Raw genomic sequence first — 455,232 nt, 5'->3', positions numbered from 1 at the left:
TCGCTCACGACACTGGCGCGGCAGAGTGGCATCCAGCTGCTGTTCGCGGCCGATAGCGTAAGTGGCCGCAACGCGCCTGCCCTCGACGGCCGCTACACCCCGCACGACGCCCTGCAGCGCCTGCTGGCCGGGCACGGCCTGGCGATGCAGGAGCGCTCGCCGGGGGTGTTCGTGGTGAGTGCCGCGCCGGCATCCTCCAAGGCCCGCGCTCCGGCCCGGGCCTCGTCATCGGCAGCGTCCCCGGGCACGACCACTTCGCTGGCCCGCGTCACGGTATCGGCCTCGACCGCGCGTATGCCGCAGGGCGAGACCGCGATGCCCAACACCATCACCGTGCTGACCCGCGAGGACATCGCGCAGCAGCTGGCGCTGGGCTCGGATGTCTCGCGCGTGCTGTCGGCGCAGATCCCGGCGTTTGCCCCGGCGCGCGAGAAGATGTCCAACTACGGCGAAACCATGCGTGGCCGCGGCATCCTGTACATGGTCGACGGCGTGCCGCAGTCGACGCCGCTGCGCGATGGCTCACGTGATTCGCATACCATCGATCCGGCGATGATCGAACGCATCGAGGTCATCCACGGCGCCAACGCACTGCAGGGCATCGGCGGTACCGGTGGCATCGTCAACATCATCACCCGCAGCGCGCCCAGCGAGCCGGGCGCCTTCCTGCTCGACACCAACGTCACCTACAGTTCGGCCCTGCCCAGCCGCCACGATGACAATGGCCAGCGCGGCTCGGCACTGGTCGGCGTACGCGGTGAGCGGTTCGATCTGGTGGCCGGCCTGGCCTATGAGAAGCAGGGCCTGTACCACGACGGCGAGGGCCGTTCGATCGGTACCAACGCGCAGGGCGAACTGATGGACTCGACCTCGTCGAACGTGTTCGCCAAGCTGGGCTGGAACATTGCCGAGGGCCACCGCCTGCAACTGATGGCCAACCGCTACGAGCTGCGCGGGCTGGACAACTACCTGGCGGTGAACGGTGACTACCGCACCGGTCGCCCGACCATTTCGGTCCCCGGCGATACCCCGCTCGATCCGCCGATGAACCGCTCGCGCTCGCTGACGCTGGACTACAGCGCCGCCGACCTGCTCGGTGGCCACTTCCAGGCGCAGGCCTTCGCGGTGGACTTCGAAGGCCGTTATGGTGCCAGCCAGTGGGATCCGTGGGGCAACACCGGCGCGAACGCCGCCTGGGACCAGACCCAGAACGAATCGGACAAGCGTGGCTTCAAGCTGACCCAGAGCTGGACCCGCATCGCCGATACCACGCTGGACGTAACCCTGGGCCTGGACGGCCTGCGCGACCGCACCCACCAGGTACTGCTGGCCAGTGGCATGAACTGGGTGCCGCAGACCACCTACCAGAGCCTGTCGCCGCTGCTGCAGCTGCACTGGTGGCCAACCGACCACCTGATGCTCTCCGGCGGCCTGCGCTACGAAAAGGGCGAGCTGGAAGTAGGCGACTACACCACCCTGCCCCGCTACGGCGCGCGCAATGTGGCAGGCGGCAAGCCGACCATGAGCGAGACCCTGCCCAACTTCGGCGCGGTCTGGTACATCAACGATCGCCTCAACGCCTACGCCTCGTATTCGGAAGGCTACACCGTGGCCGACGTCGGCCGCGTGCTACGTGCGATCAACCGCGACGGCCAGCGCGTGGACAATCTGATTGACCTGTCACCGGTGGTTTCGGACAACCGCGAGATCGGGCTGGAGTACGACGATGGCCGTTTCAGTGGCGATATTGCGTACTACACCTCCGAATCCAAGCTGGGCTCGGTGCTGATCTACGATCCGGGCATCGACGCCTATGCGGTGCAGCGCCAGGCCACCCGCGTGGAAGGTTTTGAAAGCAACCTGCGCCTGCGCTTGGGCGACAGCCGGCTGGGCCTGGGTTATGCACGCGCCAATGGCCGCTACGATGCCGACGTCGACGGCCGCCTCGACAGCGACCTGGCCGGCGTCAACATCGCGCCGAACCGGCTGACCGCGTTCTGGGAACAGAGCTGGACACCACAGCTGAGCACCCGCCTGCAGGCCAGCCACGCCTTCGACCGCGACTTCGATCTGCGTGGCGCGCAGGTGGCGGAGTTCAAGGGTTACACCACGATGGACCTGGTGGCCCGCTATGTACTGGACAAGCACAGCTTCACCCTGGGCGTGCAGAACCTGGCGAACAAGCAGTACATCAGCTACTACTCGCAGACCACGCCGTCGAACCCGAGCTATTTCTCGGGCCGTGGCCGAGTGCTGACGCTGGGGTGGCAGTACCAGTACTAAGCCTGCACAGGGCCCGGGGCGCAGCTGCCCCGGGCCGTGCTTCAAGCCTCGGATCACGCGGCGTAGCGTCGCTCACCCTGCAGCCAGGTCTCCATCACCTTCAGCTCGAGGACTCTTGCCGGATCGATCGTCAGCGGATCGCGATCAAGAATGACCATGTCCGCATACTTTCCGTACTCCAGGCTTCCGACAATGTCGTCCACCCGGCATTGCCATGCCGCATCGATGGTCACTGCGCGCAGCGCCTGTTCGACACTGATGCACTCTTCAGGGTTCAACACTTCGCCGCCATCACGCATGCGCCGGTTCACCGCGTTGTCGATGTAGCGCAACGGTTCGATGGTGGTGACGTTGAAGTCCGAGTGCAGCGAGATGCGAAGCCCGCCCGCCAGCGCCGACCGGCATGGATCGTACAGATCGGCGCGCTGCGGACCGAGGATGTTGTCGCGGAACGCCTTTCCCCAGTAGTACACGTGCCCGATCAGGAACGAAGGCGACACCTGCAGCTCGGCAAGCTGTTTGATCTGGTCCCCATGCAGCACGCTGCAATGCTCGATGCGGTGGCGATGATCGGCACGTGGCGTGTTGGCCAGTACGGTCTTGTAGACCTTCAGGGTGGTATCGATGGCCGCATCGCCATTGGCATGGATGCCGACCTGCCAACCGAGATCGTGGGCGCGCTGCACACCTTTCGTCAGCTGCTCCTGCGTGTAGTTCAGCGAACCCCGCTTGTCCGAGCCGAGGTAGTTCTCGCGCTGATAGCCGGTCTGCGCCTGGTTGGAGCCATCGGACCAGAACTTTATACCCGTCAGGCGGAAGCGGTCATCACCGTGGCCGGGCTTCAGCCCCAGTTCGACCCAGTCGTCCATCAGGTCCGAGGTGAGAAAGCCTGAATAGCGGATCGGCGGATTCTTCGCCATCACGCGATTGAGTACCTTGAGATCGGTCACGCCTCCGGTCCCGATGCCGGCATCATGCAGGCCGGTGCAGCCGGCCCTGGCCGCGTCCGAGAACAGTTGCTGGATCAACGCGACGTAGCGATCCTCGTCGGGGACCGGCATCGCCGCCATGAACGGCTTCATCGCGGGAGACTCCTGCATCCGGCCCGTCAGCTTCCCACCCTCGCGATCGTAACGCCCCTGCTCCGGATCGGGCGTCGCATCGGTTACTCCGGCAGCGGCGAAGCCCTTGCTGTTGCTGTAGGCGACGTGTCCGTTGGATTCAAGGACGAACACCGGATTATCCGCAGCGACCGCATCCAGCGCCTTCATGGTGATCGGCTCACCCGGCATCAGCGAAGGGTCAATGCCCTGCGCAACCACCCATTCGCCGGGTTTGCTCGCACTCGCGGCGGCACCGATCTTCGACAGCGCCTCGGCCAACGTGCTGGTACTGAACGGCGTCACATCCACCCAATCGGACAGCATCGCCATCGCCGAGTGCATATGCGGGTCGATGAAGCCTGGCAGCAGCGCCCGGCCGTGCAGGTCGACCACGTCGGTCTGGCGCCCTCGATGCAACATGACTTCCTCGCGGCTGCCCGTGGCCAGAATGCGCCCCTGGCGAACCGCGATGGCCTGCACCTTGCCCTTTGGCCCGAGCGTATGGATCGGACCGCCATGGAAGATCCTATCTGCCGGCCCTGCCAGATTCGGCGGCGGCGTAGCAGAGAACGCTGCCAGCGGTACGGCCGACCCGACCAGCGCCGCCGCACCCAATCCGACCATCCCGCCCAGAAACTCGCGACGTGCCTGCAGGAATGCTGCGGCTCCTGGATTGCACACAATGCACATGCGCCTGCTCCTTCCTTGTGGTCGCTGCAGGCTACCCTGCGCGATGCGAACACGTTGCGAACTGCATCGCCCTTTCACGGCAGTTGTCGCGCCAATATTCCGGCACCCGCAACGCCGGCTTATGGCAGGCATGAGGAATCATAGAAACGGCACCGGAAAGCGCCGTGCTAGCCTCGATCCACCTTCCCGATATACCTTTCACATGCGCCCGCACATGCTCGCCCTCTCGCTTGCAGCAGTACTCCCGATCGCCTGCGCCAGCGCCGCCGAGGCACCACTGCCGCAGTTGCGGGCCTACACCGTGGATGCTTCCTGGCTGCAGCCGATGGCACCGCTGCAGATTGCTGACCACACTTGGCAGATCGGCACCGAGAACCTGACCGCACTGCTGGTGCAGACCGCCGAGGGCGCAGTGCTGCTGGACGGCGGCATGCCACAGATGGCCGGCCACCTGCTGGACAACATGAAGGCGCGCGGCGTGGCCCCGCAGGACCTGCGTCTGATCCTGCTCAGCCATGCGCATGCCGACCATGCAGGCCCAGTGGCGGAACTGAAGCGCCGCAGCGGCGCGCACGTGGTCGCCAACGCGGAATCGGCAGTGCTGCTGGCGCGTGGCGGCAGCGATGACCTGCACTTCGGCGATGGCATCACCTACCCGCCTGCCAATGCAGACCGCATCGTGATGGATGGCGAGGTGGTCGAGGTGGGCGGCATCGAATTCACCGCGCACTTCATGCCGGGACACACCCCGGGCAGCACCGCCTGGACCTGGACCGATACCCGCGAGGGCAAGCCGGTGCGTATCGCCTATGCCGACAGCCTGAGTGCGCCGGGCTACCAGCTGAAGGGCAACCCCCGTTATCCGCGCCTGGTCGAGGACTACAAGCGCAGCTTCGCGACGGTGCGGGCGTTGCCCTGCGACGTGTTGCTGACCCCTCATCCGGGCGCGAGCAACTGGGACTACGCCGCGGGTGCCAGGGCCGGTGCCAAGGCACTGACCTGCAAGGCCTACGCGGATGCGGCAGAACAGAAGTTCGACGCACAGCTGGCCAAGGAAACAGCCGGCGCCCGCTGATTCTGTCGAGCTTGCTCGACCGAAGCAGAGCAGTCGAGCATGGCTCGACGCCACAAAGAGCAAGCCGAGGGTGGGCTCGGCTCTACATTGGGCGCGCCGAAGGGTGCCGGTCAGGACGACCGGCACCGCCGCCTGTCAGCCGCCCTGCCCGTGCTGGGCAAACGGCTCGGTGGTGCCATCGTTGCGCACCAGTTCAACGGTGTACGGCTGCACGTAGCCATCCGGCATTTCCATGCCAGGCGAGCCGGCTGGCATGCCCGGCAGCACCAGGCCGCGCGCGGCCGGCCGCTCGGCCAGCAGTCGCTTGATGTCCTCGGCCGGGATGTGGCCTTCAACCACGTAACCACCGATCTCGGCGGTGTGGCAGGAGGCCTTGCCGACCGGCACACCCAGCCGGACCTTGATCGGGTTCATGTCATCAGTATTGCGCACATCCACCTGGAAGCCTTCGGCCTTCAGGTGGTCGACCCAGATGCCGCAGCAGCCGCAGCTGGCGGTCTTGTGCACGATGGCGATGGGCAGTGCCGGATCCACCTGCGACGGGCCGGCCTTGATCGGTGCCGCCGGGGCTTCGGTGGCAACCGGCGCGGCAGACGATTCTTCAGCAGCACGCGCGCAGGCGGTAGTGGCCAGCACGGTGCCCAGCAACAGGCTGAGGGAGAGAGAACGGTTCATGGTGTTGATTCCTTTGCAGATGCGGGCAACGCGGCCCGCTGCCTGCGCGTCGAAGGCACAGGCAGAGTCGAGAGTAAGTCGAGCAGCTACGGCAGGCGCTTGAGGCCTGCAGGGAATCACACGATGGGAGGGCGTAGCGGATCCGGCAACGGAGGCGGTGCGCGTTGCTGGGTGCTGGCGGGCAAAGGCGCCTCACGCCAAGGTGACGCCGGGGTTCCGCTCAGGGTGGCCAGCATGCCGAGGCTGGCCGGCGGGCATTCGCACTCATTGCTCTGGCAGACCGTTGATGCTGCCTCGTCGCAGCATCCGGGCATGGCAGCGGAATGCGGTGCGGCGCAATGGTCCGCGCTGGACTGCGCCGCGTACGAGGATGAGGCAACCGCAAGCGCCGGTGCATTCAGCACCAGGGCAAGGAGAAGCATCCATCTCAGCAGCAGGCCAGGCAGGTTCACCCGTTGATGATAGCCGATGAACGCATCACGCAATCGCCGCTGCCATCGCCTGCATCCGCACCGGAATCGACTTGGCCGCCGGGGTGCCGCTGACCCGATCGTAATAGTCCAGCGGTAGCAGCGGGTTCAACTCGGGGTAGTAACCGGCCAACGCGCCGCGCGGCATCGGGTAGTCCAGCACGGTCAGGCCCTCGATGCGTCGGTTCACGCCGTCGCCGCTGATCGTCTCCAGGCTGACCAGTGCTTCCTTCTCCAGCCCGCGTGCCAGCCGGTCCTCGATGTTCATGAACAACACCATGCGGTCGTTGTAGACGCCGCGATAGCGGTCGTTGTAGCTGTAGATGGTGGTGTTGTACTGGTCGTGCGAGCGCACTGTGGCCAACCGCAGCATCTCGGGGTCATCCACGGGCGCGTCCACGTCCAGCCCCGGCATCACCAGGATGTTGGCCTTGCCGTTGGGCGTGGGCCACACGCGACGGCGCGGTGGAATGTCCAGATGGAAGCCGTGCGGCTGCTGGATGCGCTCGTTGAAGCCGGTGTAGATATCCGGGTACACCGCCGCGATCAGCTCGCGGATGGGTGCGTAGTCATGCATGCACCCGGCCCAGTCGACCTTGCTGTGCGGCAGTGTTGCCATCGCCATGCGGCAGACGATCTCGACCTCCGGGAGCACGTCCGTGCTGACCGGCTCGAGCACGCCGCGCGAAGCGGTCACGTTCGACATCGCGTCTTCGATGGTGACGAACTGCTCGCCGGCAGGCGTAACGATGCGCTCCGAACGCGCGACTACCGGCAGGATCAAGGAATCGCGGCCATGCACCAGGTGACCCCGATTGAGTTTGGTGGCGATGCCGACCGTCAACTCCAGGCCACGCATGGCCTCATACGCGCGCGGTGTATCGGGCACGGCGTGGATGAAGTTGCCCCCCATACCGATGAACACCTTGGCGCTGCCGTCCAGCATCGCCTCGATCGATTCGACCACGTGATGACCGTGCTCGCGCGGCGGATCGAAGCCGAACACCTGCTGCACGCGGTCCAGATAGGCTGGCTTGGGTTTCTCGTCGATGCCGACGGTACGGTCGCCCTGCACGTTGGAATGGCCACGGATCGGCCCGATGCCTGCGCCGGGCTTGCCGAAGTTGCCACGCAGCAACAGCAGATTGGCCACCTGCTGCAGCAGGGTCGAACCATACTGATGCTGGGTCAGGCCCATGCCGTAGCAGATCACCGTGGCCTTGGAGCGGATGTAGATCTCGGCGCAGCGGCGGATCTGCGCCTGCGTGATGCCGGAGACCTGCACGATCTCGTCCCAGTCCTGCGCCATCACATCTTTGCGCAGTGCGTCCAGGCCCACCGTGTGCTCGGCCAGGAAATCGTGGTCAAGCACGCGCTCGCCCTGCGCTTCGCGCTCGAACATTACCTTCATCATGCCCTTGATCAGGGCCAGGTCGCCGCCGATGCGGATGTGCACGAACTCGCTGGTGATCTCGGTCGAACCGAACGTGGCCATCTGCACCATGTCCTGCGGCTCGGCGAAGCGGATCAGCGCGCGCTCTGGCATCGGATTGACCGCCACGATCGGGATGCCGCGTTTGCGCGCCTCGACCAGGTTGCTCATCATCCGCGGCGAATTGGTGCCGGTGTTCTGGCCGATCACGAAGATCGCCTCGGCGTGCTCGAAATCCTGCAGCACGATGGTGCCCTTGCCCACGCCGATGGCCGGCGGCAGGCCGCGGCTGGTCGGCTCGTGGCACATGTTCGAGCAGTCCGGGAAATTGTTGGTGCCGAACTCGCGCACGAAGATCGAATACAGGAACGCGGCTTCGTTGGGTGTACGGCCGGAGGTGTAGAACTCGGCCTGGTGCGGGCTGTCCAGCGCCTGCAGATGACGGCCGATCAAGGCAAACGCCTCGTCCCAGCTGCAGGGAACGTAATGATCGGTGGACGCGTCGTAGCGCATCGGCTCGGTCAGCCGGCCCTGCATTTCCAGCCAGTAGTCGGTCTGCGCCATCAGCTCGGTGACCGTGTGCTGGGCGAACAGCTCGCGGCCGGCACGGAACTGGGTGGCTTCCCAGGCCAGCGCCTTGGCACCGTTCTCGCAGAATTCCAGCTTCTTGCGTTCGTCGGCATCGGGGAACGCACAGCTGGGGCACTTGAAGCCACCGGGCTGGTTCATCGCCAGCAGCGCCTTCGAGCCCTTGCCGATCACACTCTGCTGCAACAGCACCTTGGCCGTGGCACCAGCGGCACCCCAGCCACCGGCCGGCTGGTTGTAGGGCTTGTAACGCGGCGGCTTCTGCTCGGACATGTTCGGGAACCTGGCGGGAGGAACACAACAATCAACGGCACGAGACGGGCCCGATGCGGCTTCTGCAGCGCGGCCAGCCCCGCAGTCAAGCACGGACAAGGCCGCTTCGCCAGAGGCAGACGCTGTTTTCAGCGCAGCGTGCCATGACAACGGTTACACCCGCGTCAGCGCCCGGCCACTGCGCTATTCTCGAAGCCGTGGGTGGTCCACCACCTGCGTATTTCCCTTGCCCGGACGCGCTGCATGCCTGACTCGACCCCGCCGCACATCCCGCCTGCCGGCACGGCCCAGCGCCCGTTGCAGCGCTGGCGCAGCGAGGGGCACCAGCAGCAGGTCGACGTGGTGGCCGAGGAAGTGCCGGTTGCACTGCGCTACAACGGCGCCGCCTTCGCGGTGATGATGGCCACGCCCTGCGACCTGGAAGACTTCGCGCTGGGTTTTTCGCTTAGCGAGGGGCTGATCACTACGCCCTCGCAACTGCTGTCGATCGAGGTCCGCCCGCAGCTGGAGGGCATCGAGCTGCAGATGACCGTTTCTGAAGACGCACCCGGTGCCGATCTGGATCCGGCCAATGGCCGCCTGCTGCCCGGTCGCGGTGGATGTGGCCTGTGCGGCACGCGCCAGCTGGAGGATGTGCTGCGCCCGCTGCCGCAGATCCGCGAGCGCCGCACCTATCCGCATGCCGCATTGCTGCGGGCGCTGGCCACGCTGGCGCAGCATCAGCCGATGAATGCGGTGAGTGGATCGACGCACGCCGCGGCCTGGGCCGATGCCAGCGGGCGGATCGGCTGGGTGCGCGAAGACGTCGGCCGTCACAATGCGTTGGACAAACTGATCGGCGCCCTGCATCACAACGAGCACGCCATCGACGGCGGGTTGCTGGTGATTTCCAGCCGGGCCAGCTATGAGATGGTCAGCAAGGCGATACGTGCGGGTGCCAGCGTGCTGGCAGCGGTGTCGGCGCCGACCGCGCTGGCGATCGACCTGGCCCGCAGTGCCGGACTGTGCCTGGTCGGGTTCGCGCGGGAGAGCGGGTTCAATGTGTATACCCATCCCGAACGGCTGCAGGCGGACGACAGCCACGATAACTGAGAACGGCCGGGAGCAAGACGCCCCCGGCCTGATGGACCTCAGCGCAGCGCCACCTTGGGGAAGTCCACCGGCACGTCGAACGCCACGTTGATGTAGTTGGTGAACAGGTTGAGCGCCACATGGGCGAGGATCTCGACGATCTGCTCGTCATCGAAGCCGGCTGCGCGCAGCGCCTGCACATCACCGTCGGTGATCTGTGCACGCTGTTCAACCACCTTCAGCGCGAAGTCGAGCGCCACCGAGGTGGCCGGATCACTGGACTGGCCGATCTGCGCGGCAGCCATCTGTTCGCTGCTGGCGCCGGCCTTTCGACCCAACGCCGTGTGCGCCGCCAGGCAGTACTCGCAGGCGTTGCGATTGGCGATGGCGACGGCGATCTGCTCGCCCAGCAACGGCGACAGCCGACCGCCGCCCAGCGCGCCGAACGAACCCCACATGCTCTGCAGGGCGGCCGGCGAGTTGGCCACGGCGCGGAACATGGCTGGGGTGGCGCCGAAAGCGGCGTGGACCTGGCCCAGCAGGGCCTGGCGCTCCGCAGTGGTGGCGGAGGCATCGATCAGGGGGACACGGGACATGGTGGATCTCCTTGGGAAAGCGCCCGGGATTGGACGACCTGCTCATCCTAGGTAGACTCGACGGACGCATTGGTCGTAATAAGCCGCATCTATTGTCCATTCGTCCATGAGCATGCCTGCCGACACCTCCGCACCTGACCGCCTGTCCTCCCTTCTGGAACGCTTCCGAGTGCAGGCCGCGCTGTTCCACAGCGGTCCGCTGTGCGGGCGCCATGTCTTCGAGCCGCAGCCCGGTCGGGCGTTCCTGCACATCCTGCGCCAGGGTGAAATGGAGGTCCGTCATCCCGACGGCGATATCGCGCTTCCCCGCTTGAAGATCGACGCGCCCAGCCTGCTGCTGTATCCGCAACCGCTGCACCACGTGTTCTTCAATGCGCCGCTGGATGGCCCCGACTTCACCTGCGCGACGCTCGACTTCGATGGCGGCGCGCGCAATCCCATCGTGCAATCGCTGCCGCCGGTGATGGTGGTGCCGCTGTCCGCGATCAGCGAACTGGACGACACCCTGCATCTGCTGTTCACCGAGGCCGACCGCCAACGCTGCGGTTCGCGGCTGCTGACCAACCGCCTGTTCGAGGTGGCGTTGATCCAGATCCTGCGCTGGGTGGTGGATCATCCCGATGCGGCCGGGGTCAGCCACGGGCTGATGCGCGGGCTGTCCGATGCGCGGCTGGCACGTACGCTGGTGGCGATGCACCAGGCGCCGCAGGACGAATGGACGCTGCCGCGCATGGCCGCCACCGCTGGCATGTCGCGCAGTGCGTTCGCAGCGGTGTTCAAGGAGGTGATGCAGGCGACGCCGGCCAGTTATCTGCTGGATTGGCGGCTGAGCCTGGCCTGCGCGCAGCTGCGTGCGGGCGTGGCGGTCAAGCAGGTGGCAATCGAAGTCGGGTTTGCCGATACCGCGTCATTGTCGAAGACGTTCCGCAAGCGGTTGGGAGCGTCGCCGCGGGCATGGCTGGCCGCGAGCGCAGCGCAGGCTGGGTAGAGTCGACTATCGCGCGAAGCGCGGGATTTTCGTGAGCAGCCGACCAGCGGTCGGCTCTACCAAGAGCGATATCCGCGCGTCGGTCGACGGCTCAGCTGGACAGTCCGTCGTTCTTTGCCAGCAGCCCGGCGATCCGCTCCGCTACCTGGGCGCGCACACTTTCATCCAGCTGCCCTTCGTACATCGCTTCGTAGATCCACAGGCCATCGGCCGCCAGCCGCGCTACGAAATTGTCGAGCGCGGCCGGATCCTGTTCCGCGGCCGACGGCGGCAACGGCGCCCAGCGCCGCACTGCCGGTCCCCACGGACGCTCGTCGGCGTCCGGGTCAGCCGATTCAAGCATGAACATCAACTCGGCACGGGTGGCGCTCTGCGCCGACACACGCACGAAGGTCTGGTAGCGCTCCAGCGCCGTGGCCTCACCTGCGGTCTTGCCCAGCAGCGACTCCATCGACGCTTCCCAGGCCTGCACCAGATGCTCGTCGATGCCGCGCAGCAGCGCTTCGCGCGACGGGAAGTGGTACAGCAGGCCGCCACGGGTCAGCTTGGCCTCGGCGGCCACCGACTCGAAGGTCACCGCGCGGACGCCGTCACGATTGATCACGTTGACGGCGGCGTCGAGGATGCGGTCGCGCTTGCTGGTTCTCATCGCGTCATTTTACGCGATCGGCCGCACCGTCGCGGCCACCGACGCGCCCCCGCAACAGGCGCGCGATGATCGCCGCGCCCACTGCCAGCACCACCGTGATCACCAGCAGCACGACCTGGTAGCCACGGTCATATGCGGCCGCAGCCAGCGCGAACCACTCGCCCTGCCCGCTTTCGCGTGCGGCATGCAGCGCCTGGGTGAAGTCGTGACGGGCAAGCTCGGGCATGTCCGCCGAGACCGGCAGGAAGGCGCCGTACATTGCCGCACTCAGGCTGCCCAGCATCGCCACCGCCAGCAGGCCACCAAACTCGTAGGACACCTCTTCCACCGACGAGGCCATGCCCGCGCGGTGTGCCGGCACATTGTTGAGGATGGCAGTGGATGCCACCGAGATGGCCGAGCCCATGCCGAAACCGGTGATCGCCATGCCGGCCACCACCCAGCCGAGGCCGTGCGGGAAGCCGAACGCCACAACACCGACACCCACGGCGCCAGCCGCCAGGCCACCGCAGATCAGCGGGCGCAGGCCCACGCGGTGCAGGATGCTGCCACCCAGCAGCGCACTGGGCAGGCTGCCCAGCGCCGCCACCGATACCAGCAGGCCTGCCTGCAGCGGCGTGAAGCCCGCCACCAGCTGGAAACGCTGGGTGGTAACCAGCTGCAGGCCAGCCATCGCGAACAAGGTGAATACCGCCGACAGCGTGCCGGCCAGGAACGCCGGATTGCGGAAGATCGCGAAGTCCAGCAACGGGTACGGCAACTGCCGCTGGCGACGTGCAAACGCCGCGCCGCTGATGACGGCCATCAGCAGTGCACCGGCACCCAGCGCATACGACGGCGGCGTGGCGATCAGCGACTTGATGGCCAGCACCAGGCCGGACAGCGCCGCCAATGCCAGCAACGAAGACACGAGGTCCCACGGCCGCGAGGTATCGCGCTGGCCTTCCGGTGCCAGCAGCAAGGTTGCAACGAAGGCCACCACCACCACCGGCACGTTGATCAGGAACACCGAGCCCCACCAGAAGTGCTGCAGCAGCCAGCCGCCGATGATCGGGCCGAGCGCCGCACCGACGATGGCCACCGAACCCCAGATCGCGATGGCAATGTTGCGCTCGCGCTCTTCGTGGAAGCTCAGGCCGATCAGCGCCAGCGTGGCCGGCATCATCGCCGCCGCACCGACCGCCAGGAACGCACGGGCGGCGATCAGCTGCGTGGCGCTGTCAGCGAAGGCCGCCGCCAGCGAGGCGATACCGAACACCACCAGTCCGATCAGGAACATGCGGCGGTGACCGATGCGGTCGCCCAGCGTGCCCGCACCCAGCAGCAGGCCGGCCATCACCAGCGGATAGGCGTTGATGATCCACAGCGCCTGGCCGGCACTGGCCGAGAGTTCCTCGGTGAGGGTGGGCAGTGCGGTGTAGAGCACGGAGTTGTCGAGGGTGACCAGCAGCAGGCCGGCGGCGACGGTGAACAACAGTGCCCAGCGACGGGCACGCGACAGGGCCGGAGCGCCGGCCAAGGGCTGGGACAAAGCCATGGGGAAACCTGATGGGGTGGAGTACCGCCATAACTATACAGGATGTCCTGTATAGTTATGAGAGGGACGCCAGACGTTCAGATTTCGTCCCGGGTAATGTTCATGTTCCGGAGAAGGGTAGCGCCGGGCTATGCCCGGCAACGGGGTACCCGCAACAAGGCCGCCGGGTATGGCCCCGCGCTACCGGCAGTCTTCCGGCAACGCGGCAATCGCCGACACCACCGCTGCCTGCATGCCCTGCCCCACGGCCATGTCCAGCTCCCCGCCCGTTGCCCCATGTTGGCGCCGCAGCTCGTCCTCGCACAGGCCGCGCACCCGCGCACGCGCATTGGCGCGCAGGCTGCTGCAACGCCAATCGGTGCCCCCCAGCGGCAGCACCGAATACACCACGCTGTTGCAGGCGTTGCCTGCCCGCTGCTGCAGCGACAGGCCGCCGAAATCACGCGGTTCGCTGCTGCGCTGCGGATCGAAATAGCTGTCCGGGAAGGTGCGCGCGTACTGTTCGATGTCCACCTGCATGCTGCGCCCACCGGCCAACGGCATCTGCAGCGGCTGGCCACAATGCGTGGCGTCTGCACGATGCTGGATGTACTGGTAGATCGGCCGGTCCAGCGAGGGATCCTGCTGGGTCACAGCACTGACCGCTGCCAGCACCGGCAACGATGCACGATTGGCCATGCGCGCCAGCAGCCCCGTCTGTGCCGGCTGGCAGCGGTCGCGCAACGTTGCCGCCAGCAGGAACAGCACATCATTGCGAAAGGCGTGGTCTTCGCCCAGGCGTTGCTCGATGCGCTGGCTGGCATCGGCTGCCGGTGCCGGAAACGCGACCGCCGGAGGCTCTGGGACTACGGCGCGCCGCTGCCAGCACACCGCCAGCGCCACCCCCGCTGCCGCCAACACCACCGCAGCGATGATCCAGCGCGCGCGCATCAGTTGTGGATCGCCGTCAGCGTCGCCGCTGCGGCGTCGTAGGACGCGCTGGCGATATCCGCATCGAAGCGCTTGACCTGCAGGCGACCGGCCAACCGGTACGGATCCCACAGGTCGCCCAGCGCGATCGGCGTGGCCAGGGTCACATGGATGATCTGGTTCGGCGGCGGTGGCGGCACATGGATGCAGGCCCCGTAGAACGGCACGAACAACAGTTCGTCGACCAGTCCTGCGTCGTTGGTGCCCAGCGGCACCACGTAGCCATCCAGGTCAACGGCGCGGCCATCGGCAGTTTCGACCACCTGCGATGAACCGAACTGCTTGGCGCGGTCCGGGCTGGAATGGTCGATCTCCTGCCCCGGTGGCGTGCCCGAGCCGGTGTCGTCGATCAGCCCGCCGACCCCGTCCATGCCATTGCGTGACAGGCCGATCTGCGGCGGCGGCCGCTGGTAGGTCACTTCGTCGGGCCGCAGTGCATCCCAACGGTCGATGGGCGCTTCGGTCGTGGCCGGCTGCGCCGCTGCCGGTGCTGCGGCGACGGTGGTGGCGCCCCCACCCGCCTGCGTACACCCCAGCAAGCCCAGGCAACACGCCAATCCGATCAGGACGCTACGGTTCATACGGCCTCAGCTGCGCATCGCGCATGGTGTAGGCGGAGCCGGCCAGATCATCGTCCAGCCGTTCGGCGCGCAGGGTACCGGCCAGGAAGAACGGCGAATACATGTCCGGCATCTCGATCGGGCGCGGCAGCACCACGTGCACGATCTGGTTCGGCGGTGGCGGCGGCACATGGATGCAGGCGCCGTAGTACGGCACGAACAGGAATTCGGTCAGCCGCCCGTCCTGCGCGTTGGCCAGCGGCACCACGTAGCCCGGCAAGCGCACCGGCCGCTGCAGTACGGTCTCCACGGTGCGGAACGTACCGAACTGCGGCATGCGCCGGTTGCCGTTGTGCTCGACCTCCGGGCCCTCGCCGCGCTCCAGCGCCGCCAGTTCTTCCTTCGGCATCATCTGCAACCAGTCCAGTTCCTGTTCCTCGGCAGCTGCCGGGGCATCGCGATCGACCACCGGTGACGGTGGCAGCGCCTGCACGCCGGTATCGACCGGGCGTTCGCAGGCGGTCAGCACCAGTAACATTGGCAACAGTGGCAACCAGCGCATGCTCAGCCCCCGGGTGACAGGCCATCGGCCAGCGTGCGCCGATAGGCCAGCAGCGCCGGCACCAGGCCGGCCACCGCGCTGATCGCCAGCACACCCGCGACCCACGCCAGTTCGCGGCCATCCGGCCAGATGTGGGTGATCGACAGGCCGAAGCTGGCCAGCGCCCAGCCACGCCCGGCCAGGCTGGCCACCACCAGTGCGGCCAGTGCGAGCACGCAGGCAAGCGCGCTGGTCGCCACCGCCTCCACCACCAGCAGGCTGGCGATATAGCCCGGGCGTGCACCGATGGCACGCAGCACCGCCATCTCGCGCCGGCGCTCCTGCAGGGTCGAGACCAGCAGCGCCACCAGCGAGACCATGCCCAGCAGCACCACCATCGCACTGATCAGCTGCAGTGCCCGCTCGGCGGTGCCCAGTGATTGCCACAGCTGCTGCAGGGTTACGCCGGGCAGGATCGCCAGCATCGCTTCGTCCGGATACTCGTTGATCCTGCGCTGTACCGAGAACGTGGCAATGCGCGAGTTCAGCCCGAGCATGAAAGCGGTGATGCTGGTCGGGGTCAGGTCCAGGTGGCGCGCCTGCTCGGCGCTGACGCTCTGGCTGCGCAGCTGCACGCCGGAGCGCCAGTCGACATGGATCGCCTCGATGGCCTGCAGCGAGACCAGCACCGAGGAATCAACCGGCGTGCCGGTGCGCTGCAGGATGCCAGCCACACGGAACGGCTTGTCGGCATGCGTGGCCAACGTGACCGCGCCGGTGCCATGGGCCAGCACGATCTCGTCGCCGAGGCCGACCTTCTGCGCGCGTGCTACCTCCGCGCCGATCACGGCGTCGTACAGGTCGTCGAACGGCCGCCCCTGTGCAAACGCCAGCGCATGCCCCGCGCCGTAGCGGTAGTGCTCGAAGTAGCCGCCACTGGTGCCGATCACCCGGTAGCCGCGCCACGAATCGCCCAGCGACAATGGCACCGCCCACTTCACCTGCGGCAGCGAGGACAGCTCCTGGTAGGACTGCCAGGACACGTTGTTGGTCGGGTCACCGATGTGGAACACCGAATACAGCAGCAGGTTCACCGGCCCGGAGCGGGCACCGACGATCAGGTCAGTGCCTGAGACGGTGCTGGCGAAACCTTCGTGCGCCTGCATGCGTACGCGCTCAACACCGAGCAGCAGCACCACGCTGAGGGTGATCACCAGCACGGTGAGGCTGACGCTCAATGCGCGGCTGCGCAGGCTGGCCCAGGCAAGTTCAAGCATGGGTGCCACCTGCGTGATTGATCTGCGACAACGCGATGGTGCGGTCGAACAAGGGCTGCAGGCTTTCATCGTGGCTGACCACCAGAACCGTGGTACCGGCGGCCCGGCACTGTGCGGACATCAGCTGCAGGAAGGCGGTCGCGGCTTGGCGATCCAGCGCCGAGGTCGGCTCGTCGGCCAGCAGCACTGCGGGGCGGCCTATCAAGGCGCGTGCGGCGGCCACGCGTTGCTGCTGGCCGACACTCAGGGTACCGGCCGCACGCTTGGACAACGCCGGATCCAGCTGCAGCGCTTCCAGCAGACGCAGGATCTCGTCGTCCAGCGGCCCGCTGATGCGCTCACTACGCACCGGAGAAAAGCGCAGGCCCAGCGCGATGTTGTCGCGCACGCTGAGGAACGGCAGCAGGTTGAACTGCTGGAAGATCACGCCCAGCTGATCGGCACGGAAGCGATCACGCGCGGCACCCCGCATCATCTGCAGCGCGTGACCCGCCACTTCGACGCGCCCCCTGCCGGGAAGCAGGACGCCAGCCAGCAGGCCGAGCAAGGTGCTCTTGCCGCCACCGCTCACTCCACGCAACAGCACGCTGCTGCCCTGCTCTATCAGCAGCTGCGGGATATCCAGCACCAGGCGTGTTGCGTAGCCGAACTGCACATCCTCCAGGGCGATCACCGCTGGCGTGCTCACGGCGCCAGCACCACGCGCAGGTTGTCGGCACTCAGCACGCTGCGGTCCTGGCCGTTGGCGGTCGCACTGTTGACGATGACTTCGTGCAACCCGGGGAACAGCACCGGCAGGCGCACGACCAGGGCGCGCAGTGCACTCGGATTCGTGCAGCGATACTGCAGGTTGGCAGTGAAACCGGCGTGGCGATGTTGCCCGGCCGCTGGCACAGCGGCGGTCGCAGCGAAGCCTTCGGCACTGGCTTCACTGCTGGCCAGGCGGCAGTTGGCGGCGGTGGGCAGGGTGACCCAGCTGCCGCCCTTCAGCAATGCCGTGGCGCGCGACAGTGCCGCCTGCTCGGTCGCGTTGGCGGGCGGTCGCTCGAAATCAAGAATGCCGATACCCGGCGCCTGCAGGGCGAACTCCAGCGTTCCCTGGTCGAGTGCGAGATCGACGGTGGCCTGGCCGTGCACGTGCGGTGCATGCTGGCGGACATCGTGTGCCTGCGCCGCGTTGGCAGCCAGCAGCAGGAAAAGAGCAGCAGGAAGCTTCATGGGGGAGACTCCAATTGTTACTATGTAACATAATGGACCACATCCCCCCGACCCCCGCAAGGGCTCTGGCCCAGCCGCCAACTTCGGCACGCTGGCATCCCCGTTTCGATCTGGCCGGTGCCTGGCTGTCGCTGGCCTGCGCCGCCCATTGCATCGCCCTGCCACTGCTGCTGGCCTTCGTGCCGGCGGCAATGATGGCGCTGCGCTCGTTCCAGCACCCCGGCCACGGCGTGATGACGCTGCTGTTGATGATGTCGCGCTGGGAATGGTTGTTCGCATTGATGGCCTCGACACTGGCGCTGGCCAGTACCACGGCCGGGCTGTACCGGCATGGGCGCTGGCTGCCGGTGCGGCTGGCCGTGGTTGGCGCGATCCTGCTGGTGTCAGCGTCGCTGTACCTGCCGTTGAAGGAATCGCTGCTCTGGCATGGCGTGGCCACCGCCTGCGGTGGCGTGCTGCTGGCATGCGCGCACATCGGCAACCGGCGGGCATTGCACGTCCACCGGTGGCGCCGGCCACTGGCCGGCGCCCCGCAGATGCCGGCCAGCGGCCGGCACTAACTTTGCTCAGAAGCGGTAACCCACTTCCGCGCCGAAGATGCGCGGGCTGTCGACCGGGCCGTAGTAGTTGCCGTCGCGGCCGAAGGCCAGGTTGTCGAAGATCAGGCCATTGATGCGGCGCTTGTTGGTCAGGTTCTGCACGAACACCCGCGCGCTCCACGGCCCGGTCTCGTAGCCAAGCTGCGCACCGAGCACGGCCACTGCGGGCTGGAACGCGCGGTTGCGTTCATCCAGCGCACTGGAGCCAGTGAACTGCGATTCCAGCCGAGCATAGATGCCCGAGTCGAACTGATAGCGCGCCGCCAGATAGCCAGTGTAGTGAGGGGTCAGCTTGACCCGCTTGCCATCCAGGTTCTGGTCCACGCTGACCCACAGCTTGGAGTACTTCGCATCGACGTAGCCCACATTCGCCATCAGGATGAAGCCCGGCAGCACTTCGAACACGCCCTCCAGCTCGGCACCACGCGAACGGATCGAGGCATCCGAACCTACGTAGTCCGACGAGATCGGGCGGCCGTTGGCATCGGTGGCCACCTGGATCTCCTGCCAGTTGTCCGAGGTGATGTGGAACAGCGCGCCACCGATGTGGCCACGCCCGCCGGCCAGGTTCATCTTGAAGCCCAGCTCATGGCTCCACATGCGTTCGGACTCATAGCGCAGCACCTTGTCGTTGACCACATCGCTCTGCGCCGCAGCCAGATTGAAGCCACCCGGAATGTAGCCCTTGGCCGAGGCCGCGTAGAAGGACAGGTCGTCAGTGGCGTCGTAGCGCAGCGACACCCGCGGCAGCGTGGCCGAGAAGGTATGCGCCAGCGCGGCATCGCGGTACAGCACGCGGCCACCGGCGCCCAGATCCAGCGCACCGGCACGCTGTTCGGTGGAGCGCCGTGCCTGCTCATGGCGCAGGCCGGCGCTGGCGGTCAGCTTCGGCACCGCCGGGAAGGTGTAGCTTGCGGTGGCGAAGACGCTGTAGTCCTCGCCCTTGGAGGTCTGCCGCGGGGCCAGGTTGTAGCTGTCCAGCCCATGCAGCGCCGGGCCGGCGAAGGTGCCGAGGATCGAATCCTTGCTGTTGCGGTAGGTCGACACACCCGCCATCCAGGTCAGCGCCTGGTCGCTGGGCGAGCTGAAGCGCGCCTCGGCCGTCCATTCCTTCTTCCTGTCGTAGATGCGACCGGCCAATGCCGGGCTGTTGGTCATGTCGAAGTCGTAGCCGGCCGAGGTCACCTCCTCGTCCCGCCAGGAAGCGGCCACGTCCAGCGTGCCGGCCTGCAGCTGCCATTGCGCACTGAGGCCAGCCACCGTTTCGTCCTTTTCGGTGCGCTTGGGCGCGTCGTTGATGTAGGTGAAGTCACCGGCACGGCGGCCGCCATTGAGCGATGTGCCGTAGGTGCGGTTGTAGAGGCCGGTATCCAGCGGCAGGTATTCATACTCGAACATGCCCGGCGCGCGGGTGCGCAGGTGATAGGCCAGCGCGTTCACCGAAACGTAGTCGCTCGGCCGCCAGCGCAGCTTGCCCTGGAGGTAGCCTTCGCCGACCTTGCCGCGTGCACCGGAAGGCGTGAGGTTCTTCAGGTAGGCGTCCTCATCGGAGCCCATGAACGCCACCGAGCCGGACAGGCTGCCCGTCTTGTTCAGCGGCCCTGCCAGGAAGCCATCGAGAGCGGTGCCATTGCCGTTGCCGAACCAGGTGCTGCGCAGGTTGACCTCGCCTTCGCGCTTGTCCGCAGGACCACGCGTACGCACCAGCACCAGGCCGGATTCGCTGTTGGCGCCATACAACGTGCCCTGCGGACCGCGCAGCACCTCCACCGACTCGACCTGGTTGAGCACGGCATTGCTCAGTTCGCGGAACGGAATGCCGTCGATGTAGACCGAGGCGCGGTTGACCAGGAATGGATTGGACTCGATGCCGCGGATCGAGATGAACATGTTGCTGAGCTGGCCCATCGCATTGAACTTGACGTTCGGCGCGAGCTTGTCGAGGTCACGGAACTCGGTGACGCCCGCTTCCTTCAGCGCCTGCCGATCGAGCACCGTCACCGACAGATCGCTCTTCAGGTAAGGGGTATCGCGCTTGGAACCGGTGACGCGGACACCGTCGAGCGTGGTCGGGTCGGCCTGCTGGGCAAGGGCGGGCAAGGCAGGAACGAGCAGGGATGCTGCGATGAGCGCGGCAGCAGGCGTGGACGACTTCAAAGCGGGAACCTCGACGGATGGAGTGGCGGACGCGCGGGCGGCGGCAGCGCGGGACAATAGTGTTATCCTGTAACATTCGCGCCCCGCCGCCACTCCATTTCCGGCAGCGCCGCTCCATTCCCGGATCCGTGATGCCCGCCCTCACCGACCAGTTGCTGCAGGAAACCCGGTCGCAGGCCCCTGCTGCCCACGCCAGCGATGACGGGGCGGTGGTGCTGCTGCGCCATCGCTTCGAGGCCAGCGAAGGCGAGATGGGCCATCCGCACCAGCTTCGCCTGGGCCTGGCCGTGGGCGGCGGCGGACGGCTGCAGCAGCGCACCCTCAACGGCCTGCTGCAGGCGCCGTGGCGGCCCGGCCAGTTCAATCTGGTGCTGCCGGGAGACACCGGCACCTATGCCAGCCCCGCAGTCGATCTGCTCGGCATCGCCATCGATACCCGCCTGCATCCGCAGGATCCGCAGCGGTTGCAACACCTGCAGCCGCTGGCGGCGCGGCTGCACCACGACCCGGTGATCACTTCGGTACTGCAGGCGTTGTGGTGCAGCGCGCAGGCCGATGTCTGCCTGCCAGGCTTCCTGGAGCATGGCGCCCAGGTCCTGCTCCACCGCCTGGGCCAGCTTGCCGGGCTTGCCTGCACGGAACGCGGCAGGGACACGGCACTGTCCACGCGGCGGCTGCAGCAGCTGGAGGCCTACATCGATGCACAGCACGGCCAGCCTCTTGAAGTCGCACAGTTGGCCGCTGCGGTGCAGATGGACCCGTCCACGTTCGGTCGTGCGCTGCGCGCCGCCACCGGTCTGCCGCCCTATGCGTTCCTGACCCGACGCCGCATGCAATGGGCGCGCGGGGCACTGGCCCAGGGATGCAGCGTCACCGAGGTTGCGCTGGCCAGTGGCTACGCCAATCCCAGCAAGTTCAGCGCAGCCTTCCGGCGTGTGGTCGGTTGTTCGCCTTCGGCCTGGATCGCGCAGTCACGGGCCCGGTAGCGCCGGCCGCGGGCCGGCAGCCAACATTACAGACCGGTAATGTTCGCGTCAGGGCAGCGAAAGGCGCGCTGCACCACCCTGAGCGCAACTTCCCGACAGGCGTTCCCGCACATGACCCGCGCCCTGCTCCGCCCCACCTCGCTCGCCCTGCTGCTGTCCGGCCTTGCGGTCGCACCGCTGGCGCTGGCCCATCCCAGCCTGGTGCGTGCAACGCCGGCCGCCGACGCCACCGTGGCCCCGGCCAGCCAGATCGAACTGCAGTTCAGTGAAAAGGTGATGCCGCGTGCCACCCGCATCGAACTGAGCATGGACCATGGCCGCATGAAGATGGCGATGCCGACCACTGCGCAGGAGATCTCCGAGGACGGCCACACCCTGCGCGCGCGCTTCGCCAAGCCGCTGCCTGCCGGCACTTACGCCCTGCAGTGGCGCGCGGTCGGCCAGGACAGCCATCCGATCACCGGCAACTACCGCTTCACCGTGAAGTAAGGCCGCTGCTGTGGCCGAGCTTTCGCCGTATGCGCTGCGGCTTTCGCTGTATGCCGTGTTGATGCTGCTGTTCGGGCGGATGCTGTTCGTCCGGCCCGGGCTGCCGCACGGCGTCTCGCTGACGCTCACCGTGATCGCGTTGGTACTGGTCATCACCGACGCGGTGACCCGGTTGTCCGGCGTGCTTGGCATATCGCCGGCCGACATCGACGGCGAGACCGCGCGCTGGTTTCTTGCCGGTACGCCAGTGGGGGAAGCGGGCCTGCTGCGCCTCCTGGCCGTACTGGCAATGTTGCCGCTGCTGGCCATCAACCGCCCCGTACAGGGCCTGCGCCGCCTCGCACTGCTGGCACTGTCTGCCAGCGCATTGGCCAGCCTTTCCTGGAATGGCCATGCCGCCGCCGGCGACGGGTTCGGCGGCACGCTTCGGCTCGGCGCCGGCATGCTGCATCTGCTGGCCGCCGGCGCCTGGGTCGGGGCGATCGCCGCCATCCTGCAGCTGGCGCTGCGACCGCAGGGCCTGCGTCTGCGCGAACGCACCCGCGAGCTGTGGCAGGCCGCGCACAGCTTCGCTGTGCCCGGCACGATCATCGTCGCCCTGCTGGCGATGACCGGCACCTATACCTATGTCGATCTCGGCGGCTCGCTGCACACCCTGGCCGAAACCGCACATGGGCGCTGGCTGCTGCTCAAACTGGCCCTGGTCGGCGGCATGCTGGGGCTGGCCGCGCTGCATCGCTGGCGGCTGGTACCGGCGCTGGCCGTTTCCATCCGCGGCGGCTGGCAACCCAGGCCACTGCGTTCGCTGCGCCACAGCCTGGCCTGCGAAGCGGTGCTGGCGCTGCTGGTGCTGGCCTGTGTAGCGGTACTCGGCACCCTGGACCCGGTGGCATGAACCGCCGCTGCCGACCCACCCGCAAGCTGCGATGATGGCCGCACCATGAAACTGCTGATCGTCGAAGACGAACCCAAGACCGGCAACTACCTGCGCCAGGGCCTGATCGAGGCCGGCTATGTGGTCGATCTCGCCAGCAACGGCATCGACGGGCTGCACCTGGCCGAGAGCGGCGAGTACCAGCTGGTCATCCTCGATGTGATGCTGCCCGGCCTGGATGGCTGGACCGTGCTGTCGCGGCTGCGTGGAGCCGGCTGGCCGCTGCCGGTGCTGTTCCTGACCGCGCGCAGCAGCATCGCCGACCGCGTGCAGGGCCTGGAGCTGGGCGCCGATGACTACCTGGCCAAGCCCTTCGCTTTCGCCGAGCTGCTGGCGCGCGTGCGCACGCTGCTGCGCCGTGGCCAGGCCGTGCCGCAGGTTGAACGCATCGTCATTGCCGACCTGGTGGTGGATACCCTGCGCCGCCGGGTGGAGCGTGGCGGCCAGCGCATCGCGCTCAGCCAGAAGGAGTACACCCTGCTGGAGCTGCTGGCACGGCGCCGTGGCGAAGTGCTGCCGCGCTCGCTGATCGCCTCGCAGGTGTGGGACATGAACTTCGACAGCGACACCAATGTGATCGACGTGGCGATCCGCCGCCTGCGCGCGAAGATCGACGATGATTTCGCCGAGAAGCTGATCGTCACCGTGCGCGGCATGGGCTATGTGCTGGAGGCGCCGGACGACGGCGCCGCGCGCAACGGATGAGCCTGCGCCGCTCCATCGCGGTGCGGCTGACGCTGCTGTTCGCCACCGTGGCAACGCTGGTGCTGGCGGCACTCGGCGTGGCGATCTATATCAGCGCCCGTCACGATCTGGTCGCACAGGATTTCACCGAGCTGGAGAACAAGGTCGCGTTGATCAGTGACCTGGCCGGCAATGGGCCTGCGTCCGTTCGCGGGCAACGACTGGCAGAGGCGCTGAGCCACCATCCCGACATCGCCTTCCATATTGTGGATGCGCGCGGCACCGTGCTGTTCTCCACCGCGCCGGCGCTGCTGCGCGAACACGCACGCAGCCAGCCTATCGATAGTGCCTTCCGGCGGCACGACTGGATCCTTGCCGACGGAACGTGCATGCATGCGCTGCACCTGCGCCAGACCCTGGCCGACGGCAGCCAGCTGCTGATCCTGCTGGCCATCGACGATGCCCGCCACGCCGACTTCCTGCAGCGCTTCCGCCACCTGCTGGCGATCGCCATCATCGGTGCCGCCGTGGCCAGCAGCCTGCTGGGTGGCTATGTGGTGCGGCGAACGCTGCGGCCGCTGCGGACGCTGGCCGATGAAGCCCGTCAGATCACCGCAGGGCGCCTGCAACGGCGGTTGAACGCCCGCAGCGCGCCGGCTGAGCTGGAACAGCTGGCGCAGACCCTCAACGGCATGCTGGCGCGATTACAGCAGGACTTCGCGCGCCTGACCGAATTCTCCGGTGATCTGGCTCACGAGCTGCGCACGCCTATCACCAACATGCTGACCCAGGTACAGGTGGTGCTGGCCCACCCGCGCAGCAACGAGGCCTATCGCGAGACGCTGGCCTCGTGCGCCGAAGAACTGCAGCAGTTGGCGCAGACCGTGGGTGACCTGCTGTACCTGGCGCAGGCCGAGGCGCCGGGGGCACTGCCTTCGCGCGAGCCGGTGGCGCTGGATGCGGTGGTGGATTCGCTGCTGGAGTTTTACGAACTGCTGGCTGAGGACCGGCAATTGACCCTGTGCCGCGACGGCGTGGCGAGCGTGGAAGGCAACCGTTTGATGCTGCACCGGGCGATCGCCAATCTGCTGTCCAACGCGTTGAAGCACGCAGCCGTGGGCAGCGAGGTGCGGGTGGAGCTGGTCGAGGGCGATGGCATGTGCAGGGTCAGCGTGCACAACCTCGGCCCGCCGATTGCCGAAGCAGCACTGCCGCGCCTGTTCGATCGCTTCTATCGCGGCGAGCGTGGCCGCCACGAAGGTGCTGGACTGGGCCTGGCGATCACCCGCGCAATTGCACAGGCCCATGGCGGAACGGTAAGCGTGACCTCCGATGAAACCGGCACCGTGTTCGAGCTGGTGCTGCCGAGCGCCGCAGCGCCGTAATACCGGCCGCTGGCCGGCAGCCTTGGCACACCCAGCGTATTGCAGTTGCCGGCCAGCGGCCGGCACTACCCAGCATGGCCAGCGGTTGGTAGTGCCGGCCGCTGGCCGGCAACCCCGGCCGGGTCGAACATCCCGGCTACCCAATCGATGAACACCCGCAGCCGCGGCGACGGCGTGCGGTTGCGCGGGTAGACCAGATTCAACGGGCTCGGCGTCGGCGGTGCGTCCGGCAACAGCTCGACCAGCTGCCCGCGCGCAATGTAGGGGGCCATCCGGTAGCGCGGCGCCTGGATGATGCCCAGCCCTGCCAGCGCGGCACCGAGGAAGGCATCGGCGCCGGAAACCGTCACCCGCGCGGGCAGCGGGACATAGCGGATCTGGCCAGCCTGCTGGAACTCCAGTGGTATCAGCTGGCCGGTGGCACTTGAGCGGTAACCGACCATCTGGTGGCCGTCCTGCAGGGCATCGATGCTGCCCGGCACGCCTCTGGCCTGCACGTAGCTTGGCGAGGCCGCCGTGACCTCGCGCAGCATCGTCAACCGGCGCGCCGCCAGATCGCTGTCGGCCAGCGTCCCCACCCGCATCGCCGCATCCACGCCTTCGCGCAGAAGATCGACATAGCGATCGCCCTCGCTGACCTCCAGTTCGATCTCAGGGTAGCGCTGCAGAAAGTCTGGAAGGTGCGGAAACAGCAGGTGCCGGCCCAGCGTGCCATGCACTTCAATCCGCAGCGGGCCGCGTGGTGGCACGTCACGGAACGCGGCTTCAGCGTCGTCCATGTCGGCGATCAGGCGCAGGCAACGGCCATAGAAGGCCTCGCCTTCCAGCGTCGGCACCACCAGCCGCGTGGTCCGGTGCAGCAGGCGCACGCCCAGCCGATTCTCCAGCGCCTTGATCGCATCGGTCACCGTGGCCCGCGGCAAGCCGAGGTCCCCGGAGGCACGGGTGAAGCTGCGGCGCTCGACGATACGGACGAAGGCGCGCATGGCCGTGAAACGGTCCATTGTTCGGCTACCCGGATTATGTTGACGGATTATGCATGATTATCCGGATCGATGAGATGGCGAAGATGGCACTGCGCCAGTCCGGCGCGCCCTGCTGGAACCGACCATGCCCACATCTTCCGCCCGCCGCGTCGCCCTGGTCACCGGTGGTTCCCGTGGCATCGGCGCTGCCATTTCGCGCCGCCTCGCCGCCAACGGCCATGCCGTGGCGATCAACTACGCCGGCCGCCGCGATGATGCCGAGGCACTGGCAGCCGAACTCACGGCCACTGGTGCGCAGGCCATCGCGCTGCAGGCCGATGTGGCCGACCCGCAGGCGGTGCGCCAGCTGTTCGACGCCATCGAAGCCCGCTTCGGCGGCATCGACGTGGTGGTGAACAGTGCTGGCGTACTGCAGCTGGCGACGCTGGCCGACAGTGACGACGCACTGTTCGAGCGGGTCATCGGCATCAACCTGAAGGGCGCCTTCAACGTGCTGCGCGAGAGCGCGCGACGGGTGCGTGACGGCGGCCGCCTGATCAGCCTGTCCACCAGCGTGGTCGGCATCAAGCTGGAGAACTACAGCGTGTACGCGGCCAGCAAGGCCGCGGTGGAGACGATGGGCGCGATCCTCAGCAAGGAGCTGCGCGGGCGCAACATCACCGTGAACGCGGTGGCGCCCGGCCCGACCGCCACCGACCTGTTCCTGGATGGCAAGGCACCGGAGCTGATCGAGCGGCTGGCAAAGATGAATCCCCTGGAGCGACTGGGCACGCCGGAGGACATCGCCGGAGCGGTGGCCTTCCTGGCCGGTGCCGATGGCGGGTGGATCAACGGCCAGGTGCTGCGCGCCAATGGTGGGATGGTGTGACCACGCGCCAACCCCGGTAGTCGCCCACCTTGGTGGGCGCTTCACCGCATGCCAACCAAGGTTGGCATCTACCGGGCCATGGCGCGGCGCCGGTGCACCCAGTAGTACAGCGTCGGTAGCACCAGCAGGGTCAGCAGCATCGCCGACAGCAGGCCACCGATCACCACCACCGCCAGCGGCTTCTGGGTCTCGGCACCGATCGCATGCGAGGTCGCCATCGGCAGGAGGCCGAACATCGCCAGCAGCGCGGTCATCAGCACCGTGCGCAGGCGCTGCAGCGAGCCCTGCACCACCGACTGCAGCAGGTCCATGCCCTGCTCGCGCAGCTGGGCGAAGCGACTGAGCATCACCACCCCGTTCAGCACCGCTTGTCCGAACAACGCAATGAATCCGATCGCCGCCGACACCGATAGAGGAATGCCGGTCAACCACAGGGCCAGGATGCCGCCGATCATCGCCAGCGGTACGTTGGCCAGGATCAGCGCCGCGCTGCTGATGTCCTTGAAGGCATCGAACAGCAGTACGAAGATGAGCAGCACCGACAGCGGAATCACCCAGCCCAGCCGCTTCATCGCACGCTGCTGGTTCTCGAACTCGCCGGACCATTCCAACCGGTAGCCTTCCGGCAGCTGCACACTGGCATCCACGCGCTTGCGCATGTCGGCCACCACGCTGCCCATGTCACGCCCTGCGATGAAGATGCTGACCGCCTTCACCCGCTGCGCGTTCTCGCGCGAGATGTTGATCGCGCCGCTGGCCATGCGGAAGTCGGCCACGTCGGACAGCGTCACCGTGTGGCCATCGCCGATACCCACTGGCACCGTGCGCAGCCGTTGCAGGTCGCGGTCGGCATCGTCCAGGCGCAGCGAGATCGGGAACTTGCGATCGCCCTCCCACAGCTCGCCTACCTGGCGCCCGCCCAGCGCGGTCTCGATCACTTCGTCGATGTCGCGCACGTTCAGGCCATAGCGTGCTGCACGGTCGCGGTCGATATCGATCTGCAGCTGCGGCAACGAACCATCGCGGTCGATGAAGGCGCTCTCCACGCCCTCCACCCCGCGCACCTGGCCCAGGATGGCCTGTGCGTGCTGGTTCAGCACGTCCAGATCCGAACCGCTGACCTTGATCACCACCTGGCCCTTGATCTGCGAGATGCTCTCCAGGATGTTGTCGCGCACCGGCTGCGAGATCGAGAACTCCGGCCCCGGAATGCGCTGCTCCAGCGTGCGCTGCAGGTCGCTCACCAGCTGCCGCTTGTCCACGCCCTTCGGCCATTCCTTCTCCGGCTTCAACGCCACCAGCGCCTCGATCTGGTTGGCACCCTTGGCATCGGACCCGTCTTCCGGGCGCCCCAGCTTGGCCACCACCGTCGACACCTGCGGGAAGCTGCCGACCAGCTCACGGATGCGCCGCGACTGTTGCTGCGCTTCGGCCAGGCTGGTGCTGGGGTCGAGTGTGGCGGTCAACCAGATCGACCCTTCGTCCAGCTCGGGCAGGAACTCCGAGCCCAGGCGAGTGCCCAGTGCCAACGTACCCACCAGCAACGCAACTGCGGTCAGCACCACCGCACGTGGCCGGGCCAGTGCGCGCTCCAGGATCGGCCGGTACCAGTCGGTCAGGCGGTCCATCAGCGGGTTGCCATCGCGCATGCGGTCCCGTCGCAGCCACCAGTAGCAGAGCAGCGGCACCACGGTCAGCGCCAGGATCAACGCACCGATCAGCGCAGAGGTCACCGAGTACGCCATCGGCGCGAACATGCGGCCTTCCTGGCGCTGCAGGGTGAAGATCGGGATGTGCGCGGCGATGATGATCAGCATCGAGAAGAACGTCGGTCGGCCCACTTCCGATGCGGCCGAAAGAATGGTCGAGAACCGCGTCTTCCGATCAGCCGTAGGTGGCAGCTTCGACAATCGCGAGACGATGTGCTCGGTGACGATCACCGCGCCATCGATGATGATGCCGAAGTCCATCGCACCCAAGGACAGCAGGTTGGCCGGCACGCCCCACAGGTGCAGGCCGAGGAAGGTCGACAGCAGCGCCAGCGGCATCATCGCCGCCACGATCAGCGCGGCGCGGGCGTTGTACAGGAACAGCCACAGCACCAGGAACACCAGCACCGCACCTTCCAGCAGGTTGCGGAAGACCGTCTTCAGCGTGGTCGTGACCAGCCACGAGCGGTCGTAGAACGGCTCGATGCTGACCCCAGCCGGCAGCTGGTTCGCCTCGATCTCGGCGATGCGCGCATGCAGAGCGTCGAGCACGTCGGACGGATTCTCGCCCTTGCGCATCAGCACCATGCCGAACACCGCATCGTCATTGTCGTCCTGGCCGACCAGGCCCTGCCGTGGCAGGCCGGTATCGGCGATGCCGGCGAGGTCGCGCACCAGGATCGGCGTGCCCCCACGCTGCGCCACCACCACGTTGCCGATGTCGGCCGGCGAACGCATCAGGCCCACGCCGCGGATCAGGAACTGCTGCTGCCCGCGCTCCACGTAGCCGCCGCCGGCGTTGGAGCTGCCCTTTTCCAGTGCCTCAGCGAACTCACCCAGGCTGATGCCGCGGTCACGCAGCTTGTCCAGGTCCGGCTTGACCTGGAAGGTGCGCGCGAAGCCACCGAAGCTGATCACATCGGCCACGCCCGGCACGGTGCGCAGGCTGCGCTCCATCGTCCATTCCTGCACGGTGCGCAGCTGAGTCGGCGTCATGTGCGGGCCCTTGAGCACGTAGCGGTAGATCTCGCCCACCGCAGAGCTCATCGCCTCCAGCTCCGGGGTCACCCCTTCTGGCAGCTCCACACCCTGCAAGCGCTCCAGCACCTGCTGGCGCGCGAAATAGTCGTCGGCCTTGTCGTCGAAGGTCAGGATGATCATCGACAGGCCGAACTGGGTATGCGAGAACACCCGCACCGAATGCGGGATGCCGGACAGCGCCACTTCCAGCGGCATTGTCACTTCGCGCTCCACCTCTTCGGCGGCGCGGCCCGGGTGCAGCGACACCACCGTTACCTGGGTGTCCGACACATCCGGGAAGGCTTCCACCGGCAGTACGCGGAACGCGGCAATGCCAGCGCCGATGAACAGCAGCAGTGCCAGCATCACCATCAATGGCTGGCGCAGGCAGTAGGCAATCAGGCGATCGATCATGGCGCAGCGTGCCCGCTACCGGTGCTGACGGCTGCCGGCGCGCTGTCGACCAGCTGCTGCAGCAGCAGGCCGCCTTCGACCACCACCCGGCTGCCGGCGGCGAGGCCCTCACGTACCCACAGCCGGCCGTCACCCAGCTCCTCCGCGTGCACGGCGCGACGCACGAAGCGGCCCTTGCCCTCTTCCACGAACACCACCTGCTTGCCGTCGATCAGCAGCACCGCCGCATCGGGCAACGAGACACCGCCCTCGGCCGGCAACGCCACCTGGGCGCGCACATACTGTCCGGCCTTGAAGCCGCGTGCACGATTGTCCAGCTCGGCGCGTGCCTGCACCACGCGGCGTTCGCTATCGACGAAGTCATCCACGTGCTGGAGGGTCGCCTGCAGTGGTTGCCCATCGGCGCCTGGCACGCTCACCTGCATGCCCGCTTTCAAGCGTCCGGCGAGGCTCTCGGGAACATCCAGCAACAGCCACAGGCGGTCCGGATCGCCGATCACTGCCAACGGCTGGTCGTTGTCGGGGCTGACCGACATGCCCGGGCTCATCCGCCGCTCCACCAGCACGCCATCGATCGGCGCGCGCAGCGGCAGGCGCTGATCGACGCGCTGGCCGTTGCCATAAGCCTTGGCGAAAGCGGCCGCGCGCGCATGATCGGCCTGGCTGCCAGCGAAATTGGCTTCGGCCTCCTCCAGTTCACGACCCGACGCCACTCCCGCCGCGTGCAGTTCGCGGGTACGGTCCAGTTCCTTGCGTGCCTGCTGCAGCTCGGCGCGGCCACGCGCACCTTCAGCCTGGGCCTGGCCGAACTCGGGCGAGGTGATCCAGGCGATCACCTGGCCAGCCTTCACCTTCTGCCCCGGCTGTGCCTCGATGCGCGCCACCTGCCCCGGCAGCGGCGTGTGGAGTGCGCTGGAGCGCGTCTCATCCCAGACCACCCGGCCCGGCAACTGCAGGCTGGCGCTTGCGCCGACACTCACCGCCTCGCTGCGCAGCACGTCCAGCTGGCGGCTGTCGGCGGGAAACTGGATCTGGCCGGCGCTGACCTGCGGCGCATCCTCAAGATAGGATGCTGGCTCTCGACCGCAGCCGCCCAGCAGGGCCAGCGCCAGTAAGGCCGGCAGCACGGCGTGTCGCGCCTGCGGGCGATAAGTGACGGTGGACTTCATCGGGACTCTCCTTCAGCAACGGATGTGGCCGCTTCCCAGCGCGCCAGGGCAATGGCATGGTCGGCACGCGCTTCAATCAGCGCGGCCTCGAACTCGCGCCAGCTGCGGCGCGCATCCAGCAGATCGGTCAGGCTGGCAGCACCACGCCGGTAGGCCAGCTCGATGCCCTGCACGGCCTTGCGTGCGGCGTCTGACTGCAGCCCCTCGTACTCGGTGCGACGCTGTGCGGCGGACTGCGCACTGGCCTGCAGCTGGTCCAGTTCGGCGCGTGCTTCGCGCTGCAGCACCTGAATTTCCAGTGCGGCGCTGTCGCGGTCGGCCTCGGCACGCTGGATCGCGCCGCGCGCCCGCGACGGCCCACCCAGCGGAATGGTCAACGACACACCCCAGGTGACACCGCTGATGTCGGTCGGCTCACGCTCTGCTTCCACACCCAGTTGAACGTCGCGGTGGCGCTCGCTGCGTGCCAGTGCCACGCCGGCATCGGCGGCAGCCAGGCGCGAACGCGCGGCACGCAGATCGGCACGCTGCTGCGGATCGAACGCGCGCTCATCGGCCCTGCCCGCGGGGTCTGGCCACGGATCATCGGCGCTGAGGTCATGGCTGTCGTCACGTCCAAGCAGCAGGCCCAGCGCATGCCGCGCGTCACGCAGATCCAGTGCTGCCTCGCGCGCCGCGTCTGCCACAGCCAGGTCGTCCACCGCCAGCCGCGCGCGATCCACCGACGCCATCACCCCTGTCGCAACCTGCTTGTCCGCCGCCGCCATCTGCTCGGCCGAACTCCGGCGGTTGGCGTCGGCAATCAGCGTCCGCTCCTGCGCGCTCTTCAGGCCGAAATAGGCTTCGTGCAGCGCCACCTGCTGGCGGCGCCGGGTATCGAGCATCTCCAGCCCTGCCACTTCCAGCAGCGCGTCGGCCTGGCGGATGCGCAATGCACGCTTGCCACCACGTTCCCAGGTCCAGCCCAGGCCCACGGTGCTGTCCACGCGCTTGTCCTGCCAGCGCCCGGGGCCGATGCCATGCTTGGGGCTGATCTTGCTGGTGCCGATCGACAGCTCGGTGGCCGGGCGAAGCGCCGCTGTCTGCGCATCACCCTGCACACCTCGCAGCTCCAGTGCCGCCGCGCGCAGGTCCGGGTTGTGCGCTTCCATTGCACGCTGCGCTTCTGCAAGGGACAGCGCCGAAGCCGCAGGCGCGCACAATAGAGCGGCCAGCACCGCCGCAAGATGAGGGGAGAAATTCATGCACGTCACGGTAAGGTGACGGACTTGCGCCAAACTTGCCCCAACCTTGCACGAAGCTTGCAATGCGAATCCTGCTGATCGAAGACGATGCCGCCCTGGCCGATGGACTGATCCGCGCCCTGCAGGGTGCCGGCCATCTGTGCGACCACCTCTCGCGCGGACTGCACGCGCCTGCGGCGCTGGCCAGCGCACCCTATGACGTGATGGTGCTCGACCTTTCCTTGCCGGACGTGGATGGCCTCGACCTGCTTTCGCGCCTGCGCAACGATGGCGCCACATTGCCGGTGCTGATCTTGACCGCGCGCGATGGCGTTGAGGATCGCATCCTCGGCCTCGACCGTGGCGGTGATGACTATCTGGCAAAACCATTCGCGCTGGGTGAGCTGGAAGCGCGCCTGCGTGCATTGTCGCGCCGCCGCAGTGACGCACCAGCACAGAAGCGATTGGGCCGGCTGTGCTTCGACAGCATCCGCAACGAAGTGCAGGTGGACGGCCAGCGCATCGAGCTGACCGCACGCGAGCTGTCGCTGGTCGAGGCATTGATGCAGCACCCGGGGCGCACCGTGACCAAGCAGCGCCTGTTCGATGCGTTGTACAGCTGGGATCACGAGGCCAACCTGTCGGTCATCGAGGTGCACGTCAGCCGCCTGCGCCGCAAGCTGGAGCAGGCCCACGCCGGCGTCGGCATCCGCATGTTGCGCGGCCTCGGCTACCGGTTGGAGGCCATGGGTGACTGAGCGCGTGCACAGCCTGCGCGGCCTGCTGCTGCGGCGTCTGTGGCTGCCTCTGCTGGTGCTGCTGCTGTGCAGTGCGGTGGGTTCATTCGCCTTGGCGCGCTTCTATGCCGGCCAGGTCTACGACCGCTGGCTGCTGGATTCAGCGATGTCGTTGTCCGAACTGGTGACGGTGCAGGACGGCCGCGCATCCATCGAAATCACCCCGGCGGTATCACGCATGTTCACCTGGGACACCGCCGACGAAGTGCATGGCGAGGTGGTCGATGCGGATGGCGGGCGCCTGTATGGCGACCTGCCCGAGGCACTACCTCGCCCCATGGCCGCCGCTGGGAATGACGACGCGGTGTACTACGACGCGCGGCTACGCGGGCAGGCCGTGCGCATGGTTGAAGTGGTGGTCAGCGCCGGCCCGGGCCATGACATCCGGCTGCGCGTGGCCGAGACACTGCGCAAGCGCCATCGGCTGGAGCGCAAGCTGCTGCTGACCAGCGTTCCGTTCCAGGCTGCGATCCTGGCACTGGCGGCGTGGCTGGCCTGGTCCGGTACAGGCGCTGCCGCACGCCATGCCAACCTGGTCGCGCGGAAGTTGGCCAGTCCGCGGCCGGATCCTTTGGCACCGCTGGATCCTGCGCAGGAAGCGCCGCGCGAACTGTGGCCGGCGGTGGAGGCTTACAACGCGCTGCTGCAGCGGCTGGACGCGATGCAGGCCGCGCAGCGCCGCTTCGTCAGCAACGCTGCACATCAGCTGCGCACACCGTTGGCAGCGATGCAGGTGGAGCTGGAGAGTTCATTGCGCCAGCATGATCCGCAGGCCCAGCAGCTGGCATTGTCCGGCACGCTGGCCGGGCTGGCCCGCTTGCAGCATCTGGTCAACCAGTTGCTGATGCTCAGCCGCTCCGAAGATCCGCATGGCAGCGCACTGCCGCTGCAGCCTGTGGACCTGGCCGCGTTGGCGCGCGGCGTGGTGGAGCGCTATGCCGACCGTGCATTGACTGCAGGCGTCGATCTTGGCTATGACGGGCCCGACGATGGCCTGCAGGTACAGGGCGATCCGCAGCTGCTGCGCGAGGCACTGGGCAACCTTCTGGACAACGCGCTGCGCTATGGCGGCGTGCGCGGCGTGATCACCCTGGGTCTGCAGCACGATGCCGGTGGCGTGCGGGTGTGGGTGGACGATAACGGCGCCGGCATCGCCGAAGCCGAGCGCGCGCGCGTCACGGAACGCTTCTACCGAGCCAGCACAGAAGGCGACGGCTGCGGGCTGGGGCTGGCGATCGTGGCCGAGATCGCGCAGCGGCATGATGCGGCGCTGGTGATCGATACCGCCCCGATCGGTGGCGCGCGGGTCGGGCTGCGGTTTCGTTCCCGCTGACGTCCTGCGTGCCAACCAAGGTCGGCACCTACCAATCGTCATCTGCTCATCGAATACGGCGCCTGCGCGTCCTGCCCCGGCCACGCCTTGTTCGGCTCGGCCTGCATGCTGAAGCGCAGCTCGCCGCCGGCCAGGATCTCGTCATGGCGCAGGAAGGTGCGCTGCAACGGCTTGCCGTTGAGGCTCACGCTGCCGACGTAGGTGTGCTTGTCGTCCAGACCATCAGCCACGATGGTGAAGGTCTTGCCGTTGGGCAGGCGCATCGCGGTTTTCGGCAGGAACGGACGGCCCAGGATGTACTCGCCCGAGCCCGGTGCAACCGGGTAGAAGCCCAACGCGGTGAACACGTACCAGGCCGACATCTGGCCGACGTCATCATTGCCGGCCAGGCCATCGGGGCGGTCGGCATACTGAGTGTCCATGATCTGCTTCAGGCGTGCCTGGGTGCGCCACGGCTGGCCGGCGTACGAATACAGGTAGGCGACGTGGTGGCTGGGTTCGTTGCCATGCGCATACCAGCCGATCAGGCCGGTGATGTCTTCCATGTGCTCGAAGATGGACGGATCGACCTTGGCGTTGAACACCTCGTCAAGGCGCGCGAGCAGCTTGTCACTGCCACCGTGCGCTGCGGCCAGTCCGGCCACGTCCTGCGGCACGTACCAGGAGTATTGCCAGGCGTTGCCTTCGGTGTAGTCAGTGCCATAGCCGCTGGCGCTGGGATCGAACGGGGTGCGGAAGCTGCCATCACGCTTGCGCGCGCGCATGAAGCCGGTGTCCTTGTCGAAAGCATTGCGCCAGTTGCCGGCGCGCTTGTCGAAGGTAGCGGCAACATCAGCCTTGCCCATGGCCTGCGCCATGCGAGCGATGGTCCAATCATCGAAGGCGTACTCCAGCGTCTTGCTGGCGGCCTCGCCTTCCTCGTCGATCGGCACGTAGCCCAGTTCGCGGTACTGCGCGATGCCATCGTACGGGCCGTAGTTGGCGGTCTCGACCATCGCCTTCAGCGCCTTGTCGGCGTCGAAGCCACGAATGCCCTTCACGTAGGCGTCGGCGATCACAGGCACGGCGTGGTAGCCGATCATGCACCAGTCTTCCAGGCCATGGAACGACCACACCGGCAGCATGCCGTAGGGGCTGTGCTCATGGTGTGCCAGCATGGAATTGACGAAATCGCTGTTGCGCTTCTCAGGCTGCACCAGGGTCAGCAACGGATGCAGCGCGCGATAGGTATCCCACAACGAGAAGGTGGAGTAGTTGGTATAGCCCTTGGCCTGGTGCACGGCATTGTCCGAGCCGCGGTACTGGCCATCTGCATCCATGAACAGTGTCGGCCCCAGCAGGGTGTGGTACAGCGCGGTGTAGGCGCTGCGGCGGGCATGCTCGGGGGCTTCGATATCCAGCACCGACAGCGCCTGCGTCCACTCCTGCTTGGCCTGCGCACGCACGCCATCGAAATCGAAATCGGCCACTTCCGCGTCGAGGTTGGCGATGGCGCCGGCCTCACTGACCGGAGAAATGGCCACCTTCACCACCAGCGGCGCGTCCAGCTTGCCGAAGGCGAAGGTGCCGACCAGCTGCTTGCCTTCGATCTGGGCGCGCTGCGCGGGATCCTTCTCGCCCGGCGGCGGGAAGCCCTTGTAGGCGATGTCCTTCTCGGTGTTGTGCAGTTCGTGGCCAGCCAGCGGCCGCGAGAAGCGCATCGCGAAGAACACCTGGCGGCCGGGCGCCCATCCACGCGTTTCGCGGAAGCCGGTCACCGTGCCATCGGCACGCACCCGCACCCGCGACCACAGTACCTTGCCCGGGTAGTCGTACATGCTGGTGCGCATGTCCAGCAGCACCTTGGCTTCGGCGCCCTTGGGGAAGGCATAGCGGTGCACGCCCACGCGCGCACTGGTGGTCAGCTCGGCGCGTACCTTGTAATCGTCCAGGGTGACCGCGTAGTAGCCCGGCTCGGCCTTCTCGTCGTCGTGACGGAAGCGCGAGGCGTAGCCGCTGCGCGGCTTCTCGGGATCGCCACGCTCCAGGCCCGGATTGCCGGTGAACGGCATCAGCAGAATGTCGCCCAGATCCGAATGGCCGGTGCCGGAAAAATGGGTGTGCGAGAAGCCGACGATGCTGCTGTCGTCGTAGCGATAGCCGGCCGCCCAGCCGTAGGCCTTCTCACGCGGCTGGATGCGCGTATCCGGGCTGAGCTGGACCATGCCGAACGGTACCGTCGCACCGGGATAGGTGTGGCCTTCGCCGCCGGTACCAATGAAGGGGTCAACCGAAGCGTAGGCCTTGTCGGCGGCCGTTCTGGCAGGAGCGGCCGACGCCAGGCCGGAGGCGAGCATCGCCGTGGCGGCGACGGCGATCAGGAGACGACGGTCCAGCGTGGGCATCGGCGTTTGGATCGATTCAGATGGTTGCCGGATGCTAGCACCGGGTTTGCTGCGCTGCATGTTGCAGTGCGGGCGTCCATCGGCCGTCTCAACGCTACATAGGCGTCAGTCCGGCAGCACGCCCTGCAACGTTGCCAGATCTGTGCTGTCGACCGGGCGCACCACCCGCGCCACTTCCAGGCCATCGCGCAACAGCATCACCGTCGGCCACAGCTTCACCTTGAACGCGCGGCCCAATGGCTTGCCCTTGCCATCTTCGATCTTCCGGTGCGGAAGATCGTTCGCCTCGACGAAGGCTCGCAACGCCGGCTGTGCAGCCTGGCAATGACCGCACCAGGCCGTCCCGAATTCCAGCAGCTGCCAGCCCGCCTGCGCCTCCACCTCCGCAGAGGTGGGCTCGGTCAGCAGGTGATCACGCATGAACGGCATGAGCGCTACGCCGCCAGTACCTTCTGGATGTCTTCCAGCGGCGCGTTGGTCAGATCCTTGGCGATGTCGCCCAGCAATCGCGCCTGGACTTCCTTGTGCAGCAGCGGGCGGATGCGGCCCAGCGTGGTCGGGTCGGCGATCAACACCAGGTGCGCATACCGGTTCTTCAACGCATCTTCGTTGAGCTGTTCGGCCACCTGCTTGGCAAACGTCGCTTCATTGAGCTGCGAGATCGACATGTCCTTGGGCACAGCACCGGCCGGGCCCTGCCCGGACACGCCCTGCTCGCTGATGTCCTGCAGGCGCAGCTCGCCTTCCTGCTTCAACGCAAGCTGGTGCGCGCTACCCACGTTGGTGAACACCCTTGCCGAACCACCATCGGCCACCACGATCAACGTTCCTTCGGGAATCGTACGCGCCATTGCACCCTCCATCAGTCAGAAAAAGTTGCTGTGTGCTCCACCCTATGCACATCGATGTCACCGGCGCGCCTACAGGATGTGATCCGGTCATCGCAATCTGCAATCCCCCCTAAATTTGTCCAGCGGCCTGCCGCTATGGCCTCCATCATCGCGAGGAACCTCTGTGCACGCTGGCTCACTGTTCCACGTCTACTTCGCCACCAGCCTGGCCATCCTCGGCTGCGCAGGGTGCATCCATCAGTTCCTGCAGGGCCAACCGCTGTTCTCACTCGCCATCATGTTCTCGGTGTTGACGGTGGTTGGTGCCGCACTGATTACGCGGCGGCTGGCGTTGCCGGGTGCGGTGGCGGTGGTCTGCACCGTGCTTGGATTGATGGCAAAGTCGGCCTGAGCCATCTGAACAGGCGACGTGGAACACAGCGTGCAGATCAGCCCGCTTCGCTGCACGCTCACGCCGATGCCGCTATCATGAACGGATGATCGACACGACCCACTACGTGACGGGCGAACCTGTTACGTGGAAAGCACTGCCGACCGGCGTTTCGCTTGCCACGATTGCTCCCGCCCTGAATTTCCATCGCCTCGCGCTGGATCCCGGCGGCTGACGCCCGCAGGCCCCCTGCCTGCATCCCCCACGCTGCTGTGACACCCGGCCGCTGACTGCGCTGCCGGTGTGATCCCGTTGCTGCGTTTCCGCCCCTGCGGCGGTGCTTTGCCGTGCGCGTGGCGTTGTGCCTGCACACATTCCCCGGCCCCCACGCCGCGCTCCGATGCCCCTGCGCCACTTGCGCCTGCATCGCCGTTTCCGATTTCCGGGACACATCACATCGCCCATCCCCTATTCCATACCTACAAGGGAGCCCCCATGCAGGACACGCCTGATTCCCATGCCCATTTTGGCTGGTTCAAACGCCGCCGCCACCTCAAGGTCGATGAGATCACCGTCGTCGACAAGCCCATGCTCAAGCGTGCCGTCGGTGCCGCCGCACTCGGCAACGCGATGGAATGGTTCGACTTCGGTGTCTACGGCTATCTGGCCGTCACCATCGGCCAGGTGTTCTTCCCGTCCAGCAACCCCACCGCACAGGTAATCGCCGCGTTCGCCACCTTCACCGTGGCGTTCCTGGTGCGCCCGCTGGGCGGCCTGGTGTTCGGCCCGCTCGGCGACCGCTACGGGCGCCAGAAAGTGCTGGCGTTCACCATGATCCTGATGGCGCTGGGCACGTTCTCGATCGGCCTGATTCCCTCCTATGAGCGCATCGGCATCTGGGCACCGGTGCTGTTGCTGCTGGCGCGCGTGGTGCAGGGCTTTTCCACCGGTGGCGAATATGGCGGCGCGGCCACCTTCATCGCCGAGTATTCCACCGACCGCAACCGCGGGTTGATGGGCAGCTGGCTGGAGTTCGGCACGCTGGGCGGCTACATCGCCGGCGCCGGTACGGTCACCGCACTGCACATGCTGTTGAGCAACGCACAGATGCTGGACTGGGGCTGGCGCATTCCGTTCCTGGTGGCTGGCCCGCTGGGCCTGCTCGGCCTGTACATGCGCATGAAGCTGGAAGAGACCCCGGCGTTCCGCGCCTTTGCCGAGGAAGCCGAGAAACGCGAGCATGATCGCCCCGGGCTGGCTGCACTGTTCCAGGTACACGGCCGCCAGCTGCTGGTGTGCATGGGCCTGGTGCTGGTGTTCAACGTCACCGACTACATGCTGCTGACCTACATGCCCAGCTACCTCAGCGTGACCATGGGCTACGCCGAGAGCAAAGGCCTGCTGCTGATCATCATCGTGATGCTGGTGATGATGCCGCTGAACATCGTCGGCGGATTGTTCAGTGACAGGCTCGGCCGCCGGCCGATGATCATCGGCGCCTGCATCGCGCTGCTGGTGCTGGCCATTCCGTGCCTGCTGCTGGTCGGCAGCGGCAACGACTGGATGATCTTCCTCGGCCTGATGCTGCTGGGCCTGGCCTTGGTGTGCTTCACCAGCTCGATGCCGTCCACGCTGCCGGCACTGTTCTACACACCGGTGCGCTACAGCGCGCTGTCGATCGCCTTCAACGTCTCGGTGTCGCTGTTCGGCGGCACCACGCCGTTGGTCACCGCATGGCTGGTGGAACGTACCGGCGACCCGCTGGTGCCGGCCTACTACCTGATGGGCGCGGCGGTGATCGGCCTGATCACGATGCTGTTCGTGAAGGAAACCGCCGGCCTGCCGCTGCGCGGCTCACCGCCGGCGGTGGGCAGCGATAGCGAAGCAGCTGCGCTGCTGAAGAGCGATGTGCCGGTGACGGTGGACCCGACCTTGCCGCCGCTGCCGGAGTCTGCAGAGCCTGAGCAGGTAAAACCGGCCTGAGGCTGGGCGCAGAACGCGATCCTCGCTTGGCGTGGATCTAAGGGGCCAGTGGCGCCGGGCGCGTACACCCGGCGCTACCTGGCGCTACTTCTTGATGCGGGTCAGCTTCCCCGGCGTCCAACGCAGCGTCCATGTGTAGTTTCCATCCGGCGGACAGACGTGGCGATTCGGGCTCTTCCATTCGCAGACCGTCGCCCCGGCACTGACGGTGAAATCGACAATGATGCGATCACCCTGGATGCGGATCGCGCGGATGGCGCCTGGAATCTGTTCAGCCGCGTCGTCACCATAGCCATACCTGCGGATGGCGGCATAGTCCTCTGCTTCCACCGGCGACAGGCTGTTCGGGTTCTCCTGGCCGCGCGGATCGTTCGCCGTCAGCACCGTCATCACCGCCACCACATTGCGTTGCGCGAAGCTGCCGCCACTGTAGTCGGACGTGTAGAAATACACGACCTCGGCACGGCCATCGCCATCGAGGTCGGCAACAGCGCTCCACACCGGACGGAAATCGGATTCAATGTCGTCGCCGGGAATCAGCCGCAAGTTGGCTTCGGCGGCGTGGAAGGCCTGCACCAGGCTGGGCGGCGATGGTCGCTTGGCGGCGGGTGACGCGGCCATCGCCGGCATGCAGGACAGCGCCAGCGCCAGCGCCAGCGCTGCAAGCGTCAGGCGGATCGGGGTCGAGCGGAACGTTGCGGATCCCTGCATGACATCCTCCTTGAATGTGCGAACAGCGTAGCGAAATCGTACCAGCCCTGTTGTGACCCTCTGCCAGGAAGTACTGGCCCTATCCGTTCAACTCCATCGCACGCATCACGATCGGCTTGGCCCAGTCAGGCGTATGCAGCAGTTCGGCCACCGAGACCGGGTATTGCAGCTGGCCGCGCTCCATCGCCAGCACCGGCAGCGGCTCGACGCAGCCCTCGGCATCAGCCGGTGCGCTGTTGTCGTAGACATGCAGCTCGGCCAGGTGTGGCAGCAGTTCCAGCAGGTTCTCGCGTGCCGAATCGAAACGGGCGTGGATCTTCTCCACTGGAATGTCGTGACCACCAGCCGCCACCCGCGCCGCAACGCGGGCGATATGCAGCTCGACCGTGGCCAAGCCACAGAACCAGATCGCAACGTGATGGTGTTCGCAGGCCTCACGCAGCAGGCGTGGAATGGTGTTGCCACCCAGCGTGGTCTCGAAGGCGAAGTCCGTGCCGTCGGCCATGGCCTGGCGCAACCGGCGGGTACCTTCCTGCCAGGCCTCGGCATTGGCCTCGGGCAGCGGCCAGCCGGCCTCGACCAGGCGCCGGGTGAAAGAATCGGGATTGAACCAGCCCAGGCCCTCCGCTTCCAGCCAGGTTCCCAACAACGAACTCTTGCCGGCGCCGTTGACGCCGGCCAGCACCAGGATCCGCCCCATAGATCAGAGCGGACGGCCGAGGGTGACCTTGCGGCCGCGACGGATCGGCTGGCCCAGCACCTTGCCCAGCCCTTCGCCGCGCTGCAGGCTGGCCAGGGTCTGGTCAAACTCACCGCGCAGGCGCAGCAGCTCCTCGCTGCGCTCACCCGCATCACCGCCGGCGGCCTTGGCCAGCAGCTCCTGATACGTGCGGATATCCACGATCACCGCTTCGGGATGATTATGGTTGGTGATGACCAGTGCCTGCTTCTCGCGCACGGTGCGCATCAGGCTCGGCCAGCCCCGGGTCTTCACCGACGAGGCCGGGGCCTTCTCAAGGCCAGGCAGATCCAGCGGCAGGGTCATGGCACGGCTCCAGACAGAAGTGGACTATGGCCACTATACCCAATTTGGCCAAATTGGGGATTAATGGCATTCACCTGCCTGTTCCAGCCTGGGGAGCGTCGGTCTGCAACAGGCTGTCGCGCTCGCGCAGCGGGAAGCGGATCCAGGCGTCCAGGCCCTGTGCGCCAAAGCGCAGCTCGCCACTGCCGGCCAGTTCATAGGGCACGCGCTGCTCGATCAGGGACCGGCCCAGGCCCCGCTGCCGGGGCAACTCCCAGTCCTCCACCTCGGCATGGCGCTCGCACCAGTGCAGGCCCAGCCACGGCTGCCCTTCCTGCACCTGCAGGTGCCAGGACACGTCGATATGCCCATCCTCATGGGTCAGCGCACCATGCCGCAGCGCATTGGTGGCCAACTCATGGATGGCCAGCGACAACACTTCAGCGGCCTTCGGTGGCAGTAGCACGTCCTCGCCCTGCAGGCGGTAGACCGCAGCAGGCGGGGATTGCGCCGCGATCTCCTCATCCAGCATGCCGCGCAGGCACACCCCCGCGTTGGCACCACGGGTCAGCAGGCTCTGCGTGCGCGCCAGTGACATCAGCCGCCCGCACAGGCGTTCGGCATACTCATCCACGCTACCGACCGACTCGCGGGTACGCCAGGCGATGGCATGGATGGTCGACATGATGTTGCGCACCCGGTGCTGCAGTTCGGCCAACAGCACCGATTGGCGCTCGGTCGCACGCTTGAGATCATCGATGTCCACGGCGATGGCGAACACGCCGCTGACCTCACCGTCGGCGTCACGCAACGGAGCGGCCGCGACCCGCGTCCAGCGTGCGCGGCCATCATCGTGCAGGTACTGGAATTCCAGCCCCGGCACCACGGTCTCGCCGCGCATCGCCCGCGCAATGGCGAAGTCGTCCGGCGCAATGGGGGTGCCATCGGAATGGCAGCCGTGCCAGCGATGCTGGTTGTCCGCGTCCCTGGAAGGCACCTTGCCGGTGGGCAGGTAGGCGCGCATCTGATCATTGGACAGCAGCATGCGGCCCTGCAGATCGACGATGCACAGGCCCACCGGCAGCATCCTGAAGGCCAGTTCCAGGCGCCGTTCGCTCTCGCGCCGCCGCAGCTCCTCACGCTCACGCGCGGCCAGCGCCATGTGTGCCGCGGTGGTCTCGAACATGGTCACCAGCACCCCGTTGATCCGCCCCTCTTCGCCACGGATGGGGCTGTAGGTGATGGTGAACCAGACGTCTTCCAGGCGCCCATGGCGGACCAGCGGGTACAGTTTGTCTTCGAAGGTGAGCGTCTCGCCCTGCCATACACGGGTGTAGAGCGGACCGTTGATGTGCCAGACCTCGGGCCAGCAATCACGGGTCGGCTGCCCAAGCCCGCCAGGATGCTTGTCGGCCAGGATCTCGGCGTAACCATCGTTGTAGAGCTGTACCAGCTGCTCGCCCCACAACACGATCATCGGGAAGCCGTGGGCCAGCATCAGATCTACGGTGGCGCGCAGGTGCGGCGGCCATTGCTCGATCGCGCCCAACGGGCTGCGTGACCAGTCATGGCGGGCGATACGCGCGGCCATGCCATCGTGGCGCGCGTGCGGGCGCGGCGTGGGTGGCATTCCGCCACGCAGCTCGGCGGCGTGAATGCCTTCAGGACGGCGCGACATGCCGCGCAATCAGGCGATGCCCGCAGGGACCTGCGGCGTCGCCACCAGCCCGGCCAGCTGCTGCACCAGGGCTTCGATGTGATAAGGCTTGGTACAGCGCGGCGCGCTGGCGAAGCGGCTGGGCAGGTTGTCGTCGTAGCCGGAGGTCAGCAGGAACGGGGTACCGGCCTCGGCCAGGCGGTCCGCCAACGGATAGACCTGTTCGCCACCGAGGTTGATGTCCAGAAGGGCCACGTCGATCGGATGGGCATCGACCAGCTGCCCCAGCGCCTGCAGGTTACCCGCCGGCCCCACCACCTGTGCGCCTTTCAGCTCCAGATAGTCGACCAGGAACATCGCGATGGCGAATTCATCCTCCGCCACCAGTACACGCAGCCCTTTCAGGCCCTCTGGTTTGTTGCCCGCTTCCAGCACGACCGGCGCTCCTCGATACACGCGGCCCACCTCTGCCGCAACGCCCGCAGGATGCGCGAACCGGGCTACAAGGGCGCGTGATGATGGATGAAGGTCGCGGCCACGGCGCGTTCACCGCGGCATTGCAGCGGCGCGTTCAGAAGGCCCGCTCCCACTTCAGGCTGAGCAGGCTGCGGTCGTGGCTGTACAGCCAGTCGACATTGCTGTCGATGCGGGCATAACGCAGGCTCAGGCTGGGCACCAGCCCGGCCACGGCCAGGCGCTCGCTGCGGACGATGGCGATCAGGTTCTGTTCGCTGTCCTCACGCCGTGCTTCCAGCAGCGGACTCCAGGTGTCGTAGTCGCGATGGCGCAGCGACACGAATACGGTGGCCGTGGTGCCGATCCACTGCCGCGCCGCGCCCAGCCGCACGCCGCGCTGGCGGTAGCCGTTGGCCGGGTCGGCTGCGCTGCTGTCGGTGACATCCAGCCCGGCGAAAACCGTCCAGCGCGGGTTGAGCGCGCGGAACCAGGTGGCATACAACGATGCCAGCTCGCCGTCGTAGTTGCTGGCCAGGCCCTGCTGTCGATACCGCTGGCGCTTCCAGTCGGCCTCCAGCTTGAGCAGGCTGCGTGCATCCAGGGCGTACTGCCATTCCCCGTGCACGCCACTGCCGCCCTGCAGCGCATGGTTGCCCAGGCCCTGGTAGTCATAGCTGGGGGCAAGCAGCACGGTCTGCCGTGCACTACGCCAGCTGTAACCCGCCTGCACGTTGGCATTGAGCTCGTTGTACGCACTTTGCCCGCGCCATGTCTGACCGAAGGCGAGACCGCGCACGTACAGCCCATGATGCCCGCCGAGCACCCAGCGCCGTTCCAGGCTGGCGTCGTAGTCCAGGCCCGCCGCGCGCTGGGCGTCGGGCAGTTTCCGTTCGATGATGCAGGCGTCGCCCACGCCGAACAGGCAGGTGCGACTGGCCGAGCTGCGGTTGATGTTGTCACTCCATGCCGGGCCGGCGGACAGCGCGCCTTTCCAGCGCTGGCGCGCCTGCAGGGCACTCAGGTAGCCGTCCACGCGAGCGCGGACGCCGGCCGTGGCCGGATCATCGGCATTGATGCCCGCAGCGATGGCCGTGAACAACGCGACCGCATCGCGATCGCGCTGGTCTTCTGCGTAGACACGCGCCAGTTCAAGGCGCGCCGGCAGGAAGTCCGGCTGCGCCACCAGCAGTGCTTCGTACTCCTTCGCCGCGCGGCGATGGTCGCCCGCCACCCGCGCCAGCGCCCCCTGCGCATAGTGGCGCAGCAGTGGGTCATGGCCGGGCAGTTCGATGTACTCATCGAGGAACGCAGCGGCGGCCTGCCATTGCTGATGCTGCAGTGACAGGTAGAGAGCCTGGCCAAGATCATCGACGGTGCGCTCCACGCGCAGCGTCTGGCCGTCGATGGTGATGGTCGGCCGCTCCGACTCGGCCTGCTGCAGGCGCTGCTGGTCCTGCTGCTGGTGACGCAGGTCGGTGCCCTGTTCGAGCACGCGGCGAAGATCGTCCTGCTGTGCGCGCACATCGGCGGCCGCCAGCAGCAGAACGACAAGGAAGATGGAGTGGCGCATGGTCGATCCGTGGTGGTGCATGCAGCGGGCCGAAGCAGGGACTGGCGGATCGCGGCTTGCCCCTGCCCTGCCCCGTCAGGGGCGTGGCAATCAGTTCTTGCTGCCGCCGAAGGCGGTGTCGTACTGGCTGTTGCCACTGAAGGTGGCGATACCGGCCAGGGCGGCCGCGTTGGCGCCGAAGAACTGCCCCTGGGTGGTGCCGGCAACGCTGCCGTTGGCAGTGGCCGAACCGGCGAACGACGCATTGGCGCTGTTGATGTTGGCGTTGACGTTGATCGCCAGGCCGCCACCGGTCAGGCCGCCGAGCAGCTTGCCGCTGCCGAAGTCCGCACGGAAGGTGCCCGACAGCAGGTTGCTGCCGTTGAACTTGTTCAGGCCCGCAACGCTGTAGGTGGCCACACCGGCCGGAAGCGTGGTGCCGGCACGGTCACCGACGAAGTAGACCTGGCGGTTGTTGAAGCCACCAGCGGCGCCATCCTTGGACCACTCGCCAAACCACACATCGCCGCTGCCAACCTTGACGAAGTTGAAGTGGCCCATGCCGGCATGGCTGCCCGGTGCGCCGGTGATCGGCATGGCCAGCGTGCGCACAGCGGTACCATTGACGGTGGTGGTGCCCGAGTACAGGCTCAGGCCCTGGAAATCGACCGGCTTGGCGTTGGAGACGGTGCCGACGCCGATACCGGCCTTGCCTGCCTTGTGCGGGCCACCGTTGACCTGCGATTCGCCGACGGCGACGTACAGTTCGGCGTCGGTCACCGGGCTGGCCGCACCGACGATGTCAGCGGCATGCGCGGCGCCGGCCAGGGCAAAGGTGGCAGCAACGGCGAGAACCGAACGGGAGATCATCTTCATGGTATTGCTCCTTGGGTTGTGGGAACTACGGGTCCAACGCTTGAAAGCGGGAGGTCAGAAGCGCGCGGTGAAGCCGAGCTTGAGGGTGCGGCCCGGCGCCGGCAGCGTGGAGCGCGTGGCCGGGTCGACGTAGTAGCGATTGCCGAGGTTGCTGCCCACCAGCTCGACGCTGGCGTGCTCGTTGAAGCGCCAGCGCGCGTATGCATCGACGGTGGTGATGTTGCCCCAGGTGAACGGCACGTTCTGCCACAGCAGGCTGCTGCCACCGGCCAGCAACCGGTCGCGATAGGCCTGTAGATCGGGGTTCTCGTGGCGCTGGTAGTGCACGATGCGGCTGCCCAGTTCCAACCGTTCATCGAACAGGCGCGTACCGAGCGACAGGTTCACCGACAACTTCGGAATCGCCTGGGTCAGCAGGTAGCCACTGACGAAACCGTCCTGCACGCAGTTCGGCACCAGGCCACGGTTGGCATCCAGCAGCACTGCCGTGCTTTCGTCGCACACCTCGTTTTCCAGCGTGCGCGAAATACCCAGGTCGGTGAAGAAGCGCCGGTTGTCGAAGCGTGCCTGCAGCTCGATGCCGCGGATGGTCTGCTTGTCGATATTGTCGAACAGGAAGTAGGCGTCGCGCTCGATCACGTTGCGGGTCTTGTGCACGTAATAGGCCAGCTTGACGTCGGCATCGGCCGTGTTGCCGAACAGGCCCGACAGGTTGTGCACGTAGCCCAGCTCGTAGTTGTAGGCATGCTCGGGCTTGAGCGTGTACAGCGGGTTGAGGCTGCTGGAGAAAGCGATGGTGCTTTCGAACATGCTGGGGAAGCGCACTGCTTCGCTGTAGCGCAGGTAGACGCGCGCGGCCTTGGACAGGTTCACGGTGGCCGAGAAAGTAGGCAACCACGCGTGATCGCGGCGGCGGTCATTGCGCCCGTCCACCGGCCGCGACTGCATGGTGTTGCCGATATTGCAGACCAGGTCGCTGCCGGGGTAGATCGGCAGCACGCCGGGTATGACCGCCACCTGGCCGTTGAGACAGGGGTTGGTCGCACGGGCATAGTTGCCGTTGCCATCGGGCAACCACGGAAGCCGATGTTCCACCGCCTGCGGCGTCTCGTAGTACGCCAGCAGACCATGCAGTGCATCGTCAACCACCGAACCCATGCCGATGCTCTCCCAGAACTCGCGTTCGGCCTCCAGTGCATCGATCTGCGCTTGCAGGCTGGCCGGCCGCTCGGGCAGCTCATTCGTCCGGTAGGTCGCCTCCTTGCTGCCCACGCCCTTGGTCAGCAGCTCCGGATGCGCCTGCAGGAAATCATCGAAGGCCCAGTAGCGGCTGTAGCGCACGCCGGCGTTGAAAGCAAGGAAGTCGACCGGACGCCATTCCAGATTGAGGTAGCCCTCGCCTTCCTGGCGACGGCCAGCGCGCGGGTACATGCGCCAGCCATCGGACGGGCCAAAATACGGGTCACGCGAACCCAGCTTCTCGTACTGCCAGTTGCCGCCCACGGTCAGGTCCAGCGTGGAATGCAGGGCGAAGCGGTTGCTCAGGGTCAGGCCGGTTCGGTCGTTGCTCGCATTCGCCAGCGCGGTGTTGCGCAGGATCGGGCTGGCCCCGGCATTCCAGTCCGGATTGCCGGGAGCGAAGTTCGGGAAGCCGCCTGCGGTGTAGGTATCGCTGTCCGTCTCAGTGCGCCACAGGTTGGCGTAGAGGTCCAGCCAGCGGCTGCCGGCCGGCTGGAAGCGGTACTCCAGGTTCCAGGCATCGGACGCAACCCGACTTAGCGGCCACTGGATTCGTCCGTAGTCCGGCGCGGACAGTATCCGCGACGGCATGATCTCGCCATAGTGCGACAGCGTGCGCCGCCAGGTGGCCTTCAGCTGCTGCTCGTCATTGATCTGCCAAGTTCCCTTGACCAGCCACGACTCCTGTTCGCTGGAGGTGTTGGGCACCTCATCGCCGGGCTTGAAATAGCGCGCCAGCGTGGTGATGTAGTCGATGCCCTGGTACTCGTACTGCTCGCGCCGGTCCTGGTCGTAGTAGGCGCTGCCCTTGGTCCCGGAGAAGTAGTTGCCGCGCTTGCGCCAGGCGTAGGCGGCCATCAGGTCGACGTTGTCGCCACGCACGCCCAGCGCCAGGCGCCAGGCCTGGTCCTCGCCATCGAAGGGGTTGTTGCCACTGCGCGACTTCACCGGCACCACCAGGGTGCGGTCGTCATAGGGCGAGTTCGGCGAGCCCTGCGGGAAGCCCGTTACGGTTCGGTAGTCCTCGCCGGTGTGCAGGCGAGGCAGGCGTGGCGCCACCGCATTGCTGCTGCCTTCGATCTTCAGCTCCCCGCCGAAGCGTTCGCCGGCAGCAACAATGTCGTCAACGTCGATGGTCTTGATCACCAGCGCGCCACCGATCCCGCTGTGCACATCGCGCACCAGCCCTGGCCCCTTGATGACCTGGATGCCACCAATCAGGTTGGGATCGATGTAGTTGCGGTTGCTGACGCCGTTGTAGCCGCGCCAGACCGTAAGCGCCTGTTCGCCACCGTCGATGCTGACCGGCACCCGCCCCGGCCCCTGGATGCCACGGATGTTGACGTCCAGCGCACCGCTGTTGCGGGCGTCTCCACTGAACACACCGACCAGATCCTTGACCACGTCGGCCGGATTGGAACCGCGATAGCGCTCCACCCGGTCGCGCCCCGAATACGCCGTGGTCAGGTCCAGCGCGAACACATCATCGTAGCCGCGCCGATCGCGGGCCTCGCCCCCTTCCGACTGCAGGCGACCGGCCACGTCCAGTGTTTCGGTCACCCGTACCCCTTCCCCCTCACCCGCCTCCGCTGCGGCACGCAGGCTCCAGGTGCCGTCCATGCCGCGCTGCGCACGTACGCCGCTCCCGCGCAGCAGCTGCTGCAGGGCCTGCATCTGGCTGTACTCGCCCTGCACAGCACTGGAGCGCCGGCCTTCCACCAGATCGCTGCGGAACACCACCTGCACATCGGCCTGGCGGCCAAAGGCGCGCACGGCGTCGGCCAGGGGCTGTTCCGGAATGGTGTACGGGCGCAGCGGCGCGACGACCGCCGGTTGCGCCTGCACGACCGGGACCCAGGCCAGCGGCAGCAATGCAGTAGAGATGGCCAGAGCCAGGACGGTGGCGCGGCGATGACAGGCAGATGCCGTGGACGGCATGGACAGGAACTCCTCAAGCGTGGCTGGACCACGGGCACATCCGGTGCCGGTGGTGTGTCTGGCTTGAGAAGAAACGGTGTTTCGCTCTGGCTATACCTCTATAGACAGCCGCGTGTGGCGACTGCCCACGGTTTTTTCATGTTTTTTTCATGCCGCGTATTCCGCCATGAACCGGCTGCACCTCACCACAGCACCAACGCGCCACCGGGCAAGCGCTGCACGCGTAGTCCCGCCTGTGCGGCCACGGCATCAATAGCCGTCTCCGGCTGCTGCAGGTGGAACAGGCCACTGACCCGCACGTTCGCGCCCTGCCCGCCCAGTACCCACACCGGTGCACGCCGATAGCGCGCCAGATCGGCGATGGCCTGCGCGGCCGGCAGATTGTCGATCGCGACCTCACCACGCCGCCACGGCGCCATGGCCTCGGCATCTTCCAGCCGCACCGGCTGCAGCCAGCGGCCGTCACGGAACGTCCGCGACTGCCCCGCATGCAGGCGCTGTACGCTGCCATCGCCCGGACGCACGTCGACCGCACCCTCGCTGACCTGGGTGGTGACCGTGGTGTCCTGCATCGACACGCTGAAGGCGGTGCCGATATCACGGACCCGGCCGCCCCCGGCCTCGACCTGGAACGGACGAGCCTCGTGCGCCACCTGGAACCAGGCCTGGCCGCGCAGCAGGCGCAGGCGACGCTGCTGGCCGTCGAACTCGAGCGCCAGCGCGGTGCCCGCATCGAGCACGGCGATGCTGCCGTCTTCCAGCTGCACCACGCGTGGCGCATCGCCACTACGCAGGTCACTGCGTGCCAGCAGCAGCGCGTGCGGCGCAGCGGCAACCATCAGCACCACTGCGGCTGCACTGGCCAGCAGCCAAGGCAGGCGGCGACGCGGTGCGATCGGCCGCAACCCCTGGCGGTCGGCGGTCAGTTCAGGCAGCGCCGCCAGCACTTCGGGCCCGGCGGCATCCAACCCCTGCCAGAAGGCTTGCTGCTGGCGCCAGGCCAGCGCATGGCGGGGGTCGGCCTGCAGCCAGCGCTGCAGAATTCGTTGCTGGCGTTCCGGCAGCGGGCCTGCACTGCACCGGATCACCCAGCGCAACGCCTGCCTGGCCTGACGCGGCGAGGGTTCGGACGTGGTCATGGTTGTGGCCTGCCGCACCGCGAACGGGTGCGCTTTCCTGTTGTGACAACGGCGGGCGCGATCTGCCCACGGCAATCGCCGGTCATCGGCGCGTTCCCTGTTGATGCTGCTGGATCAGCAGCGCCGCGCGCAGCACATGCTTGCCGACCAGGCTCTTGGAAATGCCGAGCCGAGTGGCGATTTCCCGCTCGCTCAGGCCCAGGTAGCGGTTGAGCACGAAGCACTCGCGTACCTGCGCCGGCAGCGCGAGGATGGTCTGGGTGATCTCGCGCAGTTGTGCCTGGTCCAACGCCTGCGCCTCGCCATCGTGGCCGGCCTCGGCCATGTCGGCGGCGTACTCGGCCATCGCGCGCCGCTCGCGGGCGTCGGCCTGGCTGCGGTTGAGCGCATGGTGATAGGCCATCCGGTACAGATAGCCACGCGGCTCCAGGATCGGTGGATCACCGGGCACGCTGCTGGCCTTCAGGTACAGGTTCTGCAGGGTGTCCTCGGTACTGGCCGAGTCGAGATAGCGCGCGATGAAGCGAGACAACGCACGGCGCTCGCGGATCAACAGCTCGACCAGCGCCAGGGCATTGGGAGACATAGGTGCCAAGGCCGGACCGGGGAATGATGGGCGTGATGGCGACGGTCCGGACGTGGATTGTGGGCCGCGCGGCCGCAGGCGGCAAGCAAAGCCTTTTAGAGCCGAGCCCTCGCTCGGCTGCCCTTGGCGCAGATGCAGCCGAGCATGGGCCCGGCTCTACAGGAGAGCCACGCCATGCGTGCATGCGTGGATGAAGGGCCTACGGTTCGTCCAGCGCCTCGAAGCGTTCGGCGAGGTAATCGATCAACGCTCGCACCGCCGGCAACAAGCCACGTCGCGACGGAAACACCGCGTGCACGATGCCGTGCTTCGGCACCCACTCCGTCAACACCGGCACCAGCGCGCCACTGTCCAGCTCATCGGTGATCATCATCCGCGGCAGCATCAGCAACCCGACCCCGGCCACCGCCGCCGCACGCAGCGCGATCATGTCATCGCTGACCAGGCGCGGGCGATGGTGCACGCTGGCCAGCACATCGTCGGGCCCGGTGTACTCCCAGGCGTGCTGCTGGCTGGCCGAAGCGAGGTCCACCGTCGGCATCACCGCAAGATCGGCCGGCACCTGCGGTGTGCCCAACTGTTCCAGCAGTGTCGGGCTGGCGCTGGTACACCAGACCCGGCGTGCCAGCACGCGCACCACCAGGTCGCTGTCCTCCAGCGGCGGCGGCCGCACCCTTATCGCCACATCCACGCCCTCGCCCACCACGTCGACGCGCCGGTTGGTGGCATCCAGCTGCACCGTCACCTGCGGGTGCAGGGCGAGGAAATCGGCCAGCATCGTGCCGATGCGCGCATGCAGGATCGCGATCGGGCACGCCAGACGGATCGTGCCGCGCGGCTCGGCACGTGACATCGCAATCGCTTCTTCGGCCGCTTCGGCCTCGACCAGCATCGCCTTGCAATGGCGGTAGTAGTCCTGGCCGACTTCGGTCACTGAAAAGCGCCGGGTCGAACGCTGGATCAGCCGCACGCCCAGACGCTCCTCCAGCAGCGCGATGCGCCGGCTCAGTTTCGACTTCGGCATGGCCAGCGCCCGGCCGGCCTGCGAGAAGCCACCGTGCTCGACCACCATCGCGAAGTAGAACAGGTCGTTGAGGTCGCAGCGGCGGATATCAGCAATGAACACGGGGCGATCTCCTGTGACGCAAGGCGCGCACCCATTGTTCACCAGATAGGACTATGACGGCAAATATTGGCATCTACCGACCCTATTGTCGCGGCGATATCGTCTCCGTCAACGAAGAACAGCGGCCGGCAGCCCCGGCCAGGAGATCGCCATGAAGCGTGTCACCGGTACCTACAGCGCGCCCCGCCCGCACTGGGTGGGCGACGGATTCCCCGCCCGCTCGATGTTTTCCTACAACACCCACGGCCAGCACCTGAGCCCGTTCCTGCTGCTGGACTATGCCGGCCCCTACACCTTCGCCCCCAGTGATACCCCGCGCGGGGTCGGCCAGCATCCGCATCGCGGTTTCGAGACCGTCACCATCGTCTATGAGGGCGAGGTCGCCCACCGCGACTCGACTGGCGCCGGCGGCACCATCGGCCCGGGCGACGTGCAGTGGATGACCGCTGCCTCCGGCATTCTCCACGAGGAATTCCATACGCCGGAATTCAGCAAGCGCGGCGGCACCCTGGACATGGTGCAGCTGTGGGTGAACCTGCCGGCCCGCGACAAGATGGGCGCACCGGGCTACCAGACCCTGCTCGATGCGCAGATCCCTTCGGTGGAGCTGCCCGATGGCGCCGGCCGCGTCCGTGTCATCGCCGGCCGCTTCGACGGCCACGCCGGTCCAGCACGTACCCACACGCCGATGGATGTCTGGGACATCCGCCTGCAGCAGGGCCAACACGCCGAACTGCCGGTGGCCGATGGCCGCACGCTGGCGCTGGTGGTGCTGAAGGGTTCGGTCAGGGTCAACGGCGGCCAGCCGGTCGGCGAAGCCCAGCTGGTCACCTTCGACCGCAGCGGCGAGGACGTGTTCGTCGACGCCGACAGCGACGCCACCCTGCTGCTGCTCAGCGGCGAGCCGATCGACGAGCCGGTGGTGGGCTACGGCCCGTTCGTGATGAACAGCCAGGCCGAGATCAGCCAGGCGGTCAACGATTTCAACAGCGGCCGCTTCGGCCAGATCGCGCACTGAGCGCTTCCGCGCGGCGGGTGATGACCCGTCGCGCCAGCGGGCCATCGCCCACCGTCCCCAGGAGACTGACCATGAGTACCCCCGCCAACTTCAACGGTGCCCGCCCGGTGATCGATCCGGACAACGCCGCGATGCTGCTGATCGACCACCAGAGCGGCCTGTTCCAGACCATCGGTGACATGCCATTCACCAGCGTGCGCGCCCACGCCACTGCGCTAGCGAAGATGGCCACGCTGGCGAAGATGCCGGTGATCACCACCGCCTCGGTTCCACAGGGCCCGAACGGTCCGCTGATCCCGGAGATCCACGACGCGGCCCCGCATGCGCAGTACGTGGCGCGCAAGGGTGAGATCAACGCCTGGGACAACCCGGAATTCGTTGCTGCAGTGAAGGCCACCGGCCGCAAGCAGCTGATCATCGCCGGCACCATCACCAGCGTGTGCATGGCCTTCCCGTCGATCGCCGCCGTGGCCGATGGCTACCAGGTGTTCGCTGTGATCGATGCCTCGGGCACCTATTCGAAGATGGCCGAAGAGATCACCCTGGCCCGCGTAGTGCAGGCCGGCGTGGTGCCGATGGACACCGCCGCGGTGGCCTCGGAGATCCAGCGCACCTGGAACCGCGACGATGCCCAGCAGTGGGCCGAGGTCTACACGAAGATCTTCCCGAACTACCAGCTGTTGATCGAGAGCTACCTGAAGGCGCAGGACGTGCAGAAGAACCACGAGCAGCTGGATTCGCAGCGCAGCTGAGCTGCCCCCGGGGTGCCGGCCAGCCGCCGGCCCCCTCCCAACCGGAGACCCACCATGTCCAGTGAACCCATCCGCGACCCGGCCAGCGACCACCTGCTGACCCCGCAGAATTCCGCCTTCATCATCATCGACTACCAGCCGGTGCAGGTGAACTCCATCGCCTCGATGGACCGCCAGCTGCTGGTCAACAACATCGTCGGCACCGCCAAGGCCGCAGTGGCCTACGGGCTGCCGATCGTGCATTCGACGGTCAACGTCAAGACCGGCCTGAACAAGCCGCCGATTCCGCAGCTGCGCAAGGTGCTGGGTGACTACCCCACCTACGACCGCACCACCATCAATTCCTGGGAAGACATCGAGTTCCGCAGGGCGGTGGAAGCCACCGGCCGCCGCAAGCTGATCATGACCGCGCTGTGGACCGAGGCCTGCCTGACTTTCCCGGCCCTGGATGCGTTGAAGGAAGGCTATGAAGTGTACGTGGTGGTCGACGCCGTCGGCGGCACTTCGCTGGCCGCGCACGATGCCGCGCTGCGCCGCATCGAACAGGCCGGGGGCCAGCTGATCAGCGTGCCGCAGCTGTTCTGCGAGCTGCAGCGCGACTGGGCCCGTTCGGAAACGGTGCCGGCGTTCATGAACCTCTTCATCGAAACCGGTGGTACGGCGGGTATCCAGTTCTCGTACGATCGTACCGAGTGATTTCGTGGCGGCGCTGGCCTTGCCTGGCGCCGCCTTTTTGGAGCAGTCGAGCACGGCTCGACTCTACAGTGGATTGGTCGAGCATGGCTCGACGCTATAGACAGATGGAGACTCCGATGGCCTACGCACGCATTGTTTCGACCGGCGACAACTACCTGCACCACATCAGCAATGGCAGCTTTGATGTGGACGCGGACGAGCCGGCATCGCTCGGCGGCCAGGGCAAGGGCTTCGCGCCGTTCGATCTGTACCTTGCCTCGCTGGCGGCCTGCACCGCCATCACCCTGCGCATGTATGCACAACGCAAGGGCTGGGAACTGGGCGAGTTTCATGCCGAGCTGCGCTCTGAGCGTGACGAGGATGGGCGCTTCCACGTACATCGCGTGCTGCACGCCAGCGCTGAACTGAGCGATGCACAGTGGCAGCGTCTGCTGGAAGTGGTGGAGAAGACCCCGGTGACCCTGGTGATGCGCGAGGGCGCACGGATCACCAGCGAGCGCGGCTGAAGCAGGTCTGGCCCACCTGCGGCGGATCTTGGCCGGTTCCTCGCTTGTTCCGGCCTCGCCCCTGTTCCAAGCTGCGCGTCCGCGTTCGGATGCAGTGAGCGCGCAGCAACAGGAGGACCGCACGCGATGTTACGTGCCCATGCTTTGGATCTGGATTTCAACGGCCGCACCCTGCTGGCCGATATCAACCTGCACCTGCCCTCAGGTGCCCGCATCGCCCTGATCGGCGACAACGGCAGCGGCAAGAGCTGCCTGTTGCAGATGTTGGCCGGTACTCTGGTGCCCAGTGGCGGGACCATCATCCGGCGCAATGGCGCACGCATCGCCTACGTGCCGCAGCACGTGCTGGATGACTCCTCTCGTAGCGGCGGCGAGCAGATGCGCCATGCGCTCGCCCGCGCGCTTGATGCCGACCCCGACGTACTGCTACTGGATGAACCCAGCAATCACCTGGACCGCAGTGCACGCCGCTCGCTGATCGCGCGCCTGCGCCAGTTCCATGGCGCGCTGTTGGTGGCCACCCACGATGAAGCCCTGATCGATGCGCTCTGTAATGACCTCTGGCACATACGTGGCGGGCGCGTGAGCCACTTCGGCGGCCGCTACCGCGACTATCAGGCGGACCTGCAGCAGCGACGCGAGGCCAGCGACCGGCAGCTGCGCCAGCTGGATCAGGAGCGCGGCCAGGCCCATGAGGCGTTGATGCGCGAACAGCAGCGCGCCGCGAGCTCGCGGGAACGCGGTGTGCGCAAGGTGGAACAGCGCAAGTGGGGCGGCGTGCGTTCAGCCACCAAGCTCGGCCGTGGCAATACCACCGCCGGCAGCAAGCAACTGCTGATCCGTGAGCAGCAGGAAGACATCGAGGCTCGTCGCAATGACCTGCAGCGGGAGACCATCATCGAGCCTACCTTCGCGTTGCCGGCCGGCTGGCGACGTGAAGGAGTGGTGGTGCAGCTGACCGACGCCAGCGTGGCGCATGCCACCGAAACGGTGCTGGGTGGACTGCATCTGCGCCTGGATGTCGGCGATCGCCTGGCGATCACCGGTGACAACGGCAGCGGAAAGTCCACGCTGGCACGCGCGCTGTGCGGCGACCCAAGCATCCACCGTGATGGTGACTGGTTGCTGCCGCCAGCTGATCAGATCGCCCTGCTCGACCAGCACTACCGGGACCTGCCGATGCAGGCCACGCCTCTCCAGGCGCTGTCTGCCCAGATGCCGGACTGGAGCCAGACCCAGTGCCGGCTGCACCTGGCCGACTTCCTGTTCCGCGGCGATGCCACGGCGCAGACGCCCGTGTCCGCATTGTCCGGTGGCGAACGGGCGCGCCTTTCAATGGCATTGATGGCGGCCAAGCCCCCAGCGCTGCTGGTTCTGGACGAACCAACCAACAACCTGGACATGACGCTGCGGATGCACCTGATGCAGGTGCTGCGGGTGTTCCCGGGCACGTTGGTGGTGGTGTCGCATGACGACGCGTTTCTGCAGGCGCTGGAACCGGGACAGGTGCTGGCGTTGTAGCTGCGGCCGGGTGTGGCCTATCCACATACCGCGTGGATCTACTGTAGAGCCGAAGGCAACGGCAGGGGCTGTTGCCAACCTCGCGTGCAACCACCCGAAAAGCCGAGCATGGGCTCGGCTCTACGTAAGGCTCAGCGCCGCGAATGCAGCACGGTGCGCTGGCGCATGGCGTTGAACTCCTGCTCCACCTGCTGGATGTCCTCGGCCTGGAAACCGGCCGCATCCAGCAGCTGGTCGGCGGCAGCCGCCGCCAGCGGGTCATCGTCGCGCTGGCGCCAACAGCGCGCCGGCAGGAAGTAGCCCACTTCGCTGCGCCCGCGCATGATCACCACCGGCCGGCCTGAGTACAGCAGGAACTCGGCCAGGTGCTGGCGCAGGCCCTCCACTGAAACATAGGCCGGTCCAACACCCAGCATCTGGCTGGACGGTTCGGGACTTTCGAACAGCTTGCGACGGCTCATCCATTCCTCCTTTGTGCAACGCGTGGTCTCCTTTCCTTAGACGGGTGCGTCGCTGCGCCCCCGCCACGCTTCGCGTGATGCCCATCACGCCCTCCGCTTAGAAGCCGGTGTTGAACTCCAGCTGAAACACGTCGATCGACAGCGGCGCGCCGGACACTTCCTTGGCCGCCATCCACTTGCCGCTGATCCAGCTGCGCGCGTCGAGCGCGTAGGCACCGCCCACGTAGTAGCCGCGGGCATTGGTGCCACCCAGGTGGAAGTTCGGATCGTTGTAGGCGTCGGGCAGCGCGTCGGCCTCGATATGCTTATAGCCCAGCAGTGCCTGCCACTGGCCCTTCTCCTTCAGCTCGGTAGCACCGAAGGTGGCCTGCAGCATCCAGGCGGTGTCGCCGCTGCGGAAGGTATCGATGCTGGCAGTACCGCCGGCGCCGTAGTTGTTGACGATGCCGCTGTTGGCTCGGCGGAACATCGCCTGCTTGTCGTAAGCCAGGTTGCGGATGAAGTCGCCTTCCAGGCGCATGCCGATGTCCTGCGCCAGCTGCGTATCCCAGCGCAGGTTCATTGTGGCCAGGCGGAATTCCGACGCCAGGCCGACATACTGCGGGGTTGGCGTGTTGGCCGGATCCAGCGGATTGCGGGCGATGTCGCGGATCAGCATCAGGGTGTTGCCCTTCTGCATGAACACCGGGCGCGACCAGTCGGTGTCGCAGCCCACCGCACCCGCATACAGCGCACACGGTGAGGACAGGCGACCACTGATGTTCTTGAAATCGTAGTAGCCCAGCGCGGCGCGCAGCGCATTGTCGTCGTTGAAGTGCCAGTTCACACCCACCTGCGCACCGGACAGCCACTTGTTCTCGTTCGGGGTCTTGACCCGGCTCTGGCTGGGCGAGCTGTCGGAGGTGTATTCCAACGGCACCACCGCCAGATTGGCGAACAGACCGACGTCGCCGCCATCGAGGTCGTACTTCAGATTGGCGGCCAGGCCGTCGAAGTTGAGGTCGTTGGAGAACAGCGTGTCACTGGTCCAGAACGGGTTGCCGAAGCGGCCACCGCGCACGGTCACCCAGTCGGCCGGGCTGTAGGCCAGCCAGGCCTGGTCAAGCCATACATCCTTCTTGCTCAGGCCGCCACCCAGCTGCTCGGTGGTCGACACCGGGCCATTGCTGCTGCCACTGGCCAGGCGTACGCCGGCGGTAGTGTGCTGGCCGATGGTCGCTTCGATGCCGAGACGGGCACGGATGCGCCACAGGTTGCGGCGGTCCTGGCGGGTGTTGAGCAGCGGTGGCAGCTGCAGGTTGGTGTTGGTGTTCGTATCGAAGCCGTTGCCGGAATTGATCGACGCCCAGTTGCTCACGATGTCGCTGTTGCGCTCGGAGTAGAAGCGCGACTCGCTGCGTACGCGCATGTCACCGGTGACCTTGATGCGCTTGGTCCATTCGGCCACTTCGTTGGGTGCCGCCCAGCCTTCCGCCTTGGCCTGCGCCATCACGTCCTGGCGCACCTCGTCACGAATGCCGTCGCGTACGCTCTGCGGCACGTAGGGCACGCGCACGTCGCCGGCTTCCAGGGCCACGCCACCGCTGGCGGCCGTGCTGCCGCTGGCTGCGGTGCGTTGTGCGGCCACCGCTTCGGCTTCGGCCTGCACCAACAACGCCTGGCCGTCTTCGGGCTTCAGTGCACCACTGGCGATCAGGCCCTTGATCAGCTTGACCATGGTGGTTTCGGCGGCCATCGCACCGGCCGGTGCGGCCAGGCTGAGCAGCACGGCGCAGCACAGCAGCGCCCGTCGGGCCGGCCGCGGGCGGCGGGAGTCGGTTCGTGCGCGGACGTGGTCGTTCATCACGGTTCTCATCGAAAGAAGGGGAATCATGGAAGTCGGGAATCAGGCCCCGGGCCGGCGGCCCTGGATCAGGACGCGGGCGGGGAAATCGAGTGACGGCGGCGGTGCTTGGTCGACCTTGCCGATGCGTCGCAGCGCGTCGAGCACGGCCGCGTCGGCCTCCTCGTTACCGCTGCCACGCACCAGCTCGACCTTCTCCAGCCGACCGTCCGTGGCCAGCCACACATTCACCTGCAGCTGGAACGCCAGGCGCTTGACCTTGTCGTCGCGCGAGATCGCTTGCTGCATCAGGTAGCCGAGGTAGCGACCGTAGGTGGCATTGCCGGCGCCGCCACGGCCGACGCCCGACGAGCCACCGCCACTGCCGGACTGGATGCCGAAGTTGTCACCGCCAGCCTGGGCATCGGCATTCATCGTCACCGGGTCAGCGTTGTCCGGGGTCGGCGTCGGCTCTTCAGCGGGCGTCGGCTGATCCAGCGGCTCCGGCTCGGGCATCGTTTCTTCCGGCGGCGTTTCCGGCTCTGGCGGCTTTTCCGGCGGCGGGGGTGGCGGCGGAGGCGGCGGTGGCAGTGCCAGCATCGGCGGCTGCACCACCGGCCGACGGGTGCTGGCGGTGTCCTTGAACAGCAGCCACCACACCGCGATGCCTAGCACCAGCAAGGCGGCCAGCACCAGCGCGACGGTCACCAGCAACTGGCGACCGCGCATGCCGGGCTCCGGCCGAGGGGGTTGATGGGCCGTCATGCCTCAGCCCTGCGCCTTGCCGGTGACCAGGCCGACCTGGGCCAGCTCCAGCCGCCGCAGCAGGTCCAGCACCTCGACCACGCGGGCGTACTGCACCTGCGCATCACCGCGCACGATCACCGGAAAATCTGGCGTGGTCGCGCGTTCGGTACGCAGCCGGTCTTCCAGCTCGGCCATCGTCACCGGGTAGGCATCCAGGAACACCTGGCCACTGGGGTCGATGGTGATCGCCTTGGTCTTCGGCTTTTCCAGGGCCACGCTGTTGCTGGCCTTCGGCAGGTTGACCTCGATGCCGGGAATGGAGGCGTTGCTGGTCAGGATGAAGATCACCAGCACCACCAGCAGCACGTCCACGAAGGGCGTCACGTTGATGCCCTTCTCGCGCTTCTTGATGCCGAACTTCGCCTTCTGGCCCATGGCGCGCCCCTCAGCCCTGGACCGCGGCCGGGCCGCGCCCGTCCTGCTCTTCGGCCAGTCGCGCGGCGAACTCGTCGATGAACACCGCCATGTCTGCGCCGATCGCCTCGGCGCGTGCGCCCAGGTAGTTGTAGCCGAACAGCGCCGGGATCGCGACGCCGAGGCCGGCTGCGGTACACAGCAGCGCTGCAGCCATGCCCGGCGCCACCGAGTTGATGTCCACCGCGCCGGCCATCGCCGCCACCACGAACACCAGCATGATGCCGATCACGGTGCCGAACAGGCCCACGTAGGGCGCACCTTCGATGGTTGTCGACAGCCAGTTCATGCGCCGTGCCATCGCTTCCTGCTCGCGCACCATCACCGCATCCATCGAGGCACGGATCGCGGCGATGGTGGCGCCGCTCAGGTAGCCACTGTTGCCATCACGCTGGTGGCGCTGCTGCATTTCATCGATGGCCACCTGGTAGATGCGCCACAGCGAGCCGTCATGCATCGCGGTCGGCGCCTTGCCCTGGCGGTCCATCTCGGACAGAGTGCGCAGCGGCACACCGGACAACTTGCCGAAGCTTTCGGTGAATACCGCGTTGGCCTTGCTGGTGCGGCCGAAGTGGCGGCTCTTGGCGATCATGATCGCCCATGACATCAGCATCATCAGGCCGAGGATGGCGACCACCACCCAGGCATCGAACGGCATCGCCTTGAGAATGAAGCCGAAGTGGCTCTGGCCGGCCGACTGCTCATCGGCGCCGTAGCTGATCAGGCGCGAGTCGGCACCCTGCGCAGTGGCATCGGCCAGCAGCAGCGCCGCCGGACGTGCCACACGCGAGATGCGCAGTTCATCCAGTGCGCCTTCGAAGTTGGCCAGAGGCTGTACCGCGCCCGGTGCATCGGCGCCCACTACCGGGGCGGTACCCAGCGCCGGCAGCTCGCCGCTCAGCTGGGCCACCACACGGCCGTTGAGGTACAGCTGCAACGCGCCCTTCTCCGCCGTCAGCGCGACGTGCGCCCACTGCCCTTCCGGAATTGGTTGCGCAGGCGTACTGCGCTGGCCGTTGAGCTGCACGAACGGCACCCGGTTCTCGATACCCAGTACCAGCTCGGAGGCGCCATCGCGACGGGCAAAGATTGCCTGCGCCGCATTGTTGCTGCCCGGCTTGATCCAGGCCGAGAGGGTCAACGGCGCGCCAGCTTCCTGTGCCAGCGAGGCGCTGGCCGGCAACGGCAACGGGCCTGCGCCCAGCTGCACGCCACGGCCGATCACCGAACCTTCGGACGGCGGCACCACAGCACCGGCATTGTTGCCGTAGGCGGTGGTGTCGCGTGCCGGCGCATTGGCTTCGGCGAAGTGGTAGACCAGCGTGTAGTCCGGGTCGAATACCTGCTGACCGTTGCCGCTGGCCGGGGCCTTCTCGTTGCCGTAGTACATCCAGATCGTCTGCGGCGCCGCGGCGCTGACCGCTGGCACGTCCACCCAGACCAGGGCCAGGCCCAGCTTGGGATCGAACTGCTCGATCTGGTGGGCCAGCACAGTGCGGCCATCACCCGAGACGAAACGCAGGTCATTGCCCGCATCCTGGGTGCCGTCGAAACCGAAGTTGCCGGTATGCAGGCGCAGCAGCAGCGGCGTACGGCCCGGGTCACCGGCCAGGCCCGCACCCTGCGGGCCGGCGTCGACGGTAATCGGCTTGCGGTACTTCCATTCGGCCTGCCACCAATTGGCATCGGCCGCAGCGGCGGGCAACGCAACCAGCGCGGCCAGCAGCAGCAACACTCGGGAAAGCAAACGGTCCATGCGAAGGGTCTCCGGAGAACGCATGTTCAAGGAAAGGATCAGTAACTGGTGCTGATGTTGAAATGCAGGCGCGGGTCGTCCTTGCGCGTGACCGGGCCATCGGCATAGGGCCAGGCGTAGTCCAGGCGCAGTTGCAGGTGTTCGCCCAGGCGCAGCTGCGCACCCAGGCCGACCGACGCCAGGTTGTACTTGTCACGCTGCTCGGGCAGCGGCTGGCGCAGGCGCAGGTAGGCCGCGTCGGCAAAGCTGTAGACGCGCAGATCGGTGCCGCTCCACAGCGACCATGCCGGGGTACGCCACTCCAGGCTGGCCAGGCCGCCGTAGTCGCCGATCGCCTCGGCCGAGAGATAGCCGCGCACGGTGTACATGCCACCGGCGGCGAACTGCTCAGCCGACACCAGCGGCGCATCGGTTACCTGCAGCGAGCCGCGCGCGTACCACTGCCAATCGCTGCCGAAGGTGTGGGTGTTGGCCACATCGGCCTTGAAGGCCACGAAACTCGGATCGGCCCAGTAGCGCTTCTGCCCGAAGCCGATGGCATCGCTGCCATAGCCGAACAGGCGACGGGTGCCGGCGACCAACTGGGTATTGATGCTCAGCTGGTCCTGCTCACCCTGGCGCACTCCGACGAATGCCAGGGTGATCGGCGCGTACTTCAGCGGCGTTTTCAGGCTCTCCTTGCCCATCTGCGTGTCTTCCTCGGTGTCCTTGAAGTCCACACCGAGGCTGAGCTGGCGCCACCACTGGCTGCTGCCGGTCAGTCGATAGTTGAGCTTGACGCCGATCGAGTGACCGTTGCCGATCACGTTGGTACCGGTGCCGGTACCGACCTGTCCGCCTGCGTTCAGTACGCGGCTGTCGGACTTGTAGCCGGACGCTTCCAGGCTCCACGGCGTGCCTTCGAACGGCATCATGTACGAGGCCGAGAACACCTTGGCCTGCTTGGTATCTTCCGGGGCCAGATACACGCCGATGTTGGCGCTATGGCCGCGCTTCCACAGGTTGTCGTAGGCCAGCGACGCACTCAGGCGCAGCTTCTCGGTGTCGGCACTGTGGTCGTTGTTGAGCGCCGCGCTGGCACGCCACGGCGACTTCTCCTCGACCTGCAGATCCACATCCATCGTGCCCGGCACCTGGCCCTCTCGCACCAGCGGCATCACCTGGCGACGTCCGCCTTCATTCAGCGCGGTCAGTTCCTTCTGCGCCTGGTCGAAGTCCGGCACCTTGCCCTCGGCAAGTGCCGGCACGCGTTCGCGGATGCGTTCGGGCGATTCGTGCTTCGTGCCTACGACCCGCAGCTGCCCGATCGGCGTCTGCTGCACCTTCAGCAGCACCACGCCGCCACTGACCTGCTGCTCGGGCAGCTCGACGTAGACCGACTGGTAGCCTGCCTGTTGGTACAGCGCATTGACGGCATCGCGCGCCTTCTCGACATCAGCCAGGGTCTTGCCGGGGCCGAGGAACGGCTCCACCGCACGTTCGATCTGGCGCGGATCGAGCACGGTGTTGCCGCGCACGATGTATTCATTGATGTTCACGCTGGGCGCAGGTGCCGCCTCCTGCGCAAACAGCGGCAGCGGCAGGGTTGCCAGGGCCAGCACCAGCGGATGCAGGCGCAGCGGAAGGCGGACGGCTCGGTACGGAACAGGAGTCATCGAAAGCATCGCGTCGTATCGAAGGAAGTGGCCATGGAGCGGCGCGTGGGTCTACCAACAGGACGTGTAGGTCGCGTCAAAGCCGCCAACAGTTTTGTGACAGCACTGTCATCTTTTGACGGTCCGCCAACGCGCGCAGGCGGACACTGCGCACGCCATACGTCTGCATTGCAGAGCCCTTGCTGCTGCGGGAGATCGGAAATGAGCGGACTGTTGATCACATGGCGTCGTCCGGCGCTCGCCTTCGTCGTGTTGCTGGTGCTGCCCTCGGTGCAGGCCGGCGAACAAAAAACACAGGAGGACGCTGCACCGTGTATTGAAGTACAGGTCAACGGCGAACGGATTCCCGCCTGGGAGTGCCTGCAGCGCAAGCTGGCGCCGCCGGCGAAATCTGCGAAGTCACCGGCGTTGCCCGAAGCCGAACGGCTGATGCGGCAGCCCGGCAACCAGCTGATGCAGTACAACCTGGAAGGCACGCGACAGCGCATGGGCGATGCCTTTGGTCGTTCGGTGGTACCCCAGCGTCCGGCGCGCTGATCCTGCGCAGCTGTAGAGCCGAGCCCACGCTCGGCTGCTTCTGCGTGGCATCGCCGATGAATGCAAAGACCGCCGAGCGTGGGCTCGGCTCTACAGGGAGTTGGCGGGCACGATGCCATCGGTCGGCACCGGTGGCAGCTCCGGCACCGGCAGGCTGCGCGACTGGCCTGCCTGCTGCAGCTCCACCGCGCTGGCACTGATGCCGGCCAATACCGTGGATGGACCCAGCCGCTGACCGGGGGCATAGGCTTCCGCCGGGCGGCCATCCACCGAGAGCAGGGCCAGTGGCGCGTGGTCACCGGCCATCACGCCCAGCACGACCACTTCTGTATGCACCGCACCGGGTGAAAGCAGCCGCACCAGCGGCAGACTCGCCGCTGCGTCGAACACGGGCCGCACAGGCACATTCGGCTGTGCCTCACTGGCGGCCACCGAGGGTATTTGGCCGACAAGGGTCACGCCCCAATAGGCCACCACCGCCAGCAGCAGCGTCGCCGCCAGCAGGGTCAACACCCGATTGCGATCCCAGCGCCTGCCATCCATGTTCCGCACCATTGCCACGTTCGTGTCCGCCCACGCTAGCAGCCGTCGCTGACGCTTTTGTTTCATCATCCGCGCTTACGCTGGCAGGCATCGGCAAGGACAGGAGGCGATGTCGATGCAACGCATTCCGCATGGCTTCACCCTGATCGAACTGATGGTGGTGCTGGTCATCATCGGCATCTGCACGGCCGGGATCGGCCTGGGCCTGGGCAGCCTGCTCGACCCCGGCCGGCAGCTGCGGCAGGAAGCCGAGCGGCTGGCGCAGCGCCTGCAGGCGGCACGGGACGAGGCCCGCATCGACGGCCGCAGCATCCGCTGGCAGGCCGACGCCAGCGGCTATCGCTTCAGCCGCCGTGAGGGCAGCCAATGGGTGACCGTGCAGCGCGACGACCTGTTGCGGCCGCAGCGGTGGCAGGCAACGGGTATCGCGGTGCAGCCCGCCAATGCCATCGAACTAAGCCCGGAATGGATTGGTACCGCCTGGGAGCTGGGGCTGTCGCTGGAGGGCCGCACACTGCGTCTTCGTGATGATGGCAGCGGACAATTGCAGGTCGTGCAGTGAAGCGGAACATGCGCGGATTCACCTTGATCGAGGTGCTGATCGCACTGGCGATCGTTTCGATTGCGCTGGCGGCGGTGATGCGCTCGGTGGCGGTGGCCACCGACGATCAGTCACGGCTGCGTGATCGCCGCTTGGCACTGATGTGCGCGCAGGACCGCTGGCAGGAGCTTCGTTTGGCCGGGCAGGCACCCCAGGATGCACGGCAACGCTGCGTGCAGGGACGCGGAACCTTCCTGGTGCTGCAGCACCTGGGCACGGGCAGCGACGGCCAGCCGCAGCTGGAACTGAGCGTGGTCGCCGAGGATGCACCGCGGCAGTCGCTGGCGCGGATGCAGCTGCCGTGGACGGCCGCGCCATGAAGCGCGCCGTGGGCGGTTTCACCCTGATTGAGGTGATGATCGCGATCACCATCATGGGCGTGCTGGCGCTGATCTGCTGGCGCGCGCTCGACAGCGTGGCCAGCAGCGACCAGCGCCTGCGACAGGCGGATGCCGAGACCACCACCGCACTGCGCGTGCTGCAGCAGTTCCAGCGTGATATCGAGATGCGTGCGGATGATGCGCTGATGAATGGCGCGGTGCGTCCGGCTGATCGTCCGCAGCGATTGCTGCCTCCGTCGCTGGTGAGCGAGCGGCACCCGGATGGAAGCTTCGCGCTGGAGATCACCCGCAGCGTAGGCAGTGATGGGCTGCACTGGCAGCGCGTGCGCTGGTGGCGTCAGGGCAGCACACTGTGGCGGGCCAGCGGCGCGGCCACGGACCGGTATCCATTGCCGGCGCCGGAACAGTCGAAGGGCATCGCGGTGGCGCGCGATGTGCAGCGGTTCGAGGTGCGGGCGTGGCAGCCCGGCGAGGGATGGGCCGTGTTGCCGAGCAAGGGCGAGGTGCTGCCAGCCACCGGACTGGAGCTGCGGCTGGGCCTGCGCGATGGGCGTGGGCCGTTGAGTTACCGGCGGGTGCTGGAGTTGTAGGATTCGTTCGTGGCACCGCATCCACGCATGGTGTGGATCTACTACCCTCCTGCCGCCGGGTGCTCTCCTGCACCCGGCGGCGCTGTGTCGGTGGTCCTCACCGCTGATGGCCGCTCCCTGCCCTCCGTGCCGTCCTGGCTGGGGCCGCCACCGTTCCCTGGCGGCTGGCCCGATGCTGCAGCCCGATGCGGTGCATCGGGCAATGCGTGCCGACCAAGGTCGGCACCTACCGTGGCGTGCAATGCCTATCGGCGCTGCGTGCCTTCGTCGCGGCTTGCCTGCGGGAACTGGAACGCACTGTTGGCGTCGTAGCCGCTGTTGGCGGTCGTGCCGCGCGCCGGCGGCGCAATGCTGCTGGTGCCGCTGCCGAAGCCGAGGATCTGCACGCTGATCACCGACGGCTGGTTGCGCCGTGCGTCGTCCTGGCTCTTGCGCATCACATCCTGCGCGGCCTGGCTGGCGCTGTTCGCTGCCGCACTGGCCGAAGCCAGCGCATTGACGTTCACCGTGGCCAGCACCGGCAGGCCCTTGCTCTCACCCTGCACCTGGATGTTGGCCGCGTTGAGCACCTGCAGCGCAGCGAGGTTGATGTTGCCCGAGACACGGATGCCCGCTTCGCCCGCATCGATGGTGCCCAGCGGCGCGATCAGGTCGACGTCGCCCGGCGGCACTTCGGCGATGGGGTTCAAGGTGGCGATGCCTGCGCCACTGGCGGGAGCCTGCGGCGACAGGATCACATTGCCCCAGCCGTCATAGACGCGACGCGGTGGCGTATACAGCAGCGTAGTCTGCGAACCGCGTCCGGCATTGATGTCACCCTGCTCCGACCAGGCCAGGATGTCACCGCCGAACGTCGTCATCACCCGCGACAGGCCGAGCAGCACGCTGTCCTGGCTGAACAGCCGGATATCACCTTGCCCCTGGGTCACCAGTCCGGCACTGGCCGGCGGCACCACCCCCTGCACACCCACCACGATCTGTCCGCCCGGTGCCATCAGCTCGATATTGCCACCGGCTTCGGTACGTACGCCTGCGCCGCCATACATCAGGATATCGCCGGTGCGTTGGATCGTCGCACCTGCTGCATCCTTGTCCGGCATCAGCGTGGCGATGGCCTCGCGCCCACGCAGATAGGAACCAACGCGTGGCCCATTCCGATCGTTGTACTCGCGGCCACCTTCGCGCAGTTCGGCGTAATAGACCTGGCGCAGGAAGATCCGTTGCTGTTCGCTCGGCAACCGGTCGAACGCAGCCAGCGCCTCGGCGCCGTCGACGGTCAGGCCGAAGCGCTGCTGCAGCCACTGCTTCAACTCCTGGTCATAGATCTTCACCGCCTTGCCGGGCTGCGATGCCAGCGACTGCGCCGGATCGGCCAGGTTGGCCGGATCCAGGTAGCGCGTGCGCAGTGCATCGAAGTCAATGCCCTGATTGCCGGCAGTCACTGCGATGCTGGCACCGGGACGGGCATCGCCCTGGACGACGCCACCCAGGCTCACGATGCTTCCGGCCTCTTCCTGGCGCAGCTGCCGGCCCGCACTCACTTCAACGTTGCCGGGGCCGGCCACCGTCAGGTTGCTGCGGATGATGTCCCGGCCCGCCTCGATCCCGCTGATATCGGTACCGCTGGTGTTGAGCGCTGTGACGTTCGCATTGATCACGTCGCGACCGGCGCGCAGCTGTACGGCCGAGCCCGCTTCGTACCAGTCGAACAGTGTCCGGCTCTCCTCGCCGATGTTCCGCCTCAATTGCCTGCGCCCGCCGCTGCCCAACCCGATGATGTCACCGGCAACGGCATAGAAGCGGCTCGGTGATGTGGGCCGGGACGTCAGCGCACCGGTAGTCGGGGTACTGGGGCCGAACGCGAACAATGGCAGCATCGCCGCCGGGTCTGGACCCTGCACCCCATCGTTCGATAGATTGTGGCTGACCCGGGTCAGGCTGGCGCCCTGCTGGGCCATGAATGCAGGATCAAGCGGGCCAGGCAGGCGGGCGTCGCTACCGGAACGTGCAATGCCGGTGGCATTGGTCGCGGCATGGATCGAGCCCCCGGCCAGAACATCGAGCCGGCCGCTGGCCGAAGGCGCGAGCAGGATCACATCACCCGTGGTCGCCCCCGGTCCGAGGCCTCGAAGCGTGGCGCTGATGATGTCACCACTCGCAGCCACCGCACTGAACCTGGACGGATACAGCCAGTAATTGATGCTGGCGGGAACGGATTGCTCGCGCAGCGCGACGCCTTCAGCGAACATGTTGCTACCGGTTGCATGCAGACTTCCGGCCAGGCTGGGTGCGAGATTTCCGCCTACCGAGAACAGGTCCAGTGCCGTGCCTCGGGTCCAGAGCGAGAACCACGTCGTGCCAGCTGCATGCTGGCCATCGCCCAGAACCACGTCGTTGTAGTTGGCCGTCGGCACACGCCCTGCATCTGCGGCGCCACCGAGAACAATGTCACCACGGGCCTGCAGCCGGGCAGTGGAATCACCCAGAATGAGCAGGGGCCCCGCCATCGCCACCGGGGCGTCGGCCACGAACGGATCCTTCAGGCCCAGCATTCCGTAGCTGCTCTGTATCGCGCTGAGGCCACCGATGCGCGCCGCCTGCAGCAGGGTGCTGCCGCGCAGGTTGGTCACCGCGCCATTGAGATCCAGATCCTGCAGGAACCCTTCGGGCTGCTGCGCGCTGGCGCGCAGGCCGGGGTTGAGCGCTCCGCCGCTTCGCAGCGTCAGGTCGCCGCCACCGGTCAGATGCAGCTCACCGTTGCTGACGCGCCCGGTCGACCCGACCGCAGCAACAATCGCGCTGGAATGAGGCGCGGTCAACAGACCCAGGGCATTGCCCATCGGGTCGAGCACGCCCGCGTGGCGGCCCGCTTCCAGTGAAAGATTGCCGCCTCCCAACGTGCCGAAGCCGGTGAACCCGACCATGCGGGGAGCTGCGTCCGCTTCGGCGCCCACGGTGCTGTACGTGCCGAAGTTGATCCACCAGCTCGTGGGTGTTGCCTGGACGCCTTCGGTGGTGCCCGTACCCTGCCGCCACAACCAGCCGCCCACGGCTGCGCTTGAATGCCCGGCCTGGTCGCGCTGCGCCGTACCGGATTCGGACCGGGCGGTCCAGGCGTCGCCGATGATGTCGCGTCCAGCTTCAACCCTGACATCGCCGCCATGGTCGGGATACCACGCACGGTAACTGGCCAGCGCCGCATCATAGTTGCCCGAGACCTGGTTCCTGCCCAGCAGCGAGGTGTGCCAGGGCGCAGCCGTACGCACCGGATTGAACTGGGGGTCGCTGCCATCGCCCAGTAGCGTCGGCGCACCTGCGGTGTACACGCCGAAGCCGGACTTCATGCGCACGTCCTGCGCGGCCAGCAGTGCCAGATCACCCTTGCCGGTACGCAGCACGCTCCAGGCCGGCGAGCCAAGGCGCTTGCCGTAGGTGGTGACTTCGGTAAGCGTACCGCCGCCGTAGCAGTAGCCCATTGCCGCGCAGATCTCTTCCTCCGACATGCCCATCTCGGCACCCAGTTCCGTAGCCGGGCGGCCGACCCAGGATTCATCGCCCCACCATGCCAGCGAGCCTTCCTTGTCCACCAGTCGCGGGGCGGGGCCGCAATTGGGTCCGGACTCACAGACTTCGTTCTCGGTCAAACCCAGCTCCCGGGCCAGATCAGCCACGGGCTTCCCGACCCACGATTCGTCACCCCACAGATTCAGCGAGCCGTCCAGGGTGATCACGCGATCACCCTTCCATTCCGTCGTCGTGGTCACCGTCCCGATGGTGCTGTAGTGGCTGTCGGCCAGCACGATGCTGCCGTCACTTCCCCAGCTGCGGGTACGCGGATCGGCAGCGGTCGTATCGGCACCGGCCACTGCAGTCAGATCCCACGAGGTGGTCCCTTCGGGCAGCATCGCCGCCAGCGCCCAGTTGCGTCCCTGGCGCCCGCTGGCGTCGGCAGGCCGCAGTTTCACCGGCGCATCGCCGGCCAGCTCCACCTTGGTCATCGACGGGATGATCGCGCCGGCATGCAGGTCCAGCGCGCCTGACAGCTTCATCGCCATCGGCAGCGCGACGCCGGCCGGCCACACCTGTGCGGCCACCGGCGCCGGCGCGCGCAGCCGGAAGCCGGCGCCCAGGCGCGCACCCGCCTGCAACGTCAATGCCTGGGCCAGCACGGTTCCAGCCGCTACCACCTCGCCACCCGCCGTCGTCACTGCTGCGCCCAGCACGGTGCCGGCCGGCAGCAGCAGCGGTCCCGACAACCGCATTTCCGCGGGCAGCACGGTTCCGGCCGGCAGGGTCACGGCCTCGAAGGGCAGTGCATAGTTCAGCGTCGCGCCAGCACGGAATTCGGTGCCGCGCTGCAGCTGTACACCTTCGCCGGGCACGATCAGGTCGCCACCGAACGCCGTGTTGGGCGTACCGGCACTGCGCCCTTCCAGCAGCACCCAGCCGTCCTCATCGGGATTGGCAGGCGGCGGCGCGAATCCATCGTTGATGCTGCCGTAGACGTTGATATCGCCTTCGGCGCGCAGCACCAGCGCTGCCGATTCACCAAAGCCACGGCGCGCTGGATCGGTCCGGTTCGACTGCGGTCCGTAGCGGTAGCCGGACAGATCGATATCGCCGGCCACGACCAGATCGCCACGCGGGTTGTCACTGCTGGTCCGCGCCACGATCTGCACGCCGGGGCGCAGGCGATAGCTGCCCAGTGCGGCAGTACGCTGCTGCAGTACCGTATTGGTCAGCGCGGCGTTCATCCACTGGCTGTTGTCCGGGTCCACAACCGTGTCCAGCCAGTGTTGGTTGATCACCTGCGGACGATGGCCATGCACGTCCGGAGCGCTGGCCAATGGCGCCGAATCATAGCTGCGGAAGGCGTTGACCTGGACGTCGGCGGCACCGGCGATACGGATGCCGCTGGCCACGTCGATCGCGGCGTCGTTGCTGCCCACGCGTGGCACGTTGAGCTTGACGCTGCCGCGTGCGCGGCCATCGTTCTGGCCCGGGCTGCTACCCGTGGCCACCGAGGTGCCGGCGCGCAGGTCCATCGATGAGATCGCGCCCAGCTGCAGGCTGCCACTGGCCGAGGTCAGTTCGATCATCGCCCGGTTCGGGCTGTCGATGATCTTGCCGTAACTATCGACGCGCAAGGCGCTGCCATGCGCGTCCAATGCTCCGTCGATACGCAACACATCGCGGGCGGACAGGCGGATGCTGCCGACCTGTTCGCCACTGGCATCAATGCGGCCATTGACGAGCAGGCTGCCACCATCGACGCTGATATCAACGTTGCGCGCCTTCACTTCATCGCCGATCACCAGGTCGCCTTCGCTCAACTGGAACGTCCGGCCACCGGTAATGCCACCGGCGGTAAGCCGGGTGTTCAGGCCGGAGAAGTCCTGCAACTGGCGTGCACGCACTACCAGCTCGCCGCCGTCGTAGGGCACTTCAGTGCCACCGGCGTCGTAGCGGCCGCTGGCTCCGCCAAGCAACGTACCTGCCAGATCTACACGGCCGCCCTGCGGGCCCAGCGCAGCGACCGTCAAGCGGCCGCCGCGGTTGTTGCGGGCGGAAAGATCGATGCGCGACGCCGCGTCGGCAACGATGTCACCGTCACGGCTCGACAGCGCTACGTCGCCGCCCCAACTGTACTTGTCCACGTCGAACAGGCTTACCTTCCGCCCCGCCATGTCCAGCATTGCATTGCTGCCAAGCGCCATGCCCTGGCGGGCATTGGCTTCGAACCGGCCGGACGCCAGCGCCACCCGGCTGTCGATCACAACGCGTTCGGCCGTGATGGACAACTCCGCACCCAACGCATCGCTGCCCGCGGTTGCCGCAGCACCGCGCACCTGCACCGTACCGCCATTGCGGATTGCCAGCTGCGCGCCCGCGCTGCCGGTCAGCAGCGGGGTAACGATATCCAGCGCGCCGCCGCTGAACTGCCAGCCGCTGCCTGCCACGTAGTCGCCCTGGCGCTGGAAGACATCCAGGCTGCCCTTGCCGGAGAACAACATGCGATCCGACGCTGCCAGGGTAACGCCGGCGAAGCCAAGCACCTGGCGATCCGCGGCCACCGACGAACTGGGCCGGGTGAAGGGCGCACGCCCCAGTTCCAGCACCCGCGTATTGATTTCCAGCTGCCCTTGGCCAAGCCGACCCACCATCGCCTCGCCGGCCGGCTGGGTCTGCTCACCGCCGGGCAACGTGGTGCCGGCCAGCGTACCGTCCCAGATCAGCGTATCGGCGAAGATGCGGGCGCGGTCGGTCGCAGTGCCGTAACCATGAATGGCAGGGGCACCCAGCACCAGACTGCGTAGACTGCTGCGGCCGGTCGCACTGTCACGCGTATCCAGGTCCACGCTGCCGAACACATTGATGGCATCGCGCGCGGTCAGGCTCAGCGCCTCCAGCGCCGGCGCGCCGGTGGCGGTGTTTCCACGCAGCAATCGCTGCAGGACCTCCTGGTTCATGGTCATGCCCGCCGGCAGGCCGCCGGCTGCCGCTGCCACCGCAATGGCTTCGGCGCTGCCGAGATTGAGCGCCGACATGCCCAGGCCGAGCTGGCGCGTGCCGTAGCTCACCGCGTCGCCAATGCTCAGCGCGCCGTCGGTGACCACGTTGATGCTGCCTGCCGACAGCAACCGGGTCTGGCCATTGCAGTCCACCACGCATCCGCCGATGTCGATCGCCACCGGACCGCCGGCACTGCCGCCCTGCGCACTGAGCGCCGTCAAGCGCTGGTTGGACACGGCAAGCAGGCCGCCCGACACCAGATAGGGCGCCGTGGGCTGTGCCACGCGCGAGGTAATTGCCCCGGTCAAGGTATCGATCGAAGCGCCCTGCTCCACCAGGATTCCCTTGCCTCCGAACGCGGCCGACAGCAGCACTTCCTGCGCCGTCAGGTTGACGCCGTTGCGCACCACGATGTGCTGCGCCCTGCCCTCCAGCGAATGGGTCGTCGCGTCACGCCGCAGCACGCCGCCGATCAGCATCGTCTCCGGGCGGAACGCATTGAGCGCCGAGTCGAAGACGGTGGCGCCGCTACCGCTGCCGGCGCTGCCGCCTTCGGTGGCAATCTCCAACATCGCGTCATTGGAGGCGAGCAGATTGACTGAAAGCGTGCCCCCGCGTCCGTCATTGCTGCCGGCGTTGAAGCGTGACACGCCCTGGAAGATCGCGGCTGGCACGCTCGAACGTCCGGCGCCATCGCCCAACACCAGGTTGAGGTTGCCGGCGTCGGTTGGCCGCCAGCGCAGCGCTTCACCACGCCGCTCAGCCACGCCCTGTACGAAAGTGCTGTAGGAGGTCTCGTTGTAGCTGGCATGGCGGCGCACCACATCCGCCGGCGTCAGCACCAGATCGGTGAGCAGCGATGAGACTCCACCGCCCAGGCTCTGCGCCTGGTGTCCACTGACGCGCCAGGAACCCGTGCCGGTCGCCACTGCCTGGCGGCTGCCGACGGCGCTTTCGGCGCCGACTTCGACGCGGAATGCGCCCTTCTGCAGTGCGTAGCTTGCCGGCAGCAGCGTGTAGGTTCCGGCCGGGAGGCCGGGAACCCCGGCAGGAATGACAATCTGCTGGCCGATGCGCGGATCGGCGCTGCCGTCAGCGACCGCCTGCGGCGCCTGCGTGCCCGAGCGTCCCGGCATGATCGCGTAGACCGCATTGTCACTGCCGCTGAAGCGGTAGCGCGGGTTCGCATCCGCCAGCGCGTGCCTCAGGATGTCCACCGAGCCGCCGCGCCCCGCCACGAATGCGGCACCGGACAGCTCGCCTCCGCCGGAGACGTCCAGCACGCTGCCCGCCACGCCATTGAAAGCGTTGGCGACGATGTCGATACCGATCGGGATGTTGGTCGAGCCGGGGCCCAGCACATCGAAGTCGGCACCGTTACGGCGCCAGCCCACACCATCCACGGTGCCGCCAAACGGCAGCTGCAGGCCGGCACCGCGCACCGACGTCACGCTGCCTGCAAGCAGGTCGACGCGGCTGGCCGCATCGGCGTTGAATTCCCTGCCACCCAGCTGTACATGGCCCCACGGCGCCTGCACATTGCCGCCCTGCACCACCGTCGCCGCCACCAGCTCCAGGCTTCCGAACGCAGAGTCCGGTGCCGGTTGCGCGCCGCCTGCAATGCCATGGATGCGCAGTACGGCGTCGGGGTTCTGCCAGGACAGGCCTGAAGGACCGATGTCGGGGACGCCCGCCACGATGCGTCCCTTGGCCCGGGCCGCCGGATACATACGTGCGGCGCTGATATCGATCGAACCCGGGCTTGCCAGCGTGGAGACGAGTGAACTGCTGGCGACCGGGGCCAGCACGCGGATGTCACCGCGGCTGCGCAGCGCGACCTGGTCAAATCCCGCCAGCCAGGTGACGTCTCGCAGATCGATCAGATCGGCGCTCACGTCCAGGCGATGCTGCCGGCCGCTGTCGAACGCTGCCTCCAGTGGGCGCAACGTGCCTTCCCCGGCCGGCTGCCACCAGCGCCCCTGCGCAAGGCGGACATATGGCGCGGCCAGTTGCAGGCGGCCGCCCTCGCTGTTGCCCGGGACGAGGCCGAGGTAACGCTCATTCAAGCCCTGGATGCGCAGGCTCTGGTCCATGCGCAGATTGACATCTCCCAGGGCGCGGATGTCGCCGAACAGGGCCAGATGATCGAAACCACCGGCCTCGACCTGCTCCACCGACAATGCCGCATGGCCGTACTCAAGGCGTGCAGGCAGGTCCGCCGCCTGCGCGGCGTGCTGGGTCAGCGCGATAACCCGCGGCGCCAGCACGTCCTTGCCTTCTGCCGTTCTGCTGTAGGTGCCGCCACCAAAGGCAACGCCGAGGGTGCCACCGCGCGCGCCGTCGCCGCCCGCTGCTGCGTCCAGGTCGCCCTGCAGGTACAGCGCATTGCCGGCGCGCAGCACGATGCTGCCGCCGTCGCTGTCCACCCGGGTGCGCCCGCTGCCATCAATGTCCAGCAGCGCCGAAGCACCGGACGCGTCCAGCCGCGCACCGCGCTCCACCACCACGAAGGTATCGGGCGGCAAGTGGCGTACGTTGTCCTGGTCTTCCCAGTCCAACGCCCCCCCGATCTCGATCGTTCCGCCCTTGCGCACCTGTCCGCGCAATGTCCCGCGCGCGTCGGGCAGGGAAACGCTATCGCCGCTCACGTCCAGCAGGGCGCCCTCGGCAATCGTCCAGCGACGTTCGCGGCGTTGATCGCCACGCACACCGGTCGGATCGAATGCCTCGTCCAGGCGGATACGGCCGCCGGCCGCCTTCAGACTGCCAGCCACGTCCAGGTTGCCGGCGCTGAACAGTTCGATCGTCTGGCCGGCATCGACCTCGATCCTTGCGCCCTTGCCAACGAGCAGATCGGCCGTGGACAGCAGATGCCCTGCGCGCAGTGCCAAGCTCGCGCCGCCGCGCTGCGATACACGCCCGCTGGCCGGATCCGCCTCATACAGCGACGGCGTCCAGGCCTGAACGCCCTGCTCGCGGGCCAGTGCCTGCTGTGCGCCCTCGGCCAGGCGCAGCGCCGGTCGTTCCACCTGCAGCTGGGTACCTTCTTCAACCGTCAAACCGTTGTGCCCGGCGATGTCATAGCCGGCGAAGCCACTCCTGAACAGTGCTGACTGCAGTCGCAACGACGCCGCCGATGCATCTGTGCCAGGCGCGCCGATAGACACCGCACCGCCTGTTGCCAGCGAGAAATTGCCGCTTCCATTGCCGTGCGCGCTGAAGCGTGCGCCATCGCCGATACGGATCCGCCCGCTGCCGTCGGTGGCAACCTCGGTGCTGGCCGCGAGCAGGCTGACACTGCCGCCCTTGCCTACGCGCCCTTTGCCACTGGCATCGATCGCGCCGCCGGCATCGACAAGAATCGCTGCCCCTTCACCCACATGGATGTCGTGACTGCTGTTGAAGCGCATCTGTCCACCGTCGATCCACGCCTGCGCGGGGTCGCCATCCGGCGCAGCAAGCGCGTTGCTCCAACTGCCGCCGAGATCGATCCGTGCGCCCGCCGCAACATCCACCACGCCGCGTCCGGACCTCAGCAGGGCCGTGGGCCCGCCGAGCGCCGGAAGCAGGTTGCCGGCCTCCACCTGCCCGCCGGCAATCTGCACCGTCCCACCGAAGCTGACGCGGCTTGCAGTGAGCCCAAGCCGACCGCCCTCCTGCAACCTGAGCGTGCCATCCAGGTCGATACGGCCCGCAGAAGCGAGGTCCACCTGCCCCCAACGCTGAGCGCTCAGGACCTCACTGTCCAACCACACGGTATTGCGCTGTGTTTCCCCGATCGGCGCCTGCAACGTCCATGACCGGGTGTCGGCCTGGAGCGCTCCGATGCGGATCTGCGAATCGAACACTGCACTTCGGCCGTTGTTGTCGAAACGCCCGAGCCAGAGCTGCGCGTTGCGGGCCGCCGCCGTCTGTGCCTGCGCGTACCCGTCCTGCCCCTGGTCGGGGCGGCGCGTCTGCTGCAGTCCCTGAAAGGCCACCGTATCCACCTGGCCCTGCAGGACAGCCGTGGGCGCCGAGATCAGCAGACGGCCGGCATCGCGTCCCACGGTATAGCCATTGTCGAAACGCTGGGTGGGTGCCACCAGCGGATTGCGGAACGATTCGGTGACCCCCCAACGCTCCTGCTTCACTTCATAGCCCTGGTACAGACCGTCGTACAGCATCTCGGCCGGTGCATCATCAAGCCGGTACAACTGCCCGTCGCGGCCACGCAGCCAGCTCTGCTGCACCACGCCAGACTGCACATCCAGGCTGCCACCGGCCAGATTGATGCGCGAACCGACGTGGCTGACGACTTCCTTGCCTGCCAGCTGGACGGTTCCACCCTGCGCTGCCCATTCGCTGATCGAATGCCCCTGATTGTCCAGGTAGCCCCCGACTTCCAGCAGGCCGCCGCCGGCATACCAGCGCGTACCTTCATAGCCGCCGGTACCGGCGGCGACTTCGATCAACTGGCGGCGGTCGATCCACACCTCGCTACTGATCAGCTTGCCGCTGTCACGGTTGTCCGGTGAATCGCGCAGCTCGTTACCCTGCACCTTCACCTTGACGTTGTTGCTTTCCATCGCCACCTGCACGCCCACCGCACCGGAGACGTCCACGCGCGCGCCATCATCCAGATAGCTGCGTCGGCTGGCGTCGGCGATTACCTGGCCGCCGGTGGCTACCGCCAGCGCGCCGGCCTGGAAGTTCACATCGCCGCCGGAGACGACTTCGATGCGCGATTGCTCGCGGCGGTCCTGCAGGCGCGAGAGATTGTCGAAGGTGCCACTGTTGCTGCCACCGCGAAGCTTGTCCTGCTCGGCCGATTCCCTGATGAGGGCATCGCGCTGGCTGTCCAGCGCCGTGCTCTTGCCATCGTCTTCCAGCAGTACTGCAGTGGTCGAGCCGGAGGCCAGGGTCACACTGCCCGCCGCATCGGACGCCGAATTCAGCAGGTGTACGGTGCCGCGCTGATTCAGCGTGGTGGTCGCAACCGCAACGCCGGCCTGTTCGACCGTGCGGCCGGCCAGGGTGATGTCGCCCTCGCGTGCCTGGATCAGACCGCTGTTGCGAACGCTGCCGGCCGTGCTGTCAGCGACGAAGCGCGGTGCGATCTCGTTGCCACGGGTGGTCGATGCAGTGTTCTGCGCCGTGCCCACGCCACGGCGGATCACGAAACTGTCGCCGGCGGCAAGCTGGGTCTGACCTTTGCGCGTCTCGATCTGGCCCGCGTTCTCCACGCTGTGCCCAGCCAGCAGCACATAGCCACCGCCCCGCGTTGCCGTGGTCGGTTCGTGCGTGGTGATGCGTGCACCGCGTTCGACCATGACTTTGCCTACGGCGTCGGTCAGCGCCGAGGTGTTCGCCTCGGCACTGTACAGACCCTGCTCACGGAACTGCGCGTCGCTGATGCGCGCGGCCGCCGCCACCAGGTTGCGGACATTGACCTGGCTGTTGTTGCCGAACACCACACCGTTGCGGTTGGCCACGAACACCGTGCCATTGGCCTTCAGCTGGCCAAGGATCTGGCTGGGCCTTGCGGCGGGATCATTGACCCGGTTCAACACGGCCCAGTCGGGGTTCTGCAGGAAATTCAGTGTGGTGTTGCCACCAATGTTGAAGGTTTCCCAGTTCAGGATCGCCCGGTCGGCGGTCTGCTCGATGTTGACCAGCACCCGCCCGTCGGCGGCCTGCGACTGGATCGCCTCGCGGGCGTTGATCCAGCCGCGGGTCAGCGGATTCTCGTCGACCTTCAGGCCATCCTTGCCCAGCCCATCGGCGATCACGAAGCCCGCCTCGCGGCGCGCCTGCCGTGCCTGTTCCTGCAGGCGCTGCTGCAGGGCGATGGCCTGCGCGGCCGTACCAAGGTTGTCGATCGACTGCTGCAGCTTCTGCCGTGCCGCATCCTGCTGCTGCGCGGGTAGCTGGAACTGGATCGGCACGCCATTGGGCATGCGCCCGCTCTGTGCCGCCGCGCCCTGCGCCGCACCGCGCTCGGCGAACCAGCCGGGGCTGAACGCCTGTTGGGCCTGAGTGGCCGGAGCCACCACGCTGCCCAGGGCCACGGCGACGGCCCAGGCCATCGGGTGGCTGCGCCACAGGGCAGCAGGGAAACGGGCGGTGGGCGAATGCGGGTGCGACATCGGGGACCTCGTCAACCTGATGGGCCGCGTCGGCGGCGGCGTGTGTACGGATGGGCCTGCGCGAGGCACGCCCTGCACCTCATAGACGGTGGCGGCGGCGTGAAGACGACAGGCGCATCACGGTCATGCAGCGGACATACGCAGAAGGCGCCGGCATTGCTGCCGGCGCCCTTGTGCACTTCCTGCAACTACCAAAGCAATTGCAGTTACAGCGGACGGCCGATGCCCGAGCAGGTGCCGGGATTGTTCAAAGCAGCGGGGTTGCTCGCGGCCACGAAACGCATACGGATCGCATCACGCCAGGCCTTGTTAAGCGGAATGAAATTGTGCGCGCCGATGGCGGCATCGTTCGGGCCCTGCTCGACGCCGTTGACCACGACACTGCCGTAGAGTCGCGAAAGCGCTCCGCGGACTCTTGCGGCCAACAGTACATCCTTGTAGCACTGCCCAAACAGGAGATTGGTGGTACCCACGATTGGATATCCTGAGCTCGGGTTGCCGAACCACGGCACCCAGTTCGCTGGGTTCTCGGCAGCGGCACCGGCCGGCGGTGGCACGTTGTCCAGTGTCGCTTGAGTACTCACGTCCTTTGGAGAGAAGCCCTTGACCTGTGCAACTCGAGTAGCATCCGAGAGATCAAGAGACAGGTCTGGACCTGTGTATCCCATTGTTCCGACGGTCGTAAAAATGGCGGCGTACACCGCCGCGTCACCGGACGCCGGAGCTGCAACAAAGTTCTCGGGAACACTAGTGAACAGATTGGCGAAGGTCGACTGCACCGAAAACGCCGGCACGCCGTTGGTCAGCTTCAGCGTGGTGCCTGAGACATCGGCCGGCTGGCAGGCGCTGGTCAGGAAACGGGCCAGCAATTCAGTGGCGCCGCTGCTCTCGCCACGGTAGACAACCCGAATGGTGCCGGTGCGGGCGCTGTCGATGGTCGACCAGTTGGTGATCTTGCCGGAGAATATCCCGCAGATCCGGGTGACCGACAGGTCAATTGCTGAACCAGGCTTGTTGAAGGGAATAATCACCGGAGCCAGCGCAACCGGAATCTGGATCAATGCCCCATAACGGGTGGGATCACCAGCCCGGTTGAAGGTGCTGTTGTAGCTGTACAACTCGGTGCTGCTCAGTACCGCATCGCTGCCAGCAAAGTGGACAGTCCCCGTCGTCGAAAACAGTGATGGCTCATTGCTCAGGAATGCCCGCTTGCCGACGCCCGAGCTGGTAGGGACGTAGCTGAACGAGGTCGGAAGAATGCTGTCCGGACTGCCTTGGTACAGAGCTGCGGGCATTGTCGCGCCACCGCCCTGGACAAGAATTTGGGCATCTGCTTCTAGCGTTCCGACCAACACGCAACTGGCGAGCCAGAAAGCCTTCAATAGCAAGTTCATGAGATTGGCAACTCCATGCCTTGTCTGGATACGGTCGTTCATACCGCAGTGCGCCGGCCTGACGGCCGGCGCACGCGGAGAACACTTCTATGTCGCAGTTACAGCGGACGGCCGATGCCCGAGCAGGTGCTCGGATTGTTCACCGCACCGGCGTTGGTGGCGGTGGCGAAGCGAGCACGGACCGCATCGCGCCAGGCCTTGGTCAGCGGGATGAACTTGTGCGCGCGGATGGCGACGTCGTTCGGGCCCTGCTCGACACCGTTGACCACGGTGCTGCCGTAATGGCGGGTCAGGAAGCCGCGCACGTTGGCGCCGACGGTGGCGTTCTTGTAGCACTGGCCGAACACGAAGTTGGTGTAGCCAGCGATCGGATAGCCCGCGCTCGGGTTGCCGAACACCGGCACCCAGTTCGCCGGGTTCTCGGCAGCGGCACCGGTCGGCGGCGCAGCGGTTTCCAGCGTGGCCTGCACGCTCACTTCATCCGGCGAGAAGCCCTTGACCTTGGCGACCTTGGTGGCGTCGGTCAGGCTCGGGATGACGTCCGGGCCGACATAGCCAACGCGGCCGTCAACGGCATAGACGGCGTTGTACAGCGCGGTGCCACCGGTGGCCGGTGCGGCGATGAAGTTCGACGGCACGGTGGTGAACAGGTTGGCGAAGGTCGACTGCACCGAGAACGCCGGCACGCCGTTGGTCAACTTCAGGTTGCTGCCCGACACGTCAGCCGGCTGGCAGGCGCTGGTCAGGAAGCGGGTCAGCAGTTCGCTGGTGCCGCTGCTTTCGCCACGGTAGACGACCTGGATGTCACCGGTACGGCCCAGGCCCGCCAGCTGGCTCCAGCTGGTGATCTTGCCGGAGAAGATGCCGCAGATCTGGGTCACCGACAGGTCAACGGCCGAACCGGCCTTGTTGAACGGAATCGTGACCGAGGTGGCCACCGACGGAATCTGCACCAGGGCGCCGTAGCGGTTGGCATCGCCGGACACGTTGTAAGTGCTGTTGTAGGTGTTCAGTTCGGTGCTGCTCAGCACCGAATCGCTACCGGCGAAGTGCACGGTGCCGGTGGTGGAGAACAGCGCCGAGTTGTTTTCCAGGAAGGCCTTCTTGCCGGTACCCGAGCCGGTCACGGCGTAGCTGAAGTTGGCCGGCAGGATGCTGTCAGCCGAACCCTTGTAGAGGTCGGCCGGCAGCGAGGCACCGCCACCGGTGACGGCGGTCTGCGCCGAAGCGGCACCGGCGGTGGCCAGCAGCGCGGTAGCAACCAGCGCGGCCAGGGTCTTGTACTTGTTCATGATCTTCTCCTGAAGGGTTTACTGCGAAGGGAAACACCAAGGGAGGAACGGTCACTACACGCCTGCTGCCGCCGAGGGCCTCCCAGCCCACTCTGCGGCGACGTGTCCATGCTGGTCTGCGCCGATGACAGGCCGCTTAAGAAACCTGTGGAAGATCGAAAAAAGGTGTGGAGGATTGTGTGGAGAATCGAAAGCGTCCCGCGCTGCGCGCTCGCCGGGCATGGCCCGGTGCTACCCGTGATGGGCGTCGCGCATCACTGCACCAATTGGTTCATTTCCATGATCGGCATCAGCACCGCCAGCACGATCGTCAACACCACGCCGCCCATCACCAGGATCATCGTCGGCTCCAGCAACGCAGTCAGTGCCATCGCGCGACGCTCGATCTCGCGCGAGATCGTCTGCGCGGCGCGATCCAGCAGAGGCGCCAGCGAACCGGTCTTCTCGCCACTGGCCACCAGGTGCACCAGGATCGGCGGATACACCTTCTGCACCTTCAGCGCAGAGCCAAGCGCGGCACCTTCGCGCACTCGCGCGGACACATCATCTGCACAACGCGCCAGCAACGCATTGCCCAGGGTCTGCCGGGCAGCTTCAAGCGCACGCAGCAGCGGCACGCCAGCATCCAGCAGGATCGCCAATGTCGAGGCGAAGCGCGCACTGTTCACGCCCAGCACGAAGCGCCCGACCATCGGCACCCGCAGCAGCATCGCGTCCCATCGCAGGCGCAGCTCGGGCTTGCGCAGGGCCAACCGCCAGGCCACCACCAGCGCAGCGATGCCCAGCCCCGCCCACACGCCCCAGCTGCGTACGAACGCGCTGGCGGCCAGCATCACTTGCGTGAGCATCGGCAGCGTCTGCCGCGCCTGTACGAACGCAGTCACGACCTGCGGCACCACGTAGCTGAGCAGGAAGATCACGATCGCCACCGATACCAGGCTGATCGCCGCTGGATAGATGAAGGCGGTCAGTACCTTGGCCTGCAGCGCATTGCGTTCTTCGATGTAGTCGGCCAGGCGCTCCATCACCCGTGCCAGATCGCCGGAGTCTTCGCCTGCTCCTACCAGCGCCCGATAGATCGGCGGAAAATCGCGTGGCCGCGCTGCCAGCGCCACGGTCAGGCGCTGGCCGGCGCGCACGTCGGCGCGTACCGCGGTGAGCGCCTGCGCAACATGGGGGCGTTCGGCCTGCTCGATCACCGCACTCAATGCGCCTTCCAACGGCAGGCTGGCTGCCAGCAGGCTGGCCAGCTGGCGCGTAGCCCAGGCCAGCTCGCTGGCAGACAGCCGGCGAGCGCCCCAGCCACTGCCGGCACTGCGCGCGGCGCTTACCTGCACAGGGGTCAGCCCGCGCCCGCGCAACAGCTGGCGCGCACCGCGCGGGCTGTCGGCATCCAACTGCCCCTTCTCGATGCGGCCCTGCGCGTTGGCAGCCTGGTAGTCGAACAGTGCCATGCAGGCCTCAATCGTCGCCGGTAACGCGCAGGATCTCTTCCAGCGTGGTCACCCCGCTGTCGACCCAGCGCTGGCCATCCTGCCGCAACGTGCGCATGCCGGCACGCCGTGCCGCCTCGCGCAGCGGGGGCTCACCCTGCCCTTCATGGATCAACGCGCGTACCCGGTCATCGACCACGAACAGTTCGTGGATACCGGTTCGCCCGCGATAGCCGCTGTTGGCGCAGGCCGCGCAGCCCACTGCAAGCCACACGGTACGGCCCTCGTCGTCCACCTCGGCGCGCCGGCACTGCGTGCACAGCCGCCGCACCAGCCGCTGCGCCAGCACGCCGCGCAGCGACGAGGCCAGCAGGAACGGTTCCACGCCCATGTCGGCCAGGCGGGTCACCGCCGAGATCGCGTCGTTGGTGTGCAGGGAGGCCAGTACGCCATGGCCGGTCAGCGACGACTGCACGGCAATCTGCGCGGTCTCGAGATCGCGGATCTCACCGATCATGATGGTGTCCGGATCCTGGCGCAGGATCGCACGCAACGCGGTACCGAAACTCATGCCGATGCGCGCGTTGACCTGGATCTGGCCGATACCAGCGAAGTCGTACTCCACCGGGTCTTCCACGGTGAGGATGTTGCTGGTGCTGCTGTCGAGCTGGCCCAGCGCCGCGTACAGCGAGGTGGTCTTGCCGCTGCCGGTCGGCCCGGTGACCAGCACGATGCCGTGCGGCTGCCGGATCAATCCGGTGAACGTGGCCAGGGTGTCATCGGCCATGCCCAGGCGCTGCAGCTGCAGGCGCCCGGCATCCTTCTCCAGCAGTCGCAGCACGGCGCGCTCGCCATGCCCGGTCGGCACGGTGGAGACGCGGATGTCCAGCGGCCGCCCACCCACGCGGATCGCGATGCGCCCGTCCTGCGGCAGGCGCTTCTCGGCGATATCCAGGTGGGCCATGATCTTGATGCGCGATACCAGCGCCGCGTGCAGTGCGCGCCGCGGCTGCACCATGTCGCGCAGGGTGCCGTCCACCCGGTAGCGCACCACCGAGTGGGTCTCGAACGGCTCGATGTGCAGATCGCTGGCGCCATCGCGTGCGGCCTGTGCCAGCAGCGCGTTGATCATGCGGATCACCGGTGCATCGTCCTGCGCATCCAGCAGATCGGTGACCTCCGGCATGTCCTGCATCAGCCGGTCCAGATCCACTTCACTTTCAGCAGCCCCGACCACGGCAGCGGCATCGCCGCCATCACGGTACTGCTCACCCAACCGCTGCTGCCAGGTCGCAGCATCCAGCGCCTGGAACGGCAGCGGACCATGCCGGCGCCGCAGTTCTGCCACGGCCCACGCCGCAGTTTCGGCGGTGCCCAGCAACACGGGTTCGCCGCTGGCCTCGGACAGCATCACGCCATGGCTGCGCACCCAGGCATACGGCAGCGGTGCGGCGGCGCTCACGGCCCGATCACCAGTTCCGGCGTGTAGCCCAGCCCGCGCAGCTGCTGCAGTGCCGGGTCCAGCGTCGCCGGATCGCGTGGCAATCGCACGCGCAGGCGTTGCCCGCTCTCGCCGGGCGCCGCTTCGGCATAGGCCTGCAGGCCCAGTGCACGCACCTGCGCCACGCCCTGGCTGGCACGCGCCGGGTCCAGCCCCTGTGCGAACTGCACCAGCTGGGCATCGCCCTCACCGGCCGGATACAACGCCGCCAGGCTGGTGTTCTGCAGCGGCTGGCCCTGTCCATCGCGCGCATTGCCCTGGCCGAGCACAGACAGGTCCTGAGGTGGCAGCTGCGGCGCCGACAGCGCCGGCAATGCCCAGCTCTGCACCGGCTGCGCGCCGACCTGTGCATTGCGCATGTAGTCGTAGCGGTCGCGGGTCAGGCGCTGGCCGGCAGCCGGGTCACGCACCACGTGCGGGCGCAGGAACACCATCAGGTTGGTCTTGGCGCGCTTGCGGGTGTCACTGCGGAACAGTGCGCCCAGCACTGGAATCTTGCCCAGGCCCGGCACCGCATCACGGCCATGACTGACGCTGTCTTCCAGCAGCCCACCGAGCACCATGATCTGGCCATCGTCCAGCAGCACGCTGGTATCCAGGGCGCGTTTGTTGGTGATGATGCCGGCCGTGCTGTTCGCACTCTGCGCGTCGATGCTGCTGACTTCCTGGTAGATGTCCAGCTTTACCGTGCCGCCCTCGGAGATCTGCGGGCGCACCCGCAGCTTCAGGCCCACGTCCTCGCGCACGATGGTCTGGAACGGGTTGTTGCTGCCGCCACCACCGTCGGTCACGTAGCGCCCGCTGACAAACGGTACGGTCTGGCCGACCATGATGCTGGCCGCTTCGTTGTCCAGCGTCATCAGGTTCGGCGTGGACAGGATGTTGGCACCGCCCTTGCTCTGCAGCGCGTTGGCCAGCGCCTTCATGTTGAGGATCTGACCGACGCCGGGCAGGTTGATGGTGCCGTCGATCACGCCGATCTTCAGGCCGTCCTTGGGCAGCACGTCCAGAGTGGTGCGCGCGGCGGTGTTCAGGCCGCTGCCGCCGGTTGTACCACCGAAATGGGTGCCGCCGAAGGTGCGGCCATTACCCAACATCCACTGCACGCCCAGCTCGGCCGCGTCGGTCTGGTTGACTTCCACGATCAGGCTTTCCACCAGCACCTGTGCACGGCGCTGGTCGAGCTGGTCGATCACCCGCCGCAGGTTGCGGTACACCGGCTCGGGCGCCGAGATCAGCAGCGTGTTGGTCGCCACGTCGGCCTGCACCGAGATGCCGTTCTGGCTGAAACCGGTACTGCCAGCGTCGATTGGATCACGGCGATTCGGATCCAGCCGTTGTGATTCCAGTGCATTGCCACCGGTCTTGGCCTGCTGTGGCTGCGATGGCTGCGCCGGCGTGGCGCGGTTGGCGTCGCCGGGCAGCGGCGTGACGCCTTCGTTGCTGCCCATTGCCGGTGCATCGCTCTGCCCGGCCACCACACCGCGCAGCACACCGGCCAGCTGGTTGGCCTGGGCATTGCGCAGGTAGACCACATGCAGATTGCCGGACTCGTCCTGCGCCTTGTCCAGCTTCTCCACCAGCTGCCGCGCCAGGCGGGTACGGCCGGGGCTGCTGGAGCGCAGCAGCACGCTGTTGCTGCGCGGGTCGGCCATCACCACCACCTTCTGGCTGGGTTCGGCACCCTGCGCATCCAGCAGCGGCGCGACCATCGCCGCCACGTCGACAGCGATGCCCTGCTGCAGCTTGACCACGTCGGTGTCCATGCCTGCCGGTGTGTCCACGCTGGAAATCACCCGCGCGATGCGTTCCAGGTTGTCGGCGTAGTCGGTGATCACCAGGGTGTTGTTGCCCGGGTTGGCAGTGATCGGATTGTCCGGGCTGATCATCGGCCGCAGCACCGCTACCAGCGCGGCGGCATTCTCGTAGCGCAGCGCGAAGGTGCGCGTGGCCACCTCGCCGCCGGCCCCGCCGGCGCCCACACGGCCACCGAGCAGCTTGGCGTCGGCCTGCGGCACCACCCGGCTGACACCGCCGTTCTCGACCACAGCAAAGCCACGCATGCGCAGTGCGCCCAGCAGCAACTGGTACGCCTGGGTACGGCTGACCGGGCCATCAGAGACCACGGTCATCTTGCCGGTCACCCGCGGGTCGACCAGGAACTGGCGACCGGTGAAGCGCGCCGCCATGCGCAGTACACCACCGATATCGGTCTCCACCAGATTCAACTGCACCGGCTCATCCCGGGCGTCCTGCGCCAGCACCGGCGCCGGAACGTGGGCCATGCCCACCACCAGGGCCAGCGCGGTGCTGCAGGCAAGGCTGTGCATCACCCTCATGGATGGTCACCCACGGTGGGTACCATCACGATGTCTCCGGAAATCCGTGCCGCCGGCATGTTCGCGTCCCCTGTGCGTGTCAATTGCAGCTGCTGCAGTTCGATGGCCGGATCGGCCAGCACGGGCAGCAGCCAGTTCCACAGCGCGTCAGCGGGCACCGCCTGCACCTGCAGGTGCCAGCGCCCGTCGCGTGCGTCGATATGCAGTCCGTCGGCAAGGCCGGCGGTCTTGATCTGTCCGCGCAGCCCAGCCAGCGTCGGCTGATGCCCCTGCGCCAGTTGCTGGCGTTCGCGGGCATGCAGCAGCGGCGCCAATACGCGCGCCTGCGCCTGCAGCCGTGGCAGTTCGGCCTGCCAATGCGTGCGCTGCTTCAGCAGTGGCTCCAGCCACAACATCCACAGACCCGCCGCCAGCAGCGCCACCACCATCACCCACAGCATCAGCCGGTCGCGCGGCGGCAGGCGCTGCCAGCGCTGCTGCAGGCCGGCCAGACCTTCGCCCAGGCGCAGCGTCCTGGCAGTCACTGCCCGCCCCCGCTCACGCGCAGGCGTCCGCCCGCGTCCCGTACCAGTTGCAGACCCTGCGCCTGTACGGCCTGCTGCCATTGCTCCAGCCGTTGTGCGTCATCGGCCAATATCCGTGCGTTGTCATCCAGCTCCAGTTCCAGCTGGCCCGGCGTGTAACGCAGACCACGCACCTGACCACCCAGCTCGGGCACTGCCTGCAGAGTGGTGGCAACCTGCCGCTGCACCGGTGGCAACGGCGGCGCCGGCAACGGCACCGCCAGCGCGCGCCGCGCCTGTAGTACCGGGTCCACCACATCGGTGATCTCCGGGAAGCGCGCACTGAACTGCCGCGCCATGTCCTGCTGCAGCGCCTCGCCCTCGCTGCGCCAGCGCGAGACCTGCAGCTGCAGGCCCAGCGCCGCCAGCACCAGCGCCGCCACTGCCAGGCCGATTGCCAACCGCGGTGCCTGCCTGCTGCGACCCGGCAGTGGCAACGACCACGCTGGCAGGGGGCCGCACGCCTGCAGTTCATGTGCGACCACGGTTGCCGGCAGACTCTCCGGCCACGCCGACGGCACGCTGTCGATCCATTGCACGGCCTGCACCCCGGATTGCTGCAGGCGCGCCGCGAGCGACTGCAGCACCGCCCCCACGTCGCGCCCACCGCACCACTGCACAAAGCCACGATCGCGCCCGCTGCGCACCAGCAGGTGCTCGCCGCAGGCCTGCAGCGTGGCCTGGGCCTCCTTCCACGGCAGCAGCAGCGGCGTCGGATACAGCGCCTGCAGCTGCAGGCCGCACGACGCCAGCAGATGCTGCGCCTGCATGATCGCCTGCTGCCCGAGCCAGGCCACCGGCACGCTGCCATCGGCCGCCTGGGCACCATGCGCCAGCGCGACCTCCTGCAGGTCATCCAGCAGCATCGCCTCCACTTCACCCTGCAGCGCGGCCTGCAGCCTGCGGCCCGACAGCGGCGGCAGCTGCAGCTCCAGCAGGATCAGATCCTGCGGGTCGAGGCAGGCCAGCACCCCTGCCTGCGGATGACGCTGACCCAGCACGGCCAATGCGTCGCGGCCCTTGGCCAGCACCACACCCTTGTGCAACTGCGCCCACTCAACCGCACTGTCGGCACGCAGGCGTTCCAGCGCCGGCAGGCGCACCCTCAGCTGCACGCTCATGCACCGATCCTCGTCCACACACGCTGCACGCGCACACTGTCGTCGCGATACTCGCGCCAGATCAGCGCGCGGAAGTCGACCACACTGCCATCGGCCTGCACCTGGCCGACGGCGAGGAACCACTCGCTATGGATGCCAAGCGGTACCACCGCCATCTGCGCGTTGCTCAGTTGAAGCCGATTGGCGATGTCGCCGCGGTTGAGCAGCCAATGGCCACCATCGCGCTCACCGAGCAGCGCCTGCAGGCGCCCGGGCTCGACACTGGGTACGACCGCCTGCAGGACGCTGAGATCGCTGGTGTTGGCGTTGACCAGGGTCTGCGCAGGCAGCACCACGGTGCGCCGTGCCAACGCCTGCACGGCCATTGGATCGGAACCCGCGAAGGCCTGCTCGATCAGTGATTCACGCGGCAGCGGGGCCTGCGCCTGGACATCGCCATCGCGCAGGCGCGCCTGGATGTGGTCCGCCGCCGACGCACAGACACCCTGCCCCAGGCCCTGTCCGGAGCACAACGCGATGAACGCGCGCCGCGCTTCCGGGTCCGGCTTGCCGTAGGCCAGCAGGTTGCGCAGGTTGAACATGGACTGCGCATCGACCAGCTGCAGCTGCACTGGCAACGGCGCCTGCAGCTGCAATGGCCGCGCCCAGCGCCCGTTGCGGACCGTGGTCAACTGTTCCCGCACGTCCTCACGCAGCTGCTGCGCGGCACGCTCCAGCGTGGCATCCACGGCAATGCGCACCTGGGCGCGCAGCTGGTCGCCACGCAGCGCGCGCAGCTGCGCCGACTGCCGGGTCAGCAGCGCGGTAGCGATCACGGCCACCAACGCCACCACCAGCATCGCCACGATCACCGCCATGCCACGCTGGCGGGCGCACGAAACCGAACACTTCCGGGCTGCCATCGGCGCGCCTCAGAGCTGCCAGGAACCGACGTCCGCGTTCCCGGCGTCACCGCCGGGCTTGCTGTCCGCACCCAGCGAGAACACATCGATGTCGCCATGGGTGCCGGGAATCTGGTACTGGTACGGGTGACCCCACGGATCATTCGGCAGCCGGTCCAGGTACGGCGTGACCGGCATCGTGCCGCTGCCCTGCGGTGGCTTCACCAGTGCCTGCAGGCCCTGCTCGGCACTGGGGTAGCGGCCATTGTCCAGCTTGAACAGCTTCAAGGCCTGCATCAGCGCGGCGATATCCTGGCGCGCCGCAACCACGCGCGCCTGGTCCGGGCGATCCATCAAACGCGGCACGATCAATGCGGCAAGGATGCCGATGATCACTACCACCACCATGATCTCGATCAGGCTGAAACCCTGCTGCCGAGCCCTGCGACCACCCACCTGCCTTGCCATTGTTCCGCCCTCATCATCCTGGAAGAGACCGCTGCGCCATGGTCAGCGGTGCATGTGTCAGTACGATAAACATCCGCCTGCTATTCGCTGCGGCTGTGCCTGCAGCGGTGCAGCACGTACTGCTGGCGCACACGCCGCTTCAAGCAACGGAGATGGAAGGCTGCCCAGCGTGCCGTCGATACAGGCCCGCAGCAGTGGATGTGCGCAGGCCTGCAACAGGCGTACGCACTGCATCGGCGACCAGGCCGTGCCGTGGTCGAGGCCGATGAACTGCCGGTAGGCCTGGTGGTAGCGCAGGTCGTCGTACACGCGCTGCGCGCTGTTCAGGCCGCGCATCACCACCAGCAATGCCGCGCGTTGCAGCACGCGTACATCACCGGCCTCAAGCGGCAGCAGCGCCGCCGCACATTCGGGCCAGGGCCGCAGTTGCGGGTCGAGCGCCCTGCGCAATGCCAGCAGCGGATGCGACGAACTGTCCAGTGCAGCCCAGCGCGCGGCGTCGGCCCAGGCGTCGCTGGACAGCACCCAGACCCATGAATGCCCGTAGCGCTGCACGTTCAATGGTGCATGCCGCGCCTGTTCCAGCGACTGGCTCAGGTGGCGATCCAGTTCCAGCATGTTGATCCTGCGACTGTCTGCCATCAGCGCCGCCTGTGCTCCGCGACGCGTGGTGCGTCGTACTCTGGAGAAGACGTCGACAAGGCAGGTGAAGCGACAACGCGAATGCATCTCTGTGCACTGGGTGGCGCTTCATCCGCAGCGTCACAGCAACGTCATCCGCCTGCAGGTTTCGCCGTCCAGCCGTGGTGCGTCGCCACCGCATCGCCGCGCCAGCACCGCCACGTCGCTGCGCTGCGCGAACGCTGCCAGCACATCGGTCATGCCTGCGTCATCCAGCCATGACGCCATCGCGACACGCAGCGCTGGCAGCTGCCAGCCGTCCATCACGCCATGGCCGCCGGCCACGAACCAGTGCCACAGGCGCTGCTGCTGAACCTGCTCGTGCAGCTGCGGAAGATCATCGATGCCATGCATGTGCGCCAGCAGCAGCGCACGGGCGATCGCCGCCGGCGGCAACACGCCACTTTCGGGCAACGGCACAGCCTGCTGTTGCAGGCGCAGCAGCATCGCCAACGGGTGGGACTGCGGATCGAACTCCAGCAGCACTGCTTGTTGTTGCCAGTGCGCATCGGACACCACGCACACCCAGGGCGATCCATAGCGATGCACCATCAACGGCCGCCGCTGCGTGGTTTCCAGCAACGCCGACAGGTTGCGACGCAGATCCAGCACACCGATGGTCTCGTTGCGCATCCTTGGCTTCTCCTTGCTTGCAACAGCCCCGCGCGACACGCACGGGCAGCGTCTTCATCTAACCAAGGACGGCAATGCCACCCGGAAAGCGACGCAGATCCAGTGACATCGTCAGTCGCAGCTGCTCCAGCGCTGCATCGGGATCATCGATGCGGAAGCGGCCGCTGACCGGCGCGCGGGCCAATGCCGATTCGCCCAGCATTACCTTGCCACGGCGATAGCGGTTGATCTCGTCCACCACCTCGCGCAGCGGCGCGCGGCGGAACACCAGCATGCCTTCGGTCCAGGCGCTCACGTCCGAGGCCACGGCCTCGGCCACCACGCCACTGAGGCGCTCGTCGTACTGGGTCTGCTGGCCCGCCTGCAGCTGCAGCCGGCCCTGCGGATGCTCGATGCGGGCGCTGCCATGCAGGCAGGTCACCCGCACCTGGCCATGGGTGTTGCGTACGTCGAGGCGCACCGCACCTTCATCAGCGATCACGCAGCCCGGTCCAGCGAACAATGCAAGGCGCAGGCCAGGCTGGGTTTCGATCGCGGCCTGGCCCTGTACGAGCTCGAAGCCTTCGCCCTGCGCATCCGCACGGCGGCGCAGGCTGCTCTGGGTGTCCAGCTCGATCTTCAGCTGTGGCGAAGGCGTGATCTGCAGCCGCTCACCGGTGCCGGTATGGAAGTCGGCCGCCATCGACGTCACCGATGGCCACAGCCCCAGCGGTGGGCGGATCGCCGCCACCACTACCAGACTGGCCGGGGCGGCAATCGCTGCACCGAGGAAGGCACGACGGCTCCAGCGCTGCGCCGGACTCGCGGCAATTGGCTGGCGCGCAGCGGCGGGCAGCTGCTCGCCGGCCAGGCGCACCTGCTCCCATTGCCGGCGCGCACGGCCGAATGCTTCACGATGGAGAGGATCGGCCTCGCACCACGCCCGGAACCTGCGCCCGTCGGCGGCGGTGGCTTCGCCCGAGGTCAGGCGCACCACCCACGCGTGGGCCTGACGCTCGACGGCATCCAGCGGGCGTTGCGGGCGATCGTCAGGATCCATGGGGGCTCATGCCGGACCCGCACGCTGCGGGGTTCTGCTCGGCGTCAAAGTGTAGACGGATGCCGCCGCTCAGAACCGCACCTGGCGCCCCTGCCCGCTGCGCTCGGCCAGGTAGTCCTGTGCCGCCTTCAGTTCACGCTGCACCAGCCGCAGCGACACGCCGAGGTGATCGGCCACATCACGCTGCTGCAGGCCATCAACGCGGATCGCCAGCAGGATGCGACGGCGGCGCTCGGGCATGCGCTGCAGCAGGCCAACCATGTCCTCCAGCGCGAACTCGAGCTCGGCGGCCTGTGCCGGGCCCGGGCCTGGGTCGGCCATGTCCATCAGCGTATCCACTTCTTCCAGGCTCAGCAGGCGATGATCGGCCCGCTGGCGATCAATCACCGTGTTCATCGCCATGCGCAACAGGTAGGCCGCCGGGTTCTGCACCGCATCCAACCGGTCACGACGAGCACTTAGACGCATCCAGGTGTCCTGCAGCGCGTCACCGGCCAGTTCTTCCGAGCCGAGCTTGCGCACCAGACGGCGCTTCAGCTCGTCGTAGGCCCCCAGAAGGTGGTCCATCAGGTCTACTGCCCCAGCCGTACCGTTGCTCATGTTCGAATCCTTGAAGTCATGGAAGGGGCGAGCGCCGGCCACAGTCGTGGTCGGTACCGGAAGGTCGGATCTGCAGCGTTACCGGCTGCGGCAGCGCAGCGGCCTCGGCCGCCAGCACCAGGCCCTGCAACGCCTGCAACAGGCGTGCATCGCGGCGGGCGCTGCCACTGCCTGAGAGCAGCTCGGGCGCATGCACCTGGCCTTCGCTGTCGACGTGGAAGCGCAGCGTCGCGGCGTAGCGGCCGGGCGCGATCTCGGGGTCGTCACAGAACGCCGCACGCAGGCGCTGCTGCAGCCCACCATAGCGACGCCGACGCTCGGCCTCGGGAAGGCCGGTGCCAACACCTGGTTCGGCGACCGAGGGCGTGCCCCGGCGCAGCACCACGCGCTGCTCGCCGATCATCTCGGCCTCGATGCCGGTGTCCTGCAGCAGCGCCTGCAACGCGGGGAGTGGCGGCAGGTTGGCCCTCAGCGCGTGGCTGCTGCGCCCGGCGGCAAGGTCACCCGGGTACATCACCGACCACCCACTGATGACACTGAAGCGTTCGACCGCCTGTTCCAGCGGCTGCGCAGGGATGTCGTAGGCATGAACACCGTCGTGCCCGGCAGCGGCAAAGGACAGCAGCAGCCATGCGGCGATGGCCACCTTCCAAGTTCTGACCGCATGGTGTCCATTCAGCCCCCTGACGTAGAACACATGACCCTCGGCAGCGACAGCAGCTGCAGTGGACGCGCGCCACGACCGGAACCCCGGCCCGCGCGCGACCAGCAAGCGGGCTCAAACCGTACCGGTGCCAGATGTCATTGCGATGACTGCTGCCTCCGACCAACGTCGGGCCGGGCTCCAAGAAGCCAGTCACGCATCAGGCATCAATGAATTGAACAGACATTTTCATCTGCTTCATCTGCTCCTGGGGTCAGAGCCCGTTGCGCAGCAACGGGATCCGACCCCGAAAGATCGCGGGGAACTGTCGAAGGCGGGGTGGGTCCGGTTGCAGGGGTGTCCGCGGCATGGATGCCGCGGCCAAGCCCCCATGGGTGAGGGCGCTTTGCTTGCGAAGCACTGCTTCGCAAGCGCCCGAACGCCCAGCCGCCAGCGGTTGGGCCGGCCTGGGGGTTTACGGCGTCCCCTGCAACCGGACCCGCCCCGCCATCCCACGGAATACACGCTGTTGCTTCGGCTGTTGCTTCTGAGGTTGCCGGCCAGCGACCGGCACTACCGCGGGTGCCGGGTGCAACCCGGCCGGGAACCACCCATTCCTCAAAGCGGCAGCTGGGTGGTCTGCTTGATCCGCTGCATCGGAATCTCGGTCTTGGTGTTCTGCACCCCGGCAATCCGGTTCAGGTGCTGCATCTGGAACTGCCGGTAGGCATCAAGATCGGCCACCGCCACCCGCAGCAGGAAGTCGCAGTCACCCGCCATCAGATGGCATTCAAGCACTTCCGGGAAAGACTTGATGCTGTTGATGAAGTGATTGGTGGTGTCCTCGTCCTGTCCGCGCAGCCACACCCGCACGAACACCGTAAAACCACGGCCCACCTTGGCCTCGTTCAACAAGGCCACGTAGCGGTCGATGTAGCCGCCCTCCTCCAGCAATCGCACCCGGCGCAGGCAGGCCGAGGGCGAAAGGCCCACCTGCCGTGCCAGCTCCAGGTTCTGCAGGCGGCCGTCACGCTGCAGGGCGTCGAGGATGCGGCGATCGAGGTTGTCGAGCTGGTACTGCATTGGATTTCACCTTTGGCGACCTTGGCCGCATGGAATCTCAATATTCCCGAATCGGATGGCATCAACGCAACCCGATTTCGCGATTGGGCCGCTAGCATGGGCCACCCCCACCTCGTTGTGCCGTTCCATGGACGCCCGTACCACCCTCCCCCTGCCCGACACCTGCGATACCGCGCCGCGTGCCGAATTCCTGCGCGGCCTTCGCGCTGCCGTGCCGGTGATGATCGGCTTCATTCCGTTCGCCCTGGTGCTCGGCGCCCAGGCCGCACAGAAGGGCCTGAGCGCACTGGAAGTGCCGCTGATGACCGGCCTCAACTTCGCCGGTGGCTCGGAATTCGCCGCCGTCGAACTGTGGAGCTCGCCGCCGCACATCGCGCTGATCGTGGCGATCACCGCGCTGGTCAACAGCCGCCACCTGCTGATGGGCGCCAGCCTGGCCCCGTTGCTGCAGCACCTGCCGCGCCGCCGCGTGCTGCCGGCCCTGTTCTTCATGTGCGACGAAAGCTGGGCGATGGGCGTGGCCGACGCCCGCCGCCGTGCGCTCGGCTTCAGCCTTTCCTACTACCTGGGCGTCTCGGCCGGCCTGTACACGGTCTGGGTGGCCTGTACGGCACTCGGCGCGATCGTCGGCCCGATGCTGGGCGACATCCACGCTTATGGTTTCGACATGGCCTTCCCCGCCGTGTTCCTGGTGCTGCTGCGCGGCATGTGGCAGGGCATGAAAGCGGCGCGTCCGTGGCTGGTCAGCCTGGTGGTGGCCGCGGCCACCTACCTGCTGATCCCGGGCGCATGGTACGTGGCCAGCGGCGCATTGGCCGGCCTGGCGGCAGCCTGGCTGCTGGCGGAGGACGCGGCATGATCTTCAACGGACTGATCCACTGGACCTCGGTGCTGACCATCGTGCTGATGGCCGCTGCCACCTACCTGACCCGCATCGTCGGCTTCCTCGCGCTGCGCAACCGCACGTTGAGCAAGCGCGCGGTGACAGTGATGGAAGCCGCGCCGGGCTGCGTGCTGATCTCGGTGATCGCCCCGGACTTCGTCGCCGACAAGCCGGCTGACCTCGCCGCGCTGGCGATCACCCTGCTGGCCGCCACGCGGTTGTCGATGCTGCCGACAGTACTGATCGGCGTGGTCTCAGCGGGTGTGCTGCGCTATCTGATGGGCTGACGCAGAAGCGCCTCCACCACGTGGTGCGGCTGGAGACACAAGTGTCGCCATTGGCACGACCTGTGCATTTGTCTGGCGCGTCAAATGTGGCTCCGAACCAACTACTGGAGGTATTTGAAACAATTCTGATTGCCTGATCGAGCCTGAGCCGATACGGATTGACTGCCGAAACAGCAGGTTGAGCTGATCGGTCAATCGAAGTCCAACATGGAGGATACCAATGAGCAATCTACGATTTATCGTGGCAGCTGTCGGTATCACCCTCACCTCTACTGGCTGCGGGCCAATGGAGTGGCAGTTGAGCGCATCGTGCGAAGAAACCAAGAAGTGCCGGATGGAAGGCAGGATTGGAGGCAAGATCGGCGGAGGCGAACGCGACGGCCTACCTTGGTTCGAGCGGATTCTGCTGGCGTCGACATCAGAAGTACCAGACGCCGCGCAGTTCGAAATCGACGTCTCGGGTTCATCCATAGCCTTCCCGGCCAATGGGTCTGTAACCCTGCTGCTGTTTGATGGCCGGCAAGGAGCCACCATCGCCGCCAAGCAGTTCCAATGGCATCGAACAGGAACCATCCTCCGGCTTGTCGATCCGGATGGAGTGAACGCATGGGCCGCAGCTTCGTCCGGTCCTGCGACCGAGTTGAGGTACGACCTCGCAACATTCGATGTAAGTGCAGCCCCTGGACCAAACACCATCGCGGCGGCCTCACGATACGGCGGAGCCACCAAGACGGCCTCAGTCTCGGACTTTCAAGTCTGTACGAAGTATCCATCGCCGTATCAATGCGGGCTGACCCCCTGATGCAGCGCCGTCAGTCCAGGCGTGCCCAACCGGGCCTCCCCCTCGGGCTCTATGCTGGGCTGGCGGCAATCCTTCTGGCCACAAGTGCGTGCCAATCCATCCAGCTGCCTCCCCGAAACCTGGTCAGTACCGATGGAGGGTATGCCACCCTGCTGCGAGGCCCTTCCTCACATCTGAAGATCAGCACAGTGTCGATGCTTCCCGGCCCGGAAAGCTCGGAGTTCCCCAATCGGTCCATCGAGTGCGGGTGGTCATCCGTCGCAACTCGAGTTCTCTGGGCAGATCGAGCGCTTTCGGCCATGCAGGCGTCACGGCTCTGCGAGGCCGCCGCACGATCCGCTGGACTGCCGCTCCAGGCCAATGGGCAGGAACGGACGCCTATGCGCTATCAGTTGACGATCGTAAGTGACGGAGGCGGCATCTGGCGACAGCTGCCGGGACCAGAGCCGCCGGGCCAGATGGTCAGCTTCTGGTTTCCCTCCGGTCCCGACACCGACTCGCTGCGCAGGCGCGTGATCGCCACCACCGCCCATGAGTTCCAGCATATCGCCACCGCATTGGCAGGACAGCATCGGCGCGGCGGGCAGCGGGAGCAAGACGCCTATCTGGCAGGCGCATGCGCCCAGCTGATGATCGAAGGCGCCGTTGCACGTGCGGATCTGCCTGGCGGACACGATCCGCGAGCTGATCCGTTTCTGCCATCGGCAGCCAGGCGCTCCGCGCATGCAGGCAGTACGACCGGGGGAGCGCTGCTGCAGTTCTTCGGTGACGCGGACACCTTGCACATCAATGAGGGAGGCCGCCACCTGATGCGGCATTGCCACGAGACGATCGGCTTTCCCCTGCAGCAGTGAACGCTCCCTGCGACACCCGGTCGCAGGCCATCCCGCCACCCGCTTGATCAATGTCAAACCGCCCGCCGCCGCGCGGGCGTATCTCTATGCGGGAACCCAATACGCCGGCGTCACCGGCATCCAAAGGACCTGCGATGAGCTACACCCCCGACAACGCCCAGCTGCTGAATGCCATGCAGAACGTCATGGTGATCTCCACCACCGACCTGCAGGGCAACATCACCTACGCCAACGACCTGTTCTGCACGCTCACCGGGTTCGCGCGCGAGGAACTTATCGGCCAGCCGCACAGCATCGTGCGCCATCCTGATGTGCCCAAGGCGGTCTACAAGGACATGTGGGACACCATCAAAGCCGGCAAAACCTGGACCGGCATCGTGCCCAACCTTGGCAAGGGTGGCGTGCTCTACGTGGTCGACACCACCGTGCAGCCGCTGTTCGACGCCGACGGCAACATCACCTCGTACATCAGCATCCGCCGCGTGGTGAACGACCTGATGCAGAACTACGACCTGGTCGAGTTCAGCAAGGAAAAGTTCGACGACTTCTACGAGGCCGCGTGAACGCTCTCCCGACCAGTACGCCCTTCAGCCGCCTGCTGGTGGGTTTCGCGTCCGAGTCGGGCAATGCCCGCGCCCTGGCCCAGCGCCTGGGCGCGGACCTGCAGCCGCACGCGCCGCAGGTGCTCCCGTTCAACGATATCGACGTGGCCAGCCTCGGCCACGGCGATGTGCTGCTGGCGATCTCCAGCTCGTTCGGTGACGGCGAACCGCCGGCCAACGGCGAACAGTTCTTTGAAACCCTGCGCCAGACTCCGACACTGAGCGGCCTGCGCTATGCGGTGTTCGGCCTCGGTGACACCGGCTACCCCAGCTTCTGCGGCTTCACCAAGGCGCTGGATGCCGCGCTGAGCGATCGCCAGGCGCAGCCGCTGCTGCACCGCGTGGATGCCGACCTGGGCTACGAGCAGTTCTTCCAGCAATGGCGGCCGGTGCTGGGCCAGGTGCTGGATGGCGACGCGAACGCTGGCCAGGACCTGCACCTGCAGGTCACTGCCTATGGCGAAGACAATGCCTTTGCCGCCCCCATTCTCGAACGCCGCCGCTTGAACAGCAGCGACCCGGCTGCCTGGCACCTGCAACTGGACATTGCCGGCAGTGGCATGGCCTACCGCGCCGGCGACACCCTGCACGTGGTACCCGAGAACGACCCTGCACTGCTGCAGGCATTGGCCACCTGGTACGGCGACACCGCCGCTGTGGCTGCGCTGCATGATCGGGAGCTGCGCCTGCTGAGCAAGGGCGTGCTGCGCGAACTGGCCAAGCTCGGTGGCAGCGACGTACTGAAGGGCCTGTTGAAGGTCAGCCAGAAGCGCGAGCTGGAAGCCTACCTGCACGGCCTGGACCTGCTGGACATACTGCAGGACCACGCCACCCCGGACAGCATCCCGCTGGCCCGCCTTCGCGAGCTGCTGTCACCACGCCTGCCGCGTTCCTATTCCATCGCCTCGCACCCGTATCACGACCAGCTGAGCCTGTGCGTGCGCGAAGTGCGCTACACCCTGCGCGGTCGCGAGCGCTTCGGCACTGCCACCGGCAGTCTGCTGCACGGCGGCGATACCGCTCGGGTGTACTGCCGTTCCAATCCCGGCTTCCATCTGACCGACGCGGGCGATGCACCGCTGCTGCTGGTCGGCACCGGCACCGGCATCGCACCGTTGATGGGCCTGATGCAGGAACTGCAGGCCAACGCCTGCGAACGCGAGGTGCACCTCGTGTTCGGCGAGAAGCACAGCCAGCACGATTACCTGTACCGCGAACAGCTGCAGGACTGGCGCGCGCGCGGTGTGCTGGCCGGCCTGCATACCGCGTTCTCGCGCGATGGCGCCGAAAAGGTCTATGTGCAGCATGTGCTGCAGCAGCGCGCCGACGAAGTGCGCGATGTGCTGGCCCGTGGCGGGCATCTGTACCTGTGCGGCAACAAGAGCCACCTGGAAGGTGCGGTGCGCGAGGCCATCGATGCGATCGGTGGCGAGGGGCACTGGGACACGCTGCGATGTGAAGGCCGCACGCACTGCGAGCTGTATTGATCCATTCCACTGGATTGCCCGAACGCTGGATTGGTAGAGCCGGCCGCTGGCCGGCTGCTCCGGAATTCGTGGTTGCCGGCCAGCGGCCGGCACTACCATCAGCTGTAGACAACCATCGCCTGTGCGTCGCGGAACCTCTGGACCGGTAGAGCCGGCCGCTGGCCGGCTGCTCCGGATTCCATGGTTGCCGGTCAGCGGCCGGCACTACCATCAGATGTAGCCAACCATCGCCAGTGCGTCCATCACGGGTCAATCGCCGACGATACGGCCGTCGACGACGCGTGCCACCTGCTGGCCGAACATGGCCACATCCTGCGGGTCGTGGCTGATCAACAGCAGCGGAATGCCGGTTTTGTCCAGTACCGTCTCAAGTTCCTGCCGCAGGTGCTGGCGAAGATCATGGTCCAGCGCGGAGAACGGCTCATCGAGCAGCAGTGCCTGCGGCTGCGTCACCAAGGCGCGTGCAAGCGCGGTACGCTGGCGCTGTCCACCGGATACCTGCGAGGGCAGCAGATCGCCCACCGTGTCGATGCGGAATGCGTGCAACCACTGCTCCACCGCATCGAAGCGCTGGCCAGTCCGCGGATTCAACCACCCCTTCTGCAATCCGAACGCCACGTTCTGGCGCACGCTCAGGTGCGGGAACAACGCGTAATCCTGGAAGACATAACCCAACCGGCGGCGCTGCGGCGGCAGATCCACGCCGGTGGCCGCATCGAACAGGGTCTGCCCCTGCAGGCGCACATGGCCCTGCCCCGGCCGCAGCAGCCCGGCCACCGCCTTCAGCGTCAGGCTCTTGCCCGCGCCCGAGGGCCCGAACAGCACCACCTGCCGCTGCGTGCACTGCAGCGATACGTCCAACACGAAATCCTGGCCGGCCGCCTGCAGCCGACGCTGCACCTGCAGGTCAAGCCACATCACGCAGCTCCCGGCGACGCCCGCCCACCAGCCGTGCGGCCAGCAGCAGGATCACGATGCACACCACCGAGGTCAGGATCACCAGCGCATTGGCCTTGCCGTCCTGACCGGCCTGCACCGCTTCGTAGATGGCGATCGACAGCGTCTGCGTGCGGCCCGGAATGCTGCCGGCCACCATCAGCGTGGCACCGAACTCACCCATCGCACGGGCAAACGCCAGCAGCAGGCCGGCGAGGATGCCGCGCCAGGCCAGCGGCAGCGTGATGCGGAAGAACACCGCCGCTTCGGACACACCGAGCGTGCGTGCGGCCTGCTCCAGCTGTCCGTCCACTTCCTCGAACGCCGCGCGTGCCGGCTTGAACACCAGCGGCAACGAGGCCACTGCGGCGGCGATCACTGCAGCCTGCCAGGTAAACACCAGGTTGATGCCAAACCACGACTGCAGCCATGCACCGATTGGCCCATTACGGCCGATCAGCACCAGCAGGTAGTAACCCAGCACGGTCGGCGGCAGCACCATCGGCAGGGTCAACACCGAATCCAGAAGCTCGCGACCGGGAAAGCGCCGACGCGCCAGCAGCGCGCCCAGACCAACGCCCAGCACCAGATTGATCGCGGTGGCCCAGCCGGCCACCTTCAGCGACAACCCGAGCGCGCTCCAGTCGAGATCCATGCCTCAGGGCTTGCCGAACCCGTGCCTGGCCAGGATCGCCTGGCCCTGCGTCGAACGCACGAAGGTGGCGAAGCGTTTGGCCTCGGCCGGCTGCGCGCTGGCCTTGGTCACCGCCAGCGGATAGGCGATGCGCCCGGCCACCGGCACCGCGAAGGCACGACGCACGCGGTCGGGCATGGCTTGCGCATCGGTGGCATAGACGAAACCGGCATCCACTTCACCGCGCGCCACGTAGTCCAGCGACTGGCGCACGTTCTGGGTGGTGATCACCCTGCCCTGCACCGACGGCCACAGGCCCGCCGCTTCCAGCGCGCCCCTGGCGTAGCGGCCGACCGGAACACTGTCCGGGTTGCCCAGTGCGATGCGCTGCACGCCGGCACCGGTCAGGTCCTTCAAGCTACGCGGCGCGACCTTGGCCTGCGGCGGCACCACCACCCACAGCGCGTTCACCGCGAATACCTCGCGGGTGCCCGCCGCCAACAGGCCCTGCTGCTGTGCCTGGTCCATCGTGGTTTCATCGGCCGAGGCGAACACGTCCACCGGCGCGCCACGGCTGATCTGCTGCAGCAGTACGCCAGACGCAGCGAAGTTGAAATCGACGTTGGTGCCCGGGTGCGCCTTCTCGTAGGCCGCGCCTAGTTCACGGAAGCTCTCGGTCAGGCTCGACGCCGCCGACACCGTCAGGTCGGCCGCCCAGGCCGGCACCGTGGCCAGCAGTCCCAGCAACAACAGTCCAGCGCGCTTCATCGTCGGCTCCCGGCCAGGTTCAGTTCGGATCGGATTCGTCGGCCACCGCCAGCGCCGCCAGGCGCTCGGGCTGCAGCAGCAGGATCTCACGCTGTTTCACCGCGATGATCCCATCATCGCTCAGGCGGCGCAGCACGCGGCTGGCGGTTTCCGGCGCCATCCGCAGGTAATTGGCGATCTCGGTGCGTGCCATGGTCAGGTTGAAGCGCGTGGCGGAAAAGCCGCGCCGCGCGTAACGCTCGGACATGTCCAGCAGGAAGGCGGCCATGCGCTCTTCGGTACGGTGATTGGCGGCCAGAGTCGCGACCTTGCCGATCTCCGCGCTGAGCAGGCTGAACAGCTTGGCCTGCAGCCCCGGCATGCGCGTGGCCAGCAGGCTCAACTTGGGGAACGAGATACGGCACAGGTGCACGGTGTCCAGCGCCACCGCATTGCAGGGGAAGCGCGAACCGTGGATCGCATTCAGGCCGATCACTTCGCCCGGCAGGCTGAAGCCCAGCACCTGCTCGTTGCCCTGGCTGTCATCGACGAAGGTCTTGACCATGCCGGCGCGCACCGCAGCAATCGAATCGAACGATTCACCGGCGCGGAAGATGTAGTCACCCGCATGGAACGGGCCGACGTGGTCGACCAGCACGTGCAGGTCGCCCAGCGCGGTCTTGTCATAGCCCTGCGACATGCAGGCATCGGAAAACGCACAGGTGCTGCAGAAGTGCAGCGCGTCGCCATCATCGGCGGCGGCGGGGTTCGGCGTGGCCCGGCCGAGGCGACCCTGGGAAGGCGGAGTTGAAGACATCGGGGCAGGACTCAAGCGATGGCGGCCGCCGGCCGGAAGCATGCGGCCATCATACGCCACAGCAACCGCCCTTCTTCGGCCAGGCGCAGCACACGTGCATCCCACTGCGCCCAGCCACGTGCCAGCAATGGCGACAACGCCGGCAGCTGCTCGGCGAAGCATTCTTCGAACGGTTCATCGTTGCGCCATTCGAAGGCGGCCGCATCGAGGGCGTGATCGCAGGCGATGCTCTGCGCCACCTCGGCCGCCAGTCGCTCGTCTTCGGACAGGATCAATCCGGCAGACACGCCCATATGCCCGGCCTGCAGCCGCGCACGCCATTCGCCCAGTTCGTCCTCCAGGCGGTAGAACACCTCGCCGATCTGGCTGCAGGCGGACAGGCCGAGGCCGATGAAATCGCTGCGGTCGCGGCGTGGCACGCCGGCCAGGTCGCAATGGCGCTGGCCATCGCCCGGACCATGCGGGTTGGGCAGGTCGCCGCGTTGATAGTGATCGCCACCGATCGGTTCATAGCCCGCTGCGCGCAGCAGCCGCCAGCTCTGCAGCCATCGTGCGGCTGAGGGATGCTCTGGCAGCGCGCAAGGCGCCGGCAGCAGGATGCGCTCGGGCGCTTCGGCCAGCACCTCATGCAGTCGTTCGATGAAGCCGGTGTCCTCGCTGCCGGGCACCCGCAACTGGTAGTAGCGCGCGGTGAAGCCCACCTGTCGCGCCTGTGCCAGCAGGGTCGGCCCCGGCGCGTCGGCGCGATCGATCACGTTCAGGCGGGTACAGCCCACCGCACGCAGCTGTGCCGGTGCCAACGCGCTGCCCGCATCCAGCCGCACCTCAACCTGGGGCCGTGCCACGGTGCGCAGGTGCTGCGGCACGGCGTCCAGCAGCTGGCCCAGCTGTGGCGGTGGCAGCGTCTCGGCCAGCCCCAACTGCAGCACCATCGCCACCACTTCACGATCCTCGGCGAGCGCGACGGCCTGCAGACGCAGCGCCAGCAGCAGCGTGTCCAGGTATGCCTGCGGTGGCGCATCGCGTCCACCACGACCGGCCTGGAAGCCGAGCGTTAGGCCGCGCGGGATGAGGTGCTCGTTGCTGGCGCGCACGGCGGCGCGCCAGCCGCTTTCACCAAAGCCGGTGCTGAACTGGTCCGCAGGCGGGAACAGCACGTGCCGGGGCTGCCGCAGCAATGCCGCCTGCAGCGCAGTGTCCTCGCTCTCGTCAACGTGGAAGCTCATGGCAGACATCTTCGGGCGTTCCTCTTCGCGTGGCCCTGATTGAAATCAAGCGTGGCGCATCTGAGGGGTGCTGCCGGCCAGCGGCCGGCACTACCCCTTCACCCACGCCGCTGGCCGGCAGCACCCCTCACCCGCCGCGCACCCGCTCGGCGGCGGCCGCATCGATGGCTTCGGGCAGATCGGTTTCGCGGTCGATCTGCGGGAAGTGGCGGCGCTCCATGCGGCGAATAGCAAAATGCATCCACGCCAGTGCAGCCGCAACCAGCACGAACAGCAGCATGAAACAGCTGCTCCAGATGCCCACGGCATCGTTCAATGCCCCGAACACGATCGGCAGGATGAAGCCACCCAGGCCGCCGATCATGCCGACCACACCGCCCACCGCGCCCACATGCTTGGGGTAGTACACCGGAATGTGCTTGTAGACCGCGGCCTTGCCCAGCGACATGAAGAAGCCCAGCACGAACACCAGCACGGTGAACATCACCACGCCGATCGCCAGATGGAAGTGGATCGGGCCGTGGATGCCTTTCACCACATATTCGGTATCCGGATAGGCCAGCAGGAAGGTGCAGATGGCCGACACACCGAAGGTCCAGTACATCACCCGGCGCGCACCCATCCGGTCCGACATCCAGCCACCGACCACGCGGAACAGGCTGGCCGGGATCGAATAGCACGCCGCCAGCATGCCGGCGTGCCCCACGTCCATGCCGTAGGCGCCCACCAGGTAGTGCGGCAGCCACAGCGCCAGCGCCACGAAGCCACCGAACACGAAGAAGTAGTACAGCGAGAACCGCCACACCTGCAGGTCCTTCAGCGGTGCCATCTGCTCGGCGAACGGCACCGGCTTGACGCCATCACGGCGGCGCTGTTCCAGCGACGGATCTTCCTTGCTGAACAGGAAGAACAGCACCGCCGTGATCGCCAGCGCGACCGCCCAGACATTGGCGACCATGGTCCAGCCGGCGGCCACCATCACCAACGGCGCCAGCAGCTTGGTCACCGCCGAGCCGATGTTGCCGGCACCGAAGATGCCCAGGGCGGTGCCCTGCTTGCTGGCCGGGAACCACTTCGACACGTAGGCCACGCCCACCGAGAAGTTGCCGCCGGCGATGCCCACGCACAGCGCGGCGATCAGGAACTGGGTGTAGGTCTGCGCGTAGGTCAGCATCCAGGTGGCCACGGCGCCACACAGCATCACCAGCACCATCACCTTGCGGCCACCGAACTGGTCGGACCAGATGCCGAGGAAGACGCGGCTGACCGAGCCGGTCAGCACCGGCGTGGCGATCAGCAGGCCGAACTGGGTGTCATTCAAGCCGAGCTGTTGACTGATCTGGATGCCGATGATCGAAAAGATCATCCACACCGCAAAGCACACGGTGAAGGCGAACGTGCTCAGCCACAGCGCACGCTGCTGCTGCCCGGCACTGGCGGGGGCAAGGGCCTGGTTCATGAATTCTCCTCGTTCAAGGGGGTTCAGCCGATATCCGCTTCGGCTTCGATCTCATCCAGCCCGCGCACCGGGTAGCGCTCCTGCAGTTGCAGCAGGTAGGCCTGCACCTCGCGCTGCCGTACCTGCAATTCCAGGTAGTCACGCAGCTGCGGCAACACGGCCTCGAACGATTGCGGCTGGCCTTCCTCGCGGGCATCGACGCAGACCACGTGGTAGCCCCAGCGCGATTCCACCGGGAAGCCGGCCAGGCCCTCGCGCAGGCGGAACACCTGGCGGTCGAACTCCGGCGTGGTCTGTCCGCGCTGCAGCCAGCCCAGGTCGCCGCCCTCGCTGCTGGACGGGCAGCGCGAATGGCGCAGGGCGAAATCGGCGAACAGGTGTGGCGACTCCTTCAGCAGCCCGACCAGCCGCTCGCCTTCGGTGCGTGCGGCGAAGCGCCCGGCCACGTCGTCGGCCGGCGCGGCCAGCAGGATATGGCGCAGGCGCACGCGATCGGGCGAGCGGAAGCGCTCCGGGTTCTGCTCGAAATAGCGGCGGCAGTCCTCGTCGGTCGGTACGCGGTCTTCGATCGCGTCTTCCAGCAGTTGCTGGATCAGCACTTCCTCGTCGCTGACCCGGTTGCCCTCCGGTGCCTGCAGGCCCAGCCGCTGCGCTTCCAGGCGCAGCAGCTCGCGCACCACCAGAGCACGTGCCGCTTCGGCACGTGACTGTTCCGGGCGCATCGCCCGGTGGTGCTGCATCTCGCGAGCGATGTCGGCCTCACTGATCGCGGTCTCGTCCACGAACAGCCGGCACGGTGCCGGCTGCCCGAGCGAGCGCGTTCCCTGCTCCGCCGGGTCGTGGTGGTGCGAATGGGCCTCGGACGGAACCGGGGCATTGGAGTCGATCACGGTGATCGGCAGGAATTTCGGCAGGCTGCCCATGAACTACTCCCGCGGACCATAGCGCAGCGTGGCCTGGCGACGGCGCACCACCTGGTATGGCCTCCACAGGTAGCTGATTGGAATGCTCCACACGTGCACCAGGCGGGTGAACGGCGCGATCAGGAACAGGGTCAGGCCCAGGAAGATATGCATCTTGTAGACCCAGCTGACGCCCTCGATATAGTCGGCGGCACCGGCGCGGAAGGTCACGATGTGCTGCGCCCACTCGGCCAGCTGCACCATCACCCCACCGTCCAGGTGACCGGATGAGATGCGGATGCTGTACAGGCCCAGGCACAGCTGGGCGAACAGCAGCACCAGCACCAGGGTGTCGCCGAAGCTGCCAGTGGCACGCACGCGCGCATTGAAGAGGCGGCGTACCAGCAGGATGCTGATGCCGATGAAGCACAGTGCGCCGAACACGCCGCCCACCACCATCGCCAGCATCTGCTTCTGCGACGAGGTGATGAAGTGCTCGTACACCGCGTGCGGGGTCAGCAGGCCGACCAGGTGGCCACCGAGGATGGCCAGGATGCCGATGTGGAAGCAGTTGCTGCCGATCCGCATGCCCTTGTCCGACAGCATCTGGCTGGAGCCGGTGCGCCAGGTGTACATGGCCTTGTCGTAGCGCGCCCAGCTGCCGATCAGCAGCACCGCCACGGCGATGTACGGGTAGTACTGGAAGGCGAATTGATGCAGGGAGTAACTCATGGCTGGACCTCTCGATGCGAAGGACGGGCCGGCGAACGCACGGGTGGCTTGCAGTCTTCGGAGGGTGCCTCGGCGCCGAAGCGCACCGCCTCCTCCTCCCACAAGCGGTCCATGGCCTCGGCGGTATCGTCGCGGACTTCCTCGCTGGCACGCTGGCGCAGCGCCTGCAGATCGGCCTTGCCGTTGCCGGCTTCGACCAGGATCTCGAACAGCACCCGGTGCGGCAGCTCGCGCTCGGCGGCACGCGCCGCCAGCATCCCGGCGATATGGCCGATGTGGCGCAGCCACTCGCGGGCCTCGCTGCCGGGGCGATGGGCCAGGAACTCCAGCAGCAGTGGCAGGTAGTCCGGGAGCTCGCGCGCATCCAGTTCGAAGCCGTTGCGGCGGTAGGTTTCGACCAGATCGACCATGGCCTGGCCACGGTCGCGCGACTCGCCATGGATGTGTTCGAACAGCAGCAGGCTCATCGAACGGCCGCGGTCGAAACTGGCCAGCCATGCCGCCTGCGCATCCAGCGCGTCGGTATCCAGCAGTTGCTGCACGAAGCTGCGCAGCTGCTGGCGGCGGGCGGTGTTCAGCGCCGTGTCGTCGCAGGCGGCGAGCAGTTCCTCGCCGTGCTGCCACAGTTCTTCACGGGGGTAATCCAGCAGCACCCCGACCAGCTTGAGCACGCTCATCACACCACCTCCTTGCGGCGGTGGTTCGGACCCTTGTCCACCACGAAGGTGGTGCTCTTGCGCTGGCCGAACAGGTCGGCCGGGCTATCACCGTTGCAGCCGTTGCCGAAGGTGAAGCCGCAGCCGCCGCGCTCGCCGAAGGCATCGTTGGCATACTCGCGGTGGCCGGTCGGAATCACGAAACGGTCCTCGTAGTTGGCGATGGCCAGGTAGCGATACATCTCTTCCACCTGGGCGATGCTCAGCCCGGTCTGCTCCAGCACTGCGGTGTCTTCCACGCCGTCCACGTTCTTGGCACGGCGCCAGGCACGCATGGCCATCAGCCGTTCCAGCGCGCGCACCACCGGCGCCTCGTCACCGGCCGTCAGCAGGTTGGCCAAGTAGCGCATCGGGATGCGCAGCGAGGCCACGTCCGGCAGCTCACCGCTCATGCCCACGCGGCCACGCTCGGCAGCGGACTGGATCGGAGACAGCGGCGGTACGTACCAGACCATCGGCAACGTCCGGTATTCCGGGTGCAGCGGGAGCGCCAGCTTCCAGTCGATCGCCAGCTTGTACACCGGCGACTGCTTGGCTGCATCCAGCCAGCTGTCCGGGATGCCCTCCTTGCGCGCGGCAGCGATCACCTCCGGGTCATTCGGGTCCAGGAAGATATCCAGGTGGGCCTGGTACAGGTCCTTCTCGGCGGCCACCGAGGCGGCCTCAGCGATGCGGTCGGCGTCGTACAGCATCACGCCCAGGTAGCGGATGCGGCCCACGCAGGTTTCCGAACATACGGTCGGCTCACCCATCTCGATGCGCGGGTAGCAGAAGATGCACTTCTCCGACTTGCCGCTCTTCCAGTTGTAGTAGATCTTCTTGTACGGACAGGCCGACACGCACATGCGCCAGCCACGGCACTTGTCCTGGTCGATCAGCACGATGCCGTCTTCCTCGCGCTTGTAGATCGCACCCGACGGGCACGCCGACACGCAAGCCGGGTTCAGGCAGTGCTCGCACAGGCGCGGCAGGTACATCATGAAGGTCTTCTCGAAGGCGCCGTAGATCTCCTTCTGCACCTGGTCGAAGTTGTAGTCGCGCGAGCGCTTGCTGAACTCCGAACCCAGGATCTCCTCCCAGTTCGGGCCCCACTCGATCTTCTGCATGCGCTCGCCACTGATCAGCGAACGCGGCCGCGCGGTGGGCTGGTGCTGGCTGTCCTTGGCGGTGTGCAGGTTCTGGTAGTCGAAATCGAACGGCTCGTAGTAGTCGTCGATCTGCGGCAGGTCCGGGTTGGCGAAGATCTTGGCCAGCATGCGCCAGCGGCCACCTGCACGCGGTACCAGCTTGCCGGCGCGGGTACGCACCCAGCCGCCGTTCCACTTGTCCTGGTTTTCCCATTCCTTCGGGTAGCCGATGCCCGGCTTGGTTTCCACGTTATTGAACCAGGCGTATTCGACGCCCTCGCGCGAGGTCCAGACGTTCTTGCAGGTGATCGAGCAGGTATGGCAGCCGATGCACTTGTCCAGGTTCAGCACCATCGCGATCTGTGCACGGACCTTCATCACACCACCTCCTTGGCGGCGGCCGGTACAGCCTCGCCCATCGCTCCTGCGCGTCCTGCGCCCGCGACACTCGAACTTCCTTGTTCATCGTCAAGCCAATCGATCTTGTCCATCTTGCGCACGATCACGAACTCGTCGCGGTTGGTGCCGCAGGTGCCGTAGTAGTTGAAGCCGTAGGCCAACTGCGCGTAACCGCCGATCATGTGGGTGGGCTTGAGCACGATGCGGGTCACCGAGTTGTGGATGCCGCCGCGGGTGCCGGAAATCTCCGAACCCGGCACGTTGATGATGCGTTCCTGGGCGTGGTACATCATCGCCATGCCTGGCATCACGCGCTGGCTGACCACCGCACGCGCGGCGATCGCACCGTTGACGTTGAACAGCTCGATCCAGTCGTTGTCGACGATGCCGGCACTGCGCGCGTCGTCCTCGCTGATCCACACGATCGGGCCACCGCGCGACAGCGTCTGCATGATCAGGTTGTCGCTGTAGGTGCTGTGGATGCCCCACTTCTGGTGCGGGGTGATCCAGTTCAGCACGATCTCCTTGTTGCCGTTCGGGCGCTGGTTCAGCAGCGGCTCCACCGTGCGCGTATTGACCGGCGGCCGGTAGCCCATGAAGGCCTCGCCGAAGTCGATCATCCACTCATGGTCCTGGTAGAACTGCTGGCGACCGGTCACCGTGCGCCACGGAATCAGCTCGTGCACGTTGGTATAGCCGGCGTTGTAGCTGACGTTGTCGTCTTCCAGGCCCGACCAGATCGGCGAGGAGATGATCTTGCGCGGCTGCGCCTGGATGTCACGGAAGCGGATCGCCTCGTGCTCCTTGCCCACCGCCAGATGAGTGTGCTCGCGACCAGTGAAGGTGCCCAGCGATTCCCAGGCCTTCACCGCCACATGGCCGTTGGTCTCCGGTGCCAGGTGCAGGATCACCTCGGCCGCGTCGATCGCGGTCGAGATGGCCGGACGGCCCTGGCTCACACCCTCGTCGTGCACGGTGTGGTTGAGTTTGCCGAGGAATTCGACTTCGTGCTTCGTGTCCCAGCTCATGCCCTTGCCGCCGTTGCCCAGCTTGTCCAGCAGCGGGCCCAGCGAGGTGAACTTGCGGTACAGGTTGGGGTAGTCGCGCTCCACCACCGTCATCGACGGCATGGTCTGGCCCGGAATGGCCTCGCACTCGCCCTTCTTCCAATCAGCCACGCCGAACGGCATGCCCAGCTCGTTGGGGGTGTCATGTAGGGTCGGCACCAGCACCAGGTCCTTCTCCACGCCCAGCACACCGGGCGCCATCTCGCTTACGGTGCGGGCAACTTCCTTGAAGATCTCCCAATCACTGCGCGATTCCCACGCAGGATCCACCGCCTTCGACAGCGGGTGGATGAACGGGTGCATGTCCGACGTGTTGAGATCGTCCTTCTCGTACCAGGTGGCCGTTGGCAGCACGATGTCCGAGTACAGCGCGGTGGTGCACATGCGGAAGTCCAGCGTCACCAGCAGGTCGAGCTTTCCTTCCGGCGCTTCGTCGCGCCACTTCACTTCCTCCGGCTTGACCGCGCCCATCTCGCCCAGGTCCTTGCCCTGCAGGCCGTGGCGCGTACCCAGCAGGTGCCGCAGCATGTATTCGTGGCCCTTGCCCGAGGAACCGAGCAGGTTCGAGCGCCAGATGAACATCATGCGCGGGTGGTTCTGCTGCGCGTCCGGATCGGCAAAGGCGAAGTCCAGCGAACCATCTTTGAACTTGCCCAGCGCATAGTCGGCCGGGGCCACGCCGGCCGCTTCGGCCTCGCGCACCAACTGCAGCGGGTTGCGGTCCAGCTGCGGTGCGCTCGGCAGCCAGCCCATGCGCACCGCACGCAGGTTCAGGTCGGCCAGGCTGCCGCTGTACTTGCTGGCGTCGGCCAGCGGCGACAGCAGCTCATCCACCTGCAGCTTCTCGTAGCGCCACTGCCCGGTGTTGAAGTAGAAGAACGAGGTGCCGTTCATGTGGCGCGGCGGGCGGCTCCAGTCCAGGCCGAAGGCCAGCGGCTGCCAGCCGGTCTGCGGGCGCAGCTTTTCCTGGCCCACGTAATGCGCCCAGCCGCCACCGGTCTGGCCCACGCAACCGCACATGATCAGCATGTTGATCAGGCCGCGGTAGTTCATGTCGTTGTGGAACCAATGGTTCATCCCGGCGCCGACGATGATCATCGAACGGCCATGGGTCTTGTCGGCGGTGCGCGCGAACTCGCGGGCGATCTCGATCACCTCGGCGCGCGACACGCCGGTGATGCGCTCCTGCCACGCCGGTGTGCCCGGCACCATGTCATCGAAGCTCGATGCCACGTTGCCGCCGCCAAAGCCACGGTCCACGCCGTACTGGGCCAGCAGCAGGTCGTAGACCGTGGCCACAAGGGTCTCGTCACCGTCGGCCAGCGCCAGGCGACGCACCGGGATGTTGCGTTCCAGTACCTCGTCGGCCGGTGCGGCGGTCCAACCTTCCGACTCGATGCCACCGAAGTACGGGAAGCTGACCGCCTCGATGCCCTCATGGGCGTCGGCCAGGCTCAGGCGCAGGCGCGTATGGGCGCCATTGCTTTCCTTCTCCTCGATGTTCCACTTGCCCTTCTCGCCCCAGCGGAAACCGATCGAACCGTTGGGCACCACGATCTGGCCGCTGGTCTCGTCCAAAGCCAGCGTCTTCCAGTCCGGATTATTGGCTTCACCCAGGCCACCCAGCTCGCTCGCACGCAGGAACCGGCCCGCCACCAGACGGCCATCGTCGCGGCGCTCCAGTCGCACCAGCATCGGCATGTCCGAGTACTGTCGGCAGTAGTCCTGGAAGTACTGCGAGGGCGAATCGACGTGGAACTCGCGCAGGATCACATGGCCGAAGGCGAATGCCAGCGCCGCATCGGTGCCCTGCTTGGGGTGCAGCCAGTGATCGGTCAGCTTGGCCAGCTCGGAATAGTCCGGGCAGATCGCCACCGTCTTGGTGCCGTTGTAGCGCGCCTCGGTGAAGAAATGCGCATCGGGCGTGCGCGTCTGCGGCACGTTCGAGCCCCAGGCGATGATGTAACGGCTGTTGTACCAGTCGGCCGATTCGGGCACGTCGGTCTGCTCGCCCCAGATCTGCGGCGAGGCCGGCGGCAGGTCGCAGTACCAGTCATAGAAGGACAGGCAGGCGCCGCCCAGCAGCGACAGGTAGCGCGCGCCGGCGGCGTAGGACACCATCGACATCGCCGGAATCGGCGAGAAGCCGACCACGCGATCCGGGCCGTGCTGCTTCACCGTGTACAGGTTGGAGGCGGCGATGATCTCGTTGGCCTCTTCCCACTGCAGGCGCACGAAGCCACCCATGCCACGGCGGGTCTTGTACGAACGCGCCTTCTCCTTGTCCTCCACGATGCTGGCCCAGGCATCGACCGGGCCCTTGCTCTTGCGCGCCTCGCGCCACAGGCGCAGCAAAGTGCCGCGGATCAGCGGGTACTTCAGCCGGTTGGCGCTGTACAGGTACCAGGAATAGCTGGCGCCACGCGGGCAGCCACGCGGTTCATGGTTGGGCAGGTCCGGGCGCGTGCGCGGGTAGTCGGTCTGCTGGGTCTCCCAGGTGACCAGGCCGTTCTTGACGTAGATCTTCCAGCTGCAGGAGCCGGTGCAGTTCACGCCGTGGGTGGAGCGTACGATCTTGTCGTACTGCCAGCGCGCGCGGTAGCTGTTCTCCCAGTCACGGCCTTCGCTCTTGGCGAATCCGTGGCCATCGGCAAAGGTCTGGGGGTCACGCTTGAAGAACTGCAAGCGATCGAGGAAATAACTCATCGGGGGTCTCCCTTTGCGGACATCGGCATCGTGGCTGTGTGTGTCATCTGGCTGCGGTGCGTTTTCATGTCGTCAGCAGGGTGTCTCGGCACCGCGCCGGTAGTACCACCACCAGGTCACGGCCAGGCAGGTGACATAGAAAACAACGAATCCGTACAGCGCCATGTCGGGGCTGCCGGTCAAGGTGATGGACGAGCCGTAGCTCTTGGGAATGAAGAAACCGCCATAGGCACCGATCGCACCGGAGAAACCGACCACCGCCGCCGATTCGATGCTGGCCTGGTGGGCAGCAGCAGCCTTGCCCTCGGCGTTGTCGCTGGCCGACCAGCGCTCATGCAGGGTGCGGAAGATCACCGGGATCATGCGGAAGGTGGTGCCGTTGCCGATGCCACTGAGCACGAACAGCGCCATGAAGCTGAGCAGGAAACCGTAGAAGTTGCCGCCCTGGCCGTGACTGGGCAGGAAGTGCAGTACGCCGAACACTGCCGCGATCATCAGCGCGAACACCCAGAAGGTCAGGCGTGCGCCGCCCCAGCGGTCCGCCATGCTGCCGCCCACCGAACGCATCAATGCACCCAGCAGCGGGCCGATGAAGGCGTAGGCCAGCGGGTTCACGTCCGGGAACTGGCTTTTCACCAGCATCGGGAAGCCGGCCGAGAAGCCGATGTAGGAACCGAAGGTGCCGATGTACAACCAGCACATCAGCCAGTTGTGCTTGCGGCGGAAGATCACCGCCTGCTCGGAGAACGACGAACGCGCACTGGTCAGGTCGTTCATGCCGAACCAGGCCGCGATGGCGCACAGCGCGATGGCCGGCACCCAGATGAAGCCTGCGTTCTGCAGGAACAGTGGTGCCCCACCCTCCACCGCGGGCTGCGGTGCACCACCCAGCGCACCGAACACGCCCACGGTGATGACCAGCGGAATCACCGCCTGCGCCACCGACACGCCCACGTTGCCGAGGCCGGCGTTCAGGCCCAGCGCAAGGCCCTGCTTCTGCTTGGGGTAGAAGAAGGAGATGTTGGACATCGACGAGGAGAAGTTCGCGCCACCGAACCCACACAGGATCGCAATGGCCACGAACACCCAGTACGGCGTGGCCGGATTCTGTACCGCAAAGCCGAGCCAGAGCGTCGGCGCCAGCAGCGAGGCCGTGGACAGCGCGGTCCAGCGGCGGCCACCGAAGATCGGGATCACGAATGAATAGAAGATGCGCAGGGTTGCGCCGGACAGGCTGGGCAGCGCCACCAGCCAGAACAGCTGGTCGGTGCTGAAGTTGAAGCCGATCTTCGGCAGGCTGATCGACACCGCTGAGAACAGCACCCAGACCGAGAAGGCGAGCAGCAGCGAGGGGATCGAGATGACCAGGTTGCGGGTGGCGACCCGCTTGCCGGTGCGCTCCCAATAGCTGGGGTCTTCCGGCGTCCAGTCGCTGATGACGCGACCTGGACTGGCAGTGCTGCGGACAACAGGATCGCTACCGACGGTCATACATGGCTCCAAGGCTGTGGAATGACGTGGGTACTGCTTTCAAGTTGTGACCCGTCGTCATGCAGCCATTAGGCCGCGCAGCAACAACGACGGGGTTGATCTGGATCAATCAGGGGGCGGTTTCCACCCTGCCCCTGACAAATGTCAAACCGAAGGCGCGGTGGTGCGGCGGGTCACCCCGCGCTGGCGTACGCTGTCGCGCACGTCCACATCGAACTGCAGCTGAAGCTGGCCGCCATCTTCCAGGGCAATGTCGAACGGAAGGCCGTCACGGCAAGGCAGCCGTGCAGCCAAGGCCTCAACGGCCGGGCGCGGCAACACCAGGCGGCAGAAGGTGCCTGCGTCCAGCAACACGGGCTGCTCGCCGCCATGCAGCGACACCGCCATGCCCCAACCTTCAATACCGCCGAAGCGGGTCATGTTCTCGACCGATTCACCGGCCAGCAGGCGCGCCAGTTCGGCCTCGTCCAGGCGAAGCCGTACTGATTGATCCTGCAACTGCACTTTCATGACGCAACATCCTCCCATTGTTCGGGGGTATTGCAGTTGACCAGGCAGGCTTCGTCAACGCTTTCCAGCAGCAGCGCGTGCATCTGCAGGCGGTGCTGGAAGGCCTGTACCGAGCGCGGCCCCTGCGCATCATCCAGCATCGCGGCCAGCACGCTACGAGTGGCATTGTCCACATTCAACCGCATGGGAAAGGGATGCCCGTCAAAGATCGTGCACGCGCCCCGCCCCTCGGCAGCCAGCCGTTGCAGCAGCCGTGGCGCCAGCAACGGCGTATCCACCGCTACCACCCAGGCCGGGCTGTCGGGCATCTGCTGCATCACGCTGTGCAGTCCACCCAGGGGACCGCAGCGCGCCACCTGATCGGGGATGCCGCCGAAGGCCGGATAGTCGCCGCTCACCCACACCCGTTCGGCGCCGGCCTGCAGCAGCAGGCCACGCATATGTTCCAGCAGGGTGCGCCCCTTCCACGGCAGCAGCGCCTTATCGCGCCCCATCCGGCTGGACAGGCCACCGGCCAGCACGATGCCGTTGATGGTTCCATTCATGGTAGAGCCACGCCACGCGTGGCTGCAGCGGACTCAATGGTGGTGGTCGTGCGCATGGTCATGGGCATGTGCGGGCTCGCTGTCCGCATGGCACAGGCTGCAACCCTCGCTCCACTCGCTGTCGCCGTCCTCGTAATGCTCCTGCTTCCAGATCGGGCACTGGTGCTTCACCACCTCGATCAACTGCCGGCAGGCCCGGAACGCCTCGTCCCGGTGCGGGCTGCCGGCCGCCACCACCACCGCCACATCGCCGATACCCAGGCGGCCCTTGGCGTGGGCCACATACAGCTTCAGCTTCGGACCAAACGTGGCCTCGACCTCGGCAGCCAAGCGCTTGAACTCGTTCAGCACCAACGGTTCGAACAGGTCGTAGGTGATCCCGTTCACCGGCCGACCGATATTGACATCACGCACCTTGCCGATGAACACATCGATGCCACCGAACCCCGGATCGGACACCGCCGCGATGCCCTCGGCCGGATCGATCGCCGCCTGCGCGCGGTCCACCACCTTGGCGATGATCTTCTCGCTCATCGCTCAGCCCCCGCTCACCGGCGGCAGGATCGCCACCCGGCCATCGTCGGGCAGCGCCTCGTGGTCACGCAGCACGCGTTGCTGGTCGGCAAATGCCGAGTAGTCCAGCAGGCCCGCGCGGAAACCTGGCCAGCGCAGCGGCAGCAGCTCGCGCAGCGCCTGGCGCAGGTCGGCCACGGTGCCACCGGCCACCTCCACCGCGATCTCGCGGCTGGCATCCAGATCGGAAAACGCGCCAAACAACTGCAGATTCACCTGTTTCATCATGACTCCTGGCTCGCCAGCTGCACCGGGTCATGGTGACCCCAGCCCTGTACCCGCACCGGCGTGCCAGCGGTGGCCAGGTCGCCCTCGGCCTCCAGCACCACCCAGGCGTTGGCCTGCAGCATGGACATCAAACGGAACGACTCCTGCCCGGACAGCACGCGCGCACTCAGGCGCCCCTGACCGTCCACTTCCACCCGCGCCCGCGCGTGGAAGCGCAGGCCCGGCGGCTTGCGCACGTCGGCCCGCAGTGGCAGCTGCAACACGGCTTCCGGTGCCAGTCCCAGCAGGCGGCGCAGCACCGGCTCCACGAAGAAGCGCTGGCCCACGGCGGCCGAGACCGGGTTGCCAGGCAGGCCGAAATACAGCGCGCCATTGGGCAGCACCGCGAACAGCAGCGGCTTGCCCGGGCGGATCGCCACCTTGTGGAAGACGATGCGCGCACCACGGCCACGCAGTGCATCGGGAACGAAATCGTAGCGGCCGGCCGACACCGCGCCGGTGCTGATCAGCAGCTGCGCGCCGGCAGCCAGCGCATCATCCAGCACCGCATTGAACGCGGCCACGTCATCGCCCACGGTGCCCTGCCAGACCACTTCGGCACCGGCGGCCTGCAGGCGACCCACCAGATACGGCCGGTTGCTGTCACGGATCTGGCCGGATTCCAGCGTCTGCGCCGCCTCGGTCACCAGCTCCTTGCCGGTGGCGATCACCGCCGCCTTCGGCCGCGCCACCACCGCCACCTGGCCCACGCCGATGGCATGCAGCAGGGTGCGCGCATTGATGTCCAGCACCTGCCCGGCCTGCAGCACACGTTCCCCGTCGCTCACATCCTGGCCGCGCAGGCGCACGTTCTGGCCCGGCTTCACCGTGCCCTTCAAGGCGATGCGGGTCGGGCGTCCATCCTCGCTGGCGAGGATGTCCACGTTCTCGACCGGCACCACCGTATCCAGCCCAACCGGCATGCGCGCACCGGTCATGATTTCCCAGGCACCCTCGCCGCCTTCGGCGCCAGCATCGCCGGCCGCCTGCCAACCCTGCACCGCGAATTCGGTACCGGCTTCGAACGTCGCGCCGTTGGCACGCAGCGAGAAGCCGTCCATTGCCGAATTGTCGAACGGCGGCAGCGACTGCCCGCTGATGATGTCACTGGCCAGGGTGCGGCCGCCGGCCTCATGCAGCGGCAGGTGCTCGGCCGACAGCGGCGTGGCCGCGTCCAGCAGGTGCTGCAAGGCCTCGCTGTAGGTAATCATGCGTGACCACCACCATCGACCATGGCCAGGGCGTGACCCAGGACCGGCGCCAGAATATCCAGACACTGCGCCGCTGCCTTCGGGCTGCCCGGCAGTGCGAACACCAGCATGCCGCCCAGCTGCACTACTTCGGCGCGGCTCAGCCAGGCCATCGGCGTGTGCTGTGCGCTCAGTGCCCGCACCATCTGCGCCAGGCCATGCACCGGCCGCGCGTTCAAGGAACGCAGCGCCTCCGGGGTCAGGTCACGCGGGCCCAACCCGGTACCACCGGTGCACAGGCACAGGCGCACGCCTTCGGCAGCCAAGGCCTGCAGGCGGCCCGCCAACGGCTCGATGCCATCGGGCAACACCTCGGCGGCCACGACCTCACCACCCAGCTTTTTCACGCCGGCAACCAGGGTCGGGCCAGAGATATTTTCGTAGGTGCCGTCGCTGGCGCGATCGCTCAGCGTGATCACCGCGCAGGCCGCGCCCTCCAGGCCCTTCGGCGCACGCGGCTTGAAGCGCGCGCGCTCGGCATCATCCATGCCGTCCGGGTGCAGCCACACGCCGCGCTTGCCACCTTCCTTGAACAGCAGGCGGATGCCTTCGATGCGCAGCGCGGGTTCCACCGGCTTGCTCAGGTCGTACAGGGTCAGCAGCGCCGCGTTGACGCCAGCCAGTGCCTCCATCTCCACGCCGGTGCGCGCCTCGCTGGCGCACTCGCACCACACGCGAATCGCCTGCCGCTCCGGCACCGGCGCGCAGAACACCTGCACCAGTTCCAGCGGCAGCGGGTGGCACAGCGGCATCAGCATCGAGGCCATCTTGGCGCCCTGCAGGCCGGCAATCTCGGCCATCACCAGCGCATCGCCCTTGGGCAGGCGGCGCTCGACGATCAGCGGATAGGCCACCGGCCCGGCATGCAGCTCGCCCACCGCCACCGCGCGGCGGCGGGTGATGCGCTTGTCGCGGACATCGGCCATATGGAAGGCCGCATTCAATTCCCCACTCATCGTGTTGCTCATCCTCCGATGGAGGCCAGGTGCGGGGTCAGCCCGGTCTGGCCCTGGTGCAGTCCATGCCCGGCCGCTTTCAGGCCAAGCTGTGTGGTGATGCGTGCCAGCAGGGCGTCGTGGTCATCGTCGCTCTGCAGCAGCGGGCGCAGCGGCACGCCGAACTCGCCGAACAGGCACAGCCGCAGGTCGCCCTTGGCGGTCACCCGCAGGCGGTTGCAGCCCTTGCAGAAGTCACGCGAATACGGGGCGATGATGCCGATGCTGCCGCGATGGTCGGGGTGACCGAACTCACGCGCCGGGCCGGCATCGGCCGCGCGCGGACGCTCGTGCCAGCCAGCGGCGAGCAGCTGCTCGATCACCACGTCGGCGCGCAGGTGGTGGCGCTGGAAATAGGCTTCGTTGTCGCCGGTGCGCATCAGTTCGATGAAGCGCACGCTGAAGGGACGGTCGCGCAGGTAATCCATCCACTGCGGCAGCTCGTCATCATTCAAGCCGCGCAGCAGCACCGCGTTGAGCTTGATCGCCGGCAGGCCCAACGCCTGCGCCAGGGCCAGGCCCTGTTCGATCTCCGGCAGGCGGTCATGCCCGGTGATGGTCCTGAAGCGTTCGCGCTGCAGGCTGTCCATGCTCACGTTCAGCGCGGTCAGGCCGGCCCGGTGCCAACCCGGCAGGCGACGCGGCAGCAGCGTGCCGTTGGTGGTGATGGCCACCTTGCGGATGCCCGGTACCGCCGCCACGGTGGCGATGATCTCGTCCAGGTCCTTGCGCAGGCTGGGTTCGCCACCAGTCAGGCGGATCTTGCTCATGCCCAGCGCGGCGAACGCGCGCACCAGGCGCGCGATTTCATCCACCTGCAGGAAGCGCGGGCGGCCATCGGCCTGGTAACCGTCGGGCAGGCAGTAGCTGCAACGGAAGTTGCAGGCTTCGGTCAACGACAGGCGCAGGTATGGAAAGCTGCGTCCAAAACCGTCGGTGAGTTGGCTCATGGCTGGTCCACCTAGTTGCTCCACCGTCTTGCCTGTGCCCGGAACGGCCCGGAAACCCTCGTCTGCTGGAACGATTGCCAGAGTACGCGGCAGTCAGTTCCATGGGCATGACTTAAATCAATCGCCTTCGGCCCCGCGCGGCAGGCGTTGTGGCAGCATGCGGCTTTCGGTGCAGCGGGCGTGTGACAACCCTCATGATGATGAACGATTTCCAGCAGTTGCTGCACGCCGCAGGCCAGCAGGCTGAACCGCAACGCTTGCTGTTCGTATTCGTGCGCGCCGAGCTGCCCGAATCGCCCACCGGTGACCAGCGCGACCGGCATGACCGCCGCGAGGGCGGCACCCTGTCGCCGGTGCTGTGCGTGGACAAGCTGCCGGCCGAGGTGCCCAGCTTCCAGGCGCTGGCGGCCGAGTCGACCACCACCGGCATCGACTGGGACCTGATGTTCGTGGCGGCGCTGGACGGTCGCGCCGGTTTCGCACCCAACAGCGATGAGGCCGCCCGCCCGTTGAAGCTGATGGTCAACGCCATCCATGACGGTCAGATCGGCCGCTTCGCCGCCTTCGACCGGGGCGGCGAGCCTGTTCAGTTCTATTGAGCCACCAGCTGCAGGGTCAGGAAGAAGATCACCAGCACGGTGTTCAGCCCCCAGGCCACGGTCAGCCCGCGCGCGGCCACGCCCAGGTTCGGGTTGTGCGCGGTGGGCGCCGCCCGCCAGACCGCCGGGATGATCCAGCCGGTATAGAGCAGCAGCACGGCAAATACCCCCAGCAGCAGCGGCGTGCGCTGGTTGGCCAGCGCCCAGAGGGCCACGGCCCACAGAATGTTGCTGGGAATGACGCCCTGCAGCCAGAACACGCTCCAGAGGCGGGAACGACCCTGGGCGTCGGGGGTTGGGTGCAAGGAAGCGGTGGCGGTCATAAGTCTCCTTCTAGCTAGTCAGGAAACGTGCCGGACCAGCCTGCGCTTGGTGGCTGGGAACGTCAACCCGAGTCGCACGTCACGCTTTGACGTCTGTAGAGGTCAGCCATGCTCGACTCAGGCGCCCTCCCTGCAGCGCCTGTCGCCATCGCCCCTCCCCACTCGCTCCCTCCCGCTTCCCAACCTCGACATCTGTCGCAGATTGCACGGTGCGGGCGGATCACCGCGCCAGCCAGCGCTGGCGGTGCTTAACAGCGTGGGAGAATGCCGAAAGCGTCTGCAATCGAGTGATGTTTGCAATTCTTCTGATTGGCATTGCACAGCGCCAGGGGCTCAGATGGCGTGCCACCGGAAAAAGGGTGGCCGGGTTTCGAATCCCGAGTTGGTCCTGAGTGATTGCGCTTGCCAGTCGGCGTCCACATTCCGTGGCGCCGGCTGGCAATCCGTCTGCCGGCTATGGCGGGCGGTGCGTTGGGGGCGTTCGCGCCCGCCGGCTTGAGGCCAACCCGGATTCGAACCACGTACCGCCCGCCACCTTTCGGGTGGCGGCTACCGATTGCCCTGCACGGAGCCTTGCCATGAACGAATCGGACTTCCCCCACCTGCACGCCTACCGCAGCACCGCCCACGACGACGGTTCGCCACAGACTGCGCCCGCAGTGGACAGGAACACCTTCATTGCCAACCTCAACCGCATCGGCTCCGGTGCGGCGGCTGACGGGCAACCCTGGCCGGAGCGACATCAGCTCACCGGCCGCTGCCTGGCCCTGGCCGATGCCGATTGTGCGTTGAATGGATTGCGGGTGGTGCTGGAAATGCTGCTGGCGGCCGAACGCACCCGCCAGAACGGCGAACCGGAAGAGTACGTGGGCGACCGGGTGATGGAGGGGTTGGTACTGGCCAGCCAGTCGTTGTGCACGCAGGCGGTGGGGCGGTTGCAGGTGGACGTGTGACGTCGTGCGACGCTCCGGTCGACGGGCAGAGCAGAAGTGTCAGGCTGCCTCGTCCCCCGTTCATCTACTGTCCGTGAGGGAGCCGCCACCATCACCCGCTCAGGGCTGCTTCGTCACCCACGCCCAGACACGTGTCCAAATCTCCGGTGCGATCGAGATGCGCTTGCCCGGACGCGCGGGATCAGTCACCCGCATCCCGTGGTCGGCCTCCGGATAGACCCAGTAGTCAAGGTTGCTGCGACCACGGGACAGGAACGCCACCATCGCAAAATCGGTGTTGATGATTGGGGCCTTGTCATCGTCACCGCCCTGCACCAACAGCAGCGGAATCTTCAGTGCCAGCATGTCGTCCACCACGGCATGCGCACCGAACCCGGACCAGCGCCGGTTGGTCTCGCCCATGAACTGTTGCTCCAGGCCGAGCGGATTGGCATGGATAGCCTTGATGGCCGCGAAGACCTCCTCGACGGCGGCCTGCGCTTCGGCGCGGGTGATCTCGCCCCGTTCGGCACGCAGCCGTTGCTCGATGATGAAGTCGTGGTACTGCGGCAAGGCCAGTCCGCCCCATCCCATGGCCTTGTCCGCGTGTGCCTGGCCTGCCACAGCAAAGACATACTGCGCTCCCTCGGATCCGCCCATGATCACGACCTGATCGACCCTGGCCCCCAGCGTGCGGCGTGCGGCTGCAATGGCCTTCACCGTGCGCGCGATCAGATTGTCGCGCGCAAGCCCCGCTCGATAGATGGGCCCATCCAGCTGCACAGGTCTTCCTGTTGCCTCGTCCAGCCGCATATCAGCAGAGAACGGGATCCCGGGCTTGTCCACCAGCAGGAAGTGCGCGCGGTCGCGAAATGCGAAGAGATCGCGGGGAAAACTGGTTCCCTGGCTGCCGTCGCTGAAACGCTGGAAGTGCGGGAAGGCACCTGAGCCTGGCAGCCATACCACGAGCGGTCCCTTTTCCTCCGGGTTGAGGTTGTCGATGTGCCAGCCAATGTCACCCAGGGCCGGGTCATGTACCACATGGCTATCGAACTGCGCAGGCGTTGCCGCCTCCAGCGCAGCAGCCGGCATTGCCAGCACAGCCAGAGCCACCGCCAGGATCAACTGCATGTCTTCCCCCTGATCTGCTTATGGAACATTCCCGCAAATTGCACACTGGGTTGCCAGGCCACAAGTGCAGAACGTATCCATGCATACCACGATGGGACAGCGCCACGCGTTCAAGCAGGCCGACAGTGCACGCGTGCAGGCAGACGATGCCCAGCTGCGGGCAATGCTGCCGCCGGCCATGGTTGCCGACTACGCGGTGCTGACCGAACAACTGGATGCGCCCGGTGCGGAGACCCCACGCTCAATGCCGGACGTGCCGGTGGTGCTGCTGACTGCAACGAAGCTCGCGGCTGAACCGCTGTTCTTCGAAGAAACCGCAGCGGGCAAAGCACTCTGGAAGGCACAGCACGCCCTGCTCTTCTCGGGTTCACGCGCGGTACGCATCGCTATCTGTCGACCGGACACACCCTCCAGCGCGAGGACCCTGCTGCGGTCGTGGCCGCGATTCAATTGGTCATCGGCATCCTGAAGTAGTTGTTCCAGGCAATGGCTTTCCGGATTGTCTCCGGCTACTGCCCCCGCAGGCGCACCGCAAAATACCGTGTCGGGGAAAGACCAAGCGCCTTCTTGAACATCGTGATGAAGGCTGTCACCGACTCATAGCCCAGCGTCTCGGAAACGCGTTGCACTGGTGCACCGCCGGCGAGTTCACGAATGGCGATGAGCAGATGCAGCTGCTGCCGCCAGCGCCCGAAGGACAATCCCGTTTCCCGTTCGATGAGCCGGGTCAACGTGCGCTCGCCCAGGGCCAGGCGCATGGCCCACTGACTGATGGTGCTGCGGTCTGCCGGATCAGCCGACAGCGCCGCAGCCAACGCCCGCACCTTCGGGTGATTACTGACAGGTAGCGAGAGGTGCTCGGCCGGCATCTGCACCAGTTCGTCCAGCAGCACCCGCGCCAGCCGATCGGCGTGACTGCCATGCGGATAGTCCAGTGGCGCGTCGGCCAGGTGTAGGATCATCTCGCGCAGCATCGGGGAGATCGCCAGCGTCACGCACTGCGCTGGCAGTTCGACGATGCCGGGCTCGACGAACAGGTAGCACAGGCGCGCGTTGGCGGTGGCGCGGTTGCTGTGCGGCATGCCACCCGGAATCCAGACGCCACACTGGGGCGGCACGATCCACAGCGCATTGGCCACTTCGCAGGTCACCGCCCCATGCAGCGCAAGAATGAGCTGGCCCTTGCGGTGCTCATGCACGGGAATTTCCGCGTCGTGCTCGGCCACCTGGAGGCGGCTGGCGACCGCCGGGCGATCGGTCTCGTCCGGGTCCAGGTCAAAGCCAGGGAGCGAAATGCGAGCCATTCTCACATTGACCGGTTTTAGCGATTGGTTGTCATTGTAGCGAAATTCGCCATGGCGGCCGATCACTAGCATGAGCCGCATGCACTCTCCCACCCCGTTCCTCCCCCACGTGCTCCAGGCATTTGCACGGTTGAAGAGCCCTGCCCTCAGGACCGACCAGGAGGCGGTACTGTTCTCGCTCAAATGCCTGCTCGCCGCGTCGCTGGGGTTGTATGTCTCTCTGCGAATCGGCCTGAACCGCCCGTTCTGGGTGATCGGCACGGTCTATCTGGTGTCGCAGCCACTGTCCGGCGCAACCCTCAGCCGAGGTCTGTTCCGCCTGCTCGGTACCGTGGGTGGGGCCATCGCCACCGTCGCGCTGGTGCCACGCTTCGCCAATGCCCCGTTGGTGCTGAGCGCCGCGCTCGCCACCTGGATGGCACTGTGCCTGTATCTGGCGATGCTCGACCGCACGCCACGTGCGTACGCGTTCCTGCTGGCCGGCTATACCACCAGCCTGATTGGTTTTCCTGCGGTGATGGTGCCGGGAGATGTGTTCACCATTGCCATCACGCGGGTGCAGGAAATCTCCATCGGCATCCTGGCCGCAACGCTGGTACATGGGCTGGTGCTGCCGCGCCGGGTCTCGATGCGCGTGCACGCGCGGGTTGCTGCCGTGCTCGATGATGCGGAACGATGGACGCGCGACATGCGCGCCGGTGCATCGAACACGGTGCTGGCAACGGACCGTTCGAAAGTGGCTGCCGACCTGCTCGAGCTGCATGTGCTGTCGATCCACCTGCCCTTCGACAGCGCCCACGGCGTGGCCCAGGTACAGATCCTGCGCGCCCTGCATGACCGGATGCTGGACGTACTGATGCTGTCCAGCGCGGTGGAAGATTCCGTCGCCCGGCTGCGTTCACCGCAGGCCGGCGCAATGGATGCAACGGGCTGGCGCGATCTGCTGCAGGCCAGCCTCACCGCGCAACGGGCCGAACTCGACCTTGCCCACGCCGACTGCCGCGTGCTGCAGGCACAACTGCACACTGCGCGCCCCGACTGGCGCCTGCAGGTGCCTGACCGTCTTTCGCGGAATGCGCAGGGCGCAATGATTCACCGGGACCACAGGATCGCAGCGCGCAGCGCGCTGGGGGCGTTCGTGGGCATCCTGCTAAGCTGCGTGCTGTGGATCATTACGGGCTGGTCTGACGGCGCCACGGCGGTGTCCATCATCGGCACTGCATGCGTTCTGTTCGGCACCCTCGAAGCGCCGGCACCGCATGTCATGCGCTACCTGGTGGGATCGTGCATCGGCGTTGCCGTCGGCCTGCTCTACGGTCTGCTGATCTTCCCCACGCTGTCCGATATTGTCGGCCTGATTGTCGCGCTGGCGCCGGTGCTGCTGCTGTGCGGATCGTTCCTGGCCCGGCCGCCCTTCATCATGGCCGCCCTGGGCGTGGTGCTGACCTTCCCGCTCATCGCAGGCCTGGGCGCGACCAATACGGTCAACATCGTCGGCGCACTCAACAGCAGCGTTGCGTTGTTCGTGGGTACGGCGGTGGCACTGTGCAGCATGCAGCTGTTCCAGACCGCAGATGCGGGCCGCAACCGCGCACGGCTGGAGCATTCGATCCGTCGGGACATCGCACGACACGCCGCCGGACAAGGCGGTGTGACCCGCACCTGGCTCAGCCGCGTGCTGGATCGAGTCGGGCTGCTCGCTCCCAGGTTGCAGGGCCATTCCAGCGCAGCACATGACCTGCGAGCGTTGTTTGCGGACGTTCGTGCGGCACGTGCATCCAACCAACTCCGCGCACTGGACAAGTGCCTGCACAACCCGCAGGTCCGGGCGCTTCATGCGGCGCTGATCGAACGCGTCGCTGCACATTTCAGGGTTCGCGCCCACTCGGCACGCAGTGTCGACATCCATCTTCTGGAACTGCTGGACCGCATGCGCGAGGCAGCGGCGGCCAGCAGCGGGGCTGATCAGGGGCATCTGTCGCACCTGCTCTGCGGGTTGCGCCGCGACCTGCTGGCATCCCCGCTTACCCATCGGCACTGACCACATGTTTTCTGATTTTTCCATTGATGGCGTGCTCATTCCCGGCCTGCTCGCCGTAGCCGTCGCCGCGATGGCGTTGTCGGTGCTGGCCTCACGCCTGCTCGCCAGCCTCGGTCTGTACCGGTTGTTCGCCTGGCGGCCATTGGTGGGCCTGTCCCTGTTCGTGATCCTGGCAGAGCTGATGATCCGGCTCACGCCCCTGTTCGAGAAATGAAATGAAACACACGCTTGCTGTCATCGGGCGCTGGAGTGCAACGCTGATTGTGTTTGCGATCGCCGTCGTCGCCTCCCTGTCCATCTGGAAACGTTACGAAACGCGCCCGTGGACACGGGATGGACGGGTAAGCGCCGATGTGGTGCGCGTTGCGTCGGACATAGGTGGACTGGTCACCCAGGTACTGGTGCACGACAACCAGCAGGTCAGCGCAGGTCAACTGCTGCTGGTGCTGGATCAACCGCGCTTCGCTGCCACGCTTGAGAAGGCCGACGCAGCGGTCAGCAGCGCACGCGCCACGCTGGCGCTGGCCCGCCGCGAATCGTCGCGGGACAACGCACTTGGCAACCTGGTCGCGTCGGAAATCCGCGAACGCAATGCCGCCAAGGTCGATACCGAGCTGGCCGCCCTGGCGCAGGCACGGGCCGAACAGCGCGTTGCCCAGCTCAACGTGCAACGCACCGAGGTGCGCGCGACCACCGATGGCATCATCACCAACCTCGACCTGCACGCGGGCGACTACCTGCAACCTGGTGCGCAGGCGCTGGCGCTGATCGACACCCGCAGCCTGCGTATCGAGGGCTACTTCGAGGAAACCAAACTGGGCTGCATCACCGAAGGCGATGCCGCCGTGGCCCGCCTGATGGGCGACGACCACGACGTCCGCGGACACGTGGACACCATCGCCGCTGGTATTGCCGACGATCAGCGATCGAACACGCACAACCTGCTGCCGGCCGTGGCGCCGACCTACACTTGGGTGAGACTGGCACAGCGCATCCCGGTACGCATCCGTATCGATGATGCTCCGTCGGATACGCGTCTGATCGTCGGCCGCACTGCGAACGTGACCATCACGCCCTCGGCACAGGGAGCCTGCAAGTGAGCTTGCGAACAGTACGTGGTGGGCTGCTTGCCCTGCTGCTGCCGATGACGGCCTGCGTGTCCGGCCCCGACTATCACCTGCCTGCGAGTGCGGTCGCTGCCTCCCCCCGGGCGTCGCGGACGTTTATCGCGGCGCAGGAGGCATCGTTCAGCCACGACGCGCCACCGGATCGATGGTGGCAACTGTATGGTGACCCCCGGCTTGACGCCTACGTACGCGAAGCACTGGCGGCCAATACCGACCTCCGCGCCGCCGATGCCAACCTTCGGCGCGCCAGCGCAACCGTGCTGGAGTACAGTGCGCGCGGTTCCGTGCAGGCCGAAGTGGATGCATCGGGCACGCTCACCCATGCCGGTGGTTACACCCAGGCGTCGGCCGCACCGCAGTCCTATGCGCTGAGCGTTAACCTCTCCTTCCCGCTGGATCTTGCAGGCGGCATCCGCCGCGGCATCGAAGCCGCCAACGCGGACGCGGAGGCCGTCGCTGCGGCACGGGACCAGGTCCGCGTGGTCGTCGCTGCTGCCGTCACCCGTGCCTATCTCCAGGTGTGCACCAGCAATCACACGCTCACTGCAACCCAGCAGGTGCTGGCGATACAGCACGCCACGCTGGAGGCAACCCGTCGCCTGGCTGCAGGCGGGCGCGGAACGGGCTTCGATGTCAGCCGTGCCGGTGCCGCCGTCAACCGCAGCGCGGCGGGGGTACCGCACCTGCTGGCGGAACGCCAGGCCGCACTGTTCGAACTGGCCACACTGATGGGCAGGCTCCCGGCGGACTATCCCAAGGAGGCCGAAGCTTGCCCTCGGCCCCCTGAGCTGGAGCAGGCGCTGCCGGTCGGTGACGGCTGGCAGCTGCTCCAGCGGCGCCCTGACATACGCGCAGCCGAACGCAGCCTGGCCGCCGCAACTGCAATGATCGGCGCCGAGACCGCGAGCCTCTATCCGCAGATCATCCTGGGCGCTTCTTCGGGCGTGGCTGGCGCGCCGGCGCATCTGCTGTCGGCCGACGGCTTCGGTGCGAGCATCGGTCCCGTGCTGTCATGGCACTGGCCCAACCGCCGCGTAGCCAAGGCCCGCATCGCAGCGGCCGGTGCCAATGCAGATACCGCTCTCGCATCCTTTGACGGCATCGTGCTGCAGGCACTGCGCCAGACCGAGACCGCGCTTTCTGCCTGCGCGCAGGAGCTCGACCGCGAGCGCAGCCTGGCGCAGGCGCGTGAGGACGCAGCGCGGGCCGCCGGGCAGGCACAGCAACTCTACCGTTTCGGCAGGATCGATTTTCTCGATGTGCTTTCGGCCCAGGCCGCGCTGGCAGATGCGGAGTCCGCGTTGGCCGCCTCGCGCGCGCAGCGCATTGACCGCCAGATGGATCTTTTCCTGTCCTTGGGTGGTGGCTGGGCTGCGGGCGACGCGGCCAATGGCGCGGTCCGCTGAGGTCGTCTTCGCAGCAGCAGCCGCAACGCGATCTGTTCATGAAAGCCATGCCCACGCCCGTATTCATTCACACGGCCTGCCGTACATTCGCGCTCACAGCGCCGCATAACGCGGCCATGACGGAGGCATCCCGATGACATCCATACGTCTGCTTGCCATTGCCGTGAGCACGGCCGCTGCACTCGCCGCGGCTCCCGCCTTCGCCGATCCGCCGCACCACGCGCGCGGCAACGGCCCGCCACCGCATGCAGGCGGCCCACACAACCGTGATGCGCCGCCGCCGGGCTGGCAGAACAAAGCCTGGCGACGTGGTGAGCGCCTGCCTTGGGCCGAAGTGGATCGCCGTTACTGGGTGGACGACTATGCGCGTTATCACCTGCGTGAGCCGGGCCGCGACCGGCGCTGGGTGCGCCAGTCCGACAACGAGTACTTGTTGGTGGAGATCGCCACCGGGCTGATCGTCGACGCCCTGCATCGCTGAAGCGACCTGCAGCGTCCCCACACGGAGCGATTTACCTCGATGCAGACACCTTACGACCGGGGTCGCCCCAGTCGGCGGTGTTTGCGTCCACGGCGCCCCGCCTGCCTCTGCGGCCGCCCGGCATGCATGCCCTCCCGCAGTGCGACATACCCGCACATTAGCGCTCCCGCACATCAGCGCTCTGGCAAAGAGCCCCATCACCACCAGTATTTCGAATCCCCGAACACCAAAGATCTGGCGGATGGAAACCTCCAGTGAGCACAGCCTGCCGCAGCGCAGGCCCTGCTCGTTGAAGCCGTAGATGAGCACCAGCACGCCCATCAACGTACACCACGCCATCAGGGCCAGGCTTGCGATGAAGATGAAAGGACGATGGATACGCATGCGCTTGCTGCGGTCTTCTACGGTGATGTCACGCGCGACTTTACGAGTACGTAATCGGAAGCATTCCATCTCCACCGACCAGGCTTCGGTATCCAAACCCAACCGGTTCTCATACCGCCATCGCTGCGCACAGCGGCCACTACATCCACTGCTGGCATAGCGGGCAAAGGGAACACCGGCGTGCTCCACCACGTCAGGTTGCCCCAGCGCCCGGAGTACCTCGACCCTGCTCGCCTCGACCGGGACCGAGGCAAGCGCGCGGGAATGCCACACTGAGATCGCCGAGCAACCGGCAACGTACGCCACGGACAGGCCGGTAAGCCCCCAAATCGGCGTCCTCATTGGCAGATCCCCTCCCGCGCCGCGCGCCCGCGCGCCATCCGCGCAGATACTCTTCAACGTCAAACCGGCCTGTTGTGGCGCCCGGCATCCGTGCTAGCGTGCGCCGACCGATGATTCAGGATGAACACAGGGACGCCCGTCGATGGCAGGCAAGAGCCGGAAGGACAGGATCGCGCAGGAGATCGGTCTGTTCATGCAGCAGTACGCGCGCAAGGCGCAGCGCCATACCGAACCCAATGACCGGCCGTACGATCGGAAACTGGAAGCGCGGCTCAAGCGCTTGCCGCCGGAAGAACTGGGTAGGCTGCTTTCCGCAGAGGAGGACGACGATGACTAGCCCCGGTGGAATGGCCAGGCGCGCCATTGTCGTGACATTCTGTAGCGCGCTATGCGCCTGCGGCCTAGTGATGGAAAGTTCGTTCGAGACCCTACAGGAGGCGCTTGACTCCGACATGGTGAACAAAGGGTGGATTCCCGGCTGGGTGCCCCACGAGGCGACCGACCTGCGCGAGGTGCACGACCTCGACTCCAACACCAGCGCGCTGGCCTTCACCAAGCCCCCTGCGTTGCCGCTGCAGCTGCCTGCGGATTGCCAGGCGACCCCATTCGACAACAGTGATCCTGTTGCGTTCAATCGATACTGGTGGCCTGGCGACGCGACGCTCAGCGCGTCGTACCACGTCTTTCGCTGCACGCCCGAATCCGGAAAATCGGTCTTCGTCGCCATGAACAGGACCGGAGACCGCGTGCTTTTCTGGCGAACCTACGCGCGGTGATGCGCCAGCGCCACCTCACTCTTCCTCAGGATCCTATGATGCCCAACGCACGTGCACGCTTCGCCGCCCTCGCCCTTCTGCTCCCGGCGTGGCTGCCGGTCTACGCCGCGCAGAACGCCCGTGCAGACGTCAAGGCGATCGAGCAGGTGGTCGAATCATTCCGCACCTCGTTGATCAACAAGGACAAGCCGACCTACATGGGCCTGTTCTTCTCGGACAAGGCGGAAGACATCGGCTGGCAGGTCGTTTCCGAGGACGTGCGCCTGCAGGACATCCGCAAGACCAGGCCCGATGCGATCAAGGCACGGCAGATTCCCGCCAACAACTTCATCGCGCTGATCGACGGGGCCGTTGCCTCGCCGAAACCGACGGAGGAGAAATTCTCCAACACGAAGATCGAGACCGATGGTGATGTGGCCTCGGTGTCGTTTAACTACAGTTTCCACGACGATGGTGTGAAGACGAACTGGGGCAAGGAAATGTGGCAGCTGGTCCGCACCGAGCGGGGTTGGAAGATCTTCTCGGTGATCTACTCGATGCGCGATTCACGCAGCCCGGCCGAATGAGTGATCTGGCAGACTTGTGCACACCGTCCGTTCACGCCAGCCAGACCCCGATGACCCGGATTGCCGACCTCAACGCCGACCAGCTCGCCCACCACGCGCTCAACATCTTCATCGCCCAAGGCCGCCATGTGGAAGGCGCCCGCGTGATCTACCGGGCGTTGCAGCTGGATCCAGACCATTCCGGCGCCCTGCGCTGCCTGACCGATTTCCTGGCCCACGAGGGCACCGAACCGTTCGCAGCGGCCACGCTGGAGCACGCTCTGTCCGGCGCGGTCGCGCTGAATGACGATGCGCGCCGGATGCTGGATGACCTGCGTTTCCTCGACATCTGGTCCTGGGGATTCTCACGGCACGTCTCCGGCGAAGCCAACCTCAACGGCGATGCCTTCCAGCAGCGCGAGGACTTCGTCTTCGATGGGCCGGCCTATGCGGCCTTCCTCAACACGGTCACCGAGCCGGCCGGATCGCTGCAGGGTGCCTACCAGGCGGCCGTCCGCATCTGCGGGCTGATGTCCGGCCTGCTGCGCCATGCGGAGAAGGACAATCCGGCATTCGATGACGTGCTGCGATCCTCCGCCTTCGTCGAGACCGAGGCGTACCCGGCATGGCTGGCCTCGCCGACCGACGATCTGGATGCGCTTGATCAGGCCATCCAGGCGCAGCGCCAGGGCGGTTGAAGGAAAATCCAACGGGCGTCCGACGCTTTCCCGACGCGCGCCTGCACATGCTGCCAAGAGATCACTTCATGGCAGGACCGGCATGCAGCCACCTCCCCCCAAGAACAGCGGCAAATATCCGCATGGCAAGACCGGCCTGCGCCGCATCTTCCACACGCTGCTCCATTCGCGCGACGGCTTCATCGCTACCTTCCGTGGCGAAGCGGCCTTCCGGCAGCTATTGCTGCTGCACGCACTACTGATGACAGCGGCCTTCGTGCTGGACATCAGCACGATCGAACGGGCCGTGGTGCTGGCCGTCTGCTTCATCAGCCTGCTGGTGGAACTGCTCAACTCGGCCATCGAAGCGGTGGTCGACCGCATCTCGCTGGAGCACCACCCGCTTTCCAAGAACGCCAAGGACATGGGCAGCGCCGCCCAGACCACCGCGCTGCTGATGGTCGGCACGGTGTGGGGCGTGATCCTGCTGGGCTAGCCCCCGCCCAACCCGCCGGGTATGACCCTGCGCTGATGCGTTACTGCGCCGCCAGGGCGAAATCCAGACCCGCGCACACCGCCGCCACCTGGGCGTCGTTGCATTCCTGCGGGTTGGTGCGCGGGCTGTCCGGGTAGACCTCGGTGGTGGTGGCAAAGCGTGCATCGGTGAAACCGGCGCAGGCGCCGATCGAGCGCGATTCGCCCCAGACCACGCCCGGCGACTGCAGCGGCAGGCCAACCAGGTTGCCTTCGGCGTCGGCCGGGGCGATGTGGGTAACCGGGGCGACGGCAGCGATCAGCGCCTTCTGGAACTCGGCCTGCGGATCTTCGCTGTTGCCGATCACATAGAAGCCATCCGGAATGGTGTCGCGCTCGAACGGCTTGCCGTCGCGGGCACAGCGCGCCGGATCGAACTCGTGCAGGTCGCTGTCGGTGGTCTCGTGCAGGTCCAGGTGCACCAGCAGGTTCGGCTTGCGCTCGGCCACCCAGCGCATCAGCGCGGCGGCTTCCTCGATCTGGCCGCCGTCACGGAAGCTGCGGTTCGGGTCGATGGCATCCGGGTTCCAGCGCTGGATGCGCTCGTAGCCCCACGGGCTGACGCACGGCGCCACGATCAGGTTCAGCCGGCCCAGGTAACGCTCGGCCTGCTGCTCCAGGAACTGCAGGGCGCCATGCACGCCGCTGGTCTCGTAGCCATGCACGCCGCCGGTGATCAGCGCGGTCGGCAGCGCCGGATTCCAGTTGTGGTTGACCACGGCGAACAGCGGGTAATGGTCCGGGGCGTAGTCGAGTTGGCCGTACTGGATCACGTCGAAGCTGTCGTCCAGGCGCTCAAGGGCGGCCACCACGTCGTCGTGGTAGCTGCGCTGACGCTGCTGGCGGGCCCGCCACTGTGCGCGTTCCGCGTCGCCCCAGGGCTGTCCGGGGGTGCCGATCGGGTAGAACTGCGCAACAGTCATTGGGTACTCCAAGGGTCGAACGGAATGGGTGCAGCCGGTCATTCTAAGCCTTGTCGCGCCTGCGGGTCCCCTCCCCCCGCCCCGCCTTCATCCAGGCCGGGTCATCTGGCTGTAAAATCAACGGTTTTTGGCCCCTCACCCCTTGATGGCGAAAGCAGCGCAGCCGGTCCTGGGTGGACCGGAATTCCTCCGCCTGCTCGCCCGTCTCAGCGACGGCGCGATGCCGGCCAGCAGTCCCGCCCTGACCGATCGCCTCGGCCAGTGGGTGGACTGGAGCCGTGCCGTGGCCCTGTCCGGAGCGCTGGGCGGACGCCTGCCCGAGCCCGGCGAGGCCGCCGAAGCAGTCGAGGATGTACTGGCCGACTGCGCCCAGGCCCACGCCAGCCTGCTGGCCTCGATCAGTGAGGATGCCGAGGCCGAGCGTCTGCTGGACCTGGCCGAAGCTGCCGCTGCGCCCAACTTTGCCTCGCTGCGCCAGCGCTACCGGGTGCTGCAGCAGGCAATCCAGACCGCCACCGGGGGCCTGCGTGGGCGCCTGCGCGACCAACTCGTGCAGGTTTCGCCTGAGCTGGCGCGGCTGGCCGAGGTCGATGCGGTGATGGAACAGACCCTCACCCCGCGCGAGCACAGCCTGCTGGCCACCGCGCCGGCGGTGCTCGGCGCCCGTTTTGAACGCGTGCACGGCCAGCCCGGCTGGCGCGCGGCCTTCCGCCATGACATGCGCACCCTGCTGCTTGCCGAGCTGCAGCTGCGCTTCCACCCGATCGAAGGGCTGCAAGACGCCCTGCGCTCCCACTGACCGGAACACCATGTCCAGAACTGCTTTCCATGTCGTTGTTTTCCTTGTCGGCCTGCTGGCCGTGTGCTGGATCGGCATTGGCTACGTTTCGGTGCATCCGCTGGGTGCAGCGGTGGCGGCAATCATCGCGGCCTGCTACATCGCCGGTGGCGTGGAGCTGTACCGCTACCGCCAGGCCAGCAACGGCCTGCGCAGCGCACTGAGTGACCTGTCCAGCGCGAAGGAAAGCCTTGCCCCCTGGCTGGAGCGCGTGCCGATGGGCCTGCGCAACGCCGTGCGCCTGCGCGTGGAAGGCGAGCGCACCGCCCTGCCCGCGCCGGTGCTGACCCCGTACCTGGTTGGCCTGCTGGTGCTGCTGGGCATGCTCGGCACTCTGCTGGGCATGATGGACACGCTGCGTGGCACCGGCCTGGCCCTGCAGAGCGCAACCGACATGGCCGCCATCCGCGGCTCGCTGGCGTCGCCGGTGCAGGGACTGGCGGTGGCATTCGGCACCTCTATCGCTGGTGTGGCCAGCTCGGCCATGCTCGGCCTTCTGGCCGCGCTGCTGCGCCGTGACCGCCTGCAGGCCGTACAGCAGCTGGATCGCGCCATTGCCGGCGACCTGCACCCGTACTCGCAGGCCTGGCAGCGCGCCGAATCGTTGCGCCTGCTGCAGGCACAGTCCGCCGCGCTGCCTGCGCTGGTCGACCGCCTGCAGGCGATGACCAGCACCTTTGAACAGCATAGTTCGGCCGCCAATGAGCGCCTGCTGGCCGGCCAGGCCGAGTTCCTGACCCAGAGCCAAGCGCTGCAGGAACGCCTGGCCATCTCGCTGCAGCAGTCGCTGCGCGAAGGTGCCGAAGCCAGTGCCGCCGCGATTGGTGGTGCGCTGCAGCCGATGGCCGAGACCACGCTGGCTGGCCTGGCGCACCATGGTGAAGCGCTGCACGCCCGTGTCGAACAGGCCGTGCAGCAGCAGTTGTCTGGCCTGAGCGTCGGTTTCGAACGCAGCCGCGTGGCGACGGAAGCCAGCTGGGCCAAGGTAGTGAGCGAGCAGACCCAGGTACAACAGGCACTGGTGAGCGATCTTCGCCAGCACCTGCAGGCCTTCAGCGACGGCCAAGGCACGCAGGCCGAAGCACTGGTCACGCGCATCGGCGAGCGCCTGCAGGCCGATGCCAACGGCAATGCCGAGGCCTGGCGCGCCGCCGCCGAACAGCAGCAGGCATTGAATACTGCGCTGGTCGAACGCCAGCAGCAGGCGTTGCTGGCCGCCAGCGAGCATCTGGACGCGCGTGCGCAGGCGCTGCTGCAGGCACTTGAACAGCACCACAGCGCCAGCCAGTCGCTGCTGCAGGATCATGAAGAGCAGCGCTCGCAGCAGTGGCAGGCCGCGCAGGCCGCCGCTGCGACCGCGCACGCCGAACTGCAGGCCAGCCTGGACAGCCGCGAGCAGCAGCGCCAGGCGCGCTGGGACGCGGTCAGCGCCGAACTGCAGCAGGCCCACGCCGCGCTGCAGACCCAGCTACAGGCCGGCGACGAACAGCGCCTGCAGCGCTGGAGCGATGCCCTGCAGCACGTTTCCACGGAGCTGGCCGAACGCCTGCAGGCCAACGGCGAACGCCTGGCCGCCCAGCAGCAGCAGGTCTGCGACACGCTGGCACAGACCGCGCAGCAGATTGGCGAGAACGGCCGTGCCCAGGCCAGCGCCACGCTGGCCGAAGTGTCCACCCTGCTGCAGACTGCGGCCGCTGCGCCGAAGGCTGCTGCCGACGTCATCACCGAGCTGCGCAGCACGCTCTCCGAGAGCCTGGTGCGCGACAACGCGATGCTGGAAGAGCGCGGCCGCCTGCTGGCCACCGTGCAGACCCTGCTGGATGCGATCAATCACGCCTCGCACGAGCAGCGCACCGCGGTGGACGCGCTGGTCGGCGGTTCGGCCGAGCTGCTGGAACGCGTCGGCAACCGTTTCACCGACCGTATCGCCGCCGAGACCGGCAAGCTGGATGGCATTGCCGCAGCACTCAGCGGCAGCGCGGGCGACGTTGGCCAGTTGGCCGGCACCTTCGGCGAAGCGGTCGCGCAGTTCGGCCGCGCCTCCACCGAGCTGTCCGGCCGCCTGGAACAGATCGGCGGCGCACTGGATGCCTCGCTGGCCCGCAGCGATGAGCAGCTGGCCTACTACGTAGCGCAGGCGCGCGAGGTGGTCGACCTCAGCCTGCTGTCACAGAAGCAGGTGATGGAAGAACTACAGCAGCTGGCCGCGCGCCGCGGCAAGGCCGGCAGCGCATGAGCGACGAGCTGGAGGTCGACGGCGGCTCACACGCCCCGATCTGGGCCGCCTTTGGCGACCTGATGTCGGTGCTGCTGGGCGCGTTCGTGCTGATCCTGGTCGGTGTGGTCGCGGTGCAGCTGGAGCTGTCGCAGCGGCTGGACCAGGAAGTGAAGCAGCGCCAGGCCGAAGCCAAGCGCCTGCAGACCCTGGAACAGGCGCTGGCCGGCCCGTTGGCCGCCGGTCGCGTGACCCTGGTCGATGGCCGCATCGGCATCAGCGGCAGCGTGCTGTTCGCGCTGAACTCCGACCAGCTGCAGCCGGAAGGCCAGGAACTGCTGCGCAGCCTGGCCGCGCCGCTGGCGGCCTATCTCGGCACGCGCGAAGAGATCCTGATGGTCAGCGGTTTCACCGATGACGCACCGGTGCGGGAAGGCAACCGCCGCTTCGCCGACAACTGGGAGCTGTCGGCGCAGCGGTCGCTGACCGTGACCCGCACCCTGATCGCCGACGGCGTACCGGCCGACGCCGTATTCGCCGCTGCCTTCGGCAGCGAGCAACCGGTCAGCTCCAATGCCAGCGAAGATGGCCGCGCGCGCAACCGCCGCGTGGAAATCGCACCGATTCCCAAGCCCAAGGCCGCGGATGCCAAGTAAGCCGCCAGCATTGGATGCGCTGCGCGCGCTGGTGCGCGATCTCGATGCGGAATCGCGTTCGCTGCCGCATTACCCGCAGGTGCCGATGCTGCAGCAGGTGCAGCGCGAGTGGTCGGAGCTGCGCAGCGAACTGCAGGTACGCCGTTCGCTGCGCACCGAGGCCCCGGCCGATGGCGGCCCGTTGAACTCGGCGGTGCTGGTGCAACGCATGCTGGACACGATGCAGTCGACCAGCCCAGGTTACCTGCGCCACTTCATCGACTACGTGGACACCCTGTCTTGGCTGCAGGCGCTGCAGGATGGCGCCGCCAGCGGCGGTGATACTGCAAAGCCAAAGCGCACGCGCAAGCCGCGCAACACGGGTTGATCGCACATTGATGCCGACCTCGTTCGGCGCTCCTGACCCGACAAGCCTGACCTGCCCCGGTAGATGCCAACCTTGGTTGGCGCTCCTGCGACAGAGCAGCGCAGCGTCTGTTCGACGCCGCGCATGCCAACCAAGGTTGGCATCTACCAATGCATGCATCGGCATGCCACGCGCATAGCGGTGTCACCAGACAGTCATCTGTCTAGCGCACCATTTTCACGTTGACCCACGGCATCCGCAGCGCCCGCGGTCGCATCAGCTGTCCCTCCTTTCGAACTCCATGAGCTCCGCGCCCATGCGGTGGCTCGTGCCTGCCTGAGTGTCCGTAACATGACGAAGACTTTGTTGGCCGCTGCGCTGTCCCTGGCGCTCGCTCCCGCGGCCTGGGCGCAGGATGCTGCCCCGACCTCCAGCACGCCCTCCGCCACCAACCTCGATGCGGTTTCGGTGATCGGCAGCGGTGAAGCGCGCCAGGTGCAGCGCATCACCCGCGAGAACCTCGACATCCTGCCGCCGGGCACCAGCCTGCAGAAGACCCTGAACCTGCTGCCGGGCGTCAACGCGCAGTCGGCCGATGCGCTGGGCACCAACGAACAGTCGATGACCCTGGGCCTGCGCGGCTTCAACTCCACTCGCCTCGGCTACACACTGGACGGCGTGCCGCTGGGCGACGGTGCGTACAACAACTACAACGGCCTGACCATCAACCGTGCGCTGATCAGCGAGAACATGGCCGGCGCCGAACTGGCGGTGGGCATCGGCAGCCTCGGCACGCCGTCCACCAGCAACCTCGGCGGCACCATTTCCTACACCTCCGACCGCCCAGCCCAGGAGCTGGGGGGCCGCGTGGTGCAGACCTTCGGCAGCGATGCCAACCGCCGCACTTTCGTGCGCGTCGACAGCGGCGAGTACAACGGCTTCTCCGGCTACGTTTCCGGCATGAACGCCGTCTCTGATCTGTGGAACGACCAGACCGCCTACGACACGTCCACCACCAAGCAGTTCAATGCCAAGGGCGTGTGGAACTTCGGCCGCGGCCAGATCACCGGTTTCGTCGATACCTCGCGCACCACCCAGGCGGACTACTTCTACCTGTCCAAGGACGAGATGTCGCGCGGCCTTGGTTGGGACTGGGGTGGCTATGCGCCGGACTGGAACAAGGCGGTGGCCAAGGCCTACTGCAATACCGCCAGCCTCAACGCGAAGAAGTGCGACAACAGCGGCCCGGACAAGGACGCCGATGGTGCATTCACTGCCGGGCAGATCCTGCGCGATGACAACCTCTACTACCTGGCCGGCGACTTCTTCCTGGCCGATGGCTTCAGCCTGCGTGCCCTGGCCTACCACCACGATGACCGCGGCGAAGGCCACAACTGGAACAGCGGCGCCTGGTCGAACAAGGGTACGGCGCAGGAGATTCCGATCATCTTCCGCAACACCATCTACACCATCGACCGCGATGGCGGCACGCTGTCGTTCGACTGGGAGCTGGGTGCACATCGCATCGAAGGCGGCGTCTGGTACGAACGCAACACCAGCAGCGCCGAACGCTACCAGACCGCCGTGGACGGCCCGCGTGACCTGAGTGGCATGAACACCCTGCCCTCCGATGTCGGCGTGTTCGCCCAGCGCACGCGCTGGAAGACCCACCAGTTCTTCCTGAAGGACACCTGGCGCCTGCTTGATGACCGCCTGACCCTGGAGTTCGGCGCCAAGAGCCCGCACGCCACCTCCGATGCACAGGCGCTGCCGGGCGATGCGAAGACGCCGATCTCGCCGACCTCCAACAACCAGTTCGCCACCGGCTCGTTGAAGGCCAGCAGGAATTTCCTGCCCAGCATCGGCGCCAACTTCCGCCTGGCCGAGCATCACGAGATCTTTGCCAGCTACGCCGAAAACATCGCCATGTTCCAGGGCGGCTTCAAGCTGGGCCCGCAGGCGGTCAGCCAGGCCACCTGGAACGCCCAGGGCAACCTGAAGCCGGAAGAGTCGCGCTCGCTGGAAGCCGGCTACCGCTTCGTCACCGATACCCTGCAGGCCTCGATCGCAGCCTACAGCGTGCGCTTCGACAACCGCCTGCTGCAGTACAATCCCTGCGATTCGCGGCAGCCGGTCGGCCCGACCTGCGGCAACCGCTTCTACAACGTCGGCGGCGTCGACAGCCGCGGTGCCGAGCTGACCGTGCTGTGGACCCCGAACGAGCACTTCAGCTGGTACACCTCGGCCTCGCTGAACCGTTCGACCTACGCCTCCAACTACGTGCAGGCCGGTGTCGAGCAGCAGATCAAGGGCAAGATCCAGACCGATACACCCAAGCAGCTGCTGGCCACCGAGATCACCTGGCGTGACAACGGCTGGTTCGCCAGCCTGCGCGGCAAGTACACCGGCGAACGCTTCTACACCTACACCAACGACCAGGGCTTCGGCGGCTTCACCGTGTTCGACCTGGCCGGCGGCTACGACTTCGGCCAGATTGGCTTCGCCAAGGGCATGCGCCTGTCGTTCAACGTGACCAACCTGACCAACAAGCGCTACGCCAGCAACCTGGATTCGAGCGTATTCGCGCCGAGCGACCCGGCCGGCAAGCTGTACGTGTTCCATGCTTCGGCACCGCGCCAGGTGTTCGGTACGATCGACCTTCGCTTCTGATCGACCACCCGGAGTCCACCGATGCTCGCGACCGCCCTGCTGCTGGCCACCCTCTCCGCCGGCGGATACTCCGCTCCACACGAGGCCGCTGGCGCACCGCCACGCACCCTGCAGTTGGGCGGTCGTACTTACGTGGATAAAGGCCTGGTCGCCGCCGGGCGGCTGCCGGCAGGCACGGTGGACTTCCTCGGCGACACGCTGGGCTCGTTCTCGTCGCTGGCGGTACAGCCTGGCACCTGGAAGCGCACCGCCAGCGGCTACGAAGGCGTGCTGTGGACACTGCCCGACCGCGGCCGCAACGATCCCGAGGCCGGCCTGTTCTACGACTACACTGGACGCGTGGAGCGCATGCAGCTGCGCATCGACGTTACGCGAGGCAAGCCCGGTGCGCTCGGTACGCTGTCGATGGTCCCGGACAAGGGCGTGGTGCTGAAGGACTTCAACGGGCAGCCGTTCACCGGTGCCGACCCGGGTGAGCACACGATCACCCAACGCGATGTGGTGCTGCCCTCGCCGGCCAGCGGCGCGGGCGCCGGCAAGGTTTCGCTGGATGCGGAGTCGCTGCAGTTCACCGCCGATGGCCATTTCTACATCGGCGACGAGTACACCGCCAACGTCTATTACTTCGATGCGCAGGGTCAGCTGCAGGGCGTGATCGTGGCGCCCCCTGCGATCAGGCCGCAGCGCGAGGGCAAGCCGGCGTTCGGCTCGCTGGCGCCACCGCAGACCGGCCGCCGCAACAACCAAGGCGTGGAAGGCATGGGCCTGTCACCCGACGGCACCCGCCTGTTCGTCGCCCTGCAGAGCGCCACACTGCAGGACAGCGCGCAGGGCAACGCGGCGGGCCGTATCAACACCCGCGTACTGGTCTACGACGTGACGGCCTCGCCGACGCCACAGCAACCTATCGGCCATTACGTGATGGCCCTGCCCGCCTACGCGCAAGACGGCAAGGGCAAACTGGACCGCACCGCCGCGCAGAGCGAGCTCCGCGTGCTGGACGACCATCGCTTCCTGCTGCTGGCCCGGGATGGCAATGGCCTGGGCAAGGACGTCGACGACCCGATCGTCTACAAGTCGGTGTTGCTCGTGGATGTGGCCGATGCCAGCAATCTGGCCGGCAGCACCTACGAAACCGGCACGACCTCGGTACTGGCTGATCCCACCGGTACCACGTTGAAGGCAGGCATCGTGCCCGCACGCAGCGACGAACTGCTGAACCTGCTCGACCGCCCGCAGCTCGCGCGTGCCGGGCTGGATCTGGACACGATGCGCGGCCCACATGCCGGGCTGCTCTCGGAAAAGTGGGAAGCCATGGACGTGCTGCCGGCGCTGGACCCGCAGCATCCGAACGACGTGCTGTTGTTGATCGGCAACGACAACGACTTCATCGCCCGTCACTGCCGCATGCAGGGCCAGCCCTGCGATAGCCCGTACGACAACGACAACCGCGTGCTGGTGTACCGACTGACCCTTCCCTGACCGCAACGGGTAGTGCCGCAACCGTCTCGCTCGAAAGCCTGGTAGTGCCGGCCGCTGGCCGGCATCACGCCCAGACCGACCACGCATGCAGATACTCGCCAATCTGCTCGGCAATACCGGCGCGTACCGGGTTCCCCTGGATGTATAGGGCTGGCCGCGCCAGCGACTCCTCAGCCCTCACGGCGTGGTCGAAGTAGCCAGGCTGCCACACCGTACTTCGACGACCCGCCAGGCGATTCAGGGCAAGCGCGCTCGACGACTTCATTCGGCGCGCAATGTCTGGAAGGTGAGCTGCACGCAGCTCGAACATCCAGTGGACGTGATCCGGCATGACGACCCATGCGAGTGACTGCACCAGCCCCCGCCGCTCGATGTAATGAAACGGGTCGTTTACACATGCCACTGCAGCTTCGCTTTCAAAGAGCCGGCGGCGCTGATGTGTGGTCGTTGTCAGAACGTAGACCTGACCGACAATGGAACGCCGGCCCAGGCGGAGGCGGTGGCTGCTCATGCCTCATCGTGGAGCGATCATTGGGCGTTGAACGTCAGGCCATGCCTCGATGGATGTTCGGAGATGTCTGAAGTTGAATGAGGTTGCCGGCCGGTGGACGGCACTACCGGGGACTATGGGTTGCCGGCCAGCGGCCGGCATTAGCAGGAATCACCCGCGCAGGGTGGCGCCGCCGTCGACGTACAGGTCACTCATCGCCACGTGTCCGGCCTGCTCGGAGAGCAGGAACATCACCGAATGGGCGACGTCTTCCGGGCTCGCCAGCTTGCGCAGTGGAATGCCGGCCTTGTAGGTCTCCAGGCTGCCGGCGATCACGCGCTCGGCGCCGTGCTTGTCCTGCCACATGCCGGTCTGCATCGGGGTCAGCGTTGAGCCCGGGGCGACGATGTTGCAGCGGATGCCGAGCGGTGCCAGCTCCAACCCAAGGCAGCGGGTGAACATCGTAGCGGCTGCCTTGGATGCCGCGTAGGCGGCCATGCCGTGCCGAGGCACGCCCGCCGCGTTCGAGCTGACGGTGACGATCGCACCCTGCCGACGTGGTGACATCACCCGCGCCAGCGCACGCCCCACATGGAACACGCCATCCGCATTGACTGCGAAAACCCGGCGCCAATCGTCATCGGTGGTGCCGGTCACCTCGCCCACGTGCAGCACCCCGGCCACGCTGGCGGCGAGGCCGATCGGCCCGATGCTGGCTTCTACACGATCCACCAGCGCATCCACCGCCGCAGTGTCGGTCACATCAAGGGCAAACGCCTGCACACGTGCATCCGCGACCACGGGCGCATCGCGATCGGTCGCCACCACCGTGCAGCCAGCCTCGGCCAGCAACCGCACCAGGGCCTCACCGATGCCACCGGCGGCGCCGGTCACCAGGGCCACGCGGCCTTCAAAACCGGTCAACTGCATGTTGCGATCTCCTGTTGCTCATCCCAATGGCGCAGGCGCGCCGACAACCACGGCGCCAGCTGCGCCACCGCATCGCGGCCGGTCAGTTCGGCGTGCAGGAACGGCAGTTCCAGCACCTGCACCCTGCGCGCGTGGGTCCGCCACAACGTCGATTGCAGCTGTGGCCGCGCCTGATGATCCCGACCAGCACGGACGTGCACCAGCGTGCCGTCGAACGGTTGGTGAATATGTTCGCGGATCAGTCGATTGGTGCCGGTCACCGCGCGCACCACGCCATCGAGCACCACATCCGGCAGGCTGCCGAGTGCACTGCCGCCACGGCGCAGGAACCCCAGAATGCGTTCACGGCTGTCGAGTTCCGGATGCGCATCCGGATCGTGGCCGGCAATCGCCAGCAATGCCCGCAATGCGGCGATGGGATCGGGTTCCGGTTCGGCCCGCCAGCACTCGCTGGGATACGCGTCCAGCAGCACCAGCTCGCCGACGTCGCGGCCGATTTCATGCAGGCGCACCGCCATCGCCTGGGCGAGGATGCCACCTACCGACCAGCCCAGCAGATGCACTGGCCCCTTCGGCTGTAGTGCGACCACGCGCTGCACGTAGTCGTTGGCCATCGCCTCGATGCTGCTCGGCAGCGGCTGCCGGGCGTCCAGTGCCGGCGACTGCAGGCCGTACACCGGGCGTGCCGGCTGCAGTGCCCGGGCCAGGGTGCGGTAGTTCCAGGCGATCCCCCCGGCCGGATGCAGCACGAACAGCGGCGTGGGCCCGGCGGCGTCGGTTGCGGCCAATGCGATCACCGGCCCCAGTGCGTGATCGGCCAGCGCGGGAGGCTCGGCAATACGAACCGCCAGTGCGGCCACGGTGGGCTGCGCAAACAATGCACCCAGACCCAGGTCACAGCGCCAGCGCTGCTCGATCGCCAGCAGCAGGTGCACCGCCGACAGCGAATCACCGCCGAGACTGAAGAAATCTGCATCCACTGCCACCGGCGCCTCACGCCCAAGCGCCTGGGCGAACAACAACGCCAGCTCCTGTTCCAACGGCGTGCGCGGCGCCAAGCCGGCAACTTCAAGTTGCGGAGGCTTCGGCAACGCGTTGCGGTCGAGCTTGCCGTTGGCGGTCACCGGCCAGTGGTCCACGCCGACAAACGCCGAGGGCACCATATAGTCCGGCACGCGCGTGGCCAGGTGGCTGCGCAGCGTTACGGCATCGGCAAGCGCGGTCGGCAGATACGCCACCAGACGCACTTCGCCGGGAGCATCCTGGCGCAGCAGCACTTCCGCCCGCTCCATGCCAGGCAGCTCGCGCAGTGCCGCCTCGATCTCGCCCAGCTCGATGCGCAGGCCGCGCAGTTTCACCTGGTGGTCACTGCGGCCGAGATACTCGACCGCACCATCGCGGCGCCAGCGTGCTACGTCGCCGGTGCGGTAGATGCGCTCGCCCGTCAGGAAAGGATCGGCAAGGAAGCGCTCGGTGGTCAGATCATCGCGACCGAGATAGCCACGCGCCAGCTGGACGCCACCCAGGTACAGGTCACCGGGCACGCCCACCGGCACCGGCTGCATCCGGGCGTCCAGCACGTACAGGCGGGTGTTCCAGACCGGGAACCCGATCGGCACCGGCCGCGAACGATCCTGCGCCGACGCCGGCCAGTAGCTGACGTCCACCGCAGCTTCGGTCGGGCCATACAGGTTGTGCAGCTCGGCGTGCACACGCGCGTGGAAGCGGTCGCGGGACGAAGCATCCAGCGCCTCGCCACTGGTGAACACCCGTCGCAGCTGCAGCCCTTCGGAGGCCGGTGCAGCGAGGAAGGCATCCAACATCGATGGCACGAAATGCGCCGTGGTGATGCCATGCTCGCGGATCAGCCGCGCCAGTTCAGTGGGATCGCGATGCGCGTCCGGCCCGGCGACCACCAGCGTGGCCCCGCACAGCAGCGGCAGGAAGAACTCCCAGACCGAGACGTCGAAGGTGGCCGGGGTCTTCTGCAGCACGCGGTCATCGGCGCGGATGTCGTAGTGCTCGCGCATCCACAGCAGGCGGTTGACGATGGCACGGTGTTCGATGACCACGCCCTTGGGCTCGCCGGTCGAGCCGGAGGTATAGATCACGTAGGCCGCATCGTCAGGTGCCGGATCGGCCCACGGTGCGGCAAAACTCAGCGCAGTCCACTGCTCCGGCGCGAGCACCGGTACGCCGGCCACGCGCGCCGATACGTCCGCCGCAGCCAGTACGCACACCGGCTGTGCCGACGCGAAAATACGTGCCAGCCGCTCATCGGGATGGGCCAGGTCCAGCGGAAGGTAGGCCGCGCCTGCTCGCAGCACCGCGACCAGAGCGATCACCAGCTCCAGCGAGCGCGGCAATGCCACCGCCACCACGCTGCCCGGGCCGACATCCATCGCCCGCAGCTGTGCCGCCAGCGCGAAACTGCGCGCTTCCAGCGTTACGTAGTCCAGCGTAGTGTCGCCGAACACCAGCGCTGGAGTGTGCGGATCCCGATCCATGCCCTGCTGCAGCAATTCAACCAGTGTGGTCTCAGGAAGCGCGTGCGCGGTGGCATTGAAACCGTGCAGCACCTGCTGCACCTCGTCGGTCGTCGCCAGAGGTACGGCTGCGATATCGTCAGCCTGCAGTGCCGCCGACACAAAATGCAGCAACCGTGCCGCGTGTGCCTCGACATCCTCGCGACTGTACAGCGCGGGATTGGCCTCGATCTCCAGATCCAGCAGACGCTGGCCATCGCCACGGAAGCCCAGCGTCAGGTCATCCACCGGCCCGGTGCACAGCACCTCCAGCGCCGCCTGCACGCCAGTCAGCACCAGCCGCTTGTAGAACGGCTGCACATTCACCAGCGGACCGTGCAGGCGCTGCTGCGCACCCACCAGGCCCAGGTCCCGGCGCAGTTGCTCGCCGCGGTAACGGCCGTGCTTGCGCCCCTGGCTGAGCTGACGGCCCAGCCCGCGGGTAAAGGCCTCGACGCTGCCCTCGGCGGCCGCTACGCGCAGCGGCAACACATTCATCACCATCGCCGGCACCCGCGCCGACGCGTTGCCGAGCCGCCCCATGTAAGGCACGCCCAGCACCACTTCATCGGCAGCGCTCATCCGCCGCAGGTACTCGGCCGACAACGCGGCCAGCACGTCCGGCCAGGGCTGCAGCCAACGAACCGACGCCTGCAGCAGCTGTTCCCGGAATGCCGCATCGAGCGGCTGCACCCAGCGCAGCGCGTCGTCACTGGCCGCGAGCGTACCGGCCAGGCCGACGCCCGCCGGTGCCCCCTGCATGTGCTCGCGCCACCACTGCCCGGCCTGCGTGCGGCGCGGATCGGCACGATAGGCGGCATCATCGGCCAGCACGCCAGTCAGCCCCGGCAGTGGCTCACCGGTACGACCGGCATACAACGCGCACACGCGATCAGTGAACAGCGCCATGCCGTATCCGTCGGCCGCCAGGTGATGCACGCGCAGGTACCAGACCCAGCGCTGCCCGCCCAGCTCAAGCAGCACCTGCTGACTGATCCGGTCGCGGGTGGGATCGACCGGGCTCAGCCGGTCGGCGTGCATCAGGTTGCGTGCCGCAGCGGCGGGATCCGCCTCAGTGGACACATCCCGCACCGAAAGCAACGGCACGTGTGCGGGGTCATGCCACTGCAGCGGCTGGCCATCGGCCCCTTCGGCAAAGCGCAGTGCTAAGGCCTGGGCCTCGCCTGCAGCCTGGTCTGCCGCTGCGACGAACGCGGCCACGTCCAGCGGGCCATCGATCCACACCGCGTGCGCGGTATTGAATGACGGGTTGTCCGGTGCCAGCCGCTGTGCGAACCACAGTCCCGCCTGGGCCTCGGTCAATGCCACCGGCGTGGCCAGCGCGACGGCGTTCATGCGCTCTGCGCGGCCTGCAGCGTCTGCACCACGTTCCACCACTGGCGCAGCGTGGTGTGTTCGGCCAACTGCGAGAACTCCAGCGGCAGGCCGGTGTTGCCCCAGGCCAGGACCAGGCCGAGCATGCGCATCGAATCCAGGTCCAGGTCGATCAGGTTGTCGTCGTCACCGATCTCGGCCGGTGTGCACTCCAGCACGCGCGCCACATCGGCACGCATCCGCTCCAGATCCAGCACCTCACCCGTGGCGGCCATCACAGCACCTCCAGCAGCTGGTCGGTGGTCATCGGCACCCCGCTGGTGCGTGCGATCCAGTGCAGCGCCTGATCGTGATCGGCACGCGAGAAGTCCGCCACCGCGTCAGCGGCGATGAAGGCCTCGATGTCACGCTGGAAGGCCTCGACCACGGTCGCGGTGCAGCCGATATGGGCGTACACGCCGGTCACCAGCAGCTGGTCGCGCCCACGTACCCGCATCAGCGTCTCCAGGTTGCTGCGCTGGAAGGCGCTGTAGCGGTGCTTCACCAGCACGTGCTCGCCTGGCTGCGGTGCCAGCGCCTCGATGATCGGTTCGTGGTCGGCGCTGCGGCGCATGCCCGGCCCCCACAGATCGGCCTGCAGGCCGCGGTCGCGGCGATCCTGGTCACCATGCTGGGCGGTGTAGAACACCGGAATGCCGTGCGCGCGGCAGTGCGCCAGCAGGCGCACGATGTTGTCCACCGCCGGCCGCAAGGGCGTGCTGCCGGCGTCGAATGCCGCCAGGAAGTAGCGCTGCATGTCGTGCACCAGCAAAGCCACACGATCGCGCTGCGGGCGCCACGGGCCACGCGCCTGCGGCAGTTCGGCGGCGGTCGGCAAGGGATAGTCGGTAATACGGGGCAGCGCCATCAGCGCGTTCCTCCTGTCTGTTGCAGATGACGCGCACGCAGCTGCGCGCGCAGTTCGCGGCGGCTGATCTTGCCGACCGCAGTGGTATCGAAACTGTCGACGAACACAATCTGGTCGGGCACCTTGAACGCGGCCAGGCCACGCCCGCGCATCCAGGCCTTCAGTGCCGGGGCCTTGAACGGTTCGCCCTGCGGGATCACGAAGGCGCAGCTGCGCTCGCCCAGGTACTCATCGGGAATGGAGACAACGGCGGCGTCGAACACACCCGGGTGCGCCAGCAGGTGGTCCTCGATCTCCTCAGCGGAGATCTTCTCGCCAGCGCGGTTGATGTGGTCACCCGCACGGCCCTGTACCACCAGATAGCCACCGGGCAGCTGCTGCACACGGTCGCCGGTGCGATAGAAGCCGTCGTCGGTGAACGAGCGCGCATTGGCCACCGCATCGTTGTGGTAGCCACGGATGGTGTACGGGCCACGGGTGAGTAGATGCCCCACCTCGCCCTCGGCCACCAGCTGGTCATGGTCATCGACCACGCGCACTTCATCATCCGGACTGATCGGCCGCCCCTGGCAGGCCACGATCAGTTCTTCCGGATCGTCCAGGCGGGTGTAGTTCACCAGCCCTTCGGCCATGCCGAATACCTGCTGCAAGGTACAGCCGAGGCCGTCAATCACCCGCCGCGCGGCTTCCGGCACCAGCTTGGCGCCGCCCACCTGCAGTACCTGCAGGCTGGACAGGTCATGCTTGCTGGTGGCGGCGGCCTGCGCCCACAGCAACGCCAGCGGCGGCACCAGGCCACAGCAGGTCACCCGCTCCCGTGCGATCAGCGGGAAGGCCGCATCCGGTCCGGGGCCGGGGCTGAGCACCACGCGGGCGCCGGCATACAACGCACCGAAGAAGCCGGGCGAACTCATCGGGAAGTTGTGCGCGGCCGGCAGCGCGACCAGATACACGCTGTCGCGGTCGATGCCGCAGATGTCATTGCTGGCGCGGAACGAATAGATGTAGTCGTCGTGCGTGCGCGGGATCAGCTTGGACAGGCCGGTGCTGCCACCGGAGATCTGCAGGAACGCCACCGACTGCGGATCCGGGTCGGCCGGCAGCTGGCTGCGGTCGCCCTGCAGCGAATCCAGCGCGGTGAACTCCGCTGCATCGCCATCGATGACCACGTGGCGCACCGCAGGTACGTCGGCCTGCAGCGCCCGCGCGAGTCCGCGATGATCGAAGCCGTCGTGCAGGTCGGCAGTGATGTAGGCACTGGCCTCGGCCTTGTTCGCGAAGTGCACCAGCTCGGTGATGCGATGCGCAGGCAGTGCGTACACCGGCACCAGTCCGGCCCGGAACAGGCCACAGATCGTAGTGATGAAGCCAGCGGTGTTGCCCAGCTGCACCAGCACCCGCTCACCGGGCTGCAGGCCGAGTGCCAGCAGGCCGGCACCGATGCGACCGGCTTCGTGCCACAGCTGCGCATAGCTCAGGCGGACGTCACCAGCCACCACCGCGATGTCATCCGCATAGCGTTCCGCGCGCTCGCGCAGGAACGCCGGGAAGGTCTCGCCACGCCAGTGACCGGCCTCGCGATAGCGCGCCATCAGTTCATCAGGCCATACCTGCTGCAGTGGCAGGCGGGAAGAATCAGCGGAGGTATTCATGCGGCAGGCTCGATGGCGGGCGCCGATTCATGGACACCCAGCGCGTTCAACAGGGCAGCGAACTTGGCTGCGGTTTCAGCCACTTCAGCCTCGGGCTGCGAATCGGCGACGATGCCGGCGCCTGCGTACAGGCGCAGCTGCGTGCCCTGCAGTCGCGCGCAGCGGATCGCCACGTACCAGTCGCCATCCCCCTGCGCGTCCAACCAGCCGACTGCACCGGCATAGAAACCGCGCGGCACCGGTTCCAGCTCACGGATGCGCTGCAGTGCCGCCAGCCGTGGCGTACCGCAGACTGCCGGCGTGGGGTGCAGCTGTGCCAACAGTTCGGCTGCAGACGTCTGCGGATCCTTCAGGGTGGCGTGGATGCGGGTTCCCAGATGCCACATGCTGGCAGTCGCATGCAGCGCCGGCCGCGGCTGTGCATCGATGTGGCTGCAGTACGGCGCCAGGCCATCGACGATGGCTTCGACCACGTGGCGATGCTCGTCATGGTCCTTGCGCGAGGCCAGCAGCGCCTGCGCGGCACGCTCGTCCTCGGTGGCATCGGCGCTGCGGCGTGCGGACCCGGCCAGCGGGTGCGACAGCAGCTGCACACCACGCTTGCGCAGCAACAGCTCCGGCGTTGCGCCAACCAGCCAGGCCGGGGCCCGCCCCAGTTCGACCGGCAGCGGCACCGCATAGGTGGCCACCGAGGGGTCCGCACCCAGCCGTGCCAGCAGTACATCCGGCGAAAGCGCTTGCCGGGTGCGGGCCAGCAGGCTGCGCGCCAGCACCACTTTATGCAGATCCTGTTCGGGCGCGCGCAGGGCCTGCACCGCAGTGGCCACGGCGGCGGCATAGTCCACCGCTGCGGGCTCTGCACGCAGCTCACCCTCCAGCGGCGGCGCCGCCTGCGGCTGCAACGGCAATGGCGGCAGCAGCCGCTCGGGCTGGTACAGCGCATCATCAGCACGCGGCTCGAACGGCACCGCGCCGACCAGCAGGCCGGGGCCGCCACGCTGCTGGGCGAAGAAATCCGCAACACGCTCAGCCAGGGTTGCCAGCGCACCACTCGGCAGCGCGGCCCGGCAACCGCGCGCATGCACATGCTGACCCGCATGCTGCAACAGGAACAGTGCGGCGTCGTCGATGGTATCCAGGGCCGGCGGCGCAGCCTCCGGCCACGCGCCCTGCATCAGGGAATCGTTCATGAGGTCTCCTTCATCCGATACGCGGCGGCCAACGCGCACAGCAACAGCAGCAGCGCACCCACCAGCAGATAAGGCAGGCTGGGCCCACCGCGATACAACAGCGTGCCGAGCATCGGTCCGGCCACCATGCCCAGCCCCTGCGCGGCAGCAACGGTGCCGGCGGCAGCACCCTGCTCGTGTGCTTCCACCGCGTCGGCAGCCAGCGCCTGGAACGAGGGGAACACGAAACCCATGCCGAACGCGGCCAGCGCATAGGCTGCCGGCAACTGCCAGGCCTGCTGAACGCCGGCCACCGAAGCGAAGCCGATGCCCGAAATCAATGCGCCCAGGATGATCCAGCGCCGCGGATGCACCTCCAGCTTCATCACCAGCGCCTGCGCCAGGATCAGGCCGACGCCGACCGCAGTGAGCGCGATACCCGCCATGCGTGCGCCCGCCGCTGCATCCAGGCCGAGGCGATCGATCGCGAAGAAGCCGACCGTCACCTGCGCGATGGTCACCGAGACCATCGCAATGAACGCCGCCAGCTGTGGCAGGCGCAGGCGCGGGTCGAGACGGCTTATCGGATGGCGGCGTTGTGCAGAGGCGCTCTCCACTGGCGGTGTGGCCGGCAGCCGCCAGGCCAGCAATGCCAGCGCAAGCAGCGGCAACAATGCGGCCACATACAGCGCCAGTGACAGATTCGTATAGGCCAGCCAGCCAGCGGCCGCCGGCCCCAGCACCATCCCCAGCGCGTTGGCGCTGCCCAGGCGAGCGAGGAATTTGGCACGTTGGCCGGTCGGTGCCTTGTCGGCGATCAGCGCGGCAGCGGTAGGGGGCACGGCGGCGTAGAACAGGCCGATCAGGCCACGCGCGCCGACCAGCACCAGCACCGATACCAACACAGGCGGCACTGCCTGCAGGGCAACGTCGATGAACACCGCCAGCGCGATGTAGACCAGGGTGTAGGCGCTCATCGCCAGCATCAGCACGCGCTTGCGGCCGACGCGGTCGCTGAGCTGGCCCCAGGGGCGCGCGGCCAGCATCCACAACACGCCGGCGGCGGTGACTGACAGGCCGGCATGCCACTCGGACAAACCGAGCATGCGAACCACCGGGCCGATCACGGCGACGAAGGACATCATCGCCATGGTGCCGATCAGGGCAGCCAACACCAGCGCCGGCAAGCCGGGAACGACGGGACGTGCGTGCATGGAACACCAGCCGTAACAGGAAAGGATGGCCGGGCGCGTCTACACGCCCCACCTGGCACCGACCCTGCTCAGGACCAGATGCCACCCTTAAATGATAACGGCTCGTATTTGCATTTGATACCCATTCTCTTGAATGGGCATGCAACAGTGGGTTCAGCGCATTGCACGCAGGCCCAGCAGACCACGGCGCTTGAACCACCACTCCAGCGGCAGCGTGACCAGCGGCGGGATCGCTGCCAGCAAGGCCAGCGCGCTCGCCCACCATGGCCAGCGCAGGTGCACTGCCGCAAACAGGGTGACTGCCACATAGACCAGGAACGCCACGCCGTGCAGCGGCCCAAACAGCTTCACCAGCGCCACATTGGCCATCGGGCCGTACTTCATCCACATGCCGATGAGCAGGCCGGCCCAGGTCACAGCCTCGATGAAAGCGACTGCGGCGAACAGGCGTCCGGTCGGGTGCATGGGGGAACGTTCGGTCACGCGGAGCTCCGGCATCGGGATATCAAATGCGAATGATACGCAGATGCGGACGTTCCGGACACCGGCGGGTAGCGCCGGGCCATGCCCGTCGCGCGCAGCGGGGCAGCGATATGGCGTGTCCACCCAGGTGGACACCTACCGGAGCGTCTGCGGCAACACCTGCTCACCAATCTCGCGCAGCACTTCATCCATTGCCCGCCCGTTCTCGACCAGATTGAACATCACGTGCGCCACACCCTGCGCATGCACACGCAGCAGATAATCACGCAGGCCATCGCGGCCAACCTTCAGGCCCAACGGCAAGGGCTCGGGCGGCGCCTGCGGATCCGCCTGCAGGTCCAGCAGCATCGACTGCACGAAGGGTTTTGCCGATCCACCACGCTGCGCCAGCGCCTGCTGCCACAGGCCGATGCGCCCTTCCTGAGCGACCTCCTCGCGGTGATAGGTAGCCCAACCTTCGGCTTCGCGCGCGATCCACTGCAGGCTCTGCCGCGCGGTGCCCACCACCAGCATCGGAATGCGCGCGGACGGTGCCGGCAGCACCTCGAAGCCGCCGGTGGCATCCAGGACCTCAGCGCGCTCGTCGGTGTCGAGGGACAACGCGGCACGCAGTAGCGACCAGCGCTCACGGAACGTCGCCGCCCTGCCCTCCAGATCCTCACCGAACGCGGCGAATTCCTCCGGGCGGTCACCCGAACCCAGGCCGAGCACGAAACGCCCGTCGCTGATCCGGTCCAGGCTCAACGCGGACTTCGCGACCTGCAACGGCTGCCGCAGCGGCAACACAATGGCCGCGCTGCCGACCACGATGCGCTCGGTCGCTGCGGCAAGCATGCCCAGCCACAGGAACGGATCGTCCAGCGCGCTCGCTGTCGCATCCGGGCCCTGCGGCACCATCAACGGCACATCGCGCGCCCAAAGCGCGGCAAAGCCGAGATCGTCGGCCAGCCGCGCGATGCGCCGCGCTTCGCGTGGATCGGCCAGTCCATGTGCGGCGACAGGCGTCATCAGGCCCAGGCTGAGCCCTTGTTGCGGAAACAACGAAGCGTACGCGGGATTGAAATCACTCATGCCCTCAGCTTAGCGTGCAGGCATGCGGCTGCGATGACGCGCCGCCCACCAAGGAAAGAACGCTGCATGCCGAAGATCCGCCCCGCCCACATCGACGACGTGCCTGCGATCAGTGCGCTGTGCATGGCCGCCTTCAACGAAGCCGTGGCGCCTTCGCTCAGCGCGGCCGGCATCGCCACATTCGGCAGCGTCGCCGCCGCCGATGCGTTCGCCGCGCGCCTGCAAGGTGACAACCACATCCTGGTGGCCGAGCAGGATGCGCGCGTGGTCGGCGTTGTTGAACTGAAAGAAGGCCGCCATCTGGCCATGCTGTTCGTCGACCCCGCCTGCCAGGGCCGGGGCATCGGCCATGCCTTGTTCGAGGCAGTGCTGCTGCGGGTGCGCGAGCCGGTGCTGACCGTGCGCGCCTCGCTCAACGCCGTGCCAGTCTATGAGCGCTACGGCTTCGTGCTGGACGGCGAGGTCGGCGAGTTCAACGGACTGGTGTACCAGCAGATGCTGCGGGCAGCGCCCTGACGGCATCCGCCGGGCACGGTCCGTCGCTACCTGGCAGTGCAATAAAGGCGTCATGCCCTCGCGCATGCCCGTCATAAGCAAACTGCATCAGTCAGCGGCCCGGTCGTTCCTACAATGGTCCATCACCCTGCCCTTCGAGATGTGCCGATGCGCGTCGCGCTTTCCATGTTGCTGCTGGCTTCGGCGCTGAGCGCCTGCTCCCCGGCCCCGGTGTCCACCGCCAACTCCGCCGAGGCGCCCGCGCCGGCCACTGCCATTGCCTGGCGCCAGGGCGACGTCGACGACGCCTTTGCCGAAGCCGCCGACAGCGGCAAGCCGGTGCTGCTGTACTGGGGTGCGGTCTGGTGCCCGCCATGCAACCAGCTCAAGGCCGGCCTGTTCAAGGACCCGGCCTTCATCGCGTTGACCAGCAAGTTCGTTCCCGTCTACCTGGATGGCGACGAGGAAGGTGCGCAGGCCTGGGGCGAACGCTTCGGCGTGCGCGGCTACCCGACCCTGATCGTGCTCGACCCACAACGCAACGAGATCACCCGCGTCGCCGGTGGCAACGATGCCGCCCAACTGACCCGCGCCCTGACAGTGGCGGCGGGCCGCCGCAGCGCGGTTGCCGCCACGCTGGCCACCGCCCTGGCCACACCGGACAGGTTGGCGGCGGAAGACTGGCAGGTGCTGGGCGACTACGGTTGGGAGGTGGATGCCAACCGCCTGGCCGGTGAGCGCAAGAGTGAAGACGTTCTTCGCCAGCTGTCCAGGTCCGCACCGGATGCGGCCCTGCAACGCCGCTTCGCGCTGCTGGCGCTGGCCACCACCGACACGCCCAGCGCGGCACCCACCGAAGTGCGCGAGCTGCTGCAGGCAGTATTGGCACAGCCTGTCGAAGTGCGCCGCAACCGCGAGCTGCTGGGCTATGCAGGCGCCAAGCTGGTGAAGCAGGCCAGCGCAGGGCCGGCCACGTCCACCACCCTGGGCCAGCAATTGCTGGTGGCATTGGAACGCGCCGACGCCGAGCGTGGTGACCGCGCCGACGATGCCCTGTCGCGGGCCCTGACCGAAGTTTCGCTGGTCCGCCAGCAGCAGCCGAAGGGCGCGCTTCCGGCGGCACTGGTGGAGCGGGTCAAGCAACGCGCGGCCGCCGCCGATGCCGCCGCCACCGATGCCCATGCGCGCCAGGCCACGATCAGCAGCGCAGTCTATGCACTGCGCGAGGTCGGCGATGATGCCGGTGCCGAGGCGCTGCTGCTGGCCGAGCTGAAGCGCAGCGAGCAGCCGTACTACTACATGCCCGAGCTGGCTGAACTGGCGGAGCAGCGCGGCGACACCGCCGGCGCGCTGGAGTGGCTGAAGCGTGCCTACGATGGCGCGCAGGGCCCGGCGACCCGTGTGCAGTGGGGCGTGCTGTACGTGGAAGGCCTGCTGCGGCTGGCCCCGGACGATGCGCCACGCATCGAGCAGGCGACCGTCTCATTGATCGCCGAGCTGGAGGCGCAGCCTTCGGGCTACCACCAGCGCACCCGCCAGCGCTTCGAGCGCCTGGCCGGGCATTTGAAGGCGTGGAGCGGCAAGCACCAGGGCGCGGAGACACTGGCGCGACTGCAGCAGCGGATGCAGCAGGCGTGCGGCGAGCAGGTGGATGGTGCATGCAAGGATTGGTTGAGTTGAGTTGATGAAAGCGCTGGCGGCTGGTTCACCTGCCGGCGCTTTTGTTGATACGTGCGGGAGGGGGCGGGGGCAGTACATCAGCACGCCGGTGAGCGTTCGAAAAGCGGGTTCTGGTAGTGCCGGCCGCTGGCCGGCAACCCGACCTTCACTGATTGCCGGCCAGCGGCCGGCACTACCACGTCGCTCCTGCGCTTGCCTTTGACGCCGTCTCCGCACCTGCAACACGGAATGAATCAAGGCGCCGTCAGCGCACCCATTTCAATCCCGCCCCTTGACCTAAACCAATGTTGAGGTGCGATAACGATCTCCCCACGGCCAGCCACCTGGCCTTCCCCACGGAGATTGCTTCGATGTCGTACTCGCTTCCCCCGCTCCCCTATGCCTACGACGCCCTCGAGCCGCACTTCGATGCGCGCACGATGGAGATCCACCACAGCAAGCACCATCAGACCTACGTCAACAACCTCAATGCCGCCCTCGAGCAGGCCGGCCTTGCCGAACAGCCGGTCGAGGCGCTGATCGCCAACATCGATGCCGTGCCCGAGGCGCAGCGTGGCGCGGTCCGCAACAACGGAGGTGGCCATGCCAACCACAGCCTGTTCTGGACCGTACTCAGCGCCAACGGTGGTGCACCCGATGATGAACTGGCCGCCGCCATCGACCGCGACCTCGGCGGCTTCGACGCCTTCAAGGATGCCTTCACCAAGGCCGCGCAGACCCGCTTCGGCAGTGGCTGGGCCTGGCTGACCAGTGATCGCGACGGCCGCCTGAAGGTTGAAAGCAGCGCCAACCAGGACAGCCCTTTGATGGGCGCTACGGTCGGCCTGTCCGGCAATACCCCGATCCTGGCGCTGGACGTCTGGGAGCACGCCTACTATCTGCACTACCAGAACCGTCGCCCGGACTACATCGGTGCGTTCTTCAACATCATCAACTGGGCCGAAGTCGGCCGGCGCTACCGCCAGGCCCGGGCCTCATGAGCGGCGAGACACTGCCGTACGCCGGGCCGTGGGCGGGGGTCTTCCCCGCCCCGGCCCCGGTGCCGTCGGTCGAGATGCCGCCGCGGGCACTGCGTCGGCTGCTCGGCCACTTTCCTACCGGCGTGGCCATCGTCTGCGCGCGCGATGCGCAGGGCAAGCCCATCGGCCTGACCATCAATTCGTTCGTGCCGGTGTCATTGCAGCCGCCACTGGTGCTGTGGAACCTGGCGTTGCACGCGCAGAGCCTGTCCGCCTTCCAGCGCGCCACCCGCTTTGCGATCAGCGTGCTGGCGGCCGACCAGGAAGCACTGGCCCGGCGCTTTGCCGATCCGCAGGTACGCAACCGCTTCGACGGTCTGGCATTGCTGGATGACGAAGAGGACGCCCCACCGCGCATCGCCGGTGCGGTAGCGCACCTCACCTGTACCCGCCACGCGCAGTGGCCGGTCGGCGATCACCTGCTGCTGGCTGGCCGCATCATCGAGGTACACGAGAATGGTGGTGCGCCGCTGCTGTTCCATCGGGGCCGCTTCCAGCCGGGACCGGCCGAGCTGCTGGTAGAGGTGCGCTGATGAACATCGAGGCTCTGGAATGCATGCTCGCCACCGGCAAGGACGGCGCGCTGCTGCGCTTCGGCCTGGGCAAGGGCTGGCTGGATGCCGGCAACCCGGTGCGTGCGGCGACTCATCTGGGCCGCTGCGTGGTGCTTGATCCGCAGTACTCGGCGGCCTGGAAGCTGCTTGGCAAAGCCTGGCTGGCCAGTGGCCAACCGCAGGCGGCGCGCGAAGCATGGCAACGCGGCTTGAGCGTGGCCGGCAGCAAGGGCGACCAGCAGGCACGCAAGGAAATGCAGGTGTTCCTGCGGCGCCTGGACCGCGATCAAGCGGCCCTGGCAAAAACGGGCTGAGTTGATCAGCCCGCGTTGGCCGATGCCGGTGCGGACATGATGTCCGACATCGGCAGGCGGCGCGGCTTGCTCGGGAACGCGTGGCGCAGGATGCGCCAGACCACCTGGCCGAACTGGCGCGGCAGCGAACCGTTGTTGTAGTGCTGGCCGTAACGGCGGCAGATGTCCTTCACTTCCTTGGCGATGGCCGCATAGCGGTTGGCCGGCAGGTCGGGGTAGAAGTGGTGCTCGATCTGGTGGCTGAGGTTGCCCGAGAGCACGTTGATCAGGAAGCCGCCGCTGATATTGGAAGAACCGCGCAGCTGGCGCAGGTACCAATGGCCGCGCGACTCATTGCGCAGGCACTCCTTCGGGAAGGTTTCCGACTCGGCAGTGAAGTGGCCGCAGAAGATGATCACGTAGGTCCAGATGTTGCGCAGGCCGTTGGCCACCATGTTGCCCAGCATCACGGTGAGGAAGAACGGGCCGGCCAGCAGCGGGAAGAACACGTAGTCCTTCAGCACCTGACGGGCCATTTTCCGCGCCACCGGGCGGGTCTGCATCCACATCGCACGGCCACTGATGCGGCCCTTCAGCCAACGACCCAGGCGCAGGTCCTGCGCGGCCACGCCCCACTGGAACAGCAGCGCGAAGATCGGCGCGATGATCGGCTGCAGCAGGTAGAACGGCTTCCAGCGCTGTTCCGGGAAGATGCGCAGCAGGCCGTAGCCGATGTCATCGTCCATGCCACGCACGTTGGTGTAGGTGTGGTGGCGGAAATTGTGGGTCTTGCGCCAGTTGTCGGCGGTGGCAACGATGTCCCACTCGTAGGTGTTGCCGTTGAGCTTGGGGTCGCCGGTCCAGTCGAACTGGCCGTGCATGACGTTGTGGCCCAGCTCCATGTTCTCCAGGATCTTCGACAGCGCCAGCAGCAGCGTGCCAGTGATCGCGGCCGGCCACAGCAGCGGCATCCAGAACAACGGCGAGAACGCCGCCAGGAACAGCAGGCCACGGCCACCCACGCCAAACCAGCGCACTGCGGCGGCCACGCGGCGGATGTAGCGGGTATCGGAAGCGCCAAGGCTGCCGATCACGCGGTCGCGGATCGCATCGAGTTCCTGGCCGAAGGCTTGCATCTCGGTGGTGCTCAGAGCACGGTCGGTAGCGCGGGTCATGGCAACGGGTCCTCAGAGATCCAGGGTCAGGTCGGTGGTCGGCGCGCTCACGCAGATCCGCACCGGCTGCGCCGATTCAGACTGCAGGTCGCCGGTGCGCAGGTGGCGGGTGGCACCACTGACGCGATCACAACTACAACTGTTGCAGATACCCATGCGGCAGCCATGCTTGGGCTTGATGCCGTGGGCTTCGAGGCTTTCCAGCAGCGAGCGGCCACGCGGCACGCTCAGCTGGCGGCCACTGCGCGCAAGGGTCAGCGACACCTCGCCTTCGCTGCTGGCATCGCGCAGCGGCGCCGGCGGAGTGAAGGCTTCGGCCTGGAAACCGGCCACCTGGTGCGCCAGGCGTTCACGCGCGGCGGCAACGAAGCCATCCGGGCCGCAGGCCAGCACATGGCGCTGCACCAACGGCGTGTCATCGCCGGCCACCTGCAGTTCATGGGTATCGATACGCGCGGCCGGCGCTTCACCCTCGCGGGTGGTCAGCAGATGCACGCGCAGGTTCGGATGCGCTGCGGCCAGCGCCTGCAGTTCATCACGGAACTGCAGATGGGCAGCGGTGCGCTCCCAGTAGAACAGGTCCACCGGCGCCGCCAGCGGGCGCTGGCAGGCCTCGCGCAACAGGCTGCGCATCGGCGTGATGCCACTGCCGGCCGCCAGCAGCAGCACCGGCGCCGCGGCCGGCATATGGAACTCGCCGAAGGCGGCATCGAGGCGGAACAGTTCGCCCGGCTGCGCATGGTTGACCAGATGCTGGCTGACCCGGCCACCGTCGATCGCCTTGACGGTGATCGCCAGCTCGCGCCGACCCAGTGCGGTGGGGCTGTAGCTGCGCTGCCACAGGCGCCCTTCAATCTCGACGCCCAGGGTGACGTGCTGGCCGGCACGCATGCCGGCCCAGTGCCGGTTGGTGCGCAGGACCAGGGTCGCCGCGCCCTCGCCGGCCGGCTCGCGCCGGACCAGGCGGGCCATCGGCTCGCGCAGGGTCCACAGGGGATTGAGCTGGCCCGCCCAGAAATCGAACAGCGACGGCGAGACCCAGCGGTATGGAGAGAACAGGGACGGACGGACGACAGCGCTCATGGGCGCACTATACGGGCGCACATACACCTGTGTATACATGTGTATATTGAACCGGATTGGGTATGATTCAGCCTCGCCCCACCGGAACCCCCATGGCCGCCGCCACCGCTTTGTCGACGCCCGAAGATGCCAACAGCCCGGCCCGCCGTACGGTGAGCCGTGAGGATCTGCTGGCCGCCGCCCTGAAACTGATCGGGCCGCACCGCAGCCTGTCCACGCTCAGCCTGCGCGAAGTGGCACGTGAAGCCGGCATTGCCCCGAACAGCTTCTACCGGCAGTTCCGCGACATGGACGAGCTGGCCGTGGCGCTGATCGACGCGGCTGGCCGTTCGCTGCGCACCATCATCGGCGAGGCCCGGCAGCGCGCCACCTCCACCGCCACCAGCGTGGTGCGGGTCTCGGTGGAGACCTTCATGGAGCAGCTGCGCGCCGACGACAAGCTGCTGCATGTGCTGCTGCGCGAAGGCGCGGTCGGCTCGGACGACTTCAAGCACGCGGTCGAACGCGAGCTGCACTACTTCGAGGAAGAGCTGCAGCACGATCTGGTGCGCCTGGCCGCATTGGATGGCGCGGTGCTGCACGCCCCGGAGCTGGTGGCCAAGGCCATCACCCGGCTGGTGTTCGCGATGGGCGCCACCGCCATGGACCTGCCGCCGGAGAAGGATCCGGAGCTGGTCGAACAGATCTCCACGATGATCCGCATGATCATCGTCGGCGCCCGCACCCCGGCCGCATTCCGCCGCGGCTGACGTTAGGGCTCCGGGGTCGGATCCCTTTCCTCAGGAAAGGACTCTGACCCCAGCCACCCTGCCCCACGCAGCAACGCCATCCCCCGTGCATGACCACCGGCAGGGTTGCAGGCGCTGAATGTAATGTTATAACACCACATGATCCCTCTGGACTTGTGCGGCGCACCGGTTTGCTGCGACTTCGTTATATAGCACTTGCTATATCTATAAGCCACTGCTTTCATATGCACCAGCCAGGTCGCCCTCGCCGCCCTCCCTCCCCAAGGACGACGCGTCATGCCCGCTTCCCTCATCCTCCGCCGCTTGCCACTGGCCGCCGCCATTTCCCTGCCCCTGCCCCTGCCCGCGCTGGCGGCCACTCCGAAGCCGACCGAGCTGGACCGCGTGCAGGTCAAAGTCAGCACCGCCACCCGCAGCGAACGCCTGCTGTCGGACGTGCCGATCCGCACCGAGGTGCTGCGCAAGGAAGACATCGCGCTGCGCGCGGCTACCGACTTCTCGCGCGCCGCCGAGCTGATCAACGGCCTGCGCGTGGAGAGCAACTGCCAGAACTGCAACACCAGCGAAGTACAGCTGCTGGGCCTGCCCGGCGCCTACAACCAGCTGTTGTTCGATGGCATTCCGCTGCTGTCCACGCTGGGCAGCGTGTACGGCCTGGAACAGATTCCGGCCGGCTTCGTCGACCGCATCGAAGTGGTCAAGGGCGGCGGCTCGGCACTCTATGGGCCGGGCGCGGTGGCCGGTGTGATCAACCTGATTCCCCCGCTGCCGGCGCGCAGCGGTGGCCATGTGCAGGCCGGTGTGGATGTGCTGAAGGGCACACCGCAGAAGAATGCCGACGTGCGACTGGACCTGGTGGCCAAGGAAGCAGACGCCGGCCTATCGGTGATTGCCCAGCGCAACTGGAACAGCGGCATCGACTACAACGGTGATGGCTATACCGAAATCACCCGCAAGAACCTCAAGGTCGGCGGGCTGCAGGCCTGGTACGCGCCCACGCCGGGCACGCGGCTGCGCCTGGACCTGCAGGTAACCGATGAAACCCGCCGCGGCGGCAACCGCCTGGACCAGCCCGAGTATCTGGCCAACATCGCCGAATCGCTGGATACGAAGTACCGCCGAGGCAGCGTGTCGTGGGACCAGGAGATCAATGCCGACCTCGATTTCCGCCTGGCCTACGCCTTCGCTGACATCGACCGCGACAGTTTCTATGGCGGTCTGGGTGACGTCGTCACCGATCCGTCGGTGCCCGGCTATGACCCGTCGCAGCTGGACCCGAACGTGACCGGCAGCGCGGCCTCGCGTTCGTGGCGCCAGTACGGCCGCACCCACAACCCGCTGCACTACATCGACAGCCAGTTGAACTGGCGCTTGGGCGCGCACGCGCTGGCCTTTGGCGTGCAGTACAAGCACGAGGCGCTGCGCGACGACAACCGCACCGGTGACGGCCAGCGCCTTGCGGTTCTGGAGGACGCTACCTTCCACAACCTGGGGGCCTTCATCCAGGACGAATGGAGCCTGCGCGACAACGTCGACCTGGTATTGGGTGCGCGCGTGGACAAGAGCTCGGAGCTGGACAACGCGGTGTTCTCGCCGCGCATCGCGCTGGCCTGGCAGGCCACGCCGAACCTGAAATGGCGGGCAGGCATTGCCACCGGCTTCCGTGCGCCGGAGATTTTCGTCGAGGACGTGCATGTCGATACCCTTGGCGGGGAACAGGTGCGCGTGCGCAATACCGACGGCTTGAAGGAAGAGCGTGCGTTGACAACGCTGTTCGGCTTCGACTGGCGCTCGGACCCGGCGAATCCGGTCTGGAGCTGGGATGCCACTGCCTCCTATGCGCGCATCCGCGACACCTTCGCGCTGGGCGAGATCCAGCGCGGCGATGACGGACAATTGAGCCAGCTGCGCTACAACGCTTCCGGCTCCAACGTGCTGGGCGCGGAAACCAACCTCGGCTGGCAGCCATCGCCACAGTGGCGCCTGACCGCAGGCGCCTCATGGTACCGCTCGCGCTTCCGCGAACCGCAGCGCATCTTCGATGACACTGGCGACGGTGGCGACACCGTCATCGAAAGCCGCGACTACCTGAAGACGCCGCGCTGGACCGGCCTGGCCCAGCTCAGCTGGATGCCGGCCGAACCGTGGGAAACCTTCGTCGCGCTGCGCCACACCGGCCCGATGTCGGTGCTGAACAACCGGCTGGGCGAACTGCACCGCACGCGCTCGTTCCTGGTCACCGACCTCGGGGCGCGTTGGCACCGTCACCTGGGCGCGCAGGCGCAGCAGGAAGTGTCGGTAGCCGCAGGCGTCAAGAACGTATTCGACCAGCGCCAGAAGGATCTGGAAGTGGGCGCGCTGCGTGACAGCGACTATGTCTACGGGCCGCGTTTCGCGCGCTCGTGGTACGTCAACCTGCGCTATGCGTTCTGATCCACTACGAGCGCTGTTGCTGGCCTGTGCCGTGCTGCTGGCCACACCGGCGATAGCCGCGGACCTGCATGCTCAGGTCTCGGCCTCGTTGATGCGGCCGGAACAGCGATCATTGCGGCCGATGCAGTGGTCACCGCCGCCGAAACTGGTGGCGCTGTACTTCGGTGCCGACTGGTGCGCGCCCTGCCATGCCTTCGTACCGACCCTTCGCAGCGTGCGTGACGCGTTGCGCGAGGCCGGCGCCGATACCGAAGTGGTCTACGTCAGCCTGGATGAGAGCGACAGCGCGCTGCGCCGCTACATGCACGCGCAGGACATGCCGTGGCCGGTGCTGGACCCGCGCCGCGCCGCGCGCATGCCGGCACTGCAGGCATTGGCCGGGCTGGCACCGCCGAATCTGGTGCTGATCGATGCCGACGGCAAAGTGCTGGCCAATGGCTGGCACGGGCGACGCTATCAAGGCCTGCAGCCTGTGTTGAAAGAATGGACGAACCGGGCGTGCGCGCAGCAGCAGGCCCATTGTCCCAACGCCGGCACCCAATCGCGGTAGCGCCGGGCCATGCCCGGCGAAATGCGTGACGCCACATTACGGCCGCCAGGCATGGCCCGGCGCTGCCGTTACGGCGCCCCGCCCTCGGCCTTGCGCACGAACGCCTCGAACAACGCCAACGTCTGCTCGCTGACATGGTGTTCGATACCCTCGGCGTCGCGTCGGGCGGTATCCGGGTCCACGCCCAGCGCCAGCAGGAAACGCTCCACGGTCTGATGACGCTGGCGACTGGCATGCGCCAGCGCCTCGCCTTCCGGGGTCAGGAACACGCCACGATACGGACGCTGCACCACCCAGCCATCGCGGGCCAGGCGCCGCAGCATCTTCGCCACGGTGGGCTGAGCCACTCCCAAGCGGGTGGCGATGTCGACCTGGCGGGCCTCGCCGCCGTCGGCCAGCAGGTCCGAAATCAGCTCGACATAGTCCTCCACCAGCTCCATACGGTGCGCCTCACGCACTTGCCGGAAGCTTTCGACCTGGCGCTCGGCCTCGATCAAGGGGGTGCTTTTCAGCGATGTCGAATCGTCGGTCTTGCCCACGCCTGCGCCTGTCCTTCCGGTAGTTCCGGTGTTGAACCTGAATTCTGGACCAGTAACGCGATAAAGACGATTGTTTCACATTGCTAATGACTATAGCAGGAGCTATATTCGAACCCATGAGCACCCTGGCACCCCGCGACCCTTCGGCCTCCACTGCGGCCAGCCTGGGTGCGCTCAACGCCTCGGTGGCGGTGCCCGACAAGGGCCACTGGTGGTTCCGCCTGCTGGCCTTCCTCGGCCCGGGCTACATGATCTCGGTCGGCTACATGGACCCGGGCAACTGGGCCACCGACCTCGCCGGCGGTTCGCGCTTCGGCTACCTGCTGCTGTCGGTCATCCTCATTTCCAACCTGATGGCGGTGATCCTGCAGGCGCTGTCGGCGCGGCTGGGCATCGCCACCGGCATGGACCTGGCGCAGGCCTGCCGCGCGCGTTACCCGAAGCCGGTGAACCTGGCGCTGTGGGCGCTATGCGAGGCGGCGATCATCGCCTGCGATCTGGCCGAGGTGATCGGCACCGCGATCGCACTGAAGCTGCTGTTCGACCTGCCGCTGCTGTGGGGCGCGGTGATCACGGCCTTGGACACGCTGCTGGTGCTGCTGCTGATGAACCGCGGCTTCCGTGCACTGGAAGCCTTCGTGATCGCGCTGCTGATGGTGATCTTCGCCTGCTTCGTGGTGCAGATCGCGATGGCCGCGCCGCCGGTGATGGCAGTGCTGGGCGGCTTCATTCCGCGCGCGCAGGTGGTGACCGATCCGCATGCGCTGTACATCGCCATCGGCATCATTGGTGCCACGGTGATGCCGCATAACCTGTATCTGCATTCGTCGATCGTGCAGACCCGCGCCTACCCACGCACCGATGAGGGCCGCCGCAGTGCGCTTCGCTGGGCGGTTACCGACAGCACCATTGCACTGACTCTGGCCCTCTTCATCAATGCCAGCATCCTGATCCTGGCAGCGGCGGTGTTCCATGCCAATGGCCGTTTCGACGTGGAAGACATCGAGCAGGCGCACCAGTTGCTGGCACCGATGCTGGGCGTCGGCCTGGCCTCGACATTGTTCGCGGTGGCACTGCTTGCCTCCGGCCTGAACTCCACGGTGACCGCGACACTGGCCGGGCAGATCGTGATGGAAGGATTCCTGCGCCTGCGCCTGCCACCGTGGCTGCGGCGGCTGATCACCCGCGCACTGGCGATCATTCCGGTGGTGGTGGTCATCATGCTGTTCGGCGACCAGGGCGCGGTGAAGCTGCTGGTGCTGAGCCAGGTGGTGCTGTCCATGCAGCTGCCCTTCGCGATCATCCCGCTGGTACGCATCGTGACCGACAAAGTGACGATGGGCGCGCTGGTGGCACCGCGCTGGCTGGGCGGCATTGCGTGGGTGATCGCGCTGGTGATCGTGGTGCTGAACGTGAAGCTGCTGGTGGATACGTTCGCAGCTGGTTGATCCGCGCGGTGGGAATCCGCCGGGCATGGCCCGGCGCTACCGCTGGCGACCTGCAGTAGATCCACGCCACGCGTGGATGTGGCATGACCGGCGCTACAGGAACTCCGCGATGGCCGCTTCGATCTGCTGCGGCGACTGGAAACCCGGCATGCGCATGCGCTCGTCACCGTCCAGGAACAGCGACAACGTAGGGGTCTGCCGCAGGCCCAGCTCGCGGAAGAACGCCTCGCCCACCACCTCCAGCTGCACCCGCAGCAGGGTCGTGCCCTGGCCTGCAGTGCCGCTGGCCACCCGCTGCAGCGACATGTCCAGCATCCGGCAGCCCGGGCACTGGTCCTTGTGGAAGTCCACCAGCACGCGTGGATGGTCGGCCAGCAACTGCTGGAACTGCTCAGGCGTGGTGGCGTCGATGATCTGCATCGGTGGTACTCCAGTAGTGATCCAGGACCGCATCGGTCCAGGTATCGATGGCCGCGGCATGCCGCCGGCCATGTGGCATCTGTTCGATCTCCAGCGGCGGGTAGCCACTGTGGAAATAGCGGATCAGCCGGTGCACCGCACCGCAGTAGTACTCCTGCCCCCACTGCGTTTCACCGGTGCCGAACACCGCCACCTGCCGCGGCCGCTGGCCGCGCTCGGCGATGCCTGCCACCCAGGCCTTCATCTCCGATGGCGTGCGCCCGGCGTTGTCGGTCCAGCAGCCCAGCAGCACCAGGTCGGCCTCATCCACCGGCAACGGCGGGCCCTGGCGCAGGTCGTCGGCCTCCTGCCAGTGCACGGCGTGGCCTGCGGCCCGGCAACGCGCGGCGATGTGGCGGCCGAGCTCACGGGTGTTGCCGCTGAGCGACGCCACCACGATCAGGATGCGCAGCGCCGGGCCGCCCTCAGAGGTCGTCGAAGCCGTTGTCGACGTTGGTCTTCTTGTAGCTTGCATTGCGCATCTCGAAGAAGTCGGTCTTGGTCTCGGTGAAGTTGTCGGCGTAGGCCTTGATCCACGGCATCACGTTGTCGGTGGTGTCGCTGTACAGGCGCTCGATGCCGAGCATGCCGGCCATCTTGTTGGCGCGGTACTTCACGTAGCGCACCATCTCGTCCACGTCGATGCCATCAATACCATCCAGCACCTCCGACGACCACTGCGTCTCCAGCTCGATGGCATGCTCGAATGACTGGTGCACGTAGGCGGTCAACTCGTTGGTCTGCAGCTCCGGGTTCTCACCGATGATGGCGCGGATCAGCTCGCTGATGAACTTGGTATGCGCCAGCTCGTCGCGGTTGATGAAGCTGATGATCTTGCCGGTGCCATTCATGCGGTTCTGCCGCACCATGTTGTAGAAGTACGCAAACCCGGAATAGAAGTTGATGCCTTCCAGGATCGAGGACTGGATCAGCGACTTCAGCAGCGTTTCGGCAGTCTTCTCGCGCATGAAATCGTCATAGGCCCCCATGATCGGCGCGTTGCGCTTGATGATGGTGGGATGGGTGCGGGCGATCTCGAAGATGCGGTTCTGGTTGGGCAGGTCGGTGATCGAGGCCAGCACGTAGCTGTAGCTCTCGTTGTGGATCACCTCCTGCTGGCCGATGATCGCCGCGTTGGCGTGCGCGGCCGGATCGGTGATGTACTCGGCGACGTTGTAGATGAAGCGCGTCTGCGGCGAATCCAGCGTGGCCAGCAGGCCGATGATGGAATCGTAGGCGTTCTTCTCGCGCGCGTTGAGCTCGCCGTACTGGCGTGCATCCACCTTCATGTCCACTTCGTCGGGGATCCAGAAGTTGGTCGACAGCTCCTTGTAGGCGCGATAGAACGACGGGTACGGAATGTCGTTCCAGTTCAGGATGCCGCTGGTGCGGCCGTTGATGATGCCGGTGCTGCGGTTGGGGTGGCGCGGTTCGAGGATCTTGATGCGGTCCAGGGGTGTTGCCATGGTCTTCTGCCTTCGTTCTGTTGCTGACGGGTTGCCGGCCAGCGGCCGGCACTACCACCGAGGGGTCGGGCTGGTCAGCTCGAGCACCACTCGCATTCGCTGATATCGATGTCGTTGGAGCGCACGTAGTAGGTGGTCTTCAGGCCTTCGCGCCAGGCGCTCAGGTGCAGCTCCAGCAGCGTGCTGGCGCGGATGGTGCTGGGCACGTACAGGTTGAAGCTGATCGACTGATCGACATGGCGCTGGCGGCGCGCGTTCTGGCGAACACTGGCGAACTGGTCGACCTTGTAGGCACCCTTCTCGTAGTACGGCCAGGTCTCCAGCGACAGGCCCGGTGCGGCCACCGGACGCCGGAAGTCCTTCTTTTCCTCGTAGTAGAACGCGCTGTAGATCGGGTCGATCGAGGCGGTGGAACCCGCGATCTGTGCCGTACTCATGTTCGGCGCCACCGCCAGCAGCCAGCCGTTGCGCAGGCCGTTGGTGGCCACCTCGCGCGCAAGACTGTCCCAGGCCGCGCCACTGTAATCGCGGTCACGGAAATAGTTGCCGTTGTGCCAGTCGCTGCCGGCGAACATCGGATAGCTGCCCTTCTCCTTGGCCAGCTGCGCGCTGGCCTGGATGGTCAGGAAGTTGATGCGCTCGTACAGGCGGTCGGCCAGCTCTTCGGCATCCTGCGACTCCCACTGGATCGACTGCTGCGCCAGCAGGTGGTGCCAGCCGAACGTACCCAGGCCGATGGCGCGGTACTTGCGGTTGGTGATCGTGGCCTGCGGCACCGGCAGTGCGTTGAGGTCGATCACGTTGTCGAGCATGCGCACCTGGATCGGGATCAGGCGTTCCAGCACGTCGGTGGCCAACAGGTCATCCGGTGCACTGATCGCACGGCCGAGGTTGATCGAAGACAGGTTGCAGACCACGAAGTCACCGGCACGACGCGTCGTGACGATCTGGTCGCCGCTGACGATCTCCTGGATCATCCGCGTCGGGCTCATGTTCTGCAGGATCTCGGTGCACAGGTTGCTGGAATAGACCATGCCCGCATGCTTGTTCGGGTTCTTGCGGTTCACTTCGTCGCGGTAGAACAGGAACGGGTTGCCGGTTTCCAGCTGGCTGAGCATGATCCGCTTGAACAGGTCGATCGCTTTCACCGTGCGACGGCTGATGCGCTCGTCGGCCACCAGCTCGGCGTAGCGGTCACGGAAGCTGCCCTGCCCTCGCTTCTCGTCGTAGAAATCCTGCAGGTACCAGCCCTTGGCCTGCTTCACCTCGTGCGGATCGAACAGGTACCAGTCGGCACGGCGCTCGACGGCCTCCATGAAAAGATCCGGCACGCAGATGGCGGTGAACACATCATGCGCACGCAGGCGCTGGTCGCCGTTGTTCAGGCGCAGGTCCATGAACGCTTCAATGTCGCGGTGCCAGATGTCCAGATACACCGCCACCGCGCCCTTGCGCTGGCCGAGCTGGTCGACCGACACCGCCGTGTTGTTGAGCTGCTTGATCCACGGCACCACGCCGCCGGAGGAGTTGGCCACGCCACGGATCGGCGCACCGCTGCTGCGTACGTAGCCCAGGTAGGCGCCGACGCCGCCGCCGTGCTTGGACACGCGCGCGATATCGGTATTGGAGTCATAGATGCCCTGCAGGCTGTCGTCCACCGTGTCGATGAAGCAGCTCGACAGCTGCCCGCCCACCTTGCCGGCATTGGCCAACGTCGGCGTAGCTACCGTCATGTACAGATTGGACAGCGCCCAATACGCCTCGCCGACCAACTGCATGCGCCGCTCACGCGGCTTTTCCTCCTGCATCAGGTACAGGGCAATGGTCAGCCAACGCTCCTGCGGCAGCTCATACACCTCGCGGCTGCGATCGGTAGCCAGGTAGCGCGTGGCCAGCAGGTACAGCCCGTTGTAGGCGAACAGACGATCGCGTTCGGGGTCGATCATCTCGCCGGCCTGCTGCAGCTCTTCCTTCGAATAGCAGCGCAGGATGTCATTGCTGTAGATGCCGCGGTCGGCCAGGCTTTCCTGCAGGCCCACGTAGGAACCGTACTTCAGGCTGACATCGTAGAAGCGGTTGCGGCTGGCGCGCTTGTACAGCCGGCGCAGGTACAGGCGTGCAGCGAACTGTTCCCACTGCGGCGCGACAAGGTCGACGCGCGATTCCGCTTCGCGGATCAGCAGATCCACCAGATCATCGGCACTGATGCTGGGCTTGCGTTCGACCATCGCCAGCACCACGCGGCGATAGTCGGCCACATCCAGCTGCGGCAGCTCGGCGTGGATGGTATCGATGCTGCGCAGCAGGCGCGCCGCATCGAACGGCAGGCGACGATTGCCGGCTTCCTTGGTGATCCAGGTCGGCACGCGGTCGCCGCTGGCGCGCATGGCGTCGCCGGCGCCGGCCAGGTCGGCCACGCGGAAGGTACTGTCGGTCATGGTGGTGGAACTCCAGGCTCGTGCGCGCGTCGGCGCCCGATGCCATGGCGGCCCTGCACGCGATACCGGCGCACGGGGCGAACGGGTGAAGTGCCAAGGGGCGGGAACACAGGTCGTCGGCATCTGCCTGCGCCTGCGGCCGGTATCCGGGCCGTGGGGGCGACCTGCGTCCGCACGGTGGCGGCCGCGTCGACACGGCAAGCCTTCAGGGGCGGGCCGCGGGACGTTTGCTGCATGTCCGGCGGCGGCGGCTGACCGGGAGTGACGGACACAACATAGTGGGGATGTTCCGAGCCGTCAACACAAGATGCGGTGATCGCGCGCCAACGCGACCATCGGTCGCAGGATGCCGTGTTGCACGTGCGCGGCCTTGTCGACGCTGAGCGCATCCCCAGTTCGGTACAACTTCAACTTTCATTGGAACACCGCCCATGCGCGCTGCCCTGTACTCCTCCTTCGGCGATCCAGCCCAGGTCCTCGCCGTTGCCGATGCCCCCCTGCCCGAACCCGGTCCCGGCGAAGTACGCATCCGCACCGTGCTGGCCTCGATCCACAACCACGATCTGCTGACCGTGCGTGGCCTGTATGGCTACAAGCCGACGCTGCCGGCGATCGGCGGCAGCGAAGCACTGGGCGTGGTCGATGCGCTCGGCGAAGGCGTCGACGGCCTGCAGATCGGCCAGCGGGTTGCCGCCGCCTCGGTGCACGGCACCTGGGCCGAAGCGTTCATCGCACCGGCGCGGATGGTGATCCCGATGCCGGACGCGATCGCCGATGAAATGGCCGCACAGCTGATCGCCATGCCGCTGAGCGCGTTGATGCTGCTGGAATTCCTGCACGTCGAGCAGGGCCAGTGGATCGTGCAGAACACCGCCAACGGTGCCGTCGGCAAATCGCTGGCGATGCTCGCAAAGGCGCGCGGCGTGCACGTGGCCAACCTGGTGCGCAATGCCGAGGCCGTGGCGCAACTGCAGGCACTGGGCATCGATCACGTGTTCGATACCTCGGTGGACGGCTGGAAGGACCGCGTGCGCGAAGCCACCGGCGAAGCGCAGGCCGCTGCTGCAGTCGACTCCATCGGTGGCGATGCCAGCGGCGACCTGGTCGACCTGCTCGGCCACCACGGCACCCTGGTCTCTTTCGGTGTGATGAGCGGCGAACCGATGCGCATTCCCGCCGGAGGCCTGATCTACAAGGAAGCCACGGTGAAGGGCTTCTGGGGCAGCAAGGTCAGCCAGGCAATGGCGGTGGAAGACAAGCGGCGGTTGGTTGGCGAACTGCTGAAGCGTGCGGCGAGCGGCGAACTGACCCTGCCGGTGGAGCAGATCTTCGCGCTGGACGACATCACCCAGGCAGCGAAGGCCGGCGCGGGTTCGGGCCGTAACGGCAAGGTGTTGCTGCGGCCTTGATGGGCTGGACAACCGGGGTCAGATCCCTGGGAGGAGTGCGGACCAACGGTCCGCACCCACCAAAGAGCGGTCCTCACCCACCGAAGCGCAGACCGCCCCATCGAGGGTGCAGACTTTCGTTAAGAACCTGTGATGTATAACTGAATGCGCTTTCGTCATTGGAAGGCGCACGTGGCTGCGTGCGGTACTGACGGCTCCTCCCCCGTTCGGCGTTGTCGCTTCCATGTACCGCACCACCCTGAACCTGCTTGCCAGCGCCATCGCGCTGGGCCTCATCGCCGGCGCTGCCGGCGCCGCTGAAACCGCCGACTCCGGCAAGGACAGCACCACCCTAGGCACCGTGCTTGTGACCGGCTCCAACATCAAGCGCAGCGATACCGCTGGGCCCAACCCGGTGCAGATCGTCAGCCGCGAACAGATCGAGCAGACCGGCCGCTCCACCCTCACCGACGTGCTGCGCAACCTGTCGGCCAACGCCGGCAACAGTTTCGACGAGCAGTACACCGGCAGCTTCGCCGCGGGCTCGGCGTCGATCGGCCTGCGCGGCCTGTCGCCGAAGAACACGCTGGTGCTGGTCAACGGCTATCGCGTCTCCAACTTCGGCTTTGCACTCAATACCCAGGACACCTTCGTCGACCTCAACGCACTGCCGATCAGCGCGGTCGAGCGCATCGAAGTGCTGAAGGATGGCGCTTCGGCAGTGTACGGCTCAGATGCCATCGCTGGCGTCATCAACATCATCCTGCGAAAGAACTTCCAGGGCGTGGAAGTCGGCGGTGCTTTCGGTACCGCCACCCAGGGTGGACTGGACGAGCGCAAGGCCAACCTGCTGGCCGGCTTCGGTGATCTGGAACAGCAGGGCTGGAACGTGCTGTTCGGGCTGGACCTGCTCAAGCGCGACCGCCTCGATGGCGATGACCGCGCCTATACCCGCAGTGGTGACTTCCGCGACAAGCCCGGTGGCCGCCTGGCCGGCTGGTCCACTGCCGGTGGCAACTGGCTGAGCAACCCCCGTGCACCGCAGCCGTTCGCCAACTGCCCCGACGGCAGTCAGCTGCGTCCGTACAGCGACTTCGGTAGCACCCTGCCCGGCCAGGCCTGCGCCTTCAATGCCCAGCCGTTCAAGACCCTGCAGCCCGGCGCCGAGCGCCTGCAGGCTTCGTTGAGCGCGACCTACCGCTTCAATGACAGCATCGAAGCGTTCGCCGACGTCCTGTACAGCCACAACAAGGCCGACCAGATCTTCAGCGCGCCGCTGACCGTTGGCCCCGGCCTGCGCGCCTACAACCCGGCCACCGGCACCCTGATCGACGTTCCGGCGGTGCTGCCGGTCGGTCATCCGAACAATCCGGGCAACACGCCGCTGCCGTTCGAGTACACCTTCTTCGATCTCGGCCCGCGACTGAAGGACAACACCCAGGTGTTCTACCGTGCCCTGGCCGGCGTGCGCGGCAGCGGCGAGCGCTGGGACTGGGAAGTGGCAGCGCTGACCTCGCAGAGCGCGCAGCGCGAGTACGTCGATAACTTCGTCAACCGCTACGCGTTCGAGCAGATCCTGCGCGATGGCAGCTACAACTTCCTCAACCCGTCCAGCACGCCGGGGGCGCTGGATGCACTGCGCCTGCAGACCAAGCGCCCGGGCTGGTACAAGCTGCACGCGTTGAACGTGAAGGCCTCGACCTCGCTGTGGGAGCTGCCGGCCGGTGCAGTCGGCTTCGCCTGGGGCGCCGAGTTCCGCAAGGAATCGCTGGATGCGCGTACCAGTGCGCAGGTGCTGTCGGGCACCGAACTGCGCCCGGCCATCAACGTGGTCAACGGCGAGCGCCAGGTCAGTGCCGCCTACGCCGAACTGAGCGTGCCGTTGCACCGCACGCTGGAACTGCAGCTGGCCGGTCGCGGCGACCGCTACGATGACTTCGGCAAGGCGTTCTCGCCGAAGGTGGCGCTGCGCTGGCAGCCGCTGGACAGCCTGCTGCTGCGCGGCTCGTTCTCACGCGGCTTCCGCGCGCCGTCGCTGCCGGAGATCGCGCCGGGCCAGACCGTCAGCTACGGCTCGGTGATCGATCCGCTGGATCCGCTGCAGCCCGGCGGCAGCCGTGGCGTGACCAACATCCGCACCGGCAACCCGGACCTGAAGGCCGAGCGCTCGCGCAATTTCAACGTGGGTGCCGTGTGGTCGCCGGATGGCGATACCAGCATCGGCCTGGACTGGTACCGCATCGAGCAGGACAACCTGGTCAAGCCGGACAGCGCGCAATACATCGTCGATCACCCAGAGTTGTTCCCGGGCCGCGTGCAGCGCGAGAACGGCCGCATCCAGTTCATCACCAACCAGTACGCCAACCAGGGTGAGCTGACCACCTCGGGGCTGGACCTGGACGCCAGCCGCACCTTCCGCACCGACGGCTGGGGCAACTTCACCGTGGCCGGCAGCTGGACCCATCTGCTCAGCTTCAAGCAACCGCTGGTGGCCGGCCAGGCGCCGTACGAAGGGGCCGGCAACAACCGCCACGGCGCACTGCCGCGTACGCGCGGCACGACCTCGCTGAACTGGGCGGTGGGCGACTGGAGCAGTACGCTGAGCCTGCAGTACGTGAGCGGCTACGACCAGCGCGTAGCGACGGCGACCAGCAACCCGGGATTGCGCGACCGCATCAAGCCCTATCACCAACTGGATCTTTACGTGGCGTACGAAGGCATTGCCAACACCACGCTGTCGCTGTCGGTGCTGAACCTGACCGACAAGGACCCGCCGTTCGATCCGGCCGGCGGCTCCAATGGCTTCGACATCAGCCAGTACAACCTGCGCGGGCAGTTCGTCTCGCTCGGCGCTCGCTACCGGTTCTGAAGCGGTAACGGGGCGGCGGTGATGCGCCGCCCCGTTCGCGTTGCCGGCCAGCGGCCGGCACTACCACCGCACCCACCGCATCAGCGGCTCAGATGCAGGAACTGCAGGTGCCGTTCGTACTGGCTGATGATGTCGTTGATGATCTGCTTGCGGCTGTAGCCCACCAGATCGTAATCCTGGCTGCCTTCGTACAGATGCACTTCGGCGCGGTAATAGCGCTGGTTGCGCAGCTGCTGTGCGGCGAACGACGGGGTCAGGTAGCCACTGAGGATTACCCGGTACTGGAAATCCTGCTGCTCGCCGTGATTCACCGACAGCTCCATGTCACCGGCCTCGAAGCGCGTGGCCACATCCCAACCCTGCCCTCGCAGCTGCTCGGCCACCGCCTCCATCGCCGGCTTCACGGTGTCGTCCATGAAGCGGTAGACCTGGTCGCGCACCGGGAAATGCATGGCCTGGGTCAGGCGCTGGCGCCAGCCCTGGTGGTGGCGGTCGTCGCCGATCAGCGGCGAAGGCCGGTATTGCTGCGCGCGTTTGCGATGCGACTCATCGCTGAAGGCGCGGGTCAGGCCCCACATCATCAGCAACAGCACCGCCGAGAACGGCAGCGACGCCAGCACCACCGCCGATTTCAATGCATCGATGCTGCCGGCCAACAGCAGGCCAGCGGTCAGCACCGCGATCACCGTGCCCCAGAACACACGCAGCCAGCGTGGGCCATCGTCCTCGGGCGCACCGCCATGCGAGGACAGCGTGGACAACACCACCGCCCCCGAATCCGCCGACGTCACGAAGAAGATGAAGCTGATCAGCACGGTCACCGCGATCACCGCCTTGCTCCACGGATACCCATCCAGCAGGGCATACAGCACGGTGGGTGGGTCATCCACCGCCAGCTGTGCCAACTGCTGCTGGCCATGGTGCAGCACCTGGTCCAGTGCACTGTTGCCGAAGATCGACAGCCACGCCAGGGTGAAGCCGAGCGGGATCAGCAGCACGCCGAACACGAACTCGCGGATGGTGCGGCCACGCGAGATGCGGGCGATGAACAGGCCGACGAACGGCGCCCAGCCGATCCACCAGGCCCAGTAGAACACCGTCCAGCCGCCCAGCCATTCGGGACGGCCGCCATAGGCGTACACATCGAAACTCTTGCCCACCACGCTACCGAGGTAGTCGCCCAGGTTCTGCATCAGCGTGCTGAGCAGGTACTGGGTGGGGCCGGCGCACAGCATGAACAGCACCAGCGCGATCGCCAGCAGCATGTTGATGTTGGCCATCCAGCGCACGCCCTTTTCCACCCCGGAAACGGCCACCGCCACCGCTGCGCCCATCATGGCGACCACCAGGATGATCTGCACCAGGTTGGAGTGCGGGATGTTGAACAGGTGCGACAGGCCTGCGTTGAGGTGCAGCACGCCGAAGCCCATGTCGGCGCCAATGCCGAACACGGTGGCGACAATGCCCAGCGCGTCCACGGTGTAGCCGATCGGGCCATTGATGCGCTTGCCGATCAGCGGGTAGAGGGCCGAACGCAGTGCCAGCGGCAGATTGTGCCGGTAGGCGAAGTAGGCCATCGCCATCGCCGCCAGCGCGAACACGCCCCAGCCATGCAGGCCCCAGTGCAGGAACAGCAGCTGCATGGCCTGGCGCGCACCGGCCTCACCGGCCGCCGGATCGCCTTGCGGCGGCTGCATGTAATGGGTCAGAGGTTCGGAGACGCAGAAGAAGAACAGCGTAATGCTGATGCCGGCGGCAAACAGCATGCCGGCCCAGGAGAGATAGCTGAACTCCGGCTCGTCATGGTCCGCGCCGAGCTTGATGCCGCCATACTTGGACAGCGCCACGCCGACCACGAACACCAGGTACAGGGTCATTGCCAGCAGGTAGTACCAGCCGACATTGAGGGCGGCCCAGTCCTGCGCCTTGACCAGAAGGCGGCCCGCACCGAGCGGGAACAGGCTGACGAACAGCGCGAACGCCACGACAACGATCGCCGCGAAGGCGAACACAGGTCGAAGGGTGCGCACCGGGGATTGTTGCGGCTCCAGTACTTCCATGGGGCGGCGTTCTCCGGTAGATCAAAGGGTTAGCCGACCGATTGTGGCTGAACCGCAGTGGACAGAGCATGAAGTTGCAGCCTGCGGTCACAGGCCCGGTCCACCATTCCGTGCTATCACGCGCGCGCCGAAGCGCGCCTGCAAGCGCAGCCGCGCGCGGACCGCGTGCATCGCGGCCACGCGCGTACTGTCCAATCACGACATCACATGCACCGCGCACAGCTTGTTGCCATCCGGATCGCGCAGGTAGGCCAGGAACAGCTGCCGCCCGGCCATGTTGCGGATACCGGCCGGGTCTTCGATGGCGGTGCCACCGTGGCTTACGCCTGCGTCCTGCCAGCCACGCACGGCATCGGCACTGTCCAGGGTGAAGCCGATGGTGCCGCCATTGGCGTGGCAGGCCGGCTCGCCATCGATCGGTGCGGTGACGATGAACATGCGGCCATCCTTGAAGTATACCAGCCGGCCCTTGTCATCGAAGACGCCCGGTCGTGCGCCCAAGGCGGTGAACAATGCATCGTAAAAGCGATGGGCGACGTCCATGTCGTTGGTTCCAACGGTGATGTGGCTGAACATGCGGGCACTCCCTGCGGAAAGACCGCAGTGTCGGCGAGCCCGGCGGTCATCGCAAACGCCCTGGCCATTGCCCCCTGCGCAGGGTTTGTCGTACACCGCTCGATCACACTATAATAGGAATCATTCTCATTAATGATCAATGCCGATGGCCGTGCCCGCCGCCTCCAGCACCGCGCTGGCGGGGTTCTACCGCGAACACCATGGCTGGCTGCTGGGCTGGCTGCGGCGCCGCACCCACAACGCCGATTGCGCCGCCGACCTGACCCAGGACACCTTCGTGCGCCTGCTCAGCCGTCGCGTCGATCCGACCGAACTGCGCCTGCCGCGTGCCTATCTCAGCACCATCGCGCACGCGCTGCTGGTCAACCACTGGCAGCGCGCGGATCTGGAGCGCGCCTACCTGACGGCCTTGGCCGCGCAGCCAGAGCCGGTGCATCCATCGGCCGAAGAACGCACGCAGGCACTGCAACTGCTGCATGCCATCGCCGACATGCTGTCCGGCCTGGCCGAGCGGCCACGCCGTGCGTTCCTGATGGCACGACTGTCCGGCCTGGGCTATGCGGAGATCGGCCAACAGCTGGGCGTGTCCGAACGCATGGTCAAGAAATACATGGCGCAGGCGATGCTGCATTGCCTGCGCCTGTCCGGCGGCGCAACAGCATGAGCACCGCGCTGGCCAGCCCAGCACTGGAGCAAGCCGCCGAATGGTTCGCGCTGCGCGAGCAGGGCTGGAGTGATGACGAGCAGTACCGCTGGCGCGCATGGCTGCAGGCTGATGCCGGCCACGCCGATGCGTGGCGTCGGGTCGAGTCGGTCTGGCAGTCCTTTGCCCCCCTGTCAGCAGCAGCCGCTGCCACAGCGCTGGATGCCGCAGGCCGTCGCCGCCGGCAGGCTCTGCGCGGCCTCGGAGGTGCACTTGGCATCGGCGCGGTCTCGCTGCTGGGCCTGCATGGCCTGCAGGCACAACGTGGCCTGCAGACACAACGCACCGCCGCCGGACATACCGGGCACTGGATACTGGCAGACGGCAGCCAGCTGTGGCTCAACGCCGACAGTGAAGTCACGATCGACATCGGCAGCGACCGCCGCGCCCTGCATCTGCTGCGTGGCGAACTGCTGCTGCAGACCGGCCATCACCCCGCCTTCGCCGACATGCCCTTGAGCGTGCATGTGCCGGGCGCACGCCTGCAGCCGATCGGCACCCGCTTCGCGGTCGGTCGCGAGGCGCAGGGCAGCCGCTTGGATGTATTTGAAGGTGCCGTGCGCTGCCTGCCGCTGTTCGGCGCGGCGCTGAACATACGTGCTGGCGGTGCCGTGCAGATCGGCCCGATGGGTGGACTCTCCCCGGTGGCTGCGGATCCGTTGCGCGGTGACTGGCAGGAGGGACGCCTGCAGGTGCAGGACACACCCATGATACGGATCATCGATGAGCTGGCCCGTCACCATCAGGGCTATCTCGGTTGTGATCCGGCGCTTGCTGCATTGAAAGCCACGGCGGTGCTGCCGCGACTCGACAGCATGCAGGCACTGCAACTGTTGGCCCGCGCCCTGCCGATCCGCATCGAGCAGCGCTGGCCGTGGTGGACCGTCGTGCGTCCGCTTTGAAATCGCGGTTCCCTTTCTGTGCGCTCACCGGGCAATACAAGGGAACCCATTGCGGATGTTGCCGCCCCCATGAAACTGCCCTGCCCCTCCCCTCGCCCCCTGACCATCGCGCTGTGCCTGGCCCTGGCCTCCCCGTGCCTGCTGCCGGCCGCCGCCCATGCACAGGACACTGCGGCCGCCATTCGCTGGCAGATCCCGGCTGGCCCGCTCGACCAGGCCCTGACCGCATTCGGCCAGCAGTCGGGCCTGTCCATCGCTGCCGATTCGCGCCTGACCCGCGGCCGCCACAGCAAAGGCGTGCAGACCACGCTCGGCACGGACGCCGCATTGGCGCAGATGCTGGCCGGCACCGGCCTGGCCTTCCAGCGTGATGCCAGCGGCGTGGTGCTGCAGGCGGCGCCTGCCGCTGAAGCCGGCGTACGCCAGATCGGCACCCTGCGCGTGGCCGGCCAGGCCAGCGAAGGCGCTTCGCCGTGGGGGCTCGCCGATGCCGATGCGGTCTACCGCGACAGCGGCTCGCGCGTGCATCTGGACCGCCAGCAGCTGGAACGCTTCCGCGGCCAGTCGATCGGCGACGTGCTTGCCGGTGCGGTGGGCGTGCACACCGCTGACATTCGCAACGGCGGTGCGCTGGACGTCAACATCCGTGGCCTGCAAGGCCAGAACCGGGTGCCGGTGATCATCGACGGCGGCCAGCAGGCCATCGATGTTTATCGCGGCTACGCCGGCGTGCAGCAGCGCAGCTACCTCGACCCGGACCTGATCAGCGCGATCAGCATCGAGAAGGGGCCAAGCCTGGCCGCCAACGCCGCCAGCGCGATCGGCGGGGTGGTCTACATGGAAACATTAAACGTCGATGACATCCTCGATGATGGCCAGACCTGGGGCCTGCGCGTGCGCGGCGGCGTGGCCGACAACAGCATCGACCGCACCCGCACCTTCAAGCAGATCGCGCGTGGCAGCGACAACCGCAACAGCCTGCGCGACCCGCGCGACTGGAATGGCAGCGCGGCGTTCGCCCAGCGCGGCGAAGACTGGCAGCTGGTCGTGGCCTATGCGCGGCGCCGCCAAGGCAACTTCTTCGCCGGCAGCAACGGTGCGCATCGCTATGACAACCAGCACCTGTCCAGCGGCGGCACCGGCATGTCCAGCCAGGCGGTGTCCAAGCTCTTCCATCCGGGCGATGAAGTGCTCAACACGCATACCGACAACGAATCGGCGTTGCTGAAATTCACCTGGACACCCAACCCCGACCAGCGCCTGGAGCTGAGCCACCGCTACTTCAATTCGAGTTTCGGCGAGATCATGCCGTCGGCGATCGGACGCGTGGGTGAGTCCAACGAATGGGTGACCTACGTGGACAAGGCCAACACCATGTTCCAGTTCGAGCCGGGGAAAATGCGGGTCAATGCCACCTCGCTGCGCCACCGCTACCGGCCCGAGGCACATCCGTGGCTGGACCTGAGCAGCACGCTGTGGCTCACCACCGCCACCAGCCGCATGTTCAACAGCAACATCGCCAACACGCCGCTGTTCAAGGATGTGCCCTCGGACCAGATGCCCGACACGCTGGGCGAGACCTACGGCCCGGGCCTGCAGTCGGACGTGAAGACCCAGCGTTGGGGCGTGGACAGCAGCAACACCACTCGCTTCAGCAACAGCCTGGGCGATTGGACGCTGCGCTATGGCGCCGCCTTCCAGCATGAAGACACCGCGCCGAATTCGCCGGTGCTGCCGGTGGATTTCAACAACAACCGCTACCTGCGCTCGGGCACGCGCCGCGAAGCCAGCGTCGTCGCCTCGCTGCAGTGGCAGCCGTGGGGCTGGCTGTCGCTGACTGCCGGCGGCCGCTTCACCGACTACCGCACCCGCGACCGCAACCGCGTCGCCTTCGTCAGCGAATCGCGTGACCTGCGCTACACCTTCGCGCGCCTGAGCAAGGGCGGCCAGCTGCTGCCGGGCTGGTACAAGGAGTGGTACCCGGATGCCCAGGGCAACTACACCTATGACTCGCTGCGCGCCACGCCCTATGGCGACAGCACGCTGGGCCAGGCCTACGATTTCGACGGATTCATTCCTGATCCGCGCGGCGCCAACGGTTTCTATACCAAGCAGATTCCCACCGCCTGGGGCTACAAGCCGGCGATCCGCCGTTCCGGCCACGGCTTCGCGCCGTATGCAGAGGCGCGCTTCAACCTCGACCAGGACATGTTCTTCTACGTGAAGTACGCGCAGGGCTGGAAGATGCCCAGCCTGTTCGAGTCGACGCTGGGCAACAGCACCTCGGCACCGGTGGCCGACCTGAAGCCGGAGAAGAACCGCTCGTGGGACATCGGCTTCAGCCTGCTCAAGCAGGACCTGTGGCGCGACGGTGACCGCCTGGCGTTCAAGGTGGCGTGGTTCAAGAACGATATCGACAACGCCATCACCCGCCGCTTCGATTCCAGCGACTGGGCCTTCTACGTCGACAACGTCGACAACTACACAGTGTCCGGTTACGAGCTGCAGTCCGGCTATGACGCCGGCATCGCCTACCTGGACCTGTCGGCCAGCTACTACCAGCGCGCGCGCACCTGCGATGCGGCTACCGCCAAGCGCCTGCGCGAAGGTCCGTATGCGAAGTGGAGCAAGCTGGACGCCACCCCGGACTGCGTGGACGGCGGCTTCGGCACCTCGTTCGTCAACGCGCAGAATCCGCCGAAATACTCGATCCACAGCACGCTGGGCTTCCGCCTGTTCGACCGCCGCTTGGATACCGGCATCCGCCGCACCTACAACAGCGGCCCCACCCATGAACTGGACAAGCCCTGGAACACCACCGGTTCGACCGGCCTGCAGAACATCTACCTGCCGACCGCGATCTATGACTTCTATGCGCGCTGGCAGTTCACCCCGCGCAGCGAAGTGGAGCTGGTGGTCAGCAACCTGCGTAACACCTACTACATGGACACGCTGGCGATGAGCCTGATGCCGGGCCCGGGCCGCACCACGCGGCTGAACTTCACCGCACGTTTTTAACTGCTACAGAAACAGCAACGCCCCGGAGCTATCCTCCCCGGGGCGCTTGCTTGCGGCGGCTCACGTTCTGGCAGGTACCAACCTGGGTTGGCACAGCGACGCGTTACTTCGCGTTACTTCGCGGTACTCAGCAGCAGCACCGCGACGGTGACCAATGCGATGCCGACCCAACCGATTGGACGCAGGCGGTTGCCGAACAACAGGCGGCCGCAGGTGGCGGTACCGATCACGCCGATCGCTCCCCACATTGCATAGGCGGTGGCCAGGTCCATGTAGCGCACCGCCTGGCCGAGCAGGGCGAAGGCGATCCAGACGAGGACGATCGCACCGACGCCCCAGCGCCAACGACGGAAACCTTCCGACTTGGCGACCATCATGTTGGCGGCAACGTCGATCAGCGCAGAACAGATCACGAAAAACAGGGCCAGGGTGTTCATCAGTGCGCCTCCCCGAGGGTGACGCAGACGATGCCGACCACTGCCAGCACCAGGCCGGCCAGCTGCTGCAGCGACAGGCTTTCACCGAAGACGGTGAGGCCGACCACGGTCAGCAGGGTCAGGCCGAGGCCTTCCCACACTGCGTAGGCCACGCCCACGGCGATGCGGCGCACCGATTGCGCGAGGAAGAAGTAGGACAGCGCCAGCGCGCCGGCCATGATCAGATAACCGGTCCAGCCGCCATCGCGGGCGGCATGGGCCATGAACGAGGTGCCGACCACTTCGGCGATGATCGCCACGGTCAGGCAGGCCCAGGCGACCAGCGCGCCACGGGCGGGAACAGTACGGGACATGTGAAACTCCTTGGCGGGCGGGGACCGCGCCGCCTTTTCAATAGATCCACGCCGTGCGTGGAGGGTCCGGAACGCCCCGCAGACGGGGGCGATGGAAGCCAGTATCATCGCTTTTTACGGTGGTATCAAAATAGATCCCATCGACAGGAGCGATGGATCAATGCCCTACTCCCCTGAATCCCTGCAGGCTTTCGTGGAAGCCGCAGCCCTGGGCTCGTTCTCGGCAGCGGCGCGACGCCTGCGCAAGACCCAGTCAACGGTCAGCACCGCCATCGCCCACCTGGAGGCCGATCTGGGCGTGAGCCTGTTCGATCGCAGCGGGCGCTACCCGCAGCTGACCGAGGCCGGGCGCCAGGTACTTGGGCACGCGCAGGAAATCCTGGCTGCCGATGCCCGCCTGCAACAGTTGAGCGTGCGCCTGGCCGCGCCGGTCGAGCCGCGCCTGACCGTGGTGTTCTCCGATGTCTACCAGCTCGATCCCGAGCAGCGGATCCTGCAGCGCTTCGCCGAAGCCTTCCCGGAGATCGAGCTGGAATGGCTGGATGCCGAGGGCGAGGATGTGCTGGATCTGGTCGGCAGTGGTCGCGCCGGGCTGGGCCTGCTGCCCAGGCAGGAACGCTATCCCGATGGGCTGGTGGCCCGACCGTTGGCGCACCACAGCGAGGTGTCAGTGTACGTAGCGCGCGAGCACCCACTGGCCAGCGCCGGCCGTCGCACCGCCGCACAACTGGCGCGGCATAGACAGGTGCGCCTGAGCGCGGAAGTCGACCAATCCCGCGTGGTCACCGGCCTGGCCTGGACCGCCACCGACTACCTGATGGTGATGGAGATGGCCGAGGACGGCCTCGGCTGGGCCGAGCTGCCGCGGGCGCTGGTGCAGCGCTATGACCGTGGCCGGCTGGTGGAACTGGTGCTGCCCGGCTGGCCACGGCGCATCCACAGCGACCTGCTGTGGCGCCGTGATACGCCGCCGGGACCGGCCGCACTATGGTGGGCCGACGCATTGGGGTGAGGTAGTGCCGGCCGCTGGCCGGCAATCCCAGTGTCCCGTGGTTGCCGGCCAGCGGCCGGCACTAGCGATCAACGATGGGCGAGCGCGTAATCCAGCGCCGAGCACACCGCTGCCACCTGCGCGTCATTGCACTGCTGCGGGGTCGCCCGCGGGCTGTCCGGGTAGACCTCGGTGGTGGTGGTGTACTTCGCGCCAGTGATGCCTGCACACAACGCCAGCTTCACCAGCGGGTACTCGATCACGCCATTCGCCACCACCGCTGAACCGATGATCTCGCCCTTATCGTCGGCCGGCGCGATGTGGGTGACCTTCTCCACCGCAGCGATCACCGCCTGCTGGAAGGCCGCCCGTGGGTTCTCGCTGTCGTCCACCAGGTAGAAGCCATCGGGAATCAAGCCCGGCTCGAACGGCTTGCCGTCACGCGCGGCCAGCGCCGGGCGGAACTCGCTTTCGTCGCTGTCGGTGGTCTCGTGCAGGTCGATGTGCAGCACGAACTGACCCTTGATCGGTGCGATCAGCTCGATCAACGCGGTCGACTCGCGGGCCGGGCCGTCGACACGGAAGTTGCGGTTCGGATCGATCGCATCGAAGTTCCAGCGGTTGATGCGCTCGAAGCCCCACGGATTCACGCACGGCGCCACCAGCAGGTTGGCCTTGCCGGCGTAGTCGGCGGCGTGCTTTTCGAGGAATTCCAGCGCGCCCATCACGCCGCTGGTCTCGTAGCCGTGCACGCCACCGGTGACCAGGGCAGCCGGCAGCGCCGGGTTCCAGTCGCGGCTGCGCAGGGCGAACAGGGTGTAGGTCTCGCCAGCGTAGTCGAGCTGGCCATAGGCCACCTTGTCAAAGCGCGAGGCCAGCGCCTCGATGCGCGGCAGCACCTCCTCGTCATAGCGACGCAGGCGCTGCTGGCGGCCACGCCACAGCTCCCGTTCCGCCGCTCCCCACGGCTGGCCAGGGGTTCCGACGGGATAGAAAGCGGCTTGGGACATGGCGGATCTCAGCGAGTCAGGAAGCAATCAGACACTCTATCACCGGGGCCTCGGCATGGACTGCAGACGCATTCCAATAGCGAATGGAATCAGCAATAATTCTCATTTACGACCTTCCACAGCCCGCACCGATGCCCATCCACGCCCTGCAACCGGCCCGCCTGCCCCTGGCCGCAGCCCTCGCTCTGTGCCTGCTCCCGGCCACCCACGCCTTCGCCCAGGACGGCGCCACCACGCTGGACAGCATCCAGGTCTCCGGCAGCTGGCTGGGCACCGGCCTGCATGACAGCGTCAAGAGCTTTGCCGGCGCACGCACGGTGGTCGACCGCCAGCGCATCGAGGCCAGTGGCGCGGCCAGCATCGGCGATGCCATGCGCCGCATCCCGGGCGTGCAGGTCACCGACAACTCCGGCACTGCCGGCAGCTCGGTGTCGCTGAACATCGGCGTGCGTGGCCTGACCGGGCGCTACTCGCCGCGCTCGACCGTACTGCTCGATGGCGTGCCGCTGGCGGTGGCGCCGTATGGCCAGCCACAGCTGTCGTTCGCACCGACCAGCCTGTCCAACATCGAATCGATCGACGTGGTGCGCGGTGGCGGCGCGGTGCGCTATGGCCCGCAGAACGTGGGCGGCATCATCAACTTCAGCACCCGCGCCATTCCCACCGAGGCCGGCCTGCACGGCGAAGCCGGCATGCGCTACACCGCCTACGACCACGGCGGCGGCGACAGCACCCAATACAACGCCTTCCTCGGCGGCACCGGCGACAACGGCCTGGGCGCGGCCCTGCTGTACTCCGGCCAGGACGGCCGTGGCTGGCGCCAGGGCAGCGATGACCGCTTCAACGACCTGGCGCTGAAGTTCGCCTATGCCATCGACGAACAGCAGGAACTGCGCGCCAAGCTCTCCTACTACGATGTTCGCTCGCTCACCCCGGGCGGCCTGACCCGCGCGCAGTACGAAGCCGATCCGTTCCAGAACACGCGCCCCACCGATTTCTGGAAAGGCCACCGCACCGGCATCGACCTCGGCTACACCAACACGCTGTCGGCCAACAGCGAGTTCGAGGTGTTGGCCTATTACAACGAAAGCACCCGCGCCAGCTCGCTGATCAACGCCGCCAATACCCAGCTGACCGTGCAGCCGCGCGATTACCGTGTGCTCGGCATCGAGCCGCGCTATACCCAGCGCCTGCACTGGGGCGCCAGCGTGCACGACATCACCGCCGGCTACCGCTTCCTGCGTGAGCGCGGCAACGACCGCAGCTACACCGTCACCCGCGGTACCGGCGTGGCCAGCGCCACCAACCGTTTCGACAACGCCACCGACGCACATGCCTTCTACATCGACGACCGCATCGCGATCGGCCAGTGGCGGATCACCCCGGGCGTGCGCATGGAGTGGATCGACATGGACCGCCGCCAGGCCGGGGGTGCGGCGACCTTCAGCAGCCGCAACGACAAGGCCCTGCCTTCGCTCAACATCGCCTACCTGCTGACCCCGCAGCTGACCGTGTTCGGCAACTACACCACCTCGTTCGGGCCGGTGCAGAACATCCAGCTCAATTCGCAGACCGCCAGCAACCCGCTGAACCCGGAAATCGCCAGGACCACCGAACTCGGTGCGCGCTGGCAGGACGGTGCGCTGCGCGCGGAAGTGACCGTGTTCAAGATGCGCTTCGACAACCAGATCCTGCAGGTACCAGGGATCACCCCGCCGACGTTCCAGAACATCGGCGCCACCGACCACAAGGGCGTGGAGAGCGCGCTGGAGTACCGCTTCGCCGAGGACAGCGCTCTGGCCGGGCTGGAGCTGTATGCCAACTACACCTGGACCAAGGCGATCCAGCAGTCCGGTGACAACCGCGGCCTGGACGTCCCGTTCTACTCGCGCGACACCGACAGCGTCGGCGCCCGCTACGCGCTGGCCGGCTGGACCTTCAACGTCTCCAGCACCCACCAGAGCGGCCAGTTCTCCGACGCCGCCAACACCTGGGCCGAGAGCGCCGATGCGCGCGTGGGCCGCGTGCCGGGCGTGCGCCTGTGGAACGCGCAGGTGGCCTGGCAGGTGCCGGGACTGGGCGACAGCGAGATCGCGCTGGGCGTGAACAACCTGGCCGACAAGCGCTGGTATACCCGCAACGTCGATGGCAACGCCGGTCGCATGGTGGCCGCGCCGCGCACGTTCTACGTGCAGGGCCGCTACCGCTTCTGAGCCGGTAACCGCCCGATGCAGTGACGGTGGCGATCACGGTGGCGGCGTATCATGCCGCCACCATGTCACCGTCTGCTTTGCCATCGCGCCTGCATCTGGCCTTCCAGGGCCTGCGCCTGCGGCTGCGCGGCAGCGACCTGTGGTTCATCGCGCTGGCCCTGCTGGTCGGCCTGATCGCCGGCTACCTGACCCTGCTGCAGTCCGGCATCGCACGCTGGCTGCAGGGCACCCTGTACGGGCTGGACGAAGGCATGCGCCTGAGCTCCCTGCCCTCGCTGACCTGGACTGCGCTGCTGGTACTGCCGCTGGGTGGCCTGCTGGTGGGGCTGGTCAGCCTGGCCGCGACCCGGCTCAAGCGGCCCCTGCTTGATGCGGTGGAAGCCAACGCCCTGCATGGCGGACGCATGTCGATGCGCGACAACCTGATCGTGCTGACCCAGACTCTGCTGTCCAACGGCTGCGGTGCCTCGGTCGGACTGGAAGCGTCGTACACGCAGATGGGCGCTGGCAGCGGCTCGCAGCTGGGGCGGGTGATGCGCCTGCGCCGCAACGATGTGCGCATCCTGGTCGGGGCCGGTGCCGCCGGTGCCATCGCCGCCGCCTTTGGTGCGCCGCTGGCCGGCGCGTTCTATGCCTTCGAGATCGTCATCGGCGCCTACACCCCGGCCGCGCTGGCCCCAGTGGCGGTCGCTGCATTGGCTGGCGCATTCGTCGCCGACCAGGCCGGCATCGAGGCCTATCTGCTACCCGCCGCCTCGACCATTGATGTGCGCGCCGCCGACTACGCCATCTATGGCCTGCTGGGGTGCTGCTGCGCGATGGTCGGCATCGCGGTGATGCGGCTGATCGCTTCGATCGAAGGCACGGTCAAGCGCAGTCCGTTGCCGCTGTGGGGCCGGCCGGTGGTCGGTGGCCTGCTGCTGATCCCGCTGGCGCTGGCCAGCCCACAGGTGCTGTCGTCCGGCCATGGCGCGCTGCATCTGGACCTGACCACGCACCTGCCACTGATCTGGATCGGCGGCCTGCTGACGCTGAAGTGCCTTGCCTCGGGCATCTCGCTCGGGTTCGGCTTCCGCGGCGGCCTGTTCTTCGCCTCGCTGTTCATGGGCACCCTGGTCGGCGCCCTGTTCGCCGGCCTGCTCGCCATGGCCACCGGCGTGCCGGTGATCGACGCCACCTCGGCCGCGCTGGCCGGCATGGCCGCACTGGCCGCTGCGGTGGTCGGCGCACCGATGACCATGGCCATGCTGGTGCTGGAAGGCACCCACGACTTCCTGCTGACCAGCGTGGTGATGAGCGCGGTGCTGGTCTCCAGCACGCTGGTGCGGCAGTGGTTCGGATATTCGTTCTCGACCTGGCGCATGCACCTGCGCGGCGAGACCATCAAAAGCGCGCGCGACGTGGGCTGGGTGCAGAACCTCAACGCCGGCCGGCTGATGCGCAAGGGCGTGGCCACCGCGCCGGCCAATCTCGACGCCGCCGCCTTCCGCCAGCGCTTCCCGCTGGGCTCGGGCAGCCGGGTGATCCTGATCGACAGCGAAGGCCACTACGCCGGCATCGTGCAGATTCCGCGCGTGTACGGCGACGGCGTGAAGCCGGAAACCGCCATTGGCGAACTGGCCGAGAACCGCGACGTGTCACTGCTGCCGAGCGCGGACGTGGTGACCGTGATGCAGCGCTTCGACCACACCCAGGCCGACGAACTGGCCGTGGTCGGCACCGACGGCCAGGTGCAGGGCGTGGTCTCCGAAGCCTTCGTGCGCAAGCGCTACGCCGAGGAACTGGACAAGCGCCAGCGCGAACTGATGGGCGAGCGGGTCGAGGACACCGACTGATCTTCAAAAAAGGGACGGAGGGGATCAAGTCGTTTCTGGCACATCTGGATATCCACGCGTTGGCGCGGAAAGACTGTCACTTCGGCGGGGTAGACTGCGACCATGCGCTTCATTGAAACCTTCCAGGCCGGTCCCTTCGCCGACACCGTGGTCAGCCTGCTGGCCGCCTTCGTGCTCGGCACGCTGATCGGCGCCGAGCGCCAGTACCGGCAACGCACGGCCGGCCTGCGTACCAACGTGCTGGTAGCTGTCGGCGCGGCTGCCTTCGTCGACCTGGGCATGCGCATCGCCGGCAGTGCCGAGGCGGTGCGGGTGATCTCCTACGTGGTCTCCGGGGTCGGCTTCCTCGGTGCCGGCGTGATCATGAAGGAAGGCATGAACGTGCGCGGGCTGAACACCGCTGCCACGTTGTGGTGCTCGGCGGCGGTCGGCAGCTGCACCGGTGCGGACATGTTGGCCGAGGGCGTCCTGCTGACCGTGCTGATCATCGCCGGCAATACCCTGTTGCGGCCGCTGGTCAATGCGATCAACCGCATCCCGATCAACGAGACCGCCACCGAGGCCACCTATGAGGTGCGCCTGAGCGTGGATGCAGAAGCCGTGCCGCGCGTGCGCGAGCGCCTGGTCGATGCGCTGGAAGCTGCGCAGTATCCGGTCGGTGATGTGCAGGTGGTCGAGCATGCCGATGCGCCCACCGATGTGATCGCGGTGCTGGTCAGTACCGCCGTGAGTGCCGATGAGCTGGACGTGGTGCTGGCACGGATGGAACAGGTACCGGGCGTGCTGCATGCCACCTGGGAAGTCAGTACCCGCGATTGAGGGGGCTGTGCGGGTTCACCCACCCGCCAGGCGCTGCTGGGCCCGCAACAACTTGCGGAATGAACCGCACTGGCGTGCATCCTGCGCTTCCGGGCAGGCCGCAGCGCGTTGCAGGTGCCGACGCACCCGCTCCAGCTGGCTGATCTGCTGCTGCAGTACCTCGGCCTGCGCCAGCAGGGCCTCACGATCCAGCGTGATGCATCCGCGTTGAGGTGGCAGCGACACCCCGATCTGCTGCAGTGACAGCCCGGCCGCCTGACCGAGACCGATCAGTGCCAGCCGTTCCAGCACCTGCTCGTCGTACTGCCGGCGCAGGCCACGGCGGCCCAGCGACTGCAACAGCCCGAGCTGTTCGTAGTAACGCAGGGTCGAGGCCGGCACGCCGCTGCGTTTCACCACCTCGCCGATATCCAGTTCACGCATGGGCTTGACCTCAAGTCGCCTTCAAGCATCAACCTATGGGCAACTTCCCGGCAGGACAAGGCCATGGCCAGCACATCCCCCGTTGATCAGAATGCGCTCTGGAATGGCCCAGGCGGCCAGATCTGGGTCGCCCAGCAGGCCATCCTCGATGGCCTGTTCCAGCCGATGGCCGACCTGCTGGTGGCCGAACTTCCGGAAACCGTCACGCAACTGCTCGATATCGGCTGTGGCACCGGCGCCAGCCTGCTGGCCGCCGCAGCGGCTCGCCCTGCCGCGCACAGCACCGGCCTGGACATCTCCGCGCCGATGTTGGCTCTGGCCCGGCAGCGCGCTGAAACAGCGGGATTGGACGCGGACTTCATCGTCGCCGACGCGCAGCGGCATCCGCTGCCCTCGGCGCACTTCGACTGGATCCAGTCGCGGCTGGGCGTGATGTTCTTCGAGGACAGCCAGGCCGCCTTCGCCAACCTTCATCGTGCCGCAACGCCAGGCGCGGGCCTGCGTTTCATCGCCTGGCGCAGTGCCGACGAGAACCCGTTCATGACCACGGCCGAACGCGCCATTGGTGATGAACTCGAGCTGCCACCCCGTGCGCCTGGCGCACCGGGCCAGTTCGCCTTTGCCGATGGCAAGCGGATACAGCGGCTTCTGCAGGCGGCCGGCTGGAAGGACGTCGAAGTGGTTGCAGTCGACATGCCCTGTTCGATCGCCCGCGATGAGCTGCCAACCTATGTCGGCCAACTTGGCCCGCTGGGACTGGCCCTGCGCGCGATGCCGGAAGACCGCGCCGACGCACTTCGAAGCAAGGCGCTGGCCGCGTTCGCGCCCTTCATCGAAGGCGACCGGGTACGCGTGGATGCCGCCTGCTGGCTGGTCCGCGCCCGCGCCTAGAAGAAAGGGGACGGAGGGGATTAAGTCGTTTCCGGCACCGCCGGGGCAAGAACGACTTAATCCCCTCCGTCCCCTTTTTCTTCTACAGCGCCTCGCCGGCGTCGGCCAGGCGCGATTCGATCAAGGCATACCACTGCTGCAGAACGTCGATCAGCATGTCCAGCTCGGCGTCGGTGCGCTGCGCGCGGCCACTGCGCAGGCAGGCCTGGGCTTCCTGCAGCTGGGCGAGGAAGCCGGCCACGGTATCGGCCTGCAGGATCAACCCCGGCAGGCGACGCCCGGGAATGCGCACCACGGCATGGTTGCCGAGCTGGCCATACACACTGAGTGTGGTTTCCGTCTTCATGGAAAGAGGCAGGAATTGGGCGTTCATCGTGCACCGTATGCAAACCTGAGCCGCCGGCAGGCGGGGACAACGGGGGAGACGTGGCCACGTCCTGCCGGCGGTCAGGGGGGACTCGGGATGCCGGGGCCCTGCCCCGGCGCAGGATTCTCAGCGTGGCTGTGCCACGCCCGCGATCTGCACGCGGCGGTTCGGGGCCAGGCACGCGATCAGCTCGCGACGATTGCGCTGGTCGCACTGCACGACCGGCTCCGCCGCGCCACGTCCTTCGGCACTGATGCTGGTAGCCGGCACTCCACCCTGCACAAGCGCCATGCGTACCGCTTCGGCACGTCGCTGCGACAGGTTCTGGTTGTAGCTGGCACTGCCAATGCGATCGGTGTAGCCGGTCACCCGGATCGACTGCACCTGGCTGGCTTCGCGCACCTGTGCCAGCACGCCCTGCACTGCTTGCTGCCCCTCGGCGCTGAGCACCGCGCTGTCGAAACCGAACAGCGCGTCGGCGGACAGGCGCAGCGGCTGCTCCGGCAACGGCGCCGGTACGGGCGGGGCCGGCGGCCGCGGCGGCTCCAGCACCGCCGCACACGATTCAGGCTTCCAGTAGCCGCCCTGGGCGATGCCCTTGTTGTCGAATCGCACCTGGAACTGGCAGGTGAAGTACTCCGCACCCTGCGCAGTGCGGAAGTTGAACAGGTAGTTCCACTCGCGCACGCCCCACATGCCTTCGTTGAAGTGCGGCGTACCCAGCAACGTGTACAACTGGCGCTTGCTCATGCCCGGTGCGAAACGGCGCAGATCGGCGACGTCGGGATAGATCCCTTCCTTCAGCGAGGCCTTCGAGGCCTCCGGGAAGTGCACGGTGGTGGCTTCGGCAGGACCCTCGGCGGCCGGCGCATGGCTGCGGCAGGCGGCCAGCAGGCCCATCCCCAGGATCAGGCCCAGCGTGGCGGCCAGCTGGCCGCTGCGGGCGATGCGATGCTGTTTCATGTCATTCCCCCTATGGACGTTTCCGCGATGCCGGGCCGCGGTTGCGGCCCGGCGGCGGGGATCACCACTGGATGCCGGCACCGACGGCCACACCGGCCTCGCCACGGCTGTTGGTCGAACCGCTGAACTTGTAGATCCAGCGACCACCTTCCGAGACACCGGAGATACCGACCGCAACACCGGATTCGCCGTTGTAGCTGCCGGCCGCGACCGAGGCCATGCTGCGACCCGCCTCACTGGGCTGCGGCAGTGCTGCGGTGGCCATCGCCGAGGCGATACCGGCCGAGGCGCGGTTGTCGGTCTTGCGCAGGTCACGCTCGAAGCCGCCCATGCGCTCGTCGGTGTAGGCCTTCGACCAGTCCAGGGTCTGCGCCATGCCCGACTTCAGCTGGTCGACATTGACTGCGTCGGTACCGGCGGTGCCGGCGGCGACGTTGCGCACCGTGGTCGGCCCGCTGTTGGTGTTGCCCAGCGTGACGCTGTTGTAGTTGGTCGCGCCGTTCACCGTGGTGTCGTAGCGGATCGTACCCTGCTGCGAGGCCTGGAGCTGACGCACGTTGACCGCATCGGTGGCCTGCGAGCCATCGGCCACGTTGACCACCTGGCGTTCGGCACCGCTGGCCCCCACCGAAACGGTGTTGGCCCGGTTCGCCACCGAACCCGCACCCAGTGCCACCGAGTTGTCGGCCTGTGCCTGCGAACCATTGCCGAGCGCGGTGGAGTTGGCACCGGCAGCGGTCGAGCCTGCACCACCCGCTGCGGAATTGGCTCCGCTGGCGGAAGGATCGGCCAGGTTGTTGGTGTTGTTGGCGCGGAAGCTGCCGGCCACGTTGGTGATGTTCTGGATCTTCTGGTCGGTGTACTTCTTCGACTCGTCGATGGCGTAGTTCACGCCGTTCTTCAGCTGGCCGACGTTGGTTGCGTCGTACGTATCGGAACCGTCGGCGACATGGGTGATCTTGCGCTCACTGCCGGTGCTGCCGACCGAGACCTCACCGGCCGAGTTGCTGGCACCGGCCTGCCCGTACGCACCGGTGTAGCCACTCTGTGCACCGACGCTGGCCACCGAGCCGGCACCCAGGGCGACACTGTTGCCGGCACTGGCGCTGGCACCGTTGCCGACCGCTACGCTGTTGGCACCCGCTGCACTGGCCTGCGGGCCGACTGCCACCGCTTCCGCACCTGCTGCCGTAGCGGCCGCTGCGGTCGAGTTCACCGCCAGGTAGGCACTGCCACCGCCACCGTTGGTGATGCGCTGGTTGAGGACCTTCAGCGAGCCGTCCACTGCGGTGAATGCAGCGGTGACATTGTTGTAGTCGCCGCTGGTGAAGGTCCCGTCGGTGGCGATGCTGGAGATGCTGAACTTCGGCGCGGTCCACACGTTGGTGGTGCCGTTGTAGGCGGTGGTGCCACCGAAGTAGTTGGCGACGGTGCTGTTCGTGCTGAACAGCTGGTCGCCTGTGATGGCATCACTGCTGCCGGCCAGGATGCTGCCGGCGGCGACGTTGGTGATCTTTACCGTGCCGGTGCCGGTACCCGTCAGCGTCACGCTGTTGAGCACGTTGCCACTGCCATCGACGTCGTACTTCACGGCAAGCTTGTCGATCTCATCGGTCTGGTCGGCAACATTGGCCAGCGAGTTGCTGACCGCGTCGAAGGCGGTGCCGACGTCGTTGTAGCTGCCCTTGGTCACGGTGCCGTTGGCGGCGACGTTGTTGATCGAGTAGGTCGGTGCAGTCAGCACACCGCTGGCGTTGACCGCTGCGCCACCACCGAGGTGGGTAGCCACGGCCTGGTTGGCAGCGAACAGCTGGGCACCGTTGATGGCCTCGCTGCTGGTGGCACTGACCTGGCCCGGCCCGAGGTTGCGCAGCGTGGTGGCGGTGCCGGCCTGGCCCAGCGTGGCGCTGGCATAGTTGACGCTGCCGTCGCCGTTGAGGTCATAGCGCAGGGCTCCCTGCTCCGATGCCTGCAGCTGGCCGACGTTCACCGCATCGGTGGCGGCTGTACCCGCGGCCAGGTTGGTGACCTGGCGCTCGGCTCCGGCCGCGCCGATCGACACCGAGTTGGCACGGTCGGCCAGGCTGCCGGCGCCCACCGCGATGCTGTTGGCGGCGGTGGCGCGGGCATTGGTGCCGACGGCGATCGAGTCGGTGCCGCTGGCCAGGGCTTCGGTGCCGGTCGAGTTCACCCGCAGGTACTTGGTGCCGCCGTTGCGGATGTCGGTGATCTGCGTGTTGAGGTTGACCAGCGAGCCGTCCACCGCGGCGAATGCATCGGTGGCGTTCTCATACAAGCCCTTGGCAATGGCGCCGCCGGTGGAGATGGTGCTGATCTCGAACAGTGGTGCAGTGAAGGCACCACTGGCCGGATCGAAGGCCGCGCGACCACCGAAGAAGCCGGCGATGGCGGCGTTGGTCGCCGCAAGCTGGCCGCCATTGACCGCTTCCAGGCTGCCGGCAGTGACCGCACCAGCGGCCAGGTTGCCGATGGTGGTGGTGCCGGTGCCGGCACCGAGCGTGACCCGGCGATAGTTCGGATTGCCGGCACCGTCCAGGTCGTAGGTCACCGCAGCGGCCGCCACATCATCGATCAGGCTGATCGCGCCCTTCAACTGCGCCACGTTGACCGCATCAGTGTTGACGCTACCGGCGGCGACGTTGGTGATCTGCCGTTCGCCGCCACCGGCGGTGCCCACCGACACTTCACCGGCCGAAACCTGCGGAGCGGTGAGCCCGTACGCGCTGTAGCTGGCCTGGGCGCCGCGCAGCGCGGCCGAGCGGTAGCCCAGTGCGACCGAGTTCGCCTGGTTCGAGGTGGCCTCGGCACCGATCAGGGTCTGCCCGTTGGCCGTGCCCACCGCACTGTCGCCGACGATCACCGAATGACCCATGCGTGCCGCGTAGTCAGCGGTCGGCACACCGGTCGGGTTGCTCGGATCATTGGTGCCGGCACCCGGGAAGGCCACGTTGGCATCGACCTTCGGCAGCTCGTGGCGGGCATTGGCGCCGATCACCACCTCCTTCGAGCCGTTGGCGAAGGCGCCGTCGCCCATCAGCACCTGGTAGTCCTGCGCCGCATTGACTGCCCAGCACGAGATGTCGGCCAGGGCGATATCCAGGCACTTGGCCGCCCACGCCGGCGAATCCTTCGGCAGCAGCAGGCCAAGCAGGCCGCCGGGGTTGCCGTTGTTGATGTTGTAGATGTAGCTGTCGGAGGTGACGCCACCAATCAGGGTCAGGTGCGAGCTGCCGCCGGTAACGGCGCCACCCAGGCCATTGAGGGTGCTGCCGACCGGCGACAGGTTGACCAACGGCAGGCCGAGCACGTTGACCGTCGAGTAGGTCTGCATCACGTTGGCGTTGCTGAGCTTGAGGTTGCCGTTGCTCAGGTAGCCGTTGCCACCGAACAGGCTGGTGGTGGTCGGGCCGATCAGCTGGCCGACGTTGCCAACCAGGCCGCCGGTGCCGATGATCAAACCCGCATTCGGGTCGGCCGGTGCCGGCGCCTTCGGACTGGTCGGCGGAATCGCCGAGGGCTTGGTCAGGCCGAGGCCGCTCAGCGTGCCACCGACCAGGCCACCCACGGCACTGCCGAGATTGCCGATGGTGCCATTGAGGTTGCCGTTGAGCAGGTTGCCCACGGCACCGCCGACGTTGCCCAACGTGTTGCCCAGCAGGCCGCCGAGGCCACCGGTGCTGCCGCCGGTCGCGCCGTTGAGCACACCGCCAACGGTACTGCCCACCGCGCCAACCGTGTTGTTGAGCGTACCGCCCACTGCGCCGCCCACCGCACCCACCGCGCCAGCGGCGCCGTTGACGGTTCCACCAACCGCGCCGACGGCACCGTTGAGCGTGCCGCCCACCGTACTGCCGACAGAACCAACAGTGCCGTTGAGCGCACCGCCGACTGCTCCACCAACGGAGCCAACCGTGCCGTTCAGTGCGCCACCCACGGCACTACCGACTGCGCCGACGGTACCGACCGCTCCGTTGAGCGTGCCGCCCACCGCGCCACCGACAGTGCCAACGGTGCCGTTCAGTGCGCCACCCACGGCACTACCGACTGCACCGACTGTACCGACCGCGCCGTTGAGCGTGCCGCCCACCGCACTACCTGCGGAGCCGACCACGCCGCCCACCAGGCCACCCACACCCAGCGCACTGTTCTGTGCCGCGACCGTTGCCTGGCCGGCCAGCTTCAGATTGCGGTCGGCCACCACTTCCTGCCCATCCGGCGCCTGCAGGCGCACGTTGCCGGCGACGCCGGTATCAAAGGCTGCAGTAATCGCACGGTCATGGGTTTCGCCCGGCAGCTCTTCCTTGGCCGGCAGCGTGACCGCTGCCGTCGCTTTGACCTGGCCTTGGCCATTGATCTGGTGCCCAGCCAGCTTCAGCTGCGAATCGACCTTGCCATCGACCGAGGTCTTCAGCCCAGGCAACGAACCCGCCGAGGTACTGCTGATGCCGGCCGCCGCCGTGGCGCCGGTATCGATCGAGGCCACCTGCGCACCGGCGACGCCAACGTTGGTTTTCGCCCGCGCATCCGCAGCCACGCCGAGCGGCGCATGCGCGGACGGCGCAACCTGTGCCGCCAGCGATGCATCAACCTTCGCTGCATTGGAGGTTGCATGACCCAGCCCGATATTAGCGCGGACATCGGCAGCCAGCGCCGGAACAGCAACCTGCTTCGGCGTGGTGTTCGCCGCCAGGTTCACCTGCACGCTGGCCGGCAACACATCGCGCACCACCGGCAGCGAGGCAGTGCTCAGCTGCAGGCCGACACGTGCATCGGCGCTGATCGCAGGGCTGCTCTGCGCCTGGCGCGAGGCGGCGGCCAATGCCACTTCGGCATCGACCTTCACCGGCATCGGCTGCGCATACTTCGCGGCCAATGCCTGCAGGTCGCGCAGCGATTGATTGGCTTCTGATGCTGCTGCGTGGCCGCTGGCCAGCGCACACAGCAGTGCCAGCGCTAGCACAGAGGGCATCAGCAGGACACTGCGCGGATCGCGCGCGGCACCGCCGCCGCTATCGCCGGTGGCCAGTTCCGAGGCCACAACCAGAGCATTGAGCTGGCGGTTCCATACACGCCGGTAGATGCGGTTCATGAGCATTTCCCCCGTAGGCGAACAACTGGAATGTCAGTGGACTTGCCGTTAGGCAGGTGACTGACATTTCAGCGCTTGCAACGGTGGCTGCGCACTTCATTCCGGCACGGCAATCGCGCATTCCGGCAAATCCACGGTCGGAATCGGCAGCCGGTTATGCAGAAGCGGCAACCATATCGGCAAGCGGATATGCAATTCCGGCAGAAACGACGGGGAAACCCTTGTGCCGCCAGGGTCAGGCCGGCTGGCCGATCTGCGCCGGTGCGCGCATCAAGGTATCGCGCGGCAGTTCGCCGAAGACCTTGCGGTAATTGTCGGCGAAGCGCGACAGGTCCCACAGGCCGCAGCTGAGCGCGATGGCCTTCACCGAGCGACGGCTGGAATCGGCCATCGACAGGCTGCGGCAGGCCGCGCACAAGCGCAGCATCGACAGGTAACGATTGGGCGAGGTACCGAACAGGTCCTCGAAGGCATAGCGCAGGCCGCGCTCGCTGACGCCAGCGGCATCACAGATTTCATTCATGTAGATATTGCGGCGCAGGTTGAGCCGCATGAAGTTCTCCGCACGCTGCGCAATCAGATAGTGCGTCCGGCGCGCACGGCTGCATCCCGGGCGGTCTGCCGCACCGGCGCCCAGCAGGGCCTGCACGTGCCCATGCAGAAGGCGTTCGGTTTCATCCGGCTGCAGTGCAATGCCCTGTCCCAACTGCTGGTGAAGTTGCTGGTAATACCCCACCAGCGGCGCTGAATCACTGGCCAGGTTGAACAAGGACAGCGCCTGGCCTGCGGGCGGCGTGCTGCGCAGGCTCAGCTCGGTCAGCTTGCGCTGCACGCGTACCACCGGCACCAGCATCAGGGTCATATGGGTGCCGGGGCTCAGCGTGAACTCACTGATACCCTCGGGCATGACGGTCAACGCCATTCCCGGCGTGAGTGGCACTCCGTGGCACCAGCTCAGCGTTTCATCGGTGGCGTGGATATACCCCAGCATCGCCCAGTCCGGAGGCAGCATGAAGCGCCCGCGGCAATGGAAACCACAGCTGATGCTGCAGAACAGGGCTTCCTCGTGCACGCGCGAAGCGAAGGCCGCCCGTGGTCCGTTGCCATCGAGCAGAAGCAATTCGACATCACACACACGAAGCACGCCGCTCAGCGTCGCCAGGTCGATCGACCGCAGGCCGCTGTCGTCACTGTCTCCTACCCCACCATCGACCATGACAGTGTCGTCCCCCCCGTTGATCCGTCATGCGATGCGGCCCCCACTGCCTGACAGGGCGCACACCGTTACAGGAACCGCTGCCGGTGCCGGGAGAGGAACGGCCAATGCCGCACAGCCCACCCGGAAAAACTCCATAGCTTGAATGCGAGTATGCCCGATAATCTTCGCGGGTAAACCCACGGAATGCATTGAAGAAAACCGATACACAAGTGAAGAGTTTGTTGTCGTGTTTGGCACGGTTTTCGCATGCGAAAGTTTAGAGGAATCACATTATCTACACGTGGATGAACCGTTTTGCCCACGAACGGATATTCGTCACAGAAACAATCTGAAAGTTTAAGGTCCGAGTGTTTTCTGCCGAATTTGCATATAGGTTCCGGTTGCAGCGGGCCGCCATTCAGGCAAAGTCGATATCAAGGTGATCCGGTCCTTCATAAAGAGGCCGCATCCAGGGGGAACGCATGAACATGCACGCATCGCACGATACTTCGACCACCGGCCTGGCGCCGTGCGGTCGTAGCCGCGCAGTCGGCGCCCTCCCTGGAAACGATCACCCTGCTTGAGCACAGTGGGCCCGTCCCGCTATGCCTCCTCCGCCAGGATCGGCGGAGGTCCACGGACGATCCCGGCGGAGCCGGGCCACCGCCCAACGCAGGTGTCCTGTTGTAGACAGGTAGAGGGAGACAAACGTCATGAACGCATCGATCCGCAGGTTCCTGAAGGAAGAAGACGGCGTTACCGCACTCGAGTACGGGCTGCTGGCTGCTGTGATTGCCGGCATCCTGATCGCGGTCGGCAACAAGGAGATCAAGGGGTTCTTCGAGACGCTGTTCAAGAATCTCTCTGATCTTGCTACCAAGGCATCAGGCTCCACGCCCGCAACCTGAGCGGCGTTCCAGGTTGGACCAGGGACAGCAACTGCCTACCGTCCACTGACGGACAATGGAGTGTGCGATGACACTGCTGGAACTGTTGGCCATCGGCGTGTGCCTGCGGATCGCGATCAGCGACCTGTATGCCCGCCGGGTGCCCAACACCTGGCTGCTGTCGGCGTGCGCGATCACGGTTGTCCTGATCATCGCCGGCCAGTTCAACGCGCCGCGCCTGCCGTGGGGTTCCCACGTCGCCGGCGCGGCGCTGGGCCTGGTAGCGCTGCTGCCGTTCCATGCAGTGCGCTGGATGGGCGCGGGCGACGTCAAGTTCTTCTCGGTACTGGGCCTGATGCTGGGCTGGCAGGCATTGCTGCCGATCTGGATCGCGGCCAGCCTCGCTGCCGGTGCCCATGCGGCGATCGTCCTGGTGTCGCGCCGACTGAGTTCATTGTTGCCGTTCGGGCTGCAGGCCCAGGTAGACCGCGCCAGTTCGCACTGGCAATCACATCCTGCACTCCGTGACATGCAGAGCGCCCGGCAGGGACGCCACGGCATTCCCTATGCAGCCTACCTGGCGATTTCCGCCATCGGCTGGATCCTCATCAGCGCCTACGGAGGTGTGTCATGAACTCCCGCAGCCCCCGCCGGCAGCGTGGCGTCGCCAGCATCGAGTTCGCGTTGATGCTGATGCTTGGACTGTTGCCGCTGCTGATGTTCACCTTTTCTGGCGTGATGATCATGGCTGCGCAGCAGACCCTGGCCACCGCCTCGGCCGAGGGTGCGCGCGCATCGTTGCGCTATGGCAATGCCAATGAGCGCCGTACAGCAGCATGTGTCGCGGCGCGCAACTCGATGCAATGGCTGTTGAAGTTCTCGGCGCAGACCGTCGACTGCAGCAATGGCGGCAGCAACGCCGTGGTGGTGTCGCCGCAGGCGCCCTGCGCGGGCTTGGCCACGGCCCAGTGCATGACCGTGACCGTCAGCTACGACTACGCCAGCCATCCCTTCCTGCCCGGCACCGCCACGCTCTACAAGTGGGTGATGCAGGCCCCCATCCGCAGCGTCGCGGTCGCACAGCTCGACCTCGGCAGCGGTAACTGACGATCGGTACAGGAGACGGTTTCATGCTCAAGTTGACCCGCATCGCCGCCGTTGCCCTGATCGGGCTGGCCGTGCTGCTGGCCCTGGTCGCCTTCATGATCGGGCGCAAGCCCGACGCCCCGGCCTCAGCGGCTCCGGTCGCGCAGAGCGAGGCCCAGACGGTCACGGTGGTGGAAGCGGTGGCGCGCCTGCCGGCCGGCGAACCGATCACCGCCAACGGGCTGCGCCTTGCGCAGCGCACCGCGCCGGTCGCCGGTGCCGCCACCAGCATCGCTACCGTCGTCGGCAAGGTGCCGGTGCAGGATATCGCCGAAGGCACCGCCATCAGCAGCAGCGCACTGGCGCAGGGATTCTCGCTGCAGCTGCGCCCGGGCGAGCGCGCCCTTGCGGTGCCGGTCGATGAACTGGTCGGCGCTGGCAACCGCATCCTGCCCGGCGACTTCGTCGACGTCTTCCTCAACCTGCGCAATGCCCAGCCCAACGCCAGCGGCCCGGGCGAGGCTGCACAGACGCGCCTGCTGCTGTCCCGCCTGCGCGTACTCAGCTATGGCCAGCAGGATATAGCCCCGGCCACCAGCGAAGCTGTCGCCAGCAACGACGGCGACAACCGCAACGACCCGCGTGCCGCCGACATCACCGGAAGCGGCAGCAGCCACACCACGGGCAACGAAGCCACCCAACCGGCACGCAGTGCGGTGCTGGCAGTCCCGGTGGCCGATGCCAATCGCCTGCTGCTGGGTGCGCAGCAGGGCAAGCTGTTCCTGGCCCTGCGCAATCCGGCTGATACCGGCCTGCCCGACCTCGCCCTGTTCCCGCAGTCGCGCGGGGTGATCGATCCGTTGCGCGGCCTGGATGCGGAACAGCAGCTTGCGCTGCAACGACCGGAGAACCATGCCTTCGCCGGCATCGATGACGATGCGCTGGCTGGCCGCGGCACCGCTCCGGCGCGCGCCAATCCACAGGCGCCGGCACGCGCACCTGCGACGCGCCACAGGACCCAGCGCGCGCCTGGCATCGAAATCATCCGCGGGGACAGCTCTGCTCCCCGTGGTTCCCTTTGACCTGCATCGAGCGCATCCATGACCGAACGTCGCCGCAGTCCACGCCTCTCCCCCCGCCAGCGCTGGCTGGCCCTGCTGCTGGTGCTGCTGGCACCGGCAACAAGCGTGGCGGCCGACGATCTGGTGCTGCAGGCACGTGAGCAACGGCCGTGGACGCTGCCGGCCGACCTGGAGCGGGTCGCCATCGCCGACCCCGGCGTGGCCGATATCGTGATGCTGCGCGGCCAGCGCCAGGCACTGCTGGTCGGCAAGGCACCAGGCATCACGACCCTGCTGCTGTGGCACCGCAGGCAGGCCGAACCGCAGCGCCTGCAGGTGCGGGTGCAGAGCGCCGTGCAGGGTGCGGCCGACGCCGGCTCGGGCGGGCTGGTGTTCACCCAGCAGGACAACCAGGGCCTGCTGCAGGGAAGTACCGACAGCGTGCTCTCGCACATGCAGGAACAGCGCACCGCGGCGATGGCGCTGGGCAAGGACGGCACGCTTGCTGATACATCGACGGTCAGCAGCGGCGGCGTGGTCCAGGTCGAGGTCAAGGTCGTCGAATTCAACAAGACGGCGCTGAAGCAGATCGGCATCAGTTTCCAGAACCGCAATGGCAACTTCGCCTACGGCTTCGCCCGTCCAGGCGGCCAGCTGCCGGGCAACACCGGCATCCTGCCCGGGATGAAGGAAGGCAACTCCGGCAACGAAGCCGAGTCGCCCATTTCCTCTGCATTCCGCCTGGTGTTCGGCTCGACCAAGGGCCTGTGGAACGCCGATGTCGACCTGCTGCAGAGCAACGGCATGGCGCGTGTCCTGGCCGAACCGACGCTGGTCGCGCTGTCCGGTCAGAGTGCCAGCTTCCTGGCAGGTGGCGAACTGCCGATCCTGGAACCGCAGGGGCTGGGCACCACCACCATCACGTACAAGCCGTTCGGCATCGGCCTGACCGTGACCCCGACGGTGCTGGCACCCAATCGCATCGCGCTGAAGGTGGCTCCGGAAGCCAGCGACCTGGACTACAGCAACGCCATCGCCCTCAACGGTGTGCAGATCCCTTCGATCACTACCCGGCGCGCAGACACTACCGTCGAGCTCGGCGACGGCGAGAGCTTCGTGATCGGCGGCCTGGTCAGCTCCAACGTAGTGTCCAGCGTCGGCAAGATCCCGTTGCTGGGCGACCTGCCGATCATCGGCTCGTTCTTCCGCAACTTCGACTACAAACGACAGGACAAGGAACTGGTGATCATCGTCACGCCGCGGCTGGTGAAGCCGCTGGCGCGCAACACCGAACTACCGCTGCCCGGCGAACGCGAGGCCAAGCCGAACCTTCCGGAATGGGGTTCGTGGCTGCTCGGCCCGATCAGCCAGGACCCGGTGCCCGGCTTCTCGCGTTGACTCCATGATGCCTGCGATACCACGACCATGCCCTACGCCACCGCCCAGCCGCTGCATCCACAAGGACCACCGATGAACCTGGTCCTGTACGGCATGGATCGCGAACTGCTGCCCCGGCTGGCCGCCAAGTTGCCGCCGGCCACCACCCTGCATTGGCAGGACAGCAGCATGCCGACTTCCGCGCAGGACCTGCAACGCGGACCGGAAAGCCTGGTGCTTCTCGATTTCCGTCCCGAGCACGCGGCCGCCTCCAGCGTGCTTGCACAGCAATTGCAGCAGACCGAGCCGGAGCTGATGCTGGTCGCGGTCGGTTCCACCAGTGCCGGCCAGGTGGAAGGTGTGGTGATGGCGCTGCGCGTGGGCCTGCGTGACGTGCTGGACCTGGACAGCGACAACATCGGCATCGAAGCAGCGCTGCGCCGCGCACTGTCGCCACGACCGGCTCCTTCGGCGCAGCTGGCACACAAGGCACGCCTGATCGTGCTGCTGGGGGTGCGCGCCGGCGTCGGCACCAGCACTCTTGCGGCGCATCTGTCGGTGCTGGCGCAGCAGACCCGCGCGCTGGCCCAGGGCGACGCGCTGCAGCAGGACGGCCTGCTGCTGGAACTGGCGCAGCCCTCGGGCGACCTTGCGCTGTACCTCAATCTCGACAGCCGCTTCCACTACGAGGATGCGCTGCGCAATGCCAGCCGCATCGACGCTACCCTTGCCCGCACCGCGATGGCGCGCCATGAGTCCGGGCTGGTGCTGCTGGACCGTGCAGGTGGCAGTGATGCGGTGCCACCCTCGGACCCGGGCGCATTGCTGCAGCGGCTGCGCGGCGTGTTCGCCAGCGTGCTGTGCGATGCCGGCGGCTGCCCGCTGCGGCAGTTGCCACCGCTGCTGCTGGACCAGGCCGACGAGATCTGGCTGGTCACCGACGCCTCGATCGCCACGCTGGTGTCACTGGACCAGGCACTGAAGCATCTCGCTGGCCAGCGCGAACGCGAGAAGCGCCTGCAGCTGGTTATCAACCGCCACGACGACAGCAGCGGCATGAGCCCGGAGCAGATCGCGCGCCGCTTCGAGGTGCCGCTGCTGGCAACGTTGCCCGAACGACCGCGCGTACGCCTGGCGGCCAGCCAAGGCCATCTGCTGCTGCAGGATGCGCCGCGCGACCCCTACCTGCGTGCCCTCGCCCCGCTCGTCCCGCGATTGGATCCGGCTGCGTGCCCGGTCCAGGCGCAGGGCCTGCGGGAAAGACTCTCCCTTGCTCTGGGTGGATCGCAATGGAAGACAAGGTAACTCCGTTCCCGCATGCCGCTGCCCGCCCGGTGCTGCCCGAGAGCGCCGCCGGCCATCTGCCGTTCGCACAGACCGAGCAGTACCAGAAGGTGCTGTCGGCTGCGCACGAGCACCTGCTCAACAGCATCGAGGACGAGCGCATCGACATCGATTCCTGGGCCCCGGACACCATCGCCCGCTGGGTGCAGGTGCAGACCGTGGGCTTCATCCAGGAATGGCGCATCCCGATCAACGAGGAAGAGATGCAGGTGGTTGCCGAAGGCCTGGTCAAGGAGCTGACCGGGTTTGGCCCGCTGGACGACCTGCTGCACGATCCATCCATCGAAGACATCCTGATCAACGGCTTCAAGGATGTGCACGTCTCGCAGGGCGGCCAGCTCAAGCGCGCCACCCAGCGCTTCACCGACGATACCCACCTGCTGCGCATCCTGCGCCGCATCCTCGCTCCGCTGGGGCGCCGCCTGGATGATTCCAACCCGATGGTCGATGCGCGACTGCCCAACGGCGGCCGCCTCAACGCGATCATCTCGCCGCTGGCGGTGGACGGGCCGATGGTGTCCATCCGCAAGTTCCGCAAGGACCCGTTCACCCCCGATGAGCTGCTGGCCAAAGGCACCTTCGATGCACCCATGCAGGCGCTGCTGAAGGCGATGGTGCTGGGCCGCTGCAACATCCTGGTCTCCGGTGGCACCAGTTCCGGCAAGACCTCGCTGCTGAACGCACTGGCCAGCTACGTGCCGGCCAACGAACGCGTGATCACAGTTGAGGACACCGCCGAACTATCACTCAACCATCCGCACGTCGTACGCCTGGAAAGCCGGATCGGTGGTGCCGAGGGCCAGGGTGCGGTCAGCATCCGCGACCTGGTGCGCAACAGCCTGCGCATGCGTCCCGATCGCATCGTCGTCGGCGAGGTGCGTGGCGCCGAGGTACTGGAAATGTTGCAGGCGATGAATACCGGCCACGACGGATCGATGGCCACCATCCACGCCAACTCGCCGCGTGACTGCCTGTACCGCATCGAGATGCTTGCCGGTTTCGCTGGCTTCCAGGGCAGTGAGGACAGCCTGCGGCGGCAGATCGCCAGCGCCATCGACTTCATCGTACAGATCTCGCGCCTCGGCAGTGGCCGCCGCGTGCTGGTCTCGATCACAGAAATCACCGGCGTCAGCGACAACCTGATCACCACCCAGGAAATGTTCCGCCACGAGCTGCAGATCGACGGCAACGGCAGGGAAATCGATCGCTGGATCGGGTTGGGCTTCCATCCGCATTCGCACAAGCTGGAGCCATTCCGCCAGCAGCTGCGCGAATCCCTGTACGGGGACTTCTGAGCATGGGCACTGGGCTGCTGCTGGGCGTACTGAGCATCATCTCGGTGCTGCTGGCTCTGGCGGTCTGGCTGTGGGGCACAGCCAGCAGCCGCGAGCAGCGCCAGGCATCGATGCAGCACGCCGAACAGCGCCTTGCGCGTGGCAGCGCCGGTGCTGGCGCCCCCGCTGGCGCCTCCGTTGCAGCGGCCAACGATCCGCCGCGACCGGCCAGCAGCGGGCGACGCGTGCTGCCATTGGACGGCCTACTGCAGCGCGCCGGCCTGCAGACGGGCTGGAAGCTTCCCATCATGCTGCTGGTGCCGGGGCTGGTGCTTTCTGTGGTGGCGATGCTGCGGCTCGGCACCGCATGGATGTTTCCGCTGACCCTGCTGCTGTACCTTCTGGGTTGCTGGCTGTGGGTGATGCGGCGGACATCGAAGCTGCGCGCGCAGCTGCTGCATCAGCTGCCGGATTTCCTCGACAACCTTGTGCGTCTGACCGCGCTGGGCAACAGCCTGCAGGCAGCGTTCCAGGTGGCATCGATGCAGACCAGCGCACCGCTGCGTGGCCTGCTGGATACCACGGTGCGCTATGCGCGCAGCGGCATGGACCTGGACCGCGCGCTCGCACTGGCGGCGCAGCCGTATCGCATGGATGTGCTGAAGGTTCTGTCGGTGGTGGTCGGGGTCAGCGTGCGCATTGGTGGCCGCTCCGACCAGATCCTGCAGCGCATGGGTGATTTCATGCGCGACCTGGAACAGGCGCAGCAGGAACTGGCCGCGACCACCTCCGAGACGCGCATGTCGGCGTGGGTGCTGGGCCTGCTGCCACCGGCCAGCGCCGTGCTGATGGCAATCTCCAGCCCCGAGTTTTTCCAGCCGGTCCTGCACGATCCACTCGGTCACAAGATCCTGCTGATCGCACTGGGGCTGGAGCTGTTCGGAGCATTCCTGCTGTATCGCCTGGCCAAATCACTATGAACCGCCGCAGCCACCCCGGAGATGCCCGATGAGCGCCAGCGCCTGGTTCGCCCTCTCCCTGCTGCTGCTTGCGGCTGGCATCGCCCTGCTCGGCATTGCCGGCTGGGTGCGCAGCCATCGCGAACACCGAACCTCGGCCACGTTGAAGACCGCCCTGCAACCGCGCGAAGAGGCGCGTGACAACGAGACCACACAACGCGATTCACTGGGCTGGCTGGAGCGATTCGGCCGCGCGCTCAGTGGCGGTCGCCTGGAAGCTGCGCTGCTGGCCAATGAAGATCGCCTGCTGCTGGACCTGGCCAGCTGGAACACGCGTCGCGGCACCGCAATCTATCTCGGCCTGCGCTTGCTTCTGGCGCTGCTCGTGCTGGCATTGGCGCTGGCCTTCAGTGATGCCACGGGACTGGCCAGGATCATGGTCGTGATCGGTGCGCTGGCCGCCGGCCTGCTGCTGCCAAAGTTCGTTCTCTCTTCCTGGGTGAAACGGCGGCGGCGGGCCGTCGACAACGAGCTGCCTCTGCTGATCGACCTGCTGCGGCTGTTGCAGGGCGTGGGATTCAGCATGGACCAGAGCCTGCAGACGCTGGGCGACAAGTTGCGTGACGCGCTGCCGGTACTCGGTGGCGAACTACAGGAAGCCAACGTGGCCTACACCCACGGCCGCACCCGCGCGCAGTCGCTGCGCCGCTTGAGCGAAGTCTATGCCGACGACGACCTGAGCAGCCTGATGCAGCTGATCCTGCAGGTGCATGCGCACGGCGGTGCGGTACAGGAGCCGCTGCGGCAGTTCAGCGTCCGCCTGCGCGAACAGCGCCGCAATACCTTGAAGGAAAAGGTCGGCAAGCTCTCGGTCAAGATGACCGTGGTGATGATGCTGACCCTGCTGCCAGCGCTGATGCTGGTCCTTGCCGGCCCCGCGCTGGTCGCGCTGGCCACAACCATGTCCAAGATGGGATCGCCCTGATGCCTGCCCTGCGCAACACCTGCCTGCTGTTTGCTCTCGTCGCCGTCGCCGGCGGCTGCTCATCGACCACGCCGAAGTATCTGCGTGCGCCCAGCCTGGCCGCGCCCGAACCGGCACCGCAGGACAGCCGCAACGCCTACCTGGAGCTGATCGAGCGCATGCAGCAGCAGGGGGCGTGGTATGCCTCGCTGGCGCATGTCGATGCCTTCCGCCAGCGCTACGGGGACCCGCCGGCGTTGCGCCTGCTGCAGGCCGATGCATTGCGCGAGACTGGACAGGCCGACGCGGCGATCGCCCTGTATCGCGACCTGTCCAGCGGTCCGCAGGCGGCTGCGGCGGCACATGGCCTCGGCCTGATCGCTGCGCGCCGCGATGACGATGCCGGCAGCGAGCAGGCGTTGGCGCAGGCCACCCAGCTGCAGCCATTGAATACCAGCTACCTGGGTGACCTCGGCTATGCACGGCTGCGCGCGGGCCGCTTCGAGCAGGCGCGCGAACCGCTGGCCAAGGCGCTGGAGTTGTCACCAGGCAACGCCAAGGCCACCGCCAACCTGGCGCTGTGGGCGGTGCTTCGTGGCGATACCGCCACCGCCGAGCGTCTTGCCCAGCAGGCCAACCTCAACGAAGAAACCCGCAACAGCATCCAACAGCAGGCCGCACAGATCCGCGCCCGCCTGCAGCAACGCCACGCCGCTGCCGCTGCCGCTGCCGCTGCTGCGGCAACGGTCACGCCACCCGCCCCAGCGACGGCGACGGCGATGGCCAGCAGCAAAACAACAGGCAGCACACGACTGGCAGCCGAACCGCGCCGCGATGCCCGTGATGCGCGCGATCCGCAGCGCCTGCCGCCTTCGATGCTGGAACGCTTCAGCGCCTCCGACCGCCCGAACGGGAACACACCATGACCGCGAAGCCCCTGTCCCGACGCCTGCTGCCCGTATTGACCTGCCTGCTGGTTGCGGGAGCCGCGCAAGCGCAGCAACAGCCGTTGACCGGGCAGATGCTCGGCGGTGGCAGTCCGTCCACCCCGGCAGCGCAGCCACTGCAGTCCGAGCCACTGCCTACGGTCGACCTGGCAGCGCCCGCCACACCGACGCCGGTAACCGCTACCACGGCGGTTGTCGCCGCCGACGGCATCGCTCCAGCACCGCGCCCGGTACGCAGCCAGATCGGTGATACCGCACGCAACCTGTTCCGCCTGCAGGCATCAGGACAGCAGGCCGGGCAGCATCTACCGATCCTCGGCGACCAGGCCACCCTGAGCTATGCCCGCTACATCAAGAGCTTTGAACACGAGATCCCGGACTTCTTTGAAACCGATGTCGCCAAGTCCAAGGGAACATCCTCATCCGGACGCTGAGGTAGGCCATGAAACGCCCACGCCAGTTCAGTTTCAGCCGCCCGCGTGGTGGCATGTCGATCACCATGATGCTGGTCATGCTGGCATTGCTGGCGATGCTGGGTCTGATCGAAATCGGCTATCTGTTCTGGGCCAAGCGTGACGCGCAGAAGGTCGCCGACCTGGCCGCACTGGCCGGCGCGCAACGACTGGAGCTGTGTACCTCGGACAACAGCGACAACAGTGCGGCGCGGCAGAGTGCGCTGACCCAGAACAAGTTTGCGGGGAGCCTGCAGATCCGCTGCGGCAACTGGAGCGCCAGCCGTGGCACGGTGAACCGTTTCGTCACCACGGTCGACGCCAGCAACCCCCGCAACGCGGTCCAGGTGGTCGCCGAGCGCAGCGTGCTGCCGTTCTTCGGCCAGAACACCAGCCTGCCGACCGTCAGCGTGCAGGCCGTTGCTCGCCGCTCGGAGCCCACCGCGGTGTTCGCGGTCGGCTCACAGCTGTTGCGGACCCGGGGCGACTCGCTGCTGATGTCGACCCTGCGCCTGATCGGCCTCGATGTCACCAATGCCACGGTGCTTTCCTATGACGGCCTGGCGCAGGCCAACATCACCCCATCGGGCCTGTTGAAGGCGCTCAACATCCCGGTCAGCGCCAACCTGAGCGTGGCCGATTTCAACCGGCTGCTGGCGGTCAACAAGATCTCGCTGGCGCAGCTGGTTGATGCCACGGCCACCGTGGTCGGCCGCAACACCACCGTTGGCGTGCAGCTGCGGGCCCTGTCGGACCTGGTCGCCACCCGGCTGGACATCACCAAGCTCAACATCGCACTGGGCAGCGAGTCCGGCGGCGGTGGCCTGTTCGCCGAGGTCATTTCTCCAGACGGTACCGCCGGCAGCGCACTCGAGTCGAAGATCAGCGTGCTCAACCTGATCAGCACGGCCATCTCCATCGCCAATGAAGGCAATGGCATCGCGGTCGAAGGCTTGAACCTGCTCGGCATCAACGTACAGGCGGGCGTGGTCGAACCGCCGTCGATCGCCATCGGCGGCGTAGGCTCGCGTGCCTACAACGCGCAGGTCCGGCTGATGGTGGATGTGGACAGCAACAACCTGTTCGCGCTGGGCCCCCTGCTGCAACTGCTGGGGACGCAGCTGCACCTGCCGCTGCATGTCGATGTCGCCAACGCGATGGGCACCCTGACCGGCATCCAATGTGGCGCCAGTCCGCCCAAGGCGACCATCCAGGTCGACTCCTCGGTGCTGCGAGCCTGCGTGGGCAAGGTCGATCCTGCGCAACGCTTCTCCAAGAACAATGTCTGTGACAACACCCTGCAGAACGAGCAGCTGCTGAAGCTGCTGGGCAAGCCCCTGATCACCAACAAGATCGCCCTGCCCGCCCTGACCAGCTCACAGAACCTGACCCTGGCTGCCGGCGAGAGTGGCTCCACGCAGATCAATCCACTGGCGCTGGGCAACGCCGTTTCTGATCTGGTCAGTGAGCTGCTGCGTGTGCTCGCGGGCATGGTGTCGACTCCGCAAGGTGACGCCGACGGCAGGCAAACGGCATTGGCATTGGCCAATCAGTATCTGATTGCAGCCCATCCCGGGGGCGGGCGCTATGACGTGAAGAATGTCATCCCCCTGCTTCGCAACGGTGATCCCAGCCAGAACCTGAATCCCGTCGGCGACTGGGTGATGCACAACGGCGTTCCGGTTCCGAATGGTCTGGGAACCAAATGGACAGACGGCTCTGTCTGGGACAGCTATCGTGCGACCGTGACCGGGGAGGGATTCGGTCTGCTCGACAAGCTGTTGAGCATTGTTGTGGGTGGCCTTCTGGTCAATCGATGCGACAGCCTGCTCGGCAACCTGCTCGACTACAACGGCTGCGTGCGCAACAACCTAGCCTCGTACCTGCTAACCAAGGCCGGGGGCCTGGGTGATCCGAGCTCTGGAAGCGGAGTCACAACTCCTGGCAATGGCGTGTCCTGCAGTGGCCTGCTCTGTACCCTGTTGAATCCGATCCTGGCGGCGCTGAAGCCGGTGCTCAACAGCGTCGGCTCACTGCTGACCAACCTGCTGGCCAGCGTGCTGGGCCTGGAACTGGGCCGTACCGACGTCAACGTGCAGTCGATCCAGTGCAGCGCGGCGCAGCTGGTCTATTGACCCGTGACGGGCGCCCTTGGCGGCGCCCGCGCCCATGCTAGACTCCCGGCGGGGAACCACCTTCATCTCAACCCACACTCATCCGTGGATGGTCTAGACATGCGAGAAACTTCAGGGGGCGCGGTCTTCGCCCGGCACGCGCGCAGCGCGGCAATGCTGGCCGTGGCCATGATGCTGGTGGCACCGGCGGCGATGGCTGCACGAGGCGACCGCGAAGCTGCCGCAGAGCCGGCCGCGCGCACTGCACCGGTGGTACGCAACACCGTTGACGAACTCAAGCAGCTGATGGATGCGCGCCAGCTGACCGAGCTGCGCACCACCTACAACGGCAACTATGGCGCCAGCCTGCTGTTCAACGCCAACACCCTGACCTACTACGTCGCCCTGTTCCAGGAAAAGAATTTCTGGCGGGTGATCAAGACCGACGCCGTCGACAACGCCGAGCGTGTTTACCGAACCTTCGCGCAGCAGTCCGAGCAGCTGGCACAGGTCTATATCGACACTACCCGCCTGGAAGCCGGCAAGCGCTATACCGAGCGCCTGGTGGCCTACAACGAGGAACGCCTGCGCACCCTGCAGCAGGAAATGGAGCAGCAGCAGGCCCAGTCGGCCCAGGTCAGCGCGGCCCTGCAGCAGGCCCAGCAGCAGGCGGTCAGCCTGAGTACCGATGTGCAGAGCACCAACAGCCAGCTGGATGCACTGCAGCGCCGCATCCAGATCCTGCAGGCCGAACAGGGCAACCCGGAACTGAGCCTGCCCAAGCCGGACAGCGTGTCCTCGCCGGCACCGGCGGCCAGCGACGGACGCTGAGGTCAGACACCTGGCATTTGCTGACAACGGCGCCTTCGGGCGCCGTTGTCGTTTCTGGCACTCCTGGATTCAACGACACGCGTCATGCACCGCGTCATCCAGCTGCCGCCGCTGTACGAAGTCCAGGCGCTCGGCCTTGGCCAGCGCCTTTCCGCGTTGTTGCCGCGCGCGCTCACAGGCTGTGGGATCGGTGCTGATGGGTATCAGCGCGGCGTGCGCCCGGCCCGACCGCACGCTGCGTGGTCGGGCCGGGACTGCACTGGCCGCCTTGGCTGCCTTCGGCAACGGACCACGCGACAGCGACGCCTCTGCCGGCACCTCCCATCGCCATTCCGCACGCCCCTGGCACGGCGTCTGCTGGTAGACCGGATGCGGTCCATCCACGCACTTGTAGACATTGGTCTGCGCATGCACCACTGCGGCCAACAGCAGGCACAACAGGGGGCTGCATCGCACTCTCGGCATCGCGGGCTCCTCGACCAGGCTGCGGCCATCGTCGACATGCCGACCACGTTGCGCCAGAGCGATATGCGTCAGAGCCGGGCAATCCAGCACAGCCGTGCAAGCCGCCCAGCGTGCGCTGCGCTGTTCTGCCGAAGGCACAGGCACAACTGCCGCTGCCTTCCCTCCCTTCCGCCAAGGAACCTGCAATGAGCAACTACGTCACCGTCGCCGATGGCACCCGTATCTTCTACAAGGACTGGGGCAGCGGCCAGCCGCTCGTGTTCGCCCACGGCTGGCCGCTAATGATGTCCCGCGGCGGCACCCCACGGCGCCGCCGCTCCTGCGGTAGTGCCGGCCGCTGGCCGGCAACCTCAACAGCAAATGCAAAAACGGGCTTTCCGTGAGATGGCGGGGCGGTGTCGGACTGCGGGGACGCCACAAGTACGTCCTTTAAGGCTTAGCAGCCGCATGCTCGTGTGCGCTGTCCTGCGCACTCGGCAAGACCGGGGTTGGGCGTCCTGCCCAACCCGCCCGAGGCATGCCTCGGGCCCATGCGGCTGACACCCCGCACTCCGACACCGCCCCACCTCTGACAGATTCCGGTGGCTGTTGGTAGGTGTCGACCTTGGTCGACACGGTAGATCCACGCCATGCATGGATGAAGCTCAATCAGATCGGAATCCAACATCGGGAAGTTCAACTGATGAACAGGCGTCCGCGCTTTCAGCTATAGAGCCTCGGCGAGGAACGCCAGCACTGCCGGTCCAACCTCACGGTCCGCGCGGGCATGACCTACGGACGTGCCCCCCACTTCAATGAACGGGCCTACATCATGCCGATGGGTGGTCGGCTGCAGGAGCGCTGTGATCAGATGCCCTGCATCTGAGTAGTACAGGAACCGGTCGCGGTCACCACGCCCTGCCGCTGCAAGCCGACGCTGCGCAACGGCCAGCATCACGCCTGAGTCACCCAGCCGATCTCCACCACCTCCGATCCACAACGTTCGTGCGGCAATGTTCTCGATGGGCAGCATCGCGGCACGCAATGCCGGTTCCCAGTACGGTCCCGGCCTGCCCCAGTCAACCTCCTCGCGATACGGCAGCCACGGCAGGGGTTCGCCCTGCCAGCTCAACGGCGAGCGGTCCACCGCGCGGAAGTCGGCCGGGGCCACGTCACGGGCGATGCCACGAAACGGGGCTGGACTGCCTACCCAGGACACGGCGACGCGGAGCTCAGGCAGATGCACCGCCGTGGCCATGGTCACGATGCCACCCCAGGATCCCCCCATCAGCCCTACCCGCTGTGGATCCACCCGGGGATGGCGCTGCAGCCAGTGCACTGCGTCGCGCACGGTTTCCAACGGAACCTCGATCAGGTCCTTGGGCACGCCCGGCCCGCGATACCACGCCACCGACAACGCGATGTAGCCGTTGCTCGCCAGCCACGCGGCATAGAGGTCGCCACCATCGAACCCGCCTTCAGCTCCCCCCAGTGCTACCAACGCAGGTGCCATTGCGTCGCTTTTCAGATCCGCTGGCAAGTACAGGTGAGCTTCGCGTCCGTCGATCTCAACCCGCTGCACCCGTACCCCAGGCAGCATCAGATGGCGCTTCAAGGTCCGCCGTGCGACCACCGATCCTGCACGCTCCACCTCCAGCTCGAAGGCCTGTGACTGGAACCCCAAGCCGTCATCGGCGCGCTGCCACTGCACGGGAAGTGCGCTGGCTCTCCCCTCCTGTGGTTGCATCGACCAGATCAGACCGCTGGCGTCGATTCCCCGATAGCTGCCCTGTTCCGAGCCGCTGCGTGCGGTGTCGACCGTTCCCTGAAGGTCCGCGCGCAGTGCAGCCTGTGACTGCCAGCGCTGGCCCCGGCCATCCTGCATCGACAACCTCAGCTGGACTACTTCGGCCGCCGCCAGTCCCTCGACCGTAATGGCTGGAACGCGATCAGCGCGCCCCAGATGGTCATCGACATTGACCCTCACACCGGCCAACGCAGGCAGCGCCAGCACGCCCAGCAACATCCCCAAGCCCCAACGCATCCGTATGCTCCGTCTCGATCTGGAAAGCGGTAGGGTGCATGGGTCGCTACGCGTGGATTGCGTGCTTGGGCGAAGATGGCACCACCCGTGCCGCTACTGGCACCAGCTGTGTGTCAGGTACGTGCAGCCAGCGCCGCCTCCAGCGCCGGCCTGTGGCTGCGGCTGACTGGCAGCTGCACGCTGTCGGCCAGTTCAAGCAGCGCATCGCCGTTGTGCCGCTCGATCAGTGATCGCACCCGCAGCGGGTTGACCAGCGCCGAGCGGTGCACGCGCAACAGTCCTCCATCTGCCAGCCGTTCGGCCAGAAGCCCCAGCGGCTCACGCAGCAGATGCAGCTGGCGTCCCACATGTATGCAGGCGTAGTGGCCCGCCATGTCGATGTAGTCGATCTCCGCCAGCGGTACATACTGGACACCACCGCTACCAGGCACTGCCAGTGTCTGCGCACGGTCCTCCGTACGCGGTGCCAGGCCTGCCAAGCGGCGCACGCGCTCGATCGCTTCCAGCAGGCGCGGCGCCGCCACTGGTTTGAGCAGATAGTCGGCCACGCCCAGCTCAAAGGCACGCAGAGCGTGCTGCGGCAGCGCGGTCACGAAGATGGTGTGCGCGGCCAGCGACGACTGCTTCTCGGGAAGCTCCCAACCGCGGCCGTCGGGCAGGACCAGATCCAGCAGCAACAGATCGAAACGGCGTCCTCGCATCAGATCGCGCGCCTGCGAGAGAGTGGCGGCTTCCGCGTCTACCCTGACCTGCGGAATGTCCGCCAGCAGATGGCGCAGGCGGGCACGTGCCAGTGCTACATCGTCCACCAGCAGCACGCTCAAAGGACGCGTCACGCGACCTCCGGCAGGATCAGCCGCGCACGATAGCCATCACCCTCGCTTCCGGCCTGCAACCTGCCGCCCTTCATCGCCAACCGCCGCTGAGTCGCAGCGTGGCCGGTGCCGAGGCCATCGCTCGTGCGTGGACGCAGGCAGGGGTTGAACAGCACGACGTCAAGCATGCCGTCTTCCACACCGGCGCGCAGTTCGATCCGCAATGGCCCATCATCCGGCTGCCAGCCACTGTGCAACACCGCGTTCTCGATCAACGGCTGCAGCAACAGGCCAGGGACCGTACAGGCCAATGCATCCGCGCTGGCCTGCAGATGCAGATGCACCTCCTGATCGTGCAGCAGCGACTGCAACGCGACATAGTCCTGTGCTGCGCCCAGTTCATCGGCAAAGCAGCGCTGCGATGGGCATTGCAGGGTATCGCGCAGCAGCGAGGACAGCTGCGCCAGTGCCGCGTCCGCTGCACGTGGACGTTGCAGCGCCAAGCCGCCGATGGCGTTGAGCGCATTGAACAGGAAGTGGTGCTGCAGATGCTGGCGCAGGGCTGTTTCACGAGCCTGCTGCAGCACCTCCGACTGCGCCCTCAACCGCTGCAGTCCGGCCAGGCCATGGCCCACGCCCGCCACCGCAATGAAGGTCGGCAACGCAAACAGCGCGGTGATACCAATCGCACGCAGCACCTGCGGCAGTGCTGGCCAGGGTTGCCCCTGCCAGAGCTGCAGCAGCATATGGCCCAGGGTCCATCCCAATGCCGTCAACAGCGGAGTCAGCAGCAGGCACAGCGCCAACCATCCGCCCAGATGCCGGCGTCCAGACAGTGGCCAGCGCCGGCACGCAGCCCACAACAATGGCGTCGCCAGCATCCAGGGCAGCTCTGCGCCAAGGATGAACAATGCTGCCGGCAGCAGACCACCCGGTTCTTGGCTCAGGTGCACGGCCGGCACAGCGGTGGCGATCAACAACCCCCACAGGGCCAGCATCACCCAGTGTGGGGGTGGCAGCGGAAGCGGCGCCTCATGGGCTGGCAGCAGCAAGGCAGGCGAAACAAGCATGCACGGATTCGAACGGGAAACGGACACCATGCTAGGTCCCCGCACCGAATCATTCCCGTGCCGGAAGCAAGGGGCTATCCGCCGCCATGGATCCGCGCCGTGCCTGGATTCCGTTCGACGCTGGGGTCAGAGCCCTTCCCGGTCGGAAGGGTTCTGACCCCGCCGATCATTGCGCCTTTGCGGCCTCGGCATTCCACGCTGCGACCTTGGCCTTGGTATCGGCCAGCATCCTGTCCAGCGCTGCACGGTCATACACGGTGCCACGCAGGATCACGCTGTCGATTTTCTCGGTCGCCGCAATGTCCTGCAGCGGATTGGCGGTCAGCAGCACCAGATCGGCAGCCTTGCCCTGCGCAACACCACCGTAGCGGTCCATCTGGCCGAACCAGGCCGGGCCGGAACGGGTCGCGGCAGACAGCGCCTGCGGAGCACTCAGGCCTTCCTTCACGAACAGCTGCAGCTCCTGGTGCAGGGCGATGCCCGGGAAGTTGAACGAATTGAGGAAGCCTGCGTCCGTGCCGGCGATGATCGTCACGCCGGCCTCCTGCAGCATCGGCAGCACTGCGGCCACCTGGTGGTACTGCGCGTGGCGCGCTTCGATCTGCGCCGGCGTGGCCTTCGCCGCGCGGTCCACGCGCCACTGGTAGGTCGCACGCAGGCCCGGGCCGATGTAGGCCAGGTACGGATCGTTGGCGTGGTCATCCTGGTCAAGGAAATCGAGGATGCGGCCACCGTTGAGGGTCGGGGTCACGAACACGCCACGCCTGGCGAAATCGCGGTAGGCGTGCATCGCGGTATCACGGTCGAAGCTCGCATCGAGGCGACGATTGGCTTCGGCACGGTCGATGCGGCCGGCACCGAAGTCGGCGGCAATCTGCGCCTCGTCCTTGCTGCCGGCCTTGAATGCATAGTCCAGATGCTCGATCGAGGCGAGGCCGGCATCGACCGCCTGTTCCACGGTCAGCGCCATCGGAATGTGGCCCGAGGCCTTGAAGCCGGCCTTGCGCGCAGCACTGGCCGAGTACAGGAACAGTTCCGGCTTCAGCGTGCTGTCGGTGATCTTCACGAAATCAACCTTGTCGTGCTGCAGGCGGCTGATCGCCTTGTCGGCGTCGGCCTCGCTGCCCACTTCGATCGTGCCCTTCCAGACCGGCTTGATGCCTTCAATCTTCGCGCCCGAACTGAGCAGACGCGGACCGAACAGCGTGCCCTTGGCGATCTCGCCGCGCCACTGCAGCACCTGCTCGGGCAGATCGCCGGAACAGTCGCGCACGGTGGTGATGCCGTGCGCGATATACAGCGGCAGCAGCGCCTTGTTCTCTTCGATCAGCGCCGGGCCACCACCGAAATGCACATGCATGTCCCACAGGCCCGGGATAAGGTACTTGCCCTTGGCATCGATCTGGCGGGCCGCGCTCCACTGGCTGCGCATCGTGGCGTCCGGGCCGACTGCGACGATGTCATCGCCACGGATCACTACGCTCTGCCCGGCCAGGGTGCTGGCGTTCTCGACATCGACCACGGTGGCATTGCGGATCAGCAGGTCGGCGCGCTCGGCAGCAGACGCCGACAGAGGTGCTGCCGCAAGGAGGATGGCAAGCGATAACGGACGGGAACGGAACATGGACAGCATCCTGGTGGGCACGCGCAGCGTGCGGAGTGGAAGGGAACGGTCTTCAGCGTGCCGCGCCATGCTGGCGCAGCTGGGTCTCGATTTCGGTGTAGCCGCGCTTGCGCGCGTGCGCCAGCGGCGTCACACCGTCGCCGTCAGCCAGCTCGGGGTCGGCGCCGGCATCCAGCAACAGCTGCACGATCTGCACGTGGCGCGCGCCACCGTCGCCTAGCAGGATCGCTTCCAGCAGCGCGGTCCAGTGCAGGCGGTTGACATGATCCACCGCAACACCGGCGCGCAGCAGCGTGCGCACCGTTGCCACGTGGCCGCGCTCGGCGGCAGGAATCAGTGCGGTGCCGCCATAGCGGTTGGTGCTGCCCAGATCGGCGCCATGCGCCAGGGTCATCGCCAGGATCTCATCCAGTCCACGCGCGCCGGCGTACAGGTAGGCGCTGTCCTGCATGGCGTCCTTGGCATTGACGTCGGCGCCGGCTTCGATCAGTTCACGCGCGGCGTCTACATTGTTGCCATGCGTGGCAAGCAGCAGCGGGGTACGGCCCTGGTCATCACGCGCCTCCAGATCGGCGCCGTCTTCCAGCGCCCCACGCACTGCCTCGGCATCACCGCGGGCGGCGGCATCGCGCAGGCGGGCATCGGCCGAGCCCACGGTGGCAGAACAGGCTGGAATGACCATCGCCAGCAGGCACAGCAGCAACAGGCGACCCACCGGAGCAGGCCAGCGATGGCAACGATGGATTCGCATCTTCGGTTCTCCTGTGCGGCGAGCCCAGCGGGCGATGCCGGTACAACCGGGGCGCGGTGCTTGCTGCCCCCTCCCCTGCATGGTAGAAGTCGCCACGTGCATCCAGAAGTGAAATGTTCAAATGCAAGACAGTGCCAAATCGAATAGAACGCTGTTCGAACTGGACCTGCTGCGGGCGCTGGTGATGGTGGCCGACTGCGGCAGCTTTACCACGGCGGCCACACGCCTGCATTCGACGCAGTCCACGGTCAGCCAGAAGGTGCGCCGGCTGGAGGAACTGGCCGGGCATCGCCTGCTCGAACGTGGCCACCGCGACGTGCACCCCACCGACGCCGGTCACACCCTGCTTGGCTACGCGCGGCGCATGCTCGACCTGAACGAAGAAATGGCACAGGCGCTGGCCGGCGCTACCGTGGAAACCGCGGTGCGCATCGGTGTCCCCGAGGACTTCGTCAACGCACAGACCACGCGCATGCTGGCCGCCTTCAGCCGCCGCCACCCACAGGTGAAACTGGAGATCAGCAGCGGCCTCAGCCGCGACCTGGCCCACGGCTTCGACCACGGCGAACTGGACCTGGTGCTGGTCAAGCAACGCCGCAACACCCGCCAGGCAGTGCACTGCCGACGCGAGCCGATGCACTGGATCGACAGCCTGCGCAGCAGCTGCCTGCTGCAGGACCCACTGCCGCTGGTGACCTTCCCGCCGCGCGGGCTGTACCGCGACGAGATGATCCACGCCGTGGAGGCGCTGGGCCTGCGCTGGCGCATCGCCTTCACCAGTTCCTCGCTCAGCGGCATCCAGGGTGCGGTGGCCGACGGCATCGGCATCAGCCTGCTGCCACGCCGCGCGGTCACCCGCGATCACCGCATCATCGATGGCGAACGCGAGCTGCCGGTAATCGACAATTACGAGATCGGCCTGCTGCATCGTGCCGACGCAGATGATGCTGTGCGCGCGCTGGCCAGCGAACTGTGGCGGCAGGTGCAACGCGAACCGGATTGATCACCGCACCTGAGGTAGTGCCGGCCGCTGGCCGGCAACCTCGACAGCCACATTGTCCGGCGTGGATCTCGCGCATTGATCATCGAAATCTGATCAATTCCAGCGCTCAAAGGCAATTGGCCTCCCGTTACAGTACCGCTGTTTCCGTGCCCCACGGCGCTCTGCCATGTCCCACGAAATCCCCACCCGCTTCGATCCCCTGCCCGCTGCACTGCAGACGCATCTGCAGCACCAGCGCTCGCTGATCGCCGCGCGCGTGGCCGCCGGCTTTCCCACCCTGCCGGTGCAATGGCCGCTGCCGGCCGCCACGCTGCAGCGCGTGGTCGATGCCGAGCTGATCGACCGTGATGACTGCGATGGCTGGGAAGCGCTGGGCGTGGCGTTCGGTGACACCCTGGCACAGCGCGTGCCGGGCCTGGCCTGGATGCAGGTCACCGATGCGTGGGGCATCGACGCGGTGCTGCGCTATGCCGACAGCAGCCTGCAGATCGGCGCCAGCACGCTGCTGCTCAAGCGCGTCGAGCAGGGCGAGATCATCGACATCGCCCATCTGCTGGTGTGGCTTGAGGAATTCGTCGCCACCCGCGCCGACGATTACGTCTGAAAAACTGCCGAGCATGGCTCGGCGCTACAAGGGTTCGCGCGGCGTGGATCTACAGCCAGCGGCCGTCGACCACCACGCGGCGCTCCACCGGCACCCCGGCCACGGCGGCCGGGCCGTGGTCGGCACGCACCGCCACGAAAGTGGCCGGATGCCCTTCCGCAAGACCGTACTGCGGCAGCCCGATCACCTGCGCGGCCTGGCTGGTGACCATGTCCAGCGCCAGCATCAGGTCGGCATCGGTATGGAAGCCGGAGCGATAGCCCAGCAGCATCGCGCGTTGCAGCAGGTCGCCATTGCCATACGGCCACCAGCAGTCACGAATGTTGTCGTTGCCGGCGAACACGCGCACGCCGGCGTCATGCAGCGCGCGCAGCGGCGGGAACGGATGATCACCCGGCGCGTTGCTCATGATCGCTACGCCGGCCGTGGCCAATGCTTCGCCCACCTGCAGCGCGCGCGCCAGCGGCACTTCACCCAGCGAATAGGCATGGCTGACCGCAACACGCCCCTGCAGGCCAGCGGCCCGGGTCCGCGCAGCGATGCGCAGCAGCTGAGCCAGGCCGGTTTCGCCGGGCTCATGCAGATGGATGTCCAGTTGCACGCCGTAGCGCTCGGCCAGGCCGAACAGCAGCGCCAGCTGGCCTTCGGCATCGCCATCGAGTGTGGTCGGATCGATGCCGCCCAGCACGTCCACACCCGCTGCAAGGGCCTGCTCAAGCACCGCTGCGGTACCAGCGCAGGACATCACGCCCGCCTGTGGGAACGCCACCAGCTGGATGCACATGATGTCGGCGCAGCGCAGCGCGGCCTCTCGCACCGCTTCCAGGTGGCCCAGGCCGGTGCTGCCATCGATATCGACATGACAGCGCATCGCCACTGTGCCGAAGCCGCTGCACTGGCGGATCAGCGCCTCCGCGCGATCGACCATCGGCGCCGCACCTGCCACTGCCGCCTTTTCCACCGCCAGCCGCTCACGCAGGCTGTTCACCGGCTGATGCGGGTGCCAACGGTCGCCGACGAAGCTTTTGTCCAGGTGGATGTGGCCGTCGACCAGCCCGGGCAGCACCGCGAAGCCCTTCAGATCGACGCATTCCGCCCCATCGTCGGGCCTGGCATCGCCATTGAGCCCGCTGATACGGCCATCACGGATATGGAAGTGCAGCGATGCACCGTTGCGGTCGACGCCGCCGTGGATGAACTGCAGGGTCATCGGGAACTCCCGGAAAGGCAAGACTGGCGCCATCGTGCGCCTCGACACAGCCATCGGCCAACGAAATATCTGGATGGCACGCATTCACCAGAACGATGATTCCCCCTGCGACAACGGGTCGCAGCCACGCCGTGCACACCCCTGAACGGGTAACATGGGCGCCTGTTTCCGCTGTGATGCCGCATGGGCCCGTCCGACCGCCACGATCGTCTCCGCCGCTGGCAGGCCGCGTCCCTGCTTGCCGCCGCCCCGATCGCCAGCCTGTCCGCCACCGATGCTGCGGCCGCCGCGCCGTTGCATTCGCCGCCGGGCCAGCAGCGGATCGCCCCGGCTGCACTGGTCGAGCGCCTGCACCAGCGCGTGCTGTCCGGGCAGAGCGCCACCGCCACGCTGGAACACTGGTGCGCCGAACATGGGCTGGCCGAACAAGCCCGGGTCCGCGCGGCGCGCGTGCACGGCCAGGACAAGCCTGCCCCCGCAGACGTGCTGCAGGCGCTGGGCGTGAAGCCGGGTACCGACCTGCGCTATCGCCGCGTGCAGCTGGTCTGCGGCAGCCGCGTGCTGTCCGAGGCCGACAACTGGTATCTACCGGAGCATCTCAGCCCGGCCATGAACCAGGTGCTGGACAGCACCGACGAACCGTTCGGTCGCGTGGTCGGCCCGCTCGGCTTCCAGCGCCAGACCCTGGCTGACCAGACTTTCTGGCCGCCGCGGGGCGAAGGCGATCACGGCGTGATCCTGGAAGTGCGTGCCCTGCTGCGCGACCGCCAGCAGCAGCCTTTCAGCTACGTCATCGAGTCGTACCTGCAGCAGGCGCTTCCGTAACGCGCCGTGGCGCCGGGCATCCGCCGGCGCTACGGGCCCGTGATGCCGTTGGCGGCCGGATCCACCGAGAACACGAAGCGCCCACCACGCTGCTCCCTGCCCCGTGTCATCGGCGCCGTGGTCAGACTGTAGACCGGGGCCGCCTTGTCCATGCCGATCGCCTCGGACCAGGCACTGAAATCCTCATCGGTACGGCTTCGGATCTCGCCGACACACAGGCTGTAGCCACAGGCGAACGACACCAGCGAACCGTCGCTGCCGATGAGCCGGGTCGCGGCCGTCCTGTAGAGCCGGGTCAGGTCCTGCACTTCCGGGTGGCCGGCGGCATCCCGCTCGAACTGGCTGATCGCCTGCGCGAAAGCCTTGTCGGAACCCAGCAGCGCCTCGCTCTTCTGCACGGACACGGCCCCCTCGCTCAGCAGCATGCGCTCGCCCTCGAGGAAGTGCCACTCCGGTTGCGCGAGCCCAGGGGCAGCCGTCGTGGCACTCGATGCCGTTGCCGCGCGCCATGGCCCAGCATGCTCCGCTGGTTGCGCGTGAGACTGCGCAGGCGCGGCATTGGCCACCTCCGCGGCTTCCTCCACGCTGGACGCCTGCCTGCCACTGCAACCCGCAATAGCCACCACTGCAATCACGCTCCACACCCTGACATCCATGCGCATCGCCCTCCATGTAGCGCCACAGCATGCCACGCGCGCAGCGGCAACACGGGTGCACTGCACAAAGAAAAGCCCGGCAGTGCCGGGCCTTTCGTTCATCCGTCGGATCAGCGGAACCGGTAGTCCAGCTGCACCCAGTACTGGCGGCCGTACGGGTCGTAGTTGCCGACCGGGTAGAACGGCCAGCCGCCTCCGTTCTTGTCCGCCGGCGGGCGGCTGTCACGCAGGTTGTTGACGATCACGCCCACCGACAGGTTCTCGCCGAACTGGCGGAACACGCTGGCGTTGTAGGTCATGTACGGCGCGATGCGGCCACTGCCATCGGTCTTCGGCAGCGAACCGAAGCGGTTGCCATACAGCGTGGTGGTCCAGTCACCCTGGTTCCAGGTGATGCTGCCGTTGGCCTTGCTGCGCCACTGGTAGTCATCCAGCGAATTGCGGATGTCACGCTCCGGATCGTCGGAGAACTGCCGGTACGTGTGCTCCAGCACCACGGTGTAGGCCAGGCGCGTGGTGAAGCGGCCGTAGCGGCCGGCATCGAAGCGCCAGTTGCCCTTCAGGTCCAGGCCACGCACCGATTCAGAGGCCGCGTTGATCGGATTGATCAGCACACGTGTCACCTGGTCCGGTTGCACGGTGGCGTTGGACGGGTTGCGGATCACACGCGACAGCGCGTCCTGGCACAGCGGTGAACCGATATCACGCGCCTCGCCGCCCAGCGTCTTTCCCAGCCGGCAATCGGCCTCATCACGCAGGATGCGGCTGGTATCGAGGCTGGTCACTTCGTTGTCGATGCGGATGTCGTAGTAGTCCGCGCTGAAATCCAGCCCGGCCAGCGGCGACCAGACCACGCCGAAGCCATACGACTTCGCAGACTCCGGCTGCAACTGTGCGTTGGCACGGTTGCTGTAGTCGATCGACAGGCCGTTGTAGTCGCAATTGTCGTACGACTGGCCCGCCGTGCGGCAGCGCCAGTAGTCGGTCATGCCCGGATTGTAGCCGCGGGTCTCGGTGGCGAACACGTAGTTCATGTCCGGCGCACGGAAGCTGGTCGCCGCCGTACCACGGATCAGCAGGCTCTCGATCGGCCGGAACTCGACGCCGAAACTCCAGGTGGCCTTGCCGATGTGCTCGCCACCGGCACGGTACTGGTCATAGCGACCGGCCAGGGTGGTGGTCAGCGACTGCAGCAACGGCAGCTGCAGTTCCACGCCGGCCGCATAGCGGTCACGCTCTCCACCGGCACCGATGCCGGCGCTGGTGTTCCAGAATTCACCGGTGCCCAGCCGCGGGTCCGGGCGATTGCGGTAGCCCTGGCTGCCGGCTTCAACCACCGCCGCCAATGCAGCGTCGCCACCGGGCAGCGCGAACAGGCGCCCGTTGACACTGGCACTGAAGGTCTGCAGCCACGCCGCATTGCGGCTTTCCTGGTAGCCCGACAGACCCTCGTATTCGTTCGGGGTCAACGGCTGGAACAGGCGCGCCGGGTCGGGCGCATAGACCTCCACGCCATTGCGCACGCCCAGCTTCGGGCCGAGCAGGTACTCGTTGATGCCAGCCAGCAGTACCGGGCGGCGGGTGCGGTTCTCGTAACGCGAGCGGCTGTAGACCGCCTCATAGTCCCAGCCACTGTCGCCGATCTGGCCACGCGCGCCGACGTTGAACGACCATGAGTTTTCCAGGAAGCGGTTCGCGTTGCGCGGCAGGCCACCGATTTCTTCCGGCGCGAACCGGCGGTACCAGCTCTCCAGGTTGCCGGTGGACTGGTTGTAGAAGTAATTACGCGCCGAGGTCCAGGTGGGCGCGCGGGTGTTGTTGTAGATCCGTGCACTGCCTACGGCCAGATCGGCAAACAGATCGGTGGTCTCGTTGACGTGGAAGGTCAGCAGGCCATAACCGTTGAGGTTGCGCTTCTGGGTCTGCACGGTCCAGTAGCTGGCGGCGGCCTCGTTGCTGCCGCAGTACCAACCCTGCCTCGGGTTGTTGGCACGGAACACGCTGCCACCGTAGATCTCCGACGCCCCATCGCAGCCATTGACGCCGGGGTCGATGTTGCGGCCGGTGGCGGCATTGCGGCGATAGGCGATCGCGGTCGCCTGCGGTGCCTTGCCAGCCGGATCATCGTCCAGCGAATCCATGAAGTCGCGCTGGCGCGCGTGGATCGCCTTGCGCACATCGAACTCGAAGCCGAACAGCGCATCCCAACGCTCGCCGGAACTGCCGCCGACCACCTGCGCACGCTGGTTGTCGCCACCGCCCTGCTCGGTGCCACCGGCGCGCACGTTCACGTCCACGCCCTGGAAGCGGTCCTTGAGGATGATGTTGACCACGCCGGCGATGGCGTCGGAGCCGTATACCGCCGATGCGCCAGCGGCCAGCACCTCGATACGCTCGATCAGCGCGCTGGGAATGTTGGCCAGGTTGACCACGTTCACCGACCCTTCGTAGGCCAGCGGGTAGTCGGCCTGGCGGCGGCCGTTGACCAGCACCAGCGTGCGGTTCGGACCCAGCCCGCGCAGGTTGATGGTGTTGGCGGCCGGCGTGAACGTATTGCCGAAGTCCTCGCCCTGCACGTTACCGGTGTTTTCGGTCAGCGCGCTCAACGCATCGAAGGCATTGCGGTAGCCCTGCGCATCGATCTGCTCGCGGCTGATCACCGTCACCGGCGACGGGCCCTCGACGCTGGCGCGCGGAATGCGCGAGCCGGTGACCTTCACTTCCTGCAGTGTGGTGGGTGCGCTTTCCTGCGCGAAGGCCGGCAGCGAGACCAGCATCAGGGACGACAGTGCGAGCACCAGCGGACGCGGGCGCAGCGCCTTGTGGGAGGCGGACATGGGCTTCCTGGGGAGTTGGGCGGGTGGTGGTACGGGGGCAGCGGCCTGTACGGCGCATAACGATCCCGTAACGAAAGTGTCCTGAATGGGCGGTTTCAACGGAAATGACCAGGCCTGATGGCCTTATGCCTGAACCGAATCAGACCCGCAGTGCCATCCACCACACTTTTGCAATGTTTTGAATGGTGCAGGGCTGCAGGCACGGCCATCGTTGCTGGGATGATGACCCCGTACCCGACCTTCCCCCTCCCCCCGCTGCGCCCGGTGCTGCGCCGCCATCTGCTGCAACTGCAGGTGGCCCCGGTCACCCTGCGCCCGTTCCAACGCACCGATCTGCCACGCTGGCGCCTGTTCGATGACCGCCGGCGGCGCGGCCGCCGCGATCCGTCCGTCATCGATGAGGAAGCGCGCTTCCTCGCCCACATGCATCGCTCACGCCTGGAACAGGACAACGACCAGCTGCTGCTGGGGGTATTCGATGACGACCACGGCAACGTGCTGGACCAGCTTCACGTGCGCCTGCAATCACTACACGCGCGCAGCGCCGAGCTGCTGTCGCTGCAGCATTGGCACCCGCATACCGACGCGGCACTGCAGGCGCTGTGTCCTTTCCTGTTCGAGGACGTCGGCCTGCATCGCCTGTTCGTGATGCTGCCACCGGACTGCAGTGATCCGTTCGCCACCGCGCTGCGGGCCTTCGGCTTCGAGCAGGAAGGCCTGCTGCGCGACCATCATCTGGATATGGAAGGCTGGCAGGACCGTCAGCTGCTGGCACTGACCGCGCCAATGTGGCGGAGCCAGCACAGGGTGCTGGACTAGCGCACCCGCTCCAGCGCGTTGCCGGCACCGGTCAGCACCGAGCAGGCATGGTCCTGCAACTCTTCGCCGCTGGCCTCGTTGCCGGTGCCGGCGTCCACGCGGGTGGCCAGCAGGATGAAGCCCGGGCCGCCCTGCACTGCGTCCCGGCCCACCACGACCAGGCTCCACTGGCCCACGTCGTCCACGCCTGCGAGGTCGTAGGCCAGCAGATTGAGCGGATTGGCGGTCAGTTCCGCACCCGGCAGCAGGCGTGCCTGGTATTGATGGCCACGCAGCGGCACCGGCAGCGGTGCCCACCGGCTGCCCATCGCGCCGGCGTGGGCATCCAGTGCCTGCAGTACATCGGCACGCAGGCAGTCCACATGGATATGCAGCTGATGCTGCGAGCGGCCATGCGGTGAATTCAGTGCCAGGCTGGCAACGTTGCGTGGCAGCGGTTGGCCCAGCGCCCGTTCGGTGTGGGTGCGGGCCAGCCAGGCCGCGCCGAAGTAATTGGGTGCGCCGCGCTGGTACAGGCTGCGGCTTTCGATACCGCTGACCTTGTCCAGCGGCATCAGCAGGAACTGATAGTCGCCGTGCGCGTCCTTGACCAGCACATCGCGGCGGTCCGCCGCCGTTTCCACCCGCAGGCAGTCGCCACGCGGCCCTTCGGTGCCACGGCAGTCACGCTCGATCAACCGCCACAGCGCATCGGAGTGGGCCGGTGGCGGCGGAGGCGCACTGGCACAGGCGGACAACAGCAGCAGGAACGGCAGCAGCAAGGGGCGCAGGGACACGGCAACGGCTCACGAAACAGGCGCGGCAGATGGCGCCGCGCTGCATTCTAGCCAGTGCAATGCTGCAATCAGTAGGTGCCGAACGGCACTTCAACCACGAACGGGGCCGCGCCCTCGCCCGCCTGCAGGGTGTAGTGGTCCAGCGCGCCATCGTCATCGGCGTGCGGCTGGCGCTGGAACTGCAGCGGGTAGCGGCTGTCACCCAGGCGCACGGCGCTGCCATCGGCTTCCAGCGCGGCGCCTTCGGGGGTCAACAATCCGCCCAGGTCGCTGTAGGCACCGGGCACATCGGCAAAGCTGTAGTCGACCAGTTCGTCCACCCGCTGCATTGCATAGACGTGCGGCACATAGGGCCGTGCAGGGCTGCGACCATTGCTCAGGTCGGTCACCCAGGCCTGCGGCAGGTGGTACTGCTCACGCAGCGCGGCCACGCCCAGCGACGGACTGGCCACCTGCAGGCAGCACACTGTGCGCCTGCCTTCGCGGTCGAGGATGGCGAAACGGTCGCCGCGGGTCGCGGCCTGCGGCAGCATGGCGAAGGCCAGGTTGCGCTGGGCCGGCGCGTAGCCGGATTCGGTCTGCAGATTGCGCCAAGCACCAAACATCGGTGCTTCGGCCGCCGCCTCTGGCACCGGTTCGGCGGCGGAGGCGGCAAACGCAGCGCCCAGCACGGACAGCGCCAGTGCCGTCATCGTTCTGCCCATGTCGCGGAAACTGCCTGCCGTCATACCGTGTCCAGCACCTGCACCGGAACGGCCCGGCCTGCCCGCCGGCGTTCTGCCAGCCATCCCTCCCACTATGCAATGGCCGCGCTGTGCCGGCAATGACCGGGACGCTGACGTCTTTCGCACGCCGGGTGCTATCGTTCCCGCCATCATCCCCTGCGCAGGAGCGCTCGCATGTCTGCATTCCGTCTGTCCCTGTTGCTGCCGGCCTCCGCCCTGCTGCTGTCGGCCTGTGTCAGCACGCCTGGCCCGGAAGTCAAGGGCAGCGGCCGCTGCGACGCCAGCCAGCTCGGCTGGGCGATCGGCCAACCGGCCAACGAGCCCAACATCCGCCGCCTGTCCAGCGAGAGCGGTGCCGGTCTGGTCAACCCGATCGGCCCCAGCACCATCACCACCAAGGACATCCGTCCGGACCGCCTGCGCGTGTTCGTGGACAAGGACAACATCATCACCGCCACGCGCTGCGAGTAAGCGCCGCGGCAGGTTTTTGTAGAGCCGAGCCCATGCTCGGCTGCTCTCCGGTCAGGCCGCACGGAAAGCCAGCCGAGCGTAGGCTCGGTTCTACAGCGTCCAGGGTTCAGGGTTCGGTATAGCCGGCACAGTCCGGCAGCGCCTGGTCAGGATGGAACATCCCCTCCGCGAAGCGGAACAGCCGCGTGTAGCTGCACGCCGGATCCTGCTCGGTGCGCAGATCCTTCTTCTTCAGCGGCCCCTTCGCCAGCGAATCCTCGAAGCGTGAGACACCGGCAGGAAACCGTGTCGCCACGGTCTGGTAGCGCAGCACCGGCATGCCCTCGGCAGCCGTGTCCAGCGCCAGCTTCGCCGAGAAGCCGTATTCGTCGTGGCAGGCACCTGCGCGCTGCTTGATGTCCTGCTCGCTGAAACAGGCGCGGATCATCGCGTTGCCCAGCCATGGCACGGTCAGCACGTCGTCGTCCACCTGGATGTCGTCCTGCAGGTGGCGCACGCGTGCCAACTGCAACGTAGATGCATCGGCACCGCCGCCGGAATACATGCTGCTGAACGAGACGATGCCGCCCACCAGCACGTTCTGGCGGTCGCGCTGCTGCGGGTCGGTCACCGACGCGTCGCTGCCAACACCTGGGGCCAGCCGCACGATCCACGGCCACAGCTTCAGATCACTTTCCTGCGGCACGTCGATGCTGACGTGGTAGGTGTGCGGCGTGCCCTGGCCCGGCACCTTCTCAAGCACTTCCAGCGCAGCCGGCCGATCACCATCCTCGGCAACCGGCTGCACACGCACGCACCAGCTGCCGTCCCGCGTGCAGTCATAGAGCCCCGCCGGTCCCTTCTCATGGGCGATCAGCACCTGCCCCAATGGCTCCATCACATTGCCGGCGGCATCGCGCTGCTGCGGCAGGATCGAGCTCTGGGCCAGCACCAGCACCGGGGTTGCCAGCAGTGCAACGCACACGGTCGGGCGGGCGAAAACGGTGGGCATCAAGGAGATTCCTGCTTGTGGAATCCCGATGGTAGCGCAGGGGTAACGGGACGGTCGCGACCAGCCCAGTCAACCGGAACCAAATCGACACACTACCTGTCAGAACTGCTCTCCCAACTACGCCCCGCCAGCAGTCCGGAGAATTGCCGGGGGAGCGAAGCCGTCATCAGTTGGCGACTCCAGATTCTCACCATCCCAGCTTGCCTGACTGATCCATTCCACAGCCTTCTCAGCGAAGTCAGCGAAAGTGGGAGCGAGAAGGTACTTGGTGTCTTCATCCGCACCAAAAGCAATCATCTGTCCTTCAGCACCACCAATGTCGGGGTCGAAATCCAATCCCATGTGATTGCCGCCACCATCGTGAGTCAGCGGTATCCAACGCGCATTGTTATACATCGGCTTCACCACCCCCGCGGGACTCGACTTCATGAACTCCGCGCAGTCCTCGTTCATGCCGTCGGCCTCGATCTCACGCCAACCCTGCCACTGCCGCCCGATCTCCTTGGACGAGAGCATCTGACTGCCGAACAGAAGCCCGGCCCCATCCTGCCCGTCGTGAATCATCAGCAGCTGCCTGAGCAGGTCTGGCAAAGCGACTCCAAGCTGAGCTTCCAGTTCAACCAACTCGCTTTCGGAAGCTCCCGGCCGCAACTGCACTTCATCCAGACAGTTCTTCTCGTGAAGCGACGCTTTGATGGACGCCCATATCTGATCTGCACTCTGCATTGGTTCTGTACCCGTTTCAGCCAAGACCTCAGCCTAGTGCCAACCCGATCAGTGAGGAATGCAAGAAATCCGAATTTTCGGAGAGTTCGCCGCTAGTGCCCACTACAGTCGCAGCCACCCCACCCTTTCGCCTTCGACGTCTGGCCAATGCCCGGATTGAACGTATTGCTCGGGTCCAGCTGCTTGTAGAACCCCGCCAGCGCCGGCTTGGCCGGGTACAGGTGGCCGACGTTGTGCTCGGCCGGATACTCGGCACCGCGCTGGTCCAGCAGCGCCCACATCGCATGCTCGATGGCCATCGGATCTTCACCCTTGCGCGCGATGTAGTCCTGGTGGAACACGTGGCACAGGAAGTGCCCGTAATACAGCTTGTGCAGCAGGCGGCCGTCTATATCGGCCGGCAACTGCTCGAACCAGTCGGCATCATCCCGGCGCAGGGCAATATCCAGCGCCACGATGTCCTGCACCTGATCGCGATGCACTTCGCGGTAGCGCACCGCAGCACCGGCCACGGCGAAGCGATGCAGGAACGCCTTGCGTCCCTCTTCGGCCGTGCAGTGGAAGTAACCGCCCTCATGGTCGGCGAAGAAGCCGCGCAGCCAGGCCTCGGTTTCCGCTGCGTCCTGCGCGGAGACCTTCAGCAACAGATGATGCTCGTAACGCTGGCGGAACTCGCCCATGCGCTTGGGCAGGTGCGAGGGCAACAGACCGGTCAGCAATTGCATCATGCGGTCGGTGATACCGCGCAGGCCCAGCCGTTCGAACCAGCCATCAACCCGGCTCTTCAGTGCGAATGCGGCCGGAACGCGCGCGGTACCGAGCTTGTCGATCAGCAGGAAACTGTCCTTGCCGTAGCGCTCGCCGATGTCATAGGCATCGCGGTGGATGTACTCGCCGGCAATCGGCAGGCGCTCGAACCCGGTCAGCAGCTGGCGTCGGATCGCGGTGAGGCTATCGGTGCGGTTACTTCCGATATAGAAGACCTCGGCGGACTCCTTCTCGAAGGTATCCAGGCGCACCGCGAACACCGCAAGCTTGCCGGCCGAACCGGCAGCTTCGAAGTGGCGGCTGGGATCGGCGTTGAAGCGCGCCGGGGTATCGGCATCGACCCGCCGCACTTCGTCGGCGTAGCGTGGATCGGAGGCGGCGCGGCCGTCGCCGTCACCCACGTCGGCAGCAGCATAGTCGCCGGCCTGCAGGCGCTGCAGGATCTGCTCGGGTGTATCACCCAGCGCGATACCCAGATGATTGACCAGCTGCAACTGGCCCTGCGCATCGACCTGCGCATACAGCGCCAGCTCGGTGTAGGCCGGGCCACGGCGCACCAGCGCGCCACCGGAGTTGTTGCAGATGCCGCCCAGCACCGAGGCGCCGATGCAGGACGAACCGATCACCGAATGCGGTTCGCGGCCCAGTGGCGCCAGCGTCTGCTCCAGCCGGTCCAGCGTGGCGCCGGGCAGGCACAGCACCTGCCGGCCTTCGTTCAACAGCTGGATGCCGGTCAGGCGCAGCGTGCTGACCAGCACGATCGGCCGCCCGTAGTCGTTGCCATCCGGGGTTGAGCCACCCGTCAGGCCGGTGTTGGCTGCCTGCAGGATGATCGCCGCTCCGCCCTGCACCGCCGCCTGCAGCACACGCCACAGTTCCAGCAGCGTGCCCGGGCGCACCACCGCCAGCACCGGGCCATCACCGAAACGATAGCCACGGCGGAAACGGCGCGTGGCCTTGTCGCCGGTCAGTACGTGGCCGCTGCCGACTGCGTCGCGCAACTGCGCCAGCATGGCATCGTGACCACTCATGGCAGGCTGACCAGCGAATCGCGGCCGATATCGGCGATGCGGCGCGCGCCGGTCAGGGTCATCGCCACGCGCATTTCCTTGGCGATCAGGTCCAGCAGGTTGGCCACGCCGGCCTCGCCCTGCGCGGCCAGCGCGTAGACGAAGGCACGGCCCAGCAGCACGGTGTCGGCACCGAGCGCCAGCATGCGCACCACGTCCAGGCCGGTACGGATGCCGGAATCAGCGAGGATCTTCAGGTCGCCCTGCACCGCATCGGCGATGGCCGGCAGTGCGCGTGCGGTGGACAGCACGCCATCGAGCTGGCGGCCACCGTGGTTGGAGACCACGATGCCATCGGCGCCGAACTTGACCGCATCACGCGCGTCATCCGGGTCAAGGATGCCCTTGATCACCATCGGGCCCTTCCAGAACTCGCGGATCCACTCCAGGTCCTTCCACGAAATCGAGGGATCGAAGTTGCTGCCCAGCCAGCCGATATAGTCCTCCAGCCCGGTCGGGTTGCCACGGTAGGTGGAGATGTTTCCCAGGTCGTGCGGGCGGCCGAACAGGCCCACGTCCCACGCCCAGTGCGGGTGAGTGATGGCCTGGCCGATACGGCGCAGCGAGGCGTTCGGGCCGCTCATGCCCGAGTGCGCGTCACGATAGCGCGCGCCCGGCACCGGCATGTCCACAGTGAACACCAGGGTAGTCACGCCGGCGGCCTGCGCGCGCTCCAGCGCGTTACGCATGAAGCCACGGTCGCGCAGCACATACAGCTGGAACCACATCGGTCGCTGGATCGCCGGTGCCACTTCCTCGATCGGGCACACCGACACGGTGGACAGGGTGAACGGGATGCCGCAGCTGTCGGCCGCGCGCGCCGCCTGTACTTCACCGCGTCGGGCATACATGCCGGTCAGGCCGACAGGCGCCAGCGCCACCGGCATCGCCAGCTTTTCGCCGAACAACTCGGTTTCCAGGCTCAGGTCGGACATGTTGCGCAGGATGCGCTGGCGCAGCGCGATGTCGGACAGGTCGGAAACATTGCGCTTCAGCGTGTGCTCGGCATACGCGCCGCCATCGATGTAGTGGAACAGGAACGGCGGCAGCCGGCGTTGCGCTGCGGCACGGTAATCGGTGGAGGCGGAGATGATCATGGGGTCAACCGTGTGGGGAAGGTAGACGCGAGGCCCGCGCACGCCGGGCTTCGTTGTCATCGAGGGTGCGCAGCGTGGTGTGCACGAACTCGAGGTGGGCATGCGCCGCGGCGCGCGCGCGTTCGGGATCACCTGCCAGCACCGCATCCATCATCTCGCGGTGCTGGTCGGACAGCGGCGAGAAGGTCCTCGCCGAGGTGTAGAGCTTTTCGCGGCTCTGCGAGATGTTGGTCTGCAGCAGCTCGAACAGGCCGCGCATCACCTGCAGCAGTACCAGGTTGTGCGAGGCCTCGGCGATGGACAGGTGGAAGGCCGCGTCAGCCTCCGCTTCACCGGTGGGGTCGTCCTTGCCGTGCGCGTCCATCATGGTCTGGAAGGCCTGCGCGATACGCGTGCGGTCCTCGTCGGTGGCACGCAGCGCTGCATGCCAGGCGGTGGCACCTTCCAGCGCGTGGCGGATCTCCAGCACGTCGAAACGGTATTCCGGGTCGCCCTGGAACAGCGGCAGATAGGGCGCCAGCGGTTCATCCAGCGCCTGCCGTGCGCGTGCCGCGGGTTCGGCCACGTAGGTGCCGCCACCAACCCGTGCGGTCAGCAGGCCCTGGCTGGCCAGCTGCGCGATGGCCTCGCGCAACGCCGTGCGCGAGACCCCCAGCTGCACCGCCAGGGTACGCTCGGCCGGAAGCCGGTCACCCGGTTGCAGCCGTTGTTCCTGCACCAAGCCGCGCAGCTGCGCGGCCACCTTGTCCGAAATACGTTGCGTGCTCATGGCACCATTGTGGCCCGAAGCGCGCAGCGGGTGGTCGGCTGACGGTGCATGGCTCAGGGAATCATCCAGGTCAGCCAGTAGGCCTGCGCCAGGGTGATCAGGCCGACCATCGTGGTGAAGATCAGGCTGTGCTTGACCGTGAAGCGGAACAGGTCCGATTCCTTGCCGGCCAGGCCGACCGCCGCGCAGGCAATGGCGATCGACTGCGGCGAGATCATCTTGCCGGTGACACCGCCGGTGGTATTGGCGGCCACCAGCAGCACGTCGGATACGCCGATCTGCTGCGCGGTGGTGGCCTGCAGTGCAGAGAACAGCGCATTGGACGAGGTATCCGAACCGGTCAGGAACACGCCCAGCCAACCCAGGAACGGCGAGAAGAACGGGAATGCGTCGCCGGTGTGCGCCAATGCCAGCGCCAGCGTTGCCGACAGGCCCGAATAGTTGGCGATGAAGGCAAAGGCCAGCACCATGCCGATCGAGTAGATCGGCATGCGCAGCTCACGCACGGTTTCGCCGAAGGTCTGCAGCGCCGAACGAGCTGGCATGCGCAGCGCGATGATCGCGATCACCGCGGCCAGGATGATCGAGGTACCGGTGGCCGAGAACCAATCAAACTTGTAGATCGCCTCGTAGCTGAGCGGTGCATCCACGATCGGCGGCATCTTCTGCACCATCTGGTCCAGGCCCGGCACCGGGATCTTCAGTACCCAGCTTTCCAGCGGGCCGCCCGCCGCGAACAGCGACTTGAACGGTTTGATGCTCCACAGCGTGACCATCGCGGTGAGGATCAGGAACGGCGACCACGCCTTGGCGATCTGGCCGACGCTGTAGCGTGGTGCCTCCAGCGCCTGTGCGGCCGCCTCGGCGCTGGTTTCGGTATCGAAGCGGAAGATCCGTACCGGCTTCCAGCGGCGCAGGAACAGGGTCAGGCAGACCAGCGACGCCAGCGAGGCGGTGATGTCCGGCAGCTCCGGGCCGATGAAGTTGGAGGTCAGGTACTGGGCGATGGCGAACGAACCGCCGGCCACCAGCACCGCCGGCCAGGTTTCCTTGATGCCGCGCCAGCCGTCCATGATCGCCATGATCCAGAACAGCACGATGACAGTCAGGAACGGCAGCTGGCGGCCGGCCATCTGGCCGATCTCGAAGGCATCCAGGCCGGTCACCTGCCCTGCCACGATGATCGGGATGCCCATTGCGCCGAACGCCACTGGCGCGGTGTTGACGATCAGGCACAGGCCGGCCGCATACAGTGGCTTGAAGCCCAGCCCGACCAGCAGCGCGGCGGTGATTGCCACCGGCGCACCAAACCCGGCTGCACCTTCCAGGAAGGCGCCGAAGGCAAAGCCGACCATCAGCATCTGCAATCGCTGGTCCTCGGTGACCGACAGGATCGAGGCACGGATGATGTCGAACTGGCCGGTCTTGACCGAAACCTTGTACAGGAACACCGCGCCGATGATGATCCAGGCGATCGGCCACAGGCCGTAGACGAAGCCGAAACCGGCCGCGCCCAGCGCCTGGCTCAGCGGCATGCGGTAGAACAGCAGGGCTACGCCGAGCGCAATGGCCACGGTGATCGTGCCGGCGAGCCAGCCCTTCATCCGCAGCAGCGCCAGGGCGATGAAGAAGAACGCGATCGGCAGCAGCGCGATCAGGCTGGACAACCACAGGTTGCCGGCGGGGTCGTACAGGTGTTGCCAGGGCTGCATGAAGGCTCTCGACTGGGGCGGGATGTGCTCCACCGCAGGCGGTGGGTCGCCGTGGCCGATACTTATTGGTCGTACCAATAAGTCATATCAGCGAACCACGTGGAGCGGATTTAACCGCCACTCCGGCGAAGTGCCTATTAGACCATAGGGCTAGATGCCATATTGGTCTTACCATTCGCACAACATCAGGGTCAGAGCCCCTTCGGGGGTCCGACCCTGCCAGGCACCCGGGATCGGATCCCCGAAGGGGCTCTGGTCCATCCCCAGACCACCTCGCCAGTCAGATCTTCTTCTCCAGCCGCCGCATCACCGCCAGCACCAGCACGCACAGCACGCTCACTCCGATGGCAATCACATACTTGCCGATACCCACCGCAATCCCGATGGCCGCGGCCATGATCAGCGAGCTGGCAGTGGTCAGGCCGCTGACCTGGTCCTCGCGTGAGCCGCGCAGGATGGTGCCGGCGGCGACGAAGCCCACACAGGCAACCACTGCTTCAATCAGGCGCACCGGGTCGACCTGCAGCAGGTCACGGTAGCGCTCCTGCTGGAAGTGCTCGGCCACCGAATCACCGAGGCCGACGATCAGTGCGGCCGCACCGGCAATCAACATGTGGGTGCGCAGGCCGGCGGCGTGCTTGCCCATTTCGCGCTCGACGCCGAGTACCCCGCCGAACAGCATCGCTGCGGCCACGCGCAGCAGGATCGAGACATCCTGGGTGAGTTCCATGGGCAAGCTCCGGGAGTTTTCCGGAGCGTTGCGCAGCAGCCGTGGCACAGCGGTGAAGGCCACACCACAGCCCGTTCACCCGGTATCGCCGGGCCATGCCCGGCGTCACCGTCGCCTGCGATCACCGCATCATTGCGCCAGATAGCCACCATCGATGGCGTAGTACGCGCCGGTCGCGAACGAGGCATCGTCGCTGGCCAGCCAGGCAACCAGCGCCGCCACTTCCTCGGCCGTGCCCAGCCGTTTCAACGCATGGCGCCCTTCCAGCGTCGCGCGCACCTTGGCATCCATCTTGTCCAGCAGCGGCGTGCTGATGAAACCCGGGCCGACCGCGTTGACACGGATGCCGTCGGCGGCATGTTCCCAGGCAGCGGTCTGGGTCAGCCCCACCACGCCGTGCTTGGCCGCCACGTACGCAGTGGAACCGGCATAGCCCACCTGGCCCAGGATCGAGGCCATGTTGATGATGCTGCCACCGGAACCTGCCGCACGCATCGCCTGGATCTGCGCACGCTGGCACAGGAATACGCTGGTCAGGTTGACGTCGATCACGCGCTGCCATCCCTCCACCGGATAGTCACCACTGCTGGCAGCCGGCCCACTGATGCCCGCATTGTTGACCGCGATGTGCACACCGCCCAGTTCCTTCACCGTACGCTGCACCGCCGCTTCGACGGCCGCATCATCGGTCACGTCCAGCGCGATGCCGATCGCCTGCACGCCGCTGCCCTGCAATTGCGCCACCGTGGCATCAACTGCCTCCTGCTTCAGGTCCCATACCGAAATACGCGCACCGGATGCGGCAAGGGTCTGCGCGACCGCCAGACCGATGCCGGATACACCGCCGGTCACGATCGCGGTCTTGCCGGTGAGCTGGTAATCAATCATCTGTGCTCGCCATCTGTGGGGGATCAGTGCGGCCTGTCGCCGTTAACCCCTCACGCTACGCCTCCGCCTGTGATGGCCCAGCAGACAGCGTGTCCACAGGCGATCGTTCCATCGATAAAACCTCAACCCAAGTTGATGTATGGAATTACGTACGGATATGCAGGCAAAACGCCGCCGTATGTTCTACGAAGCATTCAACTTGGCCGTATTGATCAATGGTTTTGACCATCTCGAAATCAAATGTGGGTGAATCGCGGCGACAATGGGAAACGCTTCCAGTTTCTTTGACACATTCATTCCAATCTGGCGTTTCCCCAGCCCTTCCAGATACCGCCTCCGACGCGTCGCAGCGTGTCCACGCAGGTATCGATCGGAAATGCATCTGCATTGCAGATGCGCATGGGTCAGGTGCTGCCAGTGTCCACCTCCAATGCAAGTGCCGAGCAATGTCCCGATACTTCACCTTTGCCGATTACCGCCGCTTCGGCCACCGCCACGGCTTCGACTACCGCGCCGATCCGGAACACCTGCGCGATGACCAGTGGGCCGGCCACGGCGAGGTCAACGAACAGTTCCTGCGCGGTGGCATGAGCCTGATCGCCTCCGACGTCCATAATCGTTTCCCGTATGTGGCAACCGCCCAGCAGAGTCCCGGCCTGGCCATCCGCGTGATGTTGCAGGGCCAGGTCGATGTACGTGTTCCGCGCCGCCCCGGATTTACCCTGCGCGCCGGCACCGCCATGACTGCCCACCACCGCGAGCAGGTCGAAATGACCGGTGCACATCCGGGTGAGACACGAATGCGCGGGGTCAGCGTCATGGTGCCGGCCAAGATCGATCCGGACCTGTTCCAGCTGCCGCAGCTGGAGACTGCGCTCAGCACTCACCTGGAGTGCCGTCATTGGGCGATTCCGCACACCCTGTTGCCGGTGCTGGGACAGTTGTTCGACAGCCCCTGGCAGGACGGCATCGACGCGTTGTGGCGCGAAGGCGTGGCCCTGCAGCTGCTGGCCGTTGGCCTGCAAGCCGAAGATCTGCAGACCGACCAGGTGCGCGCATTGCGCGCGGGCCAGCGCGAGCGACTGGAACGCGTACGCGCCTACCTGCATGACGATCCGAGCCACACCCACAGCCTTGTCGAACTGGCCCAGCTGGCCTGCATGAGCCCGAGCTCGCTGCGCCGCCACTTTGCCCAGCAATACGGCTGCTCGGTGTTCGACTACCTGCACGAGCAGCGCATGCGCCACGCCGAACAAGGCCTGCGCGAGGACGGTTGGACCGTCGAGCAGGCTGCGGCCGCCAGTGGTTACCGCCACCCCAGCAACTTCGCTGCCGCGTTCCGCAAGCGTTTCGGACTGGTACCCAGCCGCTGGCGCACCGGTCCGTCGAAGGTAGGCTGAAGGCCCGTGCCCTGGCAGGTGTCGACCTTGGTCGACACGCTTTCACACCACCGCGGATGCCGGCCAGCGGCCGGCCCTACCGCAGCCGCCAGGCATCGCGCACCCGGCGTACCTCATCAACCTCAATACACCGGCAGATCGATGTAGCTCGCCTGCGCCGCGCTGTGCCAGACCCGCTGCGTGGCCTTCTGGTAATCGCCCGGCTTGGCCAGGTAGATGTTCGGCACGTAGGTCTGCGGATTGCGGTCATACAGCGGGAACAGGCTGGACTGCACCTGCACCATCACCCGGTGCCCCTTCTGGAAGGTGTGGTTGGCATTGGGCAGGTCGAAGCGATACGGCAGCACTTCGTTGGCGGCCAGCGCCTTCGGATCGCTGAAGCTCTCGCGGTAGCGGCCGCGGAAGATCGCCAGCGACACCGGCAGCTCGTAACCGCCCATCTCCGGCGTCGACGCTTCCTGGTCCGGATACACGTCGATCAGCTTCACCACCCAGTCGCTGTCGGTGCCACTGGTCGACGCCTGCAGATGCACCACCGGTGCGCCGCCGATGCGCAGCGGCGCGGTCAGCGGTTCGGTGATGAAGGTCAGCACGTCCGGGCGACCATCGACGAAACGCTGATCCTTGACCAGCCAGGTGGTCCACATGTCGCGGTCACCGAAACGCACCGGGCGCGGCACGAACGGCACCGGCTTGGCCGGGTCGGACACGTATTCCTCGAAGTCACCCTCGCCCGCCGCCGGCGCCTGGAACGCCAGCTTGCCGCCGGCACGCAGGTACAGCGGTTTGCTGCTGGCGGCACAGCCCTTGTCGCAGCTGCGCGGCCAACCCTTGAGGCGATCCCAATGGTTCTCGCCGGTGTTGTAGATCAGCACCGGCGGAGTGTCCGCCTTCGGCGCACCGTCCACCAGGTACTGGTCGAAGAACGGCTTGAGCACGTCACGGCGGAACTGCAGCGCGGTATCGCCATCGAACTTCAGCGCGCCCAGCTCGCTGCCGCTGTAGTTCACCTGGCTGTGCCGCCACGGGCCCATCACCAGGTAGTTGCGGTTGTTGCCGCTGTCGCGTCCTTCCATTGCCTGGTAGGCGTGGTTGGCACCCCACATGTCTTCCTGGTCCCACAGGCCCTGCAGCCACATGGTCGGCACCTTCAACGGAGTCTTCGCCATCACCGCGTCCAGCGCCTGGCCCTGCCAGAAGCCATCGTAGGCCGGGTGCTCGACCAGCTTCTTCCACCAGGTCAGCTGGTCCACGCCGGTGAAACGCGCGTAGTCCCCGGCCGAACCGATGCGCAGGAAGGTGCTGTAGTCGTCGTAGCCGAGACTGGGCAACGGCGTGCCCTTGCCGCGCTTCTCGGTCTGCATCGCGAAGTAGTTGAAGTTGACCTGGCGGAACGCGCCGTAGTTGAGCCAGTCATCGCCCATCCAGCCATCGACCATCGGGCTCTGCGGCGCAGCCACCTTCAGCGCCGGGTGCGGGTCGGTCAGCGCCATCACCACGGTGAAGCCCTCGTACGACGAGCCGAGCATGCCGACCTTGCCATTGCTCTCCGGCACGTTCTTCACCAGCCAGTCGATGGTGTCCCAGGCATCGGTGGAGTGGTCCACCTTGGTGTTGTTCAACGGCCCGCGCAGCGGCCGGGTCATCACGTAATCGCCTTCGGAGCCGTACTTGCCACGGATGTCCTGGAACACGCGGATATAGCCGCCGTCGACGAACACCTCGTCGCCCTGCGGCAGCAGGTCGCGCATGCGCGGCGAATCACTGCGGCTGGCGCGACCGGCAGCGTCGTAGGGCGTGCGGGTGAGCAGGATTGGCGCATTGCGCGCACCCTTGGGCACCACGATCACCGTATACAGCTTGGTGCCATCACGCATCGGCACCATCACCACGCGCTTGTCGTAGTCACGACCGACATCGCGGGCAACGAAGGGCTTGCCGCTGATGTCCGGGGTCATCGGCGGGGTTTCGGTGGCCAGCACGGTGCTGGACAGGCAAAGGGCAATGGCTACAGCGACGGCACGCACACGCATGGACAACCCTCCCGGCAGGAAAGCATCAAGCCTACTCCTGCCTGGAGCCGTGAAGTGTGGGCGGGCTTTGCATTCTGCGGTGGATGCAGGCAGGACTGATGGCACATGTGCCCCTCACTGCCGCTGCGCTCGCCGGGCATGGCCCGGCGGATCCATCAACCCGCTTGAACCTCATGCAGCGCCAGCCAGCGCCAGCGCCCTGCTTCCTGGCGCAGCACCGCCAGCGATTCCCGCCATACGGGTTTGCTGCCATCGATCGAATGCCCTTCGCGATAGCGCAGCACCGCCAGCGGCGAAGGCGCATCCACCGCCTGCACGGCGTCGATGGAAATCTGCAGCCCTGGACGCGCGCCATGGCCGCCCGCGAACAGCGCCTGCACGGCATTCCGGTCCAGCCTGCGACCCGCGATGCCGACCATGCTGAAGTCCGCGCAGAAATGCGCCATCAGATCCTCCAGCGCGTCGCTGCCGACGTCGGCACGGAACCAGGTCTGCAGCTTGTCGTGCAGGAGGTGGACTTCTTGTTCTGCGGTGGTAGCCATCAGGTGTTCTCCGGTTGTGAAAGAGTGAGCAACTGCGGTCGGCGCAGCAGCGCCATCGGCAACAGTGTCAGTACCGCGGCCAGACCCAGCGCCACGCCGGTGGCGTGGGCCGGCAGCCATTGCATGGCCAGTGCCAGCAGCAGCGCAATGGCGGCAGTACCGAGGCAGAAGCTGAGCTGGCGATTGAGATTCCAGAGGGCACTTGCGTCACCCAGCGCCTCACCCTCCACACCATGGAAGGCCAGCGTCTGCGCCGTACTGCTGCACAGGCTGCCGCCGGCGCCCATCAGCGCGAACAGCAGCCCGGCCAAGGCGACGTGCGGCTGCGGCAGCAGCGCCATCAACAGCAGGCCGCTGGCCTGCAGGACCATACCTGCACGCAACACCCTGGCTGCGCCGAAACGGGCCAGCAGGCGCTTGCTGGCTGTGATCGCAATGGCCGAGGCCAGCGCCCACGGCAGCATCAACCCACCGATGCGTGCCGCGCTGTAACCCGCCTGGTGCAACTGCAGGGTGCTGACCAGCTGGCTGCCGATGAACACACCGGGTACGGCCAGATAGACCAGCATCGCCAGCCGCAGCCCGCGATGGGACAGCAGCGACCAGCGCAGCAGTGGCTGCGCCTGCCTGCGTGCGTGGCGCAGGTGGGCCGCCGCCAGCAGCAATGCGATCAGCAGCAGTACGGCACCCGCGGCCCGATGGCCGGGTTCGCCCAGCCAGGTCAGCGCCAGCAGCAGCGCGCCCAGCGCCAGCATCGCGGTGGACAGCGCATAGGCCTGCAGGCGAGGTGCGCTACGCGCGTCATCGGCCGGCATCCACGCCAGCACCAGCCCGATTGCCGCCACCGCCAGCGGCAGGCTGGCCCACAGCACACCGCGCCAGGACAACCACTGCACCAGCAGCCCACCGAGCGCGGGCGCCAGTGCCGGCACCAGCAGCGCCACCAGCAGGATGCGGCGGGTCAGCGCGCCACGTTGGTCGGGCGTGCAGTGCCGGTACGCTGCCGCCTGTGCCACCGGAATCAGCAGGCCACCGGCCAGGCCCTGCAGCAGCCTCCACCCGAGCAGCCAGCCGATATCCGGCGCAGCCCCGGCCAATACGGCGGAGGCGGCGAACAGCAGCAACGCCGCCAGCAGCAAGCGGCGTTCACCACAGCGCGCGGCCAGCCAGGGCGCCAGCGGAATCACCACGCTCAGGCCCAGCATGTAGGCGGTGCCCACCCAGGCAAGCGTGCCGATGTCAGCGTGCAGCTCCGCCGCCAGCGCCGGATAGGCCACCGTGGCGATGAACATGTTGACCAGATCCAGGGCGAACACCAGCAGGAAGATCGCCTCATGGCGCAGGCGGGGGGACGGCATCGGTGGCGCTCCAGCAGGGAAGCGGCCAGCATGCCGCCAGTGCTTTGTTGTAAAAACACGACGGCAGCTGCAACACTGTCAAACCTGTTTTGACAATGGATCACCATGGTCAGCCTCGATCGCTTCGATATCTTCCGTGCCGTGGTCGAGGCCGGCAGCCTGACCGCCGCCGCCGACCGCCTGGGCCTGAGCCGCGCAGTGGTCAGCTTCAACCTGAAGCGGCTGGAACAGGAGCTGGGCGTGACCCTGTTGCTGCGCAGTACGCGCCACCTGGCCCTGACCGAGGCCGGCGAACAGTTCCTCCAACACTGTGTGCAGGCGCTGGATGCCGCGCAGGCGGCGATCGATGCCGCGCGCCGCGACCAGCACCAGCTGCAGGGCGTGCTGCGCCTGACCACTACGCCGGAGTACGCCCAGCTACGCTTGATTCCTGCGTTGGAGGCGTTCCGTGCGCGGCATCCGGCCCTGCAGCTGCACCTGTCGACCTCACCGGCACCGGCCGACCTGATTCCCGAACGCTTCGATCTGGCGATCCGCCTCGGCCGCCTGCCGGACTCAGGGCTGCATGCCAGCGAACTGGAACGCCATCCACTATCCGCGGTGGCGGCTCCGTCCCTGCTGGCCCGCCTGTCCTCTGTCGATGCTGCCGACGACCCCGTGCAGCTGGGCACCCTGCCCCGCCTCGGCTATCCGCGCCTGGCCGACGTGCCGGTGGTCGCGCCCGACGGCAGCGACGCACTGTTTGCCACCAACCCGGGTAATGCGGTGGTGCGCGTGGATGGCGCCAGCAGCCTGCGCGCCTTCGCCGTGGCCGGTGCCGGCGTCACCGTGCTGCCACGCTGGTTGATCGAGGACGATCTGGCCCAGGACCGGCTGCGTCCGGTGCTGCGTCAGCATCGATTCCCGCTGCAGAGCGTGTACGCGGTCTACCCACACAGCAAGCAACCCTCGCCGAAGGTGCGGCAGCTGATCGACTTCCTGCGCGGGTGGTTCACCGGCACGCCCGGGTGATGACGGCGCCCGTCGGGCATGGCCCGGCGAGCGCAGCGGCAGTCCGCAAACAGACACGGCCCCTTGCGGGGCCGTCTCATCAACCATCAGGACTGCGCCAGATCAGCGCAGCACCTGCTCCACCAGTTGTACATCCACGCTCTGCAGCGGGGCGGCGGCATTGCGCGACAGCTGCACCTGGTAGGTGCCGCCATCGATCTTCCACTGCCGCGCCTGCGCATCGTAGTGGGCCAGGGTCTTCGGCTCGGCTTCGATGCGGATGCGGCGCTGTTCGCCCGGCTGCAGGATCACCTTGTCGTAGCCGATCAGGCGGATCGGCGTGGTGCTGCCGGCCGGCAGCTTCAGGTACAGCTGGGCCACGTCGGCACCGGCGCGCTTGCCGGTGTTGCGGATGTCGACGCTGGCGACCAGGCGCGAGCCTTCCACGCTCACCTTCAGGTTTTCATAGGCGAACGAGGTGTAGGACAGGCCGTGGCCGAACGCGAAGGTCGGGGTCAGGCCCTTGGCCGCCATCCACTTGTAGCCGACGTTGGCACCTTCGATATCGAAATCGAACACATCACCGAACGGCTTGGCCGGCTTGAAGCCGAGGCCGTCGATGTGCGGGCGCGGCAACTGCGATTCATCCGTCACCCAGGTCACCGGCAGGCGGCCGGACGGATTGACCTGGCCGGTCAGCAGTGCGGCAATGCCTTCGCCACCGCGGATACCCGGGTACCAGGCCTGCAGCATCGCCGGCACCTGCGCCAGCCACGGCGTGCGCACCGGGCCGTTGGTTTCCAGCACCAGCACGGTCTTCGGGTTGGCCTTGGCCACCGCCGAGATCAGTGCATCCTGGTTGTCCGGCAGCTGCATGTCCGGCAGGTCCACCGATTCGGCGGCCCACTGGGTGGCGAACACGATGGCCACGTCGGCCTGCGCAGCAGCCTTGGCCGCAGCGGCGGCATTGGTGCCGTCCACATACTCGATGGTCGCGTCCGGACGCGCCGCACGCAGCGATTCCAGCGGCGAGGACGGGTGGAAGATCACCGGGCCCGGCCAGGTGGTCGGCAGCACGCCCGGCACCGCGTTGGTGCCCTTGGCGGTCACGCCCACCATCGACGAACCACCGCCACCGATCACGCCCTTGTCGGCGTGGCCGCCGATGATGACGATGCGCTTCACGCTGTCGGCCAGCGGCAGCAGGTTGCCTTCATTGCGCAGCAGCACGCTGCCTTCTTCCACCGTGCGCTGGGCGACGGCGAAGCCAGCCTCGGCGTCCACCTTCTGGTGCTGCGGCGGGTTGTCGAAGTTGCCGTGCAGGAACATCGTGCGCAGGATGCGCGCCACCATGTCGTTCAGGCGCTCCATCGGCACCACGCCACCGTGCACGGCCAGGCGCAGCGGTTCGTCGAAGAACACGGCCGCGTCGAACACTTCACCGGCCGACTGCTGGTCCAGGCCGGCCAGCGCCGCCTTCGAACCGCTGTGTACGCCGCCCCAGTCGGACATCACGAAACCGGGGAACTTCCATTCCTGCTTCAGCACCTGGTTCATCAGGTAGCCGTTCTCGCAGCCGTAGGTGCCGTTGATCTTGTTGTACGAGCACATCGCCACGCCCGGTCGCCCGGCTTCCAGCGCGATCTCGAAGGCCAGCAGGTCCGACTCGTGCATGGCCTGTTCGCCGATGCGCACGTCGTGGAAGTTGCGGCGGGTCTCCATGTCGTTCAGCGCGAAATGCTTCATCGACGAGATCACGTGCTGGCTCTGCACGCCCTGGATCAGCGCGCCGACCATCGAACCGGCCAGCAGCGGATCTTCACCGGCATATTCGAAGTTGCGGCCGTTGCGCGGGTCGCGCTGCAGGTTGACGCTGCCGGACAGCAGGATGTTGAAGCGCTGCTGCCACGCTTCGCGGCCCATGGTTGCGCCACCGGCAAAGGCAACCGCACGGTTCCAGGTGGAGGCGGTGGACGGGCCCGACGGCATTGCCGTGGCGAAATCACCCGGGCGGATGCCACCCGGATTGGTCACGCCGACGCCAGCATCGGCCGACTGCTGCGACGGAATGCCCAGGCGCGCTACTTCCGGCACGAAGCCGGCCGAACCCACCGCACCTTCCGGCAGCTTGCCGCCATCCTTGCCCAGCCCGAAGTAGCTGTGCAGCATCTGGAACTTCTCGTCTTCGGTCATCGCCTTCAGCAGCAGCGCAGCGCGCGCGTCGGCGGTGAGCGCAGTGTCCATCCATGGCCGTTCACCCCCCTTGTCGGCGGCATAGGCCAGGGTCAGCAACGTGGCACGCAGGGCGCTGCCTTCCACCTTGAACGGCGCGCTGCTGGCGGCCTGGAAACCATCGCTGAAGTAGCTGGCATCGGCCTCCAACGCGACACGCGCCGGATCGAAGCCTGCGGCCTTGGCCGATTCACCGGCCACCGCGCCGAGCAGCACCGCCGGTGCGCCCAGCCGCGAACGCGTGACCAGTGCCGGAAGCTGTGCGGCGCCTGCACCAGCATCGGTGTAGACGGCTACGGTGTGGCGACCATCGTCCAGGCGCAGGTAGTTCAGGCCCGGCTGGTCGGGACCGGATTCGGCCGCGATCGGCAGCCGGGTCAGTACCGCCTGCCCGTGCTGGGTCTGGCCGTCATCCTTGCCGGTGGAAATGAAGCGGTACTCATAGCCCAGCCCATCGGCCAGCAGCTGCAGCGGATCGACCTGGCCGATGCCACGCTGCACCTGGCGCACGCTCACCGCGTCCACCTGCAGGGTCTTCAGCTGGGCGGCCAGGGCCGGCATCGCCTCGGCGGTCGGGGCCTGTTCCATGGTCAACACAGTGAACGCGGCTGGGTCGGCCCAGGCCGGGGCGGCCAGTGCGGCAGACAGGGCCAGGGACAGTGCAAGCGGCTTTGTAAACGTTTTCATCGACAGGCGTAATTCCGTTGCCAAGGCAATCGGTCCAGGGAAAGTGCCGCCGAAGGGTGCAGCGTTCATGCCGCGCAGGGGTTGCCAGGCAACGTCCCGCAGGCCGAAGGACGGGCCGGTCTGCGCCTGGGACCCTCCTCCCGGCGTGACAACCTGCCTGTCCGGGCCGCGCAGGGCGACCCAATCATGTGAAGATTGTGCGAGGGCGTTCACACCTGTCAACAGGACCTAAGTCACAGGGCGACCGCGACGGTCGGTTATCAGGCCATCACCGGCAGTCATCAGCGCGCCGCGCGGGGCTGCCGATAATGGGTTGTCACCGGCCTTGAACCCCGCCCATGAACATACACCGCGACTTCGATCACCTCTGGCGCGACCGCTGTGATACCTCCAGCCAGCGCAGTCCCCGCGTGCTGATCCGGGTATTCGTTGCCCCGGGCGAGCTGGAGCGCAGCGTGGCCTTCTACGAGCAGCTGCAGGACGTGGTGGCCGATGCGGGCTTTCCGTTTCCCGATGCCGGCCTGCGCCTGGCGATGGTCGGTGCATTCCTGCTGATCGAAGGGTGCGATGAGGCGCTGGCGCCGTTCACTTCGACCACGGGGACGCTGCTGGTCGACGACGTTCGGCCCTATCACGACAAGCTGGTGGCGGCCGGCGCCGAGATCATCTTTCCGTTGCAGGTGGTGCCCACCGGGGCGGCATTCAACGCGGTGCATCCTGATGGCACCGTGGTCGAGTACGTGCATCACCGGCCCGACCCGCACGGGCGGTGAGGGTACGCACGGCCGGGCTGCGCCCGGCACCCGCAGAGGCAACGGCCGAAGCAACAGCAGAAGCGAAAGCTGGGCTCCTGTGGGGTGGCGGGGTGGGTCCGGTTGCGGGGGACGGCGCAAGTACGTCCATGTAGCCTCGGTCGCGCCATCCATGGCGCTCACGCCCCCGCAACCGGACCCACCCCGCCTTCGACAATTCCCTGCACAGCCTGCTGTAGAGCCGAGCCCATGCTCGGCTGCTCTTCGTTCAACTGTCGGAATATTCGATTTCGATGGAGATTCATCCACGTATGACGTGGATCTACAATCCCTCCATGTCCTCTCCCGCCCTGCCCTGGAATGGCACGCTGCTGCTGGATGCTCACGTGGCTGTGCTGCAAGGCCACGCTGGTGGCAGCGATACGCACGCGCACTACGCCCATCAACTGTTGCTGAGCGAAGCCGCTCCCTGGCAGGTCGAGATCGACGGCGTACGGCAGCAGGGCCAACGGCTGTGGCTGCCGTCATTCCAGCCGCACGCAATCCTGTCGGCGCCGGAAGCGGGCTGCACGGTGTTCCTGGAACCGGCGCATGCCGATCCCAACCAGATCCGGCAGCACCTGCTCGCGCTGCCGGGCAACGCGCTGGAGCTGCACGACTGGCTGCCAAGGCTGAGTCGCCCGCAGCCGTTGGACCGCCGCGTGCAGGCCGCGCTGTCCCGTATCGCCGAGCACCTGCCCGGCCCGGTGCCGGCTGCTGATATCGCCGAAGCGGCGCACCTGTCGACCAGCCAGCTGCACCGGCGTTTCCAGTCCGAGCTGGCGGTGACCCTTCGCGGCTGGGTACTGTGGCAACGGCTGCGCAACGCGCTCATGCATCATCTGCGCGGACACAACCTGACCGACAGCGCGCATGCGGCCGGTTTTGCCGACCTCGCCCATCTGTCACGCAGCCTGCGCCGCATGTTCGGCATCGGTGCCGCGCAGCTTCAGGGCCTGCAGCTGCACGCGACCTGACACGCTCGATCACCCACGCCTGCGCAGGCCTTCCGGCAGCTCCGGCACCTCGCCATGCGGCAGTTCACGGAACGGTGCCATCAGCTGCCCGGGATAATCGTGCGGATAGTCCGGCTGGCTGCCGATGCCCAGGTCAGGCCGGCCCAGGCGATAGCCCGGTGCATCGAAGGCGGTCCCCAGCACGTGGTCCCACACGGTCAGGAACAAACCGAAATTGACATCGCCGGCGGTGCCGTAGCGCATGTGGTGGAAGCGATGCAGTGGTGCCCATGCCATCACCCGACCCAGCACGCCGGGACGCATGTCCACGTTGGAATGCTGCAGCAGCAGCTGGATGGCAATGGCGAACGCCAGCACCGCGGCTACCGGCATCGGCAGGCCCAGCACCAGCAGCGGCAGCACACCACCCACCGCTTCGGCCGCCTGGTGCAGCGGGTGTTTCATCAGACCGTTGAAACCATACATGCGGGTCACGCTGTGATGCACCGCATGCAGCCGCCACAGCCAGCCAATGCGATGGCTGGCGTAGTGCACCAGAGTGATGCCAAGGTCGGCGCAGACGATGGCCATCAGCACCTGCAGCGCGAACGGCCACTGCTGCGGCCACAGCTGCCACGGAATGAGCGCTGCCAGCAGCGGAACCGCAGCGATCGACAGCAGGTTCAGGCTTTCGTTGACCAGCGCATGCAGGGTGTCACGCAGGCTGTCGCCCTGGTCGTGGTTGAACGTGGGGTCATACGGCCAGGCACGTTCGGCAGCGAACGAAACCGCGATGGCAACCGCGAGCAGGGCCAGCAGCCACAACGGGTTACCGTGGCAGTGGCCGACCCAGACGATGGCGGCGGCAACGAAACCCAGCAGGAACAGCGGGGCATACAGGCGGAGCATCCAGTGCTTCATGGGCAATCCGGAAAGTAAGGGGCCTGCATGCTGGCGCGGCATGCGGGTGGCCGGCTTGAACAAACGGCGCAACCCGGCGCGCCCCTGGTGGATGACCATCGTGGACGGCACCACGTTTCCCGCATCCACGCATGGCGTGGATCTACAATGGCGGCCTCATCGCGCCCGAGACCGGCATGGATTCCTTCAACCTGATGCGTGCCTTCCGCCGCATCGTCGAACGCGGCGGGCTGGCCCGTGCCGCCGAAGATCTGGGCATGTCGCCCGCCGGGCTGAGCAAGCAGCTGCGCACGCTGGAAACGCATCTGGGCGTGGTGCTGCTGCAGCGGACCACGCGGCGCATGAGCCTGACCGAAACCGGCCACGCCTATTACCGCGAATGCTGCCGCCTGCTCGACGAGCTGGAGGCGCTGGAACGCGGCATCGCCGAACAGCGCGGCGACGTGGCCGGACGCCTGCGCGTCAATGCACCGCAATCATTCGCGCTGAGCACGCTGTCGCCGCTGCTGCCACGCTTCCTGCAGCAGCATCCGCAGCTGTCGCTGGACCTTGTGATGGAAGACCGCCTGCTCGATGCGGTCGGCGAAGGTTTCGATGTGTCGCTGCGGCTGCGTGCCGAGCTGGACGACTCGCGACTGGTAGCGCGCCGCCTGGCCTCGCTGCAGCAGGTGCTGTGCGCGGCTCCGTCCTACCTGCGGCAGCATCCGGCACCGCAGGCGGTGGACGATCTGCAGGCGCACAGCGTGCTGGCCTACAGCCTGTCTGACTCGCCCGGCAGCTGGCCGCTGCTCGGCCCTGATGGGCAGGTAACGATCACCCTGCCGGCGCGCGCTACCGTCAACAACAGCCTGCTGCTGCGCGATCTGCTGGTAGCCGGCATGGGCATCGGCGCCCTGCCCTCGTTCCTGGCCGCACCGGCACTGGCCCGTGGCGAACTACAGCAGGTGCTGCCCGACCACCGCTATCCACCGCGCTTCGTGCATGCGGTCTATCCCACCTCACGCCACCTGCAGCCCAAGGTGCGTGCCTTCATCGATTTCCTGCACGCCGAACTGCCAGGCTGCGCCGGCCTGGATTCGTAACCGCCAGCGAAAACTGAGCTGCCCGCGGCGTACTGTTTCAGACGCGCCGCGCTGCCTAATCTGCCGCCTCCCCTCTCACCGATGGCAGGCAGATGTCTTCCGTTCCTTCCCCCGCTACCACCGCGCCGGTGGTCGATTTCTTCCACGACGTGGTCTGCGGCTGGTGCTTCGTGCTCGCCCCGCGCCTGCAGCAGGTCTCCGCCGAACTCAGCATCCAGGTGCGACATCGCAGCTTCGTGCTGCAGGACTCGCGCGCGCAGATGGTCGAGGTGTTCGGCTCGATGGAGCGCGCCAAAGCGATCATCCTGCGCCACTGGACCGACTGCGCCGCGCATGAAGACACCGCGCGCATCGATATCGAAGGCATGCGCGCACAGGACTTCGAGTATCCGTCCGGCTGGCTCGGTGCACTGGCCTGCCAGGCTGCCGGCATGCTCGGCGGCAACGACGCCCATGGCGCGATGTTCGATGCCGTGCAGTGGGCGCACCTGCACCAGCACCGCAACGTCGGCGACGCCGAAGTACTGCTGGATATCGCCGAGTCGCTGGGGCATCCACGTGGCGCCTTCGCTGACCACATGCGGAGCGACGCAGTGCGCCAGCGCGTGCAGGCCGACCGTGCCGAAGCCGCGGCCCTCGGCATCCGCTCCATTCCCACCGTGATCGGCGGCAACGGCCTGCGCCTGCAGACCCTGCCGCTGCCGCAACTGCGCCAAGCCCTGGCGCACCTGGTCGCGGCCTGAGCCGCACCGTCCCCCACCCTGCAAGGAGATTCCCCATGACCTCACGTACCCTGGCCACCGCGCTGGCCCTGCTGCTGGCCGGCACCGCCGCTTCCACCGCCGTTTCCGCACACGAACGCGTTCCCTCCGGCCAGCAGGTCGGTACCAGCCCCTGGGGGCCGAAGGACGAGATCGGCCGCCTCAACCTGATCACCGACGCCTCGCGCGCAGCGATCCTGTCGCGGGTCAGTGGCGGCAAGGCCTATGACCTGGCCACCGAGTACTACGTCGGCATGCCCAGCTGGCAGGACGCCGGTGACCCGCACTACCAGTTCTGGATGACCCATACCCCGCGCGGCACGGTGATGGATGATCCGATGGGCGTGGGTGAAACCATGAACCTCACCCGCAGCTACACCGGCACCGCGTTCTCGATGTACAGCCACACCGGCACCCACATCGATGCACTGAACCACTTCGGCATCCACGGAAAGATCTGGAACGGCTTCGAGGCCGACAAGCACCTCGGCGACCGTGGCTGGAACGTCACCGGCATCGAGAAATTCCCACCGCTGATCGCGCGTGGCGTGCTGATCGACGTGGCCGGCGCCAAGGGCGTGGACATGCTGCCGGACAGCTACCGCGTCACCCGCCAGGACCTGAAGGATGCGCTGGCACGCCAGCAGGTGAAGCTGCAGCAGGGCGACGTGGTGCTGATCCGCACCGGCCGCATGCGCCTGTTCGAACAGCCCAAGGCCTACATGGCCAACCCGCCGGGCATGGGCCTGGACGCCGCGCGCTTCCTGGTCGAGGACAGCGGCGCGATGATCGTCGGCGCCGACAACCTCAGCTTCGAGACCTTCCCCTCGGAGGTGTCCGATGACTACGTGCCGCTGCACACCTACCTGCTGGCCCAGCAGGGCGCGCCGATCATCGAGCTGGTGGCGCTGGACGAACTGGCCCGCGACAAGGTCTATGAGTTCGCCTTCATCGGCGGCCCGCTGAAGATCCGCGGCGGCGATGCCGCGCCGCTGCGCCCGGTGGCGTTGCCGGTCCGCCCGTAACCGGGGCCTGTGGGTGCCGACCTTGGTCGGCATTCCGTCCCACACCCGGTGGGTGCCGACCTTGGTCGGCATTCCGTCCCACACCCGGTGGGTGCCGACCTTGGTCGGCACTCCTTTACCCCTTCAGCAACCTGAAACCCTACCCTCCGATTTCATTAGTAATTCTACTCACAACGCGAGTAGCATGTCCGGTCTCAGCCCCTGATACCGGCCCGTCGATACTCGCGCCATGCCTGCCGTTTCCGCCCGTTCCTGCCGCTTCAAGCCAACCCGGCGCCCGCCTTGGAGGACCGGCTGATGGGTGCCGTCGTCGCCCTCGACCGGCTGCTGGACGGGCGCCAGCTGTGGCGCGGCCCAGCCCGCCAGGGCCCGGCCAGCGACCACCTGGCCAGCGGCCACCCGGCACTGGACGCACGCCTCCCCGGCGGCGGCTGGCCGGCCAGCGGGCTGTGTGAGGTGCTGCAGGCAGCGCCCGGTGTCGGCGAGCTGGCGCTGGTCTGGCCGGCACTGGCCAAGCTGAGCCAGCGCGAACGCCCGATCGTGCTGGTCGCCCCGCCCTATCGCCCGCATGCCCCGGCCTGGGCCGCCGCCGGACTGGACCTGGCCCAGCTGCAGATCATCCACGCCGCACCGAAACAGGCGCTGTGGGCCGCCGAACAGTGCCTGCGCTCTGCGGCCTGCGCGGCGGTGCTGTGCTGGCCGCACCAGGCCGACGATCGCGCCCTGCGCCGGCTGCAGGTGGCTGCCGACAGCGGCCAGTGCCTGGGCTTCGTGTTCCGCGAGGCGCAGGCAGCGCGCAACCCCTCCCCAGCCAGCCTGCGCCTGCAGCTCGACCACAGCCAGGTACGGGTGCTGAAGTGCCGTGGCGGCCTGCCACCCGCGCAGCCGTTGCCACTGGCCATCACCCACTGAGGCCGCGCTATGCATTGGGCCTGCCTGTTGTTGCCGCAGCTGGCGCTGGACAGCGTGCTGCGCCTGCAGCCGGACCCGCAGCGGCCACTGGTGCTGCTGCAGGGGCCGGCACAGCGTCGCGTGCTGCGTGCGGTCAGCCCGGCCGCCCGTGCGGTGGGACTGCGCCCGGGCATGCTGCTGTCGGCCGCGCAGGTACTGGTGCAGGACATGCACCTGCACGACTACGACCCCACCGCCGAACAGCACACCCGGCAGCTGCTGGCCAGCTGGGCCTATGCCTACAGCTCGCAGGTCAGCCTCGATTTTCCGCATGCGCTGGTCATGGAGATCGGTGCCAGCCGCGCCCTGTTCGGCGACTGGCTGACAATCGAGCAGCGGCTGCGCAACGAACTGCATGCGCTTGGTTTCCGCCATCGCCTGGTGGCCGCGCCCACCGCGCATGCCGCGCGCGTGCTGGCCAATGTCCACGACGGCCTCGGCATCGATGCGCAGCAGCTGCCAGCGGCACTGGCTCAGCTGCCTTTGCCGCGCTGTGGCCTGCCCAGCGAAGCGGTGACCGTGCTCGGCCGTTCCGGCCTGCGCACGCTGGGTGCGGTGCTCGAACTGCCGCGTGACAGTCTGGCCCGGCGCTTCGCCCCCGAGGTGCTGCAGCAGCTGGACGCATTGCGTGGCCTGCCCACTGCGCCACTGCGTTACTACCAGCCACCGGATCGTTTCGATGCGCGCATCGAATTCGAATACGAGATCGAATCCAGCCAGGCCCTGCTGTTCCCGCTGCGCCGGCTGCTGTTGGATCTGGCTGCGTTCCTCTGTTCGCGCGATGGCGGCGTGCAGCGCTTCGACCTGCATTTCGAGCACGACCTGCTGCCGGCCAGCGTACTGACCATCGGCCTGCTGGCGCCCGAGCGTGATCCCGCGCTGCTGTTCGAGATCGCACGCAACCGCATGGAAGCCTTCGCCCTGCCGGCCGGCAGCCGCGCACTGCGCCTGCAGGCCGAGCAGTTGCCACCGTTCGTGCCCGCCGCGCGTGACCTGTTCGACACCCGGCCGGCACAGGCAATGCCCTGGAACCAGCTGCGCGAGCGCCTGCGTGCGCGGCTGGGCGATGAAGCCGTGCAGCCGCTGGCGGTGCAGGCCGACCATCGCCCCGAACGCGCCAGTGGCACCCAGCCCGCGGTCAAGCCTCCGTCGTACTGGCCGCTGCGTCCGGGCTGGCTGCTGGACACGCCGCAACCGCTGCGTGATCCCCGCCTGCGCATCGTCACCGGGCCGGAGCGGATCGAATCGGGCTGGTGGGACCAGGCCGACGCGCGCCGCGACTACTACGTGGTGGAAACCGCGCATGGCCAGCGCGGCTGGGCTTTCCGTGAGCGCAATGATCCGCATGCGCCGTGGATGCTGCACGGCTGGTTCGGCTGAGCCGTCATGCACAACGAACTGCCCGGCTACGCCGAACTGCACTGCCTGTCGGCCTTCAGTTTCCAGCGTGGCGCCTCGATCGCCGAAGAACTGTTCGCGCGCGCCGCTGGCCAGGGCTACCGCGCATTGGCGATCACCGACGAATGCTCGCTGGCCGGCATCGTGCGCGCCTGGCAGGCCGCCAAGACGCATGGCGTGGCGCTGATCGTCGGCGCCGAATTCCAGGTCGAGGACGGGCCGAAGCTGGCCCTGCTGTGCTCCGACCAGGCCGCCTACGCCGGCTTGTGCCAGTTGATCACCACCTGCCGGCGGCGCGCGGCCAAGGGCGAATACCGCTGCCTGCGCGAGGACCTGCTCGGCCTGCCCGACGGCCTGCTGTGCCTGTGGCTGGACCGGCAACCGGCGGCCACCGATCTGGAACTGCTGCGCGCCGGCTTCGATGATCGGCTGTGGTTGGCGGTGGAACTGCACCACGAACACGACGACGCGCGCCGCCTGCAGCTGCTGCAGGCCTTCGGCGAACGCCACTGCCTGCCGCTGGTCGCCAGTGGTGATGTGCACATGCACGTGCGCCGCCGCCGCGCCCTGCAGGACACCCTGACCGCGATCCGCCACCGCTGCAGCGTGGCCGAAGCCGGCTGGCGCCTGTTCCCCAACGGCGAGCGCCACCTGCGTCCGCGTACCGCACTGGCCCAACTGTATCCGCCCGAACTGCTGGCCGAGACCCTGCGCATCGCCGAGCGTTGCCACTTCACGCTGGAGCAGTTGCAGTACACCTATCCACGCGAACTGGTGCCGGAGGGCCACGATCCGGACAGCTGGCTGCGCGTGCTGGTCGAGCGTGGCATCCCGTGGCGCTGGAAAGGCGGCATCGAACCAGCGCAACGCACGCAGATCGAGCACGAACTGGCGTTGATCAGGCAGAAGAACTACGCCTCCTACTTCCTCACCGTGCAGGACATCGTGCGCTTCGCGCGCAGCCAGGACATCCTCTGCCAGGGCCGCGGCTCGGCGGCCAACTCGGCAGTGTGCTTCGTGCTGGGCGTGACCGAGATCGACCCGGCGCGCAGCAACCTGCTGTTCGAGCGCTTCATCTCCGCCGAGCGCGACGAGCCACCGGATATCGACATCGACTTCGAGCACGAGCGCCGCGAGGAAGTACTGCAGTACGTGTTCAACCGCTACGGACGCGAGCGCGCTGCGTTGACCGCGGTGGCGATCAGCTACCGCGGTCGCAGCGCGATCCGCGACGTGGCCCGTGCGCTCGGCCTGCCGATGGACCAGGTCAACGAACTGGGCGCGGCGATGGACCACTGGGGTGGCCACGTACCGCTGCCGGAAACCCTGCGCGAGCGCGGCTTCGATCCGGAAACCCCGCTGATGCGGCGGCTGCTGGCGCTGACGGCCGAGCTGATCGACTTCCCGCGCCACCTGTCGCAGCACCCGGGCGGCTTCGTGATCTCCGAGCACCCGCTGTCGACCCTGGTACCGGTGGAAAACGCGGCGATGGCCGACCGCACCGTCATCCAATGGGACAAGGACGATCTGGATGCCACCGGCCTGATGAAGGTCGACTGCCTGGCGCTGGGCATGCTCACCGCCATCCGCAAGTGCCTGGCGATGCTGAAACAGCATGGCCTGCACGAAGGGCGCATGGATGCGATCCCTGCCAAGGATACGAAGACCTACGACATGATCTGCGCCGCCGACACCATCGGCGTGTTTCAGATCGAATCGCGTGCGCAGATGGCGATGCTGCCACGTCTGCAACCGCGCAGCTTCTACGATCTGGTGATTGAAGTGGCGATCGTGCGCCCCGGCCCGATCCAGGGCGACATGGTGCACCCCTATCTGGAACGGCGGAGGATCCTGCGCGAGCAAGGCCCGGATGCACTGAACGACCCTGACAATCCGCTCTATCCAGCGCAACTGGAGCGCGTGTTCGCACGCACGTTGGGCATACCACTGTTCCAGGAGCAGGTGATGCAGCTGGCAGTGGAAGCAGCAGGTTACACACCTGGCCAAGCCGATGCCCTACGCCGCTCGATGGCAGCATGGAAGCGTCGTGGCGGCCTGGAACCGCATCGCGAGAAGTTGCTGGCCGGCATGTTGAAGAATGGCTTCAGCCGTGAGTACGGCGAACACCTCTTCGAGCAGATCAAGGGCTTCGGTGATTACGGTTTCCCGGAAAGCCATGCTGCCAGCTTCGCCCTGCTGACCTATAACAGCTGCTGGCTGAAGTGCCATCACCCCGCCGCGTTCACTGCCAGCCTGATCAACAGCCAGCCACTGGGCTTCTACAGCCCCGACCAGCTGCTGCAGGACGCGCGCCGACACGGCATTCGCGTGCTGCCAGTGGACGTGCGCCACAGCGACTGGGACTGCACCCTGGACTTCAGCAAGGGGCCGGCGGCAATCCGCCTCGGACTGCGCCTGGTCGATGGCTGCAACGAGCCCGCCGTGCAGGCCATCATGCGCGAACGTGCGCGGCGCCCGTTCGACGATGTGGGCGACCTGTGTCAGCGCGCCGCACTGGACCGCCGCCAGCAGGGCCTGCTGGCCGATGCTGGTGCACTGCGCGGGATCAGCGGCCATCGCCATCGTGCACGCTGGGATATCTCCGGCGTGGAAAACCGGCTGCCACTGTTCGACCAGGCCCGCGCCACCGCCGAAGCCCGCGTGCCACTGCCCCTGCCCAGCGCCTGGGAGGACATGCAGGCAGATTACCGCAGCACCGGTACCACCCTTGGCCGCCATCCGATCTGGTTCCTCCGTACGCAGCTGCGCAGTCGCGGTTGCCTGGACGCAGCACAGCTGGCGGGCCACGGCCATGGTCGGCGCGTGCGCGTCGCCGGCCTGGTGCGCATGCGCCAGCGCCCACAGACCGCCAGCGGCGTCACCTTCCTCACGCTCGAAGATGAGACCGGCATGGTCAACGCCGTGGTCTGGCGGCACCTGGCCGATCGCCAGCACCGGGTGCTGGTCGATACCCAGCTGATGCAGATCGATGGCCGCCTGGAACGCGTCGATGGCGTGCAGCATGTCATCGTGCAACGCATGCACTGCCTGGATGAACTGCTGCAGGGACTGCGCAGCCACAGCCGCGATTTCCACTGACGATACACAACGTCACACAACGAACTGGCCATTGCCGGCCCGCATCCGCTATCGTCGGCACATCCAAGGAAGGACGACCCGATGCCCCGTGCACTGCTGCTGACCACACTGGTGGTCTCGACCCTCGCCCTGCTTGTTTCCGGCTGGACCGCCTGGAACCTGCATCGCAGCCAATCGCCACAGCGCATCATCGAGGCACGCGGGCTGATCATCCACGATGCAAGCGGCCAACCGCGGGTGATCCTCGGCGCACCGGTTCCCGATCCGCTCAGCCAGGGCCGCACCCAGGGGCCGCGCGCCACCGCCCTGTCCGGCCTGATCCTGCTCGGCCCCGACGGCTCCGAACGCGGCGGCTACGGCACCAGCGACCGCGGCGGCGAAGCGCTGCTGACCCTGGACGATGCCACCGGCACCACCGAAGTGTTCAAGGTGGTGGCCAATCCGGACCGTGGCGCCAGCCTGATGGTCAAGCACCAGAACAACACTGGCGCCATGCTCACCTCCTGGCAGGGCAAGCCGGAACTGATGTTCGTCGATGACAGCGGCCAGTCCTACTACGTGCGCCCGGGTGCCAACGCCGCGCCCTGATCTGCTTTTGTAGCGTCGAGCCATGCTCGACTGCTTTACGCGTACGGCAGTCGAGCATGGCTCGACGCTACAAACCACACACCGCCGCCAGATCATCGGCCAGCTGCTGCAGCTGCGCCGACCCCAGCGCCGCGCAGGTAATGCGCAGACCATGGCCCGGTGCCGCCACCGCGAATACTTCGCCTGCACGCACATGCCATCCGCGCGAAGCCAGCGCCAGCACCTGCGGATGGCTGTCCGCCAGCAACGGCAGCCACAGGTTCAATCCTTCCATCGGCTGCGGTGTCGGCACGCCACGTGCACGCAGCAGTTCCTGCAGCGACTGCAACCGCTGCTGGTAGCGCTCACCTGCCGACGCGATCTTCGCCTGCTGCGTCGCCGATGCCAGCACCGAAGTCGCCGCATCCTGCAGCAGGTGGCTGACCCAGCCGGTACCAGACGCCAACCGCAACCGTAACCGCGACGCGGTCTCTTCATCGCAGGCCAACCACGCCAGCCGCAGATCGGGACCGAGTGGCTTGGACAACGAGCGCAGCACAGCCCAGCGACGACCATCCAGCGGCAGCACCGAGTGATAGGCCTGCTGCGAGAGCAGCGCGTAGTGATCATCGATCAGCACCGCCACCTGCGGATAGGCCGCCAGCAGCTGGCGCAACGCCCGCGCCCGCTTCGCATCCAGGCTGGCCCCGGTCGGGTTGTGTGCCCGCGGGGTCAGCAGCACCGCGCGTGCACCGGCCCCCAGCGCCTGCCGCAGCGATTCGACCTGCATGCCGTGCGCGTCCATCGCCACCGGCAACGGCGCGTGACCCACCGCGTTGAGCACGTTGAGGCTGCCGAGGAAACACGGATCTTCCACCGCGATGCGATCGCCCGGCAGCAGCCACGCCGCCAGCAGGCGCTCGATGCCATCGACCGCGCCATGGGTCAGCTCCAGCGCATAGCCTTCGGGGCAGTCCGCATCCAGCGAGGCCCGTGCCAGCGCCTGTAACCTCGGGTCGACCGTGCCCACGCCGTACAAGCGCGGCGCCGCCGGGGCCAGGCGCAGGTTCGGCAACAGGCGAGGATCCGGGTTGCCGCCGGCCAGGTCCTGCAGCGCCAGCCCCGGCGTACTGCCCTCGCGCGCCAGCGTCGGCGGCAATCCGCGCACCACCGTGCCACGGCGGCCCGCCGTGCTGGCCAGGCCCGCCGCATCCAGGCGCTTGTAGGCAGCGGCCACGGTGTTGCGGTTCACGCCCAGCTGCTCGGCCAATTCACGCACCGGCGGCAGCACGCTGCCGGCCGGCAGGCGGCCCTTGCCGATGCCGTCGCGGATGCTGTCGAAGATCGACTCGGCGCTATGCCCGGTGATTTTCATTTTGTCCTATGCCAAAATATCTCTTGTCCTGTGCCAGTGTATCCCACCCTGGCCACCCTGCATTGGAGGTGCCCGCATGCCCCTTGCCGCTGCCGACTGGCCCGTCGCCCAGTCCGTTGAACAGATCGCCGACAACTTGGTCACGGTGCGCCAACGCATCGCCAATGCCTGCGCGCGTGTCGGCCGGGATCCGGCCAGCGTGCGCCTGCTTCCGGTCAGCAAGACCGTCGATGACGCCCGCATCCGCATGGCGGTGGCCGCCGGCTGCCAGGAACTGGGCGAGAACAAGGTGCAGGAAGCACAGCGCAAGGCCGAAACAATGGCCGACCTTGGCGTGCACTGGTCGGTGATCGGCCATCTGCAGACCAACAAGGCGCGCTACGTGGCGCGCTTTGCCAGCGAGTTCCAGGCGCTGGACAGCCTGCGCGTGGCCGAGGCCCTGCAGCAGCGCCTGCAGCTGGAAGACCGCACGCTGGATGTGTTCGTGCAGGTCAACACCTCGGCCGAGCCGAGCAAGTACGGACTGGAACCCGACGCGGTCGAGGCCTTCGTGCAGCAGTTGCCGGCCTTCGATCACCTGCGCGTGCGCGGCCTGATGACCCTGGCCATCTTCACCCCCGACGTCGAGCGCGTGCGCGCCTGCTTTGTGCGCCTGCGCGAACTGCGCGACCAACTGCAACACACCGCCCCGCCCGGTCTCGACCTGTCGCAGCTGTCGATGGGCATGTCCGGCGATTTCGAAGTCGCCATCGAGGAAGGCGCCACCGTGGTTCGTGTCGGCCAAGCCATCTTCGGCGCCCGCGCCACCCCGGACAGCTTCTACTGGCCGAACAGCGGAGCCCCGGCATGAAGCACGCAGTCGTTCTGCAACACGTCGCCTTCGAAGACCTCGGCACCCTGCAGCCGCTGCTGCTGACGCAGGGTTGGCAGTTGCAGGTGCTGCAGGCCGGTATCGATGCGCTCGATCCGGTCGACTCTGCCGACCTGCTGGTAGTGCTTGGTGGGCCGATCAGTGTCAACGATGTGGATACCTATCCGTTCCTGGCCGAGAGTATCACTGTGCTGCAGCGTCGCCTGCAGCAGCAGCGGCCGACCCTGGGCATCTGCCTCGGCGCGCAGTTGATGGCCCACGCGCTTGGTGCCAGCGTCGCTCCCAGTGGTGGCAAAGAGATCGGTTTTGCACCGCTGCTGCTGACCGATGAAGGCCAGCGTTCCCCGCTGCAGGCCCTGCAGGGCATTCCGGTACTGCATTGGCATGGCGAGGCGTTCGAACTTCCGGCCGGTGCACGCCGCCTGGCCAGCACGCCGGCCTGCCGTCACCAGGCCTTCGCCATCGGCAGCCACGCACTGGCCCTGCAATGCCATCCGGAACTGGACGCGCGCCAGTTCGAGCGCTGGCTGATCGGCCACACCCTGGAGCTGGCCCAGGCCGGCATCGATCCGAACGATATGCGCGCGCAGGCACGCCGCTACGGTGCACCACTGGCCGCTGCCGCCACCGCGATGTTCGACCATTGGCTACAGGACCTGCCGGAGATGCCGCGATGAACTACCGATTGCAGATCCACCGCGATGGCGCCCACTGGGGCCACTTCGACTGCAGCGGCCCTGATGCCCTGCAACGCATGGACGCCATCGCCGCACAGCTGCCTGCGGATCAGGGCTTCCAGTTGAAGCGGCAGAAAGGTGTCGGCGAAGAACGCATCCTGTCCAGCAATGCTGACGGCCTGCGCGTGCTGGCTTCACAGATCCAGTACCGCGATCTCTGACCCGACGATGGTAGTGCCGGCCAGCGGCCGGCACTACCCGACGGCATTCCGGCATGCCAATCTTCCGCCATGTTGACCCTGCAACGCGGCAGCCACCACGGGCTGCTCATCGCCCCGCGCTGGCCCTCTACCCATATCCAGATCGAAACAGAGGTGCTGCAGCGCCTGCTCGATGCACAGTCGCTGCTACCTGCCGAACTGCGCCTGCTGCTCACCCGCGGCTTCGAACCCAGCCACAGCCGCCTCGGTGGTTTCCGCCGCCTGGTGCGGCGGTTCGGCATCACCCTCTTCCGCACCTGCTACCCTCAGCGTCACGATGAGGTCGACGCTATCTTCGGGGCCAATGGTCACGACATCGATGGCTGCCATGTCGATGTCTCACTGGTACTGCGCGGCAAGCGGCTACGACTGCTGCCCCTGGGCGTATTTACTCCGCTGCGCTGGCAACGCCGTCGCGTCGCCCGCCATGCCGAGGCGGTCACGCGGGTGAAGCGCAGCCTGCAGCACTGCGGATTCGTGCTGCATCACAACCCGACCGAATCGTTGCAGATCCACTGCGATTACCCACCACGGTAACCCCACCGGCGGCCGTGCGTCGTTCACCGCCCGCACTCGTTGATGCAAATGATTCTCTTTTGCTGTAAGGTGCAGCCGCTGCCCTTGCCGCCGCGGGCTGTTCCCTTTCCCAGTTGTCGCCCGCCCCGTGTCCACGCCTGTCGAACCGACGGATGTCGCGCATCTGTGCGCGGCCCATTACCGGCCGCTGCACGCCCATGTCCGCCGCAAACTCCCGCAACGCAGCGACGCCGATGACGTCGTCCAGGAAACCTGGCTGCGTGTCGTCAAGGTCGCCACCAGCGGCCTGCTGAACAATGGCCGCGCCTATCTGTACCGCGTTGCCCACAACCTGATCGCCGACCACTACCGGCAACGCCAGCGCCGTCGCGAAGAGGCGCTGGATGACGCGCAGCTGCACGCCATCGCCGATCCTGCACCGCTGCCGGAGCAACGCCTGCTCGACGCCGAACAGCTGCGCCATCTCGATGCAATCATCGCCGCGCTGCCGCCGCGATCACGCCAGGTGTTCCTGCTGGCCCGGGTGGAGCAGTTGGCACTGGCCGAGATCGGCCGCCAGCTCGGCATCAGCCGGCAGACCGCGCATGGCCATCTGCTGCGTGCTCTGGTCGCCCTGCAGCAGGTACCGGGCGCATGAGCCAGGACGCGATCGCGCGCGAAGCCGCACGCTGGTGGCTGGACGGGCACGACGGTGACCGCGACGAGAGCGCGTTCGAACAGTGGTACCAGGCCGATCCGCGACATGCCGCGCATTACCAGCATCTGCAGCAGCTGTGGCAGGCCGGTGCAGCGTTGCCGAGCTTGCAGCGGCACCAGCAACGCAGGCAACGCCGCCGCCTCCGCGAAGCCGGCATTGCGGTCCTTTTGCTGTGCGCGCTCGGTCTGTACAGCCGCCACGCCTCGCCGCCTGCTGCTCAGGTACTGCGCACCGCCGCTGGCGAGATCCGTGATGAAGCCCTGCCGGACGGCTCGCATGTGCTGTTGTCGCCGGGCAGCGAAGTGCATGTGCGCGTCGACGCACAGCGCCGCCAGCTGCAGCTGCAGCGAGGGCAAGCCTGGTTCAAGGTCGCCGCCGATGCCGACCGGCCATTCCAGGTACACACCCCACAGGGCACCGTCACCGCACTGGGAACCGCATTTGATCTGGCCGTGCAGGGCGGCAGCAGCGTGGTCACAGTCACCGAACACAGCGTCCGCGTGGAAAGCGGCGCCAGCAGCGTGCAGGCCAGCGAGGGTCAGCAGCTGCGCTTCAATGGAAACACACCGGCGATCGCGACAGACGCAGACAGCAGTGTCCTGGCTTGGCGCGAACGGCGCCTGCACTGGGTGTCGGCCCCCCTGGCTGAAGTCGTCCAGGGTCTGGACCGTTGGCATGGCGGGCACACATGGGTCGTCGGCGAGCGCCTGCGCCAGCAGCCGGTCACCCTGCTCGGCAGGGCCGATGGTGCGGCCAGCAACCGCGACCAGCTGGCCACCCAGCTGCAGGTGCGCGTGCTGCACTTCGGTGCAGGCATACAGGTGTGGCTGCCGCCGCGCAGGGAACAGCGTGATGCACCCTGACATCCGGTCCGCGGCCGCGTCTACCCAGGATGACGACGCTCTGCGTCACCTCCTGGAGCCCCCGATGCTGTGCCACCGCCCCCTTGTCCTCGCCCTGTCGCTGGCCTGTGCCAGCGCGATTCCACTGCTGCCTGCCAGTGCGCAGGCGCAGGCGGCCACCCGCCACTACGATCTGCCCGCAAAGCCACTGGCTGCCGCACTGGATGCCTACAGCCGCCTGAGCGGCGTCGATCTGGTGATCGGTGCGGCGCTGCCCGCCGGCCATGCCGCCCCTGCCCTGCGCGGTGATTTCGACGACGCCCAGGCATTGTCCCATCTGCTCACAGGCAGCGGCCTGCGCCCGCGCTTCATCGATGCACGCCGCGCCACCCTGGAACCGGCACCCGCCGAACGGGGTGATGGCAGCCGCCGCACCGGGCCGCTGCGGGTGCAGGGCGATACCGCGCACGGCCATGCACCGGGCGCCGGCGCCAGCCAGTACGTACCGGCCACCCGTGATGGTTTCGCGCCCACGGTCGGCAGCGAGCGTGTGGCGGTTGCCGAACGCCAGGAAGGCAACAGCCTGCTGCGTTCGATGCCCGGCACCCACAGCTTCCATTCGCGCAGCCAACCTGGCCTGCAGGTCAACATCCGCGGCATGACCGGCGCCGGCCGGGTCAACACCATGATCGACGGAGTCACCCAGACCTTCCGCAACAACGCCGGGCATGGCTCGGGTGGCCCGTTCGCCTATGTCGACCCGTTCCTGCTGGCCGGCGTGGACGTGCAGCGCGGCGCGGTTGCCGGCAGTGATGGCGCCGGTACGCTGACCGGCAGTGCCAATTTCCGCACGCTGGATATCGAGGATCTGCTCGGCGAAGGCCGCGACTGGGGCCTGCGTGCGGGCTATCGCCATGGCAACAACGGCTATGGCAGCGGCCGCACCTTCGCCGGTGCGTGGCGCCACAGCGAGGACGGCGGTGACCGCCAGTTCGGCCTGCTGGCCGCTGCCAGCAGCAGCCGCAGCAACGAGTACGCCACCGCACGCGGGCAGAAGAACAGTGCCGACCCCGGCAGCCAGCAGCCCAGCAGCTGGCTGTTGAAAGCGCGCCTGCAGCCGAGTGACCAGCATCGGCTCGACCTGAGCCACATGCATTACGAAAACGACTTCTACCACAACTACCCGTGGCAGATTTCCGCGCGCAACCAGCGGGCCAGCTACCACTACACGCCCTATTCGCCGTGGATCGACCTGCGCGCGACCTTCGCCAGCAACAAGACCCGGCTGTTCTATCCGCCGGTGGAGGATTCCAGCTACATCGGCCGCCGCACACACAGCAGCCTGAGCAGCTGGACCGTAGACAACACCAGCCACTTCGACATCGGTGCGCTGCGGGCGCGCTGGAATACCGGCATCAAGCACCAGTCGGACATCTACGTCGCCGACACTCCCACCCTGCGCGGCGCCAATCCGCAGGGCCGCAGCCAGCTCGACAGCGTCTTCAGTACGCTGGAACTGCAGTACGACATCTATGCCCTGACCGCCGGCCTGCGTCAGGACCGCTACGGCATCCGCGGCCATATTCCGGTGTGCTCGGATGTGCCGGGCCAATGCACGGAGATCAATGGCGGCGACATCGACGTGCGTCGCACCGAGCGTGCACTCAGCCCCAGCCTGGCGGTCTCGCTGCAGGCCACCGACTGGCTGCAGCTGTTCGCCGAAGCCTCGCGCACCTCGCGGCCGCCGCGGGTGCAGGAGATGTTCTTCGAGAAGATTCCGCTGGAGGGCATGAGCGATGCCGACGGCGTAGGTGCCAATCCGTTCCTGCACCGCGAGCGCTCGCGCAACCTGCAGTTCGGCGCCAACCTCAGCACCGACTCACTGCTCGTCGAGGGTGACCTGGCACAGCTGCGGATCACCCGCTTCGACAACCGCATCCGCGACTACATCAAGCCGCAGTACCTGCTGATCGTGCATCCGCCGGAAGTGGAACCGTTCGTGGTGCCGATCGACAGCGATCCGCAGCTCAACGCCTGGACCGATGCACTGGACGTGGACGACTTCAGCACCACCACGCGCTGGATGAACCACCCAGGCATCGTGCGCATGCGCGGCATCGAGCTTGAGGCGCACTACGCCAGCGAGCACTACCACGCCACGCTCAGCTGGACCCGCTCGCGCACCAGCGCGCCGGCCATCGAGTTCGTCAACCTGGAAGACATCACCGCGCTGCCCGACCGCTACTGGACGCTGGACGTGGGTGGCCGCTGGTGGCAGCAGCGCGTGCAGGCCGGCCTGCGTGCCGAGTACTCCGGGCCGACCGAGGAAGGCTACGACTTCTTCCAGACCCGCAAGACCGGCGGCACCGGCGTGCTGCTGGACTTCTACGCCAGCTTCAAGCCCCAGGCCAACACCACCCTGTGGCTGAACATCGAAAACCTGCAGAACAAGGCCTATGACAACAATGCCTCGATCGACAGCATCTTCAGCCCGATCCTGGACCGCGGCAACGGCCGTGGCCGCACCGTTTCGATGGGCATCAATGTGGCGTTCTAGCCGTCGCTGGCTGCCCGTGTGCCTGCTCGCGCTGGCGACAGTGACCAGCGCGCAGCCGATGCCCGGCAGGGTGATCGACCTGGCCAGTGGCCAGCCCCTGGACGAGGCCGCGTTCGTGAAGCGCGCGGCCACGGCCCAACGGATGCTGCTGGGCGAGCGCCATGACCTGGCCGGCGACCATGCCGCCCAGCGCTGGTTGCTGCAGGTCCTGCAGCAGCAGCGGCCGCAGGCTGCCCTGGTGCTGGAGATGATCGCCAGTGAGCGCCAGCCACGCCTGCAGCGGGTGCAGCGCTGGCTGGCCAAGGGCAACCACGCCAACGGCACGCGCCTGCAGGAGTTGCTTGACTGGGATGCGCGCTGGCCGTGGACGGCCTATGGCGGGCTGGTACAGGACGCCACCGCTGCGGGTACGGCCCTGTTCGGTGGCAACCTGTCGCGCGCCGAGGTCAACACGCTGCTGGCTTCGACCAAGGCAGTCCGGTTCCCGGTTGCCACTGCACGGCAACGCCTTTCGGCGGTGGTGCTGGCCCAGCATGCAGAGGCCGCGCCGATGCTGGACGGCATGCTGGCCGTGCAGCAGGCCCGCGACAGCCGCATGGCGCAGGTGCTGACCCGTGCACCAGCACCGGCGCTGCTGGTTGCCGGCCGCTGGCATGTACTGCGCGGCACCGGCGTGCCGGGCTACCTGCCGCCAGAGGCGCCGTCCCTGGTGATCGCACTCGCGTCACCCGGCGAATCCGTCGACGCCGCCGATGCCGATCTGCTGTGGGTGCTGGACGATGAGTGAGCGCGGCCAACACTGGCAGGCCATCGCGATCACCATCGGGCTTCACCTGCTGCCCTTGCTGCTGCTGGTGCATTGGGTCGCCACGCCGCCCATGCTGCCGCCACCGGAACAGGACGTGCGCATCAGCCTGCGCCTGCTGGCACCGGCCACTCCGCCACAGCCCGTAGAGGAACGCCAGGCCGATACGCCCAGCCAGGCACAACAGGCACGCGCGTCACAAGCCACAAAGTCGCCTCCGCCGCCCACGCCCACCGCCGCACGCGAAGGCGAACTGGCTGCCAGTGAAACCGGCGGTCGTGGCCGGCAACCGCTGCCGGTCGCCCCGCCTGCGGCCGCGACCGATGCAAGTCCCGCACCGGCATCGATCACGGCCGCGCCGCCCGCTCCGGACGCGCCACCGGCAGACTTCCAGGCCGGCGCCGCCAGCGACCAGTGGGAAGCCCGCCTGATGGCGCGGCTGGAGCGTTACCGCTATTACCCCGCCGCCGCGCGCTCGCGTCGCCAGCAGGGTACGGCGTGGGTCAGGGCCAGCATCGACCGTGAGGGCCGCCTGCTGGCGCTGCGGCTGGAGCAGTCCAGTGGCCAGCCGATGCTGAATGACGCCGCGCTGCAGACCTTCCGTCGTGCGCAGCCGCTACCGCCCATTCCCGCCGAGCTGAAGGCGCCGCAGGAACTGGTGGTGCCGGTGGAGTACTACCTGCGCTAGACGATCCAAGCCTCCGCCTTGATGTCGGGGATTGCCAGGCAGTCTGTAACCTCAACTCTGGTTGAGGTCAAATGGAACTGGCGCAACAGAGTAGTCCGCCATGCGCAACGATTGCGTCCACTTGCAGAGCCGAGCCCATGCTCGGCTGCCGTTCGCGTGGAGCAGCCGAGCATGGGCCCGGCTCTACAGTTCCGGGGTCACGTCCACGCCGGGTCGGCAGTAAAATCAATGGTCAGCCAGAACGTGCTGGCACGGGCATCCAATCGCACCGCGATCTCATCGCGCATCGCGTCGACATCACCGACCGAACCCAATGGCGTGGCCGGGTCGGCCAGCACATGGATCTCGATGAAGCGCATCCGCCCCATCTTCGCCACGTGGCTGGTGAAGCCTGTATAGCCACGTTCGGCCACGAAGGCCTGCATCACCTGCTGCACGCGACCGTCCAGATCATCCGGCGCTACCTGCAGCACTTCGCGCATGGCCTTCCATGCACTGCGTGCCGGCACCGGCAGCACCGCCAGGCTGATCAAGGCCAGCACGATCGAATCCAGGTACGGCACCCAGTGGTGCCACTCACCGCCATGCAGCGCCAGTGCCAGCACGAAGGCCAGTACCACCGCCAGGCTCATCAACCCACCCAACAGCCAGCCACGCACGTCCAGCCACAGCAGCGCCGAGCGCAGATGCCGCGCCCGCTGCGCGACGAACGCCGCCATCGCCAGGTTGCTGGCACTCAGCAACGCTGCCCACCACAGCGCGGGCCCGAATTTCACTTCGTGCCCGCCCGTGGTCAGGCCGATCACGGCGTTGGCCAGCGCGTACACGCAGGCCAGCGACAGGATCACACCGCCCAGCGCCTCGACCATCGGCTCCAGGTGCCAATAGCCGTACTGGAAGCGTGGGCTCTGTTCCCGCGCCACCAGCCGCAACACCGACAACGACACCAGGGTCAGGGCAACGTCGACCAGGCTGTACACGCCGTCGAACAGGATGGCCTGCGATCCCACCAGCAGGCCACCACTGAAACCAACCGCGCTCACCGCAAGGGTGACCCCGATCGAGAACGTCAGGATGCGTTGCTCGCGCGCGGTATCCATCGTTCGTCGAAGGGCCGACCGTTGCCGGTCAGGCCTTCAGCACCTCCACCTTGTACGAAACCGCACCATCCTCCTGCTCGATGATGAGCCCGTGCACGTCCGACTCGAAGCCGGGGAAGCGCGCGTTCTGCTCGCGGGCGATGCGCAGCGACTGGATGATCGGCTCGTCGCTGTCACCGAAGCGCTCGCCCGGCATGATGGTCGGAATGCCCGGCGGGTACGGTACGAGCATGGTCGCGGCAATGCGGCCGCTGATCTGCTCGATGTCGACCCGCTCGATCTCGCCCTTCACCAAGTGGTTGTAGGCATCGGCCGGGGTCATCACCGGCGTCGGCAGATCCACGTACATCTCACGCATCACCTTAGCCACCGCGAACTCCTGGTTGAACGCATGCAGCGCATCGCACAGGTCGCGCAGGCCCCAGCCGGCGTAAGCCACCGGGTAATCGGCGGCCAGCGTCGGCAGCGCCTGGGTCAGCGGCGCGTTTCGGTCGTACAGCTCCTTGAACGCCATCAGTTCGGTGACCAGGGTGCTCCACTTGCCCTTGGTGATGCCCATCGAGAACAGGAACAGCACCGAGTACAGGTTGGTCTTCTCCACGGTGATGCCGCGGCCCCACAGGAACTTGCTCAGCACCGCCGCCGGGATGCCCAGCTTGCCCATGCTGCCGTCCATCGCCAGGCCCGGGGTCAGCAGGGTCACCTTGATCGGGTCGATCAGCACGTAGTCGTCGACCAGGTTCTCGAAACCGTGCCAGTGCGCGTCCGGCTGCAGGTACCACTCCTCGCGCTTGGCCACCAGCGGTGCCGGCGTATCGCCCTTGTCCAGGCTGCGCTCGACCTGGGTCGGCTGCCACACGCTGAACCACCAGTCGTCGCGACCGAGGTCATCGCGCACGTGCAGCATCGCGCGGCGGAAGGCGATGGCCTCGTCGTGCATTTCCTGTACCAGCGAACGACCCGCATCGCCTTCCATCATCTTCGAGGCAACATCACACGCCGCGATCACGCCGTAATGCGGGCTGGTCGAGGTATGCATCATGAACGATTCGTTGAAGCGTTCAGCGTCCAGGTCGCGGCTGGCCGAATTGCGCACGTGGATCATCGAGGCCTGCGAGAACGCAGCCAACAGCTTGTGCGTGGAATGAGTGGTGAAGATGATCGCATCCTGCTCGCGCGGCTTGCCCTTGGCCATGCCGTAGTGGTTCTCGTAGAACGGATGGAACGCGGCATAGGCGTACCAGGCCTCGTCGAAATGCAGGAAGTCGACCGCGCTGCCGATCTCCTCCGCGATTTTCTCGGCGTTGTAGCACAGGCCGTCGTAGGTCGAGTTGGTCACCACCGCGATACGCGGCTTGGAACCGGCCTGGTAGGCCTGGCTGGCCAGCGGATTGGCCGCGATGCTCTGCTGCAGGGATTCCGGGGTGAATTGGTCCAGGCTGATCGGGCCGATGATGCCGTGCGCATTGCGGCTGGGCGTGAAATACACCGGTACCGCGCCGGTCATGATCAGCGAATGCAGCAGCGACTTGTGGCAGTTGCGGTCGACGAAGACCACGTCGCCACGGGCCACGGTACCGTGCCACACGATCTTGTTGGCCGTCGACGTACCGTTGGTGACGAAGAAGGTGTGGTCAGCGCCGAAGTTGCGCGCGGCCTCGTCCTCGGCCTCCTTGATCGGGCCGGTGTGGTCCAGCAGCGAGCCCAGCTCCGGCACCGAAATCGACAGATCGCTGCGCAGCGTGTTCTCACCGTAGAACTGGTGGAAGGCGCGCCCGACCGGTGACTTGGTGAAGGCCACGCCACCGGCATGGCCAGGCGTATGCCAGGAATAGTTCGACTCCGCCGCGTGGTGGATCAGCGCCTTGAAGAACGGCGGCAGCAGGTTCTGCATGTAGTCTTCGGCCGCACGCATCACCTGACGCGAGATGAAGCTCTTGGTGTCTTCGAACAGGAAGATGAAGCCATGGATGTACTTGAGCAGCTTGCTCGGCACCTTCTCGATGGTACGGCGCTCGCCGTACAGGAATACCGGCAGGTTGGCCCGGCGCGCACTCTGCTCGCGCAGGAAGGCGGTCAGGCGCTGGAACTCGCCATCGACCTCCTCGCTGCCGTCGATCGAGATCAGCACCGCCGAAGCAGCCACATAGGTACGGGCGCCGGCACGGGCGTCATCCAGGTTCAGGCCGCACAGCACGCGCTGGTCATTGCTGCGCAGCTCTTCCACCAGCGCACGGATGAGGATGCCGCCGATGCGCGGCGAGTCGTAGTCACCGTCAATGACGATGACCGGATAATCCAGAGACTTGAAATACACGTTGATTCTCCTTGTCTAACTCAGGAACGCTGGGCGCCGGACGAAATTGCCGCCGCCTCGCGGGAACGCTGCCGCTGTTGGCGACGCTCCTCGCTGAAGAAGGGATAGAACACGGTGATGAACAGCACGAACAGGAAGGCGTACTGCACGATCGTTCCCGACGAGCCGTAGATCGCCCACAGGCAGTACACGACCGTCAGGCTGGTCAGGGTCCAGAACGCACCGGTGTGCACCAGCGTGTGCGACCGCTCCACCACGAAGTAGCAGGCCACGCACGAATAGATGTACGGCAGCAGCGTCAGCACCACCGCCGCCGAAGTGATCACGTCGAACTGGGCCGAGGCGGTCTTCGAGGTGGAGGTCACCAGCACCGCCAGGGTCATCAGCACCGCTACGATCAGCACGCCCTTGACCGGCACGTCATCCTTGTTGGTCTTGCTGAAGATGCTCGGGAACAGGCCATCGTCGGACGCTGCCTTGGCACTCTGCGCGGTCAGCAGGATCCAGCCACCCAGCGAACCGGCGGCACCAACGAAGGCACACAGGCTGACCAGCGCCCCGCCCCAGCCGCCCACCGCCTTGGCCGCAGCCAGCGCGAACGGTGCATCGGAGGTCTGCAGTTCACCGTTGGGGACCATGCCCATGATCACCGAGGAGCTTGCGATGTAGGCGATGGCGGCGAGGAACACGCCGGCCAGGGTGGCGCGGGCCACGTTCTTTTCCGGGTTCTCCACCACACCGGCGGTGACCGAAGCGGATTCGACGCCAATGAAGGCCCACAGGGTCAGTGCCGCGGCACTGGAGATCGCGCCGAAGTTCGACTCGCCGGACACGTTGTAGGCGCCCTTGAAGATGTCGGCATCGAAGAAGAACCAGCCGAAGATGGCGATGCCCAGGATCGGCACCAGTGCGAAGCTGGTGGTGACCGTCTGCACGCGGCTGACGAATGCCGGGCCGATCATGTTGGCGAAGCTCAGCGCCCACACCAGCACCAGCACCGCGATGCAGCGCACCAGCGGCTCGGACAGGATCGGGAAGAAGTAGCTGAAGTAGCCGACCGCCGCGATCGGGATGGCGACGTTGCCGATCCAGTTGGCGAACCAGTAGATGGTGTTGGTCTGGAAGCCCATGTAGGGCCCGAACCAGTCACGCGCATAGGCGTAGGGGCCGCCCGCCTTGGGTGCCAGCTTGCCCAGCTTGGCGAACACGAAGGCCAGCAGCAGCGCGCCCGCGGTGGTGATCAGCCAGCCCCAGATAGAGGCTGTACCAATCTTGGCCAGGCTGGATGGCAGCAGGAACACGCCTGAGCCCATCATGTTGCCGGCGACGAGGAAGGTGGCTCCGACCACCCCGATTTTCTTTGCTTCTGCCATGACAATCTCCTGTACTGGCATGAGCCCGGTACAACCGGGCGTGGGGACGGTTACGCTGGCGTACGACCGCTGGCGCCTATTTGATGAAGTTGTATTGCAGGCTGCCCTGCACCCGGACCGTGTCGCCGCGCGCGCCGCCCTGTTGTTCCAGACGTCCGTACAGCAGCTCCATGCCCATCGTCCACGACGGTGCCGGGCTCCAGATCAGATTGAACACGCCGTAACGGCTCTGCCGGAACGCGTCGGCCGCCAGTGCAGCATTACGCTCCAGGGTCAGCTGGCCGAAGATCAGGTTCGAACGCCACAACTCGGACCAGTAGTGGGTGTAACCCACAAAGCCGCCGTGCAGATCCAGTGCATCGAGGTGGCCATCGGCACCGACCACCGCGTCCAGTCCGGAGCCGGTCAGGTCAGCGGTGTAGCGGCTGAGGCCGCGCCCACCCAAAGCGCCGAACAGCAGCAGGTCGCGTTCGCCTACCGATGCCGAGCCGCTCAGCTGCAGGCCACCGGCCATGCGCCGGTCGCGCTCATCGTCACCGTCGTAGGCCAGGCTACGTGCCACCGCGCCCAACTGCAGGTGGCCCCAATCGCGCTCCATGCGCGCGGTCAACGTCACATCCGGCAGCCGGTTCACGGCGGCGCGCTCATCGCTGGCACCGGCAAGTTCGGTCTTCGGATCTTCTGCAGCGACGGTCAGGGTGTTGCCCTTGCCCAGCGCAAAGCTGTGATGGATGCCTGCTACCAGCAGGTAACCGGCGCCGCCGGGCCCTGCAAAGTCCAGCGTATCGGGCAGGCTGTCCGGATCCATGAAACTGGAATAGCCATAGCCGGCGTAGGTATTGCCGAGCTGGCCATAGGCATGGCGCAGGCGGAATTGGTAGCCATCGCTGCTGCCGAAGAAATCATTCTCCAGGTAGAAGCGCAGGTTGCCATGCGTGGTCGGGCGCCGTGCCTCGAAGCTGAAACGGGTCTGCTTGGCGTGGATGTTGAAGTTGGAGACATCGCGATGATTGCCGCCCACCGGCATCGACGAGGGGATGAACTGATCCTCGTCACCTGCTCCACGCGAATCGGCGATGGCATCGAGTTTGGCGTAGCCGCCGATACGGATCACCGTGTCGGTACCTGGAATAGCGAAGAAGCCCTTCAGATCGGGATCGGTCGGACCAGCAGCACTGTCGGGACGCGACGCAGCGGTGGACGGATCGGCCACCGATTCGCGCAGTGGCAGCACCGGCGGCGCCACGCCCGGCACCTGGGTAGGGTGCAGCAGGTTGGCGGTACCGGTGGGTGCGATCACGGGAGCTGGCAGCGATGCGCTGGCGGGTACAGCAGCCCCATCGTGCCGCTCGAGACGGTCCAAGCGCTGCTGCATGCCTTCAAGTGCCTGCCGCATGGCCGCGATCTCACGGCGCAGGGCCTGCGCGTCCTCCCGGTCATCCTGCTGCGCATACGCCGGTGTGATCACCAACGCGGTCAAACAGGCCAGACTCACTACCGCCAAGCGCATTGCATCCTCCCTGGAAAAACACTCGCAGCGCGATGGCGGGACGCACGCATGCGCCGCTCCGGCCTCACGTTACCGTTGCTGGAAATGCGGATACTGCGTTGACGACACCAGTCAGCCTGCACATCGCAGGCCACAGGACGATGACACTGTCCTGCCCACACCAATGTCGACGCCAACAAGGCCGCGCTGCCAGAGAGGTGGCGGCCGCAGCGGTCTGGGTAACAAGCACGGGGTGAGGTTGTCGTGAATGGCTGAGCCGGCCGACCCTGATCAGGGCGTGGCGAGCGCGGCATCCATCGCGCATTGACGCTGTATTCCATGCGTCACAGGCTAATTCACCTGTCGTTTTTGGCCTTGATTGGAATCAAGGCGCGAGGCTTGATGTCAGTCACTATTCAGACGTGATGACGAACAAGTCATGCGCAGGCCGCAATGTCGGTTTTGATCACGAAAAGCAACAGGCCCGCATGCTGCCATGCGGGCCCGTGGGTCATTCACGATGAGAGTCGCGGCTCAGCGCGGGCCCAGCACCGTCTGCAGGTCGGCACCCTGCGGCAGGCCGGCGCGACGCTGCACCTGGCCCTGCGCATCCTGGAACAGGATGCCTGGCGTGCCCTGGAAGCCCATCTCGATCATCAGCACCTGGTTCGCGTCGAGCTTGCCAGCGATCTCGCGACTGATGTTCGGCAGCGCTTTGATGCCACCGCGATCGAACTCATGCTCATTCTGCAGCAGCGCTGCACTCGGATCACGCGCAGCAAGGATGGCGGCCGCCTTGGCCGGACTGTCTTCGCGGATCACACCGACCATGATGTGACGCAGCTGGACCTTGCCCGCATCGACCCACGGACGCGCCGCTTCCCAGAACTTGTGGCAGTACGGGCAGTTGGCATCGCTGAAGGTGTAGACCACCCGCGGCGCGTCGGCCTTGCCATCGCGCACCCACGCGCTGGCCTCCAGCTTGGTCCACATTTTGGCCGACATCGGCTGCGCAACCAGTTTCTCAACGGCCTCGGCGGCCACGTCGTTGCCCTCGGCATCGAACAGGCTGCCAACCAGTACATGCTTGCCATCGGCAGTGACGTAAGCCGCGGCCGGCTGCTGGCCACCGACCACGCCGGCAAAGCCACGCAGGCCACCGGGGGCGTCGAATTCGGCAACAACCTCGAAGCCATGCTTCTCGATGCCCTTCAGCACAGCGGGGCGGTCGCCCTTGGCGGCGGAGGCCGCAGCACTTGCTGCCGGTGCCGCGGCAGCCTTGCCCGGCGGTGTCTGTGCCTGGCTGCAGGCGGCCAATGCCAGCATGACCGGCAGCAACAGCACCGCAGGGACGGTGCGCAGGGAAGTCGACAACATGGGAACTCCGTAGTGAGATGCCCGCGCAGGCTACCGCAGCCGGCGCAGTTTGTGTTCAAGACCGGCTGCGGTCAGTTCGCCGAGGTGCAGTTCGCGCAGGCGTCCTTCGGCATCGAAAAAGAGGGTCGACGGGTAGGCCTGCACGCCGAGCACGGTGGATGCTGCAGCGTCATCGTCGAGCAACACGTTGCCGAGCATGAGCCGCTCGCCGGCGATGAAACCCTGGACCTCGCCCAGGGTTTCGCCCTGGTTGAGGAATACGAACTGCACATCCGCGTGTGCCTGCTGTGCCGCCGCCAGCACCGGCATCTCGCGCCGGCAGGGCCCGCACCAGGTCGCCCAGAGATTCAGTACCAGCGGTTTACCCTTGAACTGCTGCAGATCAACCTTCCCGCCCTGCAGATCAGCCACCTGCAACGTCGGCAGCGGCATCTGCCGTTCCTGCCAGGCTGACAGCAGCTGGCTGCCACCTGCCCATAGCAACATACCAATCAACGCGCCGACCAGTACCGGCGCGCGCAGTGGGCGCCAACGCCGCAATCGCCACAGCCCCCACGCCAGCCCGGCAACAAGCACTACCGGCAGGTGGTAGCCGCCGTCTGCGATCTGCAGAATGCTCCAGGGTGCCTCGCGATACAAGGCAAGGTTCAAGGCAACGAAACTGATGCGGCCAAAGAGCAGGCCGATCAGCAACATGTCCAGCACCATGCTTGCCGCCGAGGGTAACGGCCCCCCGTCCTTCCGACGTGGCCATAAATGGGCCACAGCCATCGCCAGCAACACGCACGCGAGAATCAATACCACCGGCATCGGCACCGGTCCAACACTCGACATCAGCCCACCTGCCTCATTCGTTCACTGGCTGCATGGTCGAAGGGTCACGCCCACGTTGCAAGCGCGACATCTGATCAGGCGCTAGGCCGCACTGCGTCCCAACTGCAGTGCGGACGGCGCCTGCAGACCGCGCAGGCTGCCCGCCACCGATGGCATCAACGGCCGTTCACGCCGCTTGCTGTTGACATGGCGGCGATAATTGGCCGGCGTCATGCCGACAATGCGCAGGAACAGACGCCGGAAGGCACTCTGATCCGCGTAGCCCACGCCCCAGGCCACTTCATCGATGCCTGCCCCCTGCTGGAGCAGGGTCTGCGCCTTGGCGATGCGCAGCCGCTGGCAGTACTCGATGGGCCGCAGCCCCGTGGCCCGCAGGAAGCGTCGCTGCAGCGTCCGCGGCTCGAGCCCGGCAATCTCGCAGATCGCGGCGAGAGTAGCGCCGCGTGCCGCGGTGGTATGCAGCCAGCGCTGCGCTTTCAGCACATCGCGATCGCCATGGGCGAAGTTGGCGCTGAAACGCTCCAGATCCTGCTGGATCGTCGCCGGCACGGTGATTCCCAACTGCTGTGCCACCGCGCTGGCCACGCCCTGCCCGTGCAACCGGTACAGCAGGCGCAGCGCCAGGAAGCGCCAGGCCTGCGAACCGCCAACGGTCAACAGGTCGCCGTCATCGACCAGTGCGCGTTCACTCGGCACCCAGCTGGCAGCCTGTGCCTGCAGCCCGGGATGCCGCGCCAGATCAGGTCCACTGACGGTGCGCCCGGCCAGCAATCCGGCGCGTGCCAGTACGCTTACGCCATCACTGGCGGCCGCCAGAAGGCTGCCGCCGTCGTAATGAGCCCGCAGCCAGTCCAGCAGGATCTCGTCGGCACGCAGGCAGGCTCCGGGGCTGATCTGGCCCGGCACCGCGATCACTGCGGGAATGGCGGCATCGAGCATTTCCGCACCGGCGATGCGATGCACGCCGGTCTGACTGGCCGGCACGATCCAGCGGGTAACCAACACGCGCTTGAACGGCCGGCGCTGCTGCTGGGCCAGGCGATTGGCCACGTGCGCCATCTCTGCCAGCACCGAGGCGGCCGAGGGATCGCCTCCCGGGTACTCGACCACCGCGACCTCGACGAATCCTTCGTTCCTGAATCCTTCCACACACCACCTCCTCGGTTCGTTGCGGGCCATCGAATGGCCGGTTCAGGCGAAGGGTAGGAACTGGTCCAGCGGCAGGGCTATGAAGAAAGTTGCAAAGTGCGCTGAATACGCGGCTCGGCAGAAAGTCTTGACTCTTGACCAGACTCAAGGCTTCACAATGCGCGGCAGCATCCGCAGGAATCCGCCATGAACATTGGACAACTGGCCCGCCAGGCTGGCGTGCCCATCGATACGGTCCGCTACTACGAGCGCCAGCATCTGCTGCCCACGGCCGCACGTTCGGCCGGTGGCTACCGCATCTTCGGTGAGCGGGACCTGCGCCGGCTGCGCTTCATCCGCCGGGCCAAATCACTGGGCTTCAGCCTGGAAGAAATCGGCGAGCTGCTCGCGCTCAGTGATCGCCACCAGCAGGACATGGGCAGCGTCCGCGACACGGCCCAGGCACGCCTGCTGGATATCGCGCAGCGGATGGCCGAACTGCAGCGCATGCACAACGCGCTGTCACAACTGGTCGATGCCTGCCCGGGGCACGGCACGCTGGATCAATGCCCGATCCTGGCCGCGCTGACCAACGACACTGCATGAGCCCAGGCGAGCGAGATCCACCTCGCAATCGACGTGAAGAAAAGTGCAACAAATGCTTGCCAACCCCCTGGGGCAAGGCTATTATTTCGCTCCTCAGCGACGTGGGGCCATAGCTCAGCTGGGAGAGCGCCTGCATGGCATGCAGGAGGTCAGCGGTTCGATCCCGCTTGGCTCCACCAATCTTTCGGCATTAGGCCGTCGAAAGGTCGCTAAAGAACATTGATGAGAATTGCGTCCCCATCGTCTAGAGGCCTAGGACATCACCCTTTCACGGTGGCGACCGGGGTTCGAATCCCCGTGGGGACGCCACTCATCATGAACAACGAGGACCCGGCCGATAACCGGGTCTTTTTTGTTCACCGCCCACCGGCATTCAGGTTGTGGCGTTGCGGTTCCCCTGCCCTCATGGCTGCGGTTGATCCGGAACGAAAAAAGCTTAAAAAAAGCTTCCACAAATGTGAACACGCAGGTATGATGGGCGGCTCGGTAACACGGGGCCATAGCTCAGCTGGGAGAGCGCCTGCATGGCATGCAGGAGGTCAGCGGTTCGATCCCGCTTGGCTCCACCACTTTCGACATTAGGCCGTCGAAGGTTCTACAACTTGAAGTTTTTCGTGCGTCCCCATCGTCTAGAGGCCTAGGACATCACCCTTTCACGGTGGCGACCGGGGTTCGAATCCCCGTGGGGACGCCAGTTTCAAACGGACTCTGCTCCCAGCAGAATTCCGACGTTTCATGGGGCCATAGCTCAGCTGGGAGAGCGCCTGCATGGCATGCAGGAGGTCAGCGGTTCGATCCCGCTTGGCTCCACCACTTCGACATTAGGCCGTCGAAGAATCTACAACTTGAAGTTTTCGTGCGTCCCCATCGTCTAGAGGCCTAGGACATCACCCTTTCACGGTGGCGACCGGGGTTCGAATCCCCGTGGGGACGCCAATTCTTGAAAACCCCGGTTTCGACCGGGGTTTTTCTTTGCCTGCGATCTGCTGGTGGAACGCATCCACGCATGGCGTGGATCTACCCCGACTCTGCAGTAGATCCATGCCATGCGTGGATGGAAAACGCTGGACCGCGCCTCAGAACCGCCGATACATCCCGATCGATGCCGGTGCCGTCGGTGCAAAACCGAACTGCGCGTACAGCCGATGCGCCTCGCCATCGGCCAACAGGCTCACATAGGCCGACGGCGGCAGGTTGCCCTGCATCCACTCGCTCAGGCGCCGCATCACTTCCTTGCCCAGACCCTGCCCCTGCAGGCGCGGCAACACCGCGATATCGCAGACCTGAAGGTGACATCCGCCATCACCAACGATCCGTCCCATCGCCACAAGTTCGTTGCCCTGGTAGGCACACACGCCGAACAAGGTATTGGGCAGTGCACGCGCCGCGGCCTCCTCGGTCTTGGCACTCAGGCCGGCCAGCACACGCAACCGGCAATAGCCCTCGACGGTTGGCACAGTCTCGCGGAACTGGCAGGTGGCGGAATCATTCATGCGGTATCTCCCTATAGGTCGAGCTATCCTGCCTCATCCCCGTCGCAGTTGCTGCGATCCATCCCGGCAGATTTACCATGTGCTATTCCGCCCTGATCCGCGCCGACTACGCCAAGCTGGTGCGCGAGTTCGGCGCCATCCTGTCGCTGGAAGATTTCGCGGAGCTGTACGCGCACGATCCGGGCAAGAAGCGACCGAAGACACCCAAGGCGATGGATGACGGCTTCGCTGCTGCACGCACCGAGCTGGGGCGCGACATCGTGGCGAAGATCCAGCAGTGGCATGCGCAGGAGCAACGCGAACTGGAAGCGGACCTGGCCCGCCAGTGCGAGCGGCGTGATATCGCCAACGCCACGCTGGCGACCCGCCCTACCCAGAAAGCACGCAATGACCTGCGCGTGGCCGGCAACCGCATCGAGCGCGCGCAAGCCCGGCTTGAAGACCTGCACAGGGTGCAGTTGCTGCCACGCGATAACCGGATTTTCCCTGGCACCTATGCGCCGGTGATGATCAGCGAGAACGGTGAGCGGGTGATCAAGCCGATGCGCTACCAGTGCCGGCTTCCTGACAAGCCCGCACGCAACGACGTGCTTTATCCCGGCACCTACAACGCACGACGCGACAGTCTGGAAGGCTACTGGCGTGGTGCGTTCGGCCTGCGCCACGGCGTGGTGGTGGTGCAGGCGTTCTACGAGCACGTGCCCCGCCATGCCATCGCGGGACGCACGCTCGGCGCAGACGAAAAGGAACAGGACGCGGTGCTGGAGTTTCGTCCCGATCCACCGCGCGACCTGCTGCTGGCCTGCCTGTGGGCGGAATGGGAGGGCCCGGAGGGCCGCCTGCTGTCATTCGCCACCATCACCGACACACCGCCCGGCGACGTTGCTGCGGCTGGTCATGATCGCGGCGTGGTACCTATCCGCAAGGAATACCTCGATGCCTGGCTCAATCCCGATCCGGACGACCTGGCGCGGCAGTACCGAATTCTCGATGACCGCGAGGACATCCGCTACATGTATGAGGAAGCAGGTTGAACATGGCGCGCGAATGAAAAACCCCGCCTGGGCGGGGTTCCTGGATCAGGGGTTGCCGCCGCACATCGCCTCTTCGCAGAACGCTTGCTCCTGCAGGCACTGCTCAACCTCGCCACCCCGCGCAATGCAGCTCTTGTAGAGCTGGTAACAAGGCTGGCCGCACCACGCGGCAGAGGCCGTACCACCGAAGACAGCCATCGAAAGGACACCCGCAGCAACCACGCGCTTGATCCACTTCTTCATGCCACTCTCCTTGTAGGCCTGAGCATTCAGGCCCGGGCAGCATACGCCCGCCGATTCCATCAGGACCAATCAGGCCTTCGCGCTGGAACGACCCACCGCGCGCGCCAGCGCCCGGCTCAGATCCGCCGACAGGTACGGCTTGACCAGCAGCACACCAGCCAGCATGGACTCAGGCAGCTGCTCGGCCAGCATCCCCGTGGCCAGCACGAACGGTACGCCACGCGCCGACAGCGCAGCTGCGACCGGCTCGCTGGTTTCATTGCGGGCAAGGCGATAATCGAGCAGGGCCACGTCCGGCGCCGAATCCTCCAGCAGGCGCAGCGCTTCGGCCACGCCCGCCGCCAACCCGACCACGGTCGCGCCGGCATGCACCAGCTGCATCTGCAGCAAGGCGGCACTCATCTCGTCGTTCTCGACCACCAGCACCCTCAGGTCCCGCAACACTGTCATCGGCTACCGCTCCTGGAGGGATACATGCCGCCGCAGTATAGCCACCATGGGGTCGAAGCCGACAGGAAGCGCCCTGATCGCCTCTCCCCCTATGAAAGCCCTGCCGACCTCGGTTACACTCGCACGCTGCCTGCCGGTGTGGCGGAATGGTATACGCAGCTGACTCAAAATCAGCCGGGGGTGACCCCATGAAGGTTCGAGTCCTTTCACCGGCACCACTGCATCAAAGGCCAGGTCTCCGACCTGGCCTTTTTGCATTTCCGGGTTTGGAACGCCGACACTGGCAGCCATGCCCGCCCCTTTGCACCCCTCGCCTCCCGACACCCCGCCCACGCGCCTGCGCTCGTTGCAGCCGGATGATGCTGTCGCCTGGTCGCGCTATCTTTCGCTGCCAGGCGTGACCGAACACACCAGCTGGGGTGACGTTTCTCCAGAAGCACTACGCCACCTGATCAACAGCTACGCAGCCTCGCCGGTCGACCGGCGCTGGGCACTGGTCGATGCAGACAACCTGCTGATCGGCACCGTAGGCCTGAACGGAATCGATCTTCAGCATCGCCGCGCCGAGCTCGCGTACGATCTCGATCCCCGCTGGCAGGGCCAGGGACTGGCCACGAACGCGGCGCGTGCCGTGCTGGCCTGGGGACGCACTACACTGGCGCTCGTCCGCATCCAGGCCACGGTGCTGGACAGCAATACCCGTTCGATCGCCGTGCTGGAACGCATCTGCATGCAGCGCGAGGGACTGCTCCGCGCTTATCGCCAGGTCCGCGGCCAGGCCGCTGACTTCTGGATGTACGCGCACATCGAGAACACCGCGTCATCGTGCTGAAACACAACAGCAACCACTGACAACGTTGCCAATGGACGCAGCGCACACTTTTCTTGCAAGCCTCACGTGCATCTGCCTATCTTGAGGGCAGCCGGACCTGGGGGCGGGGGAATGCATGACGTTGCGTGCTGCACTGTTTTTTCTGGTCACGCACGCGCTTGTCATTGCTCTGATCGGCCCTCAGGACCCGATAGGTTCCTTCCTGCTGTTGATGGCTGCTCCCCTGCTGGCGGCACTGGCATGTGTGCGGCGTGCCCGCGACAGCCGGGCCGCCTGCAAGTGGCGGCTGCTCGGCTTCGCCGTCGGCCTGTTCTCGATCGCCTTGCTGGCCCAGCTGTATCGCATCGCGGATGGCGGCGGGCAGGCACAGATGCCACTGTCGTCGCTGATCCTCTACGTGTTCTACCGGATACCGCTGACCTACGTGGCGGCCAGCCCTGGGGGCGGCAACCGCTACGTGCGCGCCGTGGACCTGTCGATCATTGCCCTGCTCTGGCTGCTGTACTACGTACACACGCGGGCGCTGGTGCACCTGGATGCAGCCCTGTGGATGCAGGGTCTGAACGCGATGAGCACTGTGCAGAACGGTCTCGTATTCTGCTTCGCGCTGATCCGCTTCCTGGCCGAAGACAATGCCGATCGGCGTGACTTCTTCCGTACCCTGACGACCTATGCGCTGGGCTATTTTCTGCTCGCGTTCTACATCAATCACTACCAGCCCCAGGTGCCCGACGGCGGTTGGGGCGACCTGCTGATCAGTGGCCTGTTCGTACTGCTGGCAGTGATGGCAAGCAGCCCATGGCGGCCGCCTGCGGTAGTGGTGTCGCGCAATCTGCGCCGCGTCGTCGATGCTGGTGTTCCATTGATGCTGCCCCTGTTGCTGATGATGGTGGCACTGCTGGTCTCACGCCTGCATCCAACACTGGCGATCGTCGGCTTCATCGGCGCCATGTTGGGTTACGCGTTGCGCAGCGTGCTGACCCAGGTCGAGATCCAGCGCCAGCGTGACGAACTGGAAGCACTGGCCCGGCGCGATCCATTGACCGGGTTGGGCAATCGGCGCAACTTCGACGAATCCCTCGGCAGTGCCCATCGCCGCGCGCGCCGCCAAGGGCTGGGCCTGGCCGTGCTGATGATCGACATCGACCATTTCAAGCGGCTCAATGACACCTATGGCCACCCGGAAGGTGACCGCCGGCTGCGCGCGGTGGCCGGGATCCTGGACGGCTGCCTGCAACGCGGCGATGACCTGTTGGCCCGCTATGGCGGCGAGGAGTTCATCGCCGCCCTGCCCTCGCCCGATGTCGCCCATGCCCTGAGCCTGGGTGAACGGTTGCGCGCGGCAGTCGAAGCCGCTGGCCTGCCGGCGGCCGAAGCCGTCGTCACCATCAGCATCGGCGTGGCCTGGCAGGCCGCCGGCGAGAACGGCGATCCGCGCGACCTGGTCGACCGCGCCGACCAGGCCCTGTACCGGGCCAAGCACGCCGGGCGCAACCGTGTGCACGGCGCCCCGGCCGCCACGGCCGGGAGCGAACGGCCCGACCGGCGCGCCTAGACCGCGCGCAGCACCGCTGCCCCGTGCAGATGCCCGGCCGCGCCCTGCACGCGGAAACCGGCCACGGTGTGCAGCAGCTGCGCCGACTGCTCCTCCATGCTGCGCGCCGCCGCCGACGCCTCCTCGACCAGCGCTGCGTTCTGCTGGGTGCCCTGATCAATCAGGTCGACCGCATGGTTCATCTGCTGGATGTCGTCGCTCTGCTGCTGCGCGGCGGTGCTGATCTCGGTCATCAGATCGCTGACCCGACGCACGTTGACCACGATCTCGTCCATGGTCCGGCCGGCACTCTCGACCTGGGCGGTACCAGCGCCGACGTTGGCGACCGACTCGTCGATCAGGTGCTTGATCTCCTTGGCCGCGCTGGCCGAACGCTGCGACAGTTCGCGGATCTCGGTGGCGACCACGGCAAAGCCACGGCCGTGCTCGCCAGCACGTGCAGCCTCCACCGCTGCATTGAGCGCCAGGATGTTGGTCTGGAAGGCGATCCCGTCGATCACGCCGATGATATCGACGATGCGCCGCGACGAGGTGTTGATCACCGCCATGGTTTCGACCACTTCATGCACCACGCTGCCGCCCTTCGCCGCGACATCGGCAGCGCCACCGGCAAGCTGGCTGGCCTGCCGCGCATTGGTGGCAGTGCGCTGCACGGTCTCGGCCAGCCCCTTCATCGACACTGCGGTTTCCTCCAGCGAGGCCGCCTGCTGCTCGGTACGCTGCGACAGGTCGCTGTTGCCCTGCGCGATCTCGGTCGCGCCCACCGCGATGGTGTCGGCGGCGAACTTGATCTGGCCGATGATGGCCGCCATTGCCTCGACCAGCGAGTTCACGCCCTCGCACAGCTCAGCGATCGGGCCACGCTTGTCGGCCGTGGCCACGCGCTGGGTCAGATCGCCGCCTTTGGCCGCCGCCACCACTTCACGGGTCTGCGCCACCGCCCGCTGCATGGCCTGGTTTTCATGTACCTGCGCGGTGATGTCCGTAGCGTATTTGACGACCTTGAACGGCTTCCCGTTGAGGTCAAGGATCGGGTTGTAGGACGCCTGGATCCAGACCTCGCGCCCGCCCTTGCCCAGGCGCCGGTACTGCCCGGCATCGTATTCGCCGCGTCCGAGCTTCTGCCAGAACTGCCGGTACGCTTCACTGCTGCGGTGGTCGGGCTCGACGAACAACGAGTGATGTTGCCCACGCACCTCGTCCAGGCTGTAACCGGTGGTGGCGAGGAAATTGTCGTTGGCCGAGAGGATGCGACCATCCATGCTGAACTCGATCACTGCCTGCGACTTGCCGATCGCCGCCAGCTGCCCAGCGGAGTCCGCCGCCTGCAGCTTCTGCGCGGTGATGTCGGTGGCGAACTTGACCACCTTGTAGGGGCGTCCCTGGCGGTCCAGCACCGGGTTGTACGAGGCCTGGATCCAGATCTCACGCTGGCCCTTGCCGAAGCGCCGGTATTGCCCGGCGTCATACTCGCCGCGCCCCAGCCGCGCCCAGAAGTCGCGGTACTCGGTGCTGCCGGCGTGCTCTGGATCGACGAACAACGAATGATGCTTGCCCTGGATCTCTTCCAGCCGATACCCCATTGCCTGCAGGAAGTTGTCGTTGGCCTGCAGGATGGTGCCGTCGAGCCCGAACTCGATGACCGCCTGCACGCGGTGCAGCGCCGCGACCTGCGCCTCAAGCTCGGCGCGGTCGTTCGCCGCCAGCTCGGTACTGGGCCGATGCCGGGGAGCCAACGCACCCAACAGCGCGCGCCAGGGAGACCAACGGGTATGCAGCTCGGCCGGCGCCTGCGCGCCCGCCGTGAAGCCTGGAATGAGCATTGTCTGATCCTCGGTGTCCGGTAAGCGGTTGCGATCCGACGGGCGGGATGCCCGGCGGCAACATCAGTTGCCTGGGACTACAGGTGCCGGCTGGCACCCCTCGAGCGGCTGGCAAGAACGTCTGGTGCGGGCGCGATCAGCATCTGGGAGCGGCGGAACACACGGCGCAGGCCGCCCATCGGGGGCAGCCCGGGTCCTGCAGCGGGTGACTGGAGCGGGATCCAGAGGGGATATCGGCGATGCAGTCGGCGGCTTTAACCGGATTCCGCGACGCCCGTCGCATCTCCATGCTTTGCCGCAGGAATGCGGTAGACAATCGCCGTGTACTTCACGCCCTGCTCACGCCCGGCAGGCACGCCGCCAAGCGATTCGACCAGGCGCCGGCTCGGCGCGTTCTGCTCCGCCACCGGGTAGCGGAATGCCGCGCATCGCAGATGCGCGGAGGCCCGCGACCACACCGCCGAGACGGCTTCCCGGCCGTAGCCCTGCCCATGCATCGCCTCGCTGATCCAGATGCCGAGTTCGGGCTCGGCGTCTCTGCTGCGATGAAGGCCGGCCAAGCCAAGGAAGGCGCCATCGTCACGCCGGCGGATGACGAAGGTGATGTCCGTGCCCGAGGCGATGGTTGGCAACCACGCCTGCCAGACCACAGCGAAGGCCTCCTTCGACGGCGGCGGCTCGAACGCCATGTAACGGGTCAGCCCCGGCGTGATCGCTGCGAATGCCTCATCCGCATCCGCGGCCGTGAAAGGCCGAAGGCGCAACCGCGCGCTATCTATCATCCAGTTGCCGGATGTCATGTCATGCACCACCTGTCCATTGAGCACAGCCTCGCCCAGCAGACTGATGCAGCGCAAGGCAAAAGGGTTTACATGACCAACGGGAGGTCCCCGGATACAGGGAAACGGCCAGCATGCAGTGACCTGCAGGACGTTCACGGACACGGAGATCAACATGCTTCCACGCTTGGCCAGCTACCTCTTCCTGGGCCTGTGCAGTACCGGCGCCCTGGCTGCCGATGCCAGCTACCGGCCGACCTTCCATCCCGACCAGCTGAAGGGCCCACCGGCCGGGCGTCCGAACGAGGTGCTGGTGTTGGGCAGCCCGCATCTGTCCAGCCTGCCGAAGACCTTCGAACCGGCGATGCTGGAGCCACTGCTGAAGCGGCTGGAGGCCTGGCAGCCCACCGCGATCGCGGTTGAGAACCTCTCCGGCCTGCAGTGCGATTTCATGCGCCGCAATCCGGCCCGATACGCAGAGAGCGTAGCGGACTACTGCGTCGATCCGGCGCCGGCACAGGCCGCCACCGGCCTGGACGTTCCCAGCGCCAACGTGGAAATGGAACGCCTGCTTGCAGATTGGCCGAAGGCGCCAACCGCTGCCCAGCGGCGCCGATTGGCTGCAGTGTTCCTGGCCGCGGGCGAAAGCAGTTCGGCAGTCGTCCAATGGCTGCGGCTGCCCAAGGAAGAGCGACGTGCCTCCGACAGCCTGACACCGGAGCTGGTGCAGTTCCTCGACACGCGCATGGCCCGCCGCAACGAGGCCGGCCTGGTGGCCGGCGTCCTTGCCGCACGCCTGGGGCTGGAGCGCGTGTGGTCGGTCGACGACCACACTGCGGATTCGCCGACGCCGGCATCCCAGCAGAAGGCCTATGCAGCGGCCATCCGGGGCGCTTGGGATAATCCCATCGTCAAGGCACGTAGGGCGGCTGATGAACGGCTCGAAGCCAATCTTGCCCAACCGGACGGACTGCTGGCGATGTATCGCGCCTACAACACACCCGAGACCGCGATGGTGGCCTACAACAGCGACTTCGGCGCGACGCTGGTCGAGCCCTCGCCAGAAGGCTTCGGCCGCAACTACGTGGGCTACTGGGAAACCCGCAACCTGCGCATGGTCGCCAACATGCGCGACGTACTCGGCCAACAGCCGGGCACCCGCATGCTGACCATCGTCGGTGCCTCTCACAAGGGCTACTACGAGGCCTATCTCAACCTGATGCACGACGTACAGCTGGTCAGTTCGGATGAAGTGCTGCGTTGACGTCAAGCCGGTCGGCTGCGGTATCTTGGATGCAACTTCAACCACTCCACGGAAGGAACCCATAATGAAACAACGCATTTCCGCCGTACTCTTTGCCATAGGCCTGGCCGGTGCCGCGCAGGCCTCGGCATGCGATCTCACTCTCGACAGTGGTGGTAACCTTGCTGCCGCAGTGGCCACCGCACCTGGCAAGAAAATCTGCCTGCGGCCTGGCACCTACGTCACTGGCCCTGCACCACTGGAAGTTCCCTCCGGCACGACCATCGAGGGATTGGGTGCGAGCATGGCCGACGTCTTGATCTCCGCCCATGGCTCCCCACAGAAGGCGATCGGGCTCGGCAGCGGCACCATGCTGCACAATTTCACGTTGTCCACCGGTGCAGGCGGAAACTTCGGTGTACTGGCCTATCATCAGGACCGCATCATCATTTGGAGCCTCGATATCGTCGGCTTCCAGATCAGCACTGGTGTCGTGGGCGGGAAAGGTGTGGATATATGGGACACCTTCATGCGTGCCAACGGCATAGCAGGCAACAATGTGGCGGACCCAAATCTGTGGATCACCGATTCCCGCGACGTCACCATCCTCTATGGACAGCTGACCGGCCGAAAGGATGGCCCGGGGGGCGATGGCGAGATGGCCATCTACAACTCGAGCAACGTCATGATTGATGGCGCACGCGTCATCGACTCCGGCGCCAGCGCCATCTATCTGGTGAACTGCATCGACTGCACCATCAAGAACTCGGTGATCGAACGCCCTGGTGAATGGGGTATCGACGTCGTACAGGGTTCACAGCGCTTTCTTGCAGAAAACAATGCTGTAAGCGGTGCGAACTATGGTGGGGCGGTGTTTGAGACATCGGGTGGTACCACGGCCACATTCCGCTCCAACCGGTTCATTCAGAATCGTCGCTTGGGTGTTGGAAACTGCAACGGCATCAATGCAAAGGGTGGTGTTGCAGGCGTTCTATCGACAGGTAACATCTCTTTGCCTTCAGGTGATCTCTGCGCCTTCCCGTGAAGCGTGGGCCTGAGCATCAAGAGTATGAGGCGGTACCTCCTTCCGGCCCGCCCGCCACAACACGATGCTGGCCCCGCCGATACAGGACAGCGTGAACACCAGCAGGGCGATGGCACCGCCCTGCAGCACCGGCAGCAATGCCTGCGCGTGCAGATCGTCGCGCACTTCTTCCAGACGCAGGCAGGCCGCCAGCGCAAGGCACCAGCCAACCATCGCCGGGGCGTAGGCCCGCATCGCAACCGGGTTCCAGACCTTCATGGGATCACCTGCATGAGTGGATGTGCGCGCAGTATTCGCGCGTGTCCTCTCACAGGCTGAGATCAGCCTTCGGCCGCATCCGCGTCGTCGCCGGGCAGCTCACTGGCCTCACCCTGCACCTGCACGTTGTTGCGTCCCATCGCCTTGGCCCGGTAGCACTGGGCGTCGGCGGCGGCCACCGCCTGGTCCACGCTCATGCCGCCCGCCAGCGGCGCGATGCCGATGCTGGCCCCGACATGCAGGCGGTCCTGGTCCCACGGAATCGACAGCGACGCAAGGGTATGCAGCAGTTCGCCGCCGATACGCGCGGCACGCCGCGGCGTACAGCCGGACAGGATCACCGCGAACTCATCCCCCCCCAGCCGTGCCACCACATCCGAATCACGCACGCCATGGCGCAGCACGCTGGCCACCGCCCACAGCACCGCATCACCGGCCAGATGGCCCCAGGTGTCGTTGACCGGCTTGAAGCGATCCAGGTCGATGTACATCAACGACGCGGCCTGGCCCGTGCGCTCGACACGGGTGATCGCCTGCTGCAGGTGCACCTCGAAGCCGCGTCGGTTGCTCAGCTCGGTCAACGGATCGATTTCGGCAAGGTGACGCGCCTCGCGCTGGCGTGCACGCTGCTGGGTATCGTCGCGCAGCACCCACACCGCACCGCGTACATGGCCTTCGTCATCGCGAAGCCAGGCGCGGGTCAGGTCCACCGGTATGGTCGCCGTGCCCAGCCGCAACAGCAGGTCGGCATGCAGGTCCACTGCGTTGCTTTCCGGATCCAGCAGCACCGAGACATCCAGCACCGATCCAGGCGCGTACTCGGTGGTCAACGCCAGCACGTCCTGCACCTTGTGCCCGGCCAGCGACAGCGCACCATCACCGGCCAAGGTACGCACCGCGGCCGCATTGGCATAGTCGATGCGGCCATCGAGGCTGACACTGAGCACCAGGTCGGCGACCGCATCAAGAGTAATGCGGCTGCGCTGCTCACTTTCGAACAAGCGCTGCTCGCTGCTGCGCTGGGCGCTGATGTCCTGGATCTGCGACACGAAATGCACAGGTTCACCACGCTCGCTGCGCACCAGCGAAACCGACAGCCGCGCCCAGATCACCTTGCCGTCGCGATCGAGGTAACGCTTCTCCAGGTGGTAGTGGCTGCGCCGCCCGGCCAGCAGATCCTGCACCAGAGCCAGGTCGGTCTGCAGGTCATCGGGGTGGGTCAGGCGCTGGAAATCAACCTGCAGCAGTTCTTCGCGTGGATAGCCGAGGATCCGGCACAGCGCGTCATTGACGTCCAGCCAGCGCCCTTCCAGCGACACCAGTGCCATGCCCAATGCAGCCGAGGTGAACGCACCGGCGAACTTCTCCGCCGACAGCCGTGCTTCGGCGCGCGCCTGCAGGATCTCGGTGATGTCGATCGCCATGCCGACGTAGCCGATCCGCGTGCCGTCGGCGCCATCCATGCGGCTGATCGACAGGCGGACCTGGCGTGACTGGCCGTCCTTGCGGCGCAGCGTCCATTGCCGCGAATAGGTCTGCCCATCGGCACGGGCACTGAGCGCCTCGAACACGCCAGGTACCTCGCCGTCGTCGCCCGCCAGCGGCTGCAGCCAGGCGCTCAGCTCGTCCGGGTCATGGAACGCATCCAGGCGCCGATGGCCAACCACCTCCTCGGCGGCGTAGCCGAGCAGGCGCTGTGCGCCGGTATTGAACAGGGTGATGGTGCCGTCGATATCGGTGGCGATCACCGCAACCTCGTCGGAGGCGTCGACCACCGCCTGCAGTCGCTGCCGGGTCTCGGCCGCATCCTGGCGTGCCTGCTGCAGTTCGGTCACATCAGCATGCGCACCGGCCATCCACAGTGGCCGCCCCTGCCCGTCCCATTCGAACACGCGGCCACGGTCGTGGATCCACATCCACTGGCCGTTCTTGTGGCGCATGCGCAACAGGCAGACGTAATTGTCGCTGCGGCCCTCGAAATGGTCCTCGAGCGCCGCATCGGACAGGGCGATATCGTCGGGATGGACCAATGTCAGGAAGGTCTTCTGGCACACCGGCTCCAATTCTTCCAGCCGGTAACCGACGATCTCGGCCCAGCGCGCGTTGACCCGCATCTCGCCGGTCTGCACGTTCCATTCCCAGGTGCCGGCGGCGGTGCCGTCGATGATCATCGCCAGCCGGCGGCGTTCTTCAGCCAGCTCCTGCAGGCGCCGCTCCAGCAGCCCGTTGCCGTTGCTTCCCTGGCCGGCCATCAACCCGTTCCCCGGGACGCGCAGGCAGCCTCCGGCCGCAGCAGGGCGCTGCAGACGTCAATGAAGACGACGGGTCGTGCTGGCGTCATGGCCCTCCCCAGAGACAGCGGGGAGGCCACACGCCCCCCTCAGGCGCAAGTGTGCGCAATCACGGGGAAAATCGACAAGTCCCCCGCCCCGGATCAACCGTGACGGGGGACACGCTCCTCAGCTGCGCTTGGCGCGGGCGAAGGCGTCTGCCAGGGCATTGTTGGCCGGCGCCGCCGACTGGCCACCACGGCCGCCATTGCCCGGGCTGCGGTTGGGGCCACGGTTCTGGCCACCCGCGTCACGACGTGGCCCCTGGCCCTGATTGCGCTCATCGCGCTGGCCCGGGCGGCTGGTGGCCTGGCCGGGGGTGTGGTCCAAGCGCCGGGTCAGGGCGATGCGCTTGCGCGCCACGTCCACCTCCAGCACCTTCACCTTGACGATATCGCCGGCCTTGACCACGTCGCGCGGATCCTTCACGAACGTATCGGAGAGCGCCGAAATGTGGATCAGGCCATCCTGGTGCACGCCGATATCGACAAAGGCGCCGAAGGCCGCAACGTTGCTGACCACGCCCTCCAGCACCATGCCTTCGCGCAGATCCTTGATGTCCTCGACGCCCTCGGCGAAGCGGGCGGCCTTGAACTCCGGACGCGGATCGCGGCCCGGCTTTTCCAGTTCCTTGAGGATGTCGCGCACGGTCGGCACGCCGAAGGTGTCGTCAGTGAACTGTTCTGCCTTCAGGCCGCGCAGGAAGCTGCCATCACCGATCAGCGCCTTGATCGGGCGCGCGGTGCTGGCAACGATGCGCTCGACCACCGGGTAGGCTTCCGGGTGCACCGCCGAGGCATCCAGCGGCTGGTCACCATCGGCGATGCGCAGGAAGCCGGCGCACTGCTCGAAGGTCTTCTCGCCCAACCGCGCGACCTTCAGCAGGTCCTTGCGACGCTTGAACGGGCCGTTGTCGTCACGATGGCGCACGATGTTCTCGGCCACCGTCGCTGACAAGCCGGACACGCGCGACAGCAGCGCGGCCGAAGCGGTGTTCACGTACACGCCAACCGCGTTCACGCAGTCCTCCACGCGTGCGTCCAGCGCCCGTGCCAGGCGGTACTGATCCACGTCGTGCTGGTACTGGCCAACGCCGATCGCCTTGGGCTCGATCTTCACCAGCTCGGCCAGCGGATCCTGCAGGCGCCGGGCGATCGACACCGCACCGCGCAGCGACACGTCCAGGCCCGGGAATTCCTTGGCCGCGAACTCCGAGGCCGAGTACACCGAAGCACCGGCCTCGCTGACCACCACCTTCTGCAGCTTCGGGTTGGCCGCGGCCTTGATCGCCTCTCCGGCCAGCTTGTCGGTCTCACGGCTGGCGGTGCCGTTGCCAATCGCGATCAGTTCCACGTTGTGCTTGGCGCACAGCTGCTTGATGGTCTGCAGCGACTGCTCCCACTGACGGCGGGGTTCGTGCGGGTAGATGGTGTCGGTGGCGACCAGCTTGCCGGTGGCATCGACCACGGCGATCTTGCAGCCGGTACGGATGCCCGGGTCCAGCCCGAGCACGGTCTTCGGGCCAGCCGGAGCCGCCAGCAGCAGGTCCTTCAGGTTGTCGCCGAACACCGCGATGGCTTCGGCCTCGGCCTTTTCGCGGGCCTGGTTGAACAGGTCCAGCAGCAGATGGGTATGCAGCTTGGCGCGCCAGGTCAGGCGACAGGCATCCAGCAGCCAGCGGTCGCCAGCGCGCCCCTGGTCGGCAATGCCGGCCTTGCGCGCCACGCGGCCTTCCGCGTACTGGTGGCCAGCCTCGGCATCGCTGCCCGGGTCCAGCTCCAGGAACAGGATTTCCTCGCGGCGTGCGCGGAACAGTGCCAGCAGGCGGTGCGACGGAATCTTCGCCAGCGCTTCGGCATGTTCGAAATAATCGCGGTACTTGGCGCCTTCGGTTTCCTTGCCCTCGGCCACGCGGGCACGGATCACCCCGGTTTCGCCGAGCCAGGTACGCAGTTCACCGACCAGCGCGGCGTCTTCGCCCCAGCGCTCCATCAGGATCGCGCGCGCGCCTTCCAGCGCGGCCTTGGTGTCGGCCACGCCCTTGTCGGCGTCGACAAAGGTGGCGGCGAAAACCTGCGGGTCCTGCGTCGGGTCGGTCAGCAGGCCATCGGCCAGCGGTTCCAGGCCGGCCTCGCGGGCAATCTGTGCACGGGTACGGCGCTTGGGCTTGTACGGCAGGTACAGGTCTTCCAGCCGGCTCTTGGTATCGGCGGCCAGGATGTCGTTGCGCAGCTCGTCGCTGAGCTTGCCCTGCTCGCCGATGCTGGACAACACGGCCGCGCGGCGGTCTTCCAGCTCACGCAGGTAGGTGAGGCGGGTTTCCAGGTTGCGCAGCTGGGTGTCGTCCAGGCCTCCGGTCACTTCCTTGCGGTAGCGCGCGATGAACGGGACGCTGGCGCCCTCGTCGAGCAGGCCGACAGCGGCGTGTACCTGGGTGGACTGGGCACCGATCTCGTCGGCGATGGTCTGGGCGATCTGCTGGGCGAGCGCGCTCTGGGCGTTCTTGGCGTCGTGCATTGCTTCAGGTCTGTGCCGCGATACGGGAAGACCCCATTCTGGCAATCCACGACGGAGCCGGACAAGGCATTGACAGGGGGCGAGGTTCAGCGGCGGGACCGGATTGGACGCCGGCATCCTGGCAAAGAGAGGGCTCGGACTGGCCCTGGGCTGGGATGCCGGCGCGGGCGCACGATGGTTGGCGCGCCCTGCCGCATGTTGCGAAGGTCAGCGGTAGTGGCGGGCGGCACGCTGCATGACGATCTCGTCACGCATGCTTTCCAGGGCCATCAGGCGGACCTTGCCGATACCCTGCAGTTCCATGAACCGCTCCGTGTAGAACTCCGGCCCCAGCGCGGTGTCGGCGCGGGATTTGCTGAAGCCGTAGGGCACCACGCCCTTCTCGCCATCCTTGCTACCACCGACATAAAGAACGATTGCCATGTGATGTCTTCCTCCAAATTGCTACTGCGTACTGCGCTCGATGAGCGATGCTGCGAGCTCATCGAGAGAGAGCTTACCGCGTCGAACCTGACTGGAACGTCACGAAGGCTAATGACGATCGGTTGCATGCAGATGACTGCGGGATCGCAGCAGAATGCTTACGGATCTTTAACTTCCGACTAACGAATCGGGGGTTTCCAGCCAACGGCGCAGCCCCTCGTGGTTGGTTTGGGATGATCGCGGAAAGCCGGTTTCCTGTGAGCTGGCCGGGTGGGTGGGGCTGGCGGGGACGCCGTGAACCCAACCCGACCGACCAGCGCGAGGGTTTTGTATTTGACGACCGAGCATCACCGCCCACGAGGGGCTGCGCCGTTGGCTGGAAACTACGGCCACCAGCCGTGCCCGAACCGGGCGAAATGATCGGCCGCGCGCTCGAACGGGTTGCGCGCACTCACCCCGCCGCACAGCAGGTATACCGGCAGGTACAGCGGCCCCAGCACCATGTACTGGTAGACGTGCGCGCGTTCGTGGTCATCCAGCCGGATCAGCGGCTCCACGCCCCACCCCGCCTGATGCGCATAGGTGCGGCAGGAGATGCCCAGGTCATGACCGGTATGCAGGATCACGTTGCCCAGGGTGATCGCCCCGCCTGGTCCCCACGGCCAGCGGTCGAACACCAGTGCGCAGTCACGGCCGCTCCAGCGTAATGTCGCGCCACCGAGCATGCCGGCCAGGCCACCGATCACGCCGAGCAGGGAATTGGGGGACGTCCAGACCGCGCCCAGCACCTGCAGCGCGCGCAGCCAGATCGGCCAGGGCGTCACGGGAGTCTTCAATCGGCCTCGTTGGGAATCAGCAGCCACAGGATCAGGTAGACCAGGATGCCAGGGAAGGCCGCCGAGCCGATCGAGACCAGCACGAAAACGATCCGCACGAGCGTGGGGTTCCAGCCGAAGCGGTGGGCGATGCCGCCCATCACGCCGGCAATCATGCGGTCGTTCAATGAACGCGACAGCGTGCGCGGCGTGGTGTTCATGGCGGTTCTCCTGGGCTACGGGAAAAAGCAGTCGAGCACGGCTCGACTTTACACCGCCCCTATGTCTACGGCGTGCGGTGGCGCAGGGCCTGCAGGCGTGCGCCGAACCAGGCGGCCGCGGTCTGTTCAGGCTGCCCCGGGCACTGGATGCGGTAGGGCTTGCCGCTCATGCTGCTCTGGCTGGCCGCACGCTCGATGAACTGCTCGGCGCTGTCCACCATGTCCTTCTTCAGCAGGTAGTCGTACTTGCGCTGCAGGTGCGCGCGCGCATCGCTGCCATCGTGCCAGCTGCCATTGCGCTGGAAGCGGCATTGGGAGCCGTCCAGGCTGGAGATCAGCTGCGCGATCTCCCGTTGCGCCTGCGGGCCGGGAGCGGCATGGGCGACAGGCGCTGCCAGCAGCAGCGCAGCAAGCATCATCGAAATCCGTTGCGACATCATCATTCTCCAGGCAGTCGAGCAAGCTCGACTCTACAAAAGCGAAGCAAGCCTTACACGTCGCGCGCTTTCAGCCAGCCATCGATCGTCGCCGGCACTTCGCGTTGTGCACGCCCGGAAACATAGATACCGATGTGCCCGCCGCGGAAACTGGACTCGGTGTAATCGTCAGTGCCCAAGCGCCCACGCATCGCACGCGAGGCATCCGGCGGCACCAGATGGTCCTGCTCGGCGTAGATGTTCAGTACCGGCAGGGTCACCTTCGACAGATCCACCGCCTCCTCGCCAATCCGCACCGTGCCGTTCACCAGCCCGTTGCCCTGGTAGAACTGCTTGATGAAGTCGCGGAACGCTTCGCCCGCCAGATCTGGTGAATCGAAGATCCACTTCTCCATGCGCAGGAAATCCTCCAGCGCCGCCTTGTCATCGAGGATGTCGAGCAGGCCGACGTACTTCTGCACGTTCAGGCGGAACGGCTTGAGCATCAGGTAACTGGCATTCATCAGATCAGCCGGGATGTTGCCAAGCGTATCCACCAGCAGGTCTACATCCACCTGCCGTGCCCAATGCGAAAGCATGTTGTCGGCGGTGTGGAAATCGACCGGGGTGACCATGGTGATCAGCTTGCCCAGCTTCTGCCGGCGCAGCGCGGCGTAGCAGAGTGCGAACACGCCGCCCTGGCAGATGCCCAGCATGTCCACCGGACCGCCGCTGCGCGCACGCAGCGCATCCACCGCGCCATCGATGTAGCGCAGCAGGTAGTCCTCCAGGGTCTGGAAGCGCTCGGAGCGGTCCGGGTAGCCCCAGTCCAGCACGTACACGTCCTGGCCCAGCGCCAGCAGCTTCTGCACCAGCGAACGGTCGGCCTGCAGATCGACCATGTACGGCCGATTGACCAACGCGTAGACGATCAGCAGCGGCGTGCGCCGGGTCGGCGCCTGTTCGCCGACGAAGCGGTACAGCACCACCTTGCCATCGCGCCAGACCTCCTCGCGGGCTGTCACGCCGTAATCAACATCTTCGACCTGCGGCAGCAGCTTCAGCCCTTCCATCAGCTTGCGCTGCATGGCCAAGGTTTCCTGCATCAGGTCATCGGCGTTGAAACCCAGCGGCCCCTTCATCGGTCACGCGCCCGAGTGGAAGTACGAGGTGCGGCCTTCTTCGCAGACGACTTCTTCGCAGACGACTTCTTCGCAGGCGCCTTCTTTGCGGGCACCGTCTTCTTCGCAGCCTTGCGCGCGGCCGGCTTCACCTTCGCCGGCGCCGGTTGCGCCACCGGATCCACCTCGGCGGTACCGGCCAGCACCGCCACCTGTGCCTGCAGGCGGCGCAGGCTGCGCTCCAGCTCGGCGATACGGCGGTGTGCGGCGTCCATCTCGCTGCGGGTCGGCAGGCCGATTCGTTCACTCATCTGTTCCACCTCGCGCTGCAGGCCGGCGCGCAGGCGCATCTGTGCATTGCCCAGCGCGGCATACACCTGCTGGAACGGTTCGGACATGGCGACCTTGGCGTAGGCCTCCTCGGCCACTTCGATCCACAGGTCGAACATCGCCCGGGCGCTGGTCAGCTGGCTGCCCGGCTGCTCGTGCTCGGCCAAGCGCTGCTCGAACAGCGCAAAGGCCTCGTCCAGTGCCTGCTTGATCTGATCGACGTAGGCGCGTGAATGCTGCTGGTATTCATCCTGCGCACGCAGCAGGGACTGCCAGCGCGCCTGGTGCTCGCGGCCGGGGCCGAACGCCGGGCTCTGCAGCCACGGGCCGGCCTGCAACTGGAACTGCTGCAGCCACGCGGCGAACTCGGGCACGGCGGCGCCGGCGTGGGTGCTGCCACGGGCGCCCTGCAGCATCCACTGCAGCATGCCATCGCCCTGCCCCTGCACCGCCTCGCGCCAGGCCTGGGCCACTTCGGCGCTGCTGGCATCGCGGCCGGCGAAGCGCGCAGCCACTTCCTGCATGGTGCCGTACCAGCTGCCCGCCTGTTCGCGGAAGCGGCGCACGGCATCTTCCGGTGCACCCGGTCCCTGCTCGGGCAGCAGCTGGCCCCACCAGTCGAACAGGCGCCGCCAGCTGCCGGGGTCGTCACCGGCCGGTGCACCCGGGGTGGACGCGTGACGCAGCGCGTCGCCCCAGGCGCCGAAGTACTGCCGGGCCAGGGTCTCGAAATCACTGCTGCCGGGGTCGTGGGCCGAGCTGGTCATCGCAGGCCTCCGCAGGGCTGGCTCATGGCTTGGGGATGCGCAGGGTCTTGCTGATCATCAGCGACCCGGACAGGGCGAACAGCAGCACCATCGGGTGCAGCTGCCACGGCCCGATCTGCCACTGGCCGAACCAGATGTCCTGACCGATGGCGCCGGTGCCGGCGGCGATGGCCAGCACGATCACCAGCAGCAGGCTGGTCGGGATCGGCGTGCCCTCGAAATACTTGACCTTGCCCTCGTCGCCGGCCAGTGCCTCGGCGGTGACGTTGTAGCGGGCCAGGCGGCTGACACCACAGCAGACGAAGTAGCTCAGCACCAGCCAGTCCCAGCCGCCCTGCATGCCGCAGGCATAGGCCAGCGCCGCCGGCGCCACACCGAAGGAGATCACATCGGACAGCGAGTCCAGCTCCCGGCCCAGGGTGGAGCTGGACTTGCGCCAGCGCGCGATGTGCCCGTCGAGTGCATCGAAGATGAAGGCCAGCGGGATCAGCGCCATGCCGAACAGCAGATAGCCGCGCTCGCCGTCCTGCAGGAAGCGCATCGCGGCGAAGACCGCACCGGTGCCGCAGAAAGCATTGGCCAGGGTGAACCAGTCGGCCAGCTGGAATTCGCGCAGCATCGAGAAGTGACGTTTCATGGGGTCTCACGGAGCATCAAGGCCCACAGGTTACCGCGAGCACCGCTGCTGGCGACAGCGGCGGCAGGGACCACCCTTCACCGCTCCCTCACCTGTCCTCACTGGCGGTGAATTTTTCGCCACCCATCTTGACAGCCTAGGGGGGTGGCGCCTGTCGACGCTTATCCACAAAGTTGCCCACGCGTAATCCACACCCCCTGTGGACAACCAGATCTCACCGACTGCGACGCTGGACATTTCCTCATCACCCCGAAGCGGGGTTTCCCTACTTCCCAAGCCGCAGGGTCGGCGCTATGGTCACCGGCGGACCCGCCGTCGCCACGTCCGAAACTCTGCAACGGACGATGATGATGCTGGATGCTCCTACCCTGGCCGCACAGCTGCGGCAGCCCCATGGCGAGGCTGCGCTGGAGGTGGCCGACGCGATGAATCGCAGCAACGGCGCGCTCAATCAGGCCGCGATCGGGCTGCTGGCCGCCTCCGCCGGCGAACGGATCCTGGAGATCGGTCCGGGCAACGCTGCATTCGCGCCACAGCTGCTACAGGCCGCCGGCAGCCACTATCTGGGTATCGAGCTGTCCCCGGCCATGGTCGAGGCCGGCAACCAGCGCCTGGCCAGTGCCGGACTGGCTGGGCGTGCCGCGATGCGCCATGGCGACGCCCATGCTCTGCCGGTCGCCGACGCCTCGATGGACGCCGCGCTGGCGGTCAATACCCTGTACTTCTGGCCGCACCTGGCGCCGGTGCTCGACGAGTTGGCGCGGGTGCTGCGCCGGGGTGGCCGGCTGTGCCTGGCCTTCGGTGACGCGGCCTTCATGCGCAGCCTGCCATTTGCCAGCGACTTCCAGCTGCACGAGCTGGACGCGGTGGAACTGGCCCTGCGCGTATCCGGCTTCACTGTCTCGGCCTGGCGCAGTCATCGGGAAACCGCGACCGGCAATGACGGGCAGGTTCGCGAGAAGCACTTCCATCTGCTGCTGGCGCAACGGCGGTAATGCTCGCCGGGCATGGCCCGGCGAGCCGGGTCACAGCCGGCTGTAGGACCAGCTCACCATGCGGCCGTCCTTGTACGGCATCACGCCATGGAACGGGCGCGGGTCGGCGTCGAACACCAGCGGCAGGAAGTTGCGGTCACCCTCCCACATCGGCAGCTGGTCGAGCTTGTCCACATCCACCCATTCCAGGGTGCCCTCGTGGTTGCCCCCATGCGGGCTGCCCTCGAAGCTGTCGATGACGAACACGAAGCCCAGCCAGTCCTCGCCATGCTTGCCGAAGCCCGGCCAGCTGATGGTGCCGCGCAGGCGCATGTCCATGCAGTCGATGCCGGCTTCCTCGGCGATCTCGCGGCGCATGCCGGCGGCCACGTCTTCGGTCGGTTCGATCTTGCCGCCCAGGCCGTTGTACTTGCCCAGGTGGTGGTCACCGGGACGGGTGTTGCGATGGATCATCAGCACCTGGCGACGATCCGGCGACAGCACGTAGCCCAGGGTGGCGACGATCGGGGTATACGGCATGGCAGCATCCAGCGGCAGGTCAGCCGTGGATTATGGCCGATCAGCGCACCAGCGACAGGCGGCGCTCGGCGGGCGTGCTGGCGCCGTCGGGATCACGACGCAGGGTGGCGACGCCGTGGCCGCGTTCGGCCAGGTATTCCAGCCACTTGCCGAGGAAGGTGTTCATCCGCATGCGGTGGCTGATCAGCTCCGCCGGCGGTGGGTACAGGCCCATCGTGTCCTGCCAGCGACGGCCGACATAACAGTGGGTGGTCTCGGCCTGGCGCGCATCACGGTACAGGCGCACATAGGCCGAGGGATCCGGCTCGCCGGTGACCGGATCGGCCAGGTCGTAGGTCAGGCGCAGTTCCACCGTGTAGCGGTGGCACTCGATCACGTCCAGGCGAACATCCAGGCCGTCGCCGATCGAGGAGATGTAGCTGCCCGCCACCAGTCCGGCCGGTTCGAACAGGCGCACCAGATGGCGGTAGTTTTCCGCGTACAGGCCCATGAGCCAGCTGAGCCGGCTCAGGCGGGGAATGCGTTCGGTGCGGGGCAAGGCTCGGGCCATGGGTCGATCCTACACGTTGGTGCTTCAACGTGGGGGCGCGCACGTGCAAGCCAACCCCTGGGTAGTGCCGGCCGCTGGACGGCAGCCCCGCATCACGGCCGAGGGTTCATCGACCAGCCGGCCAGCGGCCGGCTCTACCAGACGAGGATCAATACAGCTCGCGCTGCAGCCCCAGCGTGGCCAGCACCTTGCTGGAGATCTCCTCGATCGAGGTATGGGTGGTGCTCAGGGTCGGGATGCGTTCCATCTGGAACATCACCTCGGCCGCTGCCACCTCGCGTTTGCAGGTATCCAGGTTGGCATAGCGCGAGTTCGGGCGGCGCTCCTGGCGGATCTGCTGCAGGCGGTCCGGGTCGATGGTCAGGCCAAACAGCTTGCGCCGGTAGTTGCGCAGGCGCGGCGGCAGGCGGTCGCTTTCCAGATCCTCGTCGGTCAGCGGGTAATTGGCCGCACGCACCCCGTAATGCAGGGCCAGGTAGATGCAGGTGGGCGTCTTGCCGGCCCGCGACACCGCCACCAGGATCACGTCGGCATCGTCGTAATTCACCGCGATGCCGTCGTCATGGGTCAGCGCGAAGTTCATCGCGTTGATGCGGCGGTGGTAGGTGTCGAAGTCGACCATACCGTGCGCCTGCCCCACCCGGTTCACGCGCGAGCTGGACAGTTCACGCTCCAGCGGCTCGATGAATGGCGCGAACACATCGAGCATCAGGGCCCCGCTCTCGGCCAGGATCAGGCTCAGGCTCTGGTCCACGCAGGAGTTCACCACGATCGGCCTGACCTGGTAACGCTCCCCCGCCGCCTGGATCCGGGAACAGGCTTCCCGGGCTTTTTCGGGGTCGTCTACAAACGACATCCGGTCGGTAATGAAGCTGAACCCGGAGAACTGGGTTAGCAGGCTATGCCCAATGGTTTCAGCGGTGATACCGGTTCCATCGGAAACGTAGAACACCGGACGGATGGTCGACATGCGCGCTTTTACCCCCTACGAAGCCTAAAAGGGCCGCCAACACAAGCTTGTGCCGACAGCGGTCTGCCCGGCATCATATCGGCTTCTTCCTACGGACGCGGCCACTCAGCCCGCCTCGGGCGATGGCCAAACGGAGCATCGCGCTTGAACGAGAACATCCTGTGGTTGCACGAACTGCGTCTGGCCGACCTGGCCCGCGTAGGCGGCAAGAATTCCTCGCTGGGCGAGATGATCGGCAATCTGGCCGGTCTGGGCGTCTCCGTTCCTGGAGGTTATGCGACCACGTCTGAAGCCTTCAAGGACTTCATCGCGCACAACGACCTGTCCAAGCGCATCTTCGACAAGCTGGCCACGCTGGACGTCGAAGACGTCAACGCGCTGACCGCCGCCGGCAAGGAGATCCGCAGCTGGGTGATCGACGCGCCGCTGCAGCCGCAGCTGGACCAGGACATCCGCACCGCCTACGCCAAGCTGAGCGCCGAAAACGGCGGCGGCGACGTGGCCGTGGCCGTGCGTTCGTCGGCCACTGCCGAGGATCTGCCGGATGCGTCCTTCGCCGGCCAGCAGGAAACCTTCCTCAACGTCACCGGCGCCGACGACGTCGTGCACAAGGTCAAGGAAGTGTTCGCCTCGCTGTACAACGACCGTGCCATCGCCTACCGCGTGCACCACGGCTTCAAGCATGAAGACGTGTTCCTGTCCGCCGGCGTGCAGCTGATGGTGCGTTCCGGCGTCGGTTCCTCCGGCGTGCTGTTCACCCTGGACACCGAGTCAGGCTTCCGCGACGTGGTGTTCGTCACCTCCTCGTTCGGCCTCGGCGAAATGGTCGTGCAGGGCGCGGTCAACCCGGACGAGTACTACGTCTACAAGCCCACCCTGCAGGCCGGCAAGCCGGCGATCCTGCGCCGCTCGCTCGGCAGCAAGGCGATCCGCATGGTGTATTCGGATGTCCCCGGCGAGCGCGTCAGGATCGAGGACACCCCGGCAGAACTGCGCAACACCTTCTCGATCAGCGACGAGGACGTGCAGGAACTGTCCAAGCAGGCGCTGGTCATCGAAAAGCACTACGGCCGCCCGATGGACATCGAGTGGGCCAAGGACGGTGTCAGCGGCAAGCTGTTCATCGTGCAGGCGCGCCCGGAGACGGTGAAGTCGCGCAGCCATGCCACCCAGATCGAGCGCTTCGCGCTGACCGAAAAGGGCGGCAACGTGCTGGCCGAGGGCCGTGCCGTGGGTGCCAAGATCGGCGCCGGCGTGGCCCGCGTGGTGAAGACGCTGGACGACATGAACCGCGTGCAGCCGGGCGACGTGCTGATCGCCGACATGACTGACCCCGATTGGGAGCCGGTGATGAAGCGTGCATCGGCCATCGTTACCAACCGTGGTGGCCGTACCTGCCACGCCGCGATCATCGCGCGCGAGCTGGGCGTGCCGGCCGTGGTCGGTTCGGGCAACGCCACCAAGGTCATCGAAGATGGTCAGCTGGTCACCGTCAGCTGCGCTGAAGGCGATACCGGTTTCATCTACGAAGGCAAGCTGGGCTTCGAGCGCACCACCACCGATCTGGGCAACATGCCGCCGGCACCGTTGAAGATCATGATGAACGTAGCCAACCCGGAACGTGCCTTCGACTTCGGCCAGCTGCCGAACGCCGGCATCGGCCTGGCGCGCCTGGAAATGATCATCGCCAGCCACATCGGCATCCACCCGAACGCGCTGCTGGAATACGACCGCCAGGATGCGGCGACCAGGAAGAAGATCGACGAGAAGATCGCCGGTTATTCCGACCCGGTCGGCTTCTACGTGGACCGCCTGGCCGAAGGCATCGCCACCCTCACTGCCTCGGTCGCACCGAACGCCGTGATCGTGCGCCTGTCGGACTTCAAGTCCAACGAGTACGCCAACCTGATCGGCGGCAGCAACTACGAGCCGCACGAAGAGAACCCGATGATCGGCTTCCGCGGCGCCAGCCGTTACGTCGACCCGAGCTTCTCGGCCGCCTTCGCGCTGGAGTGCAAGGCCGTGCTGCGCGTGCGCAACGAAATGGGCCTGGACAACCTGTGGGTCATGATTCCGTTCGTGCGCACCCTGGAAGAAGGCCGCAAGGTCATCGAGGTGCTGGAACAGAATGGCCTGAAGCAGGGCGAGAACGGCCTGAAGATCATCATGATGTGCGAAGTGCCGTCCAACGCACTGCTCGCCGATGAGTTCCTGGAGATCTTCGACGGCTTCTCGATCGGCTCCAACGACCTGACCCAGCTGACCCTCGGCCTGGACCGCGATTCGTCGATCGTCGCGCACCTGTTCGACGAACGTAACCCGGCGGTGAAGAAGCTGCTGTCGATGGCGATCAAGGCAGCACGTGCCAAGGGCAAGTACGTCGGCATCTGCGGCCAGGGCCCGTCCGATCATCCGGATCTGGCCGAGTGGCTGATGCAGGAAGGCATCGAGTCGGTGTCGCTGAACCCGGACACCGTGGTCGATACCTGGCTGCGCCTGGCCAAGCTGAAGGCCAACGGCTGATCCGGCTGTAAGGCTGAATAAAGAAACCCCGCCTCGGCGGGGTTTCTGCTTTTGGGGACCAGCTGGACCGATATGTCATTTGCAACTATTCCAGTAGGCGCCCTGAAATGGCCGACGCACACTGGGAGGACTGGAATCACTTGCCGGCAAGGTTCGCCCCATGACCATCCCGTTCGCACTTGGACTGTTCAACTACTCCGGCCCACTGGCAGGAGCGCAGGATTTCCAGAAGTTTCACGAGTTGGCTATATCCATGCTCGAAAAGCGTGGAGTAGAGGCCACCTACTTTGCGTCTGACGGAAAGGGCCACAGCAGCAAGTTGGCGAAGCTGGGCAATGCAGCACATCGAAGACTTCTGGCCAGCAGCTTCAAGGAGCTGACCCTCCTCAGCGTTGTCGCTGTACCCAAAGGAAGTGATGCGCCGGCTTACGATCTGACGGCATCAGTTGATTTCTCCTCCTGTGGTGATCTTGGAACGGAACTGACTCTGTTCTCCAGGGACAATCGCTTCCCCCTGGAATCGCATTCATTCCGGGAGCTCTTGGTGAGGCTGATCACCCTGTATGACTGGGACTTCGGCTACGTGACCCATCCCCCATTCGAGCGCAGCCCACAGGCCTACATTGCGAGCTACTGCGATGGCACACAGCCGCAGGACGAAGAAGACCGCAACCAGATCTGGTATGACGCCCCGCCAGAGGTGCGCCTGCACAAGGCCCGCAACATCTTCCCGCTTAGCCTGCTGAATCCAGTGCAGTTGGGTGTGTCCGTCGCGCCCGGCAAGACATTGGCGGGGATACTGCAAGGTACTCCCGGCTGCACGTTGGACGAACTGGTGCCCGGCCGCCTCTGGCTCAGTACGGTAGAACCGCACCTGGTACAAGGACTCCGCTCGCTGCTCAAGGGTACGGGCGCGTTGATCGAAGGCGGCTGACATCACGTTCATCCCGCGATGCCGATAATCTGCCCACATGCAACCCCGCCTCTGCGGGGTTTTCAGTTTTTGGCGTTCTTGAGCGCCGCGCCCGTTCGACAAGGAGCCCGCATGATTGCTACTGCCCCACCCGCCCCCGCCACGACCTCCTGGTTCCATTCGCTCGACTGGGAACGCCTGCTGGAGACCTACGGCGTGCCATTGCTGGCCGCGATCGTAGTGCTGCTGGTCGGCATGTGGGTGGCACGACGCCTGTCCAATGCGATGCCGCGCGCCACCGCGCGCATGGGCGTGGACCCGATGCTGGGCAGCTTCCTGCGCAACGTGGTGTATGCCACGTCGCTGGTGATCGTGGTCGTGCTGGCCATTGGTACGCTGGGCGTGCAGATCACCCCGCTGCTGGCCGTGCTCGGCACCGCCGGCCTGGCGGTGGGCCTGGCCCTGAAGGATTCGTTGTCCAACATCGCCTCGGGTGTGATGCTGGTGACGCTGCGTCCGTTCCGCGTCGGTGATGTAGTGACGGTGGCCGGGCAGACCGGCACGGTGCGCGAGGTGCGCATCTTCCAGACCGTCATCACTGGTGCCGACAACCAGCACACCACCATTCCGAACACGCTGATCACCGCCGCACCGATCATCAACCTGACCGCCGAACCGACGCGCCGCGTCGAACTGGTGATCGGCATCGGCTACGAGGACAACATCCAGCTGGCACGCGACACCGCGCTGCAGTTGATGAAGGCCGACCCGCGCGTGCTGCAGACGCCAGCACCGGACGTGGTGGTGTACGAACTCGGCGCGCATGCGATCAACCTCGGCATCCGCTGCTACGTGAAGTCGGCCGACTGGTTCGGCACCAAGGTGACGCTGCTGGAGCAACTGAAGCTGGGCTACGACAAAGCCGGTATCAACATTCCGTATCCGCAGCAGGACATGCACCTGTACCTGCATGGCAAGGATGGCGGCGTGATCGAAGCCGACGCGCTGGTGCGCGACAAGCCTTGATCGGGAGTGCCGACCAACGGTCGGCACCCACCCACCGGCGATCCGAGATTGAAATGCCGGCCAGCGCCCGGCACTACCCTGCCCCGCACGCCCCGGTAGTGCCGGCCGCTGGCCGGCAGCCTCCGGGATCAGGCGGCGACGCTTTCTTCCAGCGTCGGGTAATCGGTAAGCCCGACCGCGCCACCGCCAAAGAATGTCGCGCGATCCGGCGGATTCAGCTCCGCCCCCAGACGCAGGCGCTCGGGCAGGTCCGGATTGGCAATGAACGGGCGGCCGAAGCCGATCAGGTCGGCCCAGCCTTCGGCCAATGCCCGCTCCGCGCGTTCGGCGGTGTACTTGCCGGCGTAGATCAGCGTTCCCGGATAGATCATCCGCAGCGCCTGCTTGAACGCCACCGGCATCAGCGGTGCGTCGTCCCAGTCGGCCTCGGCGATGTGCAGGTAGCCCACGCCCAGCCCGCCCAACAGGTGTGCCGCAGCCAGATAGGTGGCCTGCGGCGTGTCGTCCACCGCGCCCTGCAGGGTGGTCAGCGGCGCCAGGCGCACGCCAACGCGCTCACCACCGGCCACCGCCACCACCGCCTCCACTACTTCACGCAGGAAGCGCAGCCGGTTCTGCAGCGCGCCACCGTAGCCGTCGGTGCGCTGGTTGGCCTGCGAATCGATGAACTGGTTGATCAGATAACCATTGGCCCCGTGCAGTTCGACGCCATCGAAGCCGGCGGCCAGCGCATTGCGGGTGGCCTGCGCGTAGTCGGCGATGATGCCCGGAATCTCAGCCTCGGCCAGCGCGCGCGGCATCGAGTGCTGGATCATCTCGCCCACGCCCGCTTGCGGACCAGCGCCAGTAGGATCGACAAACACCTTCACGCCTTCGGCCAGCAGCGCCGACGACGACACCGGCGCGGCACCACCGGGCTGCAGCGCGACGTGCGAGACCCGACCCACGTGCCACAACTGGGCGTAGATGCGACCGCCGGCAGCGTGCACGGCGTCTGTCACCTGTCGCCAGCCCTGCACCTGTTCGGCGCTGTGGATGCCCGGGGTCCAGGCGTAGCCCTGGCCCTGCGGGCTGATCTGGGTACCTTCGCTGACGATCAGGCCAGCACCGGCGCGCTGCGCGTAGTAGGCGGCCATTTCCGCAGTGGCAACGTTGCCGTCGGCGGCACGCGAGCGGGTCATCGGCGGCATCACGATGCGGTTGGGCAGGGCCAACAGGCCCAGAGGGTGGGGAGTGAACAACATGGCGGCGATCTCTTGCGGGGGGACTGACCGCAAGGATGGGGATGGATGCCGCAGCGCAACAGGCGGATCGTGGCAAAACAGTTGTGCCTGGCAGGCAAGGGTCAGAGCCCTTTCTGCGGAAGGAATCTGACCCTGTGCGAGGTCGGAGTCGGATCCCTTTCCGCAGGAAAGGGCTCTGACCCACCGTTACAACGTGGGCTCGATCAACGCCCCGCCGTGCGCCACGCGGTCATAGCAGGTGCGCACCACGTCTTCGCCGTACTTGCGCTCCAGCCGGCGCACGATGAAGTGGCCGCGCGCCATGTCCTGGTAGTAATCGGTGAACATCGTATTGAGTGTCGCACCGGCAGCTGCACCCACGATCGGCACCGCCTGCGCGGCGAATTTCTCGGTAACCACCACGCCGAAGCGCGCGGCCACCTTCTCCACCATCTTCGCCAGCAGCTTGCCGGCTTCCTTCGGTGCCACGCCCAGGGTCAGGTCACGGCCGGTCACCACGCGCCCGGCCAGCTCAGCCGACAGATGGCGCATCACATCGGTGGTGAAGCCACGGGCCAGGTAATAGCCAGTCTCGCTGGCGTCATCGCGCGGCGAGTTGCCGCCCAGCGCGAACACCTCCAGGCACGCCTGGCGGGTACTGAACTCGGACAGATCGAAGCCTTCGCTGCGGGCCACGTCGGCCACGGCACGCATCATGATGGTGGTCGACACCGGCAGCTCGATGAACAGCGCGGCAAAACCAAAGGCGCCGCCAACCGCACCGGAGGTCGCTGCGGCCAGCTTGTGCCAACGTGTGGATGCCCCCTTGCCGGGGGTGTTGTCCATGCTCCACAGCGCCGCCTGCGCCGACTTGGTCAGCGCGGCCTGCACCGCGCCGTGGATGCGATTGGAGACCGAGCTGGGCAGCGCCTTGACCGCGAACTCCAGCGGCGTGCCGACCAGATTGGCCATGCGCGCGGTCAGGGTCGGCGCTTCCAGCAGGGCCACCGCTCGCTGCAGGTCAGACCAGTCGCGGGCGTCGTGGGCAATATCGCGGGGGAGCAGGATGGGCTCGTTCATGGCGCCGATCTTAGCGCCAGGGAGTTGAACGGAGAGTGGTGCCGGCCGCTGGCCGGCAACCTTATACACCTCACGAAAGTCCTGGAACTGCCGGCCAGCGGCCGGCACTACCGGTCAAGAGGTCGGCAACCCCGACAGCGCGCCCATGAACTGGCGATAGTGGCGCAGCTCGGCGATCGAGTCGTGCACATCGCTCAGCGCGGTGTGGTTGCTGTTCTTGCCAACGCCGGCGGCCACGGTCGGTGCCCATCGCTTGGCCAGTTCCTTCACCGTGGACACGTCCAGGTTGCGGTAGTGGAAGTACTTCTCCAGGCGTGGCATCTGGCGGTGCAGGAAGCGACGATCCTGGCAGATCGAGTTGCCGCACATCGGCGACAGGCCGGCCGGAATCCACTGCGCCAGGAAATTCACCGTCTGCGCTTCAGCCTGGGCAAGGGTCACCGTGCTGTCCACCACACGCTGCCACAGACCCGAGCGGCGGTGCTGGTTACGGTTCCACTCGTCCATCGCTTCCAGCGTTTCCAGCGGATGGTGGATGGCGAATTCCGGACCTTCGGCCAGCACGTTGAGCTGGGCGTCGGTGACTACGGTGGCGATCTCGATGATCGAATCGTTGTCGGTATCCAACCCGGTCATTTCCAGGTCGATCCAGATCAGTCGTTCGTTGGCCGCGCCGTTGTCCGCCATGTGTCGCCTCGTTGCTGGGCAGGCGCGCGGCCTACCGGTGATGGAAAGAGGCGCCCATCATACCCGTTCGCCCCTCAGGCCTCGCCGGCATGGTCTTCCAGCAGCAGCGGCGGCTTGCCGCGCTTGGCGCGGAAATAGTTGGTCAGCCGCATGCTGGCTTCCTTGGCCAGCACTCCGCCGTGGATCTCCACCCGGTGGTTGTGGCGGGCATCGCCGAGCAGGTCGAACACGCTGCCGCAGGCCCCGGTCTTGGGATCGCTGGCACCGTAGACCAGTCGTGCGACGCGCGCATGCACAATCGCCATCGCACACATCGCGCACGGTTCCAGGGTCACATACAGGGTGCTGCCGAGCAGGCGATGGTTGGCGAGCAGTTTTCCACCTGAACGCATGGCCACGATCTCGGCGTGCGCGCTGGGGTCGTGCGAGGCGATGTTGAGATTCCAGCCTTCGCCCAGCAGCTGGCCATCGGCGCTCACCAGCACGGCTCCCACCGGAATCTCGTCGAACTCGCGCTGCGCGCGCTCGGCCAGCGCCAGCGCATGGCGCATCCAGTGTTCGTCGGTGTCGTGCACCGGCACGCCCAGGGCGTCGGTCATGGCGGTTCTCGCGTGTCTGCAGGGCCAGGATGGCCGCCGGGGCCGCATTGTACGCCTGCGGCCGTGCAGGTGCCGCTAGCGCGCGTCGAAGCGCTCGCGGGCCGCGTCCAGTGCGGGAAAATTATGCTCGGCCCAGCGGTCCAGGGCGGACAGCGTCTCGACCAGACCGCGCGCGACCTCGGTCAGGTGGTACTCCACATGCAGTGGTTTGCTACCGAGATCACACCGCTCGACCAGGCCATTGCGCTCCAGCTGCCGCAGGGTCTGGGTCAACACCTTCTGCGAGATGCCTTCGATCTTCCGCAGCAGCGCACCGTTGCGTTGCGGGCCCTGCGCCAACGCCGGCAACAACAGCATCACCCACTTGCCCGAGATCAGCGCCAGCGCATCGCGCGCCGAGCAATCGGCGGCATAGACATCACCGGGAAAGGCCATGGTTACCTCAAGGTGCGTAATTGCCGGGGCATGCCGGCACCGCGAGGATGGTCGCACACTCCTCGAACACCTCGCTCCATGCGCGCCCTGATCCTGCTTGCCCACCCCGAACCCCGCTCCTTCAACGCCCACCTGGCCGTGCAGGGGGCCGAGCAGCTGCGGCACGACCACCTGCAGGTGGACGTGGTCGACCTTTATGCGGAAGGCTTCGATCCGCTGGAAGCGGCCTGGCACCATCCACGGCGCCTGCAGCCCGAGCGCTTTGATGCCCAGCGCGAACAACGCTACAGCGCCGAACACGACCAGTTGCCCGCCGATGTGCAACGTCACCTGCACCTGCTACGGGCCGCAGACCTGGTGATCCTGCAGTTCCCGCTGTGGTGGTTCGCGGCGCCGGCCATCCTCAAGGGTTGGCTGGACCGCGTGCTGGTCTATGGGCCGATGTACAACAGCCGTCAGCGCCACGAACATGGCGTAATGCAGGGCAAGCGTGCGTTGCTGAGCGTCACCACCGGCTCTTCGGCGCGGGCGTGCGCGGTCGATGGCCGTGAAGGCGATACCCGGCTGTTGCTGTGGCCGTTGATGTACAGCCTGCGCTACATCGGCTTTGAGGTGATGGAGCCGCATATGGTGCACGGCGTGCGCTCAGGGCATGCAGCGGAGCGTAAGCAGGCCCACGATGAGGCGCTCGCCACGGCTACGCGCAACTACCTGGAACGGCTTGCTCGGTGGAGGCAGTGGCCGATCGTGCCTTTCAACGACAGCGGGGACTTCGAGGATGGCGTGGTGCTGCGCGCCGAGGCAAAGACCCATAGCCCCTTCATCCGCCATCGCAACGATGGATGAGTGCGCGCCCGCACCTGCAGCCGGAAGGCTTCATAATGCGCACTCTTCCGAAGCACCTTGGTGAACCCATGACCACTCTGCGCCCCTCGCGCGCCGACGACGGTGTCGCCCTCGTCGACCTCTGGCGTCGCGCCGTCGACGCTACCCATGACTTCCTCAGTGCCGAAGACCGCCAGGCCATCGATGCCGAAGTAGCCGCTTTCCTGCCGCAGACGCCGATGACCGTCGCCGTCGATGCACAGGACCAGCCGCAGGGCTTCATGCTGATCGATGGCACCCACCTGGAAGCGCTGTTCATCGATCCGGACGCGCGCGGCACCGGTATCGGTCGGCAGCTGTTGCAGCATGCGCTGGCGCTGCACCCGCAGCTGAGCACCGACGTCAACGCACAGAACGCGCAGGCCGTAGGCTTCTACCTGCGCATGGGCTTCGTCGAAACCGGTCGCTCGCCGCTGGATTCGCAGGGCCGCCCGTATCCGCTGATCCACCTTCGGCATAAGGCCTGACATCCGTCGGCAGCAGCCGCGTGCTAGCGTGGCTGCTTTCGATCAAGGAATGCCGTGCATGGATGGTGCAAAAGCGCTGTTTACCCTGTTTGCGCTGGGAATCAGCCTGGTCTGGATCCTGGTGCCGTTCGCCATCTTCGCTGTGCGCAATCTGCTGCGTGAGGTACTGGTCGAACAGCGCCGTACCAACGCACTGCTCGAGCATATCGGCGGCTACCGCATTCCCAAGCCGCAACCCGAACCGACCGTCTGGCGCGCGCCCTGAGCTGCAGCGCGCCAGGTCCGGCTCAGGCCGTCGCCTCGAAGGCCGGTGAGTACTGCACCCCGCCCTGTGCCACCGGAGGCTGCAGGCAAAGCGCCTGGAAGTACTCTGCCGGCACGCCCGGCAGCACCAGGCCCGGCTCGGCACGGAACCCGAAGCGCCCGTAGTACGCCGGCTCACCCAGCAACACGCAGCCGTACGCGCCCTGTTGGCGCAGGGCTTCCAGAGCCGCGTGCATCAGGGCCGCGCCAACGCCCTGCCCCTGCCATGCGGGCAATACCGAAATCGGGCCCAGGCCGAACCAGCCGGCGCTGCCATCGCTGACCGTCACCGGCGACAGGGCAATGTGGCCGACCACCTGGCCCTGAGTTTCGGCGACCAGCGAAATGCTCAACTCCCCACGCGAACGCAGCGCATCGACGATGAACTGCTCGGTGTGGCTGCTGTGCGGGGCTTCGCGGAAGGCGGCCTCGGTGAGTGCGCGGATGGCGGCGTGGTCGGCCGTGGTTTCGGTGCGGATCATGCAGCTCAAGGAGAACGCCTTTGATAATGTGATGAATGTGTGAATTATTGATTTACGTCGCAGATTCCACCGCGAACAGACCCTGCCAGCAAGTCCAACGCGACGCCCGAATCCCCTGTGCTGCAATCGATTCGCCGGAATACACCGCATCGGGCGCGTCAAAAAGCCGTCGCGACGGTGGCGCAGCATTCCTGACACGCTCCATAATCGAGAAACCTGTCACCCAGGAAGGATATATGGACATGGACGCACGATGCAGGATCAGGCCATGGGAGTAGTGCTCCCTGAAAGGAAAAGGCAGCCGCTGCTGGCGTTGCTCGCCCTTATCCCACTGGCCGCATGCTCGCCCTATGCTGATGCCGAACGCGACGTCGCCGCTGGTGGGCGCGGCTTGGCCAAACTCAACCCTGCACCAAAGCAGGGCTACGAGCTGGTACTGACACTTAAGGATGCCCCTGGTCCATTCACGGTGGTCGAGGGCGTTGCCCAGTACGACGTCAGCAACCACAAGGACTGCGGCCGGGTCCTGAGGGCGACCGGTACCGCCAGCCGTATTACCAGCCAGGAGCTCGTCACGCTGCGCAAGGTCGGTGAGAACGAGTACCGCGGTACGTTCTACCTCGACCGCATGCAGGACCAAGACTATTACGATCGCGGCGTCTGTCATTGGACACTGACCGGAGTCGGTGCGATGTTGCGCGCCACGACCGACGAAGCGGACACTCGATTCCTGACGTTCGTCGACAAGGAGCGCATGGAGAACGAGTCTCCTCTGACGCTCTACTACCCAAAGTTGATCTATCCACTCGCCGCCACCGTCGCCAACTATGGCGCCAGTGGCGAGGAGAATCCATCAGAGTACAGCGAAGATCTGCGCGACGCGCTGTTCTCGACCACGACCACTGTGCAGAAACTCGCGCCATGAGCTGCCAGTTCAACCATCCATCTACCCCCAAAGGAGGCCGACATTGCGCCACAAGATGATCCCGTGCCTTGCTCTGCTTCTATTGACCGCCTGCAATCCGGAGACCGCCATGAACCAGGAACGTGCCGCTGCTGAAGCCGATGTCGCCCAGGGTGGGCGTGGCCTCGCCAAGCTCAACCCCAGCCCGCGCAAGGCCTATGAACTGGTGCTGCGCCTGAAGGATGCCCCCGGTGATTTCGCGGTGGTTGAAGGTGTCGCGCAGTATGACGTGACCAACGAAGACCAGTGTGGGCACATCGAACCTGCCACCGGTACCGCCGCACGTATCACCAGCCAGGAACCGGTGGAGCTGCGCAAGGTCGCCGACGGCGAGTACCGCGGCACGTTGTATGTGGACCGCATGCTGGATGAGGACTACTACGGCCGCGGCGTGTGCAAGTGGGAGTTCAGCGGCGCAGGGGCGATGCTGAAGGCAACGGGTGCTGAAGGCGAAACGCGCTTCCTGACCTTCGTCGAGGCCAAGCCACTGACCGAAGGTAGCGCGCATACGCTCTACTACCCGGACGCGGCCTATCCGCGGGCTCCGCTTGCTGCCAACTATCCGGCCACGGGCAAGACCAATCCTGCAGACTACGTAGCCGAGCTGCAGGGCAAGCTGTTCACCATGAGCCTCAGCGCCAGTGAGGTCACCCAATGACCATCACCTCTCAGGACTACGCCGCACTTTCCGATGACGCCTATAAGGATCGTGCAGTCGGGCGACGGGCTCCGGGCCAGGAAGAGAAAGTCACGCTCAACGGACACGAGTACAAAGTTCTTGAGCATGTCGACAATCGACTCAACGGCTACCAAGGCACCATTTACCAACGCACCGACACCAACGAGATCGTCGTCGCTCATCGCGGCACCGAACAGATTGCTCGTGATGCAATCCTCACCGACGGAGGCATGGTCGTTGCCCGCACCAATGTGCAGGCCCCCGATGCCATCGCCCTGACCAAAAGCGCGCTGGACTACGCGAAGCAGGAAGCTGCATTTGGAGGCCGCGCGCCCCAGGTCACCGTCACAGGCCATTCCCTCGGCGGCGCCCTGGCCCAGATCACCTCGCACCACTTCAACGTCAAGGGCGAGACCTTCAACGCCTACGGCGCGGTCAGCCTCAGCTACCGCATTCCGGAAGGCGGCAACACCATGATCAACCACGTCATGGCCTCCGATCCGGTCAGTGCTGCATCGCCCCACTTCGGCCAGGTCCGCATCTACGCCAAGCCCGATGAAATCAAGACGCTCGCGGCAAACGGCTTCAGCAATCACGCCCTGCGTGATCTGATTCCAGACCGTCCGATCATCGCGGCCACCAGCTCATTCGGCGCGCACAAACTGGGCAACTTCCTCAACGAAGGCTCGGTGCTGAAGCACCCGGAAACGCAGAAGCTGGCGAAAGACAACGCCAAGATGATCGAGGAGTACCGCGACGACGTGGAATCACTGCGTCGTGGCGTCACCCGCGCGGCACGCGGCATCCCGGGCGGTGCCGTCGATCTGTACGACCACATCCGTGGCCCGCTGCAACCCGGTGAGCCGGCCCGTCGCGAGGCGGAGAAGAACGGCCACCACACCAGCATGCTGCGCATGGACGATGCCACTCATCTTGGCAACCCGCTTTTCAACGACGCGATCCGTGGCGTGCATGCGCAGGACGTTCGCGTCGGCCGCGTGCCGGATGTGATGAGTACGCAGTTGGCCGGTAGCCTGGCGGCGGAGATGCACGCTGCAGGCGGCAAGCGCATCGACGAAGTGGTGATGAATGCCGATGCCTCGCGCAGCTTCGCGGTGCAGGGCCAGGGCGGCGACCCGGCGCATCTGCGCGTGTCGGTGGACACGGCCGTGGCGATGAACACCCCGCTGGAGCAGAGCAGCCAGCGCATTGATCAGCAAGCCGCGGGACAGCGTCTGGCACAGGACCGCGATCAGCAACTGGAACAACAGCAGAACCAGACCCGCAGCATGCAGGCCTGATGAACAGCGCGGGAGCCGGTCATTCCGGCTCCCGCGTCACTTCGGCCCTCTGCCTCAGGGGCTGGAGGCCGCGACCGGCGCGGACGCACCGGCGGTCACGAACAGATCCGGCCCGGAATCCGGGAAGCCACCACAGGCGCGATCGCCCGGTGCTACCGGATCACAGGGCCACTGCGCCCGCGCGACCTTCTCACGCAGCTCGAAGCGATCCCCAGTCCAGACCACGAAGGCCAGGTGCTCGCGGTTCCAGTCACTGTAGGCACGCGGACCGACCTTCTGCGCCGTCTCCGGGTACTGCACGAACCAGCGCATGGCCGGGCCGTACTGCAACTTGCTGTGGTCCAGGCTGATCCGGCCGTCGCGCGACAGCTGCCGCGCACGATCGGCCTCCGTCACCTGGGGCATGGCCGGCATGGCATCGGCGGTCACATCCCTCGGCGCGGCGTCCCCGCGAACCTGGTACACACGCTGGGCCACATAGGCCTCGCGGCAGTCACCCGCTGGCACACGTACCGGCTCCGCGCCGTACTCATCGCGGTTGGCGACCCGGTCGCTGCAGGTGAACGGTGCCGACACCAGGTAGAACGTGCTGTCGGCGTCGCGTCCTTCCAGCGAGCGCACCCAGATGTCGCCCATCCGCGCGATGAAGTCCGGGCGCTGGCCGTAGCCCGGCACCGCCTTGAACCAAACCTTCTGTTGCACCTCACGCTCGCGCCAGCTGCGCGGCAGGTGGATGTCCTGCTGGGGCAGCGCGACCAGCAGCGCGGCCAGATGCGCCGGCATCGTGCCCTGGCAGGCGCCGATCAGCAGCTCGGCCTGGGCCGCCAGCCGCCCAGCCAGATCCACCGGGCAGCGGGCACCAAGCGCACGCTCGGTCGCCTGCTCGGGCGGCAACGGCGCGATGACCAAGGCGGGTGGCGCGGGAGCTACCGCCGGGACGGCTGGCTCGACGACAGCAGGCGGTGCAGCGACAGGCGCCGCCGCTGCGGGTGCAACGGGCACAGGCGTCGGGTCCGCAGCCGGCGCCGGCTGCGCGTCCACCACTGGTGTCGCAGGAGGTGTCACGGCAGCCGGTACATCGGGAGCCGGCGCCGCGACAACGGCTTCGGTGGCCATGGGCGCTGCAACAGGTGCCATCCCTGCAGGCGCGTCAACGATCGCCTCGGCGGCGATGGGCGCCTCCACGACGGGCGCCGCTGTCTCCTGAGCCTGAGCCTGTGCCGACGCTGCGGCAAGTCCAAGTGACAGCAGCCAGAGCGGCGGCAGGCGGCGCGCGGATGCATCGCAGCGGGCAGCGACGTGCCGGGCATTCGAGGGAACGATTCGCATGTGGTGTCCTTCCGAGTGGGTTTCCATGTCGGCGCCACAGGGCGCCACGCGTCGTACGTAAAGCGCCGGCGGGTCCCCTGCCCGCCGGCATCAGGTGTTACAGGGATCGAGAACGCTGCTCCTGCTCGCGGGCGAGCGCGGCCGCCGGGTCCTGCTGGGCGACACTGGCAGCCAACTGCTGGCTGCTCTGCGCCAGCGGCTGCTGGGCGGCCTGCTCCCGGTCAACGGACGCACGCAGCATCGCCGGATCTCCCAGCGCGCCCTGCACCGCAAACAGCGTGCGCCCGTCGTTGCCCGCCAGCAGATGATCGATACGCGACAGGCCGGCCTTCTGCGCCCCCAGCGCCAATGCGCCAGCGGTATTGTCGAGCTCCTGTGCACTGCGCAGTCCATTCTGTGGTCCCATCTGCTGCAGGTGCCGGCGCGCATCATCGAACAACGCGTTGCCGGGCTCACCGGTCTGCGACATGTCACGGGCAACACTCTGCGCCGGCGCACCGACTTCGCCTCGATCCAATCGCGCCATCACATCAGGCGTCAGCTTCTGCTGCCACGCATCGAATCGCTGCTGGCGGGCCTCGATGCCGTTCAGGCCACCATTGATCGCGCGCGTCGCTTCGCGCACATCCTCACGCGCGGCTTCCGGCACACGTGTCTGCCACTGCCACACCGCAATACGGCCTGCGTGCTCGGGTTGCGCGGCCAGCTCCGGGTGATTCACCAGGTCCAGATCCAGCGCCTTTCCGGCACGCTCATAGTTTTCCTTGCCGACCAGCGGCAGATAGCCGCGGCCGTGATACTTCAATGCGTCGCCGGGCGCATCATTGCCCATGCGCCCGCCGTACATCAGCTCGGCCAGATTCTCCGGACGGCCGCGCAACGCGTCCTGGCGGGCGCCCTCAAGCGCGCCATTGCCATTGCGCCACGCCGCTTCCACTGGGATCTGCGAGATACCCCGGGTGAAGTTGAAACTTTCATTGAGCCGGCTCAGGCCACGGGACTCGTGCCCGGCCTGCGCCATGAAGTTGGCCAGTTCCCGGGACGAGGTGATGCCGGCCTCCGTGGCCTGCCGCAGCAACTGCGACTCTCTATCCTGCGACACGGTGAAACTCCTGCTCGATCATCGTTGGGTACTCCCGCCTCCTCACAGGCATGGCACTCAGGGCAAGCTCACGTCGGCGACAACGGACGGATCGAAATCCTCGAACCGCACCCGACCAAGTTCGGCCGCCGAGAAATCGCGCGTATGACTCGCCTCGGTCTCTGTGTCGACCACCCTGCGCTGCACGCCATGCACCCAACAGGCCTCGTCGGCCGGAACGTAGCGGAACGTGTAGATACTGCTCCAGCGCTCACGGCTCCCGCCGTTGGTGATCACACTGAAAGCGCCATCCTCGATGGTCACGTACGCGAAGGGGTCGCCGGCAATGCCCCCACGGGTGGAGCACGGCACCAGCTTGTCGTTGCGCGCGGCCAACTGCCATCGGCCCGCGGCGTCACCCAGCAGCAGCAACAACACCCGGTTAGGACCGTGCTCGCCGGGCACCAAGCCGTCGGGTGCCGGTTGATCGATCACCAGCAACTGGTCGTCGATCCCGTTGCCGGTGAGATCGCCGCGTACCGCCTCCAGCAGGTTCGCGCCGGACGGAACGAACGCCAAGGCATTGTCCATGTGTACGCCACTCCCCTTCTGCATCCCCTGCGACTCCTTCAATCCTGACCTTCCAGTACCCGCGCGACGACCGGGAAACCGTGCGCTGCGCTGCAGGCTCCGGTGTCCGCCATGGCGGATGATAGCCCCGCCCCGGCGGCGTCTGCGATGGTCGCAATCATCATCCGCATCGTGGGTCGTCAGAGTCCTCATGGACGGAAAAGCTCCTGCGCTCGATGGCACCGATGCGTCAGGATTTTGACGCGCACGCAGCTTACTTCGAGGAGGCGGCGCTCGTCGAAGGGGACTTTGGATGAAAAGCGCACTTGATCACAGAAAAAGCGCGGTTAACGTGAATGGCGCCTTATCCGAAAAACAAGTCCGCGGTGGATGGCACCGGGGATGCATCGCCCCCCGCAGCCCCGCCGGCCTGAGGCTGCGCGGAAAGCGTGCGCTGCCTATGCGGATGGGTGCGGGACCCTGCATGCTCTTTGTCGCCTCGCGTCGTGGCCAGCAATCGCGATCAACGCAACTGCTGCGCGCATGCGGCTCCTTGTGTGGCGTAGTCACGGATGTAGCCGTCCATCGTCAGCACCGTGATATCGCATCGATTGTTCACGTCACTGATGACATGCCCGTAAACGTTCAGCCCCTGCACACGCTCGCCACGATGCAGGTACAAAGTGCGCGAACCATCGGCCCCAATCTCCACGCGATCCGGTGTGCCCCATGTCCGCACGAATTCCTGCTCTGTCTTGCCGATCCACAGGTCCATGAGATTGTTGCGGCCCACGCGGTTAGCTGCTCGATGCGATTCATCCAGAGCCTTGGTCGTCTCCTTCTGGACACGCGCCAGATTCGCCTCCAGGCTGCGCTCAGTTCGGTCCATTTCGGCGTCGGTCGGCCGATAGGTGAATGCTGGTCGCTTGCCGTCCTTCCACAGGTCGCCCCAGATGAAATCAGCAGGTGATAGGCCGACGTCACCGATGGACAGGAAGCCGCGCTTCATCATTTCCGCGGGTACTTTGGCCTTGGGGTCAGGCCCCACGAGACAGGCAAACCGCACCAGTTGCACCTGCCACGGCGCGATCGCCTCGGTTCGCGGTTCGAATCTTTCCGGTGGGACATCCTCCATCGGGCGATCGCGCCACTGGACCAGGCTCATCCTCATGTCCACGGTGTTTTGTGAACAATTCACCCAGTACTTTCTGATCAGTCGATTTGGCTTGATCGCGTTCTCGTAGATGGTGTTGACCTGGATCTCGTATACCGGTTCCGGACCAGCGACCGGCTCACCGGATTTTGGTGGCTTTCTACGGCGCAATTGCTTCAGGTACGCATTCTGCTCCGCCGGCGTGGCACGCTGCAGGAAACCGACCAGATCCGAGCGGTCGCTGAGCGTTTGCGCATCGACCACCCATGCCTCCCGGTTCGGCGTTTCGCCACCGGTGAAAATGACCCAGCTATCAGTGGCATGTGCCGACGAAGCTGATACCAGCCCTCCAATCAGCAGGGCTACACGGCAGGGATTCTGCATGATTCGTTCCTTCGAATGGCGCGAAGACTTACGGCAATGCCGATGGTTCCTTATAGCACGGCCTAGCCCGCCACCTCGAACGACGCTCATTCTTAGCGCAAAGCCGGCGCATTAAGCGTGAGCGAAAGAAAGAAACAGCCAACTTCTCAGCAGGCCACCCTCAAAAGAACCATGTATTTCACATTTCTACTCCGTACGCATGGGGGCTATTGATTGCCGGGATGTGCAGCTCTGAGACCGGATTCGGCAACCCTGGCGGATTCCGACGACGGAAGGGTTGAACGTGCGGCCGCATGTCGATCATGCGCACCACTGTCTTGGCCGGACTACCCCTTCTCCGGAGCGGCCGGCGTGTAGTAACTACCCGGAGGCTGCCCACTCAGTCCCGGCGCCTGTGCCACCGGGCTGCCACCCATCTGCGAATATGCCATGAAGCTACCCAAGGTGCCCTGGAAGAACATGGCCGCTATTGGGGGCGCAGTCAGAATCAGGGTCGCCAGGATCAATCCCATGCCGCCCTGCTGCATCGCCTGACTGGTCATGCCGTCGCTGGACGCCCCCATCAGCGGGAACTTGTTCACCAGCGCTGTCACCCAGAACGACGCAGACACGCGAATCACCATGTCCAGCGCAATCGAGACCATGGCTGCCAATACCGCCATGGAGAACATGGTTCCAATGCCGTAGAACAGCCATCGCTGAAACAACTGCTTGGTCTTATCGAACAATAGATGAAGGATGAACTGCGCCCCAAGACAATGCACTCAGCACCACAGATTAAAGTTCGTAGAGATACTAATTGCAGAAAGAAATTTGATCTTCGAGAGCAACTTCAACGCACTTAATTTGACTGAACCTATGGCCAGCGACTCCAACCCCAAAGGCAAAGTCCACGTCCTAGGCGGAAGTGAGAAATAGAAATAGCCCGCTTCTCAGCAGGCCACCTCTAAAACAAATAAGCAGAACCTCGGCGTGCAACAAAGCTCACCCAACGCGAGGATTCCATCAGCGGAAAGGCTTAAACTCAGACATGCTGCACGCAGAGTAGATAACGGTACAACTGCGCCCCTTACCCTCGGATTCACAACGGCGCACTGATTCCGCCTTCGCATCCTCTTCATTAGGTGATCGATACGCCACGGTTGTCACGTCGGCCAGGGGTACTGAGCCAATCACCGGGCCGGCTAGCGCGGCGCATTGATTGTGGTACTCAAGAATAACTTTACACTTCTGCCCCCCCATGCGCTGACATTCAGAGAGCGCGAGAGACCTGGCTTCTCTCTTTGATTTTTTGACCTCTGCCACACCAATCGCCAAATTCTGGCCTACTTGATGGTCTGCGTCTTGCGCCAAAGCACCCCACCGGGTTTCCCACTTGCCAGTTGGCATGGGGCCATTGCTCTCACCACTAGTTTGACCGCCCGGAATTGGCGCACAACCTCCTACGCCCTGCCCTCCCACCGGGTACTGCCCTGGGGGGCACCGCCCTTCTGCCAACGCCACATTAGAAATAACGAGCAGCAAAAGCACGACAATGCACTTCATACTTACACCTCTATCAATCGACACTGTCATTTCACGCTCAGGCACCAGCCTGCCCATACTTTCCAGTATCTTGCTTGATCTCACCTGATCGCCCAATACCGTAACCAGAAGTCGCGCCGTGGCCGGAACTGACCGATGGAGCACTGGAATGATCCTTTGTCTGGGCTGGCGAATAGTAACTACCCGGAGGCTGCCCGCTCGGTCCCGGCGCCTGTGCCACTGGACTGCCACCTATCTGCGAATATGCCATGAAGCTACCCAAGGTGCCCTGGAAGAACATGGCCGCCATTGGGGGCGCAGTCAGAATCAGGGTCGTCAGGATCAATCCCATGCCGCCCTGCTGCATCGCCTGACTGGTCATGCCGTCGCTGGACGCGCCCATCAGCGGGAACTTGTTCACCAGCGCTGTCACCCAGAACGACGCAGACACGCGAATCACCATGTCCAGCGCAATCGAGACCATGGCTGCCAATACCGCCATGGAGAACATGGTTCCGATGCCATAGAACAACCATCGCTGGAACAACTGCTTGGTCTGGTCGAACAGAAGGCAAAGAATGAACAACGGTCCGAATCCGATGAACAACGCCATTGCTACTTCGTAGAGCAGAAGCATTGAACCCGCAGTTACCGCTGGACCACCGGTGCCGAGGCCGATGAACCACATGGCCCGGGTCTTGTCTTCCTGCAATCCAGGGTCATTCAGAATCTTGATGCCATCAATGCTGGACAGCGCCACCTGCATCCAAGCCAGACTCTTGTCGATCTGCTCTTCCGGCTTCTGATCCTTGCCAGTGACAACATGGGTGATCAGGCCCTTCACGTCCTCGGTCAGGAACTCATGAAGATCGCGCCCGAACATGCCCATGCTGGTGGCAACGGCCACAATCAACGCTGCGCGTGCCATGTTGGTTACCAGGACCATCATCGAGTCGCGGCTGCGGCCTGTAACGATTCGATAGCCTTGGATCAGCACCCACAAGGTCATGAGGGTCAGCGCGATGCCGCCCACCCACGCCATCATGTTGTCCATCAGGTCGAAGCCGAACTTGCCGATCCTGTCCCGCAGGTAGTCCAGGATCAGCTTGAAGAACACGAAATCGCCAATCGACTGGACACGTGCGACGTGCCCCATCAGATCCTGGAATCCGCCCGAAAAATCAAAGTTGGCAATCGACCTGATCGTCATACCCACATTCCCTTGGTAATACTGCAATCACATGAGGGGCGACGCTGACGCGCGCACCCTTGGTGCTCCATTCCATGCATCAGTCGATGGACAGCGCTGCCTTCAGCGCCGCCGTCTTGACCAGATCACTGGCAATGGTCTTCATCGGGTCGCCCTTCAACGCTGCCTGTGCGACTACCTTCTGATTGGCTTCCATCACCTCGATGTAGGCATCGTAGGCCTTCTGCTGTGCCTCGAAGGACTTTGCCTTGGCTGCCATGTCGTTTGCGGTGCGCAACGTGTCGTTCTGCGTTGCGTTGACGTTGCCGAGCAGATTGCTGACATTTCGCTGCTTCTCGATTGCATCGAGGCTATCGAAGAACGACGGCATCGTCTTGAGCATGAAGTCCACCGCATCGTTGTACTTGCGGTTCTGCATCATCCGGATGTTCACGCAGATCTGTTGCTGCTGATCTTTCCAATCGCCCTTGAAATTGAAAACGACCCGGGTCGCGAGAGTCTTCAGGTCGGTGCCGATTCCGCAGGTCTCGGCAACCAGATAATTGGGTGGCACCGGCGTCAGCGGGGCGGAATCCGGCAACCCGAAGGAATTCACGATGCCCTGGATCTGGACCATCGTCTCCTGGTACTCCTTGATCGTCTGCGCCCAGTCCCGTGCCCACTGGGTGTTCTCCTTGACGAACTGGTACTTCTCCTGGAAACGGGCCTGGTACGTATTGATCTGATTGAGGATGTGCTGCCACAGCGCAGGACCCGTTTCCTGCACCGGGCCGATGGCGCCCGCATTGGTCGCTGAGAGCGCCAAGGCAACGCCGAGCACCTTGGCCATCGGCTTGAGTACCTTGCGGGCGCTGGCCCGACGCTTGACGTTGTTCATTGGGAAACTCCTGTTGTTCTGATTGACGTCCACTTGCCTGTCTCCTGCTCGCACGGCCATCAGGCCGCGTCGGACCGGGGTTCCTTTCCCGATCCCTTCCGGTTCTTGTAGAAATCTTCCAGCCACTGCTCCGGGCTGAGCTCGTCTACAGTGACGCGATTGCGGACCGCGGCCGTCTGCAGGACCCGATGCATGACATCGATGTTGTCGGTCGAAGCTGAGATCACCGACAGGATGTCGTCCATGCCGCGCAGGTTGAGCTGGCACACGCTGGAGGCATGGCCCTGCTTGACCAGGAAGCAGCGCGAGCGCTCGTCCAGTGCAGTCACCACCCTGAACTCGGCCTCGGTCAGCTTCAGGCCGTCCATGTAGTCGCTCTTGCTGGCATTCGGGTTCGGCAGCAGGATCAGGGTAGCGGTCTGCTCGATCAGGGCGGCGGAGATATCGCTCTTCAGCGCATCTTCCGGGCTCTGCGTAGCGAAGATGCCGAGACCGTTCTGCTTACGGATGGTCTTCTGCTTGTTCTTCGCGAACTCCTTCAGGCCACCTTCGCCGTCCAGGATCTTCCAGAATTCGTCCATCACATAGATCAGCGGACGACCGTCGATCAGCGACTCCAGGCGGTGCAGCAGGTAATTGATCACCGGCACGCGCACTTCAGGATTGTCGATGATGTCGGTGTAGTCGAAGCCGATGATGTTGGCCTTGCTCAGGTCAACGGTATCGATCGGATTATCGAACACCCAGCCCAGCGAGTTGCCCGAGGTCCAGCGGCGCATGCGCGCGTAGAGGCCATCGTCGCCCATGTTGGGCAGGCTCTTCTGGAAGTTGGTCATGCTGCGCAGGTGCATCGGCGTATCGAGCATGCTCTCCACCGCCCGGTAGATATCCTCTTCCTCACGGGCGCTGTACTCGCGCTTGCCGGCCAGCACCTTGATCAGGTCAGCCAGGAACTGCAGGTTGGCTTCATTGTTCTCGCACTGGAACGGGTTGAAGCCGGTCGGTGCGCCATTCTCCAGGGCCAGATAGTTGCCACCGCAGGCGCGCACGAAGATCTCCGCGCCGCGGTCCTTGTCGAAGAAGAAGATGGTCGGCGACGGCTCGTACTTCTGCACCTGGCTGAGCAGGAAGTTGATCAGCGCGGTTTTACCGGTACCGGACTTGCCGATGACCATGGTGTTGGCGATCGCCTTCTCGCCGAGTGAATTCTCAGACGGATGGGTCGCGTGGAAATTGAAGTAGTACGGCTGGCCATTGGTGGTCTGCAGCGTGGTGACGCAGTCGCCCCACGGGTTGTTGTGCTGCTTACCGGTGGCGAAGTTGTGCAGCGGCGACAGGCCCAGGAAATTCAGAGAGCTGACATTGGCCAGTCGCGTGCGGTAGCGCCAGTTACCCGGCAACTGTGAGTAGAAGGACGAGGTAACGGCCAGATCTTCCTTGGTCGATACGAACCCGGCGTTGGACAGCTCGGCGCGGGTCGAGGCGACGTTCTGCGAAAGCTTGGCCTGGGTGTCGCCGTAGACCGCCATGATGAAGTGGTATTCACCCAGCACGAAGTTGCCCGACGACAGCTGATCCATGGCCTGGTCGAGCTCGACGATCTGGCTGACCGCCTTGTCGCCGGAGGAGATCATCATGCCCTTGGTGCGGTCGAGCACCTTCAGCGCGTCCTGGCGCCCCATCGGGCTGAACGAATGGGTGATGACGTATTCGTAGTCGAGGTACTTCAGGCCGTTGAGGATGCCCGGGTAAGTCCCCTCGGCATACTCCTTGATGTTCAGAATGGCGCCGTAGTGATTGGCACCGTTGGGAGTATTGATCGCAAAATCGCCGGTCTTGGCCGAGAACATGTGGCGACTGACCGGCAGGTAATCCTTGATCGGTGCCGACAGCACCGGCACCGGCTCGTCGATGCGATTGATCAGGTAACCGAACAGCTCCAGCGTTTCCGAGAACACCACGCCATTCTTGGCTTCGTACATACCCAGGCGATACGGCGCGTAGTCGCGGATCACGGCCTCGACGTTGCCGGCCAGTTCCATCAACTTCTCTACCGCCTGCTCCTGCTCGGCGCGCAGCTTCTCCACGTTCGCCGACTTTTCGACGAAGCGTTTGCCCGCCACCACCGGGCGATAGATCATGGTCAGGTACAGCTCGTTCTGCATGATGCGCTGCGAGGACAGCATGCCCATGTACTGGTCGGAAACGTCCTGGTTGAAGCGCTGCCTGTAGTTGCTCTTGCCCTTCAACGTGCGACGGCGACGGATGTCGTGCACCCAGAAGGCGACGTTGACAAAGTCAGGCGCGCGCAACGTCTGCAGCAGACGGTTGAACGTATTGTGGCGATGCTCGAGCTCCCACTCCTCGCGGCCGACGAACGGCAGCCCTTCCAGATGCCAGGTCAGCAGGTAGTCGCCGCCCGTGGTCTTGACCACGTTCGGGGCGACATGCGACGACAACGGGATGAACTCACTGATGGAGGTGTCAGGGCTGAACATACGACTGCTTCCAAAGAGGTACTGCCAAGAAGTTTCAAGAGACCTGGCGGGCGCGGACGCCCGCCAGGCCGGATCCGGACCTCAATCCATTCGGGCCGGCTTGTTGCGGTAGTGGTTGGGGTTGAGCACCCACATGCCATCGTGCTCCTGCACGTTGCGCACCTTCAGCTTGAACATCAGGCGCAGGCCCAGCAGACGGAAGATCATTTCGTCACGCTTGGCCATGTGCCGCATGATGAAGACCGCCACCGGAATGGTGAGCAGGAACCAGAAGTTCGTGTACATGCTGAGCAGCAACAGCCCGCCTGCCACCATGAAGAATGGCAGGTAGGGAACGCCCAGGAACATCGCTGGACGCGTGCAGCCGCGGAACACGACGTTCTTATGCACTGTAGTACTGGATCACGTGGTTGATCAGGTAGGAGGTGCTGGTGCCACCACCGCACTTGCCGTCGCTGCCATCACCCAGCAGCATGCGCGCGATCTGGCCTGCGGCGCCGATCAGCACACCACCGATCAGGATCGGGGCGACGTCAGCGATGCGCTTGTGCGCGAAGGCGATCTGGTAACCAGCGAAGATCACCGCGATGGTGACCACGGCGATCGAGGCGATGTTCAGCAGGCCGTTGATGTTGTTGAAGAAGCCGCAGACCTTCTTGTCGGTGCCGCCGAAGTCGGTGGCGCCGTTGGCGAAGACTTGCGGGGCAAACAGTGCGCCGACGAACAGAGTGGCCATCAGCAGGGTCTTCAGCGTGCGCTGGGCCTGGACGAGGTCGAGATTGGATCGCTTCATGGATTGATTTCCTTGTTGATGGACTAACACAACTGAATCGACCAGCCGGGGGACTGGCCGTACCACGACTTCGTCAGAACACGAAGGCCGCATCCCCTGCGGGAATCTGCTGCACCGGTGCGGACTGTGCCGGTGCGTTATATGAACTGCCATTGCCGGCCACTGGCTGATTGCGCTCATTCCAGGGCCGCAACATCACAGGGCCCTCGTTGCTGCCACCTGCAGCACCTGGCAACTGCTGCGGCATGGCCATCGCTTGCGCCGGACCCTGCTGAGGCAGCTGCTGCGGCATGCCACCGGCCTGTTGCTGCGGATAGGCGGCCCCTTGGGTGGGCTGCGCCTGTGGCTGCATCATCCGGTCCACCGAACCCAGCACTACCTTGGACAGCGTCTGGTCGGCGATGTTCAGCAGGCTGCCCCGCGCCATTGCACCGGTGGACGGATACACGACATACGCGCGTGCCGGGTCTTCCGACGGCACGTACACCGGGCCACTCGCCTGCGCAACGATGCGCGCCTGCGCCGGCGAAGCGAGCTGCGGGTGATGCTCGACCTTCACGCTGCGGCGTTCGCCGCGACTCACCACGTCGATCGGTGCAACACCATTGCTGGCAAGCTGCTGCCCGCGGCGCATCGAGTCATAGACCTTCTGCACATAGCCATGGCGGAAGCCGGTCTCGAAATTGCCCGAGTAGTAGCAACTGAATGACTTGCCCCAGTCACCACCGGAGCGCTTGTAGCACTCGGCGAGGATCCGAGAACCCGCTTGCAGGTTCGGGCATTGCTGGAAAGCCTTCTCGTAGGAATCCAGGCCGTACTTGCCCAGGTTATAGCGATTGACCTGGGCCAGCCCGATGGAGAAGTTGTAGCCTTTCTCTTCCAGCATCCGAACCGTCGCCAGCGCTTCATCCAGCGCTTTGGGCTGACGCGCCAACGCGCCGCCAACCACGCCGATGGCATAGGGATTGCGCGACGATTCAACGTTGATGACATGCTGCATCACGTCCATCGACACCGCCATCTCCGGGCACGCCATCATTTCAAGTCCTGGCAGCATCCTTCAGCCCTCCTGCCCCTGGGCACGCCCAGGATTGAAATCGATACCGGTGATGTAGCGCGAGCCAGCATGGGCCTTGATATGCACGACGATGTCGATCGTCATCATCAACAGTCGCTTGATCACGTTGAATTCCAGGCCAGAGCCTTCGCTGGACGCCTTCACCATCAGTGCCAGCTGGTCCCAGGTCTGCTCCGGGCTGCCGGCGTGGCAACTGGTGATGGAGCCAGGGTGGCCCGATGCGCAGTTGCGGATGAAGTAGAACGCCTCGTCACCGCGCAGCTCGGCCAGGATGATGCGTTCGGGCTTCATGCGCAGGCAGGCTTCCATGCAGCTCTTGGCGCTGACATTGCTGGTGCTCTGCCCACCCTTGGAGTACAGCAGATGCACCACATTGGGTTGGGTCAGAAACAGCTCGCGCGCATCTTCGATCGTGACCAGGCGTTCGTTGTCCGGGATATGATTGACCAGCGCTTTCATGAAGGTGGTCTTGCCGCTACCGGTCGCACCGGATACCACGATGTTCTTGCGGTACATCACCGCACGCCGGAAGAACTCGGCGTACTCGCGCTGCTGGCGCAGTTCCAGCAGCTCGCGATCCTGCTCGCTGATGCTGCCATCGCTTTCCAGGATCTGGTTGAAGAACCCATCTTCGTGATACTGGCTGAGCGACTTGGTGTGCTTGGACGGTAGACGGATGGTGATCGACACCTTGCCTGCATCGCACGCCGGCGGAATCACGAACTGGGCACGCTGGCCGGTGGGAAACGTGAGCGAGACCACCGGATCGGCATCGGTGATGCGCTGGCCGGTGTTGCTCTCGTTCACCACCGCCGTGCAGAACTGCCGGGCCCGCTCGAAGGTCAGGCTCGGCACATCCACCCGCTGCCACCCCGCCCGGGTTTCCAGGTACAGCTCACCGGGACGGTTGATGCAGATTTCCGTCACTTCCGGGGAAGTCATGTACTCGGCGATGCCCAGCACTTCGTACTGATAGCGCAGGAAATCGCTGGAGACGAGGGCGAGGGGTGACACTTCAGCGTCCATGATCGTTCGTTGTTACCGGCGGGGATGCAGCACGCTCGTGAAGTCGACGTCCTTGGCGACGTACACATTCACGATGGTGCCTTGGTTGATGGTCACGGTCGGCGGGCGACGCTGGCTGAGCGACTCGTTGGCCAGGCGTTCCATGGTGCGCGCGGTGGCGCTCTCATAGGGCGACTGGATGGTCATGCCGTTGTTGGCCACCGTGGTGGTCTCCGGGCCATGTTCGGCGGCGGCGTACTTGAACGCGTCGGCCAACAGGCTGATCATCAGCGCCGAGGCGATACGGCTGCCCCAGTGCGCGCTGTACTGGCCCGGATGGCCTGCGCCACCCAGCTGATCAACGCCCGGGCTGGACATTGCCACGTCAATACCGTTCGGCGTGGTGATGCGGTCCCAGATCACTTCCACCCGCTTGCCGGTAGGACCACCGCCATAGGCGCCATAGATCTTGGAGCCCTTCGGCAGCAGCAGATTGCGGCCGTTGATCGAGTACACCGGCTCTGTCACCAGGCACGAGGTGTAACCCGCGATGTCGGTGATGATGCGGGTTTCCAGTACACAGCGCAGATAGGTTCCTCGCACCAGCAGCGCATCGGGGCTGCGGATGTAGCTGGCATTGGACACGTCATCCACGTCGGGGCCACGACGCACGCGCGCTGGCGCTGCATTCTGCTGCCCGTTCATCTGCTGCAGCATTGCCCGCGTGTATTCGTCCATGCCCGCCTGCTGCGAGCGCTCCTCATCCTGTGAACCGCCATTGCCAACGAAACCATCGGCACTGGCACCCATCCGACGTTCGGCAAGCGTCGGACCACGAGGGCCCGCGGAGCGATCTTCCAACGTCACTGGCGGCTCAGGGCGGCTCGGCCCCAATGGAGGCGGCGGCAACATCGGAATCGGATCAACGGGCTGCATTGCCTGCGCCGGACCCGGATCGGTCTGGACAGCGTCCGGCAGTGTTGGCGTGCTCGCGCGCGCAACATCCGGCACCTTCGGCGCATCGTCCTTGTCTTGGCCCTTGCGGAAAAGCAGGAAGCCCATGGCAACAAGCAGCACCACGATACCGCCCAGGAACAGCAGCGCCTTGCGGTTCAATCGCTGCTCTTCAGCCGAGCGCAGCTGCGGCGCGGCCGCGTCCAGATCCGGTGCAGGCTCAGCCTGGGTCGTGCCGAAGTACGGATTCGTCTGCGCCTCCGGAGCAGCCTGGGCACCGTACGGGCTCTGGCTCTCGTCGCGTCCGTTGTTCGGGTCGTTTCCGGGAGTGTTCTGCTGGCTCATTTCTTCACGTTCCTTCGCAGGCCGACGACGAAGTCGCCGTGGCGGATGACCAGGTACGGGTAGGTCCCGTGCACGATCAGCGTATTGCCTTCAACCGTGGTGTTGACCACGAAGTCTTCACCGTATTCCGTTTCACGACCGAACACGGCCGGGAAGATGCCGGTCTTGTATTCCGGCGAGTTCGGCAGTTTCAGGTAGGTGAAGCGGCTGTCGTCGTAGGCGTTGACCGGGATCAGCCAGCCCATCTTCTTCGCCTTGCTGGTCGAATAGGAGTAGTTGAAGTTGTACTGGCGATCCTTGGCCAGTTCAGAGCTCAACAGCGGCTTGGCCTCTTCCTCGACAGCTTCCTGGGCGACGCCGAACACGGTGTCGTTGGGATAGACGAAGGCGATCTTGTACTGCACGCCTGCGCGGCGGGCCTGTTCCAACTGGCGCCAATCAGTGGCCACCACCTTCAGTTCGAAGATGTAGGAATGGGTCTCGGTGCGCACCATCATGTTGGTGTCGACGTCGACGTTCTTCGGCTTGAGATAGAACACGTTCTCTCGACGTGTCAGTTCCCAGCCACTGCTGAAACCGGTGCTGTAGTCGAGGATCTTCTCGTTCGGGCTCAGTTCGATCTGGGTGGTCAGGCCCAGGCCGGTGCGAACCGGATAGATCCGGTCCTTCTCGTACTCGTAGTGGTCCACCGCCTGCGCCATCGCAGCTGCTGAAAACAACAGCGACAACATCGACAGCAGCGCCAGCGCGCTTCCCCTGATATCTCGACTACTCATCGGTTGCTTGCTCCATCAGCAGTTCCGGTGGAATTGTTCTGCGCCGGCCTCATGGCCGGCTGACCGGGCATGGCCTGCCCCGGTGTTGCTTGACCCGGTACCGGCTGCGCCGGCATCGGTTGCCCCTGTATCGGCTGCCCCTGTATCGGCTGGCCCGGCACCTGGCCATTGGCCGGCACGGCGACCGGCTGGCCGGTGGCCGGATCGATCATCATGGCCGCGGCCGGATTGTTGGGATCGTAGGCAGCCTGGGCCTGCTGCGCGGCCTGTGCTGCCTGCTGCGCCTGTGCCTGCATGGCGCCGTCATCCGGCACCGGTACGCCACGCGAATAGTCGTTGTCGACGCGGTACTCGGTGACCTGGAAGGCCAGCGGATTGAGGATGCGATCCTGTTCGGACAGCGCCAGGTTCTGGTTGTACCCGAAGCGCATCGTCACCAACTGGTTGTCCAGATAGGTGGCAACGCCGGTGCGCTTGTCCAGCAGACTGCGCTGGATACGTACCGAAGCACCGCGGAAGCTGCCGTTCGGCTCAGCACCCAGCGGCGTGATGCTGAGGATCTTGACCCGGATGGCGCGCTCGCGGCCGTACATCACGAACGGGTTCTGCGGGTTGTTGCCGGCATAACGCACGCGCATCGACTGCGCCACCGGATCGGTGGACATCACGAACACCAGTTCCCAGTCACGCAGGCCCATCACCGCCGAGTCGTACGATTCACGCGCCAGCACGTACTGGGCCACGTTGCTGCGATTGATCGCTTCATTGCTGGTGATGGTCTCGCCCTGGAAGGTGCCACTCAGGCGCGCAACCGTGGCAGTACCGGTGTAGGCATCGGCCATCACCAGGAACGGCACCTTCTCCTTCAGCGGCAGCATGTAGTAGTAGCCACCGGCCAATGCCAGCGACATCAACAGCGAGCCCGTGGCGACCCACCAGGCACGTCGCTCGCTGCGACGCGCCATGTCGGCCACGGTGATCTCGTAGCTGACCGCCTTGGCGACCGACTGCTCGACCTTGGGACTGTTGCCGGGATCCTTCTTGCGGAACATGGATTCTTCCGTACTGCTGAAACATCAATGGGCGTGAAGCCCCTGCGCCAGGCGCGGGGAGCAGCACGTTCGATGATTTCGATGTGGACTCAGGTGCCGCTGTTGGAATCAGCGCCCTGCGCCGACGCGGTCGGCGTCGCGCCAGCGCTCTGCACAACGATCTGGTTGCCAACGATGGAGACGGAGATTCCCTGCGTCGCATAGGCCGCAGTGAGATCGATCACGGCCTGCTGTGCATTGGTGGTGTCGATGTTCGAGACCGCGCCGTACAGCGTGAAGTCCGAGCTGAGGCGGTAGTCCAGCGTGCGCCCGGAATCCTTGGCCCAGCGCTCAAGCATGGCTTTGAGCGTGCCATCCATCGGCGAAGCCTGGTAGACGTAGCTGGAGTACAGCGGGATCTCGGTCGTCGCCGCAGCGAAACGGTTGACCGGCTTCCAGCGCCCTCCGAAATCGGGAGCGGACTTGGTGGCACACCCTGCCACCATCAACGCCGCCACTGCGGCGATGGATATTTTCGCGATAAACGCCTGATTCATACGGGCTTCACTTTGACGTACGAAAAAGCAGTCCCGAACATTGGCTCCCTGGTCGTCCGGCGCCGCATCACGCGCACCGGAAACGGGAAGACGCGCTGGCTCGCAGCACACCTGCCCCGGTTCCCCTGCAGCCCGAAAGCCGCCAACCAGGTGACGGGGCCGCCAGTCATTGCCGACGACACACCCGCACACATCTCCAACGTCGAAACCATCCTTGTTTCCATGGCACAAACTCCTGGCCACCCTGCTCTACAACATTTGACACCCAGCACACATTTCTGGATGACGAACACAGGGTCGCACAACCACGCGTCAATTCCATGTCAGACAAGTCTGAATTTCTATGAACAGATGATGTTTTTTTGACTTAGCTCACGAATTCACGTCAATGAATATGAATCTACGTCACAAATTTAGCGACGTGAATTAGACGTTAAGCATCGGAACGTCGACCTTCGGCAGCAGCCTCGAGGTGAAGTAGCGATCCTTGTAGTAGCGGATCTTGTCGCACTTCACAGGATGCGGTATGCCCTCGTACAGGAATACTTCCTTGTCCGGCCCCATCGCCTTCAGCTCCTGCGGCAGCATCAGTGCGCGCCGCTCCTCGGTGAAGCTGTGGGTCTTCTCGCGGGCATGGGTGACGTTCTTCTTGCGGATGGTGGTGTAACCGAGCATGTCCGAGTAGTCATTGGCGTCCTGCTGCTCACGCGGCGCGTAAAGGATCTGCAGCGCGTGGTTGGTGATGATCGTGCGCGACACCTCCCGCCCGTAGGTGGCATCGAGCTGGGACATGCTCTGGATGATCGGCAGCAGGCGGATGTTGTAGCCGGCCATGTAGGACACCGCCGACGCGATGATCTCGACCTTGCCGATCGAGGTGAATTCGTCCATCAGCAGCAGGCACTGGTACTTCAGGTCCGGATTGGACTTGGGCAGTTCCTTGGTGTTGAGGTTGATCAGCTGGCTGAAGAACAGGTTGATGATCAGGCGACTCTCGGCCAGCTTGTTCGGCTGGATGCCGATGTAGATGGTCATCTTCTTCTTGCGGACATCGGTCAGCAGGAAATCGTTGCTGCTGGTGGCCCTGTCCAGCACCGGGTTGATCCAGGCGTTGAGTGGTTCCTTGAAGGTACCCAGGATCGAGGCGAAGGTCTCATCGGCCTGGGACAGCATGTTGGCAAACGCCGAGCGCGCGTTGGAACTGAGGAACGACCGCTCCGACAAGGCTTTGAGGTATTTCTTCAGATCGCTGCCGTCACCCGATGACAACCGGTAGACAGCGCCCAGGGTGGGCGTGCCCGAGCCGCCCGGGAAGCCACTGCTGCGCTCGTCATCCCAGTTCTCGAACAGGTACAGGGTGAAGGCCATGAACGCGTTGCGCGCCTGGCTGACCCAGAATTTCTGGTCCTCGGCACCATCCGGATACAGCATCGCGGCGATGCTCATCAGGTCCGAAACGCGGAACGCCGGGTCGTCGGAGACGTAGCTGAGCGGATTCCAGCGATGCGTGCGGCGGTCTTCGGCGAAGGGATTGAACAGGTAGATCTCCTGGCCCTGGCTGGCACGCCAGCCGCTGGTCAGGTCGAAGTTCTCCTGCTTGATGTCCAGCACCACCAGCGATTCGCCGTACTCCAGCAGGTTCGGAATGACCACGCCCACGCCCTTGCCCGAGCGGGTCGGCGCGGCCAGGATCACGAACTGCTGGCCGTCCAGCCGCACCAGCTTGCCGCCATGGCTGCCGACCACGATGCTCTGGCCGGTCTTCTTGAACATGCCGTGCTTGGACAGGTCGGCGCTGGTGGCAAAGCGTGCGTCACCGTGCAGCGAGCGCTTGTCCTTCTTCAGCAGCAGCACCAGGCCGGTCACCAGCAGCACCAGCAGCGGCAGGCCGAAACCGAGATAACCGGCCCACTTGATCTTGCCCACGAAGGGCGCGACCTGTGGCTGGCCGAGCGCGTTGAAGTACTGGTAGTAGGTGTTCCAGGTGAACAGCTTGGTGTCCAGCCCCAGCAGCAGCAGGGTCAGGTAACCGGAAAACACGAAACCAAGCAGCAGGGTCGCCAGCGTGATGATGGCGATGAGCAGATACTTCTTACTGGGCAACACCCGAATCCTCCATGATGCGCACAAGGGCGCGACGGCCTAGCGGCGGCGCCAGCGCGACGCCTTCTTCCGCAGGTGGTTTTCGTTCTCCAGCCCGGGCTCCTCGCCCTCTTCACGCACCAGTGCCTGCAGGCGTTGGCGCGCTTCGGCCAGCGACATCAGGTCGGTCAGACGATCCCCATCGTCGGCTACGACCGCATGGCCGACCACATCGCCCGGAGCGTACACCGGCGCGTAGGACACCGCTACCAGCTGATAGCGACCTCGCGTCTCCAGTACATGCCTGAATTCCTGCATCGACATCCTCCTTGTTCCTGCACTCCACAGCCCCTGTGTTTCGCATCATGCCGACCGCCATGTCGTCATCACATGCAGGACGCCGACAACAGCGCCCCGAACCTGCCGTCGTACCGAGCCCATGCCCGGCTTGCCGCAGCTCCACGGATCAAACGCTGTTTTACCGCCAGCGTGGCTGCTGCTGTTGCGGTGCAGCAGTACAATGGCGAGCTCCCCGCCCCCATCGCGCCCCCGCATGAGCCCCAACTCTTCCCTGGCTGCGCGGCTGACGCCCCGTCAGCGCACCCTGATCATCCTTGCCCTGTCACTGGGCGGCTTCGCCATCGGCACCAGTGAATTCGCCAGCATGGGCCTGATGCTGGAAATCAGCCGCGGCCTGTCGATCAGTGAAACCCAGGTCGGCCACCTGATCAGCGCCTACGCCATCGGCGTGGTGGTCGGTGCGCCGATCCTGGCCTTCGTCGGCGCCAGTTTCCCGCGCCGCAAGCTGCTGCTGGCGCTGATGGGCTTCTACGCCGTCGGCAATCTGGCCAGTGCCCTGGCCCCGAACTACGGCACGATGCTGATCGCACGTTTCGTTGCCGGCCTGCCGCATGGCGCCTACTTCGGCGTGGCGATGCTGGTGGCCGCTGCGATCAGTCCGGCCGGCCAGCGCGGCCAGGCGATGTCGCGGGTGCTGCTGGGCCTGTCGATCGCGATCCTGATCGGCAACCCGCTGACCACCTGGCTGGGCCAGCAGCTGAGCTGGCGCACCGCCTTCGCTCTGGTCAGCCTGCTGGCCATCGCCACCGTGGCGATGATCGCGCGCTTCCTGCTGCCGGACCCGGACGAGGTGCGCACCTCGCCGATGCGCGAACTGCGTGCCTTCAACACCACCCAGGTGTGGCTGGCGCTGGCGATCGGCGCGGTCGGTTTCGCCGGCATGTTCTGCGTGTTCACCTACCTGGCGCCGACCCTGGTGCAGGTCACCGGCGTGGCCGAATCGTGGATGCCACTGGCAGTGGGCGTGTTCGGCATCGGGGCGATCATCGGCAACATCGCCGGTGGCTGGCTGGTCGACAAATTCCACTTCAAGGCCGCTGCGGTGGTGCTGCTGTGGTCGATCGTGATGCTGCTGCTGTATCCGTTGGCCGCACAGTCAGTGTGGACCATCGGCCCGATGATCATCACCGTTGGCACCATGGGTGCGCTGGCTGCGGTGCTGCAGACGCGCCTGATGGACGTGGCCGGCGAAGCGCAGACCCTGGCTGCCGCCTCCAATCATGCCGCCTTCAATACCGCCAATGCGCTCGGCCCGTGGCTGGGCGGCATGGCGATCAGCGCCGGCTTCAGTCCGGCCAGCACCGGCTATGTGGGCGCGGCCACCGCCATCGGCGGCCTGCTGCTGTGGTGCGTGGCGGTGATGCTGGACAAGAAGCGCAAGGCCGCCGTAGCCGGCAGCCACTGAACATCGCGCCGGATCGTCAGTCGCGGCCTATGCGGCGGCGATCCGGGCGCAGCATCGCCACATCACCGGCCGCCAGCGTCGGCCGCGCCAGCTCACCGCGCTTCACGCGGTCCAGCACCCGCCGGGAATTGGCCGCGCAATCGATGCCCTCCGGCCGCGCCTGGATATCTTCGATCAGCGCCAGCAGATGCACACGGCTCTGTTCCAGCCGCAGTTGCAGCGCCTCGATGTCGGCCACTTTCTGCTGCAGCATCGTAATCAGCGCGTCGTGCTGCCACTGGCCCATGTCCGGCGGCAACAGCGCGCGGATCTCTTCCAGGCTGAAACCGGCGCGCTGCGCACCGGTGATCAGCTCCAGCAGCAGCACCGCCTGCTCCGGATAGTCGCGATAGCCGTTGGCCTGGCGCTGCACAACCAGCAACCCTGCATCCTCATAGAAGCGGATGCGCGATGCCGCCAGGCCGGTGCGTCGCGCCAGCTCACCGATCTTCATCTGCCTGAATCCTCGACATTGGAACCCGTTGACCTTCAATCAAACTTGAAGGTTAGCGTAGCGCCATTCCCCTGTCCTGGAGCTGTCCGATGTCGCTGTTCTCGCCCTTGGTACTGCCTTCCGGTGCCGTCATCCGCAACCGCATCGCCAAGGCGGCGATGGAAGAAAACATGGCCGACGCCGACCACGCGCCCTCGGCCGCGCTGCTGCAGCTGTACCAGCGCTGGGCCGACGGCGGCGCCGGCCTGATCATTACCGGCAACGTGATGGTCGACCGCCGTGCCATGACCGGCCCCGGCGGTGTGGTGCTGGAAGACGATCGCCACCTTGATCGCTTCATCGCCTGGGCCGACACCGCTCGTTCGCGCGGTGCGCAGATGTGGATGCAGATCAACCACCCCGGGCGGCAGATGCCGGCCGCGCTCGGCCAACCGGCGTTGGCACCCTCATCGGTAGCCATGGATCTGGGGGCCCTGTCCAAGCAGTTCGCACCGCCGCGGGCGATGACCGGGACCGACATCGAGGAAGTGATTGCCCGCTTCATCCGCAGCGCCGAACTGGCCGAACGTGCCGGTTTCAGCGGGGTGGAAATCCATGCCGCGCACGGCTACCTGCTCAGCCAGTTCCTGTCGCCGCTGTCCAACCGGCGCGAGGACCACTGGGGCGGCAGCTTGGAAAACCGTGCGCGCCTGCTGCTGGAGATCGTGCAGGGCGTACGCGCGGCGGTGTCGCCCGCATTCGTGGTGGCAGTGAAGCTCAACTCAGCCGATTTCCAGCGCGGTGGCTTCTCGCACGAGGAGGCGCGCGCAGTAGTGGAGATGCTGGCACCACTGGGCGTGGATATGGTGGAACTGTCCGGCGGCAGTTATGAAGCGCCGGCGATGACCGGCGCCGCACGCGACGGCCGCAGCCTGGCCCGCGAAGCCTACTTCCTCGAATTCGCACGCGAGATCGCCACGGTGGCAACGATGCCGCTGATGGTCACCGGCGGCATCCGTCGCCGTGCAGTGGCCGAGCAGGTGCTGGACAGCGGTGTTGCGATGGTCGGCATCGCCACCGCGCTGGCAATCGAGCCGGACCTGCCACACCATTGGCAGCAAGGCCGCGATCAGGTACCGACCCTGCGCAACATCGACTGGCGCAGCAAGCCGCTGGCTGCCAGTGCACACATGGCCACGGTGAAGTACCAGCTGGGGCGGTTGAGCCGACGTCAGCCGACCGCCCCCGGCGTCTCGCCAGTGTGGGCACTGCTGCTGGCACAGGCCGCGGCCACATGCAGGACCCGCCGCTACCGACGCTGGATGGGGGCACGCGCGGCCGCGCACTGAGCCGGAAAGGCTTCTCATCACCGGGGCAATACCCCACCATCTGCAGGATCGGCGGCACCCCGCCGCCGATCGCAACGGGCAGAAGGAACCGACGTGGCAGCAGCACCGACCAAGGACCGCGAGAAACTGCTCGATGACCTGCTCTCGTTGGGCCGCAACTGGGCACTGGCCATCGCCATCGCCGGTGCCGGGGCCGCCGTGCACTACAGCGAATCGGTATATGAAGCGGGAATCTGGCGTGGCCTGCTGCCCACGCTCTGCTTCCTGGTCGCGATCGTCTGGATCGTGCTCAGCATCATCCGTTTCGACCTGACCATCCAGCAGCACTTCGAGCGCAAGCTGTCGCGCTGGCTCAGCCGCCTGCTGTATGTCGTGCTGCTCGGCACCGGCGTCACTGCAGTGTTCTTCGTCACCGAACTGGCGGAGAACAACCACATCGCGCGGATGTGCGACTCGGTGGCCAACGAACCCGGCAGCCGCATCCACAGGTCGGAAGAGTGCCAGCGCCTGTACCAGCACCGGGCGGCGTACCGGCAGCGACTGGAATCGGCCGAGGGTGAGTTCGACTGAGCGCCCCTGCTGCAGGCACATGGCGCACGCGAAGTACACGCGGCGTGGATATGGGGTCGGGCACAGTAGCTGCGCCGCCCTTCCATGTGACCACTCCGGCCAGCATGTTCCGCCACCCTGCCCCTGCCCGCCACGATGCCGTTGCCCTGCAGGCCGGCGTGCTCGGCAGCGTGCTGGGCGTGGCCTTGTTCAAAGCGATTGCGTTGTCTGCGCTGGCGAGCGGATCACTGATGGTGATCGGCCTCTGGCTGCTGGCCTGCGCACTGCTGGGCGCCTGGGCGCTGGCAGCCTACCTGGCCTGCCTCGCATTGAGCCGGCGTGTGTTCGTGCTGATGCTGGTGCTTTGCACGGTGCTGATGATCTGCCTCGCCTGATCCGGGCAAGCGCACGACTATCACTTAAACGTTACAAGATAACAAGTGCGATCAGTCGGATTGTGCGTGCCGGGGGTCACGGATTGGAATGCCATGGCCACCCGGCATTACCCCCGAGACCACGCCATGACCCTGCAGCCCCTGTATCGCGCCGCCCTTTCCGCCATCGCCCTGGCATCGCTCAGCGCCTGTGCTACCTATGACGACAGCAACATGCATCAGGCCTGCCAGGAGTCGCCGCATCTGAAGGATCTACCGCGCGAAGTGGCGGCCCGCGAGAGCCGCTGCAACAAGAGCATGGAAGTGTGGTCAAGTGAGCGCAAGGGCAGTGACCGGCCGCTGGATCTGAGCGGAAAGAAGAAGGACCTCTGACCACAACTGGCGCAGCCCTTGCCGGCTGCGCCACCGTCTTGCCGGTCAGCCTGCTGCCATCGACCCGAACCAGCGCCGCAGCGCATTGGACATCCCGGCCCCATCCCCCCCCGCATCACAGGCCCAGGCAACGATGCCATCCGGGCGCACCAGCACCGCGCCCAGTCCGAGCGTGTCATCCACCGCCTGCCGGATGAGGGCCGGGCGCCGTTGGCAACCCTCGATGCTTGCGCACAACGACGTGCCCGCGTCGAACACCAGCAGCACGCCCTGCCCTGCACGCAGCAGTTCACCCATGCGGCGTCCATCGGCCAGTTGGAAGTCCGGCGCGCTGCGGCCGACCAGCGGATGGCCCACGCCCAGATCCAGCTGCTGCGCAACGCCCCAGACCCGCTCAGCCAGGTATGTCGCACCATCACGGGTGTCGGCCAGATCGGCCATCACCGCCGCCAGCGCGCGCGAGCCAGCGCCCGGCCGCATCAACGCGACCTGCGCACGCGACCAGTCCAGCACCTTCGCGCCGATCGGATAGCGCTCGGCCTGGTAGCTGTCCAGCAGCTCCTCATCGGCATCGGCATCGCCACGCACCACGGCGGCCAGCTTCCAACCGAGGTTCATCGCGTCGCCGATGCCAAGGTTCAGGCCTTGCCCGCCAAGCGGCGAATGCATGTGCGCTGCATCGCCGGCCAGCAGCACGCGTCCCTTGCGATAGGCCGCGGCCTGGCGCGCGGCATCGGTCCAGGTGGTAGCCAGATGCACCGCCGTGATGGTCGCTTCACGTCCGGATATGCGCCGTAGCATGGCCTGCGCGCGCTCCCGGTCCAGCGGCGTGCGATGACCGGCACCGCCGTCGAAATCGGCCAACGCCAACACGCCTGGCGGATTGAAGTTGTACATCCCAGCGACGGTGTAATGGCGCCCCGGCGTGAGCACCGACGGGTCTTCCAGCTCGATCAGCAGCGAGTGCCCGGTGAATTCCGGCTCGGTACCGGCGAAGGTGAAACCTGATTGCTTGCGCACGGTACTGCGCGCGCCGTCGCAACCGATCAGCCAGCGGCCATGGGCTGTACCGCGAAGGGTCTCCACGGCAACCTGCTCACCTTCCATGCGCACCGCCTGCACCGCGCTCCCGCGGTCGATGCGCACGCCAAGCGCGGTCGCGCGTTCGGCCAGCACCGCTTCCAGCGCCTGCAGTTCAATCGCCATCTGGAAGCCGACCGGCGACGGCAGGCGATACAGCCAGCGCTCGCTGGCCACGTTGTCCAGCGCAAACGGAATGCCAGCGAAGTGGCCGCCCAGCGGCCGGGGCTGCGCCAGCCAGTGGGCGGTGCCGGGCGGTGGTGCGCCCTTGTCGGGTTTCAGCACCTGGCGCGCGGCCACCGCCTGCAGCAAGTCGCGCCTGTCCAGCGCCTCCAGGGTGGGCGTGTTCAAGCCGCGCAGCCCAAAGGGCAGGCGCTTGAGGGGTGATTCCGGGGACTCGGCCTGCTCCAGCACCAACACCGAACAGCCGGCCAGGGCCAGCTCGCAGGACAGGACCAGGCCGACCGGGCCAGCCCCGGCAATGACGACGTCGTACAGCATCGGAATTCCTTGTGAGCACCGGGCCGGCACTCTGGCGAAGCAAATGTTACACTCGGTGTACTTTTTCACAAGTGAGCCGCCCATGACCCCGCCCCCAGGCCGTCGCGAACAACGCAAGGCCGAGACCCGGCAAGCGATTTCGGACGTCGCCACCGAGCTGATCATCCGGCGCGGCTTCGAAGCCGTATCGATGTCCGAGATCGCCGAGGCCGCAGGTGTCTCACGCAAAACGGTCTTCAACTACTTCGCGAGCAAGGAAGACCTGGTGTTTGACCGCGACGAGGAGGCCCGGGATCTACTGCGGGAGGGCATGCTGGCGCGCCGCAGCATGCCCCCGCTTGTGGCCTTCCAGTCGCTGGTGCAGGAACTTCTGGAGAGCGGCCACCCCCTGCTGCGGATCAACACAGGCGCGGCGGCCTTCTGGCTGACCGTAGCCGAAAGCCCCGTACTTGCAGGCCGCGCACGGGAGCTGCAGGCCCTGCTCATCGCAGACCTTGCATGCTTGATGGCAGATGCCACCGGGGCCGACCCCGCCGACGCACCGGCACAACTGGGTGCATCGATGCTGATCGCAGCGCTGGTGGTGGCCTATGCCGATGCACTGCGTGCCTTCAACAAAGGCAACGATTCCACGCCGGCATTCGCTGCAACCTGGCAGCGCGGCAGCATCGGCGTGCGCGCTGCGCTCAGCGGGACCGCCTACACAGCACGCGACCAGTAACCAGCCCGCAACGATCATTGAATCCACCGCATCGGCGGTCACGACCAGCATCGATTGCCCCGATCATTCCCGCTTGCCGGCATCTACGGTGAAGCCACTGTTGCGTCAGGCTCCACCTCGCGCAGCACCCTGTCTTCCCGCAGAGGCCAAGCCATGAAAGAGACACCTGAGCAAGCCGACTGGCGCCGCCAGACCAGCGGCGACCTGACCAAGAAGATCAACAGCGCGCAGACGTACCCGGACATCCGCAACGCCGTCATCAGAGCGCTGGCCGACATCGATGGGAAACTGCATGCCCTGTCTGACGGCGTGCGCACCAAGTACCTGCTCCGCCAGGACATGTCGTTGGTGCATTTCTACATCAAGGGCGGCAATGCCTTCGCCGCACGAATGGACATGTTGCAGAACCACAACGAACACCTTTTCACATCGGGTGACTCGGACTGGGATACGCAGATTGTGATCGATCCCTGGCTGCCAGGCGCGGTGCAAAACGAACTGCATGCCTTGATCGAAGATCTGGTGGTTGAAGAACTCACCATTGCCGGCCAGAACGTCGCAGTCCTGATCGATCAGCTCGCAGCACAGAATGCGGCGTATCTGCTGCAGCCCCTTCCCAGGCCGCCGCAGCCCGCCGCATCGCCGCTGGAACCGACGCCTCAGCCATTGCCCCTCCCTCCAGGCCAGCCCGCGAACGTCACCTGGCGTGCCACCTGCGATCCCACCCAGGCACTGCGCCGTGTCTACAGCCGCGACACCACCGGGCTCACCCTTGACACCCGGCGTGACCTCACATCGCCGGGACGTGCAGCTCCGCCGGGCATCATCCTCAACGATGCCATCCGGCCCTTCATCCTTTACCGGATGGGTTACACCTGGCATGCCGAGCTGATCACCGCGCCGCCGAATCCACCTCAGACGGCACCCGCTACGCCCCGACCGATCCTGATGGAACTGATCGACGTCAGCCTGCCGCGCCGGAACTCGATCGAGGCGGTCACTGTCTGGTCGGAAATCGACCGCGGAAAACTGGTGATCGGCACCGATGGTGGGGCCCAGGATCCGGTCCGTCTGCCACTACCGGACATGGACTACCACCTGCGCGAGAACCTGGTGATGCTGTGTGAGATCGCCGTCGACCCCAACCGCCCCAGCGCGCGCAAGCGACACAAGCGGGTGGCGCGCGTAAACGAGATCTACACCCTCTACGCGGGCCAGGACCGTCTGGCACAGTTCAAGAAGGTAGTCGACAGCATGGCCGGTGAAGAGGCTTCCGCCAACGCCAATGCGTCTGCCGACCAGCAGATCAATGGACTGACAGCGGTAGTGCAGCGACGCATGCAGGACGCCAACGCCAGCTATGTGCAGAACAATCCAGCACCGGCGGTACTTCAGCGGATTGCCCAGGGACGCCAACGCGCACTGACCATCTTCGAGCTGCTCAAACAGTCCTTCACCGCCCCCGTCGACCCCTCTGCCATGTTCAGTGACGATCTGGTCCTGGTGCAGAGCCTGAAACAGAGCCCCTATCTGGACGTGCCACAGGTTCCGTTTACCGGTGTCGATGTTGCGTTCATGGTGCGCGTCGACCAGAAGACACAGATGGCATTCGATAAATGGGATTTCGCCCGGAAGCTGCAGGCGGTATTGCCCAAGGGAACCAAGGTCAGCGTGCGCAGCCACGCCTACAACACCCGGCGCGGTGGCAGCCTCAGTTATGAGGTCACTCTGGTAGTGCTGACCACCAACGCGGAACTGAAGGAGAACAAGCGCGCGCTGGCCTTCATCACGCTCACCTCCGCCACTGAGATGGAGGCGCCTGGGCGACCGAGTCCGAACGACCCGACCGTGCGCTATGCCTCGCTCCAGGACATCGATGGGCAACGCAAGGCCGCTGCGGCCCTGCTGCACGATTTCGTGCTGCAACAGCAACTTGGAAAGCAGCACGACGCCATCAGCGAGTTGCTGACACCGACGTGAGATGCACGCTCCCGGCGCTGCCCACCCTGACCGGGCGGGCAGCGCATGATCGGCGAAGCGGCACTATGACAATGCAAATGATAGTCTTTCTCATTTGAAATCCACACTGTCGCCCCCATGGCCCTCCCATCGCTCTGTAGGTACCCCCTTTGCGCCGCTCTGGCCATTGCCCTGACACCCCTCCCCGCCCATGCGGCGGATGGCCCGCCGAAGGAGCTGGATTCCGTCGAAGTGCGCGGCCGCGCACAGACGCTGTACCGGGTGGACGACGCTGCGGTCGGCACCCGCACCGATACACCCCTCGAGTTGGTCCCACAGTCGATCCAGGTGATCCCGCGCGAGCTGATCGACGATCAGGCCGCGCGTCAGGTGACCGACCTCTATCGCAGCATCAGCGGCATCAGCTATTTCAGCTATGCCGGCGTGACCCTGCGCGGCTTCCGCCAGGAGAACGTGCTGTATGACGGCCTGCGCGGCGACCCGTACGCGGGCTTCTCGGTACCACAGCTGTTCAACATCGAACGCGTGGAGGTGCTGAAGGGACCGGCCGGCGCACTCTACGGTGGTGGCGACGCCGGCGGCGTCATCAACTATGTCACGCGCAAGCCCAGGGCGGTCGCTGAGCGCCGCATCGAAGTGCAGATGGGCAACCGGGATTTCCGCGCCGGCTCGATCGAAGGCACGGCTCCATTGAATGCCGCTGGCAGCGTGCGCTACCGCGCCGGCCTGTACGCCGACACCGAGCAAGGTGTGCGCTGGAATGCCGACAGCGAGAGCGTGATCGGTGATGCCTCATTGGCCTTCGATGTTGGCCAGACCGGCGAGCTGGTGCTGCAGTTCACCGACATCACCCAGAACCTGGGCGGCAACCGCTTGCGCGGCGTGCCGGTGAATGATGCGGGCACCTTCCTGACCGACCGCCGCTGGAACCACAACGAGACCAGTGACTTTCTCGACATGCGCGCCAAGGTGGCGCTGGCGCAGTACCGCTTCGCACCGCGCGACAACCTGGACGTCGATTTCGCCGCACGCTGGTTCAGCAACAACGAGCACCAGATGTATCACGAGCCGATGGGGCTGATCGACCGTGACCGCGATGGCGTGGCCGAGTGGATGACCCGCCAGCTGCGCAACCAGATCCGCGACAACGAGGCATTCACTGCCAATGGCAACGCGGTCTGGCGGGTGAATACCGGCGCCGTCGAGCACAAGGTGCTGTTCGGCGCGGACGTGTATCAGCTGGATGCGGATTTCACTGCACAGACCGCCAACAGCGCCGACCTTGCACGTGGCGCCGCGCCGGTGCGAGGCATCGACCTGTTCAATCCCGTGTACGGGGCCAGCACCTGGCACGACTACAACCTGGCTGCCCTGCCGTGGCGTAGCACGTCCACCCGCAGCAAGCGCTACGGCGCTTACCTGCAGGACGAACTGGCGCTGACCGCTCGCTGGCACCTGCTGGCCGGGCTGCGCTGGGATGGCTTCAAGGACGACGACCGCATTGCCGGCAGCAGCGTGGATGGCAACGACCTCAGCTGGCGGCTGGGCAGCACGTTCACCGTCCGCGAAGGCCTGAATGTCTACGCCAACGTGGCCAGCGGCTTCGTACCGCAGAGCGCGGCCAACCAGAATCCCGCCGCCGGTGGCCCGTTCGATGCCGAGCGCAGCAAGCAGTGGGAGGTGGGCATGAAATCACTGCTGGCCGACCGCGTGACCTTGAACTTGGCGGCCTACCGGATTGACCGCAGCAACATCGTGCAGGCCACGGGTGAAGTGATTGGCGGCGTGAACCAGCTGGCCGCACTGGGCCTGGTGCGCAGCACCGGCATGGAGCTGGATCTGCTGGCCGACGTCACCGATCACTGGGTATTGAACCTGACCTACGCCTACAACGACGCGCGGGTGAAGGACGCAGGTCCAAGCGGCATCACCAATGCCTCCGGCAACCGCTTCGCCAATGCGCCGCGCAACAAATTAGGTCTGTGGACTCGCTACGACCTGCCGGCGCTCAATTCGGCCATCGGCTTTGGTGCTGACCATGTGGGTGAGCGCGTCAGTCTGGACGGGCAGACGGTGAAGGCTTACACCGTGTTCGACATGAGCTGGAAGACCAGCTGGAAGCAATGGCAGTTCCAGGCCAACGTCAAGAACCTGTTCGACAAGGTATATGCAGCCAGCGGCTTCATCGAGCGCAACGGGCATTTCCCAGGTGAGCCGCGACGGGTGTATCTGCAGGCGGCTTACAGTTTCTGAGAAGGGGAACCTCCGCAGCCCTGTTGCCTCGCCTTTGGCACGCCTCTTTTGGTGCGGAGCAGCAAGGCCGCGATCCGCTGTGATTCGGGTATTCTTGCGCGCAGTCAGCCACGCTCGCAGCCGACCATCGGCGGTAATTGCGGTGCAGCAGGAGCGTTGCGGGCCAGCACACGATTCACCATGGATGTTCCAACGCAATCACAGGGGAAAATGGATGAAGAAGTTCCTGTTCGCAGCGATCATCGCTGCGTCGCTGGTGGGTTGCACCACCAATCCGCCGCTCAATTTCTCGGTCCCGAACGTCGGGGTCAGCAGCAAGAAGATCGACGGCGAGCTGAAGTCACTGACGGTCACGCTGGCACGTCCGGATGAGGCCAAGGGCAAGATTCCCGCCCAGGCCCAGCACGAAGTCCCGCAGATGTGGCAGAACGCGCTGACCGAAGCGCTGAACAAGATGGCCGTCTTCCGCGACGACGCGCCGGTGAAGCTGAGCCTGTCGGTGAAGATCCTGGCGATCGACATTCCGAGCTTCGGCGCCTCGATGACCACCAAGACGGTCGCCCGCTACGAGCTGATCGACCGCGCAACCGGTGGCATCGTCTATACGCAGGATGTCAGCGCATCGGGGGAAGTGCCGTTCAACTATGCCTTCGCTGGTGTGGTCCGGGCGCGTGAATCGATCAGCCGCTCGGCACAGAACAACATCGCCCAGTTCCTGCAGGCCCTGGAAACCGTGGACGTGTCCAAGCCGATGTTCCCGAACAAGCAGGAAGCACCGTGAAGCGTCTGCTGCTGGCCGCATCGGTTACCGCGATGCTGACGGCCTGCGCGCCCAACGTACGTACCGACAGCTATTCCATCGGCTCGGTTGGACAGGTCAATCGGACTGTCAGCGGTACCGTCATCAGCGTTCGCGCCGTCAGTATTGACGGTTCGCAGGGAGGTGGAGCCGTTGCTGGAGCTGCCGCCGGCGGTGTGGCTGGCTCCACCATCGGTGGCAGCGATCAGGCTGCGGCCATCGGTGCCATCGGCGGCCTGGTGGTGGGCGCGATTGCCGGTGCGGCTTCCGAACGCGCGCTTTCGCAGGCCAAGGGCCTGGAATACGTGGTGCAGACCGAGAACGGCAATCTGATGACCGTCGTGCAAGGCCCCGATCCGGTGTTCAGTGCCGGCATGCGGGTCCTGGTTCTGTATGGATCGCCCTCGCGCATCATTGCCGATCCGCGTCAAGCGAAGACAACGCCGTAAACCCCAACGATGCCCCTTCCGAGGGGCATCGTTGCATTGGACACCAGGGAGGTGGTAACCCACCTCCCCTGCCGGCATCAGTGCGAGCAGGACACCAGCATCGAGCGGGTGGCCATCTGGGTGGAGGTGAAGCCGTTCCTGTTGCCCACGGCGATGGCGTTCCCTTCATCGCCATCCTTGCTGAAGACAACATAGCCACCCGGGCACATCTGCCCGGCCTTTTCGTAGCAGCCACTCCAGGAACTGGAGCCGCTGCAGTCGATGGAAACGCCACGCCGGCCGTCGGGGGTAACGGTCATCTTGGCGGTGGTGCAGCCGCCCAGAACGGCAACGAACAAAAGCGGGATGAACAACTTCATGGGTACTCCAGGGGTTGGGAATCAGCAAATGGGCGCCAAGGCTGGAGTGCCCGGATTGCGCGAACCTTGCGTCCGGCGGCCCGCGCCGCAACGGCGTTTCGACGTCATCGGCAGGCCCTGAAGGCACGCCATGTTCACGCAATGTTCCTGTAATACGGTGCCGGCGCGTGCCGAAGCCCCCTCCTGCGCCCTCCTTCCCGCCCGATTCCCGCCGATGCACATCCTGCTGATCGAAGACGAAGCCGAACTGGCTGCCACCTTGAAGTCTGCCTTGCAGCGCGAGCGCTATGTGGTGGACCTGGCCAATACCCTGGCACTGGCTCGCGAAGCCGCACTTTCCGGGCCACACGACCTGGTGCTGCTGGACCGCACTCTGCCCGATGGTGACGGGCTGGGCCTGATTCCGGTGCTTCGTGGGCGCAACCCCGGAGTGCCGATCATCGTACTGAGCGCGCTGGGACAGTTGCCGGACCGCATCACCGGCCTGGATGAGGGAGCCGACGATTACCTGGCCAAGCCGTTCGCGCTGGAGGAGCTGTTCGCGCGGATCCGTGCGGCCGCGCGCCGGCCAAGTGGCATGCAGGTCGAGCCGGTGAGCATCGGCCGGCTCCTGTTCGATCCCGCCTCGGGCGAGGCCAGCGTTGGCGGACAGCGACTGGAGCTTCCGCGGCGCGAGATCCGCGTGCTGGCGGCCCTCACCCGTCGACTGGGCCGCACGGTGCTGCGCGAGTCCATTGAAATGGCAGTGTACGGCTTCGACGACGGCATCCATTCAAACACGCTGGACTCGCATGTCTCACGCTTGCGGCGCAAGCTGGCCGACGCTGATGCGGGGGTGGAAATCCATGCCATCCGCGGCGTCGGCTATCTGATGCGGGAAACGAAGTAATGGCGCGTCGTCCCTCACTCAAGCGCCCGCTGATCGTCAAGACACTGATCTACCAGCTGCTTGCGCTACTGGTGGCGTTCTTCGCCCTGCTGATGGTGCTGGTGCGTGTTGACAGTGGCGGCTACTACACCATCCAGACCTTCGCCCCGGTGGCGGCAGAGGCCGTTCACCGCGACAGCAAGGGCGAACTGTATGTGGAACACACGCCGGAGCTGGCCGAGCTGCTGAAGATCGTCCCCGGCGCGTGGTTCATCGCCGAGGATGAGCAGGGCCACCATGTGACATTCGGCCATGTCCCGCCAGCGTACGCGTCGCTGGTTGGCGCCCTGGACGGAATTCCCTATGGCGACCTGCGCGGACGCGGCCGCAACGACGGCCTGGCCGTGGTGATACGCCAGCACAGCGGCCCGGCCGGCAAGCTGACCATCATGGCCCATGGCGAAACCGATTCGCTGACCTGGCAGATGGCGCTGGCTGCACACATCATCACCCTGCCGATCTTCCTGCTGCTGGGCCTGGCCACTATCATCCTGACCCCGATCATCGTGCGCCGCGCGCTGGCCGGTGTGGAACGCATCGCGCAGGAAGCCCGCAACATCTCTGCCAGCCGCCGCGGTATCCGCCTGACGGAGACCGCAGTACCGGTCGAGATCGCCCCCCTGGTTGCAGCGGTGAACGAAGCGCTTGACCGTCTGGACGAAGGGCACGAACGGCAACGTCGCTTCATCGCCGCTGCCGCCCATGAGCTACGTACACCCATCGCCATCCTGCGGGTGAAGATCGATGCGGCCGACGACTCCACCTCGCGTAGCCTGACCGTGGAGGTCGCTCGGCTGGCAACACTGGCCGAGCAGCTGCTGGACCTGCACCGCATGGAAGCAGATGGGCCGAAGGACTCCCTCAGCCTGGCCCGCGTGGCCAAGCGGGTCGTCGCTGATCTGGCCCCACTGTTGATCCAGTCCGACAAGACAGTCGCCGTGGCCGTGGAACCGAACTTCCCGGTGCTGGGCGAGTCCGGTGCCATCGAACGGGTGCTCTCCAACCTGGTGCTGAATGCCGCCGAGCACGGTGGACGCCACATCATCGTGCGCGTGCAGGGCAGCTGCCTTGAGGTGGAAGACGATGGCCCCGGCATTCCAGTCGACCAGCGCGAACGCGTGTTCGAACCCTTCCAGCGCCTGCGCCCCCGGCAGACTGGCGCCGGATTGGGCTTGAACCTGGTGCGGCAGGTGATCGACCGCCACGGTGGCCACGTCACGATTCTGGATGCACCCAGTGGCGGCGCCCTGATCCGCGTCGAGTTCCCCCTGCATCCAGGCGTCACCAGCGCATCGACGCCGGCGCACTGAGCGCTTCCCCCAAGTGTATGACTACCGGCTGTCCACGCGCATCCGCCGCGGTTGATGCGCAAGGTTGCGGCAATGTTCTCTGCCCAGCATCCAGGTGAGTTGCACCGCTGAAGGTGCTGCGTCCGGATCTGACAGGAAGCCTGCATGTGACACAGGGAGCTTCTCCACCGCCCTCCTCCACACCAACGACGCCTCCTCGGAATGCGCCCAGCCTGACCGCCGCAGCGTGGAACTGCCGCGCGCATGCAGGCCGCGCGCGTGGGCTTGAACACTGGCCGCACTGGCTGCGGATGATTCCCGAACGCGAGCGGGCAGGCGTGCTGATCCGTCTGTTCGCCGCCCTGTTCCTGCTGCTCCCAGGCCTTGCGCTGGTGGCCTCAGCCTATCGGCACGCGCACCCAACGACCACCGCCGTGGTGGTGTTCGTCGTCGTGCATGCCGCACTGCACATGCTGGCAGTGTGGCGGGGAGCTGCATCGCGCCCCGTTCCTCAGTTCCTGCAGACCCTGCATGCATATGCGGCCGCCGTGATGTTTGCTGCAACATTGCTGATCATCGCGATCAGCGCAGCTGCCGCGAAGCTGCCCGCTACTGCATGTGCCGTGCTGGTCGTCGGCGCGCTATGCCAGCTTTCGAGCCTGCACACAGCGGTACAACGCCTGCACCATGCGCTGCTGGCGCTCGGCAGCGTGCTCCAGTTCATTGCGATGGCACTGCTCACGCTCGGCGTTGCCTCCTGAAACGGGCGCACCACCGCAAGGTTCACGCAATCCAGCGCATCGAGACTCGACGGCCATCCACGCCTGCCCTGCCGGCGTGCAATCCCATCTGTCGCGAGGACACACGATGCACTGTCTTTTCTGGATGCTGTACCGATGAGCGCCGCACCGCACAACCGCCGCCGCGTGCTGATCATTGCTGCTGCAGTCCTCTGCACCCTGTTGGTGCTCTTCGCGTGGCTCTGGCCCGCGCCACCACCGCAACTGCAGGTGGCACCGGTCACCCGCGGCAACATCGAACAGGTCGTGGAATCCACCGGAACACTGAAGCCCTCGCGACTGGTGAGCGTGGGCGCGCAGGTCTCCGGCCGCATCGAGACCTTGCATGTAAAGCTGGGCGACAAGGTGAAAGCTGGCGATCCGATTGCCGATATCGATTCACGCACCCAGCGCAACGCGTTGTTGAGTGCGCAGGCGGCACAGCGCACCGCGCGTGCCAACCGCGACGCGCTGGCCACCGACCTGCGCCAGTACCAGCTGACCCTTCAACGCCAGCAGGCTCTGGTGTCAAGGCAACTGGTCGCGCGCGCAGACTACGATGCGGCCAAGGCCAAGGTCGATGCTACCCGTGAACAGATCGCCGCACTCGATGGCGAAGTGGTGCAGCGCCAGACCGATGTGGATGTGGCACAGACCAACCTGGGCTACACCCGCATCACTGCGCCCACCGATGGCACCGTGCTGGCCGTGGTCGCGCGACAGGGCCAGACAGTCAATGCGGTACAGAGCGCACCGACCATCGTGATGCTCGGCAACCAGGACGTGATGACCGTCTACGCCGAAATCTCCGAGGCCGACGTGGTCCACACCGCACTGGGACAGGAGGCGTTCTTCACCATCCTGGGCGACAGCGACCGACGCTACAGCAGCACGCTGCGCGACATCGCACCGGCCCCCGACTCGATCACCAACGAAGACACCTCCGGCTTCGCGCCCGCCAGCACTTCGGTGGGCGCCAGCCGCACGGCCATGTACTTCAACGGTCAGTTCGACGTGGACAACGCTGATGGCCGTCTGCGCAGCTACATGACGGCACAGGTGCGCATCGTTCTGGGGCGTGCCAAGGGCGTGCTGACCATTCCCTCGGCCGCACTGGGTGCGCGTGCCGCCGATGGCAGCTACAGCGTGCAGGTACGCGGCGCGGATGGCCAGCCTGCGCCGCGGCGCATCACCACCGGGCTGGACGACCAGATCAACGTGGAAGTGCGCAGTGGCCTGCAGCAAGGTGAGCAGGTAGTACTGGTCCAGTCCGGCGATGCTGCCGGCGCAGCCGCTGCACAGCCATGATGGATGCAGAGAAGGACGCACCGCTGCTGCGCGTGCGCGGCATCCGCCGCGAATTCGCGGCCGGCGAACAGACCCTGGTCGTGCTCGATGGCATCGATCTGGATATCCGCGCCGGTGAGCTGGTGGCCATCGTCGGCCAGTCCGGTTCGGGCAAATCCACCCTGATGAACATTCTGGGCTGCCTGGACCGACCCTCGTCCGGCGCCTATCAGATCGCCGGTCGCGAGACCGCGCAGATGGCACCGGACGAACTGGCCGAGCTGCGCCGCGAGCACTTTGGTTTCATATTCCAGCGCTACCACCTGCTGACCGACCTGACCGCGCTGGGTAACGTGGAGGTACCGGCCATCTACGCCGGCCAACCCAGCGCCGACCGCCATGCCCGCGCCCAGGCCCTGCTTCAGCGACTGGGCCTGGGCGAACGCATGCTGCATCTGCCCGGCGAGCTTTCCGGCGGGCAGCAGCAGCGCGTGTCGATCGCGCGCGCGCTGATGAACGGCGGCGCAGTGATTTTCGCCGATGAGCCCACCGGCGCATTGGACACCCAGTCCGGCAAGGAGGTGATGAAGATCTTGGGCGAACTGCACGCCGAAGGCCATACGGTGGTGCTGGTCACCCATGACATGGCCGTGGCCGGGCATGCGCAGCGCATCATCGAGATCCGCGATGGGCGTATCGTCGACGATCGCCCCACCGCTGCCGCGACAGGCACCGCCAGCAGCATCGCGGCCAGCCTGCAGGCAGGCAGCGAAGGCACCGGCTGGCAGGCCCTGCGCGACCGCTTCAGCGAAGCCTTCCGCATGGCCCTGCGCGCGATGAACGCACACCGCATGCGCACCTTCCTGACCATGCTCGGGATCATCATCGGCATTGCCTCGGTGGTGTCGGTGGTCGCCCTGGGCACGGGCGCACGTCAGGCGATCCTGTCCAATATCGCTTCGCTGGGCACCACCACCATCGAGGTCTATCCGGGCTCCGGCTTCGGCGATGTGCACGCCGCACAGGTCGAGACCTTGACGCCCGGCGACAGCACGGCGCTGGCCGGGCAACCATTCGTGGACAGCGCCACGCCCGGCGTCGCCAGCAGCGGCACCGCACAGCGTGGCAATCGCTCGGCCAACGTGCAGATGCAGGGTGTGAGTGAGCAGTACTTCCGCGTGCACGGCCTGAAGCTGGGACAAGGGCGCTTCTTTGACCAGCCCGCCGTCGCCGGCTACCAGCAGGTGGCGGTGATCGACGCCAATACGCGCGAACGGTTCTTCACCGCACAGGAAGACCCGATCGGCCAGACCTTGCTGCTCGGCAATGTTCCGGTGCGGGTGATGGGCGTGGTGAAGAAAGAGGCCGGCGCCGTGGGCGATGCCTCGTTGCTGCAGGTCTGGGTGCCCTACACCACCGCCATGGCGCGCATGTTGGGGCAGAGCCATGTGTCCAGCATCACCGTGCGCGTGTCCGATACCGTGGGCATGCAGGCCGCGGAAGCCTCCATCCGCCGGCTGCTGGAGCGCCGCCACGGGCGGCAGGACTTCTACATGAGCAACAACGCACAGATCCGCACTTCGATCGAGCAGACCACCCGTATCCTCACGCTGATGATCAGCTCCATTGCCGCCATCGCACTGGTGGTGGGCGGTATCGGGGTAATGAACATCATGCTGGTCTCAGTGACCGAGCGCACCCGCGAGATCGGCGTGCGCATGGCGGTGGGCGCGCGCGGCAGCGACATCCTGCAGCAGTTCCTGATCGAATCGGTGCTGGTCTGCCTGCTCGGTGGCGTGCTGGGTATCGGCGTGGCACTCGCGCTGGGGGGAGTGCTGGCGCTGGCCGACATCGGCTTCTCGCTCGTGTTCTCGACAACCTCGATTCTGGCCGCGTTTGCCTGCAGCAGCCTGATCGGCATTGGTTTCGGCTTCCTGCCGGCACGCCGTGCGGCACAGCTGGACCCGGTGGAGGCGCTGGTGCGCTGAACGAAATGCGTCCAGCGGAGACGGCTACAGGTTCGCGCAATGTCCGCGCGCTGTACTGGCACCACCGACACAGCCGCACAGGAGCGGAACGATGTTTCAGAAGACAGGACGTGCAGCGTTGCTGCTGGGTGCCGCACTGCAAGTGCTGGTCCTGCTGCCCTATGCGGGCCAGGCTCACGCACAGAACCGGGATGGCTACCGCTCAGGCTGGGACCGGGGCTACCAGGACCGCCAGCGCGACGAATGGGAGCGCCGCGAACGCGAACGTGAGCGTGACCGGCGCGACGATGCCAAAGCCAAGCGCGTGGTGGTGGGCGTGGTCGGCGCGGCGGTGGTGGCCGGCGTGATCGCCGCCGCGGCCAAGCGCGAGCGTGAGGTTCGCGAGCGCGCCGACTACTGCATGAGCCGCTACGGCAACTACGACCGCCGCAGCGACACCTACCGAGGTTCGGATGGCTACAGCTATCCCTGCCGCTGACCTGCCCTGCATTGCGAAGGAACCGACCGCATGAACAAGACGCTTCTCATCATCGCCCTGTGTGCCACACCGCTGATCGGCCACGCCGCCAGCGGCGACCCGAAGCAGGCCTATATCGACTCCAGCTTCGCCGTCATGGACAGCAACGGCGATGGCCACATCGACAAGGCCGAGTACGCGAAGTACCAGCAGGCACGCTTCAACAAGCAGGCCGACTCCATCGACGCCGCGTTCAAGGAAATGGATGCCGACAAAGACGGAAGGATCAGCAGGAAGGAAGCCGCTGTGGTGCCGGAAATCGCGAAGTATTTCGCGGGGCTGGATACTGATGGCGATGGCTATCTGTCGCTGAAGGAAATGCAGCAGGCCATGGTGGCCGCGCAGACGGCAGACGCACCGGCCAAGTAGCGCTTCGGTATTGATAGTTGCCCACCCTGGTGGGCAAAACGCCTGATCGCGCGCCATTACCGGATGCCACGTCGCATCGCTTTGGTGGGTGCCCACCGTGGTGGGCACGGCTCCATCACCACGCGCGAGGGCCAGAACGCCCACCAAGGTGGGCATCTACCAGCTAGCACGCAGCGCTCAGCGCACCTTGTACAGCACCGCCGCACCCGGGCGCGGCTCAAACGAGGGCACCGTCTGCTGGGTAAGCGCCGTGCCCTTCGCGTCCCACACCATCGTCTCCACCGGGTACTCATCCTTGCGGGTCATCTGGTCGATCTTCGCCACGACCACGGTCGCAGCCGCCGGCACCTCCGGATTCCAGCCAAATACACCCATGCGGCCGTAGAACACCGCGGGTGCAGAGGCATCCAAGCGACGGTCCGGGCACATCACCAGGCCGCGGTCGAGCATGACGCGCAGCGCACCCACTGGCACCCTCTTCACCGTAGGCGCAGTGCGCTCGGTGCTGTGGCCAGGGCAGACGTTGGCCGCGCGGGTCACCATGTCTTCGGCCACCTGCCGGTCGGATTGGGCGAAGGCCAGGGCCGGGGCAAGGCAGAGGCCAAGCAGGACAAGCGGGGACGTCCGGGTCATTGCAGGTTCCTGTGATGGATGCCAAGCGAACTTAGCAATGCCCGCGCACCGAGTTGCAAAGACCGCGTGAGGTGGGCTGGGGCAGGCCGGAAACCTAGCCCATACGCATGGCAGGCGTGTCGCGCGCCTGCACATCGATCTCCTGCTGCTGGCGCTGCGCATGTGCCTGTCCACGATCCGCACCGACGGCCTGCAGGGCCTGCAGTGACTGCTCGACCGGTGTCTGCACTGCCCTGTCCGTGGGCATGGAGGTCCGCAGATGCGCCGGATCGTTCAACTCACCCTGCACCACGAACACGTTGCGGCCGGCCGGGTGATCGGTGGTCTGCCCGCTCAGCAACACGTGATCGGCGCGTTCAAGCTGGTTGCGACGCGCCAATGCCATCACGCTCGCCACAAGGCGCTCACTGTTCTCATCATGAGTACGCCCGGCGCTGGCATCGATCGCGGCCACGCCTTCGCGCACCTGCTGCATCAATGCGTACTCACGGTGGCCAGGACCAATGTCGGCCAGACGGGTCGGTGCCTGCGAGGGATCCGGCACGTCGTCCACGGCTGCGGTAAGCGGGCTGCGGGTAATGGTCCGGTATGGGTCGTCCGGGTGGAACTGGGTAAGCTTCTCCTGCCGTTCCAGACGAACCTCGCGGGCGTCGTTGAGTTCGGCGATACGGGCGGGATCGGTGATCTCGCGCAGCGACATGTGGCCGCCGCCTGCACTGACGCTGGCCCATTTCCTGTCGGCTTCGAAGTACATCGCGTAGTAGCTGTTGCCGCCGATGACGTTCGGATCGACCGCTGAGCGGCCCTCTAGTGTCTGGGTGGCTTCCAGCACGCTCAACCGGGCCAGGTACTGCCCGCCCTTCGCCCATCCCATCTGGCTGATGGCATCAACGCTGGTGTTGCCTACGCGCGGGCCTCCGGCGTAGTCGTTGTTGAGCATGTTGGTCCAGATCTGCTCCAGCTTCGCAGGGCCGCTCTTCTGCTCAGCCGCCTGCAGCAGCACGCGCGGCGTCCAGCAGTTGGGATCAAGCTCATGCCGTTCAAATGCCCGATCGTGGGCCAGCATCACATCCTTGCCGGGAAGATTCAGTGCCAGGTCTGGACGGCGCTCGTTCATCCACTGCTGCCGCAATTCAAGATCTCTTTCGAGCAGGGTCTGCCCAAAGGACTCCCACTGCCGCTCGGTCAACTGTGCATTTGAGAAACGCGATCCCTCATCCTGTTGGGTCTTCGCGTAGTTCTGTGCATAGGTGTTCGCTACACGTCCCGGAAGGCTGTCATTGCGTACAACACCCAGTGCCAGCGTCCCGTAGCCATCGGCTCCCGGCAGCTGCGACAGGTAGTTCCAGTAAAGCTCGCGGTTGCCGTCTCTGGCATAGCTGCCAAGGACTCTGAGATCGCGTTCGGTCAATCCACTCATACCCTGTCCCTTCTCTTCCTTGATTCACCGATCACTGGGACCGGGTGCGCGCGATGACATCCCTGACAACCTCTTCCATACGCCTCCAGTCCTTCAGAAACGCTCTCTTGTAGTCCAGGCTGACGGACAGCTTGTTGTCGATGTCCACGAAATAATGAACGCAGCCGGCTGCCACTTCTCCTGGCTCACTGATCACCTCGCTTCCCTCCAGCCGCACGCCGTCGCGTCGGAATTCCTTGCCGTCACATTTGATAAACGAGCTGATCCGGCCGTCGGCCTGGCGTGCGATGTACCAGTCTCTCTCGTAGGCGGGATTGCGGACAGGCGGCTTCCCGTACCGCGCCTCATACTTCTTCGCGTACACCACCATCTTCGCTTCGTCGATTGCATAGGGCGTCAGCCCCAAGGTCTCCGGCTGTGCAACGCGTTGATCGAGACGATCCCTGGGATCCTCCCTTTCCACAGAATCCTCTTCCGTGACGGCTTCATTTGACGACAGCCTTGAAAGCAGTGTTTCGACGGGAACGCGATCAACGTAGTTGATCCGAATGGGAATCTCCTTACGGAAATCATTCGTACGCGGATTGGCCCGGGCACCTGGCAGTGTCGGCTTCATGTCCGGCCACTCGATGACCAGCGTCACGCCCTCGCCAGGCCACGGTGCGATCTGGCTGTCCAGGTAGTTGGCCGGAATGCGGAAGGTGTTCGGCCCCAGCTTCACGTCCACGGGGGCATCGGTATAGGTGTGACCGTTGATCGTGCGGCCGGTCTGGGTTGCGCCGGACATGGCGGGATTCCTTTCGTGTTCGGTGGACGGCGGACGTGCACACGCGCCGGCATTCACTACGACGGCAAGCGCGAGCGTCAGGCAACGGCCGGGAGACATCACGTGCATGGGCATTCCATTGCAGGGTTCCGGCGCCACTATAGGCAACCGGGCGTCAATGGAACAGGAACCGCTTCGCAGCCCTTCACCGAGTGAGGCGGCGCTCCACATGCGCTGCCTGCAGTACTGCGGCTATTGCCGTGGTCTCCAGGACACTGCGGGGAGCACGGGCCATGTCGACGACGCTCGGCGCTCCGCCTCAGGTCTCAGCCGTCGCTGTCCGTGCTTCTATGGCCGCGATAGGTTTCACCCCACTCGCGCATCGCCAGCAGCACCGGCACCAGCGTGCGCCCGAACTCGGAAAGCTCGTACTCCACCTTCGGCGGCACTTCCGGGTACACGTGGCGGATCACCACGCCATCGGCTTGCAGTTCACGCAGCTGGCTGGTGAGCATGGACTGGGTGGCATTGGGCACCCGCCGCGTCAGTTCCATGAAGCGACGCTTGCCGGACATCAGGTGAAAGAGGATGACAGGCTTCCACACGCCACCCATCACCGACAGCGTGACCTCCACAGCGCAACCGCTCTTGCCGTCCCAACGCTTGCTACGCATGAATACTCCGGAAAACCATAGTACCTACGGAAAATCATCGTTCTTGTTGCGATAACGGTGCGAGCCTAGCATGGGCTCATCCACTGAACGTGAGCCCCCACCATGAGTTTCAAGGCACTGCTGACCCGCAAAACGAACGACGGCGTATCCACGGAACTGGTCGATTTCGATGACGCCAACCTGATGGACGGCGACGTGCTGGTGCAGGTTGAATATTCAACGCTGAACTACAAGGACGCACTGGCCCTCACCAATACGCGCCCGGTCATCCGCACCTTCCCGTTGATTCCCGGCATCGACCTTTCCGGCGTGGTGCTGGAGTCGAGCAATGCCGATTTCCAGCCCGGTGACCGTGTCGTGTTGAATGGCTGGGACCTGAGCATGGGCCACCATGGCGGCCTGGCACAGCGTGCCCGCGTGCGTGGCGAATGGCTCAACAGGATTCCCGACAACTTGAGCACCCGCGACGCCATGGCCATCGGCACCGCTGGCTATACCGCCATGCTGTGCGTACTGGCCCTGGAACAAGCCGGCGTGACGCCCGACAAGGGTGATGTGCTGGTGACCGGCGCCAACGGTGGCGTCGGCTCGATTGCGGTGGCAATTCTCTCAAAGCTGGGCTATCGCGTTGTGGCCGCTACCGGGCGCCCGGAACACGCCGAGTATCTGCACAGCCTGGGCGCCGCCGAGATCATCGATCGCGCGCAGCTTGCAGAACCGCGCGACCGTCCGGTGAGCGCCGAACGATGGGCCGGCGTCGTCGATGTGGCTGGCGGCCCTACCCTCGTCAACGCGATTGCCGAGACGAAATACCGCGGTGCCGTCGCCGCCTGTGGACTGGCGCAGAGCGATGCACTGCACGGCTCGGTGCTGCCCTTCATTCTCCGCAACGTAACCCTTGCGGGCGTGGATTCGGTGAATGCGCCGCAGGACGTTCGCCAGCGTGCCTGGGACCGGCTTGCCACCGACCTGGATCCGCAGAAGCTTGAAAGCACGGTGCAGCTGATTGGGCTTGCCGACGTGCTTGAGGTCTACGAGCAGATCATTCCGGGCAAGGTGCGTGGGCGGATTGTCGTGGATGTGAATGCCTGAGGAAGCCTCCCCAGCGGAGTCCATCCGGCAACGAATGGTGAACACGCCGTGAAACCATGCGAGCGTCAGTGGCCGCTTGCCACTGCTGCTCGCATACGCTCAGGTTTCCGCCGACTGTGGACACCGCCATGTCAATGACTGCACTTGCACTTGCCACCGCCCTTTCCGGCCTGGCCGACATTGCCTGGGAGCGCGAGCGCGGTGAAGACGCGCACCAGCTGATGCTCTGCCAGATCCATCGCGATGAGCTGATGCAGGATGACGCGAAGAACGATGCTTACCAGCGAGCCAAGGCGGTATGCGATCTTCTGGCGCGTGAGTACAGGAACAAATGGGATTTCGATGCGCAGGAGGCATTGGCAGCATCGGCAGTGGATCTGGATGAGCTGATCCGGCGGGGAGACCTGGTTGAGGTGCCTCCAACGAGGCAGGACCGCGTCTACGAGTGATTCCATGCTGGCAGGTGCTGGCACCTGGAGCTGCCGCAGAGGGGCCAGGTCCAGTGCCGATCGGCGCGGCTAGCGGATGCGACTCCGCGCCAGTGCCAGCCGCCTGATCTCGTCTGGCGGAAGGACGATGCCATCTTCCATCTCGATGCGCATCTGCGAGACATCACCCTCGTGCCCCTGCATTGCAGCGGTCACCAGAATCTTCAGTGCATCCGTGCGGATATCGTAGCCGCCCACGGAGTGCTTCAAGGTACCCACGCTGTTCCAGTCGATTTCCATGATCGGCGCCCATATCCACAGGCGTCATGCTGGCAACCGCCTTCACGAACGTCAATGAAACCGGTCGCATGGCCGGCCATGAAGCGAAAGGCCACATGCGTCGTCAACGCCCCTTATCATGGAGGCGTAAGGGCTCTGCAAGCCCAATTGACGTACGCAAGGCAGTAACTGGATGTCTATGGATTGGCACCCCTCGGGCTGGGGTCGACTTCTTACCCGCTCACCAGATTGGCGGCTGAAGCTTGATGGTGAGCACGTCGAGCTCACGATCGGCGGCAAGCAGTACCGGCAGCACGCGGCTGACGACGAGCGCGTGCAGGTCGTTCCCGGACTCTTCTGGGCCAGGGTCGTGCTGCAGACCCAGGGCGACGGCGTTCTGACCATGTATGGACTGCCCAACGGCCAGGCCTCCCGGCTCGCGGCTGCCTTGCAGCATGTGCGTTTCGCGCGCACGACGCGCGGGCGCAAGGCCCTCTTTGAGACCCTCCTGGAGCAGATCCAGTCATGGCTCGCCGAAGCAGACGCCCTCATCGACCGGAGCAGCACCGGCCGCCGCTGGATCACGCACGAACAACAGCAGGCACTGCTGGCCGGTCGCCCCACCCTGCCGATCCCGCCACGCGAGCTGGAACAACTGTTCCTCGATGAGAATGTGCACCAGGACCTGCATTCGCCCAGCCACCGTGCAGTGCTGGACGCCCTGCACGACTGGCAGCTGGATTGGCCTGCCGTGTGGGCCGAGGCCAACGCGACCATGGCAACGCGTGAGTTGGTGCTGGCCAAGGACTTCCTGGACAGGGTCGAGAGCAAACCACTGACCGAGGAACAGGCCCGCGCCGTCATCTGCTTCGACAACCGCGTGCAGGTCGTGGCCGCAGCCGGCTCCGGCAAGACCTCCACGATGGTCGCCAAGGCCGCTTACGCCATTGATCGCGGCTTTGTCGAACCCGAGCGGATCGTGATGCTCGCCTTCAACAAGGATGCCGCCAGGGAGCTTGAAGAGCGCGCACAGCGTTCCTTCGACCGGTTGGGCATGGGCGATATCGCAATCGAGGCACGGACCTTCCATGCACTCGGCCTGGCCATCGTCGCCAAGGCCACCGGACGCAAGCCTGATATCCCCGAATGGGCGATCGACGCAACGCTGGGCTTCAACAAGCTGGCCGAACTGGTGGACGACCTGAAGGATCGCTCGACCCACTTCCGCACCCAATGGGACATGTTCCGTCTGGTGTTCGGGCGCGACCTGCCGCCATTCGGCGCGGAAATGGAGGCCGACGGCTACGACCGCGATGGCACGCCCTACATCCGTACCCTGCAGGGGGAACGGGTGAAGAGCCTGGAAGAGTGCGTGATCGCCGACTGGCTTTTCTACAACGGCGTGACGTACGACTACGAGCGACGCTACGAATTTGATGCGGCGACCGACACCCATCGCCAGTATCGCCCCGCCTTCCATTACCCGGACGCAGGGCTGTATCACGAGCACTTTGCGCTGGATGCTGATGGCCAGCCGCCGGAGCACGTTTCCGACTATCTCGAAGGCATGCGCTGGAAGCGCCAGCAGCATGCAGCGCGCGGCACGGCCCTTGTCGAGACGACCTCCTTTGGCCTGCGCAGCGGACATGCCCTGCTGGACCTCGCAGAGAAGCTCGGCGAGTCTGACATCGAACTCGACCCGAACCCGGACCGCGAGCTGCCCGACCAGGGCGCCAAGCCGATGCCCGATGCGGACCTGATCGGCCTGATGCGAACCTTCATTGCGCATGCCAAGAGTAACTGCCTGACGCTGGACGATATGGCGGCGCGCCTGCGGCGGATGCCCGAGGATCAGTTCAAGGAACGCTACCGGCGCTTCCTGGAGATCGCCGGGCCGGTTTTCCAGGCCTGGGACAGTGCGCTGGCTGACGAGCGCAGCATCGACTTCGAGGACATGCTCAACATGGCGGCCGGCCTGCTTGAACAGGGCCACTATGAATCACCCTACGAACTGGTGATGGCCGACGAATTCCAGGACGCCTCACGCGCCCGTGCCCGACTCTGCCGTGCATTGGTCAGCCGCCCCGGTCGCTATCTGTTTGCAGTGGGCGACGACTGGCAGTCGATCAACCGCTTCGCCGGTGCCGACGTTTCGGTGATGACCGGATTCCGCGAGTGGATGGGACACGGCCAGGTGCTGATGCTCGAGCAGACATTCCGCTGCCCTCAAGCGCTCTGCGATGCCTCCAGCCACTTCGTCAGCAGGAACCCGGCGCAGATTGGCAAGGAGGTTCGTTCTGCAGCACCGGCCATTGGCCCAGTGCTGCAGGCGTTCCAGATGAATCGGCGTGAGGAGGTGCAGGATGGCGTTCGCCAGTACCTCGCCACGCTGCATCAGCAGTTGTTGTCCGGGGCGGTGCCACAAGGGCGCAACGGACGCGTGACGGTCTTCATCCTGGGGCGCTACCGCGCCGATCGCAGCGCGATGCCTTCGGATTGGAAGACCGCCTTCGGCAGCACGATGGACGTGGAGTTCCTCACGGTCCATCGGTCGAAGGGACGCGAGGCGGACTACGTTGTTCTGCCGGGCATGGTCAACCGCAGCTTTCCGAGCCTGCGCGCGGATGACCCGGTGCTTTCGCTGGCGATGCCGGATGGGGATACCTACCCATTGAGCGAAGAGCGGCGGTTGTTCTATGTCGCGCTGACGCGTGCGCGACGCTCGGTGGCTATGTTCACCCTGCAGGGGAAGCACTCGCCGTTCCTGGATGAGCTGGTGAGGGACGGGGCTGTGGAAGTGACAGCGATATCAGGCGCGGCAATTTCGGAAGAGCGCTGCCCGGTGTGCAAGGTGGGGGTATTTGTGGAACGGAATGGACCGCATGGGGCTTTCAGGTCGTGCTCCAGTTATCCGTTGTGCCATAACAAGCCGATGGTTGGGCGTCGCGGGTAGGTGCATACGCGGCCTTGGAATCCAAAAGACCTGTAATTGCCCAGATCGGAATGACCTCGGGCGGCCTGCCTGGAGGGATGGAGCTGGACGTCGTGACATGGACAGTTCCAGTTCGCATTATGAAGGCGCCGGGTGAGCACAAAATCCCGCTGTGAGCGGCGTCGCTTCGACCGGACGTCAGCCGCCCACACCGACTGCTAGACTTCGCCAACGTTTAATGGTTGACCCCATTTACCGCGGCACCCAGGGTCTTCTGGCATTTCAACCTACTCGCCGTCGGCGTCCTGGCTACCGTCAGATGATACTGGCCAAAACCCTCCGCAAGGGCCTATGCGCGTCCTTGCGGAGCCGTAGGCGCCGGCACCGCGCTGGTCCACGTTGCCTTCGCCGCTACGGGCCATGACGAGTTCCAACTTCTCCCCCTTCATCGCAACCTTGGCTGCTTCCATCGTTGCCGGTCTCGGTTTACTCCATCAAAGCCGCCATGCCTCGACTGCTCGTACCCGGGTAGATGGCATGGACTGAAGAAAGAGAAGAGCGCCTGTCTCCAGAGGCTCTTCTGAACATCCTGGCGGAGAGAGGGATTCGAACCCGCGGAAGATTCAAGCCCTCTCAGGTTTCTATGGCATCACTCCGGGCAAGGTGCGCGGAGGATGCGCACCGGCTCGCGCTGTGCCAAATCCATCGTGATGCGCCGAAGCAGAACGAGAGAAAGGACTATACCTACCATCAGGCCAGGGCGGTCTGCGATCTTCCTGCATGGGAGTTCAGGGACAAGTGGGACTTCGCTTCGAAGGACGCACTTGCCGCATGGGCAATGGATCTGGATGACTTGATCCGACGCGGCGATGCAGTCGAAGTCCCGCCGACGAAGCAGCGCCACGCGTTCGAATGATAGCCCGCGACCTTACCGCCTCTTTCTGGGACGCTTCTTCTTTTTTTTTGATCCGTCTCTTCCGAGGATAAAGATGGACGTATAAATAAAGATCAGCCCGGCAACGATTCCGGCAACCCCCCTTAGCAAGTTGTAGTTCGATTGCCCAATGAAGTCGATAACTGCCGCATACAATCCACAGTGGGGCCTGCAGGGACCAGGCCCAATCAGCGCTCCGTCCATCACGGCCAAGCCGTGAAGAATGATCAAAAGGCCGACCAGAACTCCGAACACTTTGATGAGCATAACTATCTTCTAGAACCACGATGAATAAGAGCATCAATGAATAATGCCCGGACCCAATTATCCCAATCCTTCGGAGGTTTCGAGGAATGTGGATCTGGTGAGTTCCTGTAGTAGGTCCTCGCGCATATGCAACCTCGAGCACTAACCTGAGCCACTGTGGGATTGCCTGGAAACCCACCCTTCATGACGTCACCCGACGTGCATTGGTCGGGGGATTTCCTGCATATCTCAATCGAGCAGTATTGTGTGTAATCAAACTCACTCATAAGACTCGCAGCGTTTTCGTTGGAGGCGACCTCCTCCGGAGATAGCCCGCGAGAATAAATTGGAGATGAATGCGAATTTGACTGCAATGCGTTCAGATGTGCCCGCGCTGCCGTTCGCCTCTGCGCCGCATTTCCTCCACCCGGGCGGGAGAAGCTGGGCGGCCTCACTGCCTGCAGACCGAAAGGATCAGTCAGAGAAAGAGGATCCCCGTCAGCATAGCCATATGTACTGATGCCACCGCCCAGACCAACGGGATCACTTTGCGTGTATCTGCCCGTGATTGGATCGTACTCCCGCCGATAGTTGTAGAACGCCCCAGTTGCATCCGTCGCCTGCTGCCCAGGGAAACGAAGCGGCAGGTCGAAGGTCGCGCCATCACCGTCGGGGTCCTTGTTCGGCGCCTGATTGCCGAACACTTCGCTCTTGCTGCTCCATTCCCATACGGTCACGTTGCGAGCGGGATCGATCACAACACGAGGGGTTCCGAGGTGATCGGGTTGGATGTAGAACAGCTCCTGAGTACCAGCACCCGAAGTACTGATCAGAGCCACCGGATAGTCATCCAGCCAGATCGCCTGCTGCGACGGGCCCGATGCCAGATGATCCCCCAACCACCGCCCAGCTTCGTCATACAGCGTGATCCGCGCATCACTGTTCGATGGAGTACGAAGAATGCGCTCTCCCCGATGGTTGTAGTCATAGCGTTCCACCACACTCCCATCCTGCGTCAAAGCAGCCAGGCGATTCGCATCGTTGTAGGTGAATGATTTGCCCCTGGCGCTAACGGTATTGCCAGCCGCGTCATGGTCACGTACGTCATCGTCGACGGCCGTCAAGCGATGACTCGTTGCCGGGTAGCTGTAAAGCGATGTGATGCCGGCAGCTGTCAGCGAAGTGCGGTTGCCCGTGGAGTCATACGCGTAGGTCTCGATGGGTGTTCCGGTAGCACCGTCCTGCGTCTGGGTCAGTCGCCCCAAGGCGTCATAGGCATACCGCCCCATTGTCTCCGAACCACTGCCATCCTTCAGCGACACGATGGAGCCAAGAGGATCGTAGCCGTAGCTCTGGGAAAGGCCTCCAGCGTTCGGATCATTCACCGCTCGCGGGCGGTAATCGAGATCCAGTGGACGATCAAGCTGTCGGCCGTTGCCATACGTCCAACCGGTGGCCGGACCGAATGCGGCGTACTTCACATCCTTGACTACGACCTGTCTCGCCTGACCTGGCCGGGTCAGGCCGATCTGGTCTACGCGACCGAAACCATCGCGCACGTAATCGACCACGTTGCCGTCCGCCTGCACCAGCGTCACCAACTGGCCAGACTGGTCGTAGACATATCTTACGGCCCGGGTCACGCCGTTGACCGTCTGCACTTTGCGGATCACCTGACCGAGGCGGCCATAGCAGTACAACGTACTGCCGCCGGCGTGTTGAACCTGTCCAAGCCGCCCCTTCGCGAAACGTTCGTCCGCAGCACAGGACGCCGGCACCAGATCGTAGCTGTAGATCACATTCAGACTAGCGTCCGGATAGACAATACCGGTCACACGATCAAGCGCGTCGTACTGATACGAAGCGGTGACGCCGCGGGCATCTGTGAACGTCCGACGATTGCCGCCCGAGTCAACCGTGTACTGGCTCGCGCCGCTGTCAGGACTGACCTGCCCAGTCAGGTCGCCAAAGCCGTTGTAGGAATAGGTTGTAGACAGCCCCTTGGGATCAACTACCCGGGTCACCTGATCCATAACGTTGTACTGCGTACGGACCTCAACATCCAGCCCCCCGGCGTCCTGAAGGGACAGCACAAGGCGGTTCAATGAATCATATTGCTGTCGACTACTATGACCAAGAGCATCGGTTCTGGAAGCGATGTTGCCGTCGGCATCGTACGAGAAGTCGGTGGGATTAGCACCGGCATCTGCCTCTGTGGCCAATTGCCCGAACTGGTTGTAGATCCGGCTGAGCGCTCGCTTCAGGACGCCACTGACGTCCCGCGTCTCTTCCGCAACTCGATTCCCCGCATTGTCCAGAACGAACTTGATCGAGTTTCCTTGGCTATCGGAAATCGCCGTCAATCGGTGCGCAACGTCGTAGGAATAGGAAACATAGGATCCATCTGGCTGCGTCACCCGCCTGACGAGGCCTGTGGGCCAGTAGTCCAGGCGGGTTGTGCGTGCGCCAGCACCCGATGCGGAATCAAATCTGACAATGGTTGGCCAGCCACGTGGATGGTACGCGATCTCGGTAACGATGCCATTGGGGTCTTTGAAAGACGTCGGTCGCCCGGCACCGTCATAGGCGAGTACCTCGGAGATGTGACCCACTGCATTGACAACTTTCCACAGGTCGCCCTTCCTGTAGAGACATGAGCCGGAGCCCGTGGCACACCCAGCGTCGCTGCTGGGATAATAAACATAGGAGGTTGTGTCAGTGACATCCGATCGGGGTCCATCGACCTGGGTGAGCAGCCCTAGCAACGGACACCGTCCTGCCACCACGTCGACCGCTTCGCAGTACGTGCTCGTTGTGGTTCGCGTCTCGCCCGTCGCAGGGTTAACCTGCGTTGCGGCAAGCTCTTGCCCGCGTGCGTTGTAGGTCCAGGTGGATCTGAGCATCAGTACATTCGCCGCATCAAGAACACGGCGCTCGACTGGAACCCTCAAACTGGGATGCCAATCAGTCTGCATGGTGCGCCGGAGGCCCGTTGCATCATTGGCAGCTTCGATGCGCTGAACTTCAAGCAAGCGCGCGTTGTGACTGAACGTTGTCTCGTTACCGGAAAAATCCACCGATGACTGCACCATGCCATTCCCATCATAGGTCTTGGCCCTGGCGGTGTTGCTGCACCCCAGGCACAGCTCATCGAGCGACGCGAGCCGGGCGACACGATGCTTCACATCGAAGCCATAGTGGCGCACCTTCCCCAAGCTGTCGGTGACCGTCGTCGTACCATCATCATTGAACGTCAACAGGGTTCTATCGATGGTGCCCGTCGCATAGTCGCCATGGACGCTCAGTACACCGCGCCGATAGCCGTCATAGCCCCAGCTTGCGTAGCGCTGACCGCTTTCATCGGTGATGCCCGTCAACGTGTGGGGCTGGGAAACGCCAGTCGTCTGATCCAATTCGTTGTAATGGTAGCGGCGGACGGACTCTCCGGCTGACGCTTCCGGATAGGAAACGCTGACCAGATCCCCATCGGCGTAGCCATATCGGATGACGCGCCCGTTTGGCAACGTCACCGATTCAACCATCTGATCCTTGTATGAGAAGAGCAGACTGCGCCCTTCCGGGTCCGTAACCCTCTCCAGTCGCTTGATCCCACCTGCGTAAACATTGGACAGTACCTGTCGATGACCGCCAGGATCGGTGATCGAGGTGAGCAAACCATCACGATCATAGGTTTCTACAGCACCATCGCCGCGCGAATAAGTGAAAGAGCTAAGCGTCCCGCCACTCATGAGGACACTGATCTTGCCTGCAACATCTGCATCGCTTAGCCACTCATCGCCAACCCGGGTGAAGCTCTGACGAGCTCCATTTGAGCGCCGCGCGATGATTCGATACATCACGTAGTTGCCATCTGTCACCGGATAGAGCCGTGCTGAGTAGCTATGTGACCAACCTGCACCCATCGGAAAGGGATCACCTTCGAGTGCCCTACCGCTGTTGTAGGTCCTCTCCAAGCTCAGCGGAAAGACGCCCGCACCCACAAAGTCGACTTCATTCTGCCGTTTGTTGCCGGTAGCGCTGTCAATGGGATTACTTCCATTACCTCCCGCTGGAGGACAATTGCTGTCGCACTTCGGTGAGCCGTACTCGCCAGTTTCAGGATCCTCGAGATCGGGAAGTGGATATTCGGGTGGGCCGTCTTTTTGAACGCATCGCCCTGCGCGCCTACTCCACTTCTCCTCGGAAGGGCACCCAAACCCCCAAGCTGCCACATGCAATCGTGACTGCCCCACAGGACGCATGAAAGCATGAGGTCCAGGGGGGTTCCCGATCCAACCGACCCCATATCCAGGTGCGCAATAGTTATGTCCAGCGTATGCAGGCAGTGTTGCTTGGCAGGTAGCCATTGCCTGCTGCATAGACGTATACGCACGCGCTGCAGGCGACATCGCACATCCCGCCACAATGAGAAGCGCAATCATCAACCGAGCGGCAAGCCAGCTGATACCGGCTTCAGAAAGAAATTTACCCGGACTTCTCCGTCGGATCTTTCTCATGACCTTACCTCTTCCTTGAAATTGCCGATCAAACTTCCTTAGCAACAGCATTTCGCAGCGAGTACGGGGGCTTCGACAGGTACATCGGACCATATGGATGCGGCGCTGCCCGCCCCTCCGTCCAACTGTGCTGCTATCCCTTGCCAACCATCAGCCGCTGTCTCCAGTCGGCAGGCGAGGCAACAAGCATCTTGAGGAAACTACACGATGCCCGCCTCAATGACATTGCCCATAAGCATCAACTGAGACAAATAGAAGCAAATCTGGACAGAGCCGAATGGGATCGACCCACCAGTTTCGTGCAGCAGCATCCGGCACATCCGGAGTCAGGCTGATGACACGAGGTCTCAATGGACGGCATTCGCTCAAGGGCATCGGTCTCGCACCGCTCGGAAAAACAGAAGAGCCCCTGTTTCCAGGGGCTCTTCTGAACATCTTGGCGGAGAGAGTGGGATTCGAACCCACGGAAGGTTTGACCCTTCGCCGGTTTTCAAGACCGGTGCCTTAAACCGCTCGGCCATCTCTCCAATCGGGTCCCGGTCGCCCGGGCAGCGCCGTATTCTCGCACGTGAAGGCCATTTGCCCAAGACCACCCTTGCTCCCTCCCTTCGCATGCGGCACGGTGGGGCCTTCACTGCAATCGGAGCCCCCATGGCCCACCTCGACCTGGCCAACCTGCGCACCACCCTGCTGGACGACACCCAGCTGGCCGCAGTGGCCCTGCACCGTACTTTCGCCGGGCACCTCCCGGTCAGCAGCGGGCATCTGGTGGTCTGCGATCCGCTGGTCCAGGCCGAGGCGCCTGCGCTGGCCGATTACACCGCTCCCGTGGGTCGGCATCCCGTCGAGATCATCGTGCACAGCGGCCGCCCGGCGCTGGCCGTGGTCTGGTTCAAGCCGCGCCAGTCGCTCACCGCATCCGCCCTGCACTGGCAGATGGCGCGCTGGACCACGCAGGACCTGACCGGCCTGGACGAGGACAGCTTCATCGGCTATCCGGTCGACGCCAGCATCGGCTGCTTCATGGATACCGATACCCAGCAGGCGCTGCTCGCCTTGATCGAGCAGGCTGACGGCGACGATGACGGCGAATGGTCAGATACGCTGATCGACCACGACGGACTGGACGAAGGCGCCGAGTACCGCCCTTGGGGCGAAGACTCGCCGCACGGCCTGGTCGTGTTCACCAGCGGCTGGGGCGACGGCGTGTATCCCAGCTACTGGGCACTGGATACCTCCGGCATTCCGGTCGCCCTGGTCACCGACTTCCTGTGCATCCAGGGCGGTGACGGGCGCGACGAGCGCGAGATTGCCGACCAGGCCTATCGCGACAGTCTGCCGCCAGAAGAAGCGGAGGCACTGGCGCTGCTGGTGGCTGCCGTAGAGCGCGATGACGCAGAGGCGCTGCAAGCCCTGCTCAAGGATGCACCGCGGCGCGCCAACCAGATCGAGCCGGGCTGTGGCGGCACCGCGCTGTTCGAGGCGGTCCGCCTGGACCGCCCGCAAGCGTTGCGGGTGCTGCTGCAGGGCGGCGCGTTGCCGGCGATGCCCGAGCGCCTGCACATGAGCAAGGTGACCAGCTACATGGACTACGCCCACTTCCTGAAGAAGCCACGCAGCGCGGAACTGATGGCGGTGCTGGAAGCGCCGGTCGTTGCTCCCCAGCCAACGGCCCAGCCGCGACGCGGCTTCTGGGATCGGTTGTTAGGGCGGAATTGATCGCGATCGGAAGCGACAACGCCGGGCATGGCCCGGCGCTACCGTTCAACTCTCTCAGCCGGCATCCACTGCCAGCGCACCCAGTGCACTGGCCTTGATCCGCTCCTTGGCCTTTTCACAGGCGCCACCGCAATCCAGGCGCGAGGCCTCCAGCTGCGGCGGCAGGTGCTCGGCCAGGAAGTCGATGAACACGCGCACCGCCGGCAGCAGGCCGCGGCGCGAGGCGAACACGGCATGGCACACGCCCTGCGGCAGCGACCAGTCCGGCAGCACTACTTCCAATTCGCCGTTGCGCACCGCATCGGCGCACACGGTTTCCGGCAGCATGGTGATGCCGAAACCGTCCTTCACCATGCTCTGCAGCAGCGGGAAGTCGAAACCGGCCACGCGCGGCTGCAGGTCGACCCGGCGCACTTCGCCTTCCGGGCCATGCAGCTCCCAGCGCTGGCGGGCTTCGTCTTCGCTGATGCTGAGGGTGACGTGCTGGGTCAGCTCTTCAGGATCCTTCGGGCGTCCCGCACGGTCCAGGTACTTCGGGCTGGCCACCAGCAGTTCCTGCACCTGGCCGAAGCTGCGCATCACCAGGCTGCCGTCGTCGTCCAGGCGCGAACGCACGCGCAGGGCCACGTCGTAGCCTTCATTGATGATGTCCACGCGGCGGTTGCTGATGTTCAGCTGCAGCCGCACCTTCGGGTACTGCTCAAGGAACTTGGGCAGCAGCTTGGGCAGCTGCATCTGCGCCAGCGATACCGGCACGCTGGCACGCACGAGGCCGCGCGGTTCCGCACTGAGGCGGTCCACCACCTCGCGTGCGGCCTGCGCCTCGGCCAGCATCGTCTGCGCGTGGCGATGCACGCTGGTACCAACGTCGGTCACCGCGAAACGGCGCGTGGAGCGCTGCAGGAGTCGCACGCCCAGGTCGGTTTCCAGCTGGCTGATGCGGCGGCTCAGGCGCGACTTGGGGATACCCAGAGCGCGCTCGGCGGCGGCGAATCCACCGTGGTCGACCACCATCGCAAAGTAGTACAGGTCATTCAGGTCATGCATGCCCGAGTTCCATATCTAGAACAATACGTGGCATTCAACCACCTTTATCCCGCCTTTGCAACAACCTATCGTTCTCTCCGTCGGCGGGGCCACCCGCCCTTCCCTCCAGAACATAGGTGACTGCCATGAAGCTTCTGCATCTCGACGCCAGCGTGCTTGGCGAGAACTCCGTCTCCCGCCACCTGACCGCCGCCGTGGTGGCCCGGTTCAAGCAGCAGGTCGAAGGCCTGCAGGTCGATTATCGCGATCTTGACGCCAATCCGGTACCGCACCTGCGCAGTGGTTCGCTGGCTAAGACCGACGTGGCCGAAGCCGCCGAGGCTGAACAGGTGCTCGAGCAGTTCCTGGCAGCTGACATCGTGGTGATCGGCGCGCCGATGTACAACTTCAGCATCCCCTCCACCCTGAAGGCCTGGATCGACCGCGTCGCCGTGGCCGGCCGCACCTTCAAGTACACCGAGAACGGCCCGGTGGGCCTGGCCGGTGGCAAGCGGGTGATCGTGGTCAGCAGCCGTGGCGGCATCTATACCGATTCGCCGGCCGACTTCCAGGAACCCTTCCTGCGTCAGACGTTCGCCTTCTGGGGCATCAACGACATCGAGTTCGTGCGTGCGGAGGGCATTGCCTACTCGCCGCAGCACCGCGAAGACGCCATTGCCGGCGCACTGGCCGCGCTGCCGTCTCACGAAGCGGCTGAAGCCGCCGCGGCGTAACACGTTCCAGCGTTCCAGCGTTCGGCGCCGCTCTCTCCTCGTCTGGGCGCTGAACGCGGGCCGGGATCCCCTCCCCCATCCCGGCCCACCCTGGCGGCCCCGCATTGCGGGGCCGCTTTTTTTGCATGCCGATTCTTGCCCGCCGGGCATGGCCCGGCGCTGCCCGTGCAGGTGCCGGCATGGTCCGGCCGGCTCTGGTAGCGCCGGGCCATGCCCGGCGGAAGCGGTACAGTGGTTCATGGACTACATCGTGACCACTGCACATCGCAGCGAATTTCCGCACCCGATCACCCTGCGCCGTGGCCAGGCACTGGTGGTCGGCGAACGTTATGAGGGCCCGGAGGGCTGGGAAGACTGGTTCCTGTGCGAAGCCGAGGGCCAGCAGCCCGGATTCGTGCCGGCGCCGGTGATCGGCCGCGATGCGCAGGGTGGCGCGTTTGCCACGGTGGACTACTGTGCGCGCGAACTGGATGTGGATCCAGGGCAGATGCTGCGCGGGCAACACACGCTCAATGGCTGGGCGTGGTGCGTGCCGGAGACGGGCGAACCCGGATGGGTGCCGTTGGAGAAGGTGCGCGCCGTGGAGTGATCGCGGTGGTTCATCCACGCATGGCGAGGATGTAGCCCGCATTGTAGATCCACGCCATGCGTGGATACGGTGCCATGCAAGCATGGCACCCACCCGATCAGGGAATCAGCCGATGGTTTCCAGGCCACCCATGTACGGGCGCAGGGCCTCCGGCACGGTGATGCTGCCGTCGGCGTTCTGGTAATTCTCCATCACCGCGATCATCGCGCGGCCGACGGCCACGCCCGAGCCGTTCAGCGTGTGCGCCAGTTCCGGCTTGCCCGTGGCGGGGTTGCGCCAGCGGGCCTGCATGCGGCGGGCCTGGAAGTCACCACAGTTCGAGCACGAGGAGATCTCGCGGTAGGTCTCCTGCGACGGCAGCCAGACTTCCAGGTCATAGGTCTTCACCGCCGAGAAGCCCATGTCGCCGGTGCACAGCAGCACCTTGCGGTACGGCAGGCCCAGCTTTTCCAGCACCACCTCGGCGCAGCGGGTCATGCGCTGATGTTCAGCGTCGCTTTCTTCCGGGCGGCTGATCGAAACCAGCTCGACCTTCTCGAACTGATGCTGGCGAATCATGCCGCGCACGTCGCGGCCACCACTGCCGGCCTCGGCACGGAAGCACATCGAGTGGGCGGTCATGCGCAGTGGCAGGCGTTCGGCATCGACGATCTCGTCGCGCACGATGTTGGTCAGCGGCACTTCCGAGGTCGGGATCAGGTAGCGCGTGGAGTCGCCCACGGCAGTCTTGAACAGGTCGTCCTCGAACTTCGGCAGCTGGCTGGTGCCGCGCAGCGAATCGGCATTGACCAGCAGCGGCACGTTGGTTTCCTCGTAGCCGTGCTCACCGGTGTGCAGGTCGACCATGAACTGGGCCAGGGCACGGTGCAGGCGCGCGATCGGGCCGCGCAGCACGGTGAAGCGCGAACCGGACAGCTTGGCCGCGGTTTCGCCGTCCAGCCAACCGTTGCGTGCGCCCAGCTCAACGTGGTCCAGCACCTTGAAGTCGAACTGGCGCGGGGTGCCCCAGCGCGACTGCTCGACGTTCTCGCTTTCATCGGCACCGGCCGGCACGTCATCAGCCGGAAGGTTCGGGATACCCATCGAGATGGCGTCGATCTTCTCGCGCAGCTCGTCCAGCGCCACTTCCGAAGCCTTCAGCTCGTCGGCGAACGCGGCGACTTCAGCCATGATGGCCGAGACATCCTCGCCCTTGGCCTTGGCCTGGCCGATGGCCTTGGAACGGCTGTTACGCAGGCTCTGCAGCTCCTGGGTCCGCACCTGGATGCGCTTGCGATCTGCCTCCAGGGACTCCAGGGCAGACACGTCGAGCTCGAAGCCGCGGCTGGTGCGCAGGCGTTCGGCGAGGTCAGCGGGCTGGTGGCGGAGCAGGGCTGGATCAAGCATGGCAGGTGTCGTGGTGGGTATCAGGAACGGGATTATCGCCTGTTATACGGATTTCTGCCGCCCGGTTCATTCCCGCCGTGGCAGAATCGAGCCATTCCGTACTGGTCTGGTCCATGTCTGCACCTCGCTCGTCGCCCGCCAAGTCGTTCACTGTGCATATCCCGCGCAACGCCCTGAAGATCGCCGGCATCGCCTTCGGTGTGGGCGTGCTGCTGTTCGTGCTGGTCTGGTTGACCGGTCGTGACAAGGAGTTCTTCCGCGCCGACCCGGCCGCGCAGACCCCGCAGGAAACCGCCCAGGTCGAGCCCCTGCCGGAACCGTTGGCCGCTGCGGCCGGTTCCAGCGACATGCCTGACGCCAAGCCGGCACCGGTGGAGGAAGAAGCGCCGAAGCTGGTCGAAACCGCTCCGCCGCCGCCCGCCCCGATCGCCGAGCCGGCCCCGGCCGCCCCGGGCGCGGCGCCGGCCGCGACCGGCAACAGCCAGCCGATGCCGATTGCCGGCCAGTCGCCGCCTCCCTCCTACCCTGCCGCCGCCCTGCGTGCCGGCGAGACAGGTACCGTGGTGGTGCGCGTGGACGTAGATGCCACCGGCTACCCGAACAACACCACGCTGATCCAGCGCAGCGGCTCACGCGAGCTCGACCGTGCCGCCACCGACGCCGTGCGGCGCTGGCGCTTCACTCCGGCACAGAGCAACGGCCAGGCCGTACCGGGCAGCATTGAGGTGCCGTTCGACTTCAAGACGCAGTAACTGAACGCTTTCCGGCAGGCAAACTGAACCCTGCCGGTGGCGTTGACGCAACGCTGACACTCCTCGTCCGTGGCTCGGGCAACACTTCCCACGTCGCCAAGTGACGGAAGGAGTTTGCGATGACTGCCACCACCCACGAGAACCTCCACTCGCCGCATCTGCCGCAGGATTCCAGCGCACAGCACACGCCCACCTCGCCCTGGATGTGGATTGCGCTGATCGTGGCGATGTTTGCTGCCGCCCTGCTCTGGTTGCGTTACTCCAACCAGGAAGATGTGGCGCCGGCACCGGTCGGTGAGCGCATGTTGCCGGCCGCTGAGCAGGCTGCGGCGATCGATGCAGCGGCACCTGCAACGCGCCAGGCCGCCCCGGCCTCAGGCCAGCGCAAGGCTGCGCCAGTGGTGCGTAATCGTGAAGCACGCCCGCTGGCCAGCAATCGCATGCCTACCTACCCCGCTGCCGCACTGCGCAGTGGCGTGCAGGGCAGCGTGATCGCAAGCCTGAATGTCGATACCCGCGGCAATGTCGCCAACGCTGCGATCGTCTCGCGCAGCGGCGAGCGCAGCCGTGACCTGGATCGTGCGGTGCTCAACACCGTGCAGAACTGGAAGTTCCAGCCGGCAATGCATGAAGGCCGTGCCGTAGCAAGCGTGGTGCGGGTTCCGGTGGATTTCCGTACCGAGCAGCGTTGATCGCGGACGAGGGGTTCGTGATGTTTCGACGGAGGCTTCGGCCTCCGTCCTTTTATGCGGAGACGTCTGCCAACCAAGGTTGGCACCTACCGGGCGATGTGAGCGTGCCAACCAAGGTTGGCACCCACCGGGTGATGGAAGCGTGCCGACCAAGGTCGGCAGCTACCGGGGCGCGCAATCCACCGGGCCTGGCCCGGCGGATTCGGTAACGCTCAGCCTAGATTGAACCCGGCTCCGCGCGCCAGTCCGTCGAAATCCGGGAAGGAGGTGGCGACGTTGGCGATGTCGTTGATGCGCACTTCGCCGTCACTGATCTGGCCGGCAATGGCAAACGCCATGGCGATGCGATGGTCGCCGTGACTTTCGATGGTGCCACTACCCAGGCGTACACCGCCGTGCAGGGTTGCGCCATCTTCAGTTTCGTCCACCTGCATGCCCAGCGCGCGTAGGCCGGTCGCCATTGCGGCAAGACGATCGGATTCCTTCACTCGCAGTTCGGCAGCACCACTCACCACGGTCTGCCCTTCGGCGGCCGCAGCGGCCACGAACAGCGCCGGGAACTCGTCGATCATGTCCGGCACCAACTCCTCCGGAATGCGCGCACCCTTGAGCGGCGCGTAGCGCACCACCAGGTCTGCCACCGGTTCACCGCCCTGCTCGGCCGGGTTCTCTTCGGTGATGTCCGCACCCATCAGGCGCAGCGCGTGCAGCAACCCGGTGCGACGCGGATTCAGGCCGACCTGCTTCAGGCGCAGTTCGGAGCCGGGAATGATGCTGGCAGCCACCAGATAGAACGCGGCCGAGGAGAAATCGGCGGGCACCACGATGTCGGTGGCACGCAGGCGCTGGCCGCCACGCAGGCGGGCCTTGCCTGGCGAGAATTCGATCTCCACCCCGAATGCAGAGAGCATGCGCTCGGTGTAGTCGCGGGTCGGGTGCGGTTCCACCACGCTGGTTTCGCCCTGCGCATACAGGCCGGCCAGCAGCACCGCCGACTTGATCTGCGCGCTGGCCACCGGCGAGGCGAAGTCGATGCCGTGCAGCGATTGCCCGCCATGCACGTGCAGCGGCGGCGTGCCGTCATCCTGGGTGTCGATCTTCGCGCCCATCTGCGACAGCGGGCCGGTGACGCGGCGCATCGGGCGTCCGGACAGCGATTCATCACCGATCAGCGTGCAGTCAAATGGCTGGCCCGCCAGCAGGCCGGCCAGCAGGCGCATGCCGGTACCGGCGTTGCCGCAGTCCAGCGGTGCATCCGGTGCTTTCAGGCCGTCGATACCGACGCCGTGCACGATGCGCTGCGACGGGCTTGGGGTCTCGATGCGCACGCCCAGCTGGCTGAAGATGCGCGCAGTGGCGCGAGTATCTTCGCCTTCCAGGAAACCCTCGATATGCGAGGTGCCATCGGCCAGCGCGGCGAACATCACCGAGCGGTGCGAGACCGACTTGTCGCCGGGAATGGTCAGGCTGCCCTGCAGCGGCTGGCCCTTGCGGGCGATCCAGTGTTGCGCGTTGCTCATCGTTCGATCGTTCCGTAAACGCCGGCAGCACCGGCGATGCATCAGGGAGCGGCAGCCGCAGCCACCGCAGCAGCAATCAGGGCACGGCCACCGGATAGGAGCCGAGTACCTTGATCTGCGCCGAGTGCGCTTCCAGTTCGGCCAGAGCGGCCTGCATCGGCGCGTCGTCGATGTGGCCGGCCAGGTCGATGAAGAAGCCGTATTCCCACTTGCCGTGGTGCGACGGGCGCGACTCGATGCGGTTCATGCTGATGCCGTGGCGGGCGAACGGGCTGAGCACATCGAACAGCGCACCAGGCTTGTCATGGATGAACACCAGTACCGAGGTGCGGTCGTGGCCGGAGGTCGGGAAGATGTTGCGGCCCACTACCAGGAAGCGGGTGGTGTTGTCGGCATCGTTCTGGATCGGCTTGGTGACCACCTTCTTCAGGCCATATACGTGGCCGGCGCTCTCGCCACCGATGGCCGCCGCGTCGTCGGCATTGCGCGCACGACGCGCACCTTCGGCATTGCTCGAGACCGGAATCTTCTCGGCCTTCGGCAGGTTGGCGCGCAGCCAGGCCGAGGTCTGCATGAACGACTGCGGGTGCGCGTAGATGCGCTCGATGTCCTCGATGCGGCCGCTGCGCGACATCAGGTACTGCTGCACGCGCAGTTCCACTTCGCCACAGATCTTCAGGTTGGAGGTCAGGAACATGTCCAGGGTGATCTGGATGGTGCCCTGCCCGGAATTCTCCACCGGCACCACGCCGAAATCGGCGCTGCCCGCTTCCACTTCCTGGAACACTTCTTCGATGCTGGCCATCGGCAGGCCCAGCGCCGAGCGGCCAAAGTGCTTGAGCACGGCCTGCTGGCTGAAGGTGCCTTCCGGGCCGAGGTAGCCGATCTTCAGCGGCTCCTGCTGGGCCAGGCAGGCCGACATGATTTCGCGGTAGACGTGCACCAGCAGCTCATCGCTGAGCGGGCCTTCGTTGCGGTCCACCACCATGCGCAGCACCTGCGCTTCGCGCTCGGGGCGGTAGTAGTCGACGGCGGCGGCGAGCTTGCCCTTGGCCTTGCCGACCTGGTGGGCAAAGCGTGCGCGCTCGGCGATCAGGTTCTGGATGTCGCGGTCGATCTGGTCGATCTTCGAGCGCACATCGGCCAGCGCCAGCGGCGCCAGGGTGGGCGCCGGATTCGAGGCGGCCTTGGCCTTGCTCTTCGCCTTGGTGGACGCGCTGTCCTTGGCCGGTCCGGCCTTCTTCGGCGCCTTCTTGCTGGATTTGCTGCTTGCCATCGGAGTTCCTTGTTGCGGGGCCCGCACCCAACGGTGCGCGCCGTTCATTGCTCAGCCGTGACGCTGCTGGAAATCGGCCATGAAGGCGACCAGCGCCTCGGCCCCGGCCAGCGGCATGGCGTTGTACAGCGAGGCGCGGATGCCCCCGACCACCTTGTGTCCCTTCAGCGCCAGCAGGCCAGCGGCCTTGGCTTCGGCGACGAAGCGGGCATCGAGCTCGGCATCGGGCAGGAAGAACGGGATGTTCATCCGCGAACGTGCCGCATGCGCGACCTCGTTGCGGTAGAAGCCACCGGAACCGTCGATGGCGCCGTACACCAGCGCGGCCTTGGCGGCGTTGCGCTTGGCGAACTCGGCCACGCCACCTTCGGCCAGCATCCACTTGAACACCAGGCCAGCCAGGTACCAGTTCCAGGTGGGAGGGGTGTTGAGCATCGAGTCGCGAGCGACGTGTGAGCGGTAATCGAAGATGTCCGCCCGCGGCTGGCCGCTGCGCTCCAGCAGATCGCGGCGGATGATCATCACCGCGATGCCGACCGGGCCGAGGTTCTTCTGCGCTCCAGCGTAGATCACGCCATAGCGGCGCACGTCCAACGGCTCACTGGCGATGGACGAGCTGAAGTCGGCCACCAGCGGCACGTCGCCGGTATCAGGCACGTCACGGAACTCGACGCCGTGGATGGTCTCGTTGGCGGTGAGGTGCACGTAAGCGGCATCAGGCGAGAGCTGCCAGTCGGCGCGCGGCGGCAGCGTGCGGTAGCCGTTGGCCTCGCTGCTGGCGGCAATATTGACGTCGACATAGACGCCGGCCTGCTTGACTGCGGTCTTGCCCCAGTGGCCACTGACCACATAGTCGGCCCGCTGGCCGGGGGCGGCGAAGTTGAGCGGGATCAGCGCCTGCTGGGTGGTGGCACCACCGGACAGGAACAGCACCGCATAGTCTTCGGGGATGTCGAGCAGGCGCCGCAGGTCGGCCTCGGCTTCGGCGGCCACGGACATGAATTCCGCGCCGCGATGGCTCATTTCGACGATGGAGGCACCGCTACCGTGCCAGTCCAGCATTTCCGCCTGCGCCTGGCGCAGGACCGATTCCGGCAAGGTTGCAGGGCCGGCACTGAAGTTGAACGCGCGCGTCATGTCACACCTGTGGGGCAAGACCCCTAGTATGCCGCAGTGCACCAGCCTTGCGGCCTTGTGCGGCAAGGGAAATTTGGTTTCATTGGAATCCATTGACCGCCAGCATGGCGCCGGTAGTCGCCGACATTGGTCGGCGTACGCCGTCAGGCGTCATCCCCACCTAGAGAGCGTGCCGACCAAGGTCGGCACCTACCAAAGCAGTGTGCTGTCAGGCGTCATGCCCACCGAAGGAACGTGTCGACCAAGGTCGGCACCTACCAGGAGCGGGGAGATGAGCACCGTCCCGATAGCGCCGGGCCGTGCCCGGCGAATGCAGGATCAGCGCGCGCCGAACCAGAGCAGCAGGCTGAGCACCGCCGCCAGCAGCAGCGCACTGACCAGCAGCCACGGCCAGCGCCGGACCTTGCGCGGGGCGGCCGGCAACACCGGCGCCTGCTCGGTGTCCTGGCTGGAGTCGTCCTCGTCCGGCAGCGGGCGCCGCCGCGGGTCGTGCGGCACTTCCAGCACGAACCGATGCTGGCCATCGAACACTACCTGGTCGCCCGCCTGCAGCCAGCAGTGGCGCACGGCCACACCGTTGACCCGGGTGCCCTCGGCGCTGCCCAGGTCGCGCAGCAGCACGCGCTCGCCATGCACTTCCACACGGGCGTGCTGTTCGGCGAAGGCCGGTTCATTGATCTCGATGTCGGCGTCACCGCCGCGACCGACCAGGCGGGTTCGCGACAACGTGAAGCTGCGGCCATGATGCAGGCCGCCGACGCCGCGCAGCAGGCGCTGCTGCTCGTCGTTACCACCATCGCTGTTGGGCGCGGGCGCCTGCAGCAGGCTCTCGACCTCGCCCTGCAGGACCATTTCCACGCCATCCACGTACACCGCATCGCCTGCACGCAACAGGGCCATGCGCCGCACCGGGCGACCGTTCACATGGATGCCGCGGATGCCGTTGCCGACCTGCAGCCAAAGGCCGCGATCGTCCATGCAGAACTGGGCCAGCAGCAGGGCACCGTTGCCGGCATCGCCCAGCCGCACGCTGCCGTTTGCCTGGCGCACGATGCGTTGCACCCCGGGCCGCAGCGGCTGGTCGGGCTGTTGTTGTTGGCTGAAGTGAACAAGCAGGTTCTGCACGCGGCGCAGCCTAGCAGGTTGGTCGCCCCCGAAGAAGAACCCACGATGAGCGCTTGGCGCGAAGGCCCTCGATGCGCACAATGCTCGCCCTCATTGATCATCCCCGCTTTGCGCCAGGAGCCTGCATGTCCACCATCGATGTCCGCCACGCCCACGCCCTGCCCGACGCACAGGCGCGCGCTGCGATCGAACAGGTTGCCGCCAAACTGTCCGAGCGCTTCGGCCTGAAGTCGTCCTGGACCGCCGACGTGCTGAACTTTTCCGGCAGCGGTGTGGACGGCGCGATCGAACTGCAACCGGGCGCCGTGCGCGTGACCGCCAAGCTGGGCTTCCTGCTGTCGGCGATGAAAGGCATGGTCGAAGGCGAGATCCAGCGCGTGCTGAAGGAAAAGCTGGGCTGAACCCCGGCGGCGACCGTCACGACCGTGCAACGCCGTCACGCGCTACTCTCGGGTCAGGCCCAACTCCCACGGGAAGTGCGATGAACCGCTACGAAAATGACGACCGCCGCGACGACGACGCCTCTTTCGGTGACCAGGCTGAGCGCTTCTCGCGCAAGTTGAGCGACTCGGCACAACAGGTATGGCTGGCCGGCCTGGGTGCCTTGGGCCGCGCCCAGGCCGAAGGCGGCCGATTCTTCGATGGCCTGGTCAAGGAAGGCGAAGCCTGGGAGGCCCGCCGCCGTGAACGCAATGGCGAACAGCCTCCCGGTTGGCGTGACAATGTCGAATCGTCGCTGGACGAGGCCCGCGAAAAGGCCTCCGGCACGTGGACCAAGGTCGAGAAGGCCTTCGATGACCAGGTGCAGGGCGTGCTCAAGCGCCTGCATGTCCCCACCGCCGACGAAGTGACCGCGCTGGAGGCCCGCATCGACGCGTTGCAGGCGCGCTTGGCCAAGCTGGAAAACCGCGCCGCCTCAGACATCGATACACCGGCGCCGGGCAGCCATCAATCCCCTGGCAGCGTGCCCTGACAGCAATTGTTGCAATGCAATAAAATTTGATCGACAATCGCGAGCAACCCGCCAATCGCTTCGGCTGCCGTTTGTTCCCTCCCCTCACGGCTTCAGGATTGGCGGGTTTTTCATGCCCGCTCTACGCCGATCTGCGCGTTCCATCACGCTTCCTGTCAGGATCCTCCTGACCCAGCGGCACGGTGCGACCTTTACACTGTCGTTCTCCGCATTCGCCCCTTCCGCGCACCTCCTGCATGCTCCCTTGGATCCTGGCCCTGCTGTCGGCCCTGCTTACCTGTTCCCTGGCCGTTGTCTATCTGTGGTGGATCAAGCGGCGACAAAAGGAGATGCAACTGGGCCTGCAGGCCCTGGCCGGCATGCATTGGCGCGAGTTCTCCGTACTGGTCAAACGCATGCTGCGCGAGCAGCGCGGCCTGCGAGAACTGAACGACCCCACCGAGGAGTCACGCGAACCCAGCAGTGATTTCCTGCTGAGCGACGGCCCCAACAGTTGGCTGGTCTCGTGCAAGCACGGCCTGGCCTATCGCATCGGCACCGCCGCAGTGAACGAACTGGGTGCGGCGGCCCGCCTGGCCGGCGCCCGCGGCGGTGTGCTGCTGACCGAAGGCCGGATGGAACGCGACGGCCGCAGCGCCGCCGAGAAGCAGGCGGTCGAGGTGCTGGACGGCCCGCGTCTGTGGCCGCTGCTGCAGCCCTATCTGCCGGTTGATATCGAAGCCCGTGTGCGTGCCAGTGCCCGTCATGAGGCGCTGCGTCGCATTGCCATTGCCGCATTGGGTTCGGTGACGCTGGGCCTGCTGGTGGGACTGAGCCTGCAGGGCCTGCATGTGCAGGACGCCCCGCTCGTTGCGGAGGTGCCGGTCGCCCCCGCGCCCGTTGCGCCTGCGGTTGAAGCGGCGCCCGAGCCGGCCCCCGCTACCAGGCCACCGGCCGCTGCGCCTGCACCGGCCACGCCCTCAACCGACGCGCGCAGCAACCCCAACCCGGATGCCGCCACGCTGGAGCGCTTCCAGGCCGATCTGTCCCGTGCCTTGGCCGGCAAGCCCGGTATTGCCAGCGGTGTCTGGCTGACCCGGCAGACGCTGGCGATCAACCGCACCGGCGAGCTGGACGCGGTGTGGCCGCGGGTCTGCGAGGAAGTGCTGCACTACCCCGCCCTGCGCAACGTGCGCATCCAGCTCAACGCCCGCCCCGGCGTGGATGAGCCCGTACGCTGGCGGCAGTGCGCTACGTATTGATTGGGGTGTCCGTAGATCAACGCCATGCGTGGATGCCCTTGTGGAGTCGAGCCACGCTCGACTCAATCGCATCGCGCGAACAGCAGCCGAGCATTGGCTCGGCTCTACATGGCGCCTGTTCAGCCCAATGCTGCGAGATGCGCGAGCGGGGTCGACCCTAGCGCGCCCCAGGCGCGAAGCGCGCGACCAGGTCCCAGGCGTCGCCGAGGAACACCTGGCGCACACGGGTGATCGGCTGTTCGCCGCGCCAGGTAAGGCGCTCGATCACCAGACAGGCGGTGCCGGGCTTCACGTCCAGCAGCTTGGCGGTGGCGGTGTCCGCGCCCCAGGCGCTGATGCGGTGCTGGGCGCGGGTCCACGACACGTTCTGCAACAGCCAGCTACCCGGCGCGGTGGTGTTGAAATCGACGTCCAGCACCTCGGGCACACCCACCGGGCTGATCAGGCGATGTTCCAGTGCCAGCGGGCGGCCGTCGGCCAGATGCAGGCAGCGCATCGCCAGCAGGTTTTCCTGGCCGGCCAGCTCGACTTCACCGGCATTGCCGGCATCGGCCAGGCGCAGGTCGCGCTGCAGCAGACGATACGCGTACTGATGGCCGCGCGAGCCGACTTCCATCGCGATATCGGGAATCTCCAGCGCCACCTGCTCCAGGTGCGGGGGCTGCCGCGCCACGAACGAGCCAGCGCGACGGCGGCGCTCGATCATGCCGCTCTCGGCCAGCGCTGTCAGCACCTTGTTCACTGTCATCCGCGAGCACCCGTACTGCTCCATCAGTTCGTGCTCGTACGGAATACGGAAGCCCGGCGCCCACTCCCCGCTGAGGATGCGGCTTTCCAGGTCGCTGCGGATGCGCTGGTTGAGCGTGGCGGACTTGCTGGCCTTCACGTAGTGGGGTCTCGATGGTGGGAGGCGATCAGCCCAGCACGCCACGCAGGGCAGCGGCGAAGGCGGTGGTGATGGCCTCGCGCTGCAGGTGGCGGCCCTCGGCCACGCACTGGCGGCCATGGCGCCAGACCGATCGCAGCGCGCCATTACGTGCGGCGAACACCCAGCTGTCAAGCCATGCGTCACCGTGTCGCGCCTGCAACGCGGGGTGCGCGGCATCCAGTTCAACCATGTCTGCGCTGGCACCCACCAGCAGGCCGGCAGCCACGCCAAGCGCCTGTGCACCGCCCTGCAATGCCCCTTCAAACAGGAAGCGCCCGGTGCTGCGGCCAGCATCCGGGGCCAACACGTTGCGACCTCGCAGGGCCAGCCGCTGGCCGTATTCCAGCAGGCGCAGCTCTTCTGCGGCATCGATCAGCACGTTGGAATCGGAGCCGACACCGAAGCGTCCGCCCTCGCGCGCGAAGGCCTGCATCGGGAACAGGCCGTCGCCCAGATTCGCCTCGGTGATCGGGCACAGGCCGGCAACGGCCCTGCTGGCGACCATCTGCGCACGCTCGTCGTCGGTGATGTGCGTGGCATGCACCAGGCACCAGCGCGCGTCGACAGGCGCATGGTTGTACAGCCACTGCACCGGTCGCTGGCCACTCCATGCCAGGCAGGCTTCGACCTCGCGCACCTGCTCGGCGATATGGATGTGTACCGGGCCGTCGGTCAGCGGCAGCAGCGCGCTCAGCTCCTCGCCCGTCACCGCGCGCAGGCTGTGCGGGGCGATGCCCAGCACCGCATCGGGCAGCGTGGCCAGCGCGGTGCGGGCGCCATCAAGCAGCTGCGCGAACCCTTCGACGTCATGGATGAGGCGGCGCTGTGCCGGGTTCGGCGGCGCCCCACCGAAATCGGCGTGTGCATAGAAGACCGGCAGCAGGGTCAGGCCGATGCCGGTCTGCGCGGCTGCAGCTGCAATCTGCGCGCTCATCTCGGCGCGATCGGCGTAGGGGCGGCCATCGGCATCGTGGTGCAGGTAGTGGAATTCGCCGACACGGGTGAAGCCGCTTTCCAGCATTTCCATGTAGGCCTGGGCGGCGATGGCCTGCACTGCATCCGGGCGCAGATGGGCCAGGAAACGGTACATCAGTTCGCGCCAGCTCCAGAAACTGTCGCCGTCGCCGCCACCGATCTCGGTCAGGCCGGCCATGCCGCGCTGGAAGGCGTGGCTGTGCAGGTTCGGCAGGCCCGGCACCAGGATGCCCACGCGGGTATCGCCTTGCTGCGAAGCCTGCCCACGCGTGACCTCGGCGATGCGCCCGTTCTGCACCTGCAGGCGGACGTCGGCGGCCCAGCCGTCGGCCAGCAGGGCGTGGGCGGCATGGAAGGAGTGCGCGGGACGCGAATCGGACATGGCTGGACAACCCGAATTGGACGCCTATATTGTATAGACATATAAGCACAGCTGCGTTGTGGATGCCATGCACGTCGATACCCTCTGGTCCAACGTCCACCTGATGACCCTCGATGGCGAGGGCCTGGGTGTCCTGCGCGATGCCGTACTGGCCGCCACCGATGGCCGCATCGTGCACGTCGGCCCCGCCGGCAGCGATGCCGACCTGCAGCCGACCACCCGCATCGACGGCGAAGGCCGCTGGATGTCGCCGGGTCTGATCGACTGCCATACCCACCTGGTCTACGCCGGCAACCGCGCCAACGAGTTCGAGCAGCGCCTGCAGGGCGTCAGCTATGCCGACATCGCCCGTGCCGGTGGCGGTATCGTCTCTACGGTGCGCGCCACCCGTGCGGCCTCGCCAGAGCAGTTGGCACGCGAGAGCCGCCCGCGCCTGCTGGCGATGCGTGCCGAAGGCGTGACCACCATCGAAATCAAATCCGGCTACGGCCTGACCCTGCAGGACGAGCGCAAGCAGTTGCAGGTGGCACGAGCGCTGGGCGAGGAATGCCGGGTGAACGTGGTGCCGACCTTCCTCGGTGCGCACGCGGTGCCGCCCGGTCGCGAGGCGCAGGAATACATCGATGAAGTATGCGAGGTGATGATTCCGGCCATCGCTGCAGAAGGCCTGGCCGAGGCCGTGGACATCTTCTGCGAGAACATCGCGTTCTCGCCGGCGCAGGCCCGTCAGGTATTCGACGCTGCGCGTGCGCATGGGCTGGCGATCAAGATCCATGCCGAACAGCTGAGCAACCAGCATGGCGCCGAACTGGCGGCCGGTTTCGGTGCGCTGTCGGCCGACCATATCGAACACCTGGACGACGCCGGCATTGCCGCGATGGCCGCCGCCGGTACCGTCGCCGTACTGCTGCCGGGCGCGTTCTACTTCACCCGCGACACCACCCTGCCGCCGATCGCCGCGCTGCGTGCGGCCGGCGTGCCGCTGGCGCTGGCCACCGACAGCAACCCGGGCACCTCTCCGCTGACCAGTCCGCTGCTGACGATGAACATGGGCGCCACCCTGTTCCGCCTGACCGTGGACGAATGCATCGCCGGCTTCACCCGTGAAGCAGCGCGCGCACTGGGCCGTGGCGATCGCATCGGTCGCCTCGCCATCGGCATGAACTGCGACCTGGCGATCTGGGACATCGACGCCCCCGCCGACCTGGTCTATCGCATTGGATTCAACCCGCTGCACGCGCGCGTGGTGCGCGGACAGCCCGACCTGCCTGCCTCCTGGAGCAACACATGAGCAACACCCTGGTTCTTCGCCCCGGCCATGTCACCCTCGCCCAGTGGCGGCAGGCCTATCGCGGTGCACCGCTTGCACTGGACCCGGCCGCGCTGCCGGCCGTGCGTGCCAGTGCCGCGACCGTGGCTGCCATCGTCGCCAAGGGCGCGCCGGTGTATGGCATCAACACCGGCTTCGGCAAGCTGGCCAGCGTGCGCATCGAGCGCGAAGACCTGGCCACCCTGCAGCGGAACATCGTGCTCTCGCATGCCGCCGGCGTGGGCGAGCCGATGCCGGCCAACGTGGTGCGGCTGATGATGGCGCTGAAGCTGGTGAGCCTGGCCCAGGGCGCTTCGGGCGTGCGCGAGGAGACCCTGCTGTTGCTGGAAGCGATGCTGGTCAAGGACGTGCTGCCGGTAGTGCCCGCACAGGGCTCGGTCGGTGCCTCCGGCGATCTGGCGCCGCTCTCGCACCTGGCCAGCGTGATGCTGGGCGTGGGCGAAGCCTTCATCGGAGACGAACGCCTGCCCGCCGTGGACGCACTGGCACGCGCCGGCCTGCAGCCGGTGGAGCTGGGCGCGAAGGAAGGCCTGGCCCTGCTCAACGGCACCCAGTTCTCCACTGCGTACGCACTGGCCGGCCTGTTTGAAATCGAAACCGTGTTCCAGGCCGCACTGGTCACCGGTGCGCTGTCGGTGGAAGCCGCGAAGGGCTCGGATACGCCGTTCGATCCGCGCATCCATGCCCTGCGTGGGCAGCGCGGTCAGATCGCAACCGCTGCCACCCTGCGCAGCTTGATGCTGGACTCGGGCATCCGCGAATCGCACCGCGACAACGACGTGCGCGTGCAGGACCCGTACTGCCTGCGCTGCCAGCCACAGGTGATGGGCGCGGCACTGGACATCCTGCGCCAGGCGGCGACCACGCTGGAAATCGAAGCCAACGGCGTCTCCGACAATCCGCTGGTATTCACCGAGACCGGTGAAGCGCTGTCCGGTGGCAATTTCCACGCCGAGCCGGTGGCCTTCGCCGCCGACATGCTGGCGATGGCGGTATGCGAGATCGGCTCGATCAGCGAGCGCCGCCTGGCGATGCTGGTCGACCCGGCGCTGTCGGGCCTGCCTGCGTTCCTGACCCCGCGCCCCGGCCTGAATTCCGGCTTCATGATTCCGCAGGTGACCGCCGCTGCGCTGGTCTCGGAAAACAAGCAGCGCGCCTACCCGGCCAGTGTTGATTCGATCCCGACCTCGGCCAACCAGGAAGACCATGTGTCGATGGCCGCGCACGGTGCGCGCCGCCTGATGCAGATGGCCGAGAACGCCGCCAACGTGATCGGCATCGAGCTGCTGGCCGCTGCGCAGGGCTGCGACTTCCACGCGCCGCTGCGCTCCAGCGCCGCGCTGGAAACCGTGCGCGCCACGCTGCGTGCGCAGGTACCGACGCTGGAAGAAGACCGCTACTTCCATCCTGACATGGTGACCGCCACCAACCTGGTGCGCAGCGGCGCGCTGGCGCAGGGCTTGTCCGATCTGTTGCCAACCGTGGAGCCCCAGGCATGAATGCCCGCCCTGAATGGCTGACGGTGCACGAAGGTGATGCCCCGTTGATCGTCAGCTTTCCGCATACCGGCAGCGAGCTGCCGCACGACCTGATCGGCGACTACCACTCGCCGTGGCTGGCCCGCCGCGATGCCGACTGGTGGGTACATGACCTGTATGACTTCGCGCGCGGCATGGGCGCGACTACCGTGCGTTCGGCGATCTCGCGTTCGGTGATCGATCTCAACCGCGATCCCAGCGGCGTGTCGCTGTACCCCGGCCAGAACACCACCGGCCTGTGCCCGCTGACCACCTTCGACAACCAGCCGCTGTATCACGCCGGCCGCGAGCCGGACGAAGCAGAAATTACTCGCCGTCGTGATACCTATTTCCTGCCCTACCACGATGCATTGGCCACGCAGATTACGCGCCTGCGTGCTCGCCATGGCACCGTGGTGGTGTACGACGCGCACTCGATCCGCTCGCATATCCCGCACCTGTTCGAGGGTGAGCTGCCGCAGTTCAATCTCGGCACCGCTGGTCCCTCCGGTGCTCCGGATACGTCTTGCGACAACGCTCTGAGCGACGTAGTGGAAAACCTGCTGAAGATCAGTGGCATGAGCCAGGTGCGCAACGGCCGCTTCAAGGGTGGCTGGATCACCCGCCACTACAGCAACATCGCCGGCGGTGTGCACAGCCTGCAGATGGAGCTGGCCTGCCGTGGCTACATGCACGAACCCCTGCCCGACCAGGTGGACGAGCACAGCTGGCCCACCCCGCTCGACCCCGACCACGCTGCACCGCTGCGCCACACTCTGGCGCAGGTGCTCAACGCCTGCCTTGAATTCGCTACGAACCGGAGCGCCGCATGACCCGCAACGACCCGTCCCGCACCATCGCCGCGCCGACCGGCACCACGCTCAACGCCAAGAGCTGGCTGACCGAAGCGCCGTTGCGCATGCTCATGAACAACCTGCACCCGGACGTGGCCGAGCGCCCGCAGGAACTGGTGGTGTACGGCGGTATCGGCCGCGCTGCGCGCGACTGGGAGAGCTTTGATGCCATCGTCGAAACGCTCAAGCGCCTGGACGATGACCAGACCCTGCTGGTGCAGTCAGGCAAGCCGGTGGGCGTGTTCCGCACCCACGCCGATGCGCCGCGCGTGCTGATCGCCAATTCCAACCTGGTGCCGCGCTGGGCCAACTGGGACCACTTCAACGAACTGGATAAGAAGGGCCTGGCCATGTACGGCCAGATGACCGCCGGCAGCTGGATCTACATCGGCGCGCAGGGCATCGTGCAGGGCACCTACGAGACCTTCGTGGAAATGGGCCGCCAGCACTTCGGTGGCGACCTGACCGGCAAGTGGCTGTTCACCGGTGGCCTGGGTGGCATGGGTGGCGCACAGCCGCTGGCTGCAGTGATGGCCGGCGCCTCCTGCCTGGCCGTCGAGTGCCGCAAGAGCAGCATCGACATGCGCCTGCGCACCGGCTACCTGGATACCTGGACCGACAATCTGGACGAAGCGCTGCGCCTGATCGACGAGTCGTGCAAGGCGGGCACGCCGAAGTCGGTGGGATTGCTGGGCAATGTGGCCGACGTGCTGGCCGAACTGCTCAAGCGCGGCGTGAAGCCGGACCTGCTGACCGACCAGACCTCCGCGCACGACCCGGTGAACGGCTACCTGCCGCAGGGCTGGACGGTCGAGCAGTGGGATGAGAAGCGCGTTTCCGCCCCCAAGGAAGTGGAAAAGGCCGCGCGCGCGTCGATGGCCAACCATATCCGCGCCATGCTCGGATTCCACACGCTGGGCGTGCCGACCGTGGACTACGGCAACAACCTGCGGCAGATGGCGCTGGAAGAAGGCGTGACCAATGCCTTCGACTTTCCCGGTTTCGTGCCGGCCTACATCCGCCCGCTGTTCTGCCGTGGCATCGGCCCGTTCCGTTGGGCGGCACTGAGCGGCGATCCGGAAGACATCGCCAAGACCGACGCCAAGGTGAAGGAACTGATTCCGGACAACCCGCACCTGCACCGCTGGCTCGACATGGCCGCCGAGAAGATCAAGTTCCAGGGCCTGCCGGCGCGCATCTGCTGGGTGGGCCTGGGTGACCGCGATCGTCTGGGTCTGGCCTTCAACGAAATGGTCGCCAATGGTGAATTGAAGGCGCCGGTGGTGATCGGCCGTGACCACCTGGACAGCGGCAGCGTCGCCTCGCCGAACCGCGAAACCGAAGCGATGGCCGACGGCTCCGATGCGGTCTCCGACTGGCCGCTGCTGAACGCCCTGCTCAACACCGCCAGCGGCGCGACCTGGGTGTCGCTGCACCACGGTGGCGGCGTCGGCATGGGCTTCTCGCAGCACGCCGGCATGGTGATCGTCTGCGACGGCACCGAAGCGGCTGCGAAGCGTATTGGACGTGTGCTGTGGAACGACCCGGCCACCGGCGTGATGCGCCATGCTGACGCGGGCTATGAGATCGCAATCGACTGCGCGAAGGAAAAGGGACTGGATCTGCCGGGGATTCTCGGCTGATCGCGGCGTTGCCGGCCAGCGGCCGGCACTACCGGAAATACAGGGTAGTGCCGGCCGCTGGCCGGCTCTCCCTGATGCGGGAATCGGTGCCCTTGACCCGGCCTTCCGCCGTGACCAACATGCGCCATCACCGCTGACGGATCACCGCGATGTACCGCACCCTTGCAGCTGCATTGCTCTGTGCCCTGGCCATCGCCCTGCCCGCCTCGGCACGTGACGTCCCCACCGCTCTCTCTACTCAGCTCGACGCCCAACTTCAGAGCAACCGCGGGCGCTACGGTATCGCCGGCCAGGCAGTGCTGGTCGCACACAACGGCAAGGTGCTTTACCAAGGCGCCAGCGGCGAACGCGATCCCGCTGCCCATGCACCCGCCACCGTCGATACCATCTTCGCCGCGCAGTCGATGGCCAAGCTGCTGACCAGCTCGCTGGTGATGCAGCTGGTAGACCAGGGGAAGGTGGATCTGGATGCACCCGCCGGCCGCTACGTGCCTGACCTGCCCGCAGCCTGGCAGGCGATCCACGTGCGCGATTTCCTCAACCATAGCTCCGGCATCGCCGAGTACTACGACCGGGTGGACAACCGCTGGGTGAGCAAGGGCTACACCGGTGTGGCGCCCGATCTTGCCGCTGCGCTGAAGGTGGCTGCGGCGGCGCCGATGCAGTTCGCCACCGGCAGCCGCGTGCAGTACACGCAGGCCAACTACCTGGTGCTGACGGCGTTGCTGGAAGCACACTATCGCAAGCCTTACCCAGCCATCGCACGCGAACGCATCCTGCTGCCATTGAAGATGACCAGCACCTCGTGGGGCGTCGCCAGCGTGCCATCCCAACGCGCGGCGGTGCCGTACATCGGCAAAGACGGCGCATTGCAGCCGGCCAATGAAGATCCCTGGCCGGACTACGGCTGGGGCCATGCCGACCTGCAGACCACCGTGGGCGACATGAACCGTTTCCTGCAGGCGCTGGCGACCGGCAAGCTGCTGCGCACGGCGACCCTGGAAAAACTCTGGCAGCCGCAGAAACTGAGCGGTGGCGGCAGCAATTTCTTCTCCACCGGTTGGGACACCACCCGCAGCGACGGCTACACCCAGGTTGGTCACGATGGCGGTACCCGTGTACGTGCGCGGCTGGCCTACAAGGGCTCGCTGGCCAGCGGTTACTGGGTGTTCGTGTACCTGACCAACGGCAGCGCACGCAATGTCTGGTCGAGCACGCTGGTGGAGAGCACGATGGCGGTCGCCGCACCGCGGGAGTTCCCGCATGCGGTGCTGTCCGAGCGGCTGATCGCGTATGCGCTGGATGACAGTGACGATGCGGCCGAAGCAGTGCATCGCTGGCTGCGCGACAGCAATAAGGTTGCTGCCAGCGAACTGGAGCGCGCGATCAATGCCGATGCGTACGCGGTCCGCGAAAGCCTCGGGGCACGCAAGGCGGTGAAGGTGTTCGCTCTCAATACCAAGCTGTATCCGAATTCGGCCAATGCGTGGGACAGCCTCGCGGAATGCCACGCCGCGCTGGGTGAGAAGGAAACGGCTGACCGGCTGTATGCCAAGGCCAAAGCGCTGGCCAAGCCCTCGCCGTAACCTTCTGTAGAGCCGGTCCAATGCTCGGCTGCTCTTCGCTTCGAGCGAAGGAAACCCGCCCTGCGCGCGATAGCCGAGCATGGGCTCGGCTCTACATGGATGCTGCGGATGGCCCATACGCCGCCGATGGGTGACGTGGCGCCCCCGACCTGTTAACTTGCGCGCCACTTTCGTGGTTTACAGCATTCCCGCATGTCGCTCTCGTCGTACCGTCCCACCCCGTCGCTGTTGTTCCTGGCCGTTTCCCTTGGCCTTACCTCCACTGCCGCAGCCGCTCCGCAGGCCACCACTCTGGATGCCGTGCAGGTCACCGCTGCTGCCGATGCCAGCGCGCAGGCGCGCGAGGCGCTGAAGCGCGTACCCGGCGCCAGCAACGTCATCGACGTCGCCAAGGCCGACAGCCGACTGTCCAGCAGTGCCGATGTGCTGGCCTACCAGCCGGGCATCAGCGCACAGTCGCCGGGCAACGAAGGCACCAAGGTGTCGATCCGTGGCTCGGGCATCAACCGGGGCCCGGGTGCGCACGCCTCGGGCATCGCTGTGTCGATCGACGGTCTGCCGCTGACCGGCCCGGGTGGTACGCCCTATGAGCTGCTGGAACCGCTGTGGCTGTCGCGTGTGGAAGTCCTGCGCGGCGCCAACGGCTTCGAGCGCGGCGCGCTGGCGCTGGGCGGTGCCATCGATTACGTCAGCCGCAGCGGCCGTGATTCGGCCGGCGTGCAGCTGCACTACGAAGCCGGCAGCCGTGGCTACCAGAAGCGCGGCATCAGCTGGGGCGGCGTCAATGGTGATGTCGATTACTTCCTGGCCTACACCGATACCGAGTTCGATGGTTATCAGCGCCATGCGCGCGGCGACGGCAAGGGCGCGATGGCCAACATCGGCTGGCAGATCACGCCCGATCTGCAGACGCGCTTCTTCGTGCGCTACCGCGAGACCAGTCACGAAACGCCCGGTCGCCTGACCCGCGATCAGATCCGCAACGACCCACGTGCCGCGAATGCGGCCAACCTGGCCATCGATGCGCGCCGCCCACAGCCGGGCAGCACCTGGGTCGGCAACGTCACAACGTTGCAGATCGATGAGGATTCCTCGCTGCAGGCCGGGCTGGTCTACCACAAGTACCCGATGGACTTGAACGAGAGCCTGTACCGCCAGCAGCTGGACTACGCCAACCTCAACGCCACGCTGGACTACCGCCGCCGCCACCAGCTGTTCGGCCTGGATAGCGAAACCACGGTCGGTCTGCGCGTCACCCACGATCTGGACGCCGATGTGCGCGAGTCGTTGCGTTTTGCCAGCAACGGCTATGCCGCCGGCACGCGAACGCGTGATTTCCGCCACCACGGCACCGACAGCACGCTGCACGTCAGCAACACCCTGGCGTTGAACGACCGTCTGCGCATGCAGACCGGGCTGGCGCTGATCAACACCCGCCGCGATGTGCAGGTGACCTGGCCAAGCAGCGGCGGCCGCCTGCGCGACCACGACTGGGACTACGCACCGCGACTGGGCTTCACCTGGCAGCACAGCACGCAGACCCAGTGGTTCGGCAACCTAAGCCGCTCGGTGGAAGCACCGCACCCGTGGTCGATGATCTGGGGCTCGAACCAGTACTTCGGGCCGGGCAATGGCCCGTCCACCGGACGCCAGCGCACGCCGGTGCCGATGCAGAACCAGACCGCCACCACGCTGGAACTGGGCGCGCGCGGTGACGCGGCGCTGGGTCGCTGGGAACTGACCGGCTACTACGCGCACGTAAACCACGAACTGCTGAGCGTCGAACTGCAACCGGTGCCGAACCTGTTCATCGCCGAGAACAACGCCAGCCCCACCGTGCACCGTGGCATCGAAGCCGGGTTGGACAGCACGCTGTGGCAGGCAGCGCCCGGCCGCCTGTCGCTGCGCCAGGCGTATACCTTCAGCGACTTCCGTTACCGCCACGATGCGCGTTTCGGCAGCAACCGCCTGCCCGGCCTGCCGCGCCACGCCTACCAGGCCGAGCTGCGCTTCGATCACGCATCCGGCCTGTACGCCGCCCTCAACACCGAATACGCCTCGCGCATCGCGGTGGACTACGCCAACAGCTACTGGGCTGACAGCCATGTGATCTTCGGCAGCCGCATCGGCTACGACGCACCCGGCGGTCGCTGGCAGGCCTGGGCGGAGATGCGCAACATCGGCAACCGCCACTACGCCGCCACGGTCACGCCAGGCTACAACGATGCCGGCAAGGATATTGCCCGCTCGACGCCGGGCGAAGGCCGTGGCATCTACGCTGGTGTGCGTTTGCGCTTTGACTGATGACCGCAGGCGGCGCCGGGTGTGATCCAGCGCCGCCGTTTCAATGTCAGCTGATGCGCCACGCCGGCAGGCGCTCGCTGCGTTTCCAGATGGAAGGCGCGAAGCCGATCAGCACCATCGCCGCCAACCACTTCGGTGAGGTAGTGAGCAGTGTCGATGTGAGCGAGCCATCGACGGGGGCGGCCATTTCCTGCCACGGGTTGTAGCCCAGGTAGACGACGCTGCCAGCCCACCACAGCAACGCCACACCGACACCCACCAGCAACAGGGCCAGCGTGCGGCAGGTCCATCGTTGCGAGGTGGTGCCCCATTCGCGGGATACCGCCACCAGCAGGCCCACCACCAGCAGCGAAATCAGGGCCACCAGGCCGATATCGACCTTGGGCCCAATACGCTCATAAGTGCAGGCGCGGCATTGCGCCTCTTCCGCGGCAGTAGCGGCTTCGGCGGTATCGGCCTGCCCGGCTGCGGGCTGCGCCAGTGCTGCAAACGGCATCAGTACCGCCAGCAGCGTCGCCATGATCCAACGAAACAACGTCCTGTTCCTGCGTGCAGCGACATCCATGCGCTCTTCCTCGTCAGTGGTTGTACGTCCAGGGCCGCAGTATGCGGCCGTCCCATACGCCGCCCAGACCTCGTTCCGGGGGGGCGGCCATCCAGCGTTCTTGTTCGCGATGCAGTACAACAAGCTCCCGGTAGACGAAATCGCCGGAACACGAATCCCAGGCGACCGCGATCATAGCCCACTGCCCATCGACGCTGAAAACGGGCCGGGTCAGATAGGCGAAGTGGTCGTATTTCCGAGTCGGCCCATGCACCGTTGCCCTGCACCCCTGCTCCCGCAGCGCTCGAAGCTCCGCGCTGTCCGTCCACTGCGCACCGGCCAATGCGGCTGCAGGCACTGGCGTGGACCGGCGATTGGCAGGAACCAGGTCTGCCTGCAGCTGCAACCGCAGCGCATGGATGTCCGGCGGCCACCGGTCGTCCAGCGGCAGGACCAGATCGTCCACCTCCTGGCAGGCGGAGGCACTGCTGCCCGGCCAGCAATAGGGCAAGGTCTGCTCCATCACGTAGATGTCCTCCCCCACCGGGTCGGTCAACTGCGGCTGCTCCTGCGGGCCCCATCGATCGACGCGCGTGGACGGCGTCTGCGGTGTGGTGGGCACCTCGCTCAGCGACGATGGCAGAACCGTCGGCTGCGGCACCGGCGGGGGTGGAGGGAGGAAGGGCGGCCTCTGCCGGATCGCCAGCGCCATCGCCTCAGCCTGCATCTGCGCGGTTCCCAGGTTGACCGGCGGCGGACCGATTTCCTGCTGCCACCTCGGGCGCAGGCTGCAGATTCCGGCCATGAGAGCCAAAGCCGACAGCGCCGCCGCCAACGATGCAATGCGTCGCCAGGCGATCCGCTGTTGGCAATCACGGTCTGGCATGCACGAGGTGTCCGTCATCACGACTCCGGCAACGCGGGCCACAGACCGTGTCCAAAGCTCATATGGCGGACAGGCTCCACTCGAACACGCTCCCATCCGTCCTTCCCGCGGTGCAGAAGGTAGAGGTCGCGCATACCCGTTCCTCCACTGCATAGATCCGAGGCGACCGATGCCATTGCCCAGTTCCCGTCCATGCTGAACACAGGACGCTGCAGATAGACGACGCCCAGATCCGGATTGCCCGGGCCACCCGTGCATCCCTCGACGCCGCGTGCGCGCCGTTGCTGAAGCTCGTCCCACGTCATCCGTTGCGCTCGCACATGCGCAAGCTCAAACGCGAGGTCGGGTACGCGTACAGCCCGGCGGTTCGCAACCTGCAGCATCGCCTCCAGATGCTGCTGAAGTTGAATGGACGCCGCACTGTCATCATCGCGCCACTCGACGACGTTGTGACGAACCTGGCAGACCGGGACGGGGTCTCCTTCACCGCAGGAAGGCGCAGTCCATTCCATCACTGCAAATGGCACATCGGGTTCCCAGCCGGGCGGCTCGAAGTGTGCTGGCGCGACATCTGCCAGCGGCACCTCCGCGGTCGCGAACCCACTGTTGCCGGTCAGCATCGGGGAGGAGACTGCCTTCATTGGAATCGGTAGTCCCGGCGGCTTTCCTGGCGGTGTCGGTCGCAGGTCGATGAGCTCTGCCATCACCTCGGCCTGCATCCGTGCCGTTCCCAGGTTGATCGGAGGCGGGCTGACATCCTGCCGCCACTGCGGGCGCACGCTGGCCATCAGCGCTGCGCCAGCAGCCACGAACAGGACGACCGCTGTCGTCAGGATGCGCTTCCGTGCAATGCGTTGTCGCATCAAGCTCCTCGAAGAAATGAAGCAGGTTGGAATATCGGCCGGGACCGTGGCGCTACAGCGCTTGAATGACCTGCAGCAGGTGGGTCGCTTCTGGCGCCTGCGCCTGCGCATGCCAACCCAGCACAGCACAGCAAAGAACAGCACCAGGCCGAGCAGCGGCCAGATCGTGTGCGTCACGCATACCCGCCACCATCCCTGCTCCTGCATGCCCCGCATGCGCCGGTACAGGCCACCGGCGATGGCGGCGTCCACCAGCAGCTCGGCCATCAGCACCGGCGCCGACCACACCACCCACATGCTCGCCAGCAGGACGGTGGATCATGGAACATGGAAGCTCAAGAACCTGATGCAGCATGCGGACATCCTTGCCGGGCACGCGTGGGCGGTGTTGCGCGGATTCTACCGCGGCCGGAGCCGCTGTCCAGACGACGGGCCGAGGCCATCGATCATCAGCTGCGGTCGATGATCCGCACGATGCGGCCGTCCTCAAAAGCAAACTCGCTGCGTCCCTTCAGAGACAGTTCCGAGCCCGCGCTGGGACCACCGGGAATGTCCTGCGCGAACACGCCACGCCAGCCGATGCTGGCCAGCGCCATGCCATCCTCGAAGGTCAACTCGAGCAACCGCTGTTCGCGCTCACGGAACAACGGCGCCGATTGCCGTGCCAGTTCGCCGAAGGCATCGATGCCTTCGGTGACCATCGTCAGCTGGCCACCGCTATGGTTTTCGAAGCGCACGTTGTGCGCCAGCACCGCCAGCATGGCGTCGATGTCGAAGCGGTTGTAGGCCTGCAGGTAGTGCTCGATCAGGTGGCGGCAGTGCGATTCGTCCATGGCGGCGACCAGTCAGGGCCTGCGCCGAGTCTCCCGCGACCGTGCCGCCGGATCAAGGCGGCGCGGCGGCCTTCAGCAACTGCGCGGCCACTTGGTCGAACGGGCCGATGTCCTGCAGTGCGCGGCACATCGCCACCGCACCTTCCACGCTGGCAATCACCAGGCTGGCTAGGCCGGCCGCCGCTGCCGGGTTGTGACCTTCGGCGACGAACGCCGCCGCCAGATGGCCCTGCCAGCGCGCGAACACTTCGGCCGCAGCGGCACGCGGCTGGCTGGGCATGGCCTCCACCGGCTCCTCAACCGCAGCGGCCAGCACCGGGCAGCCAGCGCGGAAATCGGTGCGCAGCAGGCGCTCGCGCCACATCGCCAGGAACTGCTGCAGGCCCTGCACTGCGCCGCCCTTCAGCAGCTCCACCAGCAGCGCTTCCACCTTGTCGCCGGCCATATGGGTGGCACGCGCCAGAAGCTCCTGCTTGCCGCCGGGAAAGTGGTGGTAGGTGGAACCCAGCGGCGCTTCGGCCAGCTTGGTCACCTCACGGATGCTGGTGGCATTGAGGCCCACGCGCGCCAGCATCTGTGCCGCAGCATCAATCACGCGTTGAGGCGCATCAGAGGGGCGCGGGCTCACGGCAGGCTCCTTGCCAGGACAGTCGTCATAGATTAGCGTACCGGCGATTCTATAACAGTCGTCATAACCATGAATCTCTGGTTCCGCCTGCTCCACCTGCTGCTGTGCAGCCTGTTCCGGCCCAAGCTGGAGGCCCCGTTCGGGGTCTCGCGGCTGCAGTTCCGGGTACTGCCCAATGACCTGGACAGCAACCTGCACATGACCAACGGCCGCTACTGGAACATCTTCGACCTTGGCCGGCTGGATCTTATCCTGCGCATGGGCCTGGGCCGGGTGGCGCTGCGCGAGAAGTGGGCACCGATCGTCGGCGCGGGCACCATCCAGTTCCGCCGCGAGCTGAAGCCGTTCCAGCGCTTCACCCTGGAAACGCGGCTGGTGGGCTGGGTCGGTTCGCGCGGCATCATGGAGCAGCGCGTAATGATCGGGACCGAGCAGAAGATCGCCACCCGTGCGCTGCTGGTCACCGGCATCTACGACCGTCGCGCGCGGCAGTTCCTGGGCATGCCGAAGATGATGGAAGCAATCGGCGTGGTCGCCCCACCGTCGCCGCCGCTCAGTGCAGCCGCCGAAGCGCTGCTGGCGGCTGATGCCGCGTTGAAGCAGGACGATGCCTGAGGCGCGTCAGCCCACCTTCGGCATGTTCTTGGTCACACAGTGAATGCCACCACCGCCGCCAGCAATCGCGTCGATGTCCACCTGCTCGATCGCGCGGCCGGGATACATGCCTTCCAGTAGTTCACGGCAGAATCCATCGGCTGCGTCGTCACCGAACTGCGGCGCGACCACCGCGCCGTTGATCGGCAGGTAGTTGATATAGCCCATCGCCAGATCGTCGTTGTCGCGGGTATGCACGTTGTCGCGTCCGTCAAGCGGCGGCGGCAAGGTATGCACCTGCAGGCGACGGCCATCGGCATCGGTGGCCCTACGCAGGATCTGCAGGTGTTCGCGCGTCAAGTCGTAATCGTAGGACTCCGGATCGTTGTCCAGATTGGCGATCACCACGCCCGGGCGTACGAAGCGCGCATAGAAATCCACGTGCGCATCGGTGATGTCCTTGCCGGCGATACCGGGCAGCCAGATCACCTTGCGCACGCCCAGGCGATGTTTCAGCTCGGCCTCGATATCCGCGCGCGACCAGTCCGGATTGCGGTTGCGGTTGACCCAGCAGCTCTCGGTGAGGATCGCCGTGCCATGGCCGTCCACTTCGATACCACCGCCCTCGCCCACCAGATCGCTTTCCAGCAACGTCGCGCCGGTCACCTGCGCCAACCATGGTGCCACCGCGCCATCGTTGCGCGCGCTCTGCTTGCCACCCCAACCGTTGAAGTTGAAATCGACCAGGCCGAGGCCGCCCGTGTCGTTGGTGACAAAGCAACCACCGTAATCGCGCACCCAGATGTCATCCAAGGGCACTTCCAGGAACTCGATGTTTTCGCGGCCGCAGCGGTCCTTTGCCTGGTTGAGTTGCGCTGGGCGGCACAGCACGCTGACCGGCTGGTGGCGTGCGATGGTGCGGGCCAGCCGCGCCACGGTCGTGTTCACCGCATCGGCCTGCGCGCCCCACACCCGCGGCTGCGCAGCAAAGGCCAGGAACACGCGTTCCTGCGGACCATGTTCATCGGGCATGCGCCAGATGCCTGCGCCCGGCGCAGCCGCAGCCACGCGCCCCGGCAGGCCGGCCATACCCAGAGCGGCCAGGCCACCAAGACCAGCGGCGCCCGCCAGTTGGGTGAGGAAGTGACGACGATTGCTCATGACAGGCTCCAGGCCCGGTGTGGGATGGGCGCTATGCTGCGCTTGCGGACACATAAGAACAAACGATAGATTCAGCCATCACTTGAACAGTTTTACTTAACTGAAATGCTCAAGCACTGGCCACCGCTGAACGCCCTACGGGGTTTCGAGGCTGCCGCCCGGCTGGGCAGCTTCCATCGCGCGGCCGAGGAACTGCACCTGACCCAGTCGGCCATCAGCCAGCAGATCCGGGGCCTGGAAGCGTCGCTGCAGCAGCCGTTGTTCTTCCGGCAGGGCCGCAGCGTCACCCTCACCGACGCCGGCATCGACCTGCTGGAAACCACTCAATCCCTGCTGCGGCAGCTGGCCAGCGGCATCCGCCGGCTCGATCAGTACCGCAAGCCCAATCAACTGATCGTCAACACCAGCCCGGCCTTTGCCCGGCATTGGCTGGTGCCGCGCCTGGCCAGCTTCCACCGCCTGCTCCCCGACGCCGACCTGTGGTTGCTGACCAGCGAAGAAGCACCGGACATGACCACGCAGACGTTGGACGTGGCGGTACGCGATGACCTCGACTCACAGGCGCAGTGCCAGCATCGCGTGCTGCTGCAGGACCGCCTCTATCCAGCCTGCCATCCCAACCTGCTGGCCACGCCCGTGCACGAACGCCTCACCCTGCATGGCGAACGTGAGATGGACTGGAGCCAATGGCAGGTGCAGGGTGGCGCCGATGTCGGCCAGCGCCGCGAGGGCATGAACTTCTCCGAGCCCGGGCAACTACTGGATGCCGCGTGCCAAGGGCTGGGTATCGCCTTGGTCAGCGAGCTGCTGGCAGCCCGCGCCTGCGAACAAGGCCTGCTGCAAGCCCTGGATGAGGCACGCGTGCGCGGCCCGCGCTGGAGCTGGCTGGTGCACCAGGACAGCACGGCAGATCCGCTGGTGATCAGTTTCTGCGAGTGGTTGCTGGCGAGTCTGCCCGCGGGAGCTACTTCCGCTGCAGTGCGTGTTTGACCGCCGCCTCAGCCAGCGGCGCCATCACCGCATAGCCCTTCGCGGTGGGATGCACACCGTCGTCGGCCAGCTGCGGATCCAGTCCACCGGCCTTATTGGCCATCGGCGTGTAGTAGTCCAGATAGACCATCTGTTGTGCATCGGCATAGCGCTTCAATGCCGTGTTCAATGCACGCACCTTGGGCGCAGGTGCCGTGCCCGGCAGCCACGGGTAGTCGCTGACCGGCAGCACTGATGCCAGCACCACGGCGATGCCGTGTGCACGGGCGAGGTCCACCATCGCGTACAGGTTGTCTTCGATCATCGCCTGCGTGGACGGGCCGGTGTTGCCGGCGATGTCGTTGGTGCCGGCCAGGATCACCACCACCTGTGGCTTCAGCGCCAGCACGTCCTGCGGGAAGCGCACCAGCATCTGCGCCGTGGTCTGGCCGCTGATGCCACGATTGAGCCAGCCCTTGCCGGGGAAGAAACCGGCACTGCCTTCCCTTCCCCAGCCTTCGGTGATGGAGTCGCCGAAGAACACCACGCGCGGCTGGCCCGGCACTGCCGCAGGCAGTTGCGCGTTGGCATCACGATAGCGTTGCAGCTCCGGCCAATCGGCCAGGCGCTGCTGCATGAAGCGCACTTCGTCGGGACGAAGCTGGTCAATGGGCGTCCGCAGCAGCGGATTGACTGCGACGGCTTCAGCGGCACCCAGCGGAGAAGCCAACGCGAGGCCCAGCATCACGACGGTGGCAGTGGCAATCCCAACAGGTCCACGCATGCGGTTTCTCCTGAAACGGTCTCCAGCAGTCTAACGCCCTGCCCCGCGCTCAGCGTGCAGCCGTGCGCGCCGCGACACCGGTCACCTTCGCCGGCATCCACATGCCCGGCGTCCAGCCGCTGGCGGCCAGGATCGCCTTCGGGTTGTCCTGCTGGATCAGCGCACGCACCGCATCACGCTTGTCCTTGGCCTGGAGGTAATAGGCCTTGGCGATGCGGTACCCCACCCAGTAACCCAGGTCATAGGGCTCCCGCGAGCCCGGCTTGTAGTTGTACAGCCACGGCGACAGGTCGGTGCTGTCCAGATCCAGTGCGAATGCACTTTCGATATGCACTTCCCGGCCGCGCGTCCACGCCGCGTGGCCCCCATTGCCGACGTTGCCGGAAATCAGTTCGGTGATGAACTCGGCGATGCCTTCGCCCAGCGACACGCGCAGCACGGTCGCGCGCGGATCTCCCGGCTCGAAGTCGCTCAGGCCGGTCTGCTGGATGTGCACGTACTCGTGTGCGATCACGTGCACGAAGCGGTCCTGCACACTGGGATTCATGAAGTCGGCCGCGCACAGCGCTTCCAGGCCGATGATCACCCCACTCTTCGAGGTCAGCCCCACAGGCCGGCCACGGCCCACTGCGATGGTCACCGGCGGGAACCGGGTCTGCGGATAGATCGCCTGCAGGTTGGCGAACACCTGTACGAGGCGCTGCTTGACCGCCGGCAGCTCGGCCAGGCAGTTTCGCCCCTGCGCATACAGCTCGGGCTGGCTGGCGATGGACTCGGCCATCCGTTCGGGAGTTACCCGGCGCGCCTTGGCCAGCTCCGCCAGGCCCGTCGAACCTTCGGCCATGTATCCACGCAGCTGCGCAACACTGGGTTTACCGCCAGCACCATCGTAAAGCGCATAGAAACGACTGACATCCTCGGTGAGGATCTGCGGCCCCGCCGGAGCTGCCGCCGTGGCCACGCCCGTCGCCCCGGCACAGGCCAGGGCCAACAGGCCGCGCAGGATCATGGACATCGCTCCGTCCTTGGTGGAGTGCATGCGAAGCGCGCAATCTATCACTCCGCACGGCCAACCGCAGCAGGCGGATGCGGGCACCCCGGCGCTGTGCCAGACTCGCTTCGGCACCTGCCACGGAAGATGGAGCACCGCACGATGATGATCGTTCCCGCGTACTGGGCCGAAGCCCGCCTGCAGGCCCGTTTCCGCGGCCGGCCGGTGGTCGTGCGTCGCTTCGGCTGGTCCGACGAAAGCCCTGCCGAGGCCCAGGGACACGCCGACCGCCGTGCCAACGAAGCACTCAACGCCATTCTTGCCGGGCAGGCGCTCCCGCGCCGCGAAGTGCGCAGCAATTACGGCGTGGAAGGGGTACCGATCCGCGAGCAGATCGTGCAGCGCGACAGCGATGTCATCATCACCCGCAACAGCTATGGCGCGCTGTGCCTGAACACCCCGGACGTGCTGTTCGCCGACATCGACCATGCGCAACCACCGGCAGGTTGCGTGATGCCCGCCCTCATCGCCGCAGCGCTGCTGTTCGCCGGTGCCATCATCGGCACCCTGCTCTGGCACTGGCTGGTGGGACTGGTACTGGGTGTGGCGGCCGTGGTGCTGGTGAACGCCGCGATGCTGATGCAGCGCAAGCGGCGCCTGGCCGCCGCCGGTGGCGCCGAAGGTGTAGCCCTGCAGCGCGTCGCAGCCTTCATCGAACAGCATCCGGATTGGCATCTGCGCGCCTACCGCACGCCGGCCGGGCTGCGTGTGCTGGCGATGCATGCCTCGTTCTCGCCCGAGGACGAGCAGCTGCAGTCGTTCTTCAAGGCACTGGGCACCGACACCCTGTACGCGCGCATGTGCCGGCTGCAGCATTGTTTCCGTGCGCGACTGACACCGAAGCCGTGGCGCGTTGGCCTGAAGTACCGCATCCGGCCACCGGTGGCCGCATGGTCAGCCGAACAGGCCAACAATCCGGATCGACTGGCCTGGATTGCCGAGTACGAAAAGAAGAGCGCCGGCTTCGCGGCCTGCGCTTATCTACGCAGTTTCGGCGATACCACCCGGGTGCATGCCAAGGCCGAGCACGTGCGCGATCTGCATGACCGGCTGTCGCACGCGCAGGATCGTCTACCGCTGGCGTGAGCGTGGCGGACGCTCAGTCAGCGCTCTGCACGAACGGCTGCCCTGCCAGGGTAGTGCCCAGCCGCACCGCGATCTGTTGACCGTCCTTTTCGAAGGTCGTCGCACACTGCTTTCCGTCCTTCTGGCATCCGACTTCCGGAAAGCCGTCCAGCGATTCCGGCGCGCCCTGCGCAGGCTTCGCATGCCAGCCTGCGGCGTCCAGCAGGCGCTTGGCCTTGGCGTAGGGCATGCCGGCGATGATCCCCAGCTGCGCCAGTTCGGTGGGCAGTGGCTGCGCACCTGCAGTTGAGACCAGGACCAAGTACAACGTTCCAGCAAGAAGGATGGCTTTCATTGCAACGACCCGGGGCGAACTCACAGGGTCAGCCTAGCCCATCTGCATGGCATGCGAATGTGTCGGTAACACGTCGTTACCGAGTCTCCACAGTTGATTGCAAAGCCGTCGGCATCATTTACATGTGGACAGCAGCCGAGCATGGGCTCGGCTCTACAGGATGCAGAAAGGCCGCCCGGAGGCGGCCTTTCCACGGCAGTCGCGCAAGCTCGACTCTACTTTGCGTTCTTCACGTAAGTGTCGAACCAGTTAAGCATTTCCGCCACCAGCTGTTCGTTCGATTCCAGCGCGGTGTACCAGTGCGGTTCGTTCGGCAGCATCACCAGGCGGGTGGTGCCACCGTTGCCGCGGATCGCCTGGTACAGCTTGCGCGACTGGAACGGTTCGGTGCCCGGGTTGGCGTCGTCCTCGCCGTGCACCAGCAGCAGCGGCAGCTTGATCTTGTCGGCGTAGAAGAACGGCGAGGCCTTCAGGTACACCTGCTGCGCCTGCCATACCGAACGACGCTCATTCTGGAAGCCGAACGGGGTGAAGGTCTTGTTGTACGAACCGCTGGTCGCCACCCCGGCCTTGAACAGGTTGGTGTGGGCGATCAGGTTGGCGGTCATCAGGCCACCGTGGCTGTGACCGGTCACGCCGATGCGGTTGCGATCGACCACGCCCATGTCCACGGCCTTGTCCACCGCGGCCTTGGCATCGGCTTCCAGCTGCTCCAGGTAGGTGTCGTAGGCGTTCTTCGGGTCACCCACGATCGGGAACGAGGCGTTGTCGATGATCGCGTAGCCGGCCAGCAGCATCAGGCGGTACGGCTGCAGACGGGTGAAGGTCTGCTGCGAACCGGACACCTGACCGGCCTGCGCTGCATTGGCGAAATCGGCGGGATACGCGTACAGGATCGCCGGCACGCGCTGGCCTTCCTTGTAGCCCGGCGGCGTGTACAGAGTGAACGACAGGTCCACGCCGTCGGCGCGCTTGTAGGTCACCAGCTGCTTCTTGATCTGGCGCACTTCCGGGGTCGGGTCGACCAGCCTGGTCAGCGCGGTCGCGGTAGAGGCGAACTGCGCTTCGCCGGTCTTTGCGCCGGCCACCGCTTCACCCTGCTGGCGGATGAAGGCATTCGGCGGATCGATCACCGACTGGTGCCAGGTCAGGTAGCGCCCCGGCGTGTTGCTGAAGCCGAGGAACTGTTCGTAGGCGTCGGCACTGCTGCGGAACAGGCGCTCGCTCTTCAGCGTGCCCAGGTCCAGGCGGTCGAGGAAAGGGCGGTCACCCTGCGGTGAGGCGCCACGGCCGCTGAGGAACACGTGGTTGCCATCCTGCCGTACGACCTGCGCGCCATTCGGCAGGCGGGTGAACACGAGGTTGCCGGGATTGCCGTACAGCTCATCGCTGGACATGTCCCACAGCAGGCGGCCTTCCTTCTTCGGCTGGTCCACATCGACGATGCGGGTCTGCATCCAGTGGCGGTTCTCGTCGTTCTCGTACTGGAATGCCACGGCCGGATCGGCGGTCCACGCGAAGCCCTCGAATCGCTGCGCGGTACGGGTGATCTCGGTCGGCTTGCCGTTGAACGGGGCCTTCAGCATCAGCACTCGGTCACGGTGCGGCACGCTGATTTTCCAGTCGCCCTTGTCCAGCGCTTCGGCATAGACCAGAGTGGCCGGATCGGTGGCTCGCCAGTCGAAACCGCGCGGGCCCTCTGGCACGCCGTGCACCGGCACGCGATCCGCCAGCGGCAGGCTGGCGATCGGCGTGCTGCGCCCGTTGCTGACATCCAGCACTGCCACATCGTTGGCGAAGCGCTGGTAGGTCACGGCATGCGAGTACGGGGCCTTGATCGATTCGGTCAGCACATGCACGCCATCGGGCGCGGCGCTGACCTCGTTGAACAGCGCCGGCTGCCCGACCGGGCGCACGCTGTTGGCGGCGGTATCGACCACGGCCAGCTGCGACGCACCGTAGTAGGCGAACAGCTTCTCGTCATGCACGCTGGTCAGCGTGTCGCGGGCTTCGTAGGTGCTGCTCTCGCCACTGCTGCCCAGCGACTCCTGCGCATCCGGACCAGTCGGCACGCCACCGTTGGACGGCGCCGGACCCTGATTGGCCGGTACCAGCTTCACCAGCAGGTTCTGGCTGCCGCCCAGCCACTGCACGGTGTAGCCGAAGATCGGGTTCAGCTGCACGTTCGGCACCTGCTTCACCTGGCCGGTCGCAGCATCGCCGACCCACAGCTGCACGCTGGTATCAACCGCATTCTGGAAGGCGAAATGGCTGCCGTCAGCCGACCACAGCGCGCCGGTGGCGCAGCCCTGCGGCAGGTTGACCTTGGTTTCCTTGCCGCTGCCGATATCGACCAGGGTGAAGTCGGCCACGCAGGCCGGAATACCGTAGCCGCCGGGAGTGTCATGGCGACTGCGGTTCTTCGGCTCCAGACGCACACCGGCCAGCTTCAGGTACGGCTGGGCGACGCGGCTGATCGACGGATAGGTCTGTGCGGTGGTCAGCAGCAGGCGCTGGCCGCCCGGGGCCACGTTCGGTGCCGGCGGCGGCGGCGCCTTCAGCACCTTGAGCAGGTGTTCCGGCGGCTTCGCGTAATCGGCAAGCGCCGGGCCAGCGGCCAGCAGGCCGACAGTGGCAACGGCAACAGCCGCCGCCAGAGAGGTTCGACGGATCAGCATCCTTATCCCCTGGGGTGTGAATGGGTACCCGGAATCGGGCATGGCCCCGAATCTAGCACCGCAGAGGTTGTCGTGAATGGGCCGGAAGGGCTAGTGGCCGGATGGAGCAAAGTGGAGTGCAGGTGGCCGGACGGCCATTGCGAGGCATGGCCTGGCACTACTGCTGGGCGTGCAGGTCCCAGGCGGTCAGATAGTCCGGGTCGACCACGATCATGCCGCTGTTGCTCATCCGGTACTCGCCCGGCTGGGCCGGCAGGTACTGGTCGAGCATCGGCGGCAGGTAACGCTCGTGGCCATCGTTCTCGTCGGCCAGCACCACACCTTCATCGGCACTGATGCGCAGCACTGTTCCCGCATACTGCTCCAGTCCCTGCACCTGGCCGTCGCCGCCGTAGCGGGTCACCCCGACCAGCACCAGTTTTCCGATCATTTCTTCGACCTTGGCATCGTCCAGGGCCGGCAGCATTCGTTCGTATTGGTCGCTCATCGGTGCACCTCCAAAGCCTGCAGGATCATCATGGACAAGCCAGCCTTCGCGCTGCAAAGGCCATCGGGCAACGCAGGGACAATCTGACGGGCGTATGTCTGTATTGCAGGGCCGGCACGTCAAGGCCGGGACCGCGTCGGGTGAACAGTGGCGGATGCTGTGGGTGGCGGCCATCCGTGCCGGCAAAGTGGCCGTATCAGACCAGGGTCAACACCACGCGTTGCATTGCATGCAGGGTAAAGCGTGACAGCTGCGCTGTTGTTGCATGACGGCCTCCTGTTGAAGGTCACACGCGAAGTTGATGCTCCATGGACCCGATGCTGACATCGCGCGCGGAATGGTCAAGTGAAGAATGCGCACCCGTTCACCTTTTGTATCGCATTCGGGTGCCTCGATTACGCTTAACCTCTGCTTCACCCGGCTGCACCTAGGGTCAGCCTTCAATCTGCAAGGAACGCACATGCCCCGGTACGCATTCATACGACCGTGGACGCTCGCACTTTCAGCGGCCACGCTCTGCGCCTGCGCACATGCCGCCGACCGCACGCCGACTTCTCAAGGAACCGACACCATGGCCCCATCTGTAGCCGAGACTTCCCCGCCCTCTCCGCTCAACGCCGAGCAGTTGCTGTTGCGCCTGCTGGACCTTATCAAGACGACGACCTCCACCCGCGAGCTCACCGCCGAGCGCCTGTCCGCGGCGATGCAGGCGCCGGCGCAGGTCTTCGGCCCCGGCCACTTCGGCTATGGCGGCACGCTGACACCGGAATGGGGCTATGGCCTGGAAGTGCAGCGGGCCGGCACTGCCGACGCGCGGCTGGACCTGAACTTCATGGACACCAGCAGCGATCGCAAGGCCTCGGCTGCGGCGATCTGCCAGGTCGACTTCAACCACTTCGCTTCGGCACTGGATGCCGCCGGCTTCAAGCGCGAGACGGTGCGCGGCGAACACGGCCGGGTGATCTACGACCGCTTCGATCGACCGCAGCTGAGCATCAAGGTCGACACGATGCCCGAGACCCCCCACGCCCTCGGCGACGCCACGCATGCCTGCGTGCGTCTTGTCACCGTGCAGTAAGGGGAGACATCAATGAAGACCCTTTCCGCAGAAACGGAACGCCTGCTGGGCGAGTTCGCCGGCAAGACCGACGTCACCAGCGACCAGGTCGACAACCTGCGCAGCGTCATCGCGGGCTCGCCCGTGCTGGCAAAGCAGGTGGACGCAGCCATCGCGGCAGGCTATCTGGAACGCTTCGAACTGTTGCCCGCCACAAGCAATGCGGGTGGTACCTACGAGACCGGCACGAAATCCATCAACCTGCCCGCCAGCAGCTTGTCGACCCCGGCGGCGCCGGACAGGTTCGACGCGGCCGAGGTCACCTTTGTACTCGGTCACGAGATCCAGCATGGCTTCAACGATGCTGATGTCGAGCGTGCCTACGTGCAGTTCGATGCCGACGTGGAGCAGATCGCAGGCCGTACCACCAGCCATGATTACACCGAGGCGATCGGCACCCTGCTCGTGGCCAACCGCCGCGATGAGGCCTCTTCGAACATCGCAGGCTGGAATGCGCTGGTCAGCCAGGTACGTGCCAGCAACCCGGACGCTACCCTGCGCGACCTGTATGAAGCCAGCACCCGCTCGACAGACGTCATCCAGTCGCGACCCGGCCCGCCGATCACCTATGCACCGCACCCGGAGCTGACCCTCAATGCGGACCTGACCATCTCCCCCACCGCAGCCAACATCGAGGGAATGGCCAAGCACTATTACGATCAGGGCGTCAGCACCGGCCTGGGCCATCATGGGAATTCGGACTACCAGAATTTCTACGGCGTCCAAGCGATCGAACTGGCCAGCGGATACGAGGCCGCGAATCCAGCGCCCGACGGCGTCAGCCGGATGGAAGTGAACATGAAGAAGCTGGGCCTGGACGAGCGCCTGCTGGAGCAGAACGGGCTCAACCTCGGCGAGGGCTCGCCTCCGCGCCAGCCCTACTTCGATACCAGTACCTCGCCGTCGACGCTGCGTTACTTCGACCACACTGAGGGCAGGCATACGCATGTGCCGATCACCGCACAGCATGCGGTGGAGGGCGATGGCATACCGACGCTGCTTGCGGAAGGCCGTGACCGTTCCCTGCACGAGCAGATCCGCGGCAAGGTAGCAGAGCTGGATGCTGCCAACGGGCGTAGTTTCGATGCATCCAGCGAGCGCCTGAGCGCCAGCCTGCTGGTGCTGGCCCGCGAAAACGGGCTGGACCGGGTCGACCATGTGGTGCTCAGCCGCCAGACCGATGGTACGGGCGCGGCGCAGAACATCTTTGTGGTGAAGGGGCCACTGGATGATCCAGCCTCGCTGCGCGCTTCATCGCCCACTGCCGAGGCCGCACAACGCCCCGTGCAGGAAAGCCTGGACACACTTGCCGTGGTCAACCGGCAGGCCGATCAGGCCTCGCAGGAGCAGACCCGCGCACAGGTGCAGGAACAACAGCGCGGTGCGCTGGCTCACTGACAGTGAATGACGTGGAGCCGCCGGGGCGCCCCGGCGCTCCCTTGGCGGCACCCACGCTAGAATGCGCGCATGCGCACCGTACATGCCCTCCGCTACATCACTCCCTTACGGGAAGGTGGCTCCCTGCCGGCCGTGGTCGAGACCGACGACGACGGCATGGCCGTGCTGAAGTTCCGTGGCGCCGGCCAGGGACCGAAGGCACTGATCGCCGAACTGATCGCCGGTGAGATGGCGCGCACGCTGGGCCTGCCGATTCCGGAGATCCTGTTCGTGGAGCTGGACCGCGAGTTTGCCCGCACCGAGCCGGATCCGGAGATCCAGGAACTGATCCGCGCCAGCGAAGGTTTGAACCTGGGCCTGGACTACCTGCCCGGTGCGATCAACTACGACCCGGCGGCAATGCCGGTGGATGCCGATCTGGCCTCGCGCATCGTCTGGTTCGATGCGTTCACCAGCAATGTCGACCGCACCACGCGCAACCCCAACCTGATGGTGTGGCACCGCAGGCTGTACCTGATCGATCACGGCGCGGCGATGTACTTCCACCACGATTGGGCCAATGCTGGCGATGCCTGCGAGAAGCCGTTCGTTCTGATCCGCGACCATGTGCTGCTGTCGTTCGCCAGCCGCATCGCCGAGGTGGATGCCGAGCTGGCCGCGCGCCTGACCGATGCCGAGATCGAGCGTATCGTCGGCCTGGTGCCGGACAGCTGGCTGGTGAATGAGCCCGCGTTCGACAGCCCGCAGGCCTACCGCCAAGGCTACATCAGTTATCTAAAGCACCGCCTGAAAGTGCGTGCGGTGTTCGTGCAGGAGGCCATCCGTGCCCACGCTGCACACGTATGACTACGCCGTCATCCGCGTGGTACCGCGGGTGGAGCGCGAGGAATTCATCAACGTCGGGGTGATCGTCTCCTGTCCCGGCGCGCGTCATCTGGAAGCGGCCATCGAGATCGATCCGGCACGCCTGCAAGCCTTCGCCCCAGCGCTGGACCAGGAGGCGCTGCAGCCGTGGCTGGATGCGATCGTGGCCATCTGCCGCGGCGACGCGACCGCCGGACCAATCGCGCAGCTGCCCGCGCGTGCGCGCTTCCATTTCCTCACTGCCAAGCGCAGTTCGGTGGTGCAGATGTCGAGCACGCACGTCGGCCGCACTGCGGACCCGACAGGTGTGGTGGAACATCTGATGACGAAGATGGTGCGGGTGCCGGAATGACCGGCACACGTCGCGATCAAAGCGGCACACGTCGCGCGATGTAATTGACCACATTGCCGATCGCATCCGGATCGACATTGGCCAGCCCAACGATCACATAGCCCTGTGCGGGCAGCACCACGATGGCGCTGTTGGAGCCGGGCGCACCGCCTTCGTGGCCGTACTGGTGCTCCCTGCCCTCGCCCTGCACCACGAAGCCGAATCCGTACCAGCCCTTGTGGTTCTGCGCCGTGGTGGCCTGCTGCAGCAATGCAGGTGAGACCAGCCTTCCACTGCGCAATGCCTCGGCGAATTTCACCATGTCGGCCACCGTGCTGTAGCCACCACCGGCTGACATGCCGCGCCAGGGCAGCGACTTCGTTTCACGGACCCATTGCCCATCCTTCTTCGTATAGGCGACGGCACGCTGCGGGACGCTCACTGTTTCCGGCTCGAAGCCGGTGCCGGTCATTCCAGCCGGGCGCAGGATGTGCTCTTCCAAATACGCGTAGTACGACTGCCCGGAGACGGCCTCGATGATCCGCCCAAGCACGATAAAGCCATAGTTCGAGTAGCTGTCCTGGCTGCCCGGCGTGAAGTGCGGTGCATCCCTGGCAAAGCGCTGCACATAGTCATCCAGCGTCTTCAACGACGCGGAATACTGCTCGAAATCGTCGCCGAAGAAATCGCCCAGGCCGCTGGTGTGGGTCAGCAGTTGGCGCACGGTCACGGTACCGGCAACGGCCTTGTTCGGATAGTCCGGCAGATGCTTGCCGATCGTGTCATCAAGGCTGAGCTTGCCCTCCTGCACCAGCTGCAGGAGGGCCACTGCAGTGAACATCTTGTTGGAAGACGCAAGGCGGAACTGCGTACCCACGCCCACTTGAATACCAGCGGTGCGATCGGCATCGCCACCGCGCCAGTCCAGCAGCACATTGCCGTTCTGTGCCACCTGCAACGCACCCGACAGCGCATCCTGCGCCCGCAGCGCCTCCAGTTTTGCTGTGGCATCGGCCATCAGCGCAGGCAAAGCAACCCTCTCCGGCTTGAACTTGTCCGGCGTTTCAGTGCCTTCGATCTGGAACTGCTTCACATGCGCCGGGCTGGCCGGATCCATGACGGCCGTCACCCACATCGCGCGCTCGCTCAGCTGGCCCATCACCAGCAGCTTCGCCTGGCTGGGCGCGCTCTCGAGTGTTTCCAGCACGCGCAGTGGGCCGGTGCTCTCGCGGAACTCGAGATAGTCCTTGGGACTACTGCCTTGCTTCTTCGCATACCTGTCGGCGAATGCCTGCAACGCATCGAGGCTGCCTGCATTGAACGCCGCAAGCCAGTCATCGATGGCATCCTGCGCGCGCGGATGTGCACGTTCGGAAGATGTTGCGCCAACTGCTGGAAAAACCGACGTGGCCATCAAGACCGAACATGCCAGCGCATTGCAGAGAAGCAGACGTCCAACAGCCCTCATGGCAGTTCCTTTGCGGGGATCCCTGGGCGCATCCTAGACGAAGGAACCACCCGCCGCATCTACGCTAGGGAGTCTGCCGCAACACCTCTACGGTGACGTTGAATGCCTCGATGCGCTGCCATTCGTCCCGTTCGTACGGCAGCGATTCCACCCCCATGCCGATCTGGTATCTCACCGCGTCCGGACCTTCGCGCCAGTAATAAGGTTCACCGTTGCTCCAGCCGCAGCAGACGTAACGCAACGCAGGCAAGCCGAACGTTGCGTGCAGGAAGGCTTCGACCTTCGCTGCCTGGGCACCCGCAACGCGGTAGTGGACTTCGATCGGCTTGATGTAGGAGGCATCGTTCTGGCTGCAATCCACGTACTCCAGGCCTTCTGGTTTCCGGCCCATTGCCTTCAGGAAGTCCTGGCAGACCGTGTCAGGTCGGGCCAGGCCATCGGCACGACCGTGCGCTTCCCACTCCGCCAGCGCCTGCGCTGGAAGTTCGGCAGCCTGCAATCCGGAGCTGAACAGCAACGCAGGCAGCACCAGCCGCAGGAAGCGCGCGACACGCTGCAGCCATGGAAGCGACATGAGGATGCGATCCTTCGCGGTTGATGGAAACCATGCTAACCGATGGTCGCGCTATCGCCGCGCCATGGTCTGTTCGTTGAACCACGCCACGCAGAAGTCGAGGAAGCTGCGCAGCTTGGGGGTCAGCTGGCGATCGCGTGGATACACCAGGTTGATCCAGGTCGACACCGGCACGTACGCCGGCAGCACTTCCACCAGTTCACCGCGCGCCAATGCTCCGGCCAGCATTTCGTGCGGCTGCAGGATCAGCCCCAGCCCCCCGATGGCGGCGGTCAGCAGCGGCTCGGCCTGGTTGACCATGAAACGGCTGGACACCGGCACGGTCAGCACGCTGCCGTCGGCGTCGCGGAAGCTCCAGCGGGTGCGGATGATCGAATGCGCGAAACCCAGGCACTCATGGCGGCTCAGATCGGTCGGGCGAACAATGGCCGGGCGCGATGACAGGTAGGTCGGCGATGCACACAGGACCAGGGGATACGGCCCCAGCCGTCGCGCCACCAGCCCGCTGTCGGCCAGGTCACCGGTGCGGAACACCAGGTCGTAACCGTCTTCGACGATGTCCACCAGGCTGTTGGACAGGTTCAGATCGACCTGCACGTCCGGGTACTGCTGCATGTAAGCCACCACCGCCGGACCCAGTGCGTGCACGCCGAAGGTGACCGGCGCGCTGATGCGCAGGCGTCCCATCGGCCGCCCGCGGGCCACTTCGGCCAACTGCTCGGCGCCCTCCACTTCTTCCAGGATCACCCGCGCCCGCGCCAGATAGGCCTGGCCGAAGTCGGTCAGGCTCTGCTTGCGCGTGGTGCGGTTGAGCAGGCGCACGCCCAGGTGCTGTTCCAATGCCTGGATATGCTTGCCGACCAGTTGTGGCGACAGGTCCAGTGCATCGGCCGCAGCGGCGAAGGAGCCGGCCTCGGCCACCTTGGCGAAGGTCCGCAGGGGAGCGATCAGGTCCATTGCAAAAAATTATTTTTCAATGAAACTCGAGATTACCCCTTATTCTGGATGCAGACCACGCGCACAGTAGACCTCACCTTCCTGCCGGCCCCCTTCGCCGGCTTCTCATTGGAGCCCTCCCCATGACCCAGGTTGTCCGCATCCACGAGTACGGCAACGCCGATGTCCTGAGCATCGACGACATCGACGTTGCGGCCCCTGCCGCCGACGAGATCCAGATCCGGGTAAAGGCCATCGGCCTGAACCGCGCCGAGGTGATGTTCCGCAACGGCGCCTACCTGCAGGAAGCGCAGTTCCCCAGCCGCCTGGGCTACGAAGCGGCCGGCGTGATCGAAGCCGTCGGCAGTGCGGTGAGCGGGTTCGCAGTCGGCGATGCCGTCAGCGTGGTCCCGCCGCTGGATATCGCACGCTGGGGCACGTACGGCGAACTGGCCAACGTGCCGGCGCGGCTGGTGGTCAAGCATCCGCAGGCACTGGGCTTTGAAACGGCGGCCGCGGTGTGGATGCAGTACGTCACCGCTTGGGGTGCGTTGCTGGAGCAGGCGCAGCTGGCTGCCGGGGATTTCGTCATCATCACCGCTGCCAGCAGCAGTGTCGGCCTGGCCGCGATCCAGATCGCCAACGCGGTAGGTGCCACGCCGATCGCGGTAACGCGCGGCCCGGGCAAGCGCCAGGCCCTGCTCGATGCCGGTGCCGCCCATGTCATCGCCACCCTGGAACAGGATCTGGCGGCCGAAGTGGCGCGCATCACCGGTGGTGCCGGTGCCCGCGTAGTGTTCGACCCGATTGGTGGCCCGCAGTTCGTGCCGCTGACCGAAGCCATGGCGCGTGGCGGCATCCTGCTGGAGTACGGTGCGCTGAGCAGCGAACCGACCCCGTTCCCGCTGTTCAACGTGCTGGGCAAGTCGCTCACGCTGAAAGGCTATCTGTACTCGGAAATCGTCTCCGACGATGCCGCGTTGGCCCGCGCCAAGGCCTTCATCGTCGACGGCCTGGACAAGGGCGTGCTGATGCCGATGATCGCAAAGGTGTTCCCGCTCGCGCAGATCCAGGACGCGCATCGTTACCTGGAATCGAACGAGCAGATCGGCAAGGTGGTGGTGACGGTGTGACAGCGCCACGCACTGGGGTCGGCCCGCCGCCCCCAGTCCGGTTACCTCGGCAACGCAAACGCCATCACGTAATCGCCGTTCGGGGTTTCCATGAAATGGTGGCCGCCGGCCATGATCACCACGTACTGTCGCCCGCCCTGCTCGTACACCATCGGGTTGGCCTGCCCACCCGCCGGCAGCTTGGCATGCCACAGTTCCTTGCCGGTCTTCAGGTCGATGGCGCGCAGTAGATCGTCGGTCGCAGCGGCGATGAAGATCAGGCCGCTGGCGGTGACCACCGAGCCGCCATTGTTTGGCGTACCGATCTCGATCGGCAGGCCGGAGCGGATTCCGAACGGCCCATTGCCGCGCGCACTGCCGAATGGGCGGTCCCACAGCAGTTTGCCGGTGCGCAGATCGATGGCACGGATGCCGCCATAGGGTGGCTGCTTGCACAGCAGCCCGGTGAACGGCAGCCGCCAACCTGCGTTCACCTGGATGCCATAGGGCGTTCCCACCTGCGGGTCACCAGCCCCTTCAGCGCCGCCCTTGTCGACGCGGATCTTCTCGCGCGGCAGCCAGCCCATGCGATCGGCCTCCGCGCGCGGTACCAGCCGGTTGTAGTTGGGCATGTCGTTGTAGTTGGCCACGATCACGCCACGGCGGGTATCCACCGCCACGCTTCCCCAGTCCGAACCACCGTTGTAGCCGGGGTACTCGATGGAGTGCCGATCGCTGCTCGGCGGCGTGTAGAAGCCTTCGTAGTACGCCTTGCGGAACTGGATGCGGCAGACCAGCTGGTCGATCGGAGTGATGCCCCACATGTCGCGCTCGGTCAGGTCATGCTCGCGGCGCAGTGTGTGGTACAGCGAGAACAACTGCGTGGGCGAACGCTGCTCGGGCTCGACGCCACCGACGGGTACCTTGCGCTCCTCGGCGGCGGTCAGCAGCTGGCCGTTGCGGCGGTCGAGGATGTACATGTCGCCCTGCTTGGTCGGCAGCAGGATCGCCGGCACCTTGCCGGCCGCCGTCGGGTAATCGATCAGGCTGGCCTGCGAACCGAGGTCGTAGTCCCACACGTCCTTGCGCACCGCCTGGAAATGCCAGACCGGCTTGCCGGTGGCCACGTCGATCGCAACCAGCGAGGTCGAATAGCGGTTCTGGTTTTCGCTGCGTGAGCCACTCCAGTAGTCGCCCGCCGAGTTGCCCAGTGGCAGGTAGACCAGGCCCAGCGCCTCATCGCCGGTCGCGGTGGTCCACATGTTCGGCGTGCCGCGCGTGTAGGTCTGCTCGCGCGGCGGCAGGCCGTTGCGCTCGGGCTGGTCCATGTCCCACGCCCAGCGCAGCTTGCCGGTGATCGCGTCGTAGGCCTGGATCACGCCCGAGGGCGCGTCGCGGCGCTGCCCATCCAACACCTGGTGACCGGTCACGATCACGCCTCGCACGATCGCCGGTGGCGAGTTGATCGACACGTAGCCAGGGGGCACGTCGCCCATTCCAAGGGTGATGTCGACCTGGCCGTTGTTGCCGAAGTTGGCGCAGGGACGGCCGCTGTCTGCGTCCACCGCGATGATGCGGCCGTCCAGGGTGCCTTCGATGATGCGGGCCCAGCACGCGGGATGACTGCCCGGCGTAGCGCTGCGGGTGACGCTGGGCGGTGGTTCGGGCAGCGCCAGATCGGCCGCGACATCGGCCAGCGCCGCATCGGCCATCGTAGGCGCGCTCGGCTGCTCGTAGTAGCTCACGCCACGGCAGGCGGCGGTGTACGGGATCGAGGCGTCCTTCACCTTCGGATCGAACCGCCACAGCTCCTTGCCACTGCTGGCGTCAAGCGCGATCAGGCGGTTGCGCGCGGTGCAAAGGTACAGGCGGTCGCCGACCTTCAGGGGCGTGGTTTCCGCGCCCCAGCGCTTCTTCGGCAGGTCACCGGTGCGGAACTGCCAGGCCGGCTGCAGCGTGGCCACATTGGCCGGGGTGATCTGCTGCAGGGGCGAATAGCGGGTGCCCGCATTGCTGCGGCCCCACGCCGGCCAGTCGCCTTCGGCGGGCTGGTCAGCCGGCTGCAGGCCAGTGGTATCGCGCGTTGGTTCCAGTCCGGCGCTGACGGCGCCTTCCGGGAACGGCAGGTGCCCGTCCACTTCACCATGCGGGGCGAAAGCCAGGCCGAAGGCGGCCACGAACACCAGCATCAGCAAGCCCGCCACGCTGCGCGACAGACGCTTTGAAACCGGCTCGCGCAGCGTCGGCGCCAGCAGCGCCAGCACGATGCCCAGCGCGGTCACCAGGCCCAGCCGTGGCACCCAGCGCCAGTAGTCGCTGCCCGATTCCCACCAGGTCCACAGCAACGTGCCCACGAACACCAGCGCGTACAGCAGCGCGCCACTGCGGCGGTTGCCGAACAGCAGGATGCCACTGACCAGCAGCCCCAGGCCGGCGATGGCGTAGTACGCCGAGCCACCGAGGCTGAGCAGCCACGCACCGAGCCCGCCGATGACCAGGCCGAGCACGACCAGCAGCAGCGACAGCACGGTGACCAGAGGATGGCGGGGCGGAGGCGCGGAAGCAGACTGCGGCGTGGCGGACATCGTCGATCTCCGGGGGGCAGCATGCGCCGTTATCCCACCGCCGATGTGAAGCGCGCGCGTAAGTGCGGGCACCGGATACGACGACGCCGGCACAGGGCCGGCGTCGTCGGGTACCTCAACCTCGCGGCAGGATCACTCCTGCGCGGCGTCCTCGCTGCTGGCAGCAGCCGGGGCGCCATCGGTCGCGGCCGGGGCGGCGACAGCCACCTCGTCCTCGTCCTCGTCGATCGAGGCATCCATGCGCTCCACCGCCTGCAGCTTCTCGTCCTTGGACAGGCGGATCAGGGTCACGCCCTGGGTGTTGCGGCCGACGCGGCTGATTTCCGAGCCACGCGTACGCACCAGGGTGCCACCATCGGAGATCAACAGGACCTCGTCGCCCGAACCCATCAGTACCGCAGCGACCAGCTTGCCGTTGCGCTCGGTGGTCTGGATACCGATCACGCCCTGCGTGCCGCGACCCTTGCGCGGGTAGTCCGGCAGCGGGGTCCGTTTGCCATAGCCATTTTCGGTGGCGGTAAGGATGTACTGCACGCTGGCGTCATCGGCGCCGTCGATCACCGCATCGCCATTGGCTGCGGTTTCCTCGACACCGTTGTCGTCCTCGTTCTCGTCCTCGCTGCCACCCGCACTTTCGGCCACGATCAGGCTGACCACTTCCTCGCCGGCCGGCATCTTGATGCCGCGCACGCCGGTAGCGGTACGGCCCATCGAACGGACCTTGTCCTCACCGAAGCGCACGGTCTTGCCGTTGGAGGCGAACAGCAGGATGTCGCGCTCGCCATCGGTCAGGCCGACGCCGACCAGGGCATCGCCCTCGTCGAGGTTGATCGCGATCTTGCCGCGGGCCAGACGGAAGGCGAACTCGCCCAGCGGGGTCTTCTTGACCGTACCGTTCTTCGTGGCGAAGAACACGAACTGGCCATCAGCGTACTCACGCACCGGCAGTACAGCCTGCACGCGCTCACCCGGTTCCAGCGGAATCCAGTTGATGATCGGGCGGCCACGGGCGTTGGAACCGGCTTCCGGCAGCTGGTAGACCGGCAGCCAGAACACCTTGCCCGAACTGGTGAAGGTCAGCAGCGTGTCGTGCGTGTTGACCAGCCACAGCTGCTCGATGAAATCCTCTTCCTTGGTGGACGCTGCACTGCGGCCACGGCCACCCCGGCGCTGCGCGCGGTACACGCTCACCGGCTGGCGCTTGACGTAGCCAGCATGGGAGACGGTGACCACCACGTCTTCCGGCGCGATCAGGTCGAGGATGTCCAGGTCTTCTTCGCTGTGGCGGATTTCGGTACGACGCTCGTCGCCGAACTCGGCCTTGACGCTGATCAGCTCTTCGCGGATCACCTGCAGCAGGCGATCGGGATCTTCCAGGATGTGGATCAGCCCGGCGATCACTTCCAGCAGCTGCTTGTATTCCTCGGTCAGGCGGTCTTGCTCAAGCCCGGTCAGGCGGTGCAGGCGCATTTCCAGGATCTGGGTCGCCTGGATCTCGGTCAGCTGGTAGCCGCCTTCGATCAGGCCCACACCCTTGGGCAGGTCATCCGGACGCGAGGCTTCGGCACCGGCAGCGCCCAGCATCGAACCGACCAGGCCTGGCTCCCACAGGCGCGCGAGCATGCGCTCACGGGCTTCGGCGGGGTTCGGCGAGGTCTTGATCAGTTCGATCATCTCGTCGATGTTGGCCAGCGCGACGGTCAGGCCTTCCAGCACGTGGGCACGGGCGCGCGCCTTGCGCAGCTCGAACACGGTGCGGCGGGTGACCACTTCGCGACGGTGGCGGACGAACGCCTCCAGCATCTGCTTGAGGTTCATCAACTGCGGGCGGCCATCGACCAGCGCCACCATGTTGATGCCGAACACCGATTCCATCTGGGTCTGCTGGTACAGGTTGTTCAGCACAACCTCGGCAGATTCACCGCGCTTGATCTCGATGTAGATGCGCATGCCGTCCTTGTCGGACTCATCGCGCAGCTCACTGATGCCTTCGATCTTCTTTTCCTTGACCAGCTCGGCGATCTTCTCGATCAGACGCGCCTTGTTCACCTGATAAGGAATTTCAGTGACGATGATCGATTCGCGGCCGTTGTCGGCCACTTCGATGTCCGCCTTGGCACGGATGCGCACGCGGCCACGGCCGGTGCGGTAGCCGGCGATGATGCCGGCGGTGCCATTGATGATGCCGGCAGTGGGGAAGTCCGGGCCCGGGATGTACTCCATCAGGCCGTCGACATCGATTTCCGGGTTGTCGATCAGCGCGATGCAGGCGTTGATCGACTCGGTCAGGTTGTGCGGCGGGATGTTGGTGGCCATGCCCACCGCGATGCCGGCCGAACCGTTGACCAGCAGGTTCGGGAACCGGGTCGGCATGACCGTCGGCTCCAGTTCCTTCTCGTCGTAGTTGGGCTGGAAATCGACGGTTTCCTTGTCGATGTCCGCCATCAGCTCATGCGCAAGGCGCGACATGCGTGCCTCGGTGTATCGCATCGCCGCAGCGGAATCGCCGTCGACCGAACCGAAGTTACCCTGGCCATCGACCAGCATGTAACGCAGCGAGAACGGCTGCGCCAGGCGCACCAGCGTGTCGTACACCGACTGATCGCCATGCGGGTGGTACTTACCGATGACGTCACCGACGATACGCGCCGACTTGAAGTAGGGCTTGTTGCTGTGCGCGTTCAACTCGTTCATCGCGAACAGCACACGACGATGCACCGGCTTGAGGCCATCGCGCGCATCTGGCAGCGCGCGGCCCACGATCACGCTCATGGCGTAATCGAGGTAGCTCTTGCGCATCTCGTCTTCCAGGTTGACCTGGATGATTTCCTTGGCGGTTTCTGCCATTCGGGTTCCGTTGTCTGGTAGCGGTCCAGTCCGGCGCAGCCCCCTGCGGGAGGGAGTCGTGCCGGAACCTCGATTCAACCGCTGGATTCTACCACAAAGGGGCGTTTCCCGCCTGCCTTTACGGTGATTTTACCGGCACAAATCAGGAACTTAGGGGGTTGCCGGCCAGCGGCCGGCGCTACCGGGGGCTGGGGGTCGGAGCCCGTCCCTGCGGAAAGGGATCCGACCACGACCCTGCCTGCCTCAACCGCCGAAGGCGGCGCGCATGTTCTCGACGGTCGGGTTCAGGATCACGCCACGTTCGGTCACGATGGCGTCGATCAGCTCACCCGGGGTTACGTCGAACACCGGGTTCCAGGCGGCGATGCCCTCGGCCACGGTGCGGGTGCCGCCCACGCCGTACAGCTCGCCCGGGTCACGCTGCTCGATCTCGATCTGGCTGCCATCCACGGTCTCCATGTCCACCGTGGAGGACGGGGCCACGACCATGAACTTCACCCCATGGTGGCGGGCGGCGATGGCCAGCTGATAGGTACCGATCTTGTTGGCCGTATCGCCATTGGCGCAGATGCGGTCAGCGCCGACGATCACCCATTGCACCGCGCCGGTCTTCATCAGGTGCGAAGCCGCCGAGTCGGCGATCAGCGTCGCGTCGATGCCATCCTGTTGCAGCTCCCACACGGTCAGGCGCGCACCCTGCAGCCACGGCCGGGTCTCGCCAGCGAACACGCGGGCGATGCGATGCTGGGCCATGCCGGCGCGGATCACCCCCAGGGCGGTGCCGAAGCCAGCGGTGGCCAGCGAGCCGGTGTTGCAGTGGGTCAGCACGCCGCTGCCCTCTTCGATCAGGCCCGCACCGAGCGCGCCCATATGGCGGTTGGCGGCCAGGTCTTCCTCGGCGATGGCCTGCGCCTCCGCCTCCAGCAACGCCTTCCAATCGGCACCGGCGGCAGTCAGGCAACGACGCATGCGCGCCAGCGCCCAAGCCAGGTTCACCGCCGTCGGGCGCGAAGCATTGAGCCGCTGCAGCGCTGGTTCCAGCTGCTGCAGGGCATGCACGCCATCAGCTGCATGCACATCCCGCGCAGCCAGCACCACGCCCCAGGCAGCGGCAATGCCGATCGCCGGCGCGCCGCGCACGGTCAGCGCATGGATCGCCGCAGCAACCTCGTCGCTGTCATGGCAGACCACGTGTTCAACCACGAACGGCAGCTTGCGCTGGTCGAGCAGTTGCAGGGCTTCGCCTGTCCACAGGATCGGGCGGATGTGGTCGTAACGGGCGTAGTCGATGTCGGAGGCAGTGTTCATTGGCCCATTGTAGGGCCAGGCCCCACGTGGTTGGAGCCTGCCCGGGCTCAATTCACCGAGAATTCGGCCCGGCAGCCGCCGTCCACCCAGATCCCGTTGCGGCTCCAGCCCCAGGTGCTGCCCTCTTCGCACGGCGTGCTGGACAGCTGCTGGGTGACGACCGCTCCAACGGAAATGCTGGCACCGCAGAAGCGGCGCTTCTTCGACTTCGACTCGCAGGTCAGGCGCCGCGGCACGTCGACGAAACGACCCTCCTCGTCGGCCACTTCGAAATCACCCTGGCAGCCACGCGTGGTCCAGACTTCATTGCGCTTGTAGCCCCAGCCCTGCCCCTCCCGGCACGGAAGCACCGACAACTGGCGCAGCAGGCGCACCGGGGCGCCATCGAGCCGCACCGGGCAACTCTGCGGGCGACCATTGGACTCACAGCGCACCACGCGGCGCACCAGGCGCTTGCCCTGGGTGCTGGCCGGCTCTGCCGCTCCTTGCGCACGGCGTGCACGGAACTCGGCACGGCAGCCAAGAGTGACCCACACACCACTGCGGTCGGTCCCCCACTCACTGCCGCGGATGCAGCTGTTGCTGGACAGCTGGCGAACCAGGTCGATGCCGTTGCTGACATCGATATCGCAGTGCACCCAGGCCATGTCACGCGATTCGCAGGTCACCACTTCGCCGTCATAGCCGGCCTGCTGGGCCAACGCCGACGACGATGCGAACACCCCCCATATCGCGAGGGAGTACACCGGTGCAGCGACGACCGCGAACCACTTGACCAAAGGCTTCCCCACGAGACTGGATGAACTGCCATGCCAGTGTGAGGCACGTGGGATGATGAGAGCATCATCATGCTTGCTGAATCAAGCGCGAAATCCGTCGATTCCGTTCAGCCTGCAGATTTCAGAAAGACCCGGAAAACTCAGGCGTGGGCAAAATCGTAGGCCAGCACATCGGCGATGCGCGGCGTGCGGTTCATCGCCATCAGCAGGCGGTCGATGCCCACCGCCACGCCGGCACAGGCCGGCATCGACGGCAGCGCTGCCAACAGCGCCTCATCCAGCGCCGGCTGTACCTGCCCACGCTCGTGCCGACGCTGCAGATCATGCTGGAAGCGCGCACGTTGCTCCTGCGCGTCATTCAGTTCGTGATAGCCGTTGGCCAGCTCCACCGCCCCCAGGTACAGCTCGAAACGCTCGGCCAACGGCGGTGTGCCGGGGCGGATGCGCGCGAGCGCGGCCTGGCTGGCCGGCCAGTCATGGACCACGGTCATGACCGCGTCATCGAAGTGCGGTTGGATGTGGTGGGTCATCAGCAGGTCCAGCCAGTCATCGCGGGTCAACCCGACCGGATCGATATGCACGTCGCCCAGCGCGGCACGCAGCGCGGCTTCGTCGGCATCGAACGGATCCACGCCTACATGCTGCTGGAACAGCTCGCGATAGCTCATCACGCGCAAGCGGGCACTGCGCCCGACCAGCGCCAACGCCTGCCCGACCAGCTCGGCGGTTTCCTGCACCAGCCGATGGTGGTCCCAGCCGACCCGGTACCACTCCAGCATGGTGAATTCAGGATTGTGGCGACCACCCGCTTCGCCATTGCGGAATACGCGGCCCAGTTCATAGCAGTCGCCGACGCCTGCAGCGAGCAGGCGCTTGAGCGGATACTCCGGCGAGGTCCGCAACCAGCGGCGGCGGCCACCGGCATCGACATGCCCGGTGAAATCGGTGTGGAAGCTGTCGATGTTCGGCTCGGTGTTGCCGGCCACCGACAGGATCGGGGTTTCCACTTCCAGCACATCGCGCTCGGCGAAGAAGCGGCGCAGCAGCGCGTTCAGCGCGGCGCGCTGCTGCAGCGCCCGCAGCAGGGCCTCGCTCACAGGATGCCCTCCGGGCGCGGATGGTCCAGCGGCAGGGTCAGCAGGTCACGGGTGTCGTCGATGTAGCCGCTGGCCAGGTACAGGCGTCGGGCCAGTTCGTTGTGGTGGTTCACTTCCAGGCGCAGGCGGCTGACGCCACGACCGCGTGCGCGCTGTTCGCAGATCGCCAGGGCCTGTTTGCCGCGACCACGACCGCGCGCGCGATGGCTCAGGTACAGCTCGTCCAGCAGCATGAAGTGACCGCCCTGCTCCAGGCTGAAACCCATCGCGATCACCGCATAGCCGACCACCTCGCCGGCTTCGTCCAGCCACAGCAGTACTTCACCGTTGCGCGGGTCGGCCAGCAGTGCATCCACACCGCGACGCACGCGGGCGTCGTCGAAGTCGATCTTGTCTTCGGCGTAGAACTCGCGCATCAACGCGATCAACAGTTCCTCATCGGCACGGGTGGCCAGGCGGAAATCCAGCGGGGCGGTCTGCATCGGTGTTCCTTTGTATTTCATGCCGGCCGCAGGAGCGCCCGGCGGAGGCTTCATTCGTGCTCGGCGAGATAGGCCAGCAGGCGGTCTTCGTCCCACACCGGCACGCCCAGCGACTGCGCCTTGTCCAGCTTGGAGCCGGCCTCGGTGCCGGCCACCACGAAGCTGGTCTTCTTCGACACACTGCCGGAGACCTTCGCACCCAGCGCCTCCAGGCGCTCCTTGGCGGCATCGCGGGTGAGCTGGGCCAGGGTGCCGGTCAGCACCACGGTCTGTCCATCCAGCGGGCCGGCGACGATCTCCGCAAGCGCGGGGGCCTTGGCCAGGATCTGCCGCATCGCTTTCTCAGCGGCCAGCAGCATCGCGCCGTGGCCCTCGGTATCGAGCCACTCGGCCAGGCCACGCGCAGTATCGTCGGGCAGGCCTGCATTGACGAACTGACCATGCTCGGCGTCGAGCACTGCCTGCGCGCCGGGCAGCGCAGCGACCAGTTTTTCCGCACGAAGGCGGGTGATGCCGGGAATCTCCGATTCCACCATCAACTGCGCCAGGTCCAGGCCCTCACGCAGCTTGGCACTGGGGGCGTGTGCATCGCTGATGCGTACCTGGCCGACCTGCAACAGATCATCGATGGCCTGCTGGTTTCCCTGCTGCTCGAAGAAATGACCGAGCGAGCGGGCTACTTCGCCACCGATGTCCGGCACCCGCTTGAACAGCGGCCACGGCAGGTGGCGGATCAACTCCAGATCGCCAAACCACTGCGCCAGCGCCTTGGCCGTGCTTTCGCCGACGTGTTCGATGCCCAGTGCGAACAGCAGCCGCTCCAGCGTGGCAGCACGGCTGGCGTCGATCGCCGCGATCAGGTTGTCAGCCCACTTGGTGGCGATCTTCTTCGTGTTCCATTCAAAGCTGGCCGGCTGCACCAGTGCCTGCGCGCGCCAGCCTGGATCGTTGCCGTCCAGCTTGAGCACGGCATTGAGCACCGCGCCGCTGCCTTCGGCAGGCAGATGCAGCTTCAATGCGGCAGCCAGTGCCGAAGGATCTTCGGCATCCAGCACCAGTTTCAGGTGCAGCAGCTGGTCACGGCTGAGCCGGTACAGGTCGGCCACGCTCTTGACGATGCCGGCGTCAACCAGGGTCTCGATGTATTTGTCGCCCAGGCCGTCGATATCCATCGCGCGGCGCGAGGCGAAGTGCGCGATGGCTTCCTTGCGCTGCGCCGGGCAGGACAGCTCGCCCGAACAACGCCACGCCGCCGCTCCCTCCTCGCGCACGATCTCCGAGCCACACACCGGGCACTGCGTCGGCATCTGCCACGGCGTGGTGCCCTGCGGACGACGGTCGAGGATGACGCTGACCACTTCCGGAATCACGTCACCCGCACGTCGCACGATCACGCTGTCGCCGACGCGCACATCGAGGCGCGCGATCTGGTCGGCGTTGTGCAGGGTGGCGTTGGAGACGATTACACCGGCCACGGCCACTGGCGCCAGGCGCGCGACCGGCGTGGCGGCACCGGTGCGGCCGATCTGGATCTCGATCGCTTCCACGGTGGTGCTCTGTTCCTGCGCCGGGAACTTGTGTGCGATGGCCCAGCGCGGTGCGCGCGAGACGAAGCCCATCGCCTGCTGCCCGGCGCGGTCGTCCAGCTTGTAGACCACGCCGTCGATATCGAACGGCAGGCCATCACGGCGCTCGCCGATGTCACGGTAGTAGCCAAGCAGGCCATCGGTGCCATCCACCACCTTGCACAGCGCACTGACCGGGAAGCCCCAGCTGCCGAGCTGTGCCAGCGTGCCCGAATGGGTATCGGGAAGCTCGCCCCCCAGCACCTCGCCGGTGCCGTAGGCGAAGAAACTCAGCTTGCGCTGCGCGCTGATCTTCGGGTCGAGCTGGCGCAGCGAGCCGGCTGCAGCATTGCGCGGATTGGCCAGCACCTTGCCACCCTGCAGGCGCGCACGCTCGTTGTAGGCCTCGAAGTCGGCGCGGGCCATGTAGACCTCGCCGCGTACTTCTAGCACATCCGGCCAGTCCTTGCCGTGCAGGCGCTTGGGGACATCGCCGATCTCGCGCAGGTTTGCCGTCACGTCTTCGCCAGTGCTGCCATCACCGCGGGTCGCGCCCAGTACGAAATGCCCCTCTTCGTAGCGCAGGCTGATTGCCAGGCCGTCCATCTTCGGCTCTGCCGAGAACTGCAGGCTGCGGCGGCCCAGGCGCTCATCGATGCGACGCACGAAATCGGCCACTTCCTCATCGCTGAAAGCATTGGACAACGACAACATCGGCACCGCATGGCGCACCTCGGCGAAACGGCCCGAGGGACGCGCTCCTACCTGCTGGGTAGGGCTGTCGGCACGGGCCAGTTCCGGATGCTCGCGCTCCAGCGCTTCCAGCTCGCGCACCATCCGGTCATAGTCGACGTCGGGGATCTCCGGCGCATCCAGCTCGTGGTAGGCGCGGTTGGCCTGGGCGATCTGCCGGCGAAGGTCTTCGGCGCGTTCGGCGGGGCTGGGGCTCATCGGGATCCGGTGGTTCTGGGATGGCCGGGAATTCTACCGCGCCCGGGCGTCAGGCCCTGTAACACCACCGCCTTTGTTGCGTCGAGCTTGCTCGACTGCTCCCCCGCTCTGGCAGATACCAACCACTCCCCCGCTCCGGTAGGTGCCAACCATTCCCCGCTCCGCATTCCCCGCTCCGGTAGGTGCCAACCATTCCCCGCTCTGGTAGGTGCCAACCTTGGTTGGCACATCTGTAGTCGAGCACGGCTCGACTCTACAAAAAGCAGCTTGCCGCCCGCCCCCACCAGCGCTAGCGTGCAGCAGCCAACCTTCGGAACCCCGCCCGTGACCCTGCCCGCCTCCCGTCGCCGCTTCCTGCAACTGGCCGGTGCCGGCCTTGCCGTGGCCGGCAGCAGCCTGCCCCGCCTGGCCCAGGCCCAGCCTGCTGCGGCCACAACGCCGACTCCCAGCGAGGGCGCGGTACTGCTGAACTTCAATGAGTGCCCGTACGGCCCCTCACCCGCTGCCCAGCAGGCGGCACGCGAGAGCATCGCAAGCTGCGGCCGCTACCGCTTCGAGCTGGCGGGCCAGGTGCGCGACGCTTTCATCGGGCAGGCCGGCATCCCGGCCGATCATGTGCGCCTCTACCCCGGCTCCAGCGAACCGCTGAATCGTGCGGCCACGCTGTGGACCGGCCCGCAGGCAGGACTGGTAGTTGCCGACCCGACCTTCGAAACGCTGGGCGAAGTGGCCGCCGCACACGGCGCGCACGTGCAGAAGGTGCCGCTGCGCGATGACGGCGCGCACGACCTGCGTGCGATGGTTGCTGCCGCACATGCGCACCCGACCGGGCTGCTGTACGTGTGCAATCCGAACAACCCCACCGGCTCGATCAGCCCACCGGTCGAGCTCGCCTGGCTGCTGGCCAACAAGCCTGTGGCCACCCGTGTACTGGTCGACGAGGCCTATCTGCAGTACAGCGAGCAGCCCAGCCTGATCGGCCAGGTGGCCCAGCGCGATGACCTGATCGTGCTGCGCACGTTTTCCAAGCTGTACGGCATGGCCGGTCTGCGCCTTGGCGTGGCCGCTGCACATCCGGACCGGCTGCGTGAACTGGCCAGCCTCGGCGACAACCCGCTACCGGTACCGGCACTGGCGGCGGCGCTGTCCAGTCTGCGGGATCCGCAGCTGATCCCGCAGCGACGCCTGCAGAATGCCAAGGCACGCCAGGCCACCGTCGCGTGGCTCGGCAAGCGCGGTTTCAACTGCGTGCCTTCGGAGGCGAACTGCTTCGTGGTCGACGTCCAGCGTGACGGCGGCGCGTTCGCCAAGGCAATGGCGGAGAACGGCGTGGTGATCGGTCGCAGCTGGCCGATCTGGCCGCAGCGCGTGCGGGTGACCGTCGGTACCGAAGAGGAAATGGCGGCGTTCCGCCAGGCGTTCGCGAAGGTGGCCGGCGTACCGGCGTAACCCCATCCGGGTGGATGCCGGCCGCTGGTCGGGGTGGGTGCCGACCGCTGGTCGGCACACCGGAAAAAACGCTTTTACCAGCGCGGGGTCTTGGTCAGCGGCGGTGCCTGGTGCTGGCGATCATAGGCACGCAGCTCGTCACGGATGTGTGCGATGCGCTGACGACCCAGGGCATTGCGGCCGTCATCCAGCACCACGCCGTCGAGCAGTTCGGCCATGCGCTGCACGGTCGGCAGCATCTTCTCCCAGGCATCCAGCGCGGTCAGCGGTGCCGGCAGGGTCAGGAAGAAGGCGATGGCCGGAGTTTCCATGGCGCGGATGTTGGCCATGTCGAAGCTGCCCGGATTGATGACGCTGGCCATCGAGAAGATCGGTCCGCGCTCGGGATAGCCCTCCACCAGGCGGTGGAACACGTTCATATGGCCGAAGACCAGGCCGGTCTTCTCGGCGGCCACTACGATGTCCTCCCCGCGCAGCTGCTCGCCGGCGCGGGCCGCCACCAGCAGCGAAACGATCTTGTCGAAATCCTGGGTGGCGCGCTTGCCGAGGTCGCTGGCTGCGCCCAGATCGGTGTCGGGGAGACCGAGTTCGGCCTGCTCGCCTTCCCCGCCCATTCCCGGTTCAATGCGGCCATCGGCCACGGGGACGCCGTCATCGCCCAGCACCGGCTCGCGGCGTTGACCGCTGGTCGGTTCCGCGCCTTCCACGCGGCGCCCCTGGGGCTTCTTTTTCGGACGGCCAAACAGGAAGATCGCGGCGATCAACAGCAGGCCGGCGGCCAGGATGCCGATGCGCAACAGTGCCGTGTCGGACATTCGATAGGTTCTCCGGCTAGTTCATTCAGGTAACTAGGATGGCACGTCAGGCCGCGCCCGCCAATCGTGCGGCTTCTTCCAGGTCCACGCTGACCAGGCGGCTGACGCCCGGCTCGCGCATGGTCACGCCCGACAGCTGGTGCGCAGCCTCCATCGTCGCCTTGTTGTGGCTGACGAACAGGAACTGCACCTTCTCGCTCATTTCCTTGACCATGTTGGCCAGGCGGCCGACGTTGGCCTCGTCCAGCGGCGCGTCCACCTCGTCCAGCAGGCAGAACGGCGCGGGGTTCAGCTGGAAGATGGCAAACACCAGCGCTACCGCGGTCATCGCCTTCTCGCCACCGGACAACAGCGAGATGCTGGACACGCGCTTGCCCGGCGGGCGCGCCATGATGGTCACGCCGGTGTCGAGCAGGTCTTCTCCGGTCAGTTCCAGGTAGGCATGGCCGCCACCGAACAGGCGCGGGTACAGGGCCTGCACGCCGGCATTGACGCGGTCGAAGGTGTCCTTGAAGCGGCCGCGGGTCTCGCGATCGATCTTGCGGATGGCATCTTCCAAGGTCTCCAGAGCGGTGGTCAGGTCAACATGCTGCGCGTCCAGGTACTCCGATCGCTGCGAGGCCTCTCCGTACTCGTGGATGGCAGCCAGGTTGACCGGCTCCAGCCGGCGCATGCGGCCGTCGATCTGGTGCACGGCCTGCTCCCAGTCGCCCAGGCGGGCTTCTTCGGGCAACGCGTTGAGCACATCCTGCATCACGAAACCGGCCTTCTCCACCGCAGCCTGCAGCGTGTCGGCACTGAGCACCAGCGCCTGCTGGTCCAGCTTGCGCTGGGAAATACGCTCGCGCTGGGCCAGTGCCTGTTCGTCGCGCTGGTGGCGGGTCTGCTCGTAATTGCGCAGTTCGGCATCAATGCCGTCCAGCAGCGTACGCGCCTCGGTCAGCACACGGTCGGCACGCACGCGCTCTTCCAGCGCGTTCTGGTGCTCGGCCTGCAGCGATTCGACCGGCGAATCGCCCTCATCGAGCTGCGAGTGCAGTTCGCCCAGGCGTGAATCCAGCTGGCCACGTTGGGTGCTCATGCGCTCCAGCGCCTGGCTCAACGAGGCCACCTGGGCGCGCTGCGATTCCAGGGTCAGGGCCAACGCGTGCGACCGCTCGCGTACCGCACGGGCGGCGTCGCGGGCCAGATCGCGCGCCTCGGTCAACTGACGGCGTTCGCCCTCCAGGCCCTGCCGGTTCGACTCCAGGTCGCCCATGCTGTTGACCGCATTCTCCAACCGCGCACGCGCTTCACGCGCCTGCTCGCGATTGATGTCCAGGGTCTCCAGCAACTGGCTGAGCTCGCCTTCGATGCGGTCGATGCGTGTGCGTGCCGCCTCGACCTTGCCCTGCTGGCCCTGCAGCTGGCCAGCCACTTCGGACACAGCGCGGTGCGCCAGGTACAGCGCGCGCTGTGCATCCTCGCGCTGCTGTTCGGCGGCCAACAGGTGTTCGCGGAAACCGGCCAGCTGTTCTTCCAGTTCGGCTTCGCGCGATTGCAGCTGCTCGATCTGCTCGCGCAGTTCGTTGATTTCGCGTTCGCGCAGCAGCGCGCCCTGCTGGGCCGCGCCAGAGCGCGCGACGCGCAGCCAGCCCTGGCCCAGGCGCTCGCCGCCCTGGGTGATGATCGAATCGCCTTCGGGCAGGCGGGCCTGCAACGTTTTCGCTTCGGCCAGATCGCTTGCAGCGTGCAGATGGGCCAGCAGGCGACGGATCGCCGCCGGGCCACGCACACGAGCGGCCAGCGAGGTAGGGGCAACCTTCAGATCTGCGTCGCCGCTGGCAACCAGCGCGATACGGCCATCGCCTAGCTCACCCAGTGCATCGACCAGGCTGGACGGATCGTCGACCAGCACGCCTTCGATCAACTGGCCAAGCGCGCTTTCCACCGCATTTTCCCAGCCGGCATCAACGTCCAGGCGTTCGCCGACACGCGCCGCCGAATCCAGCCCACGCGCCTTCAGCCACGCCACGGCAGCGCCCTGCTCCTGGCCCAGCGCGGCCTGCTGCAGGGTCTCCAGCGAGGCCAGCCGGCCACGCAGGCCGTTGGCCTGCTTGCGCAGTTCGGCCAGTTCGTTCTGGCCATTCCGCTGCTGCTCCTGCACCGCCGCCACGCCCTGCTTGCGCAGCTCGACGTCTTCACTCAACTCGTCCAGCGCGGTCTTCTGCGTGTCGTGCTGCACGTGCAGCTGCTCGAATGCTTCTTCCAGCGCGTCCACGTCCAGCCCCGCGCGTTCGGCCGCCAGCGCCTCGCGACGACGGTCGGCATCGAGGACCTGCTTGTCCAGGTAGTCCACGCGGGTGCGCTCGACCTCGCCAGCGCGCGAGGCTTCCGAGCTCTGCGAGGTGTGCTGCTCCCAACGCTGCTGCCAATCGGACAACCGCGCTTCGGCCTCACGCAGGCCTTCCTGCTTGATCTCGTTCTCTTCCTGCAGTTCTTCCAGCTGCGGGGTGGCCGCATCGACCGCTTCGCGCAGCACCATCAGCTTGGCTTCGTCACCACTGATGTGCTGGCCAAGCTCGGCCAGTGCCTGGCGGGTTTCATCGCGCGCCTTGTGCAGGCGCTGCGACAGTTCGCGCTGGTGCTGGATCTGCTGTTCGAGGCGGGCCAGCGTGCTGCCCACCTGGTAGACCTCGGCCTGCGCGGCATTGAGCGCGTCGGCAGCCTCCTCGCGGCGCACGCGGGAAGTCTCGATCCGCGCCTCGGCGTCGCGCTGGTCGGCAATCAGCTGCTGCAGTTTGGTCTCTTCCTGCGACAGGCCTTCGCGCAGTTTGGACAAGCGTCCATCCAGGCCACGGAACTCCAATGCCTTCCACTCGGCATCCTTGACCCGGCGCTCTTCCTGCAGAGCCTGGTACTGCTCAGCCTGCCTGGCCTGGCGCTTGAGGTGCTCCAGCTGCTTGCCGATCTCGTCGCGCAGGTCACCCAGCCGGTCCAGGTTCTCGCGGGTGTGGCGGATGCGGGTCTCGGTCTCCTTGCGGCGCTCCTTGTACTTGGAGATGCCGGCGGCCTCTTCCAGGTACACGCGCAGGTCTTCCGGGCGCGCCTCGATGATCTGGCTGATCATGCCCTGCTCGATGATCGAGTAGCTGCGCGGGCCCAGGCCGGTGCCGAGGAACAGATCGGTGATGTCGCGGCGGCGGCACTTGGTGCCGTTGAGGTAATAGTTGCTGGTGCCGTCGCGGCTGACCGTACGCTTGACCGAGATCTCGTTGAACGAGGCGTACTCGCCGGAGATCGTGTGGTCGGAGTTGTCGAAGATCAGCTCGACGGTGGCCTGCGATACCGGTTTGCGGGCATTGGAACCGGAGAAGATCACGTCGGTGAGCGAGTCACCACGCAGGCGGCTGGCCGAACTTTCGCCCATGACCCAGCGCACGGCGTCGATGATGTTCGACTTGCCGCAGCCATTGGGGCCCACCACGCCGGTCATGTTGGTCGGCAGGTGCAGGGTGGTCGGATCGACGAACGACTTGAAGCCGGACAGCTTGATCGTGGAAAGACGCATAGGGTTTCCGGACTGGGGCCGACGAGCGGCCTGCGTTTACCCTCCAAGTCATTGATCCGATTGGGATCGCTGGCCGTGGAACGGATGTGACGCCCTGAGTATACCGATGTGGCCGTGTTCTACGAATGGGCGTGGAACATTGCCCGGCCGGGGGCGCCGGCCGAGCATCGTCCAGCGCCACGGATCGGACCTCCGCACAAAACAAAACGGGCACCCTCGCGGGCGCCCGTTCTGCGGTGATACCAGGCCTTGCGGCGTGGGATCAGGCCTTTTCGGCTTCGACCACAACCTTGACGGTGGTTTCAACGTCAGCGTGCAGGTGCACCAGGACGTCGTACTCACCGATGTTGCGGAAGGCGCCTTCGCCCAGGATGACTTCGCTCTTGCTGACCGGCAGGCCGGCAGCGGTGAAGGCATCGGCGATTTCGCGGGCGCCGACCGAGCCGTACAGCTTGCCTTCGGTCGAAGCGTTGGCGGCGATGGTGACGCTCGCGCCTTCCAGCTTGGCCTTGCGGGCTTCAGCGTCGGCGTGGATCGACTGGGCCTTGGCTTCGTACTCGGCACGCTTGGCTTCGAACTCGGCCTTGTTGCTCTCGGTGGCCGGCACGGCCTTGCCCTGCGGCACGAGGAAGTTACGGCCGTAGCCCGGCTTCACGTCGACCAGGTCGCCCAGGTTGCCGAGGTTGGTGACTTTCTGCAGAAGGATCAGCTGCATGGTATTGCTCCAGATAAGTTATTCGTTAGCGAGGCTGGGCCCCGCAACTAGGGCTGTCCGAATAGCTGGCACAGCGGGGGCGGCACCGGGCCGCCCCGCCGGCATCAGACGTCGTGGTTGTCGGTGTACGGGATCAGGGCCAGGAAGCGAGCGCGCTTGACGGCGGTCGCCAGCTGACGCTGGTACTTCGACTTGGTACCGGTGACGCGGCTCGGCACGATCTTGCCGTTCTCGGTCAGGTACTGGCGCAGGGTGTTGAGATCCTTGTAATCGATCTCCTTGACACCTTCAGCGGTGAACTTGCAGAACTTGCGGCGACGGAAGAACTTGGACATGTCAGTGCTCCTTAGGCGGCCGAAGCGGCGTCGTCGCCGGCATCGTTGTCAGCGGCGGGGGTGGTTTCGCCTTCTTCGTCATCACGACGACGACGCTCACCACGCTCGGGCTTGTCGCCCTTCTCGTCCTTGCTCTTCATGATCAGCGACTGCTCGGTGTCAGCCTCGTCACGCTTGATGACCAGGTTGCGCAACACGGCGTCGTTGAAGCGGAAGCTTTCGGTCAGCTCGTTCAGCACGGCCTGGTCGGCTTCGATGTTCAGCAGCACGTAGTGCGCCTTCACCAGGTTCTGGATCGGGTAAGCCAGCTGGCGGCGGCCCCAGTCTTCCAGACGGTGGATGGTGCCGTTGCCGTTCTCGACCAGCGACTTGTAGCGCTCGATCATGGCCGGGACCTGCTCGCTCTGGTCCGGATGGACCATGAACACGATTTCGTAATGACGACTCATGTTTTTTCTACCTTTCGGATGTGGCCTTGCGGCCGGACAGCCCCCCGCCGTTGATACCGCGGTGGGGCAAGGATTCCCGCCAGGGAGGCAGGAAGCCGCGCATTATGGCGCAGATGGGGTGGCCGGGCAACCGGCGGGTCACAGGGCAACCTGAACCGGGGGGCAGCCTTCATGCCAACCAAGGTTGGCCGCCACCGGAGCCCAGCACAGTCCACGAATCCGCCTGGATTCACCCCAGGTCGACGTGAAGGCGATGCTGGCCGCATTCCAGGCACTGGAACAGGCAGCCGACCATCATCCCGTCCCGGCTCAGGTGCGCCAGCACCCAGTCGGCGTCGCGCGGGTTGACTTCGGCCACGTCCGGCCGGACCTGGTCGAGGATGGGCAGGAGGTCCTCGCTGCCGGCAAAGCCGAGGAAGGCGCAGGGTCGTTCACAATGGCTCAGCCAGACCGATTGCTGCCAGGACGAGTAGCCCGGGGTGCGCTCGCAGATCTCCAGCAGCAGCTCACGGGCGATGGCTGGCGGCGGGTCGGCTGGATCAGGGGATACCCCTTCAATATCGCTCCAGCCGGTGAATTCACCCTCGTAACTGGCCGCCGCCCTGCCATCGGCAATACACCATGGGCACAGATACTCCGGTCGCAGGCACGTGTAGAAAGGCCCCCGGTACCGAAGTGTCCGCGCCTGACCGCAGCAGTCACAGACCCCGTCGACCTCTTCGAAGGAGAGGGCGTAGGCGTTGGGGTGATAAATGAAAAGCGGTCGTTCCATCCGTGGATCCCTTCCCTGCCGACCAAGGTCGGCATCTACCAGAGCAGGTTCCGCTAGCGGCGGACGCCAGAACCGGCCGTCAGGCCTTGTCGGCGTCGGTGGTGAAGCTTTCGCCGCAGCCACACTCGGCGGTGGCGTTGGGGTTGCTGAACGTGAACGTTTCGCTCAGGCCGTGCTTGCCGAAGTCGATCACGGTGCCGTCCACCAGCGCCAGGCTCTTGGCATCGACGTAGATCTTCACGCCGTCCTGGTCGAACACGGTATCGCCCTCGCGCTCGTCGCGGGCCAGGTCGGTGATGTGACCCCAGCCCGAGCAGCCGGTCTTGGTCACGCCGAAACGCAGGCCCAGCGCGCCGGGGGTCTGGGCGACAAAGCGCTGCACGCGCTCGAAGGCAATGGGGGTCAGGCTGACGGCCATGGGGCTACTCCAGAGGTACGGGGACATTATAAGGAGCCGTTGCCACGAAAAATGCCTCGCAAGCAGAACGCTGCAACCGGTAAACTCCCGTGTTCACAGATCGAGTCGATCAGCAGAGGATTCAAGTCATGACGGTGGTCAGCGTTGAACATGCGCTTGCCGGGAAGATCCCGGAAGGCGGCGAAGTCACGGTACGCGGATGGGTGCGCACGGTGCGCGGTTCAGCGAATCTGGCTTTCGTGAATGTGAGCGACGGCTCCTGCTTCGCCCCGATCCAGGTCGTGGCCGGCGACAGCCTGGCCAACTTCGATGAGATCAAGCGCCTGACCAGCGGCTGCTCGGTCATCGCCACCGGCACCCTGGTGAAGTCGCAGGGCAAGGGCCAGTCGTTCGAGATCCAGGCCAACGCACTGGAAGTGGTCGGCTGGGTCGAAGACCCGCTCACCTACCCGATCCAGCCCAAGCCGATGTCGCCGGAGTTCCTGCGCGAAGTGGCACACCTGCGCCCGCGCACCAACCTGTTCGGCGCGGTCACCCGCATCCGCAACTGCCTGGCCCAGGCCGTGCACCGTTTCTTCCACGAGAACGGCTTCAACTGGATCAGCACCCCGATCATCACCACCTCCGACGCCGAAGGCGCCGGCCAGATGTTCCGCGTGTCCACCCTGGACATGGTGAATCTGCCGCGTGACGAGAAGGGCGCCATCGATTTCAGCCGCGACTTCTTCGGCAAGGAAACCTTCCTGACCGTGTCCGGCCAGCTGAACGTCGAGGCCTACTGCCTGGCGCTGAGCAAGGTCTACACCTTCGGCCCGACCTTCCGTGCCGAGAACAGCCACACCACCCGCCATCTGGCGGAGTTCTGGATGATCGAGCCGGAAATCGCCTTCGCCGACCTGGCCGAAGACGCGCGCCTGGCCGAAGAGTTCCTGAAGTACCTGTTCCGCGCGGTGCTTAACGAGCGCAGCGACGACCTGGCCTTCATCGCCGAGCGCGTGGACAAGAACGCGATCACCAAGCTGGAAGACTTCATCAATGCGCCGTTCGAGCGCATCGACTACACCGATGCGGTCAGCCTGCTGCAGAAGTCCGGCAAGAAGTTCGACTTCCCGGTTGAATGGGGCCTGGACCTGCAGACCGAGCACGAGCGCTGGCTGACCGAGGAACACGTCGGCCGTCCGGTGGTGGTGACCAACTATCCGGAGCACATCAAGGCCTTCTACATGCGCCTGAACGACGACGGCAAGACCGTTGCCGCGATGGACGTGCTGGCCCCGGGCATCGGCGAGATCATCGGCGGCAGCCAGCGCGAAGAGCGCCTGGACGTGCTGGATGCACGCATGGCGCAGTTCGGCCTGGATCGCGAGCACTACAGCTGGTACCGCGATTTCCGCCGCTACGGCTCGGTACCGCACGCTGGCTTCGGCCTGGGCTTCGAGCGCCTGGTGGTGTACGTCTGCGGTCTGTCCAACATCCGCGATGCGATCCCCTACCCGCGCGCCCCGGGCAGCGCGGACTTCTAAGCCCACACGCACGACCACGGAGGTACTGCCCCCATGACCCTGTTCTTCGCCCTGTGTTTCGTCGGCGTTGCAGTGGCCGGGTTCAGTGCCTTCGTGATTTTCTGGCCGCTGACCCTGGTGCATGTGCGCGATCGCCATCCGGCGCTGGCGCAGCGCTTCGGCAGTGGCGCCTTCCTCAAGCCCGATGCGCTGGGCTGGCTGCTGCGGCGCGAATACCGCACCCAGCCGGACCGCTCGCTGTCCGGGCTGGCGACGCCCGCCTGGGTATCGCTGCTGACCCTGCTGGCCGGACTGGGCATGGCTGCCCTGCTCTGGCTGGCCTCGCTCTGGTAAGACACACATGAACGACCTTTCCCACGTCCGCGACAGCTGGTGGCTGGCCAGCCTCGGCAACACCCTGATCTGGGCGCGCCTGCGCATCCGCGAGGCCGGCACTGCCGAAGTGCTGGACAGCGATGGCAATACGCTGAGCTACGACAGCGAAGACACTGCACGCTCGCAGCTGTTCGATGCCGAGTTCGTCGAGTACGACGGCCTGGATGAAGAAGATGCGCTGGTGCGCGGCTTCTCGCTGCATGAAGTGCAGCCACCGCAGGCAGGCAGCGACGAAGGCCTGCGCGGGCGCATGGTGCAGTCGCTTGGCAGCCGCGCCTGAGGCCAACCGATGTTCACCCCGCGCGCTTTCGCCGAGACCGACCTGCTGTGGCTGGATCGCCTGCTGGCGCGTGATCCGTTCGTCACCGTGCTGACCGCCGGTGGCGATGGCCTGCCGGAACTGACCCGGCTGCCGGTGCTGTACCAGCGCGACGGCGACCACATCGAGCTGCGCGGCCACTGGGCCCGTGCCAACCCGCAGGCACGTCACAGCGGTGCGGCCAAGGTGCTGGTGGAGGGGCCGCATGGCTATGTATCGGCCAGCTGGTACCCGGACAAGGAACCGATGGCACGGGTGCCCACCTGGAACTACGCCGCCGCCGAGCTGCGCGGCCAGCTGCACACCTTCGACGACACCGATGCGCTGGCCGACCTGGTCGGTGCGATCAGTGACCGCTTCGAAGCCAGCGTCGGCCAGGCCTGGCAGTTCGATGCCACGCGCGCCGAACACGGCCCGGAACTGCGCGCCATCGTCGGCTTCTGCTTCCAGGTCGAACACGTGCAGCTGAAGCTCAAGCTGAGCCAGAACCATCCCGATGCCAACCAGCGCGCAGTGATCGCCGAACTGGAACAGCTGGGCACCCCCTCTTCCACCGAGTTGGCGCAGTGGATGCGCTGGCACCGCGAACAGGCCGCCCGCAACGACTGAACGCCGCAGATTTCCGCGACGACGCAGCCGGATGGCTGCGGCGCGCCCCCACCCGACGCCAGGGACCCGAACATGAAAGACATCCACAAGCTGCTGCAGAACAACCGCGACTGGGCGGACCGGATCGAGAAGGAAGATCCGGAGTTCTTCCACCAGCTGGCCAAGCAGCAGCATCCGGAATACCTGTGGATCGGCTGTTCCGACTCGCGCGTGCCGGCCAACCAGATCATCGGCATGGCACCGGGCGAGGTGTTCGTGCACCGCAATGTCGCCAATGTGGTCGCGCACACCGACCTGAACTGCCTGAGCGTGGTGCAGTACGCAGTGGACCAGCTGAAGGTGAAGCACATCCTGATCGTCGGCCACTACGGCTGCGGCGGCGTGCACGCCTGCCTGCACAATACCCGTGTCGGCCTGGCCGACAACTGGCTGCGCCACGTCGGTGACGTGATGCAGAAGCACACCGGCATCCTCGATGCGATCGAGACCGACGAGCTCAAGCACGCCCGCCTGTGCGAACTGAACGTGATCGAGCAGGTGGCCAACCTGTGCCGCTCGACCATCGTGCAGGACGCCTGGGCCCGCGGCCAGAAGCTGATGGTGCACGGCTGGGTCTACAGCCTGAAGGACGGGCGCGTGCGCGAGATGGGCATCGACGTCGGTTCGCAGGAAGAACTGCAGCCGGCCTACGAAAAGGCCCTGTCCTACGTCCCGCGCAAGGGCAAGCGCGACTGATCCCTTACGGATGACCACCATGCTCGCTTCGCCGATCAACCTGCACGCCTGGATCGAAGAACACCGCCACCTGCTGAAGCCGCCAGTGGGCAACAAGATGATCGACAACGGCGACTTCATCGTGATGGTGGTCGGCGGGCCGAACTCGCGTACCGACTTCCACTACGACGAAGGCCCGGAATGGTTCTACCAGCTCGAAGGCGAGATGGTGCTGAAGGTGCAGGAAGACGGCGCGGTGCGCGACATTCCGATCCGTGCCGGCGAGATCTTCCTGCTGCCGGCGAAGGTTCCGCACTCGCCGCGGCGCCCGCCCGGTGGTATCGGCCTGGTGGTCGAGCGCAAACGCCTTCCGCATGAGATGGACGGCGTGATCTGGCATTGCGAACGCTGCAACCACAAGCTGCACGAAGAGTACTTTCCGCTGCAGAACATCGAAACCGACCTGCCCAAGGTGTTCGCGCGTTACCACGCCAGCCTGGAGCTGCGCACCTGCAGTGCGTGCGGGCACGTGGACCCGCTGCCGGCGCCGGCGGCAGGCTGAGCCATCGAACGGTAGTTGCCCACCTTGGTGGGCGCTTGCTTGTACGTGCGCCAACCAAGGTTGGCGGCTACCGGATCATGCGGTGCTGGTGTTGGGCTGGCCGCTACCGGGCCATGCCCCAGGCGCTACACTGGCGGTCCCGTTGCAGCCTGTTGCCCGACCATGTCCGACCTGCTCAGCCGCACCCACGCCATCGCCCTGGACGCCGCCGATCCGCTGCGCCCGCTGCGCAGTGAATTCCTGATTCCGCGCCATGGTGGCGGTGAGCAGACCTACTTCGTAGGCAACTCGCTGGGCCTGCAGCCGCGCGGCGCACAGGCGGCCGTACAGGAAGTGATGAAGCAGTGGGGCGAGCTGGCGGTGGAAGGCCACTTCACCGGCCCGACGCAGTGGCTGTCCTACCACCGCCTGGTGAGCGCGCAGCTGGCCCGCGTGGTCGGTGCGCTGCCCAGCGAAGTGGTGGCGATGAACACGCTGAGCGTGAACCTGCACCTGATGATGGTCAGTTTCTACCGACCCACGGCCGAGCGCCCGGTGATCCTGATGGAGGCGGGTGCATTCCCGACCGACCGCCATGCGGTGGAGGCGCAGATCCGCTTCCATGGCTTCGACCCCGCCGAGTGCCTGGTGGAAGTACAGCCGGACGAGGCCAACGGCACGATCTCACTGGCGGCGATCGAACGTGCCATCGCCGAACACGGCCCGCGCCTGGCGCTGGTGCTGTGGCCGGGCGTGCAATACCGCACCGGTCAGGCCTTCGACCTCGATGCGATCACCCGTGCCGCGCGCCTGCAGGGCGCGCGCATCGGCTTCGACCTGGCGCACTCGGTCGGCAACCTGCCGCTGCGCCTGCACGACGTGGCGCCGGACTTTGCCGTGTGGTGCCACTACAAGTACCTCAACAGCGGCCCGGGCGCGGTGGCCGGCGCCTTCGTGCACGAGCGCCACCATCGCGACACCAGCCTGCCGCGCTTTGCCGGCTGGTGGGGCCATGAAGAGTCCACCCGCTTCCAGATGGCACCGCAGTTCACCCCGGCCATCGGTGCCGAAGGCTGGCAGCTGAGCAATCCGCCGATCCTCGGCCTGGCGCCGCTTCGTGCCTCGTTGGAGCTGTTCGAGCGTGCCGGCATGGAATCGCTGCGCAGCAAGTCGCTGGCGCTGACCGGCATGCTCGAAGCGCTGGTGCGCGCGCGCCTGCCTCAGGTGCTGGACATCATCACCCCGGCCGACCCGCAACGCCGCGGCTGCCAGCTGTCGCTGCGTGTGATCGGTGGCCGCGAACGTGGCCGCGCACTGTTCGAACACCTGCGCGGCATCGGCGTGCTCGGCGACTGGCGTGAGCCCGACGTGATCCGCATTTCGCCCACCCCGCTCTACAACCGCTACCTGGACGTGCACCACTTCGTCGAGGAAGTGGAAGCCTGGGCCGGCCTCTAAGCCGGCCCCTCCCCTACTGCTGGACAGTTCGTTGATCGCACACGCCTCCCGCTCGTTGAGCATTATCGGTGCCGGCCTCGCCGGGTCCCTGCTGGCCATCCTGCTGTCACGCCAGGGCTGGCGCATCACCCTGTACGAACGCCGCGGCGATCCACGCGTGGCCGACTACGAGAGTGGCCGCTCGATCAACCTGGCGTTGGCCGAGCGTGGGCGCAACGCACTGCGTCAGGCGGGCGTGGAAGACGAGGTGATGGCGCGCGCGGTGATGATGCGCGGACGCATGGTGCACCCGCGCGAGGGCGAACCGCAGCTGCAGCGCTACGGCCGCGACGACACCGAAGTGATCTGGTCGATCCACCGCAGCGACCTGAACACCACGCTGCTGGAACTGGCCGAACAGGCCGGCGCCACCGTGCACTTCCATCGCCGCCTGCACACCGTCGATTTTGATGCCGGCTACGCGCGTTTCATCGATGACCGCGACGACAGCCCGCACGACATCCGCTTCGACACCCTGATCGGCGCCGACGGTGCCGGCTCGGCGCTGCGCGCGGCGATGAACCGCCGTGCGCCGCTGGGCGAGGACATTGCCTTCCTCGACCACTCCTACAAGGAGCTGGAGATTCCGCCGGCCGCCGATGGCAGCTTCCGCATCGAGCGCAACGCACTACACATCTGGCCGCGCGGCCACTACATGTGCATCGCCCTGCCCAACCACGAAGGCACCTTCACCGTCACCCTGTTCCTGCCCAACCAGGGCGACCCCAGCTTTGCCACGGTCAACACCGGCGCACAGGCCGAGGCGCTGTTCGCGCGCGAGTTCGCCGACACCCTGCCGTTGATCACGAACCTGCGCGCGGACTGGGAGCAGCACCCGCCGGGCCTGCTTGGCACGCTCACGCTGGAGCGCTGGCATCAGCAGGGCCGTGCCGTACTGATCGGCGACGCCGCACATGCGATGGTGCCGTTCCACGGCCAGGGCATGAACTGCGCGTTCGAGGACTGTGTTGCGCTGGCCCGTCACCTGATGGAGGCCGATGATCTGGAAGCTGCGTTCGCCGCGTTCGAAGCCGAACGCAAGCCGAATGCACGTGCCATCCAGCAGATGGCGCTGGAGAACTACCTGGAGATGCGCGACCGCGTGGCCGACCCTGCATTCCTGCTGCAGCGCGAACTGGAACAGGAGCTGCAGCGCCGCTGGCCGACCCGCTTCGTGCCGCACTACACCATGGTCACCTTCCTGCACACGCCCTACGCCGAGGCCCTGCACCGCACCGAACTGCAGCGCGGGATGCTGGTGGCGGCCACCGCAGGTCACGATTCACTGGACAACATCGACTGGGCGACACTGGAAGCGCAGATCCATGCGCAGCTCCCGGTCCTGGAGGGCGCGCACTGATGGCCGACAGCTTCCTGTTCTACGACCTGGAAACCTTCGGCCAGGACCCGCGGCGTACGCGCATCTCGCAGTACGCTGCAATCCGCACCGACGCCGACCTCAACGAGATCGATACCCCGGTCAGCTTCTTCGTGCGCCCGGCCGATGACCTGCTGCCCTCGCCAATGGCCACGCTGGTGACCGGCATTACTCCGCAGCAGGCACTGGCCGAAGGCATCAGCGAAGCCGAAGCCTTCGACCGCATCAATGAACAGCTGTCGCGGCCGGGCACCTGCGCACTGGGCTACAACACGCTGCGCTTCGATGATGAGTTCGTCCGCTACGGGCTGTTCCGCAACTTCCACGACCCGTACGAACGCGAGTGGCGCAACGGCAATTCGCGCTGGGACCTGCTGGACATGCTGCGGCTGATGCGCGCGATGCGCCCGGATGGCATCCAATGGCCGCTGCGCGAGGATGGCGCCACCTCGTTCAAGCTCGAGCACCTGGCCGAGGCCAACAACGTGCGCGAAGGCGATGCGCACGAAGCACTTTCAGACGTGCGCGCCACCATCGGCATGGCCCGCCTGTTCAAGCAGTCGCAGCCGCGCCTGTGGGACTACGCCCTGAAGCTGCGCGACAAGCGCTTCGTCGGCAGCCTGCTGGACGTGGCCGCGATGAAGCCGGTGCTGCACATTTCCATGCGCTACCCGGCCAGCCGCCTGTGCGCGGCACCGGTGCTGCCGCTGTCGATGCATCCCACCATCAACAACCGGGTGATCGTGTTCGACCTGGAGGGTGACATCGACGACCTGCTGGAGCTCCCGGCCGAGGTGATCGCACAGCGCCTGTACATGCGCACCAGCGAGCTACCCGAGGGCGCGACGCGGGTTCCCCTGAAGGAAGTGCAACTGAACAAGGTGCCGGCGCTGATCGCCTGGAACCACCTGCGCGCCGATGACCACGCACGGCTCGGCCTGGACGTGGCCGCGATCGAGGCCAGGGCCGAACGCCTGCGTGCGTTCGCCCCCCAGCTGGCCGAGAAGGCACGACAGGTCTACAACCAGCCGCGCGTGGACAGCGTGGCCGACGTCGATGCCTCGCTGTACGACGGCTTTCTCGGGGCCGGCGACAAGCCACTGCTCGCACTGGCGCGCACCACCGTGCCGGAGCAGCTGGCAGCGCTCGAGGGCCGTTTCCGCGACCCGCGATTGCCGGAGCTGCTGTTCCGCTACCGTGCGCGCAACCATCCCGACAGCCTCGCACCGGGTGAACGCCAGCGCTGGCAGGATTACCGCCGCCAGCGCCTGCTCGGGGATGGCGGCCTGGGCGAACTCAACCTGCCCCAGTACCAGCAGCAGCTCGACGCACTGGCTGCCGAAGCGCCCGACGACGCGCGACGCCAGGCCCTGCTGCAATCGCTGCGCGACTGGGGCCAGCACCTGCAGGAGACCCTGTGAGCACTTATTTCTCGGACGCCAGCTTCAAGTTCCTGCGCAGCCTGGCGCGGCACAACGACAAGGCGTGGTTCAACGATCATCGCCAGCAGTATGAAGACCACGTGCGGCAGCCGTTCCTGCGCCTGCTGGGCGACCTGCAGCCGGCCCTGACCGAGGTCAGCGAGCACTTCCGCGCCGATACCCGCGGCGTCGGCGGCTCGCTGTTCCGCATCCATCGCGATGCGCGCTTTTCCAACGACAAGTCGCCGTACAAAACCTGGCAGGGTGCACGCCTGTTCCATGAGCGCCGCCGCGAAGTGGCCGCGCCATCGTTCTATGTGCACCTGCAGCCGGGCGAGAGCTTCGTCGGTGCCGGCCTGTGGCATCCGGAGCCGGAAACCCAGCGCCGCGTGCGCCACTTCATCCTCGACAACCCCGGCAGCTGGAAGGCCGCGGCGCATGCACCGGTTCTGCGCAAGCGCTTCGACTTCGAGGAGAGCGAAAAACTGGTGCGGCCGCCGCGCGGCTTCCCGGCCGACTTCGAATTCATCGAAGACCTCAAGCACCGCAACTGGGTGATGTGGCGCTCGCTGGACGACGCCACCATGACCGGCCCGCGACTGCTGTCCATGCTGGGCAAGGATCTGGCTGCGCTCGGCCCGTTCGTCGACTATCTGTGCGCGGCGCTGGACCTGGAATTCTGATGCCGTTGGCACGGCAACGCCGCACGCTGGGCCGCACCGGCCTGGCGGTTTCGCCGGTGGGCCTGGGCTGCTCCGGCTTCTGGGGGCATCGCCGCTTCCCGGAACAGTCGGCCGCGAACGTGGTCGAGCATGCACTGGCACAGGGCGTGAACCTGTTGGATACCGGCCACAACTATTCTGGCTTCCACGCCGAGCCGCGGTTGGGCCGCATCCTGCGCCCGTTGCTGAAGCGATACCCCCGCGAGTCGCTGGTGATCTCCAGCAAGGGCGGCACGCTGACCGGCCACGCCGGCGTCAGCGGCGCCGAGCAGCGCAATTTCTCGCCGGCAGCCATTACCGCCAGCTGCGAAGCCTCGCTGCGCAACCTCGGCCTGGATTACCTCGATATCTACCAGCTGCACGGTGCCAGCCAGCACGACATCAACGATGACCTGCTGGCCGCACTGCAACGACTTCGCGAACGCGGGCTGATCCGGCACACCGGTATCAATACGCACACGGCCTCGACCCTGCGCTGGATGATCGACCATCCCACGCTGTTCGACGTGGTGCTTCTTGACTACAACGCCCTGCAGCAGGACCGTGAACCCCTCATCGACCAGTTGCAGGCAGCAGGCATCGGCGTGCTGGCCGGTACCGTGCTGGCGCAGGGCCATCTGCTGCCCTCACGGGCCCGCCTGCCGCGCCCGGCCGACGCCTGGTATCTGGCCAGAGCCTGGCTCAAGCCCAGCAGCCGCCAACTGATGCGCAGCGCGCGCCGGATGCGCCACGCCATCGCCGCCATCCGCAGCCAGCACCCCGCCCAGACCGCGTTTGCCTACGCCCTGGGCCATCCCGGGGTGGCCAGCGGCATCCTCGGCACCACCCGCACGCAGAGCCTGGATGAAGTACTGGCAACGCGCCTGGAAGCGCTGACGGCAGCCGAACGCCAACAGTTGGTGGACGCGTTCGGGGACGGCCGCGGCTCGCCCAGTCACTGAGCCTTCACCCGTTGCTGCCGGAGTTGCGGCAGTCTGGCCGATATGAAGAAGCTCAGTGCACTCGTGGTCCTGCTGGTCCTGGCGCTGGCCGCCTGGTGGTTTGGCGGCCCGTACATGACCGTGCATGGCCTCTCCAAGGCCATCGAACAGCGCGACACCGCCCGATTGGAGCGCTACGTCGACTTCCCGCAGGTGCGCAGCAGCGTGCGCGCCCAGCTCAACGACTACCTGGTGCGCCAGGCAGGCCCGGATGTAGCAGCCAGCCCGTTCGGTGCGCTGCTCTACGGGCTGGGTGACCAGCTGGGCGGTGCAGCGGTGGACACCATGGTGACCCCGACCGGTATCGGCGCGATGCTGCAGGGCCATGTGCTGTGGAAGCGTGGCCGCAATGAACTGCAGGGTGGCGATGCATTCGGCCCGACCGAACCGGCGCGGCCGCTGAAGCATGCCAAGCACCATTTCGAAGCATTGGACCGCTTCGTCATCGACGTCGATCGAGGCCCGGGCCAGCCGCCGTTGAAGGTGGTGCTGGAACCACAGGGCCTGCGCTGGAAGGTGGTTGACCTGCAGCTGGGGATGTCGGGCAGCCCTTGACGGGCCATGCCCCTTCGATGGCCCTGCTTTCGGTAGATGCCCACCTTGGTGGGCATGGATCCAGGACGGCGCCAACCAAGGTTGGCAACTACCGGGAGCACGGGACTCTGGTAGATGCCCACCTTGGTGGGCGCCGATGCATGGCAGTGCCAACCAACGTTGGCACCCACCCGGGATGGTTTCACCCCTCGTTGGCAACGCCATGCGGCACATGGCCAGCGGCCACATGCTCGCGGGCACTGTCGATGTTGTGCTGCGAATCATCGAAGAAGATGTCGGCGCCGAACGCCTGCAGGAACGGGCCCTTGTGGCGGCCACCGAGGAACAGGGCCTCGTCCAGGCGCACACCCCACTCGCGCAGGGTGCGGATCACCCGCTCGTGCGCAGGCGCCGAACGCGCGGTCACCAGCGCGGTGCGGATCGGCGCACTATCCCCCGCCGGGAACACTTCCTGCAGCGTATGCAGGGCCGACAGGAAACCACGGAACGGCCCCCCGCTGAGCGGTTCGCGCGCACGTTCGCGCTCGTGCCGGCCGAATGCCTCCACGCCCTGCTCGCGCGAAATGCGCTCACTCTCGTCACCGAAGATCACCGCATCGCCATCGAAGGCGATGCGCAGCTGCCCGGCCGGGCGCGTGATATCGATCTGGTCGGCAGCCGCAGCGGCGGTCTCGCCCGGCGGCTTGGGCAGGATGGTGGCCGCCGCGATGCCATGGCGCAGCGCGCTGCGCACCGATTCCGGGTTGGCCGACAGGAACAGGTCAGTACCGAACGGTTTCACATACGGCCAGGTCGGCTCGCCGGCGGTGAACGTCGCACGGATGATGCCCAGGCCGTAGTGCTGGATCGAATTGAAGATGCGCAGGCCGGTATCGGCCGAGTTGCGCGACAGCAGGATCACCTCGACCCGCGGGTTCTCGGGGCTGGCGCCCTGGTTCAGCGCCAGCAGCTTGCGCACCACCGGGAAGGCCACGCCGGGGCCGAGGATGTCGTCCTCATGCTGGCGCTGGAATTCGGCATAGGCCGCCACGCCATCGCTCTCGAACAGCGCGTGGCTTTCCTCGAGGTCGAACAGGGCGCGCGAGGTCACCGCGACGGTCAGCAAACGGGGGGAGTTGTCGCCCATCGGTGGGGGTCCTTCAAAGCGATCGGCGGGGCCGGCGGCCTATTGTCCTCAAAAAACGAACTGTTCGCTCAGGATCCGGTCTTCCAGGTTGTGCTCCGGGTCGAACAGCAGCGTCACCCGGCGGTCCTTGGACTCGCGGATGGTGACTTCGACCACGTCGCGGGTCTCGTGCGAGTCGGCAGTGACGCTGACCGGGCGCTTGTACGGATCAAGCACGCGGAATCGCACCTCGGTGTCGGCCTTGAGGATCGCCCCGCGCCAGCGCCGCGGCCGGTACGGTGCCAAGGGCGTCAGGGCGATGGTATGTGAGCCCAGCGGCAGCACCGGACCATGCGCGGAATAGTTGTAGGCGGTGCTGCCAGCCGGGGTGGCTACCAGTACACCGTCACCGATCAGCTCAGCCACGCGCTCCTGGCCGTTGAGGTCGATGCCGATATGCGCGGCCTGCCGGGTCTGGCGCAGCAATGACACGTCGTTGTAGGCCAGCGAACCGGTGCTGGTGCCCGATTCGGTCAACGCCACCATCTCCAGCGGCCGCAGGTTGGCCGGTTCGGCACGGGCGATGCGCGCCTGCACGTCATCGTCGCCACGGTACTGGTTCATCAGGAAGCCCACGGTACCCAGTTTCATGCCGAACACCGGCTTGCCCAGGTGACCATGCCTATGCAGGGTCTGCAGCATGAAGCCATCGCCGCCCAGCGGGCACAGCACGTCGGCCTGGTCCGGGGCGTGGTCGCCATAGCGCGAGACCATCGCTGCGCGTGCCATCTGTGCAGGCTCGGTGGTACTGGCCAGGAAAGCGATGCGGGGGGTGTCGCTCATCGGTGGATCCGGGGGGAACTGGTGAAGAGCATAACCGAGCGCCGGGGGTTGGACCGCGCGGGGCGGATGACCGGCATATCCGCCGGGACACGCCGTAAACCCGTCCCTGGGGGCTCGATCGCGCCATCCATGGCGCTCACGGTCCCGGCGGATATGCCGGTCATCCACCTTGCAGGTTCACAGCCGGCGTCGGGTCAGGTGGTCGCAAAAGGCCAAAGGCAGAAACAGAACGGCCCCGCTTTCGCGGGGCCGTTCCGGTTCACGCATGCCAGGCGTGGCCTGGCACTACATCACTTACGCGCCGTGGGCAGCGAGCTGACCCAGGCGCTGCACCGCGACCGAGACGGTCGGATAGTCCAGGGTCTTCTGCTCGGCCAGTTCGGCCAGCATCGCCAGGGTGAAGCGCAGGCTGCTGTCGTCACGACCGATCCACGCGGCCACCTTGGCTTCAGCGGTGCTGCCCTTGGTGGCCAGCACCTGACCGGCCAGGCTGCGGTGGTGCGCAGCCAGTTCGTCGCGCAGCACGCCACGTGCCACCGCGTGCCAACGGCCATTGACCTCCAGCGCGTCAATCTGCTCAAACAGCCACGGCAGCTGCAGTGCGTCACCCAGACGGAAGTGGATCTTGGACACATCCACCGGCTTCAGCTTGCGGGTGCGGGCCAGTTCGATGATGTCGAACGCCGGCTCCAGGAAGTGCAGTTCGGCCAGCTGCTGCGCCAGTGCCGACGGCAGGCCCTTTTCCTTCCACTCGGCCACCAGGGCTTCGTAGGTCGGACGCTGCGAATCCGGCAGCACGCCCGAAGCAACGCGGATGTCGTTGAACGGCCCCTGGTAGCGGTTGACCGCCTCGGTGATGCCCGGCATCGGGCCCGGGCGCGACAGCAGCCAGCGCACGAACGAACGCTGCAGCTTCCAGATCACTTCCAGCGCATCGATCTGCACCGACTCCGGCAGCGTGCCGTCGAGGGCGTCGATCTGTGCCCACAGCGCGCGTGCATCCAGCGTTTCGCGGCTGATGGTGTAGGCCTTGGCGACCTCGGCGATGGAACGGCCGGTGTCTTCCTGCATGCGCATCAGGAAGGTGGCGCCCATGCGGTTGATGGTCTGGTTGGTCACGGCCGTGGCGATGATTTCGCGCTTCAGGCGGTGACGCTCCATCGCGTCGGCGTACTTCTTCTGCAGCGGGGTCGGGAAGTAGCGCTGCAGTTCCTTGGACAGGTACGGATCTTCCGGGATGTCCGAATCCAGCAGCTGGGCGAACGCCACCAGCTTGGAATAGGACAGCAGCACCGACAGTTCCGGACGGGTCAGGCCCTGGCCGCGTGCCTTGCGCTGGGACAGCTCGGCATCGGACGGCAGGAACTCGATCTGGCGATCCAGCAGGCCCTGCTGTTCCAGGGTACGGATGAAGTGCTGCTTGGAACCCAGGCGCTTGACCGCCATCCGCTCCATCAGGCTCAGGGCCTGGTTCTGGCGGTAGTTGTCGTTGAGCACCAGCGCGGCCACTTCGTCGGTCATCGACGCCAGCAGCTTGTTGCGCTGTTCAACGGTCAGCTTCTTGGCCCGCACCACATCGTTGAGCAGGATCTTGATGTTGACTTCATGGTCGGAGGTATCCACACCGGCCGAGTTGTCGATGAAGTCGGTGTTGAGCAGCACGCCGGCCTGGGCAGCTTCGATGCGGCCCAGCTGGGTCATACCCAGGTTGCCGCCCTCGCCCACCACCTTGCAGCGCAGCTCGCCACCATTCACGCGCAGCGCGTTGTTGGCGCGGTCGCCTACATCGCTGTGCTGCTCGCTGGCGGCCTTGACGTAGGTGCCGATGCCGCCGTTCCACAGCAGGTCGACCGGCGCCTTCAGGATCGCGCTCATCAGATCGTTCGGCGACAGCGCCTTGACGCTCTCGTCCAGGCCCAGCACTTCACGCACCTGCGGGGTGATCTCGATCGACTTCAGGCTGCGCGGGTACACGCCGCCGCCCTTGCTGATCAGCTTGGCATCGTAGTCCGCCCAACTCGAACGCGGCACGGTGAACAGGCGCTCACGCTCGACGAACGTGGTGGCCGCATCCGGGTTCGGGTCCAGGAAGATGTGGCGATGGTCGAACGCGGCCAGCAGGCGGATGTGGCGCGACAGCAGCATGCCGTTGCCGAACACGTCGCCGGACATGTCGCCGACGCCGACCGCAGTGAAGTCCTGGCTCTGGCTGTCACGGCCCAGCGCACGGAAGTGGCGCTTGACCGACTCCCACGCACCGCGTGCGGTGATGCCCATGCCCTTGTGGTCGTAACCGACCGAACCGCCGGAGGCGAACGCATCGCCCATCCAGAAGCCGTGCGCGATGGCCAGGCCGTTGGCGATGTCGGAGAAGGTCGCGGTGCCCTTGTCGGCGGCCACCACCAGGTACGGATCGTCCATGTCATGGCGCACGACATCCACCGGCGGCACGATCTTGTTGTTGACGATGTTGTCGGTGATGTCCAGCAGGCCCTGGATGAACAGCTTGTAGCAGGCCACGCCGTTGGCGAAGATCGCATCGCGATCGCCGTTCACCGGCGGCATCTTGGCGAAGAAGCCGCCCTTCGCGCCGACCGGCACGATGACGGTGTTCTTGACCATCTGCGCCTTGACCAGGCCCAGCACTTCGGTACGGAAGTCTTCGCGGCGATCCGACCAGCGCAGGCCACCACGAGCCACCGCACCAAAGCGCAGGTGGGTACCTTCCACGCGCGGGCCGTACACGAAGATTTCGCGGTACGGACGCGGCTTGGGCAGGTCCGGCACCAGCGCCGAATCGAACTTGAAGCTGATGACATGGCCGTGCTGGCCGTTGGCATCGGTCTGGTAGTAGCTGGTACGCAGGGTCGCGTCGATCACGCCCATGAACGAGCGCAGGATGCGGTCCTCGTCCAGGCTGGACACGCGGTCCATCAGCTTCAGCAGCGCATCGCGCGCGGCCTGCATCTGCGCATCACGGTCACCCTTGCGGGCATCGACCACGGTCTTGAGCACCTTCAGCGTGGCCTCGTCACCTGCAGCCAGCACATCCAGGTGTGCCTTCAGCTGGGCCTGGCCGGCGGCGATGTCGTCCTTGCTTTCGTGGCCGGTGGCTGGATCGAAGCGGGCTTCGAACAGCTCCACCAGCAGGCGTGCCAGCAGCGGGTAACGGGTGAAGGTGCCTTCCACGTAGGCCTGCGAGAACGGCACGCCGGTCTGCAGCAGGTACTTGCAGTAGCCACGCAGCATGGCGACCTGGCGCCAGTGCAGGCCGGCAGCCAGCACCAGGCGGTTGAACGCATCGTTCTCGGCATCGCCGTGCCAGACGCGGGCAAAGGTCTCGCCGAAGGCTTCATCGACGCTGGCGGCATCGATCGCACCGGCGGTCGATTCGACCTCGAAGTCCTGCACGTACACCGGCGCGTTGTCCACCGACAGACGGTACGGACGCTCGGCGATCACGCGCAGGCCCATGTTTTCCATCATCGGCAGCGCGTCCGACAGCGGGATGTCATCCAGCTGGCGATACAGCTTCAGGCGCAGGCCATCACCGGATTCACGCGGCACCGCCTGCAGGCTCAGGCGCAGGTCGTCCGGGCCGGTCAGGGCATCGAGCTGGCTGACATCATTGGCGGCAACAGCGGTGCTGTTGTCTTCGATGTAACCGGCCGGCAGCGCCTTGCCGATACGCGCAGCGATGCGCAGGCCTTCGGCTTCACCATGGCGGGTGACCAGCGCTTCGCGCAGATCGTCCTGCCAGTTGCGCAGCACCTGGGCCAGCTTCTGCTCCAGTTCGGCGGTATCGACGTCGAGCATTTCGCCCGGCTTCGGGCGCACGATCAGGTGCACCTGGGCCAGCGGCGATTCGCCCAGCACCACCGAGCTGTCCACGTACTCACCGTGCAGCGCTTCCTTGAGCATCGCTTCGATGCGCAGGCGCACGTCGGTGTTGAAACGCTCGCGCGGCAGGTAGACCAGCGCGGAAATGAAACGGCTGTACTTGTCACGGCGCAGGAACAGGCGGCTGCGCACGCGCTCCTGCAGGCCCAGCACGCCCATTGCGGTGCGGAACAGTTCGTCCTCGCTGGACTGGAACAGTTCTTCGCGCGGCAGGGTTTCCAGGATATGGCGCAGCGCCTTGCCGCTGTGGCTCGAGCCGGCCAGGCCGGACTGCGTCATCACGTGTTCGTAGCGCTGGCGCACCAGCGGAATTTCCCACGGGCGACGGTTGTAGGCGCTGGAGGTGAACAGGCCGAGGAAGCGCTGCTCGCCGATGATCTTGCCCTTGGCGTCGAATTCCAGCACGCCGATGTAGTCCATGTAACCGGCGCGGTGGACGCGCGAACGGGCATTGGTCTTGGTCAGGATCAGCGCGTCCTTCAGCCCGGACGTGGTGTTCAGGCCCTGCGCGGCCAGGGTCTTGACCGGACGCGCAGCGGACTTGTCCTTGCCGCGCATCAGGCCCAGGCCGGTGTCGTTCAGCGGTGCCAGTACTTCTTCCTTGCCCTGCTTCTCGACGCGGTACTCGCGGTAGCCGAAGAAGGTGAAGTGGTTATCGGCGGCCCAGCGCAGGAATTCCTGCGCTTCCTTGCGCGAGGCATCGTCGACCGGCAGCTGGCGGCTGCCGAGGTCGTCGGCCAGCGCCAGCGCCTTGTCCTGCATCGGCTGCCAGTCGCGTACGATCGCACGCACCTCATCCAGCGCCTTGTTGATCGCCTGCTCGATGGCGGCCATGGCTTCGGCCGGCTGGCGGTCGATCTCCAGCAGCATCACCGATTCCAGCTGGCCCTCGCCGACCTTGACCAGCTTGCCGGCCTTGTCGCGGGTGAAGCGCAGCACCGGGTGGCCCAGCACGTGGACGCCGACGCCCTGTTCGGCCAGCGACATGGTGACGGTGTCGACCAGGAACGGCATGTCGTCGTTGACGATCTGCAGCACGGTGTGCGGCGATTCCCAACCGTTGACCTTGGCAGTCGGATTGAACACGCGGACGTTGGCCTTGCCGGTCTTGCGGGCACGGGCGAACTCCAGCGTTTCAGCCGCGAGCGCGGCCCACTCTTCGGCGCTGTGGTGCGGGAACTCGTCCGCCTCCATGCGCTTGTAGAAATCAGTGGCGAAGGCCACTGCTTCGGCCTGTGCGGCCGCCGGGTAGCGCTTGCGCAAAGCCGTGTACACCGGCTCCAGGGAGAAACCAGCGGTCACTGCGACCTCCGACTCTGCTGGTTTGGTCTTGTTTTTCACGGTCTTGGCTGCGGTCTTTTGCGGTTTCATGGCAGAGCGGGGCGCTTGCTCAGTTGGGAAAATGAAATTGTAGCCCTACCGCACGAAAAGGCCTTGCTGCAGGACGGAATAAGTAGATTCGGGTTTGCTGCGGTTTAGACGCCTATTCAGTTCGCTCCGGTATGGAGTGATCAAGGCATGCAGCACTACCGACAGGATCGGCAAAGCGTGTTACGGGAAGACACACGCAGCGACGACTCCGCGATTCCACAATCCTGAACTGGACGGTATAGTCCACCGCGTGAATCCGGCCTACCTCCCCGTTGCCCTCGACGCGCGCGATGAGCGCGTGTTCGACGCCGTGCGCGAACTGCTGGCCCAACAGGGCATGCAGATGAGCATGGACGCGGTGGCCCAGCACGCCGGCTGCTCCAAGCAGACCCTGTATTCGCGCTACGGCAGCAAGCAGGAACTGCTGCGCCGGGTGATGCAGCGTCATGTCGGCCACGCCACCGGCGCCATGGTTCGTGCACTCCGCAGTGACGACCTGCGTGCCAGCCTGCTCCAGTTCGCCATCGACTTCCTGGAGCATTTCAACCAGCCGCACGTAGGACAGGCCTGTCGGCTGATCGCCGCCGACGCATCCCAGTTTCCCGAAGAGGCGCGTACGCTGTACCGGCATGGTGCCGGCGCGCTGACGCTTCATCTTGCTGAATGGATTGAAACCGTTTGCAGAAGTGGTCAGCTCCGGCATGACGACCCGCACTTCATGGCCGAACTGCTGCTGAGCATGATCGCCGGTCAGGATTTCGACAAACAGCGCTTCCATACCCCCCATCGTGATGACGCGCAGCTGCGTCGGCGCTGGGCAGAGTTCTCCGTCGACAGCTTCCTGCGCGCCTTTGCGCCACAGCCGTCGCCGGCCCCGTCTACAAACCAACCCCGGAGTTCCTCCTGATGACCGCCCCACTCCGCACCCTTGCCTTGACGTGCGCCGTTGCTGTCGCGCTGGCTGCCTGCAAGAAGCCGGAACAGCAGACGCCCCCGCCGCCGGAGGTGGGCGTGATCGACGCCAAGCCGCAGACCTTGCCGCTGCAACGTGAGCTGGTCGGCCGCCTGTCGCCGTTCCGCAGCGCCGACGTGCGTGCGCGCGTGCCGGGCGTGCTGCTCAAGCGCGTCTACCAGGAAGGCTCCCAGGTCAAGCAGGGCCAGACCCTGTTCCTGATCGACCCCGCCCCGTTGCGCGCCTCGCTCAATGCCTCCGAGGCGCAGCTGGCCTCGGCCCGCGCGACCTACGCGAACGCCAAGGTCGCCGCCGACCGCGCTCGCTCGCTGGCGCCGCAGCAGTTCGTGTCCAAGTCCGACCTGGACAACGCCGAATCGGCCGAACGCACCGCGCTTGCCGCGGTCAAGCAGGCCGAAGCCGCGGTGACCTCTTCGCGCATCAGCCTGGGCTACACCGAAGTGACCGCGCCGATCAGTGGCGTGGCCAACAAGCAGCAGGTGACCGAAGGTGCGCTGGTCGGCCAGGGCGATGTGACCCTGCTGACCACCGTCGACCAGCTCGACCCGCTGTATGTGAACTTCTCGCTGAGCGTGGATGAGCTGACCCAGCTGCGTGCGCAGCAGGCCAAGGGTGCGCTGGCGCTGTCCGGCGACGGCAAGGCCACGGTCAACGTCAAGCTGGCCGACGGCAGCACCTACAGCGAACCGGGCACCCTGGACTTCTCTTCGACCACGGTCGACCCGGCCACCGGCGCGGTGTCGCTGCGTGCGCTGCTGCCGAACCCGCAGCAGATCCTGCTGCCGGGTGCCTTCGTCAGCTTCCAGGCCAACCTGGGCGAGCGCAACAACGCCTACCTGGTGCCGCAGCAGGCCCTGCTGCGTGACACCACCGGCGGCTACGTGATGGTGGTCGGTGCCGACGGCAAGGTCGTGCGCAAGAACGTGAAGACCGATGGCGCGCAGAACGGCAACTGGCTGGTCAGCGACGGCCTGGCCGCCGGTGACAAGGTGATCGTGGCCGGCGTGCAGAAGGTCAAGGAAGGCGCACCGGCGGTGGCCAAGCCGTGGACCCCGGGGCAAGACGCCAACGGCAAGCCCGCCGCAGGCGGTGCCGCTCCGGCGGGCGCGGCGCCGGCCGCAGCCAAGGCACCGGCCGATGCGGCCAAGCCCGAGCAGGCCGATGCGGCCAAGCCGGCCGCCACCGATTCGAACAAGCAGTAACGGGAACCTTCCGTCATGCCTAAATTTTTCATCGAACATCCAGTCTTCGCCTGGGTGGTTGCGATCCTGATCTCGCTCAGCGGCGTGATCGCGATCCTCAACCTCGGCGTCGAGTCCTATCCCAACATCGCCCCGCCGCAGGTGACCGTCTCGGCCACTTACCCGGGCGCCAGCGCGGATACCACCGAAAAATCGGTCACCCAGGTGATCGAGCAGCAGCTGACCGGTATCGATCACCTGCTGTACTTCAGCTCCTCGTCCGCATCGAACGGCCGTGCCTCGATCACCCTCACCTTCGAGACCGGTACCGATCCGGACATCGCCCAGGTGCAGGTGCAGAACAAGGTGTCGCTGGCCACGCCACGCCTGCCTTCGGAAGTGACCCAGCAGGGCGTGGTGGTGGCCAAGGCCAACGCCGGCTTCCTGATGGTCATCGCACTGCAGTCCGATACGCCGACCATCAACCGTGATGCGCTGAACGACATCGTCGGTTCGCGCGTGCTCGACCAGGTCTCGCGTATTCCGGGCGTCGGCAGCACCCAGCAGTTCGGTTCCGAGTACGCCATGAACATCTGGCTCAACCCGGAAAAGATGCAGGGCTACGGCCTGTCGGCCAGCCAGGTGCTGGCTGCGGTGCGCGCGCAGAACGTGCAGTTCGCTGCCGGTGCGCTGGGTTCGGACCCGTCGCCGGAAGGCCAGCACTTCACCGCGACCGTCTCGGCCGAGGGCCGCTTCAGCTCGCCGCAGGAGTTCGAGGACATCATCCTGCGGGCCAATCCTGACGGCTCGCGCGTGCTGCTGAAGGACATCGCCCGCGTTGCCTTCGGCGCCAACAACTACGGCTTCGATACCCAGTACAACGGCAAGCCGACCGGTGCCTTCGCGATCCAGCTGCTGCCGGGCGCCAACGCCCTGAACGTGGCCGATGCGGTGCGCGCCAAGATGGACGAGCTGCAGCCCAGCTTCCCATCCGGCGTGACCTGGTTCTCGCCGTACGACAGCACCACCTTCGTCAAGATCTCGATCCAGGAAGTGGTCAAGACCCTGTTCGAAGCGGTGTTGCTGGTGTTCCTGGTGATGCTGATCTTCCTGCAGAACTTCCGCGCCACGCTGATCCCGACCCTGGTCATCCCGGTGGCCCTGCTCGGTACCTTCCTGGGCATGTGGATGATCGGTTTCACGATCAATCAGCTGACCCTGTTCGCGATGGTGCTAGCGATCGGCATCGTGGTCGATGACGCGATCGTGGTGATCGAGAACGTCGAGCGCATCATGACCGAGGAAGGCCTGGCGCCGAAGCCGGCCACGCAGAAGGCGATGACCCAGATCACCGGCGCGGTGGTGGCGATCACCGTCGTGCTGGCCGCGGTGTTCATCCCGTCTGCCCTTCAGGGCGGTGCCGC

General features: G+C 66.2%; 407 protein-coding genes, 8 tRNA genes and 4 pseudogenes (2 of these 419 only partly in view). 190 read left to right on the top strand and 229 right to left on the bottom strand.

Annotated elements, in window-relative coordinates; all coding sequences use genetic code 11:
* Window positions 1–2,283 carry the 3' portion of a TonB-dependent receptor gene (locus tag V9K93_RS14960; protein WP_337302800.1) on the top strand. It extends 147 nt beyond the left edge of the window, so 2,283 of the gene's 2,430 nt are visible here — the last part of the coding sequence; its start codon lies off the left edge, out of view; it ends in the stop codon at window positions 2,281–2,283.
* Window positions 2,284–2,336: 53 nt separating this feature from the next.
* Here V9K93_RS14960 and V9K93_RS14955 read toward each other — a convergent pair whose 3' ends face one another.
* Window positions 2,337–4,001, bottom strand: a complete 1,665-nt coding sequence (locus V9K93_RS14955) for an amidohydrolase (RefSeq protein WP_337302799.1) — start codon at window positions 3,999–4,001, stop codon at window positions 2,337–2,339.
* Between the two features lie 277 nt (window positions 4,002–4,278).
* On the opposite strand from V9K93_RS14955, the gene blaL1 reads away from it, so the two are divergent.
* A complete protein-coding gene (gene blaL1, locus V9K93_RS14950; protein ID WP_136637952.1) occupies window positions 4,279–5,151 on the top strand; it encodes a L1 family subclass B3 metallo-beta-lactamase in 873 nt (290 codons plus the stop codon).
* Between the two features lie 135 nt (window positions 5,152–5,286).
* Here blaL1 and V9K93_RS14945 read toward each other — a convergent pair whose 3' ends face one another.
* Both V9K93_RS14945 and V9K93_RS14940 read right to left on the bottom strand, forming a co-directional pair.
* Window positions 5,287–5,826: a DUF411 domain-containing protein gene (locus V9K93_RS14945; protein ID WP_295381509.1), complete on the bottom strand. Its 540-nt coding sequence runs from the start codon at window positions 5,824–5,826 to the stop codon at window positions 5,287–5,289.
* Window positions 5,827–6,303: 477 nt separating this feature from the next.
* Window positions 6,304–8,589 carry an FdhF/YdeP family oxidoreductase gene (locus V9K93_RS14940; protein ID WP_295381511.1) on the bottom strand — a complete coding sequence of 762 codons (2,286 nt, stop codon included), beginning with the start codon at window positions 8,587–8,589 and terminating at the stop codon, window positions 6,304–6,306.
* Window positions 8,590–8,832: 243 nt separating this feature from the next.
* Here V9K93_RS14940 and fdhD point away from each other — a divergent pair, with 243 nt between their 5' ends.
* Window positions 8,833–9,681, top strand: a complete 849-nt coding sequence (gene fdhD / locus V9K93_RS14935) for a formate dehydrogenase accessory sulfurtransferase FdhD (protein ID WP_046982542.1) — start codon at window positions 8,833–8,835, stop codon at window positions 9,679–9,681.
* Window positions 9,682–9,719: 38 nt separating this feature from the next.
* Here fdhD and V9K93_RS14930 read toward each other — a convergent pair whose 3' ends face one another.
* A complete protein-coding gene (locus tag V9K93_RS14930) occupies window positions 9,720–10,256 on the bottom strand; it encodes a carboxymuconolactone decarboxylase family protein (RefSeq protein ID WP_337302798.1) in 537 nt (178 codons plus the stop codon).
* Window positions 10,257–10,362: 106 nt separating this feature from the next.
* On the opposite strand from V9K93_RS14930, the gene V9K93_RS14925 reads away from it, so the two are divergent.
* Complete coding sequence (locus tag V9K93_RS14925; RefSeq protein WP_046982540.1) at window positions 10,363–11,244, top strand: AraC family transcriptional regulator; 882 nt, start codon at window positions 10,363–10,365, stop codon at window positions 11,242–11,244.
* A 91-nt stretch (window positions 11,245–11,335) separates the two neighbouring features.
* Here V9K93_RS14925 and V9K93_RS14920 read toward each other — a convergent pair whose 3' ends face one another.
* The 8 genes from V9K93_RS14920 to V9K93_RS14885 all read right to left on the bottom strand — a co-directional run bounded on the left by V9K93_RS14920 (window position 11,336) and on the right by V9K93_RS14885 (window position 17,995).
* On the bottom strand, window positions 11,336–11,893 hold the full coding sequence (locus V9K93_RS14920; RefSeq protein WP_046982539.1) for a TetR/AcrR family transcriptional regulator: 558 nt from the start codon (window positions 11,891–11,893) through the stop codon (window positions 11,336–11,338).
* 4 nt (window positions 11,894–11,897) lie between these two features.
* Complete coding sequence (locus V9K93_RS14915) at window positions 11,898–13,430, bottom strand: MFS transporter (protein ID WP_337302797.1); 1,533 nt, start codon at window positions 13,428–13,430, stop codon at window positions 11,898–11,900.
* 180 nt (window positions 13,431–13,610) lie between these two features.
* Window positions 13,611–14,360 carry a hypothetical protein gene (locus tag V9K93_RS14910; RefSeq protein WP_295381383.1) on the bottom strand — a complete coding sequence of 250 codons (750 nt, stop codon included), beginning with the start codon at window positions 14,358–14,360 and terminating at the stop codon, window positions 13,611–13,613.
* Entirely contained in the window at window positions 14,360–14,980 is a 621-nt protein-coding gene (locus tag V9K93_RS14905; protein WP_337302796.1) for a DUF3299 domain-containing protein, read from the bottom strand. Before V9K93_RS14905 ends, V9K93_RS14910 begins: the two co-directional genes overlap by 1 nt.
* A complete protein-coding gene (locus V9K93_RS14900) occupies window positions 14,970–15,521 on the bottom strand; it encodes a DUF3299 domain-containing protein (RefSeq protein ID WP_046982535.1) in 552 nt (183 codons plus the stop codon). Before V9K93_RS14900 ends, V9K93_RS14905 begins: the two co-directional genes overlap by 11 nt.
* A 2-nt stretch (window positions 15,522–15,523) precedes the next feature.
* Window positions 15,524–16,777, bottom strand: coding sequence for an ABC transporter permease (locus V9K93_RS14895; RefSeq protein WP_337302795.1), 1,254 nt, complete (start codon window positions 16,775–16,777; stop codon window positions 15,524–15,526).
* On the bottom strand, window positions 16,770–17,465 hold the full coding sequence (locus tag V9K93_RS14890) for an ATP-binding cassette domain-containing protein (RefSeq protein ID WP_046982533.1): 696 nt from the start codon (window positions 17,463–17,465) through the stop codon (window positions 16,770–16,772). The genes V9K93_RS14895 and V9K93_RS14890 overlap by 8 nt, the downstream gene beginning before the upstream one ends.
* A complete protein-coding gene (locus tag V9K93_RS14885) occupies window positions 17,462–17,995 on the bottom strand; it encodes a ZrgA family zinc uptake protein (protein WP_046982532.1) in 534 nt (177 codons plus the stop codon). Before V9K93_RS14885 ends, V9K93_RS14890 begins: the two co-directional genes overlap by 4 nt.
* Window positions 17,996–18,027: 32 nt before the next feature.
* Between V9K93_RS14885 and V9K93_RS14880 the strand changes: the two genes are divergently transcribed.
* On the top strand, window positions 18,028–18,555 hold the full coding sequence (locus tag V9K93_RS14880; protein ID WP_337302794.1) for a MerC domain-containing protein: 528 nt from the start codon (window positions 18,028–18,030) through the stop codon (window positions 18,553–18,555).
* A 6-nt stretch (window positions 18,556–18,561) separates the two neighbouring features.
* Here the strand turns inward: V9K93_RS14880 and V9K93_RS14875 are convergent, their stop codons facing one another.
* Complete coding sequence (locus V9K93_RS14875; protein WP_337302793.1) at window positions 18,562–20,694, bottom strand: TonB-dependent receptor; 2,133 nt, start codon at window positions 20,692–20,694, stop codon at window positions 18,562–18,564.
* A 188-nt stretch (window positions 20,695–20,882) separates the two neighbouring features.
* Here V9K93_RS14875 and V9K93_RS14870 point away from each other — a divergent pair, with 188 nt between their 5' ends.
* The 5 genes from V9K93_RS14870 to V9K93_RS14850 all read left to right on the top strand — a co-directional run bounded on the left by V9K93_RS14870 (window position 20,883) and on the right by V9K93_RS14850 (window position 25,229).
* Window positions 20,883–21,737 (top strand): helix-turn-helix domain-containing protein, encoded by an 855-nt coding sequence (locus V9K93_RS14870; protein WP_337302792.1) that lies wholly within the window; start codon window positions 20,883–20,885, stop codon window positions 21,735–21,737.
* 111 nt (window positions 21,738–21,848) lie between these two features.
* Window positions 21,849–22,226, top strand: coding sequence for a copper homeostasis periplasmic binding protein CopC (gene copC / locus V9K93_RS14865; RefSeq protein WP_046982528.1), 378 nt, complete (start codon window positions 21,849–21,851; stop codon window positions 22,224–22,226).
* 10 nt (window positions 22,227–22,236) lie between these two features.
* The gene (gene copD, locus V9K93_RS14860) at window positions 22,237–23,121 is read left to right on the top strand and encodes a copper homeostasis membrane protein CopD (RefSeq protein WP_337302791.1); all 885 of its coding nucleotides are present in this window, start codon (window positions 22,237–22,239) and stop codon (window positions 23,119–23,121) included.
* A gap of 45 nt (window positions 23,122–23,166) precedes the next feature.
* Complete coding sequence (locus tag V9K93_RS14855) at window positions 23,167–23,865, top strand: heavy metal response regulator transcription factor (protein WP_046982526.1); 699 nt, start codon at window positions 23,167–23,169, stop codon at window positions 23,863–23,865.
* On the top strand, window positions 23,862–25,229 hold the full coding sequence (locus V9K93_RS14850; RefSeq protein ID WP_046982525.1) for a heavy metal sensor histidine kinase: 1,368 nt from the start codon (window positions 23,862–23,864) through the stop codon (window positions 25,227–25,229). The genes V9K93_RS14855 and V9K93_RS14850 overlap by 4 nt, the downstream gene beginning before the upstream one ends.
* 65 nt (window positions 25,230–25,294) lie before the next feature.
* On the opposite strand, the gene V9K93_RS14845 is transcribed toward V9K93_RS14850, so the two are convergent.
* A complete protein-coding gene (locus V9K93_RS14845; protein ID WP_136637940.1) occupies window positions 25,295–26,233 on the bottom strand; it encodes a LysR family transcriptional regulator in 939 nt (312 codons plus the stop codon).
* A 106-nt stretch (window positions 26,234–26,339) separates the two neighbouring features.
* On the opposite strand from V9K93_RS14845, the gene V9K93_RS14840 reads away from it, so the two are divergent.
* Window positions 26,340–27,083: an SDR family oxidoreductase gene (locus V9K93_RS14840; RefSeq protein WP_337302790.1), complete on the top strand. Its 744-nt coding sequence runs from the start codon at window positions 26,340–26,342 to the stop codon at window positions 27,081–27,083.
* Between the two features lie 68 nt (window positions 27,084–27,151).
* Here the strand turns inward: V9K93_RS14840 and V9K93_RS14835 are convergent, their stop codons facing one another.
* From V9K93_RS14835 to V9K93_RS14825, 3 genes are read right to left on the bottom strand one after another with little or no spacing between them, the layout of a single operon-like run.
* Entirely contained in the window at window positions 27,152–30,226 is a 3,075-nt protein-coding gene (locus tag V9K93_RS14835; protein WP_337302789.1) for an efflux RND transporter permease subunit, read from the bottom strand.
* Window positions 30,223–31,395, bottom strand: coding sequence for an efflux RND transporter periplasmic adaptor subunit (locus V9K93_RS14830; protein ID WP_337302788.1), 1,173 nt, complete (start codon window positions 31,393–31,395; stop codon window positions 30,223–30,225). Before V9K93_RS14830 ends, V9K93_RS14835 begins: the two co-directional genes overlap by 4 nt.
* Window positions 31,392–32,639, bottom strand: coding sequence for a TolC family protein (locus tag V9K93_RS14825; RefSeq protein WP_337302787.1), 1,248 nt, complete (start codon window positions 32,637–32,639; stop codon window positions 31,392–31,394). Before V9K93_RS14825 ends, V9K93_RS14830 begins: the two co-directional genes overlap by 4 nt.
* Window positions 32,640–32,701: 62 nt before the next feature.
* On the opposite strand from V9K93_RS14825, the gene V9K93_RS14820 reads away from it, so the two are divergent.
* Window positions 32,702–33,376 carry a response regulator gene (locus V9K93_RS14820; protein WP_049399744.1) on the top strand — a complete coding sequence of 225 codons (675 nt, stop codon included), beginning with the start codon at window positions 32,702–32,704 and terminating at the stop codon, window positions 33,374–33,376.
* A complete protein-coding gene (locus V9K93_RS14815) occupies window positions 33,369–34,748 on the top strand; it encodes a sensor histidine kinase (protein ID WP_337302786.1) in 1,380 nt (459 codons plus the stop codon). Before V9K93_RS14820 ends, V9K93_RS14815 begins: the two co-directional genes overlap by 8 nt.
* A gap of 38 nt (window positions 34,749–34,786) precedes the next feature.
* Here the strand turns inward: V9K93_RS14815 and V9K93_RS14810 are convergent, their stop codons facing one another.
* From V9K93_RS14810 to V9K93_RS14800, 3 genes are all read right to left on the bottom strand, one after another.
* On the bottom strand, window positions 34,787–37,132 hold the full coding sequence (locus V9K93_RS14810; RefSeq protein ID WP_337302785.1) for a GH92 family glycosyl hydrolase: 2,346 nt from the start codon (window positions 37,130–37,132) through the stop codon (window positions 34,787–34,789).
* Between the two features lie 105 nt (window positions 37,133–37,237).
* Window positions 37,238–37,561: a thioredoxin family protein gene (locus V9K93_RS14805; RefSeq protein WP_295381417.1), complete on the bottom strand. Its 324-nt coding sequence runs from the start codon at window positions 37,559–37,561 to the stop codon at window positions 37,238–37,240.
* A 5-nt stretch (window positions 37,562–37,566) separates the two neighbouring features.
* Window positions 37,567–37,983 carry a baeRF12 domain-containing protein gene (locus tag V9K93_RS14800; RefSeq protein WP_136637933.1) on the bottom strand — a complete coding sequence of 139 codons (417 nt, stop codon included), beginning with the start codon at window positions 37,981–37,983 and terminating at the stop codon, window positions 37,567–37,569.
* 163 nt (window positions 37,984–38,146) lie between these two features.
* On the opposite strand from V9K93_RS14800, the gene V9K93_RS14795 reads away from it, so the two are divergent.
* From V9K93_RS14795 to proP, 3 genes are all read left to right on the top strand, one after another.
* A complete protein-coding gene (locus V9K93_RS14795) occupies window positions 38,147–38,374 on the top strand; it encodes a hypothetical protein (RefSeq protein WP_046984635.1) in 228 nt (75 codons plus the stop codon).
* An 85-nt stretch (window positions 38,375–38,459) separates the two neighbouring features.
* Window positions 38,460–38,588, top strand: coding sequence for a hypothetical protein (locus V9K93_RS14790; RefSeq protein WP_282567735.1), 129 nt, complete (start codon window positions 38,460–38,462; stop codon window positions 38,586–38,588).
* A 260-nt stretch (window positions 38,589–38,848) separates the two neighbouring features.
* On the top strand, window positions 38,849–40,336 hold the full coding sequence (gene proP / locus V9K93_RS14785; RefSeq protein ID WP_337302784.1) for a glycine betaine/L-proline transporter ProP: 1,488 nt from the start codon (window positions 38,849–38,851) through the stop codon (window positions 40,334–40,336).
* Window positions 40,337–40,420: 84 nt separating this feature from the next.
* Here the strand turns inward: proP and V9K93_RS14780 are convergent, their stop codons facing one another.
* The 11 genes from V9K93_RS14780 to V9K93_RS14730 form a co-directional block, all read right to left on the bottom strand.
* The gene (locus V9K93_RS14780; RefSeq protein ID WP_046984633.1) at window positions 40,421–41,047 is read right to left on the bottom strand and encodes a hypothetical protein; all 627 of its coding nucleotides are present in this window, start codon (window positions 41,045–41,047) and stop codon (window positions 40,421–40,423) included.
* A 79-nt stretch (window positions 41,048–41,126) separates the two neighbouring features.
* The gene (locus tag V9K93_RS14775) at window positions 41,127–41,747 is read right to left on the bottom strand and encodes an ATPase (protein WP_136637931.1); all 621 of its coding nucleotides are present in this window, start codon (window positions 41,745–41,747) and stop codon (window positions 41,127–41,129) included.
* 3 nt (window positions 41,748–41,750) lie between these two features.
* Window positions 41,751–42,092, bottom strand: coding sequence for a type II toxin-antitoxin system prevent-host-death family antitoxin (locus tag V9K93_RS14770; RefSeq protein ID WP_005413623.1), 342 nt, complete (start codon window positions 42,090–42,092; stop codon window positions 41,751–41,753).
* Window positions 42,093–42,162: 70 nt separating this feature from the next.
* The gene (locus V9K93_RS14765) at window positions 42,163–43,749 is read right to left on the bottom strand and encodes a sensor histidine kinase (protein WP_337302783.1); all 1,587 of its coding nucleotides are present in this window, start codon (window positions 43,747–43,749) and stop codon (window positions 42,163–42,165) included.
* A 9-nt stretch (window positions 43,750–43,758) separates the two neighbouring features.
* Entirely contained in the window at window positions 43,759–44,163 is a 405-nt protein-coding gene (locus V9K93_RS14760; protein WP_046984629.1) for a response regulator, read from the bottom strand.
* Window positions 44,164–44,299: 136 nt separating this feature from the next.
* Complete coding sequence (locus V9K93_RS14755; RefSeq protein ID WP_136637928.1) at window positions 44,300–45,754, bottom strand: surface lipoprotein assembly modifier; 1,455 nt, start codon at window positions 45,752–45,754, stop codon at window positions 44,300–44,302.
* Between the two features lie 90 nt (window positions 45,755–45,844).
* Window positions 45,845–46,609: a Slam-dependent surface lipoprotein gene (locus tag V9K93_RS14750; RefSeq protein WP_046984627.1), complete on the bottom strand. Its 765-nt coding sequence runs from the start codon at window positions 46,607–46,609 to the stop codon at window positions 45,845–45,847.
* A 54-nt stretch (window positions 46,610–46,663) separates the two neighbouring features.
* Complete coding sequence (locus V9K93_RS14745) at window positions 46,664–49,786, bottom strand: TonB-dependent receptor (RefSeq protein ID WP_337302782.1); 3,123 nt, start codon at window positions 49,784–49,786, stop codon at window positions 46,664–46,666.
* Between the two features lie 182 nt (window positions 49,787–49,968).
* Complete coding sequence (locus V9K93_RS14740) at window positions 49,969–50,925, bottom strand: FecR family protein (RefSeq protein WP_337302781.1); 957 nt, start codon at window positions 50,923–50,925, stop codon at window positions 49,969–49,971.
* An 82-nt stretch (window positions 50,926–51,007) separates the two neighbouring features.
* Complete coding sequence (locus tag V9K93_RS14735; RefSeq protein ID WP_337302780.1) at window positions 51,008–51,511, bottom strand: RNA polymerase sigma factor; 504 nt, start codon at window positions 51,509–51,511, stop codon at window positions 51,008–51,010.
* Between the two features lie 199 nt (window positions 51,512–51,710).
* A complete protein-coding gene (locus tag V9K93_RS14730; protein ID WP_136637925.1) occupies window positions 51,711–52,637 on the bottom strand; it encodes a LysR family transcriptional regulator in 927 nt (308 codons plus the stop codon).
* 151 nt (window positions 52,638–52,788) lie between these two features.
* Here V9K93_RS14730 and V9K93_RS14725 point away from each other — a divergent pair, with 151 nt between their 5' ends.
* From V9K93_RS14725 to V9K93_RS14705, 5 genes are all read left to right on the top strand, one after another.
* On the top strand, window positions 52,789–53,655 hold the full coding sequence (locus tag V9K93_RS14725) for a pirin family protein (protein ID WP_046986974.1): 867 nt from the start codon (window positions 52,789–52,791) through the stop codon (window positions 53,653–53,655).
* Window positions 53,656–53,726: 71 nt separating this feature from the next.
* The gene (locus tag V9K93_RS14720) at window positions 53,727–54,407 is read left to right on the top strand and encodes a hydrolase (RefSeq protein ID WP_005409868.1); all 681 of its coding nucleotides are present in this window, start codon (window positions 53,727–53,729) and stop codon (window positions 54,405–54,407) included.
* A 54-nt stretch (window positions 54,408–54,461) separates the two neighbouring features.
* Entirely contained in the window at window positions 54,462–55,103 is a 642-nt protein-coding gene (locus tag V9K93_RS14715) for a hydrolase (RefSeq protein WP_136637924.1), read from the top strand.
* 116 nt (window positions 55,104–55,219) lie between these two features.
* Entirely contained in the window at window positions 55,220–55,609 is a 390-nt protein-coding gene (locus V9K93_RS14710; protein WP_032129425.1) for an OsmC family protein, read from the top strand.
* Window positions 55,610–55,735: 126 nt separating this feature from the next.
* On the top strand, window positions 55,736–57,130 hold the full coding sequence (locus V9K93_RS14705) for an ABC-F family ATP-binding cassette domain-containing protein (protein ID WP_337302779.1): 1,395 nt from the start codon (window positions 55,736–55,738) through the stop codon (window positions 57,128–57,130).
* Window positions 57,131–57,261: 131 nt separating this feature from the next.
* On the opposite strand, the gene V9K93_RS14700 is transcribed toward V9K93_RS14705, so the two are convergent.
* The 6 genes from V9K93_RS14700 to V9K93_RS14675 all read right to left on the bottom strand — a co-directional run bounded on the left by V9K93_RS14700 (window position 57,262) and on the right by V9K93_RS14675 (window position 64,045).
* Window positions 57,262–57,591 carry a hypothetical protein gene (locus V9K93_RS14700; protein ID WP_046986976.1) on the bottom strand — a complete coding sequence of 110 codons (330 nt, stop codon included), beginning with the start codon at window positions 57,589–57,591 and terminating at the stop codon, window positions 57,262–57,264.
* Between the two features lie 97 nt (window positions 57,592–57,688).
* Window positions 57,689–59,434 (bottom strand): putative porin, encoded by a 1,746-nt coding sequence (locus V9K93_RS14695; protein ID WP_136637922.1) that lies wholly within the window; start codon window positions 59,432–59,434, stop codon window positions 57,689–57,691.
* Between the two features lie 42 nt (window positions 59,435–59,476).
* Window positions 59,477–60,142 carry a TonB family protein gene (locus V9K93_RS14690; protein ID WP_136637921.1) on the bottom strand — a complete coding sequence of 222 codons (666 nt, stop codon included), beginning with the start codon at window positions 60,140–60,142 and terminating at the stop codon, window positions 59,477–59,479.
* 39 nt (window positions 60,143–60,181) lie between these two features.
* Complete coding sequence (locus tag V9K93_RS14685; protein WP_005409874.1) at window positions 60,182–60,595, bottom strand: ExbD/TolR family protein; 414 nt, start codon at window positions 60,593–60,595, stop codon at window positions 60,182–60,184.
* A 10-nt stretch (window positions 60,596–60,605) separates the two neighbouring features.
* Window positions 60,606–62,390 (bottom strand): DUF2341 domain-containing protein, encoded by a 1,785-nt coding sequence (locus V9K93_RS14680; RefSeq protein WP_295377834.1) that lies wholly within the window; start codon window positions 62,388–62,390, stop codon window positions 60,606–60,608.
* A 38-nt stretch (window positions 62,391–62,428) separates the two neighbouring features.
* Window positions 62,429–64,045, bottom strand: a complete 1,617-nt coding sequence (locus V9K93_RS14675) for a ShlB/FhaC/HecB family hemolysin secretion/activation protein (protein ID WP_337302778.1) — start codon at window positions 64,043–64,045, stop codon at window positions 62,429–62,431.
* Between the two features lie 201 nt (window positions 64,046–64,246).
* Here V9K93_RS14675 and V9K93_RS14670 point away from each other — a divergent pair, with 201 nt between their 5' ends.
* Window positions 64,247–64,582: a hypothetical protein gene (locus V9K93_RS14670; RefSeq protein WP_012511246.1), complete on the top strand. Its 336-nt coding sequence runs from the start codon at window positions 64,247–64,249 to the stop codon at window positions 64,580–64,582.
* A gap of 90 nt (window positions 64,583–64,672) precedes the next feature.
* On the opposite strand, the gene V9K93_RS14665 is transcribed toward V9K93_RS14670, so the two are convergent.
* Entirely contained in the window at window positions 64,673–65,125 is a 453-nt protein-coding gene (locus tag V9K93_RS14665; protein ID WP_337302777.1) for a hypothetical protein, read from the bottom strand.
* A gap of 115 nt (window positions 65,126–65,240) precedes the next feature.
* Between V9K93_RS14665 and gspH the strand changes: the two genes are divergently transcribed.
* The 3 genes from gspH to V9K93_RS14650 are packed head-to-tail and all read left to right on the top strand — an operon-like array spanning window position 65,241 to window position 66,657.
* Window positions 65,241–65,687, top strand: a complete 447-nt coding sequence (gspH, locus tag V9K93_RS14660; protein ID WP_136638057.1) for a type II secretion system minor pseudopilin GspH — start codon at window positions 65,241–65,243, stop codon at window positions 65,685–65,687.
* Between the two features lie 8 nt (window positions 65,688–65,695).
* A complete protein-coding gene (gene gspI, locus V9K93_RS14655; RefSeq protein WP_248298391.1) occupies window positions 65,696–66,046 on the top strand; it encodes a type II secretion system minor pseudopilin GspI in 351 nt (116 codons plus the stop codon).
* Window positions 66,043–66,657 carry a prepilin-type N-terminal cleavage/methylation domain-containing protein gene (locus V9K93_RS14650; RefSeq protein ID WP_253077751.1) on the top strand — a complete coding sequence of 205 codons (615 nt, stop codon included), beginning with the start codon at window positions 66,043–66,045 and terminating at the stop codon, window positions 66,655–66,657. Before gspI ends, V9K93_RS14650 begins: the two co-directional genes overlap by 4 nt.
* A gap of 245 nt (window positions 66,658–66,902) precedes the next feature.
* Here V9K93_RS14650 and V9K93_RS14645 read toward each other — a convergent pair whose 3' ends face one another.
* The 16 genes from V9K93_RS14645 to V9K93_RS14570 form a co-directional block, all read right to left on the bottom strand.
* Entirely contained in the window at window positions 66,903–79,298 is a 12,396-nt protein-coding gene (locus tag V9K93_RS14645; RefSeq protein ID WP_337302776.1) for a filamentous hemagglutinin family protein, read from the bottom strand.
* A gap of 206 nt (window positions 79,299–79,504) precedes the next feature.
* A complete protein-coding gene (locus V9K93_RS14640; RefSeq protein WP_295381370.1) occupies window positions 79,505–80,692 on the bottom strand; it encodes a substrate-binding domain-containing protein in 1,188 nt (395 codons plus the stop codon).
* 98 nt (window positions 80,693–80,790) lie between these two features.
* The gene (locus V9K93_RS14635) at window positions 80,791–81,984 is read right to left on the bottom strand and encodes a substrate-binding domain-containing protein (RefSeq protein ID WP_049403384.1); all 1,194 of its coding nucleotides are present in this window, start codon (window positions 81,982–81,984) and stop codon (window positions 80,791–80,793) included.
* Between the two features lie 254 nt (window positions 81,985–82,238).
* Window positions 82,239–83,438, bottom strand: coding sequence for a type II secretion system inner membrane protein GspF (gene gspF / locus V9K93_RS14630; RefSeq protein ID WP_107379712.1), 1,200 nt, complete (start codon window positions 83,436–83,438; stop codon window positions 82,239–82,241).
* 7 nt (window positions 83,439–83,445) lie between these two features.
* Window positions 83,446–84,879 (bottom strand): type II secretion system ATPase GspE, encoded by a 1,434-nt coding sequence (gene gspE, locus V9K93_RS14625; RefSeq protein WP_136637913.1) that lies wholly within the window; start codon window positions 84,877–84,879, stop codon window positions 83,446–83,448.
* A complete protein-coding gene (gene gspD, locus V9K93_RS14620; protein ID WP_337302775.1) occupies window positions 84,876–87,257 on the bottom strand; it encodes a type II secretion system secretin GspD in 2,382 nt (793 codons plus the stop codon). Before gspD ends, gspE begins: the two co-directional genes overlap by 4 nt.
* Window positions 87,254–87,781 carry a type II secretion system protein M gene (locus V9K93_RS14615; RefSeq protein WP_136637911.1) on the bottom strand — a complete coding sequence of 176 codons (528 nt, stop codon included), beginning with the start codon at window positions 87,779–87,781 and terminating at the stop codon, window positions 87,254–87,256. The genes gspD and V9K93_RS14615 overlap by 4 nt, the downstream gene beginning before the upstream one ends.
* Window positions 87,778–88,941 carry a type II secretion system protein GspL gene (gene gspL, locus V9K93_RS14610; protein WP_136637910.1) on the bottom strand — a complete coding sequence of 388 codons (1,164 nt, stop codon included), beginning with the start codon at window positions 88,939–88,941 and terminating at the stop codon, window positions 87,778–87,780. The genes V9K93_RS14615 and gspL overlap by 4 nt, the downstream gene beginning before the upstream one ends.
* Window positions 88,938–89,843, bottom strand: coding sequence for a type II secretion system minor pseudopilin GspK (gene gspK, locus V9K93_RS14605; protein ID WP_337302774.1), 906 nt, complete (start codon window positions 89,841–89,843; stop codon window positions 88,938–88,940). The genes gspL and gspK overlap by 4 nt, the downstream gene beginning before the upstream one ends.
* Before the next feature lie 9 nt (window positions 89,844–89,852).
* Window positions 89,853–90,290, bottom strand: a complete 438-nt coding sequence (gene gspG / locus V9K93_RS14600) for a type II secretion system major pseudopilin GspG (RefSeq protein WP_006370834.1) — start codon at window positions 90,288–90,290, stop codon at window positions 89,853–89,855.
* Between the two features lie 57 nt (window positions 90,291–90,347).
* Complete coding sequence (locus V9K93_RS14595) at window positions 90,348–90,932, bottom strand: hypothetical protein (RefSeq protein ID WP_136637907.1); 585 nt, start codon at window positions 90,930–90,932, stop codon at window positions 90,348–90,350.
* A gap of 120 nt (window positions 90,933–91,052) precedes the next feature.
* Window positions 91,053–91,604 (bottom strand): hypothetical protein, encoded by a 552-nt coding sequence (locus V9K93_RS14590; RefSeq protein WP_295381342.1) that lies wholly within the window; start codon window positions 91,602–91,604, stop codon window positions 91,053–91,055.
* A 58-nt stretch (window positions 91,605–91,662) separates the two neighbouring features.
* Entirely contained in the window at window positions 91,663–92,643 is a 981-nt protein-coding gene (locus tag V9K93_RS14585; protein ID WP_337302773.1) for a FecR family protein, read from the bottom strand.
* A 69-nt stretch (window positions 92,644–92,712) separates the two neighbouring features.
* Window positions 92,713–93,243 (bottom strand): RNA polymerase sigma factor, encoded by a 531-nt coding sequence (locus V9K93_RS14580; protein ID WP_006370838.1) that lies wholly within the window; start codon window positions 93,241–93,243, stop codon window positions 92,713–92,715.
* A gap of 16 nt (window positions 93,244–93,259) precedes the next feature.
* Complete coding sequence (locus V9K93_RS14575; protein ID WP_136637904.1) at window positions 93,260–93,940, bottom strand: STN domain-containing protein; 681 nt, start codon at window positions 93,938–93,940, stop codon at window positions 93,260–93,262.
* Between the two features lie 564 nt (window positions 93,941–94,504).
* Window positions 94,505–94,969 carry an Lrp/AsnC family transcriptional regulator gene (locus V9K93_RS14570; protein ID WP_005409896.1) on the bottom strand — a complete coding sequence of 155 codons (465 nt, stop codon included), beginning with the start codon at window positions 94,967–94,969 and terminating at the stop codon, window positions 94,505–94,507.
* A 127-nt stretch (window positions 94,970–95,096) separates the two neighbouring features.
* On the opposite strand from V9K93_RS14570, the gene V9K93_RS14565 reads away from it, so the two are divergent.
* The 6 genes from V9K93_RS14565 (at window position 95,097) to V9K93_RS14540 (ending at window position 99,884) form a co-directional block, all read left to right on the top strand.
* The gene (locus V9K93_RS14565; protein ID WP_136637903.1) at window positions 95,097–95,828 is read left to right on the top strand and encodes an AzlC family ABC transporter permease; all 732 of its coding nucleotides are present in this window, start codon (window positions 95,097–95,099) and stop codon (window positions 95,826–95,828) included.
* On the top strand, window positions 95,825–96,139 hold the full coding sequence (locus tag V9K93_RS14560; RefSeq protein ID WP_005409898.1) for an AzlD family protein: 315 nt from the start codon (window positions 95,825–95,827) through the stop codon (window positions 96,137–96,139). Before V9K93_RS14565 ends, V9K93_RS14560 begins: the two co-directional genes overlap by 4 nt.
* A gap of 220 nt (window positions 96,140–96,359) precedes the next feature.
* On the top strand, window positions 96,360–96,941 hold the full coding sequence (locus tag V9K93_RS14555; protein WP_337302772.1) for a hypothetical protein: 582 nt from the start codon (window positions 96,360–96,362) through the stop codon (window positions 96,939–96,941).
* Between the two features lie 380 nt (window positions 96,942–97,321).
* Window positions 97,322–97,795, top strand: coding sequence for a hypothetical protein (locus V9K93_RS14550; protein ID WP_046986200.1), 474 nt, complete (start codon window positions 97,322–97,324; stop codon window positions 97,793–97,795).
* Window positions 97,796–97,929: 134 nt separating this feature from the next.
* Window positions 97,930–98,358 carry a PAS domain-containing protein gene (locus tag V9K93_RS14545; RefSeq protein ID WP_005409905.1) on the top strand — a complete coding sequence of 143 codons (429 nt, stop codon included), beginning with the start codon at window positions 97,930–97,932 and terminating at the stop codon, window positions 98,356–98,358.
* A complete protein-coding gene (locus tag V9K93_RS14540) occupies window positions 98,355–99,884 on the top strand; it encodes a diflavin oxidoreductase (protein WP_337302771.1) in 1,530 nt (509 codons plus the stop codon). Before V9K93_RS14545 ends, V9K93_RS14540 begins: the two co-directional genes overlap by 4 nt.
* A 249-nt stretch (window positions 99,885–100,133) precedes the next feature.
* On the opposite strand, the gene V9K93_RS14535 is transcribed toward V9K93_RS14540, so the two are convergent.
* The 19 genes from V9K93_RS14535 to moaA all read right to left on the bottom strand — a co-directional run bounded on the left by V9K93_RS14535 (window position 100,134) and on the right by moaA (window position 119,933).
* Window positions 100,134–100,802, bottom strand: a complete 669-nt coding sequence (locus V9K93_RS14535; RefSeq protein ID WP_136637900.1) for a sulfate/molybdate ABC transporter ATP-binding protein — start codon at window positions 100,800–100,802, stop codon at window positions 100,134–100,136.
* Window positions 100,792–101,475, bottom strand: coding sequence for a molybdate ABC transporter permease subunit (gene modB, locus V9K93_RS14530; RefSeq protein ID WP_337302770.1), 684 nt, complete (start codon window positions 101,473–101,475; stop codon window positions 100,792–100,794). Before modB ends, V9K93_RS14535 begins: the two co-directional genes overlap by 11 nt.
* A gap of 3 nt (window positions 101,476–101,478) precedes the next feature.
* Window positions 101,479–102,222: a molybdate ABC transporter substrate-binding protein gene (modA, locus tag V9K93_RS14525; RefSeq protein ID WP_337302769.1), complete on the bottom strand. Its 744-nt coding sequence runs from the start codon at window positions 102,220–102,222 to the stop codon at window positions 101,479–101,481.
* Window positions 102,223–102,241: 19 nt separating this feature from the next.
* On the bottom strand, window positions 102,242–103,018 hold the full coding sequence (locus V9K93_RS14520; protein WP_012511268.1) for a helix-turn-helix domain-containing protein: 777 nt from the start codon (window positions 103,016–103,018) through the stop codon (window positions 102,242–102,244).
* Window positions 103,019–103,029: 11 nt separating this feature from the next.
* Window positions 103,030–104,244 (bottom strand): oxygen-independent coproporphyrinogen III oxidase, encoded by a 1,215-nt coding sequence (locus V9K93_RS14515; protein WP_136637898.1) that lies wholly within the window; start codon window positions 104,242–104,244, stop codon window positions 103,030–103,032.
* A 127-nt stretch (window positions 104,245–104,371) separates the two neighbouring features.
* Window positions 104,372–105,703 (bottom strand): MFS transporter, encoded by a 1,332-nt coding sequence (locus tag V9K93_RS14510; RefSeq protein WP_337302768.1) that lies wholly within the window; start codon window positions 105,701–105,703, stop codon window positions 104,372–104,374.
* Window positions 105,704–105,726: 23 nt separating this feature from the next.
* On the bottom strand, window positions 105,727–106,626 hold the full coding sequence (locus V9K93_RS14505; RefSeq protein ID WP_337302767.1) for a peptidylprolyl isomerase: 900 nt from the start codon (window positions 106,624–106,626) through the stop codon (window positions 105,727–105,729).
* A 3-nt stretch (window positions 106,627–106,629) separates the two neighbouring features.
* A complete protein-coding gene (narI, locus tag V9K93_RS14500) occupies window positions 106,630–107,337 on the bottom strand; it encodes a respiratory nitrate reductase subunit gamma (protein WP_010485313.1) in 708 nt (235 codons plus the stop codon).
* A complete protein-coding gene (narJ, locus tag V9K93_RS14495) occupies window positions 107,334–108,014 on the bottom strand; it encodes a nitrate reductase molybdenum cofactor assembly chaperone (RefSeq protein ID WP_337302766.1) in 681 nt (226 codons plus the stop codon). The genes narI and narJ overlap by 4 nt, the downstream gene beginning before the upstream one ends.
* Window positions 108,014–109,558, bottom strand: coding sequence for a nitrate reductase subunit beta (gene narH / locus V9K93_RS14490; protein WP_006371184.1), 1,545 nt, complete (start codon window positions 109,556–109,558; stop codon window positions 108,014–108,016). The genes narJ and narH overlap by 1 nt, the downstream gene beginning before the upstream one ends.
* The gene (locus V9K93_RS14485; protein WP_337302765.1) at window positions 109,558–113,352 is read right to left on the bottom strand and encodes a nitrate reductase subunit alpha; all 3,795 of its coding nucleotides are present in this window, start codon (window positions 113,350–113,352) and stop codon (window positions 109,558–109,560) included. The genes narH and V9K93_RS14485 overlap by 1 nt, the downstream gene beginning before the upstream one ends.
* Window positions 113,353–113,424: 72 nt before the next feature.
* The gene (locus tag V9K93_RS14480; RefSeq protein WP_337302764.1) at window positions 113,425–114,843 is read right to left on the bottom strand and encodes a NarK family nitrate/nitrite MFS transporter; all 1,419 of its coding nucleotides are present in this window, start codon (window positions 114,841–114,843) and stop codon (window positions 113,425–113,427) included.
* 144 nt (window positions 114,844–114,987) lie between these two features.
* Window positions 114,988–115,353 carry a DUF7009 family protein gene (locus tag V9K93_RS14475; RefSeq protein ID WP_136637891.1) on the bottom strand — a complete coding sequence of 122 codons (366 nt, stop codon included), beginning with the start codon at window positions 115,351–115,353 and terminating at the stop codon, window positions 114,988–114,990.
* Window positions 115,350–115,898, bottom strand: a complete 549-nt coding sequence (gene mobA / locus V9K93_RS14470) for a molybdenum cofactor guanylyltransferase (protein WP_337302763.1) — start codon at window positions 115,896–115,898, stop codon at window positions 115,350–115,352. Before mobA ends, V9K93_RS14475 begins: the two co-directional genes overlap by 4 nt.
* 33 nt (window positions 115,899–115,931) lie before the next feature.
* Window positions 115,932–116,432 carry a molybdenum cofactor biosynthesis protein MoaE gene (locus V9K93_RS14465; RefSeq protein ID WP_125895830.1) on the bottom strand — a complete coding sequence of 167 codons (501 nt, stop codon included), beginning with the start codon at window positions 116,430–116,432 and terminating at the stop codon, window positions 115,932–115,934.
* A gap of 3 nt (window positions 116,433–116,435) precedes the next feature.
* Window positions 116,436–116,696 (bottom strand): MoaD/ThiS family protein, encoded by a 261-nt coding sequence (locus V9K93_RS14460; protein ID WP_005416856.1) that lies wholly within the window; start codon window positions 116,694–116,696, stop codon window positions 116,436–116,438.
* A complete protein-coding gene (locus V9K93_RS14455) occupies window positions 116,696–117,949 on the bottom strand; it encodes a molybdopterin molybdotransferase MoeA (protein WP_337302762.1) in 1,254 nt (417 codons plus the stop codon). The genes V9K93_RS14460 and V9K93_RS14455 overlap by 1 nt, the downstream gene beginning before the upstream one ends.
* Window positions 117,946–118,944 (bottom strand): bifunctional molybdenum cofactor biosynthesis protein MoaC/MoaB, encoded by a 999-nt coding sequence (gene moaCB / locus V9K93_RS14450; protein ID WP_046986189.1) that lies wholly within the window; start codon window positions 118,942–118,944, stop codon window positions 117,946–117,948. Before moaCB ends, V9K93_RS14455 begins: the two co-directional genes overlap by 4 nt.
* Before the next feature lie 8 nt (window positions 118,945–118,952).
* Window positions 118,953–119,933 (bottom strand): GTP 3',8-cyclase MoaA, encoded by a 981-nt coding sequence (gene moaA / locus V9K93_RS14445; RefSeq protein WP_008265266.1) that lies wholly within the window; start codon window positions 119,931–119,933, stop codon window positions 118,953–118,955.
* Between the two features lie 194 nt (window positions 119,934–120,127).
* Between moaA and V9K93_RS14440 the strand changes: the two genes are divergently transcribed.
* Window positions 120,128–120,532, top strand: a complete 405-nt coding sequence (locus V9K93_RS14440; protein ID WP_337302805.1) for a ribonucleotide reductase subunit alpha — start codon at window positions 120,128–120,130, stop codon at window positions 120,530–120,532.
* Here V9K93_RS14440 and V9K93_RS14435 read toward each other — a convergent pair.
* Window positions 120,526–120,855 (bottom strand): hypothetical protein, encoded by a 330-nt coding sequence (locus V9K93_RS14435; RefSeq protein WP_065723468.1) that lies wholly within the window; start codon window positions 120,853–120,855, stop codon window positions 120,526–120,528. The two genes, V9K93_RS14440 and V9K93_RS14435, sit on opposite strands and share 7 nt — an antisense overlap.
* 578 nt (window positions 120,856–121,433) lie before the next feature.
* Between V9K93_RS14435 and V9K93_RS14430 the strand changes: the two genes are divergently transcribed.
* The gene (locus V9K93_RS14430) at window positions 121,434–121,808 is read left to right on the top strand and encodes a hypothetical protein (protein WP_337302761.1); all 375 of its coding nucleotides are present in this window, start codon (window positions 121,434–121,436) and stop codon (window positions 121,806–121,808) included.
* A 99-nt stretch (window positions 121,809–121,907) separates the two neighbouring features.
* Here the strand turns inward: V9K93_RS14430 and V9K93_RS14425 are convergent, their stop codons facing one another.
* Entirely contained in the window at window positions 121,908–122,918 is a 1,011-nt protein-coding gene (locus V9K93_RS14425; protein ID WP_136637886.1) for an alpha/beta hydrolase family protein, read from the bottom strand.
* An 88-nt stretch (window positions 122,919–123,006) separates the two neighbouring features.
* On the opposite strand from V9K93_RS14425, the pseudogene V9K93_RS14420 reads away from it, so the two are divergent.
* Window positions 123,007–123,392: pseudogene (locus V9K93_RS14420) on the top strand (alpha/beta fold hydrolase); the annotation flags it as partial.
* Between the two features lie 35 nt (window positions 123,393–123,427).
* Here the strand turns inward: V9K93_RS14420 and V9K93_RS14415 are convergent.
* Window positions 123,428–124,222 carry an AraC family transcriptional regulator gene (locus V9K93_RS14415; protein ID WP_308517799.1) on the bottom strand — a complete coding sequence of 265 codons (795 nt, stop codon included), beginning with the start codon at window positions 124,220–124,222 and terminating at the stop codon, window positions 123,428–123,430.
* A 70-nt stretch (window positions 124,223–124,292) separates the two neighbouring features.
* Between V9K93_RS14415 and V9K93_RS14410 the strand changes: the two genes are divergently transcribed.
* The 10 genes from V9K93_RS14410 (at window position 124,293) to V9K93_RS14365 (ending at window position 132,497) form a co-directional block, all read left to right on the top strand.
* Complete coding sequence (locus V9K93_RS14410; RefSeq protein ID WP_337302760.1) at window positions 124,293–126,263, top strand: FUSC family protein; 1,971 nt, start codon at window positions 124,293–124,295, stop codon at window positions 126,261–126,263.
* Between the two features lie 4 nt (window positions 126,264–126,267).
* On the top strand, window positions 126,268–126,477 hold the full coding sequence (locus V9K93_RS14405; RefSeq protein WP_337302759.1) for a DUF1656 domain-containing protein: 210 nt from the start codon (window positions 126,268–126,270) through the stop codon (window positions 126,475–126,477).
* Window position 126,478: 1 nt separating this feature from the next.
* Window positions 126,479–127,363 (top strand): HlyD family secretion protein, encoded by an 885-nt coding sequence (locus tag V9K93_RS14400; RefSeq protein ID WP_136637883.1) that lies wholly within the window; start codon window positions 126,479–126,481, stop codon window positions 127,361–127,363.
* Window positions 127,360–128,796 carry an efflux transporter outer membrane subunit gene (locus V9K93_RS14395; RefSeq protein WP_337302758.1) on the top strand — a complete coding sequence of 479 codons (1,437 nt, stop codon included), beginning with the start codon at window positions 127,360–127,362 and terminating at the stop codon, window positions 128,794–128,796. The genes V9K93_RS14400 and V9K93_RS14395 overlap by 4 nt, the downstream gene beginning before the upstream one ends.
* A gap of 133 nt (window positions 128,797–128,929) precedes the next feature.
* Window positions 128,930–129,277, top strand: coding sequence for an RcnB family protein (locus V9K93_RS14390; protein ID WP_136637881.1), 348 nt, complete (start codon window positions 128,930–128,932; stop codon window positions 129,275–129,277).
* A gap of 868 nt (window positions 129,278–130,145) precedes the next feature.
* The gene (locus V9K93_RS14385) at window positions 130,146–130,340 is read left to right on the top strand and encodes a hypothetical protein (protein ID WP_136637880.1); all 195 of its coding nucleotides are present in this window, start codon (window positions 130,146–130,148) and stop codon (window positions 130,338–130,340) included.
* Between the two features lie 70 nt (window positions 130,341–130,410).
* Entirely contained in the window at window positions 130,411–130,779 is a 369-nt protein-coding gene (locus V9K93_RS14380; protein WP_248298387.1) for a YbbD-related protein, read from the top strand.
* 35 nt (window positions 130,780–130,814) lie between these two features.
* Entirely contained in the window at window positions 130,815–131,345 is a 531-nt protein-coding gene (locus V9K93_RS14375) for a Cif family virulence factor (RefSeq protein ID WP_337302757.1), read from the top strand.
* 50 nt (window positions 131,346–131,395) lie between these two features.
* Window positions 131,396–132,022: a hypothetical protein gene (locus V9K93_RS14370; RefSeq protein WP_337302756.1), complete on the top strand. Its 627-nt coding sequence runs from the start codon at window positions 131,396–131,398 to the stop codon at window positions 132,020–132,022.
* Window positions 132,023–132,104: 82 nt separating this feature from the next.
* Complete coding sequence (locus tag V9K93_RS14365; protein ID WP_046986180.1) at window positions 132,105–132,497, top strand: diacylglycerol kinase; 393 nt, start codon at window positions 132,105–132,107, stop codon at window positions 132,495–132,497.
* Window positions 132,498–132,537: 40 nt separating this feature from the next.
* Here V9K93_RS14365 and V9K93_RS14360 read toward each other — a convergent pair whose 3' ends face one another.
* Window positions 132,538–133,458 (bottom strand): M14 family metallopeptidase, encoded by a 921-nt coding sequence (locus V9K93_RS14360; protein ID WP_136637876.1) that lies wholly within the window; start codon window positions 133,456–133,458, stop codon window positions 132,538–132,540.
* A 145-nt stretch (window positions 133,459–133,603) separates the two neighbouring features.
* Here V9K93_RS14360 and V9K93_RS14355 point away from each other — a divergent pair, with 145 nt between their 5' ends.
* The 6 genes from V9K93_RS14355 to V9K93_RS14330 all read left to right on the top strand — a co-directional run bounded on the left by V9K93_RS14355 (window position 133,604) and on the right by V9K93_RS14330 (window position 141,665).
* On the top strand, window positions 133,604–134,257 hold the full coding sequence (locus tag V9K93_RS14355; protein ID WP_046986178.1) for a DUF3348 family protein: 654 nt from the start codon (window positions 133,604–133,606) through the stop codon (window positions 134,255–134,257).
* Between the two features lie 10 nt (window positions 134,258–134,267).
* Window positions 134,268–136,532, top strand: coding sequence for a DUF802 domain-containing protein (locus tag V9K93_RS14350; RefSeq protein ID WP_136637874.1), 2,265 nt, complete (start codon window positions 134,268–134,270; stop codon window positions 136,530–136,532).
* Window positions 136,529–137,167, top strand: coding sequence for an OmpA family protein (locus V9K93_RS14345; RefSeq protein WP_046986176.1), 639 nt, complete (start codon window positions 136,529–136,531; stop codon window positions 137,165–137,167). Before V9K93_RS14350 ends, V9K93_RS14345 begins: the two co-directional genes overlap by 4 nt.
* Complete coding sequence (locus V9K93_RS14340) at window positions 137,097–137,534, top strand: DUF2894 domain-containing protein (RefSeq protein WP_136637872.1); 438 nt, start codon at window positions 137,097–137,099, stop codon at window positions 137,532–137,534. The genes V9K93_RS14345 and V9K93_RS14340 overlap by 71 nt, the downstream gene beginning before the upstream one ends.
* A 330-nt stretch (window positions 137,535–137,864) precedes the next feature.
* Entirely contained in the window at window positions 137,865–140,183 is a 2,319-nt protein-coding gene (locus tag V9K93_RS14335; RefSeq protein WP_136637871.1) for a TonB-dependent receptor, read from the top strand.
* Window positions 140,184–140,204: 21 nt separating this feature from the next.
* On the top strand, window positions 140,205–141,665 hold the full coding sequence (locus V9K93_RS14330) for an esterase-like activity of phytase family protein (RefSeq protein WP_295381240.1): 1,461 nt from the start codon (window positions 140,205–140,207) through the stop codon (window positions 141,663–141,665).
* A 64-nt stretch (window positions 141,666–141,729) separates the two neighbouring features.
* Here V9K93_RS14330 and V9K93_RS14325 read toward each other — a convergent pair whose 3' ends face one another.
* From V9K93_RS14325 to V9K93_RS14280, 10 genes are all read right to left on the bottom strand, one after another.
* Window positions 141,730–142,176, bottom strand: coding sequence for an REP-associated tyrosine transposase (locus V9K93_RS14325; protein WP_337302755.1), 447 nt, complete (start codon window positions 142,174–142,176; stop codon window positions 141,730–141,732).
* Window positions 142,177–142,326: 150 nt separating this feature from the next.
* Entirely contained in the window at window positions 142,327–143,085 is a 759-nt protein-coding gene (locus V9K93_RS14320; RefSeq protein ID WP_046986171.1) for a 2,3-dihydro-2,3-dihydroxybenzoate dehydrogenase, read from the bottom strand.
* A complete protein-coding gene (locus V9K93_RS14315) occupies window positions 143,076–146,966 on the bottom strand; it encodes an enterobactin synthase subunit F (RefSeq protein WP_337302754.1) in 3,891 nt (1,296 codons plus the stop codon). Before V9K93_RS14315 ends, V9K93_RS14320 begins: the two co-directional genes overlap by 10 nt.
* The gene (locus V9K93_RS14310; RefSeq protein ID WP_010485231.1) at window positions 146,963–147,220 is read right to left on the bottom strand and encodes a phosphopantetheine-binding protein; all 258 of its coding nucleotides are present in this window, start codon (window positions 147,218–147,220) and stop codon (window positions 146,963–146,965) included. Before V9K93_RS14310 ends, V9K93_RS14315 begins: the two co-directional genes overlap by 4 nt.
* Complete coding sequence (locus tag V9K93_RS14305; protein WP_241888130.1) at window positions 147,220–147,852, bottom strand: isochorismatase family protein; 633 nt, start codon at window positions 147,850–147,852, stop codon at window positions 147,220–147,222. Before V9K93_RS14305 ends, V9K93_RS14310 begins: the two co-directional genes overlap by 1 nt.
* Window positions 147,852–149,504 (bottom strand): (2,3-dihydroxybenzoyl)adenylate synthase, encoded by a 1,653-nt coding sequence (locus V9K93_RS14300; RefSeq protein WP_337302753.1) that lies wholly within the window; start codon window positions 149,502–149,504, stop codon window positions 147,852–147,854. The genes V9K93_RS14305 and V9K93_RS14300 overlap by 1 nt, the downstream gene beginning before the upstream one ends.
* Window positions 149,501–150,694 (bottom strand): isochorismate synthase, encoded by a 1,194-nt coding sequence (locus V9K93_RS14295; protein ID WP_046986166.1) that lies wholly within the window; start codon window positions 150,692–150,694, stop codon window positions 149,501–149,503. The genes V9K93_RS14300 and V9K93_RS14295 overlap by 4 nt, the downstream gene beginning before the upstream one ends.
* Window positions 150,691–151,887 carry an MFS transporter gene (locus V9K93_RS14290; RefSeq protein WP_136637865.1) on the bottom strand — a complete coding sequence of 399 codons (1,197 nt, stop codon included), beginning with the start codon at window positions 151,885–151,887 and terminating at the stop codon, window positions 150,691–150,693. Before V9K93_RS14290 ends, V9K93_RS14295 begins: the two co-directional genes overlap by 4 nt.
* A gap of 153 nt (window positions 151,888–152,040) precedes the next feature.
* Entirely contained in the window at window positions 152,041–152,352 is a 312-nt protein-coding gene (locus V9K93_RS14285) for a DUF3817 domain-containing protein (protein WP_136638053.1), read from the bottom strand.
* Window positions 152,353–152,505: 153 nt separating this feature from the next.
* Complete coding sequence (locus tag V9K93_RS14280; protein WP_136637864.1) at window positions 152,506–153,441, bottom strand: TIGR03571 family LLM class oxidoreductase; 936 nt, start codon at window positions 153,439–153,441, stop codon at window positions 152,506–152,508.
* Between the two features lie 66 nt (window positions 153,442–153,507).
* On the opposite strand from V9K93_RS14280, the gene V9K93_RS14275 reads away from it, so the two are divergent.
* The 5 genes from V9K93_RS14275 (at window position 153,508) to V9K93_RS14255 (ending at window position 157,503) form a co-directional block, all read left to right on the top strand.
* Window positions 153,508–153,957 (top strand): GNAT family N-acetyltransferase, encoded by a 450-nt coding sequence (locus tag V9K93_RS14275; RefSeq protein WP_046986162.1) that lies wholly within the window; start codon window positions 153,508–153,510, stop codon window positions 153,955–153,957.
* Window positions 153,958–154,104: 147 nt separating this feature from the next.
* Window positions 154,105–155,616, top strand: coding sequence for a thioredoxin family protein (locus V9K93_RS14270; protein ID WP_337302752.1), 1,512 nt, complete (start codon window positions 154,105–154,107; stop codon window positions 155,614–155,616).
* A gap of 350 nt (window positions 155,617–155,966) precedes the next feature.
* Entirely contained in the window at window positions 155,967–156,596 is a 630-nt protein-coding gene (locus tag V9K93_RS14265) for a superoxide dismutase (RefSeq protein ID WP_337302751.1), read from the top strand.
* Window positions 156,593–157,168, top strand: coding sequence for a flavin reductase family protein (locus V9K93_RS14260; RefSeq protein WP_295381218.1), 576 nt, complete (start codon window positions 156,593–156,595; stop codon window positions 157,166–157,168). Before V9K93_RS14265 ends, V9K93_RS14260 begins: the two co-directional genes overlap by 4 nt.
* Window positions 157,168–157,503 (top strand): tetratricopeptide repeat protein, encoded by a 336-nt coding sequence (locus V9K93_RS14255; protein WP_046986158.1) that lies wholly within the window; start codon window positions 157,168–157,170, stop codon window positions 157,501–157,503. The genes V9K93_RS14260 and V9K93_RS14255 overlap by 1 nt, the downstream gene beginning before the upstream one ends.
* 5 nt (window positions 157,504–157,508) lie before the next feature.
* Here V9K93_RS14255 and V9K93_RS14250 read toward each other — a convergent pair whose 3' ends face one another.
* Together V9K93_RS14250 and V9K93_RS14245 are read right to left on the bottom strand one after the other, a co-directional pair.
* The gene (locus V9K93_RS14250) at window positions 157,509–158,657 is read right to left on the bottom strand and encodes a fatty acid desaturase family protein (RefSeq protein ID WP_046986157.1); all 1,149 of its coding nucleotides are present in this window, start codon (window positions 158,655–158,657) and stop codon (window positions 157,509–157,511) included.
* Between the two features lie 12 nt (window positions 158,658–158,669).
* Complete coding sequence (locus tag V9K93_RS14245; protein ID WP_046986156.1) at window positions 158,670–159,740, bottom strand: ferredoxin reductase; 1,071 nt, start codon at window positions 159,738–159,740, stop codon at window positions 158,670–158,672.
* Window positions 159,741–159,832: 92 nt separating this feature from the next.
* Here V9K93_RS14245 and fabR point away from each other — a divergent pair, with 92 nt between their 5' ends.
* The 3 genes from fabR (at window position 159,833) to V9K93_RS14230 (ending at window position 163,472) form a co-directional block, all read left to right on the top strand.
* Complete coding sequence (gene fabR / locus V9K93_RS14240) at window positions 159,833–160,489, top strand: HTH-type transcriptional repressor FabR (RefSeq protein WP_005409961.1); 657 nt, start codon at window positions 159,833–159,835, stop codon at window positions 160,487–160,489.
* Window positions 160,490–160,765: 276 nt separating this feature from the next.
* Complete coding sequence (locus V9K93_RS14235; protein ID WP_046987067.1) at window positions 160,766–162,922, top strand: TonB-dependent receptor plug domain-containing protein; 2,157 nt, start codon at window positions 160,766–160,768, stop codon at window positions 162,920–162,922.
* The gene (locus V9K93_RS14230; RefSeq protein ID WP_136637858.1) at window positions 162,912–163,472 is read left to right on the top strand and encodes a thioredoxin-like domain-containing protein; all 561 of its coding nucleotides are present in this window, start codon (window positions 162,912–162,914) and stop codon (window positions 163,470–163,472) included. Before V9K93_RS14235 ends, V9K93_RS14230 begins: the two co-directional genes overlap by 11 nt.
* A gap of 68 nt (window positions 163,473–163,540) precedes the next feature.
* Here V9K93_RS14230 and mntR read toward each other — a convergent pair whose 3' ends face one another.
* A complete protein-coding gene (gene mntR / locus V9K93_RS14225; protein ID WP_014037494.1) occupies window positions 163,541–164,011 on the bottom strand; it encodes a manganese-binding transcriptional regulator MntR in 471 nt (156 codons plus the stop codon).
* Between the two features lie 116 nt (window positions 164,012–164,127).
* On the opposite strand from mntR, the gene V9K93_RS14220 reads away from it, so the two are divergent.
* A complete protein-coding gene (locus V9K93_RS14220) occupies window positions 164,128–165,459 on the top strand; it encodes an Nramp family divalent metal transporter (RefSeq protein WP_046987065.1) in 1,332 nt (443 codons plus the stop codon).
* 93 nt (window positions 165,460–165,552) lie between these two features.
* On the opposite strand, the gene V9K93_RS14215 is transcribed toward V9K93_RS14220, so the two are convergent.
* From V9K93_RS14215 to V9K93_RS14200, 4 genes are all read right to left on the bottom strand, one after another.
* Complete coding sequence (locus V9K93_RS14215; protein ID WP_032975313.1) at window positions 165,553–165,879, bottom strand: thioredoxin family protein; 327 nt, start codon at window positions 165,877–165,879, stop codon at window positions 165,553–165,555.
* Window positions 165,851–166,330 carry a flavodoxin gene (locus tag V9K93_RS14210; RefSeq protein WP_046987068.1) on the bottom strand — a complete coding sequence of 160 codons (480 nt, stop codon included), beginning with the start codon at window positions 166,328–166,330 and terminating at the stop codon, window positions 165,851–165,853. Before V9K93_RS14210 ends, V9K93_RS14215 begins: the two co-directional genes overlap by 29 nt.
* A gap of 13 nt (window positions 166,331–166,343) precedes the next feature.
* Complete coding sequence (locus V9K93_RS14205; protein ID WP_046987064.1) at window positions 166,344–167,384, bottom strand: ribonucleotide-diphosphate reductase subunit beta; 1,041 nt, start codon at window positions 167,382–167,384, stop codon at window positions 166,344–166,346.
* A gap of 74 nt (window positions 167,385–167,458) precedes the next feature.
* Entirely contained in the window at window positions 167,459–169,771 is a 2,313-nt protein-coding gene (locus tag V9K93_RS14200) for a ribonucleoside-diphosphate reductase subunit alpha (RefSeq protein ID WP_295381366.1), read from the bottom strand.
* A gap of 482 nt (window positions 169,772–170,253) precedes the next feature.
* Between V9K93_RS14200 and V9K93_RS14195 the strand changes: the two genes are divergently transcribed.
* Entirely contained in the window at window positions 170,254–171,231 is a 978-nt protein-coding gene (locus V9K93_RS14195) for a zinc-binding dehydrogenase (protein WP_046987062.1), read from the top strand.
* Window positions 171,232–171,454: 223 nt separating this feature from the next.
* A complete protein-coding gene (locus V9K93_RS14190; protein WP_337302750.1) occupies window positions 171,455–174,079 on the top strand; it encodes a TonB-dependent receptor in 2,625 nt (874 codons plus the stop codon).
* A gap of 80 nt (window positions 174,080–174,159) precedes the next feature.
* Here the strand turns inward: V9K93_RS14190 and betT are convergent, their stop codons facing one another.
* Together betT and V9K93_RS14180 are read right to left on the bottom strand one after the other, a co-directional pair.
* The gene (gene betT, locus V9K93_RS14185) at window positions 174,160–176,139 is read right to left on the bottom strand and encodes a choline BCCT transporter BetT (RefSeq protein WP_046987060.1); all 1,980 of its coding nucleotides are present in this window, start codon (window positions 176,137–176,139) and stop codon (window positions 174,160–174,162) included.
* A 195-nt stretch (window positions 176,140–176,334) separates the two neighbouring features.
* Complete coding sequence (locus V9K93_RS14180) at window positions 176,335–176,715, bottom strand: VOC family protein (RefSeq protein ID WP_006372781.1); 381 nt, start codon at window positions 176,713–176,715, stop codon at window positions 176,335–176,337.
* A 145-nt stretch (window positions 176,716–176,860) separates the two neighbouring features.
* Here V9K93_RS14180 and V9K93_RS14175 point away from each other — a divergent pair, with 145 nt between their 5' ends.
* The 3 genes from V9K93_RS14175 to V9K93_RS14165 all read left to right on the top strand — a co-directional run bounded on the left by V9K93_RS14175 (window position 176,861) and on the right by V9K93_RS14165 (window position 181,338).
* On the top strand, window positions 176,861–177,379 hold the full coding sequence (locus V9K93_RS14175) for a sigma-70 family RNA polymerase sigma factor (RefSeq protein WP_136637854.1): 519 nt from the start codon (window positions 176,861–176,863) through the stop codon (window positions 177,377–177,379).
* Window positions 177,376–178,320: a FecR family protein gene (locus V9K93_RS14170; RefSeq protein WP_136637853.1), complete on the top strand. Its 945-nt coding sequence runs from the start codon at window positions 177,376–177,378 to the stop codon at window positions 178,318–178,320. Before V9K93_RS14175 ends, V9K93_RS14170 begins: the two co-directional genes overlap by 4 nt.
* 69 nt (window positions 178,321–178,389) lie before the next feature.
* Window positions 178,390–181,338 carry a TonB-dependent receptor gene (locus tag V9K93_RS14165; protein WP_337302749.1) on the top strand — a complete coding sequence of 983 codons (2,949 nt, stop codon included), beginning with the start codon at window positions 178,390–178,392 and terminating at the stop codon, window positions 181,336–181,338.
* Window positions 181,339–181,451: 113 nt separating this feature from the next.
* Here V9K93_RS14165 and V9K93_RS14160 read toward each other — a convergent pair whose 3' ends face one another.
* Both V9K93_RS14160 and V9K93_RS14155 read right to left on the bottom strand, forming a co-directional pair.
* Window positions 181,452–181,775: a DMT family transporter gene (locus tag V9K93_RS14160; protein WP_136638069.1), complete on the bottom strand. Its 324-nt coding sequence runs from the start codon at window positions 181,773–181,775 to the stop codon at window positions 181,452–181,454.
* Window positions 181,775–182,128 carry an SMR family transporter gene (locus V9K93_RS14155; protein WP_136638070.1) on the bottom strand — a complete coding sequence of 118 codons (354 nt, stop codon included), beginning with the start codon at window positions 182,126–182,128 and terminating at the stop codon, window positions 181,775–181,777. Before V9K93_RS14155 ends, V9K93_RS14160 begins: the two co-directional genes overlap by 1 nt.
* 160 nt (window positions 182,129–182,288) lie before the next feature.
* On the opposite strand from V9K93_RS14155, the gene V9K93_RS14150 reads away from it, so the two are divergent.
* Window positions 182,289–183,140, top strand: coding sequence for a LysR family transcriptional regulator (locus V9K93_RS14150; RefSeq protein WP_136638071.1), 852 nt, complete (start codon window positions 182,289–182,291; stop codon window positions 183,138–183,140).
* 68 nt (window positions 183,141–183,208) lie between these two features.
* Here the strand turns inward: V9K93_RS14150 and V9K93_RS14145 are convergent, their stop codons facing one another.
* Window positions 183,209–184,129, bottom strand: a complete 921-nt coding sequence (locus V9K93_RS14145) for a M14 family metallopeptidase (protein ID WP_337302748.1) — start codon at window positions 184,127–184,129, stop codon at window positions 183,209–183,211.
* Window positions 184,130–184,260: 131 nt separating this feature from the next.
* On the opposite strand from V9K93_RS14145, the gene V9K93_RS14140 reads away from it, so the two are divergent.
* From V9K93_RS14140 to V9K93_RS14130, 3 genes are all read left to right on the top strand, one after another.
* A complete protein-coding gene (locus V9K93_RS14140) occupies window positions 184,261–186,342 on the top strand; it encodes a TonB-dependent receptor family protein (RefSeq protein ID WP_337302747.1) in 2,082 nt (693 codons plus the stop codon).
* Between the two features lie 62 nt (window positions 186,343–186,404).
* Window positions 186,405–188,177: a chloride channel protein gene (locus V9K93_RS14135; protein WP_337302746.1), complete on the top strand. Its 1,773-nt coding sequence runs from the start codon at window positions 186,405–186,407 to the stop codon at window positions 188,175–188,177.
* A 102-nt stretch (window positions 188,178–188,279) separates the two neighbouring features.
* Entirely contained in the window at window positions 188,280–188,996 is a 717-nt protein-coding gene (locus V9K93_RS14130) for an MgtC/SapB family protein (RefSeq protein ID WP_046986984.1), read from the top strand.
* A gap of 15 nt (window positions 188,997–189,011) precedes the next feature.
* Here the strand turns inward: V9K93_RS14130 and V9K93_RS14125 are convergent, their stop codons facing one another.
* Window positions 189,012–189,419, bottom strand: coding sequence for a MerR family transcriptional regulator (locus V9K93_RS14125; protein ID WP_337302745.1), 408 nt, complete (start codon window positions 189,417–189,419; stop codon window positions 189,012–189,014).
* A 63-nt stretch (window positions 189,420–189,482) separates the two neighbouring features.
* Here V9K93_RS14125 and V9K93_RS14120 point away from each other — a divergent pair, with 63 nt between their 5' ends.
* Window positions 189,483–190,310 carry a class I SAM-dependent methyltransferase gene (locus tag V9K93_RS14120; protein WP_337302744.1) on the top strand — a complete coding sequence of 276 codons (828 nt, stop codon included), beginning with the start codon at window positions 189,483–189,485 and terminating at the stop codon, window positions 190,308–190,310.
* A gap of 82 nt (window positions 190,311–190,392) precedes the next feature.
* On the opposite strand, the gene V9K93_RS14115 is transcribed toward V9K93_RS14120, so the two are convergent.
* The 4 genes from V9K93_RS14115 to V9K93_RS14100 all read right to left on the bottom strand — a co-directional run bounded on the left by V9K93_RS14115 (window position 190,393) and on the right by V9K93_RS14100 (window position 197,966).
* Window positions 190,393–190,656, bottom strand: a complete 264-nt coding sequence (locus V9K93_RS14115; RefSeq protein ID WP_006450485.1) for a DUF6959 family protein — start codon at window positions 190,654–190,656, stop codon at window positions 190,393–190,395.
* A gap of 147 nt (window positions 190,657–190,803) precedes the next feature.
* Entirely contained in the window at window positions 190,804–191,640 is an 837-nt protein-coding gene (locus V9K93_RS14110; RefSeq protein ID WP_337302743.1) for an OmpA family protein, read from the bottom strand.
* Window positions 191,641–191,701: 61 nt separating this feature from the next.
* Window positions 191,702–196,750 (bottom strand): YadA-like family protein, encoded by a 5,049-nt coding sequence (locus tag V9K93_RS14105; RefSeq protein ID WP_337302742.1) that lies wholly within the window; start codon window positions 196,748–196,750, stop codon window positions 191,702–191,704.
* Between the two features lie 235 nt (window positions 196,751–196,985).
* On the bottom strand, window positions 196,986–197,966 hold the full coding sequence (locus tag V9K93_RS14100) for an AraC family transcriptional regulator (protein ID WP_337302741.1): 981 nt from the start codon (window positions 197,964–197,966) through the stop codon (window positions 196,986–196,988).
* 695 nt (window positions 197,967–198,661) lie between these two features.
* Here V9K93_RS14100 and V9K93_RS14095 point away from each other — a divergent pair.
* The 13 genes from V9K93_RS14095 to V9K93_RS14035 all read left to right on the top strand — a co-directional run bounded on the left by V9K93_RS14095 (window position 198,662) and on the right by V9K93_RS14035 (window position 211,244).
* Window positions 198,662–198,856 (top strand): Flp family type IVb pilin, encoded by a 195-nt coding sequence (locus V9K93_RS14095; protein ID WP_136638080.1) that lies wholly within the window; start codon window positions 198,662–198,664, stop codon window positions 198,854–198,856.
* A gap of 67 nt (window positions 198,857–198,923) precedes the next feature.
* Window positions 198,924–199,469, top strand: coding sequence for an A24 family peptidase (locus V9K93_RS14090; RefSeq protein WP_337302740.1), 546 nt, complete (start codon window positions 198,924–198,926; stop codon window positions 199,467–199,469).
* On the top strand, window positions 199,466–199,942 hold the full coding sequence (locus tag V9K93_RS14085; protein WP_136638082.1) for a TadE/TadG family type IV pilus assembly protein: 477 nt from the start codon (window positions 199,466–199,468) through the stop codon (window positions 199,940–199,942). Before V9K93_RS14090 ends, V9K93_RS14085 begins: the two co-directional genes overlap by 4 nt.
* A gap of 23 nt (window positions 199,943–199,965) precedes the next feature.
* Window positions 199,966–201,003 carry a Flp pilus assembly protein CpaB gene (gene cpaB / locus V9K93_RS14080; protein ID WP_295381493.1) on the top strand — a complete coding sequence of 346 codons (1,038 nt, stop codon included), beginning with the start codon at window positions 199,966–199,968 and terminating at the stop codon, window positions 201,001–201,003.
* A gap of 18 nt (window positions 201,004–201,021) precedes the next feature.
* Complete coding sequence (locus tag V9K93_RS14075) at window positions 201,022–202,380, top strand: type II and III secretion system protein family protein (RefSeq protein WP_136638084.1); 1,359 nt, start codon at window positions 201,022–201,024, stop codon at window positions 202,378–202,380.
* A gap of 27 nt (window positions 202,381–202,407) precedes the next feature.
* Entirely contained in the window at window positions 202,408–203,664 is a 1,257-nt protein-coding gene (locus tag V9K93_RS14070; protein WP_136638085.1) for a CpaE/TadZ family protein, read from the top strand.
* Window positions 203,649–204,998, top strand: coding sequence for a TadA family conjugal transfer-associated ATPase (locus V9K93_RS14065; protein ID WP_136638086.1), 1,350 nt, complete (start codon window positions 203,649–203,651; stop codon window positions 204,996–204,998). The genes V9K93_RS14070 and V9K93_RS14065 overlap by 16 nt, the downstream gene beginning before the upstream one ends.
* A gap of 2 nt (window positions 204,999–205,000) precedes the next feature.
* The gene (locus V9K93_RS14060; protein ID WP_136638087.1) at window positions 205,001–205,957 is read left to right on the top strand and encodes a type II secretion system F family protein; all 957 of its coding nucleotides are present in this window, start codon (window positions 205,001–205,003) and stop codon (window positions 205,955–205,957) included.
* 28 nt (window positions 205,958–205,985) lie between these two features.
* On the top strand, window positions 205,986–206,921 hold the full coding sequence (locus V9K93_RS14055; RefSeq protein ID WP_136638088.1) for a type II secretion system F family protein: 936 nt from the start codon (window positions 205,986–205,988) through the stop codon (window positions 206,919–206,921).
* Entirely contained in the window at window positions 206,921–207,826 is a 906-nt protein-coding gene (locus V9K93_RS14050) for a tetratricopeptide repeat protein (protein ID WP_337302739.1), read from the top strand. The genes V9K93_RS14055 and V9K93_RS14050 overlap by 1 nt, the downstream gene beginning before the upstream one ends.
* Window positions 207,823–208,281, top strand: a complete 459-nt coding sequence (locus V9K93_RS14045; protein ID WP_337302738.1) for a DUF3613 domain-containing protein — start codon at window positions 207,823–207,825, stop codon at window positions 208,279–208,281. Before V9K93_RS14050 ends, V9K93_RS14045 begins: the two co-directional genes overlap by 4 nt.
* 8 nt (window positions 208,282–208,289) lie before the next feature.
* Window positions 208,290–210,434, top strand: a complete 2,145-nt coding sequence (locus V9K93_RS14040) for a TadG family pilus assembly protein (protein WP_337302737.1) — start codon at window positions 208,290–208,292, stop codon at window positions 210,432–210,434.
* 99 nt (window positions 210,435–210,533) lie between these two features.
* Window positions 210,534–211,244, top strand: a complete 711-nt coding sequence (locus V9K93_RS14035) for a DUF2968 domain-containing protein (protein WP_136638092.1) — start codon at window positions 210,534–210,536, stop codon at window positions 211,242–211,244.
* 69 nt (window positions 211,245–211,313) lie between these two features.
* Here V9K93_RS14035 and V9K93_RS14030 read toward each other — a convergent pair whose 3' ends face one another.
* Window positions 211,314–211,709, bottom strand: coding sequence for a hypothetical protein (locus V9K93_RS14030; protein WP_337302736.1), 396 nt, complete (start codon window positions 211,707–211,709; stop codon window positions 211,314–211,316).
* A 185-nt stretch (window positions 211,710–211,894) separates the two neighbouring features.
* Here V9K93_RS14030 and V9K93_RS14025 point away from each other — a divergent pair.
* Window positions 211,895–211,990, top strand: a pseudogene (locus tag V9K93_RS14025) (alpha/beta fold hydrolase); the annotation flags it as partial.
* 425 nt (window positions 211,991–212,415) lie between these two features.
* Here V9K93_RS14025 and V9K93_RS14020 read toward each other — a convergent pair.
* The 5 genes from V9K93_RS14020 to V9K93_RS14000 all read right to left on the bottom strand — a co-directional run bounded on the left by V9K93_RS14020 (window position 212,416) and on the right by V9K93_RS14000 (window position 217,992).
* A complete protein-coding gene (locus V9K93_RS14020) occupies window positions 212,416–213,732 on the bottom strand; it encodes an acyl-CoA thioesterase/bile acid-CoA:amino acid N-acyltransferase family protein (protein WP_337302735.1) in 1,317 nt (438 codons plus the stop codon).
* A 113-nt stretch (window positions 213,733–213,845) separates the two neighbouring features.
* Window positions 213,846–214,568, bottom strand: a complete 723-nt coding sequence (locus V9K93_RS14015) for a LytR/AlgR family response regulator transcription factor (protein WP_295376353.1) — start codon at window positions 214,566–214,568, stop codon at window positions 213,846–213,848.
* Complete coding sequence (locus tag V9K93_RS14010; protein ID WP_248298414.1) at window positions 214,565–215,617, bottom strand: sensor histidine kinase; 1,053 nt, start codon at window positions 215,615–215,617, stop codon at window positions 214,565–214,567. Before V9K93_RS14010 ends, V9K93_RS14015 begins: the two co-directional genes overlap by 4 nt.
* A gap of 166 nt (window positions 215,618–215,783) precedes the next feature.
* On the bottom strand, window positions 215,784–217,241 hold the full coding sequence (locus V9K93_RS14005; protein ID WP_136638097.1) for an amidohydrolase family protein: 1,458 nt from the start codon (window positions 217,239–217,241) through the stop codon (window positions 215,784–215,786).
* A gap of 52 nt (window positions 217,242–217,293) precedes the next feature.
* Window positions 217,294–217,992, bottom strand: a complete 699-nt coding sequence (locus V9K93_RS14000) for an ankyrin repeat domain-containing protein (protein ID WP_136638098.1) — start codon at window positions 217,990–217,992, stop codon at window positions 217,294–217,296.
* Window positions 217,993–218,113: 121 nt separating this feature from the next.
* Between V9K93_RS14000 and V9K93_RS13995 the strand changes: the two genes are divergently transcribed.
* A complete protein-coding gene (locus V9K93_RS13995) occupies window positions 218,114–218,995 on the top strand; it encodes a LysR substrate-binding domain-containing protein (protein ID WP_100434859.1) in 882 nt (293 codons plus the stop codon).
* Between the two features lie 166 nt (window positions 218,996–219,161).
* Window positions 219,162–219,599 (top strand): DUF3806 domain-containing protein, encoded by a 438-nt coding sequence (locus V9K93_RS13990; protein ID WP_337302734.1) that lies wholly within the window; start codon window positions 219,162–219,164, stop codon window positions 219,597–219,599.
* Window positions 219,600–219,648: 49 nt separating this feature from the next.
* Here the strand turns inward: V9K93_RS13990 and V9K93_RS13985 are convergent, their stop codons facing one another.
* Window positions 219,649–220,809, bottom strand: coding sequence for an amidohydrolase family protein (locus V9K93_RS13985; protein ID WP_136638101.1), 1,161 nt, complete (start codon window positions 220,807–220,809; stop codon window positions 219,649–219,651).
* Between the two features lie 183 nt (window positions 220,810–220,992).
* Between V9K93_RS13985 and V9K93_RS13980 the strand changes: the two genes are divergently transcribed.
* Window positions 220,993–221,634 carry a hypothetical protein gene (locus V9K93_RS13980; protein WP_136638102.1) on the top strand — a complete coding sequence of 214 codons (642 nt, stop codon included), beginning with the start codon at window positions 220,993–220,995 and terminating at the stop codon, window positions 221,632–221,634.
* 29 nt (window positions 221,635–221,663) lie between these two features.
* On the opposite strand, the gene V9K93_RS13975 is transcribed toward V9K93_RS13980, so the two are convergent.
* Both V9K93_RS13975 and V9K93_RS13970 read right to left on the bottom strand, forming a co-directional pair.
* Window positions 221,664–222,290, bottom strand: coding sequence for a hypothetical protein (locus tag V9K93_RS13975; RefSeq protein ID WP_337302733.1), 627 nt, complete (start codon window positions 222,288–222,290; stop codon window positions 221,664–221,666).
* 110 nt (window positions 222,291–222,400) lie between these two features.
* Window positions 222,401–225,127 carry a TonB-dependent receptor plug domain-containing protein gene (locus V9K93_RS13970; RefSeq protein WP_295376332.1) on the bottom strand — a complete coding sequence of 909 codons (2,727 nt, stop codon included), beginning with the start codon at window positions 225,125–225,127 and terminating at the stop codon, window positions 222,401–222,403.
* Window positions 225,128–225,346: 219 nt separating this feature from the next.
* Here V9K93_RS13970 and V9K93_RS13965 point away from each other — a divergent pair, with 219 nt between their 5' ends.
* Window positions 225,347–225,946, top strand: coding sequence for a GNAT family N-acetyltransferase (locus V9K93_RS13965; protein WP_136638105.1), 600 nt, complete (start codon window positions 225,347–225,349; stop codon window positions 225,944–225,946).
* Here the strand turns inward: V9K93_RS13965 and V9K93_RS13960 are convergent.
* Together V9K93_RS13960 and V9K93_RS13955 are read right to left on the bottom strand one after the other, a co-directional pair.
* Window positions 225,943–226,722 (bottom strand): CDP-diacylglycerol diphosphatase, encoded by a 780-nt coding sequence (locus V9K93_RS13960; RefSeq protein ID WP_046986526.1) that lies wholly within the window; start codon window positions 226,720–226,722, stop codon window positions 225,943–225,945. The two genes, V9K93_RS13965 and V9K93_RS13960, sit on opposite strands and share 4 nt — an antisense overlap.
* 68 nt (window positions 226,723–226,790) lie before the next feature.
* Window positions 226,791–227,450 (bottom strand): decarboxylase, encoded by a 660-nt coding sequence (locus V9K93_RS13955; RefSeq protein ID WP_337302732.1) that lies wholly within the window; start codon window positions 227,448–227,450, stop codon window positions 226,791–226,793.
* Between the two features lie 171 nt (window positions 227,451–227,621).
* Between V9K93_RS13955 and V9K93_RS13950 the strand changes: the two genes are divergently transcribed.
* The gene (locus V9K93_RS13950) at window positions 227,622–227,918 is read left to right on the top strand and encodes an I78 family peptidase inhibitor (protein ID WP_337302731.1); all 297 of its coding nucleotides are present in this window, start codon (window positions 227,622–227,624) and stop codon (window positions 227,916–227,918) included.
* 106 nt (window positions 227,919–228,024) lie between these two features.
* Here V9K93_RS13950 and V9K93_RS13945 read toward each other — a convergent pair whose 3' ends face one another.
* The 8 genes from V9K93_RS13945 to V9K93_RS13910 form a co-directional block, all read right to left on the bottom strand.
* Window positions 228,025–228,909 (bottom strand): hypothetical protein, encoded by an 885-nt coding sequence (locus V9K93_RS13945; RefSeq protein ID WP_337302730.1) that lies wholly within the window; start codon window positions 228,907–228,909, stop codon window positions 228,025–228,027.
* Window positions 228,910–229,026: 117 nt separating this feature from the next.
* Complete coding sequence (locus V9K93_RS13940) at window positions 229,027–229,635, bottom strand: SMI1/KNR4 family protein (RefSeq protein ID WP_046986522.1); 609 nt, start codon at window positions 229,633–229,635, stop codon at window positions 229,027–229,029.
* Between the two features lie 92 nt (window positions 229,636–229,727).
* Complete coding sequence (gene dld / locus V9K93_RS13935; protein WP_136638108.1) at window positions 229,728–231,434, bottom strand: D-lactate dehydrogenase; 1,707 nt, start codon at window positions 231,432–231,434, stop codon at window positions 229,728–229,730.
* On the bottom strand, window positions 231,431–232,570 hold the full coding sequence (gene lldD, locus V9K93_RS13930; RefSeq protein WP_337302729.1) for an FMN-dependent L-lactate dehydrogenase LldD: 1,140 nt from the start codon (window positions 232,568–232,570) through the stop codon (window positions 231,431–231,433). Before lldD ends, dld begins: the two co-directional genes overlap by 4 nt.
* A gap of 4 nt (window positions 232,571–232,574) precedes the next feature.
* A complete protein-coding gene (lldR, locus tag V9K93_RS13925) occupies window positions 232,575–233,339 on the bottom strand; it encodes a transcriptional regulator LldR (RefSeq protein ID WP_012480578.1) in 765 nt (254 codons plus the stop codon).
* A gap of 53 nt (window positions 233,340–233,392) precedes the next feature.
* On the bottom strand, window positions 233,393–235,051 hold the full coding sequence (gene lldP / locus V9K93_RS13920; protein WP_253079068.1) for an L-lactate permease: 1,659 nt from the start codon (window positions 235,049–235,051) through the stop codon (window positions 233,393–233,395).
* 280 nt (window positions 235,052–235,331) lie between these two features.
* Window positions 235,332–235,781, bottom strand: coding sequence for an MgtC/SapB family protein (locus tag V9K93_RS13915; protein WP_032129616.1), 450 nt, complete (start codon window positions 235,779–235,781; stop codon window positions 235,332–235,334).
* 129 nt (window positions 235,782–235,910) lie between these two features.
* Entirely contained in the window at window positions 235,911–236,669 is a 759-nt protein-coding gene (locus V9K93_RS13910; RefSeq protein ID WP_046986517.1) for an SDR family NAD(P)-dependent oxidoreductase, read from the bottom strand.
* Window positions 236,670–237,115: 446 nt separating this feature from the next.
* Between V9K93_RS13910 and V9K93_RS13905 the strand changes: the two genes are divergently transcribed.
* Window positions 237,116–238,069: a helix-turn-helix transcriptional regulator gene (locus tag V9K93_RS13905; RefSeq protein WP_046986516.1), complete on the top strand. Its 954-nt coding sequence runs from the start codon at window positions 237,116–237,118 to the stop codon at window positions 238,067–238,069.
* 122 nt (window positions 238,070–238,191) lie between these two features.
* On the opposite strand, the gene V9K93_RS13900 is transcribed toward V9K93_RS13905, so the two are convergent.
* The 3 genes from V9K93_RS13900 to V9K93_RS13890 all read right to left on the bottom strand — a co-directional run bounded on the left by V9K93_RS13900 (window position 238,192) and on the right by V9K93_RS13890 (window position 242,002).
* The gene (locus tag V9K93_RS13900) at window positions 238,192–240,102 is read right to left on the bottom strand and encodes a CocE/NonD family hydrolase (RefSeq protein ID WP_337302728.1); all 1,911 of its coding nucleotides are present in this window, start codon (window positions 240,100–240,102) and stop codon (window positions 238,192–238,194) included.
* A gap of 155 nt (window positions 240,103–240,257) precedes the next feature.
* Window positions 240,258–240,644 carry a DUF4440 domain-containing protein gene (locus V9K93_RS13895; protein ID WP_337302727.1) on the bottom strand — a complete coding sequence of 129 codons (387 nt, stop codon included), beginning with the start codon at window positions 240,642–240,644 and terminating at the stop codon, window positions 240,258–240,260.
* A complete protein-coding gene (locus tag V9K93_RS13890) occupies window positions 240,644–242,002 on the bottom strand; it encodes an MFS transporter (RefSeq protein ID WP_337302726.1) in 1,359 nt (452 codons plus the stop codon). Before V9K93_RS13890 ends, V9K93_RS13895 begins: the two co-directional genes overlap by 1 nt.
* Before the next feature lie 105 nt (window positions 242,003–242,107).
* Here V9K93_RS13890 and V9K93_RS13885 point away from each other — a divergent pair, with 105 nt between their 5' ends.
* Window positions 242,108–243,013, top strand: a complete 906-nt coding sequence (locus tag V9K93_RS13885) for a LysR family transcriptional regulator (RefSeq protein ID WP_337302725.1) — start codon at window positions 242,108–242,110, stop codon at window positions 243,011–243,013.
* 102 nt (window positions 243,014–243,115) lie between these two features.
* On the opposite strand, the gene V9K93_RS13880 is transcribed toward V9K93_RS13885, so the two are convergent.
* A complete protein-coding gene (locus V9K93_RS13880; protein ID WP_337302724.1) occupies window positions 243,116–245,911 on the bottom strand; it encodes a beta-glucosidase family protein in 2,796 nt (931 codons plus the stop codon).
* 338 nt (window positions 245,912–246,249) lie between these two features.
* Here V9K93_RS13880 and V9K93_RS13875 point away from each other — a divergent pair, with 338 nt between their 5' ends.
* Together V9K93_RS13875 and V9K93_RS13870 are read left to right on the top strand one after the other, a co-directional pair.
* A complete protein-coding gene (locus tag V9K93_RS13875) occupies window positions 246,250–246,684 on the top strand; it encodes a VOC family protein (RefSeq protein ID WP_295380692.1) in 435 nt (144 codons plus the stop codon).
* A gap of 290 nt (window positions 246,685–246,974) precedes the next feature.
* Window positions 246,975–247,679, top strand: a complete 705-nt coding sequence (locus V9K93_RS13870) for an AraC family transcriptional regulator (protein WP_046984660.1) — start codon at window positions 246,975–246,977, stop codon at window positions 247,677–247,679.
* Window positions 247,680–247,688: 9 nt separating this feature from the next.
* Here V9K93_RS13870 and V9K93_RS13865 read toward each other — a convergent pair whose 3' ends face one another.
* Window positions 247,689–248,579: a sterol desaturase family protein gene (locus V9K93_RS13865; RefSeq protein WP_337302723.1), complete on the bottom strand. Its 891-nt coding sequence runs from the start codon at window positions 248,577–248,579 to the stop codon at window positions 247,689–247,691.
* A 131-nt stretch (window positions 248,580–248,710) separates the two neighbouring features.
* On the opposite strand from V9K93_RS13865, the gene V9K93_RS13860 reads away from it, so the two are divergent.
* The 7 genes from V9K93_RS13860 to V9K93_RS13830 all read left to right on the top strand — a co-directional run bounded on the left by V9K93_RS13860 (window position 248,711) and on the right by V9K93_RS13830 (window position 257,483).
* Window positions 248,711–249,661, top strand: a complete 951-nt coding sequence (locus V9K93_RS13860; protein ID WP_295381929.1) for a LysR family transcriptional regulator — start codon at window positions 248,711–248,713, stop codon at window positions 249,659–249,661.
* Between the two features lie 92 nt (window positions 249,662–249,753).
* A complete protein-coding gene (locus V9K93_RS13855; protein WP_046984661.1) occupies window positions 249,754–250,404 on the top strand; it encodes a DsbA family oxidoreductase in 651 nt (216 codons plus the stop codon).
* 35 nt (window positions 250,405–250,439) lie between these two features.
* Window positions 250,440–251,447 (top strand): cyclase family protein, encoded by a 1,008-nt coding sequence (locus V9K93_RS13850; protein ID WP_046984662.1) that lies wholly within the window; start codon window positions 250,440–250,442, stop codon window positions 251,445–251,447.
* Between the two features lie 297 nt (window positions 251,448–251,744).
* Window positions 251,745–252,359 (top strand): translesion DNA synthesis-associated protein ImuA, encoded by a 615-nt coding sequence (gene imuA, locus V9K93_RS13845; RefSeq protein WP_337302722.1) that lies wholly within the window; start codon window positions 251,745–251,747, stop codon window positions 252,357–252,359.
* 9 nt (window positions 252,360–252,368) lie between these two features.
* Window positions 252,369–253,778: a Y-family DNA polymerase gene (locus V9K93_RS13840; protein WP_337302721.1), complete on the top strand. Its 1,410-nt coding sequence runs from the start codon at window positions 252,369–252,371 to the stop codon at window positions 253,776–253,778.
* A 6-nt stretch (window positions 253,779–253,784) separates the two neighbouring features.
* A complete protein-coding gene (locus V9K93_RS13835; protein ID WP_046984665.1) occupies window positions 253,785–256,895 on the top strand; it encodes an error-prone DNA polymerase in 3,111 nt (1,036 codons plus the stop codon).
* An 81-nt stretch (window positions 256,896–256,976) separates the two neighbouring features.
* Window positions 256,977–257,483 (top strand): hypothetical protein, encoded by a 507-nt coding sequence (locus V9K93_RS13830; protein ID WP_046984666.1) that lies wholly within the window; start codon window positions 256,977–256,979, stop codon window positions 257,481–257,483.
* Between the two features lie 67 nt (window positions 257,484–257,550).
* Here the strand turns inward: V9K93_RS13830 and ptsJ are convergent, their stop codons facing one another.
* Window positions 257,551–258,837 carry a MocR-like B6 salvage transcription factor PtsJ gene (gene ptsJ, locus V9K93_RS13825; protein WP_046984667.1) on the bottom strand — a complete coding sequence of 429 codons (1,287 nt, stop codon included), beginning with the start codon at window positions 258,835–258,837 and terminating at the stop codon, window positions 257,551–257,553.
* Window positions 258,838–258,913: 76 nt separating this feature from the next.
* On the opposite strand from ptsJ, the gene V9K93_RS13820 reads away from it, so the two are divergent.
* From V9K93_RS13820 to V9K93_RS13780, 9 genes are all read left to right on the top strand, one after another.
* A complete protein-coding gene (locus V9K93_RS13820) occupies window positions 258,914–259,687 on the top strand; it encodes a YggS family pyridoxal phosphate-dependent enzyme (RefSeq protein WP_337302720.1) in 774 nt (257 codons plus the stop codon).
* A complete protein-coding gene (locus tag V9K93_RS13815) occupies window positions 259,684–260,385 on the top strand; it encodes a glutamine amidotransferase (RefSeq protein ID WP_046984669.1) in 702 nt (233 codons plus the stop codon). The genes V9K93_RS13820 and V9K93_RS13815 overlap by 4 nt, the downstream gene beginning before the upstream one ends.
* On the top strand, window positions 260,382–260,606 hold the full coding sequence (locus V9K93_RS13810) for a hypothetical protein (RefSeq protein WP_046984670.1): 225 nt from the start codon (window positions 260,382–260,384) through the stop codon (window positions 260,604–260,606). The genes V9K93_RS13815 and V9K93_RS13810 overlap by 4 nt, the downstream gene beginning before the upstream one ends.
* A gap of 69 nt (window positions 260,607–260,675) precedes the next feature.
* The gene (locus V9K93_RS13805; protein ID WP_046984671.1) at window positions 260,676–261,182 is read left to right on the top strand and encodes a hypothetical protein; all 507 of its coding nucleotides are present in this window, start codon (window positions 260,676–260,678) and stop codon (window positions 261,180–261,182) included.
* A 127-nt stretch (window positions 261,183–261,309) separates the two neighbouring features.
* Window positions 261,310–261,819 (top strand): RNA polymerase sigma factor, encoded by a 510-nt coding sequence (locus V9K93_RS13800; protein ID WP_046984672.1) that lies wholly within the window; start codon window positions 261,310–261,312, stop codon window positions 261,817–261,819.
* Window positions 261,816–262,742, top strand: coding sequence for a FecR family protein (locus tag V9K93_RS13795; protein ID WP_337302719.1), 927 nt, complete (start codon window positions 261,816–261,818; stop codon window positions 262,740–262,742). Before V9K93_RS13800 ends, V9K93_RS13795 begins: the two co-directional genes overlap by 4 nt.
* A gap of 64 nt (window positions 262,743–262,806) precedes the next feature.
* Window positions 262,807–265,278 (top strand): TonB-dependent receptor, encoded by a 2,472-nt coding sequence (locus tag V9K93_RS13790; protein ID WP_337302718.1) that lies wholly within the window; start codon window positions 262,807–262,809, stop codon window positions 265,276–265,278.
* Entirely contained in the window at window positions 265,265–266,065 is an 801-nt protein-coding gene (locus V9K93_RS13785; protein WP_337302717.1) for a ChaN family lipoprotein, read from the top strand. The genes V9K93_RS13790 and V9K93_RS13785 overlap by 14 nt, the downstream gene beginning before the upstream one ends.
* Complete coding sequence (locus V9K93_RS13780) at window positions 266,058–266,771, top strand: energy transducer TonB family protein (RefSeq protein WP_046984676.1); 714 nt, start codon at window positions 266,058–266,060, stop codon at window positions 266,769–266,771. Before V9K93_RS13785 ends, V9K93_RS13780 begins: the two co-directional genes overlap by 8 nt.
* Window positions 266,772–266,968: 197 nt before the next feature.
* Here V9K93_RS13780 and V9K93_RS13775 read toward each other — a convergent pair whose 3' ends face one another.
* The 7 genes from V9K93_RS13775 to V9K93_RS13745 all read right to left on the bottom strand — a co-directional run bounded on the left by V9K93_RS13775 (window position 266,969) and on the right by V9K93_RS13745 (window position 276,410).
* Window positions 266,969–267,871: a cation diffusion facilitator family transporter gene (locus tag V9K93_RS13775; protein WP_046984677.1), complete on the bottom strand. Its 903-nt coding sequence runs from the start codon at window positions 267,869–267,871 to the stop codon at window positions 266,969–266,971.
* Between the two features lie 28 nt (window positions 267,872–267,899).
* On the bottom strand, window positions 267,900–270,188 hold the full coding sequence (locus V9K93_RS13770) for an Orn/Lys/Arg family decarboxylase (protein ID WP_046984678.1): 2,289 nt from the start codon (window positions 270,186–270,188) through the stop codon (window positions 267,900–267,902).
* A 20-nt stretch (window positions 270,189–270,208) separates the two neighbouring features.
* A complete protein-coding gene (adiC, locus tag V9K93_RS13765) occupies window positions 270,209–271,561 on the bottom strand; it encodes an arginine/agmatine antiporter (protein WP_046984679.1) in 1,353 nt (450 codons plus the stop codon).
* Between the two features lie 76 nt (window positions 271,562–271,637).
* Window positions 271,638–273,071 (bottom strand): DcaP family trimeric outer membrane transporter, encoded by a 1,434-nt coding sequence (locus V9K93_RS13760; protein ID WP_337302716.1) that lies wholly within the window; start codon window positions 273,069–273,071, stop codon window positions 271,638–271,640.
* 513 nt (window positions 273,072–273,584) lie between these two features.
* Window positions 273,585–274,427, bottom strand: coding sequence for a thiol:disulfide interchange protein DsbG (gene dsbG / locus V9K93_RS13755; protein WP_253079094.1), 843 nt, complete (start codon window positions 274,425–274,427; stop codon window positions 273,585–273,587).
* 30 nt (window positions 274,428–274,457) lie between these two features.
* Window positions 274,458–275,261: a redoxin family protein gene (locus tag V9K93_RS13750; RefSeq protein WP_046984682.1), complete on the bottom strand. Its 804-nt coding sequence runs from the start codon at window positions 275,259–275,261 to the stop codon at window positions 274,458–274,460.
* An 81-nt stretch (window positions 275,262–275,342) separates the two neighbouring features.
* Entirely contained in the window at window positions 275,343–276,410 is a 1,068-nt protein-coding gene (locus V9K93_RS13745; protein WP_337302715.1) for a GlxA family transcriptional regulator, read from the bottom strand.
* Between the two features lie 186 nt (window positions 276,411–276,596).
* On the opposite strand from V9K93_RS13745, the gene V9K93_RS13740 reads away from it, so the two are divergent.
* The 7 genes from V9K93_RS13740 to V9K93_RS13710 all read left to right on the top strand — a co-directional run bounded on the left by V9K93_RS13740 (window position 276,597) and on the right by V9K93_RS13710 (window position 277,931).
* Complete coding sequence (locus V9K93_RS13740) at window positions 276,597–276,995, top strand: heavy metal-responsive transcriptional regulator (RefSeq protein WP_337302714.1); 399 nt, start codon at window positions 276,597–276,599, stop codon at window positions 276,993–276,995.
* Between the two features lie 103 nt (window positions 276,996–277,098).
* Window positions 277,099–277,174: transfer RNA gene (locus tag V9K93_RS13735), tRNA-Ala, on the top strand.
* A 54-nt stretch (window positions 277,175–277,228) separates the two neighbouring features.
* A tRNA-Glu gene (locus V9K93_RS13730) sits at window positions 277,229–277,304 on the top strand.
* 184 nt (window positions 277,305–277,488) lie between these two features.
* Window positions 277,489–277,564: transfer RNA gene (locus V9K93_RS13725), tRNA-Ala, on the top strand.
* Window positions 277,565–277,613: 49 nt separating this feature from the next.
* A tRNA-Glu gene (locus V9K93_RS13720) sits at window positions 277,614–277,689 on the top strand.
* Window positions 277,690–277,732: 43 nt separating this feature from the next.
* Window positions 277,733–277,808: transfer RNA gene (locus V9K93_RS13715), tRNA-Ala, on the top strand.
* 47 nt (window positions 277,809–277,855) lie between these two features.
* Window positions 277,856–277,931: transfer RNA gene (locus tag V9K93_RS13710), tRNA-Glu, on the top strand.
* Window positions 277,932–278,071: 140 nt separating this feature from the next.
* On the opposite strand, the gene V9K93_RS13705 is transcribed toward V9K93_RS13710, so the two are convergent.
* The gene (locus V9K93_RS13705; RefSeq protein ID WP_046987585.1) at window positions 278,072–278,488 is read right to left on the bottom strand and encodes a GNAT family N-acetyltransferase; all 417 of its coding nucleotides are present in this window, start codon (window positions 278,486–278,488) and stop codon (window positions 278,072–278,074) included.
* A 77-nt stretch (window positions 278,489–278,565) separates the two neighbouring features.
* Between V9K93_RS13705 and V9K93_RS13700 the strand changes: the two genes are divergently transcribed.
* Window positions 278,566–279,522 (top strand): SOS response-associated peptidase family protein, encoded by a 957-nt coding sequence (locus tag V9K93_RS13700; protein WP_136638122.1) that lies wholly within the window; start codon window positions 278,566–278,568, stop codon window positions 279,520–279,522.
* Between the two features lie 45 nt (window positions 279,523–279,567).
* On the opposite strand, the gene V9K93_RS13695 is transcribed toward V9K93_RS13700, so the two are convergent.
* Together V9K93_RS13695 and V9K93_RS13690 are read right to left on the bottom strand one after the other, a co-directional pair.
* Window positions 279,568–279,765, bottom strand: a complete 198-nt coding sequence (locus V9K93_RS13695) for a hypothetical protein (RefSeq protein ID WP_046987587.1) — start codon at window positions 279,763–279,765, stop codon at window positions 279,568–279,570.
* A gap of 69 nt (window positions 279,766–279,834) precedes the next feature.
* Window positions 279,835–280,215, bottom strand: coding sequence for a response regulator (locus tag V9K93_RS13690; protein ID WP_337302713.1), 381 nt, complete (start codon window positions 280,213–280,215; stop codon window positions 279,835–279,837).
* A 132-nt stretch (window positions 280,216–280,347) separates the two neighbouring features.
* Between V9K93_RS13690 and V9K93_RS13685 the strand changes: the two genes are divergently transcribed.
* The 3 genes from V9K93_RS13685 to V9K93_RS13675 all read left to right on the top strand — a co-directional run bounded on the left by V9K93_RS13685 (window position 280,348) and on the right by V9K93_RS13675 (window position 282,602).
* Window positions 280,348–280,433 (top strand) — tRNA-Leu (locus tag V9K93_RS13685).
* 71 nt (window positions 280,434–280,504) lie between these two features.
* Window positions 280,505–281,047 (top strand): GNAT family N-acetyltransferase, encoded by a 543-nt coding sequence (locus V9K93_RS13680; protein WP_136638186.1) that lies wholly within the window; start codon window positions 280,505–280,507, stop codon window positions 281,045–281,047.
* Window positions 281,048–281,162: 115 nt separating this feature from the next.
* Window positions 281,163–282,602, top strand: coding sequence for a GGDEF domain-containing protein (locus tag V9K93_RS13675; protein ID WP_337302712.1), 1,440 nt, complete (start codon window positions 281,163–281,165; stop codon window positions 282,600–282,602).
* On the opposite strand, the gene V9K93_RS13670 is transcribed toward V9K93_RS13675, so the two are convergent.
* Both V9K93_RS13670 and V9K93_RS13665 read right to left on the bottom strand, forming a co-directional pair.
* Window positions 282,599–284,425, bottom strand: a complete 1,827-nt coding sequence (locus V9K93_RS13670; protein ID WP_100468853.1) for a methyl-accepting chemotaxis protein — start codon at window positions 284,423–284,425, stop codon at window positions 282,599–282,601. The two genes, V9K93_RS13675 and V9K93_RS13670, sit on opposite strands and share 4 nt — an antisense overlap.
* 254 nt (window positions 284,426–284,679) lie before the next feature.
* Window positions 284,680–285,381: a GNAT family N-acetyltransferase gene (locus V9K93_RS13665; RefSeq protein WP_248298420.1), complete on the bottom strand. Its 702-nt coding sequence runs from the start codon at window positions 285,379–285,381 to the stop codon at window positions 284,680–284,682.
* Between V9K93_RS13665 and V9K93_RS13660 the strand changes: the two genes are divergently transcribed.
* Window positions 285,380–286,468, top strand: coding sequence for a DUF5694 domain-containing protein (locus tag V9K93_RS13660; protein WP_337302711.1), 1,089 nt, complete (start codon window positions 285,380–285,382; stop codon window positions 286,466–286,468). The genes V9K93_RS13665 and V9K93_RS13660 overlap by 2 nt on opposite strands.
* 64 nt (window positions 286,469–286,532) lie before the next feature.
* Window positions 286,533–287,492 carry a right-handed parallel beta-helix repeat-containing protein gene (locus V9K93_RS13655; protein WP_337302710.1) on the top strand — a complete coding sequence of 320 codons (960 nt, stop codon included), beginning with the start codon at window positions 286,533–286,535 and terminating at the stop codon, window positions 287,490–287,492.
* On the opposite strand, the gene V9K93_RS13650 is transcribed toward V9K93_RS13655, so the two are convergent.
* The 10 genes from V9K93_RS13650 to V9K93_RS13605 all read right to left on the bottom strand — a co-directional run bounded on the left by V9K93_RS13650 (window position 287,466) and on the right by V9K93_RS13605 (window position 297,327).
* Entirely contained in the window at window positions 287,466–287,750 is a 285-nt protein-coding gene (locus tag V9K93_RS13650) for a hypothetical protein (protein WP_046986760.1), read from the bottom strand. The two genes, V9K93_RS13655 and V9K93_RS13650, sit on opposite strands and share 27 nt — an antisense overlap.
* 62 nt (window positions 287,751–287,812) lie before the next feature.
* Window positions 287,813–290,002: a PAS domain S-box protein gene (locus V9K93_RS13645; protein WP_136638190.1), complete on the bottom strand. Its 2,190-nt coding sequence runs from the start codon at window positions 290,000–290,002 to the stop codon at window positions 287,813–287,815.
* A 207-nt stretch (window positions 290,003–290,209) separates the two neighbouring features.
* On the bottom strand, window positions 290,210–292,597 hold the full coding sequence (locus V9K93_RS13640; RefSeq protein WP_337302709.1) for a Tex family protein: 2,388 nt from the start codon (window positions 292,595–292,597) through the stop codon (window positions 290,210–290,212).
* A gap of 207 nt (window positions 292,598–292,804) precedes the next feature.
* Window positions 292,805–293,020: a hypothetical protein gene (locus V9K93_RS13635; protein ID WP_337302708.1), complete on the bottom strand. Its 216-nt coding sequence runs from the start codon at window positions 293,018–293,020 to the stop codon at window positions 292,805–292,807.
* Window positions 293,021–293,403: 383 nt separating this feature from the next.
* The gene (locus V9K93_RS13630; RefSeq protein ID WP_046986295.1) at window positions 293,404–293,856 is read right to left on the bottom strand and encodes a hypothetical protein; all 453 of its coding nucleotides are present in this window, start codon (window positions 293,854–293,856) and stop codon (window positions 293,404–293,406) included.
* Window positions 293,853–294,056 (bottom strand): PspC domain-containing protein, encoded by a 204-nt coding sequence (locus tag V9K93_RS13625; RefSeq protein ID WP_006374017.1) that lies wholly within the window; start codon window positions 294,054–294,056, stop codon window positions 293,853–293,855. Before V9K93_RS13625 ends, V9K93_RS13630 begins: the two co-directional genes overlap by 4 nt.
* Window positions 294,057–294,121: 65 nt before the next feature.
* Complete coding sequence (locus tag V9K93_RS13620) at window positions 294,122–294,493, bottom strand: YfeK family protein (protein ID WP_046986298.1); 372 nt, start codon at window positions 294,491–294,493, stop codon at window positions 294,122–294,124.
* A gap of 53 nt (window positions 294,494–294,546) precedes the next feature.
* Window positions 294,547–295,614: a class III poly(R)-hydroxyalkanoic acid synthase subunit PhaC gene (phaC, locus tag V9K93_RS13615; protein WP_046986294.1), complete on the bottom strand. Its 1,068-nt coding sequence runs from the start codon at window positions 295,612–295,614 to the stop codon at window positions 294,547–294,549.
* Complete coding sequence (phaE, locus tag V9K93_RS13610; RefSeq protein WP_046986293.1) at window positions 295,611–296,690, bottom strand: class III poly(R)-hydroxyalkanoic acid synthase subunit PhaE; 1,080 nt, start codon at window positions 296,688–296,690, stop codon at window positions 295,611–295,613. The genes phaC and phaE overlap by 4 nt, the downstream gene beginning before the upstream one ends.
* A 22-nt stretch (window positions 296,691–296,712) precedes the next feature.
* On the bottom strand, window positions 296,713–297,327 hold the full coding sequence (locus V9K93_RS13605; RefSeq protein ID WP_012511419.1) for a CDP-alcohol phosphatidyltransferase family protein: 615 nt from the start codon (window positions 297,325–297,327) through the stop codon (window positions 296,713–296,715).
* Between the two features lie 344 nt (window positions 297,328–297,671).
* Between V9K93_RS13605 and V9K93_RS13600 the strand changes: the two genes are divergently transcribed.
* Entirely contained in the window at window positions 297,672–298,322 is a 651-nt protein-coding gene (locus V9K93_RS13600) for a class I SAM-dependent methyltransferase (RefSeq protein WP_046986292.1), read from the top strand.
* Between the two features lie 30 nt (window positions 298,323–298,352).
* Here the strand turns inward: V9K93_RS13600 and V9K93_RS13595 are convergent, their stop codons facing one another.
* The 3 genes from V9K93_RS13595 to ppsR form a co-directional block, all read right to left on the bottom strand.
* Window positions 298,353–298,841, bottom strand: a complete 489-nt coding sequence (locus V9K93_RS13595) for an NUDIX hydrolase (RefSeq protein WP_046986291.1) — start codon at window positions 298,839–298,841, stop codon at window positions 298,353–298,355.
* Window positions 298,842–298,881: 40 nt separating this feature from the next.
* Window positions 298,882–299,391: a DUF1249 domain-containing protein gene (locus V9K93_RS13590; RefSeq protein WP_006374079.1), complete on the bottom strand. Its 510-nt coding sequence runs from the start codon at window positions 299,389–299,391 to the stop codon at window positions 298,882–298,884.
* Between the two features lie 148 nt (window positions 299,392–299,539).
* Window positions 299,540–300,361, bottom strand: coding sequence for a posphoenolpyruvate synthetase regulatory kinase/phosphorylase PpsR (gene ppsR / locus V9K93_RS13585; protein ID WP_012511422.1), 822 nt, complete (start codon window positions 300,359–300,361; stop codon window positions 299,540–299,542).
* Window positions 300,362–300,505: 144 nt separating this feature from the next.
* On the opposite strand from ppsR, the gene ppsA reads away from it, so the two are divergent.
* The 3 genes from ppsA to V9K93_RS13570 all read left to right on the top strand — a co-directional run bounded on the left by ppsA (window position 300,506) and on the right by V9K93_RS13570 (window position 304,823).
* Window positions 300,506–302,884, top strand: a complete 2,379-nt coding sequence (gene ppsA, locus V9K93_RS13580) for a phosphoenolpyruvate synthase (protein ID WP_046986290.1) — start codon at window positions 300,506–300,508, stop codon at window positions 302,882–302,884.
* 160 nt (window positions 302,885–303,044) lie between these two features.
* Window positions 303,045–303,818, top strand: coding sequence for a hypothetical protein (locus tag V9K93_RS13575; protein ID WP_337302707.1), 774 nt, complete (start codon window positions 303,045–303,047; stop codon window positions 303,816–303,818).
* A 111-nt stretch (window positions 303,819–303,929) separates the two neighbouring features.
* The gene (locus V9K93_RS13570; protein WP_337302706.1) at window positions 303,930–304,823 is read left to right on the top strand and encodes a mechanosensitive ion channel family protein; all 894 of its coding nucleotides are present in this window, start codon (window positions 303,930–303,932) and stop codon (window positions 304,821–304,823) included.
* 128 nt (window positions 304,824–304,951) lie between these two features.
* Here V9K93_RS13570 and V9K93_RS13565 read toward each other — a convergent pair whose 3' ends face one another.
* The 5 genes from V9K93_RS13565 to V9K93_RS13545 form a co-directional block, all read right to left on the bottom strand.
* Window positions 304,952–306,067, bottom strand: coding sequence for an alkene reductase (locus V9K93_RS13565; protein ID WP_337302705.1), 1,116 nt, complete (start codon window positions 306,065–306,067; stop codon window positions 304,952–304,954).
* Window positions 306,068–306,253: 186 nt separating this feature from the next.
* Window positions 306,254–307,126: an EcsC family protein gene (locus V9K93_RS13560; protein ID WP_046986287.1), complete on the bottom strand. Its 873-nt coding sequence runs from the start codon at window positions 307,124–307,126 to the stop codon at window positions 306,254–306,256.
* 114 nt (window positions 307,127–307,240) lie between these two features.
* On the bottom strand, window positions 307,241–307,813 hold the full coding sequence (orn, locus tag V9K93_RS13555) for an oligoribonuclease (protein ID WP_046986286.1): 573 nt from the start codon (window positions 307,811–307,813) through the stop codon (window positions 307,241–307,243).
* A gap of 74 nt (window positions 307,814–307,887) precedes the next feature.
* Window positions 307,888–308,412: a tRNA adenosine(34) deaminase TadA gene (gene tadA / locus V9K93_RS13550; protein ID WP_136638195.1), complete on the bottom strand. Its 525-nt coding sequence runs from the start codon at window positions 308,410–308,412 to the stop codon at window positions 307,888–307,890.
* A 75-nt stretch (window positions 308,413–308,487) separates the two neighbouring features.
* Entirely contained in the window at window positions 308,488–308,847 is a 360-nt protein-coding gene (locus tag V9K93_RS13545; protein WP_057501872.1) for a winged helix-turn-helix transcriptional regulator, read from the bottom strand.
* Window positions 308,848–308,925: 78 nt separating this feature from the next.
* Between V9K93_RS13545 and V9K93_RS13540 the strand changes: the two genes are divergently transcribed.
* The 3 genes from V9K93_RS13540 to V9K93_RS13530 all read left to right on the top strand — a co-directional run bounded on the left by V9K93_RS13540 (window position 308,926) and on the right by V9K93_RS13530 (window position 310,464).
* A complete protein-coding gene (locus tag V9K93_RS13540; RefSeq protein ID WP_136638196.1) occupies window positions 308,926–309,693 on the top strand; it encodes an NAD(P)H-dependent oxidoreductase in 768 nt (255 codons plus the stop codon).
* 68 nt (window positions 309,694–309,761) lie between these two features.
* Window positions 309,762–310,199 carry an acetyltransferase gene (locus tag V9K93_RS13535; protein WP_337302704.1) on the top strand — a complete coding sequence of 146 codons (438 nt, stop codon included), beginning with the start codon at window positions 309,762–309,764 and terminating at the stop codon, window positions 310,197–310,199.
* A gap of 58 nt (window positions 310,200–310,257) precedes the next feature.
* Window positions 310,258–310,464, top strand: a complete 207-nt coding sequence (locus V9K93_RS13530) for a hypothetical protein (RefSeq protein WP_136638198.1) — start codon at window positions 310,258–310,260, stop codon at window positions 310,462–310,464.
* 22 nt (window positions 310,465–310,486) lie between these two features.
* On the opposite strand, the gene V9K93_RS13525 is transcribed toward V9K93_RS13530, so the two are convergent.
* Window positions 310,487–310,984, bottom strand: coding sequence for a GNAT family N-acetyltransferase (locus V9K93_RS13525; protein ID WP_136638199.1), 498 nt, complete (start codon window positions 310,982–310,984; stop codon window positions 310,487–310,489).
* Window positions 310,985–311,252: 268 nt separating this feature from the next.
* Between V9K93_RS13525 and V9K93_RS13520 the strand changes: the two genes are divergently transcribed.
* Genes V9K93_RS13520 through V9K93_RS13510 form a run of 3 tightly spaced genes read left to right on the top strand, consistent with a single transcriptional unit; the run spans window position 311,253 to window position 313,928 of the window.
* On the top strand, window positions 311,253–311,909 hold the full coding sequence (locus V9K93_RS13520) for a hypothetical protein (protein WP_248298421.1): 657 nt from the start codon (window positions 311,253–311,255) through the stop codon (window positions 311,907–311,909).
* A gap of 43 nt (window positions 311,910–311,952) precedes the next feature.
* On the top strand, window positions 311,953–312,606 hold the full coding sequence (locus V9K93_RS13515) for a hypothetical protein (protein ID WP_046986279.1): 654 nt from the start codon (window positions 311,953–311,955) through the stop codon (window positions 312,604–312,606).
* Window positions 312,603–313,928, top strand: a complete 1,326-nt coding sequence (locus tag V9K93_RS13510; RefSeq protein ID WP_046986278.1) for an XVIPCD domain-containing protein — start codon at window positions 312,603–312,605, stop codon at window positions 313,926–313,928. Before V9K93_RS13515 ends, V9K93_RS13510 begins: the two co-directional genes overlap by 4 nt.
* A 54-nt stretch (window positions 313,929–313,982) precedes the next feature.
* On the opposite strand, the gene V9K93_RS13505 is transcribed toward V9K93_RS13510, so the two are convergent.
* The 19 genes and pseudogenes from V9K93_RS13505 to V9K93_RS13420 all read right to left on the bottom strand — a co-directional run bounded on the left by V9K93_RS13505 (window position 313,983) and on the right by V9K93_RS13420 (window position 333,493).
* The gene (locus V9K93_RS13505) at window positions 313,983–315,257 is read right to left on the bottom strand and encodes a hypothetical protein (protein WP_426355616.1); all 1,275 of its coding nucleotides are present in this window, start codon (window positions 315,255–315,257) and stop codon (window positions 313,983–313,985) included.
* A 97-nt stretch (window positions 315,258–315,354) separates the two neighbouring features.
* Entirely contained in the window at window positions 315,355–316,359 is a 1,005-nt protein-coding gene (locus V9K93_RS13500; protein WP_337302702.1) for an XVIPCD domain-containing protein, read from the bottom strand.
* A 57-nt stretch (window positions 316,360–316,416) separates the two neighbouring features.
* The gene (locus tag V9K93_RS13495; protein ID WP_032129521.1) at window positions 316,417–316,953 is read right to left on the bottom strand and encodes a hypothetical protein; all 537 of its coding nucleotides are present in this window, start codon (window positions 316,951–316,953) and stop codon (window positions 316,417–316,419) included.
* 478 nt (window positions 316,954–317,431) lie between these two features.
* On the bottom strand, window positions 317,432–318,445 hold the full coding sequence (locus V9K93_RS13490) for a hypothetical protein (protein ID WP_136638201.1): 1,014 nt from the start codon (window positions 318,443–318,445) through the stop codon (window positions 317,432–317,434).
* 338 nt (window positions 318,446–318,783) lie between these two features.
* Window positions 318,784–319,200, bottom strand: a pseudogene (locus tag V9K93_RS13485) (type IV secretion system protein); the annotation flags it as partial.
* Window positions 319,201–319,450: 250 nt separating this feature from the next.
* Window positions 319,451–319,834: a DUF4189 domain-containing protein gene (locus V9K93_RS20815; protein ID WP_169050320.1), complete on the bottom strand. Its 384-nt coding sequence runs from the start codon at window positions 319,832–319,834 to the stop codon at window positions 319,451–319,453.
* Between the two features lie 193 nt (window positions 319,835–320,027).
* A complete protein-coding gene (locus V9K93_RS13480; protein WP_337302701.1) occupies window positions 320,028–321,179 on the bottom strand; it encodes a TrbL/VirB6 family protein in 1,152 nt (383 codons plus the stop codon).
* A gap of 79 nt (window positions 321,180–321,258) precedes the next feature.
* Window positions 321,259–322,056 (bottom strand): hypothetical protein, encoded by a 798-nt coding sequence (locus tag V9K93_RS13475; protein ID WP_049398226.1) that lies wholly within the window; start codon window positions 322,054–322,056, stop codon window positions 321,259–321,261.
* A 59-nt stretch (window positions 322,057–322,115) separates the two neighbouring features.
* Complete coding sequence (locus tag V9K93_RS13470) at window positions 322,116–324,554, bottom strand: VirB4 family type IV secretion/conjugal transfer ATPase (RefSeq protein ID WP_032129524.1); 2,439 nt, start codon at window positions 324,552–324,554, stop codon at window positions 322,116–322,118.
* 81 nt (window positions 324,555–324,635) lie between these two features.
* The gene (locus tag V9K93_RS13465) at window positions 324,636–324,944 is read right to left on the bottom strand and encodes a VirB3 family type IV secretion system protein (RefSeq protein WP_006374695.1); all 309 of its coding nucleotides are present in this window, start codon (window positions 324,942–324,944) and stop codon (window positions 324,636–324,638) included.
* On the bottom strand, window positions 324,937–325,347 hold the full coding sequence (locus V9K93_RS13460; protein ID WP_049436633.1) for a TrbC/VirB2 family protein: 411 nt from the start codon (window positions 325,345–325,347) through the stop codon (window positions 324,937–324,939). The genes V9K93_RS13465 and V9K93_RS13460 overlap by 8 nt, the downstream gene beginning before the upstream one ends.
* A 73-nt stretch (window positions 325,348–325,420) precedes the next feature.
* Window positions 325,421–326,404: a lytic transglycosylase domain-containing protein gene (locus tag V9K93_RS20810; RefSeq protein WP_426355615.1), complete on the bottom strand. Its 984-nt coding sequence runs from the start codon at window positions 326,402–326,404 to the stop codon at window positions 325,421–325,423.
* A 3-nt stretch (window positions 326,405–326,407) separates the two neighbouring features.
* Complete coding sequence (gene virB11, locus V9K93_RS13450; RefSeq protein WP_337302700.1) at window positions 326,408–327,451, bottom strand: P-type DNA transfer ATPase VirB11; 1,044 nt, start codon at window positions 327,449–327,451, stop codon at window positions 326,408–326,410.
* A gap of 12 nt (window positions 327,452–327,463) precedes the next feature.
* Entirely contained in the window at window positions 327,464–328,729 is a 1,266-nt protein-coding gene (locus tag V9K93_RS13445) for a TrbI/VirB10 family protein (protein WP_006374750.1), read from the bottom strand.
* Window positions 328,726–329,505, bottom strand: coding sequence for a TrbG/VirB9 family P-type conjugative transfer protein (locus tag V9K93_RS13440; protein ID WP_046986267.1), 780 nt, complete (start codon window positions 329,503–329,505; stop codon window positions 328,726–328,728). Before V9K93_RS13440 ends, V9K93_RS13445 begins: the two co-directional genes overlap by 4 nt.
* On the bottom strand, window positions 329,502–330,557 hold the full coding sequence (locus tag V9K93_RS13435; RefSeq protein ID WP_046986266.1) for a VirB8/TrbF family protein: 1,056 nt from the start codon (window positions 330,555–330,557) through the stop codon (window positions 329,502–329,504). The genes V9K93_RS13440 and V9K93_RS13435 overlap by 4 nt, the downstream gene beginning before the upstream one ends.
* Window positions 330,558–330,646: 89 nt before the next feature.
* On the bottom strand, window positions 330,647–331,093 hold the full coding sequence (locus V9K93_RS13430) for a hypothetical protein (RefSeq protein WP_046986265.1): 447 nt from the start codon (window positions 331,091–331,093) through the stop codon (window positions 330,647–330,649).
* A gap of 426 nt (window positions 331,094–331,519) precedes the next feature.
* On the bottom strand, window positions 331,520–333,199 hold the full coding sequence (locus tag V9K93_RS13425; protein WP_046986263.1) for a type IV secretory system conjugative DNA transfer family protein: 1,680 nt from the start codon (window positions 333,197–333,199) through the stop codon (window positions 331,520–331,522).
* 36 nt (window positions 333,200–333,235) lie between these two features.
* The gene (locus V9K93_RS13420) at window positions 333,236–333,493 is read right to left on the bottom strand and encodes a hypothetical protein (RefSeq protein ID WP_006374755.1); all 258 of its coding nucleotides are present in this window, start codon (window positions 333,491–333,493) and stop codon (window positions 333,236–333,238) included.
* A 235-nt stretch (window positions 333,494–333,728) separates the two neighbouring features.
* On the opposite strand from V9K93_RS13420, the gene V9K93_RS13415 reads away from it, so the two are divergent.
* Window positions 333,729–334,940: an MFS transporter gene (locus V9K93_RS13415; RefSeq protein WP_136638207.1), complete on the top strand. Its 1,212-nt coding sequence runs from the start codon at window positions 333,729–333,731 to the stop codon at window positions 334,938–334,940.
* A gap of 16 nt (window positions 334,941–334,956) precedes the next feature.
* On the opposite strand, the gene V9K93_RS13410 is transcribed toward V9K93_RS13415, so the two are convergent.
* Entirely contained in the window at window positions 334,957–335,433 is a 477-nt protein-coding gene (locus V9K93_RS13410; RefSeq protein WP_046986697.1) for a MerR family transcriptional regulator, read from the bottom strand.
* 89 nt (window positions 335,434–335,522) lie between these two features.
* Between V9K93_RS13410 and V9K93_RS13405 the strand changes: the two genes are divergently transcribed.
* The 4 genes from V9K93_RS13405 (at window position 335,523) to V9K93_RS13390 (ending at window position 338,077) form a co-directional block, all read left to right on the top strand.
* Window positions 335,523–336,761 carry an NADH:flavin oxidoreductase/NADH oxidase family protein gene (locus V9K93_RS13405; RefSeq protein WP_046986698.1) on the top strand — a complete coding sequence of 413 codons (1,239 nt, stop codon included), beginning with the start codon at window positions 335,523–335,525 and terminating at the stop codon, window positions 336,759–336,761.
* Between the two features lie 93 nt (window positions 336,762–336,854).
* Entirely contained in the window at window positions 336,855–337,331 is a 477-nt protein-coding gene (locus V9K93_RS13400; RefSeq protein ID WP_046986699.1) for a hypothetical protein, read from the top strand.
* Window positions 337,332–337,435: 104 nt separating this feature from the next.
* Window positions 337,436–337,705: a hypothetical protein gene (locus V9K93_RS13395; protein ID WP_032971045.1), complete on the top strand. Its 270-nt coding sequence runs from the start codon at window positions 337,436–337,438 to the stop codon at window positions 337,703–337,705.
* A gap of 126 nt (window positions 337,706–337,831) precedes the next feature.
* Window positions 337,832–338,077 (top strand): hypothetical protein, encoded by a 246-nt coding sequence (locus V9K93_RS13390; protein ID WP_046986700.1) that lies wholly within the window; start codon window positions 337,832–337,834, stop codon window positions 338,075–338,077.
* 45 nt (window positions 338,078–338,122) lie between these two features.
* Here V9K93_RS13390 and V9K93_RS13385 read toward each other — a convergent pair whose 3' ends face one another.
* Window positions 338,123–339,658: an FAD-dependent monooxygenase gene (locus V9K93_RS13385; protein WP_337302699.1), complete on the bottom strand. Its 1,536-nt coding sequence runs from the start codon at window positions 339,656–339,658 to the stop codon at window positions 338,123–338,125.
* Between the two features lie 82 nt (window positions 339,659–339,740).
* On the opposite strand from V9K93_RS13385, the gene V9K93_RS13380 reads away from it, so the two are divergent.
* From V9K93_RS13380 to V9K93_RS13360, 5 genes are all read left to right on the top strand, one after another.
* Entirely contained in the window at window positions 339,741–340,379 is a 639-nt protein-coding gene (locus V9K93_RS13380; protein ID WP_136638293.1) for a TetR/AcrR family transcriptional regulator, read from the top strand.
* Window positions 340,380–340,433: 54 nt separating this feature from the next.
* On the top strand, window positions 340,434–342,359 hold the full coding sequence (locus V9K93_RS13375) for a hypothetical protein (RefSeq protein ID WP_337302698.1): 1,926 nt from the start codon (window positions 340,434–340,436) through the stop codon (window positions 342,357–342,359).
* A 117-nt stretch (window positions 342,360–342,476) separates the two neighbouring features.
* Window positions 342,477–344,612, top strand: a complete 2,136-nt coding sequence (locus V9K93_RS13370) for a TonB-dependent siderophore receptor (RefSeq protein WP_337302697.1) — start codon at window positions 342,477–342,479, stop codon at window positions 344,610–344,612.
* Window positions 344,613–344,826: 214 nt separating this feature from the next.
* The gene (locus V9K93_RS13365; protein ID WP_046986705.1) at window positions 344,827–345,393 is read left to right on the top strand and encodes a putative periplasmic lipoprotein; all 567 of its coding nucleotides are present in this window, start codon (window positions 344,827–344,829) and stop codon (window positions 345,391–345,393) included.
* Entirely contained in the window at window positions 345,390–345,860 is a 471-nt protein-coding gene (locus V9K93_RS13360) for an outer membrane lipoprotein (protein WP_046986706.1), read from the top strand. The genes V9K93_RS13365 and V9K93_RS13360 overlap by 4 nt, the downstream gene beginning before the upstream one ends.
* Before the next feature lie 77 nt (window positions 345,861–345,937).
* Here V9K93_RS13360 and V9K93_RS13355 read toward each other — a convergent pair whose 3' ends face one another.
* Entirely contained in the window at window positions 345,938–346,219 is a 282-nt protein-coding gene (locus tag V9K93_RS13355; RefSeq protein ID WP_046986707.1) for a hypothetical protein, read from the bottom strand.
* Window positions 346,220–346,433: 214 nt separating this feature from the next.
* On the opposite strand from V9K93_RS13355, the gene V9K93_RS13350 reads away from it, so the two are divergent.
* The 7 genes from V9K93_RS13350 to V9K93_RS13320 all read left to right on the top strand — a co-directional run bounded on the left by V9K93_RS13350 (window position 346,434) and on the right by V9K93_RS13320 (window position 353,376).
* Complete coding sequence (locus V9K93_RS13350; protein WP_136638213.1) at window positions 346,434–347,108, top strand: response regulator transcription factor; 675 nt, start codon at window positions 346,434–346,436, stop codon at window positions 347,106–347,108.
* Window positions 347,108–348,457 (top strand): sensor histidine kinase, encoded by a 1,350-nt coding sequence (locus tag V9K93_RS13345; RefSeq protein ID WP_337302696.1) that lies wholly within the window; start codon window positions 347,108–347,110, stop codon window positions 348,455–348,457. Before V9K93_RS13350 ends, V9K93_RS13345 begins: the two co-directional genes overlap by 1 nt.
* A 290-nt stretch (window positions 348,458–348,747) precedes the next feature.
* Entirely contained in the window at window positions 348,748–349,197 is a 450-nt protein-coding gene (locus V9K93_RS13340; RefSeq protein WP_337302695.1) for a hypothetical protein, read from the top strand.
* A 135-nt stretch (window positions 349,198–349,332) separates the two neighbouring features.
* On the top strand, window positions 349,333–350,523 hold the full coding sequence (locus V9K93_RS13335) for an efflux RND transporter periplasmic adaptor subunit (RefSeq protein ID WP_337302694.1): 1,191 nt from the start codon (window positions 349,333–349,335) through the stop codon (window positions 350,521–350,523).
* Entirely contained in the window at window positions 350,520–352,490 is a 1,971-nt protein-coding gene (locus V9K93_RS13330) for a MacB family efflux pump subunit (RefSeq protein ID WP_337302693.1), read from the top strand. The genes V9K93_RS13335 and V9K93_RS13330 overlap by 4 nt, the downstream gene beginning before the upstream one ends.
* Before the next feature lie 91 nt (window positions 352,491–352,581).
* A complete protein-coding gene (locus V9K93_RS13325) occupies window positions 352,582–352,968 on the top strand; it encodes a hypothetical protein (RefSeq protein WP_046986712.1) in 387 nt (128 codons plus the stop codon).
* Between the two features lie 30 nt (window positions 352,969–352,998).
* The gene (locus V9K93_RS13320) at window positions 352,999–353,376 is read left to right on the top strand and encodes an EF-hand domain-containing protein (RefSeq protein WP_136638218.1); all 378 of its coding nucleotides are present in this window, start codon (window positions 352,999–353,001) and stop codon (window positions 353,374–353,376) included.
* Between the two features lie 177 nt (window positions 353,377–353,553).
* Here the strand turns inward: V9K93_RS13320 and V9K93_RS13315 are convergent, their stop codons facing one another.
* From V9K93_RS13315 to V9K93_RS13300, 4 genes are all read right to left on the bottom strand, one after another.
* Window positions 353,554–354,009, bottom strand: a complete 456-nt coding sequence (locus V9K93_RS13315) for a hypothetical protein (RefSeq protein ID WP_337302692.1) — start codon at window positions 354,007–354,009, stop codon at window positions 353,554–353,556.
* 94 nt (window positions 354,010–354,103) lie between these two features.
* Window positions 354,104–355,429, bottom strand: a complete 1,326-nt coding sequence (locus V9K93_RS13310; RefSeq protein WP_337302691.1) for a Smlt3024 family type IV secretion system effector — start codon at window positions 355,427–355,429, stop codon at window positions 354,104–354,106.
* A 31-nt stretch (window positions 355,430–355,460) separates the two neighbouring features.
* Window positions 355,461–356,324, bottom strand: coding sequence for a Smlt3025 familytype IV secretion system inhibitor (locus tag V9K93_RS13305; RefSeq protein ID WP_337302690.1), 864 nt, complete (start codon window positions 356,322–356,324; stop codon window positions 355,461–355,463).
* A 197-nt stretch (window positions 356,325–356,521) separates the two neighbouring features.
* On the bottom strand, window positions 356,522–356,869 hold the full coding sequence (locus V9K93_RS13300; protein ID WP_337302689.1) for a winged helix-turn-helix transcriptional regulator: 348 nt from the start codon (window positions 356,867–356,869) through the stop codon (window positions 356,522–356,524).
* A 102-nt stretch (window positions 356,870–356,971) separates the two neighbouring features.
* On the opposite strand from V9K93_RS13300, the gene acuI reads away from it, so the two are divergent.
* The gene (gene acuI, locus V9K93_RS13295; protein ID WP_337302688.1) at window positions 356,972–357,961 is read left to right on the top strand and encodes an acrylyl-CoA reductase (NADPH); all 990 of its coding nucleotides are present in this window, start codon (window positions 356,972–356,974) and stop codon (window positions 357,959–357,961) included.
* Window positions 357,962–358,077: 116 nt separating this feature from the next.
* A complete protein-coding gene (locus tag V9K93_RS13290) occupies window positions 358,078–358,410 on the top strand; it encodes a hypothetical protein (protein ID WP_248298424.1) in 333 nt (110 codons plus the stop codon).
* A gap of 69 nt (window positions 358,411–358,479) precedes the next feature.
* Here V9K93_RS13290 and V9K93_RS13285 read toward each other — a convergent pair whose 3' ends face one another.
* Complete coding sequence (locus V9K93_RS13285; RefSeq protein WP_253078526.1) at window positions 358,480–358,689, bottom strand: hypothetical protein; 210 nt, start codon at window positions 358,687–358,689, stop codon at window positions 358,480–358,482.
* A 178-nt stretch (window positions 358,690–358,867) separates the two neighbouring features.
* Between V9K93_RS13285 and V9K93_RS13280 the strand changes: the two genes are divergently transcribed.
* On the top strand, window positions 358,868–361,621 hold the full coding sequence (locus tag V9K93_RS13280) for a UvrD-helicase domain-containing protein (protein WP_337302687.1): 2,754 nt from the start codon (window positions 358,868–358,870) through the stop codon (window positions 361,619–361,621).
* Window positions 361,622–362,132: 511 nt separating this feature from the next.
* Window positions 362,133–362,516, top strand: coding sequence for a hypothetical protein (locus V9K93_RS13275; protein WP_337302686.1), 384 nt, complete (start codon window positions 362,133–362,135; stop codon window positions 362,514–362,516).
* A 287-nt stretch (window positions 362,517–362,803) separates the two neighbouring features.
* Here the strand turns inward: V9K93_RS13275 and V9K93_RS13270 are convergent, their stop codons facing one another.
* On the bottom strand, window positions 362,804–367,042 hold the full coding sequence (locus V9K93_RS13270) for an RHS repeat-associated core domain-containing protein (RefSeq protein WP_489686269.1): 4,239 nt from the start codon (window positions 367,040–367,042) through the stop codon (window positions 362,804–362,806).
* Between the two features lie 692 nt (window positions 367,043–367,734).
* A tRNA-Ser gene (locus tag V9K93_RS13265) sits at window positions 367,735–367,824 on the bottom strand.
* A 124-nt stretch (window positions 367,825–367,948) separates the two neighbouring features.
* On the opposite strand from V9K93_RS13265, the gene V9K93_RS13260 reads away from it, so the two are divergent.
* Window positions 367,949–369,016, top strand: coding sequence for a DUF4241 domain-containing protein (locus tag V9K93_RS13260; protein ID WP_337302684.1), 1,068 nt, complete (start codon window positions 367,949–367,951; stop codon window positions 369,014–369,016).
* Window positions 369,017–369,070: 54 nt separating this feature from the next.
* On the opposite strand, the gene V9K93_RS13255 is transcribed toward V9K93_RS13260, so the two are convergent.
* A complete protein-coding gene (locus V9K93_RS13255; protein ID WP_006375981.1) occupies window positions 369,071–370,063 on the bottom strand; it encodes a LysR family transcriptional regulator in 993 nt (330 codons plus the stop codon).
* 125 nt (window positions 370,064–370,188) lie between these two features.
* Between V9K93_RS13255 and V9K93_RS13250 the strand changes: the two genes are divergently transcribed.
* The gene (locus V9K93_RS13250; RefSeq protein WP_253078530.1) at window positions 370,189–370,776 is read left to right on the top strand and encodes an FMN-dependent NADH-azoreductase; all 588 of its coding nucleotides are present in this window, start codon (window positions 370,189–370,191) and stop codon (window positions 370,774–370,776) included.
* Window positions 370,777–371,014: 238 nt separating this feature from the next.
* Window positions 371,015–371,365: an SH3 domain-containing protein gene (locus V9K93_RS13245; RefSeq protein ID WP_046987637.1), complete on the top strand. Its 351-nt coding sequence runs from the start codon at window positions 371,015–371,017 to the stop codon at window positions 371,363–371,365.
* Window positions 371,366–371,470: 105 nt separating this feature from the next.
* Here V9K93_RS13245 and serS read toward each other — a convergent pair whose 3' ends face one another.
* Window positions 371,471–372,751, bottom strand: coding sequence for a serine--tRNA ligase (serS, locus tag V9K93_RS13240; protein WP_337302683.1), 1,281 nt, complete (start codon window positions 372,749–372,751; stop codon window positions 371,471–371,473).
* 113 nt (window positions 372,752–372,864) lie between these two features.
* On the opposite strand from serS, the gene V9K93_RS13235 reads away from it, so the two are divergent.
* Both V9K93_RS13235 and V9K93_RS13230 read left to right on the top strand, forming a co-directional pair.
* Window positions 372,865–373,503 carry an energy transducer TonB gene (locus tag V9K93_RS13235; RefSeq protein WP_136638230.1) on the top strand — a complete coding sequence of 213 codons (639 nt, stop codon included), beginning with the start codon at window positions 372,865–372,867 and terminating at the stop codon, window positions 373,501–373,503.
* A 119-nt stretch (window positions 373,504–373,622) separates the two neighbouring features.
* The gene (locus V9K93_RS13230; RefSeq protein WP_337302682.1) at window positions 373,623–374,195 is read left to right on the top strand and encodes an energy transducer TonB; all 573 of its coding nucleotides are present in this window, start codon (window positions 373,623–373,625) and stop codon (window positions 374,193–374,195) included.
* A gap of 212 nt (window positions 374,196–374,407) precedes the next feature.
* Here V9K93_RS13230 and aroA read toward each other — a convergent pair whose 3' ends face one another.
* From aroA to V9K93_RS13210, 4 genes are all read right to left on the bottom strand, one after another.
* Window positions 374,408–375,715, bottom strand: coding sequence for a 3-phosphoshikimate 1-carboxyvinyltransferase (gene aroA / locus V9K93_RS13225; RefSeq protein WP_046987516.1), 1,308 nt, complete (start codon window positions 375,713–375,715; stop codon window positions 374,408–374,410).
* A gap of 76 nt (window positions 375,716–375,791) precedes the next feature.
* Window positions 375,792–376,991: a prephenate dehydratase gene (pheA, locus tag V9K93_RS13220; RefSeq protein WP_337302681.1), complete on the bottom strand. Its 1,200-nt coding sequence runs from the start codon at window positions 376,989–376,991 to the stop codon at window positions 375,792–375,794.
* Between the two features lie 51 nt (window positions 376,992–377,042).
* Window positions 377,043–378,128, bottom strand: a complete 1,086-nt coding sequence (serC, locus tag V9K93_RS13215) for a 3-phosphoserine/phosphohydroxythreonine transaminase (RefSeq protein WP_337302680.1) — start codon at window positions 378,126–378,128, stop codon at window positions 377,043–377,045.
* A gap of 318 nt (window positions 378,129–378,446) precedes the next feature.
* On the bottom strand, window positions 378,447–379,253 hold the full coding sequence (locus V9K93_RS13210; protein ID WP_046987519.1) for an FHA domain-containing protein: 807 nt from the start codon (window positions 379,251–379,253) through the stop codon (window positions 378,447–378,449).
* Window positions 379,254–379,378: 125 nt separating this feature from the next.
* Between V9K93_RS13210 and V9K93_RS13205 the strand changes: the two genes are divergently transcribed.
* The 3 genes from V9K93_RS13205 (at window position 379,379) to V9K93_RS13195 (ending at window position 381,467) form a co-directional block, all read left to right on the top strand.
* Complete coding sequence (locus V9K93_RS13205) at window positions 379,379–379,654, top strand: polyhydroxyalkanoic acid system family protein (protein WP_005417302.1); 276 nt, start codon at window positions 379,379–379,381, stop codon at window positions 379,652–379,654.
* A gap of 80 nt (window positions 379,655–379,734) precedes the next feature.
* Window positions 379,735–380,226, top strand: a complete 492-nt coding sequence (locus tag V9K93_RS13200) for a phasin family protein (protein WP_253078535.1) — start codon at window positions 379,735–379,737, stop codon at window positions 380,224–380,226.
* A gap of 236 nt (window positions 380,227–380,462) precedes the next feature.
* Entirely contained in the window at window positions 380,463–381,467 is a 1,005-nt protein-coding gene (locus tag V9K93_RS13195) for a restriction endonuclease (RefSeq protein WP_046987521.1), read from the top strand.
* Between the two features lie 157 nt (window positions 381,468–381,624).
* Here the strand turns inward: V9K93_RS13195 and hutC are convergent, their stop codons facing one another.
* Both hutC and V9K93_RS13185 read right to left on the bottom strand, forming a co-directional pair.
* Window positions 381,625–382,353, bottom strand: a complete 729-nt coding sequence (hutC, locus tag V9K93_RS13190; protein ID WP_136638232.1) for a histidine utilization transcriptional repressor HutC — start codon at window positions 382,351–382,353, stop codon at window positions 381,625–381,627.
* A gap of 28 nt (window positions 382,354–382,381) precedes the next feature.
* Window positions 382,382–383,752: a formimidoylglutamate deiminase gene (locus tag V9K93_RS13185; RefSeq protein ID WP_136638233.1), complete on the bottom strand. Its 1,371-nt coding sequence runs from the start codon at window positions 383,750–383,752 to the stop codon at window positions 382,382–382,384.
* 67 nt (window positions 383,753–383,819) lie between these two features.
* Between V9K93_RS13185 and hutI the strand changes: the two genes are divergently transcribed.
* The 6 genes from hutI to V9K93_RS13155 all read left to right on the top strand — a co-directional run bounded on the left by hutI (window position 383,820) and on the right by V9K93_RS13155 (window position 392,986).
* Window positions 383,820–385,043, top strand: a complete 1,224-nt coding sequence (gene hutI / locus V9K93_RS13180) for an imidazolonepropionase (RefSeq protein WP_337302679.1) — start codon at window positions 383,820–383,822, stop codon at window positions 385,041–385,043.
* Window positions 385,040–386,581, top strand: a complete 1,542-nt coding sequence (gene hutH, locus V9K93_RS13175; RefSeq protein WP_208043230.1) for a histidine ammonia-lyase — start codon at window positions 385,040–385,042, stop codon at window positions 386,579–386,581. The genes hutI and hutH overlap by 4 nt, the downstream gene beginning before the upstream one ends.
* Window positions 386,578–387,432 carry an N-formylglutamate deformylase gene (gene hutG / locus V9K93_RS13170; RefSeq protein WP_046986813.1) on the top strand — a complete coding sequence of 285 codons (855 nt, stop codon included), beginning with the start codon at window positions 386,578–386,580 and terminating at the stop codon, window positions 387,430–387,432. Before hutH ends, hutG begins: the two co-directional genes overlap by 4 nt.
* Window positions 387,429–389,096 carry a urocanate hydratase gene (hutU, locus tag V9K93_RS13165; protein ID WP_253078541.1) on the top strand — a complete coding sequence of 556 codons (1,668 nt, stop codon included), beginning with the start codon at window positions 387,429–387,431 and terminating at the stop codon, window positions 389,094–389,096. Before hutG ends, hutU begins: the two co-directional genes overlap by 4 nt.
* 149 nt (window positions 389,097–389,245) lie before the next feature.
* On the top strand, window positions 389,246–390,682 hold the full coding sequence (locus tag V9K93_RS13160; protein ID WP_136638236.1) for a serine hydrolase: 1,437 nt from the start codon (window positions 389,246–389,248) through the stop codon (window positions 390,680–390,682).
* A 192-nt stretch (window positions 390,683–390,874) separates the two neighbouring features.
* Window positions 390,875–392,986 carry a TonB-dependent receptor family protein gene (locus tag V9K93_RS13155; RefSeq protein ID WP_337302678.1) on the top strand — a complete coding sequence of 704 codons (2,112 nt, stop codon included), beginning with the start codon at window positions 390,875–390,877 and terminating at the stop codon, window positions 392,984–392,986.
* A gap of 46 nt (window positions 392,987–393,032) precedes the next feature.
* Here the strand turns inward: V9K93_RS13155 and V9K93_RS13150 are convergent, their stop codons facing one another.
* From V9K93_RS13150 to V9K93_RS13125, 6 genes and pseudogenes are all read right to left on the bottom strand, one after another.
* The gene (locus tag V9K93_RS13150; RefSeq protein WP_136638238.1) at window positions 393,033–393,551 is read right to left on the bottom strand and encodes a hypothetical protein; all 519 of its coding nucleotides are present in this window, start codon (window positions 393,549–393,551) and stop codon (window positions 393,033–393,035) included.
* Window positions 393,552–393,564: 13 nt separating this feature from the next.
* Window positions 393,565–394,434, bottom strand: coding sequence for a hypothetical protein (locus tag V9K93_RS13145; protein WP_136638239.1), 870 nt, complete (start codon window positions 394,432–394,434; stop codon window positions 393,565–393,567).
* Window positions 394,434–395,279, bottom strand: a complete 846-nt coding sequence (locus V9K93_RS13140) for an energy transducer TonB (protein ID WP_136638240.1) — start codon at window positions 395,277–395,279, stop codon at window positions 394,434–394,436. The genes V9K93_RS13145 and V9K93_RS13140 overlap by 1 nt, the downstream gene beginning before the upstream one ends.
* Window positions 395,280–395,331: 52 nt before the next feature.
* A pseudogene (locus V9K93_RS13135) lies at window positions 395,332–395,597 on the bottom strand (hypothetical protein); the annotation flags it as partial.
* Between the two features lie 131 nt (window positions 395,598–395,728).
* The gene (locus tag V9K93_RS13130) at window positions 395,729–396,112 is read right to left on the bottom strand and encodes a nuclear transport factor 2 family protein (RefSeq protein WP_097049535.1); all 384 of its coding nucleotides are present in this window, start codon (window positions 396,110–396,112) and stop codon (window positions 395,729–395,731) included.
* 52 nt (window positions 396,113–396,164) lie between these two features.
* The gene (locus V9K93_RS13125) at window positions 396,165–396,740 is read right to left on the bottom strand and encodes a TetR/AcrR family transcriptional regulator (RefSeq protein ID WP_088026467.1); all 576 of its coding nucleotides are present in this window, start codon (window positions 396,738–396,740) and stop codon (window positions 396,165–396,167) included.
* A 69-nt stretch (window positions 396,741–396,809) separates the two neighbouring features.
* Here V9K93_RS13125 and V9K93_RS13120 point away from each other — a divergent pair, with 69 nt between their 5' ends.
* Window positions 396,810–397,355, top strand: a complete 546-nt coding sequence (locus V9K93_RS13120) for a thioesterase family protein (protein WP_046986807.1) — start codon at window positions 396,810–396,812, stop codon at window positions 397,353–397,355.
* Between the two features lie 6 nt (window positions 397,356–397,361).
* On the opposite strand, the gene V9K93_RS13115 is transcribed toward V9K93_RS13120, so the two are convergent.
* Window positions 397,362–398,495: an agmatine deiminase family protein gene (locus V9K93_RS13115; protein WP_337302677.1), complete on the bottom strand. Its 1,134-nt coding sequence runs from the start codon at window positions 398,493–398,495 to the stop codon at window positions 397,362–397,364.
* Between the two features lie 105 nt (window positions 398,496–398,600).
* On the opposite strand from V9K93_RS13115, the gene V9K93_RS13110 reads away from it, so the two are divergent.
* Window positions 398,601–399,485: a LysR family transcriptional regulator gene (locus V9K93_RS13110; protein WP_337302676.1), complete on the top strand. Its 885-nt coding sequence runs from the start codon at window positions 398,601–398,603 to the stop codon at window positions 399,483–399,485.
* On the opposite strand, the gene V9K93_RS13105 is transcribed toward V9K93_RS13110, so the two are convergent.
* Both V9K93_RS13105 and V9K93_RS13100 read right to left on the bottom strand, forming a co-directional pair.
* Window positions 399,460–400,248 (bottom strand): SGNH/GDSL hydrolase family protein, encoded by a 789-nt coding sequence (locus tag V9K93_RS13105; RefSeq protein ID WP_295380637.1) that lies wholly within the window; start codon window positions 400,246–400,248, stop codon window positions 399,460–399,462. The genes V9K93_RS13110 and V9K93_RS13105 overlap by 26 nt on opposite strands.
* A 49-nt stretch (window positions 400,249–400,297) precedes the next feature.
* Window positions 400,298–401,263 (bottom strand): DUF2268 domain-containing putative Zn-dependent protease, encoded by a 966-nt coding sequence (locus tag V9K93_RS13100; RefSeq protein ID WP_337302675.1) that lies wholly within the window; start codon window positions 401,261–401,263, stop codon window positions 400,298–400,300.
* A 138-nt stretch (window positions 401,264–401,401) separates the two neighbouring features.
* On the opposite strand from V9K93_RS13100, the gene V9K93_RS13095 reads away from it, so the two are divergent.
* Window positions 401,402–402,385: a hypothetical protein gene (locus V9K93_RS13095; protein ID WP_337302674.1), complete on the top strand. Its 984-nt coding sequence runs from the start codon at window positions 401,402–401,404 to the stop codon at window positions 402,383–402,385.
* A gap of 13 nt (window positions 402,386–402,398) precedes the next feature.
* On the opposite strand, the gene V9K93_RS13090 is transcribed toward V9K93_RS13095, so the two are convergent.
* The 3 genes from V9K93_RS13090 to V9K93_RS13080 form a co-directional block, all read right to left on the bottom strand.
* Window positions 402,399–402,719, bottom strand: coding sequence for a hypothetical protein (locus tag V9K93_RS13090; protein WP_337302673.1), 321 nt, complete (start codon window positions 402,717–402,719; stop codon window positions 402,399–402,401).
* A 215-nt stretch (window positions 402,720–402,934) separates the two neighbouring features.
* Window positions 402,935–405,397 (bottom strand): S9 family peptidase, encoded by a 2,463-nt coding sequence (locus V9K93_RS13085; protein WP_337302672.1) that lies wholly within the window; start codon window positions 405,395–405,397, stop codon window positions 402,935–402,937.
* Window positions 405,398–405,554: 157 nt separating this feature from the next.
* Complete coding sequence (locus V9K93_RS13080) at window positions 405,555–405,884, bottom strand: hypothetical protein (RefSeq protein ID WP_006376346.1); 330 nt, start codon at window positions 405,882–405,884, stop codon at window positions 405,555–405,557.
* A gap of 571 nt (window positions 405,885–406,455) precedes the next feature.
* On the opposite strand from V9K93_RS13080, the gene V9K93_RS13075 reads away from it, so the two are divergent.
* From V9K93_RS13075 to V9K93_RS13060, 4 genes are all read left to right on the top strand, one after another.
* Window positions 406,456–406,962: a hypothetical protein gene (locus V9K93_RS13075; protein ID WP_337302671.1), complete on the top strand. Its 507-nt coding sequence runs from the start codon at window positions 406,456–406,458 to the stop codon at window positions 406,960–406,962.
* A gap of 12 nt (window positions 406,963–406,974) precedes the next feature.
* Window positions 406,975–408,399, top strand: a complete 1,425-nt coding sequence (locus V9K93_RS13070) for an XVIPCD domain-containing protein (RefSeq protein WP_337302670.1) — start codon at window positions 406,975–406,977, stop codon at window positions 408,397–408,399.
* Between the two features lie 69 nt (window positions 408,400–408,468).
* Window positions 408,469–409,245: a HipA family kinase gene (locus V9K93_RS13065; protein ID WP_065724459.1), complete on the top strand. Its 777-nt coding sequence runs from the start codon at window positions 408,469–408,471 to the stop codon at window positions 409,243–409,245.
* Window positions 409,223–409,615, top strand: coding sequence for a DUF3037 domain-containing protein (locus V9K93_RS13060; protein WP_046986795.1), 393 nt, complete (start codon window positions 409,223–409,225; stop codon window positions 409,613–409,615). The genes V9K93_RS13065 and V9K93_RS13060 overlap by 23 nt, the downstream gene beginning before the upstream one ends.
* Before the next feature lie 16 nt (window positions 409,616–409,631).
* Here V9K93_RS13060 and V9K93_RS13055 read toward each other — a convergent pair whose 3' ends face one another.
* The 3 genes from V9K93_RS13055 to V9K93_RS13045 all read right to left on the bottom strand — a co-directional run bounded on the left by V9K93_RS13055 (window position 409,632) and on the right by V9K93_RS13045 (window position 412,593).
* Window positions 409,632–411,062 carry a serine hydrolase domain-containing protein gene (locus tag V9K93_RS13055; RefSeq protein ID WP_337302669.1) on the bottom strand — a complete coding sequence of 477 codons (1,431 nt, stop codon included), beginning with the start codon at window positions 411,060–411,062 and terminating at the stop codon, window positions 409,632–409,634.
* A 64-nt stretch (window positions 411,063–411,126) separates the two neighbouring features.
* Complete coding sequence (locus V9K93_RS13050; RefSeq protein ID WP_337302668.1) at window positions 411,127–411,636, bottom strand: DUF4952 domain-containing protein; 510 nt, start codon at window positions 411,634–411,636, stop codon at window positions 411,127–411,129.
* Between the two features lie 51 nt (window positions 411,637–411,687).
* On the bottom strand, window positions 411,688–412,593 hold the full coding sequence (locus tag V9K93_RS13045) for a LysR substrate-binding domain-containing protein (RefSeq protein ID WP_337302667.1): 906 nt from the start codon (window positions 412,591–412,593) through the stop codon (window positions 411,688–411,690).
* 122 nt (window positions 412,594–412,715) lie between these two features.
* On the opposite strand from V9K93_RS13045, the gene V9K93_RS13040 reads away from it, so the two are divergent.
* Entirely contained in the window at window positions 412,716–413,705 is a 990-nt protein-coding gene (locus V9K93_RS13040) for a zinc-dependent alcohol dehydrogenase family protein (RefSeq protein ID WP_337302666.1), read from the top strand.
* A 41-nt stretch (window positions 413,706–413,746) separates the two neighbouring features.
* Here V9K93_RS13040 and V9K93_RS13035 read toward each other — a convergent pair whose 3' ends face one another.
* The 7 genes from V9K93_RS13035 to ligA all read right to left on the bottom strand — a co-directional run bounded on the left by V9K93_RS13035 (window position 413,747) and on the right by ligA (window position 425,298).
* Window positions 413,747–416,269, bottom strand: a complete 2,523-nt coding sequence (locus tag V9K93_RS13035; protein WP_046986792.1) for a membrane-bound PQQ-dependent dehydrogenase, glucose/quinate/shikimate family — start codon at window positions 416,267–416,269, stop codon at window positions 413,747–413,749.
* A gap of 132 nt (window positions 416,270–416,401) precedes the next feature.
* Window positions 416,402–419,116: a DNA gyrase subunit A gene (gene gyrA / locus V9K93_RS13030; protein ID WP_012511546.1), complete on the bottom strand. Its 2,715-nt coding sequence runs from the start codon at window positions 419,114–419,116 to the stop codon at window positions 416,402–416,404.
* 243 nt (window positions 419,117–419,359) lie between these two features.
* The gene (gene mtnA / locus V9K93_RS13025) at window positions 419,360–420,424 is read right to left on the bottom strand and encodes an S-methyl-5-thioribose-1-phosphate isomerase (RefSeq protein WP_337302665.1); all 1,065 of its coding nucleotides are present in this window, start codon (window positions 420,422–420,424) and stop codon (window positions 419,360–419,362) included.
* A 47-nt stretch (window positions 420,425–420,471) separates the two neighbouring features.
* A complete protein-coding gene (locus V9K93_RS13020; protein WP_337302664.1) occupies window positions 420,472–421,203 on the bottom strand; it encodes a DUF3011 domain-containing protein in 732 nt (243 codons plus the stop codon).
* A 140-nt stretch (window positions 421,204–421,343) separates the two neighbouring features.
* Window positions 421,344–422,300 carry an EF-P lysine aminoacylase EpmA gene (gene epmA, locus V9K93_RS13015; protein ID WP_046986788.1) on the bottom strand — a complete coding sequence of 319 codons (957 nt, stop codon included), beginning with the start codon at window positions 422,298–422,300 and terminating at the stop codon, window positions 421,344–421,346.
* Entirely contained in the window at window positions 422,297–422,782 is a 486-nt protein-coding gene (locus V9K93_RS13010) for a GNAT family N-acetyltransferase (RefSeq protein WP_006376440.1), read from the bottom strand. Before V9K93_RS13010 ends, epmA begins: the two co-directional genes overlap by 4 nt.
* Before the next feature lie 50 nt (window positions 422,783–422,832).
* Window positions 422,833–425,298 carry an NAD-dependent DNA ligase LigA gene (ligA, locus tag V9K93_RS13005; RefSeq protein WP_478473663.1) on the bottom strand — a complete coding sequence of 822 codons (2,466 nt, stop codon included), beginning with the start codon at window positions 425,296–425,298 and terminating at the stop codon, window positions 422,833–422,835.
* Window positions 425,299–425,622: 324 nt separating this feature from the next.
* Here ligA and V9K93_RS13000 point away from each other — a divergent pair, with 324 nt between their 5' ends.
* Window positions 425,623–426,747, top strand: coding sequence for a pyridoxal phosphate-dependent aminotransferase (locus V9K93_RS13000; RefSeq protein WP_046982625.1), 1,125 nt, complete (start codon window positions 425,623–425,625; stop codon window positions 426,745–426,747).
* 74 nt (window positions 426,748–426,821) lie between these two features.
* Here V9K93_RS13000 and zipA read toward each other — a convergent pair whose 3' ends face one another.
* From zipA to V9K93_RS12965, 7 genes are all read right to left on the bottom strand, one after another.
* Window positions 426,822–427,562: a cell division protein ZipA gene (gene zipA / locus V9K93_RS12995; RefSeq protein WP_046982626.1), complete on the bottom strand. Its 741-nt coding sequence runs from the start codon at window positions 427,560–427,562 to the stop codon at window positions 426,822–426,824.
* Window positions 427,563–427,608: 46 nt separating this feature from the next.
* Entirely contained in the window at window positions 427,609–431,112 is a 3,504-nt protein-coding gene (gene smc / locus V9K93_RS12990; protein ID WP_337302663.1) for a chromosome segregation protein SMC, read from the bottom strand.
* Between the two features lie 262 nt (window positions 431,113–431,374).
* The gene (gene rplI, locus V9K93_RS12985; RefSeq protein WP_046982628.1) at window positions 431,375–431,827 is read right to left on the bottom strand and encodes a 50S ribosomal protein L9; all 453 of its coding nucleotides are present in this window, start codon (window positions 431,825–431,827) and stop codon (window positions 431,375–431,377) included.
* Between the two features lie 104 nt (window positions 431,828–431,931).
* Window positions 431,932–432,162 (bottom strand): 30S ribosomal protein S18, encoded by a 231-nt coding sequence (rpsR, locus tag V9K93_RS12980; protein ID WP_002804494.1) that lies wholly within the window; start codon window positions 432,160–432,162, stop codon window positions 431,932–431,934.
* A gap of 11 nt (window positions 432,163–432,173) precedes the next feature.
* Window positions 432,174–432,611, bottom strand: coding sequence for a 30S ribosomal protein S6 (rpsF, locus tag V9K93_RS12975; RefSeq protein WP_006376493.1), 438 nt, complete (start codon window positions 432,609–432,611; stop codon window positions 432,174–432,176).
* A gap of 229 nt (window positions 432,612–432,840) precedes the next feature.
* Window positions 432,841–433,383, bottom strand: coding sequence for a CbrC family protein (locus V9K93_RS12970; protein ID WP_046982629.1), 543 nt, complete (start codon window positions 433,381–433,383; stop codon window positions 432,841–432,843).
* A gap of 79 nt (window positions 433,384–433,462) precedes the next feature.
* Window positions 433,463–433,801: a HesB/IscA family protein gene (locus tag V9K93_RS12965; RefSeq protein WP_006376495.1), complete on the bottom strand. Its 339-nt coding sequence runs from the start codon at window positions 433,799–433,801 to the stop codon at window positions 433,463–433,465.
* Window positions 433,802–433,929: 128 nt separating this feature from the next.
* Here V9K93_RS12965 and asnS point away from each other — a divergent pair, with 128 nt between their 5' ends.
* The 12 genes from asnS (at window position 433,930) to V9K93_RS12905 (ending at window position 444,435) form a co-directional block, all read left to right on the top strand.
* A complete protein-coding gene (asnS, locus tag V9K93_RS12960; protein ID WP_046982630.1) occupies window positions 433,930–435,324 on the top strand; it encodes an asparagine--tRNA ligase in 1,395 nt (464 codons plus the stop codon).
* Window positions 435,325–435,357: 33 nt separating this feature from the next.
* Complete coding sequence (locus tag V9K93_RS12955; RefSeq protein WP_006376524.1) at window positions 435,358–435,657, top strand: hypothetical protein; 300 nt, start codon at window positions 435,358–435,360, stop codon at window positions 435,655–435,657.
* A gap of 7 nt (window positions 435,658–435,664) precedes the next feature.
* Entirely contained in the window at window positions 435,665–435,979 is a 315-nt protein-coding gene (locus tag V9K93_RS12950; protein WP_025876872.1) for a hypothetical protein, read from the top strand.
* Window positions 435,980–435,988: 9 nt separating this feature from the next.
* On the top strand, window positions 435,989–436,627 hold the full coding sequence (locus tag V9K93_RS12945; protein ID WP_046982631.1) for an FMN-binding negative transcriptional regulator: 639 nt from the start codon (window positions 435,989–435,991) through the stop codon (window positions 436,625–436,627).
* Between the two features lie 72 nt (window positions 436,628–436,699).
* A complete protein-coding gene (can, locus tag V9K93_RS12940; protein ID WP_014037740.1) occupies window positions 436,700–437,362 on the top strand; it encodes a carbonate dehydratase in 663 nt (220 codons plus the stop codon).
* A gap of 19 nt (window positions 437,363–437,381) precedes the next feature.
* Window positions 437,382–437,903 (top strand): 3-hydroxyanthranilate 3,4-dioxygenase, encoded by a 522-nt coding sequence (locus tag V9K93_RS12935; protein ID WP_046982653.1) that lies wholly within the window; start codon window positions 437,382–437,384, stop codon window positions 437,901–437,903.
* Between the two features lie 162 nt (window positions 437,904–438,065).
* On the top strand, window positions 438,066–439,340 hold the full coding sequence (gene kynU, locus V9K93_RS12930) for a kynureninase (RefSeq protein ID WP_046982632.1): 1,275 nt from the start codon (window positions 438,066–438,068) through the stop codon (window positions 439,338–439,340).
* 31 nt (window positions 439,341–439,371) lie between these two features.
* A complete protein-coding gene (locus V9K93_RS12925) occupies window positions 439,372–440,739 on the top strand; it encodes an FAD-dependent oxidoreductase (RefSeq protein ID WP_136638269.1) in 1,368 nt (455 codons plus the stop codon).
* The gene (sbcB, locus tag V9K93_RS12920; protein ID WP_337302662.1) at window positions 440,739–442,178 is read left to right on the top strand and encodes an exodeoxyribonuclease I; all 1,440 of its coding nucleotides are present in this window, start codon (window positions 440,739–440,741) and stop codon (window positions 442,176–442,178) included. Before V9K93_RS12925 ends, sbcB begins: the two co-directional genes overlap by 1 nt.
* Window positions 442,175–442,861, top strand: coding sequence for a DUF2461 domain-containing protein (locus V9K93_RS12915; protein ID WP_337302661.1), 687 nt, complete (start codon window positions 442,175–442,177; stop codon window positions 442,859–442,861). The genes sbcB and V9K93_RS12915 overlap by 4 nt, the downstream gene beginning before the upstream one ends.
* Window positions 442,861–443,841: an aldo/keto reductase gene (locus V9K93_RS12910; RefSeq protein WP_337302660.1), complete on the top strand. Its 981-nt coding sequence runs from the start codon at window positions 442,861–442,863 to the stop codon at window positions 443,839–443,841. The genes V9K93_RS12915 and V9K93_RS12910 overlap by 1 nt, the downstream gene beginning before the upstream one ends.
* 42 nt (window positions 443,842–443,883) lie before the next feature.
* Window positions 443,884–444,435, top strand: coding sequence for a DUF2939 domain-containing protein (locus V9K93_RS12905; protein WP_337302659.1), 552 nt, complete (start codon window positions 443,884–443,886; stop codon window positions 444,433–444,435).
* Window positions 444,436–444,616: 181 nt separating this feature from the next.
* On the opposite strand, the gene V9K93_RS12900 is transcribed toward V9K93_RS12905, so the two are convergent.
* The 3 genes from V9K93_RS12900 to V9K93_RS12890 all read right to left on the bottom strand — a co-directional run bounded on the left by V9K93_RS12900 (window position 444,617) and on the right by V9K93_RS12890 (window position 451,654).
* Window positions 444,617–445,561 (bottom strand): 5'-nucleotidase, encoded by a 945-nt coding sequence (locus V9K93_RS12900; RefSeq protein WP_012511563.1) that lies wholly within the window; start codon window positions 445,559–445,561, stop codon window positions 444,617–444,619.
* 48 nt (window positions 445,562–445,609) lie between these two features.
* Window positions 445,610–446,383: an NAD kinase gene (locus V9K93_RS12895; protein ID WP_046982638.1), complete on the bottom strand. Its 774-nt coding sequence runs from the start codon at window positions 446,381–446,383 to the stop codon at window positions 445,610–445,612.
* A 294-nt stretch (window positions 446,384–446,677) separates the two neighbouring features.
* Window positions 446,678–451,654, bottom strand: coding sequence for an NAD-glutamate dehydrogenase (locus V9K93_RS12890; RefSeq protein WP_337302658.1), 4,977 nt, complete (start codon window positions 451,652–451,654; stop codon window positions 446,678–446,680).
* A gap of 250 nt (window positions 451,655–451,904) precedes the next feature.
* Here V9K93_RS12890 and V9K93_RS12885 point away from each other — a divergent pair, with 250 nt between their 5' ends.
* The 3 genes in view from V9K93_RS12885 to V9K93_RS12875 are tightly spaced (at most 15 nt apart) and all read left to right on the top strand, a layout consistent with a single transcriptional unit that may run on beyond the window.
* Entirely contained in the window at window positions 451,905–452,561 is a 657-nt protein-coding gene (locus tag V9K93_RS12885; protein WP_046982640.1) for a TetR/AcrR family transcriptional regulator, read from the top strand.
* Complete coding sequence (locus V9K93_RS12880; RefSeq protein ID WP_046982641.1) at window positions 452,561–453,829, top strand: efflux RND transporter periplasmic adaptor subunit; 1,269 nt, start codon at window positions 452,561–452,563, stop codon at window positions 453,827–453,829. Before V9K93_RS12885 ends, V9K93_RS12880 begins: the two co-directional genes overlap by 1 nt.
* A 15-nt stretch (window positions 453,830–453,844) precedes the next feature.
* Window positions 453,845–455,232: the start of a multidrug efflux RND transporter permease subunit gene (locus V9K93_RS12875; protein WP_046982642.1), read on the top strand. Its footprint extends 1,786 nt past the window's final position; only the first 1,388 of its 3,174 coding nucleotides appear in the window; its start codon is at window positions 453,845–453,847; the stop codon falls past the right edge of the window.

It is taken from the genome of Stenotrophomonas sp. CCNWLW162, from assembly GCF_037203745.1.
Taxonomy (GTDB): Bacteria; Pseudomonadota; Gammaproteobacteria; order Xanthomonadales; family Xanthomonadaceae; genus Stenotrophomonas; species Stenotrophomonas maltophilia_AQ.
This window is presented reverse-complemented; position numbering and strand designations above follow the sequence as displayed.

Excerpts from the sequence above, each read along its gene's own strand:
- V9K93_RS12945 (WP_046982631.1), top strand. The coding sequence starts at position 435,989 with ATGTTCACCCCGCGCGCTTTCGCCGAGACCGACCTGCTGTGGCTGGAT.
- V9K93_RS14720 (WP_005409868.1), top strand. The coding sequence starts at position 53,727 with ATGAGTACCCCCGCCAACTTCAACGGTGCCCGCCCGGTGATCGATCCG.
- V9K93_RS14010 (WP_248298414.1), bottom strand. The coding sequence starts at position 215,617 with ATGCTTGTTTCGCCTGCCTTGCTGCTGCCAGCCCATGAGGCGCCGCTT.
- V9K93_RS12950 (WP_025876872.1), top strand. The coding sequence starts at position 435,665 with ATGAACGACCTTTCCCACGTCCGCGACAGCTGGTGGCTGGCCAGCCTC.
- V9K93_RS13245 (WP_046987637.1), top strand. The coding sequence starts at position 371,015 with ATGGACTACATCGTGACCACTGCACATCGCAGCGAATTTCCGCACCCG.
- V9K93_RS14105 (WP_337302742.1), bottom strand. The coding sequence starts at position 196,750 with ATGAACCGCATCTACCGGCGTGTATGGAACCGCCAGCTCAATGCTCTG.
- V9K93_RS13440 (WP_046986267.1), bottom strand. The coding sequence starts at position 329,505 with ATGAGTAGTCGAGATATCAGGGGAAGCGCGCTGGCGCTGCTGTCGATG.
- V9K93_RS13085 (WP_337302672.1), bottom strand. The coding sequence starts at position 405,397 with ATGCTGATCCGTCGAACCTCTCTGGCGGCGGCTGTTGCCGTTGCCACT.
- V9K93_RS13460 (WP_049436633.1), bottom strand. The coding sequence starts at position 325,347 with ATGAAGCGATCCAATCTCGACCTCGTCCAGGCCCAGCGCACGCTGAAG.
- gspK (WP_337302774.1), bottom strand. The coding sequence starts at position 89,843 with ATGGCAGCCCGGAAGTGTTCGGTTTCGTGCGCCCGCCAGCGTGGCATG.
- ligA (WP_478473663.1), bottom strand. The coding sequence starts at position 425,298 with ATGAGCCCCAGCCCCGCCGAACGCGCCGAAGACCTTCGCCGGCAGATC.
- V9K93_RS14245 (WP_046986156.1), bottom strand. The coding sequence starts at position 159,740 with ATGAGCGCTGTCGTCCGTCCGTCCCTGTTCTCTCCATACCGCTGGGTC.
- V9K93_RS14675 (WP_337302778.1), bottom strand. The coding sequence starts at position 64,045 with ATGACTCCTGTTCCGTACCGAGCCGTCCGCCTTCCGCTGCGCCTGCAT.
- V9K93_RS14030 (WP_337302736.1), bottom strand. The coding sequence starts at position 211,709 with ATGCCGAGAGTGCGATGCAGCCCCCTGTTGTGCCTGCTGTTGGCCGCA.
- V9K93_RS13780 (WP_046984676.1), top strand. The coding sequence starts at position 266,058 with ATGAGTGAGCGCGGCCAACACTGGCAGGCCATCGCGATCACCATCGGG.
- V9K93_RS14705 (WP_337302779.1), top strand. The coding sequence starts at position 55,736 with ATGTTACGTGCCCATGCTTTGGATCTGGATTTCAACGGCCGCACCCTG.
- V9K93_RS13475 (WP_049398226.1), bottom strand. The coding sequence starts at position 322,056 with ATGAACAACGTCAAGCGTCGGGCCAGCGCCCGCAAGGTACTCAAGCCG.
- V9K93_RS13120 (WP_046986807.1), top strand. The coding sequence starts at position 396,810 with ATGAATCTCTGGTTCCGCCTGCTCCACCTGCTGCTGTGCAGCCTGTTC.
- V9K93_RS13055 (WP_337302669.1), bottom strand. The coding sequence starts at position 411,062 with ATGAGGGCTGTTGGACGTCTGCTTCTCTGCAATGCGCTGGCATGTTCG.
- hutH (WP_208043230.1), top strand. The coding sequence starts at position 385,040 with ATGAGCAACACCCTGGTTCTTCGCCCCGGCCATGTCACCCTCGCCCAG.
- acuI (WP_337302688.1), top strand. The coding sequence starts at position 356,972 with ATGAGTTTCAAGGCACTGCTGACCCGCAAAACGAACGACGGCGTATCC.
- fabR (WP_005409961.1), top strand. The coding sequence starts at position 159,833 with ATGGCCGCCGCCACCGCTTTGTCGACGCCCGAAGATGCCAACAGCCCG.
- V9K93_RS13315 (WP_337302692.1), bottom strand. The coding sequence starts at position 354,009 with ATGACCCGGACGTCCCCGCTTGTCCTGCTTGGCCTCTGCCTTGCCCCG.
- V9K93_RS14430 (WP_337302761.1), top strand. The coding sequence starts at position 121,434 with ATGAACGAATCGGACTTCCCCCACCTGCACGCCTACCGCAGCACCGCC.
- hutI (WP_337302679.1), top strand. The coding sequence starts at position 383,820 with ATGCACGTCGATACCCTCTGGTCCAACGTCCACCTGATGACCCTCGAT.
- V9K93_RS14570 (WP_005409896.1), bottom strand. The coding sequence starts at position 94,969 with ATGCAGTACCAGCTCGACAACCTCGATCGCCGCATCCTCGACGCCCTG.
- V9K93_RS13575 (WP_337302707.1), top strand. The coding sequence starts at position 303,045 with ATGACCATCCCGTTCGCACTTGGACTGTTCAACTACTCCGGCCCACTG.
- V9K93_RS14900 (WP_046982535.1), bottom strand. The coding sequence starts at position 15,521 with ATGCGCTGGTTGCCACTGTTGCCAATGTTACTGGTGCTGACCGCCTGC.
- V9K93_RS13810 (WP_046984670.1), top strand. The coding sequence starts at position 260,382 with ATGAACTACCGATTGCAGATCCACCGCGATGGCGCCCACTGGGGCCAC.
- V9K93_RS13365 (WP_046986705.1), top strand. The coding sequence starts at position 344,827 with ATGAAGAAGTTCCTGTTCGCAGCGATCATCGCTGCGTCGCTGGTGGGT.
- V9K93_RS12965 (WP_006376495.1), bottom strand. The coding sequence starts at position 433,801 with ATGGCCGTCAGCCTGACCCCCATTGCCTTCGAGCGCGTGCAGCGCTTT.
- V9K93_RS13955 (WP_337302732.1), bottom strand. The coding sequence starts at position 227,450 with ATGACGGCAGGCAGTTTCCGCGACATGGGCAGAACGATGACGGCACTG.
- V9K93_RS14775 (WP_136637931.1), bottom strand. The coding sequence starts at position 41,747 with ATGGGGCGGATCCTGGTGCTGGCCGGCGTCAACGGCGCCGGCAAGAGT.
- V9K93_RS13645 (WP_136638190.1), bottom strand. The coding sequence starts at position 290,002 with ATGGCCGGCCAGGGAAGCAACGGCAACGGGCTGCTGGAGCGGCGCCTG.
- narJ (WP_337302766.1), bottom strand. The coding sequence starts at position 108,014 with ATGAGCGTGCTCAAGCTGGTCGGGGTGCTGCTGGATTACCCCCGTGAA.
- V9K93_RS14035 (WP_136638092.1), top strand. The coding sequence starts at position 210,534 with ATGCGAGAAACTTCAGGGGGCGCGGTCTTCGCCCGGCACGCGCGCAGC.
- V9K93_RS13510 (WP_046986278.1), top strand. The coding sequence starts at position 312,603 with ATGACCATCACCTCTCAGGACTACGCCGCACTTTCCGATGACGCCTAT.
- V9K93_RS13680 (WP_136638186.1), top strand. The coding sequence starts at position 280,505 with ATGCCCGCCCCTTTGCACCCCTCGCCTCCCGACACCCCGCCCACGCGC.
- V9K93_RS13435 (WP_046986266.1), bottom strand. The coding sequence starts at position 330,557 with ATGTTCCGCAAGAAGGATCCCGGCAACAGTCCCAAGGTCGAGCAGTCG.
- V9K93_RS13640 (WP_337302709.1), bottom strand. The coding sequence starts at position 292,597 with ATGCACGACGCCAAGAACGCCCAGAGCGCGCTCGCCCAGCAGATCGCC.
- V9K93_RS14090 (WP_337302740.1), top strand. The coding sequence starts at position 198,924 with ATGACACTGCTGGAACTGTTGGCCATCGGCGTGTGCCTGCGGATCGCG.
- V9K93_RS13335 (WP_337302694.1), top strand. The coding sequence starts at position 349,333 with ATGAGCGCCGCACCGCACAACCGCCGCCGCGTGCTGATCATTGCTGCT.
- serS (WP_337302683.1), bottom strand. The coding sequence starts at position 372,751 with ATGCTTGATCCAGCCCTGCTCCGCCACCAGCCCGCTGACCTCGCCGAA.
- gspH (WP_136638057.1), top strand. The coding sequence starts at position 65,241 with ATGCAACGCATTCCGCATGGCTTCACCCTGATCGAACTGATGGTGGTG.
- V9K93_RS14695 (WP_136637922.1), bottom strand. The coding sequence starts at position 59,434 with ATGAACGACCACGTCCGCGCACGAACCGACTCCCGCCGCCCGCGGCCG.
- V9K93_RS13080 (WP_006376346.1), bottom strand. The coding sequence starts at position 405,884 with ATGAGCGACCAATACGAACGAATGCTGCCGGCCCTGGACGATGCCAAG.
- modA (WP_337302769.1), bottom strand. The coding sequence starts at position 102,222 with ATGAAGCGCGCTGGACTGTTGTTGCTGGGACTGCTGGCCACGGTGCCG.
- V9K93_RS14380 (WP_248298387.1), top strand. The coding sequence starts at position 130,411 with ATGGAAAGTTCGTTCGAGACCCTACAGGAGGCGCTTGACTCCGACATG.
- V9K93_RS13355 (WP_046986707.1), bottom strand. The coding sequence starts at position 346,219 with ATGAAGTTGTTCATCCCGCTTTTGTTCGTTGCCGTTCTGGGCGGCTGC.
- V9K93_RS13850 (WP_046984662.1), top strand. The coding sequence starts at position 250,440 with ATGACCTCACGTACCCTGGCCACCGCGCTGGCCCTGCTGCTGGCCGGC.
- V9K93_RS14320 (WP_046986171.1), bottom strand. The coding sequence starts at position 143,085 with ATGCAGTTGACCGGTTTTGAAGGCCGCGTGGCCCTGGTGACCGGCGCC.
- V9K93_RS14715 (WP_136637924.1), top strand. The coding sequence starts at position 54,462 with ATGTCCAGTGAACCCATCCGCGACCCGGCCAGCGACCACCTGCTGACC.
- V9K93_RS13270 (WP_489686269.1), bottom strand. The coding sequence starts at position 367,042 with ATGCGTCCTGTGGGGCAGTCACGATTGCATGTGGCAGCTTGGGGGTTT.
- V9K93_RS14475 (WP_136637891.1), bottom strand. The coding sequence starts at position 115,353 with ATGAAAGTGCAGTTGCAGGATCAATCAGTACGGCTTCGCCTGGACGAG.
- V9K93_RS13875 (WP_295380692.1), top strand. The coding sequence starts at position 246,250 with ATGAACATACACCGCGACTTCGATCACCTCTGGCGCGACCGCTGTGAT.
- V9K93_RS14165 (WP_337302749.1), top strand. The coding sequence starts at position 178,390 with ATGAAACTGCCCTGCCCCTCCCCTCGCCCCCTGACCATCGCGCTGTGC.
- V9K93_RS13815 (WP_046984669.1), top strand. The coding sequence starts at position 259,684 with ATGAAGCACGCAGTCGTTCTGCAACACGTCGCCTTCGAAGACCTCGGC.
- V9K93_RS13305 (WP_337302690.1), bottom strand. The coding sequence starts at position 356,324 with ATGCACGTGATGTCTCCCGGCCGTTGCCTGACGCTCGCGCTTGCCGTC.
- V9K93_RS14740 (WP_337302781.1), bottom strand. The coding sequence starts at position 50,925 with ATGACCACGTCCGAACCCTCGCCGCGTCAGGCCAGGCAGGCGTTGCGC.
- V9K93_RS14235 (WP_046987067.1), top strand. The coding sequence starts at position 160,766 with ATGCCCGCTTCCCTCATCCTCCGCCGCTTGCCACTGGCCGCCGCCATT.
- V9K93_RS13145 (WP_136638239.1), bottom strand. The coding sequence starts at position 394,434 with ATGACGGACACCTCGTGCATGCCAGACCGTGATTGCCAACAGCGGATC.
- imuA (WP_337302722.1), top strand. The coding sequence starts at position 251,745 with ATGGGTGCCGTCGTCGCCCTCGACCGGCTGCTGGACGGGCGCCAGCTG.
- V9K93_RS14215 (WP_032975313.1), bottom strand. The coding sequence starts at position 165,879 with ATGCAGATCATCGACGCCACCACGCCTGAGCAGTTCCAGCAGTTGCTG.
- V9K93_RS14250 (WP_046986157.1), bottom strand. The coding sequence starts at position 158,657 with ATGACCCGCGCTACCGACCGTGCTCTGAGCACCACCGAGATGCAAGCC.
- V9K93_RS14520 (WP_012511268.1), bottom strand. The coding sequence starts at position 103,018 with ATGTCTTCAACTCCGCCTTCCCAGGGTCGCCTCGGCCGGGCCACGCCG.
- V9K93_RS13870 (WP_046984660.1), top strand. The coding sequence starts at position 246,975 with ATGACGTGGATCTACAATCCCTCCATGTCCTCTCCCGCCCTGCCCTGG.
- V9K93_RS14855 (WP_046982526.1), top strand. The coding sequence starts at position 23,167 with ATGAAACTGCTGATCGTCGAAGACGAACCCAAGACCGGCAACTACCTG.
- phaC (WP_046986294.1), bottom strand. The coding sequence starts at position 295,614 with ATGAAGGGGCCGCTGGGTTTCAACGCCGATGACCTGATGCAGGAAACC.
- V9K93_RS14915 (WP_337302797.1), bottom strand. The coding sequence starts at position 13,430 with ATGGCTTTGTCCCAGCCCTTGGCCGGCGCTCCGGCCCTGTCGCGTGCC.
- V9K93_RS13330 (WP_337302693.1), top strand. The coding sequence starts at position 350,520 with ATGATGGATGCAGAGAAGGACGCACCGCTGCTGCGCGTGCGCGGCATC.
- V9K93_RS13980 (WP_136638102.1), top strand. The coding sequence starts at position 220,993 with ATGGGCCCGTCCGACCGCCACGATCGTCTCCGCCGCTGGCAGGCCGCG.
- V9K93_RS14460 (WP_005416856.1), bottom strand. The coding sequence starts at position 116,696 with ATGAAACAGGTGAATCTGCAGTTGTTTGGCGCGTTTTCCGATCTGGAT.
- V9K93_RS14305 (WP_241888130.1), bottom strand. The coding sequence starts at position 147,852 with ATGGCGCTGCCCCGTATTACCGACTATCCCTTGCCGACCGCCGCCGAA.
- mtnA (WP_337302665.1), bottom strand. The coding sequence starts at position 420,424 with ATGAACACTGCCTCCGACATCGACTACGCCCGTTACGACCACATCCGC.
- V9K93_RS13855 (WP_046984661.1), top strand. The coding sequence starts at position 249,754 with ATGTCTTCCGTTCCTTCCCCCGCTACCACCGCGCCGGTGGTCGATTTC.
- V9K93_RS13975 (WP_337302733.1), bottom strand. The coding sequence starts at position 222,290 with ATGGATGTCAGGGTGTGGAGCGTGATTGCAGTGGTGGCTATTGCGGGT.
- V9K93_RS14440 (WP_337302805.1), top strand. The coding sequence starts at position 120,128 with ATGATGATGAACGATTTCCAGCAGTTGCTGCACGCCGCAGGCCAGCAG.
- V9K93_RS14895 (WP_337302795.1), bottom strand. The coding sequence starts at position 16,777 with ATGCTTGAACTTGCCTGGGCCAGCCTGCGCAGCCGCGCATTGAGCGTC.
- ptsJ (WP_046984667.1), bottom strand. The coding sequence starts at position 258,837 with ATGAAAATCACCGGGCATAGCGCCGAGTCGATCTTCGACAGCATCCGC.
- V9K93_RS13105 (WP_295380637.1), bottom strand. The coding sequence starts at position 400,248 with ATGCGTGGACCTGTTGGGATTGCCACTGCCACCGTCGTGATGCTGGGC.
- V9K93_RS13830 (WP_046984666.1), top strand. The coding sequence starts at position 256,977 with ATGCCCCGTGCACTGCTGCTGACCACACTGGTGGTCTCGACCCTCGCC.
- V9K93_RS14385 (WP_136637880.1), top strand. The coding sequence starts at position 130,146 with ATGGCAGGCAAGAGCCGGAAGGACAGGATCGCGCAGGAGATCGGTCTG.
- betT (WP_046987060.1), bottom strand. The coding sequence starts at position 176,139 with ATGGAAGTACTGGAGCCGCAACAATCCCCGGTGCGCACCCTTCGACCT.
- V9K93_RS13820 (WP_337302720.1), top strand. The coding sequence starts at position 258,914 with ATGCCCCTTGCCGCTGCCGACTGGCCCGTCGCCCAGTCCGTTGAACAG.
- V9K93_RS14180 (WP_006372781.1), bottom strand. The coding sequence starts at position 176,715 with ATGTTCAGCCACATCACCGTTGGAACCAACGACATGGACGTCGCCCAT.
- V9K93_RS14350 (WP_136637874.1), top strand. The coding sequence starts at position 134,268 with ATGTCCAGAACTGCTTTCCATGTCGTTGTTTTCCTTGTCGGCCTGCTG.
- pheA (WP_337302681.1), bottom strand. The coding sequence starts at position 376,991 with ATGGCAAGCAGCAAATCCAGCAAGAAGGCGCCGAAGAAGGCCGGACCG.
- V9K93_RS13900 (WP_337302728.1), bottom strand. The coding sequence starts at position 240,102 with ATGCGTGTGCGTGCCGTCGCTGTAGCCATTGCCCTTTGCCTGTCCAGC.
- V9K93_RS13505 (WP_426355616.1), bottom strand. The coding sequence starts at position 315,257 with ATGCGAATCGTTCCCTCGAATGCCCGGCACGTCGCTGCCCGCTGCGAT.
- V9K93_RS14755 (WP_136637928.1), bottom strand. The coding sequence starts at position 45,754 with ATGCGCCACTCCATCTTCCTTGTCGTTCTGCTGCTGGCGGCCGCCGAT.
- V9K93_RS13895 (WP_337302727.1), bottom strand. The coding sequence starts at position 240,644 with ATGGCTACCACCGCAGAACAAGAAGTCCACCTCCTGCACGACAAGCTG.
- V9K93_RS14830 (WP_337302788.1), bottom strand. The coding sequence starts at position 31,395 with ATGAAGTCCACCGTCACTTATCGCCCGCAGGCGCGACACGCCGTGCTG.
- V9K93_RS13035 (WP_046986792.1), bottom strand. The coding sequence starts at position 416,269 with ATGTCCGCCACGCCGCAGTCTGCTTCCGCGCCTCCGCCCCGCCATCCT.
- copC (WP_046982528.1), top strand. The coding sequence starts at position 21,849 with ATGACCCGCGCCCTGCTCCGCCCCACCTCGCTCGCCCTGCTGCTGTCC.
- V9K93_RS13890 (WP_337302726.1), bottom strand. The coding sequence starts at position 242,002 with ATGCCGTCCCCCCGCCTGCGCCATGAGGCGATCTTCCTGCTGGTGTTC.
- V9K93_RS13150 (WP_136638238.1), bottom strand. The coding sequence starts at position 393,551 with ATGGATGTCGCTGCACGCAGGAACAGGACGTTGTTTCGTTGGATCATG.
- V9K93_RS13570 (WP_337302706.1), top strand. The coding sequence starts at position 303,930 with ATGATTGCTACTGCCCCACCCGCCCCCGCCACGACCTCCTGGTTCCAT.
- V9K93_RS14020 (WP_337302735.1), bottom strand. The coding sequence starts at position 213,732 with ATGCGTTGGGGCTTGGGGATGTTGCTGGGCGTGCTGGCGCTGCCTGCG.
- blaL1 (WP_136637952.1), top strand. The coding sequence starts at position 4,279 with ATGCGCCCGCACATGCTCGCCCTCTCGCTTGCAGCAGTACTCCCGATC.
- V9K93_RS14275 (WP_046986162.1), top strand. The coding sequence starts at position 153,508 with ATGCCGAAGATCCGCCCCGCCCACATCGACGACGTGCCTGCGATCAGT.
- V9K93_RS14810 (WP_337302785.1), bottom strand. The coding sequence starts at position 37,132 with ATGCCCACGCTGGACCGTCGTCTCCTGATCGCCGTCGCCGCCACGGCG.
- V9K93_RS14485 (WP_337302765.1), bottom strand. The coding sequence starts at position 113,352 with ATGAGTTATTTCCTCGATCGCTTGCAGTTCTTCAAGCGTGACCCCCAG.
- V9K93_RS13300 (WP_337302689.1), bottom strand. The coding sequence starts at position 356,869 with ATGCGTAGCAAGCGTTGGGACGGCAAGAGCGGTTGCGCTGTGGAGGTC.
- V9K93_RS14925 (WP_046982540.1), top strand. The coding sequence starts at position 10,363 with ATGAGCATGCCTGCCGACACCTCCGCACCTGACCGCCTGTCCTCCCTT.
- aroA (WP_046987516.1), bottom strand. The coding sequence starts at position 375,715 with ATGAGCAACGCGCAACACTGGATCGCCCGCAAGGGCCAGCCGCTGCAG.
- V9K93_RS14170 (WP_136637853.1), top strand. The coding sequence starts at position 177,376 with ATGAGCACCGCGCTGGCCAGCCCAGCACTGGAGCAAGCCGCCGAATGG.
- V9K93_RS14285 (WP_136638053.1), bottom strand. The coding sequence starts at position 152,352 with ATGCACCCGACCGGACGCCTGTTCGCCGCAGTCGCTTTCATCGAGGCT.
- V9K93_RS14590 (WP_295381342.1), bottom strand. The coding sequence starts at position 91,604 with ATGCGCAACGAGACCATCGGTGTGCTGGATCTGCGTCGCAACCTGTCG.
- V9K93_RS14160 (WP_136638069.1), bottom strand. The coding sequence starts at position 181,775 with ATGAACACCCTGGCCCTGTTTTTCGTGATCTGTTCTGCGCTGATCGAC.
- V9K93_RS14845 (WP_136637940.1), bottom strand. The coding sequence starts at position 26,233 with ATGGACCGTTTCACGGCCATGCGCGCCTTCGTCCGTATCGTCGAGCGC.
- V9K93_RS13115 (WP_337302677.1), bottom strand. The coding sequence starts at position 398,495 with ATGAGCAATCGTCGTCACTTCCTCACCCAACTGGCGGGCGCCGCTGGT.
- V9K93_RS14880 (WP_337302794.1), top strand. The coding sequence starts at position 18,028 with ATGGACCACATCCCCCCGACCCCCGCAAGGGCTCTGGCCCAGCCGCCA.
- V9K93_RS13775 (WP_046984677.1), bottom strand. The coding sequence starts at position 267,871 with ATGGATACCGCGCGCGAGCAACGCATCCTGACGTTCTCGATCGGGGTC.
- V9K93_RS14765 (WP_337302783.1), bottom strand. The coding sequence starts at position 43,749 with ATGTCGCGCCGTCCTGAAGGCATTCACGCCGCCGAGCTGCGTGGCGGA.
- V9K93_RS13280 (WP_337302687.1), top strand. The coding sequence starts at position 358,868 with ATGGATTGGCACCCCTCGGGCTGGGGTCGACTTCTTACCCGCTCACCA.
- V9K93_RS14095 (WP_136638080.1), top strand. The coding sequence starts at position 198,662 with ATGAACGCATCGATCCGCAGGTTCCTGAAGGAAGAAGACGGCGTTACC.
- V9K93_RS13110 (WP_337302676.1), top strand. The coding sequence starts at position 398,601 with ATGCTCAAGCACTGGCCACCGCTGAACGCCCTACGGGGTTTCGAGGCT.
- V9K93_RS13045 (WP_337302667.1), bottom strand. The coding sequence starts at position 412,593 with ATGGACCTGATCGCTCCCCTGCGGACCTTCGCCAAGGTGGCCGAGGCC.
- V9K93_RS14585 (WP_337302773.1), bottom strand. The coding sequence starts at position 92,643 with ATGGATCCTGACGATCGCCCGCAACGCCCGCTGGATGCCGTCGAGCGT.
- V9K93_RS13090 (WP_337302673.1), bottom strand. The coding sequence starts at position 402,719 with ATGAAAGCCATCCTTCTTGCTGGAACGTTGTACTTGGTCCTGGTCTCA.
- moaCB (WP_046986189.1), bottom strand. The coding sequence starts at position 118,944 with ATGAGTGGGGAATTGAATGCGGCCTTCCATATGGCCGATGTCCGCGAC.
- V9K93_RS13650 (WP_046986760.1), bottom strand. The coding sequence starts at position 287,750 with ATGAAGGTCTGGAACCCGGTTGCGATGCGGGCCTACGCCCCGGCGATG.
- rpsR (WP_002804494.1), bottom strand. The coding sequence starts at position 432,162 with ATGTCCAAGTTCTTCCGTCGCCGCAAGTTCTGCAAGTTCACCGCTGAA.
- V9K93_RS12880 (WP_046982641.1), top strand. The coding sequence starts at position 452,561 with ATGACCGCCCCACTCCGCACCCTTGCCTTGACGTGCGCCGTTGCTGTC.
- V9K93_RS13545 (WP_057501872.1), bottom strand. The coding sequence starts at position 308,847 with ATGGCCTTTCCCGGTGATGTCTATGCCGCCGATTGCTCGGCGCGCGAT.
- V9K93_RS14175 (WP_136637854.1), top strand. The coding sequence starts at position 176,861 with ATGGCCGTGCCCGCCGCCTCCAGCACCGCGCTGGCGGGGTTCTACCGC.
- V9K93_RS14120 (WP_337302744.1), top strand. The coding sequence starts at position 189,483 with ATGGCCAGCACATCCCCCGTTGATCAGAATGCGCTCTGGAATGGCCCA.
- V9K93_RS14580 (WP_006370838.1), bottom strand. The coding sequence starts at position 93,243 with ATGAGCAACGGTACGGCTGGGGCAGTAGACCTGATGGACCACCTTCTG.
- V9K93_RS13910 (WP_046986517.1), bottom strand. The coding sequence starts at position 236,669 with ATGATTGATTACCAGCTCACCGGCAAGACCGCGATCGTGACCGGCGGT.
- V9K93_RS13380 (WP_136638293.1), top strand. The coding sequence starts at position 339,741 with ATGACCCCGCCCCCAGGCCGTCGCGAACAACGCAAGGCCGAGACCCGG.
- V9K93_RS13805 (WP_046984671.1), top strand. The coding sequence starts at position 260,676 with ATGTTGACCCTGCAACGCGGCAGCCACCACGGGCTGCTCATCGCCCCG.
- gspL (WP_136637910.1), bottom strand. The coding sequence starts at position 88,941 with ATGAGCGTGCAGCTGAGGGTGCGCCTGCCGGCGCTGGAACGCCTGCGT.
- narI (WP_010485313.1), bottom strand. The coding sequence starts at position 107,337 with ATGAGTTACTCCCTGCATCAATTCGCCTTCCAGTACTACCCGTACATC.
- V9K93_RS13915 (WP_032129616.1), bottom strand. The coding sequence starts at position 235,781 with ATGGAACTCACCCAGGATGTCTCGATCCTGCTGCGCGTGGCCGCAGCG.
- serC (WP_337302680.1), bottom strand. The coding sequence starts at position 378,128 with ATGACGCGCGCGTTCAACTTCAGTGCCGGCCCTGCAACCTTGCCGGAA.
- V9K93_RS14555 (WP_337302772.1), top strand. The coding sequence starts at position 96,360 with ATGAGCAATCTACGATTTATCGTGGCAGCTGTCGGTATCACCCTCACC.
- V9K93_RS13965 (WP_136638105.1), top strand. The coding sequence starts at position 225,347 with ATGATGACCCCGTACCCGACCTTCCCCCTCCCCCCGCTGCGCCCGGTG.
- dld (WP_136638108.1), bottom strand. The coding sequence starts at position 231,434 with ATGAGTGGTCACGATGCCATGCTGGCGCAGTTGCGCGACGCAGTCGGC.
- V9K93_RS13230 (WP_337302682.1), top strand. The coding sequence starts at position 373,623 with ATGACTGCCACCACCCACGAGAACCTCCACTCGCCGCATCTGCCGCAG.
- V9K93_RS14945 (WP_295381509.1), bottom strand. The coding sequence starts at position 5,826 with ATGAACCGTTCTCTCTCCCTCAGCCTGTTGCTGGGCACCGTGCTGGCC.
- V9K93_RS13540 (WP_136638196.1), top strand. The coding sequence starts at position 308,926 with ATGCGCGCCCTGATCCTGCTTGCCCACCCCGAACCCCGCTCCTTCAAC.
- rplI (WP_046982628.1), bottom strand. The coding sequence starts at position 431,827 with ATGCAGCTGATCCTTCTGCAGAAAGTCACCAACCTCGGCAACCTGGGC.
- V9K93_RS13785 (WP_337302717.1), top strand. The coding sequence starts at position 265,265 with ATGTGGCGTTCTAGCCGTCGCTGGCTGCCCGTGTGCCTGCTCGCGCTG.
- V9K93_RS14310 (WP_010485231.1), bottom strand. The coding sequence starts at position 147,220 with ATGGCCGCCACGGGTGAGGTGCTGGATCTGGAGCGGATGCGTGCCGAT.
- V9K93_RS13140 (WP_136638240.1), bottom strand. The coding sequence starts at position 395,279 with ATGCGACAACGCATTGCACGGAAGCGCATCCTGACGACAGCGGTCGTC.
- V9K93_RS12900 (WP_012511563.1), bottom strand. The coding sequence starts at position 445,561 with ATGGGCGACAACTCCCCCCGTTTGCTGACCGTCGCGGTGACCTCGCGC.
- V9K93_RS14005 (WP_136638097.1), bottom strand. The coding sequence starts at position 217,241 with ATGTTCCGTTCCCGTCCGTTATCGCTTGCCATCCTCCTTGCGGCAGCA.
- V9K93_RS20815 (WP_169050320.1), bottom strand. The coding sequence starts at position 319,834 with ATGCCAACTGGCAAGTGGGAAACCCGGTGGGGTGCTTTGGCGCAAGAC.
- V9K93_RS14665 (WP_337302777.1), bottom strand. The coding sequence starts at position 65,125 with ATGGATGGCAGGCGCTGGGATCGCAATCGGGTGTTGACCCTGCTGGCG.
- V9K93_RS14270 (WP_337302752.1), top strand. The coding sequence starts at position 154,105 with ATGCGCGTCGCGCTTTCCATGTTGCTGCTGGCTTCGGCGCTGAGCGCC.
- V9K93_RS14725 (WP_046986974.1), top strand. The coding sequence starts at position 52,789 with ATGAAGCGTGTCACCGGTACCTACAGCGCGCCCCGCCCGCACTGGGTG.
- V9K93_RS13255 (WP_006375981.1), bottom strand. The coding sequence starts at position 370,063 with ATGCATGACCTGAATGACCTGTACTACTTTGCGATGGTGGTCGACCAC.
- V9K93_RS13320 (WP_136638218.1), top strand. The coding sequence starts at position 352,999 with ATGAACAAGACGCTTCTCATCATCGCCCTGTGTGCCACACCGCTGATC.
- V9K93_RS13590 (WP_006374079.1), bottom strand. The coding sequence starts at position 299,391 with ATGGCCCGAGCCTTGCCCCGCACCGAACGCATTCCCCGCCTGAGCCGG.
- V9K93_RS13040 (WP_337302666.1), top strand. The coding sequence starts at position 412,716 with ATGACCCAGGTTGTCCGCATCCACGAGTACGGCAACGCCGATGTCCTG.
- lldP (WP_253079068.1), bottom strand. The coding sequence starts at position 235,051 with ATGCAGCCCTGGCAACACCTGTACGACCCCGCCGGCAACCTGTGGTTG.
- V9K93_RS14680 (WP_295377834.1), bottom strand. The coding sequence starts at position 62,390 with ATGGACCGTTTGCTTTCCCGAGTGTTGCTGCTGCTGGCCGCGCTGGTT.
- phaE (WP_046986293.1), bottom strand. The coding sequence starts at position 296,690 with ATGACCAGCTCGGCCCACGACCCCGGCAGCAGTGATTTCGAGACCCTG.
- kynU (WP_046982632.1), top strand. The coding sequence starts at position 438,066 with ATGTCCGACCTGCTCAGCCGCACCCACGCCATCGCCCTGGACGCCGCC.
- V9K93_RS13160 (WP_136638236.1), top strand. The coding sequence starts at position 389,246 with ATGTACCGCACCCTTGCAGCTGCATTGCTCTGTGCCCTGGCCATCGCC.
- V9K93_RS13690 (WP_337302713.1), bottom strand. The coding sequence starts at position 280,215 with ATGACAGTGTTGCGGGACCTGAGGGTGCTGGTGGTCGAGAACGACGAG.
- dsbG (WP_253079094.1), bottom strand. The coding sequence starts at position 274,427 with ATGTTGTCGACTTCCCTGCGCACCGTCCCTGCGGTGCTGTTGCTGCCG.
- rpsF (WP_006376493.1), bottom strand. The coding sequence starts at position 432,611 with ATGAGTCGTCATTACGAAATCGTGTTCATGGTCCATCCGGACCAGAGC.
- V9K93_RS14885 (WP_046982532.1), bottom strand. The coding sequence starts at position 17,995 with ATGAAGCTTCCTGCTGCTCTTTTCCTGCTGCTGGCTGCCAACGCGGCG.
- V9K93_RS13390 (WP_046986700.1), top strand. The coding sequence starts at position 337,832 with ATGACCCTGCAGCCCCTGTATCGCGCCGCCCTTTCCGCCATCGCCCTG.
- V9K93_RS13865 (WP_337302723.1), bottom strand. The coding sequence starts at position 248,579 with ATGAAGCACTGGATGCTCCGCCTGTATGCCCCGCTGTTCCTGCTGGGT.
- V9K93_RS14635 (WP_049403384.1), bottom strand. The coding sequence starts at position 81,984 with ATGAACAAGTACAAGACCCTGGCCGCGCTGGTTGCTACCGCGCTGCTG.
- V9K93_RS20810 (WP_426355615.1), bottom strand. The coding sequence starts at position 326,404 with ATGCTGCCAGGACTTGAAATGATGGCGTGCCCGGAGATGGCGGTGTCG.
- V9K93_RS13950 (WP_337302731.1), top strand. The coding sequence starts at position 227,622 with ATGTCTGCATTCCGTCTGTCCCTGTTGCTGCCGGCCTCCGCCCTGCTG.
- V9K93_RS13495 (WP_032129521.1), bottom strand. The coding sequence starts at position 316,953 with ATGCAGAAGGGGAGTGGCGTACACATGGACAATGCCTTGGCGTTCGTT.
- ppsR (WP_012511422.1), bottom strand. The coding sequence starts at position 300,361 with ATGTCGACCATCCGTCCGGTGTTCTACGTTTCCGATGGAACCGGTATC.
- V9K93_RS14685 (WP_005409874.1), bottom strand. The coding sequence starts at position 60,595 with ATGGGCCAGAAGGCGAAGTTCGGCATCAAGAAGCGCGAGAAGGGCATC.
- V9K93_RS14045 (WP_337302738.1), top strand. The coding sequence starts at position 207,823 with ATGACCGCGAAGCCCCTGTCCCGACGCCTGCTGCCCGTATTGACCTGC.
- V9K93_RS13185 (WP_136638233.1), bottom strand. The coding sequence starts at position 383,752 with ATGTCCGATTCGCGTCCCGCGCACTCCTTCCATGCCGCCCACGCCCTG.
- V9K93_RS14835 (WP_337302789.1), bottom strand. The coding sequence starts at position 30,226 with ATGATCGATCGCCTGATTGCCTACTGCCTGCGCCAGCCATTGATGGTG.
- V9K93_RS13750 (WP_046984682.1), bottom strand. The coding sequence starts at position 275,261 with ATGTCGAGTGTTGGACCGGTGCCGATGCCGGTGGTATTGATTCTCGCG.
- V9K93_RS14260 (WP_295381218.1), top strand. The coding sequence starts at position 156,593 with ATGAGCGGCGAGACACTGCCGTACGCCGGGCCGTGGGCGGGGGTCTTC.
- V9K93_RS13325 (WP_046986712.1), top strand. The coding sequence starts at position 352,582 with ATGTTTCAGAAGACAGGACGTGCAGCGTTGCTGCTGGGTGCCGCACTG.
- V9K93_RS13010 (WP_006376440.1), bottom strand. The coding sequence starts at position 422,782 with ATGCAGACCGCCCCGCTGGATTTCCGCCTGGCCACCCGTGCCGATGAG.
- V9K93_RS14505 (WP_337302767.1), bottom strand. The coding sequence starts at position 106,626 with ATGGGCAGCCTGCCGAAATTCCTGCCGATCACCGTGATCGACTCCAAT.
- V9K93_RS13395 (WP_032971045.1), top strand. The coding sequence starts at position 337,436 with ATGTTCCGCCACCCTGCCCCTGCCCGCCACGATGCCGTTGCCCTGCAG.
- V9K93_RS13990 (WP_337302734.1), top strand. The coding sequence starts at position 219,162 with ATGTCCCACGAAATCCCCACCCGCTTCGATCCCCTGCCCGCTGCACTG.
- V9K93_RS13415 (WP_136638207.1), top strand. The coding sequence starts at position 333,729 with ATGAGCCCCAACTCTTCCCTGGCTGCGCGGCTGACGCCCCGTCAGCGC.
- V9K93_RS13600 (WP_046986292.1), top strand. The coding sequence starts at position 297,672 with ATGATGATGCTGGATGCTCCTACCCTGGCCGCACAGCTGCGGCAGCCC.
- V9K93_RS13705 (WP_046987585.1), bottom strand. The coding sequence starts at position 278,488 with ATGAATGATTCCGCCACCTGCCAGTTCCGCGAGACTGTGCCAACCGTC.
- gyrA (WP_012511546.1), bottom strand. The coding sequence starts at position 419,116 with ATGGCAGAAACCGCCAAGGAAATCATCCAGGTCAACCTGGAAGACGAG.
- V9K93_RS14790 (WP_282567735.1), top strand. The coding sequence starts at position 38,460 with ATGATCGACACGACCCACTACGTGACGGGCGAACCTGTTACGTGGAAA.
- proP (WP_337302784.1), top strand. The coding sequence starts at position 38,849 with ATGCAGGACACGCCTGATTCCCATGCCCATTTTGGCTGGTTCAAACGC.
- lldR (WP_012480578.1), bottom strand. The coding sequence starts at position 233,339 with ATGAGCACGCAACGTATTTCGGACAAGGTGGCCGCGCAGCTGCGCGGC.
- V9K93_RS14345 (WP_046986176.1), top strand. The coding sequence starts at position 136,529 with ATGAGCGACGAGCTGGAGGTCGACGGCGGCTCACACGCCCCGATCTGG.
- V9K93_RS13420 (WP_006374755.1), bottom strand. The coding sequence starts at position 333,493 with ATGCAGGAATTCAGGCATGTACTGGAGACGCGAGGTCGCTATCAGCTG.
- V9K93_RS14850 (WP_046982525.1), top strand. The coding sequence starts at position 23,862 with ATGAGCCTGCGCCGCTCCATCGCGGTGCGGCTGACGCTGCTGTTCGCC.
- V9K93_RS14205 (WP_046987064.1), bottom strand. The coding sequence starts at position 167,384 with ATGGCAACACCCCTGGACCGCATCAAGATCCTCGAACCGCGCCACCCC.
- V9K93_RS14360 (WP_136637876.1), bottom strand. The coding sequence starts at position 133,458 with ATGACTGTTGCGCAGTTCTACCCGATCGGCACCCCCGGACAGCCCTGG.
- V9K93_RS14145 (WP_337302748.1), bottom strand. The coding sequence starts at position 184,129 with ATGTCCCAAGCCGCTTTCTATCCCGTCGGAACCCCTGGCCAGCCGTGG.
- narH (WP_006371184.1), bottom strand. The coding sequence starts at position 109,558 with ATGAAGGTCCGTGCACAGATCGCGATGGTGCTGAACCTGGACAAGTGC.
- V9K93_RS12970 (WP_046982629.1), bottom strand. The coding sequence starts at position 433,383 with ATGGAACGACCGCTTTTCATTTATCACCCCAACGCCTACGCCCTCTCC.
- V9K93_RS13635 (WP_337302708.1), bottom strand. The coding sequence starts at position 293,020 with ATGGCAATCGTTCTTTATGTCGGTGGTAGCAAGGATGGCGAGAAGGGC.
- V9K93_RS14690 (WP_136637921.1), bottom strand. The coding sequence starts at position 60,142 with ATGCGCGGTCGCCAGTTGCTGGTGACCGTCGCGCTGGTGCTGGCCGCC.
- V9K93_RS13345 (WP_337302696.1), top strand. The coding sequence starts at position 347,108 with ATGGCGCGTCGTCCCTCACTCAAGCGCCCGCTGATCGTCAAGACACTG.
- can (WP_014037740.1), top strand. The coding sequence starts at position 436,700 with ATGAAAGACATCCACAAGCTGCTGCAGAACAACCGCGACTGGGCGGAC.
- V9K93_RS14870 (WP_337302792.1), top strand. The coding sequence starts at position 20,883 with ATGCCCGCCCTCACCGACCAGTTGCTGCAGGAAACCCGGTCGCAGGCC.
- V9K93_RS13235 (WP_136638230.1), top strand. The coding sequence starts at position 372,865 with ATGTCTGCACCTCGCTCGTCGCCCGCCAAGTCGTTCACTGTGCATATC.
- hutG (WP_046986813.1), top strand. The coding sequence starts at position 386,578 with ATGAATGCCCGCCCTGAATGGCTGACGGTGCACGAAGGTGATGCCCCG.
- gspI (WP_248298391.1), top strand. The coding sequence starts at position 65,696 with ATGCGCGGATTCACCTTGATCGAGGTGCTGATCGCACTGGCGATCGTT.
- V9K93_RS14195 (WP_046987062.1), top strand. The coding sequence starts at position 170,254 with ATGCGCGCTGCCCTGTACTCCTCCTTCGGCGATCCAGCCCAGGTCCTC.
- V9K93_RS14280 (WP_136637864.1), bottom strand. The coding sequence starts at position 153,441 with ATGAGTGATTTCAATCCCGCGTACGCTTCGTTGTTTCCGCAACAAGGG.
- V9K93_RS14155 (WP_136638070.1), bottom strand. The coding sequence starts at position 182,128 with ATGTCCCGTACTGTTCCCGCCCGTGGCGCGCTGGTCGCCTGGGCCTGC.
- V9K93_RS14535 (WP_136637900.1), bottom strand. The coding sequence starts at position 100,802 with ATGTGGCTTGACCTGCAGGTGCAGCGTCGGCTGCAGGCGGCCGGCCAG.
- V9K93_RS14365 (WP_046986180.1), top strand. The coding sequence starts at position 132,105 with ATGCAGCCACCTCCCCCCAAGAACAGCGGCAAATATCCGCATGGCAAG.
- V9K93_RS14125 (WP_337302745.1), bottom strand. The coding sequence starts at position 189,419 with ATGCGTGAACTGGATATCGGCGAGGTGGTGAAACGCAGCGGCGTGCCG.
- V9K93_RS13370 (WP_337302697.1), top strand. The coding sequence starts at position 342,477 with ATGGCCCTCCCATCGCTCTGTAGGTACCCCCTTTGCGCCGCTCTGGCC.
- V9K93_RS12890 (WP_337302658.1), bottom strand. The coding sequence starts at position 451,654 with ATGAAACCGCAAAAGACCGCAGCCAAGACCGTGAAAAACAAGACCAAA.
- V9K93_RS13155 (WP_337302678.1), top strand. The coding sequence starts at position 390,875 with ATGTCGCTCTCGTCGTACCGTCCCACCCCGTCGCTGTTGTTCCTGGCC.
- V9K93_RS13445 (WP_006374750.1), bottom strand. The coding sequence starts at position 328,729 with ATGAGCCAGCAGAACACTCCCGGAAACGACCCGAACAACGGACGCGAC.
- V9K93_RS13665 (WP_248298420.1), bottom strand. The coding sequence starts at position 285,381 with ATGTTGATCTCCGTGTCCGTGAACGTCCTGCAGGTCACTGCATGCTGG.
- tadA (WP_136638195.1), bottom strand. The coding sequence starts at position 308,412 with ATGACCGACGCCCTGGGCGTGCCGGTGCACGACACCGACGAACACTGG.
- V9K93_RS14110 (WP_337302743.1), bottom strand. The coding sequence starts at position 191,640 with ATGAAACAGCATCGCATCGCCCGCAGCGGCCAGCTGGCCGCCACGCTG.
- V9K93_RS14670 (WP_012511246.1), top strand. The coding sequence starts at position 64,247 with ATGAGCGGACTGTTGATCACATGGCGTCGTCCGGCGCTCGCCTTCGTC.
- V9K93_RS13275 (WP_337302686.1), top strand. The coding sequence starts at position 362,133 with ATGGCATGGACTGAAGAAAGAGAAGAGCGCCTGTCTCCAGAGGCTCTT.
- V9K93_RS14000 (WP_136638098.1), bottom strand. The coding sequence starts at position 217,992 with ATGCGAATCCATCGTTGCCATCGCTGGCCTGCTCCGGTGGGTCGCCTG.
- V9K93_RS14410 (WP_337302760.1), top strand. The coding sequence starts at position 124,293 with ATGAGCCGCATGCACTCTCCCACCCCGTTCCTCCCCCACGTGCTCCAG.
- V9K93_RS14750 (WP_046984627.1), bottom strand. The coding sequence starts at position 46,609 with ATGAAGATGATCTCCCGTTCGGTTCTCGCCGTTGCTGCCACCTTTGCC.
- V9K93_RS13525 (WP_136638199.1), bottom strand. The coding sequence starts at position 310,984 with ATGATCCGCACCGAAACCACGGCCGACCACGCCGCCATCCGCGCACTC.
- V9K93_RS14315 (WP_337302754.1), bottom strand. The coding sequence starts at position 146,966 with ATGAACGCCGTCGCGCTGGCCACGCCGGTGGCATTGACCGAGGCCCAG.
- V9K93_RS14780 (WP_046984633.1), bottom strand. The coding sequence starts at position 41,047 with ATGCAGGGATCCGCAACGTTCCGCTCGACCCCGATCCGCCTGACGCTT.
- V9K93_RS14480 (WP_337302764.1), bottom strand. The coding sequence starts at position 114,843 with ATGACCGTCGGTAGCGATCCTGTTGTCCGCAGCACTGCCAGTCCAGGT.
- V9K93_RS14060 (WP_136638087.1), top strand. The coding sequence starts at position 205,001 with ATGGGCACTGGGCTGCTGCTGGGCGTACTGAGCATCATCTCGGTGCTG.
- V9K93_RS12905 (WP_337302659.1), top strand. The coding sequence starts at position 443,884 with ATGAAGAAGCTCAGTGCACTCGTGGTCCTGCTGGTCCTGGCGCTGGCC.
- V9K93_RS13100 (WP_337302675.1), bottom strand. The coding sequence starts at position 401,263 with ATGTCCATGATCCTGCGCGGCCTGTTGGCCCTGGCCTGTGCCGGGGCG.
- V9K93_RS13835 (WP_046984665.1), top strand. The coding sequence starts at position 253,785 with ATGCACAACGAACTGCCCGGCTACGCCGAACTGCACTGCCTGTCGGCC.
- V9K93_RS13795 (WP_337302719.1), top strand. The coding sequence starts at position 261,816 with ATGAGCCAGGACGCGATCGCGCGCGAAGCCGCACGCTGGTGGCTGGAC.
- cpaB (WP_295381493.1), top strand. The coding sequence starts at position 199,966 with ATGCTCAAGTTGACCCGCATCGCCGCCGTTGCCCTGATCGGGCTGGCC.
- V9K93_RS14200 (WP_295381366.1), bottom strand. The coding sequence starts at position 169,771 with ATGCGCGCCAGCGGCGACCGCGTGCCGACCTGGATCACCAAGGAAGCC.
- smc (WP_337302663.1), bottom strand. The coding sequence starts at position 431,112 with ATGCGTCTTTCCACGATCAAGCTGTCCGGCTTCAAGTCGTTCGTCGAT.
- V9K93_RS13095 (WP_337302674.1), top strand. The coding sequence starts at position 401,402 with ATGATGATCGTTCCCGCGTACTGGGCCGAAGCCCGCCTGCAGGCCCGT.
- V9K93_RS13740 (WP_337302714.1), top strand. The coding sequence starts at position 276,597 with ATGAACATTGGACAACTGGCCCGCCAGGCTGGCGTGCCCATCGATACG.
- V9K93_RS14190 (WP_337302750.1), top strand. The coding sequence starts at position 171,455 with ATGTACCGCACCACCCTGAACCTGCTTGCCAGCGCCATCGCGCTGGGC.
- V9K93_RS14355 (WP_046986178.1), top strand. The coding sequence starts at position 133,604 with ATGGCGAAAGCAGCGCAGCCGGTCCTGGGTGGACCGGAATTCCTCCGC.
- V9K93_RS14140 (WP_337302747.1), top strand. The coding sequence starts at position 184,261 with ATGCCCATCCACGCCCTGCAACCGGCCCGCCTGCCCCTGGCCGCAGCC.
- V9K93_RS14930 (WP_337302798.1), bottom strand. The coding sequence starts at position 10,256 with ATGTCCCGTGTCCCCCTGATCGATGCCTCCGCCACCACTGCGGAGCGC.
- V9K93_RS14100 (WP_337302741.1), bottom strand. The coding sequence starts at position 197,966 with ATGGTCGATGGTGGGGTAGGAGACAGTGACGACAGCGGCCTGCGGTCG.
- V9K93_RS14650 (WP_253077751.1), top strand. The coding sequence starts at position 66,043 with ATGAAGCGCGCCGTGGGCGGTTTCACCCTGATTGAGGTGATGATCGCG.
- modB (WP_337302770.1), bottom strand. The coding sequence starts at position 101,475 with ATGGATCTCGACTGGAGCGCGCTCGGGTTGTCGCTGAAGGTGGCCGGC.
- V9K93_RS14335 (WP_136637871.1), top strand. The coding sequence starts at position 137,865 with ATGACGAAGACTTTGTTGGCCGCTGCGCTGTCCCTGGCGCTCGCTCCC.
- V9K93_RS13430 (WP_046986265.1), bottom strand. The coding sequence starts at position 331,093 with ATGAATCAGGCGTTTATCGCGAAAATATCCATCGCCGCAGTGGCGGCG.
- V9K93_RS14400 (WP_136637883.1), top strand. The coding sequence starts at position 126,479 with ATGAAACACACGCTTGCTGTCATCGGGCGCTGGAGTGCAACGCTGATT.
- V9K93_RS14290 (WP_136637865.1), bottom strand. The coding sequence starts at position 151,887 with ATGCACGCACGTCCCGTCGTTCCCGGCTTGCCGGCGCTGGTGTTGGCT.
- zipA (WP_046982626.1), bottom strand. The coding sequence starts at position 427,562 with ATGTCCGACACGGCACTGTTGCGCATCGGCATCCTGGCCGCCGGCCTG.
- V9K93_RS14800 (WP_136637933.1), bottom strand. The coding sequence starts at position 37,983 with ATGGCGCGTACGATTCCCGAAGGAACGTTGATCGTGGTGGCCGATGGT.
- V9K93_RS13520 (WP_248298421.1), top strand. The coding sequence starts at position 311,253 with ATGGGAGTAGTGCTCCCTGAAAGGAAAAGGCAGCCGCTGCTGGCGTTG.
- gspD (WP_337302775.1), bottom strand. The coding sequence starts at position 87,257 with ATGAGGGTGATGCACAGCCTTGCCTGCAGCACCGCGCTGGCCCTGGTG.
- V9K93_RS12910 (WP_337302660.1), top strand. The coding sequence starts at position 442,861 with ATGCCGTTGGCACGGCAACGCCGCACGCTGGGCCGCACCGGCCTGGCG.
- V9K93_RS13595 (WP_046986291.1), bottom strand. The coding sequence starts at position 298,841 with ATGCCGTATACCCCGATCGTCGCCACCCTGGGCTACGTGCTGTCGCCG.
- V9K93_RS13340 (WP_337302695.1), top strand. The coding sequence starts at position 348,748 with ATGATTCCCGAACGCGAGCGGGCAGGCGTGCTGATCCGTCTGTTCGCC.
- V9K93_RS14455 (WP_337302762.1), bottom strand. The coding sequence starts at position 117,949 with ATGATTACCTACAGCGAGGCCTTGCAGCACCTGCTGGACGCGGCCACG.
- V9K93_RS14595 (WP_136637907.1), bottom strand. The coding sequence starts at position 90,932 with ATGGCAGACAGTCGCAGGATCAACATGCTGGAACTGGATCGCCACCTG.
- V9K93_RS14050 (WP_337302739.1), top strand. The coding sequence starts at position 206,921 with ATGCCTGCCCTGCGCAACACCTGCCTGCTGTTTGCTCTCGTCGCCGTC.
- V9K93_RS13070 (WP_337302670.1), top strand. The coding sequence starts at position 406,975 with ATGAAGACCCTTTCCGCAGAAACGGAACGCCTGCTGGGCGAGTTCGCC.
- V9K93_RS13670 (WP_100468853.1), bottom strand. The coding sequence starts at position 284,425 with ATGCTCATTCCAGGCTTCACGGCGGGCGCGCAGGCGCCGGCCGAGCTG.
- V9K93_RS13250 (WP_253078530.1), top strand. The coding sequence starts at position 370,189 with ATGAAGCTTCTGCATCTCGACGCCAGCGTGCTTGGCGAGAACTCCGTC.
- V9K93_RS14515 (WP_136637898.1), bottom strand. The coding sequence starts at position 104,244 with ATGAGCTTCCACGTTGACGAGAGCGAGGACACTGCGCTGCAGGCGGCA.
- V9K93_RS14545 (WP_005409905.1), top strand. The coding sequence starts at position 97,930 with ATGAGCTACACCCCCGACAACGCCCAGCTGCTGAATGCCATGCAGAAC.
- V9K93_RS13655 (WP_337302710.1), top strand. The coding sequence starts at position 286,533 with ATGAAACAACGCATTTCCGCCGTACTCTTTGCCATAGGCCTGGCCGGT.
- V9K93_RS13195 (WP_046987521.1), top strand. The coding sequence starts at position 380,463 with ATGCTCCCTTGGATCCTGGCCCTGCTGTCGGCCCTGCTTACCTGTTCC.
- V9K93_RS14710 (WP_032129425.1), top strand. The coding sequence starts at position 55,220 with ATGGCCTACGCACGCATTGTTTCGACCGGCGACAACTACCTGCACCAC.
- V9K93_RS14070 (WP_136638085.1), top strand. The coding sequence starts at position 202,408 with ATGCCCTACGCCACCGCCCAGCCGCTGCATCCACAAGGACCACCGATG.
- V9K93_RS14415 (WP_308517799.1), bottom strand. The coding sequence starts at position 124,222 with ATGGCTCGCATTTCGCTCCCTGGCTTTGACCTGGACCCGGACGAGACC.
- V9K93_RS13065 (WP_065724459.1), top strand. The coding sequence starts at position 408,469 with ATGCGCACCGTACATGCCCTCCGCTACATCACTCCCTTACGGGAAGGT.
- V9K93_RS13860 (WP_295381929.1), top strand. The coding sequence starts at position 248,711 with ATGGCGTGGATCTACAATGGCGGCCTCATCGCGCCCGAGACCGGCATG.
- V9K93_RS13470 (WP_032129524.1), bottom strand. The coding sequence starts at position 324,554 with ATGTTCAGCCCTGACACCTCCATCAGTGAGTTCATCCCGTTGTCGTCG.
- V9K93_RS13905 (WP_046986516.1), top strand. The coding sequence starts at position 237,116 with ATGTCCCGATACTTCACCTTTGCCGATTACCGCCGCTTCGGCCACCGC.
- V9K93_RS14425 (WP_136637886.1), bottom strand. The coding sequence starts at position 122,918 with ATGCAGTTGATCCTGGCGGTGGCTCTGGCTGTGCTGGCAATGCCGGCT.
- V9K93_RS13535 (WP_337302704.1), top strand. The coding sequence starts at position 309,762 with ATGACCACTCTGCGCCCCTCGCGCGCCGACGACGGTGTCGCCCTCGTC.
- asnS (WP_046982630.1), top strand. The coding sequence starts at position 433,930 with ATGACGGTGGTCAGCGTTGAACATGCGCTTGCCGGGAAGATCCCGGAA.
- V9K93_RS13700 (WP_136638122.1), top strand. The coding sequence starts at position 278,566 with ATGTGCTATTCCGCCCTGATCCGCGCCGACTACGCCAAGCTGGTGCGC.
- V9K93_RS14065 (WP_136638086.1), top strand. The coding sequence starts at position 203,649 with ATGGAAGACAAGGTAACTCCGTTCCCGCATGCCGCTGCCCGCCCGGTG.
- V9K93_RS13560 (WP_046986287.1), bottom strand. The coding sequence starts at position 307,126 with ATGAACGAGCCCATCCTGCTCCCCCGCGATATTGCCCACGACGCCCGC.
- V9K93_RS14735 (WP_337302780.1), bottom strand. The coding sequence starts at position 51,511 with ATGTCTCCCAATGCCCTGGCGCTGGTCGAGCTGTTGATCCGCGAGCGC.
- V9K93_RS14645 (WP_337302776.1), bottom strand. The coding sequence starts at position 79,298 with ATGTCGCACCCGCATTCGCCCACCGCCCGTTTCCCTGCTGCCCTGTGG.
- V9K93_RS13760 (WP_337302716.1), bottom strand. The coding sequence starts at position 273,071 with ATGCGCTTGGCGGTAGTGAGTCTGGCCTGTTTGACCGCGTTGGTGATC.
- V9K93_RS13885 (WP_337302725.1), top strand. The coding sequence starts at position 242,108 with ATGGTCAGCCTCGATCGCTTCGATATCTTCCGTGCCGTGGTCGAGGCC.
- V9K93_RS14405 (WP_337302759.1), top strand. The coding sequence starts at position 126,268 with ATGTTTTCTGATTTTTCCATTGATGGCGTGCTCATTCCCGGCCTGCTC.
- V9K93_RS14325 (WP_337302755.1), bottom strand. The coding sequence starts at position 142,176 with ATGAGCAGCCACCGCCTCCGCCTGGGCCGGCGTTCCATTGTCGGTCAG.
- V9K93_RS13050 (WP_337302668.1), bottom strand. The coding sequence starts at position 411,636 with ATGTCGCTTCCATGGCTGCAGCGTGTCGCGCGCTTCCTGCGGCTGGTG.
- V9K93_RS14370 (WP_337302756.1), top strand. The coding sequence starts at position 131,396 with ATGACCCGGATTGCCGACCTCAACGCCGACCAGCTCGCCCACCACGCG.
- sbcB (WP_337302662.1), top strand. The coding sequence starts at position 440,739 with ATGGCCGACAGCTTCCTGTTCTACGACCTGGAAACCTTCGGCCAGGAC.
- V9K93_RS13660 (WP_337302711.1), top strand. The coding sequence starts at position 285,380 with ATGCTTCCACGCTTGGCCAGCTACCTCTTCCTGGGCCTGTGCAGTACC.
- V9K93_RS14435 (WP_065723468.1), bottom strand. The coding sequence starts at position 120,855 with ATGACCGCCACCGCTTCCTTGCACCCAACCCCCGACGCCCAGGGTCGT.
- V9K93_RS14550 (WP_046986200.1), top strand. The coding sequence starts at position 97,322 with ATGCGCTATCAGTTGACGATCGTAAGTGACGGAGGCGGCATCTGGCGA.
- V9K93_RS12895 (WP_046982638.1), bottom strand. The coding sequence starts at position 446,383 with ATGAGCGACACCCCCCGCATCGCTTTCCTGGCCAGTACCACCGAGCCT.
- gspF (WP_107379712.1), bottom strand. The coding sequence starts at position 83,438 with ATGGCACTGTTCGACTACCAGGCTGCCAACGCGCAGGGCCGCATCGAG.
- V9K93_RS13530 (WP_136638198.1), top strand. The coding sequence starts at position 310,258 with ATGGATGGTGCAAAAGCGCTGTTTACCCTGTTTGCGCTGGGAATCAGC.
- V9K93_RS14330 (WP_295381240.1), top strand. The coding sequence starts at position 140,205 with ATGCTCGCGACCGCCCTGCTGCTGGCCACCCTCTCCGCCGGCGGATAC.
- V9K93_RS14905 (WP_337302796.1), bottom strand. The coding sequence starts at position 14,980 with ATGAACCGTAGCGTCCTGATCGGATTGGCGTGTTGCCTGGGCTTGCTG.
- V9K93_RS13350 (WP_136638213.1), top strand. The coding sequence starts at position 346,434 with ATGCACATCCTGCTGATCGAAGACGAAGCCGAACTGGCTGCCACCTTG.
- V9K93_RS14295 (WP_046986166.1), bottom strand. The coding sequence starts at position 150,694 with ATGAACGATTCCCTGATGCAGGGCGCGTGGCCGGAGGCTGCGCCGCCG.
- V9K93_RS14510 (WP_337302768.1), bottom strand. The coding sequence starts at position 105,703 with ATGAACCAGGCCCTTGCCCCCGCCAGTGCCGGGCAGCAGCAGCGTGCG.
- V9K93_RS14255 (WP_046986158.1), top strand. The coding sequence starts at position 157,168 with ATGAACATCGAGGCTCTGGAATGCATGCTCGCCACCGGCAAGGACGGC.
- lldD (WP_337302729.1), bottom strand. The coding sequence starts at position 232,570 with ATGATCATCTCCGCCTCCACCGATTACCGTGCCGCAGCGCAACGCCGG.
- gspG (WP_006370834.1), bottom strand. The coding sequence starts at position 90,290 with ATGGCAAGGCAGGTGGGTGGTCGCAGGGCTCGGCAGCAGGGTTTCAGC.
- V9K93_RS13790 (WP_337302718.1), top strand. The coding sequence starts at position 262,807 with ATGCTGTGCCACCGCCCCCTTGTCCTCGCCCTGTCGCTGGCCTGTGCC.
- mobA (WP_337302763.1), bottom strand. The coding sequence starts at position 115,898 with ATGAATGGAACCATCAACGGCATCGTGCTGGCCGGTGGCCTGTCCAGC.
- V9K93_RS13310 (WP_337302691.1), bottom strand. The coding sequence starts at position 355,429 with ATGAGTGGATTGACCGAACGCGATCTCAGAGTCCTTGGCAGCTATGCC.
- V9K93_RS14940 (WP_295381511.1), bottom strand. The coding sequence starts at position 8,589 with ATGTCCGAGCAGAAGCCGCCGCGTTACAAGCCCTACAACCAGCCGGCC.
- V9K93_RS13605 (WP_012511419.1), bottom strand. The coding sequence starts at position 297,327 with ATGAAACGTCACTTCTCGATGCTGCGCGAATTCCAGCTGGCCGACTGG.
- V9K93_RS13205 (WP_005417302.1), top strand. The coding sequence starts at position 379,379 with ATGTCCACCATCGATGTCCGCCACGCCCACGCCCTGCCCGACGCACAG.
- V9K93_RS14150 (WP_136638071.1), top strand. The coding sequence starts at position 182,289 with ATGCCCTACTCCCCTGAATCCCTGCAGGCTTTCGTGGAAGCCGCAGCC.
- V9K93_RS13695 (WP_046987587.1), bottom strand. The coding sequence starts at position 279,765 with ATGAAGAAGTGGATCAAGCGCGTGGTTGCTGCGGGTGTCCTTTCGATG.
- V9K93_RS13625 (WP_006374017.1), bottom strand. The coding sequence starts at position 294,056 with ATGAACACCACGCCGCGCACGCTGTCGCGTTCATTGAACGACCGCATG.
- V9K93_RS13985 (WP_136638101.1), bottom strand. The coding sequence starts at position 220,809 with ATGACCCTGCAGTTCATCCACGGCGGCGTCGACCGCAACGGTGCATCG.
- V9K93_RS13490 (WP_136638201.1), bottom strand. The coding sequence starts at position 318,445 with ATGCAGAATCCCTGCCGTGTAGCCCTGCTGATTGGAGGGCTGGTATCA.
- V9K93_RS14390 (WP_136637881.1), top strand. The coding sequence starts at position 128,930 with ATGACATCCATACGTCTGCTTGCCATTGCCGTGAGCACGGCCGCTGCA.
- fdhD (WP_046982542.1), top strand. The coding sequence starts at position 8,833 with ATGCCTGACTCGACCCCGCCGCACATCCCGCCTGCCGGCACGGCCCAG.
- V9K93_RS13620 (WP_046986298.1), bottom strand. The coding sequence starts at position 294,493 with ATGTCGCAACGGATTTCGATGATGCTTGCTGCGCTGCTGCTGGCAGCG.
- adiC (WP_046984679.1), bottom strand. The coding sequence starts at position 271,561 with ATGGCAGAAGCAAAGAAAATCGGGGTGGTCGGAGCCACCTTCCTCGTC.
- moaA (WP_008265266.1), bottom strand. The coding sequence starts at position 119,933 with ATGAGCCAACTCACCGACGGTTTTGGACGCAGCTTTCCATACCTGCGC.
- V9K93_RS13410 (WP_046986697.1), bottom strand. The coding sequence starts at position 335,433 with ATGAAGATCGGTGAGCTGGCGCGACGCACCGGCCTGGCGGCATCGCGC.
- V9K93_RS13385 (WP_337302699.1), bottom strand. The coding sequence starts at position 339,658 with ATGCTGTACGACGTCGTCATTGCCGGGGCTGGCCCGGTCGGCCTGGTC.
- V9K93_RS14075 (WP_136638084.1), top strand. The coding sequence starts at position 201,022 with ATGACCGAACGTCGCCGCAGTCCACGCCTCTCCCCCCGCCAGCGCTGG.
- V9K93_RS12955 (WP_006376524.1), top strand. The coding sequence starts at position 435,358 with ATGACCCTGTTCTTCGCCCTGTGTTTCGTCGGCGTTGCAGTGGCCGGG.
- V9K93_RS14340 (WP_136637872.1), top strand. The coding sequence starts at position 137,097 with ATGGCCGCGCGCGCAACCGCCGCGTGGAAATCGCACCGATTCCCAAGC.
- V9K93_RS13260 (WP_337302684.1), top strand. The coding sequence starts at position 367,949 with ATGGCCCACCTCGACCTGGCCAACCTGCGCACCACCCTGCTGGACGAC.
- V9K93_RS14700 (WP_046986976.1), bottom strand. The coding sequence starts at position 57,591 with ATGAGCCGTCGCAAGCTGTTCGAAAGTCCCGAACCGTCCAGCCAGATG.
- V9K93_RS13940 (WP_046986522.1), bottom strand. The coding sequence starts at position 229,635 with ATGCAGAGTGCAGATCAGATATGGGCGTCCATCAAAGCGTCGCTTCAC.
- V9K93_RS13970 (WP_295376332.1), bottom strand. The coding sequence starts at position 225,127 with ATGTCCGCCTCCCACAAGGCGCTGCGCCCGCGTCCGCTGGTGCTCGCA.
- V9K93_RS13285 (WP_253078526.1), bottom strand. The coding sequence starts at position 358,689 with ATGGAAATCGACTGGAACAGCGTGGGTACCTTGAAGCACTCCGTGGGC.
- V9K93_RS13480 (WP_337302701.1), bottom strand. The coding sequence starts at position 321,179 with ATGACGATCAGGTCGATTGCCAACTTTGATTTTTCGGGCGGATTCCAG.
- V9K93_RS14465 (WP_125895830.1), bottom strand. The coding sequence starts at position 116,432 with ATGAGCGAGAAGATCATCGCCAAGGTGGTGGACCGCGCGCAGGCGGCG.
- V9K93_RS13565 (WP_337302705.1), bottom strand. The coding sequence starts at position 306,067 with ATGTTGTTCACTCCCCACCCTCTGGGCCTGTTGGCCCTGCCCAACCGC.
- V9K93_RS13075 (WP_337302671.1), top strand. The coding sequence starts at position 406,456 with ATGGCCCCATCTGTAGCCGAGACTTCCCCGCCCTCTCCGCTCAACGCC.
- V9K93_RS13130 (WP_097049535.1), bottom strand. The coding sequence starts at position 396,112 with ATGGACGAATCGCACTGCCGCCACCTGATCGAGCACTACCTGCAGGCC.
- orn (WP_046986286.1), bottom strand. The coding sequence starts at position 307,813 with ATGGCGGACAACGGCGCGGCCAACGAACGACTGATCTGGATCGACCTG.
- hutU (WP_253078541.1), top strand. The coding sequence starts at position 387,429 with ATGACCCGCAACGACCCGTCCCGCACCATCGCCGCGCCGACCGGCACC.
- V9K93_RS13675 (WP_337302712.1), top strand. The coding sequence starts at position 281,163 with ATGACGTTGCGTGCTGCACTGTTTTTTCTGGTCACGCACGCGCTTGTC.
- V9K93_RS14840 (WP_337302790.1), top strand. The coding sequence starts at position 26,340 with ATGCCCACATCTTCCGCCCGCCGCGTCGCCCTGGTCACCGGTGGTTCC.
- V9K93_RS14910 (WP_295381383.1), bottom strand. The coding sequence starts at position 14,360 with ATGCGCGCGCGCTGGATCATCGCTGCGGTGGTGTTGGCGGCAGCGGGG.
- V9K93_RS13840 (WP_337302721.1), top strand. The coding sequence starts at position 252,369 with ATGCATTGGGCCTGCCTGTTGTTGCCGCAGCTGGCGCTGGACAGCGTG.
- V9K93_RS14230 (WP_136637858.1), top strand. The coding sequence starts at position 162,912 with ATGCGTTCTGATCCACTACGAGCGCTGTTGCTGGCCTGTGCCGTGCTG.
- V9K93_RS13405 (WP_046986698.1), top strand. The coding sequence starts at position 335,523 with ATGTCGCTGTTCTCGCCCTTGGTACTGCCTTCCGGTGCCGTCATCCGC.
- V9K93_RS14565 (WP_136637903.1), top strand. The coding sequence starts at position 95,097 with ATGGACGCCCGTACCACCCTCCCCCTGCCCGACACCTGCGATACCGCG.
- V9K93_RS14040 (WP_337302737.1), top strand. The coding sequence starts at position 208,290 with ATGAAACGCCCACGCCAGTTCAGTTTCAGCCGCCCGCGTGGTGGCATG.
- V9K93_RS14640 (WP_295381370.1), bottom strand. The coding sequence starts at position 80,692 with ATGAACTTGCTATTGAAGGCTTTCTGGCTCGCCAGTTGCGTGTTGGTC.
- V9K93_RS13995 (WP_100434859.1), top strand. The coding sequence starts at position 218,114 with ATGCAAGACAGTGCCAAATCGAATAGAACGCTGTTCGAACTGGACCTG.
- V9K93_RS14300 (WP_337302753.1), bottom strand. The coding sequence starts at position 149,504 with ATGAATACCTCCGCTGATTCTTCCCGCCTGCCACTGCAGCAGGTATGG.
- V9K93_RS13880 (WP_337302724.1), bottom strand. The coding sequence starts at position 245,911 with ATGAAAACGTTTACAAAGCCGCTTGCACTGTCCCTGGCCCTGTCTGCC.
- V9K93_RS14130 (WP_046986984.1), top strand. The coding sequence starts at position 188,280 with ATGCGCTTCATTGAAACCTTCCAGGCCGGTCCCTTCGCCGACACCGTG.
- V9K93_RS14135 (WP_337302746.1), top strand. The coding sequence starts at position 186,405 with ATGTCACCGTCTGCTTTGCCATCGCGCCTGCATCTGGCCTTCCAGGGC.
- V9K93_RS13945 (WP_337302730.1), bottom strand. The coding sequence starts at position 228,909 with ATGCCCACCGTTTTCGCCCGCCCGACCGTGTGCGTTGCACTGCTGGCA.
- V9K93_RS14115 (WP_006450485.1), bottom strand. The coding sequence starts at position 190,656 with ATGAAGACGGAAACCACACTCAGTGTGTATGGCCAGCTCGGCAACCAT.
- V9K93_RS14220 (WP_046987065.1), top strand. The coding sequence starts at position 164,128 with ATGAGCACCCTGGCACCCCGCGACCCTTCGGCCTCCACTGCGGCCAGC.
- V9K93_RS14375 (WP_337302757.1), top strand. The coding sequence starts at position 130,815 with ATGATGCCCAACGCACGTGCACGCTTCGCCGCCCTCGCCCTTCTGCTC.
- V9K93_RS14770 (WP_005413623.1), bottom strand. The coding sequence starts at position 42,092 with ATGACCCTGCCGCTGGATCTGCCTGGCCTTGAGAAGGCCCCGGCCTCG.
- virB11 (WP_337302700.1), bottom strand. The coding sequence starts at position 327,451 with ATGGACGCTGAAGTGTCACCCCTCGCCCTCGTCTCCAGCGATTTCCTG.
- V9K93_RS14265 (WP_337302751.1), top strand. The coding sequence starts at position 155,967 with ATGTCGTACTCGCTTCCCCCGCTCCCCTATGCCTACGACGCCCTCGAG.
- V9K93_RS14055 (WP_136638088.1), top strand. The coding sequence starts at position 205,986 with ATGAGCGCCAGCGCCTGGTTCGCCCTCTCCCTGCTGCTGCTTGCGGCT.
- V9K93_RS14085 (WP_136638082.1), top strand. The coding sequence starts at position 199,466 with ATGAACTCCCGCAGCCCCCGCCGGCAGCGTGGCGTCGCCAGCATCGAG.
- V9K93_RS14805 (WP_295381417.1), bottom strand. The coding sequence starts at position 37,561 with ATGCCGTTCATGCGTGATCACCTGCTGACCGAGCCCACCTCTGCGGAG.
- V9K93_RS14560 (WP_005409898.1), top strand. The coding sequence starts at position 95,825 with ATGATCTTCAACGGACTGATCCACTGGACCTCGGTGCTGACCATCGTG.
- V9K93_RS14820 (WP_049399744.1), top strand. The coding sequence starts at position 32,702 with ATGCGAATCCTGCTGATCGAAGACGATGCCGCCCTGGCCGATGGACTG.
- V9K93_RS14825 (WP_337302787.1), bottom strand. The coding sequence starts at position 32,639 with ATGAATTTCTCCCCTCATCTTGCGGCGGTGCTGGCCGCTCTATTGTGC.
- V9K93_RS14745 (WP_337302782.1), bottom strand. The coding sequence starts at position 49,786 with ATGCCGTCCACGGCATCTGCCTGTCATCGCCGCGCCACCGTCCTGGCT.
- V9K93_RS12935 (WP_046982653.1), top strand. The coding sequence starts at position 437,382 with ATGCTCGCTTCGCCGATCAACCTGCACGCCTGGATCGAAGAACACCGC.
- V9K93_RS13200 (WP_253078535.1), top strand. The coding sequence starts at position 379,735 with ATGAACCGCTACGAAAATGACGACCGCCGCGACGACGACGCCTCTTTC.
- V9K93_RS14920 (WP_046982539.1), bottom strand. The coding sequence starts at position 11,893 with ATGAGAACCAGCAAGCGCGACCGCATCCTCGACGCCGCCGTCAACGTG.